Origin of the sequence: Campylobacter lari (genome assembly GCF_900638335.1) — a bacterium.
Lineage (GTDB): Bacteria > Campylobacterota > Campylobacteria > Campylobacterales > Campylobacteraceae > Campylobacter_D > Campylobacter_D lari_E.
The window spans coordinates 288358-749730 of sequence record NZ_LR134508.1 but is presented as its reverse complement, the minus strand read 5'-3'; the positions used below and the strand labels follow the sequence as shown (position 1 = coordinate 749730).

The following is a 461373-nucleotide window of genomic DNA, read 5'->3' as shown; positions in this document are numbered from 1 at the left end:
ACTCCAAGATTGTACTTAATCTATCATATTAACGATAAGGTGGCGTTAAAAAGTGGAATAGCAATGGGATATAAAACTCCAGCAGCTAAACAACTTACCAATGGATATTACAATTATGATTCTTCAGATGCATCTTTTGGTAATCCAGATTTAAAACCAGAAGAAAGCACTAACTATGAATTAGGTATTAATTTTAGAGTATTTGATTTTGCAAATTCTTCCATTACAGCATTTGTGACTAATTTTACTAATCAAATAAGTTCAGAAGAACTTTCAGGTATGCAAAATGGGATTGATTGTAACAATGGAATAACTTGCTCAAAAATAATCAATCTTGGAAAAACACAAACAAAAGGCTTAGAAGTAGCTTTTAATACAGATTCTTACAATGGATTTAGTTTGAACTCTAGTTATACTTTTATGGATAATCGCTATAAAGATGGCAAGAAAAATGTTCTTGGTGGAGATAGGATAGAAAATTTACCTCGCCATATTGCTATGGTTCGTTTAAATTACGAGCAGGGTAAATTTAATTCTTATATAAAAGCTCGTGCAAGACTTGATACTATAGCAAAGTCCAAAGGAGGTAAAGTTTCTGCAATGCCTTGGGATAAATATAAAGATTTTTACATAGTAGATTTAGGAACAACATATAAAATTGATAAACAACAAAGTATTAGCTTTAGTATTCAAAATCTTTTAGACACCGACTTTTTTGATCCAGGTGTAACAGGAAGAACAACTGATGACCTACCAACAGGTTATGCTAATCGCTATCAAGATTATACAGAAGGTAGAAGTTTTTGGTTAAGTTATAAATATTCGTTTTAGAATTTTTTCAAGTGTTTACTTGAAAAAATTCTAAAACCTAGGGAATAAAATTTGCTTGTAAAAATGCAAGATTGAAGATTGAGGGCAAAATCTAAATCTAAGGAATTGCATAATGAGTATATTTAGCATAAATGATAATTCCTCTTATGGTTCTATCATTTCACAAACAAAAGCAAATAAAGAAAATAAAACAAGTTCAAAAACAAATTTTGCAAATACTTTTGTTAAACAAAATGCTAGTAAATTAATTGAAATTCAAAGTAATAATACTCAAACATTAGCACTCAATGAAACAATATTAAATCAAAATAGTATTAAAAGCGATTCTCCTAATTATCATATATCAAGCGATTTTAAAAATTCTATTTATGCTTTAAAATATAGACAAGCTAATAATCCTGCTTCTATGGCTTATGGTTATAGTGTTGATTCTAGTGGCTATATGGGTAGTGATTTTAACAAAGCAGCGGGATTACCTGAAGATTTTAAGATACATAAATCTACTTTAGATGAGTTGTATAGATACAATGAGGAAAATTATTTTAGCACATCAAGTAAAACTTCCTTGAGTGTAACTGGTGGTTATTATACAAACATAGATATGACTGATACTATAAGACAATATTATTCTAAATTTGATCAAATCATAAATCATAGTTTTGAAAATTCTAATAAAACTAGTTTTAGTATAGAAGATTTAAATTCTTTACCAAAAGGTTATAGTATTTATGACACAAATAACAATTTTGCTTCTTTAGAAAATTTAAATAAACAAATTATAACAAATTTTTATGATACACAAGAGCAATACAATACTATAGATAGCATAGGAATGCAAAATTCTATCAATACAGGATTGAAAAAATTAGATTTTTCCCCTGAAAGTATGGAAACTCAAATTTTAGATAGCGATATAGCAAAAGATACTTTTAATCCTGATATGTCTGTTTATCCAAAAAATGAAGATGGGAGCTATACTAAAGAAGCTTTATTTATGAGTTTTTTAAAATCTAGCGGTGGAACAATTTTAGAAGGTGGAAATACCAAAGTCAATCCTAAAATTCAAGCATTTAAAGAAGCTATGGCAAAAGAAAGTTTTGATGGTTCTTTAGCCTCTTTAAATGATATTATGACAGGTAAAGTCGATTTTGCACAAATTTTAAAAGCACACGCTCAAGATGGTTGGCTTGATTCTAAAATTTATGCCAAAGAAAATAATATTGCTTGGCAAAATTCAAGCATAGGTTATGGTGGGGCTTGGTTTGATAATCAATTTAATCAAGCTAAAGCTAGTGGCTACTCTCCTAGCAATGAAAGTATAAATTCTTATGTAAATTCTGTAATGGATAAATTAAATAATATTTTAAATCAAACTAGGGTGTAAAAAGTGGAGCGGGAAACGAGATTCGAACTCGCGACCCCAACCTTGGCAAGGTTGTGCTCTACCCCTGAGCTATTCCCGCATTTTGAAAGTAGAGTGTGATTTTATCAAAACTTTATTTTATTGTCAAGTTTTTGAAATTAAGGAATGTTTTTTGCTTGTAGTTATTAAATTTAAAAAAGGAGTTCTTATGCAAGTAAATGATAAAAATAGCCCGTTAGCCCTAAATAATATGACAAAAATCAAAGAAAAAAACACATCTTCAGATGAATTTCAAGCTACACTTAATGCACTTAAAGACAAAGAAGAAAAAGAGTATAAAAAAGATAGCAACAATGCTTTTAGTAATACAGATTTAAATATAGGTTCGATTTCTAAAGATTATAGTGCATATGCTTGGGAGAAATTACGCCAAAGCAAATACCAAAAAAATGAAGAAAATATCTTAAATAATCTTTTTAAAACCTTAGATAAAGCAAGAGGTTAATCATTCAAAATAGGGTAGTTTAATACCCTATTAAATTTTTAAAACTTTAATTTCTTGATCTTTTGCTAATTTCGTATCATCAATTTGCGTGATTAAAATATGCGTGTTTTCACATAAAGGTTTTAGCATACCTGAGCCAATTTTAGCTTCACTTGGTTTAAAATATCCATCGACTAATTTTCCAAAAGCAAAATTATTTCTTTGACCTTTGAAATTTAAATCATTAGCCAATCTTGCTTTGTCAAATTTCAAAAGTTCTTTACCATAAAGTAAATTGAGTATATTTTTTGCAAAAACATGCGTTGAAACTAAAGAGGCTAAAGGATTTCCTGGTAGGGCTAGAAAAAACATATCGCTTTTGCTAAAAAGTTTTATATGCTTGCAAAGTTTAGCGTTGACTTTTTCAAAAATAGGGCTAAAATCGCACTCAAGCAAAGCTTGTTTGATAAAATCAGCCTCGCCCACGCTAGCTCCACCACTGCTTATAAGTATATCAAATTCTTTATTTTCTAAAAGCTTTTTATATGCATTTAAATCATCTTTTATAAGTCCTAAATACTCAACATCAGCATAATCTTGCAAAATAGCATAAATTCCAAAAGCATTTGCATTATATATACTGTATTCATCAGCATTTTCCCAAGGCTCTACAAGCTCATCTCCACTTGAAAAAATCCCAACACGCAATTTTTTAACGACATTTAACTCATAAATTCCTTGAGCAGCAAGCATAGCTACCATACCTGAGGTAATTTTTTGTCCCTTTTTAAACAAAAGCTCTCCGAGCTTTGCTTCCTCGCCTTTAAAGCGGATGGCATTGCTTTCTTTAGCATTTTTGGCATTGAGTTTTTCATCTTCAAACAAAGCTTCTTCAAACATTAAAATGGTATTTGCATTTTGAGGAATTTTAGCTCCTGTCATGATTTTATAGCATTTATTTTTTTCTATAATATAATCATTTTTATCGCCTGCTAAAATACTTCCTTTTATTTCTAGCAATTCATTCTTATGTGTATAATTTAGTGCATAACCATCTAGGGCAGAATTATCAAAAGCGGGTAGGTTTTTTTTCACAAAAACATCTTCATGCAAAATACACCCCAAAGCCTGTGTTAAATTTACTCTTTGAAATTCATTTTTTGCTTTGATCTGTTCTTTTAAAAAATTTAAAGTTGCAAAAATATCTCTCATTCTTCAAGCCTTCTTATGCTTGCGCCTAGTTTTTTAAATTTTTCTTCTAAATTTTCATACCCTCTATCAAGATGATAAATTCTATGAATTTTACTTGTGCCTTTAGCTGCTAAAGCTGCTAAAATCAAAGCAGAAGATGCACGCAAATCAGTAGCCATAACATCAGCTCCCAAAAGCTCTTTAGTGCCATTTATAGTAGCAATATGCCCATTTAATCTTATATCAGCTCCCATTCTTAAAAGCTCACTTACATGCATAAAACGATTTTCAAATAATCTCTCATCAATAATACTTGTACCGTTTGCTTTTAAAGCTAAAGCCATAAATTGTGCTTGCATATCTGTTGGAAAACCTGGATATTCACTAGTTAAAATTTCAACTGGTTTGATTTCTTTAGCAGGATTTATACTAATACTATCTTCATTGATATCAAAGCTAAAGCCCATTTGCTCTAGCTTTGCCAAAACTGCGCTAAGATGGCTTGCATTGACTTTTTTTAGAGTGATTTTTGAGTTAGTAATAGCTCCAGCACACAGATAAGTTCCTGCTTCAATACGATCAGGAATAATTTCAAAAGGTTTAAATTCTAAAAGCTCTCCACTTGTGCCATAAATTTCAAGCTCAGAAGATCCTATGCCTTGTATATCAAGCCCAGCTCTAGCTAAAACCTCACAAAGTTGTACCACTTCAGGCTCTTTAGCAACATTTAAAAGTCTAGTTTTGCCATGAGCTAGAGCTGCTGCCATAATAATATTTTCACTGCCTGTAACAGTGATTTTATCAAACATCACATCAGCACTTTTAAGCTCTCCACTAGCTACTACATAACCTTGCTTAATCTCAATATTAGCTCCCATTTTTTCTAAAGCTAAAAGGTGCAAATCAATAGGACGTTGGCCTATAGCACAACCTCCTGGTAAAGAAACTTCACAATTTCCAAATCTAGCTAGTAAAGGCCCTAAGGTAAGTATAGAAGCACGCATTTTACGCACGATGTCATATTTTGCTATGGTTTTATTTAAATGTTTTGTATTTATTTTTGCAAAATTGTCTTTAAAAGTATAATTTGCTCCTAAATTTTCAAGCAAAGAAAGTAGGGTACAAATATCTGCTACGTGTGGTAAATTTGAAATTTGAACTTCATTTTTAGCTAAAATACTTGAAGCTATCAAAGGAAGTGCAGCGTTTTTTGCACCGCTTATTATTACCTCTCCATTTAATTTTTCAACGCCATCAATCTCTAAATAAGTCATTAATTTTCCTTAAAATATATACATGAATGATATAATAATATTTTACTACAAACATTATAAAAATTTAATATTATAATAGATAAAGGATGTTTTTTGGGAGTTTTTTTGGTTATACTTGGTGGGATATTTTGGGCAATTAGTGGAGTTTTGGCTGAATATTTATTTAAAAATCACTACTCTGCTGAGTATATAAGCTTTTATCGCTTGTTTTTTACCGGCATTATTTTAATAATTTTAGGTGCAAAAAATTTCAAAATAAAATTACTAAAACAGAAACAAGAAATCAACTCTCTTTTAATTTTTTCTATTTTTGGTTTATTGATAACTCAATATGGTTATTTTAAGGCTATTTATTATACTGATGCAGGAACTGCTACGATGATACAATATAACGCACCACTAATTATAATGCTTTTTATGTGTTTTAAAAATAAAATTTTTCCTAAAAAAATAGAACTAATTGCTTTGTTTTTAATACTTTTTGCCTTATTTTTGCTTATAACAAATGGGGATATTACAACATTAAAACTTGATATAAGAGGTGTTATTTGGGCATTTTTTGGAGCTATTGGAGTAGCATTTTATTCTTTAAGTGCTAGGGTTATCATATCAAAATATGGCTTGTTTTTAATCATGGGATTGGCTAGTTTATTCGCTTCTTTTTTGCTTTTTATATTACTACAAGGAAATATCCCAAATCATGATTTTTCTTCAAACTCCTTTTTGGCTATGAGTGGGATTATATTTATAGGTACAATAGGGGCTTTTTGTTTATATTTAAAAGGAGTTGAATTAATAGGAGCTTTTAAAGCTAGTATGATAGCTTGCATAGAACCCGTTTCCGCTGCTTTTATGAGTTTTTTATTTTTAGGCACTATTTATAGCACAATAGACCTTTTTGCTTTTAGTCTAATTATTCTTAGTGTTTTTTTAAATGCTAAAAAACATTAAAGTCATTGCATAGCTTGCATTGCTTGAGATAACATTTGAGTTATCCTTGCATATATACTTTGCATTTGCGAATTTAAACTTTGAATTTGAGAATTGATCATTTGAGCTTTTTGTGGATCTTGGCTTGATTGTAATTTAGCATTTAATTCTGCTATTTTAGCTTGTATTTTAGAAAGTTCTTTATAAAGTTTACTTAACTCATCTTCTGATTTTTCTCCATTTTGACTTTCTTTAACGCTTTTTTCAAGCTCTTTTATACCTTGAGTAAATTTAAACTCTATAAAATTCTTATTTTCTTTACTTTCTTTTTCTTCTTTTTGGGTATTTAAAATATAAGGATTGATTTTACTGGTATAGTCATTTATTTGCATGATTTATCCTTTCTTTTAAAGGATAAATCGGATTTTTTATAAAAAAATTAAGTTCTATCGTGAAGTTTTTTAGCTACTTCTGCGGCTAATTTTAGCTTTTCATTGTCAAAGTGCGTATAAATTCTTGAAGTATTTAAGCTTGCATGCCCTAGTGCTTCTTGGACTAAAACTAAATCTTTTTGTTTTTTATAAAGTAGGGTAGCAAAAGTATGTCTTAGCATGTGGGCTCCATTTTTTTGCTTGCGGATTCCTGCTTTAAATAAAATTTGTTCTACTATACGCGAAACATAAGCTTGGGTTAGGGCTTTACCATTGCGATTGACAAATAAAAGTCCATCGCAAGAAAGATAATTTACTCTTACATCTTTTAAAAGATGTTCTATAAGCTCTTTTTTAATCATCACAACGCGGTATTTATTACCTTTAGCTCTAATACGTATGATATAAAGATCATTTTCTTCGCTAATATCTTTTAATTTTATATTAATAGCTTCACTAACCCTAATTCCTGTAAAAATGATGATTTTAATAATCAAGCGATTGCGTATAGTATTGCTTTTAAAATCTGTATTATCAATAGCATCTAAAAATTTACTCACTTCATCTTCACTCATATACTCAGGTAGTTTAACTCCTTTAGAACCACTTACACCTGCCCAATTTTTAAGGTTGATATCAAAAATGTGCGCTTTTTGATCTTCTTCGTTTTGTTTATCTAAAAATGCAAAAAAATTAATCACAGCTATACGATAATTTTTCTTACTCGCATCAGATAAAGAAGCACTAATACTTGCTAAAATTTCCACTAAAAGCTCTTCATCAATTTGTTTTAGCGAATAAAGCTTGTAAAATAACAAATATTCATAAAGTTTTTTCAAAGGATTAAAATACGTATTTACACCGCTAAGTCCTGCATTTCTTGCTTTTTTTACATAAGCATCAAGCTCTTGTATATTTTTAACACCCTTACTTAGAGCTAAATTTGCTACAGCCAAGGCTTGGGGGTCTTTTAATTCCTTATTTGATAAAGAATTAAGCTTAAATTTCACATATCTACAAAGCCAAAATAAAAATGACTTTTCAAAATTTTCTTCACAATCTAGAGGATATTTCATCACTTATTCTCCAAGGCTTTCAAAGTAGCCATTTTAGCATGGATATAAGCACTATCAAATAGTTTTTTAGAGCTTTCTTTTACAATCAATCCAAGTTCAGTGCAACCCAAAATCACTCCTTGAACTTGCGGAAATTGAGCAATCAAATCATCTAAATATTTTTTTGAGTCCTTATTTATAATACCTTTACAAAGCTCATTAAAAATAATATCATTAAGCTTTAAAATATCATTGCTTTTAGGGATAAAAACATCAATCTTTGAGTTAATTAAAAGTTGTTTATAAAAATCTTCTTGCATAGTGTATTTTGTTCCTAGCAGCAACACTTTATCGATTTTTTGCTCTTGAAGCTCTAAAAGCATAGCTTTAGCTATATGTAAGATAGGAATTTGAATGTTTTTTTGTATGTTTTCATAACATTTATGCATAGTATTGGTACAAATTAATATAAAATCAACTCTGCATTTTTGCAAAAGTAGGGCATGTTGGGTTAAAATTTCACTTGCTTTTTGCCAATCATTCTTACGTTGGCATTCTTCTATTTCTTCAAAATCAACGCTAGTTAAAACTATCTTAGCACTGTGTAATTTTCCTAATTTTTCATTTGTTAATTTATTGATTATTTCATAATAGCTAAGTGTACTTTCATAACTCATTCCACCTATTAAACCTATGGTTTTCAAACTTTTCTTCCTTTTAAATTTAATATAAAAATTATAAAAAAATCTTACTTAAAAAATATCAAGCTATAATTACAAAAACAAAATAGGGTGATGACATGTTTTTTAAGAAAAAAATCGTGCAAAAGCAAGTAAACCAAAATAACACCTCAAAACAAAACAATACTTCAAACAATGACTTTGCACAAGAAAAAAGACTTTATGAATTTAGAGAAAATATGAAAAAACTTAGCAAAGATGAAAATAGTGCTAAACTTTTAGCAAAACAACTTTCAAGATTAATCCAAAAATCCAAATAGAACCAAAAATTCCATACAAGTTAAACTTTTATATTTATTTTCCTTTTTACTCATCATTTTAGCTTTTTTAGTCTATAAAAATATTTTAACTTAAACTTAATATATATGTAAAATTATATGATAAATAGTAAAATCATTAAGTAATATATATTTTGTATTGAAAACTATAATTTTCAAACTTTTATATTTATCTACACTTTCATAAGTAAAATGTATTTTAAAACACCTATAATATAGTATTTTAAAGCATTTTAATTTTTGGATGAAAATAACTTATCCATAAAAAAATAAGTATAATTTTTTGAAAAATATTATAAGTTATTTTATGTGGCTATGAAAGATTAAAGATGTATATTTTTATTTCAACTAAATTTTAGTTTGTATTTTTGCTTAAATAAAATTGAAGTTTAAAAATGTAGATTAGTTATTTTCTTGACTTTTAGGATAATCAAAAAACACAACTTCCCCGCTATGTTCTTTTATATCTTTAAATTCTTTTATATCAAATTGCATACATAAAATAGCAGAAGTTGGAAAGTTTTCTAAATCTATGTGAGCTAAATATTCACAAAGTTCTTGCAATAAAGGATTATGCATAATTAGCACTACCCTACTCTCTTTTAATTCTTTTATAAATTTTAATACATCTTCTAAATTACCATCATAAAAGTTTTTTTCTATCTTAATATCTTTTTCTTTTAAAGAAAAGCATTTGCAAAGTTTTTGTGCTGTTTTTATACAACGCCTAGCAGGACTTGAAATAATGCTTTGAGCTTTAAATTCTAAATCTTTAATCCTGTAAGTCATAGTCCTTAGATCATCTTTTCCACTAGAACTAAGCTCTCGTTGCAAATCTTGTTCGCAATTTTCTTTTTGAGCTTTAGCATGACGGATAAAATAGATATATTTCATCTTATAACCTTAAATTTGCCCAAAACATATCCACATATAAAGCCAAAAATATGTGCATACCAAGCTATATTTACACCCATAAAAATAGGTACAAAACTCATTAGTAATATAGCTACGATAAGCCCTTTGGTGGCGGTTTTATCTAAATATGCATAATATCCCATTAAAACACATATAGCACCACTTGCACCCACTACATTTACAAAACTACCATCAAAACTTAAGTACACATAAAAAGCACTAAGTAAAGAGCAAAGAATTCCACCGATTAAATAAAGCAAAACAAATTTGAAACTTTTTAAGTATTTTTCTAGCATAGAACCAAATTGAAAAAGTACTATCATATTTAAAATCAAATGAGGCCAATTTCCATGCATAAACATTGAGCTTAGAATTTGCCAATATAATCCTTGAAAAAAAAATAAATTTAATCCCAAAATTACATCTAAATTTAAAGATCCAAAATAAAGATAATTCACAAAGATAAATATCACAATATTTAAAGCAATTAAAAAAGAGACTACCATTACCCTACTTTGTATTTTTAATAATTATAACAAAATGCTATTTAAATTCTAGCTTACACATAAAATTCACACTAATAAGATACAATATCGTCAAAAAATAAAATAAGGTTAAAAATGAAAAAACTAGCTTTAGCTTTTTTTATCACACTAAATACCATTAATGCGGGTATAGTTATAGCACCTGATTCTTTACCGGTAAATATCAAACAATTTATTAAAGATTATTTTAACGCAGAAATAGGTCTAGTAGAGCAAGATGGTTATTCTTATGAGATTTATTTAAGCGATGGAACCGAAATTGAGTTTTCACTTAATGGAGAATTTAAAGAGGCTGAAAATTTTAGATCACTAAATTACGCAATTTTACCTCTAGCAATACAAAATACCATTAGAAATATCTACCCTAATACAGCAATCATAGAAATAGAAAGGAAAATTTCTTATTATAAAATCAAACTTAATAATCAAATGAAACTTTATATAGATGATAATGGAACGATTTTAAGACAAAAATTTGATGATTAAAGGCTTATTTGATTTTACTCAAATAAGCTAATTTTGAATTATTTTTCCAAAAAGGTTTTAACTCATCATAACTTATAAAAATTTCAATTACTCCAGTAGAATAAGGAGCTATATCATAAGGCTCCCATATCAAAGCTAATCCGTTTTTTCTCACTTCAAAAATTTCACTTATTTTAAGTTCTTTAATATCAAATAATTCATTTTCATTATATAAACTTAAAATCTTTTGCTTAATCATATTCTGAAAATCTTCATTTTCTATTTTTAACTCATTTTTTAATCTAAGAAGTTTCATATCATCAATACTATAGGTTTTTCTTAAAAAATTAGTTATACCATGAGCACCACCTTTATACTCATAAATATTTTTTCCTAAAGAGATAATATGCTCATCTTGATAAATTATATAAGCTTGAGAAAAAAACTCATTATTAGAAATATCTTCTTTATTCCATTTATCAAAACTTTCTTTTATTTTTTGTTTTAATGAATTTTTATCTAAGTTCTCATTAAAATCATCAATAATTTTTTCTAAATTTTTATTTTGACTTGATAGTTTTAATATATCTTCACTAAAATCAAACTCGATACTCTTATTATCTTCTACTTGTTTGTGTTCTTTAAGTGATAATTGATAAATACCTGTATTGGATTTATTAGCTAAAAAGTTAAATTCTTTTTTCACACCATCTATTTTACATAGGGCTTCGAATTTATTTTTATGTATGTCTTTTAAAACACAAGTTCCAAAATCTGCTATATCTATATAATACTCATCATTTTTAGCACTACCCCAAAAACTATATTGTTTTTGTTTTGTTTGAACAAATCCATAGCTGGTGTTACTTTTACTAGAGCTATATAGGTAAATATCAAATTCCTTTCCTTCTAAAATATTTAGCGCGAATGTATTTTCACTATAAGCATACAAACTCACACATAAACTTAAACTAAAAGCAAATTTTTTAAACATTTATTCTCCTTGCACTCTTACAATCAAACTTTTTGGCAATTTAAAATATTCAATCCATTCTTGTTCTTTTTGTCTCATTTGTCCTTGATCTATTTCATGATCATAGCCTTGCAAATGAAGCATAGCATGGATAAAAAGTAATGCCATCTCTTCTTTTTCGCTATGTTTATACTCTATAGCCTTTTTACTTACTTCATCTAAATTTATCACTATACTTCCAAGTAATTTTTCACAATTTTGTACTAAAGGAAAAGACAAAACATCTGTAGTTTTATCTACCCCCCTTTGATTAAGATTAATTTCATGCATGGTTTTTTCACCCACTAAAACAAGTTCTATATTTTGATCACTCATTTTTTGGGCAATTTTTTCAAGAAAAGAAATATCCATTTCTTCTTCGCAAAAAATCATTATTATCCTTTTGGTTTTATAATTTCAAATTATATCAAAATTAAGGAAAAATATGAAAAAAGCTCTTTGTATTGTAAGCGGTGGTATGGATAGTACCTTATGTGCATATTTGGCTAAAAAAGAAGGATATGAAATCATTGCTTTGCATTTTGACTATAATCAACGCACTATGCTTAAAGAAAGAGAATGTTTTAATAAAATTTGTGAAAAACTTAATATAAAAACAAAATATATTTTAGATGTTTCTTTTATAGCTAATATTGGTGGTAACTCTTTAACAGATTTAAATTTAGAAATTCCAAAAGAAAAACTCCACGAAAAAGAAATTCCAAATACTTATGTTCCTTTTAGAAATGGTATTTTTTTATCCATAGCAGGAGCTATAGCTGAAAAAGAAAAATGTGAAAATATTTTTATAGGAGTAGTACAAGAAGATAGCAGTGGCTATCCTGATTGTAGTGAAAAATTTATACAAAAAGCAAGTGAATTTATTAATGAAGGTACTACAAAAACTTACAATGTAAAAATTAAAACCCCGTTAATTCATCTAAGCAAAAGACAAATAGTTAATTTAGCTTTAAAAGAAAAAGTAGCTTTAGAACACACTTGGTCTTGTTATGAAAGAGAAGATAAAGCTTGTGGCAAATGTGATAGTTGTTTATTAAGATTAAAAGGTTTTAAAGAAGCTAATGCAAAAGATTTTATAGAATATATATAAAAAAATATATTTGTTAATATTTTTTATTTGTTTATATAGTATAATCTTTAAATATTAAAGGAGAAAAACATGAAAAAAATACTACTTAGTTATTTTTTAGCTGCTTCAATTTTGGTAAGCAATACTTTAAGTAAGGAATTTAGCTTAGACAAAGCTCACACAAATGTTGGTTTTAAAGTTAAGCATTTGCAAATTAGTAATGTAAATGGGAAATTTAAAGATTACGATGCGGTAATTGATTTTGATAGCGCTAAATTTGAATTTAACAAACTTCATGCAAATATAAAAGTTACCTCCATAAATACTGAAAACAAAGCAAGAGATGCTCACTTACAGCAAGATGATTTTTTCAAAGCAAAGACTCACCCAAATATCACTTTTACAATGAGTAAATATGAAAAAATTTCCAATGAAAAGGGTAAAATGTATGGTTCATTAAACATTGCTGGCGTAAGCAAAGATATCGTTTTAGATACCGAAATTGGCGGAGTTATTAAAACAGATAGTGGCAAAGAAAAGGCAGGATTTACTTTACAAGGACAAATCAAAAGAAGCGATTTTAAATTTGCTCCAGATACTTCTAGCTTAACACTTAGCGATGAAGTGCAAATAAATATAGAAGCAGAAATTAACGAAAAATAATTTTAAAAGCATTTTACTTCAAAGTAAAATGCTTTTTTAATTTATTTAGCTAACCAACCTTCTTTTTCCCATACTTTTTGTGCTTCTTTACTTTGTGTAAAATCTATAAATTCGGCCACTTTTGGATTTTTCAAACCTTTTTGTGTTGGAACTATTTCAGCAGCTCTATAAATAATTGAACTCTTATCTGCTTTAATAAATTTATTTTCTTTCTCGCCAACTGCTTTGATCCAGTGCGTCCAAATAATTAAAGCATCGATATTTGGATTATTTTTCCACTCATCGACTGCGGCTTTTGAATTTTTTGCATACACTTTGATATTTTTTCTTAATTTTTCTAGATTTTCAACTTTTCCTGTTTTTAAAGCCATATCTTCATATAAGCCAACCTGCCCTGCTCCATCAACTACCATAACACTAACACCATCTTTTAAAAGATCTTCAAATTTTTTAATTTTTTTAGGATTGTTTGCTCTTACTATCATTCCTGAGCCTCTAGCATTTAAAACTTGAACATCTTGTATTTTAATTTGTTTTGGCATAGCCTTAATAAATCCATCCATCATAGATGTATTACCAGAATAAATAATATCAGCATCCATTTTTGCTTGTTTAATCCATTTAGGAGTTGGTCCTGCATTAATAGTAACTTTTTCACCATATTTTTCTTCAAACTGTTTTGCAAGCTCTTTTAAAACAGGAGCAGGACCACCTGGACCATAAACTAAAATTTCAGCATTTAACGCTGCTGCTGCAAATAAACTTATAAATAAAATTTTTTTCATATATACCCTTTAAATAAAAATTGAAGATATAAATATAGCTTTTTATTATTAATAAAAATTATTTTTAGATATTTTTAATCAAATAAACTATTTTCGCTTTTTTTAGGAGAAAAATAACTTACAAAATCTTCTTGGTTGTCTTTAATAAGACAATATTTAAAATCGGTAATTTTTTTTAATTCTTTTAAATGTGAGTAAGAAAAATCGCAAAATAAAGAATTTCTTAATGCAATCTTAAAATCTTTAATATTTTGGAGTTTTTGTGCTATAAAATCAAAATCTTCTTCATTTTCTACGAGTAAAATCACCCTAGAACTCCCACCAAAAACACAAATTTCATTTTTTGAGTTTAAAAAATAGGCTTTAAAAAGCTCTAGTTTTTTATCATTAAAACTAAAAGGTAATTTTTGCTCTTCAATAAAATCAATAAAACTAGCAAAAATATCAACATAAAAGAATGCAAATTTTAACTCTTTAAAATATAAATTTTTACAAAGCACGCTCGTTTGAAATAAAGACTTACAACCTAAAATTTCATATTCGCATGACTTTAAGGTGTGAAAATTTGATTTCAACTTTAAAATAAAATTCTCATCACTAGAACAAAAGAAAGTCTTTTCTTTAGAATTTTTTAAAAGATCAAAATCTAACAAAATATTGGAATTTAAAATTTTAAAATTAAAAGCCTTTGCAAATTTTAACTCTATGTTATTACAATATAAAAACTCATAAGATTTTTCTTCACAAAAAAATCTAAAAAGCCTAAAAATAGCTTCCTCGATGTTATCAACTTGAAGATAAAATACTTCCTTATCTTCAAGTTTTAATTTTTCCTCGCTTACTATAACATAAACACCAAGTTTCACTGCATAGCTAGCTTGCTCTTGATTTTTGGCAAAAAAAACACCAGCTTGTTTGATTTTATTCAAGTCAATACTAAAATCATAGACACTAGAAGTTGCTCCATAATTTAAAACTTGAGCATTAATAAGCTCAATAAAATTAGAAATATTCATTAGCCTATTAAAGCTCCATTTTCAATAAAACTTTGTGGGCTAATCAAAACCAATTTTCCATTTTTTTCAGCACTTAAAATCATACCTTGACTTTCATGACCAAAAATTTTAGCTTTTTTTAGATTGGTAATGACACAAACTTGCTTGCCTATTAACTCACTAGCTTTATAAAATTTAGCAATACCAGAAAGTACTTGTCTTAACTCGCCATTTTCAAGTTCAAGTTGAAATTTTAAAAGCTTTTCACTGCCTTCTATACTCTGACAATCTTTTATTAATGCTACTTTAATTTCGATTTTTTTAAAATCATCGATTTTAATTTGAGGTAGACTTGGTTTCTCTTCTACTTTTTCTTCTTTTTTGCTTTCTTGGGTTAATTCAACTTTTGGAAATAAAGCTTCACATGCACTTGATTTTAAATCGCATAATTGATTATTTAAAATTAATTTTTGGTAATTTTCATTTGAAATTTCAAAATTTAAAGCTTTGGCAATTTTTAAAGCTGTTTTTGGCATAGCAACTGAAAGTAAAATAGTAACTTTTGTTAAAATATTAGCACACAAAGCCACTAAAGCATTAGCTTTTTGCATTTGATCATTTTTAATTAAATTCCAAGGCTCGTATTTGCTAATACTTAAATTTGCTAAAGATAAAGCCTTGAAAAGCTCTTCTAAATAACGATTTGGTTGGATATTTTCTAAAGCATTAATTGCATTATCTAGATACTCTTTGCATTCATTTAATTCTTGATTAAAATGCGAATTCACATTTTTGCATTCAATAATATTTTGAGAATACTTAGCACTCATACCAATAATTCTGTTTAATAAATTTCCAAGCTCATTACTTAATTCTGCATTGATTCTAGTAATTAATGCTTTTTGTGAAAAATCCCCATCATTACCAAAAGGAACTTCTCTGAGTAAAAAATATCTAAAAGCTTCTAAACCAAAAGTATCTGCCACTTCTTTAGGTGCTACTACATTGCCTTTAGATTTACTCATTTTTTCACCATCTTTAGTCCACCAACCATGTGCTGCTACAAATTTAGGCAAAGGAAGCTCTAAACTCATCAAAAACGCAGGCCAATATACTGCATGAAAACGCAAGATATCCTTGCCAACAAAATGAATATGAGCAGGCCAAAGATCCATATTTTTTTCATCAAGTCCATAGCCTAATGCACTCACATAGTTCATCAAAGCATCAAGCCAAACATACACCACATGTTTTTCATCATTTAGTTCTTTTGGAAGCTTTATACCCCATTCAAAGCTCGTTCTTGTAATAGAAAGATCTTTTAAGCCACCTTCTACAAAGTGGATTAATTCATTAGCCTTATTTTTAGGTAAAATCGGCTCTTTTTCTTTATACCATTTAAGAATTTGATCTTGATATTTAGAAAGCTTGAAAAAATAACTTTCTTCTTTTAAAAGCTGTGTTTTTTTGCCACAATCTGGACAATGACACTCATCTACAAGCTGAGTTTGAGTAAAATAACTCTCACAAGAAACACAATAAAAACCTTCATAGGTACCTTTATAAATATCACCCTTATCAAACATTTTTTTAAATGCTTTTTGTACACTTAATTTGTGATTTTCATCCGTAGTTCTAATGAAATAATCGTAAGAAATTTCAAACTCATCCCAAAGTTTTTTAAATTTGGCACTAATTTCATCTGCATATTCTTTAGGGGTAAAATTTCTAGCGCTAGCAGCTTGCTCTATCTTTTGACCATGCTCATCTGTACCTGTTAAAAAGAATGTTTTTTCTCCTTGCAAGCGATAAAATCTAGCCAAAGTATCTGCTATAATCGTAGTATAAGCATGACCTATGTGTGCCACATCATTTACATAATATATTGGAGTAGTAATATAACGCATTTTCAACCTTTAATTAAAAATCAAATCCACCTTCTTTACCTTTAGACATACTCTTATAAACCGCATCAATATACTCTTTTCTTAAAGAGCACTCAAAAATCATAGAGCAAGGTAAACAAGATTTTAAGTTTTTTTCGTTTTGACAAGTTTGAAGTTCATTTTTTTTAACTTCTAAAGCCAGCTCAAATTCATCTTTAACTTCAGCCATTAAAGCCCTTTATAAGCTCGTTTTAGTTTTTCAATTTCATATTTTGAACCCAAAAAGCATGGCGTACTTGCATGGATTTTTTCAAATTCTAAATCAAGTAAAGAATCATTTTCTCCATTAGTAGAAAGCCCTCCTGCTTTTTCAAAAATAAAAGCAAAAGGAAATACCTCAAAATATGCTCTTAATTTTCCATTTGGCGCATCACTTGTTGCAGGATATGAAAATAATCCTCCACCTTTGAGTAAAATTTGGTGTAAATCACTTACCATAGCACCTGAATATCTTAAACGATATCCTTCATCAAATAAAGCTTTTATAAAAGCTCTATGAGTATTTGACCAATTTTTTTGTGTCCCACCACTTGCATTTAATTTGCCTTTTTCGTTTAATTTTAAATCCTTGACAAAAACAAATTCATCATTTTCATTTAACCTATAAAGCTTAGGAATATCTATGCATACTATAAGCTCTAAGCGCACACCATAAATAGCATAAACTGCTGCTTTTAGATTTTTTGCACTAGCCTCTTGCTCATAAATAGCAAAAATAGAACCTATAGCAAAATTCACATCTACCAAAGATGAACCGTCTAAAGGATCATAAGCAACAATGTATTTTTCATTTTCATTGATTAATAATTGCTCTTGCTTTTCCTCACTAATTAAGCTTTTTATACCTTTGCTTTGCTTTAAAATTCTAGTGATAATCTCATCACTTTTTACATCAAGTTTTAATTGATTATCTCCTGTAGCATTTTGAGAAGTAGTATAATCAAAATCTTTTAAATATCTAAGTTCTTTTGAAATTTCAATCACTGTTTTTTGTATATCGTTAATTAATTCTTGCATATTTTACCCCTATACTTTTTTTGAATTTTTTAATATAAAATCACAAATACTTTCTAAATCATCCAAATAAAGCCAAGTTAAATTTTCATTTTCGATTTTCTCATAGCTTGCAATAGCCTTAGAATAAGCAAAATAGCTCTCATCTACTTCTTTACAAAAAACACTAATTCTTGGCATATCTAAGGTTTTTAAGCCCTCTATAAATAAAAAATCAAATTCCCCTAGTTTGGAAATAGCTTCATCTAAAGTACTTGGAGAATGTGTAAATAAAGTTGTCCTTGTAGGGCTTAAAACCATTACATCAGCACCGCTTTGAAAAAATTTAAAACTATCTTTTTTTGCTATATCAAAACTTGCTTTATCTTTTGGATCATGTTTTATAATACATACTTTATAATTTTGCTCCATAAAATATTTAGCAACTTGGGTTATTAAAGTTGTTTTACCTGAATTGGAAGGCCCACTAAAAGCCATTGCTAATCTTTTCATAACTTCCTTAAATCAAAGAAAATAAATAAAATTATATCTTTTTAAAAGTTAAAAGCTTATAATTATAAAAAAATTAGGAATAAAATATGAAAAAAATTTATATGATTATTTTTTTAACACTTATTTTTACTGCATGTTCAAATAAAACCCAAAAACAAAGCGAAATCGATTTAAAAAGCCAAACTCTTATGTATGCACAAAAAATCAATTTTAATTATAAAGATAATAGAGTAGTAGCTTTGTTAAGTTATCTAAATCCTGTATTAGATGAAAAAAGTCAACAAGAAGTTTTTATGCTTAGTTTTTTACCAAATATCAATATCAAACAAGAGCAAATTTCAATACTCATAGATGGAGAAAAAACTAATTTAAAAGCCTTAGATCAAAATGATGAGCTGTTTAAATATATCATCAAAAGTGATTACGCAAGTTATTATAAAATCACTCTTGATGAGTTAGTACAAAAACCTATTTTAAAACTTGATTTGTGTTTTGAGAATCAATGTTTTGAGTTAAAGTTTCAAAAAATTTCGAAATCGGTGTATTATCGTTCAGAAGATGCAAATACACAATATAATTAGCTAAAACCTTTTTAGCATACACTCTACTTTCTGCATAAGGAACAAGCTCCATAGATAAAAATGGCTCGTACTTTCCTGCTCTAAACATATCTTCTCTTTTGAGCATTCTAGTGGTAAATCCTATACCTCCATTGTAAGCATAAGCCACAAATACCGGAGAATTAAGCTTAGATTCTAAATAATCTAAGTGATGATTTGCAAAAGTGTAAGCTATTTTTGGATCAAAAAGCATATCTTGGTCAAAATTTGGAATTTGTAACTCTTTATTGCCTATATGATTAGCTAAAAATGGGATAAATTGCATTATACCCAAAGCATAAGAAGTTGAAATTGCTGTTGGTATAAAACGACTTTCTTGTCTAGCTAAAGCTAAAATCATAGCCTTTCTTTGCGTAGAATAATCTTTTAAATATTCAAAATAAGGCATAATAAAATAATGTTTTTTAAAACCCTCGGCTCTTTCTTTAATATAAGCATAAATGGCGATATTTTCTTTAGTATAAAAATCTTTTGCAAGCTTTTCTAGCTCATTAGGAGTACCTTTTGCAATTTCTTTTGCAAGTTTTTGCCAAGCAAAAGGATCTTTCATATCAAAATCATTTTTTTGTTTTCTTGGATTTAACTCCTCTATTTTAGGTAAAGGCAAACCTTTTAATTCTCTTGCATAAAGACTATAAATATTTAAAGACTTACTTTGAGTAAGCTCATCAAGATACTTTTTATCTTGTGTTATTAGATATATCCAAAAATTTGCATTGTCCACTAAAGGCTTGCTTTTAAAAGTATCTTTTGCTACTTGGAAAAATTCCAGTGCCTTTTTATCGTCATTTTCTAAAATAGCATTCACACCTAAATAAAAAGCATTATCTTGAAAAGTTAAATTTGCATCTACATTAACCAAAGATTTTCTTATCAATGGGCTTTTTTTCTTAATGATGATTTCTTTTACAAAATTTGTAAATTCTTTTTCTTTTGCTAGTTCATCAACAAAATCTTTTTCTAAGAAAAAATCTTTTTTATCTTTTAAAAAACTATAAATTTTATAAAAATTTACGCTATCATAATTTAAAACTGCATAACTTAAAGGATCTTTAGCATCAAAAGCTTCTAAAAGTTTTATTAAATTTGGATTATCTTGTGGGATAATTTTTTTCATTTCATTACGCGTTGAAGTATTAAGATCTTGTATAAAAGTTAAACTGTTTAATCTTACAAGCTGACAAGTAACATTAGCATCTAAAATATTTTGCGTGTCAAATTTATAACAAGCTTCATATTCTTTATTATACCCCAAAGGTGGAATAATCACTTCAATAGCATTTTTAATACGCCCTGCATAACGATAAATATGTTCTTTTAAACCCTCAACTTCTTCTTTTTTAAATTCATTTTTTTCTAATAAACGATATAAATAATAATCCTTAGCTAAAGAATTTGGTTTTTGCTCTAATTCTTTATAAGAATATATAGCACTATTTGCAAAAACCGCTCCAGCTAAAAGCAATACTACACTTTTTTTAAACACTTATAAACTTCCTAAAATTAAATTTGATAAAAATATTTGAATAAATTTTAATCCTAAAATAATAATCAAAGGTGCCAAATCAATACTTCCTATGGTAGTAGGAATAAATCTTCTTACAAAAGCATAAGCAGGATTAGTTAAACGATATAAAATTTGCACTATAGGATTATAAGGATCAGGCCTTACCCAAGAAATCAATGCAGCAATAATTATAATCCATACATAAATTTCAATCACCAAAGAAAAAATTTGTACCAAAGATATAATCAAACTTGTTCCAACTCCCATTTTACTCCTTTATAATTTCTTTAATAAAAGGCTTAATTAAAGTATAAATTTCACTCATTTCAGGTCCGTGAGTAACCCCTGTTAATACTAAACGCAAAGGCATAAAGAAATTTTTACCTTTTAAATTTGTTTTTTCCATCAAAATCTTTTTAAACTCATCATATTCTTGAGACAAATCTAAATCTTTTAAAACCTCTTTAATCAACTTACATTCATTTTCAAATTCATTATAATTTTTAACTGAAAAAATGGCTTGTATTTTTTCTTTTATTTCATTTAGAGTGCTAGCTTCTTGAGTATAAAATTTTGCAAGCTCTGCTACATCTTTGCCTAAATTTAACAAAGAATTTAATTTATCACTATCAAGCATTTTTATATGTTCACGGTTAATTTGCATTAAGCGCTTAGTATCAAACCTAGCAGGAGATTTTGAAACTTTTTTCAAATCAAACCATTCTATAGCTTCTTCTAAAGTAAAAATCTCTTTTGGAGTTTTATTGCCTAAAAGGATTAAATAATTTGCAATAGCGCTTGCCAAATATCCATTATCAAGCATCCATTTTACACTAGAATGAGCCTCTCTTTTACTCATTTTAACACCCTCTTCATTTAAGATGATAGGTAAATGTGCATAAGTCATGCTTTTATCATAACCCAAACTAGCTCTAATATGCTCTTGCTTAGGAGTATTTGAGACATGATCTTCACCCCTTATAATACAAGTAACACCTTCTAGCATATCATCAACCGCACATGCAAAATTATAAGTTGGGGTTTTATCAGCTCTCATAATCACAAAACTATCAATATCTTCAGGATTAAAACTAATCTCGCCTTTAATATAATCAGTAAATTTCATTTGAGATTGAGGTTTTTTAAGACGGATTACAAAAGGTTTCTCACAATTTAACACATCAATATCTGCTAATTTTTCACAAGTGCCATCGTATCTATATGCTTGATTTTTGCTTTTAGCTAATTCTTTTTTATGCACCAATTCATCCTCAGTACAAAAACAAGCAAAAGCTTTTTTCTCACTTACTAGTTTTAAAGCCATTTGACGATGAAATTTCAAATTCTCACTTTGCACATAATAATGCTGCCAAGTTATACCAAATTCTTTTAAAATAGCTTTTATTTCTTCTTCTTTTCCAGCAATATTTCTAGCATTATCCGTATCTTCAATACGTAAAATAAAATCAGAATTTTCTTGTCTTGCTTTAATGTAATTAAACAAAGCTGCTCTTAAATTTCCAATATGCATATCTCCAGTAGGCGATGGTGCAAACCTATACATTATTTATCCTTTTAAAACTTTTTTATCATTATACAATTAAATACTTGCTATTTATTTTAAAAAAACAAAGTTCACACAAAATTCACTCAATATTTATATGATTTCACAAATAATTCAATTCAAAGGATAAAAAATGAAATTAAAAATAGCTTTAATGGCATTAGCTCTAGCAAGTTGTGTTTTTGCTAAAGATATGGTTGTAGGTGTAAATGCTTTACCGGCAAATTCTAAAAATTTTATACAAAAACACTTTGCAGGCTCAAACATAGCTTTAGTTAAACAAGATATTGATAGCTTTGATGTTTATTTAGACAATGGAACTGAACTTGAGTTTTTCATCAATGGAGATTGGAAAGAAATTGATGCAAAATATAGACCGATTGATACTTCTTTTTTAAGTCCAAACATTTTGGCAACAATTAAAAAAATGCACCCAAATGCAAGTATAATTAAAGTTGAAAAAGAAATTCAAGGTTATAAATTTAAACTAAATAATATGATGGAAATTTATACTGATGTAAATGGAAATTTCTTAGGACAAAAATTTGATGATTAAAAATTAAGCTAAGCTTTCTGCTTAGCTTTTATAAGAATTTAGAGCAAGCTCTTGTATGTTATAATTAGCAACTCTCTCGTAAGTAAAGCCTTTTTTCTCTAAAAAATCAAGTAAAATTTTCTCCATTTTTTCTAAAGCATTCAAGACCTCTTTTGAAAGTTCAAAGCTCAATGGTTCTATGCGTTTTGGCACACAAGCTAAAATTTGAGTTTTAGGCAAATCTCCCATAAGCTCCATGTATTGTAAAGTTTGAAGCATTTCAACCTCATGCGCACTACCACTCCAATTAACTTTTTTTGGCATTGCATCATAAGGAAAGAAAAAAATATCTCCGATTTTAGCATCATCTGCTGCAATACAATCAATCACAACCATTTCATCATATTCAGCTATAATATAACTAAGTTGCAAAGCCAAAGTTCCACCATCTACAAAGCTCACTGAGTCTTTTTCGTGATAAAACTTATAATTTTTTTCTAAAAGTTTGCAAAGATGAACGCCTAAGCCCTCATCTGCAAACATAATATTACCAATGCCTAAGATTAGAAGTTTCAATGATTTTCTCTTACAAATTTATAACCACTAAAGATGGCATCTAAAGCACCATCTTTACCTTTAACTGAGTTAAACACAGCCATATAAATATGCACTGGAACAAAAATCAACACAACCCACATTAAAATTCTATGGTAAGTTCTAACATCAGCTAACCCACCTAACATTACCTCAATAGGTCTTAAGATATTGTATAAAAATCCACCCAAGCCTTCATGATATACATGCATATAAAGGATTAGACCTGTTAAAATAAGCCCAAACATAACAAAATAAAAGAAAAAATAAGTTGCAAATTGCAAAGGATTATACACACCTTGCAAATGCGGGTGTTTTCCTAGGAAAATGTAAAATTTAATCTGCTCTATCCATAATTTTACATTAAAAATATCTTTAATACTTCTTCTTTCATTTGCACTTTTTGGATCAAAAAAGAACAAATATGTTTTAAAAAGCACACAAGCTATCATGATAAAGCCAAAAATTTGGTGCACCATGCGGTATTTTGCCTGCATAAATAAAGTCGGTTCAGATGAAATAGAAGGAGATTGAAATACATAAGAAATATAATATCCAGTTCCCACCAAAATTACGATTGCAACCGCTCTTAACCAATGCGTAAAACGAAGGCCAATACTAAATTCGTATTCAGCCTTTCTATTTGATTTTAAGGAATGTTTAGAATCCATACTAAAGTCCTTTCCTTATAAATTTACATTTACTTTATACTCGCTAAGATTATTACCCTTAGTATCCATTACATGCACAGCACATGCTATACAAGGATCATAAGAGTGAATAGCTCTTATTACTTCTAAAGGTTGTTTAACATCAGCTAGTTTCATACCGATAAGACATTGCTCATAGCTACCGCCTACTCCATTTGCATCTTTTGGACTTGCATTCCAAGTAGAAGGTACTACTGCTTGCCAATTTTCAATTACACCATTTTTAATTCTACACCAATGACTCAAAGCACCACGAGGCGCACTTCCCATAAATCTACCTTTGTATTCTTTATTTTTATCAATTACATAAGTAGCACAAGTACTTTCATCTGTTTTTAAATTTTCAACCAAAGAATTAAATGCTTTTAAACCATGATCAGCAATGATTTTAGCTTCAATCGCTCTAGCACCCGTTCTTCCTAAAGTACTCATAAGTGCTTTAACTGGTAAATTCGTAGCTTTTAAGAATGAATCAACCGCTTCTACTACGATTTTATTACCCTTGGCATAATTAACTAAAATATTTGCCAATGGCCCAACTTGCATAGGTAAATTTTCATATCTTGGAGCTTTGATCCAGCTGTATTTACCTTTAGTATCAAATACTTTGCTATGAACCATATTGCCTTTATCATCAATGCTTTCACCATCAATTAAGCCTGTATAGTTTGGATTAGTTTTACCATCATAAGGATGTAAAGCTTCATTGTCTGCATACCAAGCTCTTGTAGCTTCTTCAGTGATTTTAGCTTCATCTACTTCTTCAACCTTACTCAAATCACCATTTCTAATAATACCACCTTCAAACAACCACTCATCACTTGAAATTTGGAATTCTCTTTCAGTATAGAAGTTATTTACTCCTACATCATTTAACACGCTTGCTTCTTTAGAATAAGCTTTTGCTGCCATGATTAAATCCGGATAATAAGCACGATTAATAAAATCAGCCACCTCTTGAAATTTAGTCATATATTCAGCCATTCTTGATGGGTTTAAAAGATCCATAACACAAGTTACACCACCTACCGTTAAACTTTGTGGATGAGGATTTTTAGCACCAAAAATCGCCATAGCTTGAGCTATTGTTCTTTGAATTCTTAAACATTCTAAATAATGTGAAAGCGCAATAAGGTTTTGCTCAGGAGTAAAACGATAAGTTGCGTGTCCATAATAAGCATTTGCAAATGGCCCAAGATTTCCTTTATCTACAAAAGTTTTTAGTCTTTGTTGCACTTCTAAAAGTTTATCTGCACCTGTTGCATAAGGCATATCAGTGTATTTAAACGCTTCATCACTTGCTTTTTTTACATCAGCACTTAAAGCACTTACAACATCAACAAAATCAAGCCCATGAAGTTGATAAAAATGCACAGGATGATCATGCATATATAAAGCCGCATTCATTAAAGTTCTAGTTAAAACTGCATTTAATGGCGGAGTAATACCCAAAGCATTTTCTACTGCAATAATTCCTGCTCTATAATGCGAAAAAGTACAAACACCACAAATTCTTTGAGTTAAAAAGCCTGCATCTCTTGGATCACGGCCTTTTACAATAGTCTCTAAACCTCTCCATAAAGTTGATCCTGAATATGCTTCTTTGATGACATTGTTTTCATCAACTACCACTTCAACTCTTAAGTGTCCTTCTATTCTAGTAAGTGGATCTATAATAATTCTTTTTGACATTCTTAATCCTTATTCTTTTCTAATGAAGCAATCACAGCATGTGCAGCAACAGCAACACCTGTTACACAAAGCACACCTATACCAATTTTATCTGAAATACTATCAGCACCCAAACCATAAACAGTATCAAATAATCTTCCTGCCATCACTTCTTCAAAAGGCCCCATAGTATCCCAAAAATCCGGTTCAGAACAACCTATACAACCATGTCCAGCTTGTACTGGCCATGAGGTATGTTGATTAAATCTTTCTTTTGAGCAGTTATTAAAAGTATAAGGTCCTTTACAACCTACCTTATAAAGACAATATCCTTTTTTTGCTCCCTCATCGCCAAATTGTTGCACAAACTCACCCGCATCAAAGCGTCCTCTTCTTTCACAAAGATCATGAATTCTTAAAGCATAAGCCCATTTTGGTCTATTATAAGCATCAAGCGCTGGTAATGTTTGATACAATATATAATGAATCACATTACCTATAATATTTTTCTCACTTGGAGGACAACCTGGCACATTAATAACTGTTTTATTTGTAACTTTACTTAAGCTTACAGCATTACTTGGATTAGGTCTAGCAGCTTGAATACCACCAAAAGCTGAACAGGTACCTATAGCAAAAATAGCCAAAGCATTATCACAAGCTTGCTGTGCTATTTGCTTACCTGTTTTACCGTGTGGTCCTATGGTTAAAAAGTTTTCTGTAGAACCTGTTGGTATGCCACCTTCTACCATTAAGATATATCTACCTTTATATTTTTCCATAGCAGCTTCAAGATTATGTTCAGCTTGCCAACCTGCGGCATTCATTATAGTTTCATGATACTCTAAAGAAATGTGATCAAAAATCAAACTATCTATAGTAGGAGCATCAGTTCTTAATAAACTCTCAGAACACCCTGTACACTCGGCCATATGAAGCCAAATAACTGGAAGCCTATCACTAAGCTCAGCAGCTCTTGCAACTACTGGAGTAAAACTAGCAGGCAATGCTAAAAATGCAGTCATTGCACTAGCCCATTTCATAAAATCTCTTCTTGAAAAACCTGATTGTTCTAAGGCTTTAGAAATAGAAATCTCATTTTTCAAAAGAGGAAGTTTTTCTAATGCGTCTAAACGGCGATTAAAAATATCTAAATCACTCATTTGTTGTTCCTTAAATATAGAAATATCATTAAAAATTTTAAAACATTTATTGTTAAGAATAGATAAAAAAATAATAATTTTTTAAACAAATATACGAAATATTTACAATTTAATGTTAATAGGATAATTTTACTCTAAAATAAGCAAGTATTAAACTTGCTTATTGTCTAACAATGATAATCTCATCATTTTTAGAATCTATAACAATCTCATCATTCTCATTTAGCTCATCTGATAATATCATATCACTTAATTTATCTTCTACCATATCATATAAAGCTCTTTTTAATGGTCTTGCACCAAAATCTACATCAAAACCAACCTTTGCTATTAAACTAGCAGCATTGTCACTCAAACTTGCCTTGATACCTCTATTTTCAAGACTTTTTTGCAAGGTATTAAAAAGCAATTTAACTATTTTTTCAGCTTCGCTTTCCCCTAAAGGATTAAAAGTGATAATATCATCTAAACGATTTAAAAACTCGGGTCTAAAAAAACTTCTAAGGGCTTCTTTGATAGCCTTTTCTCTTTCTTCACCCTTTAGCTCCATAATAAAATTTGCACCAATATTAGAAGTTAAAATAATAATAGTATTAGTAAAATCAACCGTTACACCTTTACTATCTGTAGCCCTACCATCATCTAAAATTCCCAAAAGTATATTAAATACATCTTTATGAGCTTTTTCTACTTCATCAAACAAAATCACGCTATAAGGCTTTCTTCTAACAGCTTCAGTTAATTCTCCGCCTTCTTCATGCCCTATATATCCTGGGGGTGCACCTAAAAGTCTTGATACGCTGTGTTTTTCCATAAATTCACTCATATCAAAACGCACCATAGCTTTTTCATCATCAAATAAAAATTTAGCCAAAGCCTTAGCACTTTCTGTCTTACCTACTCCAGTTGGACCTAAAAATAAAAAGCTTCCTATAGGCTTAGTTGCTTGATTTAGCCCTGCTTTATTACGTTTAATAGCTTTAGCCAAAGCACTCAAAGCCTCATCTTGCCCTACGACGCTTTCTTGTAGATACTCTTGAATGTGTAAATATTTTTGCTTTTCAGAAGTAAGCATTTTTTGCACACTAATGCCTGTCCATTTACTTAAAATACCCGCTACTAAATCATCATCTACTTGATTTTTAAGCAAAACTCCTTCTTGGGTCATTTGTTTCCATTTTTCTTCTAAATTTAATACCTCTTTTTCGCACTCTAAAATTTTGCCATATTCTATTTCAGCAGCTTTTTGGAAATCTCCTTTATTTTTAGCTAAAATAGCTTCATTTTTTAAAGTATCAATTTCTTTTTTCTTTGCACTTATACTATTAAATACTGCCTTTTCATTTTCAAATTTAGCATTAAGTTTGATTTGCTCTTCTTTTAAATTTGCTAATTCTTTTTTAATCTCTTCTAGTCTTTTTTCATTAGCTTCATTTTCTTCCATTTTTAAAGCTTCATTTTCTACTTCCAAGCTTTCAATTTGCTTTCTAACCTTTCTTAAAGAATTTGGCTCACTTTCTATTTGCATTTTTAATTCTGCTGCGGCCTCATCAATTAAATCAATCGCCTTATCAGGTAAAAATCTATTAGCTATATAACGCTTAGATAGTTTTGTAGCTGCCACTAAAGCACTATCATTGATAGTTACATTATGATGAATTTCTAATTTTTCTTTTATACCTCTAAGCATAGCCAAAGCTTCATTTACGCTAGGTTCAGCTACATTTACAGGTTGAAATCTTCTTTGTAAAGCAGCGTCTTTTTCAAAATATTTTCTATATTCTTTTAAGGTTGTAGCGCCTATAGTATGAAGCTCACCTCTTGCTAAAGCAGGTTTTAAAATATTTGCTGCATCCATACTCCCTTCATTTGCACCTGCACCTACAATGGTGTGAATTTCATCTATAAATAAAATTATGTTTTTATGTTTTATTACTTCATTTACAACAGCTTTTAATCTATCTTCAAATTCACCTCTGTATTTTGCTCCTGCTATTAAAGCGCTCATATCCAAAGCTATGACTTTTTTATTTTGCAATGAAGTAGGAACATCTTTTTTTACTATTCTTTGTGCTAAAGCTTCTACTACAGCAGTTTTACCTACTCCTGGCTCACCTAATAAAATAGGATTATTTTTAGTTTTTCTGATTAAAATTTGCATTAATCTTTGAATTTCTTCTTCCCTGCCTATGACAGGATCAAGTTCATTGTTTTTAGCTTTCATAGTCAAATCAATACCAAATTTAGACAAAGAATCAAGCGTTTCATCACTTGTTTTGGTTTCTATTTTAGCTCCTGCTCTAATAAATTCTAATTCTTTTTTAAACTCATTTAAATCTACAAATTTAGATAAAAGCTCCTTAACAACCCCGCTCGTACTTTCTGAAACAAGCCACATATCCACAGCTAAATAACTATCTTTGTTTTCTAAAGCCAAGCCTTTTGCTTTTTCTAAAGAATTAATAAATTCATTTGAAAATTTAATATTATCTTTATTTACATTTGAACTAGTAGGAAAAGATGAAATTTTACTTTTTACTTCTAACTCAAATACCTCTTTAGAAACATTTAATTTATTAAAAACTTGATTTAGCAAACTTGAACTATCAACACTCAAAGCCCATAATAAATGCAAAGGTTTTATTTCACTATTCTTAGAATGAATGGCCAAAGAAATCGCACTTTCTATATTTGAAAGCATAGAGTCTGTTAAAAAATCTTGTATATTTGCCATTTTTACTCCTTTTTACTTTTATATGAAATATATTATATAACTTTAGTCTATTATTGTCAAGTTTATTTAGTTATATTTATAAATAATTTTTTATATATATACACTAATATCATAAAAATATTTACTTTATTTACGATTTTTTAAGCAAAAATAACTAAAATTAGATAATTATTTTATGAATTCATATTTATTTTGGAGTTTTCCTTTGAAGACAAAAAGAAATCTTATTATCGTAGCTAGCATTTGTAGTTTAGTGACCGCTTCTTTTATTTTTACTAATTTACAAGCTAAAAATCCCGCTCCTAGTGAAGCAGAAAAGAAAATAGAAGCTTTATCTAAACTCACAAGAACCATGTCTATCATAGAGCAATATTATGTTGATGATGTTAATTATACAGATTTAGTTGATAAATCCATTGCAGGTTTGCTAACAAATTTAGATGCTCATTCTTCTTTCTTGGATGAAAAAGGTTATAAAGAGCTTAAAGAGCAAACTAATGGAGAATTTGGTGGACTTGGCTTTACCATTACACAAAAAGATGGAGCAATTAGCGTTGTAGCTCCTATAGAAGGAAGTCCAGCAGATAAAGCAGGCATTAAAACTGATGATATTATCTTAAGAATTAACAATGAATCGACCCTAGGTATGACTTTAAATGAAGCCGTTTCTAAAATGCGTGGAGAACCTAAGACAAAGGTTACTCTAACTATCTATAGAAAAGGTGATGCAAAGCCATTTGATGTCGGTTTAAAAAGAGATATCATAAAAGTAGATAGTGTTTATACAAAATTAATCGAAAATGAAAATTTGCTTTATTTAAGAGTGACTAATTTTGATAAAAATGTCGTAGATGAAGCTAGCAAAGCAATCAAAAAACATTCTAATACAAAAGGAATTATACTAGATCTTAGAACCAACCCAGGAGGCATTTTAAATCAAGCCGTAGGTTTAGTAAATCTTTTTATAGATAAAGGAGTAATTGTCTCACAAAAAGGAAAAATTGAAAGCGAGAATATAGAATTTAAAGCAAATTCTAGTAAAAAAATCACTAACGCGCCTTTAGTAGTGCTTGTAAATGGTGGTAGTGCAAGTGCAAGTGAGATTGTAAGTGGAGCTTTACAAGATTTCAAGCGTGCTATTATCATAGGTGAAAAAACTTTTGGAAAAGGCAGTGTACAACTTATATTGCCTATGGATGAAAAAGGCAAAGAGGGCTTAAGACTTACAATAGCAAAATATTATTTGCCAAGTGGTAGAACCATACAAGCTGTTGGAGTTAGTCCTGATATAGAAGTATTCCCAGGAAAAGTAAGTAAAGAAGAAAATCATGGCTTTGAAATCAAAGAAAGTGATCTAAAAAAACACTTACAAGCTGAACTTGACAAAATCGGACACGAAGAAAAGAAAAAAGATAATAAAGAAGGTAAAAATATCATCACCAAAGAACAAATTGATAATGATATACAGCTAAAAACCGCAATAGACGCAATTAAAATTTTAAACATTACAAAAGGAGAATAAAATGACAACAAAACTGGATCTTTTATATGAGGGAAAGGGTAAAAAAATGTTTAAAACTGATGATGATAATTTACTCATCACAGAATTTAAAGATGATTTAACTGCTTTTAATGCAGAAAAAAAAGGTAATGAAGCAGGAAAAGGCGCATTAAATTGTAAAATTAGTACTGAAATTTTTCATCTTTTAGAAAAAGAAGGTATCAAAACACATCTAGTAGAAACTATCAGCGATAAAGAACAAATTGTTAAAAAATGTAATATTATACCTATTGAAGTTATTACTAGAAATGTAGCTACTGGATCTTTAACGAAAAGATTAGGTATTAAAGAAGGTACAATTTTACCTTTTGCAGTAGTTGAGTTTTGTTACAAAAATGATGACTTAGGTGATCCTATTATCAATGATGAGCATTGTTTGATTTTAAATCTAGTAAAAAGCGAAAAGGATCTAGAATTAATCAAAAAAACTGCAAGGCATATTAATTCTATCTTGGTTAAATTCTTTGAGTCTAAAGGATTAAGACTGATTGATTTTAAATTAGAATTTGGTATTGATAGTGAAGGAAATATGATACTTGCTGATGAAATTAGCCCAGATAGCTGTAGATTTTGGGATAGCAAAACCAATGAAAAATTAGATAAAGATCGCTTTAGGCAAGACTTAGGTAATGTAAAAATGGCCTATGAAGAAGTTTTAAAAAGAATTTTAAGCTAGGAAAAAGAATGAAAGTAATTGTAAATATCACACTAAAAAATGGGGTTTTAGATCCTCAAGGCAAAGCCATAGAAAAGGCTTTGCATTCTTTAGATTTTAATAACATAGCAAATGTTAAAACCTCAAAACAAATTAGTTTTGATATGGCTTGTGATGATAAAGAAGAAGCTTTAAAACAAGTTGATTTAATGTGTAAAGAATTACTTGCAAATACAGTAATAGAAGATTATGAGATAATATTATGAAAGTAGCCATTATTCGTTTTCCTGGAACTAATTGTGAGTTTGATACAGCTTATGCTTTTGAAAAACTAGGTGTAAAAACTGAAATTATTTGGCATGAGAGACAAGATTTTAGTGCAGATTTAATTGTTTTACCAGGTGGATTTTCTTATGGAGATTATTTAAGATGTGCGGCTATTGCAAAACTTGCTCCTGCTATGAAAACACTTAAAGAACATACACAAAAAGGTGGCTATGTCCTAGGTATTTGCAATGGCTTTCAAATTTTATTAGAACTTGGTCTTTTAAAAGGAGCTATGAAACATAATAATAATTTAAGTTTTATTTCTAAAATGCAAGCATTACAAGTAGTATCAAACAATAATGCTTTTTTGAAAAATTTCCAAAAAAATGACATTGTAGAATTACCTATCGCCCATGGAGAAGGAAATTATTTCAATAGTGATGATGGTATTAAAATGCTAGAAGATAAAGATATGATCTTGTTAAGATATATCAAGAATCCAAATGGCTCTTTAAGCGATATAGCTGGAATTTGCGATGAAAATAAAAAAATCTTTGGACTTATGCCACATCCTGAAAGAATGTGTGATGATATACTTGGCTCAAAAGTAGGACTTAAAATGTTTGAAGGATTTTTAAATTGCTAAAAACCTTCAAAGTTTTTTGTATTTTTTTACTAGCACTTAATTTATATGCTCAAGAAAATAGTGTTTTTGAAGATTACAATACCTTAAAAAAAAATTACAATCAATTAGACGATCAAGCTAAGCAAATTTACCAGAACATCGCTCCAAGTGATGAGGGTAATTATGAAAGCAAAATCGATGATGAAAATTTTATTCCTCAGGGTTCTTTGGTATTAAACGCAAAAGAATACACTGATGAAGCTTTCATAGATGAAGCTTTTGCTATAGATCTTGAGGTTATCACCACAACAAATGTAAGTTTTGATCTAAATGTGAGCTTTGAAAAAAATGATGATATGCTTTGGATTAATCCTAATCCTATTTGGGAACAAAAGGCTAATTCATATCATACAAAATTATGGTTTGAAGCAAAAAGCTTAAATGCTAATTTAAATAAAATTATCGTTTCTTTAAGCAGAAATGATCATATTTTTCAAAGCTCATCATTAATTATAAAACCTATTAGGTTTAAAAAAATCGACGCTCCTTCTAATAAATACTCACACATAGTTGCAAGTAATTTAGAAGTTAAACAAGTAAAAGCAAGCCATTTTGATAATGATAATATAATTTTATTTATAGAACTTATAGGAGAAAATACAAATCTAGCAAGTTTTAATATAAAAGATATTCAAAAACAAGGTATAGAAGCTATTAAAGGTGATTTTGAAAAGCAAAGTGGGTTTTATTATGCTATTTTAGATAAAAGCAAAACGCGTTTTGATTTTTCTTATTTTAATTTAAATTCTAAAGAATTAAAAGATTTTTCCTTAAAAATAGAACTTAAAGAAGATAGTATAAGTACGCAAAGTGATTTAAATCCAAAAACTAATGATTTTAATTTTTACAAACAAGTATTTTTGTGGAGTTTGTGTGGTATTTTTGCTTTATGGTTTGTATTTAAGAAAAGCTATGTAGCTTTAGGTTTAGCAATTTTGGCCCTAATAGCAAGTTTTTTAGCTCAAAATAACATATATAAAGCCATATTAAAAGCTGAAAGCAAAGTGCAAATTTTACCAACTCTTAACTCAACTCATTTTTATTCTGGAAAATACAAACAAGAAGTAGAAGTGCTAGACTCAAGAGAAGAATATAGAAAGATTTTATTTAATAATGGAAAAATAGGCTGGGTAAAAAGTGAAGATTTATCAAAGATTTAAAGCTTTAATATTTTGGATTGAATTTATTTTATCTATTATATTTTTATGTATTGCTTTTTTATTATTACAATCACAAGAAAAAATTTGGAAAATCAGAAAAATATGGTCAAAATTACAAAAATATATAATAAATTATAAAATTCAAACCCAAGGTTCTATACATCCTCAAGCTAATTTACTTTTAATCAATCACCAAAGCTTGCTAGACATAGTTGTTTTAGAGGATTTATACCCAAGGAACATATCTTGGATAGCTAAAAAAGAATTAGGTGAACTCCCTATTTTTAAAACTTTGATTAAAAAACCTAAAATTATTTGTATAGATAGAAGCCCAAAAGGTCTAGTAAAACTTTTAAAAGAAGCCAAAGAAAGATTAAAAGAAGGTAGAGTTTTAGCTATTTTTCCAGAAGGCACAAGGTCTAAAACTCAAAAGCTTTTAAAATTTAAAGTCGGAGCTAAAATTTTAAGTGAAAAGCTTAATCTAAAAGTCCAACCTGTGGTAATTGTTGATTCAGCTAAAATTTTAGATACACAAAAATTTAGTGCAAATAGCGGTATTTTAAAAGTAGTATTTCTTGATCTTGTTGATATAAGTAAAGATGACTGGCTTGAACAAACTAGAGAAAAAATGCAAGCAATTTTAGATAATGAAAGGTCGCAAGCTTGATTAGCACGATTTTAGCTGTAGGTTTTGGTGGCTTTTTAGGAGCCATATCCAGAATGCTTACTAGTAGCTTTTTTAATAAAATCATTCCGCATGATTTTCCCTATGGCACTTTACTTGTCAATATTATAGGTTCTTTTTTAATGGGCTTGTTTTTTTCTTATGCAAACTCTAAAGGTGTGCATATTTTTACTAAAAGTTTAATTAGTACGGGTTTTTTAAGTGCTTTTACGACTTTTTCAACTTTTTCTTATGAAAATTTGCTATTTTTGCAAAGTGACGATTATTTTCACTTTTTTCTAAATATTATTTTGAATGTTATCCTTTGTCTTTTGGCAGTGTGGATTGGTTTTTTAATTTTTAAATAAAGGAGATATAAATGCAATTTCAAACTGAAGTTAATCAACTTTTACAACTTATGATTCATTCTTTGTATTCAAACAAAGAAATTTTTTTAAGAGAGCTTATTTCTAACGCAAGTGACGCACTTGATAAGCTTAGTTATTTAAGCGTGAGTGATGATGCTTATAAAAATTTAAAATTTGAACCAAAAATTCAAATCAACTTCAATCAAGAAGCAAAAACCCTTACCATAAGTGATAATGGTATAGGTATGAATAAAGAAGATTTGATCAATCATCTTGGAACCATTGCCAAAAGTGGTACAAAAAGCTTTTTAGAAAATTTAAGTGGTGATGCCAAAAAAGACTCTCAACTTATAGGACAATTTGGTGTAGGCTTTTACTCTGCTTTTATGGTAGCTTCTAAAATAGAAGTTTTAAGCAAAAAGGCATTAGATGATAAAGCTTATCTTTGGACTTCTGATGCAAGTGGTTATGAAATAGAAGATGCAAATAAAGATGAACAAGGCACTTGTATAACCTTGCATTTAAAAGATGAAGAGTTTTTAAACTCATACCGCATTGAAAGCATAGTAGAAAAATACTCAAATCACATACAATTTCCTATTTTTATGGAAAAAGAAGAGTATTTACCATTAGAAGAAGGCGAAAAAGAACCTAAAAAAGAATTAAAAAACACTCAAATTAATACAGCAAGTGCTTTATGGAGACAAAATAAAGCAAGCTTAAAAGCTGAGGATTATGAAAGATTTTATGAGCAAAACTTTCATGACTCAAACAAACCTATGCTTTATATCCACACAAAAGCTGAAGGTTCTATAGAGTATAATTCTTTATTCTTTATACCTGCACAAGCTCCATTTGATTTGTATAGGGTAGATTATAAAAGTGGTTTAAAACTTTATGTAAAAAGAGTTTTTATAAGCGATGATGATAAAGAATTATTGCCAACTTATTTAAGATTTGTACGCGGGATTATTGATGTAGAAGATTTACCACTTAATGTAAGTCGTGAAATCTTGCAAGAAAATAAAATCTTAAAAAGCGTTCAAGAAGCAAGTGTTAAAAAAATCTTAGCAGAACTTAAAAAATTCAAAGAAAAAGATAAAGAAAACTATCTTAAATTCCATGAGAATTTTGGAAAAGTTTTAAAAGAAGGTTTATATGGTTTTGGCGAAAATAAAGACGCTATAGCTAAGCTTTTATACTTTAAAAACTCAAACAAAGAAGAATTAATTGATCTTGAAGAGTACAAACAAAACCTAGCTGAAGGTCAAAATGAAATTTTTTATATTAGTGGAAAAAATGAAAAACTTTTAAGAAATTCTCCACTTCTTGAAAGCTATAAACAAAAAAATATCAATGTTTTATTACTTGATGAAGAAATTGATACCATAGTTATGCCTATGATGAATGAATTTGAAGGCTTAAAATTTAGCGCTATTAACCATCTAGCCAGTGAAGAAACTAGCGAAGAACAAAAGGCTGAATTTGCAAGCTTACTCATCAAAATAAAAGAAGTTTTAAAAGATGAAGTTGAAGAGGTAAAACTTAGTCAAAGACTTTCAAATAGTCCAAGTTGTATTGTTTATGATCAAAATAAACCTGATTTTGCTATGCAGCAAATTCTTAAACAAATGGGGCAAGAACAGCAAGTTAAACCTATACTTGAAATTAATCCTAATCATGAAATTTTAAAAGCCTTAAAAGAAAATGATACCTTAGCTAATGAAATGGCACATATTCTTCTAAATATGGCTAAACTTAGCGAAGGTATGGGTATAGATAACCCTAGTGAATTTAACAATGCTTTAAGCAAAATCGTTTCCAAGGCTTTAGAAAAATGAAAAATATAGCTATTTCTAAAGATATTTTACACGAATTTTGCATTGTAGATGTAAGAACTCCGGGCGAATGGAAAAGCGGGGTTATAAAAGAAGCTATACTCATCGCGCTTTGCGATGATAATGGCTTTATGAATGAAAATTTCATCCAAGAGTTTAAGGAAAAAGTAGATTATCAAAATAAAAACATAGCCTTTGTATGTGCTACAGGCTCAAGAAGCAAACACACTGCTATGATGATAGAAGATGCTCTAGGTATAGAATGTACTAATTTAGATGGTGGCATGGTAGCGCTTTTATCACAAGGTTATGAAGCCATAAAAAAGGAAAATTGATTATGAAAAAAATATTTTTATCTTTAGCACTTTGTGCTAGTTTTGTTTTAGCAGAAGTTAAAAATATCGATATTGATGCGGATGTTTTGGAAAATTATCAAATAATTGATGTTAGAAAACCTAGCGAATGGGCGCAAACTGGTACTATAAAAAATGCCATTAAAATTAGCTTTTACAATGAAGATGGTAGCTTAAATGAAAATTTCGTTGAAGAAGTTAAAAAGATTTCAAGTGACAAACCTATCGCTATAGTTTGCAGAAGTGGTTCAAGAAGTGCTAAAGCTTCTGCTTTACTAGATCAAAATGGCGTAGAAGTTACCAATTTAAAAGGTGGTATGAACGCGCTTTTATCACAAGGTTATAAAACCTCAAAGTAAGTCTAACTAGACTTACTTTTTCTTTGGTCTAAATACAGAAATTACTTCTTCATTATTTTCAATATAAGCTCCACCTATTAAATCCACACAATAAGGAATAGCAGGAAATATAGGCTCAATACATTCTCTTATAGCTTTTGGATTACCCGGTAAGTTAATAATTAATGATTTTCCTTTTATACCTGCACTTTGTCTTGAAAGTATAGCCGTTGGTACATATTCTAAGCTTTTTGCACGCATTAACTCCCCAAAACCTGGAAGCATTTTATCACACACTGCTTGTGTTGCTTCTGGTGTCACATCACGCAAAGCAGGCCCTGTACCCCCTGTAGTAAAAATCAAATCACATTTTACTTCATCAGCCAAATAAGCTAATTTTTCTATGATTAAATCATACTCATCAGGAATTAGCTCATAATAAAAACTTTTTTCATTTTTTATATAAGAATCTAAAATTTTTTCTATCTCTACTCCAGATTTATCTTCATAAACTCCACTACTTGCTCTATCTGAAAGTACTAAAATTCCTATTTTTACCATTTTTACTCCATTATGATTTTTTCTACATCTTGTTTTTCTATTTTTTCATTTTCTAAAAGAATGTTAGCTAATCTCACTACTTTTTCTTTCATTAATTCTAAAAATTCTTTCACTTCTTGCTTTTGCTCTTGCAATAAACCCTCATTTGCCATAGCAAAAGTTTCCATGAAAGTAAGCAATTCTTTAACCTTCAAAAGATCACTTTGTGCATTAGTATAGCTTTCATTAAAAATAAGCTCCATGGAAACCGAACCTGCTAGAAAAACTTTTATTTTATTTAATAATTCTGATTTTGATTTGATAGTATTTTCATATTCTTTAAATCTATCTTCTATCAAGGTAATTTTTTCAAATTTAACATCAAAATAAAAAGCACACAAAGCTTTAGCTGCTTGGTATGTGGCTTGAATTTTTCTTTCCTTATCGCTTAGAGAGAAAATCTTTTTTTTACCCATTAAAACCTTATTAAGCACTGCAAAAAAATCATTTTCTTCTATTAGATCTGATTTTCTTCTTATAGCATTAATGGCCGCTTCATTAACTAAAGTCTCTAAAGCAGCTCCACTAAAACCCACACTAACTTTTGAAATTTTTTCTAAATCTACATTAGATTTTTTTTCTTTCATATAATTTTGTAAAATATGTATTCTATCTTTAAAATCAGGCAAAGATATAAAAATTCTTCTATCAAAGCGCCCTGATCTTAATAACGCATTATCCATAAGATCGATTTTATTTGTAGCAGCCATTACTATAACCCCGCTATTATCTTCAAATCCATCCATTTGAGTTAAAAGTTGATTTAGAGTATTATCTCTTTCTACATTAGAAAAATCCCCCCTGCTTTTACCAACTGCGTCAATTTCATCTATAAAAATAATACTTGGAGCTTTTGATTTAGCTTTTAAAAAAAGCTCTCTAACTCTTTTTGCACCCATACCTACATAAATTTCTACAAAACTAGCTCCACTTTGATAAAAAAATGGCACTCCAGCCTCGCCTGCTACAGCTTTTGCTATCAAAGTTTTTCCCACTCCAGGAGGCCCTACTAGCAAAACTCCTTTTGGCATTTTTACGCCAAAATCTTTATATTTTTGTGGATTTTTTAAAAAATCAACGATTTCCAAAAGCTCTACCTTAGCCTCATCAACCCCAGCTACATCTTTAAATTTAACTTCACTTACTACATCTTGTATAGTGTTATTTTGTTCATTTTTTTCTAAAATATTTTTTTCTAAAGAAAGTAAATTTTGCCTATCTTTATTTTTTTTATTAAGAAAGAGTAAAAAACTTATAAGAAAAGCAAGTAAAATAAATATCAAAAAAAACTCGCTTAAATTATAATCTTTAGCATATTCTAAAGGAATTTTTTGCCATAAAGCATTTAAATCAACTACATCTTTAGCAATTAAAAAATTTCCTTCTTTGCTTTTTAATAATATTTCATTATTTTCCACTATGGCTTTTTGAATTAAATTTTGTTCTAAAAGCTCTTCATAAGCAGCCTTGCTAATATAATCAGGTTGATTTTTTATAAACGCAACTATTACAAAAACACAAAGCAATAAAAATGAAGCTAAGATAATCTTTTTATTTTTCATCCTCTAACCTTACATAATTACAATCTTCTTTACATTCATATTTTTCAATACTTATCCATTGTTTAGCAATATCTTCTTTGCTTGTAATTTTGATTTTATTAAAAAATTGATCATAGCCTTCATAAAAACCGTCTTTTTTACTTTCTACTAAAATTTCCAAAGTATTTTTTTGATTTTTTCTAAACTCATAATTATTTTGCGCGACTATATCTTTTAAAATATTTAATCTTTCTTTGGCTATTTCACCATTAATTCGCTCACCCATAGAAGCAGAATGTGTTCCATCGCGTGGTGAAAAAATAAAAGCATGAATATGCGTGAGTTTAAATTGCTTGAAATTTTCCAAAGCTTCTTGCCATATTAATTCACTTTCTCCAGGGTGTGCTACGATAAAGTCTGTCCCTAAAGCAAAACCTTTTTGACTTAACTCATTAAACAACGCTAAATCATTTTGCGTATGTGATCTTCTGCGCATTATACGTAGCATTTTTTCATGAGTGTGTTGCAGGGCAATATGCAAATGCTTTTCAAGCCAAGGCTCATCTAAAATTTCTTTAAAACTCTCATCAATTTGAGCAGGCTCTAAACTCCCAAGCCTTACTCTTTTTATACCATTAACTTTACCTATTTCTTGTAATAATTTTCCAAGTGTAGTTTTATCTTTTAAACCATAACTTCCTATATTAGTACCTGTTAAAACTACTTCACTATAACCATTTTGAGCTAAAAGTTTGATTTGTTTTATTATTTCTTCACTTGGCATACTTCTTGATTTACCCCTAACACTTGGGATTATACAATAACTACAAGCAAAGTCACATCCTTCTTGAATTTTCACAAAAGCTTTAGTGTGATTTTCATAATTACTTACAATTTTTGTATCAATAAAGCGTAAATTTCCAAGCTCATAAAAAGCTTTATCTTGTGAGATTAGCTCATTGATTTTATCTTTATTAGAAGCTCCTAAAACTCCAAAAATTTCTTTTTTATCAAAAAAATCCTTTCCCTTGCTTACAGCACCACAGCCTGTAAGTATAACCTTAACTCCATTTTTCCTTACACCATTAATATAACTTCTAAGCCCACTATCAGCACCATTTGTAACGGTGCAAGAATTTATTACTATCACATCAGCTTCTTGCTCATTTTGCGTGATATCATGATCTTTAATATAAGTTTTTAATAATTGCGTATCATAAATATTGGTTCTACAGCCAAAAGTTTTAAAATATATTTTTTTTTTCAAATATCTTCCTTATTTTTTATAATTTCATGTTTTGCCATATATAAATTTTGCGATGGATAAGCTATTTTTATATCATCATGTTTATTAAATTCATTAATAATTTCTTTGCTTATATTGCTTCTTAAAACCAAAGCCGCATAAGAATTTGTCATATACCAAACAGAAATTCTTATACCATAACCTTCTAAAAATGTAAAAAACCTAGGCTCTACTTTAGGATTTCTTATACTATATTCATTTCTTAATTTATTCATAGATTCTTTTGCAATTTTTGTATAACCTTTAGAAGCTTTTACGACTATTTCTTCGACAATCTCTAAGGCTTTTTGATGGTTAGAATCAAAAGTTAAAGTGATATCAAGTCCATCCCAAATAGTTTTCATACCATGATGGGTATAGTTTGATATAAGATTAGTAAAAATGAAATTATTTGGTATAAATATTATTCTGCCTGCTCTACGATTATCAGTATAAGTTAATAAAGAAATATCTTCATATAATGTTATTCTTAAAAATGAAATATCAATAATATCACCAATATAATGTGTGTTATTTTGAAAAACTTTTACTCTATCACCTACTCTAAAACTCCCACCAAAAACTATCACACACCAACCAAGCATAGACATAAACATATCTTTCATAGCAATAGCCAAACCAGCAGAAGCAAAACCAAGCACAGTAACTAAATAACTAATATTTTCTATATAGCCAAAAAGCAAAATCAAGACAATTACATTAATATTGATAAAATTTATAATTTTATTTGCTGTATAAAAACGATCATTATCGCCTATATATTTTCTTGCAATAAATTTAAGTAAAAATGCCATGGCTATAACAATAACAATAGCCAAAACTATATTAAAAGCTCTTACACCTTGAATTTTAATAGAAGCAGTTGTTTTTTCAATCTCTTCTTGAATTTTTTTCTCATATACAGAATATGAAATTTCTCCAAAGCGTAAAGTTTGTGCAAAATCTTTAACCATTTGATTGGAATTTCTCAAATGTTCATCATGCTCTTTTGTTGGGTCTATTTTAGCTATTTCAGTAATTAAAACATTTTCTTTCTCAAGTTCTTGTAATGTTTGCTTAAAACTATTTAAAAGATTTATATATTCTTCTTTATCGCGTCTTAATTTTTTTATGTGTGAATAAGCAGAAACAATAGCCAAAGGATTGGTAATTTTTTCCATTTTTTCTACTTCTTCAGGAGCTAAAACCATTTTGGTAAAATTAGTACTTTTATATTCACTTAAAAGTCCTAATCTTTCTTTTAAAATTAGAATTTGTCTTTCTATGATATTTTTATTTCGCTCATTAGCCTTTAGACTTTCTTTTTCTAAAGATAAAATTTCATCCTGCGTTTTTTTATAAATATTAAAATTATTATATTTAACAACCCAAGTATTATAAGATAAATTCTTATGTAATTCATCTAGTTTTTGATCTAAATGTTGTATATTTTCCTGTGCAAATAATATAGAAAAAAATAAAAATGAAATTAAAAATATTCTTCTCATACAAAAACCTTTAAAACTTCCATAATATTTTCTTTGGAAATATCATTTTTTATACAAGCTTTTCCTAAACCACAAGCTAGAATGAAATTTATTTTTTGATAATGTGTTTTTTTATCTAAAAAAAACGCCTTGTAAAATTCTTCAGTATTTGAAATTTTATAAAATATAGGTAATTTAAATTTTACAAGTAAATTTTGCACCCTTTGACATTCTTGCTCACTTAATAACCCCAAATTTAATGCCAAAATATTTGCCATATTCATACCTATAGCAACAGCTTCGCCGTGTAGATATTTTTTATACTCTGTTTGGTTTTCTATAACATGAGCAAAAGTATGACCATAATTTAAAAGCATTCTTAAGCCACTTTCTTTTTCATCTTGCGAAACCACGCTAGCTTTAAGTTCTATACTTTTTTGAATGATTTGAGCCAAGACAATATCATCTAATTTAGCGTTTAAAAATTTATCCTCATCTAAATTTTCTAAAAAAGATAAAATTTCCTCATCAAAAACCACAGCCATTTTAATAAATTCAGCCATACCCGCAGCTAATTCTCTTGAAGCTAGCGTTTTTAAAAACCCACTCTCACAATACACTGCTTTTGGCTGATAAAATGTGCCTATTAAGTTTTTACCAAATTTATTATTTACTCCGGTTTTACCACCCACACTTGCATCCACACAAGCTAGTAAAGTTGTAGGGATATTGATAAATTCTATCCCTCTTTGATATATGCTTGCTACAAAACCACCCATATCAGAGATCACACCACCACCAAAGCTTATAAGCAAGCTTTTTCTATCTAGCCTACAAGCACACATTTGATCTAAGATATATTCTATGGTTTGTAAATTTTTATACTCTTCACCATCTTTGATTTTTATAACAAAAAGCTCTTTAGCGTGAATTTTTTTCAAAAGTGTATCTAAATGTAATTTTGCAACTAATTCATTGGTTAAAATCACTACTTTAGTATCAAAATTTAACTTTTCTAGCTCATTTATATAGACATTATAACTTGTATTTTTATCTAAATTTACCTTAACTTGCATTATTTTCTCACAGCGATGGTATAAATAATTGATAATTTTTATTCATCTTATAATATATCGTATTTAAATCTGTTTTTAAAATTTTATTGAAGTTACTACCTAAAATTTTTTCATTAAATGGCACAAAATGCAATACATTTTGCTTGTAAGAAAATTTATTGATAGGATTGTGTTCTTTTTCTTCTATTAAAAGTAGTTTTTCATCATGAAGTTTTGAAAGACTTTCAAAGTATTGATGATATTCAAAAATTTCAGCTTTATTTAGTTTTAAAGCATAATAATACAAAGCAAGTCCTAGTTGAATTTGCTTATTTAAATCAAGCATAATAGAAGCAATACCCTCTATATCTTCAAAATTTGAGCTCAAAACAACTGATGATTTTAAGTCAGCAAAATCCCCTTTGCCTGCTTTTAATACAGGAATTTTTAAAGTAAAAAGAAAACTTTTTTCTTTTTCAAAAAGATAATCTTCCACCACTAGCAAACCTATGCTAGTATTTTCCACAAAAGGTTTGATATTTTTTATATTTGTACTTTCATAGTCAAATATCACTTCAGTACTATTTTTATGCAAAGCTTTAAGCTTATAATACATAGGAGTTAAAGTAGGATTAATTACTTTAAAATAAAGCTTTTTACTATTAATTCTTATGTGTAAAAGTAAGCTTGTGAAGATGAGTTTTTCTATGGCAAATTCACTCATTTTATTCATATCAATAATACAAAGTATATTGTCCCCAAAAGGTGATGGAAAACGGCCTAAACTTGTTTTAACATTAGTAAAAACACTTTGTAAAACTTTAGGATCACCTACGATTAAAATACTATCATTTGGCATCAAAATAAGTCCAGGTCTTGCTAGAATAAATTCATTATTTCGATAAACCATTACAATTTTAAAGCGTTTTTGACTAATAGAGCTTATATGTCTATAAGCAAAGCTTGATCCTGCAGGAATTCTAACCTCCATAATCTCGCCTTGCCCAAGTCCTATAAACTGTGCCATTGAAGGCATATTATCCAAACAACCTATTAACCTTGTGCTTAAAGTATCATAGATATTAATCACTTCACAAAAATTATCATCAATGTGTATATTCCACAAATCCATGATAACTATATTTAATCTTGAATGTAATTTTCTTAAATTTTGATAGCAAGCTAGCATGTCAGCTTCTTCTTGCATATAAATAATAGCTTGATGGAAATTTTCCTTTAGCAAATTTTCTAATTTAACCAAACTCGTAGGATCAAACTTATAAAAAGAAATTTGTTCATTCTCTAAGCTTAAATCCACACTTTCATCATTATAATAAACAACACTCAAAGACTCTTTGAAGGTTTTATTGCTATGAATTTTCTTTAAAAAATCTTTCGCATAAACTCCATCAGCCAATAATAAAATTTTATTCATTTATACCTCTAAAATACAAAATATAATTATAGCAAAGTTATAGTTTATATTTTAAAGTTTTAAATTTTAAAAATACACCCCACCACTTAAATATAATTTCATTCTATGATCATCATCATATTTGTATTGATGAACTGCTCTTGCTGCATCAAGCTTTATATAATATGCATTATTCTTATTATAAAGTATTTGCAAACCTACTGCATCTAAAAAATGCTCATCTGCTAATCTACTTCCTGAAGCTTTTTCATACCAAGCATAACCTATATCATAAAAAGGAGTAAAATAAAAATTCGTATTTGGTATATTTATTCTTATACCAAAGTTAGCTACTATGGTATTATCTCCATCACCCTCTCCATTATCATAAGCTCTTACTCCATAAGCTCCACCTAAAGATGAACTCTCAGAAGAATCTAATTCAAAATTCCCTAATACCTTTTGATAGTTTATATTTAAAGTATGCGTAATGTATTCATTAATACTATAATAATTATTCACACTAGCATTGAGTTTTCTAAACCAGCCAAAGCCATTACCATCACTTTTAGATGTATTTCCAAATATAGTAGTGCCATCATCATTAACCTTACCTACACTTACCTTAGCACTATAACTTAAAGTATTATTCTCAAAGCCTCTAAATAAACCTTCTAAACCTACACTACCTACATTAGAATGTTTATCTATACTATAATCATCAAATATATTTGAAAAAGGTTCATCTTTTAATATCTTATGATAAATACTAGAAGTAAAATATAAAGAGGAATTTGTATTAATCCATACAGGATAAGAAAAATCAACACCAATATTTCTAGAAGTACCACTAAAGCCAACTTCTTTATAATCTCCACCTAAAGAATAAGATCCTTGAGATATGCTTGGAGTAATTTTTAAATTTCCTAAAAAGAAAGTATAACTTGCTCCATAGTTGATTTGTCTTTCATCACTAGATTGTAAGTAAAAATTATAATAATCTCCCATATTAAATATAGAATTAAATCCCATACTAATACCAGCTCTATATTCCCCTGCACTTTTAATACCATAATTATCAGTATATAATAATACATTAGCCTTAGTATCAGGCACTACTTCTATAACTACATCAGTTTCTCCTACATTCTCTCCTGCTTGTAAACCTGCTAGGGTTTGTACTCCATACATTTCATTGACTTTATACACACTATCTTCTATGAGTTTAGTAGAGATGATTTTACCTTTGATTCTTTCATTAAGCTTATTTTCTATAAAATGATCTTTTATAGTAGTTTTATTCTTTATTATATACTTACCTAGTGTTCCTAAGGCTATGTTTATTTGCACACTATCTTCAAATTCTTGTTGGGGTACATAAGCTGTTGCTGCAGGATAGCCATTAACTTGGAAATAATAAGCAATGATATTAGATATATCTTGTAAATCTTGCAAGCTAAATTTTCTAGTGCTAAACTCACTAATAAGTAATTGTAAATCCTCTTCTTTAATACCTAGTTTTTTAAAGCTAGTGTTTTCATTAGTGATAACAAATTTATATTTGGTTATTACTTTTTTAGTGGTAGTGTTAGTTTGATTGCTTGAGTTAGTAGAGTTAGTGTTAGAACTATTATTAGTTTGATTATTTATATTGTTTGTATTATTGCTAGTTGAGTTGGAATTATTAGTTTCATCATTTACACTAGTATTTGCTTTATCATTGTTTGTATTAGTGCTTTGATTATTAGCTTCATCTTCTTGATTTAGTTTTTCTTTTAAAGCTTTCTTTTTTTCTTCAAAGTCTTTTTTAGCTTCTTGGCTTTTTATATAATCATCTTTGGTTTTTAGATTTTCTTTGATAGCTTTGTTTTGAGGGAGGTTTCTATCAGGGGATAATTCTATAACCTTTTCTATATCATTTTTAGCTATGATAATGCTTCCATTATTAGCATAGACTAAAGAGCTAAGTGCTACAACGCAAAGAGAGAGTTTTTTCATAATGGTTTTTCCTTTTTATATTTTTAAATTTAAGTTTTTGTTTTTAATATTTATGTTGATTGATTTAATTAGGGATATTTCTTAGGAAGATAACTTCCTAAGAAAATATTAATGTCCTACAGCACAAGGATTCATAGTTTTAAAATTATCACTTACTATACAAGTGATTAATCTTTGCTCACCATCTGTTTCGCCTATTTCTTTTTCTTCCTCATCATCTATAGCCTCATCACCTATAGAGTTAAAAGTAGAACTTTGTTTAAAAACCAAAGAGTTATCAGAATTATCTGGTTTATTATCTATTGGTGGCTCAATTGGATCAATAGGTTTTTCTGGTTTATTATCTATTGGTGGCTCAATTGGATCAATAGGTTTTTCTGGCTTATCTATTTCACCACTACCATTGTTATTATCTTTGATAGAAGCTAATATAGGATAAGGTATATTTAAAGCTTGCAAATCTCCTTCAACAATAAAATGTCCGTTAGATTTTTCACTTGCTTGTGTTTTTAAATCTTCAAAGCTATTAATTAATTCTTCTATAGTTTTGGTTTCATCTTGTGCTTGAGCTATTAAAGCAAATAATTTATTGCTAATATCTTTAAAAGCTTGATCATTTTTATTTGCTAAACCTTTATTAATTAATTCTACATATTTATTATAAGCTAAGGCTAATTCAGTAAGTCTATTATAATAATCTTGCGTATTGAAATGCTCATTAGCTTTGTTGATTGAATTTACCTTGTTGTTCAAAGTAGTTTGGATAAAGTGATTTACATCATCTTTATATTTATTTATCTTTTCTACTTTTGGAGCTAGATTATTTTTATATTCTTTTAAAGCGCTAGCATTTAACTTTCCTTCAGAAAAGTTACCTTGATACACAGAAGCAAAATCTAAACTTTGAACAACCGATCTTGCTATTTTATCAAGATCGGTATTTTTATCATATTTACTTTTATTAATAAAATATGTTTTTATAAATTCAACTTTCTGATCTTCATTCATATTTTCATATTTGTATTCATTTAATATTTTTATTAGATCATGAATATTGATTGAAAAATATTCTTTTGTAATATCTTTGATAATACTATCAATTACATCAGAATATAAATCATCCATATCTAACTTTACTTCTACATCATCAGGAATTTTTTCAGGGTGTGTGAATTCAGGAGAAATAACACTTACATTGATTGCTTCAGTGATATTTTCTGTATTATTTTTAAATATATTCTCATCTGGGGATAAGGTGGTAAAATTACTCCACAGAGACTTATCAGTTGTTGCTCCATCAAAAATACTTTCATTAGCATAGAAGTTAATTTTATCTTTAAAGTTAAAGGTATTATAAGTTGGGTTATAATAACCTACAAATTTTCCTTTTCCTGTGTCACTTTGCATAGAAAAATTTGGATCAAAATAAATATGTATATTTGAAAAATCTAGGTTTGTTCTGTAGTATTTACCACTATAAGGAGCTTGATTGTTGATATTTCCGATAAATCCACCAATATTACTACCCTTAATTAACCCTTCAGAATTAAAATTTAAAGCAATATTATTAAAATCAATATTTTTATCTCCATTTGTAGCATCTATAAATCCAATAAATCCTCCCACTCCAGTTCCATCTTGATTACTAAAAATTTTACCTATACCATTTATAGATATATTAGAAAAATTTGAATTTCCAGCAACACTTCCAACAAATCCACCAGCATTACCTTTATCAGCAGATATTTCCTTGATATTATCTAAAATAATATTATTAATTTCCACATCACCATCAATTTGTCCGGCAAATCCTCCAGCATTTGTATTGCTAGCATTTTCTCCAGTATGAATTTCGCCTATATTTTTTATATGAATATTATTAAATACTCCACCATTATCAGCAAATATATTTCCAGCAAATCCACCAACATAATAACCATATTCACTTCTTAAACTTCCACCATTTAAATCTATATATACATTTTCTATATTTATTTTACCACGAAGATTTCCACCAAAAGTACCTAAATAACCTGTAGTTTGAATGCTATCAAAATTTTTTATTGAAATATTATTATATTTATAATTACCATTATAATAGCTATAACCCACAAAGCCACCAAAGGTATGTTTTGCCTTAATACTACCAAAATCATTTAAGGATATATTTTCAAAAGTGGGATTATCACTTAAATAGCCCACAAATCCACCAATATATGTTGGATCTGCCAAACCTTGTAAATTAATATTTGAAAAACCATATAAAGCTATATTTTTAAATTCTGAATCACCATAAACTGATCCAACAAAACCTCCGATTCTACCGTTTGACCATGAGCCTTTTGGATCATATGTTTCAAAATTAGAAACATTACTTACTTCTATATTTTCAAATGTAGAATTGTTCGCATATCCTATAAAAGATCCAATAGTTATTATAGATCCATCAACAGCTGAGTTAAGTAAAATTTTTATACCACCTTTTTTATAATCAACCTTTACATTTTTAAAAGTAGCTCCATTTGCCGCTCCAAATAAGCCTATAGGACCTTTTACTCTTATCTTATCTATATCTATATTAATATCACTAAGTGTAAATCCTTGTCCATTAAATGTTTTAGAAAATTTTCTATATATATCATTCCAATTATTTAATAATTCATTATCACCCACTATCATACTAGTGCAACCAAGTCCATCTATACAATAGTTTGCATAGTTTTGTCCTTGACTACCTTTAAAATCTACATTACCAATAAGTCTATATTCAGCAACTCCCTTATCAACTAGTTTAAATATTTCTAAATCAGTGTCATTCCAGAGTTTAGCAAAGAAAAACCAATCTCTATCAGAACCTATACTAGCATATTGTTCTATATTTTCAGAAGTTACATCTTCATAACTACCTTTTTGAAAATTATATTTTTTAAATGGATCGTTTTTACTACCTGTTAATTTATTATAATAATCTTCTGTAGATATACTAACACTAGCTGATTTATTTGCACTAATAAGATTTTCTTTGGAATTAAAATTAATTTTAGCTAAATCAAGATTGATGTAATTCCCTACTAAATGAATTTTATCAGCTGTATTACCACTTGGATTTTTTAAAGCATCATCACCAACACCTTCATTATGCTTACCATGGATATTACCACCATCTATACTTACCTTATTTCCTATAAGTAATACATCATTAGCATTAATATTACCCATATTTACTACATTACCTGCTTTATGTGATTTAAATATAGGGGAAAAAGAAGCACCTTGTGCTTTAAATTCCTCAAAATGTTGTGCTTGTAAAGAAGTAGTCGAAGCCACAAAGCGATTAGCATTGATAGTTCCCGTTTTAGTAATGATTACCCCATTAGGATTAATTAAAAAGACATTATTACCACCTGCATTTAATACACCTTCTATGGTAGATTTATCTGTACCATGAGCAATGTTTAGGTAGTTTTGCCCACTTTGTCCTTTTCCAAAATTAACTTGAGCTTTATTACCTATACTAAAGCCACCACCCCATTGTATGACATGGTTTCCACCTTGTGTTTTACCTGTGATATCAATAGTGTTTTTACCAGTATTTTTATCAAAGTATGGACCAGATATAGTCCCACTAGTCCCATGAGTAAATTTACCTCCACTAGGTAGTTTGTTTGGATCAATTGCCATTAGTGGAGAAAATAACATTGATACCGTTACACCTGAGAGTATGATATGATTTGCTAACTTTTTCATAATTAATCCTTTTTAGTTTTATCTTTGTTGTTTAATTTAAATTCACTACTATGCTTTTTCCGTCTTTACTTACACTTAGAGTGTATTTAGCCTTTTGAACTTTTGCTTTGATGTTTTTATGTAAGCTTTGATTGTTTTTAGTGATAGTTTCTAATAAGCTTTGTAAGTCTTTTTGATTTAGTTGTTTATTGTTTGCATCTACAAAGCCTTTTTCACTTTGCATTAAAATAAAACTTTTATTTTTTATATTATTGTTTGTATATACATTAATAGAACTATCTTTAGAAAGATTAATAGCTTCTTTAGCACTTAAATAAGTTTTAGTATCATCTTTTAAGATAAAGCTATAATGATCAAAGTTATTAATAGTATTTGCTTTTATACTTGTATTTAATACTAAATGATTATTAGTATTATTTTTATGCTCTAGAGCTTTTGATACAAAGCTAGTGTTTTCTTTAGTTTGTAAAAAGCTACCTGCTAATACATCTATATTGGTATTATTAAAAATATTAGTATTACCACTTAGATATAAGGTATTATTATAGCTTTTATCATTTTCACTATATACACCAGAAGCTGCTATGATGATAGTAGAATTATCTTTATACTCATCTATATTTAAATTAGCTATATGAGTATAATTATCATGAGTATTTTTAGCTATACCTGCACTAATTACTATTTCCCCTTCTCTTTTATCAGAAGCTGTTCCTAGGGCTAGATTATCAAAGATAAAAGTATTATTAGCACTTTCAGTATTAGCATTAATAACATAAACATTAGAACTAGCTGCACTTGAATAATCTTTAATATTTAAAGTATTATCTAAAGCACTTTCATTAGCTCTTAAAATGATTTTAGAACCTTTATCTATATTAGAAGCATTAGATAAAGATTGCACCATATTATATTTTATAGTGTTTTTTTCTAAATTATCTGCTTCTATAATAGCAGTGAGATTTCTACCTGATTTTACATTATCTAAAACTATACTATTAGCATTAGCACTACTTGCATAATAATCTTTATCATTTAAACTAACCTTGCTTACTCCATATAAGTATAAAGGCATAGCAATGTTTGAGTTTTTAATATTAATGCTATTGTTATTTGCTTTAGAACTTAGAGTTTGTGCTGCTATGATTTGAATTTTATCTTGATGGTTTTCAACAGTAATGCCTTGGGTTAAATCCCCATTGATATGAATACTATTTCTATTAGCTCCTTTAGTAGCTACCCCACCATAAAGATTAAACTCATTTTTACCTGTAAAATTAGAATTAATCTCAAATGGTTTTTTTAGATTAATGCTAATACTATTATCATTAGCTATACCATTATTAGTAATACCTGCATAAAAGTCTAAAAGAGCTTTTACTTCTACATTAGTATTTAATGCTAATAAGGTTTGTAAGTCTTTTATATCTATAGTGTTTTTATAAGCATTACCTTGTATGATTTTACCCCCATAGATTTCCCCTACTAAGATAGCATTATAAGCTAATGGGGTATTTTTAGTATCTACTCTTAAATCTAGTTTTAAATCATTGATTAATACACTATTATTACTTACTTCATAGCTTTGATTATTATTAACATCTACAAAAGCTCCTCCTAAGTGAGTAGCAGCTGATGTTGAATAAGCTCCACTTGGACCATGGACTAATAAAGAAGCTCCATCTATGATAACTTTATTATTTTTAGCATTAGCATTATAAGTAATGGCTCCTGTTACATGAGTCATTCTCTCATCAAAGATATTATTCCCTAAAGCACTTTGTCTATAAGGGGTAGTATGAAAGTCTATCTTTACGCCTTTATTTAATATAACTGTATTATTATTAGCATTAGCATCCACACCAAAAGCACCTAAGATATAAGGAGCACCATTTAAAGGTAAGGTGTAGGTGTTTTCAACACCCATATTGACATAGGCATCTTTTAAGAAATTTAAAGTATTATTACTTACTTCACCTTTTCTAGCTATGGCTGGAGTGATTAAAAAATTATATTTATTATCCAAACCAGTAGCTTTAGGATTAATCACTTCTTTATCAGTAGGTTTTAGATAATATACTGAAGATAATTCTCCTGCTTTTAATACTAAGGTATTATTATTAGCTTTTGCATTAAAGGTATAAGCAGAAACTAAAAAAGGTATATAGCTAGTTTGATTAATGGTGGTATTGTCTGAATTAGAACTATGAAAACCATTTACTACAAAAATATCTTCTTTAATACTTGGAGTAAGTATGTCTTGTTTAAAGTATAAATCATTCATTTTTACATGAGCTTTATCTTTAGGATTATCATAGATTAAAGTGATATTTGAAAGGTTTTTATTAGTAGCCATTTGACCATAGAAGTTTTTACCACTTAAGAATTTATAAGTATCAAGATTATAATCATAAACATCATTGTTCTCATAATGGTGTTTTTTAATTATATAAGCATTAGAAGTTTTATCATAATTTGCCTGGGTAGCAGCTTCTAAAGAACTTAGTGAAAAAATGGTAAGTAAAGAAAGTTTTAAAAGATTGGAGTTTTTATAGCGTTTTAAAGAGTGTGAGTTAAAACGAAAATTATCGTATCCCCCCCCCGTGAGGCGTTTTTTAGCTGTGTTTATATACATTGAAAAAGTCCTTTCAAAAAATGATTAATGTGTTTGATTGATTATTGTTTTTTAGTAATGAAATGTTTTTTTAATTACATTACTAATGTATTAATAATAATTTGGAAATGTTAATACTATATTTATAAATTTAAGCTTAAAGATATTTAAGATAAAAATTGTTTGAAATTTATAAGTATCTTAAAAATAGTAGTTTAAAAGAAAAATATTATAAATTTTTAACATATTTTTTTACCAAATATATACTTAATAAACTAGTGATAAACACAAAAAATATATAAAAATAAAAATATTTCTCATACATAAAGTTAACAACAAAAGGCGTTAAAAAGCCTAAAATCGCATAAGAAATATTATAAGCAAAAGAAAGACCACTTGATCTTAACTCTGTGGTAAAAATTTGGGTCATAAAAATAGGTGCAAAAGCTATAATGCCTTGTGCAAAACAAGCAAGCAAATAAAATAACAAAAACCACTCATTATAAAAGCTAAAACCTATGCCAAAAACTCCAAAAAACAAAGTAAAAATCAAACAAATTTTAAAATGTCCCAAAAAATCAGCCAAATAACCTTGCACCAAACTTCCTAGTATGATCATCACTATGGCCAAATTTTGATATGTCAAAGCAGTAGTTTTACTAACTCCTAATAAGCTTTCAAAATACTGTGGTAGTATCATTAAAGTAGCTACTCCGCTTGTTAAAACCACTGTAAGTAAAGCACATATTAACATACTTTTTTTATGTGTTTTTAAAGCTTGTAAAAGTGGAAAATTCAAAATTTTCTTTTTATCTTTTATACTTTTAAAAGCTGGTGTTTCGTTAAGCTTTGTTCGCAAAAATAAAGCTAATATGCCAAAAAATCCTCCTATAAAAAAGGGAATTCTCCAAGCAAAACTTTCTACCTCTTCTTTGTCAAAATACGCATATATACTTAAAGTCGCTAAATTTCCAAGCAATAAACCTAAGGTTAAAGTTGCTGAAATAAAACCAAGTGCCAAACCAAGTCTTTTTTTACTCACAAATTCACTTACAAAAATCCAAGCACCACTAACTTCAGCTCCTATAGCTAGTCCTTGAGCTATCCGTATAACAAAAAGCATAAAAGTAGCTAAAAGCCCTATGCTTTCATAAGTAGGTAAAAAGGCCAAGACAAAACTTGGCACGACCATTAAAAGCATGCTGATATAAAAAACATTTTTACGACCTTTGATATCTGCAAAATGTGCTAAAATAACAGCACCAAAAGGTCTAGCTAAATACCCTGCTCCAAAGGCTACATAAGTATAGATTAAAGGCCAAAAATCATCATTTTGAGGAAAGAAAATTTTTGCAAAAACACTTGCAAAGAAAATAAATAAAACAAAATCATAAAATTCTAAAATACCACCTAAAGAAGCATAGATGATATTTTTAAAAGCTTTTTGCATTATTAAATTCTACCACCTTCAATTACCACATCATCAGCTTTTATGTCATCACTAAAAAATGGCTTTAAGGTTTCATTGTAAGCTTTGTGGAAAAATTGCTCATTTTGTAATTTTACAATCAAATCATTGATAAATTTCAACATAGCTTCATCACCTTTTTTTACAGCAGGAGCTATAACATCATGATTTCCAAGTTCTTTAATCACTACTTCAAAATTTGGATTTTCTTTAGCCCAAGCAAAAAGCAATGCATTATCATGACTTAGTGCATCACCTCTTTTACCGATTAAAGCTGCAAAAGTTTCTGTGTTTTGATCAAATTTAATACTTTTAATTTCTGGCATATTTTTTGTAAAATACGCATCAGCTGTTGTACCTTTATTTAAAATCAAAGTTTTACTTTTTAAATCATCTGTGGTTTTAATATCTGATCCTTTAGGAGCCACTACCCCAAGGGCAACTTTCATATAAGGCAAAGCAAAATCAACCACAGCTTCTCTTTCTGGAGTTTTAGTAAAATTAGCTAAGATTAAATCTACTTTATTTGATTCTAAAAATTCCACTCTGTTTGCTGCTTCAACTAAAACAAATTGCACTTTAGATTCATCACCTAAAAGTTCTTTTGCTATACGTTTAGCAAAATACACATCATAGCCTTGATTTTTCCCTTGAGCATCTAAGTAACCAAATGGAGGTTTATCGCCAAAAACACCTATGCGGATAACACCTTGTTGTTTGATTTTTTCTATGGAGTTTTCATTGGAACTTGAATTTGAGCATGCGCTAAAAAAAAATGCCATTAAAAACGATAAAAGAAAAATTTTTTTCATATTTTTTCCTTATGATTGAAATTTAAATTTTTAAACCTTATATTAATTTTTTAAACAAATCTTTTCTAAAATAAAATTAACGATGAAAATCAAACAAATTGAGAAATTTCTTCGCACGATCAGTTTTTGGATTTTCAAAAAATTCATCAGGCTTTGAAATTTCTACTATTTTTCCATCATCCATAAAAACTATTTTATCAGCAACTGCTCTAGCAAAACCCATTTCATGCGTAACTATAAGCATAGTCATACCATCTTTTGCTAAATTTAAAATCACATCTAAAACCTCGCGCACGATTTCAGGATCAAGCGCTGCTGTAACTTCATCAAAAAGCATGATTTCAGGATTCATACAAAGGCTTCTAACTATAGCGATACGCTGTTTTTGTCCGCCACTTAATTCTTTAGGATAGGCTTTTAATTTATGCAAAAGCCCTACTCTATCAAGCCAGTATTTTGCTTCTTCTAAAACTTCTTCTTTTTTTCTTTTTTGCACCTTTAAAGGCCCTAAGAGTATATTTTGCTCTACATTTAAATGATCAAAAAGCTCATAAGATTGAAACACCATACCTATTTTTTGGCGAATTTGTGTCCATTTTTTATAATTTTTATCAATTTTCTCATCATCTATAAAAATAGCCCCATCAGCCATTTCTTCTAAACCATTAATACATCTTAAAAGCGTAGATTTCCCACAACCACTTGGACCTAGTATAACCACTACTTCTTTTTGATTTACTTCTAAATTTATATCTTTTAAAACATGATGATCATCATAATATTTTTGTAAATTTTGTATTTTTAAAATGCTCATATTAGCTCCATTTTTTCTCTAAAAACTTTGAATATACTGACAAAGGATAGCAAAGTATAAAATAAATCAATAAAATCAAACCATAAATCACAAAAGCCGCGTAAGAATTTTGAAATAAATTTAGCTCAATCACTTGTTGGCCTACTTTAATAAGCTCTATACCGCCGATGAGATAAATCACTGAAGTACTTTTAATAATTCTTGTAAAAAGATTAATACTCATTGGCAACAATCTTCTTAAAGATAAAGGTATGATGATAAAAAGATAAACTTCAAATTTATTAAAACCTAGTGAAAGTCCTGATTCGTATTGGTGTTTTGGTATGCTTGCTAAAGATGATCTAACCAAATCCATCATCTCAAACACACCCCAAATACTAAAAACAATAATACTAGAACCCAAAGCACTCAAATGCCATCCAAACCATTTTGCTAAGCCAAAATGCACTATAAAAAGCCAAACAATCAAAGGCATAATACGCACAAACTCAAGCATAAAACGACAAAAAGCATAAAGGAATTTGTTTTTAGAATGCATTAAAATTCCAAAAAACACCCCTCCTATGAGTGAAATCAAAACACTAATTAATGAAAGTTCTAAAGTAACCTTTAAGCCTTGTGCTAGTCTAAAAAAGGTATCTTGATTTAAAATTTCAAACATAATTTAACCTTTTTTCTATACGGTTTAACACTAAAGATAAAGGTAAAATCAAAATCAAATAACAAAGCACCAAAGCAAATAATGCTTCATTACTTTTATAATAAAGCCCTATAAGATCTTTAGCCACATATACTAAATCTGCTAAAGCAATAATACTTACCACTGAAGTTTCTTTGAGTAAAAAAATGATATTTGCACTAATGCTTGGCATAGCTATACCCAAAGCTTGAGGCATGATGACATAACGAAAATTTTGCCATTTACTCAAACCCAAAGAAAGTCCTGATTCGTATTGTTGTTTTTTCACTGCTTCCATACCCGCTCTTAAGCTCTCAGCCATATAAGAACCACCTAAAAAGCTAAGTCCTATCACAGCACAAGCAAAAGAGCTAAGGTGTATCCCAAACTCAGGCAAAGCATAATATAAAAAGAAAAGCTGAATTAATAAAGGTGTATTTCTTGAAAATTCTATGTAAATTTTACAGATTGTATTTAAAAAAGAAAATTTAAAATAGCTTACTCCCACACAAAATAAACCCACTAAAAATGAAAAAAATACTCCATAAGTAGCAAGTTTTAAAGTAAGCCAAGAAGCTTGTATAAACATAGGGCTAAACTTGATTAAAAAATCAAAATCCATAAAACCTTCCATACTTTAAATACAATATTGTAACAAATAAGACTTAAAAAGACTTAATTAAATTTTGCATTTTTTCTTTATTTAAAATTGCTATTTTACCTTTATTTGTACAAATAAGCTCATTTTGTTTTAATTCTTTCAAAAAACGCGACAAAGATTCTGGGGGTAAATTCAAAATCACAGCGATTTCTTTTTGCTTTAAATTTTGTAATTTTTCCTCATTTTCTAGCAAAAAGTTAATTAATCTTGACTTTAAATCCAAAGATTTTTGTCTAATAAAATTTTCTAAAATTCGAATTTTACCAATTAAAGAAGTCAAAAGCAAAAAACTAAATTCCCCATTTTCTAAGCATAATTTTTTAAATTCATCAAAATCAAAAACACAAATTTCACAATCTTGCTCACAAATAGCATTAGCTGGATAATTAATGCCTTCAAACACAGGCATTTCAGCTATAAAATTTACCGGAGTTAAAGTGTGAAGTGTTAATTCAAAACCTTTTGCATTTACCTTATATATACGCACTTTTCCACTTAATAAAATATAAATTTTATTTGCTTTTTCACCTTGAAAAAATAAAATATTTCCTTTCTTAAAATACTTTTTTTCACCTTTTGAGACTAAAATTTCAAAATGTTTATCCATTTTCTTTTTCCATATTTTTAATACTTTCTTTTGCTCTTACAACTAATTCTTCATCATCTGCAAAATCAAAAAATTTAAAATGATTGCCATGCTGCACTCTACCATCTAGCAAATCCCCGCTTAGCCTATTTTTCAAATCAAGTTCAGCTATTTTAAATCCATCTAGAGTTTTAGCAAATTCAAGCAAACGACTTGGAATTTCTTTTTGCTTAGTGTATAAATAGCAAAAGCTTTCAAGCCCTACTCTACCTACTCTACCTCGAAGTTGATGTAAAGTAGCAAGCCCTAACCTCTCAGCTCCAACAACAACAATCACACTAAGTCTTGGTAAAGAAATTCCCACTTCAACCACCGTTGTAGAAAGCAAAATAGTACCTTTTTCTCTAAATTCTTGTAAAATTTGATCTTTATTTTTATCTTTTCCATGGGTTACATAAACATTTTTGTATTTGTTTATCCAGTATCCTTGTGCTTGTTCTAATGATAAATAATCTATATTTTCACTTTCATTTACCAAAGGATAAATAATAATCACTTGGTGATTTTTAGCTAGTTCATCATCGATTTTTTTAAGTAAATATTTAAAATCTTTATCTTGTATGCAAAAAGTCTTAATGTCTTTTTTAAAAGGCATTTGTTTGATAAAACTAAAATTTACAAGCTCACTTTGTATCATAGAAAGTGTTCTTGGTATAGGCGTAGCAGAAAATTGCACGATATGTGGAGCATATTGAGAGTTTTTACTAAGCTCACTTATTTTTTGTCTTTGATTAGAACCAAAGCGGTGTTGCTCATCTATCATCACTAAAGTTGCTTCAAATTCTTCTTGATGAATGAGTGCATGTGTGCCTATGATAAAATGAGCTTGTTCTTTTAATTTTGCTAAATCTTTATCTTTTTTACCACCTTTTAAAAGCAATACATTAACAAAACTAGGTAAAAGTCTTTTTGCTTCATAATAAATTTGCTCTGCTAATATACTGGTTGGAGCCATTAAAATAGCCTTTTTAGGATATACTAGCAAACTTGCAGCAAGTATAACCAAAGTCTTGCCACAACCCACATCGCCCATTACCACACGCCTTTTAGCAACTTTACTTTGCAAGTCTTTTTTAATATCTTCTATTGCTAAAAGCTGATCATTTGTAGGGTTAAATTCTAAACCCTTAAGCCAAGAGCTTATATCAAAAAGTTCTATTTTATAAGCATTTTGAGATATTTTTTTACCCTTTAAACGCCTTAAATGATTAAAAATTTCTATATATTTTAAATCTTTAACTATGGTATTAAAATTTTCATAAAGAATTAAATCATCATAATTGTGCAAATTTAAAAGCAAATTAATATATTTTTGTTCTAAATTTAATGCATTTAAGTTAGCTTCATTAACATATTTTATAATAAGTTTTTTTATGCTTTCATCTTTAATAGAGCTAATTTGGTATTTAGGGATTATTTGACCTATATTTTTTACTATTTTTGGGTTTATAAACTGCCAAATTCCATTAAAAAAATTCATCTTTGCATGAATACAAACCAAAGCATTATGTTTAAAAATTTTAAAATGCCATTTATTAGGATGAAAAATCACTATATTTGCTTTTATACCCCATTCTAAACATTCACAAAGCATAAAAAGCTGAGAGTAGTGATTTTGTGTGCTAATGATTTTTACATTTTGGGTACAAAATGCATCTTTTGGAAACTTTGAAATTCTAAAATCATCAAATTTTTTAGGTAAAATCAAAGCCAAATCGATACAATTTTTAACCCCTAAAGCATGAAGTAGTTTTAAATCCTTTTCTTCAACTTTCATTTTCTATACTTGCAAAACTCACTTTTGTAATTTCACTATGTGCTTTGATAAAGTCATTTAATTCATCTAAAGTAGTGTTTTTGATCTTTTGCATTTCTTCTTTTAAATTTCCAAGTTTTAAACCATGCAAATATTCATTTAGCATTATATCTAGTCTTTTAGCCAAGCTTTCATACCTTAATGGCATAGAGCCTACTAAAAATTGCTTAGCCAATTGAAATTCTTTTTCATTTACTCCATTTTGGATAAAGTTTTCAAAAACTTCCTTAACTAAAGTTTTAGCCTCATTAGAGCTTTCATTTTTAGTTTGCAAATACCCAAAAACTCTACTATAATTTAAATTTACATCAAGCATAGCATATGCTGAATATGCCAAGCCTCTTTTCACACGCACTTCTTCCATCAAACGCGAACCAAAACCACCTTGACCCAAGATAAACAAAGTAAGTTTAGCTAAATACATTTTTTCATCATTAATTTGTATATTAAATGGAGAGCAAAAGTATATATAAGCTTGCTCAGTGCTTTTTTGCTCACTTACTTCTATACTCTCTTCAATGAGTTTGTAATTTTTGTTTTGATTTGGGGTGTTTCTTTTTAAAATTTGGCAAATTTTTTCTGTTTTAACTTTCACTTCATCTTCTTTAACATCTCCACCAAAGACAAACAAAGCATTATCAAGTACTAAATTTTCATTCATAAAATCTTGCAATTCTTTTAAGCTAATCTTTTCTATGCTTTCTTTAGTTCCATCAAGACCACTAGAAAAAATTTCATCTTTAAAAACATTCTTATTTAAAAGTCTTTTTGCTTGGTAATCATAATCAGTATTTAAACTTGCAAGCTCACCTAAAGCTAAAGTTTTTAATCTTTGTAAGATTTTTTCATCAAAACGCACATTTAAAAACAGCTCTTGTAGTTTTTCTAAAGCAAAATCAAAATGTTCTTTCAAACACTTAATACTAATTTGAAAATGCTCAAAACTAGCCTTAGTATAAAGCTCTATAGCACGGTATTCTAAGCTTTTAAAAAACTCATCACTACTTCCTTCATTTAAAAGCCTAGCAAGCATACTTGCACAACCTCTATTGTTTTTTTCTGCTATTTTTCCACTATTTTTAAAAATAAGCTTGAAAAATAGCACAGGAAGCTCATTTTCATACTCATATATTATGTCTATTTTAGTATTATTGAAGCTTAAATTTAACATTAAAACCTTTCTAAAATATTATAAGCTGTATCACGTTTAGCAGGTAATTCCCCTATATCTTTTATAAGTTCTATCATTTGTTCTTGATTCATTCTATATTTTGCACCAGCTGCAGCTACGACATTTTCTTCCATCATTGTTGAACCTAAATCATTTGCACCAAACTTTAAAGCAAGTTGACCTATTAAAGAACCTTGTGTTACCCATGAGCTTTGTAAATTTTTAAAATTATCCAAATAAAGTCTTGCTAAAGCTAACAATCTTAGATATCTATTAGAACTTTGCTTGATAATTTCAGGATGTTTTTTAATCAAAGGAGTATTTTCGCTTTGAAATGACCATAAAATAAAAGCTCTAAAGCCATTTGTTTTATCTTGTAAATTTCTTAAATGATCAAAATGTTCGATGATTTCCTCATCATTTTCAACCGTACCAAACATCATAGTAGCGGTACTTTTCATGCCTATATTATGCGCACTCTCATGCACTCTAAGCCAAGTAGCTGTGTCACATTTGTGTGGTGCTATAATATCTCTTACCCTATCGCTTAATACTTCAGCACCCGCTCCAGGTATAGAAAAAAGTCCTTTAGCTTGTAATCTTTTTAAAACCTCTTCGATAGAAATTTTAGAAACTCTTGCTATATAAGCTATCTCTACTGCTGAAAAACCATGCACGGTAATAGTAGGATAATTAGTTTTTATGTAAACAAGTAAGTCTTCATACCATTCTATTTTAAGTTTTGGATGCACTCCACCTTGAAATAAAATTTGCGTTCCACCTATAGCTTGTAATTCTTCTATTTTTTGCCCTATTTCTTCGTATTTTAAAATATAAGAATCATCATCTTTTTCTTTTCTACAAAAAGCACAAAAATCACAATCAATACAACAAATATTTGTATAATTTATATTTCTATCTACCACAAAAGTAGTTATTTTTTCAGGGTGAAGCTCTAATTTTTTCTCATATGCCATTGCACCTAGTTCGTATAAAGGTGCGTTTTGGAGTAAATTTAACGCTTCTTTTTTGCTTAATCTATTCATTATTAACCTTTTTTATAAAAAAGAATTATTATAGCATTTAAATGTAAAATAATCTTAAAAACGCTATAATCAAGCCCTTTGATTTCATATATTCATAGGATGTTCATGACTTATAGGTCTTTACTTAAAAATAATAAAACTTTTCGCCTTTTAGCAACAATACAATTTATAAGTTATTTTGGTGCATGGTTTTCTCAAGTGGGTGTTTTTACCCTTTTAACCAAAGAACTCCAAGCGCCTGCAAATATTATAGGTTTTTCGGCTATTTTTGTTTTTTTACCTTCTATTATACTTGCACCTATAAATGGAGTTATAGTAGATAGATTTAAACCTAAGAATTTATTACTAACAATGATTAGTATTGAGATGATTTCTATTTTTATGCTAATTTTTGTAAATTCTTTAGCTATGCTTTGGTTTTTATACTTTTTAACCTTTGTACGTATGGCGGTTGCAAGTATGTATTTTCAAACAGAAATGTCGGTTTTACCTAAAATTTTAACCCCACAAGAACTAAAACTTGGCAATGAGCTTCATAGTATTATATGGGCTGTATCATATGCCTTAGGTATGGGTGCAGCAGGACTTTTTATAGATCTTTTTGGAGTAAAGCCAGCTTTTATAGCCGATACTTTAATGCTGTTTTGCGCCATGCTTATACTTAAAACTTTAATCTTACCCGATGAAAAAAACACAACACAAAATAATCTTTTTATACTAATCAAAGAAGGTTTAGCTTATGTATTTAGCAATAAAAAAATCATTCATTTAATTTTGCTTCATGGGGTTGTAGGGATAACTGCTTATGATGTTTTAATCACACTTTTAGCTGAATATGAATACGCAAAAGTTATTTCTATACCTTTAGCTATAGGAATTTCTAATGCTATAAGAGCTATATCTTTACTCATAGGTCCTTATGTGCTTAGTCCTTATATTAACAAAAATACTTTAGTGTATTTATACTTAGCACAAGGCATAGGTATCATGCTTTGGGCTTGCTTGCAATTTAACTTTTATCTTGCCTTCATAGGCTTAGTGATGGCTGGTTTTTGCACTTCATCTTTATGGAGCTATACGTATACACTTTTACAAAATGATTGTGATAAAAGATACTATGGTAGAGTAATTGCCTATAATGATATGGTGTATTTAACTTTTAGCGCGATTATTGCTTTTTCAACAGGATATTTATTTGAATTTTATGGAGTAAAATTAAGCCATTTTACTTTTAGCTTGGGAGTGTGTTTTATCTTTGCAGCAATTTATTGGTGGTGGTTTAATAAAAAATATAATTAATCCACCTTAGAATAATAAACCCCACCTGCTGAAAAATTCTTATCAAAATAAGCTGTTTCAGGAACAAGATCTGATTTACCAGGATAAATTCTGCCCTCTCTATTTAATATCTTATAAAAACGCTCCATAAGTCTTATTTTGAAATCTTGATCAAAATATATCATCATATTTCTTGAAAAAATCACATCAAATTTTCCGAGTTTAAATAAAGAATCATCAAAAACATTACAAAGCTCAAAACGACATCTACAAGCTAGAGTTTCTTTTTTAAGATGATACATTCTATCTTTTATATCAAAATAACGCGTTTTTTGCATAGTGTTTAATCTAGCCACCGAGCGTTCTGAATATATCATTTCATTACACTTATCTATCATTTTTTTATTGATATCTATACCAACTATATTCATACCCTTAATGAAATTCTCACTTGCTAAAATAGCTAAAGAATACACTTCCTCGCCACTTGAGCATGGAGCACAAAGTACATTTACAGGTCGATCAAGAGATTTGATATAAAAAATAACATCTTTTAATTGTTCTAATTCTCTAAAAAAATAAGTCTCACAAACTGTAATAAAATCCATAGTTTCTTGCTTTAAATTTCTTTGAAACTGCACTTTTTCATTTAATTCACTAAGGCTATTTAAGCCTAGTTCTTGTAAAAACTTTGGAAGTTTTATAAGTAAAATATCTCGTTTGGTACTTAAATTATTTCCACTAATTTGTTCTACTATTTTCACAAAATCGTGCATTTCATTTTCTGCGATTTTTATCATCTTTTCTTCCTATGATTTAATAAAATTAACTATTTCTTTTTTAAGTTCCAACAAACTCATGGGTTTTAAATTTGGATTAGTATCTCTAGCTTTTTTAGGCATACCATATACTATAGAGTCTGCTTCGTTTTCACATAAACATCTCACTCCTGCCTTATACAACTCGAATAAAGATTTAGCTCCATCATCACCCATTCCTGTCATAATCAAAGCTAAAATTTTATTATATTTACAAAGATTTACAGCTGAATAAAACAAAACATCCACTCCTGGATTAAAACTACTTGCTTCTTCAGTGATATTTAGCACTGGAGTATTATTTCCACTTAAAACCATATTTCTTTGACATATATAAATTTTACTTTTAAGAACTTCCCTATCGCTTGGTATTAATACATCACTTAAAGCTTCTTTGTTAAACTGGTTTACAAAAGAAGGGATAAAAGCTGGGTTCATGTGCTGAGCAATTACTACAGCACAATCTTTAAGCTCTATATCATTTAGTAAAAACTTTAGTTGGCTTGGACCACCAGTAGAAGAACCAATTAATATAAGCTTCATTTTTCACCTTAAATAATTATTATCATTATATCAAATAAATATTTGAAAACATCAAAAAATAAATTATATACTAAGAAAGAAAAATTTTAATTAAATATGATAAAATAAATACTTTAAATTTTAACGATAAAGTGATTATTAAATGCTAAGAGAAAAAATTTACATAGCAAGCGATCATGCTGGTTTTGTTTTAAAACAAGAGATTATCAATTTTTTACAAGAAAAAAATATAAACTTTGAAGATTTGGGACCTTTTAGTGAGGATCGTTGTGATTATCCTGATTATGCACATTTATTAAGCTCTAAAATTGATGAAAATAGTTTTGGAGTTTTAGTATGTGGTTCAGGTGTTGGTATGAGTATAGCAGCAAATCGCCACAAAAATATACGCTGTGCTTTATGCAACGAACCTTTAAGCGCTAAACTCTCAAGAGAACACAACGACGCAAATGTTTTAGCTTTAGGAGCTAGATTGATCGGAATAGATATGGCTTTTGAAATTATCTCAAATTTTATTAATACTTCTTTTAGCGGTGGAAGACATTGTGTGCGAATTAACAAAATAGAGGTAAAATCATGATTTTAAGTTGGCTTGTATTAACTGTATTAATTTGTGTTAGTATTTATATGACTATTATGCTACTTTACTATAAAACATTACTCCACAAGGAAAAAGTGGCAAAAGAATTTATAAAAAACAATCTTGATGATACTGAAATAGTCATTAGAAAATTACAAGTACAGCTTCAAAGAAGTTTAGGTAATATTGATATTCTAACCGAAGAATTAAATAAAAGCAAAGCAGATTTAACATCTCTTAGAACAAGAAATTCACAATATCGTATTGAAAATGAAAAATTAAGACAAAGAATTAAAGAATTAGAAGCAAAAATCGAGGCATTATTATGATAAAAGAACAAGATAAGAAATATTTATTAGATAGCATTAGAGCTATAAAAGATTTTCCAAAAGAAGGGATTATTTTTAGAGATATCACAACTTTATTAAACAATAAAGAAGCATTTGCTTTTTTAATGGATCATTTGGTTGAAAAATATCAAAATGCAAAGCTTGATTATATTGTTGGTATAGAAAGTAGAGGTTTTATTTTTGGAGCTGCGCTAAGTGCTAGATTAAAACTTCCTTTTGTACCTATAAGAAAACCCGGAAAACTACCTTCAAAATGCTTACAAGAATCTTATAGCTTAGAATATGGTAGTGATACTATAGAAATTCATATTGATGCTTTTAATAATCAAAAAGCAAATGTTTTACTTATAGATGATCTTATCGCTACAGGCGGTACAGCAATAGCTGCTGTTAAATTAATAGAAAAACTCAATGCAAAATGTATTGAAGCTTGTTTTTTACTAGAATTAAAAGATCTTGATGGGGCTAAAGAACTAGCCAAATTAACTTCTGTTTATAGTGTTTTAGAGGTATAAAATGGAAGAATTTTTAAAACAACTTTTATATGATTATAAAAATTGGGCTTATATCATCGTGTTTTTATGGTGTATACTTGAGGGAGAATTAGCACTGATTTTAGCAGGTATTTTTGCACACGAAGGACATGTAAATTTAGGCCTTATAATCTTCATAGCAGGTTTAGGTGGTTTTGTAGGCGATCAAATATATTTTTACATAGGAAGATATAATAAAAAATACATTCAGAAAAAACTTCGCACCCAAAGGCGTAAATTTGCCATAGCGCATTTACTTTTACAGCGTTTTGGCTGGCCTATTATTTTCATACAAAGATACATGTATGGTTTTAGAACTATTATACCTATGAGTATAGGATTAACACGCTATAGTGCTAAAAAATTTGCTTTTATTAATCTCATTAGTGCTTGGGCTTGGGCTGCTATAACTATTTTACTTGCTTGGTTTTTTGGAAAAGAAATTTGGCTAGCTGTTGAATGGGCTGGAGATCATTGGTATTTTGCAGTACCTATTATAGCTTGTTTTTTACTTGCTCTATTTTTAGGTATGAAACAAATGGAAAAATCTATACTTAGAAAAAGGACTCATAAATGATTTTTAATTTTAAAGAAGAAAAAATTAATTCTATAAATGCTGACTTTGAGATCATTTTAATACAAGATAAAAAGATAGAAAAATATACTCAAAGTCAAGAACTTTTTAAACTTTCAAACTATAAAGGCGAAGGAGTTTGTATAGATATGCAAAATAAAATCCTTTATAGTGAACTTAAAAGCTTAGAATATGAAGATATAAGGTCTGCTTTTGCAAGTGCTTATAAAGCTTTAAAAAAACTTGAAATTCAAAATATTAAAACAAAAAGTGTTGTAGGAAAATGTGTAGTAAATAGTTTTAATGCTTTGATTCAAGGATTTATTTTTGGTGCTTATGAATTTAATAAATATAAAAAAGAAAAAACTCCAAGTAAGTTAGAAAATATTTATATATCACAGGAGGAAATTAACAATAAAACTTACAATCTTGAAGAAGCGTATATAGGAATTAATTATGGAAAAATTTTTTCTAATGCTTGTGATTTTGCAAAGAATATTGTTAATGAAATTCCTCAAGTTTATACTCCAACTAAAATGGCTGAAGATGCTATAAATTTAAGCAAAAACGATCCTAAAATTTCATGCCAAATTTATGAAAAAGATTTTTTAGAACAAGAAAAAATGCAAGCATTTTTAGCAGTAAATCGTGCTTCAGTGCACCCTCCAAAACTCATTCATCTTTCTTACAAACCACAAAATCCAAAAATGAAAGTAGTGTTTGTAGGCAAAGGATTAACTTATGATAGTGGTGGACTTAGTTTAAAACCTGCTGATTATATGCTAACAATGAAATCAGACAAAAGTGGCGGTGCAGCTGTAATGGCTATTATCAAAGGCGCAAGCGAATTAAACCTTGATATAGAAGTGCATTCTATCATAGGTGCAACTGAGAATATGATAGGTGGAAATGCTTATAAGCCTGATGATATACTTATTTCAAGAGAAGGTGTGAGCATAGAGGTTAAAAATACCGATGCAGAAGGAAGATTAGTTTTAGCAGATTGTCTTTCACTTGCTCAAGATCTAAAACCTGATTTATTAATAGATCTTGCTACTCTAACTGGAGCTTGCGTGGTAGGACTTGGAGAATACACTAGTGCTATCATGGGAAATAATGAAGATTTACAAAACGAATTTTATAAAGTAAGCAAAAAAAGTGGGGATTTGGCTACTATTTTACATTTTAACCCACATTTAAAAGAGCTTATAAAATCAAATATAGCAGATGTTAGCAATACCTCTTCAAGTCGTTATGGTGGAGCTATTACAGCGGGGTTATTTTTAAATTCTTTCATTAGAGAAGAATACAAAGACAAATGGCTACATTTAGACATCGCAGGGCCAGCTTATTTAGAAAAAGCTTGGGGTTATCACAGTTTTGGCGCAACTGGAGCTGGGGTTAGAATGTGCCTTTCATATTTACTTTATCTTTCAAGGAAACAAAAATGAGTTTATCAGTTGGTATAGTAGGACTTCCAAATGTTGGAAAATCCACAACTTTTAACGCACTAACAAGAGCACAAAATGCAGAAAGTGCAAATTATCCATTTTGCACCATAGAACCAAACAAAGCAGTCGTTCCTGTGCCAGATCATCGCTTAAAAGAGCTAGCAAAAATCGTTAATCCACAAAAAATTATACGCTCAAATATTGAATTTGTTGATATAGCAGGCTTAGTAGCTGGCGCTAGCAAAGGTGAGGGTTTGGGTAATAAATTTTTATCTAACATACGTGAAACAGAAATGATTTTACACATCGTGCGTTGTTTTGATGATGAGAATATTACACATGTTGCAGGTAGCGTTGATCCCGTGCGTGATGTGCAAATCATAGAAACAGAGCTTATACTAGCAGACATAGAGCAACTTAGTAAAAAAATAGAAAAACTCGCCAAAGGCGTAAAGGCTAATGAAAAAGGTGCAAAAGAAAGCTTAGCTTTAGCCAATGAGCTTTTAGAGCATTTAAATCAAAATAACAGTGCAAGTTCTTTCTCAAATAAAAATGAAGTCTATCATGCTCTTATAAAAGAACTAAGATTGCTTTCAGCTAAAGAAGTGATATATGGGGCAAATGTAGATGAGAACTCACTTTTAGAAGATAATGATTTTGTAAAAGATCTTAAAGAATTCGCAGCAAAATCAGGCCATGAAGTTATCAAGCTTTGTTCTAAAATAGAAGAGGAAATGATAGCTTTAAGTGATGAAGAAAACTACGAATTTTTAAAATCTTTGGGGGTTGAGCGTAGCGGGCTTGAAGTAGTTATACGCACAGCTTTTTCAAAACTTAATTTGATAAGTTATTTTACAGCAGGTCAAATAGAAGTTAGATCATGGACCATACAAAGAGGTTGGAAAGCACCAAAAGCTGCGAGCGTGATCCACAATGACTTTGAAAAAGGTTTTATCAAAGCTGAAGTGATTTCTTATGAGGATTATATTGCATGCAAAGGCGAAAATGGCGCTAAAGAAGCAGGAAAACTACGCCTTGAAGGAAAGGATTATATCGTACAAGATGGCGATGTAATGCATTTTAGATTCAATGTTTGAAATAATCTCAAGCATTGAATTGATTTTTTAGTAAATTTTGGATTTTTTTCTTAACATCTTTACCATTTATAAGAGTTATTAAATTTGCTCTTGGCCAAAAACAACTTTTTTGATTTTCAAATTTACCCCATCGCCAATCAAATCTAGGCGCCAAAAGCACTATAGTAGGTATATTTAATGCTAAAGTTAAATGCGCTATTGCACTATCTATACTTATCATACAATCTATATCTTTTAAATTCTCTAAGGTATCACTCCAATTTTTTAATCTTACACCCCTATTTTCAACTTCTTTAGGCAAAACCAATCCTTCTATACCATCTATTTGAAAAGACATAATTTTATAATTTAATTTACTTAAAGTATTAAATAAAAACACAAAGTCAATATTTCGTAGTAAATCTGAATTTACAGCATTTGGAGTAAACCAAAAAATTCCTATTTTTTTAATTTTATTATTTGGTTTTTCCAAGGCAATAATTGGTGTTCTTAATTTAGAAATTTCATCTAATTTAATATCACAAAACAAAGGTAAAGAGCAAATTGGTATAGCATAATCAAATTCACTCGGAAAATCTTTTAAAATTTTCAAATTAGTAAAAAAATTATTTTGTTTATTAAGCTCTTTAAGTTGATTTTTAAACATTTCATACATAGCACTTTGCGGAGCAAATAGAACTTTAGAAGCTATTTGACATAGTTTTTCTAAACACCTAGCATACATTATAGTATCACCAAAACCTTACTCACAAAATACTAAGATTTCTTTATCTTTAAAAGCTTGCACCCCATATTTATTAAAGGCTTGTATAGTTTTATTGTAATGATAAGGTGAAAAAGTTTCATTATGGGCATAAAAAAGCCTACTTTCATACAGTCTTTTACCTTCTTCAAAATTATTATTTTCCCCCATACGCATTAGCAAATACGCTAAGTCAAACTGATAAGTTGCATGTGGATGTAAACTTAAAGCTTTTTGGTATGCATCATACGCTTCTTGGTAATTTAAACTAAGTTCTAAAGTTTTTGCGTAATTTTGCCAAAATTGTGCATTATTTTGATTATATTCACATAAACTTTCGTATAACTTCAAAGATTCCTCCAATCTTAAAAGCTTAAACAGCAAATACGCCTTTTGGGGTAAAATCTTTGTGTTTAAATATTCATATATTTTAACTACAGTTAAATTTTCTCGTGTTTTTTCTTGCAATCTATCTTGTAGGTTATTTGTATTTATGATTTTTTCTACTAATTTTCCATCTTGCAATTGCTCTATCATAGTTTGAGCGAAAACACAGAGTTCATTATGAGCTTGTAATGCTTTTGCAAAAAAAGAATTTTTTAGTAAAGAAAATATTACTATTGCTATTAATATAACTATTTGAAATAGATGAATTTAAAGAAGTAAATTTAGTTTGGGATTTTTCAATCCCCCCCGCCCGTGTAAATCATATAATTAAGCATTGTTTTTCCTTATATTTAACTAATTTTAATTAATTATTCTAGCAAATATTATACCAAAATTTACATAAAATATAAATTCATAAGAATTAGATATCTTACTCATTTAAAAGCTACAAAAGTTTCAAAATTTACCCACTTAAAAACACTTTCTACTTTAGAAAATCCTGCTTTTTTAAGCATAGTTATATTTTCATTTTGAGTATAAGGTATGAGGACATTTTCCAAAGCTTCTCTTTTAGTGGAAATTTCTAGCTTGCTATAACCTTGCTCTAGTTTATATTGCTCATAAATTTGTATCATTTTTTTAGCTATTTTTACATCTTCATATAGAATTTTTTCACTAAACACAAACATACCATTTTCATTTAGGTTTTGATAGATTTTATCAACCAACTCTTGTCTTTTAGGTGGGCGGATAAATTGCAAAGTATAAGTAGCTATAAAAACATCATTTTTAAAAAAGTCAAAATCATCTAAATTTTTTTGATAAAATTCCACCCTAGCTCCAAAGGCTTGGCATTTGTTTTTGGCGATCTCTAACATAGCATTAGCTTCATCAACCCCGCTTAAAAGAAAATCTTTTCTTTTTTCATAAAGTGCAAGCAATAAACTAGCCGTAGAACAGCCCAGATCACAAATTTTTGCATTTTGTGGAGCAAAATGATCGATGAGTTCGACTATGAGTTTTAAATTTTGCGTATAAAAAGGTACAGACCTTGAAACCATATCATCAAAAACGCTTGCTACGCTTTTATCAAATTCAAATTGTTTTTCTAAAGGTTTTTTAAAAATTTCATCTTTCATTTAATTTTCCTAAAATTTCTTTTGCTTTGCTAATATCTTTGCTAATTTGAGCTTTTAATAAAACTAAGTCATTAAATTTCTCATTAGCTCTTATATAGTCAATAAAACTTAGCTCCACTGACTTTGCTTTTGTATTTGTGAAATTTACATCTAAAATATGCGTTTCTAAAGCAAAATTTTCATCAGTAGATCTTATACCTATAAAACTTACACTATGATAACTTTTATTTTCAATTTTTACCAAAGTCGCATATACGCCATCTTTAGGTAAAAAGAAATCTTTTGCATATAAATTTAAAGTCGCAAAAAGTTCTTTGGCACCTATGCCTTGACCTTTGATGATGCTTGCTTGTATATTATAAAACCTACCTAGAAAGTTTTTAGCTTCTTTGACCTTAGCTTCTTTGAGTAAGGTTTTAATCATACTTGTATGCACACTTTTGTTTTGAATTTTAAACTCATCTACGATGATGGTATTTATATCACAAAGGCTTTGTATATCTTTAGCACTACATTTTCTTTCTTTACCAAATTTAAAATCATAGCCCACGATGATTTTTTTTAGTTTGGGAAATTCTTGCTTTAAAAGCTTTAAAAAATCCTCGCCTTTATAGTCTTTAATTTTATCAAAATCACAAAAAATCAAAGGAAAATCAACTAAAGTTATTCTAAAATCTTTGGGCGTTAGGGCTTCTTTTTCCTCTTTAGTGATGATAAATAAGGCTCCATTGTCATCTAGGTGCTTAAAAAGCTCAAAATGTCCCAAATGCATACCATCAAAACGTCCTATAGCCAAGCTTGTGATTTTAGTTTTTTCTATAGGCATAGAAAAACTCAACATTACCTTCTTTTCCTTTTAAGTGCGACTCTTGATTTACTTGTAAGATCCAGCCAAGATTTGCACAAGCTTTTTCAAAGCTTTCTTTGGCAGTTTTAATAGCTTTAGCATCTTTTACTACTCCATTTTTATCGCGTTTAGCATTTTTACCTACTTCAAATTGAGGTTTAAAAAGTAAGATGATAAGATCTTTAGCAAGTTTATCTATATAAAAAATCAAATGCGTTAAAGATATAAAACTCACATCACAAGTGATAACATCATATAAAATTTCACTTTTAAACTCACGCAAATCGGTGTTTTCACAAATTTGGATATTTTCTAAATTTCTTAAGCTTTTATGAAGTTGGTTAGAACCTACATCTAAAGCTGTGATGTGTTTAGCATTATTTTGATGTAAAATTTGCACAAAGCCTCCAGTCGATGAGCCTATATCTAAACAAATTTTATCTTTTATAGCAAATGTATGCTCTTGTAAAAAATGCTTAAGTTTAAAAGCAGCTCTACTTACAAAAAGCTCTTCTAAAAGTGTGAGTTTTAAACTCTCATCTTCTAAAGGATTTAAAGATGTGATTTTAAAAGAAGTTTTTTTAAACTCACCATTGAGTAAAATTTGCTTGTTTTCTATAAGCTCACAAGCTTTATTGCGAGAAATGTTTAACTTTGCACTCACAAAAACATCATACCTCATCATCACCGCCTAAGAGGTCGTTAAATTCAGCCTCATCAATACATTTAACTCCTAAGCTTTGAGCCTTTTCAAGCTTTGAGCCTGCTTCGCTTCCATATAATACAAAGTCCGTTTTTTTAGACACACTTGAACTTACTTTTGCTCCAAAGCTTTCGATTAGTTCTTTAAAATAATCACGTGGTTTACTTAAAGTACCTGTAATAACAAAGGTTTTATTAGAAATATTTTCATTTATAATAAGCTCTTTTTTCTCATCTTCTAAATGCAAAATTTCATAAAAATGCTGAATGCGGTTTGCATTGACATGAGTAAATTCTTCTAAGCTTTTAGCCATTTGCTCGCCAAAACCTTCTAAATTTGCATAAGCTTCATAACTTTGCATAAACCATTCAAAGCCAAAAGATTGTGCTAGCTTTTTAGCTGCTACTTCTCCAATATGCTCTATACCTAAAGCAGTGATAAACCTTGATAAAGAACATTTTTTTGCATTTTCAATAGCACTTAAAAGATTATTGATTTTTTTCTCTTTAAAACCTTCTAAGCCTTCAAAATCACTGTATTTTAAGAAAAATATACTTTCTATATTAGTGATTTTTCCTTCTTTAAATAAAAGCTCGACGATATTTTCTCCAAGGCCGTCTATATTTAAACACTTTTTAGATACAAAATGTATAATGGAATTTACAAGCCTTGCTTTGCAGTCTAAGTTTTGGCATTTTAAAAAAGCACCCTCATCCAAAAGCTCACTAAAGCACTCAGGGCAAAGAGTTGGTTTGGTAATTTGGCTTTCTAAGCCATCACGCCTTTGAGTAAAAACTTTAGTGATTTTAGGTATAACATCGCCACTTCTTATCACACTTACACTATCGCCTATCATCACTCCAAGTCTAGCTATCTCATCAAAATTATGCAAGGTTGCAGACTTTACTACAACCCCATCTAAATTTACAGGCTCTAAAACCGCCACAGGAGTGATTACCCCACTTCTTCCGACTTGTAAATTAACCCCAAGCAAGGTTGTAGTTTTTTCCAAAGCAGGAAACTTAAATGCAGCCATAAATTTTGGAAATTTCACGGTATAACCCAAAAGCTTACAATGAGCTAAATCATCTACCCTTACAACCATACCATCCATCATCATAGGTTTTTGATCTCTTTTTTCTAAAAGCTCATGATATTTTTCTAAAACCTCATCTAAAGTTTTCACACAAAAAACAAAATCATCTTTTAAAAAACCAAGACTTCTTATAAATTCCATCACTTCAGAGTGCTTGCTAAATTTTAAAGAATTCTCCCCCACTCCCCAAGGATAAAATTTTAAATTTCTTTCTTTTGTAATGCTTGTATCAAGCTGTCTTAAAGAGCCACTTGCTGCGTTGCGTGGATTTGCAAATAAACTTAAACCATCTTTGGCTCTTTTTTCATTGATTTTTTCAAAATCTTCTTTTAAAATCACTACTTCGCCACGAATTTCTATCTTGTCTTTATAAGGAATTTTTTGAGGTATGTTAGATATTTCTTTTACATTTAAAGTAATATCCTCGCCTATTTCGCCATCGCCTCTTGTAGCACCGCTGATTAAAATACCATTTTCATAGGTAAGATTTAAACTCGCCCCATCAAATTTAGGTTCTATGAAAAAATTAAACTCACATTTAGCTCTTTTTGCCCAAGCTCTAAGCTCAGCTTCATCAAAAACATCTTCCATAGACCACATTTTTGCACTGTGTGCAAGTTTATAAAACTCACTTTGTATAGTCGGGGCAATATTTTGCGTAGGAGAATCTTTAGAAATCTTTTCTTGATGAAGCGTTTCAAATGCTTTTAACTCTCTTATAAGTTTATCGTATTCTTCATCGCTTGCTAAAGGCTCATCATCTTCATAATAGGCCCTCATCCATTCTTTTGCTAATTTTACCTTTTCTAAATACTCTTGATAAGTCATCATTGCTCCAAAGAAAGTTCATCCATAGCTTTTGCAAGTTCAAACATTTGCTTATGTTCATACACATCATGTGCTCTTATAATGCTTGCACCATTTTTGAAAGCCTCCAAATGCAAATAAAGTGTACCAGCTAGCCTTTGCTCAACGCTTGAATTAAAATAAGCATTTATCATACTTTTCCTACTAGCTCCGATTAAAAGCTCTTTTTCAAAGCGTAAAAAATGCTCTAAGTGTTTGATTAACATCATATTATGCCAAGGACTTTTACCAAAACCAATGCCAACATCTAAAACCACATCTTCTAAACCAAGCTCACTTAATCTTTCTAGTTTTTGAGCAAAAAAATCATCAAGCTCAGCGAGTACATCTTCATAATGTGGGCTATCTTGCATATTTTGTGGGGTATTTTGTATATGCATGAGTGTGTAAGTGGCTTTGTATTTTAAAGCTAGTTTGGCTAAATTTTCATTTTTAAACCCAGTAATATCATTAATAAGCTTAAAGCCTTTATTTAAAGCATATTCTAAACAATACTCATCAAAGCTATCTAAACTAAAAATACATTTTTCATAAAGTTTTTCTCTATAAATTAAATCTAGGGTATTTTTTAAACGCTTAAACTCTTCTTCTTTCCCACAATACACACTACCAGGTCTTGAAGAAACCGCACCTATATCTATATAATCAGCCCCTTGAGAGATCATAAGTTCGATTTTTTCTAAAACTTCATTTTCTTTAACCCTACTTTGAGCATTAAAACTATCTTCATTGATATTAATCACACCCATAATTTTTGCATATTTGGGTTTAGCGAAATTAGACTTTAAAAATAGTGCTAAATTTTTAAGTTTAAAATCTTGTAATTTTTCTTTTTCTATAAGCTTTTTGACTTGATCTTGCGTTACCATAAGTAAGGCATTAGTATGTTCTTTACCTAGTATAACTTCTTTATGTGTTACAAGCTCAGCTCCAACTCTTAGTGCATCTTGCTTGAGTATATTTGCAGCAGGCGCTCTTAACTCTTTAATAAGAAAAAAATGAATTTGAGTTTTTTCACTCATAATTTTCTCACCCGCTTTGTGTGGTTTTATATATTTAGAAATTTGTTCAAAGTCTGTGTTAGGATTGATTTTAATGATTTTCATTTTTTCTCTCGTGTAAAATTAAAGCTATGGTACTTAGTAAAATAGTTGGCTTTGCATTTAATTTAGCTAACTCATAAGCTTTGTAGAAAAATTCGATTTCTTCATCGTTTAATTTTATATCTTGTTTAAAGCACTCATGGCTTAAAGCACTAATTAGCTCTAAACACTCATGCTTGTCTATATTTTCATATTGTTTTAATAATGAAGCAATTTGAGCAAGATCTATTTTTTTAAGATCTAAATTTAAAGATATTTTTTCTTTTTGAATTTTATGCTTTTCTACGATAAATCTTGAAAGTATAGTAGGCAAAAAAACATTTTTTGAAGGAGCTACGATGATAAAATATACATTTTTTGGTGGCTCTTCAAAAAGCTTTAGTAAAAAATTTTGCGCTTCTTCACGAAAAGATCTAGCTAGTATAACAATGATTTTAGCCTGCGCTTCAGCTACATAGCTTTCTTTCATAATAGCTTTTGCGGTTGCTTGAGCGTTTTTATCATAGGTTAAGTCATTTAGTCTTAATTCTAAGTCAGGATTTTTAGGTATGAAAAATTTAAGATTTTTTGCTCCATATTCTTCTGTGAGCTTTTCTTGCATTAGCTCAAAATCATTATGAATAATGATTTTATTTCTTAGATTCAAATTTCTACCTTAGAAAAAAGTACAGCCTCTAAGCTTTGTTCAAATACTTTATATAAAGAAATAAGTTTATAGTCTAATTCTTTATCGCGTGAGGAAAGATAAAAACTATTTTGCAATTGCTCATCAAAAAGCCAAAGCATACTTTCTGCTTTAGAATTAGCGATTTTAAATTTAAAACCTGTGTTAGTTCCTATATAGAAAAAAGCATAACCATTAGGAAAAGAAATACTCAAAAGATCATTTAGCAAATCTATATCTTCTTGGGTATTACAAGCTTTATTATAAATTCCTTTTAAAGACACAAAAGGCACCAAAGGTCTTGTGGTACTAGCATTGATTTGGCTTAAAAAATACTCTTCAAACCAAGCTCTTTGATCATCAGTAATCACAATAAAAGTATAACCTTGCAAAAGCAAAGCTAACTTAGAAGCAATCAAAGGCGACCATTCAAGACGCCTTTCTTCTAACCAACTTGTATAAGTACCATTTTCTCGGATTTGTTCTAGGGTAAATTTTAAAAAACTATTGCTCATTTATACATCTAGTTTATAAACTTCATGCAATACTCTTACAGCCAATTCGCCGTATTTTTCATGCACGATAACTGAAATTTTAATTTCACTTGTAGAAATCATTTGTATGTTGATATTTTCATTTGCCAATGCTTTAAAAGCTGCTGAAGCTACTCCAGAATGTGATTTCATACCCACACCCACAACTGAAACTTTTACCACAGCACTATCTGTTTCTATATTAGCATTAGCACCTAAAACTTTTTTCATAGCATTAGTTGCTAAATCAAGCTCGTTTTCAGGCACTGTAAAGCCTAAATTTGTGGCTCCATCTACTCCGACATTTTGGATAATCATATCCACATTGATATTTTCATTTGCTAAAGTTCCAAAAATTTCAGCAGCAATACCTGGTTTATCATCAATATTTCTTAAAGTAACCCTTGCTTGGTTTTTATCTAGTGCTATACCGCTAACCAAAGCCTGTTCCATATTTTCCTCCTTAGTAATAATCGTACCTTCATTTTCATTAAAGCTACTTCTAGTAACTAATTTCACATTTAATTTTTTAGCAAGCTCTACAGAGCGGTTTTGTAAAACTTTAGCTCCTAAACTTGCAAGCTCTAGCATTTCTTCATAAGAAATTTTATCTAGCTTTTTAGCCTTTGGTTCAATTCTAGGATCGGTAGTATATACTCCATCTACATCAGTATAAATCTCACATAAATCAGCATTTAAAGCTCCTGCTAACGCAACCGCACTTAAATCACTTCCACCACGGCCCAAAGTAGTAACATTACCCATTTTATCAATACCTTGAAAGCCAGCCACTACTACGATATATCCTTCATCTAAAGCTTTGTTGATATTTGTAGTATCAATGTGTTCTATTCTTGCTTTAGTATAAACATCATCTGTAATAATTCCTGCATTACGTCCGGAAAATGCAGTAGCTTTTAAACCCATTTCATTTAGCGCAATAGCAAGCAAAGATGAAGTCACACGTTCACCACTACTTAAAAGCATATCCATCTCACGACCTGAAGGATTTTTACTAAAATGGTGAGCAAAATCAATAAGTTCGTTAGTCACCCCACTCATTGCTGAAACAACTACAACTAACTTATCGCAAGTTTTTTTACTTTTTGCCACTCTTTTAGCAACTTCATCAATACGCTCAAGTGTTCCTACACTTGTTCCCCCATATTTTTGTACGATCAGCATTAAATATACCCCCTTTCTTTAAAATATTTTAAAACCTTGGTATATATAGGTTTTTTAAAATGATTAATCATATCATAAACATCTTCTAATAAAACAAATTTGCAAGCATTAAATTCAGGATTTTTAGTATTTAGATTAATAATAGCTTTATTTTTTAATCTAACTAAAAAATATTTTTGATTTTGACCATCATAAGGATACATCTTTTGGGCGACTTTGGCTGGAAAATCATAACTAATCCACTCAGGATACTCAGCCAAAATTTCAATCTCATCTGTACCTATTTCTTCTTTTAATTCTCTAAACAATGCACTTTTAGCATCTTCCCCCTTATCTATACCACCTTGAGGAAATTGCCATATATCTTCCATATCATTACGTTTAGCAAGTAAAATTTTACATTCAAAAGGATAAGCTGATGATAGTATTATAGCAGCTACATTTGGCCTATATTTTTTTTCTTTTTCCATGATTTTCTTATCCTTGACTTTTAAATAATATAATTCTAACAAAAAAATACGAATTTATAATCACATTTTAAAGAAGTTTTATGCATTTATATATACATATACCATTTTGCGAAAGTAAGTGTTTTTATTGTTCTTTTACCTCACTTAAGAAAAAAGATGTTGAAAAAGATTATTTAAATGCTTTAATACAAGATATAAGATATCAACTAAATTTTTTTAAACTTGATAAAAATTCCATAAAGACTGTTTTTATAGGTGGTGGCACGCCTAGTTTAATGGATGCTAGTTTTTATGAAAAAATATTTATTTTTTTACAAAGTTATTTACAAAAAGATAGTGAAATCAGCATAGAAGCCAACCCCAACTCAAGTAATTTTTCATGGCTTAAAGAAATAAAAAATTTAGGTTTTAATCGTATTTCTTTTGGTGTACAAAGTTTTCATGAAAAAAAATTACAATTTCTTGGGCGTATTCATGATCAAAAAAGTATTTTTACTAGTATAGAAAATGCAAAAAAAGCAGGATTTAACAATATCAATCTGGACTTAATCTATGATACAAAACTTGATGATAAAAAAATGCTTGATTATGAAATTTACAAACTTGCCCTGCTTGATATTAACCATGTGAGCGCTTATAGTCTAACCATAGAAGAAAAAACTAGATTTGCTAAAAAATTTCATTTTAAAAAAAACGCTCCACGCCTTGCAAAATACTTTATCAAAGCAATTGAAAATCTTGGCTATAAACAATATGAAATTAGCAATTTTGGACAAATTTGCAAACATAATCTTGCATACTGGCAAGGAAAAGACTATATTGGCTGTGGTCTAAGTGCTGTGGGGTTTTTAAAAAATCAAAGACTTTACACCAAAAAAAGTTTAAAAGATTATATAACAAATCCTTGTTTTAGAAAAATTGAAAATTTAAATTCGAAAGATTTATGTTTAGAGCATATTTTTCTAGGGCTTAGAAGCATTATAGGAGTAGATGAAACAAAACTAAAACCCTTAGAAAAAGATAAAGCAATTTTTCTTAGCAAAAAAGAAAAATTAGTTTATAAAAATGGATTTTTTTATAACACCAATTATCTTTTAAGTGATGAGCTAGCTTTGTATATTAGCACTTAGTTTTTTAGCAATGAAAAATTTTTTGCCAAAATATAAAATTATCATCAATTTAAGATATAGTATATTTGATATTAAGCTAAACAAAAAAAGGATAGTATAATGAATTTCAACACTATTATAGAGCATATAAACTCACATCATCAGTCTAATTTAATAGATTTATGTAAAAAATTTTCTAATTCTAAAATAATCAAAAATGCTACACTACAAAGTGTCGATTTTGAAGGATTGGATATTATATATAACAACAATCAAACATTGCGCGTTAATTTTCCAACAATAGCTGATGAAAATTCTATTAAAGATGTAATCATAGAACTTTGTTTAAGCGTAAAAAACGATAACACAGAAAACATACATCAAGAAATTAATGAATTTATTGCTCAATATAACTCTATCATTTTAGCAACACTGACAGAAAATGGTGAAGCTACTTGTTCTTATGCTCCATTTTTTAGATTTCAATCTGAAAACTATATTTACATTAGTCAAATCAGTGAGCATTTTAACAATATCAAAGCAAATCCAAAAAATATTGAAGTGATGTTTTTAGAAGATGAATGCAAAGCAAGCTCGATAACACTAAGAAAAAGATTGCGTTATAAAGCAAGCGCAACCATACTCGAAAGAAACAACGATTTTGATAAAAAATATGACGAATTTGAAGAACAAGTAAAAGATGATAAAGCAGTAAAGATGATCAGAACAATGCTTGATTTTCATTTGATTAAACTCGACTTTCATAATGGACGCTTTGTAAAAGGATTTGGACAAGCTTATGATTTACAAGATGGTAAAATTATTCATATTAAAGGTAGCCATCCTCATAAATTCTCTCATAAAAAATAACACCACTGATTTTTTAGCGGTGTTATTAATATTTAAACTTCAAAGCCCATTTAACAAGTAAAATCAAAACAGGCACTTCAATCAATGGGCCTATAATAGCAGCAAATGATTGTAATGAGCTTATACCAAAAGATGCAATGGATATAGCTATGGCAAGTTCAAAATTATTACCACTAGCGCTAAAACTAATAGCTGTGTTTTTTTCATAGTTTAAACCTAGTTTTTTACTTATAAACCAAGAACTATAAAACATTATCACAAAATATAAAAACAAAGGAATGCAAATTTTAAATACATCCAAAGGTAAATTAAAAATATCACTTGATCGATAAGAACACATAATAATTATAGTAAAAAGTAAAGTAATAAGCGTAATAGGACTAATTTTAGGTAAGAATTTTTGCTCAAACCATTCTTTACCTTTTAAACCAATAAAAATAACCCTACTTAAAATTCCTAGTAAAAAAGGCAAACCAAGGTAAATTGCCACATTTTTCAAAATTTCATCCATTCTTATTTCTAGGTTATTTTGAAAACTCAAGCCCAAAAGAGAAGGAAAAAACTCTAAAAACAAGTACACATAAAAAGCAAAACACAAAATTTGAAAAATAGTGTTAATACCCACTAAGGCAGCAGTGTACTCTTTATCAGCCCTAGCTAAATCACTCCAAACTACCACCATAGCTACACAACGAGCTAAACCTATGATGATAATACCTTGCATATAATCAAGATCATTTTTTAAAAACACCCAAGCTAATATAAACATTAAAATAGGACCAAAAATCCAATTTAAAAATAAAGAAAGCATTAAAGCTTTAAAAGAATGAAAAATTTTAAATATCTTTTTATACTCAACCTTAGCCAAAGGTGGATACATCATTAAAACCAAACATACCATAAGTAAAACATTATTTTGATTATAATTAAAACTCTCCCAAAAATTTGTAATATTAGGAAATATAAATCCTAAAAATAATCCAAAAGCCATGGCTATAAAAATCCATAGGGTTAAAAATCTATCTATAAAACCAAGCATTTAAAGTTCTCCTTGTATGATTTTTTCTAAAAGCTCTTTAAGTTTTAATTCCAAGCTTTCCACTACTTTAATAAAATCCTTATCTTCAAAATCACTAGGATCTTCCAAGCCAAAGTCAAAGTGAAACTTTGCTTCAATATTTGGACAAGCTACTCCACAACCCATTCCTACAACAATATCTAAATCCTTAGGTAAACTATCAAAACTCTTTACCTTATAAGAACTTATATCAAGGGCGTATTTTTGCTTTAAAATCTTTATAGCCTTAGGATTAATTCCTTTAGAAATATCACTTCCTGCCGAATAAACATCTAAATCCAATCCAACCTCTTTACATATTTTCTTACACAAAGCTTCAGCCATTTGAGATCTGCAACTATTATGAATGCAAATAAAAGCTATTTTCATTTTATTCCTTAGGGCATTCGCAAGAAAATCTTTTAAGCTCAGGAAGCTTTATAGAAAGCTCATTGATGTTTTTTAACACATCATTGCAAAAATTATTTAAATTTTCTTTTACTCCATAATACGCCCAAACACCTTGTCTATCTACTTCTAAAAAATTAGCTTCTTTTAAAATTTTTAAATGTCTTGAAAGCCTTGATTGACTCATATTTAAAGAGCTTTGCAAATCACACACACAAAGCTTTCCATGTTTTTGTAAAAAAGCTAGAATTAAAATCCTGCTTTCATCATTAACCGCACTTGTTATTTTTAAAAACTCTTGCATAAAAATCCTTATATAAAAAACATTAAAAGTCCAAAACTAATTGCTATAAAAACAATCATACCTGCAAATAAAATCAAAAAGCTTGTTTTGAAAATTCTTTTAAGCAAAATAAGTTCAGGCAAAGAACACCCTGCTCCTGCTATTAGAAAACTCATCATAATCCCTAAAGGTACACCAGCTTGAGTCAAAGACAAGGCAACTGGAATCATAGCCGAGCAATTCATATAAAGCAAAACACCTATAAAAGCAGCTATAATCACACCCAAAATTCCATAATCTTTAAGATATTCCTCAAAGAAATTTTGCGGGAAAGCACCGTGTATTGTAGCTCCTATAGCCATACCAATAACAATATAAGGTAAGATTTTTTTGTATTCTTTTAAACTTTGAGTGAAGTATTTTTTTAATCTACTTTCAGGTTTTGTAAATTTAAGCAATGAATTATTTGACGAGCAACAAGAACTTTGCATAGCAGACTGAGTTATTTTAGGGTTTGAACAACATGAACTTTGAGCGAAAAACTGACTAGGTTTAGTGCTGGAACAACATGAAATTTGTGTAGTAGGTTGTGACTTAACACTAGAGCAACAAGATTTTGCTTGTCCTTCTTGAAGTTCATTATTTAAAAAATTTTCATTGAAAAATACTCTTGTGTTGGTTTTTGAAATCCCAAAAGCAAGCAATAAAATAATCCCAAATAAAAATCCTACATAAAGCAAGGTTATCTTAACTCCAAAACTCGCTATAAACATCACTAAAATAATAGGATTAATTAAAGGCGAGGTGCTAAGATAAGCTATACATACACCTAAAGGAACGCCTGCTCTTAAAAAAGCATTTAAAAGTGGTATACTTGAACACGAACAAAAAGGTGTTAAAGATCCTAAAAATATAGCTTTGACATAGCTTCCAAATCCATCACTTTTTAGATGAGCCTCAAAAAATTTAGAATATCTTTCATTCACAAAAGCAACAAACATACTCACCAAAATAAACAAAATTGAAATTTCGCTAAAAAGAAACAGAAATTCTTGCAAAATAGTTAAAATTTTATCCCACATATTTTTCCTTTCAATATTTTAATTTTTGTGATTATAACTAAAATATATTATTATATCAATATATCTTTATATATTAATATAATAAAAGTAATAATATTTTTAAGTATTTTTATGTAAAATGTAAACCATATATTCAAGCGAAAGAAGATAAAATAATGAGTTTTGGTGAAATTTTAGTTATTTTAGTTGTAGCTATTTTAGTGCTTGGGCCTGAAAAATTACCTTCAACTATAGTTGAAATTGCAAAAATTTTAAAAGCCATTAAAAGCAATATTGATGAGGCAAAAGCAAGTATTAATAAAGAACTAAAAATAGCAGAATTAAAAGATGAAGCACAAAAATACAAAGATGAATTTTCACAAACTAATGAAAATATCAGAAAAAAACTAAGTTTTGAAGAATTTGATCAACTCAAAGAAGATATTTTAAATAACACCAAAGAATTAAAAAGTGAAATTAATGATTTAGAAAAAGATATACAAGAACTTTCTAATCTTGAAGAAAAAATTCAAAAAGATGAAAAAAATACTCAGAAAATGGAAAGCTAAGAATGTTTGAAGAATTAAAACCGCATTTAGTAGAACTTAGAAAAAGATTATTTATAAGTGTTGCTTGTGTTGTTGTGATGTTTTTTGTATGTTTTAGTTTTAATAACTATATCATAGACATACTAAAAGCACCTGTTGAAGCAGCCTTACCTGAAATTTCAAGACAAATGACCTTCGTTGAATTGCAAGAACCTTTATTTACCGCGATGAAGGTTTCGTTTTTTACGGCTTTTTTGATTTCTTTGCCAGTCATTTTTTGGCAGTTTTGGAAGTTTGTAGCACCTGGACTTTATGATAATGAAAAAAGACTAGTAGTGCCTTTTGTAAGCTTTGCTAGTATCATGTTTGCACTTGGTGCTTTGTTTTGTTATTATATAGTTATACCTTTGGCTTTTAAATTTTTGATTGATTTTGGGGTGCAAACCCAAGATTTTAAACCTTTAATTAGCATAGGTTTGTATGTAGGTTTTTTCACTAAATTAATAATTGCTTTTGGTTTGGCTTTTGAAATGCCTGTAATAACCTTTTTCTTTGCCAAACTTGGACTTGTTGATGATGCATTTTTAAAAAAACACTTTAGAGTTTCAGTTTTAGTGATTTTTGTTTTTTCAGCTATGATGACACCACCTGATGTTATATCACAATTTTTAATGGCTGTACCTTTGTGCGGGCTTTATGGAATTTCTATTTATATAGCAAAAAAAGTCAATCCTAGCCAAAAAGAAGATGATGAAAATGATTGATAAAGATCTTTTGCTTTCTAGTTATGATTATAATCTACCAAATCAACTTATAGCAAATTTTCCCATTTTGCCTAAAGAAAATGCTAAGCTTTTAGTATATGAAAGATATAAAGATCAAATTTCACACTTGCATTTTAAGAACTTAGCTAAAATTTTACCACCCTGTGAAATCATCTTTAACGATACCAAAGTTATCAAAGCAAGAATTTATGGAACTAAAGAAAGTGGTAGCAAAATAGAGCTTTTTATCAACCATCCTTTAAAAAATAATGATTTTTTAGTGCAAATTCGAGGCAAAGTTAAAGAAGGACAAATTTTATATTTTGAAAATTCTTTAAAAGTTAAAATCAAAAAATTACACAGTGATGGCACAAGAGAGGTAGAATTTTTTAACGATGAAAAAAAACTTAATCATCATGAAGTTTTTGAAATTTTAGAAAAAATAGGTCATATACCTTTACCACCTTATATTAAAAGAGCAGATGAAGCACAAGATAGCATTAACTATCAAAGTATTTTTGCCAAAAATCAAGGTGCGGTTGCTGCACCTACTGCGAGCTTACACTTTGATGAAGCAATGATCGATGAACTTAAAAAAAATCATAATATCCATACTATCACACTACACGTTGGTGCAGGAACTTTTAAAGGTGTAGAATGTGAAGATATACGCGAACATAAAATGCATTCAGAATTTTTTCATATTGATGATGAAACTTGTGCTTTAATTGATTCTTCTAAGAAAATACTAGGTGTTGGTACTACTGTTACTCGTTGTATAGAGTATTATCATAGGAAAAAAATAAAAGAAGGTTTTTGTGATTTATTTTTACACCCACAAAACACCCCACAAAGACTTGATTATTTACTTACTAATTTTCACTTACCAAAATCAACTTTAATTATGCTTGTGGCAGCATTTATAGGTAGAGAAAAAACCTTAGAGCTTTACCATGAAGCCATAAAAAACAATTATCGTTTTTACTCATATGGCGATGGGATGCTAATTATTTAGTCTTTTTCTTGATATATTTTTTATCAATATAACCCAAATCTATAAGTTTTTGATAAATTTTAGCCAGTATAGGCCCTCCTGTGCTACTACCACTTTTCCCATGTTCGATTAAAACCACTACTACATATTGTGGTTTTTCATAAGGCGCATAAGAAGTAATCCAAGCATGAGATCTTAAAAAATATTCTAAATCCTCTTCTTTAATACGCTTTTTTTCACTTTGAGAAATTCCAACCACTTGTGCTGTTCCTGTTTTGGCTGCTATAGTAATAAGCGAATTTCTTAAAAATCTTGCCGTAGTTCCACCGTCTTCATTAGCAACTTCATACATAGCACGCCTTAAAAGTGGGAGTTTTGATAGTTCAAAAGTTGTAAAAACACTTTCATTATTGTCAAAATTTATCTTGGTAACATTATCATCAACACTATGTAAAAAATGTGGTGTAATATTTTTAGCTGTAGCAATCATAGCTGTAAATTTAGCTACTTGCATAGGAGTAGCAAGAAAATCACCTTGTCCTATGCTTGTATTTAAAGTTTCACCTTGATACCATGGTTGGTTGTATTTTTCTTTTTTCCATATTCTATTAGGAACTGTTCCTATAAATTCATTAGGTAAATCCACTCCTGTTTTTGCACCAAAACCTATTCTTTCAAAAACAGAACTAATAGTATCAATACCAACTTCTAAAGCACCTTTATAAAAATACACATCACAGCTTTCTCTAATAGCATCATTCATGTTTACATAACCATGACCTATAGCTTTCCAACATCTAAATTTTCTACCGCCAAGCTCAAAGTTAGAATCACATAAATACTTGTGATTTTCACTTACTTTTCCACTATCTAAAAACGCTAAAGCTGTACCCATTTTCACAACAGAACCTGGAGGATAAAGTCCATTAATAAGTTTATTAGTAAAAGGATGGTTTAAATCATTAGAAAGCTTATCCCATTCTTCTTGACTAATACCCGTTACAAAAGGATTAAGATTATACTCAGGAAAACTGCCCGCTGCTAAAATAGCCCCACTTTTTACATCCATTATTATAGCCGCACCTGCTAAATTTTCAAAAATACTAGCTAAGTATTCTTGCAAATCAAGATCAATGCTTAAAGTAATATTGCTTGATATAGGTTTTTTGTAAGAAAGTTCTTCTACTTCTTTATTTAATGCATTTACCTTACTAACCTTTTCACCCTTTTGACCTTGCAAAATTTCATTATACGAACGTTCTATACCGCTACGCCCTACATAGCTAGTTAATCTTGCAATTTCATTTTCATTCATATCATTTAAATTTGCTTTTCCAACATAACCTATAACATGACTAGCTAAAGCATCATAAGGATAAAATCTTTGAGTAGTAGATTTAACTTGCATATTCTCACGTAAATTAAGCTTAGTAAAATGCTTAATCATAGCATCATATTCTATAAATGGAACCACTTCTATATAATCTTGATTATAATAAGAATCAGCTTTTATATAAGCTCTTTTGAGCTTAGTAGCATTTAAATCAGGAAAGGCTCCTACTATAGCTTGTAATTCTTGATCTAAAAGATTTCTGTTTTTCTTTTTTATATACAAATATGGTTTTATGGAGATTGAAAAACCTAATTTATTTACCGCTAAGGGTCTACCTTTTATGTCTAAAATTTGTCCCCTTACAGGTGCTAAAAACTGCGTTTTAATGGCATTTTGCTTGGCTATTTCCTCGTAATAAACATTAGATTTAATACTTATATAATACACTCTAGCTAACAAAAGCATAAAAAAGCAAGCTATAAAACCCATCACTAAACGCATACGCATAATTAGATTTTTCCTTTAAAAATAACAAAAGAAATCAAAGCTTCAACAACAAAAAACCATAAATATTCAATACCAAATTTTAAAATTTCACTATTGTCTAAATATGCTAAAAACACATCAAAAAGATAGATAAAAACATAAGCGCAAAGAGTGAATATAACGAGTAAATAACGCCCTAGTTTTAATTTACTTTTAAACCAATCTACAAAAAAATGATAAAAAATAAAAAAAGCTATCCATGAGCTAAAGAGATAAAACCCATGAATAATATCAATCAATAAAAGATAAAACAAAGAAAAATACCATCTAAAATCAAGCTTATTAAGGGTTCTTTCTTTTTCTTTTAAGAGCACTATCATATAACAAAAAAACACCCCAAATAAAGGAGGCATCCAATAATATACAGAGCTTAATACTTGGTAAAAAATCAAAGTTAAATAAAAAAATAAATAAGAAAAATCAAATCTATTTTTTACTAAGTTTCTACTCCTCATTAAAACCCAAGCTCTCTAGAATAATTTTTTGTTCTAATTTATCAATACCACTTTTTTTCAAATTTGACACCAAAATGGCATTTTTATTTGCATTTAAAATCTTTGCTTTTTGACTTTGATTGAGCTTGTCTGCTTTTGTAAAAACTGTTATTTTTTTTTGATCAGCTCTAATAAAAGAATCTAAATACAAATCTAAATTTGCATCAATATCTAAATTATCATGTCTTGAATCTATTAGATGAATAAAAAGTTTAATAGAACTACGCTCTTTTAAAAACTCATCTAAATTTTTATTCCAAATAGCCTTAGTTTTCTTGCTCACTTTAGCATAACCAAAACCAGGCAAATCAATAAATATTAGTTTGAATTTATCATCATCTTTCTTACAATCAACTTCAAAAAAATTTATGAGCTGGGTTTTACCTGGGGTTGAAGAGCTTTTTGCTAAATTTTTATTTTTACATAATGTATTAATCAAAGAACTTTTGCCCACATTAGAACGTCCTAAAAAAGCAATTTCAGTGTATATAGGTTGTGGTGCTTCATCTATTTTAGAAGCAGAAGTTAAAAATTTAGCATTTAGTATCATTCTTTTACTTCAAATACAAATTTAGCAGGTTTTTTATCTTTACTCACCACTCTATAAGTCATATTTTTTCTATCTACTATGATTTTATCACCTATAAGTTCTTTTTTTGTCTGTATTTCTGTAATTTTTGCATTGCCATTAATCTCATATGTATCCTTAGCCACATTATAAATGAACTCATCACCGCTTCCATGGTAAGTTTTATCCTTCATCATGATTTTAAATTTAGCATCCTTAGTGGCTATATATTTAACAGGCTGTTTATTCTTCATATAAATAACCAATTTTTGCGAATTTAAAATATCTTTGCCTTTTTTAACTTCCACATCACCAGTTAATACACTTGTTTCATTTTTTTCATCTAAATAAAAATCTTTAGCGTAAACTTCTATTTTTTGCGCACTAAATGCAAATAAATTTAACAAACATAAAAAAATTATTACTCTAAAAACCATGCTTTTATTCCTTGAATTTTTAATTCTTTTTGATTTACATCATATAAAAAATTATCCCCAAAAACTTCATTTAAACCTATATATGCTTTAAAATTATCATTAGAAAATAAAATTTTATTTTTCATATCATAAGTTGCTTTTTGAGTAAAAATAGAAGTTTGATTATGATCAAAATAGCTTACATTACCTTCTAAAATAGACTTTTCTTCATTTCTTACTAATAAATTTGAACTTAAATTATAATCAAGTGCTTGCACTTTAAAATCATCAAAAATATCTTTATCTTGATATTTTACCCATCGACTTGCTTGATATGTAGCCTTAATTACGCTAGCATTTAACTCATAATCAAGCACATCAAAAGCTTGCATATTTGCCACATCTACCTTTTGTGGTTTTATGGCAAATAAATAAGGATCTTGAGTACTTAAAATTACCATAACAAAGGCGAATAAACTCATCAATATAGCAAAAATTTTTATCGCCAAAGTTTATCCCATTGAGCTTGCATATTATTGTTTTCAATCAAAATTTCAATCATCTCACTCACCGCTCCATTACCACCTTTTCTATTTAAAACTTTATCAGTTTTTAAAGCCTTATGTGCATCTTTTGGCTTGAAGCTATATCCAACTGCTTCAAGCAAACTCATATCATTATAATAATCCCCAATAGCAGCACATTGAGAAAAGTCTAAATTTAATTTTTCTAAAATTTCTTTAGCACAAGCTAGTTTATCACTAATACCTTGATAGACTAAATCAATTTTTAAATCCCTGGCCCTAAAATACACACACTCGCTAGTCCTACCTGTAATAATAGCAACTTTTTTACCAAGTTTTTGCCAAGCTTCAATCGCCGCACCATCTTTTACATTAAATTCTTTAATCTCGCCATAATTTTGCGTGTAGATGATTTTACCATCTGTTAAACACCCATCTACATCTAAAAAAATAAGTTCTATCATAATTTTACTCTCTTACTATAAATGCACCTGGGAAAGATCCGCTATCAACAAAATCTCTTGCTTCTTGCTCACTTCTAAAGCCTCTTAAAAATACTCTATGTAAACCATCTTTAGTACTTGTTTGTATTGTTGAAGTATAAGAATTATAATTTTTATATCTACTTGCTATTAGCTCTGCACCACTTTTATTTCTAAATGCGCCAATTTGCACCATAAAAGATCCACCTTGGAAAATATGACCACTATCAGCAATCTCTCCACTACTACCTAAATTAGAATTAGTATGCACCGAACCCGAACTTGCACTTGTTCCAAAGCCAATCACTTCAAGTCTTACAGGAGCTGTTCCCGCTTGTATCATATCTATATCTCTTGCAGCCATATTAGATAAATCTATAATCCTACCTGCTACAAAAGGCCCTCTATCATTTATTCTAACAGTAGTTTGTCGATGATTTTTTAAATTAGTTACTTTTACTATGGTATTCATAGGTAAAGTTTTATGAGCCGCAGTATAAGCATGTTGATCATAGGTTTCACCATTAGAAGTTTTTTTACCATGGAAACCCGGTCCATACCAACTGGCTATCCCATCAGCAGTCTCACCTACTTCTACTACAGTTGGATAATATGTTTTGCCATTAATAGTATAAGGCTTCATAGTGCCTTTTAAGCCTGTATTATTATGCTTTATACTTTTAAAATCTCTTTCTGGATAATACACAGTAGGCGTGTTAATAGGTACCATACTACAAGCGCTAAATAAAACTCCTACACAACTAACGACTAACGACTTTTGTATGAGAGTTTTTTGATAATTTTTGAGTAGTTTTGATTTTTGCATTATTATTCTCCTTAATTTTTAACACAAGTTTTTGATTAATATTAATCAAATTTCCTTTAATTTTATTATATTCTTTGATACTTTCAACACTAATTTTATGCTTTTTTGCAATAGTATAAAGACTATCACCCTCTTTTACTATATAAATTTTTGTATGCGGAATGGTTGTATCCACCTTAGCCAATTTTACATTCTCTAATGCCTTTTCCACTGCTACACTTTTACTTAAAGGAATATACATATAATAATCTTTTTTATCAGGTGGGGTAAAATCATAATTAAAATGTGGATTATAACGTTTAAATTCACTATAAGACATTTTAGCTACTTTAGCAAGTTCCTTTAAAGATACACTTGGGGGAACTGAGATTTTTTTAACTTCACTTGATAAAGCATAATTAAGCAAGGCACTATCTTGAGAAATTAAAAAATCATTATTATTTGCCAAAAATGCCATGGTAAGAATTTTTCTAATAAAAACTCTAGTTTCCAATGGTAAATATTTTTTATCAGGATCAAGTAAGATTCTTAAATCATCGCTTTTTGCTTTTTTTATAGCTTGACGCAATTTACCATCACCACAATTATAGGCCAAAATAGCCAAATACCATTTTCCAAATTGCTCTTTTAGCTGTTTTAAATAAGCAATAGCTGCATAAGTTGATTTTACTAAATCTTTTCTCTCATCTACATAAGGATCTATCCTTAAACCCAAAGTTTGCGCAGTTGGTTTCATAAATTGCCAAACACCTACTGCTTTAGTTCTTGAAATACTATGAATTTTTAAACCAGATTCCACAATAGCTAAATACAAAAATTCCTGAGGAATATTTTCTTTTTCTAAAATTTTGCGGATAATCGGAGTGACTTTGTAAAATTCTCTCATCGTATCCACTAAAGTTTTAGAATGCATATCCATGGAAGATTCTTTAAATTCTAAAAAAATCATATCACTAAGATAACTTGCCTCTATATCTAAATTTCTTAAAATTTGTGCCTGCTGCGTGTAATGCTCTGGAGTAAATTGCAAGGCCTTAGCATTTAAACATAATAATACTAAAATAAAAAACAAAAAGCTTTTTTTCATTATAAACCTTGGAAAAACAAACGATTAGCGTTAAAATTAGTAAGTTTTATTATTTCATTTTTAGATAAATTTAAAAGATAAGCCATTTTTTGTGCCACAAAATGTGTCAAAATAGGATCATTTACTTTGCCACGATATGGTTCTGGAGTTAAATAAGGTCCATCTGTTTCCAAAACAAGTTTATCTTTTGGAATTTTAGGTAAAACTTCTACTAGTTTTTTTGCATTTTTAAAAGTTAAAACCCCACCTATACCAAAATAAAAACCATTATCTGCTAACTGAAGTAAAAGCTCACTAGCATTAAAACAATGCAAAACACCACCTTGTAAATCCTTTGCATATGTTTTTAAAATATTAAAACTATCTTCATTAGCTTCACGCACATGCACAATCAAAGGCTTTTTATATTCAACAGCTAGTTGAATTTGAGCTATAAAAACTTCTTTTTGTTTTGCTTTTATTTCATCTTCATCAGCATTTAAACGATAATAATCAAGCCCGCACTCACCCACTGCAACGCATTTTTTATCATTTATAAATTCTTTTAAAATATCTAAATCAAAATCATCTATATCATAAGGATGTACCCCACAAGAAAAATACACATTTTTATAGTTATGCGCAATCTCTCTTGCTCTTGGCAAATCTTTTATATCTGCACCAGGTATGATGATTTTATCCACTCCATTAGCAAAGGCATGATTTAACATCTCATCCAAATATCCAAAATAAGCTTGACTATCTAGATGACAATGCGTATCTATGATTTTTTCATTAAAATCACAATCTAAAAACATACCTCTACCCTATTTTTACCATTAGCCTTAGCTAAATCTAGTGCCTTTTGAGCATTATTAAGCAAATCTTGCATTTGACTTGTTTTAATTCCAAAAGCAACCCCAACAGAAACACTATAATCTACTTCATCTAGAGCTATTAAAACACTTTCTTTGGCAATATTTACTCTTATATTTGAAAAAGCTTTCAATGCTTCTTTATTATCTATATTTTTTAAAAGTACGTAAAATTTACCATCTTCAATTCTAGTTGCTAAATCCATACCACGAATTTGATCTTTGATTTTTTTAGCTGTGTGTTTTATCACTCCATCACCGCAATCATAGCTTAACTCATAATTAATTGTTGCAAGATTATCAATATCAATTAATGCTAAAGCCATTTCTTCATTTTCTTGCATATCTTCTAAATAATCTAAAAATCTTTTTTCAAAATTTGCATAATCATCAAGACCTGTTAGCAAATCTTTACCCAAACTATATTCATCAAGTAAAACACATTTTTGCATATAATCTAAACAATTATTCACTCTGCAATTTAGAGATTCTTTTTGGAAAGGTCTAATAACATAATCATTCACACCCTTTTTAAAAGCTCTTGCCTCTAGCGCATCATCTTTATCTCCAACCATGATCACACCAAGTTCTATCTTAGAGTATTTTGAGCGAATTTCTACAAGCAAATCTTCCCCATTAATTACAGGCATAGTTGCATCGCAAATTACTAATTTTGTATCAGGGTTGTCACTTAGATAACTTAGTGCTTCTTCTCCATGTGCTGCTGCTAAGACATTAAAAAGCTGATTATTAAGATTTTTTTTCATTTCTGCACGTAAAGTTACATTAGCAATTGCTAGAATAATTTTGGTTTTATTGTTTTTTTGAAGCATTCTAATAGAGCTTAACATTTCATCAATACAGCTTTCACTATCTTTTTGAATATAACCTATAATATCTTTTTCCATAAATTTTTTACGTGTTTGACCATCACTACTTCCTGTAAGTACTATAGCGGGAATATTTTTTTCTAAAACCACATCCACCACTTCTCCATTAGGGGCATCTGGTAAACAAAGATCCACAAAAGCCATAAAATAATCATTTTTTACTAATTCTTTAGCACTATTCATATCAAAAGCAACATCCACTTTTAAACCCAAAGTATTCTCTACTTTTTTTGCCAAAAGCTTTGTAAGCATTTTATTATCATCAATAATTAAAATTTTTTCTTCCATAGCCAACTCTCTTTGTAATTTAAAACTATTATTATATCATATAGAAAATTTACTTTTTGTTTTTAAAGTAAAGTTCTAGTAAATTCTAAAGCTTCTTGTGTGATATTTTCCCCACTTACCATTCTAGCAAGTTCTCTCACCCTTTCTTCTTTTTCTATTTTTCTCACTCTACTTTCATTTTCTATCTTTTCCACTAAAAAATGATTACTTGCTTTTGATGAAAGCTGTGGTAAATGTGAAATTGCAAAAATTTGATAAAATTTTGCAAGCTCTTTTAATACTTCAGCTATACTCATTGCTTCTTTACCACTTAAATTTGCATCAATTTCATCTAAAAATATTATCCCATTAGCTTTATTAGTAACATTACATTCAGTTGCAATAAAAGAAAGTCTTAGACGGTTTATCTCACCTGAGCTTAAATTTTTTAAACTAGCTTCATTGATATTTAAACTCACTTCATCTTTACCCAAAATACTTAAAGCACAATCTTTAAGTTCTAATTTAACTTCTTTCATATAAAGTTTTTCAAGATAAAAATTAAGTAATTTTTCAAGCTCTTTTAATCTTTTTTTACGCAAAGTACTTAATTTTTGACTTTTCTCATCTAAAAGTATTTTAGCACTTTGTACTTTTTCTTCTAATTCCTTTTTTTCAAAATTTAAATTTTCATAATGAGCCAACTCTGCTTTTTTCTTTTCTAAAGCTTCTAAAGCTTCTTCTATGCTTCCATATTTTGAAATCAAAGAAGAAAGTTTTTCTATCCTATCAAGCACTTCTTCTATGTCAAAATCAAAATCATCAAAACTTTGACTTTCCCATACCGCCCTTAACTCATTTAAACATTCTGAAAAAAACGAGCTATCAACATCACTAATTTGCAAAGCTTCAATCACTGCAGATTCTAACTCAAAAATTCTACTTGCCCTATTCCAAGCAGCATCAATTTTATCTTTTTTAGAAAGCCTTTTTTTAAAACTCATTAATTCATCAAATTCGCCAATTTTTGGGCTAACGCTTTGGATTTTTTGTATTTCAAAGCTAGTAAATTCTTTTAATTCTTCTACTTTTTTTTCTTCTTCTTGAATTTTTTCTAATTTAGTCTTATTTTCCATATATTCTTTATAAATATTTTTATATTCATTTAAAAAATCTTGAAATTTCTTATCCTCTTTTGATTGCATAAAATCAAGTAAGTTTAAAAATCTTTCATTTGAAAACTCATTATTTTCTTTAGCTGAAAGATGTTTTACAAATTTCTTAGAAAGCAAGGCTAAATTTTTTTTTGAAATAAGTTGATTATTGATAAAATAGCGTGAGCTTTTATCTTTTAAAAGTTTAAATACATTTAGTTCTTCATTTTCAATACCAAACTCATCTAATTCAAGCTCATCATTTAATAAAACTTCCACCATTTTAGCTTCACTCTCACTTAAAGCAAATGCTGCTAAAATAGCCTTAAAAAGCACAGACTTTCCAGCACCACTTAAGCCAGTAAAGACAGTAAGTCCAGCTTCTAAGTCTAATTTTGCTTGTTTAAAACCTAAATTTTCTTTAATTAAAATACTTTCTATCATCACTTACCCCAATTTAACTTTTCTTTTAAAACTTGAAAATAATCTCTATCTTTTTTATGTATAAAACTAAGTTCTTTCTTACTAAGTCCTATAAGAATTTTATCATATTCTTTAGGATCAATCACTTCTTGCCCATCTAAATACAGCAAACAATGCTCAACTTTTAATTCAAGTTCAAAGCCATAAGGTAAAACTATAGGCCTTTGTGTTAAAGAATGAGAACAAACTGGAGTTAGAACAAAAATTTCACTCCAAGGATGTACTATAGGCCCACCTGCGCTAATATTATAAGCAGTTGAACCACTTGAACTAGCTATGATTAAACCATCTCCATAATAAGCATTAAAAAGTTTATTTTCAAAAAAAACTTCCACATTTGCCATTAAAGCATTATCGCGAGAAAAAACTGCATCATTAAAAGCAAATTTTTTAATGATTTTATTTTTTTTACAAAGCGTTATTTGAAGCATTTTGGCTTTTTCTATTTTAAAATCACTTTTAAAAAAATCTTTAAAAAAACTTTCTACCTCATTAAAAGAAAGAGCTGTTAAAAAACCTAAATTTCCTGCATTTATACCCAAAATAGGTTTTTTAGCTTGATAAGCTTGTCTGCATAAAGACAAAAGCGTACCATCTCCACCTAGAGAAATCAAAAAATCCAATTCTTGTAAATCTTTTAGAATAATTTTCTCTTGCCCTAATAACACAAGTTCTATATTTTTTTGCAAAAAAATTGTTTTCAAAAAAGCAATTTGCTCATTTAAATTTGTATTTAACCTGCAAAATAAACCTATTTTTTGAATTTTTTCTATATTTATACATTTTTTCATAAAAAAATTATAACAAAACTTAGCTAAGCAAAAGAATAAAATACTATAATAACAAAATTGAACAAAATTAAGCTAAGGAAAAATTTTGAGAACTCATTATAATACAGAGCTTAACATACAAAATGTTGGCGAGGAAGTAACATTATGTGGTTGGGTAAATTCTTACCGCGATCATGGAGGTGTAATTTTTATCGATCTTAGAGATCGTAGCGGACTTATACAATTAGTATGTGATCCAGCAGATAATCAAGAAGCACACAATATAGCTTCATCAGTAAGAAACGAATACATTTTAATAGCACAAGGAAAAATTCGCCCGCGCGGTGAAGGACTTGTAAATCCTAAATTAAAAACCGGAGAAATAGAAGTTGTTATAAACAAACTTACTATTGAAAATGAAAGCGCTGTAGTACCTTTTGCTATAGGCGATGAAAGTGTAAATGAAGAATTAAGATTAAAATATAGATTTTTAGACTTAAGAAGTAAAAAACTTTATGATAATTTTGCTCTAAGATCAACTGCTTGTATAGCAACAAGAAATTCTTTAGCAAAAATGGGATTTTTAGAGGTTGAAACCCCTATTTTAACTAAAGCAACTCCAGAAGGTGCAAGAGATTATTTAGTACCATCACGCGTACATCAAGGCGAATTTTATGCCCTACCTCAAAGTCCTCAACTTTTTAAACAACTTTTAATGTGTTCAGGATTTGATAGATATTTTCAAATTGCAAAATGTTTTAGAGATGAGGATTTAAGAGCAGATCGCCAACCTGAATTTACTCAAATAGACATAGAGATGAGTTTTTGTGAGCAAAAAGATATCATAGCTATGGCAGAAAATTTACTCAAAGATATTTTCAAAGCTTGCGGAAAAGAAATTAACATACCTTTTAGACAAATGAGTTATAAAGAAGCTATGGAAAATTATGGCTCTGATAAGCCTGATTTAAGATTTGATATGAAATTTATTGATGTGATTGATATTTTTGCAAAATCAAATAATGAAATTTTTGCAAATATAGCAAAAGATACAAAGAAAAATCGCATTAAAGCTTTAAGAGTTCCAAAAGGCGATACGATTTTTTCTAAACGCCAAATGCAAAGATTTGAAGAATTTGTGCGCAAGTTTGGGGCGGCAGGACTTGCATTCATACAAATGAAAGAAGATGGTCCTAAGGGTCCACTTTGTAAATTCTTTAGTGAAGAGGACTTAAATACTTTAATCCAAAGATGTGAATTGGAAGTTGGAGATGTAGTATTTTTTGGTGCAGGAGCTAAGAAAACCGTGCTTGATTATATGGGTAGATTTAGATTATTCCTTGCTGATGAAATGAAAATTATTGATGAGGATAAGTTAGAATTCTTATGGGTTATTGATTTTCCTATGTTTGAGCAAAATGATGATGGAAGTTATTCTGCAATGCACCATCCATTTACTATGCCAAAAAATATTGACGAGCAAGATTTAGAAGAAATTAATTCTATTGCACATGATGTGGTGTTAAATGGTGTAGAACTGGGCGGTGGTAGTATAAGAATTCATAAAAGCCCTATCCAACAAAAAGTATTTAAGCTTTTAAATATTGACGAAGAAGAACAAAGAAAGAAATTTGGCTTCTTACTTGATGCATTAAGCTTTGGAGCACCACCACATGGTGGTATAGCAATAGGTCTTGATAGACTTATCATGCTTTTAACAAAATCTTCAAGCATTAGAGAAGTTATAGCATTTCCTAAAACACAAAGAGCGCAATGTCTTATGACTCAAGCTCCAAGCGAAGTAAGCAATGAACAAATGAGAGAACTAGGTATAAGATTAAGGGAGAATACTAAATGAAACAATTATTTTTAATCATAGGTGCACCAGGTAGTGGTAAAACAACCGATGCAAGTATCATAGCTAAAGATAATACAAGCATTACTCATTATTCTACAGGTGATTTACTAAGAGCAGAGGTTGCTAGTGGTAGTGAGCTTGGAAAGACTATTGATAGTTTTATTTCCAAAGGAAATTTGGTTCCTTTAGAAGTAGTAGTTAATACTATCATCACTGCTTTAAAAAATGCACCAACTAACACAATACTTATCGATGGCTATCCAAGAAGTGTTGAACAAATGCTTGAGTTTGATAAGGTATTAAAAAATCAAAGCGAAGTAAATTTAAAAGGTGTTATAGAAGTTAAAGTTAGCGAAGAAGTTGCTAGAGAAAGAGTTTTAGGGCGTGCTAGAGGTGCTGATGATAACGAAGAAGTTTTCAATAATAGAATGAAAGTTTATTTGGAACCTTTAGAAGAAATAATAAATTTTTATACCAAAGAAAATATCCACCATGTAATCAATGGTGAAAGAAGTATTGAAGCTATTGTAGCTGATATGAAAAATTTAATTAATGATTTATTAAAATAAAGGATAAAAAATGGATATTAGCAAAATCAAAGTTGGAGAAGTACCAAACAAACTTAATGCGGTTATTGAAATTCCTTATGGTTCAAACATTAAATACGAACTTGACAAAGAAAGCGGAGCCATCATGGTTGATCGTGTAATGTATTCAGCTATGTTTTATCCAGCAAACTATGGTTTTATACCAAATACTCTTGCAGATGATGGCGATCCTATTGATGTTTTAGTTTTAAATGAATACCCTATTCAAGCAGGAGCTGTGATTCCTTGTCGTTTAATAGGGGTGTTATTAATGGAAGATGAAAGCGGTATGGATGAAAAACTACTTGCTGTTCCTGTAAGTAAAATTGACCCAAGATATGATAGTATTAAAAGTTTAGATGATTTACCAAAAGCAAGCTTAGATAAAATCAAAAATTTCTTTGAGACATATAAAATGCTTGAACCAAACAAATGGGTAAAAGTAAAAGAATTTGCAGGTATTGAAAAAGCAAGTGAAATTTTAGAAAATTCTATTAAAAATTATAAATAATCAAAAGTTCTTTTAAGGACTTCACAAAGGATAAAAAATGAAAAGTATTATTGCTTTTAGTATAGCTTTTGTGGTGCTAATAGGCGCTAGTATTGGTTTTTATATGTGGTATTTTGAAGATGATTCAAATACTTATGTATATGATTATAAAAAAAGTAGTTCTTATCAAAACTACACTCCACCAAGCACTCAATACAACCAAGAAAGAAATAATATAAGTGATAATACTTATCAATCACAACAAACAAATCAAGAGCCTTTAAAAGAAGAAAATCCAGTACAAAACAATCCTATCATAGATAAAAATACAAGCACTCAAGAAGTCATGCCAACAACCCAAACAAATATAGCTGAAGTTTCTAAAAATGAAACTATCACACCTAAAGTAGCCCAAGAAGAAAAAAAAGATCCAGTTGAAAATAACAAACAAACAAACGTAAAAAAAGAAAAAACAACAAAATATAAAAATACTATGCAAGAATACATTGCAAAAGGCAAAACTAGCAGATATGAGCCAAGATTGAGTGATGATTTTGTTAAAGTTTATGTATTAGATGGAAAAAGTTTAAGTGATTATAGAGTTAATGTGTTAAAAGAAATGATTAATCCTGTTAAAGCTAATTCTCAAGATTATAATTTAACTATTTTTATCGATATGCTATCAAATGACAATATGAAATTAAGCATATATAATAAAGATATTGTTTTTGCTAAAAATAAGAAAAAATACAATTATGTAGATGTTAAAATTTCTGATTTGAAATTTTTATTTGAAAGAAATGGATATAGCGAATATAGCAATGAAAATTTACTTGAAAAAATCAATCAAAACCTAGCAAGAGAAGATATAATCAAAAGAGTTAAAATTCAAGGTTATGCAGACGATAGAGGTAGCACTTTTGCAAACTATATGATAGGACTAAATAGAGCAATGAATGTAGCTAAACATTTCTTTAGCTTTACTGAAGTTATAGAAATAGAATCTTTAGGAAAAGATACCTACCCTACTAAAGATAAATCTGACTCTCAAAGACAAAATAACCGTAAAGTAGAAATTAGTTTTTTATAACTAATTTCTAAATTTCAAAACTTCTTTAACAATTTTAAGCTAACATAACAATTTATTTTCATTCTCAAGGTAGCAATTATGTATGATAAATCACTAGAAAAAGAATATTATAAAATTTGCGAAGAACGCGGATATTTTGAAATCAATGGCAATGAAAAAATTCAAGAAAAAGGCAAAAACTTTTGTATTATGATGCCACCACCCAATGTAACAGGTGTTTTACATATAGGCCATGCACTAACTTGTACTTTACAAGATATCACAACGCGTTATAAAAGAATGGATGGTTATAAAACCCTTTATCAACCAGGGCTTGATCATGCAGGCATTGCAACACAAAATGTTGTAGAAAAACAACTTTTAGCTCAAGGTATTAAAAAAGAAAATTTAGGCAGAGAAGAATTTATAAAAAAAGTATGGGAATGGAAAGAACAAAGCGGTGGCACTATAGTTAAGCAAATGCGAATTTTAGGTATCACTCCTGCTTGGAGTCGTTTACGTTTTACCATGGATGAGGGTTTGGTAAATGCCGTAAAAAAAGCCTTTGTAGATCTTTATGATAAAAAGCTCATCGTGCGTGGAAATTACATGGTAAATTGGTGCACTCATGATGGAGCATTAAGTGATATAGAAGTTGAACATAAAGAAAATAAAGGAAAATTATATTACTTAAAATATTTCTTAGAAAATTCTCAAGAATACATCGTAGTAGCCACCACAAGACCAGAAACTTATTTTGGCGATAGTGCTGTGATGGTTAATCCAAATGATGAAAGATTTAAACACTTAATAGGCAAAAATGTCATTTTACCTTTAATAGATAGAAAAATTCCTATTATTGCTGATGAGCATGTAGATATGGAATTTGGTACAGGTTTTGTGAAAGTAACCCCAGCACATGATCATAATGACTATGAAGTAGGCTTAAGACATCAACTTGAATTTATTACTATCTTTGATGAAAAAGGTATTTTAAATGAACATTGCTTGCATTTTAAAGGCTTAGAAAGATTAGAAGCAAGAGATGTTATTATAAAAGAATTACAAGAAAAAGGTTTTGTTGAAAAAATAGAAGACTATACTAATCAAGTAGGATATTGTTATCGTTGTAAAAATGTGGTTGAGCCATATATTTCTAAGCAATGGTTTGTAAAAAATGAAATCGCAAAAGAAAGTATAGAAAAAGTTAATCTTGGTGGAAGCAAATTCTACCCTGCACATTGGATTAATAGTTTTAATGCTTGGATGAGAGATTTAAAAGATTGGTGTATTTCAAGACAACTTTGGTGGGGTCATCAAATTCCTGTATATTACTGTGAATGCTCTCATGAATGGGCAAGCGAAGAAACTCCAAGCCGATGCCCAAAATGCCAAAGCGCTAATTTCAAACAAGACCCTGATGTTTTAGACACTTGGTTTTCTTCTGGTCTTTGGGCTATGAGTACTTTAGGTTGGGGTAATAAAGACTGGGGTAAAAACACACTTTGGCATGAAGATGATTTAAAAGATTTTTATCCAAATTCTTTATTAATCACCGGCTTTGATATTTTATTTTTCTGGGTCGCTAGAATGATGTTTCAAAGCACTAATACCCTAGGCAAACTTCCTTTTAAAGATATATATTTACATGCTTTAGTTAAAGATGAGCAAGGAAGAAAAATGAGCAAGTCTTTAGGTAATGTCATTGATCCAGTACAAAGCGTAGATGAATACAGCGCTGATATCTTGCGTTTTACTCTTGCTCTTTTAGCTATCCAAGGTAGAGATATAAAATTAAGTAATGACAAACTCATACAAGTTAGAAATTTTACTAACAAACTTTATAATGCAAGCAAATTTTTACTCTTAAATGAAGAAAAATTTGAAGATTTAGATAAAAATAAAATTCAAACCAACTTGGCAAAATACATGCTGTCTCGTTTTGAAGTGTGTGTAAAAGAAACAAGAGAAAATTTAGATAATTACCGCTTTAATGATGCGGCAAATACTTTATATAGATTTTTCTGGGATGAATTTTGTGACTGGGGGATCGAGCTTAGCAAGGCTGAAAAATCAAGCATAAAAGAACTTGGAAGCATTTTTAAAGAAGCATTAAAGCTTTTAAATCCTTTTATGCCATTTATTAGTGAGTATTTATACCATGAGTTAAGTAAAACTTCTATCCAAACTCATGAATCTATAATGATTTCAAAATATCCTAAATTTAATTCTAAAGATGAAAAAATAGAAAAATTATTTAATATCATTATAGAAAGCATAGTGAGTTTACGCCGTGCAAAAACCTTAGTAGAACTTGCAAATGCAAAAATTCAAAAAGCTTGTATAAAATTAAACGATGAGGGTTTAATAGCTGAGTTAAAAAATTACACTAATTTTATCTCAACACTTGCAAAATGTGAAAATATCGAGTTTATTAGTACAAATTTAGAAAAATCCATCAGAGATGTAAGTGAGAATTTAGAAGTATTTATACCAACTCAAGATCTTGATTTAAGCGGTGTTTTAAATAGACTTAATAGTCAAAAAACAAAACTTGAAAAAGAATTTAACAAGCTAGATGCTATAATGAAAAATGAAAAATTTATCTCTAATGCGCCTGCTGCGGTTGTTGAACAAAATAAAACTCAACTTGAAAGCATTAAAGCTCAACTTGAAAAAATCAATGATGAAATTTCTAATTTAGAAGGCTAATAAGTGATAAAAATACAAAATCTTAAAAAATATTATGGCAAAGAATTAGTTATAAATGATGTTTCTTTGGAAGTTAAAGAAGGAGAAATTTATGCTCTTGTTGGACACAGCGGGGCAGGAAAATCAACTTTGCTAAGATGTATTAATGGTTTAGAAAATTATCAAAGCGGTAGCGTGCAAGTTTTTGGTAAAGAAATAGCTACCTTAAAAGAAAAAGAGTTAAGAGTATTTAGAAAAGATATAGGGATGATTTTTCAGCATTTTGCACTTATGAGTAGAAAAAATGTATTTGAAAATGTAGCTATGCCTTTAGAAATTCATAATTTTGACAAAAACACAATTCAAAAAAGAGTTAATGAGCTTTTAGATCTTGTGGGACTTTTAGCCAAAAGCAAAGCTTATCCAAATGAACTAAGTGGTGGGCAAAAACAAAGAGTAGCCATAGCTAGAGCCCTTGCTTTAAATCCTAAAATTTTACTAAGCGATGAAGCTACTTCTGCGCTTGATCCAAATACCACAAATAACATTTTAGAACTTATTGCCAAAATCAATCAAGAATTTAACATCAGCGTAGTATTAGTAACTCATGAAATGGATGCAGTAAAACAAATAGCACAAAAGGCTGTATTATTAGAGCAAGGACAAATCATAGGTCAAGGAAAAATTGAAGATTTATTCTTAAAGCCAAGTGAAAAAATGCGTGAATTTCTAGGGGAAAGTGATTTTTTACCACTAAATGGAGTTAATGTACGCTTATATTTTTGCAAAGAAAAAGCAAATCAAAGCATTATCACTCATATGGCTAGAAGTTTAAATATTGATTTTAATATAGTTTGGGGTAAGATAGAAAAACTAAACAACAATGCTTTAGGAAATTTGGTAATCAATATAGAAGCTAAAGATCAAGAAAAAGTTTTAAAATATTTACAAGAGAATGGTGTTATTTGGGAGCTTGTGTAATGAATTTAGAAGCAATTTTAAGAAATTTTGAAAATATACTTTATCCAGCATTATTAGAAACTCTTTATATGAGTTTTACAGCCACTTTTTTAGCTTTTTTAATCGCACTTATCCCTGCAATTGTGCTTACTGTTACTGATAAAGGTGGCTTGTGGGAAAACAAAAGCATTTATAGTGTGCTTGATTTTATCATTAATATTTTAAGATCCTTTCCATTTTTAGTACTCATTGTAGTTTTAAGTCCTTTTACAAAATATCTCATTGGTATTAGCATAGGAACAACTGCTACCATAGTACCACTTACCATAGGAATTGCGCCTTATTTAGCTAAAATGATTGAAAGTGCTTTTAAAGAAATTGATCCTGCTATCATTGAAGCAGCAAGATCTTATGGAGCTAGCAAAGTACAAATTATCTTTAAAGTTATGTTTAGCGAGGCTTTGCCAAGCATTATTAATGGTATTACTTTGATTTTAATCATCGTAATAGGATTTTCTGCTATGGCAGGAACTGTTGGTGGTGGTGGTTTAGGTGATGTGGCTATTCGCTATGGTTATGAGCGTTTTAGAACTGATATTATGATTCAAACCGTTGTGATTTTGATTGTTTTGGTTCAAATCATACAATTTACAGGAAATATTCTTTATAAAATCACTAAAAGATAAATAATGAAACATAAACTTGGTATTTTGCTAGCAGCGACTAAAAATTCAAGCTTTACCATAGGAACCTTGCTCATTAACATCATGGATGTTATGGGTGAGAAGGTAAATGTATTTTATATTTTACATGATGGTTTTAGCTTGAATGATCAAAATATCATGCAAAAAATTGTTAAAAATAAAACAATTAAATTTATTCCTTTTAGTCAAGAAGATTTTTTAGCTACTCTTGGTAAAAATCAAAACGATATTAATAATTTATTTTTCTTAAAAAGATGGACATATGGCTTTTGCAAGATTCGAAGCTTTTAAGTTTTTAGATGAATGTGAAAGTATTATTTATCTTGATTTTGATGTTTTACTTTTAAAAAGCATAGATGAACTTAGCAAATTAAGAGCTAGAAAATATCATTTTGGTGCAAGATTGGGTAAAACTTTGCTTCAAACAGCTCTGCCTTTGGAAAAAAATCACAACAATAAACGAGTATATCAAACAGGGATTTTAGTATTTAACGATCTTATACCAAATCCTTTACATTGTTATCAGTTTATCTATAATTATCTTTCACAAAATACTAAAAACTGGCAAGATCAAGGAATTTTTTCCTTGATGGTTTATGAAAATCACTTTAAAGTCAAAGATTTAAAAGACAAATACACAGGAAGTACTCATTATCTTACAAATCTTACGCAAAATGCTTCTATAGTTCATGCTTGTGGAACTAATAGTCGTTTTTGGAATAGTAAATTTTGCAATCAAACATGGCCTAAATGGCAAGAATATTATGAAAAATGGCTAGAGCTTGGAGGAAGTAAATATACAGGATCTTTTTATAAAGATAATAAACAATCTATTCAACGTACAAGATATCATTTATCATATAAACTAGGATATGCTTTTATAGAATGCACTAAAAATAAGAAAAAAATTCCTTTTTTACCTTTTACTCTACTCAAGATTTACTATAAACACACAAAACTTGCCAAGCAATATCAAAAAGATTTAAAAACAAAACCTTATCTTAAGCTTCCACCTTTATCAAGCTATGATGATTATAAAAGTGAGGGTATTAAAAATCAAAATACTTATTCTTATAAAATCGGACAAGCTCTCATTAAAGCTCAAAAAAATTGGTATGGGAGGGGGTATATAAAATTTATAAAAGAACTCAAATATTTTGCCAAAGAGTATAAAAACAAACAAAAATAAAACTTATCCTATCTTATTAATATTTTTACAATATAATCAAGCATTTTAAAAACTATAAAAAGGAGTTAAAATGAAATTGTTAAAATTGCTCACTGCAAGCACAATTTTAGGTGCAAGTTTATTTGCTAATGAAGTTATTACTGTAGGTGCGACACCTGTTCCTCATGCTGAAATTTTAGAACAAACTAAAGATTTGCTAAAAAAAGAAGGTTACACATTAGAAATTAAAGAATTTAACGACTATGTTTTACCAAATCTTAGTACAGATAGTAAAGAACTTGATGCGAATTTCTTCCAACATCAGCCTTATTTAGATGAGTTTAATGCCAATAAAGGCACAAAATTAATTAGCGTTGCAAAAATTCACATTGAGCCAATGGCTGTTTATTCTAAAAAATATAAAAACATCCAAGATCTTCCACAAAATGCCACCATAGCTGTGCCAAATGATCCAACAAATGAAAGCAGAGCTTTGGATATTATCGCTAGTACTAAACTAGTTAGTTTTGAAAATAGCACATTAAAAACTCCACTTGATATTAAAGATAATCCAAAAAATATCAAATTTAAAGAATTAAAAGCAGCACAACTTCCAAGAGCTTTAGATGATGTTGATTTTGCAGTAATTAATTCAAACTATGCTTTATCAGCAAATTTAAATCCTGTAAAAGATTCTATTTTAATAGAAAGTAAAGAGAGTCCTTATGCAAATATCTTAGTAACCACTCAAGATAATAAAGACAACCCTAAAATCAAAGCTTTAGTAAAGGCTTTACAAAGCCAAAAAGTAAAAGATTTTATCAATGAAAAATACCAAGGTGCAGTAGTCCCTGCATTTTAAAACAAACCTTGAGTTTTAAAACTCAAGGTTATTTATTTTTAATAAGCTCTGTGGTAATTTTAGCTATTTCTAATTCTTCTTCTGTTGGAACAATTAAAATTTTAATTTTAGAGTCTTTTTTACTAATCTCACCATTTCTAAGTTGTGCATTTTTATCTAAATCTATATCAAATCCCAAATGCGCTAGTCTTTGACAAACTTTTGCTCTAACAATATTGTCATTTTCGCCTATACCAGCAGTAAAAATCAACGCATCGACTCTAGGTAAAATCGCAAAATATGAGCCAATATATTTACTCAAACGATAACAAAACATATCAAGAGCAAGTCTTGCTTTTTCGTTATTTTGTTCAATTTGCGCTTCAATATCTCTAAAGTCATTAAACCCACAAATTCCATAAACACCACTTTTTTTATTCATTATAGTATCTAAATCGGATGGATTTAAATTTAATTCTTTTGCTAAAAATGGCAATACAGCAGGATCAATATCACCACATCTAGTTCCCATAATCAAACCTTCTAGCGGTGTAAAGCCCATAGAAGTATCTACACATTTTCCATTTTCTATAGCACAAACACTCGCACCATTTCCAAGATGAGCGCTAATTACATTAAATTCATTAATATCTTTACCAAGTATATGTGCAGCTTGCTTGCTTACATAAGAATGTGAAGTACCGTGAAAGCCGTATTTTCTAACTTGATGTTTTTCATAAAACTCATAAGGCAAAGCATACATATAAGCATAATCAGGCATGCTTTGATGAAAAGCTGTGTCAAAAACTGTCACATTAGGAACTTTTGGAGCGGCTTTTATCATAGTTTTAATGCCTATTAAATGCGCAGGGTTATGTAAAGGTGCTATGTGAGCAACTCTATCAATTTCTTTTAAAATTTCATCATCTACTAAACAATGTTTGGTTAAATTTGGACCTCCATGAACTATCCTATGTCCACACCCATCAAGCTCATTTAAATCATGTAAAATTCCACTTTGAGCAAATAATTCATTTACCAATTCAATACCCTGCTCATGATCTTTAATCGCTAATTCTTTTTGGTATTTTTGACCATTTTTTAGATCTTTTAATTCTATTTTAGAGCTTTGCTCGCCTATTTTTTCCACTAAACCAGATGCTAGGGCTTCATCTTTTTCAAAAAGCTTAAATTTAATTGAAGATGAACCTGAATTTAAAACTAATATTTTCATTTTTCTCCTTATTCTTGTGCTTGAATAGCACTTAAAATCACAGTATTAACAATATCTTCTACCAAACAACCTCTACTTAAATCATTAATTGGTTTTTTAAGACCTTGTAAAATCGGGCCAATAGCTAAAGAATTTGCTGTTCTTTGAACAGCCTTATAACAAATATTTGCCGCATTTAAATCAGGAAACACGTATACATTTGCTCTTCCTGCTACTTTAGAATTTGGCATTTTACTTTTTGCTGTTAGCATATCATATGCTGCATCAAATTGTATAGGACCTTCTAGCTCAAGTTGAGGATATTTTTCTTTAGCTATTTTAGTAGCTTCTTTAATTGCATCCACGCTAGTCCCACTTCCGCTATCTCCGCTAGAATATGAAAGCAAAGCTACTTTAGGATCAAGTCCAAAAGCTTTAGCACTATTTGCACTCACATAAGCAATTTCAGCAAGTTGCTCAGGAGTTGGATTTGGCATAACAGCACAATCAGCAAAAACCAAAACCTTATCTTCTAAAGACATAAAAAACATACCAGAAACTAAGCTCACATCAGGTTTTGTTTTGATAATTTGCAAAGCAGGACGAATAGTTTCAGCAGTAGTTGTACTTGCTCCACTTACCATAGCATGCGCTTTTTGAGTATGTACAAGCAAGGTCGCAAAATATGTTTTATCTTGTACTAACTTTTTAGCTTCTTCTTTACTCATACCTTTACTTTTTCTAGCTTCATACAAAAGCTCTTCAAATTCTTCATTATATTGAGAATTTTTAGGATTTATAATGCGCACACCATCGATATTAATATTTAAACTATTAGCTTTGGCACAAATTTCATTGCTATCACCTAGCAAAATCAAATCAACAATCTCATTTTGCATTAAAAACTCACTAGCTTTTAATACTCTTTCATCAAAACTTTCAGGTAAAACCACTATTTTTTTATCTGCTTTTGCTTTTTCAAAAAGCTCATAAGAAAATCTTGCCTGAGTTTTATAGGTATATTCTTGTAATAAATCTTGAGTAAAATCTTCATTTTCTTTTAATAAAACAAAGTCACTAAGCTTTTGGCTTAGTAAGAAATTTAACATAGTATGATTTTCATCTTGACTTTTTACATATAAAGGAGTGTTTAACTCTTTAGCTAAGGCTATATTTAAACTTAAATCACCCATCAAGCCAAAATCATCTACTCCAACCACTATAACAAAATCATTTTCTTTTTTTAATTTTTCATAATCTTGAATTATTTTTTTAAAAAAATCATTTGAATTTTGAGTAAATTTGCTTTGATAATTATTTTTTTCAAAACTACTAAAAAAATCTAGTTTAGTATTGATTTTTGAGCATATTAAAGCAATTTCTTCTTTATTTTTCTCACAAAAAATAGGAAAATAAAAAACTATTTTACCTTGAACTTTTTCTAAAGACTGCGTTAAAAATTTCTCATCAACACAATTTAATAAAAACATGGATTTCATTTTTTCCTCTTTTTTAACAAAATAATTGTTTTTTTGTAATATAATAATTTTAAAATTCATCACAATAATATAAGGTTATAAAGCTATGAAATTTAAAAATGTTAATTTTTACTTGTTACCTTTTGTAATGTTTGGTTGTAGCGCCACAGTCGATCCACATATTAATATGAAACCCCCTACTTATGTAGAAGAATTAGCTCCAAAACAAAATCATAACACCCAAAGCAACCCTGGATCTTTATTTGGCAAAGGAGATAATCCTTTGTTTTCTGATAAAAAAGCAATGAATGTAAATGATTTAGTTACCGTAGTTATTAGAGAAAATGCTACACAAAATTCACAAGGCTCCAAAGCTACAAGTAAAAACAATAATGTTAACTTAGGTGGAGGACAAATAACTACTGGTGCTGGACTTAGCAAAGCTAGAGATTTTATCAATGATTATACAAATATAGGTTACACCACAACAAGTACTTCAGAATATCAAGGTACAGGAAGTCAAACTAGAAGTGAAAATTTCCAAACTACTATTTCTGCTAGAGTGATTAAAGTTTTATCTAATGGAAATTATTTTATAGAGGGAAGCCGTGAGCTTTTAATTAACGGTGAAAAACAAATCATTCAGCTAAGTGGGGTTATAAGACCTTATGATATTTCTCAAGATAATATGATAGATAGTAAATACATAGCTGATGCAAAAATTCTTTATAAAACAGAAGGTGATATAGATAAATCAACGCGTAAGCCTTGGGGGACAAAATTCATGGAAACCATTTGGCCTTTTTAAGCTAAATGGTTTTACATAAAACTTGGTGCATCATTAGAAAATAAAATTAAATCTCCATTTTGGGTTAATTTTGATAAAGTTTGCACAAGTTGAGATTTTTCTTTTAATACATAAAAATCTAATGTAATATGTTTTTGTAAAATCACACTATTAGCTTCTGAAGTAATAATTACAAAATCAAAACATTCATTGATTATCTTACATAATTTTATATTTTCTTCTTCATTAACTTCAACTATACCAGGAGTTACCAAAACTTTTCTTCCTTGATAACTTTTGCAAAGCTCATAGCTTTGACTCATACCTTTAAAATTTCCATTAAAACCATCATCTATGATAAATTTAGGTTCTTTAGAAATCACTTGCAAACGATGCTCTACTGCTTTTAAATTTGATACACTTTTTATAATATTTTCTATTTTTATTCCTAAATAATGAGCAAGCAAAATACACACACTAATATTATAAGCATTAAAAGCACCTAATAAATTTGCATGAAAATCATAAATATCATCATCTAATCTTATTTTAAAATCTAAACCTTCTAAACTTGCCCTAACATCACTTAAACAATCATCATAAAATTCGTTTTCATATAAGGTGCTTGAGTGTAAAAAGTATTTTTCTAAACGTTTGGATTTTAAAGCTTGCAACTTAGCTCTGCGGATATTATCTTGAGTTTTAAAATACTCCAAATGCGCCAAACCAATCTCACCTACTATACAAATTTGAGGATTTAAAAACTCTGTAATTTCTAAAATATCATTTTGCTCTCTTGCGCCAGCTTCTACGATATAAATTTCAGTATTATTTTCTAAATTTTCATTGATATCTTTTACTATACCCATAAAAGTATTAACACTTCTTGGAGTTTTATAGCACTTAAACTCATCTTTTAAAAGTTCGTATAAAAAATTTTTTATACTTGTTTTTCCAAAACTTGCAGTAATTAGAATAATTTTTAAATTTGGATTATCACAAATTTTTTTATTTGCTTTTTTTATAAATGTATTTTGGTTTATTTTTTCTACTAAAAAGCTTAATAAAAATGCAGCTACTAAAGCTTCTAAACCTATCCAAAAAAATGGCATAAATACTAAAGTAAAAAGCGACAAAAATAAAAAATAACGCTTAATTCTAGCAGTAAAAACTAATTTTTTATCTAAATTTTTATATAAATACCCACCATATAACAAAGACAAAGCAAAAACTATAAAATATAAATAAAAATTTCCACTATATAAAGAAAACACAAAAGCAAAATAAGGAATTATTAAAAAATATAAATGCCACAAGGGTTTAGCAAAATGTAAAATTATGCGTGAAAATTTATAAGAATACCATTGCAAGGCTAAAATCAGGTAAAATCCAAGTAAAAAATTCAAACTTAAAAAAGCTATCATACTAATCATTTTTTAAAAATTCCTCATGTATTTTTTCATTTATAAAATCAGCATGTTTTAAAAAGAAAAAATGATCTCCATCTAATGCAAAAAAATTTCCTTTTTGTGCCAAAGAGTGGATAATCGCGCCACTTTTTAAAGGCGTAGCCTTATCTTCATTACCCCAAAAAATCAAAATAGGGTTTTTAAGCTTTTGAAATTCATTTTCTAAATTTTCATTAACAACCTTCTTAAAGGTTTCATACATCACCTCACTCATACCTTGAGCGTCTTTGCTAATAAAAAATTTCCTCCAAAAATCCCCATAAGGAAGATTTTTTAAAATTTTAAACAAGGCTATTTTAAACCTCACTTTAAAGCTTTTTGGCAAAACCACACCTGCACTAGAAAGTAAAATCAAACCTTGAAAATTAGCATTTTGACACATAATAGTCGCAACTTTTCCGCCAAAAGAATGCCCCATTAAATAATCTGCCTTTTGCTCAATTGTAGTTAAAAAGTCTTCTACAACCTTGGCATAAGCATAAGAATCCATAGGTGCATCTATGCTTGAATTTCCAAAACCAGGTAAATCTAAATAAATTTGTTTAAAATCATTCAAAGGCTTTTCAAAAGCTTGTTTCATAAGCTCTTTATTAGCACCCCAACCGTGTAAAACAAGAATTGTTTTTTCACATTTTGGATTGATGATTTCATAGCTTAAATTATAAAAATACCCATTAGAATATACTCTAGTTTTTGCCATTTCTAGCCTTTTTTATCTTTATAAATTTTTTCTAAAAGCATTACAGCTTCATTTAAACGCTCATATTCTTCAAAACTTAAAAGCACGGCTTCAAATTTATTATTTTTTACTATCACCACCCTGCTATTTTCACTTTTTTTTGTTTTTTCAAGCATAGTGCTGAAATTTCTTACTACTTCAGTTGCAGTATAAATTTCATCTTTGCTAAAAGTAGCCATGATTACAATTTACCTTTTTGCCCATTAATGCTGTGAATAAAAGCATAATCGATCTTGATTTGCTTTTCTAGCTCTATATTTTTTGCTAAATTATCAACTGTATTAGTAAAATCTTCAAATAAATAATTTGCCAATGATCCTGGATTTGGATTGATCTCATTTAAATAAACCTCATCATCTATCACAAAAAAATCACAGCGAATCAAAGCTCCTTTAAACAAAGGATTATAAATTCTAGTAAAATTATCCCTTAGCTTTTGTTTTAATTCTTCACTAATATTTGCTTCACTGACTTTAGAACTTTCTGAAAAACCTAAATATTTTTGTTCAAAATCTAGAATTTCATTTTTTCTAGGCTCTTCAATGATAGAAAATTCCATTTTTTCACCTATCATACAACCCGCTAAGTTATATTCTTTAATATTGCTTACAAATTGTTCTACCACAACATCCTCATCAAATTCAAAAGCAACATCTTTGGCATATTTAAGCTCGCTTTCATCTTTAACTATACTTATACCTATACTACTACCTAATCTTGCAGGCTTTAAAATACAAGGAAAATCTAAAGAAACATTTTGCTCTTTATGCAAATTTAAAACCTTATAATCAAGTGTTTTTACCCCTACACTTTGTGCATAAAGTTTAGTTAAAACCTTATTAAAAGACAAAACACTAGCTTCTATGCGCGGTCCTATGTATTTTATACCATAAAAATCAAGCAAAGCAGCTATTTTGCCATCTTCACCATCTTTTCCATGTACAATATTTATCGCTGTATCAATGTCAAGTTTTTTCTCACCTAACATGGTTTTAATAAAAAATCCACCCTGCTTTAATACTAAGGCTTTTTCTTTTTTATAAGCACCACTACTAAAAGTTTTTGCATTCATTTTTTCTTCATCTATAAGAAAAAATTCCTTATTTTTATCGCAAAATATAAATTTTTTTTGCGCTTTGAGTACTTTTTTTAACACCACAGCACTCACAATGCTAATTTCATGCTCATAAGAATTTGCACCAAAAATTACACCATATATCATTATATTTTTCCTTTTATTATGCTAATTTTTTCAAAGCCTCTTTAATAAGCTCACTAGTATTTTTACTCTCGCAAGTTCTTAAAATCTTTAAAATATTTTCTTGCTTAAAGCCAAGTGAAAGTAAGGCTGCCAAAGCTTGTGCTTGATTTTGATTAGAATTTTCTATATTGATTTTTGCATCACTTAACTCAGCTATAATTCTTTTTGCACTCTTTGGACCAATACCAGGAACCTTTTTAAAAACACTCTCATCACTATTTTGTAACGCTGTATAAAAAGTATTAGTATCTAAGCTTGAGCAAAGTGCCATAGCAGTAGTTGCCCCTATACCACTGATTTTAATTAATAATTCAAACATTCTTTGCTCATTAATATCTAAAAATCCATATAATTTGTGTGAATCTTCTTTAATAATTTGCGTAATTAAAAACTCAACCTTTTGACCTTTTTCAAAATTACTTGAACAAAAAAGCGACACATAAACACCATAACTTACCCCACTTGAAGTTTTTAAAACTACAAAAGTAGGATCTTTTTTACTCACTATTCCTTCAATCGCCACTATCATTTAACTTCTTCCTTATAATTACCAATAGAGCGAATTTCATAAACACTTAGTCCATCTTCAGTATCTATCTTTTTAAGTTCAAAACACTCAATCATCTCATCATTACACGGATGATAGCTTAACTCTTTTCTAGGATTTAATAAAACAAATTTAACCTCATTTAAATCCATCCATTTTCCACTTTTATTAATAATTTTTGATTTTAAAAGTTCATCTTGAATTTTTTTAAGTTTTTCAATATTTGTTTTTTCTTCCTCTTTTAAAGTTTCTATCTTATTAGCTAAAATATTTAAATTTTCAATCTTTTGATTAAAATCTTTAATAGTAATCTTATAAGCTTGCGGTATAGCTCTTTTTGCACTCATTAATTCTTTTACCTTTTGCTGTAAAATTCTCACAGAATCTTTACTCACATGGATAGTATGCTTGGTCTCTTCAATCTCTTTAACTAAATTTTCTTGTTCTTTTTTTAACTCTTCAATATGCAAGAGTATTTCCTCTCCACTTTTTTCTTTATCAAAAGCTTTGAGATCTTGAATTACAAGTTTATTGCCACTTCCTTGAATTTTTTCAACACGGATTAAACTTTTAGCACTACATAAACAATTACCACCAAGCTCTTGTATGTAAATTTCATCAGCAATAATCTCCCCGCCCACAGCCTTTTTAATATTTACTTTTTTAGCCTTGATAGAGCCATTTTCTAAAGTTTCAGCAAAAACTTCCTCAGCCTCACAATACCCTCTTAAGATATTAACCTCAACCTTTTGTCCTATAATAGTACTTTTATGGTGCATACTACCTTTAAGAATTACTTTTTTACCTCTTAAAACAGAATCTTGGGCCATATTACCCACAACCTCTAATTCTTGTGCTTCAACGGTAATTCTAGGACCTATTGCATCTTCTAGAGTGTTTGTGTTTTTAATCACAATGATAACTTGTTTATCAAAACCTGCCCAAATAGAACCCGTGCTTTTAAAATCTACCTTGTTAAATTCTAAATAATTTTCTATCTCATAAATAGATTTTTTTTGGATAATGAAGCCATCTTTTTTGGCAATATATTTTATACTTTCATCATCTTCTTTAACTTCAAAATTATCCGAACATATAACTTTTTCTTTGTTTGTTTTTGGCGGGAGAGCTTTTAGAATTTTAAATCTTAAATCTTTGCCATCGCTGCCCTCTTTTGGTTTAATCCTCTCAATAGCCACCTCATCTTTTCCTATGGGTGCTACATAGTTTCTATTCATCACATCATTATGTTTTTTTAAATTTTCTAGGTAATGGTATTGAATTTCTTCATTTATAGGTTCTTGTGGATTAATTCCCTTACATACTTCAAATTCAACTTCAAAATCAAATTTTTGCTTTTCTTTAACTTTAGTATTAAAATCAATAATTTGCTTTTTAAAATCAAAAATTCTAAATCCAAGTAAATATTTTTCTTTTATCATCGCTTTATAAATAGCCTCTAAAAGCTCTAGTGCTAATTTATCATGAAAAGCAATAGCTTCACCAACCCTAACACTAGCTTTTAATAAAGTGCAAAGCTCATTAGCATGCAAGTTAACTTCAAAATTTGATATGCGTGCAAATTTTTTAAAATAAATTTCTATTTTATACTCTTGCTCTATACTTAAATCATGTATTAAAAATTTTTCATCTTCTTCAAAAATTTTTAATTCTTTTTCATTAACTTTTATCCATTCTTGATTATCATAAGTATAAGAAGTGCTAAAACTTAACAATCTAAAATCAAGTTCATCAACTTCGCATTTATTTTCAGAAGCAAACATCAAAAGCTCTTTATAAGGGTCTTTAGTATATAAAATTTTCTTCTCTTCCATAGCTTAAGCTTCCTTATTGTGTGTAAAATTTTGATTTTAGCAAAAATAAAATCAAAATTTAGTTAAAATTATTGCTATTAAAAAATTTTATAATACTCAAACTAATGTTTAAAGAATGAAAATTAATGAGAAAAAATATTATTTTTAAAAATTTCATCATCAATGCCTTAGGAATTTTATTTTCTAGGATTATGGGTGTTTTAAGAGATATTGTTTTGGCTTTATACTTAGGGGCTGGAATTTATAGTGATATTTTCTTTGTAGCTTTAAAAATGCCGGCTTTTTTTAGAAGAATTTTTGCTGAAGGAGCTTTTGGACAAGCTTTTTTACCAAGTTTTTTAAAAGCAAGTAAAAAAGGTGCTTTTTGCATAAATGTCTTATTACAATTTAGTATAATTGTTTTTTTAACATGTATTTTAGTAAGTTTTTTTGCTGGATTTTTTACAAAGATTTTTGCCTTTGGTTTTAATAAAGAAACGATTATTCTAGCTGCACCTTTAGTTTCTATTAATTTTTGGTATTTGTTTTTTATCTTTTTAGTCACTTTTTTGGGTTCATTATTAAATTATAAACAAAATTTTTTCATCACTTCTTTTTCTGCTTCATTTTTTAATCTTTTTGTTGTGATTGCTGGATTTTTTGTCACTCAAGATAAACCTTTAGAAGCTTTGTATTATTTTTCATATGCGACTGTTTTAAGTGGTCTAGCTCAACTTATATGGCATATTTTTGCTTTAAAAAACACTAGAATTTTAAAAAGTATATATTTAAGTATAAAACTTAAAAAAACAAAGACTAGTTTAGATAAATTCCACTCTACTTTTACCCATGGACTTTTAGGTTCTTCGGCAAATCAAATTAGTTCATTATTAGATACTACTATAGCTAGTTTTTTAATGGCTGGAAGCATTTCGTATTTGTATTATTCTAATAGGGTTTTTCAGCTTCCTTTAGCTCTTTTTGCAATCGCTCTAAGTCAAGTAAGCTTCCCAAAAATACTAAGACATTTAAAAGCAAATGAAGAACAAAAAGCCTTAGCTTTTATGCAAACAGCTTTTGAGTATTTAAGCATACTTTTAATTTTAGCTAGTATAGTAGGGATTATTTTAGCTAAAGAAATTGTGGAGTTTTTATTTCAAAGAGGAAATTTTAATCAAGAAGATACAAAAATCACTGCATTTTTATTACAAGCTTATCTTTTAGGACTTTTGCCTTTTGGTTTGCAAAAACTTTTCTCTTTGTGGCTTTATGCTAAATTTAAACAAAAAATAGCCGCTATAATAGCCTTTAAAACACTTTTTATATCAGCATTTTTTAGCATAGTGATTATTTTACTCATCAAAGAAGAAGCTTATAAAAGCTTAGGTATTGCACTTGCTTCATCTATTAGTGCTTTTTATTTATTATATGCTAATATTAAAGAATTTGGTTTTAAAAATCTTTGGGGTATTTTTAGGGTTAAATTTTGGCTTATTAGCATAGTATTTTTAAGTTTATTTGCTTTAGGCTTATTTGAAATTAAAGATATTTTAATACAATTTTTAATTGAAATTTATCATTTTTTTAAAGGTTTATTTTAATGGTTTTTTTTGATAGTGTTTTAAAGAAAAAATGCGAATTTATCCCACATGAGGCAAAAAAAGCAAATATTTATTTATGCGGGCCTACTGTATATGATGATGCACATTTAGGACATGCAAGAAGTAGCGTGTGTTTTGATTTTTTAAGAAGAGTTTTACTAGCAAATGATTATGAAGTAGTTTTTGCTAGAAATTACACTGATATTGATGATAAAATCTTAAAAAAAATGCAAGAAAGTGGTAAAAGTTTAGAAGAAATTACAAATTTTTATATTAAAAGATATGAAGAGGATATGCAAACACTTAATATCTTAGAACCTAATTTTAAACCAAAGGCTACAGCTTATATTGAGCAAATGATTGCTTATATAGAAAAACTTTTAGAATTAAACCTAGCTTATAAACTTAAAGATGGGATTTATTTTGATACTAGCAAGGATGATAAATACTTTTATATCTCTAAAAGAAATTTAGAAGATAATCAATCACGCCTAGAAGAAAGCGTTGCTAAAAAAAATGATAGCGATTTTGTTTTATGGAAATTTGATGAAAAATTTTATCCTGCAAATTTTGGTAAAGGAAGACCAGGTTGGCACACAGAATGTGTTGTGATGATAGAAAGTATTTTTAAAGATAAACTTGATATTCATGCAGGGGGTATAGATTTGCTTTTTCCTCATCATGAAAACGAAGCTTGTCAGTGTCGTTGTAAAAATAATCATGAATTAGCTAATTTTTGGTTACATAATGGCTTTGTACAAATTAATGGTGAAAAAATGAGTAAAAGCTTGGGAAATAGCTTTTTTCTAAAAGATTCTTTAAAACTTTTTAGTGGAGAGGTTTTGAGATTTTATCTTTTAAGCGTACATTATAGAGCGCATTTTAACTATGCTTTAGAAGACTTACAAGCTGCTAAAAAAAGGCTTGATAAATTTTATCGCTTAAAAAAACGCTTAAACATAAATGCTTTTATAGATGAAAAAACTACCATAGAAAGTGAAGTAGCTAAAAATATCTTAGAAGTTTTAAATGATGATCTAAATGCCTCTAAAGCCTTAGCTTTACTTGATGAGTTTATCAATGAAAGTAATATTTGCTTAGATAAAAACCCAAAAGACAAAGCTTATAAAATACAAGTAGAAAAAACCTTAAAAGAACTTGCTTTTATTTTTGGTATAGGTTTTATAGATACTATAAAATATTTTCAATTTGGCATTGGTGAAGAAAAATGTCAAGAAATAGAAGAAAAAATTGCTCTACGCAACAAGGCAAAGCAAGAAAAAAACTATGCCTTAGCAGATCAAATTCGTGATGATTTAGCTAAAGAGAATATTCTTTTAATGGATACACCAAATGGTGTAATATGGGAGAAAAATGGATAAAAATTACAAAGAAATGAAGCTTAAAGAGGTTTTTACTCGCTTTAAGCCTTATTATAAAGATTATTGGTTTTATTTTGTTTTAGCTATTATAGGTATGCTTTTAACTAGTGGTGGAACAGCTGCTAGTGCATACATCATAGAGCCTATTTTAAATAAAATTTTTATAGAAAAAAATGTTGATTTGCTTTATTATATGCCTTTGCTTGTTGTTTTAATTTATGCTTTAAAAAATCTTGGTGCTTATATGCAAGTTTATTATATATCTTATGTTGGGACAGATATTTTAAGAAGATTAAGAGAATTAGTTCTTGGCAATCTTTTACGCTTAGATATGAGCTTTTTTCATAAATACAGAAGTGGGGAATTAATCAGCCGGTGTACTTCTGATATTGGAGCTTTGCAAAATATAGTTTCTACTATCATACCTGAAATTTTAAGAGAAAGTTTAACTGCAATTGGACTTTTAAGTGTTGTTATTTATCAAAGTCCAAAACTTGCTTTTTTTGCTTTAGTAATTTTGCCTTTAGCAATTTACCCTCTTGCTATTTTTGCTAAGAAAATCAAAAAAATAGGACGCAATACCCAAGAAAAAAATTCTGATCTTACTTCAAGATTAAGTGAAATCTTTTCTAATATAGAACTGATTAAAGCTTCTAATGCAGGTAAAAATGAAATGCAAAAATTTAGCCAAACTAATAGCGAAGTTTGCAAACTTTCTTTAAAAGGCATTAGAATCGAAGCTTTAAGTAGCCCTTTAATGGAATCTATGGGTTCAATTGGCTTTGCAATAGTAATTATAATAGGTGGTAAAGAAGTAATTGATGGAAGTTTAAGTATAGGTTCTTTTTTTAGCTTTACTACAGCTTTATTTATGGCTTATACCCCTATTAAAAGACTTTCTTCACTTTATACAAGATTACAAAATGCAGTAGCAGCAAGTGAAAGAACTTTTTATCTAACTGATTTAGAACCACAAATTAAAGGTGGTAAAGAAAAACTTACAGAAAATATCCAAAACATTCATTTTAAAAATGTTTCTTTAAGCTATCAAAAAGATAAAACGGTATTAAAAGATGTAAATTTTTCTCTTAACAAAGGAGAAATTCTAGCCTTAGTTGGATCAAGTGGCGGAGGAAAATCTTCTATTATTAATCTTTTGATGTATTTTTTTGAAAAAGATAGTGGTGAAATTTTAATCAATCAAAAAGATATTAGTTCTTTTGATATTGTTAGTTTGAGAGAAAATATCTCTTTGGTAACTCAAAATATTTATATATTTAATGACACTATAGCTCAAAATATTGCTTATGCTAAAGAATACGATGAAGTACGCGTGATAGAGGTTTTAAAACAAGCTAATGCTTATGATTTTGTTCAAGAGCTTGGCGGTATACATACTGAATTAAAAGAGCACGGAAAAAATCTCTCCGGCGGACAAAAACAACGCATTGCTATAGCAAGGGCTTTATATAAAAATCCTCAAATTTTAATTTTTGATGAAGCAACCTCAGCACTTGATAATGAAAGTGAAAAAGCCATAGTAAAAACTATAGAAAGCTTAAAAAAGGATCGTTTGATACTCATCATCGCTCATAGACTTAGCACTATAGAAAATGCCGATAAAATTGCTGTACTTGATAAAGGAAAAATAGCTTCTATAGGAAATGATGCTTATTTAATGAAAAATTGCGAAATTTATCAAAAATTAAAACAAAAAGTACAAAAAACTGACAAAGATAAAGAAAATGAAAACTAAGAATTATCATTTTTTTAGTACAATATGCTATTTTGTAAAAAAAGGAAAAATATGACCTATGAAAGCTTAAAACCTTTAATATATAAATTAGATCCAGAAAATGCTCATGCCTTGGCTGAATTTAGTATGCGAACACTAGATTGTATATTTCCTGGGGGGCTTAGTTTTTTTGCAAAAGATTACGTAGTAAATGATGAAATTTTAAATCAAGAAATTTTTAATCTAAATTTTTATAACCCTGTGGGCTTAGCAGGTGGCTTTGATAAAAATGCCACAATGATAAGACCACTAAGTGCTTTAGGTTTTGGCTTTTTAGAATATGGAACTTTCACCCCAAAACCTCAAAATGGTAATGAAAAACCTAGACTTTTTAGACTTGTTGAACAAGAAAGTATTCAAAATGCTATGGGTTTTAATAATAAAGGTAAAGATGCTATCGCAAAAGAAGTAAAAAAAGTCTATCCATTTAGCATACCTTTAGTAGCAAATATAGGCAAAAACAAAATCACTCCAAATGAAGAAGCTATTAATGATTATATTATTTTATTAAAAGAGTTTAAAGATTTGTGTGATTTATTTGTGATTAATATATCCTCTCCAAATACCAAAAATTTAAGAGATTTACAAAGTGAAGAATTTGTAAGTACTTTATTTAACCAAGCAAAAGAAATCACGAATAAACCAGTTATTTTAAAAATTGCTCCGGATATGAATATAGACAGCGCAATTTCACTTTGCAAAAGCGCTATTAGTGCAAAAGCTGATGGTATTATCATGGCAAATACTAGTATAGATTATTCTTTGATTGATAATGCAAGAACTTTTGGTGGAATTAGCGGTAAATTAATCACTCAAAAAAGTGCGACATTTTTTAAAGAAGTGGCTAAAGAAATTTATCAAGATACTATTTTAATAGCAAGTGGAGGTATAGATAGTGCCCAGCTTGCTTATGAGCGCATTAAAAACGGGGCTAGTTTGGTTCAAATTTATACAGCTATGATTTTTAAAGGGCCAAGCATTGTTAAAAATATCAATCAAGGTTTAATTGAGCTTTTAAAACAAGATGGTTTTAATCATATTAGTCAAGCTATAGGAGTTAATTTTAAATGATTAATTATAAAAAAATCACCCTTGAAAATGAACTTGAAATTTATACTTTACCTGTAAATAAAAAAAGCGGAGTTATAAGTGTAGATATTTTTTATAAAGTTGGCTCAAGAAATGAAAAAATGGGAAAAAGTGGCATAGCTCATATGCTTGAACATTTAAATTTTAAAAGTACAAAAAATTTAAAAGCAGGTGAATTTGATGAAATAGTCAAAGGTTTTGGTGGAGTGGATAATGCAAGCACGGGCTTTGACTATACGCATTATTTTATAAAATGCTCTAGTGAAAATTTAGATAAGTCTTTATGGCTTTTTGCTGAATTAATGCGTAATTTAAATTTAAAAGATGATGAGTTTCAGCCTGAAAGAAATGTAGTTTTAGAAGAAAGGCGTTGGAGAACTGATAACAATCCTTTGGGATATTTGTATTTTAGATTATACAATCATGCCTTTTTACACCATCCATATCACTGGACTCCGATAGGCTTTTTTAAAGATATACAAAATTGGAAAATAGAAGATATACAAGATTTTCATCAAACTTTTTATCAACCTAAAAATGCTATTTTGCTTGTGAGTGGTGATATTAACGAAGATGAAGTATTTACTTTAACTAAAAAACATTTTCAAGATATAAAAAATACCAAAGAAATCCCTATAGTTCATGAAAAAGAACCTGAGCAAGATGGTGCTAAACGTGTGATCTTACACAAAGAAAGCGATACGCAATTATTAGCACTTGCATATAAAATTCCTGCATTTAATCACGAAGATATGCCAAAACTTTGTGCATTAAGCGAACTTTTGGGAAATGGAAAAAGTTCTTTAATAAGTGAAATTTTAATTGATAAATTAGAACTTATCAATGAATTTTATGCTTATGCAAGTGAAAATATAGATGAGAATTTATTTATATTTATTTGTGTTTGCAATGAAGGTATAAAAGCAGAAGATGTTGAAAAAGAGCTTTTAAAAATTCTTGAAGATGTAAAAAATGCTAAATTTGATGATACTATCATGGAAAAAATAAAAAATACCGTAAAAAGTGATTTTATTTTTTCATTAAGCAATGCAAGTAGCGTTGCGAATATTTATGGATCTTATCTTGCCAAAGGCGATTTAAAACCTTTGCTTGATTATGAAAAAAATATAGAAAATTTAAGTAAAGATGACTTAATTCATTGTGCTAAAAAATACTTCAATGAAAACAAATCTACTACAATAATCTTAAAAAGGGGTGAAAATGGACAATAAAATCATCATAGGAGCAATGACGGCTTTAATAACTCCATTTAAAAATGGAAAATTAGACGAACAAACTTACCACAAACTCATCAAAAGACAAATAGCAAATGGAATTGATGCAGTAGTACCTGTTGGAACAACCGGAGAAAGTGCCACCTTAACCCATGAAGAACATAGAATCTGTATAGAAATAGCATTAGATGCTTGCAAGGGAAGTTCTTGTAAAGTTTTAGCAGGAGCAGGAAGCAATGCTACACACGAGGCTGTAAGTTTAGCTAAATTTGCACAAGAACACGGAGCTGATGGTATTTTAAGCGTTACTCCATACTATAACAAACCCACACAAGAAGGTTTGTATTTACATTATAAAGAAATAGCAAAAAGCATAGATATACCTGTGCTTTTATATAATGTCCCAGGAAGAACAGGTTGTGAGCTTCAAACAGAAACTATTATAAGATTATTTAGAGATTGTGAAAATATTTATGGAATAAAAGAAGCTAGTGGGAGCATTGATAAATGCGTTGATTTATTAGCACATGAACCTAGAATGATACTTTTAAGCGGAGAAGATGCAATTAATTATCCTATACTTTCAAATGGCGGTAAAGGTGTGATTTCAGTTACTTCAAATTTACTTCCTGATATGATTTCAAAATTAACTCATCTAGCTTTAGAAGAAAAATACATTGAAGCCAAAAAAATCAATGATGAGTTGTATAATATCAATAAAATTTTATTTTGCGAAAGCAATCCTATACCTATTAAAGCGGCAATGTATATAGCAGGTTTAACCCCTACTTTAGAGTATCGTTTGCCACTTTGCAAACCTAGTGATTGCAATTTAGCAAAAATAGAAGCAATTATGAAAAACTATAACATAAAAGGATTTTAATGGATACTTTTTTTCAAAATAAAACTTTAGTAATTAGTGGTGGAACAAGAGGGATTGGTAAAGCTATTGTATATGAGTTTGCAAAAGCGGGAGCTAATGTAGCTTTTACTTATAACTCTAATGCAGATTTAGCTCAAGAAATTGTAAAAGATTTAGAAAATAATTATAAAATTAAAGCTAAAGCTTATGAGTTTAACATACTTGAACCAGAAACTTATAAAGAATTATTTGAAAAAATCGATCAAGATTTTGACAGAATAGATTTTTTCATCTCTAATGCTATTATCTCAGGTCGTGCTGTTGTTGGCGGATATACCAAATTTATGAAATTAAAACCTCGTGGAATAAATAATATTTTCACAGCAACTGTAAATGCATTTGTAGTTGGAGCACAAGAAGCAGCAAAAAGAATGGAAAAAGTTGGTGGAGGTAGTATATTATCTATTTCTTCAACAGGAAATTTGGTACATATTGAAAACTATGCTGGTCATGGTACCGCAAAAGCAGCGGTAGAAGCTATGGCAAGATATGCTGCAACTGAACTTGGCTCTAAAAACATCCGTGTCAATGTAGTAAGTGGTGGACCGATTGACACTGATGCGCTTAAGGCGTTTACAAATTACGAAGAAGTTAAAAATGCAACTATTAATCTTAGCCCGCTAAACCGTATTGGACAGCCTCAAGATTTAGCTGGAGCATGTTTATTTTTATGTTCTGACAAAGCAAACTGGATCACAGGCCACACTTTAATCGTAGATGGTGGTACAACTTTTAAATGATTCATTACCCCATTTTGGGGTATTTTCTTTAAACACAAGGATTAATAAACAATGAATTTACCTAATATCTTAGCATTTATAAGGATATTATTAGCCCCTCTTTTATTTTTTTTGCTTATTAATGATTTTGATAATATTCATCCTAGTTGGGTAAATTATTTTGCTTGTGTTGTTTTTGGCATAGCTGCCTTGACTGATTTTTTTGATGGTTATATCGCAAGAACTTGGAATCAAACTACAAAGCTTGGATCCATCATAGATCCACTAGCTGATAAAATGCTTGTTTTAGCTGCTTTTTTGGGATTATTGCTTACCCAAAAAGCTGATCCTTGGATAATTTATATTATTTTAGTAAGAGAGTTTTTTATAACCGGTTTTCGAGTGGTTATGGTGAGTGAAAAATTTGATGTAAGTGCATCTTTTGCAGGTAAAATAAAAACAAGCTTTCAAATGATAGCCATTATATTTTTAATCATGCAATGGCCTTTTGCTAATACATTGCTATTTATTGCCTTAGTACTTACACTTTATTCAGCTTTTGAATACATACTAGCTTACATAAAACATTTAAAAAAGGTATAATTTGAAATCATATTTATTTTTATTTATTATCTTAGCTATTGGCTTTAAATTTTACTCTTTTAGCTTTTTAATAACACTTTTAGTTATATCTTTTTTAATTTTTTTTCACGAGCTAGGACATTTTTTAGCTGCAAAGCATATGAGGGTTGATGTAGAAATTTTTAGCATAGGCTTTGGAAAAGCTATTTTTAAAAAAACTTACAAAAACACAGAATATCGCTTATCTGCTCTACCTTTTGGTGGTTATGTTAAACTTAAAGGACAAGATGATTTAAATCCTAGTGAAAAAAATTACGAACCAAATAGCTATAATACTCTAAGTCCTCTAGCTAGAATTTACATACTTTTTGCAGGGCCATTTTTTAATTTCCTTTTAGCATTTTTGCTTTATATAGCCATAGGTTTTTTAGGTGTGCAAAAACTTGCGCCTATTATTGGAAATATAGCACCAAACTCAGCTGCACAAAAAGCAAATTTACAAATTGGAGATAAAATTCTAGCTATAGATGGAGTTAAAATCCAAAGCTTTGAAGAAATTGGCAAACTTGTACATATAAAACCAACCTTACTTAGTATAGAACGCGATAATAAACCCATCAACATCACCCTAACCCCGCAAATTGATCAAGGTTATAATGAGTTTTATCAAAAAGTTCAAAAGCCTTTAATTGGTATAGCACCTAAGGGTGAGTTTGTTACTATTTATCATCCAGGAATTAGTAGTTTAAAATACGCTTATGAAGAAAGCGTAGAGGCTTCTTTGCTCATTTTTAAAGGACTTACTAAAATCATCAGCGGGGAGTTAGATGCTAAAAATATGGGTGGAATCATCACTATGGTTGATATAACCTCCAAAGCAGCAAATACTAGCATAGTAGTTTTATTTTTAATCACAGCTTTAATCTCTATCAATCTTGGGGTACTAAATCTACTTCCTATCCCAGCACTTGATGGAGGGCATATATTATTTAATCTTTATGAGCTAATTTTCAAAAAAGAAGTTCCAAAAGTATGTTTTGAATATCTTAGTTATTTTGGCATGGCTTTGCTTTTAAGTTTAATGGTGTTTGTAACTTATAATGATATTACTCGTTTTATGGCTAATTAATAAGTCCTAGTAGCAAAATCATAACGGTTAAATTCACCTATATTGTTTTTACGATAAAAACTATTATAAAATTGCTTACTTAAACTTTGCTCATAATTTAGTCTAAATCTTACCCACATTGCTGTTTGATCTTTAATACCGGTTTTTTCATCTTGATAATTAAGTGATAAATCCAAAATAGAAATTGGAGAATAAGTAATATTATAGTGATTTTGCAGTTCCTTTATATTAGAATTAATATTTAAAATATTTAAATAAGGTAAATCAAATACAACACCAAGCTCTGTACTATCATCACTATCGTTTTCTTTGATCTTATAATGATTAGCATATGCTTTAAAATAGTGACTAAATTGTAATTCAGCACCAAAGCTATTTTTTGTGTAAGCTTCTTTGTATTGATCATTAAAATAGTTAAAACCGAAATTAAATTCATTAAATGTATAACGATTGATAAGTCCCAAAGAATAAGCCTGTTCTACTTGACCTATTCTTGCTTGTTTTTCCAAAAGCAAAGTAGCATTATTATAATCTAATATCGAATTGATATTTTTTATATTTACATTCAAAGCACTATAGTCTAAATTAGCTTCCGTTTTATCTTTAGAGCTTAAATTTAAAACTTGGCCTAAAGACTTGCTAGCAAAGGATCCAAAATCCATATTTTGATTTTGGTATTCTTGTGGTTTTTGAAAAAATACTTGTTTAGAAACCATATTTGTCTTTTGTTTTTTAGTAGCATTTACCTCGCTTTCACTTAAACTTTCTTCTAAACTTAAAGCAAACACGTTTATACATATACAACTTAAAAAAATGTATTTTTTCACTCAACCTCTCATTTATATGTATTTTTTGTATTCTATTTCGCTTATCATCCTTTCATTTATATCTTGAATTTGCTTAATCCAAACATAAATATTTTTTTCTTCTTGTATTAATTGATTATTTTTTATACAACTAAACAATTTCTCGATACAAGAATTTAAATCTTGGTTTAAAACAAAAATATTATTTTGAGTATCAAATTTAGCTAAATTATTATCTTCTATATATTCTACTTTAGAATTAATAACACAAGAACATGCCAAGTATGTTTTCAAACAACATTCTAAATAAAGTAAAATTTTATTAGTATCCATGCTTGTTTTAGAAATTTCATCTAATAAAATTTTAGCATTTTCATCAACACCTGTGAAAACTTTTTGAAATTCTTCTAAACTTGAATTAGAATTTTTAGCAACTCTATAGGCTTCGTTTGTAATATCTTTAATATTGCCCATTTGTTCTATTAACGCTTTAATCATCACAGAAATTTCTTTAGCTGCAACTTGGGTTTTTTCAGCCAAAGCTCTAACCTCATCAGCAACCACAGCAAAACCTCTACCATGCTCACCTGCGCGAGCGGCTTCAATCGCAGCATTTAATGCCAAAAGATTTGTTTGCTCTGTAATATCTTCAATAATACCTATAAAAGAAGATACACTATTAATTTGCTGAGAAAAAGCATCTATTAAAGTATGAATTTGTCCTATATTTTCACCTAAATTTGCCAAATCATCTGAGATTACCTGTGCGTTTTTAGCACTTTTTGAAGAATGAATAGAAATGTCATTTGCCTGTTCATATACATCATGCATAATATCTGCAGTATCATTAAGCTTTGTATTAATCAATGCTAATTCTTTTTGCAAAGAATCTGACATACTCTTGGATACATTTTCTACAATAATACTTCTTGTGGATAAATTTTGGGTTTTTTCAATTTCTAAGGTTGCCTCATTAATAACCTTGGCATTATATTCAAAAGCACCAACCAAACCCTCAAGTCTTGCTTTTCTATAGAATCTTTGCTCTTTGACAGCTAAAATTGCGTTAAGAATTTCTCTATTAAAAGCTTCAATTTGATCTGCTAAGTCATTAACAACCCAGCCCAACTTACCTACTCCAGATTTTGGAACAGGTATATGAGTTACCCTAGCTTCTAAATTTCCTTTTGCAAGATCATTTAAAACTGAAGCTGCTCTCAATACTTCTTTATTTCTGTAATAAGCACTAGCAAGTCCAAATAATACTACTAAAGTTCCCAGTATGCAAAATACAAACCCAAATATTTTACCTTCTAGTATTTCTAAAATAGCCATCAAACAAAACAAAAATAAGGCAAAATAGTTTACCAGTTGATTAACACTATATTGATAAAACCATTTCTTCATAACTCATTCCTTTGGCATTTAAAATTTCCTCAAACATCTTTCTTGAAGCTTTTTTACCACACTTTTGTTCTTCAAGTAAAAGCTCTTTATATAATCTCTCTATTTTTTCAATAGCCTCTCTTTTAGGATTTAAGCGCATAGAATGATACCCCATAACCTCTCCATTAGAATCAAAAGAAGGAGTTATAAAAGCTAATACCCAATAGAATGAGCCATCTTTAGATAAATTTTTTACATAAGCAATAACCTCTTTTTTATTTTTAATACTCTCCCAAAGAATTTCAAAAACAACTTTAGGCATATCAGGATGACGAATTATATTATGGGGTTTACCCAAAAGCTCTGATTCTTTATATCCTGATAAAATCATAAAATTTCTATTACAATAAACTATTCTTCCAGTTTTATCGGTTTTTGAAATAATAATTTGCCCATCATTGAAAAATTTCTCATTTAATGTAGGTTGAATTTTTCGCATATACTCTCCTTGTTTGCAATACATAAGGATATACGAACAAAGTGAAGTGAAAATGAAATTCTAATTTTTTCCTTTTTTTAGCTGACGGATTAAAAATCTCGCAGGATGTAAAGCGTATAAAAACTCTTTTTCTATGCTTGGTTCATTAAAAATCAAAGAAGTAATAATTCTAGAAGATATAATAGCACTAGCAAAAGCTCTAGATCCATGAGCAATAGAAAAATACAAAGGAATAAAATCATTTGGCGCTACTTGACTTTTATTTTTATGCCATAAAAGTGCTTTATAATTTTGCATATAAAAATTTTCATCATAAGCTTGACCTATTATGGCAAATCTATCACTAGAATATGATCTAAATCCTACTTTTCCACCCATAATTTCTAAATTTTCATCATGCAAAAACTCTTTTATATTTTCAATATTTTGCAAATCATCGCTTTTTAAAAGTGTTGTATCTTGATTAAGCCTATCATAACTTGCACCAATAAGTTGCAAATTTAATTCTTCATTGACAGGACAAATATAACCTTTTGAAGATAGAGCATGAATATTTTTTAAAAATGGTTTTAAATGAGTACACTGACCTCTAACGCTACTTAATTTCATATATTTATACTCTAAAAAATTTTTAATATCAGCACCTTGAGCATAAATTAACACATCATAATTTTTTAATGTTTTTTTATTGTTAAATCGCAAAGAAAACTTTTCATTTTCATAAGAATAATCTTTAAATTCATACTCAAAAAACATCCTAGCCTTGCTTTTTTGCAAAAGCGTTTTTACAAGCTCTTTGGGCTTTATACATGTTCCATCTTTTAAAAAGGCTTGGTTGTTAATAATTTCAAATAAAACATTATCTTTTTGACTATCAAAACGCTCTTGCATAAGCTCATTATGAGCAAATTCATAAACCCCTTGTGGAATTAAATTTAAAATTTGCCTATAAAATCTACTAGACTCTAAAAAAGCATATTGTGAAAACTCACCCAATAATACATCAGGTTTTAAAATCAAAGAGCTTAAAATTCCATTGATATTTCCAGAAGCACCCTTGCCTAATGAATTTTCTTTTTCAAAAACATCTACTTGGATATTTCTTAAAGAAAGCTCATAAGCTATACTAGCTCCAGCTATACCTGCTCCGATGATGGCTATTTTTTGTATTTCTTTTTTCAAACACGGGGTGTTAAAATAAGCAAATTTATCTTCAAAATCAAGGCCATTAAAAATAGCCTGTATCATTTCTCTTTTTCTAAAACCTTTGATCTTTTGTACTTGAAAATTATTATTAATTAAAGCTTTTTTTAAAATACTTGCAGAAGAAAAGGTCAAAACCTTGGCATTTATTTTTGAATTTTTAGCAACTTTTTTTATAATGTCCCCATCAAACATCTCTTGATTTTTGGCAGGTGCAAAACCATCTAAATACCAAATATCAGCTTTAAAGTCTAAATTTTGCAATTTTTCTTTAGCATCACCAAATACCAAATCTAAAAAGCAATCTTGAAAATAAAATCTATAAACTCCATCTTTACATGGGGGATAAAATTTTAAAAACTGCTCTAAAAGCTCTTTAAATTCCTCATAAAAACCAAGGTTTTTATAAATTTCTCTTAATTTATCTTTTTCTATATAAAAATTTTCAAAACTAAGATAAAATAATCTTTGGTTTTCTTTTTTTTCCTTTATAAAACGCTTTAAAGTAAGGAAAAAATTTAAACCTATACCAAAACCAAGCTCTGCGATGATAGTTTGTTTTGTTCGAAATTCAAAAGCATTAGTATAGACAAATTCACTTTCGCTTAAACCATCGCTAGAATTAAAATAATAATCATCAAAATCCAAAGAAAAAGGTGCATTGTTTTTAATGATAATATTTGCTTTTTTCATTGATTTTTATAAAAATAACTCTCTATGCCATTGGCAATACCAATAGCTAATAATTCTTGAAAATTTTTATTTGTTAATCTATTTCTTTCGCTAGGATGGCTAATATAACCTGTTTCAATCAATATAGCAGGCATTTGCGCACCCACTAAAACCCAAAAAGGAGCTTCCCTAACCCCACCATCAACAACTTTATATTTTTTTCTTACATTGCTTAAAATCTTTTTTTGCACATCAATAGCCAATTTATTTGAAGCAACTATTTTTTCACGATTTAAAAAATTTAAAAAGGTTTGTTTAGAAAAATAATTCATCTCTTCAAAATCTGATTGATTTTCTAATTCAGCAGCCTTTTTGCTTCTTTCGCTTCTCGCAGGAGATAAAAAGAAAGTTTCAATACCCTCAAGAGTTTTAGCTCTTTGTTTATTTGGAGCTGCATTAGCATGGATAGAAATAAACAAATCTGCCATTTTTTCATTAGCCATAGAAGTTCTATCTCTTAAATTTATAAATTTATCTGTGCTTCTAGTATAATAAATTCTATATCCACGTTTTTTAAGCTCATTACCAAGTTTTAAAGCTACACTTAAAACTACATCTTTTTCTCTAACACCCTTATCACCCAAAGTACCCGGATCTTTACCTCCATGACCTGGGTCAATTACTATGATTTTCCCCGATTTTTTAATAGTAGTTTTTGTTGCTTTTGAAGTAGTTTTTGTCGGTGTTTTTTTGACCTTTTTTTCAAACCCTATAAACAATTCTTCATTGTCTAAATCAAGATTAGTTTTAAAATCACTAGTAGAATTTAAAACAACTCTTACTGTAGTTTTATTAAACTGCACTATTGTGATGGATTGATTTTTGTTGATATCTATTTTTTTTCTATCACCTTCTAAAATAGCTTCAAAGCTTACAATAGAGCGATATATTTTACCATCTTTAAAGGAATTGATTTTAATATCCTCAAAATCAATATCGTTATTTAATTTTAAATTAACACCATTTTTATCTTTACTTGATTTTATAATATATAAAGGCTCATTTTTAACAACTTCTTTTTTAACTTCTGTTTTTTTAATCTCATTTTGTTTTTTAACTATAGATTTGGATTCTTCTTTTTTTTCTATTTTTTCAAGTCCCATAAAAAAACTTTGATCTTTAAGCTCTATTTTGATCTTTAATTCTTTTTTTGAGCTTAAAACCAAACGCATGCTTGTTGAATCAAATTGCGACACGATAATATCAAAATCTTTAAATTTAAAAGTTCTCTTAGGACCTTTTAAAATTCCATCAAAATCTGCAACATAACGAAAATTCTTATCGCCTTTGAGAGTAAAGTTTTTAATGTCTTTTTGGCTGATTTTTTCACTTAAATCAAGTAAGATACCATTGTCTAATTTTTTAACATCAAGCACAAAAAGCTCTTTTTGCGCTGGAGTTTTTTTATCTTCTTTTTTATCTTCTTTTTTATCTTCTTTTTTATCTTCTTTTTTATCTTCTTTTTTATCTTCTTTTTTATCTTCTTTTTTATCTTCTTTTTTATCTTCTTTTTTATCTTCTTTTTTATCTTCTTTTTTATCTTCTTTTTTATCTTCTTTTTTATCTTCTTTTTTATTAATAGGTAATGTGGTATTAGTTTCAATTTTTGATTGTTCTTTTTTTATTTTTTGATCTTGTATGACTTTTAAAGCATTTTTTAAACGTGCAATTTCTTCTTCACTTACCCCACTTTCTTTAAGCTCTTGCACATAAGCTTTATCATCAAAACCTAAAGAATTTGAACTTATGATTAATCTTTTTAAAATCTCATTTTTTTCTTCATTATTATCATTAATCACACTTTGTATATACAAAGATTTTAACTGCTGGTGTAATTGTAATTTTTCTTCTGAATTAGAAGTTAAAAAATTTTGATCAAATTTCTTAACTTCCACATTAGCAAAAACACTAAAACAAAATAATAAAAAAATAAAAAATATTCTAAGCATCTTCACCATTAACTAATTTTTTCATTAGTTCTTCTACACTAATAAGCTTATCTAGTCTATATCCATTAGCCCCTGTAAAAAATAAGCCTGTTTCTTTTTTACCGCTCCAAGCATCATATAATCTATCTGCTATACAATAACCTACTTTAGTAGCTTCCTTACCTCTACCACATGGTGCAACACAATTACTCACGCAAGAAATTTTCGGTCCCATTCTTTTATCAACTAAATTTAAAAGATTAGTTCTTACTCCTCTTGCAGGATAGCCGACTGGAGATTTTAAAAGCTCAATATCTTCTTTTTTACAATCAAGCAATACTTGTTTAAAATCATCGCTCGCATCGCATTCAAAAGTTCCTATAAAACGAGTTCCCATTTGAACGCCACTTGCCCCTAAAGACATCATTTTTTCTATATCTTGCTTATCCCAAATTCCACCCGCAGCAATTAATGGTATATCTCCCCAGTTTTTAATTTCTTGCGCAACTTGTGGTACTACATTTTCTAATTGATATTCATCCATTAAACATTGCTCATAAGTAAAACCTTGATGTCCTCCGCTTTTTGGTCCTTCAACTACAACTGCATCAGGCAAGCGATTATATCTACTTTGCCATCTTTTACAGATAATTTTTAAAGCTTTAGCTGATGATACAATAGGTACCAAAGCAACATCAGGATAATCTTGTGTGAATTCAGGTAAATTTGTAGGAAGCCCTGCTCCTGAAATTATTACATTAAAACCAACTTCACAAGCATTGCGTGCAATTTGTGCATAATTATTACTTGCATATAAAATATTACAGCCCAAAGGTGCGTCTTTACAAACCTTTCTAGCATTATCTATCAAAGCTTTTAAGCCTGCTTTTGAGTAAAAATTATCACTACCATAAGGCTTTGCATTAAACTCTTTGTCTATATGTGTTCTATTTTCATAATATCCAGTTCCTACTGAAGAAATAATTCCTAATCCACCATTTAAAGAAACCGCAGAAGCAAGTTTGTCCCAACTTATACCAAGTCCCATACCACCTTGAAAAATAGGATATTTTATCTCATGCTTTCCAATTTTTAAAGCTTTAAAACTCATCATATTACCTTTAATTTTGCAAATTTTCTTTTTCCAACTTGTAAAATATATTCACCGCTTTCTAGTTGGCATTGTTCATCTTGAACTTTTTCTCCATTAACACTTACTGCATTAGAATTAATCAATCTTCTAGCTGCTGAAGTAGAACTTTCCATTTTACACTCTACTATAGCTTTTGCAAGCCAAATACTACCTTCTAAGGCAAAACTTGGCATATCACTAGGAAGCTCTTTTGCACTATGGACTTTATCAAATTCTTCCTTAGCTTTTAAAGCACATTCGCTTGAGTGAAAACGTGCAGTAATTTCCAAAGCTAAATTTTCCTTAGCTTTTTTAGGATGTAATGAACCATTTTTAATATCATCTTTTATTTGTGAAATTTCATTTAAGCTTTTTTCACTTAAAAGCTCATAATATCTAAACATCAACTCATCACTTATACTTAAAACCTTAGCATACATATCTTTAGCATCTTCTGTTACACCGATATAATTTCCTAAGCTTTTACTCATTTTATTTACGCCATCAAGGCCTTCAAGCAATGGCATCATCATCACCGCTTGTTCTTTTTGGCAATTATATACTCTTTGAAGCTGTCTACCCATTAAAAGATTAAACTTTTGATCCGTTCCGCCCATTTCTATATCACTTTTTAATGCAACACTATCATAACCTTGTAAAAGTGGATATAAAAACTCACAAATTGATATAGGACTTTGTTCTTTAAAACGCTTGGTAAAATCATCTCTTTCAAGCATTCTAGCAACACTAAAAGTCGAAGTAAGTTCTACTATACCAGCAGCACCAAGTTCATTTAGCCATTTAGAATTAAAATGAATTTGAGTTTTACTTGGATCTAAAATCTTAAAAACTTGCTCTTCATAGGTTTTGGCATTTTTAAGCACTTCCTCTTTATCAAGCTTTTTTCTTGTGGCACTTTTTCCTGTTGGATCACCGATTTGAGCAGTAAAATCACCTATTAAAAACTGCACTATAGCTCCATGCTTTTGAAGTAAAGCCATCTTACTTAAAACTACAGTATGACCCAAATGCAAATCAGCAGCCGTAGGATCAAACCCAGCCTTTACAAAAAAATTTTCACCTTTTTCATAGTAATTTTTTACTAAAGAAACCAATCTTTCCTCATCAATAATTTCTGCTATTCCTCGTTTAATTTCTTTAATAATTTCCTCAATATTCATTATAAAACCTTTTTTTAGTGATTATTATACGCATCATTTAAAGATGTAAAATCTAAGATTTTGTATCTAGCTTTTAGTCTTTCTTTTGCATTTTCAACATCTACATTATTAGGTAATTCAACCTGTACTTCAAAATAATTTGCCACTACAGGTTCTGAATCAGCTGAATTGATAGTTAAAACATTTATTTGCATTTTAGCCAAAGTAGTTAGAAAATCTGCTAAAGAACCTTTTTTATTCTCTATAGAAACGATGATTTTGTAACTTTTTATCGAGCTATCATTCCAAGAAACAAAAACCATTTCTTTATTATCTTCTATCATTTTCATTGCTTGTTCGCAAAGTTTATGGTGTATCATTGCGCCAGTTGAGTGTCTAAAAGCGATGATTTCATCTCCTCTTTTAGGCCTACAACAATAATCAAAATTAATCGTGGTTATTTTATAATTAGAACCAATCACTATACTTTCAAATTTTTGCTCATTTTGCTCAAATTTAGCCACCTGATTTTGACCCACATATTTTCTAAGAGCTATAATCACCTCTTTAAAATAGTTAAAATCCAAAGCAATTTGTCTAAGCTTTTTATTAAATTTTTCTTTTTCAAGCCATTCTTCTATAAGTTTAGAATCTTTATTAAATACTGTAGATAAAAGATTTATAGCAATTTTATTATTTAATTCTTTTTTCTTTTGCTTACAAAAATCTCTTATACTAGCTCTAGCTTTTCCTGTTTTAACACTATCTATCCAAGAACATCTAAAAAATTCTTCCTCTGAGGTTTCAATGCTAACTATATCTCCATTTTTTAACACAGTTAAAAGTGGTACTCTCATACGATTAACAAAAGCTGTTTTTGCATGAAGTCCCACTTTAGTATGAACCTCGTATGCAAAATCCAAAGCCGTAGCTCCACGTGGTAAAGTGAAAATTTCACCTTTTGGGGAATACACTGCTATATCTTCAATATATAAACTATCTTTTGCATATTCATAAAGCTCTATAGCGTCACAATCTTGTACATTGTTCCCTTCCTCTTTACCATGCATGGAAATATCTGCAAGCCAATCTAAATTTGGTGTTGTTATATTTCCTTCTTTGTATTTCCAATGTGCAGCAACACCAAATTCAGCAGTCTTGTGCATATCAAAGGTGCGAATTTGAGCTTCTATGATATTTTTTGCATCAAAAAGCGTTGTGTGTAAGGTTTGGTAACCATTTTGTTTTGGCAAGGCTATATAGTCTTTAAATCTTGAAATTAAAGGATTAAAATGCGTATGTAAAATTCCTAAGGCCAAGTAACAATCATAAACTTTTTCTACCAAAATTCTTACACCCAAAAGGTCTAAAACTTCATCAAGTCCTACACCTTTTCTTTGCATTTTCAAATAAATAGAATAATTGTGTTTAATTCTTTTATGTATAACAAAACTGCCTTGTCTAAAACCATTCTCTAAAAATAACATTTCTATTTTTGAGATAAACTCATTAAATCCAAGTTGAATTTGTTGATCTTTTGCATTTATATAATTATCAATTTGTGCGTACTCATCAGGTAGTAAAAATTTAAAACTTAAATCTTCAAGTAAATTTTTTATACTTGAAATTCCAAGTCTGTGAGCTATAGGTGCATATACTACCAAGGTTTCTTCGCTGATTCTTTTTTGTTTATCTTCTCTTAGAAAATTTAAAGTAAGCATATTGTGTAATCTATCGCAAAGTTTTATTACAAGCACACTCACATCTTCAACACCAGCTAAAAGCATATTTCTAAAAGTCAAAGCAGATTTTGCAAGTTTTTCATTAGAATTAGAGCGTGTAAGATGATCTTCTCTAATACTGACTATTTTAGTTAAACCTTGAACTAATTTGGTTACCTCTTCACCAAAATTTGCGTTTAATTCCTCTTCATTGCAATTTGTATCTTCTAAAACATCATGCAATAATGCAGCTATAATCATAGACTGCACAGGGCTTAAAAATGCCACAAAAGAAGCTACTAATATAGGATGAACTGCATATGGTTCCCCGCTTTTTCTAAATTGTCCTTCGTGTTTTTGGATACAAAAATCTACTGCTTTTTCTAAAACAGCAGATTGTGGAAAGACCATAAAAAGAATTTCTTTTGCTCTTTGTAAATCCTTACAATTTTTAACATCATCAACAAGTTTATCTAACAATAACTCATCATTTACTAGCTTCAATAAATCCCTCTAAAACGATTTTATCTTCTGCTATTTCATGTAAAGCAATATCAGTATATTTATACTTATTTTTGTCTAAATTTACTAAAGGTTCTGCGCCATTTGCTAATTCTTCAGCTCTTTTAGCCACTACAAGTGCTAGCTTATATCTATCATCTTTTAGTTTTTTTAATGCTTTTGCTGTTATTTGTTCTACTCTCATTTTTATCCTTAATTTTAGTTTTTAACAATAGAGCATAAACTCATATCGCCTTGAATAATTTTTAATAAATTTCCCTCTTTAAACATATTACACACCACAATAGGCAAAGCATTATCCTTAGCTAGAGCTATTGCTGTATCATCCATAACTTTTATGTTATCATGTAAAGCTCTTTCATAACTTAACTCATTAAGCATGATTGCATCATCAAATTTTTTGGGATCTTTATTGTAAATTCCATCTACTTTAGTTGCCTTAATGATCATATCTGCTTGAATTTCTACCGCTCTTAAAGTCGCTGCAGTATCTGTTGTAAAATAAGGATTTCCTGTACCACAAGCAAAGATAACTATACGTCCTTTTTCTAAGTGTCTATGTGCTCTTCTCATGATATAAGTTTCACAAAATGCCTCCATTTGGATAGCACTTTGAACCCTTACATCAAGTCCGGCACTCTCTAATGCTTCTTGCATAGCTATAGAATTAATCACAGTAGCAAGCATGCCCATATGATCGCCACTTGTTCTTTTTATAAGCCCATCTCTTGCAGCAGATACCCCTCTAATAATATTTCCACCGCCTATTACTATACCTACTTCAACATTTTCACTAATCAAACTTTTTATTTCAGAAGCTATATACTTTAAAATAGAATTTTCTATACCAAATCCATTTTCTCCAGCTAAAGCTTCTCCAGAAAATTTAACCAATACTCTTTTTCTTTTATTGCTCATTAATTTTCTCCTTCGATTTAAAACTATATCAAAATTCGCATTAAAAAAAACTAATTTATTTAATCATTTCTAAAGGATTGATATGAAAATTCTTTTGAGTAACTTCAAAAGTTAAATCACTCTCAACCCTACCTATAATATAACCTTTTTTGATATTTCTACCCACTTTAACCCCAGGTGCAATTTTATCTAAATGTGCATAAATAGTATGTATACCATCTTTATTTTCAACAATCACAACTTGTTTTAAAGTTGGAGTTGCTTTTGCAAAAACTACTTTACCATCTAAGACATTTCTTACAGCAGCATTAGCACTATCACTTTTTAAAACTACATTTTCATTATAAATTTTAATATTATAAATAGGATCTACATAATTTCCAAATTTTTGTTTTACCGTGTAAGATTCTAAAGGAGCGATTGTCTTAGGACCATTATAACGCTTGACACTACTTGTTTGATAGCTTGAACCCACTTGTTTTATGTTTGAATTTGGCTTTTTATCTTCTTTTTTTTGCGCTAACTTTTCTTCTTCTTTTTCCTTGATAATTTTTAACTTATTAAGTGTTTTTCTTAATTCTTGTTGTTGGGCTTGTAAATTAGAAAGTTTTCTAGTATAAATTTCCTTGTCAGTTTTTTGTTTAGCTATTTCTTGCTCTTGCTTTTTTTTAAGATTTTTAAGCTCATCGATTTGATCTTTATAGGCTTTTAAATTACTATTAACTGTAGCAATTTGTGTTTGTTTTTCTTCGATTTTTTTGCTTATATCTTCATAATCTTTTGAAATTTGGTAAAATTCTTCTTTGAAAATTTTATCCAAAACTCCAACTAATTCTAAAGCTATGATACTATCTTCACTTTCGATATAGTTTTTAGGAATTGCTAAATCATAAGCAAAATCTTTAGCAATTAAATCAATTATCTTTCCTTCGATTTTATTTTTATTTTGTAAAAGATCTTTATTTTGCATATTAAGCTGCTCTAGCGCTTTTATTTGAGTTTTTACTGAGCTTTCAAGCTTAGAAGTTTTTGAAGTTAAGGTACTAATTTCTGAAGCTATTTTTTTCAGATTTTTTTCATTATCTAAAATTTCACTTGCTAAATCCTCTAACTTTTTAGAAAGTTGCTTTACTATGCGCTCATTTTCTTTAATATCTTTTTGTTTTTGTGCAATTTCATTTGCAAATAAAACAGAAAAAGAAAACAAAAAAAGCAAAAAGCATTTTTTCATTTTCTAACCTTAAACATTACAAAATTCACACAAGCAAAACAAACACAAAGCATTGCTAAAAAAATCAAAAACAAATGCGTGAAAATACTTATTTTAGGTAAGCTAATATCCACACTTTGCAAAGCTAGTTTAATGGATTCAAGATCATAAACTTGAGTAAAAAATAATACAAGCAATAAAAATGCTATAAAACAATCAATAAAAACTATCTTATAAAGCATAAAAGATCTAAACCAAAATGGCGCTCCAAGCAAACACATGATTTCTACTCTTTGAGTATGTTCAAAAAGCCAAATTTTCATTTGTTTAAGCAATAATACAAAGCTAAGTAGTATTATAATAAACAAGAAAAACCATAATAAAAATTTCACTAAAACCAAAAGTTTATAAATTTTTGTATGCGTTTTTGAAAAAGTTTCTACTTTAGTTATATTAGGATTTTTTAAAAGCTTATCTTTTAAAGTATTTAGCTCATCTTCTGATAAAAGTTTATTGAGTTTTAAGGTATAAAATTTTGGCAATGTAGCCTTTAAAACCTCTATATTTTTAGCTGATATATCATTCTTAAGTCTATCTATCATTTCATTTGGATTTAAAATTTCTAAAGATTGAAAATGACTTATTTGATCTTCTATGCTTTTTTTATCTAAATGAGTTTTACCTACTAAAATAATATTATAATCTTTATTCAAAAGTTTTTCATAATGTTCTATAGTTTTGTTTGTAATGATTAAAAATTCAAAAGCAAACATCATTACCATTAAAGCAAATATCAAAGAAAGATGATTTTTAAAAGATTTCATTCATTCTCCCATTTTCTATATTAAAACGACGGTAATCAAGTCTTAAATTAGTAGGAATTCTATGCGTAACAACAACCACGCAAGTTCCAAGTATTTCTCTAGCTGATTTTAATAAAGTCCATATAATGTCTGAAGAATACTCATCCAAATTTCCTGTTGGCTCATCACATAAGAGCAATTTTGGATTATGTGCCAAAGCTCTTGCCATAGCCACGCGTTGTTGTTCTCCACCTGAAAGCTGAGCTGGTTTTTTATCAGCTTTAAAGGTTAAATTTACATGCTTTAAAAGCTTTGCAGCTTGTTCTTTACATACATTCTTGCTATAACCTTTAATCATCAAAGGTAGCATTACATTTTTTTCTACGCTAAATTCTTGCACCAAACGATAATCTTGAAAAATAATTCCTATTTTTTGCCTAAGCTGTAAAAGCTCAGCATTAGAAATATCCACTAAATCATTATTACAAACTTTTAAATTCCCGCTTATTGGTTCCAAATCTCCATAAAAAGATTTTAACAAAGTTGATTTTCCACTACCACTTTTTCCTGTAATAAAAACAAAATCATTATCTTTTAGTGAAAAACTAGCATTTTCTATAACAAGTTCATCATAACCAAGACAAAGCTTTTTAGCTTCTATCATCACTACTTTTTCCTTATTTACTTTATAAATTATTATTTGATATAAGAATACAATATTTCTCTTAATTTTTCTATAGCTTTTAAATTTTCTTTAGTTTTAAAAGGTTGCTCAAAGATAAATTCTATTTTTTGTGTGTTTAAAGCTATATAAACATGCTCAGGCTTATAAAAAGCACCAAAAGCTATTTTAATGATAAGCTCATCATCTTTAATGTACATTTTTTCAAAATGCAAGAAAAAATCCTCGCCTTTAAAAACTTCATTTTTAAAATTCTTTTTTATACAAACTAATTCTTCTGTGTTTAATCTTAAATCTTCAATAGCAAATTTTTGATCTTTATTTAAACTTTCACTCTTACTAAAACCACTGATGATTAAATCATATATATCTTTATTTTGTCTTTTCCAGCGATCTTCATATTTGCTTGAAATTTCTAAATTTTCATTTTTTTTAATTAAAGCTTTTAAATGCGAAAAAGTTAAAAAAGTTTCTAAGGTAAAATCAAAATACAAAAAGCTATCTGTTCTTAGTTCAAATTGTCCATTTTCTTTTAAAACTCTAGCACATTCATTTGCAAAATTTAATCCCACCACTCTACGATGAGGCTTTTTATCCCAAGGGACAGGAAAATGCAAAAAGATTTTATCTACTAGATTAGATTCAAGTACGCTTAATAATAATCTTGCATCAGTTTCTATTAATAAAACATTATTTAAATTTTCACTTAAAGCAAGTTTAGCTACTTGTTCTAACGCAGGGGTGTAAATTTCTATACCTACAACCAAAACATCAAGATTTAATCTTGCTTGATAAAGTAAATGCCTACCACTTCCAAAACCTATTTCAATATAAATTTGCTTTTTGCTTTTTATTTGCCCTAACAACTCTTTTAAATCATTAGCAATTAAAGGTGTTTTTTGGATTAACCTTGTATGTTTTAACGCCACAGCTTCACAAACTACATCTTGAGTGAAATTTTCTTTAAACACAAGTAAAGCTTTTTGTAAATACCCAATTTGCGAAGGCTTAGTGTGTTTTTCACCCTTAATAAGCCATTCTTGTTTTTTTTCATCTTTTTTAATTTGTAAAAAAAAGCTTTCTTGCTTTATACGCGTAAAAAGCAAATCTACATTTTCACCCTTAGCCATCCATAAGAATTCAACCTCATCTTTTTTAAAAGGAAGTTGAATTTCTTTTAAAATTTCACACTTAAAATTTGGCATTATTTCACCGCTGTAAATTTATCAGAAGCTTTTGATTCTATACCATTTGCATCAATAGCTATAACTTCATAACTATACACTTTTCCAGGAACAGCTGTGATGTCTTTTAATTGTTTAGATTTAATCTCTTTAAACACAGCATTGCTTCCACCGCCGCTTCTTTTAACTATATATTCCCTGGCTCTATCATCATTATCAACCCATTCAACTCTAATGCCATCATCTTCAACAGCACACAAAACAATACTTGGTGCTAATGGTGCCCCTAAGGTAATACCTTCTACAGGCTCACTTGCTATAGGACTTTCCAAGCCATCTTTATCCACCATACTAACTTTATAATATTTTTTTTCAGCCACACCTTTAACTACATCTTCATAAGTATTTTCAGAAGTTTTAGCTACCACACTAAAAGGTAAAAAAGTAGTTGAACTTGAATAAATTTTATAATAAGCAAAATCAGCATAGTCAATTTTATCCCAAGTTAAAATGATTTTTCTTGGCGCATCTTTACTTGCTTGTAAATTGCTTACCATAGGAGGAAGCGCTTTGGTAGTTGATTCGACTATCTTACTTGGAGTACTTTTAATACCATCATAAGCTAAAGCTATAATTCTATATTGAAAACTCTCATCAGGTTTTAATGAATCATCTATATATTCAGCACTTAAACGATTTTTAACCCTAGCTAATTCTTTAAATTTCATATCTTTCATATTTGCACGCTCAATGATGTATGAATTTACTCTTACATCAGGATGTGGTCTCCAAACTATTTTTACACGATTTGGCAAACCAACAATAGCTTGCACAAAAGGCACTGGATCAATCACTCTATTTGTAAAAGCTTCTATACTTATACCATCTTGAGAAACTTGTCCAAGCTCGTTAAAAGTTTTCATAGAATAATAATACCTTGTATTTGGCTCTAAATTTGTATCAGTATAATGAGTTTGAAATTTATTTTTAATTTTTGCTATAAGCTCCATAGGTGCACCAGCTGCATTTGCCCTATAAATATAATAGCCTGCTATATTTTGATCATACAATGGTTCCCATTCAAAAGCTATACTTGTAATATCACTTATACTTTTAATATTTGAAATTTTTGGTAAAGTATCATTTACTTGAGCAATTTGAGGCGAACTCATAGTTGTGCTACAAGCACTAAAAGCCAAAACAGAACTTAAGATAATCCAGTGAAGTTTTTTCATCTATCTCTCCTTGTGTAAAATTTTCTTTTAAAATTTGATAAAAATCATCAAACATAGGAGCTTTTATAAACATTAACTCTTTAGTCCTAGGATGAATAAAATAAATCAAATACGCATGAAGCATTACTCTATTATACTTTATTTTTCCTTTATATCCGTATAATTCATCTCCTAAAATATAGCGATTAAAATCTGCTAAATGTACCCTGATTTGATGGGTTCTTCCTGTGTATAACTTAGCAGCTATTAAAGAGCATTTTTTAGCACTTAATAAATTTATAAAATCTGTTTTTGCATTTTTTGCTAAAGGATTTTTAGCATTTGTAGTAATTTTTTTAAGTCTATTATTGGGACAACGCATAATAGCTTTTTCATTACTCATTTTATCATTTTTCAAAGGCAATTCACTCAAAGCAAGGTAAAATCTACCCATGCTTTTATCTAAAAGCTGATTTGCTAAAAATTGATGTGCTTGATTGTTTTTAGCTATGATGATAGCTCCGCTTGTGCCTTTATCAAGTCTATGCACAAGTCCTGCCCTATGCTCTCCATTTAAATTTGATAAAGCATAACCCTTATGCAAAAGCCAATCCACTAAAGTCGCTTCTTTAACACTACTTGCACCATGTACGACAATATTAGGAGCTTTGTTTAAAACTAAAACATCATCATCTTCATATAAAATTTCTATATCAAACTCGGGCGTGTAGCTTTCTTTGACTTCTTTTACTAAAGGTAAAAAAATACTTATTTCATCTTTTTGTTTTATTTTTTTAGAACTTTTATTTTCTAATTTTTCATTAATATATATGCAGTTTTCTTTGATTAGTTTAGCAACTTGCGAACGACTTTGCTTAAGTATATCTGATAAAAAAATATCCAATCTTTCTTCACAAAGTGATGAAATTTTTAGCATATTATATTTCCTTGTGATAAAATTTGCAATTTTAGCATATAATTACACAATATTTTGTAAAAAGGGTAGCTTTGATAAAACTTGATAGAAGAATTCTAACACATTTTGATTTTGTTCAACCTCTTTTAGTGTTACCTATCATAGCTATATCTTTTCTTTTAATTTATGAAGCAAACACACGCTTAGCTGAAAAGCAATTTATCTATACTTTAGTGGGTTTTGCAGGATTTGCATTTTTTTTCTTTTTACCTTTAAGAAGATTAATGTGGCTTATACCCGTGTTATATTGGATTAATATAGCTTTACTTTTGAGTGTGGATATTTTTGGTGTTGAAAAACTTGGTGCTAGAAGATGGCTTGAGATACCTTTTACGCATTTTACCATACAGCCTTCTGAAATTTTTAAGCCTTCTTTTATTTTAATGTTAGCTTATTTGATTTATCAAAACCCACCACCTCATAATGGCTATGGTTTAAAACAATTTTTAAAGCTAAGTTTTTATATCTTACTCCCATTTTTACTTATAGCAGGAGAACCTGATTTAGGAACAGCTTTAGTACTTTTAATAGTGGGCTTTGGAACACTTTTTATTATAGGAGTAAATTATAAAATTTGGCTTAGTATTTTTTTAGCTATAGCTATTGCTTCACCTATTATTTATAGTGATTTTTTAAAACCTTATCAAAAACAAAGAATTCATGATTTCTTAGCTGAAGAGCCAAGTTACCATGTAAAACAATCCATCATTGCTATAGGAAGCGGTGGTTTGAGCGGAAAAAAGGCTGATGAAGCCACACAAACACATTTTAAATTTTTACCTATTTCTACGAGTGATTTTATCTTTGCATATTTGTCTGAAAGATTTGGTTTCATTGGTGCAGTTATAATCATATTGCTTTACACCTTACTCATTTTTCATTTATTGAGTTTAAATTATAAGCTCAAAGATGATTATTTTACAAGAGTAGTGACAAATTGCATTGCTTTATTTATTTTCATATATGTAGCAGTAAATATATCAATGACTATAGGTTTTGCCCCTGTTGTTGGTATACCCATGCCATTTTTTAGTCATGGGGGAAGTTCTTTTGCTACCTTTATGATTTTTTTTGGAATTTTACAAAATTTAATAACCTTTAGATATTTAGCAATAGAAAAAGCAGTAAAAATAAAATTCTAAATTTAAATTAAGGAAATAAAGATATAATAACATTTTTATTTTAACTTCTGGCGGATTTATAGCTCAGTTGGTTAGAGCAACCGGCTCATAACCGGTTGGTCGCAGGTTCGAGTCCTGCTAAATCCACCATTTATTTTTTCTTTAATCTCATACATTTTTTCGATACTAATTATATAAAACACCATTTTGTTAAAACTTTTTAAATTATATTCTTGTTTTAATTATTTTTGTGCATTTTGTATTAAAATAACTTCAGATTTCCAGCATGTTTAGTTAATGTCTTAAAAATACAAAGGTTGATTTAAATCATTTAAAGCAGAATTGATATAATTTTGTGATTTATTCTGCATCTAATTCAAATTCTTTAAAAGAACTATTTTATAAAACGTATTGGTTGCGAAGGGGAGATTTGAACTCCCGACCTTCGGGTTATGAGCCCGACGAGCTAACCACTGCTCTACTTCGCGGCATCATATGAAGTGGATGGGGTAAAGGGATTCGAACCCCTGAATGACAGGACCAAAACCTGTTGCCTTACCGCTTGGCGATACCCCAATAAATGAAGTAATTTCTAAATTAAAATTGGTATTATATATTATTTTTTACATAATGTCAAGAAAAATATTATATAATTTCTAAAAAATAGAAAAAAGGAGATTAATAGTGGGATATATTAGTGTAGAACAAGCTATAAAAGAACTTCAAGATGGCAAGATGTTAGTAATGGTAGATGCAGAAGATAGAGAAAACGAAGGAGACTTGATTTTCCCTGCACAATTTAGCTCACGAGAAAAAGTAAATTTTGCCATTACTCATGCAAGAGGTGTGGTGTGTGTAGCATTGAGTGAGAATTTGGCTAAAAAATTTGAACTACCTTTAATGGTACCTAAAAATACATCAAATCACGAAACAGCTTTCACCATCACTGTTGATGCAAAAAATGCAACAACAGGGGTAAGTGCTTATGAAAGGGATATGACTATACAAATTTTTGCTGATGATAATGCAAAGGCAAGTGATTTTGTGCGTCCTGGCCATATTAATCCTTTGATAGCAAAAAAAGGCGGGGTTTTAGAAAGAACAGGTCATACCGAGGGAACAGTGGATTTATGTCGCTTGGCAGGATTAAAAGAAGCGTGCGTAATATGTGAAATTGTTAAAGATAATGGAGATATGGCTAGAAGAAGCGATTTGCTTGAGTTTTGCAAAAAACACGCTATTAATATGATTACTATTTCAGATTTAATAGAGTATCGTTTAAAAAATGAAAGTTTGATTTCTTTAATCAAAGAAGAAGACAGTATTTTAGCAGGTTTTAAAGCTAAAAAAATGACTTTTAAAGATCACAATGGAAATGAACATATAGCTTTTAGTTTTGGTGCTTTGAAAGAATGTGAGAATGTTAAATTTTATCTTAGTGGAAGCGACTTTGAGCTTCTAACTTCTAATAAATTCAATGAATTATTAAAGCAAATTGAGTTTTTAAGCCAAAAAGGTGGTGTAATCATTTTTATGAAAAATGAAAAACAAGAAAACATACAATTTAAAAATTACGGCATAGGAGCTCAAATTTTAAGGTATTTAAAAATTTCAAAAATCAAACTTCTAAGTCAAAATACCGATAAAGAATTTATAGGCTTAAAAGGTTTTGGGCTTGATATCACAAGCAGTGATTTTAAAGCTTAAATTCTAAAAACTTAAACTTATCGCCAAAGTTAAACATCAAATTTTTACTTTGGCTGATAAAGTTTTTATAAATTTGAGAGTTAGTATTTTTAGCGTGCTCGATAATTTCTTCTAAGCCAAAGTCAATTAAGGCTTGATTTTGATTTTTATATTCTAACACTTCAAAGCCCTCTTCTTTTAAAACTTGTAAAAAATGATCAAAATTTACATTATATGTAATATCACTTTTAGCAAAAAAATCTTTTAAATTCTCTTCAAAAAGATTATACACTTGGTGATTTTTATACATTCTAATACTAATTTTTTCTTCTTTTTTTGCATAATCAAAACATGCAAAAGTTAGTTTTTCGCAAGTTTGTTTTAGTTTGGATAAAAAAGGTTTATAAGAGATACAAAGCTCACTATTAGTGATAGCATATTTTTTACATTCTTTTAAAAGATCTTCATTCATAGGCTTAAAAACGATATTTAAGTCATCATCAACATATGCCATTGTTCTATCTTTTATAAGCTCACATGCAAAACAATCAAATAATTCATTAGCATAAAAAAAGGCATTTTTAAAATGACATTCTTCTAAAGAATTATAAATTTTTACATCCAAATCATACTCATCAAAAATTTTTTTTTGAACACTTCTTAACTTTTCACGTGGCTCTATGATAAAACATTCAATCTGCTCTAAAACATCAGCTCTAAGAGTGTATAAAGCTTGTATAAGATCAAGCATCAAATGCCCTTCATTTGCCCCTATTTCTACAACTTCAACCGGTAAAGTTAGCTTTTTATCATCTATAAGTTTTAAAAAATGATTGGCTAAGAGCACTCCAAACAAATTTCCCACGCTAACTGCAGTATAAAAATCTCCATTTTTGCCAACACTCACAGCTTGAGAGTAATATTTATCAATCCAGTTTTGAAAAAACTCACTAAAAGCTATCATTATAAAGCATTAAATTTAGCTATAAAATCAAGCGGATCAACTTGCACACCATTGACTAAAATTCCAAAATGCAAATGTGGTCCTGTAACCCTACCACTAGCTCCACTCAAACCTATAAGTTCACCTTTTTTTACCTTTTGTCCTACTTTTACATTAAGTTTTGACAGATGATAATACTGAGAATAAATCCCATATCCATGATCAATCACTACTGAATTTCCTGCATAGTAGCGATTTGAAGCAATCCTTACAATACCATCATTACTCGCATAAATTTTTGTCCCACTTGCTGCTCTAAAATCAGTTCCGCTATGATAGCTTTTAAGGGTATCATTAAACAATCTTGCTTTTCCAAAATCACTTGTAATTTTACTTTCTAAAGGATATGCAAAATTGCCTTCAAATAAAGCTGTATTAGTATAAGTATTATAAACCTTAATAGCTTCTTGATATTCTTTGCTAATGCGATCAAGTGTTTCTTTAGGTGGATTAACCTTAGAAGCACTAACTTTTAAAAATTCTTTTTTATAGTTTCCTTCGCTAAATTTTATGTTAATTTCTTCTTTGGAATTATCTTTAAATTCAACTATTAATTTTCTATCTTTAGGATTTTTATAAGGCATAGCTATACTAACAACGATTTTATTTTTATACTCAAAAAAAGGAAGTTTTTTAGAATTTGAGCTAATTTGTAAAAAATTACGCTCAAATTCTAAAAAAACTACTTGCCCTTTTACAAGCTCAATCTCTCTAGCTTCTAATGCAAACACTAAAAAACAAAGCAAAAAAAGAATTTTTCTCATACACTAAGCTCTTTAATATCAGCTATTTTTAAAAACTCACGATAAATTGCACATACTAAAGCTTGGCGATTGTTTTTAATATTTTCATCTTTATCATTAATCATTACTTTATCAAAAAAAGCATCAATTTGTGGTTTTAGCGCAAAAAGGCTTTCTAAAAGCTCTTGGGTATTGTTTTCTTTTGTTTTACACTGCATAAAAACTTGATATAAATCTTTTTCCTCTTGAGTGTTAAACAAATTTTCATTAACTTGAGCTTCACTCAATACTGCAATATTTGCTAAACGCTTAAAAGTAGCAAAATTTTGACTAAAATCTGCCTTATTTGCGCTTTGAATCAAAGCTTTCATACAAGAATCAATATAAATAATATCATAAGTTTTAGAGCTAAGCACAGCTTTAACAAAAGAAGCATTTACTTCATAAAAAGTATATAAACGCTCTAAGATAAAATCTAATAAAATTTTCAAATCAAAGCTTTTATATTCACTAGCTATTGCTTCTAAAAATATCTTAAGATCAAAATTTTTATTTAAAGCTAGGATAATTTTTAAAACACCATTTGCTGCTCTTCTTAAAGCATAAGGATCTTTTGTACCACTTGGGATTTTCCCCATTGAAAAAAGTCCCATAAGCGTATCAAATTTATAAGCTAAAGCTACAATAGAGCTAAATTCATTACTTGGCATAGCTGAATTATCACCATTTGGAAGGTATTGTTCTTTAATTGCTAAAGCAAGCTCATCGCTCATACCCATAGCCTTAGCATAATAAGATCCCATAATACCTTGAAGATCAGTAAATTCATACACCATTTGAGTACTTAGATCAGCTTTTGAGTATTCTATGGCTTTTAAAATTTCATCTTTTTGAGTATTAGCAAAAACCTCACAAAACTTAGTAGCGATTTTTTGTTCTCTAATAATTTTATCTTTTAAGGTTCCAAGTCCTTCAAGATAGACCATTTGGTTTATTTTATCATTATTTAAGCCCTGCGCTAAGTCATTTTTCCAAAAAAACATCGCATCACTTAATCTTGCTCTTAAAACCCTTTCATTTCCATTAATGATTTTAGAATAATTCTCACAAACTGCATTAGAAACTACAATAAAATGATTGCTTAAAGTATTGTTTTTAAATACTGCAAAATAGCGTTGGTTTTCTCTCATGGAAGTGATGATTACCTCACTTGGGATTTCTAAATACTCTTTTTCAAAATGCCCTAATAATGCCTTTGGATACTCTGTAATAGCTACAACTTCAGCCAAAAGTTCATCATCTTCTGCAATAGTAATATCATTTTCTTTTTCAAGTGTCTTTAACTGTTCAATGATAAGTTTTTTTCTTTGTTCTTGATCTAAAATAATATAATTTTGCTCAAGAGTTTTAAAATACTCATCAATGCTTTCAAAAGGTATCAAATCATAACTAACACTTCTATGCACAAAAGTACTTTTTGCACTTTTAACACCATAGTTTTCAAACTCAATCAACTCATCATTTAATACACAACAAAGCGAGCGAATAGCTCTGATAAATTCAAATCTACCATCGCCCCATCTCATAGTTTTACCAAAACTCAAGCTTTTCAAGAAAGCTTCAATCATTTGAGCTAAAACTACTTTACTTTGTAAGCCTTGCACTTGTTTTTGACAATACAAGACTTCTTTGCCTTTGATTTCTTTAAATTCAAGCTCTTCTTCTTTTAAACCACTTTTTTCTAAAAAGCTAAGTCCTGCTTGAGTAAGCTTTCCATCTTTATAAGCTATCGCCTTAGGTGCGCCTATAAATTCCACAAAAGAATCATCTTGTTTTTCTTTAAAATTTTCATGGATAAAAACTAATCTTCTAGGGGTATAGAAAAATTTAAATTCAGATTCTAAATGATACTCTTGTAAAATCTTTTCCCATTTTTTACTAATATTTGGAAGTTCTTTTAATAAAGGAATAGCAGGAAGTTCTTCTGTGCCTATTTCTATTAACAATTTCATTTTACACTCTTTTTGAAAAATTTTTTAGTGTATTTTACCTATTTTTTTTAAAATCTTTCTTTGTTTTTAGTTTTTCTTCTCTTTGTTTGGCTTTTTCTTGCATTTGGCGGTTAAAGCCAAACACAAGAAAAACCATAAAAGCTATAAACAAAGCAATAATAATATAATCTATCATTAGTCCCAACACTCTGCGTTTTTAATACCAAGCTTTGAAGCACTAAATACCGGATCTCTACCTTGTCTTTTTTGTTCGCTAAAGTCTTTTAATACCTTTTTCACTATACCACCAAGTAATAAAATAGAAATGATATTAATCGTAGCCATAAAAGCCATAGTAGTATCAGCCAAATCCCATGCAAATTTTAAATCCATATTTGCACCAATAAAAATCATAAGCACGGCGCTTGCTTTAAAAAGATTAATAATAATAGGATTTTGAGTAAGGTATTTAATATTTGCTTGAGCATAATAATAATTTCCTATCAAAGAAGTAATAGCAAATAAAACTATACTAACAGTAGTAAAATGCACACCTAAATTTCCATAATATTCTTTCATGGATTCTTGCACCAAAGGCAGTGCTGTTAAAATAGGCTTACCATCTACGCCGATATTATTTGCATAAGCAAGTGAAAATAACACTAAAAATCCCGAACTTGTACAAATAATCACATCGATTAATACAGAAAATGCCTGAATAACCCCTTGTTTTGCAGGGTGAGTTGTAAGAGCTGAAGCTGCTGCATTTGGCGCTGAACCCATACCCGCTTCATTAGAAAACAATCCTCTTTTTATACCTATAACCAAAGCAGAACCTGCAAATCCGCCAAAAATAGCTTCAAAATCAAAAGCACTTTTAAAAATCATAGAAAACACTTCAGGAATTTTATCAAAATTCATAAACATTGCTATGATAGATAAACCCACATAAATCATCGCCATAATAGGAACGATAACCGAACTTACTTTACCTATTTTAGTATGATCACCAAAAAACATATAAGCAGCAAAAACAGCTAAAATTGCTCCTATTACAATAGGCCACCAACTTTGAGCAAAACTCACTTCGCTAGCATCAACCATGCCTTTATAGTAAAACTCAAATGCTGAAGTCATAGTTTGACTTTGAAGACCATTAAATCCATAAGCATAAGTAATGATTAAAATCACCGCAAATATAGCTCCAAGCCATTTTAAATTTAAGGCTTTACTAATATAATAAGCAGGACCACCTTTAAAACTTTTACCATCACGGCTTTTATAAACTTGTGCTAAAGTACTTTCTGCAAAAGCTGATGCACCACCAAAAAACGCCATAGCCCACATCCAAAATAAAGCACCTGGTCCACCCAAAACAACAGCTACCGCAATACCTGCGATATTTCCTATGCCAACTCTTGAAGCTGTTGAAATCATCAAAGCTTGAAAAGGAGTAATATGGTGTTTTTCATGCTTTTCTTGTTTTTCTGTTAAGATATCAAACACATAAGGAAGCATTCGAAATTGCACAAAACCGGTCAAATAACTATAATAAAACCCTGTGACAATAAGTAAAATTACTAAAATAGAATAATACTGATTATTCACAAAGGCAACAAATTGGGATATAAAATCCATATTTATCTCCTTTTTTATAATTTCTGAGCATAAATTTATCATAAAAAAATGAATTTGTCATAAAAAAATATAATTTTATATTAAATTTATTTTATTTTTTATAGCTATGTGAAAATTTAACTCAAAATATTAGTAATAAAATCATATAAGACACCTTTAAGTAAAAAAAAAACTTAATTTTTATACACTTAGATTTTTAAAAAATTTATCAAGGTGTGCAAATTGAAACAAAATACGATGAAAATTTTTGTATTTTTTGCCATTATTGTTTTTTGGGCTTATTTTTCATTTCCTATTGAAATTTTACAAGTCAAAGATCAAAATGGTTTAGCCACAGGTGAATATGCTTATACCATAGAAGCTAAAGCTTATGTTCATAGTTATTTCACAACACTTGGTTTAACAGTGGGTGGAATTTTAATAGGCATTGTGCTTGGTTTTTTTCTAGCATTTTTAAGATTTTTAGAAATCCAAAGTTTAAATTTTATTATAGATGAATACATAGACATTATACGCGGAACTCCTTTGCTTTTACAACTTTTGATTTTTTCAGTAGTGATTTTTGCTACTTGGAGTGATAATTTTTATGTGGCTATTATCGCGCTTGGACTTAATAGTTCTGCTTATGTAGCTGAAATCGTAAGAAGTGGAATTCAAAGTGTAGACAAAGGTCAAATGGAAGCAGCAAGAGCAATGGGGCTTAATTATTCTGCTTCTATGAGACTAATCATCTTCCCACAAGCAATTAAAAACATTTTACCTTCTTTAATGAATGAATTTATTTCCTTATTTAAAGAAACTTCAATAGTAGGTTATATTAGTGTTATGGATATTACCATGCAAAGTAAAAGCTTGCAAGCAATTTATTATAATCCTAAACCTATTATTTTTACAGGACTTGTGTATTATGTAAGTGTTAAAATTTTAACACTTATTGCAAGATTCATAGAAGTGAGATTAAATAAACATGATTAAAATAGAAAATTTGATTAAAAAATACGGAGATTTAGAAGTCTTAAAAGATATTAGTGTTGAAGTGCACAAAGGCGATATTATTGCTATTATAGGGCCTAGTGGGGGTGGAAAAAGTACTTTTTTACGCTGTTTAAATAAACTTGAAACACCAGATAGTGGTAATATTTATATCAATAACATTAATATACTTGATAAAAAAACAGATATCAATAAAATTCGTCAAAAAGTAAGCATGGTATTTCAACATTTTAATCTTTTTAATAATAAAAATGTTTTAGAAAATTTATGCTTAGCACCAGTACAAACTAAAATCATGAGTAAAGATGAAGCAGTAAAAAAAGCGCGAGAACTACTCAAAAAAGTTGGCTTAAGCGATAAAGAAAGCTATTTTCCTCACAAGCTTTCAGGTGGACAAAAACAGCGTATTGCTATAGCAAGATCATTGATGATGAATCCTGATGTAATTTTATTTGATGAACCAACTTCGGCTCTTGATCCTGAAATGATAGGTGAGGTTTTAAACATCATGAAAGAGGTGGCTAAAGAAGGTCTAACCATGCTTGTAGTTACACATGAAATAGGATTTGCAAGAAATGTAGCCAATCGAATTTTCTTTATGGATAAAGGCATTATAGCAGTAGATGAATGTCCTAAAATAGCCTTTGAAAACCCAAAAAATGAAAGATTGAAAGAATTTTTAAATCAAGTTTTAAATCATTAAAATTTTTCAAAAGAGGCAAAATTTTGCCTCAAAGCCTCATAACTCACTATACCTACACTTGTAGCTAAATTTAAACTTCTACCACAATCTTTCATCGGTATAGTAATAGCATTTTCCCATTTTTTTTGCATTAAATCCATAGGCAAACCAAAACTCTCACTACCAAAAAACAAAAAATCACCTTTTTGATAATTTACGTCAAAATAAGCTTGAGTAGTTTTAGTTGTCGCAAAGAAAAATCTATCTTGAAATTTTTCATACTCTTTTAAAAAATCTTCTAAACTATCCCATAATAAAGGATTTAATTTTTTCCAATAATCAAGCCCTGCTCTTCTAACCGCCTTTTCATCAATACTAAAAAGTGGATTAATAATATGCAAAGCAAATCCTGCATTAAAACACATTCTACCTATACTTCCTGTATTTTGTGGTATGCGAGGCTCGACCAAGACTATATGAAACATCTTTTTCCTTAAATGGTGTCCCCAGCAAGGTTTGAACTTGCGGCCTCAGAATTAGGAATTCTGCGCTCTATCCAGCTGAGCTATGAGGACAAATATTTTTATTATTTTAAGAAAAAATTTATTTTATAGAGCTTAAATTTTAAGCTCTATAAAAAAACATTTTGGATTTTCATCAAAACCTAAAACTCCATTATGTGCATCAATAATTTGTTTTGATAAAGAAAGCCCTAGACCATTACCTTTTAACTTAGTTGTTTTAAAAGCTTCAAAAACCATTTTCTTATCTTTAATACTTACTCCATTATCATAAACTTTGATAAAAACTCTATCTTCTTTTTGCTCGCACTTAACCTTTATACAACCATCATCTTTTTCACTTTCTTCAATAGCATCTATGGCATTATAAAGTAAATTTTGCAAAACCAAAGCAAGCAAAGATTTATCTGCATTGATTTTTAAATCCAAAAATTCAAATTTAAAATCAATATTAGCTAGATAATTATAAGTTCCAACAGCCTGCTCGCATTCATCTTGTAATTCTTTTAAATTAAACTCATTTAAATTAACATGCACACCTTTTGTAAAAAGCAAGGTAGAATTTACAATACGCTCTACTCTTGAAATTGCTTTTTGAATTTCTAAAACTATATGCTTGTTTTTTAACTCACTTCTCTCAAACAAAGTAGAGCTTAATAAAGAAATAGAGCCGATAGGATTGCGTATTTCATGTGCTAAGTGTGCAGCAACTGTTCCCATACTGGCTAATCTTTCATTTCTTTTTTCATCACTAATATCTGTTGCATTTACTATAAGTTTATCAGTGTGAGAAGTGATTTTGATTAAATAAAATTTATGATCAAACTCAAGCTCATAATGTGTTTTATCAAGATCAATACACTCTAAAAGTTCTGGTTTTTGCGTAGCTAAGTTATTTTGTAAAATGATATTTTTATTTGCATCTAAAATCCACAAAGCCATAGGTAAAACCTCTATAATCTCACTTACCATTTGTCTTAATGCCGTGTAGTTTTCATTAAGTTGCTTATATTCATTTTCTATAACATAGGTTTGTTCTATTAGTGCTTTTAAACCTTGTTGTAAGTTTTCTTTTTCACTAGAATCTAAACTTTTTAAAATATTTTCATCCATATTAATCCTTAATCAAAAAATCAAAATCATCTAAAGTATATAAAAGCAAATTACGCTCTTTATTTAATACAAGTTCTTTGCTAAAACCTTGCTTTGAGAAAAGCACATATAAATTAGGTTGGATTTGCAACTGCTTTGCTTTATTTTTTAAAGTATTTAAAATATTTTTACATATTTTTCTTTCTTTAAATTTAACCTCACCTAAAACACAAAAATTATTTTCTTGATAGTACAAATCTATTTCATGGTGATAATTCCAAAAACTATATACTTGATTCACTTTAAGCTTTTTGGCTAAAAATTCTTTGCACAAAAGCTCAAAAGTAAAGCTTTGATATTTTTCTAAATTTTCTTGGATTATTTCTATTAGCTCATTATATTTTTTCATCGCAACTAGGTTTAAGTTAGGATATATAAAATAAAAGAAAAATCTTAATCCTTGGTTTTTAAAAACAACCTTATCTTGAATACTGTATGAGCGCAATTCTTTTTTAATTTTTTGTCTTTTATTTTTTATAATAGGTTTTTCTTGACTTTTTTCTAAAATCAAAATATTTCTTTCTAAAAGCTTATTAATAAGTCCTAGTGCTTGAAAATGCGGAATAGATTTATTAATAGAATAGCGTTTTCTATCATTTTTACTCAAAACACTTAAAGCTTTTAAGCTATTTTCATCTAAATTTAAATTAGCTAAAATATCAAAAGCATTTGAAACAAAAACATTTAAAATATTATCATACAAACTTAATTTCAAATCAAATTCAAATTCATCAAAAACACTATAAAAATCAAAAATACTTTTAAGCTCTAAAGAATCACAATGCTTTGAAAATTCACTAAATTTTATAGTCATATCCTTATTTTAAATATTTTGTATGTTATAATTTTAACAAATTTTTAGGGGAATTTTTTGGATATTGAAACATTAAAAAAAGATATTATTTTAAAAAAAGGAATATATTATTTTGATTTTACGGCTAGTGCTTTAGCGTTAAAAAGCATAGAAAAGGAAATTAAAAAAATTCTTACTACCTATGCAAATACACATTCAGATAGCTCTTTAAATTCTTTCATTACACAACAACATTATGAAAATGCAAGAATAAATTTAAAAAAATACCTTGAATTAGATGATAGTTTTGCTCTTATAGCTTGCGGGAGTGGATCTTCAGCTGCTATTAAAAAATTTCAAGAACTATTAGGTTTGTACATACCCCCGCTTATTAAAGAAAAATATTTTAAAAATACAGATAAAAATATCTTGCCTTTGGTTATAGTAGGGCCTTATGAACACCATTCTAATGAGCTTTCATTTAGAGAGGCTTTGTGTGAATGTGTTCGCATACCCTTAGAAAAAAATGGCGAGCTAGATTATGTTTTTTTGGAAGAATTATTAAAAAAATCTAAAAACAGACAAATCATAGCAAGCTTTAACGCAGCTTCTAATGTTACTGGAATTTTAAGTGATTATAAAAAAATCTACACTTTAATCAAGCGATATAATGGAATAGTTGCTTTTGATATTTCCACCTTAGCTCCTTATGCTAATTTAGATTCTAAATTTTATGATGCGGTGTTTATCAGCTCTCATAAGTTACTCGGAGGTGTAGGATCTTGTGGTTTACTTGCTATTAAAAAAAGTCTATGTGGTAATACTCCTAGCTTTGCTGCAGGTGGAACCGTAGGCTATGTTTCAAGAACCTCTCAGCAATACTTGTGCGAAGTTGAAAATTTAGAAGAAGGTGGTACACCTGGAATTATTCAACTAATTAGAGCAAGTTTAGCTTTTAAAGTACGTAATGAAATAGGTTTAAAAAATATAGAAAAAAAAGAAAAAGAACTTTGTGAATATTTTTTCAAGCAATGTGCAAATTTTCCAAAAATGATCTTATATGCAAAAAATATCACTCATAGATTACCTATTTTTGCTTTTAATATAGAAGGAATTTCTCCTTTTGATTTAGCTTATAAATTAAGCAAAACCTATAAGATAGAAACAAGAGCAGGTTGTGCTTGCGCAGGACCTTATGGGCATGATTTGCTCAATCTAAAAGACAATCAAGAATTAAAATCTAAACCAGGTTGGCTAAGAGTGGGTTTTCATTATACACATACAAAGGAAGATATAGAGTTTTTTTTTAAAGCCTTGAAAGCAAGTATCAAGGCTTTAAGTTAATTATTGCAAATCGTATTTTTCTACGATTTTTTGGTAAGTGCCATCAGCTTTAACTTTTTCTAAACCTGCATTGATTTTTTGAACAAGCTCAGTTTGTTTTCCTTTATCAAAAGCTACACAAAAACCTGAACTTCCATCATTTTCTTCTAAAAATGCTTCTAATTCTTCATTAGTTTTTAAATAACCTTTACCAATATCTTTATCTGTTAAAACTGCATCTACTTTGCCAGCTTTTAAAGCTAAAATTGCCGCTAACATTTCTTCACTTGCAACTACCTGAGCATTTGGAATAGCCTTAGCAGCACTTTCTTGAATAGTTCCAAGTTGAACACCTATTTTTTTACCTTCTAAACTTTGCTTATCGCTAATACTAGAGTCTGTTTTTAATTTTAAATATAAATTTTTAGTATTAAAATAAGTATCACTAAAATCCATACTTGTTAATCTTTGTGGTGTTGAGCTCATAGCAGAAGCTATCATGTCAATCTTTCCAGCTTTTAAAGCAGGGATTAAACCATCAAAACTCATATTTACCCATTCAAGTTTTAAATTTTCTCTTTTTGCTATCTCTTCTAATAAATCAACATCAAAGCCGGTAATTTTTGCATCTTTAATAAAATCAAAAGGAGGATAATTTGCAGCTATACCTACTTTATAAACCTTTTCACCAGAAGCACTAGCTTGACTTTTATCGCTTGAGCAAGCACCTAAAGCTAATATACCAAATAACGCTAAAACAACATATAATATTTTTTTCATTTTAATCCTTTAAGTTATACTTAACTAAAAATTTTTCTAAAGTACCATCTTTTTTCATTTCTTCTAAATGTTGATTAACCTTAGAGATTAAGTCTTTAAATTCATTTTTTCTAAATGCTATACCAAAACCTTCACTTCCATCATCTTCTTCATAAAAAGCATTTATGTTGGGATATTGTTTCAAAAAATTCATTGCACTAGCTTTATCAGTTACTACAGCATCAGTTTTTTTAGCATCTAAACTTAAAAAGCAATTCAACATATTCTCATTAGCTACTACTTTTGCATTTAAAATCTGTTTTGCTGCGTTTTCTTGAATAGAACCCAGCAATACGCAAATATTTTTTGATTTCAAATCATCTTTTTGCAAAAAACCACTATCTTTATGCTTTAAATACACATTTTTATCTTTAAAATAAGAAATACTAAAATCCACATTTTGTGCTCTTTGAGAAGTAATTCCCATAGAAGAAATAATAAGATCGATTTTTTTACCCATTAAAGCTGGAATGAGCGCATCATAACTCATATTAACAAACTCTATTTTAAAATTGGCTCTTCTTGAAAGCTCTTCAATGACATCTACATCAAAACCACTAAGTTTTCCATCCTGCATAAATTCATACGGAGGATAGCTTGCTTCTATTCCAACTTTTAAAACTTCATTTTGACTATTAGCTTGTTTTGAGCAAGCACCTAAAATTAATAAACTAAATAACGCTAAAACAACATATAATTTTTTCATTACTATCTCCTAAAGATTAAAATAAATAAAAAGTTACAATGTGTTTAAACGCCTATATTTTTTCATTGATACTCCTTGATTTAGTAAATTTGCTTGAAATTATATCAAAAAAAATTTATTTGTAAAGGCTTTATTATAATCTGTGTTTTAATATTTCTACCATATTTCTAAGATATTAAGTGAATTTTTTATATCATACTAGCTAGAAAACAAACAGAATAATACTATATTATCAAATGCAAACCATTCGGGGCTACTTCTCAGTCATCAAATTTATTTAACATCAAAAGACAATAACTAGCAAGTGCTTCTAAATGGTTGTTTTTTATTTTACAACATTTTTATCTTAGTAATATTCTACAGTATTTAAAACTTGTTTTAATTTTTATTATTTTATAATTTTAAACCTTTTTAATTAGTATTTATTTTATAAATTCTTATTTAAAAAACAAAGTAAAGCCTTAACTACATAAAGACGATTTACAGCTTCTTCAAAAATTACTTTTGAGTGTTTTTCAAAGACCACTTCGCTAACTTCAAAACCTCTATATGCAGGTAAACAATGAAGCAAAATAGCATTACTATTTGCTTGTTTCATTGCATCATCATCAATAATAAAACCAGCAAAATCTTTTATTTTATTTTCTTTTTCCTTCTCTTCCCCCATAGAGATCCAGGTATCAGTTATGACCACATCTTTATTTTTTAAAGCATCAAATTTGTTATGAAATAAAGAAATTTTTGCTCCTGAAATTTCTGATTTTTTTACAACAAAGTCCCAAACTTGAGTATTGATATTATAATTTTCTGGTATGGCTATGCTAATTTCGTAGCCTAAAATTGCAGAAGCTATCAACCAAGAATTACACACATTATTACTATCTCCCACAAAAGCGATTTTTACATTGTTATCTTTTTCTTTACCCCATTCTTTAATGGTTAACAAATCTCCTAAAATCTGCGTTGGATGATAAAGCTCGCTCAAACCATTAATAACAGGAGCTTTGGAATATTTTGCAAATTCTACTAAACTATCATGATTTTTTACTCTCATCATTACAAAATCAACCATAGAGCCAATAACCCTAGCTGTATCTTTAATAGGCTCACCTCTACCAAGTTGCAAATCATTGCTATTTAAAAATATAGCTTTTCCGCCAAGCTCTGTAATTGCAAGTTCAAAAGCCATTCTAGTACGTGTAGAATTTTTTTCGAAAATCATTGCTAAAGTTTTATCATGCAATAGTTTTTTTGGATTTAACTTAAGTTTAATAGCATAATCAATAATAGTCAAAATATCATCTTTAGTAAAATCCATTAATGTTAAAAAATGTCTCATTTTATGCTTCCTGCTCATTAATTTTAACAATAAGTACTATGTATGATATAATTTTATTTATAAAAACTTTATAAAATATTCATAATATATGATAAGGCAATATGCTGTATTGTAGAATGTAAAAAATACGATAAAAACATTACTACAATTTCTTATTGAAAAAATGTGTCTCTAATATCATATTTTAGAACTACTTTATATTTTCACCTTTTTACTAATCATTAAAACATAACCTATTCCAAGACAAATAGACCACATCGAACTACCACCATAACTTAAAAGCGGTACGGCAACTCCTTTTAACGGGGTTAAAGAAATAATTCCAAATGCATTCATAAAAAATGAAAATAATAAAAGTAAAGCTACACCTGAGCAAAACAAAAAATGAACCTTATTTTCACAACGCCCTGCTATTCTAAAAATTCTAAGTATCACCATCAAATAAATAAAACATATAATCCCTAATCCTAATAGCCCTATTTCTTCAGTAATCCCTGATAAAACAAAGTCTGTATGCACTTCACTTAAAAACCCCAACTTAAAAGTTCCAAGTCCTAGTCCCTCTCCAAAAAATCCACCATGAGCTATAGCATTTAAACTATGTGAAATTTGATAAGGCTCTGAATTATGGCTTACTCTTAAAGCATTTGCTAACCAATCAGGAAAGAAAGGCAAAAATGCATCTTGGATATTTCCCCACCAAGCAGAAATACGCTGGATTCTCCTTTGATTACTTAAGATCACTAAAACACCAATCATTCCAACAATAACCACACCAAAAGCAAAAAGTCTTTTACTAGCTCCTGCAAAAAAAGCTAGAGCAAAAACCAAAAAAAAAGAAATGACGCTTTGTCCTAAATCATTTTGTGTCATATAAATATAACCAATAACAAAAGCAGCTAAAATAAAATAAGGAATTAAAATTAAAATTTCATGTTTAATTGCCTTTTTGCTATCATCAATCCTTCTTGTATAAGACCAAGCAAGGAAATAAATCAAACCTATTTTAAAAAATTCAACCGGAGAAATAGATAAAGGACCAAGCCTAATCCATCTTTTAGCACCACCTGCTGCAGTAGCAAGAAAGGTGGGTAAAAAAGGCAAGATAAGTATAAATAAAAAAGAGATGAGCAAAACACTTATCATTAAATAATGTGCCATTTTACTATCAGGATTTAATCTTGAAATAAAATAAATAATAGCTATACCACTAAGTCCAAAAAAAAGCTGTCTGATAAAAAAATGAAACTCATTATATTCTAAATAAAGAACAGTAAAAGCACTTAAAGAATAAGAAAAAAGTATTCCTATAGTTATGAGAATACAACTTAAAAAAAATAACTTTCTATCAGCAACCAATGTCATTCCCTAAATTTTTATAAAAAATTAATTTTAATAGATTGCAACTTAAAATGATGTTATTTTAACATCAAGTATTATTTTTATATAAAGATTTTAAACTCTCATAAGCAAGTTGGATTTTCTCAAATTCTTCACGGCAATAAGCTTGCTCGATCTTACTTTTACCTTGATGACGATCAGGGTGATAAATTTTAACCAAATTAAGATAATTTTGTCTAATAGCGGCAAAATCATCACTAGAATTGCACCCTAAAGTTTGAAAATAATTTTCAAAAAGCTTTGCTAGGGCATTAAATTTCCAATTAGTACTAGCTTTATTTTTCATTTTATTTCTAAATTCTAAAAGCTGAGTTTCATTGATCGTAAAATCAACACAATATTTCAAATGCTCATTTACGCTAGCTAAAATTTCTAAAAGATTTAAAGTGTTGTCATCTTTATATTCCACTGAAAAAATACAATTTTTTTCATCATACACACTTTTATGGTCTTTAAAATACTGCTCTAAATATACAGCAAATAATTTTTCATTCGAACTTAATGTGATTAAAATATTTTTTTGCGCAAAACCTATCTTAGCAAAGATTACAGGCTTTAAAGTATTTGCTTGAGCAAGATTTAATTTAAAGGTTTTATAATGTGCAAAGGCAAGATTATCAATTTGATTTCCAGTGTTTTTTTTATATTTATGATTAACAAGTTTTAAAAAATATCTTCTTTGAGGAATTTCATTTTCTACAAAAAAAGATAAAGTTTTATTTTTATTACCTATAACTTTGGAAAAATTTTTACGGATAAGATCTTGAAAATATTTAAACATTAAAAAATCATCAGTATTAACACTAACTGATTCTAAAGTTTGCACTACTTGCATAAAATCCTCTCTATAAACCTAACTCCACAAAAATGCTTGCTCATTTAAAGCACTGGTGTGTTTTAAAATTTCATTTGGACTATAATCGGCTTTATATGCTAAAGATTGACACCCTTTTACAAAATATCCTAAATAAATATATTTTAATTTTTTTAATTGTGCGAGTTTAATTTCAGTTAAAAGTGAGTATTTACCGAGACTTAGATGAGAAAAATCTGGATCATAAAAACAATATATACTAGAAATTCCATCTTCTAAAATATCAATTAAATCAACACAAACTAGCTTATTATCAATATAAAAATCAAGTTCATATCCAAAAGTACCCGCATTATCTACATAAAGATTATAATATTTTCTAAAATTTAAATCATAAATTTTCCAATTTCTTTTATCTTTTTGATAATGGTGGTATTTTTCGTATAATAATAAATGCTCATCACTTAAAGAAGGTTTTTGTAAGATTATTTTAGTAGCTATATTTTTTTTCAAAACCCTACGATAGCTTTTGCCAAAATGGAAATTTTCTACTAAAATACGCAAATTTTGACATTCATTGCAATCATTACATATTGGCCTTGAAAAATACGAACCAAAACGACGCCAACCTCTTGAAACTAATTCTTGATTTTGTGCTTTATTAATAAAAGATATATAATTATATTCATTTCTACAATATCTATTTTCAAGATAAGGACATTCTTCTTCTAAAGTACAAAAACCAATAATATTATTCATTAGATCTTTTTAATATCGCTATTTTTTACAAATTCCATAAATTCATTAGCTAAACGCTCTTCTTTTAAAAACATATCTTCAAATTCTTGCTCTTGTTTTTTGTCTTCATTTTGCTTAGTTAAGTCTTTTTGTATAGTATCTAAATCAGTATTTTTCATACTCACTCCACTCTTACTCGCTTTAACTTTTTCTTTTTTTGCTTGACCTTGTTCTTTTTGGAGTGCTTTTTTTATATCTTTTAATTCATCTAAAAAACTCATGATTGTCTACTTTCTTTTATCTTTTGTAAGGCCGCAGCTATAGCAGCAATTACTTCTTCTTTGTTTTCTTGGTGTCTATCTTCTGTTTTTTCCAAAAGCTCTTCCATATGTGTTTCTATAAAAGAAGTATCAAAATACCCTCTTCTAAATTCTCTTATTTTAGTGATTGCAATTAAAAATGGTACAGTTGTTCTAATATCATCAATCACAAATTCTTTCAAAGCTCTCTCAAGTCTATTAACCGCACTATCATAACTTGAACCTTTAACAATTAATTTTGCAAGCAAAGAATCATAATAGGGTGGTACAGTGTAGTCTTTATACAAATGACTATCCACTCTTACAGACGGCCCTAAAGCTGGAAAATACTCTGTGATTTTGCCTGGACTTGGAATGAAATTTTTCCATACATTTTCTGCTGTAATCCTAGCCTCTATCGCAAAACCTCTTGGTTTTATATCGCTTTGCTCAAGATCTAAAATTTCCCCATTTGCTATACGAATTTGTCTTGTAATAAGGTCAATTCCTGTGATTTCTTCTGTGATTGGATGTTCTACTTGAATTCTTGTATTCATTTCCATAAAATAAAATCTATTATAATCATCAAGCAAAAACTCAACCGTCCCAACATTAGTGTAACCTACAGCTTTTGCAGCAGCTACTGCAGTAACACCTATAGTTTTTCTTAGTTTTTCTGAGATACTTGGACAAGGTGCTATTTCAATGATTTTTTGATGTCTTCTTTGTATAGAACAATCTCTTTCACAAAGATGAATGATATTACCATAATTATCTGCTAAAATTTGAAACTCAATATGCCTTGGATTAATAACATATTTTTCCATAAAAACTTCATCATTTTTAAAAAAACTTAATGCCTCTCTTTTGCATGCTTCAAAAGATTTTTCTAAATCTTCTTCTTTATGCACTACACGTATACCTCTACCGCCACCCCCACCACTGGCCTTTAAAATCACAGGATAGCCTATTTTTAAAGCTTGAAATTTAATTTCTTCTAATGTGCAATGATTTAATTTTTCAGTACCTGGAACTACAGGAATTCCATTTTTTTTCATTAAATATCTTGCTATATTTTTATTTCCCATTTTACGAATAACATCTGATTTTGGTCCTATAAAGATAATCCCTGCTTCTTCACACTCTTTTGCAAATTCATAATTTTCACTTAAAAAGCCATATCCAGGATGTATAGCATCAGCTCCACAAGCTTTAGCAATTTCAACTATTCTTTTACTATCTAAATACCCTCTTATAGCATCAGTTCCTATTCTATATGCTTCATCAGCAACTTTTACATGCAAACACTCATGATCAGGTTCAGTATAAACAGCGACACTTTTTATATGTAAATCCCTACAAGCACGGATTACCCTTACTGCAATCTCACCTCTATTGGCTATTAAAATCTTGTGTATCATTACTTTGCCTTAAGCTAAAATATTATTCAAAGAAGATTAGCATAAAAATATAAAAATTCTATAAAATTATTTATTTTTGCTAATTTTAAGAATTTTTTGATAAAATTAATCTTTTATTTTGCGCCCATAGCTCAGCTGGATAGAGCATTTGATTGCGGTTCAAAAGGTCAGAGGTTCGAATCCTCTTGGGCGTACCACTCATTTCTTTTTCTTTTTTACGGAAAATTCATCCAAATCCAATTCTTTTTTATCTTTAAATTGATACCATAAAAATAAAATAAAAAATATAGCTAAAATTGTAGTCAGAACATAATAAGTCCCATATTCATTCTCAGATAAAAATAAATTTTTAGTATTCATACCAAAAAATCCAACAATTAAATTTAAAGGTAAAAAAATCGCGGAAATAATACTTAAAAAATAAATATTTTTATTGATTTTTTCACTTCTTGCGGTATTAATATAAGTGTATATTCCTTCTAATCTTGCAATATTGTCTTTTATACTTCTTTCTAAAATTGCTAAATTCAAAATAATCGTTTTTAAATTTTTCTTTATAAAGTGTTGTTTGCTGTGACATATTTTACAAGCCTCAAGCACAGATGAAACAATCTTAGAACTTTTACCAAGTTTAACTTTTAATATAAAATATTTAGTTAAAAAATTCTTGACTTTTTTATTTTCCAAAATCAACTCTTCTCTTTTTTCTATAGAGAGATTAATAGTATTGTTTTTTTCTTTTTCATTTTGCAAAATTTCTTTTAATATGGCTATAAATTCTGCATTAGAAAATAAAATCAAATTTTCATCTTTGTATTCAAAAATTTGATTATCTTTAAAAATAAAAATATTTCTAGAATTTTTAGCAATATCTAACATAAAAACATCAAATTCATCAAACTCATAATAAGCATTTGATATATTAATATTATTAATAATTTGTTTTAAAGTATCATTTAACATATTCTTTGCCTATAAAATTCTTTTCTAAAATTTTCAAATTCATCTTTGATAATAGCCTCTCGCATTTGCTTTACTAAATCTAAATAATAATGTAAATTATGAATGCTTGCGAGTCTAAAAAAGGTTAATTCTTTAGCTTTAAATAAATGATTTAAATAAGCCCTTGAAAAGTTTTTGCATGTATAACAAGAACATTTGTTATCTATAGGGGCATAATCGGTGATAAATTCTGCTTTTTTGATATTAAATTTTCCAAAGCTAGTAAACAAAGTTCCATTTCTTGCATTTCTTGTTGGCATCACACAATCAAACATATCCACACCTCTTGCTACATTTTCTACCAAATCTTCAGGTGTGCCAACCCCCATTAAATACCTAGGACGATTGTTATCTACATAAGGCATCATAGCTTCAACCGTATCATACATAGCCTCATTTTCTTCTCCTACGCTTAATCCACCTATAGCAAGACCATCAAAGTCCATCTCACAAAGTGCTTGAGAACAAATTTTTCTAGCTTCAAAATCCGTTCCACCTTGGATAATGCCAAAGATATTTTGCCCTATTCCTATACCTTGACTTTGCTTTAATTTATGATAATCAATAGCCTCTTTTGCCCATTTTATAGTGCGTTTTAAAGAAAGTTCTATCCTTTCTTTACTTGCAGGTAAAGCCACTAAATCATCTAAAATCATCATAATATCTGAATTAAAATCATACTGTGCATCTAAAACACTTTGCGGGGTAAAATAATGCAAACTTCCATCAATATGACTTTTAAATTGAATTCCTTTTTCATCAGGTTTTGAATTTTTACTTAAAGAAAAAGCTTGAAAACCTCCACTATCTGTTAAAAAAGAGCCTTTAAATTTACTGAAACCATGCAAGCCACCCATTTGTTTAATCACCTTAGATCCTGGTCTTAAATACAAATGATAAGTATTTGCTAAAATGATTTTTGCATTTAAAATTTCACTCATATCAATAGCATCTAAGCTTTTAATCGCAGCCAAAGTCCCAACTGGCATAAAAATGGGAGTTAAAATTTCACTATGTGTAGTTTTTATACGACAAGCTCTAGCATTTGCACTTTTATATTGAACTTCAAATTCCATTGATTTTCCTATATTTTTTGCATAATCATACCAAAGACTTGCTTATAAGTTTTTTGAAAGAAAGCCTGTTTTTAACAGGCTTAAGAAATTAGTAGTTTTTTACAAATTCAACGATCTTTTCACAACCCTCAATGATGTCTTTTTCATTAGTTGCATAAGAAAGTCTAAAATACCCTTCCATACCAAAACCTATGCCTGGCACTAAAGCTACTTTTTGCTCTTCTAATAATCTTTTACAAAATCTCATAGAATCGCTATCAACTTCTTTACAAGAGATAAATAAATAAAAAGCTCCTTGTGGAATTTGTTCTAATTTTAACTTATTGCTTTTAGCTAAAATTTCACACGCTAATTCTCTACGCTTTAAAAAAGCTTGTCTCATCATTTCAATATCACTATCTGCTCTTCCAAGCAAGGCCGGTAAAGCTGCGTGTTGAATGATTGAGCAGATATTTGAAGTGCTTTGTCCTTGTAATTTTTTAACAGCATTATTAAACTCACTCATTTTACTTGCCATATAACCAAAACGCCATCCTGGCATAGCACCGCATTTACTAAGACCATTAATACTTACAGTTCTATTTAAAGCATCTTCGCTCACTTGCGCAAAAGCACAAAATTCTCCATCATAAACTAATTTTTCATAAATCTCATCGCTTAAAACTACGATTTTAGTTCCTTCTAAAACCTTAGCCAAAGCAGTAATTTCTTCTTTAGAATATATAGCACCCGTAGGATTTGATGGGGAATTAAACATCAAAACCTTTGTTTTTGGAGTAATAGCTTGTTTTAATTGCTCAGGAGTAATTTTAAAGCCATTTTTTGCTTCACCTTCTATAAATATAGGAGTTCCACCTGCAAATTTCACCATTTCAGGATAACTCACCCAATAAGGACTTGGTATGATAACCTCATCACCTTCTTCAACCAAACACTCAATCGCCATAAATAAAGAATGTTTAGCACCAACATTGGTAATGATTTCGCTTGCTTTATATTCTAAATTATTATCATTTTTAAATTTATATTGTATAGCTTCTATAACTTCTTTTATACCCACAACTGGTGTATAAGCCCCGCAACCTTTTTCAATAGCTTCAATTGCTGCTTTTTTAATGATTTCTGGAGTATCAAAATCAGGCTCACCTGCTGAAAAACTAATAACTTTTTCACCATTTGCTTTTAAAGTTTTGGCTATATCAGTCATTACTAAAGTTAAGGATTCTCCTAAATTTTGAGATCTTTGACTTAGCATTTTTTATCCTTTATTTTTGCTTTGATTTTTATTTGTGTTAATTGTTACAACTTGGAGCTTAAAAAAATCTACGAATAAAATTAAGAGTGTATATTTTTATAAATTTGTGTAGAAACTATACATTTTCTACACATAAAAAATTTTACATTGTTTCTTTGGGTAATTATTCTAAAGCTTCTATATCGCTTTCATTATGATGGATAAAACGCTCATCTTTTTCTATAGTTTCAACCAAACGCCCTACTCTTTCCCATCTAACTTTTTTATTTTCATCCCATGAAAAATAAATAAACCAAGGTTGACCAACTATATATTTATAATCTACACTTCCCCAAAATCTACTATCACTAGAGTGATCGCGGTTATCGCCCATCATAAAATACTCATTTTCAGGCACTCTATAATAATAAGCATTAAAACCATAAATATTATTAGCACCTAATTCATCAAAAGAAACGGGCTTCATAGCAAATTGACCTAAATTCAAATAGCGAAAAAACACACTTTCTATATCCACTCTAGAATCATAATGTATTCCTTTTTCCACAAAAGGTTCTTTTACAAAAAGCCTTCCGCCTATGATTTTTGTTTTATTAGGATAATAATCTTTCATATATTCATCACCCTCAACCATACGCACATATAAGGTTTTATTTGCAAAAACAACCTCATCTCCGCCCTTAGCCACACATCTTTTTACATAATGAATTTTTGGCTCATGTGGATATCTAAATACTACAATATCTCCTCTTTTAGGACCTTCAGCACTTACTAAATGTCCATTTTTATTAAAATCAGGTAAAACAGGCACTTCTATCCAAGGAATATGCGGGGTTGGAATACCATAAGAGAATTTTTTTACAAATAAAAAATCCCCTACTAATAAAGTATTTTTCATAGAACCACTTGGTATAGTAAAAGCTTGTATAAAGAAAAATATAATCAATAAAACAACTATTAAAGTTCCTGTCCAAGATTGCGTGAATTTATATATTTTTTTCAAAAAATTCATTTTTTAATCCTATTTTTAGCTGATTTTATAGTATTTTCTAAAAGCATTGCTATGGTCATAGGCCCCACCCCGCCTGGCACAGGAGTAATATAACTAGCATTTTTACTTACATTTTCAAAATCAACATCACCTACTATTTTTCCATCAACTCTATTAATCCCTACATCAACTACTATCACACCCTCTTTAACCATATCTTCTTTTAAAAGATTTGGACAACCTGCTGCTACAATGATAATATCAGCATTTTTTGTGTAAGCTTTTAAATCTTTTGTATAAATATGACAAATACTCACACTAGCATTTGCATTTAATAAAAGCGTCGCCATGGGACGACCTACTATATTAGAAGCTCCTATTACAACTACATCAGCGCCCTCTAATTTTATATCATAATGTTCTAAAATTTTCATAACACCCAGAGGTGTACATGGTAAAAAACCACCTTTTAAATTTAAATTTAAATTCCCAACATTAAAAGGATGAAAACCATCTACATCTTTATTAAAATTAATACTTTCTAAGATTATATCTTTATTAATATGTACTGGCAATGGAAGCTGAACCAAAATCCCATCAACACTATCATCATGATTTAAGGTATTAATTAAAGCCAAAAGCTCATTTTGAGTTGTGTTTACATCAAGTTTATAAACTAAAGACTTAATCCCACATTGCTCACAAGCCTTTGCTTTAGAACCCACATAAGTAGTACTAGCAGGATCTTCTCCTACTAAAATCACAGCCAAGCAAGGCTCTATACTTTGATCTTTAAGCTTTGCTACTTCTTGTTTAAGATTTTCTTTAATCTCATCGCTCAGTCTTTTGCCATCTAAAAGTGTCATTTCTTTCCTTAAATTTATAGCTTTCTTTAACTTAAAAAATTGTATCATAACAAAACTTCTTTTTTTGTTAAAGGTGATAAATGAAAATTATTTTATTTTTATTTTTTATAGTTTATGGTGCTTGGGCTGAAGATTTTATTTCACCTAAAGAATACCAAGAATCTCTTTACAAAAATCCAAGAGGCATAAGTTGTGCTAAATGTCATGGTGATGGAGAACAACAAATACTAGGATATTACACTAAAAATGGAGAAAAAACTCCTTTTATAGTGCCAAGTATTAAAAACACACCTTATAAGCGTTTTAGAGAAATACTAAACCAACCTCAAGAGGCAAAAAGCATTATGCCAACCTACTCATTAACAGAAGATGAGATCAAATCGCTTTATGATTACATTACCAATAATAAAAGGAGTAAAAATGAAAAACAATAAAAAAGCCTTTGAAGAAGCTTGTGAATATATAGCAGGTGGGGTTGATTCTCCTGTGCGCGCCTTTGCTAGCGTGGGTAGCAATCCCTTATTTATCAAACAAGGAAAAGGTGCTTATATTAGTGATATAGAAGATAATACTTATATAGATTATGTACAAAGTTGGGGACCTTTACTTTTTGGACATTGCGATGAGAATATTGAAAAAGCTTGCAAAAAAGCTTTAGAACATGGTTCAAGCTTTGGTGCACCAACCCTAGCTGAAACTAAGTTAGCTAAATTTATCCTAAAAGATTGGCCACACTTAGACAAAATACGCTTTGTAAGTAGTGGTACAGAAGCTACTATGAGTGCTATTCGTCTTGCAAGAGGATTTAGCAAAAAAGATAAAATCATCAAATTTGAAGGATGTTATCATGGACATTCTGATTCTTTATTGGTAAGTGCTGGAAGTGGTGCGGCTACTTTTAATACCCCAAGCTCACTAGGAGTTTTAACAGATGTAGCTAAAAATACCCTAGTAGCTATTTATAATGACATCGATAGTGTTAAAAACTTAATCAATAATGATAATAATATAGCTTGTATTATTATAGAGCCAATTGCAGGAAACATGGGTTTAGTACCTGCTAAAATAGAATTTTTACAAGAATTAAGAAAACTATGTGATGAGCATCAAATTCTTTTAATTTTTGATGAAGTAATGAGTGGCTTTAGAGCTTCATATCTAGGCTCTTTTGGAATTAATAATATAAAAGCCGACATAGTAACTTTTGGTAAGGTTATAGGCGGAGGTATGCCTGCGGCTGCTTTTGCTGCAAGGACTGAGATTATGGATTTATTAAGTCCTTTGGGTGGGGTATATCAAGCAGGAACGCTAAGTGGTAATCCTCTTGCTATGGCTGCAGGTTATGCGAGCTTAAAAAAAGCAAGAAATTATGAAGGTTTATATGAAAAATTAGAAAAACTAGGCAAAAGACTTACTCAAGGCTTTAAAGAGGCTGCAAATGATTGCAAAATTCCTTTGCAAGTTAATTGCGTTGGTTCTATGTTTGGATTTTTCTTTTGTGAAAACCCTGTTAATAACTATCAAGATGCTTTAAAATCAGATACTAAATTATTTGCTAAATTTCATGCACAAATGCTAAGCAAAGGTGTGTATTTGGCACCATCTCAATTTGAAACAGGTTTTATATGTGAATGTATGGATAAAAAAATCATTGATAAAACTATACAAGCAGCACAAGAAAGTTTTAAAACCCTATGAATAAAAGACAAAAAATCATTCGCAAAGGTATAGAAGCTGCAGATGGATTAAGCCTTGGCATATCCATGGTTGTAGCTGTTTTAATTGGAGTTGGAATAGGCTATTTTTTAAAAAATATAACCGGTATAGCTTGGCTTTTTTGGGTAGGAGTGTTTATAGGAGTAGCTGCAGCAATTTTGAATGTTTATAAAGCTTACAAAGCACAAGTAAAAAGCTATGAGGAATTTAAAGAAGAAAATCGCTATAAAGATTTAAAAAATGATCCTAAAGCCTAAAATTTTACTAAAACTCTTGCTAGGATTAAATTTACTTTTCTTAGCAGGAGTTTTTTTATATAAAGAATTAAGCTTTAAAACCTTTATAAGCTTTGAATTTGGCTTTTTGGCTCAAAATTTAATCATTCTGATATCTTTTTTAAATTATAAAAATTTTATTTTTAAGGCAGTTAAAAATTATGATTTTACGCAAAGGCCTTTGCAAATTTTTGCTAAAAAACAATATTCTTTGCCAAAAATTATAAAATTTATCCATATAGATGACGATTTAAAACCAAAATTTAAAAGTATTTTTAAAAACGTATTAGCTTTTTTTTCTTTGTTTAAAATTTTTGCTTATGTGTTTTTAATAGCAGGATTTTTATTTTTAGAGTTTCAAGGCTTAATGAGTATTTTTGCCTTGTTTTGTGCAATGTTTGTCACACCCATAGCGGTATTAATATATAATTTTTTAATAAGAAAATGTTGAGCTCAAAAAGAACGATTAGATCATTAACTGCATTGTTTTTTGGTATGATTTTTGTTTTTATAGGAAGTGCTTTAACGGTAAATTCTATAGCAATTATTTTAAAACACAACAATGTTAGTAATTTTTATATAGGAATAATAGGAAGTTGTTATTTTCTTGGTGCTATGGTAAGCACTATTAGTGCTCATAGGATAGTCTCTAAAGTAGGACATATAAGATCTTTTGGAATTTTTGCTATCATTTTTGGTATAGCCACTATGCTTCATAGTTTAAATTCTAATCTATATTTTTGGATGGTTTTGAGATTTTTGCTTGGCTTTTGTTACTATGCACTTTTAATGGTCATAGAATCATGGCTTAATGAAAAAGCAAAAAATGCTATTCGTTCAAGAGTAATAGCCTTTTATGAAGTAGTATTTTACTCATCATCAGGCTTTGGAATTTTACTTATGTCCTTTGATTTCCCAAGCAATACAGTGTTTATTTTAAGCGCTAGTTTTATTATGTTTGCTTCTATTCCTTTGTTTTTAATCCGTATTAAAGAACCGGTTTTACCACAAAAAACCAAAATTTCCATTCCTAAAGTTTTTGATATTGTACCTTTAGCCTTAGTGACAAGCTTTATAGCAGGTATGCTTTTAAATGGATTTTTCTCCATGGCTTCTTTATTTATACTCACACAAGGATTTGGCGCAAAAGAAGCTTCGATTTTTATATTTTGCACTATGTTAGGAGGGTTTATATCTCAACTTTTTATTGGGAGTCTTTCTGATAAAATCAGTCGTAAATTTGCTATTATCTTATGCGCTTTTACTGCTTTAAGTGCTATGCTTTGCATTTTGTTATTAAGCTATAATATTTATTTAAAATATTTTTTTGGCTTTTTACTAGGTATGGGAATGTGTTGTTTGTATGCTCTTTCTTTAGCTAGAGCAAACGACATGCTCGAAGATTCTAGCAAAAGAGTTGAGCTTGGTAGAGCTGTTCTTTTTACTTATTCTTTTGGTGCTTTATTTGCACCTGCTGTACTTGGGACTTTAATGTATTATTTTGAAAGCAATGGTTTTATGTATTTTTACATCGTTTTATTGACTGTTTTAATTGCCTTTGCTATAGATAAACCAAAATTTAAAAATCTAACCAAATTTAAAAGAAAACCGGGCAACATGGTAATGCTAGATGATAACTAATATTTCTAACAATCAAAATCAATTTGCAAAAAACGAAACAAATAAAGATAGCAAAAGCGAGAAATCAGATAAAAAAATCTCGCTTAATGATGCTTTAAAAAATCCTTTATTTTCTAAAAATAATCCTGAAATCAAATTACCCAAAGATTATATCAGTAAAATCGATCAAAAATTACAAGAATTATTAAATAAACTCTTAGATCAAATCAAAACCAACAAAGATCCTGATTTAGCAGTATTAAAAAATCACAAAGATTTAAATTTTGCACCTAATTTTGCCAATGAAGTTAAAAAACTTCAAGCAGAGCTTTCTAAAAAACCTGAATTTGAAAAACTACTTAAAGTTTTAGAAGATCTAGTTAAACCTGCTAAAGATATCAACAATAAAAATCTTTCATCTTTGGTAAAAAATTCAGGTGTATTTTTAGAAGCAAAACTCAACCATTCTTTAAAAGAGCAAAATTTACCACAAAGCTTTTTTAATCTTTTAAATACCATAAAAGGAGCTACTAGTGAAAATCTAAAACGCGATATAAGTAATTTAGATCTTAAAAATCTTGACGCCACAAGTACACTAAAAGAACTTATTCACATCTTACAAAATCATAAAAAAGATAATAAAATTTCTTTAGAAAATACAAACTACAAGACACTTTTTAAACTATTTGATAAAATAGAAAATTTTAAAAACTATATCAATAAAAATCCAAATTCCATTAGCCAAGAAAAGCTACAAAATATTGCTAATAATTTCATTAAAAATCTCAGTAAAAATTTAGCACTTATCAACAAAGAACTAGCCAAACCTGAAAATATAAAAATTCAAAATACGCATATACTAAAAGAACTTAGTCAGAACATCAAAGATCTTATAACACTTTTAAAAGATATAAAAAATCACAAAAACAAAACTGAAACAACACAAGAAAATTTAAATAAGACCCCACACACTAAAGACATCAAAGAAGAGTTAAAAGAAGAAATAAAAACTCCGCAAAAAAACACAGAAGATAAAAAAGAAACTCAACAAAAACAAGAAAGCATAGCCAAAGATAAAGAAATTCAAAATACAAAAGAAGAAAAAATACCACAGAGTAAAGATATTAAAGAAAACCCTAAAGAAGAATCCAAAACACCACAAAAAAATACTGAAGAAGCAAGCAAAAATGATAACAAAAGTCAAAATTTACAAGCAAATAATACTAAATTAGAAGATATATTCAAAAGCACTTCAGGTAAAATTTTACTAGAAGATATTTTCAAACAAAATGTAAGTAAAAATCTTAATTTTAGCCAAAATCTACAAGAAGAATTTTTAAATAATCTTAACAAAGAACTAGGCCTAATAGGAAGAAAACTCAACGAGGTTTTAAAAGCTTTAGATCCTAAAAATTATGAAGCAAAAAATTCTTTAGATGATATAAAAAATATAGAAAAAAAATTAGAACTTTCTATAAAAGATCTTGGAAAAATTACTCCAAAAGATACCGCAGAAATTTCTTCAGAATTGCAAAAAGACATCAAATCCACTCTTTTGCAAGTTTCTAATCTGGCTAAAAATTTAGACAATGAAAGCATACTAAATCAAGCAAATCGTCTTATAGCTCAGCTTGAGTTTAATCAACTTTTATCTTTAGCTAATAATAGCATTCATACTTTTTTACCTTTTTTTTGGGATGATTTAGAAAAATCTAATGTAGTTTTTAAGCGCGGTAAAAAAGATAAATTTTATGCACAAATTAATCTTGAATTTGAAAAATTAGGAAAAATCAATGTATTTTTATCTCTAAGTAATGATAAATACATCGATATAAATATGATGATAGAAAATGTTAATTTTAGAAAAAAACTTTATGAAAGAGCACATGAGCTAAAAAAAGCCTTAGTTAAAGTAGGACTTCTAAGCTCTAATTTTTTCATCAGTGATATAGTTAAAAGCAAATTTCATAATCAAGAAGAATACAATGACTTTAATATGGGTTTTGATACAAGGGCTTAAAAATGGCTAAAAAAACAAAAAAAGCCGTTGCACTAGGCTATAATAAAGAAGATCAAAATGCACCAAAAATCCTAGCTAATGCTAAAGGTGAAAACGCTGCTAAAATCATCTCTTTAGCTAAAGAAAATGGCATACCCATAAAAGAGGATAAAGACTTAGTAGAAGTTCTTAGCAAGCTTGACTTAGGCGATGAAATCCCACCTAATATGTATAAAGCGGTGGCTGAAATTTTTGCCTTTTTATATAAAGTTGCTAATGAAGATGAGACTAAGCAAAGTCTGCAATCTTCTTAGAAAATTCAACTTTCTCGTAAGCATTTTTGCTAAATTTTAAAAACCCTTTTTGAGCGATTAAAACTATAGTTGAACCTAGCTCAAAATTTCCAAGTCTTTGGCCTTTTTTTACAAAAAGATCTTCATAAGTATAAGTAAAATCAAAATTTGCAGCGTTAGTTTGTATGCTGGTATCAAAGCTAAAATGCATTTTACCAACATTTAGCGCGCCCACAAATACCATCCAAAGTATAAATTTTCCTTCCACTAAGCACCTTAAAACTACTCTTTCATTTTTAGTATAAAGATTTATAATCTTGGCTAACTTTGCCTCACTCACACTAAATAAAGCCCCACTCATATATGTAGCACTTAAAATTTGCATATTACAAGGTGCATGATAATGATGATAATCTTTTGGAGATAAATAAATATTTGCATAATCTATGCCATTTTCTAATTCTTCTTTACTGGCTGAGTTTTTTAAAAGCTCTTCTATACTATAACTTGAACCTTTAATACTAAAGGCTAAATTTTCTTTTAAGTCATTTTGAAAACTACTTCCAAGTTCTAAAATTTTACCATCACTTGGACTTACAAAGCCATCTTCTAATTCTCGCTCATTTAATAAAGTTCTTGTAAACAAAGCATTTAAACTCTCGTATTCTTCTAAAGACTTAAATTCACTCATATTGATATTAAAAGCATTTACATAAGCTTTATTAATGTTTTTTTGTATAATTTTTGGAAATTTATATTTTGCTATGATTCCAAATATTTTTGAAGCACTATTGCTAAATCCCACTCATTCTCCTTTTAATCTAATCAAAGCTATCTCACTAGGAGCTAAAAATCTCACAGCAGGTCCCCAAAATCCAGCTCCACTGCTTACATAAAGCAAACTATCTTTGCTTAATTTATAAAGCCCATACACAAAGCCTTGTTCTAAATATACTAGCAAAGAAAAAGGGAAAATTTGTCCTGCATGTGTATGTCCTGATAAAATCAAATCAAACCCGCTCACATCATAAGTTTTTACATATTTTGGCTGATGCGTGATTAAAATATTAACTTTTTCTTGATTGATTTGAGTTTTGATTTTTTCTATATTACTTTCTTTAAAGCCCAAACGTTTAGCAGCCAAATCCAAAGTCCCACTTAAAGTAAAATCCCCAAAATCAATACTTTCATCTTCTAAAACTTTGAAATTTTTAAGCGTTTTAAGCTTTTTGCTTATTGCATTTATATCATTATAATACTCATGATTTCCATAAACAAAATAAGTACCATATTTTGATTTAAAATTTTCTAACAAATTAATATAAGACATACTAGCTATATCTGCATCGATTAAATCCCCAGCTATGATGACTATATCAGCATTTAAAGCATTAACCTCATCAATTAAGGTTTTTAAAAAATCCTCTCCTAAATTTTTTCCCAAATGTACATCAGAAAGCAAAGCTATATTTAAATCTTCTTTTAAATTTTTAATTTTAATATCTATTTCATTAACCTTAGGCGTACTGATAGCATTTACAAAGCCTTTAAATACCATACTAACGCTAAGTATAATAAGCCAAGAATCAAAAATTAATTTTAAAAACTTTCTTCTTTGGACACTGAAAATTTGCTCTTTTTTATTTTCATTAAAAAAAATCCAAGAAGCAATTTCAAAAACTATTCCAAAAAGTAAAAAAAAGCAAGTAACAGTAGGAAAAATCGCTAAAATATAATAAAGCTTTTCATGTAAAAAATCTCCGCGCATATTTACAAAAAAGATTAATTCACATGCAAAAACTATTAAAACAAGAGCTAATACAAACTTCTTATAAGGTTTTAAAAAATCAATCTTACTTAAAAATCTTTTATAAATATACCAATTTGCTAAAGCAAAAAATAAAACCAATAAAGTAAAAAAAACAAACACTCTCATAGTGTAATTTTATTTAAGCAAAATTAATACTTTTTAAAGTAAAATCGCAAAAAAACATTTGGGAAAGAAATTTGGCTTTAATAGATTTAATCGATGCAAATAAGAAATTTAATACAAAAATAGTTTTAGAAAATGCAAATTTTAGTGCAAATTTAGGAGAAAAAATCGCCATTATAGGCAAAAACGGCGAAGGAAAATCAAGCTTTTTAAAAGCCCTTATGGGAACTTTAAAACTAGATAGCGGTAGAGTGATTAAACAAAACAACACTAGCATAGGCATGCTAAGCCAACAAGTAAGCTTTGAAAGCACCTTAAGTGTGAGCGAAGCTATCAAAAAAGAACTTGAAGAAATTTATCAAGCTTTAAAAGAATTTGAAAGCTATAATGAAAAATTAGCTCTTGATCCTGAAAATAAAGAATATTTAAAAAAAGTAGATGAATTAAGTTTATATATAGACTCAAAAGATGCATGGAATTTAGACCAAAAAATACAAAGAATACTAGAAGAGTTTAAACTATTAGAGTATAAAGACAGAACACTTTGCTCTTTAAGCGGAGGAGAGATAAGACGTGTAGGACTCTGCACGCTTTTGCTGAAAAATCCTGATATTTTATTGCTTGATGAGCCAACCAACCATCTAGATGTATATATGAGTAGCTTTTTAGAAGAAAGATTGAAAGCTTCTAAAATGTGTGTTATTTTCATCTCTCATGATAGATATTTTATCGATGCAATAGCACAAAAATGCGTAGAAATAGAAGCAGGAAAATTAAGTGTTTTTGAGGGTGGATATACGCAATATCTAGAAAAAAAAGCAGCTATTTTAGCTTCTTTAGCTAAAAGCCATGAAACCTTACTTAAACAACTAAAAAGCGAGGAAGAATGGTTAAGAAGAGGAGTTAAAGCTAGACTTAAACGCAACGAAGGACGCAAAGAACGCATTTTTAAAATGCGTGAAGAAGCCAAGAAAAACCCAGGAGCTATCAAACGCTTACAACTTGAGATTAAAAGAGCAAGTAAAAATTTCAACCAAACCCAAAGTCAAAACCGCAAAAAAATGCTTTTTGAACTTAAAAATATCTCAAAATCCATAGCAGGTAAGACACTTTTTAAAGACTTTAATGCACGAATTTTACAAGGTGAACGCATAGCCATAGTAGGTAAAAATGGTTGTGGGAAATCTACTTTTTTAAAGATTTTGCTTGATCAAATTCCGCTTGATAGTGGAGAAATTAAAAGAGGTGAAGTTAAAATAGGCTATTTTGATCAAAGTAGAAGCTTACTCAATACCGATAAAAAACTTTTAGAAATTTTTTGCCCAAATGGTGGTGATCATATTCAAGTGCGTGGTAAAAATATGCATGTTTATGGGTATTTAAAACAATTTTTATTTCCAAAAGAATTTTTAGAACAAAGTGTGAGTGTGTTAAGTGGGGGCGAAAAAAACAGAGTTGCCCTAGCCTTACTTTTTACTAAAGAATATGATGTATTAATCTTAGATGAACCAACAAATGATTTAGACATAGCTACGATTAATATCTTAGAAGAATATTTACTTTCTTTTGAAGGTGCGATTTTGCTTGTATCACATGATAGATATTTTGTTGATAAAATAGCAACCAAACTTTATACTTTTGAAGATAATGCAAATATTAACATAGAAGTTCTTTCTTATAGTGAATATTTAGAAAATGAAAAAGAATACAAAGACTTTGAAGAATTTTCTAAAAGTTTAGAAACAAACATCACAACAAGTGTAAAAACAAAAGAAAAATCAAGTAAAAAACTAAGCTATAAAGAAAATGAAATTTTAAACTCATACCCTGATAAAATTCACAAACTAGAAGAAGAGATAAAAAATTTAAAAATTTCTTTATCAGATCCTGAACTTTATCAAAAAATTGGAATTAACAAGCTTTATGAAGAATTAAAAGAAAAACAAGATTTATTAACTATTTTAGAAGAAAAGTATTTTAATACTCTTGAAAAAATCGAAGAATAAAAAATGTTTAAAATATTAATTAATCTTAACTTAATAAAAATTTATTAATTATGGTTCTTGTGTAATAATTTTCCAGCTAAAAACAAAAATATATTTAATATTTAAAAATATCTATATAACATTATTTTAATAGGCTTTAAACAGCTATTTTTTTAGATTAAAAAATCGTTTTTTTTTTTTTTGAATTTTTTGCTAATTTTTATTGACTTTTAAATCATCTTAATGGTAAAATCACAATCTAATTTTAGAGTATTTCATTAATAAGGAGTTTCAGAAACATGGAAAAGTTGAATAGAAAAATTTTTCTTTCCGCTTGTGTTGCTACTTTTGTAGCTAGCTCAGCTGTAGCTATAGAACCATCTAATCCTAGACCAGGTGTTATCGATGACTTTCAATTAACACACCTAGGGGGAGGGGAATATCAATTCGTTTCATCAAAAAACCCACAAGGTAATACCTTTCACATAACAACAGATTTAGGTGATAATGATATAGGTCAAGGTGCCGTATTAGAAACACCTATTAAACACTTAACAATTAACACCCCTGATTCTGTTATCGAAGTAGGTGGAGAAAGAGGTTCTCACTATGGTTCAATAGGCGGTAAGAATCCACACTATTCTTTTGCTATCAAAGCCAAAGAAGTAAATTTCATAGGTAAAAAAAATCCGGATAATGTAATTAACTATCCAGATGCTGGCTTTGGAAATGTAAACCAAGGAGGATTGGATGATAGTTTAATATACAAACCTGGAATGAAGCCAGGCGATATAATCGGAGGTATTGTTGATGATGGCTTTGGTGCAATTTTCAATCCAGATACAGGAATGAATAATGGTGCCCTAACAGATAAAAATCCATGGACTCCAACTTGGATTCAAGATTCAAGAGAAAACGTTTCTTTAAATGTATTCCATAATGGTTTAATTGATGGCAATGTTAATATGGACCACGCAAACTTTAAAGTTATAGCGGGTAATTTCAATGGTACTAACTACAATGGCGCTTTAACCATAAACGGCGATCTTTTTGCGCATGATTCATTATTTACTTTACATGGACCACACCAATTCACTGTAAATGGTAATGCGGTAATTAGAAATTCTGTATTTGAGCTTGCCAACTTTAGCAACCCTGTATCAGAAAAAGGTGTTTATTTGCTAAGTGCTACAAACTTCAATAAAGAATTTACAGAAGTAAATACAGTTAGAAATGTATTACTAATCCCAGAAGGAAAAATTCTAGGTCTTAAAGGTAGTGCATTGGCAGAGTATGATGATCAAGTTGTAAAAGTAATCATTGATCAAGATAAAAAATACTTCAACTATAGATTAAATATAATTGGAAATGATGCTTATGCTCAAGGTGGCTTAACAAGTAGCATTAAAAATATCAATATTAGTGATTTATTGAAAGAAATGAGAATTGAAGTTTTAACTCAATTACACGATTATTATGCTCAAAAAGCTTATGAGCAAAATCAACAACATCCTGGTGTTGATCCTAAATTTGACTATAGTCAAATCCTAGCTGATCTTAAAAAACAAATGAATGATATAACTTCCAATGAAAAAGTTATTACTTATGGACAACAAATTGATTCAGTTTTAGCTTCTTTGAAAAATTCTGACAGACAATTAGCAGCTAATTCAGCTTTAATTAATGCTATAAAAGGCGATGTTAGACAAGCACAAGCTGTTGTTGATTCAGCTAGAGAAAGTGCAAACAACTCTAATCGTCAAGGTGCTATTCAAATCATCAATCTAGCTAACGAAATGGCTATTGCAACTAGAATGGCTCAATCAAGAAACGTTGGTGAAAATAGCGTATGGGCTAATGCTTTTGGTGGTGCTAACATGATTGGTAGTGATAGTGAAGGTGTATACGGAACTACTATAGGTATCGACAGACAATTTAATGATGCTATATTCTTTGGTGCGTATTTAACTTATGCTGATTCACAATTAAACCATAATTCATTAAATCAAGATTCTAATAACTTACAATTAGGTCTTTACTCAAGAATCGCAAACGGCCAACATGAATTTGATATTAAGACATATGCACAATTTAGCTTTGCAGATCAAGAAAGATTTTTAAATGGCACTAGCAATAAATCTGATTTCACACAAACTTATTTAGGTGCAAGCGGTAGTTATGGCTATGTGTTTGATTTTAGTGATAATTTCTCAATCAAACCATTAATCGGATTAAATCTTTACTATAGCCACACTCCAGACTACACAGAAAATGGTCTTTGGGCTCAAAAAGTTTATTCAATGGATAGCTTTGCAGCAAGTGCAGAACTTGGAGCAGAATTTAGAAAATTCTTTAATGGTGGTAGCTATTTCTATGTTACTCCAAAAATTGAACAATTCTTTGCTATGAGTGGAGATAACTTTAAAGCTCGTTTTACGGGAAGTGATTTTAGTTACAATGTAGCTGGCGCTGAAAAAGACAAAACTTTTGGTAAAATTCTTATCGGAAGCAACATTAGTGTTACAGATAGATTCTCTATTGATCTAAGTGTAGGTGCTAAACAAATCCTAGGCAATAAAGATGATAATACTGATGAAACTTATATAACTGGTAATATTGGTGTTAAATACTCATTCTAATTAATAAAAAAGAATTCTTCTTATACAAGCATAGGTAAATTTACCTATGCTTATTTACTTTCTTATTACATATTTTTAAAAAAATTACATGGAAAAATTATGACTTTAATATCTATTTTATGTATTTACACAGCCTTTTTGGTTTTTATATCTTATATGCAAATTTCTTTTTTAAAAAAAGAAAGAGAAAAACAAGCGATTATTTTAAATGAGCATGATTATAAAAATGCTGCAAATATCGCCATAGAAAATGAAAAATACAAAATCTTTTCTAATCTTTATAATCTGATAATTAATATTTCTTGGATTAGCTTTGGCTTTTTGTATTTAAAAGAAGTTTTCATAAAAGAAAATTCGACTTTAGAAAATACTTTATTTTTACTTGCATTTTTATTGGTTATTAGTATTTTAAATTTACCACTTAGTTATTACGAAAGCTTTATAAAAGATAAAAAACACGGCTTTTCAAATATGACTTTAGCTCTTTTTGTTAAAGATAGTATTAAATCTTTAGCTCTAATGCTTATTTTTGGCTTTTTAATCATTTATGCTTTAGTATTTTGCTTTGAATTTTTTAACACATACTGGTGGATCGTTGCTTTTGCTTTAAGCTTTATAATCATACTTATTATAAATCTCATCTACCCTACACTTATTGCACCAATGTTTAATAAAATGAAAAAACTTGAAGATGAGAATTTATTAAAAAAAATCACCAATTTAATGCAAAAATGTGGCTTTAGTGCAAATGGTGTTTATGTTATTGATGCAAGTAAAAGGGATAAAAGATTAAATGCTTATTTTGGCGGTTTATTTAAAAGTAAAAGAGTGGTGCTTTTTGATACACTTTTAAATGCCTTAAAAGAAAAAGAACTCATTGCTGTTTTAGGTCATGAGCTAGGGCATTTTGTGCATAAAGATTTACTAAAAATGTTATTTGCTAGCGCTTTTATGCTTTTTGCTTTATTTTTTATCTTTGCACACTTACCAAGCTTTTTTTATATTGAAAGTCACTTAGATGGAGTAAATGCTGGAGTTTTTGCACTTTTATTGATTTTTGGAAATATTTTTACTTTTATTATCTCTCCACTACTTAATAAAATGAGCCAAAAAAATGAATTTAATGCTGACTTACATGGAGCAAAACTAAGCTCTAAAGAAGATATGAAAAATGCTCTCATAGCTTTAGCAAAAGAAAATAAAGCCTTTGTTAAAACAAGTAAAATTTATACTTTCTTTCACCTAAGTCATCCTTGTATTTATGATAGAATCAAAGCTTTACAATGATTTCAATCAAACAAGCTTTAGAACAAGCTTATGCAAAGGACCCTACTCACAAAGAATATATACTTTTTATTCTTTGTGAGCTTTTGCAAAAAGATAGGGCTTGGGTTTTTTTAAACCCTGAATTTCAAATCGATGAAAAAGTTTTTTTAGAATATGTTGATAGATTTTTATACGGCGAGCCTTTTGAATATTTATTTCAAAAAACGCAGTTTTATGGTTTAGATTTTTTTATTAAAAAAGGGGTTTTGATACCACGTTTTGATAGTGAAATATTACTTGAAAGATGCTTGGAAATTTTAGATCATAACTCTTTTAAAAATATACTTGAAATTGGCTTTGGGAGTGGAATTTTAAGTATTTGCCTAGCAAAGTTAAAGCAAATTTTTATACAAGCTTGCGATATTAATCCAAAAGCACTAGAGCTTGCTAAAAAAAATGCAGATTTTCATCATGTTTTAAATTTAATTAACTTTCAACTTTGCGATTTTAAAAGCATGCGTGGAAATTTTGACTTTATTTTTTCTAATCCACCTTATATTAAAAATGACTATCCTTTAGATAAATGGGTGCAAAATGAACCACATAATGCTTTATTTGGAGGAGATAAAGGCTGGGAAATTTTACATGAAATTATCCTTTTTGCCAAAAATCATAACACAAAAGTCTTAGCGTGTGAGTTTGGTTATGATCAAAAAGCAATTTTAAATAAAATTTTAGAAGAAAATGGTTTTAAAGCCACTTTTTATCAAGATTATAATGGATTTGATAGAGCCTTTGTTGCGTGGAATTTAAAAAATTAGACTATAATTATCTTTTTATAGGAGAAAATATGAAATCAATATATTTATTTTTACTAGCAAGTTTAATTGGTATTGAAATTAGCATAGGTGTATTTTTAGCTCCGACTATATTTTATCCTGCTAAATTCATAGGCGAAGGGGTTTTAACTCATTTTCAAAGCGGACTTTTAATGACACACATTTTTGTACAATTTGGTTATGTTTTGCTAGGTGTGAGTGTTTTATCTATTTTAATGGAAATTTTCTCATTTAAGGATAAAAATTTAACTTTTAAAATAAATTTTTCAAAATTTATGCTTTCTTTAATCATTTTGGCACTAAGTTTGCTTTTTGTATTTTACTTCACTGCTTATGTTTTAGAAGCACAAAGCTTAGGAGAAGAAGCAACTAAGACTCAAGAATTTATAAAAATTCATGGTGCAAGTGAAGTTGTGATGAAAATTATCATGTTATCACAAGTAATTTTGTTTTTTTTAAATTTTAAAACAAAAAAGTGATATAATAAGATAAGTCTTTAAAAGGAGTCAAAGATGAAAATAGGCGATATAGGAACAACTCAACAAAATCATTACTTAAACCAAGCACAAAAAAGCCAAGAAAAAGCTTTAGAAAATATAGCTGCAATGCGTGCTATAGATGGAAGCGATGGGGCAAATTTAGCCATAGCTGATTCTTTAAGAAGTCAGTATGGCACCATAGATCAAGGTGTTTTAAACGCATATGATTCAGTAGGTGTTTTGCAAATTGCAGACTCAGCGCTAAATAACATCTCAGCTACCGCGGATAGACTTAATGAACTTTCGGTACGCTCAAACAGCGCTGCATTAAATGATAGACAAAAAAGTATGTTAAATACTGAAGCAAACAAACTCATAAGCTCAATCAATGATGCATTTTCAAATGCAACTTTTAATGGAAAAAATGTCTTCCAAAGTATGGATTTTGTTGTTGGTACTGGAGTTGAAAGTATTAATTTAAATCAACCAAGCACAGCAAATTTAAGCCTTGAAAACCAAGATGGAATTCGCGATTTTCAAGATCAAGTAAGTTCTTTACGCGCAGATATTGGTGCTGGGATCAATGCTATCCATTCCAATATTAACTCATCTTTGCAAACTAGCATTAATACCAAAGAAGCTGAAAGCAAATTACAAAATAATGACTTAGCGCAAAATATCAACGATTTTAATGCAAACTACTTAAAAGAAAATGCATTTTTATTTGCAAATGCTCACTCAAATGTAATGCTGCAAACCAAATTAGCAAGCTTACTTCAATAACAAAAACCCCCAAAATAAGGGAGTTTTTTAAGGAAAAATATGCAAGATAATGCTTTATTAAAGCAAGTTTTAAAACACCCTTTGTATGAAAAAATTCAAAACCTTAGTGAAAAAATTCAAAAATCAAGTTATCTTATAAATGATAGTTTTGATATTTTTTGTGATAAAAGCTTAGATAACGAGATTAAAGAAATTGCCTTAGAATTAAAACCTTGGCGCAAAGGACCTTTTAAAATCAATGATTTATTTATAGATACAGAATGGCAAAGTTTTATTAAATTTAATATATTAAAACCACATATGCAAGAAATCAAAGGCAAAATAGTTGCAGATATTGGTTGTAATAATGGCTATTATATGTTTAAAATGCTTGAATTTAATCCTTTAAAACTCATAGGTTTTGATCCTTCTATTAAGTATTATTTGCAATTTTTACTTTTAAATTCTATTGCTAAAACTCCTATACAATATGAACTTTTAGGGGTAGCTAATGTTCCAAATTATGGTATAAAATTTGATGTGATTTTTTGTCTTGGTGTAATTTATCACCGCAGCGATCCTATAGCCATGCTAAAACAACTCAAGCAATCTTTAAATAAAGATGGTATAGTCTTTTTAGATACTATGTATATAGAAGATGAAAGAGAAATCGCTCTCATTCCTCAAAAAACTTACTCAAAAATACCAAATATTTTTTTTATTCCGTCGATATTGGGTTTAAGAAATTGGTGTTATAGAGCTGGATTTAGTGAATTTGAAGTTATAACGACTAAACAAACTGATCATGAAGAGCAAAGAAAAACGCAATGGATTGACTCTTATTCCTTAGATCAATTTTTAGATAAAAATGACTCAAATTTAACTTGTGAAGGTTATGAAGCACCAAAAAGAGTTTATGTTAAATTAAAGGTGTAAAAATGGCAAGAGCAGCAAGCGCTGTTAGCATAGAAGAATTAATAGATCCTGAAGAATTAAATCGTATCAAATCAGAACTTATCACTTGTCCTGGGATAAACAATACTTTAGCAGGAAGTATTTCTCATATAGAAAAAAATTTTGCTAAAGGCATTTTAATCACAACTCATGATATGGCAGTAGATGAGCTAGGATTAGTACACAGTGGTTTTGTATTTAATGCAGCTAATTATATAGCTCAAGCTGCAATCAATAAAGAATTTAGTGTCTTAATAGGCTCAAGAAGCTTTTTTTACGCTCCTTTAAAAGTCGGAGATATTTTAAATCTTGAAGCAAATGCTCTTTTTAGCGATGATTCAAGAAAAAGAGAGGTGAAGGTTTCAGGTTTTGTTAATGAGATTAAAATTTTTGATGCATCTTTTCAGGTTGTAACAACCGAAGATCATATATTTAAACTTAAACAGAGCCAAAACACTACAAACAACAACCAAAACCAACAAGAACCTGCCAAACAAGAAACAACACAAGAAGAACTCAATGCAGCCTTAAAAGGAATCGGGGGTTAAAGGCAAATCCACCCAATTTTTAGGGCATTCCTTATGGTAACCCCCGCTTGCATCGTAATACTCTTTGCAATCATCATAAAAGCGATTTGAAACCCCTCTTTCATTTACAAAACAACCACCAAAAAATAATGCTAAAAACCCAATGAAAAATATTTTTTTAAACATCTCTTTTCCTATTTTAATCTTATTTGCCTACGCCATTTATAAGGCTCTATAGGATTTTCATCTGCCCATAAACCTTTTTTATTTTCTTTGGCATAATTTTGCTCATTTACATATAAATCACTATAGTGTTCATAAGCCCAAGCAAAACCATTTTTAACCATAACTTGATTAATATCTTTATCGTTTAAATACACAATGGCTAAAATTCTACCATATTTATCCTCATCTTTTACACTCAAAACCACTTCTTTGTTTAATACAATTGCACTTAAAAACTGCATAGCCATCTTTCCATAAGCTTGATCACTCTCAGGTGCATCTATACCAAAAAGTCTAATTTTAAGTTTTTTATCTTCAAATTTAGCTTCAATAGTATCACCATCTATCACATGACTTACTTTGGCATTAATATAAGATCCACCATCATAGTTTAAGATATAAGCAAAAGCGATTAAAAAAAACATAATTAAAATTTTCTTTGGATCTTTTAATAAAGTTATAAAAAAAATAATTTGTTTTTTAGAAATTTTCATTTAAACCTCATCTATATAAAAATATGCCATAATTATAAAAAAGGAGATTTTATGCAAGAAATTATACAAAATTTTAAACAAATTACTCAAATACCTCATTGTAGTTTTAAAACCGAAGAATTAAAAAATTTTCTCATTGATTTTGCTAAAAGTCACAACTGTCAAGTAAGCGTTGATAGTGCAGGCAATATCCATACATACAAAGGAAATCCAAAAATTTGTTTACAAAGCCATTATGATATGGTTTGCATGGGAGAGGCTCCAAATATACAAATGTATGAAGAAAATGGATATTTAAAAGCTAAAAACTCGAGTTTAGGTGCAGATAATGGCATAGGCGTGTCATTAATGATGCAAGCTTTAAAAGACTTTAAAAACATCGAATGTCTTTTTACTAATGATGAAGAAGTCGGCCTTTGTGGAGCAAATAATCTTACACATACTTTGATTTCAAACAAGCTGTTAAATTTAGACCATGAAAGTGATGATGAGGTTGTTATAGGTTGCGCTGGTGGAGTAGATATTTTTGCTAGTTTGAAATTAGAAATAGATGAAAAAGAAGGCGAATGCTATGAAATAGAAGCAATAGATTTTAAAGGCGGACATTCAGGGATTGATATTGTTAAAAACATCAAATCTTCTATCAAAGAAGCAAGTTACTTTATCACTCAAAATCAAGGTGAACTTTGTGAATTTAAAGCAGGTGAGAGAATCAACTCTATTCCAAAACATGCCAAAATCATAGCATTTTTTAAAAATCCTCCAAAAAAAAATAATCATTTTAAAGTAAATTATATAGGCAAAATCAAAAGAACATATTATAAAAATTCTCAAGTTATTTTAAATATTATCAATGCTTTTGCACAAGGTGTTAGAACTTTCAATTATCATCTAAATTTAGTCCAAACAAGTATCAACCTTTCATTGGCTTATGAAAAAGAAGGTAAATTTCATTTTGAACTTTTTGCAAGATCAAATGATTTACAAGAGCTTAAAAATATAGAATTTGAAACCTTAACCTATTTTAAAATGCAAAGCTGTGAAGTTTCAAGTGCAAATTTTTATTCACCTTGGGCTAATAAAGATACTAATTTTGGAGAAGAAATTCTAAGTTATTTTAAAAAAGAAAATCCAAATGCCAAACTTTACACCATACATGCTGGTTTAGAATGTGGCATTATAAGTGAAAAACAGCCGCTAGAATGTTGCTCTATAGGGCCAAATATTTATAGCCCTCACTCAACAGATGAAAAATGCGAAATAGTTTCTATCGAAAAAATCGGTAAAATTCTTTTTGCTATCTTAAAAGATTATCAATAAAGCATAGATAAAAACCAATATTTTAATAAATAAAATTAAAATATTGGTAAATATTTATTTAAATAATAAAAAATTTTATTTACTATTAATAAAACTTGCACTATACTCTCGTATATTTCAAAAAAAACAAGGAGAGAGTATGGAAATGCTAACTAGCCTTAGTGAAGGCACTCAATTTAGTATCCAACTAGCCGTAGTTCTCATTTGTCTTTTTTATGGGGCAAAAAAAGGAGGTATCGCTCTAGGTTTATTAGGCGGTATAGGTTTATTGGTTTTAAGTTTTGGTTTTGCTGTAGCACCTGGAAAACCTTCAATTGATGTAATGCTTACTATTTTAGCTGTTGTTGTAGCAAGTGCAACCTTACAAGCTAGCGGTGGTTTGGATGTAATGTTACAAGTAGCAGAAAGAGTTTTAAGAAAAAACCCTAAATTTTTAACTATTTTAGCACCTTTTGTAACTTGCTTTTTAACTATACTTTGTGGGACTGGGCATGTTGTTTACACCATGATGCCTATTATTTATGACATTGCCATTAAAAATGGTATACGCCCAGAAAGACCTATGGCTGCCTCTAGTATTTCTTCTCAGCTTGGTATCATCGCAAGTCCTGTTTCTGTTGCTGTGGTAAGCTTAACAGCTTTACTTTTAAATCCAGAAATAAACAAAAATCCTTTAGCTGGGTTTGATGGTTATGTAGATTTGCTTGCTATTACCATACCTTCTACTTTAATAGGTGTTTTAGCTATAGGAATTTTTTCTTGGTTTAGAGGAAAAGATCTTGACAAAGATGAAGATTTTCAAGCAAGAATTAAAGACCCAGAACAAAGAGAATATATCTATGGAGATAGCAAAACACTCCTTGGTCAAAAACTCCCAACTATTCAATGGGTAGCTATGTGGATTTTCTTAGGTGCTATTGCTATTGTTGCACTTTTAGGTGCTTTCCCAGAACTTAGACCACAATTTACCTCAAAAGGTGTTACTAAACCTATGAATATGGTCGCAACAATTCAAATGTTTATGCTCTTAGCGGGTGCAGCATTAATTATCTTTACCAAACTTGATGCAAGCAAAATTGCAAAAAATGAAATTTTTAAATCAGGTATGATAGCTTTAGTAGCAGTTTTTGGAATTTCTTGGATGGCAGATACAATGTTTGCAGTGCACACTCCTATGATGAAAGAGTCTTTAGGGAATATAGTTGTTGAATACCCTTGGACTTACGCTGTTATGCTTTTATTAATTTCTAAATTTGTTAATTCTCAAGCAGCAGCGATTGCAGCATTTGTGCCACTTGCACTAGGAATTGGTGTTGAACCAGGTATTATCATTGCCTTTGCAGCAGCTTGCTATGGATATTATATTTTACCAACTTATCCAAGCGATCTTGCAACTATACAATTTGACAGATCAGGAACAACAAAAATCGGTAAATTTGTTATAAATCATAGCTTTATTTTGCCAGGATTAATTGGTGTTATCGTATCTTGTATAGCAGGATATTTTCTAGCTTTAAGCGCAGGATATTTATAAAAATAAAGGGCTTATCATAAAGCCCTTTTTTTATTTAAATGCTTTTTCCAAATCAATAGGCATAGCTTGATAACCAGTGCTTGCTCCACTAAAACGAATTTGCACTGAAGGCTCTTTAGCTCCCCATTTAAACTCATCTATTTCAGGTCTTGGCTCGCCCAAAGCAACACCTTTGTTTAAATCAAAAGCCATTCCAGCAGTGGCACTATAAACCACTATAGAATTTTTATCTTTATGATACTCAGTTAAAGAAGTAACAGGCGAAAACCACTCATTACCTCTTTGCTTACCATACTCCCAAATTTGTTCTACGGTTTTATTTTTTTGATCTATTTTATACACAACCGCTCTTGAGTATTTCATCGAAGCAAAAGCAGGTTGTTCTATACCCCTTGCATCACCATTATCAAAAGCCGTGATATAAATATATCTTTTATCAGATTTTTCATCTATTCTAAATGCAGTATGCTGTGTCCATGTAAAATCAAAACCACCATCTTCATTTTCATAACCAGGGCATTTACTATACTCATCTTCACAAACTATTTTTTTACCATTTTTATCAATAGGTTGTAAAAGTGCTTTTTTATACTTTTCTCCCCATCCTTTGTGTGCTCCTAGTATCCATTTTACTTTTTTATCACGGCCTATTTTTATAATAGCACTTTGATGACGACTTGAAATAATAATACTATCATCACTTGGATCATAATCTACACTATTTACATGAGCCCAGTTACGACCTACTCCAGTGCCTGCTATATCACCAAAAGAATCACTTGCATCCATTTTAGCTAAATCCTCATCACTTAAAGTAACCCCTGCTTTACTAGAATCAATATTCAAACAAACAGCGCCTTGATCTAAAGCTTTTATAACATTTGCTCTATATGGATCTAAAATTTCAAAAAGCCTCCACTCATCTACCACATTGCCATTTTTATCAACTTCTACTATCACATCACGCACTGAACGCACATTTTTACCATCAGGACGCTTAACATTGGCAGAAGCTACCCTTAAAAGGTAATTTCCATTTTGCATATCATCCATAGAATGAGAAAAGTCTATATAAGAAGAAGGCAAAATACGATTAAAAATTTCTCTACCCATCAAATCATACTTAACATATCTTTGACCAAATCCAAAACTTAAAGCCCCATCTTCATTTTGATGAAAACCCATCATAATACCACGCTTATAAATATTACCCCAATCCATTAATTTATCACTATCTAAATACCAACGAATTTCACCTTTTGTATCAATGATAAATGCATTTGAATTCTCATCCCACTCCATTGCACCACCTGCTGGGTTATTCCATACAGCTTGAGAGCCTTTACCACTTTGTCTTCCTGGAGCATTGTTAACCAAATACAATCTATCTTCAAAACCCTTATCTACTTTAATCACTTCTACTTTTTCAAAAGGTACACCTCTTTGCATAAGACTTCCACTAGCTTCTATATTTACTCCACCAGTTGCTATTTTATATACCTCATCTACTACTTTTTCACTTTTTCCAAAAGCAGTTTTGGTATAACTTACTTTTGCTGTATTTAAATATGATGGATAAAGTCCAAAAACAGGAATTCCTCCATAAGTTTTAATTTTATTAGGGCTAACCTTATAAGATATAGTCTGTCCATTTGGTTTTGGAACTATAGTTACACTTACATCACTTAGTTTATATCCACCATCCATAATTACAGCACTAAGCGGGGATAAACCATAAGGATTTATTTTTATAGCACCAATTTTACCTTGAATCTCCCAATTAATACTAGTACCACTAGGTCCACCCATAGCCAAAGAAACATTAGGCGCAACTGCAACGATACTACTAGCAAGTAAAATATTACTTACAATTTTACTAATTTTCATTCTTTCTCCTTTTGTAATAAATTTTAATCAAAAGCTTTGTTTATATTGATGGGATAAGCTCTATACCCTATTTGTCCGCCTAAATTTTCAAATTTCATTTCGAATAAATTTTTTTTAGTATCAAAATCAAACTCACTTAAAATAGGCTCTGTGTTTCCCATATTTAACAAATACTTCCCAAGCCCAGCCGTAGCACTATATACAAAAACACTATTTGTTTTATCAAAATACTGTGTTATAGATGTAATAGGACTGTAATAATCAAAACCTCTTTGCTTACCATACTCCCAAATTTGCTCTACGGTTTTGTTTTTTTCATCTATCATATAAAAAACAGCCCTTGAGTACTTGCTTGTAGCAAAAGGTGGTTGATGCATACCTCTTGTATCACCATTATCAAAAACACTTACAACAATCTTGCCTTTTTTGCTCATACTTGGAACATAGTATGCAGTATGCTGTGTCCATGTAAAATCAAAACCACCATCTTCATTTTCATAACCAGGGCATTTACTATACTCATCTTCACAAACTATTTTTTTACCATTTTTATCAATAGGTTGTAAAAGTGCTTTTTTATACTTTTCTCCCCATCCTTTGTGTGCTCCTAGTATCCATTTTACTTTTTTATCACGGCCTATTTTTATAATAGCACTTTGATGACGACTTGAAATAATAATACTATCATCACTTGGATCATAATCTACACTATTTACATGAGCCCAGTTACGACCAGCACCCACACCAGTAACATCTCCAAATGGAGCATTTTTATCCTCTAAGTCTTCTTTTTTTGAAGTTGTACCAACTTTATCTTTATCCACATTTAAACAAACAGCACCCTGATCTAGAACAAGTAAATTTACATCTCTATATGGATCTAAAATATCATACAATTTCCATTCATCAATCACTTTTCCATCTTTATCCACTTCAATAATAACATCTCTTACAGTTCTAACATTTTTACCATCTTTTCTTTTCTGATCAGAACTTGCAACACGAAGCAAATAAGTTCCTTTCTCTGTATATTCGATATGATGTGAAAAATCAATATAGCCCATAGGTAATTTTCTATTAAAAATTTCTCTACCCATTAAATCATAATTCATATATCTTTGTCCCATACCCCATAATAAGCTTCCATTCTCTAATTGAATAAAGCCCATCATATTACCTTTTTTATATATATTTTCAGGATCTCTTAACTCATCATTTTTTAAATACCATCTAATATCCCCATTAGTATCTACTATCCAATTATAACTTTGTAAGTCCCATTCCATTGCTCCTCCTGTTGGGTTATTCCAAACAGCTTGAGCACTATTTGCTAAAGGGTATCTAATTAAATGATTGATTAAATAGAGATTATTTTTAATTTTTTTATCTGCTTTAACAACAATCTTAGCTTTAGGCAACACACCAATTTGGTTAACGCCAGTGCTTTCAATATACACAGGTGGTGCATAAATTTTATATTCTTCTGAAATTTTCTCAGATCTCAACCCATCTATACTTCTTTCATAATCAACTTTTACTCTATTGATATAATCTGGATAAAGACCGAAAATAGGAATTCCACCATGCGTTAAAATTTCTCTATCGCTAGGATTATATTTAATACTAATACCATCCTTACCTTTTCCAAGAACTTCAACTTTTGCATTTTTCACATCATACCCACCATTTTTTATCAATGCTGTTAAAGGAGCTATTTTATACGGATTCATTACAACAGCTCCTATTTTCCCTTGAGATGAATATGTCTTAGGACCACTTGCACCCCCTATACCCATAACAACATTTGGAAAAAACAATACCACAGAAGTTAACAATAAAGCATATTTTTTCATACTATTATTTTTCATTATTTTCCTTTTTTTTGTTTACACAATAGAACTTGGTTCACCTAAAATCTTAAACACAACCACAAGCACCAAAACAACTAAAGCATAAATTTTAGTCTTAGAATGTGAAAATGCATAAGAAATAAACATACCTCCTAAAATCACCAAACAAACAACAAAAGCCAATAAGCAACAAATTGCCATATTCATAAATTCCATACTAGGAATCAAATACCAACCATTACTATATAACCCATCTTCAAAATTTGGAGGAGTTCCAACAAAAAATTTCTGGAAAGCATTTAAACTACCATAAACATCTTCAGGTACTATAGGTGTATCCATGCCACACTCACCTGTTGGTAAAAACCATCCTGGTGCCCATTCATGCAATGGTAAATTAAAAGGATATATAGGAATTTCTCTACATCCATCAACCCCAGCAAAAGGATTTTCTGAATGCACTACTTCATGAATATGATCAAGAGTAATGCAATACTCTATACCAAGCCATATACCCCAAAAAACAAAAATATAAGCAAAAATTTTTAGATAATCATTTTTAGGATCTATCAAGGCTAAAATACCACCAAAAGCCATAGTTAACATAGCAAATCTTATATAAACACACTGCTCACAAGGCTCCATATAAAGGTATTCTTGAAATAAAAAGTGTGCTATGAAAGTTAAACTTATCATAGCTATAACCATTATTAACCAAGGTAATCTAGTATTTTGCCAAGCACCAATTTTACTAATAGGACAAGAACTCATTTTGACACCAAAACTACATTTTGCTTAATTCTTCTGTTATTTCTATCAAAGCTTGTGGAGATGTAATAGCTTGCGGTGTAATTTGATATTTACCATTTACTACAAAAGCAGGTGTGCCATAGTTTTTAGAAATATCATTAGCACTTTCATAAGATTTTAAAATTTCACTAGCCTCAGGAGTTTTTAAAAAATTATCTAAATCTTCTTTGCTTGCCGAAATTGCTTTTAACCCCACCTCATAAAACGCTTCAGGATTAGATCCATTTCCCCATCTTTGTTTTTTCTTAAAATAAGCATTAAAATATGCTTCAGAAGCTTTATGAGTTAAACTATTTTTATCACTTTGACTTACTTTATTTTGCTCATCTTTAAAAGCAGCAAAAGCAAAAATTTCATTAGCTTGCTTACCATAATCACCCATAGAGCCAACAGGATAAAATTTATAAGTTAATTGCGGTAATTTTTCTTTAACTTTTGAGATTGTATTGAATTTATGGTGATCATAACAATGTGTGCAACGATAAGAAAACACTTCTATCAAAGAGTTTTGTGCATTTGGGATAGGTGTTTTTAAAGTAATATACTCTTTACCTTCGCTAAGCGCATTTGCGTTTACACCAAAAACAAAAACAGCCAACAAAGCCGAACTTAAGAACATGTCAAATTTATTTTGCATTTAAGCCTCCTTTATTATGTTTATAATTAATTATTAAAAAATCTTATAAACAATATTAGCTTATACTAATCCAACTTAAATGATAATAAAAATATAAAATAAAAATTAAATAATAATTTATTATTATTTAAATAAAACATTATATCTTGAAATTAAAGATATAATGTTTTACATATTTATTTAGTAGAAAGTTCTTTAACTATACGGATTAGTTCTTCTAAAGAAGTGATATACTCAGGATTGATTTGATATTTGCCATTTACTATAAAAGCAGGTGTACCATAATTTCTTGAAATTTCATTAGCCACATCATAAGCAGTCAAAAACTCTTTAGCTTCTTTAGTTTGTAAAAATTTTTGCAATTCTTCTTTACTAGCACCAATAGCATTTAAACCTATTTTATAAAACAAATCAAGATTATTTAAATCTAACTTTTGCTCAAAATGACTTATAAAATACACATCAGCAAGCTTATAAGTAAGACTTTTTTCACTAGCAGCATCTAAACCCAAAGCTTTTTCTTTGAAAGAAGCTAAAGCAAACATCTCATTTAAAGCGCCACCATACTCCAACATAGAACTTACTGAAAAAAGATCATATTTTAAATTTGGCAAAACCTCTTTAACCTTTGCTAGAGTGTGAAATTGATGATGATTATAGCAATGAATGCAACGATAAGAAAAAATTTCTACCAAAGAATTTTGTGCATTTGGTATAGGTGTTTTTAAAGTAATATACTCTTTACCCTCACTTAACGCATTTGCGTTTATACTAAAAACAAAAGCTATAATAGCTAATAATTTAAACATTTTTTGCAATACTTGCATGATTTTCCTTTTTTTTGATGATATAAAATACAATTTTAACATAAGATATAAAATCAAGAATATTTTATGCTCTTCTTATAGCATTTTAGATAAAATTTATATTTATTAGACATAAAACAGGGCAAAATAAATGCAAAAGCTTCTAGAATCTTATGGTATATTAGTACAAGAAAATATCAAAGATACAAATGTAGAAATAAATAAGAATACAATAATTATTCACAACTCCAACATTAGTGAAATTAATTTAAACATTCTAGAGCAAAAACAAATAAATAAAATCACTATAACAAACTGCGAAATCGATTATATTTATTTTGCAAATAATAATATAGAATTATTTTTTATAGACTGTATTTTTAAAAATCAAATTATCGCTATATCAATTATTTTCAACAAAGAAGTTATTTTTTCTCAATGTATTTTTGAAAAAAGAATTGACTTTACATATGCAATTTTTAACAGCTATGTTAATCTTACAGCAACAATGTTTAAAAATGAGGCTAGATTTGTAATGACACTGTTTTTAGCAGATCAAACAACAACAGGAGTCATTGAAAATAATTTTAGTGAAACAGTTTTTAAAGAAAAAGTTTCTTTTAATGGTGCAGAATTTAAAGCTAAAGTTAGTTTTGAGATGGCACAATTTGAAAGTGAAACAAGTTTTACCTATGTAAATTTTAACCATATGGTTAGTTTTTTTCGTATAATTTTCAAAAACATAGTTTTATTTCAAAATACTTCTTTTTTTAACAATACAATCATATTTAGTGAAGCAGAATTTAATAATGTTAAATTTATTTCTAATAAAGAACGTGATGAAAGTAGTATTAATGGTACAACAAAACAAATATACCATTTTCAAAATGTTACATTTAAAGGTATTGTCAATTTTGAAAACATACACATAAAAGATTTAATTTTTAAAAATACAGTATTTAACAATATTGTAGTTTTTGGTTTAATCATTTTTTCCCTTCAAAAAACAGCAAGAAAAAACACTATCATACCAAATTAAAGGATTTTAAATGCAAATACGAATTTATTATGAAGATACCGATGCAGGTGGAGTGGTATACCATAGCAACTACTTAAAATTTTGCGAAAGAGCAAGAAGTGAGATATTTTTTCAAAAAAATGCAAAAATTTTTGATAAAAATACAGGACATTTCCTACTTACTAAAGCAAATTGTAACTTTTTAAAACCCGCTAAACTTGGAGATCTTATAGAAGTAAAAACATGTATCACAAAGCTTAAAAAAGCCTCAGTTTGTATAAAACAAGAGATTTACAAAGATAGTACCAAGCTTTTTGAGGCTGAATTTACCCTAGCTTTTTTAAAAAATGAAAAAGTGGTCCCCATAGATGAGACTATAGCTAGAGTTTTTACTGATCTTGCAAAGGAGTAAAACCTAAGCCTTGCGAGCGTATGATCTTAACCTTATAGTCAAATTGATTATTATTTAAACTCTCATCGAAAATTCTTTGAGAGTCTTTATCTAAAAACTGCGTATAAAAATAATCAAGTCCTACACTAGTTGCATACGCTATCCAGTTGTAATTAATATTTTGTGAAAAAAGCTCATTAAGATAAGTTAGAGTTTGATCCTCATTAGAAATGGAATTTGCTAGCAAAAGTTTTTTTCTATCATTGATTTGTGTTAAACTTAGCAAAATAGGATTATAATTAATCTGAGTTGATAATAACACAAAAGGCTCTATATCATAAGTTCTTATTTGCGAGCTTATAAGCGCTGTTTTAATCAAAGAAGTATTTAAAATAATACTAGAATCTTGAAAACTTCTATTTTGATTTAAAATGCTTCTAAAATCAAATTTAGAACTATTGATAGTGTAAATTTTCTCACTACCATTACCTGCGTTTAAAACATTCTCATCTAAGCGATTTGCCAAAGGTGTTCCATCTGAAAAAATGATATTTTTACCATTTGAATACTCTAAAAGTTTTTGAATTTGTTTTTGATAATCTATACTTCCAAAATACACATTTTCATTTTGCGTATCAAAATTTCTTTTGTGTGCAGTTGGTATGAAAACTTTTACATTAGAATCAAGGCTTTCTTTTAATAAATTTTTCACACCCTTATCTGTAAAACCTGCGATGATATAATTAAATTTCTCATCTTGAGCCTGTTTAAGTGCTTTAGCTATCTTGCCCTCATCTTCAGTGCCTATTAAAAACACCTTTACTTTTATTTGCGCTCTTTGTCTTAGCAAATACGCTATACTTGAATTTATAATCGTATTAGAATAGCTTTTAATCGTTTGCTCAGGTATAATAATAGCTAGTTTTACACTAGCATTTTTTTGAATTCTTTTTTCAAAATCTATAATGGAGTTTAAAAGTTTAGTATAGATATTAACCAAAAGTTCATTTGTATTATCACTGTTAAATCTTGATAAGAAATTAAAATAAAGTCCTGTTTCTAACAAAGTAAACAAACAATCATTGTCACAATTTTGAAATTCTAAATTAGGATAAAAAGATTCACTAGGTTCTATGGGTGATGGCTTTTGCTCTTTTGCAAAAACACTTAAAGTTAAAACAAAACTCATCAACAAACAAACTAAACTTTTTCTCATAAATAACCTTTTATTTTTTTAATATCTTCTATAAATTCAGTATAAAAGCTAGGATTTTTACTCACAAAATTCAAATCATAACTTGGCAAAAGCAAAGCATTATTAAAACGCATACATTGCCCTTTGTATTTTTGAAAATTCTCAAAACCCAAACTCGCAAAAGCTTCTTGACCAAGACATAAAATAATCTTTGCTTTTACAAAATCAAGCTCGTTATAAAAATATGGTAAGCATAATTTTAATGCTTGATTATCTATTTTAAAATTACTAAAACATTTAAACATATAAGAAAAATATATTTCATCTTCTTTTAAATTTAAAAGCTCTTTACAAAGCATTAAAAACTCTTGCTTATTTTTAGAAGCAAAAAACTTTCCACTTTCATTTTCTTCTTTATCGATAAAGGCTTGATAAATCAAAATTTTAGCATTTTTGGCTTCTTTTTCCATTAAACTATGCTTTCTTAATTTAGAAAAATGACAAAGATTGCAAGTTTTCACTCTTTCGTTTAATTCTTTAAAGCTTAAGTTAAAATGCCTAATTTGCTTTTGCTCATTAAAGTATTCATAACCAAAAGCTTTTAGATAATACAAACTGCGTTTATTCATCACATCAATGCTTCTAAATTTTCACCCTCTAAACGATAAGTTCTCCACTCACTCATATGTCTTGCATTTAACTTGGTATAAAATTCAATACCCAAATCATTATCATTTAAACAAACCCACTCTAAGCGTTTGAGATTTTTTTCTTTACAAATTTGCGCTAAATATTTAAAAACAGCTCTAGCATAGCCTTTTTTTCTATATTTTGGCTGTATGTAAATATCTTCTAGGTATAATCCACCCAAACCCCAAAAAGATGAAAAAGTAAAATAATACATCACATAACCTATTATCTCACCATCAACCTTTAAGCTCAAAGCCTTAGCGTATTCATGTTTAAAAAATGATTCTTCAAGTTCTTTAGTTGTGCATTTTACATCATCAAGCATATTTTCATGAATAGCAAGTTCTTTGAGTAATTCTAAAATTTTTTCTAAATCTTCCTTTTTGCTCTCACAAATTTCAAAAGCCATTATTTTTCCTTAATTTACAAAATAAAATCAAAATTTAGCAAAAAGTTTTAAAATAACTCTTAATTAAAAGCAGATTTAAGTAAGATTTTGCTAACATACTCGCTTATTATTTTGTTTTTTATTTTAAGTTAAGGAAAAAATATGAAAAGAACATACCAACCACATAAAACCCCTAAAAAAAGAACTCATGGTTTTCGCGTACGTATGAAAAGTAAAAATGGTCGCAAAGTGATCAATGCTAGACGTGCTAAAGGTAGAAAAAGATTAGCGGTATAAAAGATTTTCTAAGTATTAACGACTTAGGAGAGTTTGCAACAATTTACAAAGAAGGTAAAAAATGGCATTGCGAAGGCATGATCATCTTTTACTCTTTAAGTGATGAAAAAAAATTCGCTGTTGTTGCTAGCAAAAAAGTTGGAAAAGCTGTCGTAAGAAATAGAGCCAAAAGGCTCTTAAGATCAGCTTTTTTTCAGGTTAAAAATCAAGTTGAAAACGGAAAATATATACTTGTAGCCAAAACAAGTATCACTGAAATTCCTTTTTTAAAATTAGAAAAAAACTTGAAATGGGGTTTGAAAAAAATAGGATGTATAAAATAGCTTGTCTAAAACTTATCAGATTTTATCAACTCTTTATCAGTCCTTTTAAACCACAATGCTGTAGGTATTACCCAAGTTGCTCTGAATATGCCTTGTGGCAATTTAAAAAAAATAATATTTTTAAAGCATTTGGTGCAGTTTTTTTAAGAATTTTAAAATGCAATCCGTTTTTTAAAGGTGGTATTGATTATCCTAAAATACGCAAGAATAATCTAAACTCAGGTATATGTTTTAAACCTAGTTTTAACGCTTTAAAACAACTCAACTATCTTTATATCCCTTGCAACGATAATCAATTTTTTTTAATTAAGATTATATTTCCAAAGGACAATCCGTGTCAGAAAATTTATCTCAACAAAAACGCATATTAATTGCTGTTGTATTATCATTTTTATTTTTTGTAGTTTATGATTATTTTTTTATCCCTAAAGCTCCACAAACTGAGCAAAATATCACTCAAATAGAACAAAACAATTCAGCCCCACAAAGCACTACAAACACAAACACTCAAGCTCCAAAAACAGAACTTAGTGTTAATCAAAAAGAAGAAATAGCAGTTGTTAAAAGTGAGCATTTTGAAGCACATATTGACTCTTTAGGTAGAATAGCTAAATTTTATCTAAGTGATGAAAAATATAAAGACGAAAATGGTAAAAGTATTAATCTAATAGACACTTCTTTATCGCCTTTACCATTAGAAATAAGATTTAGTGATGCAAAAATCAATCAAGAAGCATTTAATACACCATATACCACAAGTCAAAAAACTATCAATGTAAGTGATGAAAACACAACCTTGATCCTTACTCAAAATCTAAATGATTTAGTAGTAACTAAAAAAATCACTTTTTATAAATATGGAAACTATGATTTAGAAGTTAATCTAAGCAAGGACGCAGCTTATTTTATCACTCCAGGCTATCGTCCAAATATAGCGGTTGATAGCTATACAGTACATGGGGTTTTAATCTTAGATAAAGATGATAAAATCACAATGTTAGAAGATGGTGATGTAGAAAATGATGAAAGTTTTTCTAATGTAACCCTTATGGCAGCTTCAGATCGCTATTATAGTGCTTTTTTTTATAATTTTGAAAAACCACTTAATGCTGTAGTTACTAAAGATAATCATGAAAACTCTATCGTTTTTGCAAGTGCGACAAATACTTTTAAAGCAAGCGGTTATGTTGGCTCAAAAGAACATGAAATTTTAAGAAGCATTCATGCGGATTTAGATGATGTTGTAGAATATGGTTGGTTTACTTTTATAGCCAAGCCTATGTTTGAATTTTTAAATTTTTTACATGGCTACATGGGTAACTGGGGTTGGGCTATTGTAGTGATGACTTTAATCGTGCGTATTATTCTTTTCCCACTTACTTATAAATCAATGATTTCCATGAATAAGCTCAAAGATTTAGCACCTAAAATGAAAGAAATCAGAGAGCGCTATAAAGGTGATCCACAAAAGATGAATTTGCATATGATGGAACTTTATAAAAAACATGGCGCAAATCCTATGAGTGGATGCTTACCTATACTTATTCAAATTCCAATTTTCTTTGCAATTTATAGAGTTTTACTAAATGCTATAGAATTAAAAGCTGCACCTTGGGCTTTTTGGATTACAGATTTATCTGTAATGGATCCATGGTTTATTTTACCTATATTTATGGGTCTAACTATGTTTATCCAGCAACTTATCACACCAATGGCCATACAAGATCCTATGCAAGAAAAGATTATGAAATTTTTACCATTAATTTTCACTTTCTTCTTCTTAACCTTCCCAGCAGGTTTAACTTTATATTGGTGTGTAAATAACATATGTTCACTTATTCAGCAAGTGATTGTAAATAAACTTTTCAAAAACCACAAAAAAGAGGAAATAGCTAAACATGAACATAGAAGCTAAAGACTTACAAACCGCACTCATAGAAGCCTCAAAGCAATTTGAGTGCTCTGTGATTGATCTAGAATATGAAGTTATTCAGCATGCTAAAACAGGATTTTTTGGTTTGTTTAGAAAAAATGCTATTATTTGTATTAAAGGGCATAAAAAAACTCAAAAACCTCATCAAGAAAAAACTAAAAAATTTCATAATGAGAAATTTAACAAACATACGCAAAAAAACTTTGATAAAAACGAATCAAAGAAAGAATACAAAGAAAATTTTCAAAAACCAATTGAAGATATTGCTCAACCTAAAGAGCATTATAAGGTAAAAAATGATGCCATTTTTGATTCATTTCATAAAGAATCCTCAGAAGAAAGAAATATCGCTTCTTATATCGACGAGATAAAAATTTCACTAGAAAAGTTACTGGCAACTTTTGATTTTGACATCAAAGTTGTGCAAGTTAGTATTTGGGATGAAAATTGTGTATTAATAAAACTTGATGGAGAAGATGCGGCTTTACTTATAGGCAAAGAAGCTCATAGATACAAGGCTTTTTCTTATTTACTTTATAACTGGCTTAGCGCTAAATACAAAATTCAACCAAGACTAGAAATTGCTCAATTTTTAGAAAATCAAACCCAGGCTATAGAAAATTATTTAAAAATTCTTATAGAAAAAGTAGAAAGCACAGGAAGAGTTCAAACAAAACCACTTGATGGAATTTGGTTAAAACTTGCTTTAGAAAAATTAAGAGAACGTTTTCCTGATAAATATGTAGCTATCAAACAAAATGACGATCAAAGATATATCGTTGTAAATGATTTTTTGAAGAAAAATGAATGAATGACACGATAGCAGCTATTGCCACAGCCCATGGAGTGGGCTCTATAAGTATCATTCGAATAAGTGGAGAAAAAGCTTTAGAACTTGCATTAAAAATTACCCGCAAAAAAGAACTAACACCACGCTATGCGCATTTATGCAAACTTTATAAAAACAACAATGACTTTTTAGATGAAGCTTTAGTAATCTATTTTAAAGCACCCTATTCTTTTACAGGAGAAGATATAGTAGAATTTCAACTTCATGGCGGTTTTTCTTTGAGTGAAATTTTACTTGATGAGCTTATTTTAGCAGGAGTGCGTCTTGCTAACCCTGGTGAATTTAGTAAAAGAGCTTGCTTAAATGGTAAAATGGATCTTTTAAAAGCTCTAAGTATACAAGATGCCATCATGTCAAAATCAACAAGTGCTGCAAATATCATAGCAAAAAATATTAAAGGTGATTTAAGCAAATTTTTAAATACTATTAGAATAGATCTTGTTCAAACCCTTGCTTTTGTAGAAACTAGCATTGATTATGCAGATGATGATTTACCACAAGATTTACTTGATCAAATCATCACTATGTGTGAAAAAAATTCAAAACTTTTACGCGATATAGTAGATATTTCTTTAAGTAAAAAAGGACTCATAGAAGGCTTTAAAGTTGCTATTATCGGTAAGCCAAATGCAGGAAAAAGTTCCTTGTTAAATTCACTTTTGGCTTTTGATAGGGCTATTGTTTCTAATATTGCAGGTACCACAAGAGATCGTATTGAGGAAAGTTTAAAAATAGGCTCGCATTTAATCAAAATCATCGACACAGCAGGTATAAGAAATGCAGATGATGAAATAGAAAAAATCGGAGTTAATTTAAGCTATGAAAGCATTAAAGAAGCAGATATCATCATAGCTGTTTTTGATGGATCTAAAGAATTCGAAGAAGAAGATGAGCGTATTTTACAAGCTTTAAAAAATTGCGATAAAAAAATCATTTATGTTTTAAACAAAAGTGATCTGACTACCAAATTTAAACATGAAATTAGCACTTCTTGTATACGCATTTGTGCTCAAAAAAACACCCAAGCCATTAAGGAAAATTTAAATGAATACTTAAATACTTTAGATGGTGATGGAATGCTAATTAGCAATACCTTAATACTCAATGCCTGCAAGAATGCTAGCGAAGCTATTTTGCGCGCAAGAGATTTATTAAAAGAAAGTTCTTTAGAACTTTTTGCTTTTGAACTAAATTTAGCCATAGGAGAGATAGCCCAATTTACAAAAGATTTTGAAAGAGATGAAATTTTAGATGCTATGTTTAGTAATTTTTGTTTAGGTAAATAAAAAGGAGAGAAAATGGATAAAGAAATTATAAAACAACACAAAATTAGCGATGAGGAATATCAAGAAATTTTAAACATACTAGGTAGAGAGCCTAATTTGCTAGAGCTTGGAGTAATTTCTGCTATGTGGAGCGAGCATTGCTCATATAAATCAAGCAAAAAATACCTTAATGGCTTTCCAACTAAAGCTCCTTGGGTAATCCAAGGTCCTGGTGAAAACGCTGGAGTAATAGATATAGGTAAAGGAATGACGGCCGTATTTAAAGTAGAAAGTCATAATCACCCAAGTTTTATAGAGCCATTTGCAGGTGCAGCTACTGGTGTGGGTGGAATTTTACGCGATGTTTTTACCATGGGTGCAAGAGTTGTTGCAGGCATGAATTCTTTAAAATTTGGCAATATCCACGATGAAAAAATAGGCAAGCATCAAAAATATTTAGTTAAAGGTGTAGTAAGTGGAATTTCACATTATGGTAACTGCATGGGTGTGCCTACTATTGGTGGAGAATGTGCTTTTGATGAATGTTTTAATGGAAATATCTTAGTTAATGCTTTTGCACTTGGAACTTGCAAAATCGAAGATATTTTTTTTGCAAAAGCTGAGGGTATAGGCAATCCTGTAATTTATGTGGGTTCAAAAACCGGTCGTGACGGACTTGGTGGAGCTGTAATGGCAAGTGATAGTTTTAATGAATCCAGTAAAAGCTTAAGACCAACTGTGCAAATTGGCGATCCATTTGCTGAAAAATTGTTAATGGAAGCTTGCTTGGAACTTTTCAAAAATGATTATATAGTTGGAATTCAAGATATGGGCGCAGCAGGACTTACTTCAAGTTCTTTTGAAATGGCAGGACGCAGTGGTAGCGGTATGAAACTTTATCTTGATAAAACTCCTATGAGAGAAGAAGGTATGACTCCTTATGAGTTAATGCTAAGTGAATCTCAAGAAAGAATGCTAATTTGTGCTAAAAAAGGCTATGAAGAAAAAGTTATTGAAATTTTTAATAAATGGGGGCTTGATGCAGCTATTATAGGTGAAGTTACCGATACTGGCAAAATGGAATTATTTTGGCATGATGAATTAGTTGGTTTAATCCCAATTGAGCCACTAAGTGAGAAAGCACCTATACTTGATAGACCTGTGGCTAAACCAAAATACTTAGATGAAATAAAAAACTATCAATTTAAGCTTAACATTCCTACTCAAGAAGCATTTGAAAAACTCCTTGCAGATGAAAATGTTAGCAATAAAGCTTATATTTATGAGCAATTTGACTCAAGCGTACAAACCAACACTTTAAAAAGCGATGGAGCTTTAGGGGCAAATAGCATTAGAATCAAAGAAAACAATTGCTTACTTTCTATGGCAATTGAGTGCAACTCAAGATTAAACTATGTAAATCCAAAAATCGGCGCAGCAGCAGCTGTTGCAAGTGCAGGAAGAAAAATAGCATGCTCAGGAGCTAGGCCTTTGGCAATTAGCGATTGTTTAAATTATGGCAACCCGCAAAACCCTGAAGTAATGTGGCAATTTGCCCAAGGTTGCGAAGGTATTAAACTAGCTTGTAAAGAACTCAATACTCCTGTAGTAAGCGGTAATGTTTCTTTATACAATGAAACCGATGGAGTAAGTATTTTTCCAAGCCCAACCATAGCTTGCGTTGGAGTAAATGAAAAAGCAGAAAATGTTTTAAAATCATATTTTAGTAAAGATACTAGCGCTATTTATTTACTTGGAGAAAGTAAGGGTGCTTTTGGTGGATCTTTAATTGCTAAAGTGCTAGATCAAAAAGTGGCAGGAGAGCTTGAAGATATAGATTTTAACACAGAATTAAAACTATGGGATGTTCTACTAAAGGCAAATGAAGCAAAATTGCTTGATTGTGCCAATAGTATTGGCATAGGTGGTCTTGCTATCACTTTAGCTAAAATGAGCGCAAAGGCAAATTTAGGTATTAAAGTAAAAACTGATTTTGAAGATAAGAGTTTTATTTTCGAAGAAAGTCCAACAAGAGTTATACTTGGTGTTAAAAATGAAGAAAAATTTATCAAATTTGCAAATGAAATGGGAGTTAAATTTACAAAACTTGGAAATTTAAATGAAAAAGATTTTATTTTAGATGATATTAAGATATCTTTAGTAAAACTACAAGCAATTTATTTTGATAAATTTAATGAATATTTAGGATAAAAATGCTTTTTGTTTTACTTGTATTGGCAATTTTGGCATTTTATTGGTATTATAAAACATGGGGTAAAGATGATCTTTTAGGCTCTTTTAAAAAAGGAGCTAAAAGTTTCTCTCAAGGTTTTAAACAAGGCTATCACGAAGAAAGAATTGATGGCTTTAAAAGAAGATTAAACTACTATGTTATAGCACTTTTAGCAAAAATAGCAAAAAGCGATGGCAGAGTTAGCGAAAATGAAGCTAATATGATCTCACAAATTCTTGATTACAATGCCAAAGATTCAAGAGAAAGGGAATTTTTAAAACAAAGTTTTAATGAACACAAAAACACCTTAAATGACACCTATGAAGTAGCCAAAGAACTCATCAAGGAAGTACCTTTACCTCAACAAGAAAGAATTAATATATTAAATGTTTTGGTCGCAATGGCCTTGATTGATGGAGAACTTAACAGCACCAAAAAAGATGTATTAAAAGCCATTGTCAAAGCCTTTAATCTTGATGTAAACATACTTGAGAGACTTCTAAATTCTATGCAAACTCAAAAAGTAGGTATGAATTTGCAAAAAGCATGTGAGATTTTAGGTGTAAGCGAAAATGTAAATTTACAAGAGCTTAAAAAACGCTATAGAGAACTTGCTAAAAAATATCATCCTGATATTTTAAATGCAAACAACAGCGATGAAGCGAAAATAAAAGAAGGTGTAAAAAAATTTCAAGAAGTTAATGAATCTTATGAATTTTTAAAACAATACATAGAAAGGAAAAATCAATGAAAGCACTAATTAGTGTCAGTGATAAAGAAGGAGTGGTAGAATTTGCTAATGAGCTTGTAAAATTAGGTTTTGAGCTTTTATCTACCGGAGGCACTTATAAGCTTTTAAAAGAAAACAACCTGCAAGTACAAGAAGTTAGTGATTTTACTCAAAGTCCTGAAATGTTTGAAGGACGTGTAAAAACCTTACACCCAAAAATTCATGGTGGAATTTTATACAAAAGAGAAGATGAAAATCATCAAAAGCAAGCTAAAGAGCATAATATAGAAAGCATAGACTTGCTTTGTGTGAATTTATATCCTTTCAAAAAAACTACAATTTTAACCCAAGATTTTGATGAGATTGTAGAAAATATCGATATCGGTGGTCCTGCTATGATACGTAGCGGTGCAAAAAATTTCAAAAATGTCATTGTAGTTTGTGATATTTTAGATTATGATAAAATCATACAAGCTTTAAAAGATAATACTTTAGATCTTGATTTTAGAAGAGCATTGATGATTAAAGCTTATGAGCATACAGCAAATTATGATGCTTATATAGCAAATTATATGAACGAGCGTTTTAATGGTGGTTTTGGTGCAAGTAAATTTATTGTTGGTCAAAAAGTATTTAATACAAGATATGGAGAAAACCCTCATCAAAAAGGTGCTTTATATGAATTTGATGACTTTTTCACACACAATTTTACAACCTTAAAAGGCGAGGCAAGTTTTAACAATCTAACCGATATTAACGCAGCTTTAAACTTAGCAAGCGCTTTTGATAAAGCTCCAGCAGTAGCCATTGTAAAACATGCAAATGCTTGCGGATTTGCCATAAAAGAAAACTTACTACAAAGTTATATCCATGCACTTAAATGCGATACCTTGAGTGCTTATGGCGGTGTTGTAGCTATCAATGGAACCTTAGATAAAGAATTAGCACAAAAAATCAATGAAATTTATATAGAAGTAATTATTGCAGCAAATGTAGATGATGATGCTTTGGAAGTATTTAAAGATAAAAAGCGTATTAAAATCTTTACACAAAAAGCGCCATTTCTAACTAGAGCTTATGACAAATATGATTTTAAACATATAGATGGTGGTTTTGTATATCAAGATAGTGATGAAGTTAGAGAAGATGAATTAAAAAATGCAGTGTTAAAAAGTGAAAGAAAAGCTAGTGAACAAGAATTAAAAGATCTTGAAATAGCTATGAAAATTGCTGCATTTACCAAATCAAATAACGTAGTTTATGTAAAAAATGGCGCTATGGTGGCTATTGGTATGGGTATGACAAGTCGTATTGATGCAGCTAAAGCAGCTATTAATAAAGCTAAAGAAATGGGACTTGATTTAAATGGTTGTGTTTTAGCTAGCGAGGCTTTCTTTCCATTTAGAGATAGCATAGATGAGGCTAGCAAAATAGGAGTAAAGGCTATCATCGAACCAGGTGGAAGTATAAGAGATGAGGATATCATTCAAGCTGCTAATGAATATGGTATTGCATTATATTTTAGCGGCATAAGACACTTTTTACATTAATACAAGGAGTTTAAATGTTTAAAAGCATAGGTGCAAAGATATCTTTAGCAATGATTTCTACATTGCTAATTAGTTTTATTATTATGCAAATTATTTTACAAAAAGACTCTCAGCAAACGACCGATAGAATCAGCCGTGCAAATTTAGATACCTTAAGCACTTCTGTTTTTCAAACACTAAGAATGGCGATGAATTTGGGCGATCCTGCCATTATAGAACAAGCTATAAAAGAAGCAGGTGAGATAGAAGGTATAAAAGATATTAAAATTTATCCTTCCAAAAGCACCGTTGAGCTTTTTGAAATGCAAAAATATGCAAAAAGTAATGAAAGTATCATCAATGAGCAATTTAACAAGCCAGAAATTAAAGCAGTTGAAATTAATAACGATCAAGGGCATTATCTAAGACTTATACGCCCATTAATTGCTAATGAAGGATGCCTTGCTTGCCATGCAAACGCTAAAGAAGGCGATGTTTTAGGAGTTATGGATATGTATAATGACTTAAAACATGTAGATGATGATTTGGCAAGCTCAGCTAGAACTTATATTGTTATTTTTAGTATAGCTTTACTTTTTACTGTTTTTGCTGTACTTTATATTTTAAAAATAGTTGTAGGAAATCCTGTTTTAGATCTTTTAAAACATGCTAAAGAGCTAGCCAGTGGCGATGGAGATTTACGCGCAAGAATTAACATAAAAAGTACTGATGAAATAGGTAAAGCTTGTACCTATATTAATCAATTTATTGAAAAAATTCAAAATGCAGTGATTTCTACTAATGAAAACTCTCAAATGGTAGATAAGCAATCCAAGCTTTTAAATACTAATGCACTTGATCTAGCAAATAGAACAAAAGAAGGCCATACAAAAACCGATGAATCTTATCACTTAAGTGAACAAATACATACAGAACTGCAAGATCTTGCCGAACTTTCAAATAATGCAAACAAAGCAAATACAAAATCTTTTGAAGTTTTAAACGCCATGCTTGATTCGCTAAATCAGGTAGTAGATAAAGTAAGAGTGGTTGCAGAAAATGAAGATGTTTTATCTCAAAAAGTTGAAGTTATGGAAAAACAAGCAGAAGAGATTAAAAAAGCATCTGATATGATGGGAGAAATTGCCGATAAAACCAATCTTTTATCATTAAATGCAGGTATTGAAGCAGCACGTGCTGGGGAATTTGGTCGTGGATTTTCAGTTATTGCTGAAGATGTAAGAAATCTTGCTCAAAATTCGGAAGAATTTTTAAAAAATATCGCTATTGTAACCAAACAATTAGTAGATAGCATCAATGAAGTCTCCAAAGAACTAAAACATAATGCCAAAGAAATCAATTCTTTAAATCAAGATGCAAAAGATCTTGTCGAAGGAACTAATGAAGTAAAGGTTTGTAATGAAAATGCAAGAGATTTAGCAAATGCTTGTATGCAAAAAATTTCAAGCACACAAGAAACTTTACAATCATTACTTGATAAAATGCAAGAAACAGTACAATTAAGTGATAAAAATGAAGAAATTTCAAAAATTTTACTTGGTGTTGCTCATGAGTTAAATGTAGTTTGTCAAAATTTAGAAGATGAATTAAAACATTTTCATGTATAAGGAGAATCAAAATGAAAAAAATAATTACATTAAGTATAACAAGTTTAGCTATTTTTAGTGGGTGTTCTGTGGCAAATTTAAGCACAGATGATTTACAAAATAAAGAATTTACTATAAGCTCTTATGAAGCTAACGGAAAAAGTTATGAACTTCCTCAAAATTCTAAAGCAAGTATTAGTTTTGATAATAAAGACAAAAGACTTTTTGGAATAGCAGGATGTAATAGATTTTTTGGTGGCTATAAAGATCAAGGAAACAGCATTAAAATAGAAGATAATCTTGCATCAACAAAAATGCTTTGCGATCAAGAGTCTATGAAATTTGAAGATAATTTCTTAAGAAATTTCAACGGAGATTTTCAAATTACTAGCAATGATGATGGAATTATTTTGGAAAATAAAAAAATGAAAGTATATTTAAAATAAGCCTTAAGGCTTATTTTAAATGCTCTAATATATCCTCGCAAACCTTTCTAGGTTCTTTTGCTTTATAAATAGGTCTTCCAACCACAATAAAATCCGACAAATTATCCTTAGCACACTGTATATCAGCTACTCTTTTTTGATCGTCTGAATTTTCTTTAAAGGGGCGAATTCCAGGGGTTAATGTGATAAAATTTGAATTAGTGTTTTCTTTTATCAACAAACTTTCATATACCGAGCAAACCATACCATCAAGACCACTTTCATAGCTAATTTTAGAAAATTCCTTAACAGCTTGTTTAATATCTTGTTTATATACACTAAAAAATTCTTGCTCATCAAAACTAGTTAAAGCAGACACAGCAAGCACTAAAGGTCTTTTGCTTAAAGTATTTAAACGCTCCATAATCGTACGCATAGCGCTTTTTCCTGCACTTGCATGGATATTGAACATATCCACATCAAACTTAGCAAGCTCTTCGCAAGCATCTGCCATGGTATTTGGAATATCATAAAGTTTCAGATCTAAAAAGATCTTAAAATTATCCTCTTTTTTAATCGCCTCTAAAAGCTTTATTCCATCTCTTAAATACGATCTAAGTCCTATTTTAACCCAAAGATCTAAACCTTTTAATTCTTTAGCTAAATTTATACACTCATCATAACTTGCTACATCAAAAGCCACGCAAAGTTTCATTGCACTTCCTTGTTGATTTTATCTAACACCCCATTGATAAATTTAGGAGCATTATCTCCTGCCATTTCTTTTGCAAGCTCTATAGCTTCATTGATGATAATCGCTTTTTGTGTAGAAGTAAATAAAATCTCATAAGCACCCAAACGCAAAATAGCCTTTTCTATATTAGCTACCCCATCTAATTTATGCTCTTTTAAACATTCATTAATTTTCTCATCAAGAAATGCAAGTTGCTCATTAATGCCATTATATAAATCTAGAGTGAATTTTCTTTGGTCATTGCGAATTTTTTTTTCATCTAAAAATTCATTGATAAAATCTTCATTTTCTTGATTTAACTGTGCTGCATAAAGCAAAGAAACTATACTTTGTCTTACTTGATGTCTAGTAGCCATTTTAAGCCTTAATTTTTTGAATTAAATTAAGCATTTCAACCACAGTAAGCATAGCTTCAAAACCTTTATTGCCTGCTTTACTACCCGCTCTTTCTATAGCTTGCTCTAAAGTATCAGTTGTTAAAACTCCAAAACTTACAGGTATATTAGCTCCAAGTCCTACGCTTGCTATACCTTTAGTAGTTTCAGCCGCTACATAATCAAAATGCGGTGTACTTCCACGAATTACCGCTCCAACACAACAAATTCCATCAAATTTTTTACTCTCACAAGCTTGTTTTAGTGCAAAAGGAATTTCAAAAGCACCTGGCACTAAAATAAGACTTAAGTTTTCTTCTTTACCCCCATGTCTTAAAAAAGCATCTTTAGCACCTTCAACTAAACGATCTGTGATAATGTGATTAAATCTTGCATTGATAATTGCAATTTTTTCATCACCTTTTAAACTTAAATTTCCTTCTATTATATTCATAATTTTCCTTTTTAAATAATTTCTTGAATTTTTAAAAGCGTATTTACGCAGTTTTTAAGTCTTGAAAGATCAAGCATATTTGGTCCATCACACAAAGCCTTACAAGGTTCAATGTGTGTTTCAAAGAAAAATCCATCCACACCTACACTAGCCGCAGCTCTTGCTAAAGGCTCTACAAATTCACTTTTGCCTCCACTACTTCCACCATTTGCCCCTGGCATTTGCACACTATGAGTAGCATCAAAAACAACCGGAGCATATTTTCTCATGATAACCAAACTTCTCATATCTACAACTAAATTTCCATAGCCAAAACTAGAACCTCTCTCAGCTACAAAAACACCATTTTCTTTGGCTATTTCAAAACCTTCTTCGTTAATGCCTCTAGTTTGTAAAATTTTAGCTACGCTGTATTTAATATCTTCAGGATTTAAAAATTGACCTTTTTTTACATTTACCTTAGCTTTTGTTTTGGCAGCAGCTACTAATAAATCAGTTTGTCTACACAAAAAAGCTGGAATTTGTAAAACATCTACAACCTCAGCTGCAATACTTGCTTGAGAACTCTCATGAATATCAGTAAGAATTTGCATGCCAAATTTATCTTTAACTTTTTGCAAAATTTCCAAGCCTTTTTCAAGACCTGGTCCCCTAAAACTATTAATACTAGTTCTATTTGCTTTATCAAAACTTGATTTAAAATAAAAATCAATTCTATCATCTTTTAAAAAGCATTCAAGCTCTTGTGCAACCTTAAAAACAAGCTCTTCATTTTCTATCACACAAGGTCCTGCTATTAGTATCATTTTTTTCATCATTTTTTTCCTTGTTTTTTATTATTTTACTTTATTTTTATTATTTTCTTCAAGAGGAAAAACAAAATTTAAAATAATAGCTGTAATCCCACCTGCTGCAATCCCTGAAGAAAATAAAGTTTTAAACCACATTGGCATAAATTCTAAAATATCAGGATTATTAGAAACTCCAAGTCCTATACCCAAACTCATAGCTATAATGATAATAGAACGACGGTTTAAATTTTCTTTAGAGATAATCCTAACTCCTGTTGCAGCTATAGTGCCAAACATTACTAAAGTTGCCCCACCTAAAATAGGCTCTGGAATTTGTAAAGTAATATCAGCCACAATAGGAAATAAACCCAAAATCATCAACATAAAAGCTACAATAAATCCTACATAGCGACTTGCAACACCTGTTAAAGCTATGACGCCATTGTTTTGCCCAAAACATGAATTTGGAAAAGTATTAAAAAAGGCTGAAACAAAGGAATTAAAACCATTTGCCAAAACTCCACCTTTTAATCTTTTTGCATAAAGCTCACCTTTAACTGGCTGATTTGAAACTTCACTAGTAGCACTAATATCACCAATTGTTTCTAAAGAAGTTACCATAAAAACCAAAATCAAAGGTAAAATGAGATTATAATCAATACTCAAACCATAGTGCAAAGGATCAGGTAAAAACATTAAAGGTAAATTTTCATTAAAATTAAAGCTAAAATTTTCAAATGTCATAGCCACCAAAAGCCCTATTATCATAGCTATAAATAAAGAAGAAATTCTTATATAAGCATTATTAAAACGATTTAATATAATAATACTTAAAATCACAACTCCGGCTAATAATAAATTTTGTAAAGATCCAAACTCACCACTTGCCTTAGCCGCAAATCCACCTCCTGCACTCACAAGACCAACATTAATCAAACTAAGACCTATAATCATCACCACTATACCTGAAACCAACGGAGAAATCACTCTTCTAATAAAAGGTAAAATTTGAGAAATAATCATTTCAGTAGTAGAGCAAAGCATTAAAGTACCAAAAATAGCCCCAAGCATTGCTTCTTGCGATAAACCATTATTTTTCAAAACAAGCCCGCCTAGTATAATAGGCGCAACAAAGTTAAAACTAGTTCCTTGAATAGATAAAAGTCCACTCCCTATAGGACCCCAAGTTTTAATCTGTAAAAGTGAAGCAACACCTGAAGCAAAAAGCGACATACAAATAATTCTAGCTGTATTAGTATCATCTATTCCAAGACCCTTGCAAATTAGCAAAGCAGGTGTAATTACAGCCACAAACATAGCCATTAAATGCACTAAAGCAGCAAAAAATGCTTTAGTAAAAGGTGGTTTATCTTCTAAACCATAAATTAAATCTGTTTTATTTTCCATTTTTTTCCTTTGTTTGTTTACTAACCAAAATAATTCCTCCTAAAATAATGCTAAAAATTCCTATAAAAACCATCAAACTAGGAAATTCATCTCCTAATAATATACCCAAAAACAAAGTAAAAACTACATCTATATAACTAACTCCCGCAACAACTCCTGCCTTTTTTGCAACCCCATAAGCCTTAGTAACATGAATTTGATACATTGCTCCAAAAATTCCCATTAAAACAATAAAAATCCAAGCTTTAAAACTAGGCATCACAAATGGAGCGATTAAAAAGTCAAGCTCTTTTATTTCATAAAAAGAACCTATAATCATAGATATTAAAGGCATCAAAGTGCCAATTAAAACAAAAGATAAAGCTATAAAAGGCGCTGGGTATGATTTTCTAAGCTCTCTTACGCTAGTTAGCGCCAAGGCTGCACAAAAACCGCTTAAAATTCCTAAAATACTATTTTTTAAATCAAAGCCTGAATGCGTAGTACTATCTGCAAAAGGCTGACAGATTAACAATACCCCTATAAAAGCAACTAAAATCCCAAAACAAGCTTTTAATCCCAAATTTTCTTTAAAAAATAAAAAAGCAATCAAAGCTATAAAAATAGGTGCTGTTTTTTGAAAAGCAAAAGCACCACCTAAGGAAATATTAGAAACATTATAAAAGAAAAGATATAAGGCAATCGTCCCTATAACACCTCTAAAAACAAGCAAACCTAAATGTCCACCACTTTTGTGAAAATTTAATTTTGAAAGCGCATAAAGCATAAAAGCTGTACCTATAATGTTTCTAAAAAACATAATTTCAATCGAGGATAATTCTTCGCTAAGAATTTTTGCACAAGCACCTACAAGTGCAAATTCTATGGAAGCAATAATCATAAAATATATACCTAAATTCTTTTTAACTATTCTTAACATATAAATTCCATATAAAAATTCTCGTTATTTTAGTCTTTTTTGCTTAATTTTAAGGCAATTTTTATATAATCACAAATAAAAATTTAAAAATGAGTATTAATGCAAAGTATTATTTTAATAGGAAAACCAAACGTTGGCAAATCAAGTCTTTTTAATAGACTTGCAAAAAAACGCATAGCCATAACTAGCGACATAAGCGGAACTACAAGAGATACTAACAAAATAGAGGTAGAAATTGATGGCAAAAAAGCTTTATTGATAGATAGTGGTGGACTTGATGAGAGCAATGAGCTTTTTAAAAATGTCAAAGCAAATTCGCTTAAAGCTGCTAAAAATAGCAATATTATCTTTTATATGGTAGATGGTAAATTTTTACCTGATGATGAAGATAAAGCATTTTTTTATGAAATGAAAAAACTTAACAAACCCATAGCTTTAGTAATCAATAAAGTCGATAACAAAAAAGATGAAGAAAGATCTTGGGAATTTTCTAATTTTGGAGTAAAAGAAGTTTTTAACATCTCTGTTACGCATAATATAGGCATTGATGAGCTTTGTATGTGGGCTGGTAAGTTTTTAAATGAAAGTTATTTAAATGCAGATGAAGAAGAAGATTTTGAAAGCTATTTAGAAAATTTTGACGAAAATAGCGGAGATTTTAAACTAAAAACCATCAATGAAAACCACATTAAAGTGGGGATTATTGGTAGAGTGAATGTAGGAAAATCAAGTCTTTTAAATGCTTTAGTAAAAGAAGAACGTAGCGTGGTAAGCGATATAGCAGGCACTACGATTGATCCTGTTAATGAAAGCATTATGCATAAAGATAAAATCATTGAGTTTGTAGATACTGCAGGAATTAGAAAACGCGGTAAAATACAAGGCTTAGAGCGTTATGCGCTAAATAGAACTGAATATGCCCTAGCTAATGCTCAAATTGCACTTTTAGTACTTGATGCAGCCGAAGGCTTTAACGAGCTTGATGAGCGTATTGCAGGACTTGCTGCCAAGCATTGTTTAGGTGTGATTATCGTACTTAATAAATGGGATAAAAGCGAACTTGATTTTGATAAAACCTTAAAAGAATTAAAACTAGATCGTTTTAAATTTCTAGCTTATGCACCCGTTGTGAGCGTATCAGCTTTAAGCGGAAAAAGAGTACATGTACTTTTAGATAAAATCTTAGAAGTTTTTGCCAATTTCACGCAAAAAATTCCAACTGCAAAATTAAATACCTTGGTAGAAGAAGCCACAAGAGCTCACCCATTGCCTCATGATTATGGAAAACTAGTTAAGATATACTATGCTGTGCAGTATGACTTAGCACCTCCAAAAATAGCTCTAATCATGAATAGACCAAAAGCTTTGCATTTTAGCTATAAGCGCTATTTGCAAAATCAAATTAGAAAACAATTTAATTTTGAAGGCGTTCCTTTGATTTTAGCTTCAAGAAAAAAAGGTAGCAAAGATGAACAAGAAGGATAATCTCCTTTTTGTAGGCTTTATGGGCTGTGGTAAAACAACCATAGCAAGGACTTATGCAAAAAAATATAATAAATTCTTTTTAGATACAGACAGTTTGATTAAAGATAAATTTAATCTTGAAATTAGTGAATTTTTTAAAACATATGGAGAGAAAAAATTCCGCAAAGAAGAAAAAAAACTTGTTTCTTTTTTAACTTGTGTGCAAAATTGCTCTATTGCAAGCGGTGGTGGTTTCATAGAACAAAAAAAAATAAAAAATATTGGTACTATTGTTTACTTAAAAGCAAGTTTTGATTATCTTTTACAAAGATTAAATAAAGAAGAATTAGCCATAAGACCCCTATTTTTAAACACAAGTGATGCCAAAGTACTATTTGATCAAAGAGTAAAAAAATACGAAAAAAAGGCAAATATTATCATAGGTATTGAAAATAAAAGTGTTAATGAGATTATTAAAGAAATCAAAAAAGAGGTAAAATGAGAGTTATTACAGGATTACAGCCAAGTGGAGATTTACATATAGGAAATTATTTTGGCTCAATCAAACAAATGCTAAATATGCAAGAAGAAAATCAAATGTATATGTTTATAGCAAATTATCATGCTATGACTTCAAGTTTTGACGGAGAAAAGCTCAGACAAAATTCACTCAAAGCTGCAGCAGCTTTTTTGAGCTTAGGGATTGATCCACAAAAAAGTGTGTTTTGGCTGCAAAGCGATGTAAAAGAAGTGATGGAGCTTTATTGGATTCTTTCTCAATTTACCCCAATGGGACTTTTAGAAAGGGCGCATAGCTATAAAGATAAAATTGCCAAAGGTTTAAATGCCAACCATGGACTTTTTTCTTACCCTGTTTTAATGGCTGCAGATATTTTACTTTTTAATGCTCAAATAGTTCCTGTAGGTAAAGATCAAATTCAACATGTTGAAATAGCAAGAGATATAGCCTTAAAAGTAAATAATGAATGGGGTGAAATTTTTACCTTACCTCAAGCTAAAGTTAATGACGAAGTTGCGGTAGTACCTGGTACTGATGGAGCTAAAATGAGCAAGTCCTACCAAAATACAATCGATATTTTTAATACACCAAAAGCTATTAAAAAACAAATTTCTTCCATTGTTACAGATAGCACAGCTTTAGAAGATCCAAAAGATTGGCAAAATTGCAATATATTTAAAATCGCAAAATTATTTTTAGACAAAACAGAGCAAGAAGCTTTAAAAAGTCGTTATGAAAAAGGTGGTGAAGGTTATGGACATTTTAAAATGTATTTAAATGAAATCATTAGTGAGTATTTTGCCTCAGCCAAGGACGAATATGAAAAATTATTAGCCAATCCTTCTAAAATTAAGGAGATTTTAGAATTTGGAGCAAGTAAAGCAAAAAAACAAGCTCAAGAAACAATGGAAAAAATTTATGCTAAAATAGGACTATAAAAGGAGTTAGAATGTTAGATTTAAAACTTTTACAAAATAATTTCGATGAAATTGCACAAAAATTAAAAGCTAAAAAAGTGGATGAAAATTTACTCAAAGAACTGAGTGATTTATTTGTAAATTTAAAAAAAGAAAAAGTACTTTTAGAAGAATTTCAAGCTTTTCAAAATAAATTTAGCAAAGAACTTGCAACAGCACAAGATAAAGAAAGTTTAAAAGTACATCTAAGTCAAAATAAAGAAAAAATTAATACTCAATCAAAAATCGTTAATGAGCTAGAAGAAAAACTAGAGCAAATTGCCCTAGCAATACCAAATACCCCTGATGATTGCGTGCCTTTTGGAGAAGATGAAGATGAGAATATAGAATTAAAAAAAGTTCTAACACCTCCTAGTTTTGATTTTGAAATCAAAGAGCATCATGATTTAGGAGAAAAATTAAATTGGCTTGATTTTACAAGAGGAGTTAAAATCTCACAAAGTCGATTTTGTGTGCTTAAGAACGAAGGAGCTTTACTGAGTAGAGCTTTAGTAAATTATATGATAGATTTTAATAGAAGCAGAGGTTTTGAGCTAGTTAATGTACCTTTTTTGGTCAATAGTGCAACTATGTATGGTACTGGACAGCTTCCAAAATTTAAAGATGACATGTATAAGGTAGAAAATGATGATTTATATCTCATCTCAACTTCTGAAATTCCAGTGACTAATCTTTATTCTAATGAAATTTTAACCCAAGAAGAATTGCCTTTAAAAATGACTTGCTATAGCGCTTGTTTTAGACAAGAAGCAGGAAGTGCAGGTAGAGATACAAGAGGAATTATAAGACAACATCAATTTGAAAAAGTAGAGCTTGTTAGTATATGCAAGCCTAACCAAAGCGAGTTAATGTTTGAAGAAATGCTAAATTGCGCTAGTGATTTACTAAGTTCTTTAGGTCTAGCACATAGACATTTGATGCTTTGTACTGGTGATTTAGGTTTTTCAGCTGCTAAAACAGTAGATTTAGAAGTATGGCTTCCATCGCAAAATAAATACCGTGAAATTAGCTCAGTATCAAATTGCAAAGATTTTCAAGCAAGACGTGCAAAAATTCGTTTTAAAAATGATAAAGGCAAAAATGAATTAGTTCACACGCTTAATGGCTCTTCGCTAGCTGTTGGTAGAACCTTGGTAGCTATTATGGAAAACTATCAAGAAAAAAATGGAAATATAAGAATTCCTGATGTATTAAGAAAATACTTTTAAGAGGAAACATGGCCGAAGAAGTAACACTTAAAGAACAAGACAATCAAGAAACGCCCTTTTCACAAATAGATGAAAATCCAGGAGTAGAAGAACAATCTATTCCTCCTGGGATGATACCCCCTGAATTAGAAGAAGAAAGTACTTTTCAAAGAGTAGAAGAAGAACCTCAACCACCACAACCTGAAGAGAAAAAAAAGCTTTTTGATAAAAAATTTATTATTTTAATTTCTACACTTGGAAGTTTTGCTTTAATATTACTTGTAGTTTTAATTTTACTTATAGCTTTCAAAGAAGATAAAAAAACTATTTTAAATGTTCAAGTTTCAGATGATAACACCAGTGCAAGCATCACAAAAGTAAAACAATCAGCATTGGATCTTGTAGTGCAAAAAGCTAATTTACTATATGAAAAAGGTGATGTCGAAAGCGCCTTAGAACTTTATAATAATATTAATATTTTCAACCAATCCTTATCTAGTTATAATCTTGGTGTAGCACAAATGAAACAAAAAGATTTTACCAGTGCGATTGAGAATTTTAAACAATCACTAGAATTAGAAGAGCATAAAGTAGCTGCAGCTATCAATATAGCTGTATGTTATTTTAAACTTGGAGATAGGGAGAAATTTAAATATTATCTTGACTTAGCAAGAGTGCATTTACCACAAGATTCGCAATCATCTTTGTATGATTATTATCTAGGCTTGATTAATTATTATCAAGGATTTTACCCAGAAGCTTTACAAATGTTTATGCGCTCAAGCAATATTAATGGATACCAAGGGGAGTCTTATTACCTTGGAGCAAAAATTTATGCATTATTAAATTCTGAACAAAATGCTATTAATTTTTTACAAAAGCAACAAGACTATGAAGCTAGCTTGCCTTTGGGTTTATTATATGCTAAATCAGGAGACTACCAAAAAGCCAAGGAGTATCTCGAAAGAGCATCAAAAATAGCAAATAACGAAATAAGAAGCAAAATAGCCTTGGCCTTAGTAGAATTAAAAACAGACCAATATGAAAGCGGTTCTCAAATTTTAAAAGCTTTGTATATTAAAGATAAAGATGTTGGCTCAAAATATTACAAAATAAAAACAAGATTAAAAAGAAATTTATCTAATATTGATATAGCACAACAAAATTTTGCTAAAAGATTGATTACAGGAAAACAACAAATATATGATTTACTATTTTATTTCTCACCTTACCGCGTTTTTGATGTTAAACAAAGTATGGAGCTTATCACAAAAGCTGATTTGGGAAATTTTCTACAAGGCTATGAATACGAAAATGAGCTGCTTGTTAAAAGCAAAGCCTTATCAGGTGTTAATATAGAATTATCTCATGCCATCGACTTAGCTTTTAACTATCACTTAAGAGAAGCAAATCAAGAATTTAAAAATTTAAGCGAAATTTATCATGCACATGATGTAATTCATTATAATCTTGCTCTAACTTATGCACAACTACAAGATTATAACAATGCATATAAACACTTTTCAACTGCTTATCATCTAAATCCGAAAAATTATATCGCAGGGATTTTTGCTATATATTGCATGGATTTAGTAAAAAAAGACTATACTAAATTAGCTAATGAGCTTTTAGAAAATTTACAAGTAGATAATAACATTGATCAAAATCATAACATATATAAATATCTACTACATTTAGCTAAAAATGATTTTACTGCAATAATTCCTTATTTAGATAATCTTTCAAACTCAAACAGCACCCCTTTGGAATTGATGTTTGCTATCATAGCTGCTAATGGAAACAATCTTGATACATTAAGAAATCAAAAAATTAAAGAACTGAAAGATTTGCTAGGTGAAGACATTATTAGCAATATTTTATATTTTAATTCCAAAAACATGAATCTTGATATCAAAGAATATGCCAAACAGGCACAAATGTATTTTTTATCCGCTAAACTTGATTACGATTCTTTATTTGGAGGTGCTGGTATAGTCAAAGATAGTTATGTAACTCTTATGCAAATCACAGGTTTACTTAATCATGTTAGAAATGATATTAAAAAAAGATTAGCTACTAGTAATAAAAATTCTATAGGCTTGATCTTTGCATTGGCTTATGTAGATATATTTGCAAAAGAATACCAAGAAGCTTACACACTTTATAACATCTTAATTGATGATTATAGAATTAAAGACGCACAAACATTGTTTTTAGCTGCAGTTGCTGCAATAGGATCAAACAATCCAAATTCAGCTATAGCTTTACTTGAACTTGCAAGGTTAGAAAATGAAGAAACTTTAGAAGCAAGGCTTGCCTTAGGTCTTTTATATCATGAAGTACAAAACCTAGAACCTGCTATGTTTCAATATGAAAAGGTAGGGAATAATTTTAAAAGTAAATTTTTTACTTTTGATATAAAAAATTAGTGTTTTCTATATTAGATAGGAAATACTAATTAATTTTCAAAAATATACTCGGAATAAATCATAAATTAATTTACTATAATATTAGGAAAAATCTTATGAAGCAAAATGGCTCCGGATGTAGGATTCGAACCTACGACCAATCGGTTAACAGCCGACTACTCTACCGCTGAGCTAATCCGGAAAACATAAATAAGAAATGGTATTATATAAGAAAAAAATATTCTTGTCAAGAGTTTTTTACAAAAAATTATATTTTTTTGTAAAAATTTACCCCTGCTAATTTTTTTACAACGACTTTATGCTCTTTAATTAATTTTTCCAACATATCTTTACTATGCTGACTAAACTTATTTTCTATATCAAATTCGCTTTGTGCTCTAAGCTGCAACATCTTCAAAAGTTCTTGGACATTAAAATCAATTTTTTCACCTTTATAATAACGTTTGGGAAGTACTATAGGCACACTAGTAATATACATACTTAATTCTTCCAATTTTTCTAAAGATACACCTTTAACAGGATACGCAGGCGGTCTATCAATAGTGCTAAAATCCACTCTTAATGGCTTTATTTTATCAAATACCTCATTTAAAGCCAGCATTTCCTCTTTACTATCATTTAACCCCTGCACAACCAATACTTCCATGATAAGTTCACCTGGAAATTTTTTCCCAAAAATTATCATTTTTTCAATCATTGTTTCAAGCTTGATTTGTTTTAAAGTCCTATCTATCCTATAAAATGTTTTTTCTATAGCACTATCAAGACTAAATTTAACTACATCAATATCCATTAGGGCATCAAATGCATTTATATTTAATACGCCACTACCATTACTTAAAATCAAGAGTTTTTTATCTTGTTTTATTTTATTTAACTCGTAAACCAATTCTTTTAAATAAGGATATAAACTAGGTTCACCATTTGCAGTTAGTGTAAGAAAATCAAATTTCACATTACTGGCTAAAGCTTGTTTTACTTGTTCTGTAATATCTTGAATTTTTGGATATATTAAAAATTTTTCTATAGGTTTTGCAGCTTGTAATTCACAATACACACAATCAAAATTGCATTGTTTTTGATTTGGACTTAAATCAATCCCTAAAGAAAGTCCAAATCTTCTTGAGCTTATAGGTCCAAAGGTAATTTTATTCACTTTTGTGATTTCTCTTGAACTAGCTTGATAAAATATTTAGCATTTTCAACAGGAATATCAGGCAAAATACCATGTCCTAGGTTAAAAATATGTGCACTATCTTGCATGATATTTAAAATTTTATCTACACCCTGCTCAATAGCTTTTTTATCATACAATCTACAAGGCTCCATATTACCCTGTAAAGTATATTTAGCACCTAGCTTTTCTTTTGCCAATTCTAAAGGCGTACTCCAATCTACACCAAAAACATCAAAATTTCCATTTATACCATCCAAAAATCCACTAACACCTTTAGGAAATAAAATCACGGGAATATGTGGATATTTTTCTTTAATAAAATCAGCAATTTCAAGCATGTATTTAAAAGAAAACTCAAAAAACATTTCTTTTTCTAAAGCACTTGCCCAACTATCAAATATTTGTATAGCATTAGCACCCGCTCTAATTTGCTCTTGAATGTAATGCTTTAAAGCTAAAGTAAGTTTAGATAAAATTTGATGTAAAAATTCAGGATTTTGATAAACTAATTTTTTGCATTTTGCATAATTTTTACTACCGCCACCCTCTATCATATAAGTAGCAATAGTCCAAGGACTTCCACAAAAACCAATCAAAGCTTTATCTTGTGCAAGTTTTTCTCTAGTAAGCGCTAATGCATCATAAACATAAGAAAGATTTTTAATACTTTTTTCAACATCTAATCTTTCCAAATCTTCCTTGGTTTTAATAGGATTTGAAAATACCGGTCCTTCACCTTTTTCAAATTTTAAATCCATGCCCATTTCTAAAGGCACCACCAAAATATCTGAAAAAATAATAGCTGCATCAACACCCAAAATATCTACTGGTTGTAAGGTAACTTCACTTGCTTTTTGATAGTCCTTACAAAGCGATAAAAAATCTCCAGCACTTGCTCTAACTTCCATGTATTCAGGCAGATATCTTCCTGCTTGACGCATCATCCAAACTGGAGTATAAGGGGTTGATTTTTTAAAACACGCATCAATAAAAATCATTTTTATTCCTTATTAATGATCACTTTTATGTAAAAAATAAAGTCCTACACAAAGAGCCAAAATAGAACCTGCCAAATAAGTCATATCCAAAACTGTATTAAGTTGCATTTGTAAAATTCTTTGGAAAAAATTTACAACTAAAACCATGATAATTACTTTTGCAAGCTTATCTTTTAGCTGATCCAAACTATGCACTTCTAAAACTTTTGACTGCTTTGTTTGTTTAAAATCCTCTATTTCACTAATAAAAAGCTCATAAATTCCAAAAGAAAAAATAAATAAAACCAAAGCCATTAAATATAAATCCACAGCTCCTATGATCAAACCAACAATATCTTCATGCAAATCCACCGTAGAATTTGGCAACATAAAGTATTCAAATACATATTTTAAAACTTTAATCACATCATAACTTGCGATAAAAAATAAAACAAAAGCCCCTATTAAACCAAAAATTACAGGTAAAATAGTAACCAAACGACTTTTAACTAATAAATTCTCAAAAAATCTTTCTAGCATTTTTCTCCTTTTAAACTAACTCTAGCCATTTTTGTGCAATACGCACTGCATTTGTAGCAGCTCCTACACGAATTTGATCAGCCACACACCATAAATGTAAAATATTTTTGTGATTAATATCACGTCTTATTCTTCCTACATAAGTTTCATTAGTATCACTTGTAAAAAGCGGCATAGGATATTTTTTATTTTCTACATCATCAATCACAACAACACTTGGTGCTTTAGAAAGTATCTCTCTAACCTTAGCAATATCAACATCTTTTTCAAAATGCATAGTAATGGCTTCACTATGACTTCTAAGTACAGGGACTCTTACGCAAGTTGCTGAAATTTCAAGTTTTTTATGTAATATTTTTTGCGTTTCATTCACCATTTTTAATTCTTCTTTAGTGTAGCCATTGTCACTAAAAACATCAATTTGAGGAATCAAATTTAAAGCCAGAGTGTATGGAAAAGTTTTTGCTTCAAATTCATCTAGTTTAAAAGCAAAAAAACTTTGCATTCCTTGAACTAATTCCTCCATACCTTCTTTACCCGCACCACTTGCTGCTTGATAAGTACTCACATCTACTCTTTTTAGATTAAATACATCATCAAGTGGTTTTAAAACATGTACCATTTGTATAGTAGAGCAATTTGGATTAGCAATAATCCCTGTTTTTTCCCAATCTTTAATATCTTCACTATTACATTCAGGAACCACCAAAGGAACATTCTCATCCATTCTAAAATGACTTGTATTATCAATTACCACAGCACCACATTCTACTGCGTATTTTGCATACTCAGCACTTATATTTCCTCCAGCACTAAAAAAAGCAATATCTACAGGATTTTCTTTAAAAACACTTGGAGTTAATTCTTTTACTTTATAGCTTTTACCTCTAAATTCTACTTCACTACCTGCACTTTTTGCACTTGCTAATGGCAAAATACTTTCAACTGGAAAATCAAGCTCATCTAAGACATTTAAAAGTTCTTCACCGACTGCTCCTGTTGCACCTACAATAGCTATTTTTTTCATTGTCCGTCCTTTTTAAGTAATATTGTATTTTTTCATTTTTTCACTAAAAATTTTCTCACTCATCCCTATAAGCTTAGCTGCTTCTGCAATATCTTGTGAATTTTTTAAAGCTTCTAAAATCAATTCTTTTTCAAGATTTTTAATATCTTTACTTTTTCTACTTTCTAAAAATAAATCTTGAGCACTAATCTCATCATTTTCGCTTAAAATGCAAGCTCTTTGTATAATAGAAATCAATTCCCTAATATTACCTGGAAAATCATAAGCTAGTAAAGCATCTTGTGCTTCTTGGCTTAAAGTTTTTTCATTAAAATCATATTCTTTACACGTATCAAGCAAGACCTTTTGTGCAATTTGCAAAATTTCTTCTTGACGCTCTCTTAGCGGTGGTATATTAACAGGAATAGTATTAAGTCTATAATACAAGTCTTGTCTGAATTCATTATCTGCAATCTTTTTTTCTATATGAGCATTAGTTGCGCTAATAATTCTTACATCAATCTTTATACTTTTAGTACTCCCTAATCTTGTAATTTCTTTTTCTTGTAAGGCTCTTAATAATTTTGCTTGAATTTCATAAGGCATTTCACCTATTTCATCTAAAAATAAAGTTCCTTCATTAGCAAGCTCAAACAACCCTATTTTAGTAGTATTAGCATCAGTAAATGCACCTTTTTCAAAACCAAAAAGCTCACTTTCTATTAAATTTGATGGAATCGCTGCCATATTAATAGCCACAAAAGGTTTTTGTGCTCTTTTTGAATTTTTATGCACAAAATTTGCAAAAACTTCTTTACCCACCCCACTTTCTCCAAAAAAAAGCACGCTTGCATCTGTTTTAGCAGCTTTAGTAGCTAATTTTAAACAATTTTCCAAAGCTTTAGAAGTGCCATAAAAATCTTGATTTTCTTCTTTTTTAATAGTCTTTTTATTTTTTTTAGAGGTCTTTTCTTGAATTATTTTTGCGCGTTTTATCGCAGTTACTAAAGTATTAATATCGAATGGTTTTACAAGAAAATCCTTTACGCCAAGTCTTACCGCTTCTATAGCACGATTTAGTGTTGCATTACCTGTAATAATAATAAAATCATATTTATTCTCACAAGCTTGTACAAATTCAATACCATCCATGCCCGGCATATTAATATCTGTGATAATCAAATCAACATCATCGTTTAGTTTTTTTAAAGCTTCAGTTGCTGATTTATAAGATTTTATAGCAAATTCCTCATACTCACTCAAAGCAATTTCGAGTGATTTTCTCATATTTATATCATCTTCAACTATAACCAAATTCATTACATACCTTAAGCTAAAATACCTTTTTTAGGACCACTTTTACCATGGCATTCTTTATATTTTTTACCACTACCACAAGGACAAGGTGAATTTCTAGGCACTTTGGTAATTTGCGCTTCACCATTTTCATCAACACCGCTTTCTGTGGTATTAGCTAAGAACTGTTCATTTTGCTCGTGGCTTTTTTCTTCAAAATTTTGTGCTACTTTTTGAGTAAAAACTACATTAAATAGCAATTTTAAACTATCAAATTTAATACGCTCAACAAGTTCCATAAAAAGGTTATAACTTTCTTTTTTATATTCCACCAAAGGATCTTTTTGGTTATAACTTCTTAAACCTATACCAGTTTTTAAAATATCCATTTGATATAAATGCTCTCTCCATAAATTATCTAAAATTTGAAGATATAAAATTCTTTCAATTCTTCTAGCCTCCTTATCTTCAATAATATTCATTTTATTTTTGTAAGCTTGCTCTAAAATTTCACTTAATTTATTTTCTACTTCAATTACACCCAAATCTTTAAAATCAGCTTCGCTAAGCTCAAGATTGCATTCATAATTTACTTTTTGTTTTAAGCTTTCAAAATGCTTAACATCATCTTCAAGTTCTGCATTTAGATAAATTTGACTTACTAAATAATTGCTATATTCAGCAATATTTTTTAAAATTTTATCTTGCAAGTCAAATTCTTCATCTAATAATTCATTTCTATAATTATAAATGGTTTTTCTTTGCTCATTAGCCACATCATCATATTCAAGCAAGTGTTTTCTGCTTTCAAAATGCAAGCTTTCAACTTTTTTTTGCGCATTCTCAACAGCTCTTGTAACGATACGACTTTCTATATGCTCGCCCTCTTCTATACCTAATCTTTCCATGATATTTTTAATGCGATCACCACCAAAAATTCTCAAAAGATTATCCTCTAAACTTAAATAAAACCTACTTACACCAGGATCACCTTGACGCCCTGCACGCCCACGAAGTTGATTATCTATTCTTCTACTTTCATGGCGTTCAGTTCCTATGATATAAAGCCCTCCTAAAGCTCTTATTTCATCATCTATTTTTATATCAACCCCGCGACCTGCCATATTAGTAGCTATAGTTACTGCACCCTTTTTACCCGCATCTTGAATGATTAAAGCTTCTTGTTCATGATTTTTAGCGTTAAGCACATGATGAGGAATACGTTCTTTTACAAGCATATTATGAAACACTTCACTTCTTTCAATACTTGCAGTCCCCACTAAAACCGGTTGACCTTTTGCGTTTGCTTTTTTTATCTCTTCAATAACTGCTTTAAATTTTTCTTCTTGCGTTTTATAGATTAAATCATCTTTATCTATTCTTGCAACCTGTATATTTGTAGGTATAGAAACAACATCTAAATTGTATATTTGAGAAAATTCTGTTGCCTCAGTTTGTGCAGTACCTGTCATACCTGCTAATTTTTTATACATTCTAAAATAATTTTGAAAAGTAATATCTGCTAAAGTTTGGCTTTCTTCTTGAATTTTAACTCCTTCTTTAGCCTCTAATGCTTGATGCAAACCATCACTAAAGCGTCTTCCCTCGCTTAATCTTCCCGTAAATTCATCAACAATTACAACTTCTTTATCTCTTAATACATAATGCACATCTTTTTCAAATAAATTATGTGCTTTTAAAGCCTGATCAAGCTGATGGGCTAATATTGCATTATCTAAGCTATATAAATTTTCTACTCCAAATAATTTTTCTGCCTTAGAAATTCCAGCCTCTGTAATCATAATAGTTCTATTTTTCTCATCAACAACAAAATCACCACTTGGCAATTCTTGAGGAGTAGCAGCCGCTTGGCCTTTTTGCATTTGTTTTGCTACTTCATTTGCTTTAATATAGCCATCTAAAGTTCTATTTGTAGGCCCGCTTATAATAAGTGGAGTTCTTGCTTCATCTATTAAAATACTATCTACTTCATCAACTATAACAAAATTATGCTCTCTTTGTACTTTTTCAAGCTTTGAAAATTTCATATTATCGCGCAAATAATCAAAACCAAATTCATTATTTGTACCATAAGTTATATCGCACTCATAAGCTTTTTTATGTGCCTCGTCACTATTTTGCTCTGAAAGTATCACACCTACACTAAAACCTAAAAAATTATAAATGGCACTCATTTGCTCTGCATCTCTTTTAGCCAAATAATCATTTACAGTAACTACGTGCACACCCTTACCACTCATAGCATTTAATACAACAGGTAAAGTTGCAACTAAAGTTTTACCTTCACCGGTTTTCATTTCAGCAATTTTTCCCTCATGCAAAACCATACCACCGATTAATTGCACATCAAAATGGCGCATATTAAGCGTTCTTTTTCCTACTTCTCTAACTATTGCAAAAACATCATTTAGTATTTGGTCTAAAGTTTTTTCTTCTTTTTGAATTTGTGTTTTAAAATCTATAAAATTTTGTTTTAATTCATCATCACTTAAATTTTGGTATTTTGATTCTAAAGCATTAATTTGCGCAACTCTTTTTAAATATTTTTTTACTTCTCGATCGTTTTTTGTGCCAAATATTGCTTTAAATACACTAGAAAACATTTTTTTACCTTTAATTACAAAAATATATGCTAAATTATACCTTGATTTTAATTAGAACTATATAAAATTTTATTTGCATAAATTTTATATAATTTGCAAAATTTTTAAAGGATAATTATGAAATATTTTATATGTTTAATGATATTTGCTTGTAATATTTTTGCTTTTGATATAAATTTTAAAAATTTTAGCAGCGATTTTGAACAAAAAATACAAAGTAATAATTCTTCGCTAAATTACAAAGGAAATTTTATTATCACTCAAAACAAAGCCTTTTGGAATTACACTAAGCCAAATAAAAAACAAATCTATATCAATCATAAAGAAGTTGTTATCATAGAGCCTGAATTAGAACAAGCCATTTATACTCAATTGCAAAATTTACCAAATCTTCAAGCAATTTTTAAAAATGCAAAATTAATATCTCACGAAAGCTATGAGGCAAAATACGAAAATATCACATATAATATCAAACTAGAAAACGGTAGCCTTAATAGCATTTCTTATAAAGATGAATTGGGAAATTTAGTCAGTATTTATTTTTACAATCAAAAATTTGATCAAAATATTGACGAAAATATTTTTACACCAAAAATCCCAAGTTATTTTGATATAGTCCAATAATCAAAATGGTATTTCTTTAAATAAATCTTGCTCTTTGCTTGGTGCTAACATTTGCATTTGCGTATTTTCCATAGTTTTTAAAATCATATCCATGGACTCTTTGCTTGCATTGACATCTTGATTAAAACTTATATTGCTATCTTTAACACTACTTATTTGAGTAATATTCATATCTTTTGGTTGGGTGTTATTTTGATCTGAAGTTTTAGTAACTTTAAGAGTATTTTGATTTTCTTCTTGCTTAGCAGTTTCTTTTGAATCTTCATCCTTTTTTTCTAAATCTTTAACAAAACGCTTCAGTTCTTCTAAATCAAATTGGCTCACTGAATTAATTTTTAAAATATAAATGTTTTTAATTTGAGTTTTATATTTTTTATTACTAAATTTAAGTAAAGTTTCTTTGAAATTGTTTTTACCTACTTCTGTGAATAAATCTTCATAAAAATAACTAGATATTATAGTATTTAGAGCATCTATAATCTTTTTCTCTTCTAAATTTTCCCCTTCAAAATCTAAAGTTATTTCAATCTTTTTTAAAGTATTATTACCAACTTTTGAATACAAATCTGTTCTAAAATCCTCTATACTTAAAGAATTAGCATAAATGCTATAAAAAGAAAAAAATAAAATTACCGCCCATCTCATAATCACTCCCTATCTTCTTCTAAATTTATAAACTTTTCTCGTAGATAAAATTGCTTTACCTCTTTATCAAATTTTAAAATTTTTAAAAAATAATCTTCAAAAGGCATTTTATAATTATATATGATTTTTAAATTACTTGGATTAATAGCTCTTGATAAACATACATATAATTGTCCTTTTTCAAAAATTCCACCAATATCACATATTAATTTATCTATACTCATACCTTGAGATTTATGGATTGTTATAGCATAAGCCAGTTTTATAGGGAATTGAACAAATTTAGCTTTTATCTTAACTTCCAGTTTTTCATATTTGTCCAACTCATACTCTTCTAAGGTATATTCGTATGGTTTTAATTTCAATCTTTCGCCATTGTTTTTTTCTATCAGAATACATTCTTGCTCTTTATCTTTTATAAAATCTAAAACAATACCCTGCTCTCCATTATAATAATTTTCTTCTTTATTGTTCACACAGAAAATAATCTTAGCCCCTATTTTTAATTTTAACTCACTCAAAGAATTAAGTCCATTAATCCACTGCTCATAAGTTTTATCATCCAAAGCATAATCTAGCTTTTCAACTTTTGCCTTAAATATACTTTCTTTGCCTTGTAAAAGATTTAATTTTTCAGTATTAATATAATTAGTTTTTTTATTTGTAGCGCTTAATAAAGTATATTCATCCATATACTCAAGTAAATTTTCTGAACTGATTAACATTTTTTTAAAGAAATTTAGTATTTCTTTATTTACTTCACCCATCCTAAGAAAAAACAAATACTCATAAAATTGTTTATCTAAAGTTCTTTTTGTAATACTAAGTTTTATATTAATAAATTTAAGATCATTCCAAGCTTGTGAAGAAAAAGCATATAAAGTATTTTGAAATAAAGTGTTTTGACTTTTATTTTCTTTATACTTAATCACGGGTGGTAGTTGAAAAAAATCTCCAACTAATAAAATTTTGCCATTAAAATCACTTCTTGTTAGTCTATAGTAAATCATTTCCATCAATGAAGCACTTACCATAGAGATTTCATCAATAACCAATAAATCACATTGCTTTAAAATTCTATTTAATTTTTCTAGTTTATCTTTTTGTTTCCTATCTTCATAATATAACTCATCATAATTTTGACATCTTTTAAAAGCAAAAAAACTATGTAAAGTAATTCCACCTATATTAAAAGCACTAAGACCTGTAGAACCCAATACTATAACAATTTTCCCTTGCATTCTATAAGATTTTATAAGTTCTGTAGTCAAAAACGACTTACCAACTCCAGCTCCACCACTTAAAAATACATTATTATTTTTTAAAAAATCTCTTAACTTATTTAATACCATATTGGTATTATATTTTATATCTCTTTTTATTTTCTTAACATATAGTATATTTTTTTAAGCACCCAAATACACTACCAATACATTCTTTTTCACTATTATAAATTCTAATCATATAAAATCATACTCTTACTTTCAAACAGCTACCACCAAACAAAAAATTATATTAAAACTGACTCAAAAAAATAACTACATTAATCTTTACTGAGCATATTTATTTTAAAGTACAACACTAATAATTTTACTTAACTATAATACAAATAATATAATATTAACTAATCTATAATTTTATAAAACCACAGCACTATTTAATTCAAATATCAATCTTTCCAACCTAAACAAATAACAATCTAAGTAATAACTAACAATAAAATAACAACCAACCCCAACCCATCAAATAAGCCATTAAAACAATTCAATAACTAACAACACAAATCTAAGCCATAAAAAATAACTAAAACAATCAAGCTAACCAAACAACCAAGAAACACATAAAAACCCAATTTATCAGATTAATAAAAAACCAAAAACATAAGCAATAAAAACTAAAAAACCAAATTTATCAAACTCGCTATAAACATTTTAAAGCTAAAACGACTAAATCCCCAAACAATATAAAACCAAAAGCTAAATCACTAAAAACACAAACAACTAAAAACAAGAATAACAACCATAAAGAATAAAAATAAGAATAAAAAAATCATAGCAATAAATTAAAAAAATAAAGAATAAAAATAAATTAAAAAATCAAAGAAATACAATTAAATAAAAATCACAAAAAATAAAATAATAAACCTAAAAACCATAAAATAGAATAGATTAAAAAAACAATAAAAATTTAAAAATAAAAATCAATAATAAGTAAAAGAATAAACCAATTTAAGGATTAAGCCAATAAACAATCAAATAGCATATAAAACTAAATTTTATAAAATAATAAAAAATAACAATAAACATCCTACCTAATCAACACAAACTAATTAGAAATTTTCACAAGCTAACCAAGCTAATCCACCACAAGCAGTAAAAACTAAACCACTAAATAATTCATGATCGCACCATAAAAGAAATAAAAGAAATAAAAGAAATAAAAGAAATAAAAGAAATAAAAGAAATAAAAGAAATAAAAGAAATAAAAGAAATAAAAGAAATAAAAGAAATAAAAGAAATAAAAGAAATAAAAGAAATAAAAGAAATAAAAGAAATAAAAGAAATAAAAGAAATAAAAGAAATAAAAACTATCTCTAAAGAAAAAACAAATAATAAATCAATTAAGGATTTAACTAAGTAATAAGTAAGAATAATAAAAGAATTAACAAGTCCGCAATGAGCTACTTTCCCCCTGCCAGTAAGGCGTAGTATCATCACCCACGATGTGCTTAGCTTCTTGGTTCGGGATGGAGCAAGGCGTCTCCACATCTGTATAATCACGGACATTGTTATTTAAATATTCTTCGGAAGATTTAGTTTAAAATAAAACTTTACCTTTATATTTTTTGCTTTTTTTCTTCTTTTACTTATCTTTCATTTTTGATAAGCTTTTATAAAAAATACTTAAAAAACAATGTTAAGAGCAAGTTCCAATATAAACTTTACTTGTAAGATTTTATAAGCTAAATGTAGTTTTCATATAAAAACATTTAAAGCTTTATTAAAAACCTTAACAAGGAAGTGATGCTTAAATAAGATAAGCCAAACGCTCTATTAGTACTGGTCAGCTAAAGGACTTTCATCCATTACACACCCAGCCTATCAAACTAGTAGTCTTCTAGAGAGCTTAGAGAAGATTCATCTTAGAGTTGGCTTCACGCTTAGATGCTTTCAGCGTTTATCCGTTCCAAACTTAGCTACGCTGCGATGCTCTTGGCAGAACAACAGCTACACCAGTGGTTTGTTCAACCCGGTCCTCTCGTACTAGGGTCAAATCTCTTCAATCTTCTTACGCCCACGGCAGATAGGGACCGAACTGTCTCACGACGTTCTGAACCCAGCTCGCGTACCGCTTTAAATGGCGAACAGCCATACCCTTGGGACCTGCTCCAGCCCCAGGATGCGATGAGCCGACATCGAGGTGCCAAACCTCCCCGTCGATGTGAGCTCTTGGGGGAGATCAGCCTGTTATCCCCGGGGTACCTTTTATCCTTTGAGCGATGGCCCTTCCACACAGAACCACCGGATCACTAAGACCGACTTTCGTCTCTGCTTGACTTGTATGTCTTGCAGTTAAGCTGGCTTATACCTTTATACTCTACGAACGATTTCCAACCGTTCTGAGCCAACCTTTGTAAGCCTCCGTTATTATTTGGGAGGCGACCGCCCCAGTCAAACTACCCACCAGACATTGTCCCACTTGAGGATAACTCAAGCTGGTTAGCTACCCAAATAAGAAAGAGTGGTATCTCAACAACGGCTCATATACAACTGGCGTCATATACTCAAAGCCTCCCACCTATCCTGCACATTCTTATCCAAATAGCAGTGTCAAGCTGTAGTAAAGGTCCACGGGGTCTTTCCGTCTTGCCGCGGGTAGGAGGAATTTTCACCTCCACTACAATTTCACTGGATCCCTCTTTGAGACAGCTCCCATCTCGTTACGCCATTCATGCAGGTCGGTATTTAACCGACAAGGAATTTCGCTACCTTAGGACCGTTATAGTTACGGCCGCCGTTTACTCGGGCTTCGATCAAGAGCTTCGCTAATGCTAACCCCATCAATTAACCTTCGAGCACCGGGCAGGCGTCACACCCTATACATCCTCTTACGAGTTAGCAGAGTGCTGTGTTTTTGGTAAACAGTCGGGAGGGACTCTTTGTTGTAAGTTTCTTCGCTTTCGGAGTAAATCCTAATACGAAGCGAACCACACCTTATACCGAAGATACGGTGCTATTTTGCAGAGTTCCTTAAAGAGAGTTCTTCCACGCGCCTTAGAATACTCATCCCACCCACCTGTGTCGGTTTACGGTACGGGCAACATTAGCTAAACTTAGAAACTTTTCTTGGCTCGACGGCATCAGCAATTCTCCTCGCTGTCCGAAGACTTTGAAGAGCCTTTCAGTTCTCGGAGTATTGTTATACGGATTTGCCTATATAACCTCCTACGACCTTAGACTAGCACTTCCATCCGCTAGCTTGCTTAGCCCTAAGCGTCCTTCCATCGCACACTAATGTTGGTATTGGAATATTAACCAATTTGCCATCGTCTACCCCTTTCGGACTCGACTTAGGACCCGACTAACCCTACGATGACGAGCATCGCGTAGGAAACCTTGGGTTTACGGCGTTAATGATTCTCACATTAATTATCGCTACTCATGCCTGCATGCTCACTTCTATTCGCTCCAGCACTCCTTACCGGTATACCTTCGGCGCAAATAGAACGCTCTCCTACCACTTGATAAAATCAAGTCTACAGCTTCGGTACTTACTTTAGCCCCGTTATATTTTCCGCGCAAAATCACTAGACCAGTGAGCTATTACGCTTTCTTTAAAGGATGGCTGCTTCTAAGCCAACCTCCTGGTTGTTTAAGTAACTTCACATCGTTTTCCACTTAAGTAAGATTTAGGGACCTTAGCTGGTAGTCTGGGTTGTTTCCCTCTTGACGACGGATTTTATCACTCGCCGCCTGACTGCTGTGATTACATATAAGGTATTCGGAGTTTGATAGGGTTTGGTACATTGGTGTATGCCCTAGCCCATTCAGTGCTCTACCCCCTTATACTACGACACAACGCTATACCTAAATATATTTCGGAGAGAACCAGCTATCACGAAGTTTGATTGGCCTTTCACCCCTATCCACAAGTCATCCGGGGGCTTTTCAACGCCTATCGGTTCAGTCCTCCACTAGTTCTTACACTAGCTTCAACTTGCTCATGGATAGATCACTTCGTTTCGGGTCTGCAGCATCTGACTTAAGCGCCCTATTCAGACTCGCTTTCGCTACGGCTTCGCGTGTGCTTAACCTTGCCAGACACCACAACTCGCAGGCTCATTATGCAAAAGGCAGTCCATCACACTGTATTGCTACATAGTGCTCTGAATGATTGTAAGCAAATGGTTTCAGGTTCTATTTCACTCTGATCACCTCAGTTCTTTTCACCTTTCCCTCACGGTACTTGTGCACTATCGGTCTGGTAGTAGTATTTAGGGTTGGATCGTGGTCGACCCAGCTTCAGACAGGATTCCTCGTGTCCCGCCCTACTCAGGATACTGCTAGCTAAGGTTTGGTTTTCGTATACGGGACTATCACCCTCTATGGCTACACTTTCCAGAGTGTTCTACTAACCTTACCTATTGCACATTGCAGTCCTACAACCCCCAGTGCAAGCACTGGGTTTGCCCTCTTGCGCTTTCGCTCGCCGCTACTAACGCAATCTCTATTGATTTCTTTTCCTGTAGGTACTAAGATGTTTCAATTCCCTACGTTCGCTCCATTATGGTAGTATATATCTCTATATACTGGGTTGCCCCATTCGGAAATCTACGGATCAAAGCTTCTTGACAGCTCCCCGTAGCTTATCGCAGTCTAGTACGTCCTTCATCGCCTTTACCAGCCAAGGCATCCACCATTCGCTCTTAATAGCTTACCTTTTAATTCATTCTAAAACGCATCACTTCCTTGTTAAAGTTTTTATGATAAGACTTTACTATCTTAAGACGGAAAGCTTTTAAACACTTAATAAAACTAAACAAATTAGTCTAACTAAGCTGTGAGTTTAAAACTTGTCTTTAACTAAAGCTAAAGAAAAGATAGTTAGGTTTTATCCTTTAACAAGTCCTGTAAAATTGTTTTTATTAAAACTTGCTTGTGACTCTTAACAATGATAATTCAAATAACATTAAATAACTAATCTAATATATAAATATTCTATTATTTATTTAGCTTAGGTCTTAAAACCTAAAGGAAGTATATATAAAGAGTTTAAATAATTTAAAAATATAAATAATAAAGTATTTTACTCTGCTTATTGCTATATTATTAACTATATACTTGCTTTAAGTTTTAAAACTTTAATTTATGATTGATAAACAAATCTTTTTTATGGTGGGCCTAACAAGACTTGAACTTGTGACCTCACCCTTATCAGGGGTGCACTCTAACCAGCTGAGCTATAGGCCCTTAATAAATGGTGGAGAATAGCGGGATCGAACCGCTGACCTCCTGCGTGCAAAGCAGGCGCTCTCCCAGCTGAGCTAATTCCCCAAAATTAGCTTTTCATCAATCTTTGAAATCTAAACAAGGATGATTGAGCCTATATATGAACTGATAGTTGTGAGACTTATCAGTTTGTACTCTAGAAAGGAGGTGATCCAACCGCAGGTTCTCCTACGGTTACCTTGTTACGACTTCACCCCAGTCGCTGATTCCACTGTGGACGGTAACTAGTTTAGTATTCCGGCTTCGAGTGAAATCAACTCCCATGGTGTGACGGGCGGTGAGTACAAGACCCGGGAACGTATTCACCGTAGCATGGCTGATCTACGATTACTAGCGATTCCGGCTTCATGCTCTCGAGTTGCAGAGAACAATCCGAACTGGGACATATTTTATAGATTTGCTCCACCTCGCGGTATTGCGTCTCATTGTATATGCCATTGTAGCACGTGTGTCGCCCTGGGCATAAGGGCCATGATGACTTGACGTCGTCCACACCTTCCTCCTCCTTACGAAGGCAGTCTATTTAGAGTGCTCAGCCTAACTGTTAGCAACTAAATACGTGGGTTGCGCTCGTTGCGGGACTTAACCCAACATCTCACGACACGAGCTGACGACAGCCGTGCAGCACCTGTCTCTAAGTTCTAGCAAGCTAGCACCCTCATATCTCTATAAGGTTCTTAGGATATCAAGCCCAGGTAAGGTTCTTCGCGTATCTTCGAATTAAACCACATGCTCCACCGCTTGTGCGGGTCCCCGTCTATTCCTTTGAGTTTTAATCTTGCGACCGTACTCCCCAGGCGGTACACTTAATGCGTTAGCTGCATTACTGAGATGACTAGCACCCCAACAACTAGTGTACATCGTTTAGGGCGTGGACTACCAGGGTATCTAATCCTGTTTGCTCCCCACGCTTTCGCGCCTTAGCGTCAGTTAAGTTCCAGCAGATCGCCTTCGCAATGGGTATTCTTGGTGATATCTACGGATTTTACCCCTACACCACCAATTCCATCTGCCTCTCCCTCACTCTAGACTACCAGTTTCCCAAGCAGTTCAACGGTTAAGCCGTTGGATTTCACAAGAGACTTGATAATCCGCCTACGCGCCCTTTACGCCCAGTGATTCCGAGTAACGCTTGCACCCTCCGTATTACCGCGGCTGCTGGCACGGAGTTAGCCGGTGCTTATTCCTTAGGTACCGTCAGAATTCTTCCCTAAGAAAAGGAGTTTACGCTCCGAAAAGTGTCATCCTCCACGCGGCGTTGCTGCGTCAGGGTTTCCCCCATTGCGCAATATTCCCTACTGCTGCCTCCCGTAGGAGTCTGGACCGTGTCTCAGTTCCAGTGTGACTGATCATCCTCTCAGACCAGTTAAGCGTCATAGCCTTGGTGAGCCATTACCTCACCAACTAGCTGATACTATATAGTCTCATCCTACACCGAAAAAACTTTCCCTACTCAACTTGTGTTAAGCAGGAGTATAGAGTATTAGCAGTCGTTTCCAACTGTTGTCCTCTTGTGTAGGGCAGATTAACTATACCTTACTCACCCGTGCGCCACTAATCCACTTCTAGCAAGCTAAAAGCTTCATCGTTCGACTTGCATGTATTAGGCACGCCGCCAGCGTTCACTCTGAGCCAGGATCAAACTCTCCATAAAAATAATTGGATAAGTTTAATCTTTTTCTTCAAAGAAAAAGTTGATTGTTAAGATTTAAAAATAAATCTTTCTGGCTCAATCGATCACTTATTTAGATTTCAAAGATTGACTATAAGATTTGATTAACAATATTAATAATTTAAAGAACAAACACTAAAAAATTAAGACAAAAAATCTTAGCTTTTTAAAACCCTTTTATTTTAAAAGGAAATGAAATTATATCAATAAAAGCTTAAAGTTTTATTAAACATAAGAGAATTGAGAAGAGATGAAAGGGTGGTGTAGCTGGTGAAGAAGATGATAAAAATACCAAAGCAGGTACCATCTATATAGGAGCTATGTATAAAGATGGAACATTTTTACAAGAATGCATTCACATACAAGGGGCAAGAAACTACACAAGAGAACAAGCTAGTTTAGCTGCATATTGTTTAATGCTTAGATTAAAACCTGAAATTTTCTTTGGGGTTTAATCCCTAACCACCAAAGTATATTTTTTAAGTGGTGGTTAAAAATACACCCCACCACTTAAATATAATTTCATTCTATGATCATCATCATATTTGTATTGATGAACTGCTCTTGCTGCATCAAGCTTTATATAATATGCATTATTCTTATTATAAAGTATTTGCAAACCTACTGCATCTAAAAAATGCTCATCTGCTAATCTACTTCCTGAAGCTTTTTCATACCAAGCATAACCTACATCATAAAAAGGAGTAAAATAAAAATTCGTATTTGGTATATTTATTCTTATACCAAAGTTAGCTACTATGGTATTATCTCCATCACCCTCTCCATTATCATAAGCTCTTACTCCATAAGCTCCACCTAAAGATGAACTCTCAGAAGAATCTAATTCAAAATTCCCTAATACCTTTTGATAGTTTATATTTAAAGTATGCGTAATGTATTCATTAATACTATAATAATTATTCACACTAGCATTGAGTTTTCTAAACCAGCCAAAGCCTTTACCTCCACTTTTAGATGTATTTCCAAATATAGTAGTGCCATCATCATTAACCTTACCTACACTTACCTTAGCACTATAACTTAAAGTATTATTCTCAAAGCCTCTAAATAAACCTTCTAAACCTACACTACCTACATTAGAATGTTTATCTATACTATAATCATCAAATATATTTGAAAAAGGTTCATCTTTTAATATCTTATGATAAATACTAGAAGTAAAATATAAAGAGGAATTTGTATTAATCCATACAGGATAAGAAAAATCAACACCAATATTTCTAGAAGTACCACTAAAGCCAACTTCTTTATAATCTCCACCTAAAGAATAAGATCCTTGAGATATGCTTGGAGTAATTTTTAAATTTCCTAAAAAGAAAGTATAACTTGCTCCATAGTTGATTTGTCTTTCATCACTAGATTGTAAGTAAAAATTATAATAATCTCCCATATTAAATATAGAATTAAATCCCATACTAATACCAGCTCTATATTCCCCTGCACTTTTAATACCATAATTATCAGTATATAATAATACATTAGCCTTAGTATCAGGCACTACTTCTATAACTACATCAGTTTCTCCTACATTCTCTCCTGCTTGTAAACCTGCTAGGGTTTGTACTCCATACATTTCATTGACTTTATACACACTATCTTCTATGAGTTTAGTAGAGATGATTTTACCTTTGATTCTTTCATTAAGCTTATTTTCTATAAAATGATCTTTTATAGTAGTTTTATTCTTTATTATATACTTACCTAGTGTTCCTAAGGCTATGTTTATTTGCACACTATCTTCAAATTCTTGTTGGGGTACATAAGCTGTTGCTGCAGGATAGCCATTAACTTGGAAATAATAAGCAATGATATTAGATATATCTTGTAAATCTTGCAAGCTAAATTTTCTAGTGCTAAACTCACTAATAAGTAATTGTAAATCCTCTTCTTTAATACCTAGTTTTTTAAAGCTAGTGTTTTCATTAGTGATAACAAATTTATATTTGGTTATTACTTTTTTAGTGGTAGTGTTAGTTTGATTGCTTGAGTTAGTAGAGTTAGTGTTAGAACTATTATTAGTTTGATTATTTATATTGTTTGTATTATTGCTAGTTGAGTTGGAATTATTAGTTTCATCATTTACACTAGTATTTGCTTTATCATTGTTTGTATTAGTGCTTTGATTATTAGCTTCATCTTCTTGATTTAGTTTTTCTTTTAAAGCTTTCTTTTTTTCTTCAAAGTCTTTTTTAGCTTCTTGGCTTTTTATATAATCATCTTTGGTTTTTAGATTTTCTTTGATAGCTTTGTTTTGAGGGAGGTTTCTATCAGGGGATAATTCTATAACCTTTTCTATATCATTTTTAGCTATGATAATGCTTCCATTATTAGCATAGACTAAAGAGCTAAGTGCTACAACGCAAAGAGAGAGTTTTTTCATAATGGTTTTTCCTTAATTTTTTTATTTTTATTTATTTTTTTCTTAATTTGGCTTTTATATTTGTATTGATTAATCACAATATTGTTTAATGCAAGTATTTATTCATACTATTATTATTGCTAGGATAGTTATATCCTAGCAAAGTGTTTTATAATCCTCCAACCACACAAGGATTCATAGTTCTATAATTATCGCTTACTATACAGGTTTTACCTTTTTGATTCATAGAAGCTTCTTCTATTTCTTCTTGTTCTTCCTCATCATCTAAACTATCATTACCTATAGAGTTAAAAGTAGAACTTTGTTCAAAGCTTAAAGAAAAATCTGGTTTATTATCTATTGGTGGCTCAATTGGATCAATAGGTTTTTCTGGCTTATCTATTTCACCACTACCATTGTTATTATCTTTGATAGAAGCTAATATAGGATAAGGTATATTTAAAGCTTGCAAATCTCCTTCAACAATAAAATGTCCGTTAGATTTTTCACTTGCTTGTGTTTTTAAATCTTCAAAGCTATTAATTAATTCTTCTATAGTTTTGGTTTCACCTTGTGCTTGAGCTATTAAAGCAAATAATTTATTGCTAATATCTTTAAAAGCTTGATCATTTTTATTTGCTAAACCTTTATTGATTAATTCTACATATTTATTATAAGCTAAGGCTAATGTATTGATTTCTTCATAGTAGTTTTTCTCACTAAAATTCTTATTAGCCTCGTTGATTGAATTTACCTTGTTGTTCAAAGTAGTTTGGATAAAGTGATTTACTTGGTCTTTATTAGCATTAGTTTGATTATAAACTTCAACAACTTTACTTGTGACTTCAATGTTAGTGTCTTTAGTATCTTTGTTTGCAAATTTATCATCACTAGCTTCACTTAAGCCATTATCTTGATAAGCTAGTAAAAAGTCTAAGCTTTGAATCATAGAATGAGCTATATCAAGTCTTTCTTTATCATCTGGATATTTATCTTTACTTAAAAGATAATTAGCTAAAAACTCTGCTTTAGAAGTAGGATTGTTTTTATCAATCTTGCTATAAGCTTTTAATAACTCATCTAAGATATTTATATTCACTATATAGAATTTATCTTTTAAATCATTTAAGATAGTATTTAAAGTACTATCATCTAAGATATCTTCTTTATCTAGGGTTGCTTGTTCGTTTTTGATGGTTTCTATGTTGGGGATATTTATATCTTCAGATGGTTTAGAAGGATTATAAGGATAAAACTCATCTGGTAAAACAACTATAGGTCTCATCAAAGCTTCTTCTTGGTTTTTAAATTGTTGATAAAAACTTTCTTGAGTAGAATCATTATAGGTGTGTATGTTTATTTTATCATTACCATAATCACTGCTATCATTATTGGCATTTTTTAGTGTATCTTTATGATGGTATATATGGATATTAGAGGAGGAGGGATTTAAATAACCTTCTCCATAGAATTTGCCTAATTTTATGTTGGCATCTCCTAGTTTATTCTCTACTATAAGATCAAATTCTGGATCAAAAAACATATAAATATTTTTGAAAGTTCCTCTTCCCCTAGCACCAAATTTTCCGATAAACCCTCCCGTAGTTACACTCGGACTTGCACACCATTCTTCTTGACATCCTGTATTAATTATGTTTTTTAGACTAGAAATACCTTGCAAAACTATATTTTCAAAATCAACATTATGGTATGCATATTGACTATCAGATACTCCGGCAAAACCGCCCATATTAATAATTCCTCCTCTATTAAACACTGGATCGCCGATTTCTACATGAATATTTTCAATATTATTTAAAAATATATTTTTAAATGAAGTACCTTTTTGTGCAATCGCTAATTCTCCAACGAAACCACCTATATTAATAACTCCTCCATTTCTTGAAGCTATATCCGCTTTGATATTTTTTACATCCTTTAAAACTATATTTTCAAACTTTCCAGTTTGAATTTTTCCAGCAAAACCACCAAGATTTGTATAAATACCTACACCGTATGTTTCATTAGTATCTTTTTTAATACTATTTGTAGTGATATTTTCTACTTCATTTAAAGAAATATTATTAAAAGTAGGAACTCCTAATATACCTAAAGTTTCACCCCCTATCTTTCCAGCAAAACCACCTAAATTATATTCATAATCACTACCACTGAATGACGCATCTTCAGAGTCTATATAAACTGCAATATCTTTGATTTTATTTAAAGATATGTTGTCAAAATTTCCTGTAATTATCTTTCCAGCAAAACCACCTAAATTATATTTTGAATGGTATTTAACATCATCAATATCAACTTTAATATCTCCTATATCGTATAATGATATTTTATTAAACACACCATTATCGATCTCCCCAGCAAAACCGCCTAAATTTGTTTCATAATAACTATTAGGTTGATTAGTGTTTAAATGTATTTTTTTCACATTATTTAAAACTATATTTTCAAAATTCCCATTTTGAATATTCCCAGCAAAACCGCCTAAAGATAGTACATATTCTAAATGATCTTTACCTTTTTCATCAATATGACTCCATAAATTGGAAATTTGCTCTAATTTTATATTGTTATAAGATCCATTTGCAATAAAGCCAGCAAAACCACCTACTGCATATTTAATTGAACCGCTGGTTTTTTTTTCAAAATCAATTTTAAAATTTCCCATATTTTTTAAGGATATATTGTCAAACATACCAAAACTTGCTCCAGCAAACCCGCCAACACCATAATGTTGATAAGACCCACTAGAGCCAAATAGAATTGAAATATAATTTACATCAAAATTTTTTATATTTTCTAAGGTGATATTTCTAAAAAGACCATTAGCACTTCCAGCAAATCCACCTACCCCTTGAAAACTAATATAAGGAATTATAACAATTTTTTTAGAATCGTATGTATTTTTAATACTGCCAATATTTTTCAAACTTATATTTTCGGCAACACCATCAAAATACCCAGCAAATCCACCTACATTAAGATTTGCTGCTTTTATCCCACCACCCATATAATCAATATTGATATTTTTAAAATTTGCTCCATTAGTTGCTCCAAAAATTCCCACTCCACTGTTTTGACTATTTGGGATTTTAGTTGTATCTATAAATATATTTTTAAGCGTATATCCTTGCCCGTCAAAGTCTGCAGTGAAAGCATTATTATAAATTACTTCTCCATCTTTGATATCTCCTCCAAACCCCACTATCATATTAGTACAACCAAGTCCATCTATACAATAATTAGCATAGTTTTGACCACTACTTGCTTTAAAATCTATATCATTAGTAAGTTTAAAAGTATCTCCTACTACATTGTTTCTAAAATCATCTTTTTCATTCCACCCTTTAGCAAAGTGCCACCAGTCTAAGTCAGAACCTATGCTAATATATTGATTATATGTTTTATCCATTACACCTTTAGTGGCAAATATAATATCATTATATTTTCTTGTAGGATTATAATAATAACCAGTAGCACTTAAATAAGCAATCCCTTTTTTTGCATCCGTAGTTAGGTTTTTAGAATTTATAGTAGAAATATCTACATAAACTTCGTTACCTTTTAAATCTATACTATCTGCTGTGATTTGATTGAGTTTTATTTTATTATTTTTTTTATCCCAACTAGTATCAGCACTTAACATTACTTTATTCCCTTGCAAAGTAACGTTTTTAGCACTAATATTACCCATATTTACTACATTACCTGCTTTATGTGATTTAAATATAGGGGAAAAAGAAGCACCTTGTGCTTTAAATTCCTCAAAATGTTGTGCTTGTAAAGAAGTAGTCGAAGCCACAAAGCGATTAGCATTGATAGTTCCCGTTTTAGTAATGATTACCCCATTAGGATTAATTAAAAAGACATTATTACCACCTGCATTTAATACACCTTCTATGGTAGATTTATCTGTACCATGAGCAATGTTTAGGTAGTTTTGTTGGCCTTCAAATTTACTATTTCCAAAGTTTACCTTTTCACCATTTGCTATATTAAAACCACCACCCCATTGTATGATAGAGTTTTGTTTATTACCTGCAATGTTCATCTCTTTACCATTAATACTTATACTCCCACTAGTGCCATGAGTAAATTTACCTCCACTAGGTAAAGCCATTAGTGGAGAAAATAACATTGATACCGTTACACCTGAGAGTATGATATGATTTGCTAACTTTTTCATAATTAATCCTTTTTAGTTTTATCTTTGTTGTTTAATTTAAATTCACTACTATGCTTTTTCCGTCTTTACTTACACTTAGAGTGTATTTAGCCTTTTGAACTTTTGCTTTGATGTTTTTATGTAAGCTTTGATTGTTTTTAGTGATAGTTTCTAATAAGCTTTGTAAGTCTTTTTGATTTAGTTGTTTATTGTTTGCATCTACAAAGCCTTTTTCACTTTGCATTAAAATAAAACTTTTATTTTTTATATTATTGTTTGTATATACATTAATAGAACTATCTTTAGAAAGATTAATAGCTTCTTTAGCACTTAAATAAGTTTTAGTATCATCTTTTAAGATAAAGCTATAATGATCAAAGTTATTAATAGTATTTGCTTTTATACTTGTATTTAATACTAAATGATTATTAGTATTATTTTTATGCTCTAGAGCTTTTGATACAAAGCTAGTGTTTTCTTTAGTTTGTAAAAAGCTACCTGCTAATACATCTATATTGGTATTATTAAAAATATTAGTATTACCACTTAGATATAAGGTATTATTATAGCTTTTATCATTTTCACTATATACACCAGAAGCTGCTATGATGATAGTAGAATTATCTTTATACTCATCTATATTTAAATTAGCTATATGAGTATAATTATCATGAGTATTTTTAGCTATACCTGCACTAATTACTATTTCCCCTTCTCTTTTATCAGAAGCTGTTCCTAGGGCTAGATTATCAAAGATAAAAGTATTATTAGCACTTTCAGTATTAGCATTAATAACATAAACATTAGAACTAGCTGCACTTGAATAATCTTTAATATTTAAAGTATTATCTAAAGCACTTTCATTAGCTCTTAAAATGATTTTAGAACCTTTATCTATATTAGAAGCATTAGATAAAGATTGCACCATATTATATTTTATAGTGTTTTTTTCTAAATTATCTGCTTCTATAATAGCAGTGAGATTTCTACCTGATTTTACATTATCTAAAACTATACTATTAGCATTAGCACTACTTGCATAATAATCTTTATCATTTAAACTAACCTTGCTTACTCCATATAAGTATAAAGGCATAGCAATGTTTGAGTTTTTAATATTAATGCTATTGTTATTTGCTTTAGAACTTAGAGTTTGTGCTGCTATGATTTGAATTTTATCTTGATGGTTTTCAACAGTAATGCCTTGGGTTAAATCCCCATTGATATGAATACTATTTCTATTAGCTCCTTTAGTAGCTACCCCACCATAAAGATTAAACTCATTTTTACCTGTAAAATTAGAATTAATCTCAAATGGTTTTTTTAGATTAATGCTAATACTATTATCATTAGCTATACCATTATTAGTAATACCTGCATAAAAGTCTAAAAGAGCTTTTACTTCTACATTAGTATTTAATGCTAATAAGGTTTGTAAGTCTTTTATATCTATAGTGTTTTTATAAGCATTACCTTGTATGATTTTACCCCCATAGATTTCCCCTACTAAGATAGCATTATAAGCTAATGGGGTATTTTTAGTATCTACTCTTAAATCTAGTTTTAAATCATTGATTAATACACTATTATTACTTACTTCATAGCTTTGATTATTATTAACATCCACAAAAGCTCCTCCTAAGTGAGTAGCAGCTGATGTTGAATAAGCTCCACTTGGACCATGTACTAATAAAGAAGCTCCATCTATGATAACTTTATTATTTTTAGCATTAGCATTATAAGTAATGGCTCCTGTTACATGAGTCATTCTCTCATCAAAGATATTATTCCCTAAAGCACTTTGTCTATAAGGGGTAGTATGAAAGTCTATCTTTACGCCTTTATTTAATACAACTGTATTATTATTAGCATTAGCATCCACACCAAAAGCACCTAAGATATAAGGAGCACCATTTAAAGGTAAGGTGTAGGTGTTTTCAACACCCATATTGACATAGGCATCTTTTAAGAAATTTAAAGTATTATTACTTACTTCACCTTTTCTAGCTATGGCTGGAGTGATTAAAAAATTATATTTATTATCCAAACCAGTAGCTTTAGGATTAATCACTTCTTTATCAGTAGGTTTTAGATAATATACTGAAGATAATTCTCCTGCTTTTAATACTAAGGTATTATTATTAGCTTTTGCATTAAAGGTATAAGCAGAAACTAAAAAAGGTATATAGCTAGTTTGATTAATGGTGGTATTGTCTGAATTAGAACTATGAAAACCATTTACTACAAAAATATCTTCTTTAATACTTGGAGTAAGTATGTCTTGTTTAAAGTATAAATCATTCATTTTTACATGAGCTTTATCTTTAGGATTATCATAGATTAAAGTGATATTTGAAAGGTTTTTATTAGTAGCCATTTGACCATAGAAGTTTTTACCACTTAAGAATTTATAAGTATCAAGATTATAATCATAAACATCATTGTTCTCATAATGGTGTTTTTTAATTATATAAGCATTAGAAGTTTTATCATAATTTGCCTGGGTAGCAGCTTCTAAAGAACTTAGTGAAAAAATGGTAAGTAAAGAAAGTTTTAAAAGATTGGAGTTTTTATAGCGTTTTAAAGAGTGTGAGTTAAAACGAAAATTATCGTATCCCCCCCCCCGTGAGGCGTTTTTTAGCTGTGTTTATATACATTGAAAAAGTCCTTTCAAAAAATGATTAATGTGTTTGATTGATTATTGTTTTTTAGTAATGAAATGTTTTTTTAATTACATTACTAATGTATTAATAATAATTTGGAAATGTTAATACTATATTTATAAATTTAAGCTTAAAGATAAAGAAAGTAAAATATTTTACAACAAAAAATATACGTGAAATATGAAAATAGAAATTTATAAAAATATATATTTGAAAAAAATATAAAGACAACCTTGAAAACCAACAACAATAAAATCAATATGGCGACCCCTAGAGGATTTGAACCTCTGTTATCACACAGAGAGAGTGACGTCCTGAGCCACTAGACGAAAGGGTCATGGATGGTGTCCCGTGTTGGATTCGAACCAACGGCCCCCTCCTTAAAAGGGAGATGCTCTACCGGCTGAGCTAACGAGACAATGGCGCGGCGGACGGGGCTCGAACCCGCGACCTCCGGCGTGACAGGCCGATATTCTAACCAGCTGAACTACCGCCGCACCCAAAAACAATAAAAGAATGGTGGTCACTATAAGACTCGAACTTATGACATCCACCTTGTAAGGGTGGCGCTCTACCAACTGAGCTAAGCGACCAAAAAAGGTTTTAGTGGTGTCCCGTGTTGGATTCGAACCAACGGCCCCCTCCTTAAAAGGGAGATGCTCTACCGGCTGAGCTAACGAGACAATGGCGCGGCGGACGGGGCTCGAACCCGCGACCTCCGGCGTGACAGGCCGATATTCTAACCAGCTGAACTACCGCCGCACCCAAAAACAATAAAAGAATGGTGGTCACTATAAGACTCGAACTTATGACATCCACCTTGTAAGGGTGGCGCTCTACCAACTGAGCTAAGCGACCAAAAAAGGTTTTAGTGGTGTCCCGTGTTGGATTCGAACCAACGGCCCCCTCCTTAAAAGGGAGATGCTCTACCGGCTGAGCTAACGAGACAATTAAAAAATGAAATTATGCCAAAAGAATATTCTTTTGTCAAGATATAATATGAAAAATTGAGCATATTTTTAGTATGCTCAATTTTTAGGCCAAATCTAAAGAAACTTTTCCATTTTTAATTTCAGCAACCTTAACTTTAACCTCACTACCTACCTCTAACTTTTCTCTGATTTTAGAATTATGTAAAAGACCATCTACTCCGTCTTTAAGCTCAATAAAAACCCCAAATTCAACAATCTTTTGCACTTTTCCTATAAATTCTTCTCCAATATCAAATTTAGGCATTTCTTTTCTATCACGTTTTTTATTAGATCCTTTAGAGTTAAGCAAATTTAATATATACTCTTTACTTTGAGAAATCAACTTATGATTAACTCCTGCTATTTTAACCTCTCCTTTATCTCTATCTAGATCAATATTCACCTCAAATTTTTCAATGATTTCTTTTATAGTTTTACCACCTTGTCCAATGATATCAGGAATTTTATTTGGATCTACATTAAAAATTTCAATTTTTGGCAAAATATCTTCATTAACAATGATATTTCTATCAGCTTCTTCCATTAGCTTTAAAATATACCCCCTAGCTTCTTTTGCTTGATATAAAGCCTCTTTTAAAACTTGCTGTTCTATACCACCTAACTTTATATCCATCTGCAAGGCAGTGATTCCCTCACAACTTCCTGCCACTTTAAAATCCATATCTCCATCGTGATCTTCAAGTCCCATAATATCTGTTAAAATAGCATATTTTTCATTTTCAAAAACAAGCCCCATTGCGACACCCGCTACTAGTTTTTCACTTTTTACTCCTGCGGCTCTTAAAGCTAAAGCACCACCACAAACAGTAGCCATAGAGCTAGAACCGTTGCTTTCTAAAATTTCAGATACCAAACGAATAGTATGGACATAATCTGTATCTACACTAGGGTGTAAGGCTCGTTTTGCTAAATTTCCATGCCCAAGCTCCCTTCTGCCTGGAGCTTTTATAGGGCTAGCCTCGCCTACAGAAAAACCTGGAAAATTATAATTAACCATAAATTTTTCACAAATTGGATTTTTCTCTGTTAATAAATCTGACATCTGTGCGTCATTATCACTCCCTAAAGTTGCCACAACTAAAGCTTGAGTTTGTCCTCTAGTAAAAAGACACGATCCATGAGCACTTGGTAAAATATTTGTTTCTATATCTATTTTCCTAACATCTTTCAAGCCTCTACCATCTGCCCTTTTGCTTTCATTAATAATTTGACTTCTAATAAGTTCTCTTTTGCATACATGTAAAGCTTTTTCTATATTTTCAAATTTCCATTCGTTTTCAATGGCTACAGTTTCACCTTCAATCTCTTTTGCTATTTGCAAAATTTCACTTGCTCTTTCGCTTTTTGCCATTTGATTGATAGCAATTTTAAGTTTTGCCATATAAGTATTTTTAATATATTCAATGATTTGAGCATGATCTAATTCTATCTTGAAATCAAGTTTAGAATTTTTCCTATAAGCTGCAAATGTTTTTTCATACTCATTAGAACCACGTAAAATTGCATTGCTTGCAAAATCCAAGGCTTTTAAGGTGTCATCCTCGCTAAGTTCATTCATACAATGTTGATTGTTTTGTTTGTTCGCTAAAGCTCTCATTTCTATCATCAAAAGTTCATCTTTAACGCCGGCTACATAAAGATCTAGGGTGCTATTTTTTAATTCACTATTGCTTGGATTTAAAACAAATTCATTATTTATACGACCTATTCTTACACCGCAAACTGGCGCTTTAATAGGAATATCACTTAAATACAAAGCAACACTTGCAGCATTTAAGCTCATTACTTGTAAATCTACTTCAGGATCAGCAGAAAGAACCATAACTACAATTTGAGTTGGATATGCATAACCTTTTGGAAAAAGAGGTCTTAAACTCCTATCTATAATCCTTGCGCTTAGCGTTTCATTGTCCCCTGGTTTGGTTTCTCTTTTTACATAACCTCCAGGAATTTTACCTGCTGCATAAGCTTTTTCTATATATTGCACTGTAAGAGGTAAGAAATCTTCTTCCACCATTTTTTCTTCTCTTGCTACAGTTGCTAAAACTACAGCATTTTTTTCTTGCATTAAAACTGCACCAGCAGCTTGTTTTGCCACTTTATCAGTATCAAATATTTCAAGATGATTATTAATGTTTATTTCATGTCGCATGATTTTTCCTTTAATATTTTCATCATAGGCAAAACCAAATAAGCTTTTTAAATTTTAAAAATTAAAACTTAAAAAGCCTGTTTTTATTTTGCCTATAAATTTATATCTAAACAATAAATTGTTTAGATATAAATTTACTTTTTTAAAGGAAGATAGTATTTACTTTCTTCTAAAATATCTAAAATTTCATGAGCTTGCAAAATAGTCTTATTTTTAAAATAAAACTCGATATCTATAAAATGATCAATCTTTTGCACACAATAAACCTCATCTACAAAAGCACTAATATAATCATACACATCACTTGGCATTAAAGCAGTGGCATAAATAATACTATTTACTTCTTCTTTTAGCAAGCTTTTTATACATGAAGAAGCAGTAATCCCACTTTCACAGCCCTCATGTAGCATTAAAATATTTTTTCCTTTTAAGTCTTTTAAAAGATTTCCTTTTCTGTAACGATACACATTTTTTAAAATTTTTTCTTCATAAGTTCTATTTGCTTCACCATAAATATAATCTAGGCTTATATCAAAAGCTTTAACTAAAGCCTCATTATAAACAAGCTCTTTTGTTTCACTAATCATAGCTATTTGACATTCATCGTTATTAGGAGCTTTGATTTGTTCTGTAAATAAAAAATCATATGGAATTTCTAATTTTTGCGCTAATGCATCAACAAAAACTATAGATTTTAAAGAAGGTGTAATAATGATATAATCTTTTAATCTATTTAATGGCAATATATCGTATAATTTCTCAAGTGCATCTTTTTCATCTTCAAAAAGCATCATATAGACCTTTCATTTTCTTCTAGAGAAAAATCATAAGAAACTCCACCTAATGGATAAAAATTAAACATAAAATATACACCGCTTTGATCTTTAGCACTAATACCACCGCTAGTAAGTTTAGGTGAAATATCTTTACGATACATCAAAGAATAATTCCAACATTTTCTTTGATAAGTGTAACCTACTTCCCATTTTTCAGGATCTTTATTTAAATCAAACCACAAACCACCAAATATTTGATAATTAGTATTTATATCATACTGGGCCTTAGTTCCTAAAAAATTATATTTTTCATTTTCATAAATTCTATAAGCATGATTTAAACTAATCTTCCACTCACCATAATCAAACAAAGCTTCACTAAATACTTTGTCAAATCTATTATCCACTCCTGAATATTCTACTTCATTTCTTAAGCTTATATAATCATTATAAAAATACTCCACAATATTGTCAAAACCACCAAAACTGCTTTCTTTAGTAAAGTATTTAGCCTTTAAACTATGATATAATTTTTTTTTGCCTAATGTATTATAAAAATACTGATGCAATGAAAAATTAAACTGTTCAGGATCATTTTTTAAATCTATAAAATCTTCAGTAATTTTACCTGATTTGGCTCCGGGTATAAAATAATTGACCCCTAAATATAAAGTATGATAAAAATTTTCATACGGCTTAGAAAGATCTGTATATAAAGAAAAGTTATGAGAATTTTGAAACAAATGTTCTTGGTTTTTATTATCTGTATTAGAATAATCTACAAAATTTGCATATATTCTTTCAGTAAAAGTAAAATTTAAAAAATCATCCAAAAAACTTGTATGATAGATTAAAGGCAAATCAAAATCTAAAGTTTTAGCATAAATACCAGTATGTCTGTAATATCTATGAAAAGAAGCATCCAAGCTGTATTGTATGTAATTATCAAAAAATCCATTTAAATATCTATGATATTGAAAAGATGGATATTCCTGCATGGTATCTTTATTGCTAATTTTAGAAGTATCTATATAATATTTTGCATAAGCACCATAGTAATTATCATCATCTGACAAAAAATAATTTATTCTCGAAGTAACCAAAGAAGCTTCAGTTTTTGCACTAGAGCTCAAATTCATATAATCTACATCGTTTAAATAAGTAGCATCAATCCACAAACCTTCTTGAAATTCATCACTTAAAAGACTTTTAAATAAAGCTTCGCTTGAATATTTAATTTCTAAACCATAATGTTCTTTATTTTTTAAATTTTCTTCTCTTTTGTAACTTGACTTTTCACCAAAAATACCACCACTAATTTCACCCTGAGAATAAGGACTATCTATAAATCTTAAAGTTGAGTATAATCCATATCCTCTTTTTGTTCTAATTTGAGGTTCAAATTGAATATCCGCATTATCATCAATAACATAATAGATTGGTTGGTTATAATACAACCCTTCGCTTTGTTTTAAAACTACTTGAGGAATTAATAAACCACTTTTTCTTTTAGTATCCACGCTAAAACCAAAATAAGGCAAATACATCACAGGGGTATTTTTAACATATAATTTTGCATTATAAAGATGCAAAAAATTACTTTCTTTATTTAATTTTCCTTCATCAAAACGAATCTCCCAATCAGGATTTTCTACATTACAACTAGAAACAACTGACTTTTTAGTTACAACAAATTTATCGTTTAAATCAGCTTGATGACATTGTAGCCAAACCTCTAAATCATTATTTGAAAAAAATAAATTTTTAAAGGTCGTTGTATTATCTTTGAGATTAATTTTAGTATAAGTGGAATTAGTTCTTTCTTTTTGCCCTCGTAAAATATTCACATCACCAAACAATTCTAAATCTTTTGTTGTTTCATTAAATTTAGCCTCACTTGCAGTAATTAAATATAAATCAGAAACCACAACCACATTATTTTTTGCTTCTATAATATCATTTGTTTTTGCAACATCTAAAGCATAAATATCCACCTTAGAAGCATACAAGCTTCCTACACAAGCTAAAGAAAGTAATATTTTACGCAAGATCTATCACCACTGTTTTTGCTGCATAATCATGCCAAGTTTTCAAAACAACATTACTCAGCGCCCAAGCAAATCCTAAACCATACAACATATCACTAATTTGCCTTACACCTGCTCTTAAAGCGCTTTGGGTAAAATTTGGTTTATCTAGTATTTCTTGATCAATTACCATAATCTTTAAAAGCATTTTTCCTAAAGTTGCACCATACAAATAAGTAAATAAACCATGATATGCAAACTGCAAAATCAAAATTCCGCCAGCAAAACGCATTAAAAGATTGTGAATTTCATCATAAGTTTGCATGGAATTAATTTTATCAAGTAAAATAATACTTACAATAGCTAAAATTACAAAACTATCAACAATATAAGCCAAAAATCTTTTTTTAAAACTTGCTATTTTTAATTCTTCTTTTTCTAGCTTATCGAATAATTCTTGATTAGCACTCATTTAAGAACCTGAAAAGCAATATCTTTTCTGAATTGTTTTCCCTTAAAATGGACATTTTCGCAAAGTAAATAAGCATTTTTTTGAGCTTCCTTAATGCTTTTTCCAGTTCCCACACAAACCAATACGCGACCACCGCTAGCATATAGTTTATCATCTTCCAAACTTACACCAGCATAAGATATATGAGAATTTTGCGGAATATCATCTATATCAATCAATGCTTTTGGCGAATCCTTATAAGGATAATTTTTACTTGCACAAACCACACCCACAGCAAATTCATTTCTAATTTTTATATGAGTATTAGCAAGATTTTTATTCACGCATGCTAAAAATAAGTCTAAGGGGTTTTCTATCAAAGGCATCAAGACTTCACATTCAGGATCACCAAAACGCACATTGTATTCTAAAACATAAGGTTTATTATTTACAACCATCAAACCTATAAACAACACTCCAACAAATTCAGCGCCTTCTTCTTTCATACCTTTAAGAGTTGGTGTCACTATATCTTTTTTCACCTGCTCCAACAAACTCTCATTTGCTAAAGTACTTGGAGCATAAGCCCCCATACCCCCAGTATTAGGTCCTTTATCATTATCTAGCAATCTTTTATGATCTTGTGCAGCAGGCAATAATATAAAATCATTTCCATCACAAACCGCAAATACACTTAATTCAAAACCATCAAGATATTCTTCAATCACAACAATTTTTCCAGCATCGCCAAAGCTTTCTCCACTTAGCATATTTTTAGTAGCCTCTAAAGCTTCTTCATGACTTTGTGCGATAATCACCCCTTTACCTGCACATAAACCATCTGCTTTTACAACGATAGGAGGTGTTAAAGATGTGATAAATTTCTTAGCTTTTTCATAATCTGTTGTATTTAAAAATTTAGCTGTTCTGATTTTGTATTTTTTTAAAAAACTCTTCATAAAAGATTTTGAAGCTTCAAGCATGGCAGCAGCTTTAGTAGGACCAAAAATAGCAATATTGTTTTCTTTAAAAAGATCTACTATACCCTCTGCTAAAAAATTTTCACTCCCGACTATACAAAGATCAATTTCAGATGCCTTTGCATAAGCTGTAATGACCTTAGGATCTTTCATATTAAGATTTATTCCCATTTTAGCGGTAGCACCATTTCCTGGAGCAAAATAAAATTCTAAATTATTATTTGTTTTTTGAAGAGCCAAAGCGATGGAATATTCCCTTGCACCGCTTCCTAATATTAAAATTTTCATTATTTTCCTTAAAGTATTGCAAAACCCAAATGGCCGGAGTATAAATGTCTGACCCTCAAAAAGTCAAAGTATGCCATTAGGTGATTTTTAAAGGCTGCAGCTTCTCGCTCTTTTAAAAGCTCAAGCGAAGTCACAGAACACGGTAAATCACACATCACAGCTTATAATTAATGTGTTGGATCCTCTTTAATACCATATCGAACCATTTAGGCGATATAATTATAACTAAGAAAACTTAAAAATAGGGTTTAAAAGGATTTTTATAAAATTTTAAATTTGGTTTTAGAATCTTTTTTTAAGAAATATTTCCCCTCTAAAATAACATCAGCAACAGGTGCCCATATAGTCTTTTCATCTACATAAACTATATCAAATTCGGTGTTTTTCATCAACCCTTGATAATTTACTTTTTTAGGTGCATGCTTGACTACATAATAAGGATTCATTGCAAAAATTTGAATCTTCATATTAACATAAAAATCAGGATTAGAAGTAACCACTAAAAAACTCTTTTCACATTCTTTTCGAACCTTCTTAACATAAGAAAATAACAATTGATCATTTGGATTTAATGCATGTTTATTTAGTCTGTTTAAGTAAAGCTCAGCAAAAGAAAGTGTACAAAAAGAAATTTCACTTGCTGTTTTAAAATAAGAATTTTTTATACTTGTCGATTTTAAGGATTTCTTCCAAATTTCTATATCTAATTTTGTAGCACAAATATTCAGGCCTTGCTTGATTTTCTCAAAAAGCTTTTCTCTTGCCATATTAAAACTATTGCTAAAAATAGTAAGATTTTTTTCATAAAAAGACTTTTTCATTGCTTCTAATTTTTCTACACTTCTTGTAAAATAGTCAGCTTCGTTTTTAATTTCCATTAATTTTTGTTTTTTGCTTTGTATTAACTCTTCAAATTCTTGGCGTTTTTTACCATTCTCAGACTCCAATCTTGCTTGTTTTGATTTTATATCTGTAATCAAAGTACTCATTTGACGATCTAGCGCTAATTTTCTATTTTTTCTATTATCAATCGAAGCCAAAAGCGCTTGATAATGACATTGATGAGATAAAAACACTTCATCATATAAACGCTCCATATTGATATGTTTTTGTTTATCTTTCATATCCTTATAAGCCATTTCAAGGTGCACTATAATATTTTTCATTGCAGAAAAATCAGCTTGGTTGATTGTATTATCTGAAAACAATAATGTATCCAAAGCCTTATGTAAAAAACGCTTCATAGCAAAAAAATCTATAATATATGGCACCTCATCTGTGTTGATATCTTTTACTGCATTAATTGATAATGTTTCATTATAAAAATATCTTTGTATAGCTTGCGGAATAGTTAAATTTAGTGTGATTTTATCAAGATTGTCATAATCAGTTTCCCTATAAAGCTCTTGAACATAAGCATCACGTCTTGTCAGTCTTAAATCTTCTAACTCATCATCACTATCTGTTTTCCAGAAATCTCTTTCTTTGATAAAATCATTTTCTCCAAATTCTTGAAATTTAGAAGGTCTTAAATCGGTAATATGCTTTCCATCGGATCTAAATTCAACAAACATACCAACTGTTGGCATGCTTCTTTTATCGTGCCATGCGTGTTTGTTAAATTCAAAAAATGTTTTTGCTAGATTAATTACTGTTCCTCTTCCAGTAGCATCCACATAAACCATTATTTTTCCGTGCATATCCAAATCCTTGATCTAAAGAAAAATTCAACTCTTATTTTAACTTTGTTTTTATAAATTTACAATTATATTTTAAAATTTCACAAAATAAACATCTTTAGGTATTTTATTTATGTTTTTATATCAATATTTTAAAAATCCAAAACAAACAGGAGCATTTTGCGCAAGCTCTAAAAAGTTAAGTAAGCTTATAACTTCTCATGTTCAACACGCAAAAAACATCATTGAAATAGGTCCTGGTACGGGAAGTTTTACAAAATATATTCTCAAACAAAAAAATCATAATGCAAGATTCTTTGCCGTTGAAATCAACCCTCACATGGCAAAAAAATTAAAACAAAATATAAAAAATATAGATATAGAGATAAACTCGGCAGAATTTTTAGCCAATATGCTAGAAAAAAGAGCAATCAATAGCGTAGATTTGATTATCTCAGGAATTCCTTGGGCTTTATTAAATTCCAAAGAACAAGATTTGTTATTAAAATCTATTCATGATGCTTTAGAGAAAAATGGCTGTTTTGCAACTTTTGCTTATATACTCCCAACTCCAAAAGGAAAAGCTTTTAAGAAAAAACTTTTTACCACCTTTAGCAAGGTAGAAATCTCGCCTATCATTTGGCAAAATCTTCCCCCTGCTTTTGTATATTTTTGCACTAAATAATCATTCCCATTCAATCGTTGCTGGTGGCTTGCTAGAAATATCATATACCACGCGATTAATTCCTTCTACTTCATTAATAATACGGCGTGAAATATTTTCTAATAATTCATAAGGTAAATGAGAAAAAGTTGCAGTCATACCATCACTTGCATTAACCACGCGCACACAAACTGCGTTATCATAAGTTCTATTATCCCCCATTACACCAACACTTTGCACGTTTAAAAGCACACAAAAAGCTTGCCAAGTCTTATCATACCAACCACTACTTTTTAATTCTTCAATCAAAATAACATCTGCCTTTCTTAGAAGCTCTAAACTAGACTCATTTACCTCGCCCATTATGCGTATAGCAAGACCTGGCCCTGGAAAAGGGTGGCGATAAACTACATCTTTACTTAAACCAAGCTCCATTCCCAAAGCTCTTACCTCATCTTTAAAAATTTCTTTTAAAGGTTCGATAAGTTTTAAATTCATCTTTTCAGGTAAGCCACCCACATTATGATGAGATTTTATGGTTTTACTAGCTCCTACAACAGAGCTTTCAATAATATCAGTATATAAAGTCCCTTGTGCTAGATATTTTACATCTTTATGTTTTTTAGCTTCTTCCTCAAAAACCTCTATAAAAGTATTCCCTATGATTTTTCTTTTCTGCTCAGGATCCCTCACTCCTGCTAAACGACTTAAGAAAGTTTCTCTAGCATCGATACTAATTAGATCAATGCCCAAAGTGTGTCTAAACATATACTCAACTTGTTCTTTCTCGCCACTTCTTAAAAGACCATTATCAACAAAAACTACTACAACTTGATCTTTTATTGCACTTGCTAACAATGCAGCCACCACGCTACTATCAACACCGCCACTTACCGCACAAAGAACTTTATCATTTCCTACTTCTTCTTTGATTTTCTGTGCTTGAGTTTTTGCAAAAGATCCCATATTCCATACACTATCACAATTACATGCATATTTAGCAAAATTTTTCAAGATACTTTTTCCAAATTCACTATGTTGCACTTCAGGATGGAATTGTAAAGCAAAAAATTTACGCTTCTCATCTCCAAACACACAAAATGGACTATTTTCACTAGTTGCTAAAACATCAAAACCTTGTGGTAAATTCTCTACTTTATCAGAATGGCTCATCCATACTGTTTGCTTTTTAGGTAAATTTTTAAACAAATCGCTATCATTTTGAATATCTATAGTCGCCTTACCATATTCTTTATGACCTGCTGGAGCAACATTTGCTCCAAAATGATGCGCCATAAGTTGCATACCATAGCATATTCCTAAAACTGGTATATTTAAATCAAAAATACCTTTATCGCAAAAATAAGCATCATTTGCATATACACTAGCTGGTCCACCACTTAAAATAATACCTTTGGGTTCTTTAGCCTTAATCTCATCTAAACTTACATTAAAAGGTAAAATTTCCGCATACACACCTTGTTCTCTTAATCTTCTAGCAATGAGTTGTGTATATTGTGAACCAAAGTCCAAAACTAAAATATCTGCTTTTTTCATCTAACTCCTTTATAAATTTAACAATTGAAATTGTACATACCAAACTATAATAGATATTATATAACCAACCAAAATTGTCCATGCATATTTTAAATGAGCATTAAAAGTATAAATTCCTTTCATTTTGCCCATTACTCCTACTCCAGCTGCTGAACCAAAGCTTATCAAAGACCCCCCTATTCCTGCCGTAAGAGTTACTAAAAGCCATTGGGTATCATCCATACTTGGATTTGCTTTTAATACCGCACTCATAACTGGAACATTATCTACAATAGCAGATAAAAATCCTACGCCTATATTAATACTAGTAGCTCCAAATTTTACATAGAGATCGGAAGCATATGCAAGCCAGCCGACAAAATGTAAAGCACCAACAGCAGATAAAATACCAAAGAAAAATAATAAAGTATCCATCTCTATACGTGTCATATAATGAAAAATATTTAAATCTTTTTTACCTTGTTTTTTATTGAAAAAATACATATACAAGCTAAGCAATGAAAGACCAAAAATCATACCCCACATTGCAGGTAAATCACAAATACTATGAATAAATACCGCCAAAGCTATAGTTAAAAAACCAAGCACAATAAAAACCTTACCGCCTGGTTTAATTTCTACTTGTTCTAGGTTATCTTTGTGAAAATTTGGTTGAATATTAGGTACATAACGCGATAGCAAATAAGCAGTAAGCAGCCAACCAATAAAAGAAGCTGGAAAAAGAGCAAAAAATTCAAAAAATGTAGCTTTTTTTGCTGTCCAAACCATCAAAGTGGTAATATCCCCAAAAGGCGACCAAGCTCCACCAGCATTAGCCGCAACGACAATATTTATAGCACCTGGAATTAAAAATTCTTTGTTATGCTTATCTATGGTTAAAAGCACAGTAGATAAAATCAAAGCAGTTGTAAGATTATCTGCTATTGGAGAGATAAAAAAAGCCAAAATGCCTGTTAACCAAAATAACTTTCTATAGGTATAACCCTTGCTTACAAGTTTGTATTTTAAAGTTTCAAAAACTGATCTTTCTATCAAGGCTTCTATAAAAGTCATAGCAGCTATTAAGAAAAAGACAATTTGTGCAATTTCTAAAATAAGATGATTAACACTCTCTTCAAGTATTTGAGTATCCAAATCGTTCATTACCATGTATATGCCAATAATGATAAAAGAAAAAGTTCCTATAAATAAAGCAGGTTTTGTTTTATTTATATGATATTTTTCTTCCGCTGCAATAAAATAATAACCTAATATAAAAATTGTCAAAACACCTACACCTAAAACACTAAAAGCTAAATTTAACTCATGAGTTTGACTTGCCAGCAAAAAATTTACACCAAAGCAAAGCAAAAAAAGTATTCTACTCATATTTCACTCTCCAAAGATTGGAATTTTTTAATTTCTTTTATGCTACCGTTATTATCTTTTATTTCATAAAAAGGAGTATCCTTATATCCACAAGCATTTAAAAATATTAATAAAAAAAATGCTAAAATAATTAAATGGAAGTTAAAAAGAAAATTAAAACATGTCGTTATATTATCGATGTATTTGCCAATTCTGAAAAATATAAACATTATAGACCTTTAAAAGCACTTTTACAATATAAAGAGTTTTTAAATTTGTTTAACCATAATCACCGACAAATGATTACTAAACTCTTTATAAAAAACGATACTTTGATTATTTTAGTTAAACACCACATTGCATATATGGAGCTTAATCACGATAATACCAAAAAAATAATTAAAAGTCTCATAAAAAACTATACTTTAGCCAAGCCAATGAGTAATTTTGCAAAAGTAAAAAATATAAAAATACTTAGCGATAAAAACTTTATATCCAATAATAGTATTTTTGTTGAACATAAAAAAACTCATCTAGAACTTTCTAATGGAAATTTTAAAAACCATTTTAAAAATCCTATTTTATACAATAAATTTGAAGAACTGCGAAAACTTATAAAAAATGCTTGAAAATGAACTTAAAACTTTGCCTAATTTACCAGGCGTATATCAGTATTTTGATATACAAGGTAAGCTTTTATATGTAGGTAAGGCTAAAAATTTAAAAAATCGTGTTAGAAGTTATTTTAATTTCAGTCCAAATCTTTGCCCAAATCCTAACAATAGCTTAAGAATTCAAAAAATGATTAACCAAACGCATCATTTAGAATTTATCACTACAAAAAGTGAGGCCGATGCTTTAATACTAGAAAATTCTTTTATAAAACAACTTCATCCAAAATATAATATATTATTAAGAGATGATAAAACCTACCCTTATATTTATATAGATTTAAATGAAGAATTTCCTAGATTTGAAATTACAAGAAAAATCATCAAAAAAAACAAAATAAAATATTTTGGTCCGTTTTTTAAAGGAGCAAAAGAACTTTTAAATGCTTTGTATTTATCATTTGAACTAAGACAAAAAAAATCTTGCAAAGAACTTTGTCTTTTTTACCAAATCAAGCGTTGCAAAGGACCATGTGAGCAAAAAATCTCTAAACAAGAATATGAAAAAATTATCCAAAAGGCCACTCAAGCTCTTTTAAACCCTCTATCTTTAACAAAAAATTTAGAAAATAAAATGCTTGAATATGCAAAAAACGAAAACTACGAAGAAGCGGCTATTATAAGAGATCAAATCAAAACAATAGAAGATTTAAGTGTAAAAATACAAATAGATCTTGCAAAATTAGAAGATTTTGATGTTTTTGCCATATACCATGAAGCAAATATACTCTCTATGGTGCGTTTTGTTATAAATAATGGCAGGATAATTAGCTCAAACCATAAAGTATTAACCCTAAATCATCAAGATGAGTTTGACTTAAATGCAATATATAAGCAATATATATTAGAAAATTACACCCAAGATAGTCCAATAAATTCAACCCAAATCTATACACATGAAGAATTTGAAGATATGAACCTTTTGCAAAATTTACTTAGTGAGAGATTTTCTAGAAAATTTCACCTTAAGACTCCAAAACTTGGTGAAAAAAAAGCCTTGTGCCAACTTGCATTAGAAAATGCAAAAATAAACATACAAAAACACTTAAAGAGTGATGATTATTTATTTTTAAAAGAATTAAAAGAATTTTTTAACCTACAAAATTATCCTAATTATATAGAAATTTTTGATAATTCCCATATGCAAGGTGAAGCAAATGTCGGTGCTTTAGTAGCCTATAAAGATGGAAAATTTGATAAAAGCTCTTATAGGCACTACCATTTATCCTATAAAAATGATTATGATCAAATGCTTCAAACTCTTAGTAAAAGAGCTATGTCATTTAATAAAAATCCTCCACCTGATTTATGGTTAATTGATGGGGGAGATGCTTTATTAAAGTTAGCAAATGATATCATTAAAAGTTCTGGAGCAAATGTGGATATTTTAGCGATTTCTAAAGAAAAAATAGATACAAAAGCTTATAGAGCAAAAGGAAGCGCAAAGGATAAAATTTATACCCAAGAAGGTAAAATTCAACTTTCCACTGATGATAAAAAATTACAATTTTTGCAAAAATTACGCGATGAAGCACATCGCTTTGCAATTAGTTTTCATCAAAAAACAAAAAGAAAACAAGATTTGCAAAGCTCCAAGCTAATACAACTTGGAATTTCTCAAGGATATATTAAAAAATTTTTAGATTATTATGGTAGCTTTGATGAGATTAGCAAAGCTAATTTTGATGAATTAAAATCACTTTCCAATATAAAAATAGCTAAATTAATTAAGGAAAATTTATGATATTATTTATTAGTCTTTTGACTTTAATTTTATGTTTTTTAAATTATTATTTTTTATATCCTATTGATCAAAAACTATTCTTCATTTATACCTTTGTTGGTATTTTGATTTTTATCATTGCATGTGTTTATATAATCTTAAAAAATCAAAAAATCAAAAAAAATAAAATTTCAACCCAAGAAATTGAAAAATATCTTTCTCTGCCAAAATCAAATTCTTTGAAAGAATTAAACGAAAATTTAAAACTATCATTTGATTTAATCAATAAACAACTACAAGATCAAAAATTACAAAATCAACTTATGCAAAAAGATTTTCAATATCTTACTCAAGGTTTAAACTATCTACAAACAGATAATTTATACACACTAAAACCAATTTTACGACAATATCACTGCAATAAAATTCCAGTAAATGATTGTTTTGAAAATATACATGTAGGTATTATAAACAACAATGTTGTTGAAAATTTTCTTTTACAATGCATATTATCAAATATAGGAATTAGTAGTGAAATCACAAATGATTACAAGGAAAAGAAATTTAGCTTTATTATCTCAAAAGAAAAGGTTGATGATATTTTAAATTTTACTTTTACTAAAATTTGTGCTGAAGATATTATTAATTTTCTAAACGCCAATTTTACACAAGAAGCTTACAAAAAAAGAATTTCTTATAATGTTTTGATTTTTAAATCCACAAGCTTTGAAAATGATCTTATTTTAAATATAACCAATCAATTTTGCCAAAACAACCAAGCTGTAAATAATTTAAGTGATTTTAAAAAAGCATTACAATTAAATTTCAAATTGACTTTAATAGATTATGAAGTTATAAAATTTGATCTTATACATATTAATCAAATTTTGCAAGAATATAAAACAAAAAATCCACAAAATACCATTTTACTTTTTTCCAAAAATAGAGTTAAAAGCTGTGATTTTGCCAATATAATCTTAAGTGATATTAACAAAAATGAATGGTTGGCATTATTAAAAAAATATATTAATCAAGCTTAGTTCTATGATTTATAGCTTTATGCAAAGATATAAAATCAACATTTTCTAAACTCACACCACTTGGAATACCTTGAGCTATTTGCGAAAAACTTAAATTTAAATCTTTTAATTTTTCTTCTATAAAAAAAACAATAGCATCAGAATTTAAACCTTGTGTAAAAGCAAAAAATACTTCTGTGGTTTTATTACGCTCAATCATAATTCTTAATTTTACAATATTTTCCTCACTTGTATCATCAAGCACAAAATAAAGCCCATTATAACTTCCACTATCTTCTAAAACCAGGACATCTTTAGAATCTTGCACTATGCAGATAATATTATGATTTCTTTCTATATTAGAACAAACTTCACATAATTCATTTTCACTTAAAGCTCCACATTGTGTGCATTTTTTTATCATTCTTATAGATTCTTCAATATGATAAGCAAGCTTAGAACCTAACAAAGGATCTTTTATACAAACATGATATGCAAGTCTTAAAGCAGATTTTTTTCCTATAGTAGGCAAGGCAGAAAAAGCAGCTACTAACTCATTAAATTTTTCTAAGCCTTTCAAATCATTTCAACCTTGAAAAAACAATTTTGAAAGTATGATAACCATCTTCATAACTATAGGTTAGATTGTAACCATGAAGATTGCAAATATTATTAATAATATAAAGACCCAGTCCCATACCCTCAACTTGAGTATTTTGCTCTCTTACAAATGGTTTTAAATAATAATCAAAAGTTTTTTTAAGCTGAATTCCTTTATTTTTGACAATTATATAATCTCCAGAACATATAATTTCGCAAGCTTTATCAGTTGAGTATTTAATGGCATTATCAATTAGATTTTTAAGCATTAAAGAAAAGAGCTCCAAATCAGCAACCATCATAGCATCCTCTTTATAGATTATCTTTACTTTTTGATAAAAGTCATCTCTCATTAAATAATCTTCAGCCTGTTCCAAAATCAAACTCAGATGATAAGTTTGTAAATTAAGCTGACAATTTCTTGATAAGACTTTTTCAATCTTTCCAAATTCATCTATTAATAATTCAAGTCTTTCAAAAATTGCCACCAAACGATCTTTTTGTTTTTGATTATCTAGCATTTCACAAACTATCCTACCTTTTCCAATAGGTGTTTTAAGTTCATGCATAATCATTCTTAAGAAAAATTGTCTTGATTTTACAAGTTCTTGAATTTTATTAATAGCGTGATCAAATTCAAAAGAAATTTCAGAAATTTCATCATTAATCTGAGAATACTCAGATAGAGGTTCAATCTTACCTGTGCTGATATTTTTAATTTTCTTTTTTAAAATTTTTAAAGGCATTAAAGATCTTAATACTGAAAAATATAAAAATATAATCAAAATCAAACTAAAAAAGAAACTTAATAAAAATAGATATTCAAGACGTGCCGAAGCATTTAACTCGTAAAGATATTTTGCCTTAAGCTGTTCTACATAAAAAAAAATTTGATTATGGTAAATAATGGAAGAAAAACTTCCATATGAGGAATTAACCCTAAGTACTTTTTCACCTTTTGCAACGATATGTTTTATATTACGCTCGTTTTCAACTAATTTAAAAGACTTAGAAAGAAGATAATCATGTATTGAGAAGCCTTCTTTTCTTTCTAAGTTATATATTATTTTTTCTGCAATTTCTTTTTGCCTACTTTGCTCATTAGTTAAATAAGAATCTATTTGAACCTTACCCAAAAGCACAAACAAAGCACAAACAAATAAAAATGCAGTTGCAAAAAGAACTGTAATCTTAAGATTAATAGTTATTTTCATCCTATTAATTTATATCCTATTCCTCTAACTGAAAAAATATGTTTTGGCGCTTTTGAACTATCACCAATTTTAGTTCTAAGTCTACCAATAATCACATCTAAACTTTTAGAATCCTTATCTTTTAAACTCTTGCAATGATATACAAGTTGCTCCCTACTGACTGAAAATCCATGTTGTCTTATCATATAACTCAAAATTTCATACTCAGCTGGTGTTAAAACTAAAACTTCTTCATTATAACTAATTTCATGTCTTTTTTCATCAATTTTAAATGCTGAATTGATTATTTTTTCAGGAGTTTCATTTACACGCTTTGAGCGACGAATTAAACTCATGATTCTTGCATGCATCTCTTTTGGATCATAAGGTTTTGGCAAATAATCATCCGCACCTATTTGAAGCCCTACGATTTTATCACTCAAATCACTTCTAGCCGAAGAAATAATAATAGGAATGCTGTATTTTTCTCTTATTTCACGACAAACTTCAAGACCGTCAAGTCCAGGTAAAGTTAAGTCAAGAATCAAACAATCATAATTTTTTATACCAGCACTCATCCCTAAATACGGATCTTCATAATTAGTAACTTTTATATTAAACTGGGCTAAATATTCTGCTAAAAATTCTGCAAAATCTGGATCATCTTCAATCATTAAAACATTAATCATTATCTATCCTTCTTGAAAATGTATTATAAACTTAATATTATAACACATAATTTAATTATTCATTTATTTTTTTGCTAAAATTACAATATTAATTTTTCAAGAGAGGAAAAAAGTGGAACTTAATTATTATGAAATATTAGAAATTTCTCAAACTTCAGATAAAGAGACCATAAAAAAAGCTTATAGAAAAATGGCATTAAAATATCATCCTGATAGAAACCAAGGAGATAAAGAAGCTGAAGAAAAATTTAAACTTGTTAATGAGGCTTATGAAATACTTAGCAATGATGAAAAAAGAAGTATATATGATAGATATGGAAAAGAAGGACTTAAAGGACAAGCAAGTGGATTTAGCGGTTTTGGAGATGTTGATTTAGGAGATATATTTTCAAGCTTTTTTGGAGAAGGATTTGGTTTTGGGAACTCAGGGCGTAAAAAAGAAAAAGAAAACAGATATCCCCACGATCTAAAAATAGCAACAAAAATTAGTTTTAAAGAAGCTATATTTGGCTGCAAGAAAAAAATTGATTTTACCTATAAAAGCTTTTGCAAATCATGCAAAGGAAGTGGTTCAGAAAATGGAAAACTAGATACTTGTCCTCATTGCAACGGAAAAGGTCAAGTTGGTGTTAGACAAGGTTTTATGACTTTTGTACAAACTTGCAATCATTGCAAAGGAAATGGTCACATTATAAAAGATAAATGCAAGGTATGCCATGGCAATGGTTATGAAGAAATCAAAGATTACATAGAACTTGATATACCAGAAGGCATAGATAGCGGTATGAGTCTTAGAGTGCAAAACAAAGCCAACGAACTTCCAAATTCTTCTCAAAGAGGTGATTTGTATATTAAAATCATTATAGAAGATGATGATAAATTTATCAGGCATGATGATGATATTTATACCATAGTACCTGTATTTTTTACCCAAGCTGCTCTTGGCAAGACTATTAAAGTTTCTACTATAAGAGGAGAGGCTGATCTTAAGCTTCCAGTAGGTGCAAAGGATAAGCAAAAATTTGAGTTAGCCAATGAAGGTGTTAAAAATATTCATAGTGGAAAACTGGGCTCTCATATTGTACAAATTGAAATAAAATTTCCAAAAACTCTCACTGAAGAACAAAAAAATCTATTATTAGAGCTTGAAAAAAGTTTTGGCTTAATAGATGAGGAAGCCTTTATAGAACAGGAAAGCTTGCTTGATAAAATAAAATCTTGGTTTAGTCATTAAGGAAATTTTAAAGCCGACTCCATGGCTTTAAAAATTTCCTCTGTTTTTTGACATTCTAAAAACAACTCAAAAGCAAAAACACCCTGCCATAAAAGCATTTGCATACCATCTTTTGTTTTTAAGTTATTTTCTTTTGCTAATTTTAAAAAAGGTGTGTGTTTACCATAAATCACATCAAAGACATATCTTGCTTGTCGAAAAATGCCTTTTAAAATCTCTTCTTTACAGGGTAAATTTTCATCATTTAAGCCTGCACTAGTTGTATTAATAATTAAATCAAATTTTTCATTTAACTCAAGTTGATTATATAAAAAACATGGATAGCTGGCTAAATTTTCAAATCTAGCACTAGAACGATTTGCTACTGTAACTTTAATATTCTTAGATTTTAAAGCATATGCCAAAGCCTTGGCTGTACCTCCAGCACCCAAGATCAAGGTATTTTCAACAAAAGAAAAATCTTCAATCGCTTTTAAAAATCCTAGATAATCTGTATTATAAGCATAAATTTTATTATCTTTATTTAATAAAGTATTAGCAGAGCCTATATGCATAACGCTTTCATCTTTGAAATCAGCAATTTTACAAGCTACCTCCTTAAAAGGTATGGTGATATTAGCTCCATCTAACTTTTGAACAACTTCTTTTAATTTTGTTTTATCTGTTAAATGATATCTTGTATATACTGCATCTTTTTTTAGGGTTTGCAAGGCATTATTATGCATTCTTGGAGATTTAGAATGCATAATAGGATCTCCTATAACTGCAAAAGTTTTCATTTTACTCTGAACGTAAAAGCACCTTTTGCAATTTTAGAGCGTACTTTTTCTAATTCAGCCTTTAATTCACTCTCTTTATAAGGTCCAACTAAAACTTTCGTTAGCTCTTTGCCGTTTACTGTTGTTTTATAAATTTTATAATCATATCCATTTTCTTTAAGTATATTTAATTCTTTTGATTTAGGATCTAAACTATTTAAAGAAAAAACTTGAATATAAGCACCTGAAGGAAGTTGTGTTTGAACATTTGGTGTTTTTATACTTTCAAATAATTCGTTTGTATTACTTTGCTCTGAAGCTTTTTGTTGCTCAATTATGTTATTTTTTTGTTTTTCAGAAGGTTTTTGAATCGGTTTTTCTATAGATTTTTCTATAGGTTTAATCTCTTCTTGTTTTTCTTCCATCTTAGCTGGTTCTTCTTTTGATTCTATTGTAGTAATTTGATCTAACACACTATTGTTTGGAACTTCTTGTTTTTCTTCTATAGTAGTATTTGTATCACTCAAAGAACTCTCTTCTTTTAATTTTCTAGCTAAAGCTTCAAATTCATCCTCTTCTTTAGCACTATCTGTAATAGGCAAAGAATTAAAATTATTTTCATAAGCAGCTTGCTCTTGTGGTTCTGATGGAATTTGTAATGTTTTTTCTTCACCTGGATCATTAATTAGCTTCATTGCTATCATAACAACTAAAAATACAATGATTAAAATAATCGATCTAAGTAAAATTTTTTTAAGTTTTTCGCTTTTATTACTTTTTTGTAAAATAATATCATCAAATTCGTTTTTATTGTTTTCTTCCATTTTTCATCCTTTCAAAAAATTACATATGTTTAGACCAAGAAGCACCACGTTCTTTTTGATATACTTCGTAAGGCAAAGTTAATATATTAAATTCTCTAGGTATATCCATACTAGGAAAAACTTTCCACTCTACAGGCATTTTTTGGGAAAAAAGTAAAGATAATTTTGAACCCAAAGAACAAGCCTCATTAAAGGTTGTATGTCCTTTATGAATATACAAATGTAAATGATTATTAGTTCTTGTTCTATAAGCAGTAAAATTAATAAAACCTTCTTCTCTTAATACAAGCTGCGCTCTATGCCAAAAACGCTCCGCATTAAAACCATTATAATCAAATACAATATTTTCAACCTTATCAAAACTATTAATCAAGGAGTGTGCCACGATTATCTTTTTTTCCATATGCTCTTGTATAACACTAGCGGTTAATGGAGAATTAACTTTTTCAAATTTATCAAAGAAAATTCTGCCCTTGTATTCATATTTATTTACTATAGTATCACGCTTTATATAATAATGGCTTGTAACCATTTTAATTAAAGCTAAATCCATTGTTGTAATCAAAATAAAGCCCTTTCATATATAATAAAATTACTTGCTAAATCCTTCAGTTTAACCTTAACTTCCTCTTGTAATTTTGTATTTTGTATATCATCTAAAATATCAGCTATATAATTTGCAACAATAGTAATTTGCTCTTCTTTAAAACCTCTTGCTGTCAAAGCTGCTGTTCCAAGTCTTAAACCACTCGTTACAAAAGGGCTTCTAGTTTCACCTGGAACAGTATTTTTATTAGCTGTAATACCTGCTCTTTCTAGTGCCAAATCCGCATCTTTACCACTAAAATCTTTATTTAAAAAGCTTAATAAAATCAAATGATTATCAGTACCACCGCTTACTAAATCATATTTTCTATCTATTAAAACTTGTGCCAAAGTAGCAGTATTTTTAATAATTTGCTTAGCATAAATTTTCCACTCATTGCTTAAATTATATTTAAACCCAACCGCCTTAGCAGCAATTACATGCATTAATGGACCACCTTGAATGCCTGGGAAAATTGCAGAATTAATCTTTTTAGCAATTTCTTCATCATTGCACATAATAATACCACCTCTTGGACCTCTTAAAGTTTTATGTGTAGTAGAACTTACAACATGAGCATAAGGGAATGGACTAGGATGCTCACCCGCTACAACCAAACCTGCAATATGTGCAATATCGGCAAACAAGTACGCACCAACCTCATCTGCTATTTCTCTAAATTTAGCAAAATCGATCACCCTAGGATAAGCACTAGCACCACAAACAATAAGTTTTGGCTTAACTTCTTTTGCTATCTCTCTAACTTTATCATAATCAATTCTTCCATCAAGCTCAACTCCATAAAAAAAGCTTTCATAAACCTTTCCAGAAGAACTTACTTTAGAACCATGAGTTAAGTGTCCTCCATGGCTTAAATCCATACCTAAAATTCTATCACCAGGATTTAATAATGCCATATACACACCCTGATTTGCTTGTGAACCTGAACTAGGTTGTACATTGGCAAAATTACAATTAAAAAGTTTTTTACATCTTTCTATAGCAATCGTTTCAATCTCATCTACAAATTCGCATCCACCATAATATCTTTTACCAGGATAGCCTTCTGCATATTTATTTGTTAAAATACTACCCATTACCTCCATAACTTCTGGTATGGTAAAATTTTCACTTGCTATCATTTCAAGACCATCGCATTGTCTTGCTAACTCTTTTTGGGTTAAATCAAAAATTTCTTTATCAAAATTTTCCAACATTTACTCTCCTTTTATCTCATTTTTAAGTGGTCTCATAGCTGGGAAAAGCACTACATCACGAATTGATTTTTTATTAATTAAAAGCATAACCAATCTATCTATTCCTATGCCTTGACCTGCAGTTGGCGCCATAGCATAACCTAGCGCATTAACAAAATCTTCATCCATTTCACATGCTTCTTCATCGCCTGCATTTTTTGCTTCAATTTGCTTTAAAAATCTTTCATATTGATCTAGTGGATCATTAAGCTCATTAAATCCATTAGCAATTTCTCTACCTGCGATAAACAACTCAAATCTTTCAGCAATATCTTTATCTTTATCACTTCTTCTAGATAAAGGACTTATAGAAATAGGAAAATCTATCACAAAAGTAGGATCAATCAATTTATCTTCAACATAATTATCAAAAAGTTCAGCTTGTAAATGACCTAATTCTAATTTTTCATTAGCCTCAAAGCCGTCTTTTTTTAGCTTTACTAAGATTAATTCTTTATTGTTAATAAGCTCATCATCTAAACCACCATATTTTTTTAATGCGTCTTTATAAGTAATTCTTTCAAATGGCTTAGAAAAATCAATTATTTTTTTATCAAATTCAAGTTTTTTATCTAAATTTAACTTATCTAAAAGCATAGCAAAAAGCTCTTCTGTTAAATCCATTAAATCATGATAATTATGATAAGCCCAATAAAATTCAATTGTAGTAAATTCAGGATTGTGCGTTAAATCCATCCCTTCATTTCTAAAACATCTATTAATCTCATAAACCGCCTCAAAACCACCTACAATCAGACGTTTTAGATATAATTCTGGAGCTATTCTTAAAAATCTTTCCACCCCTAAAGCATTGTGATAAGTCACAAAAGGCTTTGCATTTGCCCCCCCTGCAATAGGATGCATCATAGGAGTTTCAACTTCCAAAAATCCTTTATTATCAAAAAAAGATCTAATATAAGAAACGATTTTAGAACGTAAAATAAAATCTTTTCTCACCTCACTATTCATAATCATATCAAGATATCTTTTTCTATATCTTTGCTCAATATCTGTCAAACCATGATATTTTTCCGGTAAAGGCACTATGGCTTTTGTAGCTATTTGAATTTGTTCTACATGAAGACTGAATTCTCCTGTTTTAGTCATAAAAGGGAAACCTTTAACCAAAACAATATCTCCTACTTCAAGATATTTTTTTAAAATAGCAAAGTATTCTTCCCCTAAAATATTTTGATTAAAATAAATTTGCAGATTATCTTGCTCATCTTCTATATTAGCAAATACTGATTTACCAGCTATCCTAAGAAGCTTTAATCTTCCTGCTAATACTCCATGAACATTTTCATCGCGCTGATTTTCCATATCTTTAATGTAAGCAAATTTACTTTTATATTCACTTATGCTCATTTCTTTTTTTAAAAAGTGCGGATAAGGGTTGATCCCTAATTCTTTTAATTCTTGTGTTTTTTGAATTTTTTGTTGCTCTAGAATATTATCAAACATTAAATATACCTTTATTTTTTACTACATTGTGGACATAGACCATAAAGTTGCATTAAATGTCCTGTTAATTTAAAATTATATTCTTTTGCGATTAACATTTGTTGTTGCTCAATAATAGGATTTTCAAATTCTACAATCTCTCCACAACTTTTACATATTAAATGATCATGGTGAGGTTTATTTGCAAGTTCAAATTTCTTCCCTGAGGCACCAAAAGATATAGAAGTAGCCATACCTGATTCTTCTAATAAATTTAAAGTTCTATAAACTGTTGCAATACCTACATTTAGTTCGGGATTTTTTTGCTTAATTTCTACATATAAGCTTTCTGGGGTATAATGCATATCACTATTATATAAAGTTTTCAAAAGCACTTCTCTTTGTTTAGTGTATTTTAAACCATTGTCTTTAAGTGTTTTTTTAAAACGCTCAAGCAAAACATCATATTCTATATTTTCAATTTGCATTATTTACCTCCGATTTTAGACTTATATTAGAATCTATAATTTGTTCTTGTATTTTATCTAAACCATTTTGAGTAAAATCCGTATTCATTATATATTCACCTGTTTGCCTAAGTAAATCCAACGTATAACTATTTTTAGCATATTTTTCCAAGCTTGAATTTAAAAATTCTATATTATTAATACAAGCTACCAAAATAGCAAAAATCAAAAATATTTTAGCACTACCAAATAAAAATCCACCAATACGATCTATAAAACCAAGACCACTCATACTAAACATTTTTGATAGTATATTCCCCAAAGCCATACAAACTATCCATATCACGATCAATAAAACTAAAAATCCCGCAAAAATTGTAAGATTTTCATTTTCAATTACATAAAAATTATTATTAATAATTTCTGCCATTTCTTTAGCATATCTTGAAGCAAGCAAAACCCCACCAACTATGCCTAATAAACCAAAAATTTCCTTAAACAAGCCACTTACCAAGCCTTTTAAGCCCAAAATTACAGTTAAGCCCAAAACAAATACATCAAACCACGAAAAATTTTCCATCTACGCTAAACCCCAAATATTTTATTCAATTATTTTAGGAACTATAAAAAATCCATCTTGAGAATTTGGAGCATGCTTGCTAATTACATCAAATACTTCAGATTTTATACTCTCATCTAATCTAAACGGTGTTCCACCTTTTGTAGTACTAGTCATAGCTTCCACATCATCAAGTTTTAATTCATCTAATTTTTCTACAAAATTAACAATTTGACTTAATTGCTCTTCTAATTCTTGTCTTTTCTCATCGGCAATTTTTAAAGCACTTAGCTTTTCAAGTTTAGTCAATAATTTATCATCAATTTGCATGATTTACCTTAATTTTTAATTTATATCCAAGAAAACTCTTTTTTAGATTAAAAATTATAACATAAAATCATTTATTTTTTTATTTTTATATGTTACAATTATAGACTTAAAACAATAAATAATGTTTATTCTTTCTAAAAAAGGGAAAATATGGCTTTAAAAGAAAACTTAAAAGCAGTCCAAGAAGAATTAAGCTCTCAAGAGCAAATGATGGAAAATTTTATTAAGTCTGAGCGCTTTATAAAAAAATATAAATATTATTTCATTGCAATTATTGTACTTTTAATTGCATATTTTAGTGGTAGTTATTTTTATAATTTAAAACAAGAAAGTAATATTCAAGAAAGTAATATAATTTTTAATAATTTATTAAAAAATCCTTCAGATCAAAAATTACTTGAAGAATTAAAACAAAAAAATGCAAATTTATACACCTTATTCATCATGGGGCAAAACAGTCAAGATCTTAATCAAACTTTAAATCTTAATATAGATCCTTTATTAAAACAAATAGTGCTAGCGCAAAACAATCAAAAATCAGATTTCTTAAAAGATTACAATACCTTGCTAGTGGGTTTTGATTTTTTAAAGCAAAATGACTTTAAAAATGCAGATATAGAATTTAATAAAATACCTATAAATTCACCTTTATGGCAAATTATTACGAGTTTAAAACATTACCAAGGAATAAAATGAAACATTTTTATTTGTTTATTATCACTTTAGTATTTTTTAGCGCTTGTGGTACAAAAAGAGAATATTACCAACCAACACAAGCAGAACAATTTCCTTATAGCTCTCAAAGCATCAATGGTAAGATTATAAATTTCAACAACAATATAGCGCAATTAAATAACAATTCCTTTATTGACACCATGGGGAATATTATTAATTTTAAACTAGATAAAAATTATCATATTTTAAATGTGCAACAAGAAGAAGTTCTTATTGGCGATGATAACGGAAACTTTAAAATTTTAAATTTACAAGGTGATGAATTATTTTCTCATAAATTTAATGAAAGCGTAGTAAGTGCAAGTATAGATGGAGATGATATAGCCTTGGTTTTAGCTAGCAATACACTGGTATATGCAAATAAAAACCTTGGTGTTAGAATGCTTCAAAATTTAGGTACAGCTTATGCTCAAGATAGTCGTTATGCTAATCCTTATTTTTTAAATACCATTATAATATATCCTATGCTTAATGGAAAACTAGCTATACTTAATAAAAGCACTCTAAAAGTTGGTAAAGAAATTTTAGTAAGCAGTGAAGAATTTTTTAATAATGTTATTTATCTTCGTGTGAAAAATGATACTATGATAGCTGCAACAGCACAAAAAATTATCGTTGTAACGCCAAATAGAACCTTATACTTAAATGAAAATATTAAAGAAGTAAATACCAATGATAATGAAATTTTCATACTTACAAAAGATGGAAGAATTCTTAAAAATGATTACAATCTTAGAAAAATCGATGAAATAAAATTTCAATTTGCCCTATTTTCCAAAAGTACCTTATATAACAACTCTTTATATGTTTTTGAAAAAACAGGTTATTTGATCAAGCTAAATACAAATTTGAAAGATTATACAGTATATAAACTAAGTGAAGCCGCTGATAAAAAAAGTTTTATGACAAATGGTAAATTTTTCTTTCAAAACAATTTTTTGCAATTAAACTAAAATGAATCAACAACTTAGTGATATTCTTATAAAACATGGAGTTATTTTAAAAAACACTAAGTCTTTAGATATTCATGTTTTTAGTAAAAAGAAAAAAATAGCTTGCATTTATGGAGAAAATACAAATAAGCAATACTGTTTAATCTTATTTTCTTTTGCAAAAAGTAAAATTTTAACAAAAGAAAGTTTAGAATTTGAAAGTATTTTTCAAAATATAAGTCAAACTCTAAATCTAAATTTCAAAAGTTATTTTATTTTTCATCAAGCTTTAGTTTGCTCAAAAGCAAAAAAATATTTAGCTACCAAAGGGATTAAAAGCTATGCTTTTATGTGATATTGGCAACACGACTGCAAGTTTTTTAAACGAGCAAAAATTTCATTCTATAAGTATAGAACAGTTTTTACAGTATAAACCAACACAAAAAGTATTTTATATCAATGTTAATCCAAATTTAGAGCAAAGATTAGAACAAAATCCTTTATTTATCAATCTTGCTCCATATTTTAATTTTGATACCATTTATAATAATTTAGGTATTGATAGAGTAGCAGCGTGTTATACTATAGAAGATGGCGTTGTGGTCGATGCAGGTTCTGCAATAACCGTAGATATAATCTCTAATTCTATTCATCTTGGTGGTTTTATTCTTCCTGGTATTGAAAGTTATAAAAAATCTTTTTCTTGCATTTCTTCTCGTTTAAAGTATGAGCTAAACACTCAGATTAATTTTGATGCTTTTCCTCAAAGAACTATCGATGCTTTGAGTTATGGTGTATTTAAAAGTATATATTTACTCATAAAAGATAGTGCATATGATAAAAAACTATACTTTACAGGTGGCGATGGGCAATTTCTTGCGAATTTTTTCGACTATGCCATTTATGACAAATTTTTAATTTTTAGAGGCATGAAAAAAGCTGTTTGTGAAAATTTTATACTATAAAGTTTAACTCTGCAAATTATAAGTTTTATTTAAACTCAAAACAACTATATTTTGATATCATTAGAAAAACAAATATAAAAGGAATAAATAGTAATGGATCAAAAAAATTTTGATACCGTGGTGATTGGCGGTGGAATTTCTGGTGCTGCGGTATTTTATGAATTAGCTAGATATACAAATATTCAAAATATTGCTTTATTAGAAAAATACAATAGTGCTGCAACATTAAATAGTCATAGCACAAGCAACTCTCAGACTATTCATTGTGGTGATATAGAGACAAACTATACTTTAGAAAAAGCAAAAAAAGTTAAAAAAACAGCAGATATGATTGTAAAATATGGGCTTTTGCAAAATGCGCAAAACAAATTTATGTATTCACATCAAAAACTTGCACTTGCTATCGGAGAAAAAGAATGTGAATATATGAAAAACAGATATGAAGAATTTAAAGAATTATACCCCTATATTAAATTTTACGCAAAAAACGAAATTAAAAAAATAGAACCTAATGTTGTTTTAGGTAAAGATGGTATCAATGATAGAATAGATAATGTTGTAGCTATGGGTGTAGAAGAAAATGAAATTTATACTACTGTAGATTTTGGACTAATGAGCCAAAATCTTATAGAACAAGCTTGCAGACAAGGGAAAAACACCCATGTAGCATATAACCAAGAAGTAATTTTTATAGAAAAGAAAGATGATATTTTTTACATCAAAACAAGAGATTTTAAAGAATATAGTGCAAAATCTATCATTGTAAATGCAGGTGCTCATTCATTATTTTTAGCGCACAAAATGGGTATTGGATTAGATAAATCTTGCTTTCCTGTTGCAGGAAGTTATTATATGGCAAAAAGAAAAATTTTAAATGGTAAAGTTTATATGGTGCAAAATCCAAAACTTCCATTTGCCGCATTACATGGCGATCCTGATTTATTAGCCAACATGAACACACGTTTTGGTCCTACCGCTTTAGTTATTCCTATGCTAGAAAGATACCACGGTTTTAAATCGTTACCTGAATTTTTTAAAACACTTAATCTTGATATGAATGTAGTCAAAATTTGTCTCAATCTTTTTAAAGATTCTACCATTAGAAACTATATTCTTTATAATTATTTATTTGAAATTCCTTATATTAATAAAAAACTTTTTGTAAAAGATGCAAGAAAAATAGTTCCTAGCTTAAAAACAGATGATATTTACTATGCTAAAAACTTTGGTGGAGTACGCCCTCAAGTACTTGATAAAAAAGCAGGAGAATTAATGCTTGGAGAGGCAAGTATTACTGAAATTCCAGGTATAATTTTTAATATGACGCCAAGTCCAGGTGCCACAAGCTGCCTTGGCAATGGTTATAGGGATGCAAAACTTATTTGTCAATACTTGGGCGCTAATTTTAATGAGGATTTATTTACTAGTGAACTACTATAAAAAAGGATAAGGAATGTTAAAAAAAACAAAAATAGTTGCAACGATTGGACCAGCAAGCGAAAATGAAGCTACAATAAGACAAATGATTATTAACGGCGTGAATGTTTTTCGCTTGAATTTTTCACATGGAACCCATGAGTATCATAGTCAAAATCTAGCTACTGTTAGAAAAGTGGCAACCGAACTTAATGCAAGAATTGGAATTTTACAAGATATTAGTGGGCCAAAAATTAGAACCTTAAAGATTCCAGAAGCTTTTGAGCTAAAAAATGGAGATAGACTAGATTTTTACAAAGATATGTTTGAAGGAGAAAAACTTTCCAATGAACATTATAAAGTCTGTATTAACCATCCTGAAATTCTTTCTATGTTAAAGGTTGGAGAATATATCTACCTTTGTGATGGTTCTATTAAAACCAAAGTTATACAAATAGAAAAAAATTTTATCCAAACTCAAGTAGAAAACAGTGGAGTGCTTAGCTCTAATAAAGGAATTAATTTTCCAAATACAAAAATTAATATCGATATTATCACGCAAAAAGATAAAAATGATCTTGCGTGGGGTATTAAAAACGATGTAGATTTTTTAGCCATATCTTTTGTGCAAAATGCTCATGATATTGATGAAGTTAAAAAAATACTCAATGAAAATAATGCTAAAATAGCTATTTTTGCAAAAATAGAAAAATTTGACGCTGTTGAAAATATCGATGAAATTATAAATAGTAGCGATGGTATTATGGTTGCAAGAGGAGATCTAGGCATTGAAGTACCTTATTATAGAGTGCCAAATATACAAAAACTTATCATTAAAAAGGCCAATGAAGCCAATAAACCAGTCATCACTGCCACTCAAATGCTTTTTTCACTTGCAAAATCTAAAACTGCCACAAGAGCTGAAATTTCAGATGTTGCCAATGCGGTACTTGATGGCACTGATGCAGTTATGCTTAGCGAAGAAAGTGCAATAGGGATCGATCCGGCAAACGCAGTTGATATTATGACTCAAACCATTATAGAAACAGAAAAAAACTATCCTTATGATAAATTTGAAAATTTTAAATGTTTTAATGAAACCGATATCATTGCTAAATCAAGTACACAATTAGCAACTAATTTAAATGCAAATGCAATTTTTACTATAACAAGTAGCGGTGCTTCTGCGGTTAAAACAGCAAGATATCGTCCAAAAATGGATATCATAGCTATTACTCATTCCAAAAAAGCTTTAAATTTTTTAAGTATAGTTTGGGGAGTTCAACCTGCTATATTAATAGAAAAACATGAAAATTTAACAGAACTTTTAAGTAATTCTGTAAAAATTGGGGTCGAAAAAGGTCTTATGAAAAAAGATGGGGTTTATACCCTTACTGCAGGATTTCCAGTAGGTGTTGCAGGAAGTACAAATTTGATTAGAATTTTACAAAAAGATCAAATTGAATATTATTTAAGTTTGGGAAAATAACCCAAACTTAATATTCTTCTTCTATTAAATCACATAAACAATGTATAATTAAAATATGCATTTCTTGAATTCTAGCTGTATCATCACTTGGAATAACTATATTATGCTCGCATAATTCATTCATCGCTCCACCACCTTTTCCGCTAAGCCCTATACATTTGGTACCAATTTCTTTAGCTTTTTCAAAAGCTTTAATCACATTTGGACTTTTTCCACTAGTAGAAATTCCAATCAACACATCATTATCACTAGCTAAAGCTTCAACTTGTCTTGAAAAAACAAATTCAAAACCATAGTCATTTCCTATAGCACTTAAAGCGGAAGTATCGGTACTTAGGGCAATAGCAGCTAAAGCCTTTCTTTCTTTTTTATATCTTCCGCTAAGTTCGGCTGCAAAATGTTGGCTATCTGCAGCGCTTCCACCATTTCCACAAATTAAAATTTTCCCTCCATTTTTCAAACATACTTTTAACTCTTGAGCAACCATAACAATTTGCTCTTTTAAATTCAAACTTTGCTCTAAAATTTTTTGATGTTGAATAAATTCCTTTTCGATTTTACTTATCATTTACAATCCTATTAATTATATTAGTAGTACTAAATCCATCTTCAAAGTCAATCAATTCTACTTTTTTTACTAAATTTGAACCCACTACTTCTTTGTCTTTATAATCAGCTCCTTTGACTAGCACATCAGGTTTTAAAAACTCTATTAATTTATAAGGAGTATCTTCATTAAAAATCACTACATAATCTACAAAATACATACTCGCAAGCATACATGCACGTTGAAACTCTATATTTATAGGTCTTGAGTTTCCTTTTAGTCTTTTTACACTTTCATCTGAATTTAAACCTACAACTAGGATATCTCCTAATTTTTTAGCTTTTTCAAGATATTTTATATGGCCATAATGCATAATATCAAAACACCCATTTGTAAAAACTACTTTTTGACCTTGTATCAATTTTGTAAGTTCTTCTTTGTTTTTAATTTTATCTTCAAAAGAAGCTTTTTTTAGATTTTTTATCTCTTCTAAACTTACACTCACACTTCCAACTTTTGCTACTACAACAGCTGCAGCATCATTTGCTAACTCACATGCTTTTACAATATCAACCTTTAAAGCCAAAGCATAAGCAAGCATAGCTATAACACTATCTCCAGCTCCTGTTACATCATAAACTTCTAAAGCTTTTGCAGGAATAATATGTAATTTTTCATCAAAAAGTGCTATTCCTTCTTCAGATAAAGTTATAATAGAATAAGTTAGATTTAAATCGTCTTTTAATTTTTTTAAAGCTTTTTCTAAATTATCTATTTTTTCTACCCCTAAGGCCAAAGTAGCTTCTTTTTTATTTGGAGTTAGCAAGGTTGCATTTTGATATTTGCTAAAATCACTTCCTTTTGGATCAATCAAAATAGGTAAATTTAAAGTATTTGCATACTCTATCAAAGCCTTTGTAACTTTTGAAGTTAAAACTCCTTTAGCATAATCACTCAAAATAATTGCATCGTAATCTTTTACGATTTTTTTATACTCTTTGATAATTTCATCTTCTAATTTAGTATCAAAATCATTCTCATCATCAAGTCTTAAAACTTGCTGAGAATGTGATAAAACCCTACTCTTAAGAGGGGTTTTTCTACCTTTTTCTACTAATAATTTTGCATTTAAATTCTCTTTTAAAAATCTCCCACTCTCATCATCACCCACAAGCCCTAGAGCAAAAACCTCAGCGCCAAGACTTTTTAAATTTGCATATACATTACCAGCTCCACCTAGTCTTTTATCTTCTTTTTGTGATTTCATTACCATTACAGGAGCTTCTGGAGAAATTCTAGTGCAATCACACCATATATAATGATCCACCATAAAATCCCCAACAACTAAAATTTTTGGCTTTTTAGAACTTAAAAAATCAAGCATTTACTTCCTTTTCATAAAGCCTTTTAATCTCATCTAAATAATCTTTTATACCCTCTTCAAGACTAAATTTAGCTTTATACGAAAAACTCTCATCTAATTTTGCTTGGGTATGGAATTGATAGGCATTTTTATAAGGATTAGGAATATATTCACAAGGATAATTAGTATTTAATTCTTTTTGTAAAATATCTACTATATCTTGAAAAGTTCTTGCTTTACCTGTGGCTACATTATAAATTCCACTTTTTGCTTCTAAAGCTTGCAAATTCGCACTCACAACATCTTTAATATACACAAAATCACGATAAATTCGATCGCTTCCTTCGAACAAACGCGGACTTTTACCTGCTAAAATTTGATGTCCAAATTGCAAAATCATAGAAGCAGTGGTATTTTTAAAAAATTCTCCTTTGCCATAGACATTAAAATATCTAAGCCCGACTATATGCATTTTATCAAAGTATTTTTTTGCTAATTTATCCATCATTAATTTTGAAAATGCATAAGGATTTTTAGGAGCTTCACTTAAATTTACAGTTTGTGGGCTTGGTGCATCTCCATAAACTGAAGCTGAACTTGCATAGATTAATTTTGCATTAAGCTCTAAGGCAAGTTCTATAAAATCTTTAAAAGTATTTAAATTAGTCTTTAAAACTTTATTTTGATCATACACAGTTGTATCTGAAATTGCAGCTTTATGAAAAATTACATCAGGTTTAAAAGCTTTTATAACTTTTAAAGTTTTTTCATCATTAATATCACCCACATAAAGCTCACCTTCAAAATCTAAAATATTTTTAAAATGACCAAAACTTTCTAAATTTCCATTTTCAAAAGTAGCGCTTGAGCGCATTTTATCAACAATCAAAACTTCGTGTTTATCCTGAAGCTCTAAAGCAAGGGCAGAACCTATAAAACCTGCTCCACCTGTTATCACTATTTTCATTTTCTATCCTTTAAATAACGCAAAAGTTCTTTTAAATTTTCAAATACTTTATAGTTTTCATCATCATTATAGTCTTCATTGATTAAAAATAGATTTTTTATGCCAGCATTAATTCCAGCTTGCATATCACTTAAATTATCTCCTATAAAAAAAGATTGTGACAAATCTAGATTAAATTCTTTTTGTGCTTTTAAAAGCATACCAGGTTTTGGCTTACGACATTCACAATTTACCAAATGTGGACAATGATAAATTTTTGCTATTTTAATATTTCTTTTTAAAAATTCATCCAGCATATATGAACTTAAAATTTCAAAATCTTTTTCATTATAATAAGCTCTTGCAATACCCGATTGATTAGTGACTGCAAAAATTAAAAAATTTTGCTTTTGGAAAAATTTACAAAGTTCAAAAATACCTTCACAAAATTCAAAATCTTCAATTTTATGAACGTATTTTTTATCTATATTAATAACCCCATCTCTATCTAAAAATAATGCCTTTGTTTTCATAAAAAAATTATAATGTATTTTTATTAAGATTTTTATAATTTATCAAGTAAAAAATTTTAAGGGACTTTAAATAAAAAAATCTTATAATTAAAAACATTTTATTTTCAATTTATATAGGAGTGATACAATGAAAAAGCTACTTGTTTTATCAGCTTTAGCATGTCTTGGCGTTTCAGCTTTTGCTGCAGATGGTGCTACACTTTATAAAAAATGTGCAGTGTGCCACGGTGCTAAAGCAGATAAAGTTTACCTTAATAAAGTTCCTGCTTTAAATTCTCTAACTGCAGCTGAAAGATTACAATACATGAAAGATTATGCAGCAGGTAAAAGAAATGCTTATGGCCAAGGCGCAATTATGAAAATCAACCTTAAAGGTTTAACAGAAGAAGATTTTAAAGCTATTGAAGAATATATCGAAAGCTTAAAAAAATAATTCAACAGCCTTTATGGCTGTTTTTTATTCTTTTCCAAGGCTTCTTTTTTTCTTTTGTCTAAAATTACCGCATCATTTAAAGCATCTTCACTATCATTTAAAGTAGTAAATTTATAATCATCATCAAATTGCTTATTCTTTATACCCCAAAGCAAAGCACAAATTGCCAAAAATAAAGCAACCAAAGAAACACCTATCATCATCATCAAAACACCATTCACTTTTTTATCCTTAAAGCATTTAAAATTACTATTATACTACTAAAAGACATCGATAAGGCTGCAATTAAAGGATTGATCAAACCAAAAAAAGCTAAAGGCATACTCAAAGCATTGTAAAGCAAAGAAAAAGCTAAATTTTGTTTAATAATTTGATAAGTTTTTTTAGCTATTTGCATAGCCTTTTGCAAACTTTTTAAGTCATTTTTTAACAATATAATATCGCTATTTTCCATAGCAAGCTCAGATCCTTCTTTTAAAGAAACTCCAACACCTGCATAAGAAAGCGCTAAAGCATCATTTACCCCATCCCCTATCATTAAAACCTTGCCTATTTGATTTAAATTAGCTATTGTTTGCATTTTATCTTCTGGCATACACGAGGCTTTGAAATTATTTATTTTTAATTTTTCAGCCACCTTACTTACAGCATGTAAATTATCACCACTTAACATATAAATTTGCATTTTACATTCTTTCATAAATTTGATCAACTCTTCAGAGCTTTCTCTTATACTATCTTCTAATTCAAAAACTGCTAATATGGTTTTATTTTTAGCAAATATAAAATGCGTAGTTTGAAATTCTTGTACTTGTATATGGTTTTCCTTGAAAAATTTCTCATTTCCTCCCAAAAATTCATCCTTACCTAAAAAGGCTTTATAACCTCTTGCTTGAAAATTTTGGACTTTTTCAAATTCTATTCTACTGTCAATTTTTTCATCTAAAAATTTCAAAATGCTTTTAGCCACTGGATGGTTAGTTAGGTGTAAGAAATTTAATAACTCATTTTTATCTAGCCTCTCATCCAAAAAGCTTTTTTTAACCTCTAAACTAGCCTTTGTTAAAACCCCTGTTTTATCAAATACAGCCACATCGCACTTACTCAAATCTTCCACAATACCTGCTTCTTTAAATAAAATTTTTTCCTTCAAACCAGCACTAATTGCTACTAAAGAACTCACCGGAGTAGCTAAAGCCAAAGCGCATGGACAAGCTATGATTAACACAGAAACCATGCGTATCATAGCTTCTTCAAAACCCAAATTTAATACAAAAAAAGTAAAAGCAAAGCACAGCACAGCACAAGTTAAGATAATAGGTGAAAAATACTTACTTACTTGTTGTACCATTTTTTCTATTTTGGCTTTTTTTGAACTTGAGTTTTCAAGCAAATTAATAATCCTAGCCAACTTAGAATCCTTATAAAGTGAGTTTGCTTTATATAAAACATTCCCACTTAAAACTAAAGAAGCAGAATAAACCGTATCATCTTTTTGCACATCAAGCGGTAAGCTCTCTCCGCTTAAACTAGACATATCCAAGCTAATATTACCACTAACACACACTCCATCTATTAAAACCCTATCGCCTTCTTTTAGTTCTATAATATCTCCTATTTGCACTTCTTCTACATCAATATTTTCTATTTTGTCATTTTTTAAAACCTTTACTTCATTACTTAAAAACGATCGTAAATGATCAAGCGTATCAAGAGCTTTTTTCTTACTTAAAAGCTCTAAGTACTTTCCTATAAAAACAAAACAAATAATCATCGCTACAGAATCAAAATACACCTGCGAAGCTCTTGAAAACATTGCCCATATTGAATATATATAAGCTAAACTTGCCCCACTAATTACCAAAGTGTCCATATTAACACTTTTAAATTTTAAAGCATAATAGGCATTTTTATAAAAAATCGAGCCTGTGTAAAAAAGCACAGGAGTACAAAGTAAAAATTCAGCAAAATGCAAAATATCCTTAGTATCAGCTTCCATGCCACTAAAAAACCCAGCATACTTGGCTACAGATATCCACATGATATTCATCACACAAGCTATAGCAACTATTAATTTTGCATAAAAATCTCTTTTGGTTTGAGTTGCTCTTTGTTCATTTTTTGTAGGCAAATACACACTAGCCTTATAACCTATACTTTCTATACTTTGGATAATTTTTGCTAAATTTATGCTTTTTTCATCAAAAACAATTCTAGCTTTATGAGTAATAGAATTAATATCAACTTCTATTACCCCTTCACTTTTAATGAGAATTTTTTCATTAAGCCAAACACAGGCAGCACAATGAATTTCTTCTATAAGTAAAAAAATCTCACTAAAACCCTCTTTGGTTTTTTGTATGTATTTTTCATAATCTTTAACATTATGTTCTATTATCGCAGGAGTTAGAGTTTGATTGCCAAGTTTTTCATAAAATTCTTCCAAATTATTTTCTTGTAAAATCTCATAAACACTCTCACAACCCTTACAACAAAAATAATTTCCATTTTTTTCTATCATTTGATCTTGTCTAAAGCTTAATTGGCAGTGTTTGCATTTCATCTTATACTTTCTTTGATAATTTTTACAATATTTTATCATTTTTTTAAAATCACTATTTTAAAAATTATTTACAAAGCTATATTATAATTTTAAAAATTTGACAAAGAAGCATTTTTTTGAATAAAATCTCTTATTCATTATTAAATACTACATTTTCTACATTTTAGAGGATATATGGAAAATACAAAAGAAAAAAAACAACACCAAAGAACACACATTCCAGTGGAAGGTTATAAAATAGAAGATTTAAAGTTGCTTGATCTAGAAAGCTTAGTTAAAATTGCCAATGAAGCTGAAATAGAAAATCCAAGAGAATTTAGAAGACAAGATCTTATTTTTGAAATTCTAAAAGCACAAACCAAAAAAGGTGGTTTTATACTCTTTACAGGTATTTTAGAAATTTCACCTGAAGGCTATGGCTTTTTGCGTGGAATGGATTCAAATTTAAGCGATAGTGTAAATGATGCTTATGTATCAAACTCACAAATTCGCAAATTTGCTCTGCGTGTTGGAGATATAGTTACCGGTCAAGTTAGAGAACCAAAAGATCAAGAAAAATACTATGCTTTGTTAAAAATCGAAGCAATTAATTATCTTCCATTAAAAGAAGCCAGAGAAAGACCTTTATTTGACAATCTTACTCCAATTTTTCCAACTGAAAAAATCAAATTAGAATACGATCCTTTAAAACTTACAGGTAGAATGCTTGACCTATTTGCCCCTATAGGAAAAGGTCAAAGAAGCTTAATTGTAGCACCTCCAAGAACTGGTAAAACTGAGCTAATGAAAGAACTAGCTACTGCTATTGCTAAAAATCACCCAGAAGCTCATTTGATTGTACTTTTGGTAGATGAGCGCCCTGAAGAAGTTACAGATATGCAAAGATGTGTTAAAGGTGAGGTTTTTAGCTCTACTTTTGATTTACCTGCTTATAATCATGTTAGAGTAGCTGAGCTTGTTATAGAAAAAGCAAAAAGAATGGTAGAAACAGGCAAAGATGTCATTATTTTGCTTGATTCTATTACAAGATTAGCAAGAGCTTATAATACTGCTACGCCAAGTAGTGGTAAGGTTTTAAGCGGCGGGGTTGATGCAAATGCCTTGCATAAACCAAAACGCTTTTTTGGTGCAGCTAGAAATATAGAGCATGGTGGCTCATTAACCATTATAGCAACTGCTTTGATAGAAACAGGCTCAAGAATGGATGAAGTAATTTTTGAAGAATTTAAAGGAACTGGAAATAGTGAAATCGTTCTTGATAGAAATATTTCAGATAGAAGAATTTACCCTGCAATTAACATCATAAAATCAGGAACTAGAAAAGAAGAATTGCTCCAAGGTGTCGAAAAACTTCAAAAAATTTGGGCAATTAGATCAGCTATTTCACAAATGGATGACATAGAGGCTTTAAAATTCTTATACTCTAAAATGCTAAAAACCAAAAGCAATGAAGAGTTATTATCTATCATGAATGAGTAGCAATGCTTCAAGCTCTTGCTGTTAAATACAGACCAAAAAATTTTAATGAGCTTGTAGGGCAAAATACTGTTTCTACAAGCTTAAAATATGCTCTTGAAAATAATCGCTTAGCACATGCTTATTTGTTTTCAGGACTACGTGGAAGTGGAAAGACTTCAAGTGCAAGAATTTTTTCAAGAGCCCTAGTATGCGAAAAGGGACCAAGTGCTAACCCTTGTGGAGAATGCTCTCAATGTTTATCTTCACTTAATGGCTCTAATATAGACATTATAGAAATGGATGCTGCAAGCCATAGAAGCTTAGAAGACATTCAAGAGCTTATCGAACAAGTCAAATACGCTCCATCTTTAGCTAGATTTAAAATTTTTATTATCGATGAAGTACATATGCTTACCCCGCAAGCTGCAAATGCTTTGCTTAAGACCTTAGAAGAACCACCAAGCTATGTAAAATTTATACTAGCAACAACTGATCCTTTAAAACTTCCTGCTACGGTTCTTTCAAGAACGCAGCATTTTAGATTTAAGCAAATTTCTACTCATGATATCTTAAATCATCTTGAGTGGATTTTAGACAAAGAAAATATCAATTATGAAAAAGAAGCTTTAAAACTCATTGCAAGAAGCGGAAATGGCTCCTTAAGAGATACCCTAACCTTACTAGATCAAGCCATAGTATATTGTCAAAATGATATACAAACACAAAAAATCACTGCAATGCTAGGCTTTTTAGATCCAGCTAAAATTGAAGAATTTTATCAAGCCATTTTAGCTAATGATAAAGATAAAGTTCTTGAGTTTTTAAAAGAATTTGAAGATTATGAAGCAAGTAATGTCATTGATGAGATGATATTTTTTCTAAAAGAAGCATTTTTTGCCAAAAATAATCTTTTTTCTATGTTAATTTATGAAAGATTTTTTAGAATTCTTTCACGCACTAAGACTATGTTAAATTCTAGTGATGATGATAGCTTTGTACTTTGCGTTATGGCTTTCATGCTTATTGAAGCAACTTATTTAAAAAGCATTGATGAGGCTATTAAAAGCTCAAAACAAGATAGCATGCCAAGTCCAAAACAACAAGAAATTCCTTCTATTCAACAAACTCCTAAAGAAGAAAAACTTAATCCTTATGAAAATCTCTTAAAAGCAATATATAAAAGAGATTATGACTTAGCTGAAGTTTTTAAAAAAACCACTCAATTTATTTCTTTTGAAGATGATATTTTAAGTATTAGCTCACACGCTAAAGATAATGATAGAATGGTTTTAAACAATGGTTTTAAATTAATCAAAACATTACTTCATGAGCTTTTTGGAGAAAAAGCACAAATCAAAATTCAAAAAACAGAAACCATAGACACTCAAAAACTACAAGATATATTCAAAACTCCCATAAAACAAGAAGTAAAGAGCACTCCAAATTTAAATGAGCATTTTGAAAATTTTAAAAAAGATGCTAAAAAATACGATCCTAAAGACGAAACCAAAGAAGCTCTTAGCAAGCTCTTTGGTTCACCAACTATACAAAATTAAAAACTGCCATTGATTGAAATATAAATTCTTCTCTCTTCTATACGATTATAAGTATTTACCCAAGTATCTTCGCCTTTGTTTTTATAAGATTCCCAATCATTTGTAAAACTTTTATCAAAAAGATTATAAATTACTACATTAATACTCCATTTTTTATTGATATCATAACGCACGCCCATAGAAGCTAAAAAGACATCTTGATAGTATTCTCTATTAATATTTGTATCACCCATATAACGATCTATTTGCCACTCACCTTTACCCATGGAGTGAATTTATTAAAAATATTATAACTTGCTTTTAACATGATATTGTGTTTTAAACTATCAATTTCTGGCTTTCCTATCACAGCCTTATCTTGTGCATCTTTTACTTCACTATCAAGATAAGTATAAGCTAAATATAAATTTAAATGTTCTATAGGAGTGATCCCCGATCCAAGCTCTATACCCTTATATTCAACCTTACCATGATTAATCGTTTGATAACATATATCAGCTTCACATTTTCCAATACCAGAAATCATACTATCTTTGCTAAATTTTTGACTAGAAATTTTATCTTTGAAATTGGTTAAAAAGCCAGTTGCTGAAATATAAAATAAATCATTATTATAAACAGCAGCTAATTCATAATTAAGCGATGTTTCTTCTTTTAGATTTGGATTTCCATACATAGGATATTTACCCTGTCCACTATAATTATAAGCACCAGCTATCAATCTATTAGCATATGGAGTTCTAAAACCCGTTGAAACGCCACCTTTTAAAGTAAGTTCGCTGGTAGGATTATAAACCAAATAAGCCCTTGGTGAAATATTATTTCCAAAAATTTCATGATGATTATACCTTGCGCCAAAAGTAAATCTTAAATCATCTCTTATGCTATATTCATCTTTTGCAAAAAAAGCTAATAAATATTGATCAAAATTCGTAGGATTAGCGATTTTATCTTGCATTTTTTCAAGTCTATATTCACTACCAACGCTTAAAATATGACTTTGGCCTAAAGGTATAACTGATCTTGTATCTAAAATAATATCTTCAGCAACTATATCTCTATTTTGCCCTAAAAATGGCTGATTTGCTTGGCCAACCACCTCACGCCCATCGTTACTTACGCGGTTATACTGCAAGGTAGAAGTAATCGAAAAATCTTCATACACACCCTCATGACTTAAATAAGTTACCAACTTATCCACTTGCATAGTGTCTGTATAACCACCTGTTAAAGAGCCATCATTTTTATCTGTTGGTTTTGTTAATGTGCCTAGTTGACCTTTTTTGTTATCATAATGATTTCTTGAAAAATCAATATCAAATATCAAAGTATTATAATCATCTACTAAGTAATTTAACCTAGTTCCTAAACTAAAATTATTAGCTTTTGTAGGACTTTGTTCCTTTTTTGCTTCGATTTCTTTTCCACCGCCATCTCTATATTTTATATTAGATTGTTCTCTATAAAACTCTCTAAAACGTAAGGTTAATCCTAGGCGATCATTCATCAACGGGCCGCTTGAATATACTTGTGCCAATAAGTATTGCCCCATTCTTTATGTGCATTAAAAATACTATCCAAACTAACTGATGTTTCCCATTTATCACTTACTTTTTTTGTGATGATATTTACAACACTACCTAAAGCTTCAGAACCATATAAAGTACTCATTGGTCCTTTGATTACTTCTATTCTTTCTATGCTAGAAATTGAAGGTGGGAATGAATTTGAAATTTCATTAAAACCATTAGGCCCTACTTCTCCGCCTATCCCTTGATGGCGTCCGTCAATTAAAATTAAAGTATAACCAGTAATACCTCTCATGGTAATATTATAAGATCCAGTTTTTCCTTTACTAGCAAATAAATCCACACCAGGAATATCAGCAATAGCTTCGGCAACATCTCTATAAGGCTTACTTTCTAAATCTTTTTTTTGCTAATCACATTTATAGTAGCAGGGGCTTCTTTAATATCTTGAGTAAAACCAGAAGCACTTACTATGGAGCTATCCAATAAAACTTCTTGTGATAAAGCATTACAGACCAAAAAACTAGCAACACAAAACGATAAACAATGTTTTTTCATTATTTCCTTTCTTAATAAATAAATTTTCAAAACTGGAATATTATGATAAATAATTATTAATTTAAAAATAAATTTATTGTATCAATTATGATAATTGTTATTAATAAAAAATTTAACTTTTAGCAATATAATCACAAAAATTTTTAAAATGAGGGTATGATGGAATTTTTAAAAACTTACATTGACTTAATTATATTTGTAGTTTTAGGGATAATGGCATTTATTGCTATATGGTGTACTATTGAGCGTATCTTGTTTTTTAGAAAAATTAAGCTAAATGATTATCAGTGTCAAGAAAAATTTGATGATGCAATTAGTGAAAACCTCACCATGCTTTATATCATTTACACTAATGCTCCTTATGTAGGACTTTTAGGAACCGTAGTGGGAATTATGATTACATTTTATGACATGGGCGCAAGTGGGAATATCGATGCTAAATCTATTGTCATTGGTTTATCGCTAGCTTTAAAAGCTACAGCATTAGGAATTTTAGTTGCCATCCCTTCTTTAATGGCTTATAATGGGCTACTTAGAAAAATATCAATCTTGAGTAATGCATATCGTATTTTTAAGGATAAAAATGCTTAAACTACCAAAAAATGAAGGCTTAAATATCATTCCTTTTATAGACATAATGCTTGTTTTACTAGCTATTGTTTTAAGCATATCCACTTTTATCGCGCATGGTAAAATCAAAATTAATCTACCTCAAAGTGAAAATTCAAATTCCATAAATGAAAATAAAGACAAAGTGAGTATTTTAATCAATAAAGAAAATGAATTTTATATCGATGGAAAAACAGCTTCCTTAGAAGAAATAAAAGTAAAATTTGACACTATAGACTCTAAAACATTAGTAGAGTTAAAAAGCGATAAAGAAGCAAAATTTGAAAGTTTTATAAAAATTATTGATATTTTAAAAAATAAAAATCATGAAAATTTTCAAATTTTAACAGAGCAAAAAAGATGAAAACATTCATAAACAATCATAAAAATCAATCCTTTTTTATCACTATATTTCTCTTTTTGCCTTTATTTTTTGTTTTTATTTATACTAAGAATTTTTTACATATACAACATAGCACTTCAAAAGAAGAAAAATTTAATATAGCTATAAAACAATTTTTACAAGATTCGCCTAAAGTAAAAACCGAACAGCCTAAACAAGAAAAAATAAAAAAGCTAGAACAAACAAAAGAAAAAGCTGTTATACAACCTAAAAAAACAAATACTTTAACCAATACCAAGGCAATAAATCAATTAAATGAAAAAATAAAATCTCAAAAAACTTTAACCCAAGAAAAAAATACTCCAATAACTTCTCAAGAAAGCATATCTTTAGCTAATAACAATGAATTTTTAAAAGAAGTCAAACAAGCTATAGATGAAGCTTTAATCTATCCTAGACAAGCCAAAAAAATGCGAATGAGTGGCGAAATCTTAGTAGAATTCACATGGACTAAAGATAAAAATCTATTAAACTTAAAAATATTAAAACCATCAAAATATAAATTATTAAACGATAGCGCCTTAGAAACTATACGTATAGCGTCTAAGAATTTTCCACAATATGAAAAAACTTTTCATATAAGAATACCATTAATATATAAAATAAACTAAGCAAAATTGCTTAGTTTGTCTTGATTAAATTATGTCCTTTATAGATTCCATAAATTTTATAATCTCCATTTTTAAGCATTAACACCACAGGATATTCTTCTTCATAACCTTGCTCCATTCCAGGACTTCCCTGAGGCATACCAGGAGCAGAAATACCTATAACATCTTCAGGTTTATTTTTCAAAAGCCAAGCAACTGCATCTTCAGGCACATGTCCTTCTATAGCATAACCACCAATTACGCCAGTATGACAACTTTGATACATAGGCTGAATATTCATTTTTTCTTTTATTTTTAAAAAATCCTCACTTTTGTGTATTTGCACTTTATAGCCTTTATCTTTCATATAATCTGCCCAAAAATCACAACATCCACAAGTAGGACTTTCATAAATATTCAACAACTTATCTTCACTCATTAAAGCTATACTTGATAACGCCAAAATACTAATAATTTTTTTCATAATTTTCCTTTATCTTAAATAATTACATAAAAACATCTGATGTTTTAAGAGTTGCTTTTTGTTTTTCTTCAAATTGCGCTTGTGCTATTAACTGCTTAGGACTTAATTGAATATTAATATGAGAAATTTTATTTTGCAAACTATTTTGTATATTCTCTTTAATTTGTTCTTCTATTTTCTCTTTTATCTTTTCTTTATATTTTTCATTACTTTCTGTAAATTTTTTCTCATATTTACCAGTCTCTTTATTATAATACATTTCCTCTCTGTATTCTTTCAAAGCATTCTCTGAAGCTTCTTTTGCTTCTTGAAACAATTCCTTTAAAGGTCTATCATACAAGCTATTTTTTTCTTGGATACTTGAATTTAATTCAAGTGAAAATGCTTGCTCTTGATGGGATTGCACAGTTTGTTTTTCATTTTTTTGCTTTGAACTAAAAACATCATATGAGTGATTAAAGAATCGATTTTCCTCTATATGAAACATTTTATACCCCTAAGTAAATTTACAAACCAAAATAAGCAAAAAATATTCCAATATATTTTGCTGTAAATCTACAAAAATTAATTATTTTATAGATTTACAGCTTATGTTGAAACTAAAACTGAATAAAAAAAGAGATAATAAAAATCAAAAATAAAGCAAAAAGTTGCGAAGGTCTTTGAAATTTATTTAAATCCTTTAAATTTGATCCTTCAACAAGCGGTATAACTGTTGATAAAGCAGCTATAGGTCCACCTGTTAAAAAATATTGTGCTATAGAAGCTCCACCAGCCGCAACAAAAGCTAAAGCAAAATTATAAGTACAAACCTCCATAGTAGCTTGTAAAAATGGAAGTAAGATAGCTGAGCTAGCTCCATAACTTTGTGTGACAAATCCAGCAAAAACAGCAACTATAAACATTGCTTGAACGGGAGCTACATTTAAAATTGGTTCAAAAATATTTGCAATAGTTTTAGCTAGTCCTATTTCTTTAATTACAGCACTCATAAATAAAAATGTTATAGTTGCAACCAAAGGAATAGCTATTTTACCAACACCATCTATCATACTTTTTTCTGCATTAAAAATATTAACCCCACTAAGTGCAATTGTTAAGATGCTAGAAAATACTCCTAATAAAAAAATAGGATAACCAAAAATAAAACCACCAAATAAAACAATAAAAGGCAAAAAGATAACATAGGAACTATATTGATTTTTTTGATTTTCCATTTCTTTTATAATATGCATCATCTTTTCTTTATCAATCACAACAAAATGCTTCTTTCTATATATTTTAGATCTTATAGCAAAGCATAAAATTAAACAAACAACTATAAATATAGCAAAAATGTTTATAAATCCAAAACCAATATTAGTAGCTCCAATAATTGCAACTTGAGTAGGATGAGTAAAACCACCAAAGTTACCAAGATGACCAGCATGCCCATGTATAGCCGCTGAATGATTTGGATTCATATCCAACAATATCGAAGGTTTAGCAGTAATTACCGCAGTTACAGATGGCTGAGTAAAACCTGTCAACATTCCTATAACTCCAGCACATATAGCACTAGCAGAAGCAATCCCCTCTCCACCGCCAATTCTTCTACCGAATTTGATAATAATTTTTATGATATCATCCATAAATCCACTTGATTGCATTATCCCTATAAACATCAAAATACCTGTCATATCTAAAATAACAGGATTTAACCCTGAAAGCAAAAGCGTGTTTATTAGAATATTATTTGAATCAAGCATAGCAATCAGAATACTTATAGTAGTACCAATAATTGCTGTTAGATACAACGGAGTTTTTCCAATTACCATAAGAAGAAGCGTAAAACACATAAAAAATTGTGATACAACTAAATAGCTCATATTTTTTCCTTGCTTAAAAATACATATAATAAGAATTAAATTCTTTAAAAATATCATCTTTACTAAAGCCATTTGATAGTAATACGGTTAATAGTATTCTAGCTTTTAAACTATCAAAAAAAATTTCCCATAATAAGACCATTATTTTGCAAGTCTATTTCACTACCTTTATATGAATATGTATTATAAGCAGTTGGCCCACTTCCTGTTCTAGATGTAACAACACAAGGTATATTTAAGCTTAATGGCTTTATTTTTTCAATAAAATCAAAAGAAACATGACCTGCCCCAAATCCATTTATTATCAAACCATCAAAAACAGATAATTTATCTAAAAAATAATCATCTCCAGATAAACAAGCAGGTATAATTGCAACTTTTTTATCTATTTTATCTGGAATGTTGTAAATTTTATTTTTATAAATAGGGCTGATATATCTTACTTGTTTCTCATATATATATCCAATATTTCCACCATTTATAGACACAAAAGTATCAAGAGAAAAAGAATTACTTTTATGCAAAAATCTTGGTTGATATATTATATGGTTAAAAACAACTAAAACACCTCTTTTTTGAGATGATTTATCGCTTGCAACAAGAATTGACTGATATAAATTACTAGACCCATCACTCCCAAGTTCACTAGGATTTTTCATAGCTCCAGTTACAATCATAGGCACTTCTTCATCCCACAGTAAGCTTAATAAAAATGCGCTTTCTTCTAATGTATCAGTACCCTGAGTAACAACTATACCATTAGAATTATTTCTAATTTCATTCTTTGCTACTTTTATGATTTCAAAAATATCTTCAAATTTTAAAGATGGACTTGGTACTGCCAATATACTTTTTGCTTCTATATTTATATTTTCTGTTAAACCAATACTGTCTACCAATGCCTTTGCGTTTAATTTAGGACTAACACCTCCTGATTCATCTTTCAACATACAAATAGTACCGCCTATACCTAAAACACTAATTTTCATCAACTCCTCCTTTTTAAAGTAAGCTAAATGTAAATCAATTATATAATTGACTTAAAATTAACTTATTCTCATTATTTATTTCAAAATATCAGGAAGTTCATTAATAATATTGAGCTCTAAAAGTTTTTGATAAACAGCTTTAGTATTTGCTTTAGCTATATATTTTTCAGAATAATAACCATTAACAACTCTAAAAAGACTCATGTAGTCCAAATCATATTTTTGAGCAAACTTTTTAAGATTAATATTATTATCTTCAAAATATTTTTTTAACAACCCATATCCTTTCAATTTGTAATTTTTATTTCAAATTGATTTTTTTTAAGATACAATTTAGAAATAATTTTTATACATTATATAGTTATTTTATTTATATGTCAATAATTTATAAATAAAATAACTATATATAGAAAGTGATAAATGGAAAATTTTAAATCATTGGTAGAAGAAATGAAACTTTATTTTAATGTTACTAGTTTAGAAATGGTAGCTGAGAAATTGGGTCTTAAGAAATCTACAGCAATAGGATGGAGACAACGAAAAAGGATATCTTCACATGCTATATTAAAGTTTAATCAACTAAAATATAAACAAAATAACTATATAAAATTAGTTGATAAAAATTTACAACAAACTGAGAAAACAAACAATAAAGATACAATATTGATTCCATTTTATAAAAACTATTATCTCTCGTCAGATTTTACCAACAATAATAATATCATCAAGCAAAACATACCTTTTAATAAAAATGAATTAAACAGCATGTTTAATTTGCAAGAATTTTTAAAAATAGGTATTATCGCTATGATAGGAAATAGTATGGAACCCACAATAAAAGAAGGAGAAATGGTTATATTTCAAAAAGATGATTCAAGTATAGAAGGTGGTATATATATTGTTGAATATCAAAAAGAAATTTTAATTAAAAGATTAAAAAAAAGACCTTTGTGTTTAATTAGTGATAACAAAGAATATCCTATTATCGATATTAAAAAATCTAAAGAATTAAAAATCATAGGAAGAATTATTGGAGCATATAAAATTGATTATAAAAAATTATAAATAAAAATTTTATTCCACACCAAAATTTGTAATCTTCCTAGAATCAGCCATTGCACTTTAAAAATCAATTCCAATTTTTATACTTTTACTGACTTGGTGTTTAATTGTAAGTTTTAGAATTTATTTTACTCTTTTAAAAACAAAATAACAAAAATTCAAACTATAACTCTTGCTTCTTGTAAAAAACTTTAAGGGCGTTCTGCAAAGCCTATAAATTTTTAAAATTTAGATCTTCTATGTCATTTTCTTGTTTATTTGCAAGCGTAGATACCATATAAATAGTTTAATCCATTTCATTATTACTTGTATTAGTAGCATTTTTTAAAGGTGTTTTCATTTTTAATTCTTCACACTCTCAAGTCGGATTAGTTTTTAATTTTACCATTTTTTATATGCAAAAAAATTATGTGAAACAAAAATTGATACAACAAAAATAAAAAATCACAAACTAAAGAAATTTAGAAAAAATAATATAGTTATTACATTTGAGAAAGTGAATAAAATTAATAAAATGAATTAAAAAATACGATATTCAGTGGGAGTTGCACCCACAATACAACCTATTTTACCTAAGTAATACACTTAATTGCTTCACATCTATTGCCATAATGATAATTGTAGTCTTGTTAAAAAAAGGAGTTTAAAGTTTTAATTTAATTTTTTAAAACTAAGTTATAATTATAAAATTACTAGTTTGAATAAACTTGACAATTATAATACTTTATTCGCAAGCTCTAAAGTAAGTGAAAAAATTAAAATACAAGGTAAAACACCTATTATACTAAAACTAAAACAAGCTATGTAATTAATTATTATTAAAGATTAAACAAAGCACAACTAAAAAAAGAATGATAAAAAACACCAATCAAGATAATAAAATAAAAATTAAAGGACCAGCTCAACTAAAAACATAAAACACAATCTAAAATGATAAAAATATAAAATAATGTCACAAACAAACACCTAAATAAAATAATCCAACTAAATAACTAAATTTTATAAAATAATAAAAAATAACAATAAACATCCTACCTAATCAACACAAACTAATTAGAAATTTTCACAAGCTAACCAAGCTAATCCACCACAAGCAGTAAAAACTAAACCACTAAATAATTCATGATCGCACCATAAAAGAAATAAAAGAAATAAAAGAAATAAAAGAAATAAAAGAAATAAAAGAAATAAAAGAAATAAAAGAAATAAAAGAAATAAAAGAAATAAAAGAAATAAAAGAAATAAAAGAAATAAAAGAAATAAAAGAAATAAAAGAAATAAAAGAAATAAAAGAAATAAAAGAAATAAAAGAAATAAAAGAAATAAAAGAAATAAAAGAAATAAAAGAAATAAAAGAAATAAAAGAAATAAAAGAAATAAAAGAAATAAAAGAAATAAAAGAAATAAAAGAAATAAAAGAAATAAAAGAAATAAAAGAAATAAAAGAAATAAAAGAAATAAAAGAAATAAAAGAAATAAAAGAAATAAAAGAAATAAAAGAAATAAAAGAAATAAAAGAAATAAAAGAAATAAAAGAAATAAAAGAAATAAAAGAAATAAAAGAAATAAAAGAAATAAAAGAAATAAAAGAAATAAAAGAAATAAAAGAAATAAAAGAAATAAAAGAAATAAAAGAAATAAAAGAAATAAAAGAAATAAAAGAAATAAAAGAAATAAAAGAAATAAAAGAAATAAAAGAAATAAAAGAAATAAAAGAAATAAAAGAAATAAAAGAAATAAAAGAAATAAAAGAAATAAAAGAAATAAAAGAAATAAAAGAAATAAAAGAAATAAAAGAAATAAAAGAAATAAAAGAAATAAAAGAAATAAAAGAAATAAAAGAAATAAAAGAAATAAAAGAAATAAAAGAAATAAAAACTATCTCTAAAGAAAAAACAAATAATAAATCAATTAAGGATTTAACTAAGTAATAAGTAAGAATAATAAAAGAATTAACAAGTCCGCAATGAGCTACTTTCCCCCTGCCAGTAAGGCGTAGTATCATCACCCACGATGTGCTTAGCTTCTTGGTTCGGGATGGAGCAAGGCGTCTCCACATCTGTATAATCACGGACATTGTTATTTAAATATTCTTCGGAAGATTTAGTTTAAAATAAAACTTTACCTTTATATTTTTTGCTTTTTTTCTTCTTTTACTTATCTTTCATTTTTGATAAGCTTTTATAAAAAATACTTAAAAAACAATGTTAAGAGCAAGTTCCAATATAAACTTTACTTGTAAGATTTTATAAGCTAAATGTAGTTTTCATATAAAAACATTTAAAGCTTTATTAAAAACCTTAACAAGGAAGTGATGCTTAAATAAGATAAGCCAAACGCTCTATTAGTACTGGTCAGCTAAAGGACTTTCATCCATTACACACCCAGCCTATCAAACTAGTAGTCTTCTAGAGAGCTTAGAGAAGATTCATCTTAGAGTTGGCTTCACGCTTAGATGCTTTCAGCGTTTATCCGTTCCAAACTTAGCTACGCTGCGATGCTCTTGGCAGAACAACAGCTACACCAGTGGTTTGTTCAACCCGGTCCTCTCGTACTAGGGTCAAATCTCTTCAATCTTCTTACGCCCACGGCAGATAGGGACCGAACTGTCTCACGACGTTCTGAACCCAGCTCGCGTACCGCTTTAAATGGCGAACAGCCATACCCTTGGGACCTGCTCCAGCCCCAGGATGCGATGAGCCGACATCGAGGTGCCAAACCTCCCCGTCGATGTGAGCTCTTGGGGGAGATCAGCCTGTTATCCCCGGGGTACCTTTTATCCTTTGAGCGATGGCCCTTCCACACAGAACCACCGGATCACTAAGACCGACTTTCGTCTCTGCTTGACTTGTATGTCTTGCAGTTAAGCTGGCTTATACCTTTATACTCTACGAACGATTTCCAACCGTTCTGAGCCAACCTTTGTAAGCCTCCGTTATTATTTGGGAGGCGACCGCCCCAGTCAAACTACCCACCAGACATTGTCCCACTTGAGGATAACTCAAGCTGGTTAGCTACCCAAATAAGAAAGAGTGGTATCTCAACAACGGCTCATATACAACTGGCGTCATATACTCAAAGCCTCCCACCTATCCTGCACATTCTTATCCAAATAGCAGTGTCAAGCTGTAGTAAAGGTCCACGGGGTCTTTCCGTCTTGCCGCGGGTAGGAGGAATTTTCACCTCCACTACAATTTCACTGGATCCCTCTTTGAGACAGCTCCCATCTCGTTACGCCATTCATGCAGGTCGGTATTTAACCGACAAGGAATTTCGCTACCTTAGGACCGTTATAGTTACGGCCGCCGTTTACTCGGGCTTCGATCAAGAGCTTCGCTAATGCTAACCCCATCAATTAACCTTCGAGCACCGGGCAGGCGTCACACCCTATACATCCTCTTACGAGTTAGCAGAGTGCTGTGTTTTTGGTAAACAGTCGGGAGGGACTCTTTGTTGTAAGTTTCTTCGCTTTCGGAGTAAATCCTAATACGAAGCGAACCACACCTTATACCGAAGATACGGTGCTATTTTGCAGAGTTCCTTAAAGAGAGTTCTTCCACGCGCCTTAGAATACTCATCCCACCCACCTGTGTCGGTTTACGGTACGGGCAACATTAGCTAAACTTAGAAACTTTTCTTGGCTCGACGGCATCAGCAATTCTCCTCGCTGTCCGAAGACTTTGAAGAGCCTTTCAGTTCTCGGAGTATTGTTATACGGATTTGCCTATATAACCTCCTACGACCTTAGACTAGCACTTCCATCCGCTAGCTTGCTTAGCCCTAAGCGTCCTTCCATCGCACACTAATGTTGGTATTGGAATATTAACCAATTTGCCATCGTCTACCCCTTTCGGACTCGACTTAGGACCCGACTAACCCTACGATGACGAGCATCGCGTAGGAAACCTTGGGTTTACGGCGTTAATGATTCTCACATTAATTATCGCTACTCATGCCTGCATGCTCACTTCTATTCGCTCCAGCACTCCTTACCGGTATACCTTCGGCGCAAATAGAACGCTCTCCTACCACTTGATAAAATCAAGTCTACAGCTTCGGTACTTACTTTAGCCCCGTTATATTTTCCGCGCAAAATCACTAGACCAGTGAGCTATTACGCTTTCTTTAAAGGATGGCTGCTTCTAAGCCAACCTCCTGGTTGTTTAAGTAACTTCACATCGTTTTCCACTTAAGTAAGATTTAGGGACCTTAGCTGGTAGTCTGGGTTGTTTCCCTCTTGACGACGGATTTTATCACTCGCCGCCTGACTGCTGTGATTACATATAAGGTATTCGGAGTTTGATAGGGTTTGGTACATTGGTGTATGCCCTAGCCCATTCAGTGCTCTACCCCCTTATACTACGACACAACGCTATACCTAAATATATTTCGGAGAGAACCAGCTATCACGAAGTTTGATTGGCCTTTCACCCCTATCCACAAGTCATCCGGGGGCTTTTCAACGCCTATCGGTTCAGTCCTCCACTAGTTCTTACACTAGCTTCAACTTGCTCATGGATAGATCACTTCGTTTCGGGTCTGCAGCATCTGACTTAAGCGCCCTATTCAGACTCGCTTTCGCTACGGCTTCGCGTGTGCTTAACCTTGCCAGACACCACAACTCGCAGGCTCATTATGCAAAAGGCAGTCCATCACACTGTATTGCTACATAGTGCTCTGAATGATTGTAAGCAAATGGTTTCAGGTTCTATTTCACTCTGATCACCTCAGTTCTTTTCACCTTTCCCTCACGGTACTTGTGCACTATCGGTCTGGTAGTAGTATTTAGGGTTGGATCGTGGTCGACCCAGCTTCAGACAGGATTCCTCGTGTCCCGCCCTACTCAGGATACTGCTAGCTAAGGTTTGGTTTTCGTATACGGGACTATCACCCTCTATGGCTACACTTTCCAGAGTGTTCTACTAACCTTACCTATTGCACATTGCAGTCCTACAACCCCCAGTGCAAGCACTGGGTTTGCCCTCTTGCGCTTTCGCTCGCCGCTACTAACGCAATCTCTATTGATTTCTTTTCCTGTAGGTACTAAGATGTTTCAATTCCCTACGTTCGCTCCATTATGGTAGTATATATCTCTATATACTGGGTTGCCCCATTCGGAAATCTACGGATCAAAGCTTCTTGACAGCTCCCCGTAGCTTATCGCAGTCTAGTACGTCCTTCATCGCCTTTACCAGCCAAGGCATCCACCATTCGCTCTTAATAGCTTACCTTTTAATTCATTCTAAAACGCATCACTTCCTTGTTAAAGTTTTTATGATAAGACTTTACTATCTTAAGACGGAAAGCTTTTAAACACTTAATAAAACTAAACAAATTAGTCTAACTAAGCTGTGAGTTTAAAACTTGTCTTTAACTAAAGCTAAAGAAAAGATAGTTAGGTTTTATCCTTTAACAAGTCCTGTAAAATTGTTTTTATTAAAACTTGCTTGTGACTCTTAACAATGATAATTCAAATAACATTAAATAACTAATCTAATATATAAATATTCTATTATTTATTTAGCTTAGGTCTTAAAACCTAAAGGAAGTATATATAAAGAGTTTAAATAATTTAAAAATATAAATAATAAAGTATTTTACTCTGCTTATTGCTATATTATTAACTATATACTTGCTTTAAGTTTTAAAACTTTAATTTATGATTGATAAACAAATCTTTTTTATGGTGGGCCTAACAAGACTTGAACTTGTGACCTCACCCTTATCAGGGGTGCACTCTAACCAGCTGAGCTATAGGCCCTTAATAAATGGTGGAGAATAGCGGGATCGAACCGCTGACCTCCTGCGTGCAAAGCAGGCGCTCTCCCAGCTGAGCTAATTCCCCAAAATTAGCTTTTCATCAATCTTTGAAATCTAAACAAGGATGATTGAGCCTATATATGAACTGATAGTTGTGAGACTTATCAGTTTGTACTCTAGAAAGGAGGTGATCCAACCGCAGGTTCTCCTACGGTTACCTTGTTACGACTTCACCCCAGTCGCTGATTCCACTGTGGACGGTAACTAGTTTAGTATTCCGGCTTCGAGTGAAATCAACTCCCATGGTGTGACGGGCGGTGAGTACAAGACCCGGGAACGTATTCACCGTAGCATGGCTGATCTACGATTACTAGCGATTCCGGCTTCATGCTCTCGAGTTGCAGAGAACAATCCGAACTGGGACATATTTTATAGATTTGCTCCACCTCGCGGTATTGCGTCTCATTGTATATGCCATTGTAGCACGTGTGTCGCCCTGGGCATAAGGGCCATGATGACTTGACGTCGTCCACACCTTCCTCCTCCTTACGAAGGCAGTCTATTTAGAGTGCTCAGCCTAACTGTTAGCAACTAAATACGTGGGTTGCGCTCGTTGCGGGACTTAACCCAACATCTCACGACACGAGCTGACGACAGCCGTGCAGCACCTGTCTCTAAGTTCTAGCAAGCTAGCACCCTCATATCTCTATAAGGTTCTTAGGATATCAAGCCCAGGTAAGGTTCTTCGCGTATCTTCGAATTAAACCACATGCTCCACCGCTTGTGCGGGTCCCCGTCTATTCCTTTGAGTTTTAATCTTGCGACCGTACTCCCCAGGCGGTACACTTAATGCGTTAGCTGCATTACTGAGATGACTAGCACCCCAACAACTAGTGTACATCGTTTAGGGCGTGGACTACCAGGGTATCTAATCCTGTTTGCTCCCCACGCTTTCGCGCCTTAGCGTCAGTTAAGTTCCAGCAGATCGCCTTCGCAATGGGTATTCTTGGTGATATCTACGGATTTTACCCCTACACCACCAATTCCATCTGCCTCTCCCTCACTCTAGACTACCAGTTTCCCAAGCAGTTCAACGGTTAAGCCGTTGGATTTCACAAGAGACTTGATAATCCGCCTACGCGCCCTTTACGCCCAGTGATTCCGAGTAACGCTTGCACCCTCCGTATTACCGCGGCTGCTGGCACGGAGTTAGCCGGTGCTTATTCCTTAGGTACCGTCAGAATTCTTCCCTAAGAAAAGGAGTTTACGCTCCGAAAAGTGTCATCCTCCACGCGGCGTTGCTGCGTCAGGGTTTCCCCCATTGCGCAATATTCCCTACTGCTGCCTCCCGTAGGAGTCTGGACCGTGTCTCAGTTCCAGTGTGACTGATCATCCTCTCAGACCAGTTAAGCGTCATAGCCTTGGTGAGCCATTACCTCACCAACTAGCTGATACTATATAGTCTCATCCTACACCGAAAAAACTTTCCCTACTCAACTTGTGTTAAGCAGGAGTATAGAGTATTAGCAGTCGTTTCCAACTGTTGTCCTCTTGTGTAGGGCAGATTAACTATACCTTACTCACCCGTGCGCCACTAATCCACTTCTAGCAAGCTAAAAGCTTCATCGTTCGACTTGCATGTATTAGGCACGCCGCCAGCGTTCACTCTGAGCCAGGATCAAACTCTCCATAAAAATAATTGGATAAGTTTAATCTTTTTCTTCAAAGAAAAAGTTGATTGTTAAGATTTAAAAATAAATCTTTCTGGCTCAATCGATCACTTATTTAGATTTCAAAGATTGACTATAAGATTTGATTAACAATATTAATAATTTAAAGAACAAACACTAAAAAATTAAGACAAAAAATCTTAGCTTTTTAAAACCCTTTTATTTTAAAAGGAAATGAAATTATATCAATAAAAGCTTAAAGTTTTATTAAATAGATTAGACATGTGGGGAATTATTAAAAAAGGAGGAGAATAGAGTGTGTTATGGTATGTGATAGGTAAATATGGTGGAAGCGCTGTGGATATTGGTTTATAACATGCGGTAAATTTTTAGAAAAAAATAATAAGATATGAGTTATTATAAAATGTAGAAAATTTATGTCAAATATAATGAAAACAATATCTTAAATATAGCTAATAAACAAGAAAACAAAAGAGAAAACTAACAATTAAAGCTAAAATATGATTAGATAAATTTATATCAAAATGTATAAAGATAACGAATAGATTATCTTTTTTGTTTATTAAGAAGATTCACACTTAATAAAACAATAAAACTAAAAATTAAAAGTATAAGACTATAAATATGGGCTGTGGCAAAATCTAAATTTTCCATACTTTCATATATAGCAATACTAGCTACTTTTGTTTCTCCGCTTAAAGAACCACCTATCATTAATACTATACCAAACTCACCCATAGTATGTGCAAAACTTATTACCAAAGCACTGAGTATAGCTGGTTTAATACTAGGTAAGATTACCCTAAAAAGTGTGATGAAAGAATTTTTTCCCAAAGAAAAACTAGCTTCTATAATATTTTTAGAAATCATAGACATTGCATTATATAAAGGATTAAACATAAAAGGTAAAGAATAAATACAACTTGCTATCACCAAACCTTCAAAGGTAAAAGCTAAGGTGATATTAAAGTATTTTTCTAAAAAATTCCCAAAAAAAGAGTATTTTGAAAATAAAATCAATAAGTAAAAACCAACAACAGATGGTGGTAAAACTAAAGGTAAGGTTATTATAGTTTCTAGAATTTTTTTTGCTCTAAATTGCTTAAAAGTAAAAACCCAAGCAAGAGGTACGCAAAAACAAAACAAAATTATACAAGTAATAATAGAAAGCTTTATGGAAACCAAAAAAGGTGTCCAATCTATACTTAATAATAATTGCATCATTATTAAAACTTTCTCAAGTCAAAAAAGACTTGAGATTATTTTCCTAAATTTGGCTCCATTTCTATAATTTTCCAAGGAAGTCCTTGAGTATTTAACTCATCCATAAAAGGTTTAGCGTCAAATTCTTCCATGTTAAACACACCTTTTCCTTGCCAAATTCCTTTAGCGATTAGCTTTGTTCCTATCATTGCAGGAACTCCGGTAGTATAACTCACAGCTTGTGCTCCAGTTTCTTTAAAGCATTCTTCGTGATTGCAAACATTGTAAATATAAACTTGTCTATCTTTTCCATCTTTTACACCACGAATCACACAACCTATATTAGTATAACCTTTGGTGCGAGGGCCTAAACTAGCAGGATCAGGAAGCAAGGTTTTTAAAAATTCTATTGGTATTATTTCTTTACCTTGATGCATAACAGGCTTAATACCTAACATACCAACATTTTCAAGACATTTCATATGAGTTAAATAGCTTTGTCCAAAAGTCATAAAAAATCTTATTCTTTTTAAACCTTTGATGTTTTTTACTAAACTTTCAAGCTCTTCATGATAAAGTAAATAGCTATCTTTTACCCCTACTTCAGGATAATCCCACTCCATTTTTATTTCCATAGGTTCAGTTTCTATCCATTTGCCATTTTCCCAGTAACGACCTTTAGCAGAAACCTCTCTTAAGTTAATCTCAGGGTTAAAATTAGTTGCAAAGGCATAGCCATGATCTCCAGCATTACAATCTAATATATCTATATAATGAATTTCATCAAACAAATTTTGCTGTGCATAAGCGCAAAATACATTAGTAACACCTGGATCAAATCCACTGCCTAAAAGTCCTAAAATTTCTGCTTGTTTAAACTTATCATTTCTTGCCCATTGTTCTTTATATTCAAATTTAGCTAAATCAGGATGTTCATAGTTTGCAGTATCTACATAGTGGATATTAGTTTGAATGCACGCATCCATTAAAGTAAGATCTTGATAAGGTAAAGCCACATTTAATAAAATTTCAGCTCCTGTTTTTTTGATAAGTTCTACAACAGCAGCAGTGTCATCTGCGTCTATTTGCTCAGTTTGAATTTCCACACCTAAACGCTCTTTTATAAAAGTTGCTATTTCATCACATTTACTTTTAGTTCTACTTGCTAGAGTTATTTTACTAAAAACATCACTATTCATTGCGCATTTTACAGTTGCAACGCGACTTACACCACCTGCACCTATAATCAAAAGATTTTTCATTATTTTTCCTTAAATTTTTTAGAAAATTGTAACAAAAAAACTTTATAAAGCATTGAAATAAAAAAACAAAAAATAATTTTTATAATGTTTTTTTAAAATAAAACAAGTAAAATGATAGTTTTTTAAATTTTTAAGGACACTTATGAATTTACAAAGTGTAGAACTTTCTTATCCTATTGTTATTACTTTTATTACCTATGCATTTTTAATGCTTTTTATAGGTTTTTATTTTTACAAAAAAAATCAAAACAGTAAAGATTATTTTGTTGGTAATGCTTCCATGGGACCTGTAATATCTGCCTTAAGTGCAGGTGCTTCTGATATGAGTAGTTGGCTTTTAATGGCTTTTCCTGGTGCTTTATATGCAGCTGGATTAGGGCAAATTTATATAGCCATAGGCTTAAGTTTTGGTATGTTTTTAAACTGGACCTTTGTTGCTAAAAGATTAAAGATTTTTTCTCAAATAGCTAAGGAATGTATTACAATTCCTGATTTTTTTGAAAGCCGTTTTCATGATGATAAGCATATTTTAAGAAGCATTTGTGCAATAGTTATTTTAGTATTTTTTACTATTTACATTAGTGCTGGATTAGTAAGTGGTGCTAAGCTTTTTGAAAGTGTATTTAATTTACCTTATATTTTTGCTTTAAGTATTGGATTTTTAGTTATTGTTTTATATACTTTTTTAGGCGGTTATAAAGCCGTATGCTGGACTGATATGATACAAGGACTTTTAATGATGAGCTCATTAATCATCATTCCTTTTGTGATGATTTTTGAACTTGGTGGCTTTGGTGAAGCCTTTTCTACTATAAATGATGCAAAACCTCAAGCCTTTGGCTTAGACGGTGGTGGTTGGCTAGTCGTGGTATCAACTCTAGCATGGGGACTTGGTTATTTTGGCCAACCTCACATTTTAATCCGCTTTATTTCTATAAAAAATGTAAAAGAAATTCCTACTGCAACTTTTATAGGTATAACTTGGATGGTAATTTCTTTATTTGGTGCTGCTATGATAGGATTTTTAGGTATTGCTTATATAGCCAAATTTAATCTTACTTTAAATGACCCTGAAAGAATATTTATTGTAATGTCTCAAGTGCTTTTTAATCCTTGGGTGGCAGGAATTTTACTCAGTGCAATTTTAGCAGCTATAATGAGTACTGCGAGTTCTCAACTACTAGTATGCGCTTCTAGCTTGGTGCAAGATTTTTATACACAAATCTTAAAAAGAAAAACAAATGATAAAAACATTACTTTATTATCACGTCTAGGTGTTTTGGCTGTTGCTTGTGTAGCTTTTATACTTTCACTTGATACTCAAAGTCAAATTTTAAGTATAGTTTCTTACGCTTGGGCTGGTTTTGGCGCTAGTTTTGGAAGTGTTATTTTATTTTCTTTATTTTATAAAAATATGAGTAAAGAAGGTGCGATAGCTGGAATGGTTAGCGGAGCTTTAACTGTTATATTTTATAAACATTTTGGCTCAAATTTTATAGCAATTTATGAAATCATCCCTGGATTTTTAGTTGCGAGTTGTTTTATTGTGATTTTTAGCATAATTTTTAAAGCAAAAAAACATACAATAAAACACTATGAAAAAATGCTAAAAGAAATTTAAATGTTTAAATCTTTTTTTTATTCAAAAAAATGGGCATTGTGGGCTTATTTGGGTTTATTTTTTTTGCTAGCTTCTTTACTCGCTCAAACTTCCATTAATGTTGCAATAAATGAATGGTATAAAGAATTTTATGATGTTTTACAAGATGCAAAAAATCACAGCATAGATGACTTTTATCATTTTATTAAGCAATTTTTATATTTAGCATTGCCTTATGTATTAATCGCTACTATCACACAATATTTTGGAAGTATTTATGCCTTTAAATGGCGTGAGGCTATGACTTTTGATTATATTAAATTTTGGCAAAAAAAAGATGACAATATAGAAGGTAGTTCACAAAGAATTCAAGAAGATATTTATAATTTTTCAAAAATCATAGAAAGCTTAGGATTGGCTTTTGTTAAGGCAATTATGACTTTAATTGCTTTTGTGCCAATTTTATGGATGTTAAGCGCACACGTTAATTTACCTATTTTAAAAGACATTAATGGCTCTTTAGTATGGATTGCATTTTTAGTTTCTTTGGGAGGTCTTGTTATATCATGGTTTGTTGGTATTAAATTACCTGGTCTTGAATATAATAATCAAAAAGCCGAAGCTGCTTTTAGAAAAGAACTTGTTTTTGCTGAAGATGATAGAAAAAATTATGCAAGTGATGAAAGTATTTTAAGTTTATTTACCGGACTTAAAATCAATTATAAAAGATTATTTTTGCATTATGGATATTTTAATATATGGCTTTATCTATTTGAGCAAATCATGGTTATAGTGCCTTTTTTAATCATGGCTCCAAGCTTGTTTTTAGGACTTATACAACTTGGAATTATCATACAAGTTGGCAATGCTTTTGATCAAGTTAGATCTTCATTTAGTATTTTCATCACCAATTGGACAACCATCACACAATTGCGTAGCATTTATAAGCGCTTAGATGAATTTGAAAAAAATATTGAATATAGAAAACATTAAATTAATTTAAAATATGTCATTTATTTTAAGCTAATTTTATAGTTTTGATTTGATATAATTTTGCAAAAAATTTATTAAAGGAGTTTTTTTGGACCCCAGTCAATCTTTAGACTTAAATCAAACATTACCCGCTGTTGCCTCAATTGATGTAGGCTATTCTACTTTTATGATTCTTGTTGCGTTAGCTTTAGTGCTTTTAAATGGATTTTTTGTTTTATCTGAATTTGCTATTGTTAAAGTACGTAGATCAAAACTTGAGGAAATGGTAAAAGAAAAAAAACGCAATGCAAAAAAAGCTTTAGAAGTAACCTCAAAGCTAGATACTTATTTAAGTGCCTGCCAACTTGGTATTACGCTAAGCTCTCTTGCTCTTGGTTGGATAGGTGAACCTGCTATCGCTAAAATTCTTGAAGTGCCTTTGGCAAATTTAGGCTTAGCTCCAGCATTAATTCATACCATAGCATTTGTTATTGCTTTTGCTATTATTACATTATTGCATGTTGTATTAGGTGAATTAGTTCCAAAAAGTGTTGCCATAGCTATTGCAGATAAAGCTGTTTTATGGATTGCAAGACCTTTGCATTTGTTTTGGCTACTTTTCTTACCTTTTATCAAAACATTTGATTTTTTAGCTGCAATTTCTTTAAAAGTTATAGGCATTAAGCCCGCTAAAGAACATGAATTAAGCCACTCTGAAGAAGAGATTAAATTTATTGCAAGTGAAAGTCAAAAAGGTGGAATACTGGATGAGTTTGAAACTGAAATCATACGCAATGCTGTTGATTTTTCAGATACAGTAGCAAAAGAAATCATGACCCCTAGAAAAGATATGATATGTCTTAACAAACAAAAAAGCTATGAAGAAAATATGCAAATAGTTTGTCAATACAAACATACACGCTTTCCATATATAGATGGTTCTAAAGATGTTATTTTAGGTATGGTACACATTAGAGACATCATGCAAAATGAACTTAGCAAAGATAAGAAAAATTTAGATGATTTTTTAATCAAAATGATCTTAGTTCCAGAAAATATTAGTATATCTAAAGTACTTTTCATGATGAATAAAGAACAAGTTCATACAGCATTAGTAGTAGATGAATATGGTGGTACAGCCGGTCTTTTAACCATGGAAGATATTATGGAGGAAATCGTTGGAGATATTAACGATGAACATGATGATTCTAGTCCACATTTTAAAAAACTTGCAGAAAATATCTATGAATTTCAAGGAAGATATGAAATTAGTGAAGTGGAAGAAATGCTTGATATACGCTTTAATGAAGAGCTAGAACAAGTCACTATAGGTGGATATGTTTTCAATCTTTTAGGACGCTTACCAGTAGTTGGAGATAGAATAGAAGATGAATTCTGCTACTATGAAGTCAAAAAGATGGATGGCAATAGTATAGAACGTATTAAAGTTGTACGCAAAAATACTGATGAAGAAGAGTGATAAACTCTTCTTTTTACTCTCATATATATCTCTCTCTCAAGTCTTATCCATTTATTCTAATACAAGGAAAATATTATACAATTACATGGTGAAATTAGTCAATTTATCATAAGTTATGTGAGAATTTAGGTAATTAAAACGCAATAAGTTCGTATACACTTGTTATGAAAAACAAAATATTTTTTATTTATATTGGCAAAATTGCTGAGAATTTTAAAAAATTAAGTACAATAACAAAACATATAAATTATGCTTATTAAAAATGAAAAAATACACGTCAATTTTTACATGAAAAGACTTAAAATTAAAAAAAGGGTATAGAAATAAAGAGATTAATCAACTCTTTGAGCGAGTATTAAATGCCTATAAAAATGAAAACAATAAAGAAATAATCCAAGTCATTAAGAATACACAACATTTTCATTTATATCAACTTATACTGAAAAATAGAAAATATATTAAAGATTTTGGAAAGCATATGAAATTAATGAATGAGTAATTAATTTAATTAATTCAAAAGGATATAAATAATTCAAGATGAGCAATAAGCTCATCTTGATAGATTAACCGTTTCTTTTTTTGATAATTTCTTCAGAAACATTTTTTGGAACTTCATCATAGTGATCAAATTCCATAGAGTAAGTAGCACGACCTTGAGTTTGACTTCTAAGATCAGTTGAATAACCAAACATCTCAGCCAAAGGACAAAATGCTGTAATAATTTTATTACCACCTCTTTCATCCATTGAATTTACTTGACCACGACGTTTATTTAAATCTCCAATAACATCACCCATGTATTCTTCTGGAGTTTCAACTTCAACTTTCATCATAGGTTCTAAGATTACCGCACCTGCTTTTCTAGCACCTTCTTTAAAGCCCATAGAAGCTGCAAGTTTAAATGCCATTTCAGAAGAATCCACTTCGTGGTAACTTCCGTCATAAACAGTTACTTTAACATCTTCAACAGGATATCCCGCTAAAACACCGTTTTGTAATGCTTCTTGAACACCTTTATCAACTGCTGGAATATATTCTTTTGGAATTACCCCACCTTTGATATCATTTACAAATTCATATCCACTACCTGGCTCAAGTGGCTCAAGTCTTAAGAATACATGACCATACTGACCACGACCACCTGATTGTTTAGCGTATTTATACTCTTGCTCAACTGTTTTTCTAATAGTTTCACGGTAAGCAACTTGAGGTTGACCAACTTCAGCTTCAACTTTAAATTCACGAAGCATTCTATCAACGATAATTTCTAAGTGAAGTTCACCCATACCTGAGATGATAGTTTGACCGCTTTCTTCATCTGTAGAAACTCTAAAGCTTGGATCTTCTTGAGCTAATTTATTTAAAGCAATAGACATTTTTTCTTGATCTGCTTTTGTTTTAGGCTCAACAGCAACTGAAATAACAGGATCTGGAAAGTCCATTCTCTCTAAAATAACCTTATCTTTTTCACTTGCTAAAGTATCGCCAGTTAGTGTGTCTTTAAGACCAACAACCGCTCCAATTTCTCCTGCATATAAAGTTTTAATCTCTTCTCTTTTATTAGAGTGCATTTTCAAAAGACGACCAATTCTTTCTTTTTTATCTTTTGTTGAGTTGTACGCATAAGATCCGCTTTCTAAACTTCCTCTATATACACGAACGAAAGTTAATTGCCCAACAAAAGGGTCGGTCATAATTTTAAATGCAAGACCTGCAAATTCACCATCATCGGTTGATTTTACAGACACTTCAGTACCATCTTCGTACTCACCTTTGATATTAGCAACTTCATCAGGAGCTGGTAAATAAGCAACAACGGCATCAAGTAATGGTTGAACACCTTTATTTTTAAAAGCTGTACCACAAAGCATAGGAACCATAGAAAGACTTAAACATCCTGCTTTAATACCTGCTTTGATTTCTTCTTGAGTAAGCTCTTCACCACCTAAATACTTTTCCATCAACTCGTCACTTGTTTCAGAAACCGCTTCTATCATTTTTGTGCGGTATTCTTCAGCTTTTTCTTTAAGCTCAACTGGAATTTCTTTTTCTACATAATCAGTTGGCTTATTTTCATCTTCCCATACCAAAGCTTTCATGGTAATAAGATCAATCACACCTTTGAAATTATCTTCAGCGCCAATTGGAATTTGAAGTGGAACTGGATTGCCTTTTAAGCGATTTTTAATTTGCTCTTCTACATTAAAGAAATTTGCACCAATTCTATCCATTTTATTTACAAAAACAATTCTTGGAACACCGTATTTATTAGCTTGTCTCCAAACAGTTTCTGATTGTGGTTGAACTCCACCTACTGAACAAAATACCGCAACAGCACCATCTAAAACACGCATTGATCTTTCAACTTCAATCGTAAAGTCAACGTGACCTGGAGTGTCTATAAGGTTGATTTGGTGATTTTTCCAAAAACAAGTTGTAGCAGCAGAAGTAATTGTAATACCTCTTTCTTTTTCTTGCTCCATCCAGTCCATTGTAGCTGCACCATCATGCACCTCACCAATTTTATGACTCATACCTGTAAAGAAAAGAATTCTCTCACTAGTAGTTGTTTTACCAGCATCAATGTGAGCTGCAATACCTATATTTCTAACTCTTTTTAAAGGAGTACTTCTTGACATGTTTTACTCCTCTTACCAGCGATAATGAGCAAATGCTTTATTAGCTTCTGCCATTTTATAAGTATCTTCTTTCTTCTTGAATGAAGCACCTTTGCTATTAGCTGCGTCTAATAATTCAGCTGCTAATTTTTCAATCATAGTTCTTTCACTTCTTTTTCTAGCAAAAGAAATAATCCATCTTATAGCTAAAGCTTGTTGCCTAGCTGGACGTACTTCTACTGGAACTTGATAAGTGGCACCACCAACACGACGAGATTTAACTTCTAATAAAGGCTTAATATTTTCAATAGCATCATTAAAAATTTCTATGCCTTTTTTTTCTCCGCCTTTTTTATCGATAGCTTCTAAAGCACCATACATAATAGTCGTAGCCGTGCTTTTTTTACCATCATACATTAAAGAATTAATGAATTTTGTGATTACTTTGTTTCCATAAATCGGATCTGGCAAGACTTCTCTTACCGGAGCTTTTCTTCTTCTCATAATTTTCCTTCAAATTTATAATTTTACTCAAACAAAATCAAATCTAACGGATTTGTCTGCAATCTTATTACTTAGCTGCTGCTTTAGGGCGTTTTGCACCATATTTAGAACGAGAAACAGTTCTTTTTGCAACACCTGCAGTATCTAAGGCACCACGAACAATGTGATACTTAACACCTGGTAAGTCTTTTACCCTACCACCACGCACTAAAACAATGCTGTGTTCTTGTAGGTTGTGACCTTCACCACCGATATAACTAATAACTTCAAAGCCACTTGTAAGTCTTACTTTGGCAACTTTTCTTAACGCTGAGTTTGGTTTTTTAGGAGTTGTTGTATAAACCCTAGTACAAACTCCCCTTCTTTGCGGGCAATTTTTAAGCGCTGGTGATTTAGATTTTTCTAAAACTTTTTTGCGCTCTTTTCTAACCAATTGATTTATGGTTGGCACAGTAATTCCTTTCATTAATAAAATAATAAACTTTGGATAATATCTAAATTTTACTTATAAAATTATAAACTATTAAGGTTTTCTTGGAGTTTTTCTAAAAACAAATAAATGCGATAAGCATCATTACTGGCATGATTAACATTAATACTAAAAGGAATGATAAATTTTTTATTTTCTTTTATAATCTTTCCACTTGTTATAATAGGAAAGAAATATTGCTCTTTTTTTGGCAAGTGTAAAGAAAAATTCTCAAAAGCTATCCAAGGAATGGTAGAAATATTAAAAAGTTATCTATAGGTTCTTTTAAAACATACTTTTATTACTTTTTAATAATTGTTTATCCTCTTCATATAAAGATAAAAAATCATTTAAATTTTCTTTATAGAAGTCCAAAGAATAAAAAAGTTTTAGAGTCCTTATGAAAAATAGTGTAAGAAGGAAGGATAACATCATAACATATCAGCTGTTTATTTTGATTTAAGCTAAATTTAAATCATCAAAAGTATTTATACTTTTGATAATAGTATAAATAAAACAAAGATAGATTTTATAAATTATTGTTTTTACAAAATAGTAAAAAACTAATATCTAATTTAACAACGATCTCAAACGAGCAAGGAATATTTTGAGTATAAAAGTTAAAATATTCTTTTCTTTTATATTGTTCTAAATCAATTATTTTAAACATAAAATACTTAAAAATCCTAGCAAAATTGCTAGGATTGAAAATTAATTTTGTTGCTTAAGCTTTAAATTTTGATCCCCGTAAAGACCTGTACCAACAGGAATCATACGACCTAATATTACATTTTCTTTTAGATCCTCAAGATAATCAAATTTACCCGCAATACTTGCTTCTGTTAAAACTTTTGTTGTTTCTTGGAACGAAGCAGCTGAAATCACACTATCACTTCCAATAGCTGCTCTTGTAACCCCAAGCAATACAGGCTCAGCCACAGCAGGTTCACCACCATATCTTAAAATTCTTTCATTTTCTTCTCTGAATTTTCTTCTTGAAACCAAATCACCCACAATAAAGTTTGTATGACCACTATCAACAATTTTTACTTGTCTTAGCATTTGCGATACGATGATTTCAATATGTTTATCAGAAATCACAACACCTTGACCACGATAAACTTGCTGAATTTCAGAAATAAGATAATAATGCAATGCTTTTTCACCTAAAATTCTAAGCACATCATGACTTGAAATAACTCCATCGGTTAATTTTTCACCCGCATGGATAAATTCACCATCTCTTACTTGAATGCGTTTTGATTTATCTATCAAATACTCTGCACTACTTCCATCTTCTGCTTGAATGATGATTCTTTCTTTTGATCTTAAAGGTTTATCAAATCTAACAACCCCGTCAATTTCAGCCACAACAGCAGTATTTTTTGGCTTTCTTGCTTCAAATAATTCAGATACCCTTGGAAGACCTCCAGTAATATCTTTTGACTTAGCTGCTGCCTTTGGAGTTTTAGCTAGGATATCAGCTTGCTTGACCTTATCACCATCATTTACATAAATAACAGTTTTTGGTTCGAGTTGATAACGCACTACTTTATCATTTTCACCTATAATTAACAATGCAGGACGTACTCCACTTGGTAAATACTCATTAATAACAAGCGATCTTTTACCAGTTGCTTCATCAATTTGCTCATCAGCACTATAACCTGACTCAATATCTTCAAAATTAATTGTACCTGCAACTTCTGCAATTACAGTATTGTTATATGCATCCCATTCAGCAATAATAGTTTTATCTTCTTTACTTGATTTTGCTATGATGGTTTTAGGATTATCCACAAAAGCGCTATCGTCAAATTCAATCACAGATTCTCTTGGTATATAATGTCTTTTTGCTTCTCTATCATTTTCATCAGCAATAACAACAAAAACACCTTTTTCTTTAACTACATCGCCTTTTTTTAGATTTCTAATTCTATCTAAGCCATCCCCTTTAAGCATATAAAACTTCAAAGTACCTTTTGCGCCAGCTATAATATCTTGAGTGATAGGATCTCCATCTTTTACTAGTAATTCACTCGCATAAGGAATACGATTTGGTATATTCCAACCTTCTTTGATTACTTCTACAATACTTTCATTTTCAGCTACTTCATCACCATCGCTATATGGAATATATAATTTACCTTCGATATTACCACTTACACCCGCAAGCTCATTAGCTTTTGCTAAGTCATACTTTCTTAATATAAATTTAGCTTCATTGTTTTTCGCTTTAACACTAACCACTACATCCTCATATGCATGTTCAATATGGATAGTTCCTTTAAATGGAGCTTTTATTTTTGGTTCAACAAGTAAAATAGCAGCATTGCGGTGATTGGCCACTATAGTTTTACCTTGTCTATCTTCATAGGTATTAAGATTATAAAATCTTACAAAACCTTCTTTGTGTGCTACTACTTGGCGATCTTGTAAATCTGTACTAGCAGTACCACCACTATGGAAAGTTCTTAACGTAAGCTGTGTTCCTGGCTCGCCAATTGATTGAGCAGATATAATACCTACAGCTTCACCTGGTTTAACTAATTTGCCTTCACCTAGATTAATACCATAGCATTTAGAACAAACTCCTTTTTTAGCTTTACAAGTAATAGGAGTTCTAATACTTACACTTTTTACTCCGCTTTCAACAATAATTCTAGCTTTTTCCTCATCAACTAAAGTACCTTCTGAGAATAAAATTTCATTAGTAATAGAGTCAATAATATTTTCAGCTAAAACTCTTCCTAAAATTCTTTCTTCTAAGGTTTCAATTACAACACCATCTGCAGTGATTTCGTTAATTTCAACACCCTCATGCGCACCACAATCATCCATTGTAACTTTTACATTTTGCGCCACATCGATAAGCTTTCTTGTCAAATAACCTGCATTTGCTGTTTTTAAGGCTGTATCTGCAAGACCTTTTCTGGCACCGTGAGTTGAAATGAAATATTCAAGAACGTTAAGTCCTTCACGGAAGTTTGAAATAATCGGTGTTTCAATAATAGAACCATCAGGTTTAGCCATAAGACCCCTCATCGCGGCAAGCTGTGAAATTTGAGCTGCTGAACCCCTAGCACCAGAATCTGCCATCATATAAATAGAGTTAAATCCTTCTTTGTCTTTTTTAATCAACTCCATCATATCTTTTGATAAGACATTATTAGCACTTTTCCAAATATCAATAATCTTATTATATCTTTCACCCGAGGTAATCAAACCTAAATTATATGAATTTTGAATTTCTCTTACCTGCTTTTTAGCTTCTTCTATACTTTTTTGCTTTTGATCTGGCACAATAATATCAGCAATTGAAATAGAAATACCCGCTTTTGTTGCATATTCAAAACCAAGATCTTTTAATTTATCTAAAAAGCTAGCACTTACTTCAAGGCCACCTTCTTTATAAACATAATCAACCAAAGCTGCAATATCTTTTTTCTTCATGACTTTATTCCACATATTTTCAGGAACAAAATCAGGCAAGATAGACTTAATGATTAATCTTCCCGCAGTTGTAGTGATTTTTCTACCATCAACCACACTTCTTATACTTGCATGAATATCTAAAGATTTTGCTTCTAGGGCAATCATAACCTCTTCAATACCTGTACAAATTTTATGCTCACCCTTAGCACCATCTTTTTCTAAAGATAGATAATAAATCCCCAAAACCATATCTTGAGAAGGCACAGTCACGGAACGACCACTTGCTGGAAGCAAGATATTCATAGATGAGAGCATTAATACTTTACACTCAGCTATTGCTTCTTGCGATAAAGGCACATGCACAGCCATTTGGTCCCCATCAAAGTCAGCATTAAACGCTGCACATACTAATGGATGAAGTTGAATTGCCTTGCCCTCTACAAGAACCGGATGGAAAGCTTGGATGGAAAGCTTATGCAAGGTTGGAGCACGGTTAAGCATTACAGGATGACCTTTAACAACCTCTTCTAAACACTCCCAAACTTCGTTGGTTTTATTTTCTATCATTTTTTTGGCTTGTTTTACAGTGGTAGCATAACCTTTTTCTTCAAGTTTAGCTAATAAGTGTGGCTTAAATAATTCTAAAGCCATTTTTTTAGGTAAACCACATTGATCCATTCTAAGTTTTGGCCCAACAACAATAACACTACGACCTGAGAAATCAACCCTTTTACCAAGTAGATTTTGTCTAAAACGACCTTGTTTACCTTTGATAATTTCACTTAAAGATTTCAATGGACGTTTATTTGCACCTTTAACTGCATTTGCTCTTCTACCGTTATCAAATAAAGCATCAACTGCTTCTTGGAGCATTCTTTTTTCATTTCTAATGATAATTTCAGGTGCATCAAGCTCCATAAGTCTTTTTAAGCGCGTATTTCTATTGATAACTCTTCTGTATAAATCATTCACATCAGAAACTGCAAATTTTCCACCATCTAAAGCTACTAAAGGTCTTAAATCAGGTGGTAATACAGGTAAATTTGTAATCATCATCCACTCAGGACGATTAGGTACCACTTCATCAATATTTGTATTGCTATTTAAATTACTATTTAAGAAATTTTCTACCACCTTTAAGCGTTTGATGATAGTTTTTTTCTTTGCTTCTGAATTCGTTGCTGCAATATCTTCTTTTAACTTATTTAAAAGCTCAACAAGATCTAAATTTGCTAGTAAATCTCTAACAACTTCACCACCCATTCTAGCTTTAAATCCACTACTTTCATAGCGCTGCATTAAGTTTAAATATTGCTCTTCATTTAATACATCACAAAATTCAACTTTTTTAGTATTTTCATTATCATAGTAAGCATCACCTGGATTTTCTACTATATATGCTTCATAATACAATACGCGCTCTAAGTCTTTCATCTTTACACCAAGCAAAGTACCGATACGACTTGGCAAAGAATTTACATACCAAATATGTGCTACCGGAGTAACTAATTCAATATGTCCCATTCTTGAACGACGTACTTTAGAACTAGTAACTTCAACACCACATTTTTCACACTTAATGCCTTTAAAACGCATTTTTTTATACTTACCACAAAGACATTCATAATCTCTTACTGGTCCAAAAATTTTAGCACAAAAAAGCCCATCTCTTTCAGGCTTTAAGGTTCTATAATTAATCGTTTCTGGTTTTTTTACTTCCCCATAAGACCACGATTTGATTTTTTCAGGACTTGCAAGTCTTAATTGAAAAGCTTCAAAGTCTCTAGGTCTGCCATCTTCTTTTATTTCGATAGGTTTAAATTTACTCATTATTCTCATCCTTATCAAAAATCTCAACATCTAAAGCAAGAGATTTTAATTCATTTGTAAGTACAAAGAATGTCTCTGGAATACCTGTTGCTGGAACATTCTCACCTTTTGTTAAAGCTTTATAAGCACTAAATCTACCTTCAACATCATCAGATTTTATGGTTAACATTTCCCTTAAAGTATGAGCTGCTCCATAAGCTTCAAGAGCCCAAACCTCCATCTCACCAAATCTTTGTCCACCAAATAAAGCCTTACCACCAACTGGTTGTTGTGTTACAAGACTATAAGGTCCAGTACTTCTTGCGTGAACTTTTTCATCTACTAAGTGGTGTAATTTAAGCATATACATACATCCAACATGTACACGCTCTGCCATTTTTTCACCAGTTCTTCCATCATAAAGTTCGCTTTTTCCATCCATAGCTATTTTAGCCATTTCAAAAAGCTTACCAAATTCTTCAACCGTTACACCCTCAAATACAGGAGTAGCAAATTTTACCCCTTTAGCCCAATCCCTAGCATAAGAAATAAGTTGCTCATCATTTAAAGTTTGCACAAATTTCTTTTCTAGTTCAAGTCTAGATACACTACAAATTTCAAGAATTTTTTCGCGTAATTCTTTTACAAAATCTTTTTGTTTTCTATCAAAAATTTCTTGAATTTGATCACCTAGCCTCATACCAACAATCCCTAAGTGACTTTCAAGAATTTGTCCTATATTCATACGGCTTGGAACTCCTAGAGGATTTAAAGCTATATCAATAGGTCTTCCATCAGGTAAATATGGCATATCAACTTCTGGAACGATATTAGATACAATACCTTTATTTCCATGGCGTCCTGCCATTTTATCCCCAACTTTTAATTTTCTCTTAGTTGCAATATAAACTTTAACAAGTTTTACTACCCCACTTGGTAAAATATCATCTTTTTCTAAAATTTCTAATTTTTCATCATGCTCTGTTTTAAGCTTTTTCTTCTCGTTTTGGAAATGATTTTTTAAATCATCATATTCTTTTTGCACTTCTTTAGAATAAGCTTTAACTAAAGAATTTAATGCAAAACGATTGATTTTTTCTAATTCCGTAATTTCTACTTTAGAACCCTTTTTATATTTAACACCATTTATTTCTTCATCTGAATTTAAAGGTGACTTAGAAAGCAAAGAACAAACTCTTAAAGTTTCTTCTCTATCCATCATTAAAAGTCTATCATGATGTTCTTTTTCAAGGTTTAATTTTTCATCATCATAAGCTTTTATAGCGCGCGCATCTTTTTCATAACCTTTTTTAGTAAAGATTTTCACATCTACAACTACACCTTCTAATGAAGCAGTTGCATACAAAGATTTATTTACAACATGTCCTGCTTTTTCACCAAAAATAGCTCTTAATAATCTTTCTTCAGGTGTAGGTTTTACTTCGCCTTTAGGTGAAACTTTACCCACTAAAATCATACCAGGTTTAATATGGGTTCCTATTTTAGCAATACCACTCTCATCAAGATGTGCTAAATCCTCTTCTTTTACATTTGGAATATCTTTTGTAATTTCTTCTACACCATCTTTAAGCTCTCTAGCCTCTACTTCTTTTTCATAAATATGAACACTAGTAAAAGTATCTTCGCGTAAAATTTTCTCACTAATTACAATAGCATCTTCATAGTTATACCCATGCCATGGCATAAATGCGATTAAGGCATTTTTACCAATAGCAAGCTCACCTTGATCCATACTTGGACCATCTGCAATGATTTGACCTGCTTGAACAAATTCACCTTTTTTTACAATTGGATGTTGAATAAAAGTTGTATTTTGGTTAGTTCTTAGATTTTTTTCCATTTTATAATGATCAATAAATGGACCATTTTCATCTTCACCCAAAATGAAAATATTTTTATTATCAACTTTTTCTACAATACCTGCTCTTTTAGCTTTAATAGCTTCCCAAGCATCACGTGCAATGATTTTTTCCATACCAGTACCTACTATAGGTGCTTGTGCAGTTAATAAAGGCACTGCTTGACGTTGCATGTTTGAACCCATCAAGGCTCTGTTTGCATCATCATGCTCTAAGAATGGAATTAAAGATGCTGCAACCCCTACTATCATACCTGAACAAAGGTCAATCAAATGCACCTCTTCTCTTCTTGCTAAGATTGTTTCACCATCTTGTCTTGCTTCAACAAATTCTTCAACAATATTACCTTTTTCATCAATTTTAGTTGAAGCTGCTGCGATCACTAAACCTTCTTCTTGAGTAGCGGTTAAATAAACGATTTCATTGCTTACTTTACCATTTTCTACTTTCTTATAAGGTGCTTCAACAAAACCCAAATCATTTACTTTAGCATAAGTTGAAAGTGTATTAATCAAACCAATATTTTGACCTTCTGGGGTTTCAACAGGACAAATTCTTCCATAATGCGTTGCGTGTACATCACGCACTTCAAAACCTGCTCTTTCTTTTACTAAACCACCCTCACCAAGTGCAGATAAACGACGCTTGTGAGTTACTTCACTCAATGGGTTTGTTTGATCCATAAATTGAGATAATTGACCACCGGTAAAAAATTCCATAATTGTTACAGTAATGGTTTTAGGATTGATCAAATCATAAGGCATTACTTTATCAATATCTGCATTTAAAGCCGTAAATTTATCTCTAATAGATTTTTGCATTTTAGCAAGACCTACATGAAGTTCATTCGCTAAAAGCTCTCCGATTGATCTAATACGACGATTGCCTAAATGATCTCTATCATCAATATGACCTCTACCATTTTTTACTTTAATTAAATATTTTGCAGTTTTTACTATGTCCTCATTAGTTAAAACCGTAACGTATTCAGGCGTATCTAAACCTAATTTATGGTTCATTTTCATACGACCGACTTTTGTCAGATCATATCTTTCAGGATTAAAAAATAAATCATTCACAAAAGCTTTTGCAGCATCTTTTACTACAGGCTCACCCGGTCTCATCACTTTATAAATTCTAATAGCTGCTAAATCATTTTCATCTTCTATATTTTCTGTTTGTTTTAATAACTTTAAAGTTTCATTATCTTGAATGAAAGAATTAATAATAGCAGCATCTACTCCATTAGCTAAATCATTTGCAATATCAAATTGTTTTTCTTCTTTAATTTTTGCTAGTTTTCCTTCATCTAATAGCGTTAAAGAATCATACAAAACTTCACCAGTTTCTTTATTAATAATAGGATTAGCTAAATATCTATTTGTTAAAATTTCAACTGGATATTCAACCCATTTAACACCATCTTTTACAAGCTGATCAGCCTTTTTCTTTGTCATTCTTTTACCAGCTTGATGAATTACATTACCTTTTTCATCTTTTAAATCATATTCAACTCTATCTAAAAAGTCATTTGGATTAAATTCGGTTAAGAATTTATCTTTTTTTACATGAATAGTTTGTATAGGGTAGAATAATTTTATAATATCTTGTTTTTTATAACCAAGCGCTCTAAATAAAATTGTAATAGGCACTTTTCTTCTTTTATTGATACGTACATAAAGTACATCTTTAGCATCATATTCAAAATAAAGCCAAGAACCACGATCTGGTATAATTTGAGCTGTATATACTAATTTATTTGCAACAGTAGAACTTTCTTCTTCTTTGAAGATAACACCTGGACTTCTATGAAGCTGATTAACTACAACCCTTTCTACTCCGTTGATAATAAAAGAAATTCTATCTGTCATTAAAGGAATTTCTCTAATATAAATTTCTTGTTCTTTAATATCTTTTATACCAATTTTCTCACCCGTTTTTTCATCTTTTTCATGTAAAGTTAAACGGATTTTCATTTTTAAATTTACAGAATAAGTCAAACCTCTTTCCATACACTCTCTAATGGTATATTTAGGCTTACCTACTTCACTACTTACATATTCTAAACTTAATCTATTTTGCGGATCATGGATCGGAAAGATAGATTTAAATACTTTTTCAATTCCGCTTTCTGAATTTTTTGCATCTAAATTTAAAAAATAATCAAAACTCTTTTTTTGTAATTGTAATAAATTTGGAATGTCTATTTGTTGTGGAACATTCGAGAAGTCTATTCTTAAACGATTTCCTGATTGTGAATTTAACATATTATTATACCCCATGGTAAAAGTATTGAAAGAAAGAATCCTTAATTAAAGGAAAACAAGAAAGGATATATAATCCTTTCTTTTAAAAAACAAAAAATTATTTAAGCTCAACCTTAGCGCCAGCTTCCTCAAGTTGCTTTTTAGCTTCTTCAGCTTCAGCTTTGCTAACACCTTCTTTAAGAACTGATGGAGTTTGCTCAACTGCGTCTTTTGCTTCTTTTAATCCAAGACCAGTTAATGCACGAACAACTTTAATTACGTTGATTTTTTTATCACCACCATCTTGTAATACGATATCAAATTCAGTTTTTTCTTCAGCAGCACCGCCAGCAGCACCTGCAACAGCAGCACCTGCAACCATAACTGGAGCAGCAGAAACACCAAATTTTTCTTCAAATTCTTTTACTAATTCTGAAAGCTCAAGAACACTTAGGTTAGAAATAAATTCTAATACATCTTCTTTAGTAATTGCCATTTTTTATCCTTTTTATAATTTTATTCAGCTTCTTTTTTTTCTTTTAATGCATTTAATCCAATTGTGAAATTGGTGATTGGTGCATTCCAAACTTGCAAAAGCATAGCAAGTAATTCATTGCGAGAAGGCATTTTAGCTAAAGCTTTAACTTTATCTACAGAAGCAACTTCGCCTTCGATAAATGCAGTTTTGATCTCAAATGCTTGATTAGCTTCGCTAAATTTATCAGCAACTTTTGAAACATTTAATTGGTCTTCACCCCAAAGATAAATATTAGTATCTTTAAGTTCCATTCCATCTTTGCCGGCATTTTTAAGAGCAATACTTGCTAAAGTATTTTTAATAATTTGAACTTTAACATCCATTTCTCTCGCATTATTTCTTAACTCTTCAAGTTTTTTAGTGTTTAAACCCTTATAGTTACAAACTACAACAGCTTCACTAGCTTTAAAACCTTCTTCAAGTTTAGAAACAAGTTCAACTTTTTGGCTTTTAGTCATCTTTACTCCTTTCCGACCGGTGATTTCAAGCAGAGCAGAAAATCTAATTAAGTCCTAGGACCTCGGCTATCTCCAATCTAAGATAAAAATTAGATAAAATAAAAGTTATTATCTTATCTAATTTTTATTAATGAGAGTAAAACTCTCATTAATTTTATTTTGTATCAAGTAATTCTTGAGTATCAAGAGAAAGAGAAGGACTCATAGTTAAAGAAAGACTAGCATTTTTAATATATCTTCCTTTTGCAGCCGCTGGTTTGTGTTTATTAATAGCTTTTACAAATGCTGTCATATTTTCTTTTAATTGCTCTTGAGTAAAACTAACTTTACCTAAACCTGCATGGATATTTCCTTGTTTATCAACACGGAAGTTAACTTGACCATTTTTAGCATTATTCACAGCTTGTGCAACATCCATTGTTACAGTACCTGTCTTAGGATTTGGCATCAAACCTTTAGGTCCTAAAATACGACCTACTTTACCAACTAAACCCATCAAATTTGGAGTAGCAATTAAGACATCAAAATTCATATTTCCTTTTTGAATTTCTTCTACTAAATCATCACTACCAACTATATCAGCACCAGCATTTTTTGCCTCATCAGCTTTTGCATCTTTTGCTATAACAGCAACACGCACTTTTTTACCTGTACCACAAGGTAAAACTACACTACCTCTTACCATTTGATCTGCATGTCTTGGATCAACATTCAATTTTAAAGCAATTTCAACTGTTTCATCAAATTTAGCAGAGGCAAGAGTTTTAACTATGCTTATTGCTTCATCCATTAAATAATTTTTATTTGAATCAATTTTTTTTAATAATTCTGTAAATCTTTTAGTATTTTTAGACATTAATTTTTCTCCGCATTTTATATAAAGTGCTACCGCCTTTTTAAACTCTTGGCGGTAAAGAGTATTAATCTACGATTTCAACACCCATAGAACGAGCAGAACCCATAATAATCTTAGCAGCTTGCTCTCTATCTTTTGTGTTCATATCAGCTATTTTTTTATCAACAATTTCTAAAACTTGTGCTTTAGTTAATTTACCTACTTTGTTTTTTAAAGGATTGTCTGCACCTTTAGAAATACCCGCAGCTTTTTTGATTAAATCTGTAGCTGGTGGTTGTTTTGTGATAAATGTAAAGCTTTTATCTGCATAAACAGTAATAACAACTGGAATATTAAAACCAGCCATATCTTTTGTTCTTTCATTAAATGCTTTACAAAATTCCATAATATTAACACCTTGTTGACCCAAAGCAGGACCAACTGGAGGTGATGGATTAGCCTTAGTAGCAGCTATTTGTAATTTTATTTCTCCTACGACTTTTTTAGCCATAACCTTTCTCCTTTACTTGCTATATTATCAAACTATTTTTTCAACTTGAGAGTATAAGATCTCTACTGGAGTTGATCTACCAAATATTGAAACATTTAGCTTTAAAACTCCTCTAACCATATCATATTCTTCTACAATACCTACAAAGTTTGCAAAAGGACCTTCGGTTATTCTTACACTTTCTTCTTTATCAAATGAAATTTTAGGTTTAGGTGCTGCTTTATTTTTCACCTTTTCTAAAATAAGATTGATATCTTTTTCACTCAATGGGGTTGGTTTTTTACTTTCCCCTATAAAACGACCAACTTTTGGCAAAGATTGAATTTTATGCCAAAGTTCTGTTGATAAGTCAATATTGGCAAATACATAGCCTGAATACAAACTTCTTTCGCTTATTTTTTCTTTACCATTTTTAAATTCGATCACATCTTCAGTTGGAACAATCACTTCTAGCAATTGCTCTTGAATTCCATGATCTCTAACTAAATTTTCTATGGCTCTTTTTACAGCCATTTCACTACCTGCATAAGTTTGAATTGCATACCATTTATGATTCATTATTTTATCCTATAATCTTAGATAATGAAAATGACATAATCAAGTCAACCAATGCTAAAAATAATGAAACAACAGTAACAACTACAAAAACTGTAATATAAGCATTTCTAACTTGCTCTTTCAAAGGCCAAATAACTTTTGATAATTCAGCTTTTGACAATTTAAAATAAGTTATTAGTTTTTCCATATTTTACCTTATTTTGTGGCAGGGCAAGAGGGATTCGAACCCCCAACCATCGGATTTGGAATCCGGCGCTCTACCGTTGGAGCTATTGCCCTAAGGGCTTTTGTATAAAAGCCTTAACTTTTTAATTTAACTTCTTTATGAACTGTATGTTTTTTTAATCTTGGACAATATTTTTTTAATTCTAATTTTTCAGTTGTATTTTTGCTATTTTTAAAAGTACTGTAATTAATATCACCGCACTCTTCACATTTCAAACCAACTTTAATTCTCATTTTTATTCCTTAAAAAGCGAGATAAAATCTCGCTTATGATTATTTAATAATTTTAGATACAACACCTGAACCAACAGTACGGCCACCTTCACGGATAGCAAAACGAGTACCTTCTTCAAGTGCAACTGGTGCAATAAGACTTACAGTAATTCTAACATTCTCACCAGGCATAACCATTTCAACACCTTCTGCAAGTTGGATAGAACCAGTAACATCTGTTGTTCTTACATAGAACTGTGGTCTATAGTTGTTAAAGAATGGAGTATGACGACCACCTTCATCTTTATTTAAAATATAAACTTCTGCTTCAAAGTCAGTATGTGGAGTAATTGATTTTGGCTTAGCAAGAACCATACCACGAAGAACATCTTCTTTTTTAGTACCACGTAGAAGAACACCTACGTTATCACCTGCTTCACCTTGATCCATTTCTTTTCTAAACATTTCAACACCAGTTACTGTAGTGCTTTGTGTTTCTCTAATACCAACGATTTCAATAGTGTCACCAACTTTAACAACACCTTTTTCAATTCTACCAGTAACAACTGTACCACGACCTGAAATTGAGAATACGTCTTCGATTGGCATTAAGAAATCTTTATCTGTATCACGAGCTGGAGTTGGGATATACTCATCAACTGCTGCCATAAGATCTAGGATTTTTTTAGACCATTCACCATCTTGTCCAGCTTTTGCTTCTTCAAGGGCTTGTAAAGCAGAACCTGAAATAATTGGAGTGTCATCTCCTGGGAAGTCATAAGAACTTAATAACTCTCTGATTTCCATTTCAACTAATTCTAATAATTCAGCATCATCAACCATATCAGCTTTGTTCATGAAAACAACGATATATGGTACACCTACTTGACGAGAAAGTAAGATGTGCTCTCTAGTTTGTGGCATTGGGCCATCTGCAGCAGAAACAACAAGAATAGCACCGTCCATTTGAGCAGCACCAGTAATCATATTTTTAACATAGTCAGCGTGACCTGGGCAGTCTACGTGAGCGTAGTGACGATTTTCTGTTTCATACTCAATGTGAGAAGTTGCAATAGTAATACCACGCTCTTTTTCTTCAGGAGCATTGTCGATATTATCATAATCTTTAAGCTCAGCCAAACCTCTTCTTGAAAGAACAGCAGAGATAGCAGCTGTTAAAGTAGTTTTACCGTGGTCAACGTGACCAATAGTACCAATATTTACGTGAGGCTTATTACGTGAAAATTTTTCTTTAGCCATCTTTTTCCTCCATATAAAATTTACAAACAAATACTAATTTATGTTTTATAATCTTTTGAAATCAATGGAGCTCATAGCGGGACTTGAACCCGCGACCTCTCCCTTACCAAGGGAGTGCTCTACCTCTGAGCCATACGAGCGCTCAGAAAAATTAAAAACATAAATTATAAAATTTTGGAAATTTGAAACTGCTAGAAATTCTGAATTTAAAAACAGCTCCCAGTTTCACTCTACCAAAATTAGGTTGGAGCGGGAAACGGGACTCGAACCCGCGACCCTCAGCTTGGAAGGCTGATGCTCTAGCCAACTGAGCTACTCCCGCAAAGCAATGGTGGTGAGTCGTGGATTCGAACCACGGAAGGCGAAAGCCAGCAGATTTACAGTCTGCCCTCGTTGGCCACTTGAGTAACTCACCATGAATAAAAATGCTTTTTATTTCTGGTCAAACACTGCTATTAACAATGGAGCTGGTTAAGGGACTTGAACCCCCGACCTGCTGCTTACAAGGCAGCTGCTCTACCAACTGAGCTAAACCAGCAAAAAATAAAGTTGAATTATAATGTAATTTTGAATTAATGTCAAGTGTTTTATATAATTTTATATAATTTTCAAAAAATAAAAGGATATACATGAAAATTCTATTTTCTCCTAGTGAAAGTAAGAGTAAAACAGATACACATACTTGCATACGCAGCAAATCTTTTATATTTACTGACCTATATAATAAAAGACTTGAAGTAATTAATAAATATAAAAATTTTATACAGCAGTGTAAGGAAGATGAGCTTGCGGTTTTTTTTGGCGTAAAAGACAAAAATGAAATATATGATTTCACTCAAGATATACTAAAAAAAGATACAGCTAAAGCTATTCAAAGATATAATGGAGTTGCCTTTGAATATTTAAATTATAATAATTTAGATAAAAAATCAAAAAAATATATAGATGAGAATGTTTTGATATTTTCTAATCTTTTTGGACCTATTTTAGCAAAGGACTTAATACCTTATTATAAATTAAAACAAGGTGAAAAAATAAAGGATTTTAATATAGAGAAATTTTATAAAGAAAATTTCTCTGATATAATTGATAAATTTTTAGAAAATGAGTTAATAATCGATCTTAGAGCTAAATTCTATGAAAAATTTTATACTATTAAAAAGCCTTTTTTAACTCTCACTTTTTTAAAAAATTCCAAAACTTTAAGTCATTTTGCAAAAGCTTATAGGGGTAAAATACTAAGAATATTAGCAAGTAAAAATATACATAGCAAAGAAGCTTTGCTTGAAAATCTACCTAATGAATTAAAAATAAAAGAAATTAAAATACAAGGATTAAAAGAAGAGATAATTTTAGATATAGTAAGCTAAGCCTTTTGGCTTAGCTTTTATAATTAGAATTTGTATAGAGCTTCAAGTCTGATGAACTGATCTTTTGTATCATCAACACCTTGCTGATTGAAATCTTCAGTTAGGTAAGAATAGAAGCCACTAAATGTAAGTTTTGGGCTGTATTTATAAGATAATCTTGCAATATATTCATTTTTATCTATATCATAACCAACTTGTTCAGATTTACCACCTACATAGTCAAATCCTACTCTTACAGTTTCAGCAAAAGTGTAACCTAAGCCTGCAAAGTAATAGAAATTGTCACCAGTGCTACCTCTTAAGTCACTACCTTCAGATGAATAGAAAATTTGCTCTGCTGGAGCGATTACTCTACCTTTATCTTCTAATGTTACTATAGTAGCTTTATCTTTTTCACCATAACCAACAATACCTGCTTGGAAATCAAATGCTGAAATTTGGCCTTGTAATTGAGCAGCATAGAAATTACCATTATCAAGACCTAATTTTTCTTTGTCGCTATCTAAGCTATTTCCTAAGTATTGACCTTGGATTTTGAAGTTAGCTACATCATTGAAGCTAAATTTATAGCTAGCATCTACAGCATATAAAAATGCCCAGTTGTTTGAATAAGCAGCCCATAGTTGGAAAGCAAATGGATCAAAATCACCTAATACAGCAGCACCATATAAAGAAGCATCAGCTATACCTAAACCAGTGAAATCGCCATCATCTGTAACGTTAAAGCTGTCAAACCAATAACCAGCAAAAGTTAAACCTTCAATAGAGTTATTGATGATTTTAGCTCCTGTACCGATAGCATCATCAGTCCAAATTGAACCAACTTCCATTTTACCGAAAATTACGCTTGTAGCATAAGCTTCATTAGTATATTCTAAGTATGCTTGTTCAACATCAAAACCTTGAGCTGTGTTTGTTTCAGCTTTAGCAGTTGGGCTATTAAAACCTAACTCACCTGTACTGTCATATTGGAATTGAACGAAAGCTTTGAAGTTATCATCTAAAGCTGCTTTAAAGTTGATTTGCGATTTAAATCTATGTCTGTTTTCTTTAGCACCGTTGTAGCCATTAGAAACAGTGTTTCCTTGTTCTAATCTATCAGATTCAAATCTGTATCTCATCATTCCTGATACTTCAATATCTTTTATAGCTTCTTCAAGTGAAACAGCATTAGCTGCTGAAAAAGCACCTGCAGCTAAAGCTGCTACTAAACTAAGTTTAACTAGTTTCATGAGAATTCTCCTTATTAAAATTAAAACTATGGCTTGTATTATAGCATAGTTTTATATAAGAATTCTTAAAGTAAATAAAAACAATATAAATATGTTCAAAGACTATGTATTAAAAGTAGATATATCTTTAAAGATCTAGTTTAAAACTAGATCTTTAAAAACTAAGGAGTTATCTATGAATGTTTGCTTTTACAAATGTAATTATGCTCTTTGATAGTTAATGTTTGGAAACTAAAATTACATATCATCACAACTTATGACTTTATTATTTATTATCATTGATTGCTTGTTGTTTTGATCAAATTTAGGAATATGAGCATAACCACTTATGGGATTTATAACTATACATATATGTTGATCTTTGTTATTAGATAATCTTATAATACAATCATTGTTAAAAGATGCAAGTTTGTCATAAATGCGTGTAGCATTTTTTAAAGGCGTATATAAACGACCATAATCATCAAAAACTAAACGCGTACTACCTTTGCAAACACCTTCAAATAAAACCTTAGATATACCATAAGTTTTTTCTATATTATATTTTAAATTTGCTTTGAAGTCATTTTGATTTATCACTCCACTTTGACCTGAGTTCATTAATATGTCAGGGTTAATAATATCAACAGCTATTTCTCTGTCTTTATTAATCATATTTTTACCTATATTTGCATTTCCATCACCGTTTTTATCCAAAAAAATAGTATAAGTTTGCTCATTATTGGTAGCGGATTTAGATCGTATAAAATATAGCTGCCATTTAGCCTTAAACCACTCTCGTTTAGCAATGTTAAAATCTTTTGCCCTAAAATCATTTTGTATTAAAGCTAAGTGTCTTGTGTATTTAATATCATTTAAAACTTGTTCAGCTCCCAAACGCAAGTAATCAGGTTTATAATAAACATAGCCCATAGAAAATAATAAGGATAATATAACACAAACAAAAACTAGTTCTATTAAAGTAAAAGCTTGCTTCATTTTATAGAATAATAAACTTTATGCTTACCCAAACTAACATATATCTTACTAGCTTTTTTACTAGAATAAAGCTCTAGTTTACCTTTAGAAATACCATAAAATTCAAGTCTTAAAGCTAGTTCTTTATCTTGGATGAAAATATGTGTGAGATTTTGTTGTTTTAAATTTAGTGCTAATTCTTTAGCTATGTTATAATCATAGGCAAAATGTTTTTTTGGATCTTTTAATAAATAATAAAAACTTTGATTAAAAATAATACCAAGATAAAAAAACAATAAAAATATCAAAGAGCATTCTATAAAAATTTTATGTTTTAAGCGCAGTTGTGGCATTCTTGAGCGATAAGAAGACATTAAATAACGAATCAACAAAGGGGTGCAAACCACACAAAAAGGTAAAAAATCTTCTAAAAAAAGTCTTTGTCTTATAGAAAAAATTAAACAAAAAACAAAAGTAGTTGCACTAATAAACCATAAAAGTGGTTTATCTTCTTGTAAAAGAATTCTATAAACAACATAAAAAAAATAAAGAAAAATCAAAGGAGAAAAACAAGCTGCAAAAATACCCAAAGTATCCAAAAAATACCCCTTAGGTTTTCCACTTGCATCAAATCCATAAACACTCATTGCAATAGCAAATAAAATCAAAGAGCATAAAATAAGCAATTTATCCTTTTTATAAATAGCATAAAAGAAAAAAGATAAGTATAAAATTGCAAAATTTCCATCTATAAAAAGAACTAAAACTAATAAAACATAAAATAAAAATATTTTTTTATATTCAAATAATACTAAAATTAAAAGGGTAAAAAATATCACAATACTTGATTCATTAACAAGCAAAGCACTAGCAACACTGCCAGGAAGTAATATAAAAAGCACCACAGAAATAAAAGCATCAAAAGAGGTTTTAGTATATCTTAAAGCTAAAATGTACAATAAAACACAACTTAAAGAATGTAATAAAACAAAAGGTAGTCTTAATCCAAAATCATTTTGACCAAAAAGAGCAGTACCAAATCTAGCGATCATAGCAACTAAGCTATGATCGTAAAAATAAATTTGTGCTTCGTTATAACTTATAGATAAAGTGCTTATGCCATATAGTAAAGCACAAAAATCAAAAAATAAAACAGCTAGTAAATACCTTTTCATTTTTGATTAGTCAAGTTTTACAGGTCCATTGCTTGCGTGAGATTGTAAAAATCTTAAAATTCTATCTTTTTCTGCGTCAGTAATTTTTGCAAAACCTTGCATAGCAGATAAGTATGCATCCCATTCTTCCATTAAATGCTCTTTTGGCTTATGCGCTGCATGACAACTTGTACAAGTATCATAATAGGTTAATTCTATCTCATCCCAAGCAAGAATTTCTTGATCGGTTAAATCTTTACTTTTAACTAAAAACTCCATCTCATTATTTGCATTTTTAGCATTTAAAGTAAGCAAAAGATAAATTCCATCTTTAGTATAGGCAAGACTTTTTGGATTTGACTCTACAACCTCACCTTTAACTTTGACTAAAGAATATTCGCCCTCTTCTTTTATAAGCTCTACTTTAGAGCCTTCATAAATTTGTCCTACTACCTTCTTGCTAACACTATCTAAAAGATCTACTTTTTCATTAAAAATAAACATATCTTTAGCAAATAAAGCACTAGCTAAAAAAGTCAATACTAATATAATTTTCTTCATTATTAAGCTCCTATGATTTCTGGCGGTGTAGTTGAGTTATAAGGTTTTATAACTTCTTTTAGCTTTTTAACACCTACTAGACAAGTATTTACACTTGTTGCTTGAGCCATAGTTGAAGTTGGTCTTGAACTAGTTAAAACATTTACATGACCTGCATTACATCTTGGCTTATTATCGCTTATATCTTCAGGATCATACCAAGCGCCTTCTTGAATACTAATAACTCCTTCCATGATATTATCTGTTACAAAAGCTCCTGCTAGAAGTGACCCACGATCATTATACACTTCTACAACTTCCCCGTGTGTAATACCAAGTTTTTTAGCATCATTTGTATTAATCATCACAGGCTCTCTACCTTGAATTTTATATAAATCTCTTACCCAAGTATTATCAAGCTGAGAATGCACTCTATATCTTGGATGCGGGCTTAACAAATGGAAAGGATATTTTTTAACTAATTTTTCATTACCTAACCACTCAGCAGGCTCAAACCAAGTTGGATGTGCTTTAAAGTCATCTAAATTATATTTTTCAAATTTCGGTGAATAAATTTGAATTTTTCCACTTTCTGTTGCAAGTTTATTCACCACAGGATCAGCTCTAAATTCAGAGTGTCTTACGAAGTTATAAGCTTCTTTTGGAGCTTCAAAATGAATAAAACCTTGTTTCCAAAAATCAGCAAATTCCATATAATAAGGACAATCGCTTCTACCATAAAAACCTTCAAGCCATTGTTGCTTTGTTTTATTTCCAGTGAATTTTTTATGCTCTCTTTCACCTATTCTTTTTGCCAATTCTTCAAAAATATCATAATCATTTCTACTTTCAAAGTAAGGCTCAATTACTTTTTTCATAGCATAAACATAATCTTGAGAATAAGAACCACCAAAACTAATATCATCTCTTTCTAAAGTTGTGGTTGAAGGTAATACAATATCAGCCATTTTTGCCATAGGTGTCCACCATGGCTCATGCACAATTAGTGTATCAAGAGTTCTTAAAGCTTTAATAAGTTCATTTGTATTTGGATGGTGTCCTAAAATAGAAGCACCGACTACATACATAAGTTTGATTTTTGGGTAAGTGATTTCCTTACCTTTAAATTTAATTGTTTTACCTGGATTTAAAATAGCTTCTGAAATCCTACTTGCAGGAATATTAGTATCAAGATTATTTTTGCCTTGTGGTAAGCCTACTGGTAATCTTACACCTGAAAACGCTTGTCCACCACCTGAATAATGCATAGAAAAGCCAAATCCACCACCAGGTAGACCTACTTGACCTATCATTGAGGCTAAAACCATTAAAGTCCAATCAGCTTGTTCACCATGGTGTGCTCTTTGCATAGCCCAGTTACCTGCTAAGAAAGTTCTGTTTTTTACAAAAGTATCTGCTAAGATTGTGATAACTTTTTCTTCAACGCCGGTAATATTTGCAGCCCAAGCTGGAGTTTTATCAATACCATCAGTTTTTCCAAGTAAATAAGGTAAAAATTTATCAAAACCATCAGTATATTTTTCAATAAATTTTTTATCATATTTTCCACTTTTATATAAATAATTCATCATACCAAGCATTAAAGCTACATCAGTATTTGGGCGAATTTTAATCCACTGGGCATTTAAAATTTCTGCCGTTTGAGTGTATTGAGGATCAATGCTAATAAATTTGATATTTGATTTGCTGTATTTTTTATAATACTCATCATTGCCACGATTTGCAACTTTAAAGTCAATTTGATTACATTTATAAAGATCAGCTCCCCATAAAACATAAACTTGGGTATTTTCTAAGATAACCTCATGAGAAGTTTGTAAAGAATAAACTTCTAAATCCCCTACTATACTAGCATTTACTTTACCCGCAGCACCATTACTATACTCTCCATCAGTGCCGATGTGACCACCTAAAGCAGTATTGAAAAATCTTCCTGCTACTGAATTACAATTATGCAACAAGCCCACATGCCCCCAAGCACCATAACTTGCATTAAATAAATTTTCAATAGGGGTTTCTTTTAACTTTTGCAATACAAGCTCTAAAGCTTTTTCCCAACTTACTCTTACAAAAGGCTCTTTACCTCTTAATTTAGGTCTTTTCTTTCCTTCTAAAAAACTTTTTCTAACACAAGGATATTTCACTCTAGTGTCTGAATAAGTTCTATCAATGATAGCATCAGTAATAATAGAAGGATGTTTATCAGATTGTTGCGGTGTGACTTTTACAAGCTTTCCTTCTGAATTTACTTCAGCCCAAAAAGCACCAAAATGCGTAGCATGTGGGATTTTTTTAGTATCATAAAATTTAGTTCCCTCGCTTGCGGCTATTAAAGGATTAACCGAAGCAATTGCTGAGGTAGCAGCTAGTCCTTTTAAAAATTTCCTTCTAGTTAAACTCATAAAGCATCCTTTCTTAATAAAAATATGACAGTATTATAATACTCATATTTAATTAAAACTTAAATTTTAATACTCCAAAAAAAGTCAATCCACTCTTTAGCTTCTTTTATATAAAACTCAGGAATTAATAATGCTGAAGGTTTATAAAAAACACTTGCTACTTTAAGTTCTAAGCGAGGATATTTTTCCATTAAAACTCTTTTGATTTCTATCATAGTTTCACCACTATCTATAATATCATCTACCAAAAGAACTTTTTTATATGAACTTAGATCAGGAATATTAAAAATTTTAATCGTATCTAGCTTTTGTGTATCTTCATAATGAATAGAATTTAAAGAAAATAAGTTTCTATTTCCCATACCTTCTGCTAAAAAATGACCTAAAGTCATACCACCTCTTGCAATCGCAAGTAATACATCAGGATTAAATTCTTCCTTAATTTTACGTGTAAAAGGAATAATTTCTTTTTGAAATTCTTCATAAGCATAATAATACATAATCACTTCCTATAAAAATTGTAATAAAAATACTAATAATGAAATCGCACTTAATACAATAATACCAAAACTAATTTTATCAAATTCTTTTTGCATGATACGCATAAATAAATACGCAATAAATCCAAAAGCAAAACCTGTAGTAATAGAATAAGTTAGCGGCATCATGATAATAATAAAAAATGCACTTACTGCTATAGCTTTATCTTTAAAATTAATATTTGCAACTTCCATAAACATTAAAACTCCAACAAGAACCAAAATAGGATAGATGGAATTTGCGGGAATAGCTTTAAATACTGGTAGTAAAAATAAAGTAAAAATAAAACATATAGCAGTAACTAAAGCTGTAAGCCCTGTCCTACCCCCTGCTTCTACCCCTGCTGAGCTTTCCACAAAAGCAGTTACAGTAGAAGTTCCAATAACAGCCCCCATAGCTGAACTAGCAGCATCAGCACCTAAGGTTTTGCCTAATTTTTTCTCGCCTTGCTTTGGATCGTCAAAGATTTTTCCTCTTGAGCCTACGCCTGTAATTGTACCCACACTATCAAAAAGCTGAGTAACAAAAAAAGTAAGCACTATAGGAATCATACTAAGCTCTAATGCACCTTTAATATCAAGCTTACCAAATATAGCGCTTAAACCATTATCTCCACTAATAACTGGTAAAGATAAAAGTTGCTCTGGAAACTTAGCTCCATCAATGCCAAAAATCCAAGCACATAAAGCACTTACAAAAACTGCTAAAATAAATGCAGCTTTAATCCTCCAAGCCCAAAAAACAAAAACCAAAAATAAACCAAATAGCCCAAAAAGCACTTTAGTGTTTGAGAAATCACCCAAACCTACTAAGGTTGCTTCACTTTTAGTGATAATCCCCATTTGTACAAGTCCCATAAAGGCTATAAAGGTTCCAATTCCTGCTGATATAGCTTTTCTTAAATCATTTGGTATACTTTTTATCACCCAAATCCTAAAATTAGTAAAAGATAATAAAGTAAAAATAATACCCGATAAAAACACAGCTCCCAAAGCGCTTTGCCAAGGAATTTGATAGGTATTGCACACACTAAAAGTAAAATACGCATTTAACCCCATACCCACACTCATAGCCACAGGAGTATTAGAAAAAAAGGCGCTAAAAGTAGTAGCTATAATAGTCACTAAAGCGGTTGCAACAATTAAAGCTTCTAGCGGCATACCTGAATTACTCATAATATTTGCATTAACTGGTATAATATAAATCATTGCTAAAAAAGTAGCAATACCTGCATAAATTTCAGTTTTTACATCACTATTATGCTCTTTAAGTTTAAAAAAATCCATTTTTATCCTTAATAAGTTTTTAATTCATTATACAAACTATCACGTTCTATCGCTATATAACCTGAACTTTGAATCATTTCTACAAAAGTTTTTAAACTCAAGCCATTTGAACTTTTTGCGCCACCTGCACTTTGTATGCTTTCTTTTTCTATAGTACCATCTAAATCGTTTGCGCCAAAATCTTGAGCTACCATTGCTAAATTTATACCCATGGTCGCCCAATAAGCTTTGATATTTTTAATATTATCAAGCACTATCCTTGCTATGGCTAGAGTTTTTAAAATTTCTACCGAACCAAGTGGTTTTTTACCTGTAATAAAACTATTATCTTGCTGCCAAACCAAAGGAATAAAAGCATTAAAACCACCGGTTTGATCTTGAAGATTTCTCAATCTTATCATATGATTAATTCTATTTTCTCTGCTTTCTATATGCCCAAAAAGCATTGTGGCGTTACTTTGTCTGCCTTTTTCATGCCAAAGTTTATGAATTTTTAACCAATTTTCACTACTTACTTTACCATGGCAAATTTTTTTTCTAACTTCTTCATCAAAAATTTCAGCCCCACCACCTGGCATAGAATCAACACCATATTCAAGCATTTTTTCTATCACACCTTCATAGCTCATATTAAAAGCCCTGCTTAAAAAATCAATCTCAGCAGCAGTTAGGGCTTTAATATGTAAAAATGGATATTTTTCTTTAATCATTTTAAAAATTTCCAAATACCACTGCCATGATGTGTTTTTATTGTGCGCTGAAACAATATGAATTTCTTTGGTATCTCTTAAAACTGTTTCATCGACTATTTTCATTATCTCTTCGTGCGACATGGTGTAAGGATTAGGATTTTTTCTGTGTGCTGAAAAAGCACAAAATTTACAAGTATCTGCGCATATATTTGTAGGATTAATATGGCGATTAATATTAAAATAGACCTTTTTACCATGCAAATTAGTGCGAATTTTTTGTGCGTATTTGCCTAAAGTAAAAAGCTCTAAATCCCAAAGCTTATTGGCTTCTTCTTCATTTAATCTTTCCTGATTTTCTAGTTTTTCTATAATTGTTTGCATGTTCTTACCATTTTTTAAATTTAAATTACAATTATAATTTTAACTTACTTAAAATTTAATACAAAGTATTTTTGGTATGATACTAGTAAAATTAAATAAGGATTATTATCAAGTTATGAATATACAAAAAATTCAAAAATTAAAAAATTCTTTAAAAGATTATGAAGCTTATTGCTCCAGACTTTTTTTAAAACAAGGCTCGTTTAGTTTTTACCACTCTAAAGAAATTGATCGTTTTATAGAAGATGTTTACGAACTTGTTTTGAATGATTTTTTTGATGATTATTTTCCACATAATGATAAATTTCCTTTTTGTATTATCGCTATTAAACAATATGCCAAAATGAATTTAAGCATAAAAGAAAATGTTGATTTATTGCTTATTTATAAAGACATAAAAGCTTATAACATCAAGCCTTTGATGAAAGCATTTATTACTTCTTTAAATGATATTAATTTAAATATCAATTATCAAATTTGTGAAATAAATGGACTTTACAATATAGCTAAAAACGAGCTAAAACAAAATATTTTACAATATCGTTATATTTGTGGATCTAAAATTTTATTCAAACAAATCAAAGAAAAAATTTCTCAAGCTCAAGATGAGTTAAAAGAAGAATTTGCTTTAAAAATTTTACAAGAATTTAACCCTTATCATCAACCTTTAATCAAGCAAGAATTTGATATTAATAAAAATTTTGGTGGTTTAGATGAGCAACTTGATATAGAAAATTTAAGTATATTATTTAAAGATTCTCCTAAAAATTATATGCTTAATTTTATCAACGAAAAAGAATTAAGTGAATTTAAACTTGCAAGCGATTTTTTGTTTTCACTTAAATGTGCAATGAATCTTTTAGAAGGTAAAAATACCAATTTATTTTTAATACAAAATTCACAAGAACTTGCTAGCTTAATGCAAAAAAAAGAAAAGAAAAATTTAGATCTTAAATCCATACTTATTCAAAAAGCTATGCAATGCATGCAAACTTGTGGAATTTATACGCAATTTTTAGCAAGATGCATCCAAGAAAAACACTATAAAGATAATGAACTTTATGAAACACAAGATAACTTTTTTGCTTATTCTAACAAAAGTGAAAACCTAAATTTGATATTAAATCAACTTTTAAAATTAGATGATAAAGACTATAATTTTGATATTAAACTCATTTTTGCATTAAAAAGAGTAGAAAACAAAGATGAAAATTTAGAATTATTCAAGAAAATTTTAGAAAGAAAGCATTCTTTTGCTCTTTTAAAACTTCTTGCTGATGCTAATATTTTAAAAGATTTTTGCAAACCTCTTACTCAAAGCAAATTCCTGCTCGAAGAAGAAGGTATTTATAGTGCGTTAGATAGAGCATTACTTTGCTTAAAACACTTTGAAGAAAAAGATTACGATTTTAATAAAAATACACTTTTAATAATAAAGCTCACCATACTTTTAAGTGCTATTCATGAAGAAAATGAAATTTCTTTGGCAAATATTTATAGGGCTTATGTGGGAAAATTCCAAATCGATAATGAACTTTTAGATTTTGGCTTAAGATTATATAAGAATTTTAATGCTTTTAAAGACATTATAGAAAAAGAAGATATTTATAATTCTACTATTGTTTTAAATTTTATTTCCAAATTAAATGATATAAATACCTTAAAAACTTTACATCTTTTATCTTTTTGTAATGCTAAAGCTTTAGGTATAGAAAATCATTTTTATTATAAAAGCTTAGAAAGATTATTTCAAAATGCACTAGAAGGCTTTGAGGATGAGAATTTGATTGATGAAAGTCAAAGAAGAGTAAAAAAAGAACAAACTCTAAAAAGAAGTAAGGCTTTTTTAGATCTTGATGAACAAACTCAAAATAATATCACTCATATTAAATCCAATCTCTTTTTTATAAAAAATAGTTTTGAAAAAATCATCAAAATAACACAAATTGCACAAAAAGAAAATTTTACTTTTTGGCTTGATAATCAAGATAATTTTACCCTAGAGCTTATAATGAATAGAAAAAACAATCTTGAAAATATACTAAATACTTTAAGTTCTTTAAATTTAATCTTTATGAGTTTCTTTGAATTATTTGATGAAAAAGTTTATTTGAAATTTGAATATTCGGATATAGTAAGCGATAATCAAAAGCAAAGTTTAGAAAATTTACTTAATTCTAAATTACATTTAAAAGTACAAAAAAAGGCAAAAAAACCAAACATTAAAAAAGATGAATTAAAATTAGATATGAATTATTCCAAAAGCTATGCCAAAATAACCTTAAACACAAAAGATCAAAAAGGTTTGATGGCTTATGTGATGGATGTGCTTGCAAGATATGATATTATCTTAAGTGCAGCAAAAATTCAAACCATAAAGGAAAGAACGAGAAATGTTTTGATTTTGCATAAAAATGAAAGCTTGCAAGATCATAAAGATCAAATTCTTAAATCACTAATAAGCGAGTAAAAGATGTGTGGAATAGTAGGATATATAGGAACCAAAGAAAAGAAAAAAATCATATTAGAAGGCTTAAAAGAGCTTGAGTATAGAGGTTATGATAGTGCTGGTATAGCAGTAATGAAAGATGGGGAGTTGGACTTTTTTAAAGCGGTTGGAAAGTTAGAAAATTTAGCTAATAAAACTGCTAATTTTAATAGTAATGGCTTTGGACTTGCTATAGGCCATACGCGTTGGGCAACTCATGGAAAACCAACTGAAATAAATGCTCATCCACATTTAGGACAATACTCTTGTGTAATACATAATGGAATCATAGAAAATTACCAAGAATTAAAAACAAAACTCGCACAAGAAGGTATTAATTTTCTAAGTCAAACTGACACCGAAGTTATTGTACATTTATTTGAATACTATGCAAGTAATTTAGAACTATTTGAAGCTTTTAAAAAAACTATAGCTGAACTAAAAGGTGCTTTTGCAATCTTACTTGTAAGTAAAAAAGATCCTAATACAATTTATTTTGCTAAAAACGCAGTACCACTCATCATCGGAAAAAATGGTGATGAAAATGAATATTATTTTGCATCAAGCGATGCACCTTTAGTTTCTTTGGTAGATAAAGTGGCTTATCTTGAAGATGGAGATTACGGTTATGTTAATTTAAACGAATGCAAAATTTGTCATGATCAAGCTTGCATACAACCTACTTTTGTGGCTTTAAGTCAAGATAAAAGTTATGCTCAAAAAGATGGTTATAGATTTTTCATGGAAAAAGAAATTTATGAGCAAAGTAGAGTTTTGGGCGAAGTTTTAATGGGACGCTTGCAAGGTGAGCAGATTGTTTTTGAAGATATAGATGAAACTCTTTTACAAAACATAGATGAAATCACACTTTGTGCTTGTGGCACAAGCTATCATGCAGCATTAAGCGGGGCTTATTTGCTTGAAAGACTTGCAAAGATTAAAACTAAAGTTGAAGTAGCAAGTGAATTTAGATACAGAGAAGCCATTATAGGCAAAAATACTCTTTTTGTGGTAATTTCTCAAAGTGGTGAGACAGCTGATACATTAGAAGCTTTAAAAATAGCAAAAGCACAAGGAGTTAAAACTTTAGCAATATGCAATGTAGATAATTCTAACATTGTACGTTTGGCTGATATATCATTACTTACTAGAGCGGGCATTGAAAAAGGTGTAGCTTCAACTAAAGCCTTTGCCACTCAAGTAGCAACTTTATGGATGCTTGCAATCTATCTTGCACAAAAAGCAAATTTGGATATGAGCAAAGAAATCAAAGCTCTAAGAAGCTTGCCAAGTATAGTTAAAGTTGAACAAAACTTACATGAAAAAGTACATAGAATTTCAAAAAGATATCTACATGGTCATGGCTTTTTCTTTATAGGAAGAGATGTATTTTATCCATTAGCTTTAGAAGGGGCTTTAAAATTAAAAGAAATTTCATACTTGCATGCTGAAGGCTATCCAGCAGGAGAGATGAAACATGGGCCTATTGCTCTAGCAGATAGTGAGCTTTTTACTGTTGCATTAATGCCACAAAATTGTCTTTATGAAAAAACCAAATCAAATGTAGAAGAATTAGCTGCAAGGGATTCTACCTTACTTGCTATTTCTCCGCTTGATTTTGATTTAAGCGATGATTTTATAAGAACTTCAAAACAAGAACACTATATGTGTGAATTTTTTGAAATGATGGTGATCTTACAACTTCTTGCTTTAGAAGTTTCTATAAGACTTGGCAATGATGTGGATATGCCAAGAAATTTAGCAAAAAGTGTTACCGTAGAATAAATATTTTGTGTAGTTTTAAAAAAACTACACTTTTTTAAAAAATTTTATAAATACTTCTTAAATTATAAGCAAACTTTAGGGTTTATTTGGTTTAAATATCATATCTTATTTTATTACTAAGGAAAAGCCATGGAATATAGAATCGAACACGATACTATGGGAGAGATTAAAGTTCCTAATGATAAATATTGGGGTGCACAAACTGAAAGAAGTTTTGAAAATTTTAAAATTGGTTGTGAAAAAATGCCAAAAGTTTTAATTTATGCTTTTGCAAATCTTAAAAAATCTTTGGCTTTAGTTAATAACAAACTTGGCAAATTAGACGATGCTAAAAAAGATGCTATTGTGCAAGCTTGCGATGAAATTGTAGCAGGAAAATTTGACGATAACTTCCCACTAGCAATATGGCAAACAGGTTCAGGAACTCAAAGTAATATGAATATGAATGAAGTTATAGCAAATCGTGCTACTGAAATTATGGGTGGTGATTTTAGAAAAGAAAAACTTGTTCATCCAAATGATCATGTAAATATGAGCCAAAGCTCAAATGATACCTTTCCAACTGCTATGAGCATAGTTTCAGTAGAACAAGTAGAAAAAAAACTTATCCCTGCTTTAGATGAGCTTATTGCAACTTTTGAGAAGAAAGTAAAAGAATTTGAAGGGATTATTAAAATAGGAAGAACTCACCTCCAAGATGCTACACCACTTACCTTAGCTCAAGAATTTAGTGGATATCTTTCTATGTTACTTCACTCAAAAGAACAAATCATCACTTCTTTACCTACACTAAGAGAACTTGCAATAGGCGGAACAGCTGTTGGAACAGGTTTAAATGCTCATCCAGAACTTAGCGAAAAAGTAAGCGAGGAATTAAGCAAGCTTTTAGGCACTAAATTTGTTTCAAGTCCAAATAAATTCCATGCACTAACAAGCCATGATGCAATTAATTTTACCCATGGAGCTATGAAAGGTTTAGCTGCAAATTTAATGAAAATAGCAAATGATATTAGATGGCTAGCAAGTGGTCCTAGATGTGGTCTTGGAGAGTTAAACATACCTGAAAACGAACCAGGAAGTTCTATCATGCCAGGTAAGGTTAATCCTACTCAGTGCGAAGCTTTAACTATGGTTGCAGTACAAGTTATGGGAAATGATGCAGCTATTGGTTTTGCAGCAAGCCAAGGAAATTTCGAGCTTAATGTTTTTAAACCTGTGATTATTTATAACTTCTTGCAAAGTCTTGATTTATTGGCTGATGCTATGCATTCATTTAATATCCACTGTGCTGTTGGTATAGAGCCAAATAAAGAAAAAATTGATTTTAACTTACATAATTCTTTAATGCTAGTAACTGCATTAAATCCACACATTGGTTATGAAAATGCAGCTAAAGTAGCAAAAAATGCTCACAAAAAAGGTATTTCTTTAAAAGAAAGTGCTATGGAGCTTGGTTTAGTAAGCGAAGAAGACTTTGCTAAATTTGTAGATCCTACAAAAATGATAGGACCAAAAAAATAATCAAAAGACTAGGAATAACCCTAGTCTTTTCTTAAGAGTTAGTATGATTTATGAAAATGATTATTTATTTATAGAAAAAGAAAATTCTCAAATTCCTTGGGTAAAAATTTTTACTAAAGAAAATTACAGAGAATTAAGTGATTGTCCAACCTTTTTACAAAATATGCTTTTTCAGCATGTTTTAGCTTGCGAATTAAGCCTTAGAGAGTATTATAACCCAGAAAAAATCAACATAGCTTCTTTTGCAAACTATGTACCAAGAGTGCATTTTCATGTTATGGCGCGTTTTAAAGAAGATGGGTTTTTTCCTGAATGCATGTGGGGAAAACAACAAAGAGAAGTTAAGGATTTAAAATTGCCTGATTTTGAAGGATTTGTATCAATTTTACTTAAAAAAATAAAAAATATTCATGTTTAAAAAATTTATTAATTCTAGCTATATAGCTTTATTACATCATCCACTTGGAGTTATTTTTTATTTATTTTTTTGGTTTTTTATAGCATTTTTTTATAATTCATATCAAACTAGTATTTTTCTACTTTTAACCCTATTTATAATTTTTTGCGAAACATTCACTAACTCAAGAAGTAATTTAATACAAAATTATAAAAGCTTGAAAAATTTATGGGTTGGATTTTTTGGACTAATTTTTTATATATTTTTAAATTTTATCTTTAAAGATGGTATAGAAAATTATTTAATATTTTTTACTAATAATTCTTTATATATTTCTTTAACAACAACTCTTATAGCTTTAGTGTGTGCAAGAAAATTATGTGATTTCAATTATTTTCATCATTTTTTAGCTGCCCTTTCTTTTAGTATAAGCTTTTGGCTAATTTTTGGTATATTTTTAGCTATATTTTATGGTTCGTTTGATTTTTTATTTGATATTTCTTCAAGTAAACTAAATTCTCATGTTCTGTCATTGTGGCTTTTTAGTGCTGGAATTTTTTCTTTATTTTTACTTGGTAATTTTACTTCATATAATTTTAATAAAATTTTTATATTTATACTAAATACTTTTAGTATTTTATATATAATCATGCTTTTTACTTATGGCTTAGGAGTATTATTTAATCTTTTAAAAAATCTTAGTATAGTTCATTTATGTCTTTGGTTTGGTAATTTTTTATTAATTAATCTTTGGATAAATTTATCTTTTTATAAAATCAAAAAAGCATTACTCTATGTCTTTTTTATTGTAGTGCTATCACTAAATATTTTCGTATTTTATGCTATTATAATTAGAATTACACAATATGGCTTTACACCGGAACGCTTAGCAGTATTGGCTTTAAATTTATGGCTTTTGGTTGCAAACTATCTAAGCGTATTTAAACAAAAAATTGCATTAAAATTTTCTTTTTATCTACTTGCACTTATATCCTTATTTTTAGGATTTTTTGCAAATTACATAAGTTTCTCTTCGCAAAAATACCAATTGCAAAAACTAGAAAACTCTATACACTCTTTAAATCTTGACTATGCCCAAAGTAAGCAATACTACGATCAAATTAAAAGTATCAAAAACACCTTGCATAGTCTTGATAAAAATTATAATAACAGCTATAGTTTTGATGATTTTTTAAAAACTTATAATCTAACTCATTTAAAGCCACAAAAAATAAAATTTCATAATATGTCCAAAAAATTTCATCCAAAATACTCCAAACTAAAAGAAAATTATGACGAAGTATTATTTGATTTTATTGCTAATACAAGTGAATTTAAATATTTTATGAAGATTGATGACAACACCTTGCATTTTTTACTTCAAGAAAAAGAACTTTTAAAACTTGAAAATTTTGACAAAGTCTTAAAAAACTACCAGAAAAATTCACAATTAAGCTACAAACTTAACAATGGCTCATCTTTGATTTTTATCCCTTTAGAATTTAATATTAACATAAAAGGTCAAATAACTTTTTTTAAAACTCATGTTTTTATTAAAAACAGCAAATAAATTATTTAATATAATAAACTAAAATATCAAAAAAAGAAAGGTTTAAACTATGAAACAGTTGTTATTTTTGCTTACACTTTGCTCGTTTGCATTTTCCACACAATGTGAGGTTAAAATAGAGCAAATTCAAAAAGAAATAGCTTATGCTAAAAATTACAATCATCAAGAAAAAGCTTTAAGTTTAGAATTATCCTTAAAAGAAGTTCAGGCAGATTGTGCAAAAGATCCTCTTTTTTATGATAAAAAATTAGAGGCTAAAAAACTTAAAGAGCAAGAGATAGAAAAAATCGAACAAGAGTTAAAAGAATTAAAAAAACAAAAAGATTATATGAGTAAAACAGAGTATAAAAATAAAAAACAAGCTTTAAAAGACAAAAAAGACAAAATCAAAAAAGAGATTGAAGAATATATCAACAAACTCTAATTTAATTCCAAATTTGCCACCATTTTTTATTTTGCTGTTTTAATTTTTGCATTAAAATATCTTGATTTTTTAATGCAAACTCATTTTCTTCATCAAGTTTTAATAAATCTTTAGTACACTCCAAAGCTTGTTCGTATTCTTTTAACTCTTCTAAACACTGAATTTTTCCCACCAAAGCATCGGTATTTTCATTTACTATCTTTAAACAATCTTCATAACATTGCAATGCATCATGAAAATCACCTAAATTTCTTAAACACTCTGCCTTGTAATAATGTGTCCAATTTTGACTATCATCTAAATTTAAAGCCATGTTAAGATATTTTATAGCTTCTTTAAAATCTTGCGAATATACTTTAACTGCACCCATAAAATGATAACACTCATATGATTTTGGCTCAAGCTCACTTGCTTTTTTTGCCGCTTCAAAGCTTTCATCATATTTTCCTAAAAAACTTAAAATTTGTGCTTTTTCTATCCAATACTCCCCAATATCATCAATTATTTTTAAGCATTCATTGATATCTTTTAAAGCTTCGTTATATTTTTCAAGATTTCTTTTGCATTTTGCTCTATGAAAATACGACTCATCATCCTCTTCGTTACTTAAAATCACGCTATCATAACATTTTATAGCCTCTTCAAACATATAAAGATCTTCATAACAAAGTCCTTTATAATATTTTGCACCATTATGGTTTTTATCGATTTTTAAAGCCTTGTTTAAGTCTTCTATAGCTTCTTCTTCTAAGCTTAAATTATATTTAGCAATTCCTCGCCAAAAATAAAGTTTAAAATTATTTTTATCCACCTTGTGTGCTGCATTACAATAAGCTATTAATTCTTCATATGATTCAAGTTCTTTTGCACAATATGCTCTTTCAAATAACACATCTTTTAAATCAATACAATCTTTATATGTTTTTATAAGCTCATTGTATTCATCCATAGCTTCTTGAAATCTTTCAAGTCTACTTTTAATCCAAGCTCTTTGAGAAAGGGAATTAGCATAATCTTGGGTATTATTTTGCTTTTTATAATATTTAACAGCTAGTTCGCTATCTTCTAAAGCTTCCTCATATTTTTCAAGATCAGATTTTAAATAAGCCCTATTAAAAAATACATCGGGATATTCTTTTTGATATTTTAAAGCTTTTTCGTAACTTATCAAAGCTTCATCATATTTATCTATCTCGTATAAGCTATTACCTAAATGATAAAAACCATAAGGAACTGCGTGTTCAAGTTCTGCTAATTCTGATGGAGTAAAGTCATGCTTTCTTGCTCTTTCTTGATAATATTTAGCTGCTAAATCAAAATCCTCTATAGCCTCTTCAGTCATTTTTAGATTAATTTTAGTATTACCTCTATTAATGTAAGCTTGGGCATATTCTTCATAAAGCTCAATTGTTTTATCATAATACTTCAAAGCTTGCTCATAATCTTCTAAATCATACAAAACCCTAGCCAATGCAAAACATGGATATTGCAAATTTTCATCCAATTCGATTGATTTTTTAAAAGCATCTATTGATAATTCTATCTTTTCTAAGTCTTTATAAATATGTCCCAAAATCAAATATGCCATTGCATTTTCATTATCTAATTCAATGGATTTTAAGCAATCTTGCAAAGCGCCCTCTAAATCATCGACTTTACGTTTATTATTAGCCCTTTTATAATACGCATCAGAAAAACTCTCATCTTGCTCAATCATCTTGGTAAAAAATTCTATAGCTTTTTGATAATCTTCTAAATTCTCATAAGCTACCCCTTGATAATAAAAAATCTGCGAAGATTCAAAACCCAAATCTTGAGACTTCTTAAAATCAAGCAAAGCTTGTTTTGGATCAACACTAAGCAGGGCAATGGCTCTAGTATAATAAGCTATATAATATTCTGGAGCTAAATCGATACAAGTTTGTAAATCTTTTAAAGCTTTTGTTTGCTCATCTAAAAGTATATAAACCCTAGCTCTGTTAAAATATGCTAAATAATATGTATTATCCAGTGCTATAGTTTTATTAAAAGCTAAAAGTGCTTCTTGTAATAAATCTAACTTAAAATTACACAAGCCCAAAAGATTAAACAAAAATACATTACTAGAATCAAATTCTACAGCTATAGTTACATCTTCAAGCGCTTCTTGAAATTTCAAGCAATTAAATCTACAAAACGCTCTATTATGATAAGCCTCTAAAAGCAAACGGTGTTTATCTTCATCATCTATAAAAATCATTTTACCATCTTGAGCAAGCGTAACTTCACCCTTACAAAAAGCTATAAGCTCACTTAAGACTTCATCACATTTTTCAAATTCTGAATTTTCAAAATATTCTTTAGCTAAATCTGATAACTCAGTAATTAAATTATCCAATTTTATTTCCTAGTTTTGATTTTCTTTGTTTAAACTTTTTAAAAATTCTTCTATATTATATTTTGCTCTATAAGTTTCACTCATTAAGTGAATCAAAATATCTCCCAAATCAAGTACAGTCCATTCTTCACTACTTTCTATATTTAAAAACTCCTCACCTTTACTTTTAAGATTAGTTTTTAAATCATCAATCAAAGAAAGCGCATGTCTTTCCCCCATAGTAGTAGCAATCACTACAAATTTGACAAAATAATCCTTATCTTGCATATCAAAAGTTTCTATTAAGTCTGCTTTTTTATCATCTAAAATTTGCACTATATTGTTAATTCTTTCTTGCATTGTTTTCCTTTTGCTAAATATTTTTAAATTTAGAATAATAAAGCTTAACTTCTTCTTTGATTTGCTCACAAACTTGTGATGTTTGCAAGGTTTGTCTTATAAAGGAAGAAGAAATATCTACTTTAGTATCTAAGGTTTTAAAATGTTTTGGTATAAAAATACCATCTCTTTTAGCTACAACAAATTCTACCAAATTTTGCAATCTTTCAAATTCATGCCATTTTTTAAGACTTTGTAAATGATCAGCTCCCAAAATAAGATAAAATTTAGAAATTGTATATTGTTTATACAAAAAATCAACACTTTCTATACTAGGTACGGGTCTTTGTTTTTTTATTTCAAAATCACAAATTTCAACTTTTTCCAAACCTCCCCAAATCATATCACACCATTTTAAGCGTCTTTGTTCATTTGCGGTAAATTCTTGCTTAAAGGGGCTAATAAAAGTTGGCATAATAATAAGCTTATCAAGCTCTAAATTTGCTAGCGCATTAAAGACTATAGCATTATGCCCTAAATGGGGTGGATCAAAACTGCCACCAAAAAGTGCGATTTTCATTAAAATTTAACCTTTTTTTAGTAGAATTTTACCTACTTAATCATAAAAAGGAAATGAAAATGGCTGTAAAAGTTGCAATAAATGGTTTTGGACGCATTGGAAGATGTGTTGCAAGAATTATTATGAAGCGCGATGATATCGAACTTGTAGCGATTAATGATACTACTGATATAGAGCTTACTAAATATCTTTTTAAATATGACACTGTTCATGGGGTATATGATGGTAGTGTTGAAAATGAAGGTGATGATTTAATAATTGATAATAAAAAAATAAAAGTTTTAAAAAGCAGAAATGTAGCTGATTTAGACTTTGCAAAATATGGCGCACAAATTGTTTTAGAATGTACTGGCGCACACTTAACTATGGAAAAATGTCAAGGATTTTTAGATCATGGGGTGCAAAAAGTTATCATGAGTGCACCTGCAAAAGATAAAACTCCAACTTATGTTTTAGGGGTAAATGCTCACGAATACAAAGGCGAAAACATCATCTCAAATGCAAGTTGTACTACTAACTGTCTAGGTCCAATTTGTAGAGTTTTACAAGATAATTTCGGCATAGAAAAAGGTTTAATGACAACTATTCATGCCTACACAAACGGACAAAGCATTATTGATGCAAAGGCTAGAGATAAAAGAAGATCACGTGCTGCTGCTCAAAATATCATCCCCACTTCAACTGGTGCAGCAAAAGCTATGAAACTTGTTATGCCTGAACTTGATGGAAAATTACATGGTCAAAGCATGCGTGTACCTGTGGCTGATGTATCAACTGTGGATTTAACTGCAACTTTAAAGAAAAAAGTAAGTAAAGAAGAAATTAACGAAGCCTTTAGAAAAGCAGCTACTAGCAATTTAAAAGGCATACTATTGGTTGATGATGAAGAAAGAGTTTCAAGTGATTTTATAACTTGCTCTTATGGTGCAATTGTAGCAAGTGATTTAACTCAAGTAATTTGCGATGATTTTGTTAAAGTGGTTGCTTGGTATGATAATGAATGGGGATATTCTTCTCGTTTAGTAGATATGGCAGTATTTGTAGCAAAGGTTTAAGATGAGTAGTATTTTATCTATTAAAGATATCGATCTTGCAAAGAAAAAAGTATTTATTAGGTGTGATTTTAATGTTCCTCAAGATGAGTTTTTAAATATTACTGATGATCGTCGTATTCGCTCGGCTATCCCTACTATAAGATATTGTTTAGACAATGGTTGTGCGGTTATTTTGGCTTCACATTTAGGACGTCCAAAAGAAATAGCCTCAAAATACTCTTTAGAACCGGTTGCAAAAAGGCTTGCACGTTTAATGGCTAAAGAAGTCATTATGGCTAAAGATGTTATAGGTGAAGATGCAAAGAAAAAAGCTAATGAATTAAAGCCGAGTGAAATCTTACTTTTAGAAAATTTACGCTTTGAAAAGGGTGAAACTAAAAATGATGAAAACTTAGCTAAAGAACTTGCTTCTATGGCTGATGTTTATATTAATGATGCCTTTGGGGTTTGTCATAGAGCCCATGCTAGTGTTGAAGCTATCACTAAATACTTTGACAATACAAACAAAGGTGCGGGATTTTTACTCCAAAAAGAAATAGAATTTGCAAGTAATCTCATCAAACACCCTGCACGACCTTTTGTGGCGGTAGTAGGTGGTTCTAAAGTAAGCGGAAAACTACAAGCTTTGACCAACTTACTTCCAAAAGTAGATAAGCTCATCATAGGTGGAGGTATGGCCTTTACTTTCTTAAAAGCTCAAGGTTATGATATAGGAAATTCTCTCTTAGAAGAAGATTTAATTGAAGAAGCAAATAAAATCTTACTCAAAGGTAAAAATCTAGGTGTAAAAATTTATCTTCCTGTGGATGTTACAGCAGCACAAACTTGCTCTCAAGAAGCAGTAATGAAATATACCCCTGTACAAGAAATTCCTGCAGGTTGGATGGGACTTGATATAGGTCCTGCTAGTGTAAGGTTGTTTAAAGAAGCACTTTCTGATGCTCAAACTATATGGTGGAATGGACCTATGGGGGTTTTTGAAATCGATAAATTCTCAAAAGGCAGCATTAAAATGAGCCATTATATTAGCGAATCTCATGCGACAACTGTAATAGGTGGTGGTGATACTGCTGATGTTGTAGCAAGAGCAGGTGATGCTGATGAGATGACTTTCATTTCAACCGGTGGTGGAGCATCATTAGAGCTTATAGAAGGAAAAGAACTTCCTGGTGTAAAACCTTTAACGATAAAGGATAATGAATGATTTTTGCAGCAAATTTAAAGTGTAATCATACAAGATCAAGCTTTGAACTTTACGCTCAAAAATTAAACCAAAACTTAAACAAAGAAGATGAAGTTTTCATCTTCCCTCCTAGTATAGCTTTTTTAAAAGACAATTTTTCCTTTCAACAAGGCGCGCAGAATTTCTACCCTTGTGAAAATGGAGCGTATACTGGAGAAATAGGTAAAATTCACTTAGAAGAATTTAATATCAAAAGCGTTTTAATAGGCCATTCTGAAAGAAGAGCTTTAAGTGAAGATGAAAGTTTTTTAAAGACCAAATTTGACTTTGCAAAAAATCTTGATTTTAATATCATTTATTGTATAGGCGAAAGTTTAGAAACTAAAAATGCTAACAAAAGCTTAGACTTTTTAAAAAAACAAATTGAAAATATTGACTTATCTTATAAAAAACTTATCATAGCTTATGAACCTATTTATTCTATAGGCACTGGAGTAAGTGCTAATCTTGATGATATTAACACTATACTTAATTTTTTAAGAGAATTTACTAACGCTAAGCTTTTATATGGTGGAAGTGTTAATCAAAACAATATTAAAGAAATTTGTACTTTAAAAAATTGTGATGGAGTATTAATAGGTTCGGCTGCATTAAATGCAAATGATTTTTTAAATATGATACAAATAGCTAAAGGTTAAAAAATGTCTTTAAGCAATGAAGAATTAAAAGGCATATTAGAGCGCAAAATCGCTCTATTGGAAAACTCACACAAAGAAGAAAAAAATATCTCATTAGAGGCTGTAAATTCTATTATTAAAATTTTAGGTTTACCAAATGATTTTAGCCCTTTAGCGCATAGATATTTTCAACTTCACACCCCACCTAGCCTTATATGGCTTCATTTAAGCGAATGTACAGGGTGTAGTGAAAGTTTGCTTAGAACTTCATTGCCTGATTTTTTGGATTTAATTTTTGATTTTATTTCTTTAGAATACCATGAAACCTTCATGAGTGCAAGCGGACACCAAGCAGAATCGCATTTAGAGGAAGTTTTAGAAAAAAAAGATTTTCTTTTAGCTGTTGAAGGTGGAGTTTGTGCTATAGATCCTTTTTATTTAACCATAGGAGCGCATGGTGAAAATGGATATGAAATTTTACAAAAATGTGCTAAAAATGCTAAAACAATCTTTGCTATGGGGACTTGCTCAAGCTATGGAGGAATTCAAGCTGCACATCCAAACCCCACCAAAAGTATAGGAATTTCTAAAGTCTTAGAAGAAAAAGTAATTAATATACCAGGTTGTCCTCCAAGCGATGTAAATATCATCGCAGCACTTTGTTTTTATATATTATTTGAGCAGGATATGGCTTTAGATGAACAAAATAGACCTTTAGCTCTTTATGGAAAATGCTTGCATGATTTATGTGAAAGAAAGGCTAAATTTGAAGCAGGAAATTTTGCTCAAAGTTTTGATGATGAGAATATAAAACAAGGCTATTGTCTTTTTAAAGTAGGTTGTAAAGGACCTTATGCTTACAATAATTGCCCTAAGGTTAAATTTAACTCCAAAACCTCTTGGCCAGTAGCTGCAGGACATGGATGCATTGCTTGTAGTGAAGAAAATTTTTGGGATGATTTTGGTTTTTATGAAAAACCCATGAGTAATGAATTTGCTTATAATGATTTTTCTATTATATTAGATGATAAAATAATTCATAACAGTTCTATCAATGAGCTTAATTCAGATAATATTTTACTAGATTTAAAAAGCGATACTAGTGGGATTTTTTATCAAAATGACACAAAGATTAATTTTTTAGATTTTAGTTTTGAAGCTAATCCTAAAGTTTTTTTAAATAATTTTGCAAAAACTAAAATGGCTATGACTTTAGTACAAAACTATCAAGAGCAATTTAAAACATATTATGATTTCATACAAGAAAATTATGATAATGAAAGCAAAATTAGCAATAATATCTTAGATTTATTTTATTTTATATATCCTTTTATTAATGGAAAAAAATTAAGTCATTTAGATGAGTTTTTAGATCTTGCTTTAGCTTATAAGTTTAAACATCCTAGCAAATTTGATTTTAAAATCACAATTAATGGACAAGCAAAACTTGATATTTCTAAATCTATGCGTATGCCTTTAATTTATATTTTAGGTGGTTTAGATAAAGAAGCTATTGCTTTTGGATTGATTTTTTCTTTAAAAGAAAATTTAAAACAGGCTTTAAAAACATGTAAAAAAACACATAACAAAAAGCAAATTTTAATATGTACAAAAAATGAAAAATTGCTAAATTTATTTTGGGATTTAACGAGCATTTAAAGACTTAATGTTAAAATATTTATCTCCCTAATATTTGAAATTTGCAAAGTATAAAAACTTTGCAAATTTGTTTAAGATTGAGTTATTTTGACGATATAGCTTTATCTTGACTTGAAAGGAATGTTATGCAAATTTCTAGTTATAATTCTCAAAATTTTTCTATGGATATTAAAACAAAAAATGGTAACCATCTTTCTTTTTCTATGTATGATAAAAAAGAGGCTAAATTAGACAAAGATGGCAGCTCAGCTTCTTTAAGCCTTAGAAATCAATTTGGTTTTTCATTCTCATATAATGGAACCAAACTTTCACAAGAAGAAATAGAAGAAATAAAACAAGCAGTAGCTAAAGTACAACCCCAAATAGATGAATTTATGAAAAACTCAAGAGTAAGAACTTTAAAACCAAAAGAGCTTATCACTACTGCAATGAAAATCGGTAATGCCTTACCTGAACCAAAAAATGAAGAACATGAAAAAGCTACTTTGCATGAATTATTAAATACTATGGATAAGAGCTTAAACAAAGAAATAAATAAAACTGATCTTGAAGATATTAAAAAGCAAATTTTCCAAGATAGTGCTAAATTATTAGAAGAAATTTGGGAACAATATAACAAACAAAAAGAGCAAAAAGAAGAGAATAATAAAGAATTTGGATTTTATGCTTAAAAAAGGAAATAACATGGAAGTAAAAGATATTTTAAAAAGCATGCTAGAACTCCAGCAAAAATTAAATGATGAGACCAATGGTATAGGTTGGGAAAACGGCTATACTAAAGAAGGTAAATTAATTAGTTTTAGAAGATGTATTTATATGGAGTGTGCTGAGCTTATTGATTCTTTTGCTTGGAAACATTGGAAAAGTATACACACTCCTGCAAACTGGGATAATGTACGCATTGAAATAGTGGATATATGGCATTTTATTTTAAGTTTGATTTTAGAAGAATATAAAGAAAAACAAATCGATGATAAAAACTTCATAGCAGAAGAAGTTTCTTCTGTAACTTTTTTTGATGATTTTTGCAAAGAAACTTCTAATCCAAGTGAAGCAGATATTTATGGAATTTTAAATGATATTGAACTTATTATTCATAAATGCAGTGGTTTTGATTATGATTTAGGTGAACTTTTAAGCGTGTATTTTGTTTTAGCTAGAAAATGTGGTTTAAATTTCTTTGAGCTTTATAAAACTTATATTGGAAAAAATATATTAAATCAATTCAGGCAAGAAAACGGCTACAAAGAAGGCAGCTATAAAAAAACATGGAATGGCATAGAAGATAATGAAGTTTTAAATCAAATTTTAAAAGAAACGCTAGATTATAAAGAAATTTATCAAAAACTTCAAGAAAATTACAATCAAATTAAATGAATATATTATATCTAAGCTTGCAAGATTTTCTTAGCAAGCCTTTTTTAAAATTTTCTCTCTTGCCATTTTTAATTAGTTTATTTCTTTTTACCCTACTTGTATATTACAGCTATGATGTATTCTTTTCTTACATAGAAGATGTAGTTAGCGGTTCTTTTATGGCTTGGTTTTTTAGCTTTTCCATAGTGCAATTTTCACTTGCATTTTTAAGTGCCATAGGTGGATTTTTCATAGTAGTATTTGCCTCAGTATTTTTTACTATGTTAATAATTTCTTTTTTAACTCCTTATATAGTCAAAAAAATCAATCAAAAATATTACAACCATTCTATGCAAAAAGAAGTAAATTCTTTAGAAGTTTTACTAAAAACATTCAAATTTATACTCATTTCGTGTGTATTATTTATAGTGGCTACTTTCTTATTGGTTATACCTTTTGTTAGCATTGTGATTTATTATGGAGTATTTTATTATTTATTTCACAAACTTTTATTGCTAGATGTGTTAAGTAACATCTTAGATAAAAGCAATTTTGATGATTTTTATAAAAATTCATCACCTTTGTATTTCAAAATTATCACTTTGATCTTTTTTGCTTTATCAAGCATACCTTTACTTGGTTTATTTTTACAAGTATTTTATGTAATTTTTTTAACTCACTTAAGTTATCAAAAAATTTTAAAACTTAAAGCTAGTAACAATGGATGAAAGAATTAAAAATTTCATCCATTCACAAAAGCTTTTAAATTTAAGTATGCTTGATGAGGATGGTGGAGTATATTGCGCAAGCTGTTATTATGCTTTTGATGATAAAAATTTAGCTTTAATTTTTGCCAGTGAAGAGCACACCAAACATATTCAACTTGCTTATAAAGCCTCTAAAGTGGCAGTTAGTATAGCATTAGATACAGACATTGTTAATCTCATTAAAGGAGTGCAAATCAAAGCTCTTTTTCAAAAAGCTACCATAGAACAAGAAAAAATATATTATGAGAGATTTCCTTTTGCAAAATTTGCTAATGCTTATATTTTTGCTTTAAATATACAATGGGCAAAATACACTGACAATAAAATTTTACTCTCCAAAAAATTAGAATTTTTTATTTAAAAATATTTCACAAGATAATATTTTTAAATAAAAATAAATATTTTTTATAGAATTTTAAATATTTTTTCAATAAAATCTTATAAACTATTATAATCATAGGGTCAAATATTGACTTTTTTAAGGAGAAAAAATGCTCTCATCGCTAAAGAAGTACCTATTGGGAAATTTTTCCAATAAGATAGCCTTTTTGGTCTGTATTTTTGTGGTGGTATTGCTGTGTGTTTTAGGTTTTTTTAACTATGTTAAATCTAAATCCAACAGCCATACCTTACTAGTTCAGTTTCAACAAAAAGTTGCTTTTGATGTTAGTAAAAGATTTGATTTATATGCGAGTGATAGACGTAATGTAATCAATTCTTTAACAAAATACATTAAAGAAAACAAAAATAATCTAACTCCAGAACAATACACTAGTTTACTAAAATCCATAGGAGATTCTTTGGGTTTTGATTTAACCTATGTAGGTTTTGAAGATGGTAAAATATTTAGATCCAATGGTAACAATCAAACTCCAGAAAGTGGATATGATCCTAGGACTAGAGGGTGGTACAAAGAAGCCAAAGAAAAAAAAGAGCTAGTTGTTACAGAACCTTACATATCATCTAGCATGAAAAAACCTACTATTTCTTATGCTAGCCCTATTATGGAAAATGACAAAGTTATAGGTGTAGTTGCAGCTGATTATGATTTAAAAAAATTCTCAGAGGAAGTTTTAGCTATAGGTAAAACACCTTATTCACATGCGGCAGTTTTAGCTCATGATGGAACTTATCTTTTTCACACTGATTCATCTAGAATTTTAACTTCAACAGAGGTTAGTAAAGATATTATCTCAAGCTACTTTAAAACACCTGAAGGTGCAAACAAGACTCTTTCTAAAGATATTTTTAAAGTTCAAACCAAGGAAGAAGGAACCAAGGCTTTAATTTGTAATGGCAGTATTAATCCAAAATACACTATTTGTTCTATAGCTGATTATGATTTTTATAGCGATGCAGCCAAACAAACATTAATGGAGCAAATTATTATCTCACTAATTGCTATTTTTATAACCTTGATATTTATTAGAATGATTATTTCATATAATCTTAAACCTATTGCAATTATTTCTTCGGGATTACATAATTTCTTTAACTATCTAAATCATAAAGACGCACACTCTCATCCTATTAAACTTAAAACTCAGGATGAATTTGGAAAAATGGCTGATGAAATCAATGAAAATATCAATATTATCAAAGAAGCTCTAAGTAAAGATGCAAAAGCTATTGAAGAATCTGTAAATGTTGCTAGAAAAATAGAAACAGGTGAGCTTGATTTACACATTAGCTCTCATGCTAATAATCCACAAATTCAAGAACTCATAGAAGTTTTAAACAAAATGCTTACTACCTTACAAGCAAAAATAGGTCGTGATTTAAATGAAATTCAAGCTGTATTTAATAGCTACAAACATTTAGATTTTACAGCAGCTATCAACACACCAAAAGGCGATGTAGAAAAAGCAATCAATGCGCTAGGAAATGAAATTAAAAATATGCTCTCCCAATCACTTAATCAAGGTGAATTGTTAAACCAAAAAGCTGAAGCACTCAAGCAAAGCATGCAAGAACTTACCAATGATGCCACACATCAAACCTCATCACTACAAGAAAGCGCAAGAGCTTTAGAACAAATGAACTCAGCTATGAGTGAAATTTCTATTAAAGCACAAGATGTAGTAAAACAAAGTAATGATATCAAAAGCGTTACTACAGTAATTTCAGATATAGCCGAACAAATTAATCTTCTTGCATTAAATGCTGCTATTGAGGCTGCCCGTGCGGGTGAACATGGACGTGGCTTTGCTGTTGTTGCCGAAGAAGTTAGAAATCTAGCAGAAAGAACTCAAAAGTCTTTAGGTGAAATAGAAGCCAATACCAATATCTTAGCTCAATCTATAAGTGATATGGGAGATTCTATCAAAGAAGAAGCAAATGACATTAGTCAAATCAATGAGTCAGTTGCTACTATAGAAAAACTCACACAACAAAACTCCCAAACAGCTATAAGAACTAATGCTATTGCCAATGAAGTAGATTCTTTAGCACAAGATATATTAAGTGAAACTAAAAAAAGAAAATTCTAAGTTATATTAGATGCCTTTTAGGCATCTAATATTTAAGAAAAAGAAGGTTTGATTTGCTCTAACCAAGCATCAATTCTACTTTCAGTTAAATCCTCATGATTGTCATTATCTAATGCAAGTCCTACAAACTTATCGCCTTCTACGGCTTCACTTGATTCAAAAGTATAACCACCTGTAGAAACAGCACCTACCAAATTTGCACCTGCTGTTTTTAAAGCTTGAGCAAGTTTACCCATAGCACTACAATAAGTATCTGAATAGCTTTCACTATCTCCCATACCAAAAACAGCAACAGTTTTACCACTAAGATTTAAAGCAGAAAAATCAAAACCATCCCAATCATCTTGAAAATCTCCACTTCCCCAAGTAGAAGTACCACAAATTAATTTATCATAAGAATTAATTTTTTCTGCATTAATATCTGCAATATTTAACACATCAGAAATTCCTAATTTTTGAGCGATCATATTTGCTGCACTTTCAGTATTACCCATAGAGCTACCATAAATTACTGCTATTGACATTTAACATCTCCTTAAAATTTGATTATTAATAGTATAGGGAACTAATTTTAGCAAAGTTTTGTTATTTTCACATAAATTATGTCTTATTTCTTTATGTTGAGTGAAATTTTTATTTCTTGGATACACAATATAAAATCTTTCAAAAGAATTATCTTTTATAAATTGCAAAGCAAGCTCTACATCTTTATCACTATCTTTATAAAATAAAGGCATAACCGCCATTTTTTCATTGATGATAATAATGTTTTTATCAAGCTCTATCTTAGATTTTGTATTGCTTTTGCAAATTTTATCATACACAAAAGCCTCAAAAGCAACTTGCAAAGGTAAAGTAAAAATAGATGATAAAAACACATTTTGTATTAATTTAGCTAAAGCATATTTTGGTTTCTTCGCTTCAAGCTCTAATTTATTTAAATTTCCTTCTTTGTATGCTTTGATAATTTTATGAGAATATGGACAAAATTGCTTTATTTTACTAAATCTCAAAGTTCTTTCTGCACTCATATTTTGAATTTTTAACTCAAAAATATTTCTTAAACAGCCAGCTTGTTTTGCATAGACATAAGGTATTTTTAGATCATCTTCAACCAAGGAATTATATAAATTTAAAAAAATATAATTAATACTTTTTTGCTCTAAATCTCTAAATACTTTAGGTATAAAATCCTCTTTTTCATTAAACCCAAACATGCACTAAGCCTTCTTTGCACACTCATAAGCTTGATCAAGTCCAAAAACTTTACAGTACTCACAATAAACACAACTTACACTGCGTTTAGCACAAACCAAAGGTATATTGCGTTTTTTTGCCTCTGTTTTAATTTTTTTCATAGTATTATGATTTAAAAAACTAGTCAGCATAACTATGCATTCAGTATTTTGTGGAATGGGTTTTCTATTTACCCTATTTTCATTTCTAGCATCCCAATGCTCTATGTTTTTCGCACCTAGGTTTGTTAAAACTGCTTTTATTGGAGTTATTTCATCTGCTCCGATAACCAAAACTGACATTGAGCTTTCCTTTTTATAAAAATGATAATTGTTATTATAATTTATAAAAGATAAATTTTTACTGATACTCAATATCAATTTTTTAAATTATATATTATGGGTTTGCTCAAAGATATCTGTATGTAAAATTTCTTCTAAAACCACCGTGGCATACGAGCCTTTTTGCAAGAAAAACTCCAAAGTAAAATGAGCTTTTTCTTCATCATAATGACATTTACAATCTTGCAAATAAGACCACATAAAGCGTCTTGAACCTTGCATCTTATCTTTAAACTCATATGCAAAAGAAAAAACTTCATCTTCTAATTTTTTAGCTAGACCTTCATTTGCTTCATAAGCTTTAGAGCCTATTAAAAGACCCATTGCGCTAATATCTTTTTGATTAAATCTTTCTACTTCACTTGATAAATCTTCGCATATAAAGCATTTTCCAAAAGGATAATGTCCTAAAACCTCGCCCATTAAAATTTTAAAAAATTGGTTTTGGTTTTTTAAACTTTTGATTTCTTCTTTTTCTAAACCATAAATTTGCTTTATTTCTTTTTCACTAAAATCATTAATAAAATGTGATAATTCTACCCTTTTGCTCAAATATCTATTAAAAAGCTCGCTTTGAAAAGCAGAAATTAAAAATTCTTGCATTTTTTTATTTTTGATTTTTTTGCCTTTTAAAATTTCTAGTCCTTGTGAAAAATTATCTTGAAATTTGCCAAAACGCTGATATCCAAAATAATTAGCAAAACCTTGTTCTTGGATATTTTTAAAAGCTTGTTCTATTTTTAAAGCATCTACTTTTGAAACTTTTTTTAATCTTATAAAAAATGAATTTCCTTTTAAATGTCCTATTCTAAGTTTATTATCATGATAAAAGCTATCTAAAATTTTCATCTTATCATGTTTAAAATTTCTTAAGCTCTCTTCAAATTTTTTAGGCATAGAAATATATTGAAAAGTTAAACCTTGTTTATCTTTTAAACCACTATAGCCAAAATCTTTCATTTTAACACCACTTTGCTCACTTAAAATTTTCAAAGCTTCACTTGTACTAAGATCTTTTTTTTGTATATGTAAAATTAAATGTTCACCTTTGCCACTAAATTCATACAAAGGCTTTTCCCTTACTACAAAATCATTACTATTTTTTGAAAAATACACATTTATTGGGCTGTGCTTTAAAGTGTATAAGGGTTTAAAAATGATGTTCTCTTCCATAAAATTTATACCTTCCCGTTGTTGTTTTTGCAAAAATATTTAGTTTAATTCTATGTTTTTTTGCCATATTTTGTATAAATGCTTTATGTTTTTTATCAAAAGCAAATAAAATTTCATATTCTTCTGCACTATTTAAGCTAAATTTATCTAATTTTTTAAGGAATTTTATACTAAGTTGGTTTTGAAACAACACTCTTGATAAGTCTTTATTTAAACCATCTGAAATATCCATACTTACTCTAACTTTTTTTGCTATATCGTAAAAAAAATTTTGTCTTAAACTAGGTTTTATAAAACGATGTTTAGAATGTAATTTTCCACCGCGAAATAAAATATTTAAACCCTTTAAACTCTCACCTAATTTCCCACTAAAAGCAAATAAATCTCCTTTTTTCAAACCTTTTCTAAAAACGGCTCTTTTATTTACTTTAGAAATAATAGTTATACTAATATTGATTTTATTATCCGCTATAGTATCTCCGCCTATAATTTGCACTCCAAATTCTTTTGCGCTATCTAGCAAGCCTTTTTGCAAAGCTTTAACTTGTTTCATTTCTAAACATTTTGGTAAAGAAAGCCCTAAAAGAGCATATATTGGCGTAGCATTCATAGCAATTGCATCAGAAATATTAACAAGCATAGCCTTTGCTCCAACTTGCTCTAAGCTCATCCAAGATCGCTTAAAATGCACATCTTCACAAAATAAATCTTTAGAATAACAATATCCATCGATGATTGCCCCATCATCTCCATTGACAGGATTGGCAAAAGCATTGATAATAAATTTTTCTTTATCCATGTGAATATTTTATACAAAAAGCTTTTAATTTTATATAATAATTAAATTTTTATAAGTTTAAAATGTATATAATGAAAAATAATACCAAGGATAAGATATGCAAATAACTTTAAGAATTTTTCGTTTTGATAAAGATAGTGATTATTTAGCTTATTATAAACCTTATGTTTATGATAGTAAAAATTTTAAAAGTGTTTATGATATTTTAGTGCAAGTGAAAAAAGATGATATATATTTTGACTTTGAAGAAAACCCGGAAAGTTGTATTAAAATCAACCAAGTCGCCCTTAGACAACGAAGAGATTTAAGTAATATCATTGAAAAATTTGGAAAAGAACTCATCATAGAGCCACTTGACACCAAAAGAGCAACCAAAGATTTAATCATGGATAAAAGTGATTTTTTAGAAAAACTCGAACTTTTTAAAGGACTTATTGATATACACGATGTAGAACTTTATAAACAATATGACTTTTTATATTATACAAGTGAAATTAGAGAATTTTTACCTGAATATCTTGGTGATAGTTTTTTTATATTTGCTTATAAGATGTTGCTTAAATATCCAGAAAAAGCACCGCAATTTTTAAAATTAGTCGCAGATGAAGAAAAAGGAATTTATTATCATACCAAATTTAAAAATTTTATTTCATCAAATGAACTTGATTATGAATCTTATATTAAAGAATTAAAAGTAATGCTTGTAAAATCAGGCCTTGCAAGAAGTATTTTTTAAGGAATTAAAATGTATAAAATTTATACTAATAGCAATAATGACTTATTTTGTTATTTTGATATTATCAAAAATGCTTTAGACGTAGTCGGTGTTGAAAGCACATTGTGTGAAAAACCTTTGGGTAAAAATTATTTTATTATTGATTATGATCCAAAAGATATCTTAGATGAATATTCAAGAATGATGAATGAAGATAATATCTTAGCTTGCGAATACAGCTCTTATGAAATTATGAGTAAAATTGAGAAAATTCAATATGCTCCAGAAGTTTTTTTAGAGCATCTTAAACAAGAATACATTAAACATTTTTTTGAGCAATTTAATATAGGTGTTTATCAAGGATTTTCTAATGCAAATTGTTCTTTAGAGCTTGCTAAAATACTTAAAGCAAATATTATAGATTTTGAAAGGAAATACAAAAGCTGTGGTTATAGTTTTTTAAATTTAAACACCCAATTAGCCTTCAAAAGTGCCTCTGTTATAATGCTAGACGCTTATGATAGTGGTTGTGATTTTTTAGTAGTTGAGGATTTTTATTCTTTTTATATGTTTGACAAATGCTATAAAGAATTACAAGCAACTTCAAATAGAAATTTTGAAGATTTTTATATTTTAAGTTTTGCAGAGCTTGCAAATTTAGCCCTAGGTATAGTACCATATACTTTAAAAAAACACAAATTAAAGGTGAGTTTAATCAATGAAAATCGCTCTTGAATGTAAAGATTTAATTTTAGAAAAAACTTTAGAAATCGCTCTGAAGGATTTTTTGGTATTAAAAAAAGATTGTGATTTTTTAGTCTGCGATGAAAAAATCAACATACAAAAACCACAATTTATCATCAACAAAAAATCCAATTTCCTAACCCAACCTTTTAGCATAGAAGAGTTGCTAAATGCTTTAAATGATTTTAATGCAAGTTTACAAAGCATTGCATACAAGATTGCTATGCGCGAGAAAAAAATTATGAATCAAAAATGTGAAGCTATTTTAGAGCAATTGCGTCAAGAAAGTCATGAAAAAATCGACGCGATATTTGATCTTTACAAAACAGAGTTAAAAAACCTCATCAAAGAAGAAAATAATAATGCATAAAACACAAGAATATCAAAGCGTAAAAGATTTTTTAAAAAATTACAAAGAAGATAAAAAAACAAACTCAAAAAAACAAACTCAAAAAATTTACACCGCCATAGAAAGTGGAATCTATAAGGGTAAAAAAATTTTACTTCCTAGTTTAGATACCACAAGAAGCACCAAAAGTATAGTAAAATCTTGTGTTTTTAATGTTTTGCGTTTTTCTTTGCAAGGTAAGGTTTTCATAGAAGCCTTTGGAGGAAGTGCTCTAATGGCGTTAGAAGCAAGAAGTAATGGTTGCTTAAAAAGTTATGCCATAGAAAAAGACAAAAAAGCTTACGAAATTGCTTTAAAAAATACATCTAGTATTGATCAAAATACCATTTGCTTCAATGATGATACTTTTAAAAAAACACCTCAAATCATTCAAAATTCCAAAGAAGATATTATTTTATATCTTGATCCACCCTTTGACATTAGAGAAGGTTTTTTTGATATTTATGAAAAAACTTTAAAATTGATAGAAAATATACGAAATTCAAATGTAAAAATCATCATTATAGAACATCACAGTACTTTTAATACTCCTACTAAAATACAAAATTATGAAAAAACAAAAGAAAAAAAATTTGGCTCAACCACTCTAAGTTTTTATTCCTTTATATAAATTTTGGAACTTTTTTTGCTTTAATTGTATGAAAATAGCATGGATTAAAGGAAGAATCGATGAGAATATTATTTTTGAGCTTAGTTCTAAGTCTAAGCGTTTTTGCAGCTACTATTAAGGAACTTACCAATGTAGTAGGTGTTAGAGATAACCAACTTATAGGATATGGTTTGGTTGTTGGTTTAAATGGAAGTGGAGATGGCACAAGTAGTGAATTTACTCTACAATCTATTTCAAATATGCTTCAAGGTATGAATGTAAAAGTTAGCCCAGGCGATATAAAGTCAAAAAATACAGCAGCAGTAATGGTTACAGCAAAACTTCCTGCTTTTGCAAGAAGCGGGGATAAACTTGATGTGAGTGTAGCTTCTTTAGGTGATGCCAAATCTTTACAAGGTGGAACCTTACTTATGACAGCTCTAAAAGGGGTAGATGGGGAAATTTACGCAGTAGCTCAAGGTTCTTTAGCTATAGGTGGACTTAGCCCAAGACCAGGTGCAGCAGGAACACACTCAACCTCAGCAAATGTTATTAATGGTGCAGTAGTAGAAAGAGAAATTCCTCAAAATTTCAGTCAAAGCGAAGATTTAATTTTAAGCTTAAAAGAAGCAGACTTTAAAACAGCTAACAATATAGAAAGAGTTTTAAACACTATTTTTGATACAGATATAGCAAAGGCTTTAGATTCTAGAACCATAAAATTAACAAAACCTGAAGAATTTTCTCATGTTGAATTTATGGCAAGAGTATTGGAACAAGACATAGCTTATACTCCAGAAAGCAAAGTGATCATCGATGAAAGAACTGGAACTATCGTAGCGGGAGTAAATATAGAAGTTGAGCCTATATTAATTACCCATAAAGATATCACTATAAAAATTGATCCAAACAATACCGTAGCTTTGGGACAAAATGAAATCGATATGAAAGATGGTGGTATTTTAGATCCTGTATCTAATACTTTAAAAATCACAAACAATAAAACAACAGTAGCAAACATAGCCAGAATGTTAAATAAACTTGGAGCAGCTCCAAATGATATCATAGCTATTATGCAAAATCTAAAAAGAGCTGGTGCCATCAGTGCTGAATTAGAGGTAATATAATGAGAGTTGATAATTATTTAGCGAGTAAAAACTATAGCAGTGAACTTTATGAAAATATTACTAAACACAACAATAGCTATAAAGCTGCTAAAAACTATGCAGATAGTGCTTTTAAAAATGATTTAACTCATATACAAGCATTAAATGATGAAGATAAGGCTTTAAAAGAGCAAACCGATGCCTTTGAAGCTTTTTTAATCAAAAGCGTTTTGGATATTTCTTTAAAACAAGAAAATTCTTTATTTGGAAAAGATGCAAGTGATGAAATTTATTCATCTATGTATAATGATACTATGAGTAAAGCATTAAGTGGGGGGTTAGGTTTTTCAAAATTATTATTTGATTATTTAAAAGAAAGAGGTTAAGTTATTTTTTTAAGTGTCGATATAGTTCTTAGAGTTTTTCAATAGAACCGGAGGCTTAAAATGATAAACCCTATACATCAAAGTTATGTAGCTCAAGTTGCTACTAATGATTTAAATAAAACAGAAAACAAAGAAAACAACAAGGCAAAAGAAACTCAAAAAACAGAGGAAAGTAAAGCATCTTTGATTGCTTCACAAATAAAAAATGGTGCGTATAAAATAGACTTACAAGCCACTTCTAAAGCAATAGCAGATTCTTTATTATAACTTTTATCCTTTTTTGGGTTGATGCCTAAGAAAGGATAAAAAAATGGTTAAACAACACTTAGACGAAACAAATTCTATTTTAGAAAAACTCATCAATCTTACTTTAGAAGATATAACCCAAATTCAAGCTGCCAATCATCAGCATGTGAGCAAAAGTGTAGAAGAAAAAACTAAGCTTGTAAATGACTTTCAAATTGCTAAAAAAAATCTTGACAAGGCCTTAATAGAACTTAGTAATCAAGGAAACAATAAAGGTTTAGATGAGCTTTTAGATGATGAAGATAAAGAAAAACTTGCTCTTTTAAAGCAAAATTTAAATACCTTACATCAAAAAAATAAAGAGTATGCCAAACTAGCTCTTATTATTAAAAATTTTTACGACAATCTTCTAAACACAATGTTTGACCAAAATGGAACAAATAATGCTTATGGAGATCAAAAAACAATTCCAGATTCATTATTTAAGATCAATGTTTAAAGGTTAAGTCATGGGAATTTTTGATAGCTTATATACAGGAGTTAGCGGTATTAGAGCTGCCGAACTTCAAATCAATACCACAGGTAATAATATATCTAATGCAAATGCAGTATTTTATACCAGACAAAGAGCAGTGCAAGGAACTGGGATGTCTATCGATAGAGGTGGTTTACATCTAGGAACAGGTACACAGATTGATACTATTAAAAGATTACATGATGAACATTCTTATTATGAGTTAAAAAATGCCACTACTCAACAAAACTACACAAATTATTTAGGACAAATTTTGCAAGAGGCAAGCCAAAGATTTCCTGATATGCAAGGTACTGGTATTTTGCAAGATTATAAAAACTATTATGATGCATGGAATAACTTTGCATCTAACCCAAGTGATGGAGCAAGTAAAATAGATCTTATTGAAAGTGCAAATACACTAACTCAAAATATACAAAAAACATTACAAGATCTTAATAAAATGCAGCAAACTGTCAACGAGCAAATCAGACAAACTGTAGATGAAATCAACAACATAGGTCAAGAAATTGCAAATATTAATAAACAACTTGAAAACGAAGAGGTTTTACCTACTGATAATGCAAATCAATTAAGAGATAAAAGAGATGAACTTGAACTTAGACTTTCAAAGCTAGTTAATGCGGTAGCTTGGAAGGGAACAAGCTCTCAAGATAGTACTTTAGAATCTACTATGACTGATTCAGGAAGATATTATGATTTAAGTATTCAAGGTTTTAGTATAGTAAATGGTTCTAGCTTTCATCCTTTAAAATTAGATAATAATAACCCTAATGGATTTTATCAAATTTATTATGAAGTAAATGATGAAAACCGCTATGATTTAACTAGTAAAATTTCAGGCGGACAGCTTGGAGCTCAACTTGATCTTAGAGGTAGAAATTACGATGGCAATCATGATACTTATAGCGATGGAAAATTGCAAGAATATAAAGATATGTTAAATACCTTTACAAAAACACTTATAACTCAAACTAATAATGTCTATGCTCAAGCAGCTACAGATAGAGTTAATTCGGATGATTTAAAAGGCTTAAAACCTGATACTTCTTTAATGAGTTATGATAAAAACATCCAAGCAGGAAGCTTTGACATCACAGTTTATGATGAAAAAGGCGATGCGGTAGCTACTAGAACTATAAAAATAGATGTCAATACCACTATAGAAGATGTTATTAAACAAATCAATGCAGATATCGACGATAACAAGAATGGTCAAGGTGGTGATGATTTAAATGATTATTTTCAAGCTTTTTATCATTATGATGGACAAAGTGATAGTGGAAATTTCCAAATCAATAGCTTAAAAAAAGGTTACAAAATAGCTTTTAAAGACAATGGCACAAATTTCCCTGGTGCTTTAAATGTATCTTCATTTTTTAATGGTCAAGATGCAAGTAGTATTAATGTAAATTCAAGCATTAGAAATGATCCAAATAGTTTAAAAGCAAGCTCAAACGGTGTTGATGGAAACAATGATGTAGCAAATGCTATGTTACAACTTCAAACCCAAAAAGTAAATTTTTACAATAAAGACGGTACAGTAGATACTATGTCTTTAGATGGATATTATAGAAAATTTACAGGTCAAATTGCTTCAGATGCTGAAAGCAATGGTTTTGCACATGCAACCAATATGACAGTATTTAATACAGCCTATGCAGAATATCAATCCAAAAGTGGCGTAAATACCAATGAAGAATTAGCAGCACTCATACAATATCAAGCAAGCTATGGCGCTGCAGCTAAAATAGTAACCACCGTTGATCAAATGCTTGAAACCTTACTTGGTTTAAAATCTTAATGCAAATTAAAGCTCTTTTAGATGAAGCTATCTTAAGTAAAAACACTCAAAAAGAGCTTTTCTCTCATCCTGATCCTTTGCAAATTGCAAGTGTTTATAAAAATGAAACTATAGCCTTACTTTGTGCTTTGTTTGCCTATGGAAATGCTAAAAATATTGTCAATTTTTTAAAAAAACTTGATTTTTCTTTACTTGAAAGAAGTGATGAGTGTATTAAAAAAGAATGTAAAAATCTAAAATACCGCTTTCAAAACTCTCAAGACATAGCTCAAATTTTTATAACACTTAAACGCTTAAAAAATGAAGATAGTATAGAAAATATTTTTACCAAAACTTATCAAAAAGAACAAAACATCACACAAGCGATAAAAACTTTCATAGAAATAATTTATAAACTTAATCCTTATAAAAGCTATGGTTATGAGTTTTTCTTTTCAAAAGAATTTAAAACTCCAAAAGGGCCTTTAAAAAGATACAATATGTATCTTAGGTGGATGGTAAGAAAAGATGAGCTTGATTTGGGTTTGTTTAAAAATATCGATAAAAAAGACTTACTTATACCTTTAGATACCCATACTCATAAAGTTTCATTAAAACTTAAGCTTTTAAAGCGTAAGATTTATGATTTTAAAAGTGTTTTAGAGCTTACTCAAAGTCTTAAAAAATTTGATCCGCAAGATCCTATAAAATATGATTTTGCTCTATATAGAATCGGACAAAACAAGGAAAGCTTATGGAGCTTGAATTAACTTATTATGTGATTTTATTTTTTGTTGCTGCTTTTGCGGGTTGTGTTGATGCGATTGTAGGTGGTGGTGGACTTATTACCATACCTGCTTTATTCGCTTGCGGGATTCCTCCTCATTTAGCCCTAGCTACCAATAAACTTCAAAGCACCTTTGGCTCACTCACCGCAGTTTTAGCTTATAGAAAATCTATGCATATAGAGAAGATAGCTTTAGGAATTTTATTTACTGCTATTGGTGCAGCCATTGGAACTTATGCGGTTTTATTAATAGATCAAAATGCTGTTAAAATCATTGTATTAATTTGTCTTATTTTAATCTTTTTATATACTATTTTCAAGCCTGATTTAGGCCATGTACATAATAAAGCTAAAATGAGCACCACAAGCTTTCAAATCACTTTTGGTTTATTACTTGGTTTTTATGATGGCTTTTTAGGGCCTGGAACAGGGTCTTTTTGGATTTTTGCTTGCGTGATATTTCTTGGTTTTAGCATGAAAAATGCAAGCATTAATACTAAAATCTTAAATTTTACTAGCAATGTAGTGGCTTTAGGAGTATTTTTATACTCTTATGAGGTGCTTTGGAAAGTTGGTATTTTAATGGGTATAGGCCAAGTTTTAGGCGCCTTTGTAGGTTCAAAACTAGTTTTAAAAACACAAGGAACTTTTATCAAAAAACTCTTTTTAACTATGGTTGCTTTAACTATAGTTAAGGTTGCTTATGATTATCTTGCTTAAATTCCTTGACTAATTTGCCACATAGGCAAAAATACACCTAAAGCTAATACTAAAATCAAACTCGCCATAAAAATTGTCATCAAAGGTTCTAAAATAGTCAAAAGTCTTTGGGTGTAATTTTCTTTTTTATATTCATAAAATAAAGCAAGCTCATAAGTACTTTCATCTAACTTAGAACTTTTTAAAGCTAAATTTAACATTCTTATCACAAAAGAATCAAAAAGCCTTGTGTTAGAAAAAGCTTGAGCTAAATCAAATCCTGATTCAAATGAAGTTTTTGCAACAAACATTTTATTTTTAAAAAATTGATTTTCTATACCTTCACAGGCAAGTTCAAAAGCTCTTTTTATATCCACCCCTGCTTTTAATAAATATGAAAAAATCAAGAAAAAACAAAATTTATCTTGATAAAATATTATTTTTCCAAAAACGGGAGAGTAAAAAAGAATTTCATGAAAAAATAAAGACTTCCTAAAAGAATAAGCAAGCATTATAAAAAATCCCATACCTAATAAAATAAATACATAAAAATGTTTAAAAAAATCTCCTAAAATAAAAAGAATTTGTGTGATTTTTGGCAAATCTAATTCAAGTTGCAAAAATAAAGTTTTAAATTCAGGCAAAACCAAAATCATCAGTACAAAAAAAGCTAAAATAATACATATAAAAACAAAAAGTGGATAAGTTATAGCCTTTTTAAACTGCTTAAAACTATGAAGATTTTTCTCTTTTAGATTAATGATAATCTCAAAAGCCTTATACAAATCCTCATTACCATCACAAATTTTTAAAACAGCACATTCTCTAGAATTTAAAATACCTCTAAAAGCTTCATTATAAGAGCTTCCATTTTTGAGTTTATTATAAATCACGCTAAATATTTTAGCTACGTATATATCATGATTTGATCTTGCAAACTCTAAAATAGCCTCTTGCAAGCTTAATCCTGCTTTTAAAATCATATTTAAATCTTTAAGAATAAAAATAAGCTCTTCTTCTTTAATTTTATGTTTTGTTGCTCCAAGGCATTCTTCAACACTAATAATATTTTCAAATGATTTTTGTGCAATATTTCTAGCTTCATATAGATTTTTAGCTTTAATTATACATTGCTTTTGCTCTTTGTTTAAAGCATAAAAAATAATAAATTTTTTCAAAAACCAATCTTTCTTAGCTCATCTACACTTGTCAAACCAAGCTTTACTTTTTCCAAAACATCCACACCTAAAGTCAAAAAGCCTTTTTTTAAAGCATAAGTTAAAATATTTTCATAATTTACATTATTTTCTATCATACTTTTTAAATTATGGTCTAAAAATAAAAACTCAGCCACCATTAAACGCCCTTTATATCCACTATACATACACTTAGCACAACCTTTTGCTTTATAAAATTTTCCTTCAAAAACTTGATTTTGAAAATGAAATTTTTCATCGCTAAGCTCTTTACATTCACATAATTTTCTCACCAAACGTTGAGCTATGATCAAATTAAGCGCATAAGCTATTAAATATTCTTTTGCACCCATATGCTTCATTCTAAAAATAGCTTCTATAGCACCATTGGTATGCAAGGTACTTAAAACCAAATGTCCGCTTAAAGAAGCTTTTAAAACTATATCCAAACTCTCATCATCTCTAATTTCGCCCACCATAATCACATCAGGATCTTGCCTTAAAACCGCTCTCAAAGCTTTATGAAAATCAAAGCCGTTTTTAGAATTTAACAAAATTTGCTGAGCATGTTTAAGTTTATATTCTATAGGATCTTCTAGAGTAACGATTTTTTTATTTTGGTCAAGCTCATTTAAAATAGCATGCATGAAAGTACTTTTACCACTCCCTGTTGGCCCACAAAACAAAATCAAGCCATAGGGGGCATTCATACATTTTTTTAACGAGGTTAAATTTTCTTCTTTAATAAAAAGTCTATCAAGTTTTAAAACATGCTCATCTTGTTTTAAAATTCTAAACACTACACTTTGTCCAAACAACAAAGGCATAATTGAAATTCTAAAATCATATTTTTGCTCTAAAATAACCTTAGAAAAACTCCCATCTTGGGCTTGTCTTTGCTCTGCTACATTAAGCAAGGCAATGATTTTTATATGCATTAATAAAGCCTGATAAGAATTCATATCAAAACTATGGATATATTTTAATTCTCCATCTATTCTAAATCTTATCAAAACTTCATTTTCTAAAGGCTCCAAATGAATATCACTTGCTCTTAAAAAACAAGCATAAGTTAAAATTAAATTCAAAAACTGCTCTAATAAAAACTCATCTTTATTTTCATCACTTTTTAAATTAAGTTCTAATTTATCAAGATAGTTTTGAAAGCAAATTAAAAATTTAATCCTTTCTAGCAAAAATTTAAATTGTGTAAATTCACAAAGAAAAATTTTAACAACCTTTAAGCGATATAAATTTTGTATTTTTTCTAAAATACTCTCATCTAAAGGCTTTAAAGAAGCTATATGAATATTTTCATCATCTTCATAAAAACAAAAAATATTATATTGTTCTATTAAAGAAAAAGGTAAAACATGAAGATACTTTTCTATCTTGAGAGTTTGATTTAAGTCTAAAATTTCTAATTTATACTCTAAAGCCAATTCTTGCAAAGTAAATTCATCTAAAGTTTTTATTGCTTTTATATCATTCAAAATAATTTCCTAAAAGTTTTTCATACTCTTCTTTAGCTTTTAAAGCATCTTCATGCTTTCCAAGTTTTAATTTAGCATTGATAAAAACTAACCATGCCTCTTTTTCTAACAACTCAAATTCATTTGCCTCAACAGCCCAAAAGATAGCTTTTTGATAATCTTTTATTTGATAAAAATATTTAGCTAAATTTAGGGCATTTTCATAACTTGGATGATTAATAAATTTTTCATAGAATACATTTTGCTCAAAACTTTCATTTTGAATATTCATTGCATTTAAAAAAGACAAACAAATTAAAAAATTAAAACATATTATCTTCATGTTCAAAACCTAATTCTTTTAAGCTTAATACTTTTTTATCAGCTCTTATTAAACTTGGCTTGATGATAAAAACTATTTCGCTAATATCTTCTAAATTTTGCTTTCCTTGAAATAAAGCTCCAAAAAGTGGTATTTTAGATAAAGCACTTACTTCGTTATGATTACTAATCGTATTTTTACTAATTAATCCACCCAAAATTAAAGTTTGCCCATCATCAACTTCAACTACAGTAGAAAGCTTTTTTTGTATGGTATCAGGTGCTATATTTCTTGGCTTATTTTGTCTATGATTATCAACACTATATTTAAAATCACTCAAACTAGGATTAATTCTAAGCATGATTTTATGATCATCTGAAATTTCAGGTAAAATATTTAGTAAAATTCCTACAAAAATAGAATAATTATTATAAGCTTCACTAATGGTCGTACCATTTTCAGTGCCCTTGGAACTTTCTTTTACTTGATAATTAATCGTATCACCTATGGAAATAATAGCTTGTTGATTATTAAGCGCCATGAGTTTTGGGTTAGAAAGCACAGTGGTTTTGCCATTTTCTTGTAATAAATTTAAAATAGCTTTAGTTTCAACATTGGCTTTAAGATTGATATTTCTAACACCACCTTTATTGATTATAAAATCACTATCATCTCCATTGAGTTTAAAAGCAAGCTCTTGCCAGTTAATCCCACTTGAATGACTTTTATTTAAATGTACAGCAACTATACTTACATCAATTAAAACTTGCTTTTTAAGTCTTTTATTTAAATCTTTTAGATATTTTTCAACTCTTGTAAGCTCATATAAAGTAGCATTTAAAGTGATAATTCCTGCATTAGTATTAATAATAGGCTTAGTTGTATTTTCATCTAATAAAGCTTGTATTTCTTCTGAAATTTTTTCCCAAAAATCAAATTTATCTGTGCTAATGACTAGATTATCTGCTTCTTTAGTACTATCATAATCACCTTGTTTAGGTCTTGAATCAACCGAAGCTTTGGTGATACTTTGCCCTTCTCTAATAGAACTTATATAATGCACTTTAAAAGTTTTAACTTGTCTTCCATAAATTTTTAAAATATTTTTTTCATATTCATAAGCAAGATTATTTTCCATCAATAAAAGTTTAAAAATTTCTCTTAAAGACATTTTTCTTATGTGTAAATAATTTTGAGTATGATTTAACTTTTCTCTAGCTAATGAATCTTTTATTATAATGCTAAAACCACATTCTCTACCAAGTTCATTTAAAATTTCAATCAAAGAAGTTTTATTTTCTACGCTTATATCAAAAAAGCGCTGATGACACTGTGAAGCAAAAACATTTGTAAAAGTTAAAACACTAATAAATAAAAATATTATTTTTTTCATACAATTTTAAAACCATGATTTTTTCTTCCTTTATCAATATAACTTGAGAATTTTTAATCTCGACAATCTTAAAACCTTCAATATCATCATTCAAAGCATACCATTTATCATTAATCTTAACTTTATTAGAAACGATAGCTTGCAAGGAAAAATCAGATTTTATATTTGTAGTTTTTTGAAAAAAGGGATCTTGAATCAAAGAAAAATCAATATCATTGCAACTTTGATTCAAAAATGGGTACTTAGCACCAAAAGCACCAAGTACCCATAAACTCACAAGTAAAAATCGAAGCAAATTTTAATTTTCATTACTAAAATCAGCACTTGCTAGACGTTTAAGTTGTCTATAACGGCGCTGTGCTTCTGCTTTATTTTTTTCAAACAATTCTTTTGCTTGCTCAGGATTTGATTTTTTAAGTGAGCTATAACGCACTTCATTCATCAAAAAGCTTTCATATAAATCCCAATCAGGCTCTTTGGAAGAAATTGTTAAAGGGTTTTTACCTTCAGCTTCCAAACGTGGATCATAAATGTAAGTTGGCCAATATCCACATTTTGTAGCAAGTTCTGCTTGATTTCCTGAATTTCCAAGCCCACCTTTAATACCATGAGCTATACAAGGAGAATAAGCAATAATCAAAGAAGGTCCATCATAAGCTTCTGCCGCCATTACAGCTTTTAACAACTGTGCATAGTTTGCATTAGAATTTACCTGAGCTACAAAAATATAGCCATAAGTCATAGCAATTTGGCCTAGATCTTTTTTCTGCACTGGCTTACCTGCTGCAGCAAACTGGGCTACTGAGCCTGTTCTTGAAGATTTTGAGCTTTGACCTCCAGTATTTGAATAAACTTCAGTATCAAGCACTAAAATATTTACATTTTCACCACTTGCTAAAACATGATCAAGCCCACCATAACCTATATCATAAGCCCAACCATCACCACCAAAAATCCAATGTGATTTTTTACTCAAATAGCTTTTAAGTTCTAAAATATCATTTACAGCCTTAATCTGTTTATTTTCTTCTAGCAATGGCACTAACTTATCTCTTAACTCTAAAGAAGCTTTAGAATCTTCTTTATTTGCAATCCATTCTTTATATAATGCAGAAAGTGCGTTAGGAACTTCTTGCATACTTTCATTCATAATTTGCTCTATTTTATGTCTTGTTGTTTCAGTTGCTATTTTCATACCAAGACCAAATTCAGCATTATCTTCAAATAAAGAATTACCCCAAGCAGGCCCATGACCATTTTTATTGCTTTTTCTATATGGAGTTGAAGGAGCTGAACCACCATAAATAGAACTACAACCTGTTGCATTAGCAATAATCATTCTTTCACCAAATAATCTAGTGATTAAAGTGATATAAGGAGTTTCCCCACAACCTGGACACGCACCATGGAATTCAAATAAAGGTTGAGCAAATTGAATACCTTTTGCATTTTCTCTATTTAAGATATTATCTTTATAACTTACTTTTTTGAATAAATAATCTGCATTTTCTTGCTCACCATGATCAAGCTCTTCACCTAGTGGTACCATTACTAAAGATTTTTCTTTAGTAGGACACTCATGCACACAAAGCTCACAACCTGTACAATCAAGCGGTGAAACTTGAATTTTGAAATTTAATTTTTGCTCTTTTACGCCTTTTGCATTTAAGCTATGTTCTTTCACGCCTGCTGGAGCATTTTCTAATTCTTTTTCATCTATTAAAAATGGTCTAATAACCGCATGTGGACATACTGAGGCACATTGGTTACACTGAATACAATTAGTTTCTATCCATCTTGGCACCATAACACCAATGCCTCTTTTTTCATACTCAGTAGTACCATGCTCAAAACTACCATCTTCATAGCCCAAAAATGCCGAAACTGATAAATCATCACCCTTAGCCGCATTCATAGGTTTTGCGATTTTTTCAACAAACTCAGTACCTTTATAAGCTATAGTTTCTTCTTTTGCTTCATCAGCCAAATTTGCCCAAGAAGGATCAATATCAACTTTTACAAGTCCATCTGCACCTACATCAATAGCTTTATAATTCATCTCAACTATAGCATCACCTTTTTTGCTATATGATTTATAAGCTAATTCTTTCATATATTTTTGTGCATCTTCAAAAGGAATGATATTAGCAAGTTTGAAAAATGCTGATTGCATGATTGTATTTGTTCTACTACCTAGTCCTATTTCCCTAGCAAGTTTTGTAGCATTAATGATATAAAAATTAATTTCTTTTTGCGCTAAAACTCTCTTAACTGCGTTAGGAATTTTTTTAATAGTTTCTTGCGCACTCCAAATACTATTTAAAAGGAAAGTTCCGCCTTTTCTAATACCTGCTAAAACATCATAAATTTCTAAATAAGCAGCAACTGAACACGCTACAAAATGCGGTGTAGAAACTAGATAGGTTGAAGTAATAGGTTTTTTAGAAAATCTTAAATGGCTTCTTGTATAACCACCTGATTTTTTAGAATCATAAGCAAAATAAGCTTGCGCATAAAAGTCTGTTTTATCCCCTATAATTTTAATAGAGTTTTTATTCGCCCCTACAGTACCATCAGCACCAAGTCCATAGAATAAACACTCTATGGTACTCTCATCACCTAAAGAAATTTTTTCTCCCACAGGCAATGAAGTAAAAGTCACATCATCATTAATTCCTATAGTGAAACCATCTTTTGGATTAGCTTGATTTAGGTTTTCAAAAACCGCTAAAAGTTGAGCAGGATCAACATCTTTTGAAGAAAGTCCATATCTGCCACCAACGATTAAAGGTGCTTTTTCTTTTCCATAATAAGCACTTTTTAAATCTAAATAAAGTGGCTCTCCTAAACTTCCTGGCTCTTTAGTTCTATCTAAAACAGCTATTTTTTCAACACTTTGAGGCATTACATCAAATAGATATTTTAAACTAAATGGTCTATATAAATGAACTTTCAAAACCCCTACTTTTTCGCCTTTGCTGTTTAGATGATCTACAACTTCTTTTAAAGCTTCAGTCACTGAACCCATTGCTACTACAATGCGTGTTGCATTTTTATCCCCATAATATACAAAAGGCTTATATTCTCTTCCTGTAATTTTTGAAATTTCTTGCATATATTCATTAACAATATCAGGAATAGCTTCATAATATTTATTTGCTAACTCTCTTGTTTGAAAATAAATATCATCATTTTGAGCCGTACCTCTTGTTTTTGGATTTTCTGGATTTAGACAGGAATTTCTAAATTCTAACAAAGCCTCACGATCTAATAAGCGATCAAAATGCGCATAATCCATTACTTCGATTTTTTGAATTTCATGGCTCGTTCTAAAACCATCAAAAAAATGCATAAAAGGCACTCTACCTTTAATAGCTGCTAGGTGTGCAACACCTGCTAAATCCATACTTTCTTGCACAGAATGTGAGCAAAGCATAGCAAAACCTGTTTGTCTTGCAGCATAAACATCTTGATGATCTCCAAAAATAGACAATGCTTGAGAAGCTAAAGCCCTAGCTGCCACATGGATAACCCCAGGTAAAAGCTGACCTGCGATTTTATACATATTTGGTATTTTTAATAAAAGTCCTTGAGATGCTGTATAGGTAGTAGTTAAAGCACCTGCTTGTAAAGAACCATGAACTGTCCCTGCCGCTCCTGCTTCACTTTGCATTTCTACAACTTTAACCGGTACTCCAAAAAGATTTTTTTTACCTTGAGAAGCCCATATATCAGTATAATCTGCCATAGGAGAGCTTGGGGTAATAGGATAAATTCCAGCAACCTCTGTGAATGCATAGGCAGCATAAGCTGCTGCTTCGTTACCATCCATTGTTTTCATTATTTTACTCATTTAATTATCCTTATAATTAAAATAATTACTTAAAATCAATAGCTACTTTATCTTTAATTGTCTTAAACAATGATAAAAAATTTTTATTATTTATATGTATAGGCTTTGAATGTGAAATTATCGGATATTTTTTATATGTTTTACAGCTTCATAAGTATTTTCAAAAAGTGGAATTTTAAATTTAGCTAAACTTTCCTTACTTTCATAACCACTACTTACTGCTATGGGTTTGATACCTGCATTACAAGCTGCTTGGATATCTAAATGAGTATCTCCTATCATAAATGCATTTTCTTTGCTTTTAGATAATTTTTCTAAAGCTAATAAAATAGGCTCAGCATTTGGTTTTGGGTAAGTTACATCATCTCTACCTATGATAACTTTAAAATACTCTCCTATACCTAAATGATCAAGTAAAGGTTTGGAAAATTTAGAACTTTTAGTCGTTACAACAGCTAAATCAGCAAACAAACTAGCCTCATATACACTTTCTTTTGCCAAAGAAAGCAAAGAAGTTTGCTCTATATAGATTTTTTGATATACGCTTCTGTAAGCATTAATATACTCACTTGTTTTTTCTTTTGGCACTCCAAGTTTTTCAAAAGCCACATCTAAAGGAAATCCTATTAAAGCTTTAATGGCTTCATGATCTCTTAAAGGCTCACCAAAAGCTTTAAAAGCAGCATCAAAACCATCTAAAATGGCACTTGTAGAGTCTATCAAAGTGCCATCTAAGTCAAATAAAATTGTCTTTTTTAACAAAGCTTACTCTTTAATGAAAAATTTTGCTTCCACACGTCTATTTTGCGCACGGCCTTCTTTAGTATCATTGCTTGCTTTTGGCTTGTCAAAACCATAGCCTTTAGTTGCAATTTTTTCTTTAGCAACACCTGATTTTTCAAGTTCTTTTGCAACTGCCTTAGCACGCTCTAATGATAATTTTTGATTATAAACTTTAGAGCCTGTACTATCTGTGTGACCTTCTAAAATAGTATAATATTGTGGGTTTTCTTCTAAAACCTTACCTACTTCTTGAATTTTTTGTGCAAATTCAGGATTTATACTAATTTGATCAAAACCAAAATGTCCTTCAAGTGCTATTGTTTTTTCACAACCTATATGATCAAGCAAAGCACCCTTTCTTGGCTCTGGACACGATTTATCAATTTGTTTTGCTTGCGGTTTTTCTTCGATTTGTTTAGTTGTAGTTTGAGGGGTTTTTGGAGCTTTATTGCCAAAATAAAAACTCAAGCCAACACTAGAAATCAAATTATGTTCACCATTATTGAATTTAATTTGATCTCTTGCCTCAAGTCTTAAAGCTAAGTCTTCGCCAAGTGCAAATTTAAAACCCGCACCATATTGAGCAAACATACCGCTTTTATTTTCATAAGCTCCATGGCTTAAATACTCATAACCGGTTCCTAACAAACCATATAAATATACATGATTAGCTAGATCAATTCCTTTAATAGCATTTACATAAAATCTTGAAACACTAGTATCTGTATGTGTATTATCGTTTGGATTGTTATATTTTGCATTATCATAATACTCTAAGCCAAGCTCAGCTTGATCTATCCATAAATCATCATAATGATAACCAAATCTTAAACCCACTCCACCGTAATTTTTAAGATTTAAATTTCCTTCTGGGGTTGTATAATTAAAGGTTGGAGTGATTTCTATTTTACTAGCATCAAAAGCAAACAAAACACTAGCTAAACTAACTAATCCTATAATTTTTTTCATAAACTATCCTTAAATAATGAAAATAAATGGGATATTATATAAAAAGAAGATTAAAATAAAATAAGCCCCTTTTTGGGAAAGGGGCTTAAATTTACTACAAAAAGGAGGTTTCCCTGATCGGACTTTGAAATTATAAAAGTTTATTCTAAACAAAAAATCCTTTGATTTTAAACAAAACAAAAATATATGAAAAAATGTGATTTTGAAAATAAAAGAGAGAATGGATCCAAAAATGGATCCAAAAAAAGATTAACGTTTAGAGAATTGTGGGCTTCTTCTTGCTTTTCTGCGACCGTATTTTTTACGCTCAACAGTTCTACTATCTCTAGTAAGAAGTCCTTTTGGTTTTAATAATGCTCTAAAATCTGCATCCATAGCAGCTAAAGCTCTTGAAATACCATGTCTTAAAGCTTCAGCTTGAGCGCTGTATCCACCGCCTAAAGTTGTTGCTTTAATATCCATAGAAGTTTCTTGTTTAGTTACTAATAAAGGCTGAACTACTTTTAATTTTATAGCTTCATGTCCGCCAAGCCAAGTGTTTAAATCCATACCATTAACGATGATTTTACCACTACCAGCTTTTACCCAAACTTTAGCTACAGCGGTTTTTCTTTTACCTGTTGCGTATGTTGTTGCCATGATTATTTTCCTTTATTAGCAATTTGAGCAGTATGAGGGTGTTCGCTACCTGCATAAATTTTTAATTTTTTAAGCATAGCTCTACCTAGGTTTGTTTTAGGTAGCATACCACGAACTGCTAATTTATATAATTTAACTGGATTTTTTTCTAATAAATCACCAAATTTTTCACTTTTTACGCTTCCAAAATACCCTGAATGTCTGTGATATAGTTTATCTTCTGCTTTATTTGCACCTGTGAAAACTGCTTTAGAAGCATTGATAATGATTACATAATCTCCACAATCAACATTTGGAGTATAGCAAGGTTTATTTTTACCTCTTAAAATAGTCGCTACTTCTGTTAAAAGACGACCAAAACGCTTTCCTTCAGCGTCTAAAACGATCCATTCGCGTTTTACTTCGTTTGGCTTTGTTATCTTTGTCATCATCTTACCTTTGCCAAAAATTTTTTTAAAAATGAGATTATAATTATTTTAGCTTAATTAATACTTAATTTAAGAATATTTAAAGTTTTTGTTGTCCTAAAATCCAAAAATACATATCCATAATTTTCATATCCGGATAACATATATTTTCATTGAATTTTAATTTTATTTTTGGAAATTCAAAGCTACTTTTACATCTATCTATCAAGTCTACAATTCCATTATAGCTATTTTCACTATAACTTATCGATATCTTATTGCTATTTTTACTATTGTATTGTCTTAGGCCATTTGTAAAAAATCTATCATAAGCAGGGGTGCAGCCAAAAATTCCTAACAAAATTTTTGCGATCAGCGTATTGCTAATTTTATTTTTATTATTTTTATCTTCTTTATTATTTCTATAGAATAATAATTTTTTTCTATAATTTCATTTGCTTTGGTTATTTGATTCCAATCATGCTTATCCCATAAATCGATAGCCAACAACTCTTCTAATATTGTTTTATATATTTTATAATCATAGCGCAATAAAAAAGAAGAACCCCTATACATACCCCAACTAGCTAAATAAAAAGATAACATCAAGGAAGCATGATTATAATCTACATTTCTCCTATTGATATAAAAATACTCATAACAATGCTCCCAAGATAAATATCAATCATTGTCTGCATTTTTTATTTTACCGTGAAAAAGAGAAATATTACCATAAAATTGTTCTTTATCTATGCTACACATATATTATCTCCACTTTATCCTTTAAAACATATACCAAAAAAGCCTTAGTGGAAGTCTTGGCTAAGATTTTTTCTATGGCTTCTTTGTAAAATAAAACTTGCTTTTTATGCTCGTTTAAATTTAAACCCGTTTTATAGTCTATAATGATAGCTTCATTATCATCAAATGCAAGCATATCAAGTTGTTTTTGTTCGCCTTTATAAGTAATGATTTGCTCTTTTAGTAGCTTTTTACCCACTAAAAGCGCGTTAAAGCTCTCATCTTTTAAAAGCATAGTAAGTCTTTTAAAAAGCTCATTAAAACCTTCATCATCTAAGTAAAAACGGTATTTTTTATACACCATTTGTTTGCAAAATTCAAAATTACTCTTGGTGTTAAAATCAAAATATTGCAAAAACTCATGCAAAGCCAAACCAAAATGTATTTGTGCGCTTGAAAGATGGCTTTTTACTTTAACTTCTTGCAAATTTACCTTTTGAAATTCTTCAAAGTTTTCTATTTGTTCTAAATTTTCTAAAGGCTCTTTTGTTTTAACAAGCTGTTCTTCTATAATGCCTATTTGCTTTTCTTCATAGTCTTGAAAATAACTCTTAAAGGTTTTAAAGCTTTCATCATTTTTTATGATAAAAAGAGAATTTTTAGCTCTAGTAAGGGCTACATATAGACAATTTATCTCATCTTCTGCTTGAAGTTTTTCTCTTTTAGCTAAAAAGGTATTGTAATTTTGATCTTCAAGATATTTTCTAGCACTGTGTCGGTATTTTATTTCCCAACCTTGCTCTAAATCATACTCAAACATTAAAGTTTCATTATCCGGAGCTTTTTTACTAAGTCTATCAAGTACGATTAAATTTTCAAATTCAAGCCCCTTAGATTTATGCACAGTCATAATACTTACTCCATCATCTTGAGCTTGCAAAGACTTTAGCTCACATGGAGCAAATAAAAAATCAAAAAAATTATCAAAAGTACTTGCATACTCTAAATATGCGATGAGATTAACATCACTTAAGTCAAGTTTTAAAACATGTACCAAGTATTTTAAAATCTCACCTACACTACGGTTTAAATCAAGCGTTGCAAACTCAAGTTCTTTTTCTAAAATACTACTTGCAAAGTACAAACTAAACTCATCTTTAAGCACACAAGCCTTTGCATACTCAAAAAGCACTCTTACACTAATACAATCCATCAAAGCTACATTGCTTTGCGTATAAGCTTTAATGTCATTTTCTTCAAGAAATTCTTTCATTAAAGTAGCATCTTTATTAATCCATACCAAAATGCAAATTTCACTGAGCTTTACGCCTTTTTCTAAAAGCTTTTGAATGATCTTTAAAACTTCTTTACCACTTGCTTCATGCAAAGAACTTTTTGGCGGGATATGATTTTGCAAAACTTCCACATATCCACCTTCTTTAATGCTTTTTTGCAAAGTAAAGCTAGGATTTAAAAAGCTATCAAAAAATTTATCTTTAAAAACTTCATTTACATAATCAACAATGATTTTTTTACTACGATAATTAGTATCTAAATGCTCTAATTTAATTTGCGGAAAGTCTTTTAAAAGCTTATCAAAAAGCTCTTTTTTACCCCCTCTAAAACCATATATACTTTGCTTTTTATCCCCCACATAAAAAAAGCTTCTATTTTTTTTCACTCCCTCGCCTGAAACAAGCTCAGCAATGATGGGTTTTAAAATTTGATACTGCAAGACATTAGTATCTTGAAATTCATCGATTAATAAATGAGAAATATAACCATCAAGCCTAAAATAAATCAAATCTTTGTTAGTTTCATCACTAATTAACTCATAAGTTTTTAAAGCTATATCTGAAAAAGTCAATGCATTTTGCTTGACATTGTTTTCATTTCTTGCTTCTTTAAAATGCGCCAAAAGCTTTGCAAGTATACTTATGCGGTAATTTTCCATTTGAGTAAAATACTCTTTTGCACTTTGTAAAAACTCTGCTCTTTTTTGCAAAAATTCACTATCGATGACTTTTACAAAATATTTTTTATCTAAATCACAAATAATAGGTTTAGTAAAGAAATCTTCTATGTTCTCAAATTCGAAATTTTTTTGATAGTTTTTATCTGCGCTTAAATTTCTTGCATAAGTTATAAACGCACTTAAGCTTTTTTCTAAAAAAGTTTTATTTGGAAAATGTGCATTTTGTATAGAATTTATCTCACAAGATCTTTCATACAAGCTTTCAAGATTTTGCAAAAAGTCACTCTTGTTTTTTGTCTGAACAATATAATAAGCCAAAGCCCTTAATTCTTCTTCGTTTAATTTAGCGATGAAATTTTTATAACTATCCTGACTTTCTATAATGTCAAAATCACTCATAAGACCTAAATTTAAAGCAAAAGAACGAATGATTTGCGAAAAAAAGCTGTCAAAAGTGTAGATATTAAGCTTGGATCTTAAAAATTCCTCTTTATATTTTTCTCTTAAAGCTATAAGCTCATCTTTGCTTTTACCTAGCATTTTCATAAGCTCATCACACTCTGCTTTATTCTCTCCATTTTCAAGTACATCAAATTCTAAAAAGGTTTTAAAAACTCTTTCTTTCATTTCACTTGTAGCTTTATTAGTAAAAGTAAGGGCTAAAATTTCATTAATCTTAGCTCCCATTAAAACCAAAGCTACAAAACGCACACTTAATGCAAAAGTTTTTCCACTTCCTGCACTAGCTTCCAAAGCTAAAAAAGGCTCAAAATGATAACTCAAAGCTTAAACTCCTTTTTATAAAGCATGGTATAAGGGCTATAGGTATTGTCATTTTTTTGATTAAAAAATTCTTTCTCCAAAGGTTCTTTAGCAAGCTCATTAAGTAAATCTTTAAGTTCTTGTACGCTCTTACTTTTAGTATTTTCATGTATGATTTTGATATTTTTAAGATCATAAAAACAAGCTTTTGTATTTAATAAGGTATTTTGACTTTCTAATAAAAACTTATAAAAAGCAAGTTGATAAGACTTTTCATCTGCCTTACCGCTTTTATAATCTATAATCAATCTTTCATTGCCATTATTATCTACTCTATCTAAAAAGCCTATGGCGTGAATTTTCACTCCATTTTCTGCAATAAATTCTTTTCTTGGTGGATTAAATTCACATTTTTCTACCACATAACCTTGCTTAAAATGCTCATTTTCAAGTGTTTGAAATTCTTTAAATATAGTTTGTATTAAAGCTAAATTTAGCACATCAACTCGGTATTGTTTAATGCTTTTTACCACTTGCATAAAAACTTCATAATCAAAATGATTTTTAGATTTTTGTGTATAATAAAGCTCTAAAGCCTTATGGATAAAACTCCCCAACTCATTTGCTCTAAGTGTATCATCTAAAGTCTTTGGCTCTTTTAATCTTAAAACATACTTATAATAATAATCCAAACCATAATACACAAGAAGATGAAATCTTGAAAAAGAAAGATCATTTTGAAAATAATCATGTTTTGCTTTAATACTTACAATAGGTTCAAGATTAAAAGTACATGGATAAGTTTGAAAATATTTCACATAAGCATTATTGCTATAAGTTTTATCTTCATAAAGTGGAAGTTCAAGTTCATTTAAAAATCTTGATTTGATTTTTTCTTCATTTTCCACATAAGAAATTCCAACTAATTTTGCCTTGGCTATTAAAGTATAATAATAATGTCTTTGTAAATTTTCTCTTTGAGCATGAGTGATAAGTCCTGCTTTTTTGCGAATTTCATTGTTTAAAAATAATTCGCTTGAAACTCTTTTTGGGATAAACTCATCATTAAAATCAACTATAATTACCCCATCATATCTAAGTCCCCTACTTTCTAAAAGTCCCATTACAGTAACTTCACCACCACCAACACTGCTTAATTTTATACCATCAATTTGCATAAAAAATAATTCTAAAATTTGCACAAAGCTTAACTTGTGTGTTTTTATAAGCTCTTTGATAAAAATAAGCTCTTGATGTATATAATTTTTTAATTCCTCTTCACTATCTTCTAGCAAATTAAAAATAAAATTCTCAAAGAAATCATAAGAAATATTTTCATCAAAAAGCTTTTTAAACTCTGCAAAATCAACATTAGAAGAAAAAAAGTGTAAATTGCACAAATGTTTGTTTAAATTACACCTTTCATAAAAATCTTCATTTTCTTCATACTCAAACTCATCATCTTTAGCACTTTCATACAAAGACTTTAATCTATGATAAAAAAGTGTGTTTTTAATACTCTCTCCACTTGCATAGTTTAAAACATTATTTTTATCATAAAGTCTTAAAATATCTACAAAATTCTCATCAGGAGTAATCACTACAATATCTTTTGCATTTATACCGGATTTTAAAAAAGAATTAATTTTTTCAAAAACAAAAGCAGCTTGTAAAGATCTTAAGTGAAAACTTTTATAACTAATTTTACTTTCTTTAAAAAAGCACTCTTCTTTTAAAATTGTTTTTTGATTTACATCAAACAAATAAGCATGATTTTCTTTAAGAGAAAGTCCTTGTAAAAAGCTAAGAGTATTTAAAAAATCTTTATTAAATTTAGTGCAATTAAACTGTACTTTAAGAGGAAGTATTTCCTTAACTTTTAACAAAAGCTCTACTTCAAAAGCATTTAAAAAACCTTGAAAATCAAAAATAATCTCATCATAATTTTTTAAAAAACCACTATTAATTTCATAATCTAGTGGCAAAGAAATATCATCATATAAATTTTGTTCTTTTAACAAGACAAGATAATTTTTAAAAAGCTCTTCTAAAATTTGCAAATGTTCATCATACTGTGCATAAGCATCATGAAATTTTAATGAGTTGATATCTTTTTTTTCTAAACTAAGCTCTTTAAAGAAACTAAATAAATAAGCATTGTTTTTTAAGAAAGCAAAAAAGTTACTCGGTATTTTTAAACTTTGCTCTAAATTTTTAGTTTGCTCACAAGCCTTTTTCATCAAAAGCAAGCATTCATAATGCGTTGCTTGAAAATATGGAGAAAAAACTAATTTTTGCATAAATTCAGCTATACTCATAGCTGGTTCTACTAAACTATCAATCTGTAGTTTTTTCTCATAATACTTTCTTAAAGCTCTTAGTGAGCTAAATACAAAAAGCTTCATTATTTAGTTTGTAAAAAGAATTTAAAAAATCCTACACTATTTTCATCTTGAGTGATTTTTAAAAGTATTTGCCAAACGCCTTTTTCTTTGATATTAAAATCAAATATCAAATCACTTCCTTCTAATCTAGCTTGTAAATTCTCATCGTTTATATTTGTATGTGGGCGTGAAAGTAAAGTTTGAATTTGAAGCTTACTTAAGTCATAATCTTTTAAATTTTCAATAGCAATTCTCAGCTCATTTTGCCCTTCATTGATATAATAAACTTTATTTTTCTTATGCACAAAGCTTTCTTTATCTTTAATGCCTAGTTTAAAATTTTCATCAAAAGTCTTTTGTCTGTTTTGAATTTCATTATAATTTAACTCTACATTTTGATAAGAATCAAAATAAAAATTATCTTCATACACAGGTGCCTTGCTTGCAATAAAAATCGTAACAATACAAGCTATAACAATAAGCCCCAAAGAAATCAAAATACCATAAGGCCAAAATGTTTTCTTATTTTCCATTTTTATTTTCTCCTTTTGATTTTTCTTTGAACTAGCATTAAAATTGCAACGCATAAAAAACCATAAATTAAAATTCTCATGATATTTAAAGTATCACGGTTTGAGTTTCCATAAAAAGGTTTTATATTAAAATGATTTGCCACTTGATCGGCAATATCTGCATAACCATTTAAAATAGCTGCATTATAAATATCTTTTTGTTTAGGATTTGCAAGTATAGGTAAAATCGTTCCTTTTTCAGGATAAGGACTTAAAACACCTTCTTTATCAAAATACTTCATAGCATCATCACTTGCAAGTATATCTACCTTATGCGAAGCTTTAGAAAAAACAAGTAAAATATATGGTTTACTCAAATTAGCTTCATAGCTTTTTAAACTTTCAAAATCTTTCTTATCACTTAAGACTAAAGCGATATTTACACCAGTTAACTCATGAATTTGTTTCGAACTTAAAGTGATGTTTTGTTCTATTGCAGTGTTTAAGATGTTATCATTTAATAATATTTCAGCATGTAAGAAATTAGTAAAACAAATAAAAATGGCGGTTAAAAAACCGCCTTTAAATATATTTTTCATCCTATAAAAAGATGATTTACAGTTAAAACCGACCAAGCAGTAATTCCTGCTGCAACAACTAAGCCAGCTATGATTAAGTATTCAAGAACTTTTGCCATAATCATTCCTTTATGATGATATGTTCTTCTCTTTTAGAGTCAAACATTTTAATTTGCTCTGCATTTTCTATTTTATAAGGTTTTTGCATAACATCTTGCTGAGTTTTAAGACCCCAAACAGTAAGTCCAGCTAAAATCGATAACAATAAAACAGTTGCTATTAACATTCCACTAACGCCTGAAAGTGAAAATACACATCTATTTGAATTTTCCATTATTCACCCCTTGAAAGAGAAATCACATATTCACTAACTGCTTCTTTTTGAAGCTCATTTAACAACCCATTGTTAAAATGAGGCATTACCCCTATACTTCCTGCTTTACCACGATTTAAAACATCTACTACAAATTCAGCACTGCCATATTTTGTTAAATCTGGAGCTACTAACTGACCATCAATAGTTCCTTTTCCATCTTCACCATGACATACTGTACAAGTTACAAAAAGTTCTTTTCCTTTTGCTATAAGTTGAGGATTTTCAGTTTTTTTAATCGCTGAAATTTCAGAAGCAACATAAGCTGCAATTGCAGGAATATCAGCTTCATCTATACCATTATCCGCTGCGCTTAACATCTCGCCCATAGGATAATTCATACCTTTAGAACCTTTAGTAATTACTTCTATAAGTCCTTCTTCTGAGCCCCAAATATTAAGATTTTGTGCTTTTCCATTAATACCATCACCGGTAATTCCATGACAAGAAGAACATTGAACCAAGAAAATATTTTTACCCATTTCTTGTTTATCTTGTGCACTTAAATTTGCAAATTTCTGCGCAAATTTCTCATTATGTGCTTGCACTTCTTTGTTATACTCACCAATTTGAGAATAGCTATTTAAAGGATATCCCCAAAGAAAATACCATATACACCACACTATAGCCAAGAAAAATACAACAGCCCAGCCAAGTGGTATAGGATTTTTAAACTCGCCTATACCATCCCAACTATGCTCACTTAGTTCGCCTTGGCTTTTTTCTTCTTTCATACTTTTAAACAATTTTCCTACCACAACCAGTGTAATCAAGATGATAAGAATTGCTCCAATAAAAGATAACAAATTAACATTATCTTGTAAATTCAACCATTGCATTAAGCACTCCTTTTATTTTGCTCTAAAACACGATCGCTGATTTCATCATGCAGTGCTAAATCAGCGTATTTTTCATAGTTTCTTCTACCTGTCTTTTCAGATCTATACAAATGAAACCAATAAGAATACAAAACCACCACTAAAAATACTACAAGAGCAAAAAAACCGTAAGCCTGTAGCTCTCTTATTAGTTCTAAATCCATAGTTTTTCCTATTTTAAGCTATTAAGATACGCGATTATAGCTACAATTTCTCTAATTTCACCTCTAGCAAACGCATCTTTAACATCTTGGTTTTTCATTTGATCTACTATAGCTTGAGCTTCTGCCTTAACTTCTGCTTGAGCTTCTTCCCAAGTGCCAAGTTTTGTACCATTTTCAGCATCATAAGGTACATTGAAAACTTTTTTTACAGTTAGTGCTTCCGCATAAGCTGTTTCTATGTTTGCATTATTACTAAACATATGCTTATAGGCTGGCATAATAGAACCAGGTACTACAGATACTGGATCCCACATATGATTTTCATGCCAATCAGTGGTTCTAAAATTTCCTACGCGCAATAAATCAGGTCCTGTTCTTTTTGAACCCCATAAAAATGGTCTATCATAAGCATATTCACCGCTAACTGAATACATACCATAACGATCTGTTTCTGATTTAAAAGGACGAATAAGTTGCGAATGGCATGCATTGCAACTTTCTTTAATATAAGCATGACGTCCTGCAAGTTGTAAAACAGTGTAAGGTTTTTTACCTTCAATTGGTCTTGCATTTTGTGCAAAATCAGGTAAAACCTCCACAATACCTGCATATGCAATTACAATAAATACTGCTACAGCAAAAAAGAATGGATTTTTTTCTAACCAACTAAACATATTTTTCCTCCTTATGCTGCCATAGGTGAAGCACTTTTTGGTTCTTTATCAAGCACTCTACCCACTGAAATTGATTTATAAATATTATAAACAAACATGAAAAATCCTACTAAGTATAACAAGCCACCTACAGCTCTAATCCAATAATAAGGAATAATAGCTTCAACAGTATCGATGAAAGTATAAAGTAAGTTACCATACTCATCTGTAGCTCTCCACATCATACCTTGAGTAATACCTGCTATCCACATAGAACTAAAATATAGTACTATACCTGTAGTTTGAATCCAAAATTGAGCCTCCATTAATGATTTGCTATATAGCTCTCTTTTAAACATTCTAGGTACCATGTGATAAAGCGCAGCCATAGTCATAAAGCCAACCCAACCTAAAGTACCATCATGAACGTGACCTGGAATCCAATCTGTAAAGTGCGCCAACGCATTAACTGATTTAATAGAAAGAATAGGACCTTCTAAAGTTGAGAACATGTAGAAAGTTGAAGCTAAAATCATAAATTTAATCAATGGACTTTCTCTTAATTGACTCCACTCACCTTTCATAGTAAGCAAGATATTAATTGCTGAACCCCAAGAAGGCAAAATAAGAACAATTGAGAAAACTGATCCCATAGTTTGCATCCAATCAGGCACAGTTGAATAAATTAAATGGTGTCCACCTGCCCATAGATAAACAAACATTAAGCCCCAAAACGCAAATAAAGATAATTTATAAGAGAAAATTGGTTGACCGCTTTCTTTTGGTAAAAAATAATAAATTTGTGCGATAATACCAACAGTGAATACAAATGCAACAGCATTGTGTCCATACCACCATTGAACTAACGCATCATTTGTTCCTGCATACATAGAAACACTATGCCACCAATCACCCATTCCACTTACAAAATATGTTGGTACGGCCATATTATTAAATAGATAAAGCATTGCTATACCTAAAAAGGTAGCTATATAATACCAAAGTGAAACATATAATGTTTTTTCACGGCGAATTCCGATAAGCCCAAAAATACTTACACCCCATAAAACCCAAACTAAAACTACCAATATATCAAGTGGCCATTCAAGTTCTGCGTATTCTTTTGAAGTACTAACACCTGCAAATAAAGTGATAACAGCTATAATCATAGTGATCATATAAAGCCAAAAATGCAATTTACCAATAAACATTAAAAAGCTTGATTCTGCCATACTAACTTTTAGCACGCGTTGACCAATATAATACCAAGTAGCCCAAATTCCTGAGAGCATAAAACCAAAAATTACACCTGAAGTGTGTAATGGTCTAAGTCTTGAAAAAGTACCATACTCGCCAGCCAAATAGTTTAAATCCGGATAAGCCATTTGAAAGGCAATAAGCGTTCCAATAGCCATACCAATAACACCAAACAATAAGGTAGCAAACATAAAATATTTAGCGACCGTATAGTCATAGTTTAATGCATTTCCTGGGTGCATTTCCTCTCCTTAATTTTTTTTCTGCAATTATGCAATCTTTATATTATATGATAACTAATATCTTTTTTAGCTTAAAAATTATGTTTATTAATTATCTGTTAATAAATTACTTTGTAAGTATAAAGCCTGTATATGAAAAATACACTCCATATAAAAAGATTAATAAGTAAGAAATCGAACTAGCCGTTTTTTGAAATTTTTCATTTAGTGTTTTAGAAAAATAAGCAAAAAATACCAAAGCAGGCAGTGTTGAAAGTCCAAAAACAAGCATAATTAATGCTGCTAAATAAACATTTTGCACACTCATTCCAAAAGCTATATAAAAATATACTAAGCCACAAGGCACAAAACCATTTAAAAAGCCTAAAAAAATAGTACTTTTTAAAGACTTGTTTTGAATTAATCTTGAAATGCTTTTTTTGATAACACAATCAAAAATTAAAGAATTTTCAAAAAAAGCTAACAATTTTCCTTTAAAAATTAAAGCACAAGCTAAAATCATCATAAAAAGCCCAATAATAAAAAACATTACACCTTTTGCAAATTCATTAAAAGAAAATAAATTTCCAAAAATTCCAAAAAATACACCTAAGCAAACATAAGCAAAAATTCGAGATAAATGATAAGAGAAAATCAAAAGAGAAAAAGGAAGTTTGATTTGCTTTGAAAGCTGAGTATAAGCTAAAACAAAGCCTCCACACATTCCATAGCAATGTCCAAAGCTTGAAAGAAAAGCTATACTCACTAAAGCAATAAAATCTAAATTCACAAAAGCTCTAAAAATTCTTTAAAAATATACTTGCTCTCATGTGGCCCTGATGAGCTTTCTGGATGGTGCTGTACTGATATAATAGGATAATTTTTATATCTTACACCCTCTACATTGTCACCAAATAAATTTCTATGAGTAATTGTTGCAACCTCTGCTATTTCTTCAGGAACATTATAGTTGTGATTTTGTGCTGTAATTTCTACTGTATTATTTGTAAGATTGATTACTGGATGATTTGCACCGTGTTGACCAAATTTCATCTTATAAGTTTCATAACCAAAAGCATTACTTAAAAGTTGGTGCCCCAAACAAATACCTAACATGGGAATTTTTGCTTCTGCTAATTTTTTAATCTCTGCGATTTCATCTTTTAAAATTCTTGGCTCGCCTGGCCCATTGGATAAAAACACCCCATGAATTACACCTTTTTGATATAAATCAATCAAATCTTTTGCCTTGGTATTATAAGGAAAAACTTCTACTTCAAGTCCTACGCTTACAAGCTCATTTAAAATATTTTCTTTTACACCATAATCAATCACAGCTACTTTTTTACCACTTGCTTTTACATTCTCATAAGCTTTTTTACTATGATCCCAAGCACCTTTACTATGCTTATAAGAGCTTTTAGTGCTAACTTGAGCTACATAATTTACCTCATCAATTTTAGCACTAGAAAGAAGTATTTTTTTAAGTTCTTCTTTATCTTTGATTTCAGTAGAAATAACAGCTCTTAAATTACCTTGATCTCTAATCATTTTAACTAAAAATCTTGTATCAACTTCACAAAGACCTATTTTTCCATGTTTTTTTAAATAAACACTTAAAGAATCATTGGCTCTAAAATTTGAATAATCTTCATTTAGCTCTCTTATAATCATGCCACTAGCAAAAACTTCTTTGCTTTCATTATCCTCATCATTAACACCAACTATACCAATTTCTGGCATTGAAAAAACCACAAATTGACCTGCATATGAAGGATCGGAAATAATTTCTTGATATCCTGTCAAAGAAGTATTAAAGACAAGTTCGCCAAAAAAAGTTCCACCTTCTCCAAAAGCTTTTGCGCTTAAAAAAACATCGTTTTCTATATAAATATATGCTTTCATAAAAGTCCCTTTTTTCTAAGCTCTTCTTGGTAAAGCTTTTCAAATACTAATTCATATTCCTCAGAACCTGGGATAAGCTTTCTTTTATAATTTGAAATTTTTTCATAAACCAAATCTTCTAAATTTTCATACTCTTTTAAATAAGACATAATACTTGAGAAAATGAGATTTTTCACACGATTTTCTGATACATTGTAATTTATCAAATCTTCTTCTACTAAATTTTCTAAAATTTTGTGAGAAAGGTTATTGTATCTATCTTCACTATCAAGCATAAATTTAAACTCATTTGCCAATTTTTTCTTAATCATCCAAAACATACTTTTTCTATCTATTTGCATAAACTCAATTTCATCTTCTTGACTTTCTAAAAGCTCTTTTGCTTTTTCATCAAGCTTACGTTCATTTAAAACATCTATTTCTATAATTTCTTTTGCTATTTTTAAAAGCTTTTGACTATCATCTTTAATTTTTACAAAAGAAGAGTGCATTAAATCAAGTATTATTTTATTTGCTATATAAGGTATGTGAGCTGGTTTGATACGCATTTATTCACCTTTTTATTTTTATTGAAATAATACTAAAAAAAAGGTAAAAACTGCTTAAAACTTACTGCGAACTTGCATTTTGATCTAAATTTTTCAAAAGCAGTGTTAAATCCGAAGCTTTTTTAGGTTCCATTTTTGCCATAATAGATGAAATTTTTCTAGGATCTAATGAAAGTAGAATTTTTGAAGCTTCATCAGGTTCCATTTCACTTAATATACCTGCAACAGCCACATCTTTCATTTTTGCATAGATTTCTGTAATACGCCCCATGGTTTTATCATTAATCGCTTGAAGATTTTGCCTAGTCGCTTCTAATATACGCTCATTTTGTTCTTTTAGGCTTTTAATTTGTTCTAAACTTGCATTAATATCAGCTTCTTTTTGTATTAAAGCTTGCATTTTTTCTTTTTGTAAAGCTTCAAAAGATGCTCTATAAGCTTCCAAGCTCTGTTTTGCTTCATCATATTCTCTAATTTGTTCTTGCATTTGTTCTTTTCTTGCTTCAAAATATTGCTCACAATTTTGCTGTGCATTTACAAAATTTAAAAAAATCAATAAATATATTATTTTTTTCATTATTTATCCTTATTAAAATGCCTTGTTATAGCAAGCTCGTCTATAAATTTTTCCTCTTCTTTTTGTAAAGCCTTTTGAATCTTTTTTAATTCTTCATTTTCTAAAACTTTGATTTTTTCAAATTCCAAATGAGCTTTTTTATATAAGTGCTGATGGTGCGCTAATTCTTTTTTGGTTAAATCTAATTTTTGTTTAACTCTTTGCTTGCCCTCTCTTGCGATTTCTTGCATTTTTAAAGACGATCTTAACAAAGCTATCGAACCCTTTTCGGCCAAAGTTAAGCTTTCGCAAGTTTTTGAGGCTTCTTTAAGCTCTTCCTCGCATTGCAAAAGCTTTTGTCTTGTTTTAGTTAAATTTACTTCTGCTTTATCAAGCTGTTGTTTTCTAAGCTTAATAACAGAAGAATATTTGCTTTTCATAAAATAATAGTATCTTCTCTTTCAGGGCTTGTAGAGATATAACCTACTTTAACACCACTTAATTCTTCTAAACGTTCAATGTATTTTTTAGCATTTTCAGGTAACAAATCATAATCCCTAATCCCTGCAACTTTATCCCAACCTTCCATTACTTCATAAATAGGTTTAGCATTTTCTAAATCACAAGGCACATAGTCTATTTCTTGCCCCTTATACTCATAAGCTTTACAAATTTTAACACTTTCAAAACCATCTAATACATCAAGTTTCATCAATGATAAAGTATCTAAGCCATTTAACCTTGCGGTATATCTTACCGCAACCGCATCAAACCAACCGCATCTTCTTTTTCTACCTGTACTTACACCGATTTCTTTACCAATAAGTCCTATTTTTTCACCATCTTCGCCTAAATCTTCACTTGGAAAAGCTCCATTTCCCACTCTTGTTGTATAAGCTTTTACTATACCTATAACTTTTCCAATTTCTTTTGGATTTAAACCCAAACCACTTAAAGCTCCAGCTGAAATAGTTGTTGAACTAGTAACATAAGGATAAGTTCCATGATCAATATCCAGCATTGATCCTTGCGCACCCTCTAGCAATACTTTTTTATCTTCATCCAAAGCTTTCCAAAGCATTCTTGTGGTATCTGCAATATATGGTGCTAAAACTTCTTTAAAGCGTTTTAAATCTTTTAAAATTTCATCATAACTAGGCATTGCAATACCTAAAACATCAAAATAAGTTTTTTTAAGTTCAAAATCTTTCATTAAATTTTCGCAAAGTTTTTCAGGCTCTAGCAATTCCCCTACTCTATGTCCATTACGACTTATTTTATCTTCATAACTTGGTCCTATGCCTTTGCCTGTTGTTCCTATAGCTTTATCGCCTTTAAGTCTTTCTCTTGCTTGATCAATCAAAGCATGATGATTTAAATTTAAATGAGCCCTATCGCTTATAAATAATCTTCCTTCTAAATTTTCAAATTGAGCCATTTCGCTAATTAATACATCAGGATTAACTACAACTCCATTTCCTATAACATTAATACATTGCTTATTCAAAACACCTGATGGCATTAAATGTAAAGCGTATCTTATACCATCAACCCATATAGTGTGACCTGCATTATGTCCGCCTGCACTCCTGCAAACATAATCATAATTTTCACATAGCTTATCAACTATCTTACCTTTGCCCTCATCACCCCATTGGATACCAACGACAATATCTGCTTTACTCATGAAAACTCCATTTTGACTTAAATTTGGCGAGAAGGTGAGAGAATCGAACTCCCCAAAAAGTAGTCAACTACCCTTTCATCTGATTTGAAGTCAGTGGCCATCACCAGATAAGCTAACCTTCCAAAAAATATATTATATCTTAATATTTTTAACTAAAACAAAAATTAAATACCTAAAGTTATAAGCGGTTTTGTTTTATTTTATTATCAAAATTCTTAGTTATAATAGTAGTTTTTATTTTAGTGTCAAGTTTTGACAATCACAATTTTTGGATACAACAATGCATTCTTTCAAACAATCTTTTTTTATAAATTTTTGGGATAATTCCAAAGGCATGATTATGCTTGGAATTTTAAGTGCTATTTATTTTGGAATTTTTGGTAGTGTTTGGGCAGTCACTGGCGAAATGACGCGCTGGGGTGGAGAGTTGTTAGAATTTTTTGGTATGGACTTAAGCTCTTATTCTTATTATCAAAAGCAAAATTTAAACGGTACTCTCTTAACAAGAATTGATGGTATTATGCTTGTAGGTATGTTTATAGGGTGTTTAAGCGCTGCGTTTTTAGCAAATAAATTCAAATGGCGCTTACCTGCTAGCAAAATTCGAATTTTTCAAGCTATTATAGGTGGAATTTTATCTGGTTTTGGTGCAAGACTTGCCTTTGGATGTAACTTGGCAAATTTTTTTACAGGCTTGCCTTATTTTTCTTTACATACTTGGGTTTTTACTTTATTTATGATTTTAGGGATTTATTTAGCTGTTAAAGTTTGCAATCTATCACCTTTTAAACCAAAAGCCAAATTACAACGTGTTTGTAAAGAAAACCGACCATTAAAAACACACAATAAAACCGCAAAGATATATTTTTATATAGGATTTGGTGTATTTATAATTTTTATAACTTATGTTGTATTTATACTACAAAAACAACCTTTAAATATCAACAACAAAGAAAGTATTCTTCCTTTAGCGTTAATATTTGGCTTTGTTTTTGGTTTTATCACATCTAGAGCTCAAATTTGCTTTACTTCTTGTTTTAGAGATTTATTTTTATTTGGTAGAGACAATGCTATAAAAGGTGCTTTAATAGGTATGATTATAGCTTGTTTAATAGCTTTTGCTTTTATTTTGCAAGGACACACTAGCAAAATAATAGAAATATCACCAAATATTGCTTTAGGCGCTTTTTTATTTGGCTTTGGGATAGTTTTTGCCGGAGGATGCGAGTGTGGCTGGATGTATCGAGCTTGTGAAGGACAAAGTCATTTTATTATAGTGGGTATTGCAAATATTATTGGCACTATGATATTAGCTTTAAGCTACGATTATTTTCCAAATTTCTTAACAGATGGAGTAAAGATTCATCTTTTAAATGAATTTGGTTATTTTAATGGTTTAGTAATCAATTTAACTTTATTTGCAATTTTATTTTTATTTATATTAAAGTTTAAAAAATCATTCTTTTTCAAACAAAATAAAAAAGGAAAAATATGATTATTCATTATAGTTTAAATTTAGAAGGTGAAGTTTGCCCATACCCTGCTATAGCTACTATTGATGCCTTAAAAGAACTAAAATCAGGTGAAGTTTTAGAAATTTTATGCGACTGTCCGCAAAGTATCAATTCTATACCTCAAGATGCTAAAAATCGTGGTTTTGAAATTCTAGAAATAAATCAAGATGGCCCAACGCTTAGATTTTTAATTCAAAAGCCTTAAAGGCTTTTGAATATATTAAAGATGTTTTAACATTGTTTCATAAGCTGCTTTAGTTCCTGGGCGCACTTTTGTAACCAAGCTCACTAAAACAATCACAACAGAAGCAGCTAAAAATCCTGGAATGATTTCATAAATAGGAAAATTAAGCCACTCGGCTAAGAAATTTTTATATACTACAACTACAACTGCACCAGTAATCATACCTGCAATAGCAGCGTATCTTGTCATTTTTGACCAAAATAACGAAAAGAGCATTACAGAACCAAAACTTGCTCCAAATCCCGCCCAAGCATAAGCTACTATACTTAACACACTTGAGTTTTTATCAGTAGAAATAATAAAAGCTATCACAGCTACCGCTAAAACACCAAATCTACCCAAAGTCATCACTGTTTTATTAGATGCTTCTTTATTGAAAATTCTTTTATAAAAATCTTCTGCTATAGTTGAACTTGAAACAAGTAATTGCGAACTTGCTGTACTCATAATAGCTGCTAAAATAGCACTAAGTAAAATGCCTGCTATCCAAGGATTAAAAAGTAATTGTGACATTACAATAAAAATTTTTTCAGGATCTTGCAAACTAAGCTCAAATTTACTCACATAGGCTATACCTAAAATACCTATCAAACAAGCACCTATTAAAGATATAACCATCCAAGAAATTCCTACAAAAGTAGCAATTGGGATGTCTTTAGTTGATCTTATAGACATAAAACGCACCAAAATATGTGGCTGACCAAAATATCCAAGTCCCCATGAAAGCGCTGAAACTATACCTAAAAAGCTTAATCCTTCTCCCATAGAAAAAGTATTTGGCTTAATTTCTTTGACTATATTAACAGCTTCACTAAAGCCACCTAAATGATAAATCATCACTATAGGCACAACAATCAAAGCACTCATCATTAATAAACCTTGAATCAAATCCGTCCAACAAACTGCCTTATATCCACCTAAAAATGTATAAGCAACTATAATAACAGTTCCTGTAGTTAAAGCATAATCATATTGAATTCCAAAAGTTGCTTCAAAAAGTTTTGCTCCACCTACAAGCCCTGATGAAACATAAAAAGTAAAGAAAATTAAAATAACAATAGCACAAACCACTCTTAATATATGCTTATCGTCATCAAACCTTGTTTCAAAATAATCTGGAATTGTAATAGAATTTGCAATCACACTAGTATAAATTCTAAGTCTTTTTGCTACAAAAGCCCAGTTTAAAAACGCTCCTATACTAAGACCTATTGCAATATAACTTTCAGCCAAACCACTTACATATAATGCTCCTGGCAAACCCATTAAAAGCCAACCGCTCATATCAGAAGCTCCAGCACTAAGTGCTGAAACCACTGGTCCCATAGAACGACCACCTAAAAAATAGTCCTCTGAATTTTTATTTTGTTTATAAAAATAAAATCCGATAAAAAGCATTAGTGCTGAATATGCGACAAACATTATCGCAATTTGAGTATTAATTTGAACAACCTCCATTTTATCTCCTTTATATTATTTTAAAGCACGAATGCCTAGATTTCCATAACGATGGAAAGATATACTTAAAGCTTTTTCATTATGATATAAAAGCAACTCAAAACGCCCATTTATTAAAGGTTTAGCATTAGCGATGATTTTTGCACAACTTGCTGCTTTTATGAAAATTTCATCATTAACATCTAATGGAGCAAAATAACGAATTCTCTCATAATCAACTATTTTGCTAATGAAATTTTCTTTGCTTTCTTTAAGGAATAAAGTTTTTGAACTAATTTTTTGATTAATCTTTTGCACAAGATCTATTTTTTCATGCTCATCATAACTTAAAACAAGATCAATATTTAATACACTAGCTGCTAAAATAACTCCTAAAATATCTTTTAAACTATCATCTTTATGCACTCTATAAGCGATATTTTTAACCTTTGTATAAGAGAAAAGATTATCCTCGCCTCTTATATTGACATAATCTTTCGCACTTGCAAATTCATGTTTTGCATGGTAAGCATAGCTTCTTGCCATAGCTTTAACGACTTCAAAATCGGCTTTATCTTTTTCATTTAAATCTAAGCTTAAAGCATTTAAATTTGATACTAATTCATTGTCCAAAACATTTTGATCAGCTTGACTTTGCTCTATATCTAAAAATTGGGTAATGTAATTATAAATTCCAACTTTTCTACCAAAACCAATGGCTGATTTTTTAATACCACCGAAAGGTTGTCTAAGAACTATAGCTCCTGTTGTTGGTTTATTAATATAAATATTTCCTGCTTCTATGTGAGTGTGAAAATACTCCCATTCTCTCTCATCTAAACTTTCAAATCCTGCTGTAAGTCCATAGCCTGTTGAATTTACTATATCAATAGCTTCTTTTAAATCTTTTGCTTTCATTACAGTTAAAATTGGCGCAAAAAGCTCATTCATATGCGTAAAATCACCTTTTTTAGTACCATATTTAATCCCTGGAGTTAGAAGATAAGGATTATCATCTACAAATTTAGGTTTTAAAGCCCAACTTTCATACGGAGCTAGCTCATCTAAAGCTTTTTGTAATTTCACATCTGGTTTATCTGCTAAAGCTCCAAGTTTATTTTTAAACACAAATGGATTTCCAACCGCCATAGAACTAGCAGCATCTACCAAAGTCTTTTTAAACTCTTCATCATTATAAACTTCTTCTTCTAAAACTAGTAAAGAAGTAGCAGAGCATTTTTGACCTGAATTTGAAAAAGCTGAATGAATGATATTTTTAATCGCACTATCACGATCAGCAAATTTAGAAACAATAGTTGCGTTTTTACCGCCTGTTTCAGCACTTAAAAGCAAGGTTGGATTAGCTTTGAGCATTGCATAAGCAGTTTCTTCCCCACCGGTTAATACTGAAAATTTCACACTTTGATCAACAAGTAAGTATTTTGATATATCACTACCTTTAGCAGGTAAGAAAATCAAAGCATCTTTAGGAATTCCTGCATCCCAAAAACATTTACAAAGCATATAACCTGTTAACATCGATAAAGATGAAGGTTTGTATATCACTTTATTTCCTGCAGCCAAAGGTGCTGCTATGGTTCCTACTGAAATACCCACTGGGAAATTCCATGGCGCAATCACCACACCTATACCTTTTGCTTTAAAAACAGTATTTGGATTTTGCTCTTTTAGTTTTTCCAAAGAATGTGGATAAAATTCTAAAAAGTCTATAGCCTCACTCACTTCAGGATCAATTTCTAAGAAAGTTTTTCCTACTTCTAAAGCTGCTATACCTATTAAATCCCCCCTACGATCTCTAACAAGTTGAGCAGTTTTTGCTAAAATTTCATAAATTTCATCGTGACTTAAATCACTAAAATTTGAGCTCTTAGCTACATCTAAAGCGTATTTAATCTCTGCTTGGCCTGCTAAATGTGCTTTACCTATAGTGCGATTTTTGATTTTATCTTTAACTTCTACTACTTGTAAATTTTCATTTTTAATTTCTTCTTTTGCAACCGGATACACATCATAATTTTCTAAATTTTCATATTTAGTTCTTATATTTTTAGCCCACTCTCTATTTGCTTTTAAGATAAAATCTGTATCAGGTTCGTTTTTAAATTCTTTACTCTCATAAGAACTAATAGCCTTTGTTTCATTATTTCTATCTTGAGTTCTATGAGTAGAATTATCCAAACTAGCAACGCCTTCTAAAGATTTTATAAATAATTCTTTTTGCATTTGCCAATTTTTATCATTAATTTTAAGATTGAAAAAATATCTCATGAAATTATCTTCACTAGTATTTTCATCAAGTCTTCTTACTAAGTATGCAATAGCATTGTTAAAATGTGCTTCATCGCAAACTGGTGCATAAAGTATAAGATCATGCATTTTAGAAAGCTCATAAGAGCATTGCAAACTCATACCTTCAAGCATTTCAAAGGTAAAAGATGATAAAGCTCCTGCTTGTGAAATTCTAGTATAAGCATAAGCAATTTCAAATAAATTATGGCTTGCAATACCTACATTAATATATTTATGATTATCTCCCTCTAAGACAAAATCAAGCATTTTTTTATAGTTACTATCAGTGTCAATTTTTTTATAAAAAGTAGGTAGAGCCCAACCTCTTTGTGAAGCTATAGTTTCTTCACTTTCCATATTCGCTCCTTTAACAAAGCGAATTTTTATAGGCTTCATACCTTTTAGAACTCTTTCTTTTGAAAAAGCAAAAAGTTTTTTCAAATACTCATAAGAATCAGGTAAATAAGCTTGCAAAACAATACCTGCTTTAATATCATATTTTGCAACACTTTCCATAAAAGCTTCAACAGTTAATTCTAAATCCCTAAATTCTTCCATGTCAAGATTGATAAATTTAGACACACCCTGCTTTTTTTCTTCCTCTAAAGCAAGAGCATATAATTTATCTAATCTTTTTACCACCTCATCTTTAGAGTATTCAAAATCAATAATATTGATTTGGGAAAAAATGGTAGTAATTTTAATAGAAATATAAGTAATATAGCTTGTTTTTAATGCTTCTTCATATTTTTTCATCCTATAAGCACTCTCAGCTTCACCTAAAACCTCTTCGCCGATTAAATTTACATTTAAGGTAATTTTATCTTCATCTTTTCTTTTGCGCATATGAGGCTCTAAAACACTAGGATTTGCATCTAAAACCATAGCTTTAGTATCTTCTCTTAAATGCTTAATGAAAAATGGCACACTAAGAGTTGGCGCAAATTTTCCAAAATTTAAAAATGAAAAAAGTAAAAATTTTTCAAAAGCACTAAAAAAATCTGCTATACCATATTTATTTAAAGTATGTTCTATTAGCTCAAAACTAGCACTTTTATCTTTACATCTAAAAGAGCGATCTAAAAGCTCAATTAACATTACTTTATTTTTAGGGTTGTTTAAAAGTTTTTGCATTTTGGCATGAAATTCTTTTTCGCTTTGAGAGATATTACTTTCTATCTTTCTTTGTAATTCTTCAGCTAATTGCAAAGCTTTTTGTATCATTTTTTCCTCCACTTTAATAGTTAATATGTATTTATGATACAAAAAATGCAACGAAAATCAACATATATTTATTTATAATTTATTTTTTTATGTAAAAAAGTAACAAATATAAACATATATTTTTAATTGTAAATAAAATATTAGCGTAATAATAAATAATTATGAGTATTTTTTACACATCTAGCAATAATCTTTGCTTCAATATTATATTCTTTAAGTATTTTTAAAGCTTCATTTGCTTCATTTTCACTCATACTAGCTAAAAGTCCACCTGAAGTTTGAGGATCAAAATACACTATATCCTCATCTTTTTCGTTTAAATTTTCAACCCAAATTTTTAGGCTATCTTTATTTTTATAAGCTCCCGCAGGGATTATCCCCATATTAGCCATTGATAAAACTCCATCCATTAAAGGAATTTCATTTTTATATACTTCTATCGTAATCTCTTTATTTAACATTTCTTTTAAATGTCCCAAAAGACCAAAACCTGTCACATCACTTAAGGCGCTAAGACTTTTAAATCTCTTTAAAATACGACTTGCATATAAATTTAAAAAACTCATTTGCTCTACTGCTTTTAAAATCTTTTCTTTTTCTAGCAAACCAGCCTTAATAGCAGTGCTAACAATACCACTACCTATAGGCTTAGTAAGTAAAATCACATCACCATCTTTTGCGCTATTATTAGCTATAAATTTCTTAGGATGAACTACTCCTGTTACACTAAGTCCAAAAATAAATTCATCATTTTCTATAGTATGCCCACCTACTAGCACAGCGCCAGCTTCTTCAACCTTAACTCTAGCACCTTCTAACACTTCAAGTAAAATTTCATTATTAAAATGACAAGTATCAAAACCTACAATATTTAAAGCATTAATCACCTCAGCACCCATAGCAAATACATCACTTAAAGCATTTGCAGCAGCTATAGCGCCAAAATGATACGCACTATCAACCACGGGTGTAATAAAATCAAGAGTTTGCACCAAAGCTAAATCTTCATTTAGCTTATAAACACTCGCATCTTCATTATTATTAATACCACTTAAAATGTTTTCATGCGGTTTTAAAATGCCAAGAATTTTGTCAAGACCCACCGAGTCTAATTTGGCAGCTCAACCCGCAGCTTTTACATATTGGGTTAGTTTTTGATCTTTATATATCATAAAGAAATAATCTTTGCCTTTCCAAAAAGTTCATTTAAAATTTCATAAGCATTGCCTATTTTACCTATTTTAAGTTCTTTGCTTTTGCCAAAAAATTCCAAACATGCCCCGCAACTATAAATTTCAACTCCTAAATTTTCAAGTTCTTTCATAGCTTCAAAAGCAATATGAGAGCAATCAGTATTCATCAAAACACTATCATTAACACAAAGGATTTTTACAGGTTTATTAGGTAAATCTTTTAGAGTTTTTAAAAAACCTAGCATTAAATTTTTTCCAAGTTCTCCCTCGCCCACTCTATCGCTTTTTAAAAATAACACATTGTATTCTTGTAAATTTTTTTCTTGAGTTTGAGCTATATTGCCATCTTTTACAATGCTAATAATACTCTCATCATCTAAATCTTTAACGCTAAATTCCAAATTTAAAGATTTTAAAAATCTCATTACATTTTCTTTAGAAGCTTGAGAATTTAAAAGAATTTCTAAATTTTCATTTTCTTTTAACTCTTCTAAGGCTTTTTTTGTTTCTATCACAGGACGTGGACAAGCTAAATCTCTGCAATCAATTTTCATTTTTTACCTTTTTTATTTAATGATATATTGTTATAACTTGTATTCAAATTAAGTTTTGTTTTTTTCTTGATTTTTCTTAAAAAATAATTCTTTAAAGCGTTTATTGGTATACTCTTCTACATCTTGTTGTAAAATTTTAAAATTTTGAATTAATTCATAAGCTCTTGGAGTAAGTTTGCTACCAGCTTCACTTCCTCTTCCTTTTTTAGCAATGAGCAGTTCTTCTTTCATATTTTTTTCTAAATCTTGTATATAAAGCCATGCTTTTTTATAATTAATCCCTAGTTGTTTAGCTGCTTGGGAAATACTTCCACATTCTCCTACTAATTCTAAAATATCTGTTTTACCCTTACCAAAAAGCAATTTTCCATCAGAATTTTCTATCCAAATTTTACTTTTTATATGAAATTTTTTACCTTTTTTTTCTTCAAAACAACCAAGTTCACAGTATTTAACATCAATTTTATAGGTTTTAAGTGTGGCTCTAATATCAGCCATATTAAAGTCTTTGGTACATTCTAAAGTATCTTTACATGATATACGACGCTTAGAATCTAATTTTGCTTCTAATTTTTCTAAAATTTCACTTTTTGCTATATTTTTATTTAACTTGCCAAATTGACCTAACTCACAATCTGAAATTTTTACACCTAATTCTTTTATAGCAGTTTGAAAATCTTCTTTAGAATATTGTTTTAAAAATTCTAGTGCTTTTTTACAAGTAAGTTTATTATTTTCATCAAGACTTTTTTGAATTTGTAAAATTAGCTCTTCCATGAATTAACCTTGGATTATAAGTAGTAAAAAAGGGTGCTTGCAAACACCCTTTGAATTATTTTACATCAAGTCCTAAATTTTGACCCTTGAGTAAAACTCTTTTTCTATACATTGCACTAACTTCAGCTGCATCGCCAACCAAAAGTGCATTTGTAGAACAAACCGCAGCACACATAGGCACTTTGCCTTCTGCGATACGATTTTGTCCATAAAGTTCTCTTTCTTCATGAGAGTTGGTAGGCTCAGGACCACCTGCACACATAGTACATTTGTCCATTTCACCCTTAATACCAAAAGCACCGTCTCTTGGAAATTGTGGAGCACCAAAAGGACATGCATAAAGACAATACCCGCAACCTATACAAGTTTTTTTATCATGTAAAACAATACCATCAGCTCTAATATAAAAGCATTTTACAGGACAAACTTGCTCACATGGAGCATCTGTACAGTGTTGGCAAGCAAGAGTTGTTGAAAACTCTTTGCCTTCTATACCTTCATTTAAAGTGATTACTTTTCTTCTGTTAATTCCTACTGGCACTTCATGCGCACTTGAACAAGCTACTTGACAAGCAAAGCAAGAAATACAGCGATTATTATCTACATAAAATTTCATTCTAGCCATAACTTACCCCTTAAGCCTTTTCAAGTCTGCAAAGTCCTGCATTAAACTCAGAAATTTGCGTATTTATATCAAAACCATAGTTAGTAACCGTATTAGAACTTTCCCCTATAGTATAAGGTTTAGTACCTTCAGGATAATTATAACTTAAATCCACACCTTGCATAATACCCGCAAAGTTATAAGGCAAGCAAATTCTATCTGGTGTAACTGAATGATTATGCACACATTTTACTTTAATCTTGGTGCCTTGTGGTGAATGAATCCACATCATATCGCCATCATTTATACCATATTTTAAAGCAAGTTCAGGGTGCACATTAGCAAACATCTCAGGTGTAATAGCTGCAAGATATTTACTAGTTCTCTCAAGCATACCCGCACCGCTTAAATTTACTAAACGCATACTTGAAATAATAGTTGGAAACTCTTTACTCCAATCTGTTTTTTGTTGCTCGCTAATAAATTTACTCTCAACCCTAAAGTTTTTCTCTTGATCGCCCCAAGTAGGATATTTTTTAACCAAATCCCAACGAGGCGAGTGAATAGGCTCTCTATGTAGTGGAATAGGATCAGCAAATTCCCAAACTTTCATTCTAGCTCTTGCATTACCTAAACAACAAGCACTTTTTTCTCTACATTTTTCTAAGATAATACCTGAAATATCTGTGCTCCAGCTAGCGCCCATTAATTCTTTTTCTTTATCGCTTAGTTTGATATTAAACACTTTTTCGATATTTTCTTTAGTAATTTGTGGGTAGCCACCTTTAACTTTACATCCTTTTGGAGTAAAAGTTTCATCTGCTAATTGAGAATGTCCATTATGTTCTAAACCAAAGCGATTTCTAAAGCCCATACCACCTTCTTCATAAGGAATATCTGTGTTCCACATGATAGAAGTGCCTGGGTGTTGTTTATCCCAACAAGGCCAAGGTAAGCCATAATATTCGCCTTTAACTTCACCACCAATACCTCTTTGAGTATCAGGATCAAAATGTTCCCAATTTTGCTGGTGTTTTCTTAGACGCTCAGCTGAAATACCTCTTAAGCCTATACTTAAAAGACCATTACTCATTTCTCTTGTGGCATCATCAGGCCATATGAAATTATCATCATTATCATCTCTTGTTTGTACAAGTTTATGATCTTTTAATTCCATTTTCATACCACGAGTGTATTCTTTATAAAAACCAAATTTTTTAGCAAAAGCAAACATAATCTCTTGGTCTTCTTTACTTTCATAAATTGGTTTTACTACTTGAGAACGCCATTGCATAGCACGATTAGTCGCTGTTACATAACCTTCTGTTTCAAATTGGGTTGAAGCAGGAATAATATAAATACCATCTGGACGATCTGCTAAAACTGCTACTTCATTTACAAAAGGCTCAGCAATTACGATCATATCAAGTTTTTTAAGTGCTTCTTGAATTTTTACCGTATGTGCCATAGAAGTAATACCCGTTCCTTGCACCCAAAGTACACGGATAGGTGAGTTTGAATAAGTTTTTTCTTCATGTAAAACACCTTGCCACCATTTTGCTAGTGAAAAGCCTTTTTCATGCATCCATTCTTTAGAATAAAATCTTGAATTTAAATACTCTCTTTCAACATTCCATACATTAGAAAAATGATTCCAAGCATTATCATCAAGTCCATAATAAGCTGGTAAAGTATCAGCCAAACAACCCATATCAGTAGCACCTTGAACATTATCATGACCTCTGATGATGTTTGTTCCTGCGCCTGGTTTGCCTATATTACCAAGAACGAGTTGTAAGATAGCTAGAATTCTTGTATTAGAACTACCTACTGAGTGCTGAGTAATACCTAAAGCCCAAAATAGCGTAGCAGGTTTAATTGTAGCTAGCATTCTTGTAATTTTTTCAAGTTGAGTAGCCGGAACACCTGTTACATCTTCTACAACTTCAGGAGTCCATTTAGCAGCCTCTGCTTTTATTTCTTCAACTCCATAGGTTCTAGTTTTGATTAATTCTTTATCTTCCCAACCGTTTTTGAAGATTAAATGAAGCATACCATAAACTAAAGCTATATCTGTACCTGGACGAATTCTCACATATTCATCAGCATGCACTGCAGTTTTTGTAAATACAGGATCTACAACTACTAATTTAGCATTATTACGATCTTTTGCTTGCAATAAGTGTTTAAATCCAATAGGATTTGCCACAGCAGTATTTGCACCAAAAATAATCATCATTTTTGAGTGTTTAGTCACATCACCAAAATGATTTGTCATAGCGCCATAACCCCATGTATTCGCCACACCGGCGACTGTTGCGCTGTGTCAAATTCTAGCAACGTGGTCTATATTATTAGTACCCCAAAATGCTGCAAATTTTCTAAAATAATAAGCTTGTTGGTTATTAAATTTAGCCGAACCTAAAAACATAACGCTATCAGGTCCATTTTCCTTACGGATTTCAAGCATTTTATCGCCAATTTCGTTAATAGCTTGTTCCCAAGTTAAACGCACCCATTTGCCATTTTCTTTTTTCATAGGATATTTAATACGCTGTTTTGATTTAGTAAGATCGATTTGATCTATCCCTTTACAGCAGTGTGATCCTTGAGAAATAGGATGTTCTATAGCGTTTTCTTGACGCACCCAAACTCCATCTTGCACTTCTGCTTTAATTCCACAGCCTGCACTACAGATACTACAGATTGTTCTAACAATCTTAGAATCTGGATAAGGATTTGCTACTTCTTGTTCACTTGCAGCTCTAATGGCTTTATTTTCACTACCAAAAGCCGCGCTTCCAAGACCAGCAATACCAGCAAGCTTAAGAAAATTTCTTCTTGCTAATGCCATCTTCTTCCTTTCTTAATTAGTAAGCTATTTTGTAGTATTTTTCCCAATGCATAGTTTTTTTATAAAGCACTTCTTTTTTAGTGCTTTTTCCCAAAACTACGGTATTTTGCTCTTGGTAATCATCTTTAGCTAAAGCATTAACACTTGCCCCAGCTACCACCCCTAAAGCACCAATTTTCAAAGATTTTTTTAAAAAATCCCTTCTTTGATTGGCCTCCATGTTCTCTCCTTTGAAATAAAAGTAAAGAATAACTATAAATACTTATTTTTAAAGTATTTACACACTTAAACATTATAACTTTTGCATATTTTCACTTAAGATTTTATTTAATTTCTATTTTCATAAAAAGATGATTTTGATAATATGTATTTTGGTAACAAAATACATATTAATTTTTATAATTTGCTAAGCTCTTCTATATTTGTTTTACTAAATTTGGTAGGAAGTCTTGGTTCATAAGGAAGTCTTTGTAAAGCCTCATCTGCAATACTTTTACCTTCTTTTTTTATAGGTGCTTGTACTTCTAAATAAGCCCTTTCATTTGCAAAAAATACTTTCATAATATTAGCTATAGCAATGTAAAAATTTGAGTTTTTATGGATTTGTAATTTTTCTATAAACTCATCTACTACAGGGTTTATCACAAAACGAAATAATTGTTGTGCGATTTTTAAATCATGTTCAATAATACTTGCCATAAAAGCAAACAAAAAGCCAAATTCATCTTCGCTTTGTCTACAATCTTCTTTTTTTCTAAATTTGGTTTTTCTAATGATTTCACAAGCTTGAAGTTTCATTTTACCATCATCTCTACCCTCATCATAAAAAGAAGCGCTAATAGGTACATTCACATAAGAAAAATCAAAAAATACAGCATTTTGCTCTTCTTTAAAACTTGCAAAATCACATGCACTAAGTTTTTCAAAATCAGGTTTTAGGCTATCATCTAAAGGGCTTTGAGCTAAAACTAAAACTTGTTCATGCCAAATTTTAAACTCTTTTTCATCAATAAAATTAAAAGCTTTTGAAAAAAATTCATAAAAATATTTACGCGAAAGATCAATATCTTGTATCATTAGTTTTCCTTGTTATTTTTATTTGATTATAACAAGGAAAATTTAAAAAAATCAAGTGAGATTTTAAAATTTTGTTTTAGAATCATAAGTAAATGATGGATTGATTTGTTTTTTATCGCTTAATTCTTTATACCAATAAGAATGTAAAATATAAACTTCCTCTTCTTCTTTATAACCACTAATCATAGAATGGATACTTCCTTTAATAGCAAATACAGCCATATAAATATGAATAGCAAAAAATACTGCACATAAAATACCCAAAATATTATGGATGATAGCTGAAGCTCTTAAAATATCTATATGAGAAATTCCAAAAATAGACTGTAAAGAAGTAGAATTAAAATCAAGGAAAAACATAAACGCTCCGGTGATTATCATCAAAAATCCACCAAAAACAGCTATATAATACCAAGATTTTTGACCAAAGTTAAACTTACCCGCAGGCACAGGCTTTTTCTCTTTGCTTAAATATCCACCTACTATCATCATCCATCTTAAATCATAGCTTGCAGGAAGCATTCTTTTAATCCAACACAAAAGCATAGGAATAATAGAAATGATAAATAAAATAGTAGCAATACCATGTAAGTTTTTACACATTCTTACAAAGAATCCACCACCAAAGTATGATCCAAAAATCATAATAAGTCCGGTCGGTACAAGGATAATCCAAGAAATTGCCGCTACAAAATGAAACAATCTTTCAAATACCGAAAAAGCATAAATTTTCTTACCATCATGAGAAAATTTCTTTGGACCTATAACCATATAATGCAAAGCAAAAGCTGAAATAACCACTATAAGTATAATCAAAACAGCACTTGCAATATACTCACCTTGTAGTTTAGTCCACAAAGCACCAAAATTTTGATAACTTTCTATATTCATCACTCTTTGCACATCCCAAATTTGAGTATTTTTAACTTCAAAATTTTCTTGAGCAAATAGAAAGTTAAGACAGGCTAAAAAAGCTAGTATAACTCTATGCATAAATTACTCCTAAACATTACACGCTAGAAAAGCTTAGCGTTGTAGTTTTGTTAATTTTCAGTTTCCATTTTTATTTTAAAAAAAGTTTTATTTAAAAAACATAAATTTGCAAAAAACTACAAAAAAACTCAATTTTTAGTTTCTTTTTGAATAATTTTCATAACCAAATTCTCTAACCATAGATAGATTTTCATCCTTATCCAAGAACATTAAATTTGGAAGTCTTACTCCATTAAAAGTAGTATTTTTGACTATAGAATAATGAATTTGATCTAAAAATACTATTTTTTGTCCTATTTTTAATTCTTGATTAAAAGCATACTCACCCATGATATCCCCTGCTAAGCAAGTATTACCACCAAGTAAATAAGCAAATTCATCTTCTTTTAACTCGCTATATTTTTCCCCATCACGACTTGATAAAATTCTAGCATTTAAAACCTCACTTGTGTAAGGCATTATGATAGTATCTGGCATATGAGCTTCACTTGAAGTATCTAAAATAGCTATTTTTTTCTCATTTTCTACTATGTCTATCACACTTGCAACTAAAGTCCCGCACTGCCAACCCACAGCCTCACCTGGCTCAAGATACACTTGTACGCCGTATTTATCGCTAAATTTTTTACAAAGATCAATTAGTTTTTGCGTGTCATAACCTTCTTTTGTAATGTGATGGCCCCCGCCAAAATTAACCCATTTCATACTTTTAATAAATTTTGAAAATTTAGCCTCAAAAGCATTTAACACAAGCTCTAAAGAATGCGCACTTTCTTCACATAAAGCATGAAAATGAAGCCCACTTAAGACACTTAAATCTTCATTTTCAAAATCAATCGCACGAATTCCTAGTCTTGAAAATCTACCACAAGGATTATAAAGTTCTTTTGGAGCTACTGAAAGCTCTGGATTACAACGCAAACCAAGAGACTTTTTACTTGCTTTATCTTTAAATTTTTTAAACTGATTAAAAGAGTTAAATACTATATGATGTGAAAGATCTATGATTTCATCTATTTCATCCTCTTTAAAAGCAGGTGAAAAAGTATGAATTTCTTTATCCATATATTCTTTTGCAAATTTAGCTTCCCAAAGCCCGCTACAAGTACAGCCTGATAAATACTCACCAACTATATCCATAGCACCTGAAAAAGCAAAACCCTTTAGCGCAAGCAAAACTTTTGCTCCACTTTGCTCGCTCACTTTAGCCAAAAGCTCACAATTTTTTCTAAGTTTATCTTCTTCTAAAATATAAGCAGGGGTTTGAAAGTCTTTATCTAAATGATTTTTAATTAGCATTATTTATCCTTAATTTTTGATTTAAAACCACTTGTATAACAAATCATATTAAAATTATATCTTGTTTTTATAATTTACAATCATTAATCAAATAATAGCTATAATCAAAATCTAAATCAAAATTAATTTAGGAGTAAAAATTTAATGGATAGAAGGTTATTTTTAAAATTTAATGCTTTAGGTTTAGCAAGTATTAGCAGTGCTTATGCAATGGGAGATCATTCTCATCACAATATGCACTCAAAACATACACAAAAAGAAGTAAAAGAAATCGATACTTCTTTTATCAAACTAGAAAATCCAAACATTAAACTACTCGATGAAAAAAACTTTCCTAGCGGACAAACATTAACAAATTTAAAACTTCTAAAAAACACAAGTACAAAGAAAAATTTCTTTAGATCAAGTATAGAAATCAAAGAAAGTCAAATAGAATTTGTTAAAGGTAAAAAAACAAAATGCTTTACTTACAATGGCTCTATACCTGGACCTAAAATAGAAGTTTATGAAGGTGATACAGTTGAAATTTTAGTAAAAAATAGTTTAAAAGAGCCAACTACAATCCACTGGCATGGACTTGACATACCACCTGAACAAGATGGCAACCCACACGATCCTATCATGCCTGGTAGAGAAAGAATTTATCGCTTTAAACTTGGAGAAAATTCAGCAGGAACTTACTGGTATCATCCACATCCACATCCACACTACACCACAGCAAAGCAAGTTTATAAAGGCTTAGCAGGGGTATTTGTAGTAAAAGCTAAAAAAGATGCGTTGTCGCATTTACAAGAGCAAGATTGGGTGATTAGTGATTTGCGTTTAGATGAAAATGCACAAATTCCTGATAATAATTTATTTGATTGGCTCAATGGCAGAGAAGGAAATTTAGTTCTTATCAATGGACAATTAAAGCCAAAAATAACACTTGACAAAGCTCAAAGAATTCGTATTTATAATTTTTGTGCGGCAAGATATTTAAATTTACGCATTAAAGGTGCTAAATTTATTTTAGTAGGAACTGATGGAGGGCTTATAGAAAAAGGTGTTGAATTAGATGAGTTATTTTTAAGTCCTGCTTCAAGAGTAGAAGTATTAATCAAAGCAAATAAAGGTGATTTTAAACTTGAGAGTATTTATTACGACCGCGATAAAATGCTTGTTAAAGAAGAACCTTACACTCTTATGTTAGCTGATCTTAAAGTAGAAAAAACTATAGAAAACATACCGGAGAAATTACGCGAATTTCCACCTTTAAAAGAAGCTACAAACTTTAAAGAAGTGATTATGAGTGAAGATCATATGCAAATGCATGGTATTAGTAAAAAAAGTGAAGAAGAAATCAAAAAAAGCCTTGCCTCTATGTTTTTAATCAATGGTAAAACATTTGATATGAATAGAACGGATTTAACCTCAAAATTAAATGAGGTAGAAGAATGGGTAGTAAAAAACAAATCGCACATGGATCATCCTTTCCATATACACGGAACACAATTTGAACTCATTTCTTCTAAATTTAAGGGTAAAATAACAAAAGCAAAATTCAGAGCATTGCAAGATACGATTAATGTAAGACCTGGGGAAGAATTAAGACTTAGAATGAGTCAGAAATTTACCGGTATTAGAATGTTTCACTGCCATATTTTAGAGCATGAAGATCTTGGAATGATGGGAATTTTAGAAATCAAAGAATAAAGGTAAAAAAATGGTAAAAGTCGAATTTCTAGGGCCAATTGACAAAGAAAGCTTAGAACTAAACATAAGCAATCTTAAAGAATTAAAAGCAATTTTAGGGCAAGATGAAAGCTTAAAAGAATGGCTTGAGCTTTGTGCGGTTGCTTTAAATGATGAAATGGTTTTTGATGATGAAACCACCTTAAAAGATGGGGATAAAATCTGCCTACTTCCACCGGTTTGTGGAGGATGAGTTATGTTTGAATTATACCAAGGAGCCTTAGAAATTCCTAGCATTTATGCTAGATGGTATAAATATGCTAAAGATAAAAACTGCGGAGCTTTGATCACATTTTGTGGTATAGTGAGGGCTGAAGATGAGATTGAGGCTTTGAGTTTTGATATATATGAACCTTTGTTAAAAACTTGGTTTGAAAAATGGTGTCAAAAACTTGCGAATGAAAATGTAAGTTTGATGTTTGCTCACTCTATTGGTGAGGTTAAGGTGCATGAGAGTTCTTATTTTGCTGGGGTTTTAAGCAAGCAAAGAAAATTAGGACTTAAGCTAATTAATGATTTTGTAGAAGATTTTAAAGCAAGTGCGCCTATATGGAAATATGATATCATTAATGGCGAAAAAATTTATGCCAAAGAACGCTCTTTGAAACTTCAAGGAGCAGGAATTTTAAGCGCTAAGGACTAAAATGCTAACTTCTTATAGCCAAAGTTTAGACATACTTCATTCACACATACAAACATATGAAAAAATAGAAAACATCGCCTTAACACAGTGCTTAGATAGAATTTTAGCCATAGACATCAAAGCTTCTACTAACAACCCTCAATTTCCCACAGCCTCTATGGATGGCTATGCGATCAAATTTAGCGAGCAAGATGAGCCTTTGTCTATCATAGGCGAAGTGCCTGCAGGAGTTTTTCCAAGCTTTAAAATACAAAATAAAGAATGTGTTAAAACCTTTACAGGCTCTTTAATGAGTGAGGGTTGTGATACCTTAGTACCTGTGGAAAAAGTTGAAGTTAAAGAAGGTATAGTTTATGTAAAAGAAAAAGTTCCACAAGGCTTTGCTGTAAGAAAGGTGGGCGAGAGCTACACTAAAGGTGAAATTTTACTCACTAAAGGTACAAAGCTAGGCTATAGCGAGATAGCACTTTTAGCCGAGCTTGGATACTTTCATATTTGCGTTTTTGCTAAACCTATCATAGGCGTGCTAAGTAGTGGAAGTGAGATCAAAGACTTAGGCGAAAGCTTAGAACACCCTGCACAAATTCGCTCATCAAACCATGTAGCTATAGCTAATATGGCAAAAAAACTTGGTGCTGAAGCTAGAATTTTTCCACTTTTAAAAGATGATATGCAAAAAACTCCAAGTGTTTTAAAACAAGCACTTAATGCGTGTGATATTTTAGTTACCACTGGTGGAGTTTCCATGGGGGATTTTGACTTTTTAAAGCAAGCTGTTAAAGAGTATGAAGTCATCATAGACAAAGTCGATGTAAAGCCTGGTAAACACATCAAAATAGCCAAATTTGAAGATAAATTCATCTTTGCTCTACCGGGTTTTCCATACTCGGCTATGGTGATGTTTAATTTATATGTAAGAGAACTTTTAAATGCTTGGCTTTTACAAGAAAAAGACTATGTATTTAAGGCATTTGCAAATACTGATTATAAGAAAAAAAGTCCGCATTTAGAATTTGTAGCTTGTAATGTAGAATTTAAAGATGGAAAAATTTATGCCAATTTAAAAGGCAAAAAACAAGGTTCAAGTGCCATCATCAACAACCTTAACCACAAAGCTGCATTAATGATAGCACATGATGATATAAGAGAAAATGATTTGGTTGATATAATTTTTACGCCTTAAACAAGTGCTTTTTGAATTTTTTCAAAAAGCACTTATGTTGGTAACTAATATTTACAATAGCTCAAAAAAATATTTTATAAAAACAAAATATTCTAATCAAGAAATTAAATAACTTAATAAAATTTAAACTATTTACAAATTTATTTAAAAATAGGTAAATATAAGGCTTTTTTGTTATACTTAATTAAAAATTTTTGAAGACAAAATCAAGGAAAAAAATGGCAAAGAAAATAGAGGTAAAACTAGAAGATGTATTATGGAAAAGTGCCGATAAACTACGCAAAAACATCGATGCAGCAGAGTATAAACACATAGTTCTAGGGCTTATATTTTTACGCTACATTAGTGATAGTTTTATGCAAAAATACGAAGAATTACTCGAAGAACAATCCGAAGGAGCTGACCCAGAAGATGAAGACGAATACCTAGCTGACAATATCTTCTTTGTTCCAGAAAAATCCCGCTACACCTACCTAAGAAACAACGCCAAAAATCCCAAAATAGGCAAAATGCTAGATGAAGCAATGGACGAGATAGAAACACACAATGATACTCTAAAAGGAGTTTTGCCAAAAGTCTATGCTAAAGACAACCTAGATAGCAAATGCTTAGGCGAACTTATAGACCTAATAGGCAATATCGCTTTTGATACCGGTAAAAGCGCTGATGTTTTAGGTCATGTATTTGAGTATTTTTTAGGTGAGTTTGCCCTAGCTGAAGGCAAACAAGGCGGACAATTCTACACTCCAAAATGCGTCGTAGAGCTTTTAGTAGCCATGCTTGAGCCATACAAAGGCAGGGTGTTTGACCCTTGTTGTGGAAGTGGCGGTATGTTTGTCCAAAGCGAAGAGTTCGTAAAATCTCGCCAAGGCAGACTAGATGATATCTCAATCTATGGTCAAGAGTCAAACCAGACCACCTATAAACTCGCCAAAATGAACCTAGCCATAAGAAAAATTGAAAGCTCGCAAGTGATATGGAACAACGAAGGCTCATTTTTAAACGACGCCCACAAAGACCTAAAAGCTGATTTTATCATAGCTAACCCGCCATTTAATGACTCAGATTGGAGTGGCGAACTACTAGAAAAAGACGGCAGATGGAAATACGGCGTCCCACCAGCAAGCAACGCCAACTACGCTTGGATACAACACTTTTTATATCATCTATCGCCAAACGGCGGTGTAGCGGGATTTGTCCTAGCTAAAGGTGCACTTACAAGTAATACCACAAATGAAGCAGCCATTAGAAAAGCTCTCATTGAAGATGATTTGATAGATTGTATAGTAAATCTACCCGCAAAGCTGTTTTTAAACACAGGTATCCCTGCATCACTTTGGTTTATAAGACGCCAAAAGCTACCAAACACAGCTAAAAAGACGCTTTTTATAGATGCAAGAGATTTAGGAACTATGATAAATAGACGCAACAAAACCCTAAACAAAGACGACATAAACCAAATCGCAAACACTTATAAAGCATGGAAAAACGGCACCGATTATGAAGACATAAAAGGCTTTTGTAAAAGCACTAGCATAGATGAGATAAGAGAGCTTTCTTATGTGCTTACTCCAGGGCGTTATGTGGGGCTTGCTGATAGTGATGATGAGTTTGATTTTGATACTAGATTTATCGAGCTTTTAACCAAGCTAAAATCCCAAATCAAAACCGAGCAAGAGCTAAGCGAAACTATCTTAAAAAACTTAGAGAAGATTAAATGATGTTTTGTGTTATGCTCTCGTCAAAATCACTTAAATCTAGCTTAATTTATACAGCCCACAGCTTGAAAATACGAGCTTTTAGCATTTTTTCTTCTGTTATGCTTTCGTCATTATCTTTTAAACTAAGCTTAAACAAACGAAATTCCAAATTTAAATTCTTGAATTTATTTCGTGTATTTTTTACGGAAATAAATTCCAAGGGATTAAGATATGAATAATTGGAAAAAATGTAAGCTTGGGGATATTTGTAGTAAGATAACCGATGGTTCTCACAAAAGCCCACCAAGTCAGACTAGCGGTTTTCCTATGGCATCTGTAAAAGATATGGAATATAATCAAATAAATTTAAACACTTGTAGAAAAATTTCTAAAGAAGATTATCTGAAGTTGGTAGCAAGTGGGTGTCAACCAGAAATAAATGATATTTTAATTGCTAAAGATGGTAGTTATTTAAAACATGTTTTTCGTGTTAGAAAAAAAGAAGAATTAGTATTGCTATCTTCAATAGCTATTATTAGACCGATATTGGAGCAGGTGTGTCCTCAATTTTTAACTTATGTATTTAAAAATAAAAGATTTATAGAAGAAATTGAAGCGAATTATGTTACTGGTGCTGTTATACCTAGAATAGTGTTAAGGGATTTTAAAGAAATTGAAATTACACTACCACCACTAGAAGAGCAAAGACAAATCGCTGCTATTTTAAGTAGTATTGACGACAAGATAGAGCTACTACACGAGCAAAACAAAACCCTAGAAAAACTCGCCCAAACTCTTTTTAGACACTATTTCATAGAAAACCCAAACCCATCTTGGCAAGAAAAACCATTGAAAGATGTATGCGTGATTTTAAATGGATATGCGTTCAAAAGTAAGGAATATTCTCAAAATGGAACAAAAATCGTAAGAACAACAAATTTTAAAAATGGTTTTATTGACAATAAAGATGTTATTTATATTGATAATTTAGAAAATCAATATGATAAATACTTGTTAAGAAAAAATGATTTTTTATTAGTTATGGTTGGTGCAAGTTTAGGAAATTATGTAGTGGTTACAAGTAATGTTTTACCAGCTTTGCAAAATCAAAATATGTGGAATTTTAGAGCGTTAGAAGGTGTTTCTCAACATTATTTAAACTATGCTTTAAGGGACATTATAAAAGAAAGTGTCTATGGTGCTTCAGGAAGTGCAAGGGAATTTTTTCAAAAAAATCAATTTTATGAAAAAAACATATTAGTCCCTAGTTTTGAAATAATGAATAAATTTGAAGAAGAAATTAGTGGGTTTTATGATAAATTAAATGAAAATTTAGAGCAAATCCAAACCCTAGAAAATATGCGTGATATACTTATCCCAAAACTTCTAAACGGAGAAATAAAAATAAACAACTAAAGGAGACGAGATGGCAAAGAGTAATAAAATAATAGATTTTTCTTTAACTTTAAAAAATATTGGAAAGCATCAATCATTAGATTTTAAGGAAAAAATAAATTCTTTTAGAATTGCTTTGTATGCAATGAATGGTAGTGGCAAAACATTTATAAGTAGGGCTTTTCGTTTAGTAGAAATGCAAAATATAACTGAACAAAATAGCATGATTGATAAGGTTAATAATATTATTTCTTTTGATAGCAACAATGCTAAAATTCAACTACATATTAAAAATTTAAAAAATAAAGACCAGTTTGACTTAGATGTAGAACTTACAAAGGATAAGTTTCCGCATTTTAATCAAAAAATATCGTATATATTTCATGTTTTTAATAGTGATTATATTTTGGAGAATATACAATCTAGGCAATATGAAGTAAATGGTAATATAGATGGATATATTATAGGGAAAGAAAATATAGATTTAAATGATGAGAAAGCTAAAAAATTAAAATTAGAAGATAAAGAAAAAGATTTAAAGAAAAAAATAAGTGATAAAATTCAAGAAGGGTTAAAAGAATTAACTGACTTAAAAATAAGTCCTCGCTTAAAAGAATATCAAAACATTACATTTGATAATATTGTTGAAGATATAGAGCAAGGATTTGATAAAAGCTTAAATTTTTCTAATTTAGCTAACGAATATAAAAATATATCAAGTGATATTGAAGAATATAAAGATATTGAAAATATAGATTGTGTTGGTATTGATGATGTTAGTTTTCTTAATGAAATACAAACTAAATTAGAAAAAGAGTATTCAAAGTCTAATTTCACTGAAGATTTTTTAGAAAAAATGAAAAGCAAAAAGGATTTTATAGAATTAGGTATGAATAATATCAAAAAAGACAATTCTAGTTGTCCTTTTTGTGAGCAAAAATTAGATGATAATGCTAGGGATTTAATAAATAAATATAATGAATTTTTAGATACAGAAGAGACAAAACTTTTAAAGTTTATTGAACGCAGTAGAAGTAATTTAGATAATTTTTCTAATCAAATCAAAAGTGATATTGAAAAATCGAAAAATATTCAAGCTGACTATAACAGATTAAAGGATTTATTTAAACAAAAAGAATTGGGTAATTTAAAAAATATTAAGACTGAAGAGTTTAAATTATTAGAAAATGGGATTAATACAATATCTTTAGCATTAGAAAATAAATCTAAAGACATAACACAAGTGATTAATATAAATGACAATATAGAAAGTATTAAAAAATATATTAATATAGCTATTGAAGTTACACAATATAACAATAAATTGATTGCTAGTGTAAATAGTTTAAAAAATAATAGTAAGGATTATGTAAAAAACTTAAAAACAAAGATTTGCCAAGCTAAAATGCTAGAAATTAAAAATATAGCAAAAGAAGAAATAAAAGATTATAAAAATAATATTGTTTCCTTAAAAGAATTAAATGAAAGTATATTGGTAAAACAAGAAAAAGTTAAAAAAAGTAAAAAAGAAGAATTTATCAAAACATTCAAGCTGTTATTGGATGTATTTTTTCAAGGTAAATATTCTTTTAGTAAGAGTGATTTTTGTTTAACATTAAACAACGAGCATAAACTTAAAAATAAGATAGCTAAAGTATTAAGCGATGGAGAAAAAAGCATAATAGCATTTTGTCATTATATAGCAGAAAGTCATGTGAAAATCTCTCAAGCTGATGAATATGAAAAAATATTTTTTATAATAGATGACCCTATATCTAGCATGGATTATCATTATGTTTATTCTGTTTCTAAGGTAATAAGGGATTTGCAAAATTATATTTCAGATATTAAGAAGATTAGATTTTTGATATTAACACATAATGTAGATTTTTATAATATGTTGATAAGAAATAAAATCACAAAAGATAATTTTATTTTAGAAAATGGAAAAATAAAAAAAATTAATGAAAACAAATATATATTACCATATATCGAACAATTAAAAGAGATATATAAAATATATATAGGTCAAGAGAAACCAAAATATCATACAGCAAATTCTATTAGAAACGTTTTAGAGTCTGTCGGAAGATTTTTTTATCCGACAGATGATTTGCATGATGTTATGCAAAAATTAGGACTTATGGATTTATATAGTTTTATAAATGACGGCTCTCATGGTGGATGTGCAAGTCAAAAACCGATAACAGATACAAATATTAAAGGCTATTGTGAGAAACTGATAGAAGTTTTGAAAGAGAAAATTCCAGGGCAAATTAAAATGATAGAAAATGAAATAGGCGTGAACAAAAAATGAGCAAGGCTAAGACTAGTGAGTTTGATTTGGAACAGTTTGTCATATTATCACTTAAAAAGCTTGGGTGGTGCTATAAAAAGCCTGTAAGAGCCACTGATGAAGTCTTGCTAGAAACTAGCCTTGTAAATGCACTTTGTAGGCTAAATCCACAGCTTGATTTATCAAAGGCTAATGAGATTTATAAAGAGCTAAAAAGCACAAATCACCTTAGCCTTTTAGATAGTAACGAAAACTTTCATTATAAGCTTGTAAATGGGGTAAATATAAGCGCTACAAAAGACGGCGAAAGCAGAGCCAATATCATAAATCTAATTGATTTTGACAATGTAAGCAACAATGAATTCATAGTAACAAACCAGCTAAGCATCACAGAAGCTAAAGAAAACAAAATCCCCGATGTGGTGCTATACATAAATGGAATTCCACTTGTTTTAATGGAGCTAAAAAGCCCAAGCGATGAAAACGTCACGATAAGCTCAGCCTATAATCAAATAAATACTTATAAACAAGCAATCCCAAGCATTTTTGTCTACAATGCTTTTTGCGTGATAAGCGATGGGTATTTTGCTAGGGCGGGGAGTATTTCGGCTGATTTTTCAAGGTTTATGGCGTGGAAAAGTAGCGATGGGATAAACTACGCTCCAAACAAGTCTTTGGAGATAAAAACCCTAATAGATGGTATGCTAAATCCAAAAACCTTGCTAGACATCATCTGCAATTTTATAGTTTTTGAAAAAGAGCAGATAAAAGATATAAATAATATTTTGAGTATAAAAACTACCAAAAAAATCGCAGCCTATCATCAATACTACGCAGTAAATAAAGCTATATCAAGGACAATCACAGCAAGTAGTAAAGATGGAGATAAAAAAGGTGGCGTGGTATGGCATACGCAAGGTAGTGGGAAGTCTTTGTCTATGGTGTTTTATAGCGCTAAAGCGATAAAGGCTTTAAATAATCCTACGATTTTGGTTATCACGGATAGAAATGACTTAGATGATCAGCTTTTTGGTACTTTTGCAAGTTGTGTAAACCTTTTAAGACAAGAGCCAAAACAAGCAAACGATAAAGAGCATTTAAAAGAGCTTTTAAAGGTAGCTAGTGGTGGAGTGGTATTTACTACTATTCAAAAATTTAGTCCAGAAAATGATAATGTATTTGAGTGCTTATCACTTAGAAATAATATCATCGTAATTGCAGATGAAGCACACAGAACCCAATACGGCTTTGATGCAAAAGTAGTAGAAGAAAAGTCAAAAAGTGGCGATGTGTTAGGGCAAAAGATAGTTTATGGTTTTGCAAAATATTTGCGTGATGCTTTGCCAAATGCTACTTATATAGGATTTACAGGAACGCCAATTGAAAGCCATGATGTAAATACCCTTGCAGTTTTTGGAAACTATATAGACATATATGATATATCAAGAGCTGTTGAAGATGGTGCTACTGTGAGCATATATTATGAAAGCAGGCTTGCCAAAATAGAGCTAAGCGAAGAAGGAAAAAAGCTCATAGATGAACTAGATGAAAAGCTTGAAAACCAAGAAAACGAAAAAGCAAAAGCTACTAAACTAGAAGCGGTAGTAGGTAGCACAAGCAGATTACAACAAATCGCTAAAGATATAGTAGAGCACTTTGAGGCAAGGTCTAGTAAGCTCGGCGGAAAAGGTATGATAGTAAGCATAAGTCGAAGTGTAGCTATAAAGCTATATGATGAAATCATAAGAATAAGACCAAACTGGCATAGTGATGAGCTAAATAGCGGAGCTATAAAAGTAGTGATGACTTCAAGCTCTAGCGATGGAGCAGAATTTAGCAAACATCATACAAGCAAGGCTCAAAAGCAGTTTTTGGCAAATCGTATGAGAGATATAAACGATGAACTAAAGCTTGTTATCGTGGTGGATATGTGGCTAACTGGCTTTGATGCACCATCGCTTCATACTCTTTATATAGATAAGCCTATGAAAGGACATAACCTAATGCAAGCCATAGCTAGGGTAAATAGGGTTTATAAGGATAAACCTAGTGGGCTTGTGGTGGATTATCTTGGGATTGCAAGTGATTTGAAAAAGGCTTTATCGTTTTATAGCGAAAGTGGTGGCAAGAGCGATATGGTCGCTACTCAAGAAGATGCTGTAAAAGTGATGATAGAAAAGCTTGAAATCGTAGAGCAAATGCTACCAAATGACTATGAAAGATATTTTGAGCTTGATACTGGGGCTAAACTTGAATATATACTTGATGTAGAAGAGCATATATTATCAAATGAAGATGGCAAAGATAGGTTTATGAGAGAATTTACAGCACTTGATAAAGCCTACACAATAGCTATTCCGCACGAAAAAGCTTTAGGTATAAAAGATAAAATTGCCTTTATGTATACAATAAAAGCTAGATTTTTAAAGTTTACTAGAGCAAATGAGAGTAAAAATACAATTAATCAAACAATCATAAAACAAGTGGTAGATAAGGCTATCATATCATCTAATGTGGTGGATATTTTTGATGCTAGTGGGATAAAAAAACCTGATATATCTATACTTTCTGATGAGTTTTTACTAGAAGTAAAAAACATGAAGCGTAAAAATTTAGCCTTTGAAATGCTAAAAAAGATACTAAATGATGAGATAAAATCAAGGCAAAAGCTAAGCCTAACAAGGACTAAAAAATTAGCGCAAATGCTAAATGAAACTATCAAAAAATACAATAACAAATTAATCTCATCAAGCGAGGCGTTAGATGAGCTAATAAATATGAGTAAAAACATAGCAAGTATGGATGATGAGGCTAAAAGACTAGGGCTAAAAGACTATGAATACGCCTTTTACTCAGCACTTGCTTGTAATGATGAGTATGAAAAGATTTTAGGAAATGAAAAATTATTAGCACTTGTTAGCGAAATACTACAAATCATTAAAAACAATGCGAGTATAGATTGGATGATAAAAGAAAATGTAAGAGCAAGATTAAGAGTAGCCGTAAAAAAGGTACTCAAAAAATACGGCTATCCACCTGATATGCAACAACTCGCAATTGATGGAGTTTTAGCTCAAGCTGAGATTTTAACTCAAGAATTAGCTAGCGAACATTAAATAATACTAAAAATATGAAAATTTATATTACTACTTTTATATCTACATATATAAAAGTAGTAAAAACAAAATTATATAAGCTATTCCATCTTATAAACGTACCTTAAGTATAGTATCTTACTTTATTTTCCCTATTGCAATAAAAACCTAGCTTTAATATAATTTCAAAAACCACAAAGGAGAGAAAATGGACTCAAAAATCTTTTTAGAAAATGGTCGTGTTAAAAGTAAAGGTTATGCCATGCTTAGCAAGGATTCTAAATTCACGCCTTTTGAATTTACACGTCATAAAGTAGGTAAAAACGATATCTTAATCGCTATCAAATACGCAGGAATTTGCCATAGTGATATTCATACCGCAAGAAGCGAATGGGGCGAAGCAACCTACCCTTGCGTGCCTGGCCACGAGATAGCAGGAGAAGTTATCGCAGTGGGAGAAAATGTGAGTAAATTTAAAGTAGGTGATTTTGCTGGGGTTGGGTGCATGGTAAACTCATGCGGAGAGTGCGAAGCATGCAAAAAATCTCAAGAGCAATTTTGTGAAAATGGTAAAACCGTCTACACTTATAACTGCAAAGATGTATTTCATGATAATGAAAACACCTATGGAGGCTACTCAAACAACATCGTAGTAAGTGAAAAATTTGCTATCAATGTGCCAAAAAATGCACCACTTGACAAAGTAGCGCCTTTACTTTGTGCAGGCATTACTACCTATTCACCGCTTAAATTTTCAAATATCAAAGAAGGTTCAAGCGTAGCCATAGCAGGATTTGGTGGGCTTGGTATGATGGCAGTTAAATACGCTGTAAAAATGGGAGCAAAAGTAAGTGTTTTTGCAAGAAATGAAAACAAAAAAGCAGAAGCTCTAGCTATGGGTGTGAGTAATTTTTATACTAGTACAGATAAAAGTGTGGTAAAAGAAAAATTTGATCTCATCATCTCCACCATACCAACCTCTTATGATCCACTTGCTTATATGGATTTACTAAAATTTGGCGGTGAAATGGCCATAGTAGGTGTACCTCCATATGAAATAAGCCCTAATATAAATATTATCAATTTTGTATTTAAAGCAGGCAAAAAAGTATATGGTTCGCTTATTGGGGGCATTAAAGAAACTCAAGAAATGCTTGATTTTTCTTTAGAACATGGAATTTATCCTGAAATTGAACTCATCAAACCAAGTGAGATTGACAAAGCTTATGAAAATCTCACTTCAGGAAAAGCCAAATTCCGCTATGTAATCGATATGAGTGCAGAAAATTAATACTCATCAAAAATCACATCGCTAGTATCAAAACCTCTTTGCTTGGCTATTTCAAGCAAAGAGTTTATTTGCTCTTTTACTAAAATCTCTCTTGATAAAATCCATAAATATTTTTTATCAGGACTACCTACGATAGAAACTTGATAATTTGTATCAATGTAAATAATCTCATAATTTGGCTTGTTAAAAACATTCATAAAAATACTAAATTTAACCGCTAAAGCTCTTGGAGATTTTACCCTGGCTTTGCCATTTGCTTGAGAGATTTCTCCATTTTCTTTTGTGCATATATTTTTAACTTTAATTATAGGTGTAGAGCCTTTGTACTCTAGCTCATATTCTGCTTTAGCACTTTTACAGGTTTTTTGAAAAAAGGCAGGTTTTCTAGCCATTTCTAGCCATGTACCCATGTATTTTTCTAAATTTATACCATCTAATAATTCTATCATTTTTCTTCCTTTTGATTTACCTCACCCCAATCACACATTGCTTGTAAAATAGGAATTAAACTTTGTCCTTTTTTAGCAAGGCGGTATTCTACTTTTGGAGGGATTTGCGGGTATTCTTTACGTGTGATTAAATCATCATTTTCAAGCTCTCTTAAAGTATGCGTTAAAGTCTTAAAAGAAATACCACCAAGATATCTTTTAAGTTCATTATATCTTACTACTTCATAGCGAAATAAACAGTACAAAACACTCATCTTATACTTTCCCGAAATCAAAGACAAGGTATAGTTAAACCCACATTCTGTAAAATTGCACTTTTCTTCCATATACTTTCCTTTAATATAGTATTATGCTTTTTTATATTATAATCCAAAATCATTTTTTATCAAAATGAAACACATTAAAAAGGATTTCGATGGATTTCATCACAAATCTTATTATTGCTGCTATTGTTGGTGGTGCATGTGGTGCTGCACTTCATTTATGGAAAAAGAAAAAAGAAAAAGATAGTAGCGAAAAATAATACATGAAGCAAAATGCTTCATGTATATCTATACTAATTGTCTATCATTTTTATGATATTTTAAAATACCCTCTGCACAACGATAAGCCAAAGCTCCAACTGTATCAGTAGGATTATATCCACTATTGTGCTGAAAATTTCCCGCACCCACAACAAAAAGATTATCCATATCCCAATGTTGCAAATAAGTATTAACAACACTTGTTTGAGGATCAGCACCCATAGTAGTTCCACCCGTATTATGTGTAGATTGATAAGGCACTATACTATAATCTTTTAAATAAACTCCTTTTTTAATCGATCTCACTCCTTGCATTTTTTTAGCTACTTCAGCTGTTTTATCTGTTATAAATTTATGCAAAGCACGATCTTGATCTGTAAAATTATAAGTAAGTCTTACCAGTGGCATTCCAAAAGCATCTTTATAGGTTGGATCCAAACTCAAATAATTGCTTTTGTGTGGTAAAGATGCACCTTGTCCTCCTACTGTAATAGCTCTTGTAAAATTATAATTTAAAGCTTTTTTAAATTCAGCTCCCCAACTTGGAGTTCCTTTTGGCAACGGAGCTGATTGGATAGGGCGATTTCCAAGTTGCACGCTATAAATCATAGCTCCGTGCAAAAACTTCTCTTTTGAGTGGTCAAAATTATCCCCATTATAATCATCACAAGTTGTACCCAAAGCGCCTGAACCCATATATGTATTAAATTGCTCATCAAAAAACGCTGTTGTTCCCATATTGATTTGATAACAATAGTTTTTACCTAAAGTTCCTTTGCCTGTATTTGGATCATATTGCTCACCTATATCACTTACCATTAAAAGCTTGGCATTATTAAACATATAGCTTGTAAGCACTACAATATCTGCTGGCTGAATATACTCTTTCATAGTCCTTGTGTCTACAAACCTAACTCCTGTAGCTTTGCCATCTTTTTTTAGTATTTCTACGACATTGCTATGAGTTCTTATAGTATATTTTCCTGTGCTCATAGCTTTAGGTATAACAGTATTAATAGGACTAGCCTTAGCACCATACTCACAACCAAAACGCTCACAATAAGCACAATATTGACACGGGGCTAGATCTTGACCATCTGGATTAGTATAACCGCCTTTTGAATTAGCCGCAGGTAATCTAAATGGGTGTAATTTCATTTCTTTTGCAGCTTTTTCGAAGCGTTTAAGCATTTTAGTGTTTTCTAAAGGTTTTTGTGGATAAGGACTTGATCTAAACAAACCCATTTTTTCAGCAAGTGGGTTTTCTTCTCCACAAATTCCACAGGTTTTTTCAAACTTATCATAATAAGGTTCCATATCTTTATAGGTTAAACCCCAATCTTGCAAAGTATAATCATCGCCTAATTTATTGCCATATCTTTCAAAACTTTTTGTTTTAATCTCAAAATCATAAGGTAAAAATCTAAAGGTCCAACCATTCCAATGAACCCCTGCACCACCAACATTACTTCCAAGTAAAAAAGATCCCATTTTTCTATATGGCAAGGCCAAACCATTAACATTATGGCGAAAAGTTACTGTATCTTTTGAACAATCTTGCATTAAACCATAGTTAATACCATATCTCCACTCATCATGAATCATTGCAAAATTTTCCGTAGTTTGCATCATACCACGCTCTAAGCTCAAGACAGTCAAGCCAGCCTTGGTAAGTTCTGCTGCAACTATACCACCTGTCCAACCAGCCCCTACTGTTACCACATCTACTTTTTTTAATACTTCTGCCATAATTTATCCTTCCATATCAGCTAAGCTCATAGGCTCTATGTCAAAAAACTCATCGCTTGTAATCTTGTCAATATAACTCATTTGAGCACCAGGATATTGCATCATTCTCCAACCATTTTTATTATCATTACCACCATAAATTGGATCAGACAAAACTCCAGCTATTGTCATATCTCTTAAAAGAGTAAAAAATTCAGAAGATTTAAATCCTATGAAATCGATTTTATTTTTTTCTAAATCAACTAAAATTTTATCTTGATCAACTCCTTTTAAAGATGAAAAAGTTTTTTTATAGCGCTTTTGAGATATTATTTCCAAAGCTTTAACACCTTCTAAGAAAATCTCATTGCGTTTCATTGGGGTTTGATAACCTTGCTCGGCAATTCCTTCTATAAATGGTCCTTGTAGATATTCTCTATCATTATAACCATAAGCTGAAGCTAATTGATTGTCAATAAAATAAGGCACACCTAAGCCTATAGCACCATCACCTTGCTCATCTTTTGGATAAATTCTCTCACATGCTGCACTTAGATTATCAAAATCGGTCTGCACTTGAAAAAACATTTTTCCTCTTATTTTATTTGAACTTCCTTGTGCTTTCTTGTGTGCATGAGTTAATTCTGCAGCATGCAATATAGCTCCACCACTCATAGTACTAGCAGCAACCACACCGCCACCCAAAAGACTTAATTTAAAAAAATTTCTACGATCGATGACATTATCTTGCATATTTTCCTCCTTTTTGTTGACAATATCAACTTATATTCATTCTATTCCTTGCTTTTTTAATCTAGTCTTAAATAAAAAAAATAATATAATTTTTGTATTATTTTTTAAAAAATAAATCATAAAAAGTAACATATTTGTTTTACACTTTCTTATAGTATAGTATCTTACATAAATTTCAGTATTGAAATAAAATTATAGTTAAATTATAATTTCAAAAAACGCAAAAGGATAAATATGCAAAAAATATTACTATTAAACGGTGCAAAAGACTTTGGACACTCTAAAGGAAGATTAAACACAAGCTTACATGAGCTTGCACTTAAAACCTTAAAAGATCTTGGTTTGCAAATCCAGCAAACACATATAGATCAAGGCTATAACACAAACGATGAAGTAGAAAAAATTCTAAACGCTGATGTTTTGATTTGGCAAATGCCTGGTTGGTGGATGGGAGAACCTTGGATAGTGAAAAAATACATTGATGATGTTTTTACAGCTGGACATGGAGTATTTTATAAAAACGATGGTAGAAGTCATAACGAACCTACTAAAAATTATGGCACAGGCGGGCTTTTAAAAAATAAAAAATACATGCTTTCACTAACTTGGAATGCTCCAATGCAAGCCTTTGATGATAAGAATGAATTTTTTAATGGAGCTGGGGTTGATGGAGTGTATTTACACTTTCACAAAGCACATGAGTTCTTAGGTATGAGTGCTTTACCTACTTTCATAGCTAATGATGTAATCAAAAATCCTCAAGTGCAAGAATATTTCACAAACTATAAAGCACACTTAGAAAAAATTTTTAAAGCTTAGAAATTTGGGATTTGATGCTAGAAATCATTGATTTTTTAGCCTCAAATTCACTTTTTAAATTCAAAATAATCTGCCTTTTAGCTTCTGCAAAATCAACAAAGCTTTGCATATAATTTTTATAAATTTTTAAAACTACAGGCTTATTTAAAAGCAAATCTTCAAATTCATAGACATTAAGCTCGGTTAATACCCTTTGATGTACTTCACTTGCTTTTGGATGATACAAGCTAAACTCAGTGCTATCAAGCTCATAAAATTCTTTACTCGCATTCATTTTAGTGCTAAAAAATCCCAAAGTAAGTTTAGTAGCACTTTCATAATTTGCTAAAGCTTTTAGATTAAGCTTTTCTAAAAATAAATCAAGTTCAAGTTGGCTTTTAAACAATAATTGCTTAAAATCTTTTAAAAAAAGCTCCTCGCTAGCACTAGCAAAGCTTCTAAAGCTAGCAAATTCTTTTTCACTTTCTAAGACATTTTCTTTTTGTAAATTTGAAAATTGAGCTTTAAAAAGCAAAATTTGCTCTTCTAAATGAGTAAAAAATAAGGAAAAATCATCTTTGATTTGACTAAATTCTAAAGTGATTTCATTTTTTAATCTTTTAAATTCCTTATTCATTGCTTCAGAGTTGTAAAACATAGCCAAAAATGCATCATCACTTGAAAGATACGGTGCTTTATAAGCAACTTTTTCATAAAGATTTTTCTTAAACAAACCCTTAGCTTCTTTATAATAACTACTATCTTTTTCTTTGATAAATTTTAAAATTTCTTGGGCGATTTTTTCTCCAACAAGTTTTAATTTATCTAAACAATTATGATTTAAAATTTTGATTTTTTGCTCTAGATTACTTACTTCAAAAGTTTGCAAAATAGTATTAAATTTAAGCTCTAATTGTTCTAGCGCATTTTGAAATAAATCATATTGATTTGACAAAAGTTCGCATAAATTACTAAGTTTTTCTTTAACAAAATCTTTTTTAATATGCTCATAATCAAGCCCTTTTAAATACTCATAAAGTAAAGGTAAATTTGACTTTTGTAAATCAAATTTTGCTTCTTTGCATGAAATTGCGATGATTTTTTCAAAATACTTATCAAAGACTAAATGTGCATAATTTAAAACATTTTCTAGCTCATCTTGGCTTAACTTATCTTTTTGATTTAGCACGCAAATCCCACCACGCTCTAAAAGCTTGGCATTTGCTTTTATAGCATCTTCTTCACTTTTTTTGCCTGTATTATCAATCAAACTAAGCCAAATAGCACTATGCATAAAAGAAAGCTCTTTAAAAGTAGTTAGCGTATCAGTTGTATTTGCATTTAAACCCGGGGTATCTATAAGCGTGATATCTTTTAAAAGCTCAATAGGTGCAAAAAGGTGCAAACTTTTAGTTTCTTTTAGCTCATTTCTTTGATCGCTAAATTTAGAAAGCTCATCTATATCAACAATCTCATCACTGCCATCTTCATATTCAACTCTTAAAAAATACTCCTTAGCATAGCGTAAAAAAGTAGGCTTAAAAGTCACTGGCACCACGCCTGTTGGCAGGCATTCTTTTTGTAAAATCAAATTTAAAAGCGTGGATTTACCGCTAGAAAATTGCCCTATAATGGCCACATTAATGGCTCTTTTATAGCTAGCTATAATCATCTCAAGATCTTTTAAAAACACATCATTTAAATGCAAACTTGGCTCTAAAAATGCATTTTTTATTGCTAAAATCTTTCCTTCAAAACTATCATCAAAGCTTTTACAATAAGCATTTTCATAAGCTTTTAAAAAATCATTAATCAAATCATTTTGCATTTAAAAGCTCCGTTTTTAAAGTCTTTAAACTTTGTAATTTTGTATTGTTTTTTTCTAAAAGCTCTTTGGAGTTTTGTTCATTTTGCTCTATTTGTAAAATCAAGTCTTTTAAGTCTTTGATTTGCTCTTCTTGCTCTTTTTCGTATAAATTTAAACTAAGCTCCAAATTAGCAAAAAATTCTTGATTATTTTTTAAATCTAGGGCAATTTTTTCTATATTAAATGTTTGTAATTTTTCTAAAATTTGATTTTCTAAAGAGCTTTCTAATTTATAAATATCTTGCGTAGATTCTAAATTTTTTAAAAGCTCTGTTTTTAATGCCATAAAAAGATCATTAGTGAAAATGCTTTCTATTTTTGCTTCAACCTTACTTTTAAAATCATCACAATTTTGTTCTAAAATAGCTTTTAAAAAATCATATTTCACACTTAGAGTGTTTTTAAGCTCATTAATTTTATACTCACTTTGCTGTTTTAACTCTCTTAAAAGATCAAAAATTCCATCTTTTAAAGTCGTATCAATGATAGTATTTAATCTTTGAGTGTTGTTTTTGATTTTATTATTTTGATTATATTTTAGCTCATCTATGAGTTTTTCTTTTAATTTCTTAGCTAGTAAATGCAAAAGTGTTAAAATTTCTTGAGTATTTTCATCTTTTGTGTTAAAAATAGCGCTTAGCTCTGCTTTTACTTGCGTTAATTTTTCTTTTTTTGCTTTAAAATCATTGATAATAGTTTGATTTTGCTTATCAAGCTCAAAGCTTTCATAATTTAGCATTTTATTAGAAAATTTAATTTTTTCTTCTATTTTTTCTAAATGTAATAATAATTCTTTTTTATAAGCACTTAGAGCAATTTTGTTTTTATCATATAAGCTTTTAGCTATAAGTTCTTCTAGTGTTAAAATATTACTTTGTTCTAAATTTCCACCTTTTTTTTGATAAAAATCATTGGCTAGTTTTGAAGAGATACACACAAAATCTACATTATCTAATAATTCTTGGCTAAGCTGCTTTTGTGCTAAATTTTCTTTGAGTTTATTTTTAGTATAACTAATCACCTCTTGCAAGTCTTTTTGACTAAGTAAATCAGCTTTAGTAAGCACAATCAAAAGCTTACTTACTCTTGAAGTTAGCAAACATTCTATAATAAAATCACAATCTTTTTGACTAAGACTTTGAGAAGCATTCATAAGGTGGATTAAAAAGTCAGCTTTGCTTATATAAGCTTTTGTTAAAAGTTCTCTTTGGATGATCACATCATCAAGTCCTGGAGTATCAACTATACAAACATTATCTTTTAAAAAATCAAGCGATGCAAAAAGCTCTATTTTTTTAATAAGTGCTGAAATTTTGTTTTTTGCACTAGTGTAATTTTTTAATTCTTCAATTTTTATTTCTATATTTTTATTTTCTTTTTCAATATACTCATTTAGATTAAAATTTTGTTCAAGTTGTTTTATAAGTTCTTGCATATCTTGATTATCTTTAGAGCTTTTTAAAATATCTTGCCATTCTTCTTCACTCCAAAAATATATCTTAGCTTTTTGGTTTTTGCCATATTTTAAAACACTCAAATTTGCAGTTTCAGGTACATTAGATACACCTAAAAAATCTTTTTTTAAAAGTGCATTTAGCATACTTGATTTACCTGCATTTACCACACCCGTTACCGCGATAGAAAAATCAATATTGCTAAATTTAACTAAAGCTTCTTGTAAGAGTTTTTGAGCTTTTTCATCCTCGCAAAGCTCTTGTAAGTTTTGGTTAATGAGATCTAGTGTTTGATGTGAGTTTTGAACTTCTTGCTTGTAATCTTTTTGAATAACTTTTTGTTTAGATACAAAAGCATGTATTAAAGTATTATCAGTGATTTTTTGAAGTTTTTCTAAGGCTTTTAAAAGCTCGTTTTTGTCTAAAATTCCTAAATTTAAAGCGTTAATAAAGCAAACCTGTGCATACTGAATGCCATAAAGATCTAAGCGTAAATTTAAACTTTTCATCAAACTTTTAAATTCACTCAACGCACTAAATCTTTCATAATTATCAAGATTAGTACTTAAAATAATTGCTGCTTTTTGAGCATCAATTAAACTTTCATCAAAAAGTGTATTTGTGTCAAGATAAACACTATGATTTTGCCAAATTTGTTTTAGTAAGGTTTTAAGAGCCCCCTTTTCTTGGGGGCTAGGATTATTTGTTTCTTTGAGCGACAAGCTGTCTTCTCATGTAAGCGATTTTACTTTGTAAAGGTAGTTCTTTTGGACAATTATCTTCACATGCAAGTAAAGACATACATCCAAATACACCATCATCATCGCCCACTAATTCATAAAAATCTTCTATGGTTCTGTGATCATGTGGATCTTGTAAATATCTAGCTGTTCTTAAAAGTCCAGTAGCTGCGATAAAATCAGGTCTCATTAGCTTAGTCGCACAAGAAGCAACACAAATTCCACACTCTATACAACGATCAAGTTCAAAAGTCTCATCAGCAACTTCTGGCTCAATACGTTCTTCAAGTTTAGAAATATCTGTTTCTTTTTCATTATGCACCCAGCTTTCAACACGTTTGCACATACCATCAAACCACTCACCTGTATTAACACTTAAGTCTTTTATATGTCTAAATGCAGGTAAAGGCATAAGCTCTATAACGCCATCTGGATAGTCTTTTGTCAATGTTTTACAAGCAAGTTTTGGCTTACCATTGATCATCATAGCACAGCTTCCGCAAATCCCTGCTCTACATACAAAGTCAAAACTCAAATCTGCATCCATTTTTTCTCTGATTTGAGTTAAGCACACAAAAATCGTCATAAATGGAGTTTCTTCAAGCTCATAAGTAACAAAATGAGGCTTAGAAATTTTACTTAATGGATTATATTTAAATGCTCTTATTGTTAATTTTCTACTCATAATCAACTCCTATTCTTTGATTTGGTGCTTTAAATTTAGCTTGTAATTCATAAGGCATTAGAGCATGTTGAATTTCATATCTACCTTTGCCTTCTGCTTCCATTTTTTCACGGATCGCATCAACTTCAGCTTGACGTTTTTCACTTAATGGATTTTCAATGATATTTCCTTTAGCACCATAACCTCTAAATGCAGGTGGAATTTCCATTTTCATAATGTCAAGATCTTCATACTCAACTCTAGGCATACTTTCGCCTTCTACCCAGTAAGTATTTGTTCTTTTCATCCAATTTAAATCATCTCTTTTTGGATAATCTTCTCTATAGTGAGCCCCGCGGCTTTCTGTTCTTAAAAGTGCACCATAAGCAACACATAAAGCAATTTTTAACATTCTTGGAACCCTGTAAGCTTCTTCAAGCTCTGGATTTGCACATTTTAATTCTTTATCATGTACTTTTAAATCAAGTGATTTATGATATAACTCTTCAAGCTCTTTAACCGCTTCTTCAAGACCTTGGCCTGTTCTAAAAATAGCTACTTTTTCCCACATAATGTCTTTCATTCTATTTTTGATTTCAAATACATCATGTTTACCTTCTTTACTTACAAGAGATTTTAAGTAATCATACTCTTTAGAAAGGAAAGATTTAACGATATTTGTATCAATATCATTACCATTTTCTTTACAATATTGTGCAAAATAATCTCCTACGATCATACCTGCAACAACAGTTTCTGAACATGAATTTCCACCCAAGCGGTTAAATCCGTGCATATCCCAGCAAGCTGCTTCACCACACGCAAAAAGACCATTTAGCCATTGGCTTTCACCGGTTGGTTTGGTTCTAATACCACCCATTGAGTAATGTTGCATAGGTAAAACTGGCGCCCAGCCTTTTGGACCCTCATCAGCAGGATCAATGCCATTAAATGTCTTACAAATATCTTGAACATCGCGAAGATTTTTTTCAACATGCGCACGACCAAGGATAGAAATATCAAGCCATAAATGATCTCCATAAGGGCTTTTTACACCTTTACCTTTTCTAATATGCTCCATCATTCTACGACTTACAACGTCCCTACTTGCAAGTTCTTTTTTCTCAGGCTCATAATCAGGCATAAAGCGGTAACCATCAACATCTCTTAAGATACCACCATCACCTCTACAACCTTCAGTTAGTAAGATACCACTTGGTACGATTGGAGTTGGGTGAAATTGCACTGCTTCCATATTTGAAAGTCTACAAAGTCCAGTTTCAAGTGCAATAGCAGCTCCTGTACCTTCACAGATAACAGCATTTGTAGTTTGTTTATAAATTCTACCATAACCACCTGTTGCAATCATAGTTCCTCTAGCAACATAAGCAATTAATTCTCCATTAGTTAAATCTCTAGCAATAGCTCCTAGACATTTTTTACCATCATGGATAATTCTTACCGCTTCCATTCTATCGATGATTTTAACTTGATGTTTAATCGCTTCATTTGCTACACCATAAAGCATACAGTGTCCTGTCGCATCAGCAATATAACATGTTCTCCATTTTTTAGTACCACCAAAATCTCTTGCATTTATAAGACCATGCGCTTCTTCTTTTTCTTCAATAGTAGTTTTTTGAGCGTTTATAACAACAGTTCTAGGTCCTTTTGTAACCCTAGTCCAAGGCACACCCCAAGCAGCAAGCTCACGCACAGCTTTTGGAGCAGTTTGTGCAAACATTCTTGCAACTTCTTGATCACAGCCCCAGTCAGACCCTTTTACTGTATCAGCAAAATGCACATCTTCATTATCTCCCTCGCCTTTAACGCTATTTCCTAAACTCGCTTGCATACCACCTTGCACAGCAGCTGAGTGAGATCTTTTAACCGGACAAATACTTAATAAAGTTACACTTTGACCACTTTTTGCAACTTCAATAGCAGCTCTTAAACCTGCAAGACCACCACCGATAACTAAAGCATCACTATATTGTATGTTCATATTTAGCTCCATCATAAGTTTTTACTATTTGCGCTACAGAGTTGTTTTGGTAATTATTAAAGCCTATTTTTGCAAAAGCAGCTAAGCTTAATACACCTAAAACTAAGAAGAAAATACTAATAAACCATTTTGCTTTTTTAAGTTTTTTACGACTTTCTTTTGCATCTTTACCTTCAAACCAACCCCATTTTACACATAATCTATAAAGACCGATACTACCATGTAACTCAACACAGATTAATAATGCAATGTAAAATAACCACATAAAATGGCTTACTACTCTATCGCCTGACATATCAGCACTGATTTTATCTGCATTAGTAATGATAAAAATTAAGTGCGCAGAACCCAAGAAAAACATTACAAAACCAGTTGCAGCTTGAACCCACCATAAAGAAGAATCACCATGATTCATATATTTTAAGTGCGTTCTACAAAGTTGGTATTGTCTGAAATTAATAGGGAATTTTCTCATTGCAAGACCCGCATGCACAAAGAAAATAACCAAAACACAAGCAGCTAAGAAAGAAGTGATGTAGCTCATCATAGGGCTATTAATGATAAATTTTAGTTCTAAAAAGTGAACCACCGAATCAAAAAAATCATCACTAACCAAAATGGTAGAAACGAAAAACATATGTGCCCACATAAACAAGCCTAAAATCAAGCCTGTTGCACTTTGAATATAGTCAAGTTTTGCTGGCATTTTGCTTTTTTTGCCATCAATACTCTTGCCTAAAAAACCTTCAATGAGTTGGCTCATATTTACTCCTTTTAAAAGTTGATAAGTTTTAATATCGGAGCAATTATAGAACTTTTATTCTTAAAATAAATAAAAATTTATAAATTTTTTTTAATATTTCTTAAATAAAAAGATAAAAATAGTCCTAATAAAAACATTAACAAGCTTAGTATTTGACCCATACTCATACCAAAAGCAACAAAGCCTATACCAAAATCAGGCTCTCTAAAAAACTCGCATACAAAGCGCGCTAGGGCGTATAAAATCGTATAGTAAGCAATCAATTCTCCATTATATTTTTTATATTTTTTTATTAATAATAAAACAATAAAAACAATAAAACCTTCCAAAAAAGCTTCATAAAGTTGCGAAGGATGACGTAATATCCCATCTACATAAATACCCCAAGGTACTTCTGTAGCTCTACCAAATAACTCTTGATTTAAAAAATTTCCAATACGACCAAAAATATATCCACATGGCACACTAATAGCAACTAAATCTAAATATTTCCATAAATTTTGCTTATTTTTTTTACAAAAAACATAAGTTGCAATCAAAAATCCCACAACAGCACCATGATAACTCATACCTCTAATCCCTACGAATTCTCCATTATAAAAAGGATTAAAAATTTGCCAAGGATGTGTAAGATACCATAAAGTATGCGCATCATAAATTAAAATATAACCCAATCTTGCACCTAAAATCACCCCTATTTCTACCCATATAAAATAGCTATCAAGCATAGCTTTAGAAATTCCCATATTATCTTTAATCGCATAGTATTTTGCAACCATTAAAGCAACAAGTAAAGCTAGCACATACATAATGCCATACCAATGTACTTTTAAACCAAAAATTTCAAAAGCTACCACATCAAAATTTGCATAAATATTTTGCCAAAATTCCATAAAAAGCCCTTATTATAAAACATATAATATAGCAAAAAATTGTTATAATTATAAAAATCAAAAGGAGGAAAAATGAAAAAAATATTATTATTTTTTAGTATAATTTTATTTTTAAGTGCTTGCACTGGTAATCAAAAAACTTATTATATTTCTATGCCAAATTTTAAAAGCACTTTTGAAGAACACAACCATACAAATGCTAATAGCCCTAAAGTCAAGATCAATGATGTAGAAATTATAAAAAGTACTTTTTATAGTTCATATTTTGAGCAATCTACTCTAAATCAAAGAATCAACAAAAGCTTAGAATTACTCAAAAAACAACTTTTAGAAGATAGCAAAGCATTGCTTCAAAGCAAAGGATATACTATAGATAATGAAAATGCTGATTATGCTTTTAATATAATTATTAATGCTAATTTATATGAAGATAAGGTTAGAAGAAATTCAAGCCTTGGTGGTGATAGTGTGGAGTCTTCTTTTATGATTATTTTAGAAGCCCAAAGTCATTTAAATAATTTACATCAAGAAGATACTTTCCAAAGCACAACAAGCTCGGCAAAATTAAATGATCCTATCATTTTAAATTATCCTATAAAAGGACAAGCAAGCATAGAAAGCTTTAGGGAGGTATATAGTGCCGTTCCTACCCAGCTTAACGAAAGTCTTGCAGCAAGCGCTTTAGAAATTGATAAAGTTTTTGTTGCTTTTTATAAAGAAATCGCATCTGGTTTAAAAACTAGCATCAAAGAAATCAAAGAAGAACCAAAAACACAAGAAAACTCAGAAGTTCAAGATGTAAAACAAGATAGCAAAAAAGAAGAAGAAATCACTCCGTATCAAAATAATGAAGTAATTATTTTTGAATAGCTTGTGCATAAAACACTTTGATCTTAAATTTAAGATTAATGTGTTTTTCTTCAGATTTAAACTCTACAGGAGTGCTAATTTCTATTAAATTTTTATATCTTTGCAAATCATTTAAAAAAGAATAAAAAGCTTGAGGATTTTTCATCTTTACGTTAGCTCCAAATTGGTATTTTAAATACTCTTGCTCTTTTTTAATAGGAATGAGATTAATTTTTACATCATCAAAATATTTTTTCATAAATTCCAATAATTCTTTTTGTGAAAATTCTGCATTGATTTGAGCTAAATTTTGCGCATTTGCCTTTTGAAAATCATCAATAACTTTTTCTAAAGCTTGCAGCTCATTTATTGCTTTAGTATTTTGAATTTGCTGGGTTGCTAATCTTGAATGTTCGATTTTATAATCTTTCAAGAAAGGCACAACTAAAAATAAAATCAAAATTGCACAAAGTGCTACAAATGAAAAAGAGTAAATCAATATCTTTAATATATCAGCTTCTTCTAAGCTCTTATCATTTTTGCTCATACATTTCCTCTGGTATAGTGATATTTACACTTACAAAGCGATACCAACCATTTTCTAATTGATAATAACTTGTTTGAGAATTAGAAAAAATACTCCTTAATGGGGCTTCTAATAACAATGAAAACATTTCTTTAGTAGGTGTAATACCTCTTAAAATAAGTGATCTATCTTCCATTAAAACCTCATCTAAAGATATGTTTTTAGGCACTAGGGTAAAAAGGTTTTGAATACTTTTTAGTAAAACTTTATTTTTGCCATTTTCTTGTTCTTGCTCCAAATTCCCCAAAATCAACTCTGCTTTATCATTTTGTCTTACTAATTCTTGGTATTTAAGCTTATTAGCATTAATTTGTACAATAACTTGAGCTAATTCTTCTTTTTTATTATCAAGTTGCACAGATGCATAATAGCTTTTAAAAACTACCACAATAAATACTACAAAAATCAAAGCAACACTAATGCTAGTAAAATAAATCCAAATTCTAGTAAAAAGATTAAAAACAGGTTTTATCTTAGGTTTGATTAGACTATATCTCATAGTTTTAAGTCCTTCACCATAAGTTCATTCATCAAATTTAAAGTATCTACAAGTTCTACTTTAGGTTTTATAAAAAGCTCATTTTCTAGGTAATCAAGCGAGGTTGAACTAAAACTTTCCTCATCAAAAATCACAATTTCTTCCAAAAAGCTATTATCATACAAAGGATTTTGATAAAATTCTTTTACACTTGAAATGATGTATTCTATCATTTTCATATCCGAGCTAAAATTTTCTAAAGACTCAATAGGAAGTTCTTCTTTTTCTTCATCTAATTCCTCGAGTTTATCAAGCTCTTGGCTCATTTCTTCTAAACTTTTTAAATCATAGTTTTGCTCATCTTCTTCCTCATGACTTTCATCATCAATTTGCAAATCAAATTCTTCTTTAATATCATCAAAAAAATCATCTTCATCATAATTTTGACTAGCTATATTAAAATAACTTCCAAACAATATAGTCTTATTTTTACAAATTAACATTGCAACAAAATCATGGTATCTATATACATAAAGGCCTATTTTTTCTTCAAAACCTCTATTTACCATACAATGATAAAGTAAAGAAAAAGGCGAATAAAGCAAATCCAAACCACCAAAAGCCTCATAATCTTGCTCATATGAGCTTAAAGAATGATTAGAAGCATACAATAAACCATTGTTAAAAGAAATGCACTTGACACTACCTGCATCAACACCAAAATTAGAAAGATCTTTAAAATTTGAGCTTGGCACAACGCCTTGTGCAATAGGAGTAAAAAAAGTGCATATATAATAAATTTGAAAATCTTTAGTTAAATTTTTTACATATTCTATGGCTTTTTCTTTATCTTCAAAGCTTTTTTCAAAAGTATCAACAGCTTGGGATTTTTTCCAAGTATGACATCTTATAATGTATTGTTTTTCATCATAGCAAATACATACTAAAAGTTGCAAAATATATTTTCTAAAAAAAGATAACATAGTGTTTATCCTTTGTCTATTTGACTTATCATATCAAATTTTTCTTTTATCAATACTTTAGCTTCTTCTAAATTTAAATTTTGTATTTTGATTTCTTCACTTAGTCTATAGGTAATCTTAGAAAAAGGTTTAGGTAAGATCATTTTATCCCAACTTTTAAATTCCCAAAAAGAACTTGCTTCATAATTTAGCAAAAAAAGTGGAGCATTTTTTTTCAAAGCTATCATCACAGAACCATCTGAAACGCTATGATAAGGCCCTCTTGGTCCATCTGGAGTGATAATCACATCATCGCCTTGATCTAAAATTTTAAAAGATTGCTTTAATAAAGCCAAAGCACCTTTGCTTGTACTACCCCTTAGAGTATTTAAACCAAAAAATGCAATATTTCTAGCAATAATCTCCCCATCTTTATGGTGTGAAATCATCACATAAGCCTTTTTTCCTTTAATACCCATTTTACAATAAGCAAAAGGCATTAGAGCAAGACGCCCATGCCAAAAAAGTATCACACATGATCTTTTTGGAAGATTTTGCCCTAAATAAACCTTTCTACAAGTTAAAAAAATTAACCATTGTAATAAAAAAATTCCAAAGGCTAAAAGATTAATCTTAAAGGATTTCGCCATTTAACACCATACGTCTAGGATTGGTGATTTTTACTTTTTTCATTTGTCCTAATAACTCTTCACTACCTTTAACTTGAATCAAAAAATTATTATCACTTCTACCTGCTACAAAACCTTCGCTTCTTAATTCTTCAAATAAAACATCAAATTCTTTATCTTTTTGCTTTACAACAATTTCATCTAAAATTTCTGTATGTCTTGCTTGTAAAATACTCAAGCGTTTTGAAGCTATATCATCAGGAATTTGATTTGGCATAGTTGCAGCTTTAGTTAGTGGTCTTTTAGAGTATTTAAAAGAAAACATTTGCTCAAAACGCACTTTTTCAAGCACATCCATGGTATCTTCAAAGTCTTTATCGCTCTCTCCTGGAAAAGCCACAATCACATCAGTAGAAATACTCACATCTTTACACATAGAACGCAATTTTAATGCTCTATCTAAATACCACTCTTTAGTATAACCGCGTTTCATAGCCTTTAAAATTTCACTTGAACCACTTTGTAAAGGCATATGCATAGACTTACATACTTTAGGATTTTTAGAAAAAACTTCTAAAAATCTATCATCCATATGTAACGGATGTGGGCTTGTAAAGCGGATACGCTCCAAACCTTCGATTTCACTTAATCTTTCCAAAAGATCTGAAAAATTAATCTTTTCATGTGCATTAGAAAATCTTTTACCATAATTATTAACATTTTGCCCTAGTAAAAAAATCTCCTTAGCACCTTTAGCAATAGCTTTCAATGCTTCATTTTTAATAATATCAAAAGGTATAGAAATTTCATCTCCTCTTGTGTGAGGTACTATACAATAAGTACAATGCTTATCACAACCTATAGATATATTAACATAGGTTTTATAAAGGCTATTTCTAAAATCTGCAAAAGCATAATTACTCTCATCAAAATCTATATCATTACCTAAAAATTTTGGCGTATTTACAGCCTTTGTGATTTTAGAAACATTTCTAGCACCCAAAACAAAATCTACATTAGGAGCACGCTTGAAAATCTCATCTCCCAAATGTGAAGCAGTGCAACCACAAACTCCTATTTTAGCACCATTTTTTTTGATTTTTTCAAAACTTCCAACTTCTGAAAAAAGCTTATGTACAGGCTTTTCACGTACTGAGCAAGTATTGATTAAAATCAAATCTGCTTCTTTTACATCTTGAGTTAATTCATAATTTTCTTTTTCTTTAAGTTCGGCTATCATATGCTCTGAATCACGCACATTCATAGCACAACCTAAAGTTTGTATAAAAAGTTTTTTACTCAAAGAATGTGTACCTCATACATAAAATCTGTATCATCTAAACCATATTTGATTGTTCTATGATAAACACATTTTCCTTTTTTTTCAAAATGCTCTACTAAAGCGATTAATTGCTTATGTGCATTATCTTTATCAAAATAGAAAAATTTTTGACCTTCTTTTTCCACAGCCTTTTCAATACTTTCTAAACTTATGCTTTTTGGCTTTTCATCAACAGAGGTTCTTGCTATTTTTAAATCCATATCATCATCCTCAAGTTTTTTTAATCTGAAATTATAGCAAATTTTACTTTTAATTAAACTTATTAAAGATATAATTTTATTCTTCAAATTTTTAAAATCCAAAATTAAGGTTGTATTGTTATTATGGAAAAAATCACAGATATAATTGAATCCATTGCTAATGAGAAAAATTTACAAATAGAAGATGTAAGAGAAAGAGTTAAAAAAGCGCTTATTAATACTGCTAAGAAAATTTATGGTGATAAGTATGAATTTTTTGTTGATTCAAGCAAAAATTTACAACTCTATCAAAAAATCATCGTAGTAGCTGATAATGATGAAAGATTAGAATATGAAAATGAACATTTTATCGCTTTAAGTAAAGCAAAAACTGAAGCTAAAGATGTAGAAATTGGCGATGAGCTAACTTATGAATGCTCTTTAGAAAATTTAGGTCGTACTGCTGTAAATATCTTACACAAAGAATTAGAATATAATATCCAAAAACTCTTAGAAGAAAAAATCTATGAAAAATACCAAAAAATGGTAGGACACATGGTTTTTGGTAGCGTAGTAAGAGTAGATAGTGAAGAAAATACTTATGTAGAAATTGATGAGTTTCGTGCATATTTACCTAGAAAAAATCGTATTAAAGGTGAAAAATTTAAAGTAGGCGATGTAATTAAAGCTGTTATTAGACATGTATATATTGATAAATCAGGTATGAAAATGGAACTTAGTAGAACTAGCCCTAAATTTTTAGAAGCTTTATTAAAAGCTGAAGTTCCTGAGATTAAAGATGGTCTTATAAATATTTATGCAAGTGCAAGAATTCCAGGTGAAAGAGCAAAAATCATCTTACAAGCTAATAGTCCAAGCGTTGATGCAGTAGGAGCAACTGTGGGTATAAAAGGAGTTAGAATCAATGCTGTAAGCAAAGAATTAAAAAATGAAAATATTGACTGCATTGAGTATTCTAATGAAATGGCAATCTTAATCACTAGAAGCTTAGCTCCAGCCATTATAAACTCAGTTAACATTAAAGATAAAAAAGCTATTGTAACGCTGAATAGCGAGCAAAAAAGCAAGGCTATAGGAAAAAGTGGTATTAATATACGCTTAGCTAGTATGCTTCTTGGATATGAGATAGAGCTTAATGAAGTAAATAATGAAGATAAAACTAACAATCAAGAAGAAGCATTTAAAAATCTTAAAGCTTTATTTGGAGAAAATTAAAGCTGCTTACCGACGGTTTGCTCGGTAAGTTTTTTCTTTAAAACCAAATCTACAACTTCTTGCTCTCTTTTATTTGCCTTTTGGCAATGATTTTTGTCAAAAAAATCTGTGATTTTAATAACTATTTTAGCCCATCTTTTATCGCGTTCTCTCCAAGCATGAGATGATAAAGACTCCCAAGCATAACCATTAAACAAAGTAGCATTGACAAAATGATCAAGCGCTCTCACACCTTGTCTAACCCTAGCAGGATTACCAAAAGTACCCACTATAACAATAAAAAGATAACTAATCACCGCTAAAGGAACGATAGCACAAAGTAGTATGGTTCCTGCTAATTTTTCTTTCATTTTTGCCTTTTTATAAATCTTATATTCATACCATTTGCCGATCTTATAGTAAGTCTTCCTACTATATCAGGTACGAAATTTTCTTCTAATTCTAACTTATAAGTTCTTAAAATATTAGCTAAAATCAAAACAGCCTCTTGCATAGCAAAGCCCTGCCCTATACACACACGCTCTCCCATACCAAAAGGCATATAGGTGTCTTTTTTAATCTTGCTTTTATCTTCATGGCGACTTGGATCAAACTCATGTGGATTTTCCCAAAAACTATCATGTCTATGGATGAGCCATGGAGCCACCACTACACCTGAACCTTTTTTGATAAGCTTATCTCTCATTTTGTTATCATTTCTTGCTTCTCTAGCAAAAAAGCCAACTGGTGGATAAAGTCTTAAACTTTCTTTAAACACATTTGTAAGATATTTCATTGCTCTAATATGCTCTATCTTAAATTCTTCATTACCTGCAACTTGCATGATTTCTTCATAAGCTTTTTGTTGCTCATCTGGAGAAATACTTAAAATATATAGTGTCCAAGTTAGTGAGCTTGCAGTAGTTTCATGACCCGCTAAGAAAAGCATGGCAACTTGGTCTAAAATTTCATTAAAAGAAAATCTCTCATTAGTATCTGCATCTACCACCATAAGCAATGATGATAAAATATCTTCATATTTTCCTTGATCATTTGTAGTATTATCATATCTTGGTTTTATAATATCTGATAAAACCTTGCGTATAACTCCGCCTGCTTTGAGTCTTTTTCTCTCGCCCAAAAGATTTGAAAGCCAAGTTGGGAAGCGAAACATTCTTCGCATAGCTGTTTTAACTGTTTCTTCTTGCACAGTTACAAAAGCATCTAAAACAAGTTTGCCTTTTTGCTCATCAAGTTTTGATGACATGATAGTTCTAAAAATCACATCTGCGGTTACAAAAGTCATAGCCTCATCTACTTCTATAACTGCTTTATCCTCATATTTTGCAAATCTTGCCATCATATCTGAAGCTGCTTCACTCATCAAATTAAAAACCTTAGAAATCCTTGTCATTTCAAAAGAAGGCCTTAAAAGCTCTCTTTGCTTTTCCCATACTCTATCGTTAGTTGTAAAAATACTTATACCCAAAAGTGGCTCTAAAAGTTCATGTAAAAGTTGGCTTTTTGGGTATTCTCTAACCTCATCTACCATGATGCGTCTAACTTCTTTTGGATCATTTACTACATATAGATCAAATCCAGGCATTTTTACTCTACCCATCATCATCTTATAGCTTCGCTCATAAAGTCCATCAAGCCATGATCTTCTTTTTAGTAAAAAAGTAGTTAATGTAGAAGCTTTATTTTTATAAGGCTTTGGATGAAAAGGACACTGACCCATGTTTTTCTCCTAATTGATTTTTTCTTCTAACTTATTTTTACCTATGATAAATTCAAAAAAGTTATATACTCCTTGAATTTGAGTGGCAAATAAATATAAAAAATGTGCTTTATATTTATCTTTTTTGATTTTTTTATAATCTTTACTTTTATACAAGGTATGAAATTTAGCCGAAAGGTATTTTGGACTAAATTGTGCTTTTACTCCACTTGTGCGTATAAAATCAACTTGTGCAAAACAAGCACCATCGATAATAGAAGTAAAATCATACCATATTAAATTTTTACTTCCTAAATACTCTAAGTCTTTTCTAAACTCAAAAGATCTTTTTTGATAGCTTACCAAAGGTATGCACTCGCCTAAAGTTAAAACCTTTAAATTTTCAAAAGATATATTTTCATCTTCACATTTTCTAAGCACTTTTGCTAAAACATTTATGCAAAGCACCGTTCCTACGCTATGTGCACTTAATATGAGCTCATAGTTTTTATCATTTACATTTTCTTTTAGTTTTTCAAAGATAACTCTAGCAAAATCATCCATTCTTAACTCAAGCTCACCTTGGGAATTTTTCTCCCAGTTTGCACAAAAAGAACAAATTCTAGCTATCCAAAAAACAGCTAATTTCTTGCCTATTTTATAAAGCATTTTTGGTAAAAATACTAATGATAAAATAAAAGCTAAAATTCCAAAAACAATATGAAAATTTTGCAAATACAACAAACTTCCAAAAGCACAAACTAAAGTAAAAATCAAACTCAAAAGTACATAAAAAAATGGATAATAACCTGTGATAAGTTGGTGCGGAGATTCTTTACCAAATTTTAAAAAAAGCCCTGTGATGGTATAAATTCTAAAAAAACTATAACAATCACCCAAAGCATCTTTTATACCCTCTGACCAGTTTTTTTTGACTATATCATTCCAACTTAAAAAGGTGTAAGTAATACTTGTATACGGGGTTTGAATTTGCCAAAAAGCATATGCATCAGCCTGAGCTTTTGATAAAGTATAATCATAATTTAAAAGTGTATTTTGCTCGGCTAAATTTTTTTTAAACATAGCATAATAATGCCTATATCCTCTAGGATCATAACCAGCTATATAAAAAACATCTCTTTTTTGGCATATTTTTTTCATCAACATCCTAAGTAAATTTAATACTGAATTTAAAAATATAGCTAAAGTTGTTATCTTTGTCAAATGCTTATTTAAAAGCTAAATGAGGGGTTTTTACTCTGAAATTATTCATTAAAAAATATTTTATAAAATAAATAAAAATTTATAAAATCAAGAAAGAACTTATGAATATAATCTTACTAGGTGGCAGTAATAGTGTAGTTAAAAATGGTCTTAGGATAGGTCTTGAAAATAAAAATATTTCATTGCATAATTACGCTTTAGGGCTTAGCACTTCTTTACAAAATCTTTATGAATTAATACGCCATGAAAAAACTATAAATAAAAGTGATTTTCTCATCAGCGAATCAAATATCAATGATTATTTAAGCCCTATGAGTTTAAATATTATACTTAGAAATATTGATTATTTTTACGAAGAACTTTACAAAGCAAACAAAATTACCATAGTGCTTATACTCCCCATACCAGCTTGTAATGATAAATCAAAAGCTATTAATGAAGCTCATAGGAAAAATTGTGCTTATTATGGTTTTAATCTAATCGATGTAGACTTTTACTACCAAAAAAATAATCTTTATGATTTTGATCAAAACTATAAATTCCACCCTATGCCACTAGCTATCCAAGAACTTGGAAAAAACATCATTAAAAATTTACACAGCTTTAAAAAATCCAAAGAAAATATCATTTGCTCAAAAAGAAAATTTCATATCTTTACACCCTCAAATTCAACTAAAATAGAACATAAAAACTCATTTTTTTGTGAAAAAACTACAAAGATTAAAGCTAATGAAAAAATCATTTTTCCAAAAGAGTTAAAAAACTATCAAATATTAGGCATACACACTTGGAATCACACTAACTCATCAACCCATGCTATATCATCTATAAGCATTGAAAACTCATCTTTTAAATTAGTAAAAAATTTTGGACTTATCAATACTTTTCAAGATATACAAAATGAAAAAGCAATTTGTGATGAACAAACCTTTTTGTATGTTAATACACAAATTATCAAGCAAAGTGAGGAAAGTTCGGGCTTAAGCATAGCAAATGAAAAAACACCAAGGCTTGATTATGTGGACTTAATAGGAATTTTACTTTTAGAAAATGATAATGATAAAAAAATTGAATGCAAAATTCAACTTACAAATACCCATGATTCTTTAATACCACCTATAGCATTTTACAAAGAATTAGTACTAGAATACCATGAACTAAAAAAACTTGATATGCAAACATTTTTACAAAGTCAAAATCATAATCTTTTGCGTTTTTTAAATCACAAAGGCTTAAAAAATGAATATGAGATATTCATCCATCAAAACAATAAACTTTATGGAGCTAGTTTAAGGATAAAAGAAAGATTAAGCTATAAGCTTGGGGAAGCTATCATGAAAAATAGCAAAAGCTATCTAGGATATTTTAAAATACCTTTTGAATTAAGAAAAATCAAAAAAGAGCATTTTAAAAATCAAAAAGATCAAAAAAATCTACCGCCACTAAAAGCTTATGCTGACTATAAACACGCTCAAATAGCCAAAACACATTTACCTTATCTTTTAGGTAATGCACTTTTACAAGCTTCAAGAACTCCTTTTAAAATAGGCTATTTAAGTTTACCTTTTAAACTGAAAAAAATTGCAAAAAACTATAAAAAGAAAATTTTAATCTAAACTAGTATTTTTGAAAAAATTCCCATTAACTTGGGTTTTATATATCACATAATTTCTAAATTTAGCGTGCAAAACAGCATCAGGCTTATATGCTCTACATTCTTTCCAAAAAGTATGCAAGCTTTTTTGATAAGTCAAACCTTCAATATCATAAAAGGCTTTTCCCATAACTTTTAAAGGGCTGTTGTGATATAAAGCAGAAAGTCCTACTGTACTATTTATGACTATAGTGCCTCTTGTATTGATTAAAAGTGTAGGTAAGTGTAAGTCATGTACATATAAAATTCTACCCTCAACATTATATTTTAAGCTCAAATCTTCTATAAGTTTAGTATAGTCCCTATAGCCACGATCCATAGGATGATGCTTAAAAACTAAATAAGACTTTGCTTTGGCATGATTGGCAAAAGAGATAATCACTTCTTCTATAAATTTTTCTGTAGTTTTTTTATAATGATGGGAGAGTTGAGTATCATTGTGCACTTGTAAAATAGCCAAAAAATACTTTTGCTTTAGGGAAAGAATTTTTTCGTTTAAACTTTTTTCTGTGATTTTGTATTTATTTTTTCTATATACTGAACAAAACCAAGGTAAAAAGTCAAATAGCTTTAAACTTCTATGGTGTAAAGAATTGTTAAAACACCAAGAAAATAAAAAAGCAAAAAGCCAGTATAAAAACGAAGCAAAGGCCATATTTCTAAAAGTACTTGAGAAAGTTTTAAATTTAAAATCTTTATCGAATTTTTTCTGACTTAGATAAAATTCTTTTTCTCTTGACAAAGTGGAGTTTGCATTCACTCCATCTTTTTCAAAAGTAATAAAATTTGGTCTTATATAACCTTCTTCAAAAATCCATATTTCAATATCCATTTGCTTAGCTACATTAATGGCGATTTCATGTACTTTTCTACAATCATTATACATCAAGATAACTTGAATTTGTTTTTCTTCAAAAAGCTTTTTATAAAAATCCTCAAGCTCGGCTAAACTTTTAGTGTAATTAATACTTTTAAAAGGGTAAAAGAAAAAATCTCCGCCATTAAAATTTACTTTATAAACCTTAGCTTGCGGGATTTTTGTAGCAATTTTACGAAAAAATCCACCCACAGGTCCTTGGAGCAATAAAACATTTTTACCAGAAAATTTTTTTAACTTTTTACTTAAATTCATCTAATCAAAATAAATTCTATTAATCTTCTTATTTTTCTTAATATATAAATTCTTATATCCATAAACCAACGCAAATAAAATTTAGAAAAATAATCTTTTTGCATTTTTAACATTATATCTAATGCAAGCTCAACTTCACATAAATTTTTACTTTTTGGATGGATATATCTTGGATAAAGAATCAAAACTCCCGCAACTAGCTCTTCTAAACTAAGCACTCTTGTGCGTCTTGGGATTTGATGTAAATCTGTAGTCAAACCCCAACCTGCATAAAAAGGCTTGCCATAGACCACTACTTTTTTACCACGCAAAAGAGCATCAAAACCACTTGTAGAGGTTATAGTGTGGACTTCATCACATGCATTTATAGCACTATCTATGCTGACATTTTCTATAATTTTATCGCAATATTTTAAAATAATGCTTTTATCTTTTAAACCCTTACGGTTACCACTTAAAACATCGGGGTGAGGTTTAAAGACTATAAAAGCATTTTCATTTATCTCTCTTACGCTTTGTAAAAGTTTTAAGGTATCAAAACCTACACCACCTAAGATCATAGAAACATCATCTTCCACTTGAGCAGGGATTAAGATGATTTTTTTATTGGTGTTAAAATTTAGCTTTTCATGCTTTAGGCCATTGTATTTTGAAAATTTATTTTGCGTGATAGCAGCGATGAGTTTTTTAGCTCTTTGTTTTAAGTTTTCATCAAAGATATGATTTTGTAAAATATCTTCTAAATCACTTGGTTTGCTTGGATCAACATATAAGCCTTTACTATCTACTATCAAAGAAAAAGGGCGTGTAAGGTCTGAACCTAAAAATACCGAGCGTAGAAAGCCATCTTCTACTAGAAAAATTGCATTATTAAAATCTCTAGCTAGCAAAGCTTTATCATATTTTTTACCCCAAATGAAAATTTTATCTTCAGGATTTAAATTCGCTTTATAAAGTTCACCCGGTGAGTTTAAAAAAATAATTTTATTGTTTTTGGCCTTAAAAAATGGCTTCATAAACCAACGCTTCCACAAAGTAAAACCTAAAAAATACAAAGTATTTGAATTAGCATGCTCTATCTTTTTATACTTTGCTAGAGTATGAATAGTGTCAAAAATATCGCTTTTTTGATTTAAGTAAGGATTAAAATACTCACTATATAAAATATAAGCAGCACAAAAAACCTCTTCTAAAGTTCTTTTTTTAAGTCTTCTTTTGCACTCTAACTTATCTTGAGTCAAACCCCAGCCTGCATAAAATGGCATGCCATAACACACACATTCTCGTTTTAACATCAAAGCTTCAAAACCCATACCAGAAGTTTTAGTATAGACTTTCTTAAAATGACTTAGAAATTCTATGGGATTATAATTTTCTTTTATAACTACACAACTATTTGGTAAATCTTGCACATCAAAATCACTTTGCTTTTTACCACTTAATACATCAGGATGAATTTTAATGTATATTTTAGCATTTGGATTTTCTTTAATAGCATCATTTATGATATCTTGGGTTGAAAATTTATTAGCTAAACCAAATTTCAGTGAAGCATCATTTGCCACTTGAGTGATGATTAATACGCGTTCTTCGTTAGCACTAAAAAGCTCTTTTGGTACACATAGATTATTATTATACTTGCTAAGTTTTTCTTTTTTTATAAGCTCTATAGCTTTTTTTGCTTGTTCTAACTCTTCAAAACTAAATTCGTGAGTATTTAAAATATTTTCAAGTTTAGATGGAGTCGTGGTATCATAGTAAATTCCCACATCATCTTTGACAATAGAAAAACTAGGGCTATTTTCTACACCTAAATTTAATGAGCGTAAAAAGCCATCTTCTAAAAGCAAAAATTTTGCACTATATTTTTTAGCTAATTTTATAGCTTCTAAACCTGACTTTTTTCTACCCCAACCTACAAAAATATCTTCCTTTGTGATATTTTTGTAGATACGATATAGAACTGTTTTATAAAAATTTTTAACATTTTTTTTCAGTTTTTTAGATACGGTATAAAATTTCATAATTTTCTCTTTTTTATAGAAAATCAAATATAAAGCAAATTAGAAGGTTGTATCTATTTCCTGATATTAATATATTTTTCTAAATCTTCAGGGGTTCCAATACCATGCATTTGTCTATAATCAATGTTGTATATACCTATTTTTGCTCTATCTTTTATCGCATAATTGTATACAGGGCAAGTGTAAAATTCACCATTCACACGGTCATTTTCTATAATCATATTTATCGCAGAATTTACAAATATACTCCCTCTATTAAAATAATAAATTCCAACTGTAGCTATATCAGAAATAACTTCTTTTTCCTTTACGTATTCTACAATATTATGCGAATCTAATTTAACAAAAGACCATTTTGGATTTTTCTCACTATCTATAAAAGTTAAAATCGATCCATCTAATCTGCGTTTGGTGCAATCTTTAATATATTTATTAATATCCATATCAACTATTTGATCAGAATTTGCTATAAGCAATGGTATTTCATTATCAATCTTACTTTTAGCATAAAGAACCGTACAAGCTGTGCCTTCTGTTAATTTATCTATACCTATAAAATGCACATTAAAATTTGATCTTATATATTCAACCAATGCTTGCTCACTTTCAAGATGTTCTTTTCTTGCTATTAAAATATAGTTAGCACTCGGAATACATAAATTCTCAAGCACCCTAACAATCATTGGTTTACCTAAAACATCTATAAATGGTTTTGGTTTTAAAAATCCAGCTTTAGCAAAACGGCTACCAAGACCAGCCATAGGTATGACAACATTAATCATTTATTTCTCCTATATATTTATCTTCATTAGCCCCTGGAATTTTTACAACTACCGTAATAGTATCTTCCAAAGCTTTAAAATCTGTAGATTCTTTTGGGTATATAACTATAATATCATTTTTTGTATATATTTTATTACCCATTTGCACTTTACCTTCGATAATTACAGTAATTTCGGTGGCTATTTTGTGATAATGTTTATCTTCATAATCATCTTTTTTATAATGTTTTACACCAACTTCAACCAAATCTGTTTTTATAACACTTGGATCAAAATTTCCAACAAACCAACCGCGAATCATATCTTGTAAGCTAAATACTTCCATTTTCAATCCTTAGGAATATCTAAATACGCTCTCAATTCTTTCATCTTTTCTTTATCCCACTTAATAATATCTACACCTTCCAATCTTTGTTTATCCAACACCAGCACAAACTCAATAATCGCAACATCACCTTCCGTATAAATATTCTTAGCGCTAAAACTCAATTTATTACAACTATTAAATATATTCTTTACAACTTCCAAAGATTTACTTTTTCCTTCCACTCTTTTAACAATAGGATCTTCAAGTACAAAATCATCATCAAGAAGTAAAGATACGCCATTTAAGTCTTTCTCGCTAAAAACTTTTATATATTGTCTAGTTAACTCTTTTAGCATTTTTTATCCTTTCATATTCACTGATTTTAGCATGACTATAAAAAGTAAAGTAGTGATTCGGATCAATAGTTACATTGATCACTTTTTTATTTTTTAAAATTAACTCATTTAAAGTTGAGGCTATGTAATATTTTCCCATATAATTTACATCTTTTTTTATAACATTTTTAGCAGCATTGAATAACAAATCTAAATTCTTAAAATAATAAAATCCAGCAATAGCATTTTTACTTATAGGTTTTTTCTCAAAAGACTCTAAAACCAAATTATTATCTTCGTTACATTTTACATAAGCCCATCTTGGATGAATATTCTCAAAACTTAACACACCAGCATCGCATTGCTCAAAATTAAAAAGAATCTCTCTTAAGTCATACTCAAAAATTTGATCCATATTAACCACTAAGACAGGATTTTCCTTTTGTATGTCATCTACAGCCATCATAACCGAGCAAAGCATTCCTTCTGTCTCATTTTTTAGAACTATTATTTTACATTTACCATCAGTTAAGACATTAATAGCATCATCTAAATGATACCTTCTAACATCATCTTGTTTTAAAATAAAAACAAAACGTTTTTCTTTCACACTATCATAGTTTCTTATGAAATGTTCTAACATAGTTTTGCCACAAATTTCAATAAATGGCTTTGGAAAGCCATCTTTATCTTCGCTAAAGAAAGAACTTTTACCCGCCAAAGGAACAACTATATCAATCATCTATTCTCCTTTTGGAAGTTATTAATATGCTTTAAGATATTTTCATAATTAACTTCAGTGATTTCTTCCACTATCATTACATTGGCTCCACTAGCTCTAGCTGCTTTTATACCGTTTTCATTATCCTCTATAATCATACATTCTTTTGGGTGCAAATTCATTTTTTCTATAGCCTTGTTATACATCTCAGGATCAGGCTTTCCTTTTTTAACATCTTCATTAGAAATGTAAAAATCTAAATACACATCAAGAGAAGCTTTTTGCATCATTACTTCTATAGTATTTCTAATAGAATTAGAACATACAGCCATCTTATAACCACTCTCTTTAAGTTTAGAAAGAGCATATTCATGGTGAAATCTTGGTTTACATAAACTATAAACCAAATCCATGGTGTATTGTTGCTTTAGCTCATTAATAAATCCATGTAAGCCCATAGGTAAACCTTTTTCCAAAGAAAGCATTTTTAGTTTATCTTTTGTTGGTAAACCATCAAAGGTTGTAAGATGTTCTATACGGGAAATTTCCATTCCAAAAAGTCTTAATGCTTTATTTAACGCCTCATAATGCCAATCTTTAGCTTCAATCAAAACGCCATCCATATCAAAAAGTATTGCTTTAATCTTAAACATTAAAAAACTCCCTTGCTTGAATAGGATAATCTGTACAAAGCATCAAACTATCATCGTTATCTAATTTTTTAGATATTTCTTTATATTCTTGCCACTCTTTTTTAAAATCTCTTTTATGTAATTCAGGGGAAACAATACATATTTTTTTATTATTTTCTAAATGCTCCCGAATAATCTTCTCATCAATCCAATGTTCATAAAATTCATCCATCCATACTCCACATGCTTCATTATAAAAACTAGGTTGTTTTTCATATTCACTTTGTCTTGTAAAAACATTAAAACCTGCTTTTATATAGAGCAAAGTATCTGGAATTGACATATCAAATACAAAGTAGCTATTAATATCATATTTCTCTAAAAATTCTTTCAAAATTCTTTGAAGTCCATCGGCTTTTATATTTAACGCCAAAGGAAAATTATTAGAGAATCTTTTATATAAAGCAAAAAAATCATCTAGAGTCAAACAATTGCTATTTGGCATATCATGTGATATAACAATTTGCTCTAACATATCTCGCAAGTCAGTCTCAACACCAAAATCGTTACAAAAACTTCGCTCAAACGCAAGCAAAGCATTCTTTTCACTTTCCTTAACCCAAAATCCTCTATGAGCAATAATTTTCACAAACAACTCCTTGTTATAACTAAACCTATACAATCATAAATAATACCGCAACATAATAAAACACAAACTTAAAGTACACAATACTGATGTTGCTAAAATTAATAACTTAACTTTGCTTCTTCAACTTCCTAATCTCAAATAGCAACTTGATATACCCCCCCCCATACCAAGTTTTATTAGCTTGTATAAGAGCTTGACCTAGTTTATAAGTAAAACATTCTTTTTCTTTTAAGGCTTCTTTGTAATCAGGATAAGATTCTAGCGAAGGTAATATTAAGGAAGAATCTTTTTTTATTTTTTCTTGATAGATTTTTTGTTCTTGTTTATGCTTATCATAAATATATGATAATACAAAAGGCATTCTTATATAACCAAGTATAGATTTAGAATTAACTATCATAGCTTGACCCAGTTTATAAGAAAGTTGATTTTGGATACGAATTTTAGCTGTTGTATAATTTATTTTAAACAATAAATCATCTCGAAAAATTTCTAATTGTTTGATTTTAGTATTGTTTCCTTCGGCTTCTAATTCTAATTGTTTGATTTTAGTATTGTTTCCTTCGGCTTCTAATTCTAATTGTTTGATTTTGTTTTCCAAAAGAATTTCTGGGTGTGTATTCCAGCCGAGAATAAATTCTTCTCTCTGTAAAAAGAAGTCTTTATACATAGTATAATTAACTGGTATAACAAGAAAACCTTCATTTTGTTCACTTTTATAGCATTCTTGAGAAGCACTAGAAAAATAAACAATATCTCCTTCATTTATATATCTTGGATCTGCAACCTGCGATCTTCTAAAAAAATTATTACCACAAAACACATGCTTATCAGGTAAAGCGCGACCGGACTTCTTTATCTCATCAATATATCGTTGCACCTTTAAAGGGGTACAAAATAGCACATCAGCTCTCGTATATATAATATATTCATAATCTATTGAATGTATTATTTGGTATCTCTCTCTAATTCGATTGCCTCTTTGCTTAGACAGAAGTCCACCGTGAATCCCATCAGGCAATTTTTCTACGGATATTGCTACAGGGTTATAAATTTTTATAATTTCATCCACTTCTTCGCTTTGTATCTCTCTCTCGTTTTTAAAAATTTTATGTTTT

428 protein-coding genes, 25 tRNA genes, 6 rRNA genes and 4 pseudogenes (1 of these 463 only partly in view) are annotated in these 461373 nt (G+C 29.8%); 160 read left to right on the top strand and 303 right to left on the bottom strand.

The genetic code is table 11. The annotated features are described in order from the left end of the window. Together EL235_RS03900 and EL235_RS03895 are read left to right on the top strand one after the other, a co-directional pair. Positions 1-831, top strand: partial view of a TonB-dependent receptor domain-containing protein gene (locus tag EL235_RS03900; protein WP_321968542.1) — the end only. The gene continues 1212 nt to the left of window position 1, outside the view; 831 of the gene's 2043 nt are visible here — the last part of the coding sequence; its start codon lies off the left edge, out of view; it ends in the stop codon at positions 829-831. Positions 832-943: 112 nt separating this feature from the next. Continuing rightward, complete coding sequence (locus EL235_RS03895) at positions 944-2215, top strand: Cj0814 family flagellar-dependent secreted protein (protein ID WP_126340845.1); 1272 nt, start codon at positions 944-946, stop codon at positions 2213-2215. Between the two features lie 4 nt (positions 2216-2219). Here the strand turns inward: EL235_RS03895 and EL235_RS03890 are convergent. Then, positions 2220-2294, bottom strand: a tRNA-Gly gene (locus EL235_RS03890). A gap of 108 nt (positions 2295-2402) precedes the next feature. Here EL235_RS03890 and EL235_RS03885 point away from each other — a divergent pair. Continuing rightward, complete coding sequence (locus EL235_RS03885) at positions 2403-2699, top strand: invasion antigen C (protein WP_039627413.1); 297 nt, start codon at positions 2403-2405, stop codon at positions 2697-2699. 30 nt (positions 2700-2729) lie between these two features. Here EL235_RS03885 and EL235_RS03880 read toward each other — a convergent pair whose 3' ends face one another. Both EL235_RS03880 and murA read right to left on the bottom strand, forming a co-directional pair. Continuing rightward, entirely contained in the window at positions 2730-3890 is a 1161-nt protein-coding gene (locus EL235_RS03880) for a molybdopterin molybdotransferase MoeA (protein ID WP_114640297.1), read from the bottom strand. Beyond that, complete coding sequence (gene murA / locus EL235_RS03875; RefSeq protein WP_126340844.1) at positions 3887-5143, bottom strand: UDP-N-acetylglucosamine 1-carboxyvinyltransferase; 1257 nt, start codon at positions 5141-5143, stop codon at positions 3887-3889. Before murA ends, EL235_RS03880 begins: the two co-directional genes overlap by 4 nt. 93 nt (positions 5144-5236) lie before the next feature. Between murA and EL235_RS03870 the strand changes: the two genes are divergently transcribed. Next, on the top strand, positions 5237-6094 hold the full coding sequence (locus EL235_RS03870; RefSeq protein WP_126340843.1) for a DMT family transporter: 858 nt from the start codon (positions 5237-5239) through the stop codon (positions 6092-6094). Between the two features lie 2 nt (positions 6095-6096). Here EL235_RS03870 and EL235_RS03865 read toward each other — a convergent pair whose 3' ends face one another. The 3 genes from EL235_RS03865 to EL235_RS03855 are packed head-to-tail and all read right to left on the bottom strand — an operon-like array spanning position 6097 to position 8263. Continuing rightward, complete coding sequence (locus EL235_RS03865; RefSeq protein WP_126340842.1) at positions 6097-6465, bottom strand: hypothetical protein; 369 nt, start codon at positions 6463-6465, stop codon at positions 6097-6099. A 47-nt stretch (positions 6466-6512) separates the two neighbouring features. Then, positions 6513-7580, bottom strand: a complete 1068-nt coding sequence (locus EL235_RS03860; protein ID WP_126340841.1) for a tyrosine-type recombinase/integrase — start codon at positions 7578-7580, stop codon at positions 6513-6515. Next, a complete protein-coding gene (locus tag EL235_RS03855) occupies positions 7580-8263 on the bottom strand; it encodes an aspartate/glutamate racemase family protein (RefSeq protein WP_126340840.1) in 684 nt (227 codons plus the stop codon). Before EL235_RS03855 ends, EL235_RS03860 begins: the two co-directional genes overlap by 1 nt. A 95-nt stretch (positions 8264-8358) precedes the next feature. On the opposite strand from EL235_RS03855, the gene EL235_RS03850 reads away from it, so the two are divergent. Next, the gene (locus EL235_RS03850; RefSeq protein ID WP_039626007.1) at positions 8359-8559 is read left to right on the top strand and encodes a hypothetical protein; all 201 of its coding nucleotides are present in this window, start codon (positions 8359-8361) and stop codon (positions 8557-8559) included. 420 nt (positions 8560-8979) lie between these two features. On the opposite strand, the gene EL235_RS03845 is transcribed toward EL235_RS03850, so the two are convergent. Both EL235_RS03845 and EL235_RS03840 read right to left on the bottom strand, forming a co-directional pair. Then, positions 8980-9471, bottom strand: coding sequence for a phosphohistidine phosphatase (locus tag EL235_RS03845; RefSeq protein WP_039626005.1), 492 nt, complete (start codon positions 9469-9471; stop codon positions 8980-8982). Then, positions 9468-9998 carry a rhomboid family intramembrane serine protease gene (locus EL235_RS03840; RefSeq protein WP_039626004.1) on the bottom strand — a complete coding sequence of 177 codons (531 nt, stop codon included), beginning with the start codon at positions 9996-9998 and terminating at the stop codon, positions 9468-9470. The genes EL235_RS03845 and EL235_RS03840 overlap by 4 nt, the downstream gene beginning before the upstream one ends. 114 nt (positions 9999-10112) lie before the next feature. Between EL235_RS03840 and EL235_RS03835 the strand changes: the two genes are divergently transcribed. Continuing rightward, on the top strand, positions 10113-10523 hold the full coding sequence (locus EL235_RS03835) for a PepSY-like domain-containing protein (protein WP_039626002.1): 411 nt from the start codon (positions 10113-10115) through the stop codon (positions 10521-10523). 4 nt (positions 10524-10527) lie between these two features. Here EL235_RS03835 and EL235_RS03830 read toward each other — a convergent pair whose 3' ends face one another. Then, positions 10528-11496 carry a DUF3298 and DUF4163 domain-containing protein gene (locus EL235_RS03830; RefSeq protein WP_126340839.1) on the bottom strand — a complete coding sequence of 323 codons (969 nt, stop codon included), beginning with the start codon at positions 11494-11496 and terminating at the stop codon, positions 10528-10530. Then, positions 11497-11907 (bottom strand): rRNA maturation RNase YbeY, encoded by a 411-nt coding sequence (gene ybeY / locus EL235_RS03825; RefSeq protein ID WP_126340838.1) that lies wholly within the window; start codon positions 11905-11907, stop codon positions 11497-11499. 52 nt (positions 11908-11959) lie between these two features. Between ybeY and queC the strand changes: the two genes are divergently transcribed. Further along, positions 11960-12625 (top strand): 7-cyano-7-deazaguanine synthase QueC, encoded by a 666-nt coding sequence (gene queC, locus EL235_RS03820; RefSeq protein ID WP_126340837.1) that lies wholly within the window; start codon positions 11960-11962, stop codon positions 12623-12625. 69 nt (positions 12626-12694) lie between these two features. Then, positions 12695-13267 carry a YceI family protein gene (locus EL235_RS03815; protein ID WP_126340836.1) on the top strand — a complete coding sequence of 191 codons (573 nt, stop codon included), beginning with the start codon at positions 12695-12697 and terminating at the stop codon, positions 13265-13267. A gap of 41 nt (positions 13268-13308) precedes the next feature. On the opposite strand, the gene EL235_RS03810 is transcribed toward EL235_RS03815, so the two are convergent. The 6 genes from EL235_RS03810 to mobB all read right to left on the bottom strand — a co-directional run bounded on the left by EL235_RS03810 (position 13309) and on the right by mobB (position 18499). After that, entirely contained in the window at positions 13309-14052 is a 744-nt protein-coding gene (locus EL235_RS03810; RefSeq protein ID WP_114640287.1) for a substrate-binding domain-containing protein, read from the bottom strand. Positions 14053-14126: 74 nt separating this feature from the next. Then, a complete protein-coding gene (locus EL235_RS03805; RefSeq protein ID WP_114640286.1) occupies positions 14127-15068 on the bottom strand; it encodes a hypothetical protein in 942 nt (313 codons plus the stop codon). Further along, on the bottom strand, positions 15068-16954 hold the full coding sequence (metG, locus tag EL235_RS03800) for a methionine--tRNA ligase (RefSeq protein ID WP_126340835.1): 1887 nt from the start codon (positions 16952-16954) through the stop codon (positions 15068-15070). Before metG ends, EL235_RS03805 begins: the two co-directional genes overlap by 1 nt. A 13-nt stretch (positions 16955-16967) precedes the next feature. Continuing rightward, on the bottom strand, positions 16968-17162 hold the full coding sequence (locus EL235_RS03795; protein WP_039625990.1) for a hypothetical protein: 195 nt from the start codon (positions 17160-17162) through the stop codon (positions 16968-16970). Continuing rightward, positions 17162-18010: a class 1 fructose-bisphosphatase gene (locus tag EL235_RS03790; protein WP_114640284.1), complete on the bottom strand. Its 849-nt coding sequence runs from the start codon at positions 18008-18010 to the stop codon at positions 17162-17164. The genes EL235_RS03795 and EL235_RS03790 overlap by 1 nt, the downstream gene beginning before the upstream one ends. Before the next feature lie 9 nt (positions 18011-18019). Next, positions 18020-18499: a molybdopterin-guanine dinucleotide biosynthesis protein B gene (gene mobB, locus EL235_RS03785; RefSeq protein ID WP_114640283.1), complete on the bottom strand. Its 480-nt coding sequence runs from the start codon at positions 18497-18499 to the stop codon at positions 18020-18022. Positions 18500-18585: 86 nt separating this feature from the next. Between mobB and EL235_RS03780 the strand changes: the two genes are divergently transcribed. Further along, a complete protein-coding gene (locus tag EL235_RS03780; RefSeq protein WP_126340834.1) occupies positions 18586-19080 on the top strand; it encodes a hypothetical protein in 495 nt (164 codons plus the stop codon). On the opposite strand, the gene EL235_RS03775 is transcribed toward EL235_RS03780, so the two are convergent. Genes EL235_RS03775 through gltX form a run of 3 tightly spaced genes read right to left on the bottom strand, consistent with a single transcriptional unit; the run spans position 18968 to position 22190 of the window. Beyond that, the gene (locus EL235_RS03775; protein ID WP_126340833.1) at positions 18968-20605 is read right to left on the bottom strand and encodes a lytic transglycosylase domain-containing protein; all 1638 of its coding nucleotides are present in this window, start codon (positions 20603-20605) and stop codon (positions 18968-18970) included. The two genes, EL235_RS03780 and EL235_RS03775, sit on opposite strands and share 113 nt — an antisense overlap. After that, positions 20606-20893 carry a YggT family protein gene (locus EL235_RS03770; RefSeq protein WP_039625983.1) on the bottom strand — a complete coding sequence of 96 codons (288 nt, stop codon included), beginning with the start codon at positions 20891-20893 and terminating at the stop codon, positions 20606-20608. It abuts the gene before it with no gap. 1 nt (position 20894) lies between these two features. Further along, positions 20895-22190, bottom strand: a complete 1296-nt coding sequence (gene gltX, locus EL235_RS03765; RefSeq protein ID WP_114640281.1) for a glutamate--tRNA ligase — start codon at positions 22188-22190, stop codon at positions 20895-20897. A gap of 133 nt (positions 22191-22323) precedes the next feature. On the opposite strand from gltX, the gene EL235_RS03760 reads away from it, so the two are divergent. Continuing rightward, positions 22324-22746: a PepSY-like domain-containing protein gene (locus EL235_RS03760; protein WP_126340832.1), complete on the top strand. Its 423-nt coding sequence runs from the start codon at positions 22324-22326 to the stop codon at positions 22744-22746. 21 nt (positions 22747-22767) lie between these two features. Here EL235_RS03760 and EL235_RS03755 read toward each other — a convergent pair whose 3' ends face one another. The 5 genes from EL235_RS03755 to EL235_RS03735 all read right to left on the bottom strand — a co-directional run bounded on the left by EL235_RS03755 (position 22768) and on the right by EL235_RS03735 (position 29597). Beyond that, positions 22768-23301: a HyaD/HybD family hydrogenase maturation endopeptidase gene (locus EL235_RS03755; protein WP_039625977.1), complete on the bottom strand. Its 534-nt coding sequence runs from the start codon at positions 23299-23301 to the stop codon at positions 22768-22770. After that, on the bottom strand, positions 23298-23990 hold the full coding sequence (gene cybH, locus EL235_RS03750; RefSeq protein WP_039625976.1) for a Ni/Fe-hydrogenase, b-type cytochrome subunit: 693 nt from the start codon (positions 23988-23990) through the stop codon (positions 23298-23300). Before cybH ends, EL235_RS03755 begins: the two co-directional genes overlap by 4 nt. A 15-nt stretch (positions 23991-24005) precedes the next feature. Continuing rightward, the gene (locus EL235_RS03745; RefSeq protein ID WP_114640280.1) at positions 24006-25721 is read right to left on the bottom strand and encodes a nickel-dependent hydrogenase large subunit; all 1716 of its coding nucleotides are present in this window, start codon (positions 25719-25721) and stop codon (positions 24006-24008) included. 2 nt (positions 25722-25723) lie between these two features. Next, the gene (locus EL235_RS03740) at positions 25724-26863 is read right to left on the bottom strand and encodes a [NiFe] hydrogenase, small subunit (protein ID WP_039625972.1); all 1140 of its coding nucleotides are present in this window, start codon (positions 26861-26863) and stop codon (positions 25724-25726) included. Positions 26864-27023: 160 nt separating this feature from the next. Continuing rightward, entirely contained in the window at positions 27024-29597 is a 2574-nt protein-coding gene (locus tag EL235_RS03735) for an ATP-dependent Clp protease ATP-binding subunit (protein ID WP_114640279.1), read from the bottom strand. A 205-nt stretch (positions 29598-29802) separates the two neighbouring features. Here EL235_RS03735 and EL235_RS03730 point away from each other — a divergent pair, with 205 nt between their 5' ends. Genes EL235_RS03730 through EL235_RS03685 form a run of 10 tightly spaced genes read left to right on the top strand, consistent with a single transcriptional unit; the run spans position 29803 to position 37507 of the window. Further along, positions 29803-31119, top strand: a complete 1317-nt coding sequence (locus EL235_RS03730; RefSeq protein ID WP_126340831.1) for a S41 family peptidase — start codon at positions 29803-29805, stop codon at positions 31117-31119. A 1-nt stretch (position 31120) separates the two neighbouring features. Continuing rightward, positions 31121-31834 (top strand): phosphoribosylaminoimidazolesuccinocarboxamide synthase, encoded by a 714-nt coding sequence (gene purC, locus EL235_RS03725; protein ID WP_039625969.1) that lies wholly within the window; start codon positions 31121-31123, stop codon positions 31832-31834. An 8-nt stretch (positions 31835-31842) separates the two neighbouring features. Continuing rightward, complete coding sequence (gene purS / locus EL235_RS03720) at positions 31843-32079, top strand: phosphoribosylformylglycinamidine synthase subunit PurS (RefSeq protein ID WP_114640278.1); 237 nt, start codon at positions 31843-31845, stop codon at positions 32077-32079. Beyond that, the gene (purQ, locus tag EL235_RS03715) at positions 32076-32726 is read left to right on the top strand and encodes a phosphoribosylformylglycinamidine synthase subunit PurQ (RefSeq protein ID WP_039625965.1); all 651 of its coding nucleotides are present in this window, start codon (positions 32076-32078) and stop codon (positions 32724-32726) included. The genes purS and purQ overlap by 4 nt, the downstream gene beginning before the upstream one ends. Next, positions 32720-33925: an SH3 domain-containing protein gene (locus tag EL235_RS03710; protein ID WP_052243272.1), complete on the top strand. Its 1206-nt coding sequence runs from the start codon at positions 32720-32722 to the stop codon at positions 33923-33925. Before purQ ends, EL235_RS03710 begins: the two co-directional genes overlap by 7 nt. After that, positions 33903-34592: a lysophospholipid acyltransferase family protein gene (locus tag EL235_RS03705; protein ID WP_114640276.1), complete on the top strand. Its 690-nt coding sequence runs from the start codon at positions 33903-33905 to the stop codon at positions 34590-34592. The genes EL235_RS03710 and EL235_RS03705 overlap by 23 nt, the downstream gene beginning before the upstream one ends. Next, positions 34589-34957, top strand: a complete 369-nt coding sequence (crcB, locus tag EL235_RS03700; protein ID WP_126340830.1) for a fluoride efflux transporter CrcB — start codon at positions 34589-34591, stop codon at positions 34955-34957. Before EL235_RS03705 ends, crcB begins: the two co-directional genes overlap by 4 nt. A gap of 11 nt (positions 34958-34968) precedes the next feature. Further along, positions 34969-36798 carry a molecular chaperone HtpG gene (gene htpG, locus EL235_RS03695; RefSeq protein WP_087684835.1) on the top strand — a complete coding sequence of 610 codons (1830 nt, stop codon included), beginning with the start codon at positions 34969-34971 and terminating at the stop codon, positions 36796-36798. Then, entirely contained in the window at positions 36795-37130 is a 336-nt protein-coding gene (locus EL235_RS03690) for a rhodanese-like domain-containing protein (RefSeq protein ID WP_126340829.1), read from the top strand. The genes htpG and EL235_RS03690 overlap by 4 nt, the downstream gene beginning before the upstream one ends. A gap of 2 nt (positions 37131-37132) precedes the next feature. Then, complete coding sequence (locus EL235_RS03685) at positions 37133-37507, top strand: rhodanese-like domain-containing protein (RefSeq protein ID WP_126340828.1); 375 nt, start codon at positions 37133-37135, stop codon at positions 37505-37507. A gap of 12 nt (positions 37508-37519) precedes the next feature. Here EL235_RS03685 and mog read toward each other — a convergent pair whose 3' ends face one another. The 18 genes from mog to EL235_RS03595 all read right to left on the bottom strand — a co-directional run bounded on the left by mog (position 37520) and on the right by EL235_RS03595 (position 62340). Continuing rightward, entirely contained in the window at positions 37520-38047 is a 528-nt protein-coding gene (gene mog, locus EL235_RS03680; protein ID WP_039618174.1) for a molybdopterin adenylyltransferase, read from the bottom strand. A 2-nt stretch (positions 38048-38049) separates the two neighbouring features. Then, positions 38050-39648: an AAA family ATPase gene (locus tag EL235_RS03675; protein WP_126340827.1), complete on the bottom strand. Its 1599-nt coding sequence runs from the start codon at positions 39646-39648 to the stop codon at positions 38050-38052. Further along, positions 39638-40894 carry a tRNA (N(6)-L-threonylcarbamoyladenosine(37)-C(2))-methylthiotransferase MtaB gene (mtaB, locus tag EL235_RS03670; RefSeq protein ID WP_126340826.1) on the bottom strand — a complete coding sequence of 419 codons (1257 nt, stop codon included), beginning with the start codon at positions 40892-40894 and terminating at the stop codon, positions 39638-39640. Before mtaB ends, EL235_RS03675 begins: the two co-directional genes overlap by 11 nt. Beyond that, a complete protein-coding gene (locus EL235_RS03665; RefSeq protein WP_039625949.1) occupies positions 40891-42420 on the bottom strand; it encodes a mechanosensitive ion channel family protein in 1530 nt (509 codons plus the stop codon). Before EL235_RS03665 ends, mtaB begins: the two co-directional genes overlap by 4 nt. Next, positions 42417-43475, bottom strand: coding sequence for a 3-dehydroquinate synthase (gene aroB / locus EL235_RS03660; RefSeq protein WP_126340825.1), 1059 nt, complete (start codon positions 43473-43475; stop codon positions 42417-42419). Before aroB ends, EL235_RS03665 begins: the two co-directional genes overlap by 4 nt. A gap of 7 nt (positions 43476-43482) precedes the next feature. Next, on the bottom strand, positions 43483-44889 hold the full coding sequence (locus EL235_RS03655) for a COG3400 family protein (protein ID WP_039625946.1): 1407 nt from the start codon (positions 44887-44889) through the stop codon (positions 43483-43485). Positions 44890-44955: 66 nt separating this feature from the next. Then, the gene (locus EL235_RS03650; RefSeq protein WP_126340824.1) at positions 44956-46866 is read right to left on the bottom strand and encodes a ShlB/FhaC/HecB family hemolysin secretion/activation protein; all 1911 of its coding nucleotides are present in this window, start codon (positions 46864-46866) and stop codon (positions 44956-44958) included. A 108-nt stretch (positions 46867-46974) separates the two neighbouring features. Further along, on the bottom strand, positions 46975-50613 hold the full coding sequence (locus EL235_RS03645) for a two-partner secretion domain-containing protein (RefSeq protein WP_126340823.1): 3639 nt from the start codon (positions 50611-50613) through the stop codon (positions 46975-46977). A 31-nt stretch (positions 50614-50644) separates the two neighbouring features. Next, positions 50645-53248 (bottom strand): hypothetical protein, encoded by a 2604-nt coding sequence (locus tag EL235_RS03640; RefSeq protein WP_052243254.1) that lies wholly within the window; start codon positions 53246-53248, stop codon positions 50645-50647. Between the two features lie 208 nt (positions 53249-53456). Further along, entirely contained in the window at positions 53457-54677 is a 1221-nt protein-coding gene (locus EL235_RS03635) for an MFS transporter (RefSeq protein ID WP_039627408.1), read from the bottom strand. 2 nt (positions 54678-54679) lie between these two features. Next, on the bottom strand, positions 54680-55477 hold the full coding sequence (locus EL235_RS03630; protein ID WP_373274436.1) for a cysteine ABC transporter substrate-binding protein: 798 nt from the start codon (positions 55475-55477) through the stop codon (positions 54680-54682). A 106-nt stretch (positions 55478-55583) separates the two neighbouring features. Then, positions 55584-56321, bottom strand: coding sequence for an amino acid ABC transporter ATP-binding protein (locus tag EL235_RS03625; protein ID WP_126340821.1), 738 nt, complete (start codon positions 56319-56321; stop codon positions 55584-55586). Position 56322: 1 nt separating this feature from the next. Then, positions 56323-56982, bottom strand: coding sequence for an amino acid ABC transporter permease (locus EL235_RS03620; protein ID WP_039625942.1), 660 nt, complete (start codon positions 56980-56982; stop codon positions 56323-56325). Further along, positions 56975-57622, bottom strand: a complete 648-nt coding sequence (locus tag EL235_RS03615) for an amino acid ABC transporter permease (protein ID WP_039625940.1) — start codon at positions 57620-57622, stop codon at positions 56975-56977. Before EL235_RS03615 ends, EL235_RS03620 begins: the two co-directional genes overlap by 8 nt. 43 nt (positions 57623-57665) lie before the next feature. Beyond that, a complete protein-coding gene (locus EL235_RS03610; protein WP_126340820.1) occupies positions 57666-58268 on the bottom strand; it encodes a Crp/Fnr family transcriptional regulator in 603 nt (200 codons plus the stop codon). Beyond that, positions 58261-60084 (bottom strand): ATP-dependent DNA helicase RecG, encoded by a 1824-nt coding sequence (recG, locus tag EL235_RS03605; RefSeq protein ID WP_126340819.1) that lies wholly within the window; start codon positions 60082-60084, stop codon positions 58261-58263. The genes EL235_RS03610 and recG overlap by 8 nt, the downstream gene beginning before the upstream one ends. Beyond that, positions 60074-61294, bottom strand: coding sequence for a M16 family metallopeptidase (locus EL235_RS03600; protein WP_126340818.1), 1221 nt, complete (start codon positions 61292-61294; stop codon positions 60074-60076). The genes recG and EL235_RS03600 overlap by 11 nt, the downstream gene beginning before the upstream one ends. Then, on the bottom strand, positions 61294-62340 hold the full coding sequence (locus EL235_RS03595) for a dehypoxanthine futalosine cyclase (RefSeq protein ID WP_126340817.1): 1047 nt from the start codon (positions 62338-62340) through the stop codon (positions 61294-61296). Before EL235_RS03595 ends, EL235_RS03600 begins: the two co-directional genes overlap by 1 nt. Positions 62341-62445: 105 nt before the next feature. Here EL235_RS03595 and EL235_RS03590 point away from each other — a divergent pair, with 105 nt between their 5' ends. Beyond that, the gene (locus EL235_RS03590; RefSeq protein WP_039625931.1) at positions 62446-63639 is read left to right on the top strand and encodes an MFS transporter; all 1194 of its coding nucleotides are present in this window, start codon (positions 62446-62448) and stop codon (positions 63637-63639) included. Here the strand turns inward: EL235_RS03590 and EL235_RS03585 are convergent. Both EL235_RS03585 and EL235_RS03580 read right to left on the bottom strand, forming a co-directional pair. After that, positions 63636-64418: a CheR family methyltransferase gene (locus EL235_RS03585; protein WP_114640266.1), complete on the bottom strand. Its 783-nt coding sequence runs from the start codon at positions 64416-64418 to the stop codon at positions 63636-63638. The two genes, EL235_RS03590 and EL235_RS03585, sit on opposite strands and share 4 nt — an antisense overlap. Positions 64419-64427: 9 nt before the next feature. After that, complete coding sequence (locus EL235_RS03580) at positions 64428-64979, bottom strand: CheB methylesterase domain-containing protein (RefSeq protein WP_114640265.1); 552 nt, start codon at positions 64977-64979, stop codon at positions 64428-64430. Positions 64980-65121: 142 nt separating this feature from the next. Here EL235_RS03580 and rpiB point away from each other — a divergent pair, with 142 nt between their 5' ends. From rpiB to ychF, 6 genes are read left to right on the top strand one after another with little or no spacing between them, the layout of a single operon-like run. Continuing rightward, entirely contained in the window at positions 65122-65559 is a 438-nt protein-coding gene (gene rpiB / locus EL235_RS03575) for a ribose 5-phosphate isomerase B (protein WP_039625927.1), read from the top strand. Further along, positions 65556-65888 carry a hypothetical protein gene (locus tag EL235_RS03570; RefSeq protein ID WP_039618138.1) on the top strand — a complete coding sequence of 111 codons (333 nt, stop codon included), beginning with the start codon at positions 65556-65558 and terminating at the stop codon, positions 65886-65888. The genes rpiB and EL235_RS03570 overlap by 4 nt, the downstream gene beginning before the upstream one ends. Continuing rightward, on the top strand, positions 65885-66424 hold the full coding sequence (gene apt, locus EL235_RS03565) for an adenine phosphoribosyltransferase (protein WP_114640264.1): 540 nt from the start codon (positions 65885-65887) through the stop codon (positions 66422-66424). Before EL235_RS03570 ends, apt begins: the two co-directional genes overlap by 4 nt. Position 66425: 1 nt before the next feature. Continuing rightward, positions 66426-67019 carry a DedA family protein gene (locus tag EL235_RS03560; protein ID WP_039625923.1) on the top strand — a complete coding sequence of 198 codons (594 nt, stop codon included), beginning with the start codon at positions 66426-66428 and terminating at the stop codon, positions 67017-67019. Next, entirely contained in the window at positions 67016-68467 is a 1452-nt protein-coding gene (locus EL235_RS03555) for a leucyl aminopeptidase (protein WP_126340816.1), read from the top strand. The genes EL235_RS03560 and EL235_RS03555 overlap by 4 nt, the downstream gene beginning before the upstream one ends. Then, the gene (gene ychF, locus EL235_RS03550; protein WP_126340815.1) at positions 68464-69564 is read left to right on the top strand and encodes a redox-regulated ATPase YchF; all 1101 of its coding nucleotides are present in this window, start codon (positions 68464-68466) and stop codon (positions 69562-69564) included. The genes EL235_RS03555 and ychF overlap by 4 nt, the downstream gene beginning before the upstream one ends. A gap of 7 nt (positions 69565-69571) precedes the next feature. Here the strand turns inward: ychF and EL235_RS07870 are convergent, their stop codons facing one another. The 11 genes from EL235_RS07870 to EL235_RS03500 form a co-directional block, all read right to left on the bottom strand. Next, positions 69572-70288 carry a glycosyltransferase family protein gene (locus EL235_RS07870; protein ID WP_164717491.1) on the bottom strand — a complete coding sequence of 239 codons (717 nt, stop codon included), beginning with the start codon at positions 70286-70288 and terminating at the stop codon, positions 69572-69574. An 18-nt stretch (positions 70289-70306) separates the two neighbouring features. Then, the gene (locus EL235_RS07865) at positions 70307-70843 is read right to left on the bottom strand and encodes a hypothetical protein (RefSeq protein WP_164717490.1); all 537 of its coding nucleotides are present in this window, start codon (positions 70841-70843) and stop codon (positions 70307-70309) included. Between the two features lie 284 nt (positions 70844-71127). Continuing rightward, a complete protein-coding gene (cmoA, locus tag EL235_RS03540) occupies positions 71128-71832 on the bottom strand; it encodes a carboxy-S-adenosyl-L-methionine synthase CmoA (protein ID WP_126340814.1) in 705 nt (234 codons plus the stop codon). Next, positions 71822-72673, bottom strand: a complete 852-nt coding sequence (locus EL235_RS03535; RefSeq protein WP_126340813.1) for a bifunctional riboflavin kinase/FAD synthetase — start codon at positions 72671-72673, stop codon at positions 71822-71824. Before EL235_RS03535 ends, cmoA begins: the two co-directional genes overlap by 11 nt. Next, complete coding sequence (tlyA, locus tag EL235_RS03530; protein WP_126341191.1) at positions 72639-73361, bottom strand: 23S rRNA (cytidine-2'-O)-methyltransferase TlyA; 723 nt, start codon at positions 73359-73361, stop codon at positions 72639-72641. The genes EL235_RS03535 and tlyA overlap by 35 nt, the downstream gene beginning before the upstream one ends. Then, on the bottom strand, positions 73351-75306 hold the full coding sequence (ligA, locus tag EL235_RS03525) for an NAD-dependent DNA ligase LigA (protein WP_126341190.1): 1956 nt from the start codon (positions 75304-75306) through the stop codon (positions 73351-73353). Before ligA ends, tlyA begins: the two co-directional genes overlap by 11 nt. Continuing rightward, complete coding sequence (gene folP, locus EL235_RS03520) at positions 75306-76451, bottom strand: dihydropteroate synthase (protein ID WP_126340812.1); 1146 nt, start codon at positions 76449-76451, stop codon at positions 75306-75308. Before folP ends, ligA begins: the two co-directional genes overlap by 1 nt. Then, a complete protein-coding gene (locus EL235_RS03515) occupies positions 76438-77049 on the bottom strand; it encodes a DNA polymerase III subunit delta' (RefSeq protein WP_047208781.1) in 612 nt (203 codons plus the stop codon). The genes folP and EL235_RS03515 overlap by 14 nt, the downstream gene beginning before the upstream one ends. A gap of 41 nt (positions 77050-77090) precedes the next feature. Continuing rightward, positions 77091-77627, bottom strand: a complete 537-nt coding sequence (locus EL235_RS03510; RefSeq protein ID WP_126340811.1) for a HobA family DNA replication regulator — start codon at positions 77625-77627, stop codon at positions 77091-77093. Further along, the gene (locus EL235_RS03505) at positions 77628-78830 is read right to left on the bottom strand and encodes an aspartate kinase (protein ID WP_039618106.1); all 1203 of its coding nucleotides are present in this window, start codon (positions 78828-78830) and stop codon (positions 77628-77630) included. It abuts the gene before it with no gap. Beyond that, entirely contained in the window at positions 78830-79300 is a 471-nt protein-coding gene (locus tag EL235_RS03500; RefSeq protein ID WP_039625903.1) for an RNA pyrophosphohydrolase, read from the bottom strand. The genes EL235_RS03505 and EL235_RS03500 overlap by 1 nt, the downstream gene beginning before the upstream one ends. An 80-nt stretch (positions 79301-79380) precedes the next feature. On the opposite strand from EL235_RS03500, the gene hemW reads away from it, so the two are divergent. Together hemW and EL235_RS03490 are read left to right on the top strand one after the other, a co-directional pair. Then, entirely contained in the window at positions 79381-80430 is a 1050-nt protein-coding gene (gene hemW, locus EL235_RS03495; RefSeq protein ID WP_114640254.1) for a radical SAM family heme chaperone HemW, read from the top strand. A gap of 99 nt (positions 80431-80529) precedes the next feature. Further along, on the top strand, positions 80530-81279 hold the full coding sequence (locus EL235_RS03490; RefSeq protein ID WP_126340810.1) for a HugZ family heme oxygenase: 750 nt from the start codon (positions 80530-80532) through the stop codon (positions 81277-81279). A 25-nt stretch (positions 81280-81304) separates the two neighbouring features. Here the strand turns inward: EL235_RS03490 and arsB are convergent, their stop codons facing one another. Genes arsB through EL235_RS03470 form a run of 4 tightly spaced genes read right to left on the bottom strand, consistent with a single transcriptional unit; the run spans position 81305 to position 84109 of the window. Next, positions 81305-82318, bottom strand: coding sequence for an ACR3 family arsenite efflux transporter (gene arsB, locus EL235_RS03485; RefSeq protein WP_126340809.1), 1014 nt, complete (start codon positions 82316-82318; stop codon positions 81305-81307). After that, positions 82319-82726 carry an arsenate reductase gene (locus EL235_RS03480; RefSeq protein ID WP_039625895.1) on the bottom strand — a complete coding sequence of 136 codons (408 nt, stop codon included), beginning with the start codon at positions 82724-82726 and terminating at the stop codon, positions 82319-82321. A 1-nt stretch (position 82727) separates the two neighbouring features. Continuing rightward, complete coding sequence (locus EL235_RS03475; RefSeq protein ID WP_039625893.1) at positions 82728-83048, bottom strand: ArsR/SmtB family transcription factor; 321 nt, start codon at positions 83046-83048, stop codon at positions 82728-82730. Between the two features lie 8 nt (positions 83049-83056). Then, on the bottom strand, positions 83057-84109 hold the full coding sequence (locus EL235_RS03470; protein WP_126340808.1) for a permease: 1053 nt from the start codon (positions 84107-84109) through the stop codon (positions 83057-83059). Positions 84110-84264: 155 nt separating this feature from the next. Between EL235_RS03470 and tatB the strand changes: the two genes are divergently transcribed. From tatB to queA, 3 genes are read left to right on the top strand one after another with little or no spacing between them, the layout of a single operon-like run. Then, positions 84265-84657 (top strand): Sec-independent protein translocase protein TatB, encoded by a 393-nt coding sequence (gene tatB / locus EL235_RS03465; RefSeq protein ID WP_039618091.1) that lies wholly within the window; start codon positions 84265-84267, stop codon positions 84655-84657. Between the two features lie 2 nt (positions 84658-84659). After that, the gene (tatC, locus tag EL235_RS03460; protein ID WP_039625889.1) at positions 84660-85400 is read left to right on the top strand and encodes a twin-arginine translocase subunit TatC; all 741 of its coding nucleotides are present in this window, start codon (positions 84660-84662) and stop codon (positions 85398-85400) included. Then, positions 85387-86415: a tRNA preQ1(34) S-adenosylmethionine ribosyltransferase-isomerase QueA gene (queA, locus tag EL235_RS03455; RefSeq protein ID WP_126340807.1), complete on the top strand. Its 1029-nt coding sequence runs from the start codon at positions 85387-85389 to the stop codon at positions 86413-86415. The genes tatC and queA overlap by 14 nt, the downstream gene beginning before the upstream one ends. Here the strand turns inward: queA and mrdA are convergent. From mrdA to EL235_RS03395, 12 genes are all read right to left on the bottom strand, one after another. Continuing rightward, positions 86408-88234 carry a penicillin-binding protein 2 gene (gene mrdA / locus EL235_RS03450; RefSeq protein WP_039625887.1) on the bottom strand — a complete coding sequence of 609 codons (1827 nt, stop codon included), beginning with the start codon at positions 88232-88234 and terminating at the stop codon, positions 86408-86410. The two genes, queA and mrdA, sit on opposite strands and share 8 nt — an antisense overlap. A gap of 2 nt (positions 88235-88236) precedes the next feature. Further along, the gene (locus tag EL235_RS03445) at positions 88237-88593 is read right to left on the bottom strand and encodes a hypothetical protein (RefSeq protein WP_232017401.1); all 357 of its coding nucleotides are present in this window, start codon (positions 88591-88593) and stop codon (positions 88237-88239) included. 124 nt (positions 88594-88717) lie between these two features. Next, on the bottom strand, positions 88718-89317 hold the full coding sequence (gene yihA / locus EL235_RS03440) for a ribosome biogenesis GTP-binding protein YihA/YsxC (protein WP_126340805.1): 600 nt from the start codon (positions 89315-89317) through the stop codon (positions 88718-88720). Then, entirely contained in the window at positions 89314-89772 is a 459-nt protein-coding gene (lptA, locus tag EL235_RS03435; RefSeq protein ID WP_039625882.1) for a lipopolysaccharide transport periplasmic protein LptA, read from the bottom strand. The genes yihA and lptA overlap by 4 nt, the downstream gene beginning before the upstream one ends. Beyond that, on the bottom strand, positions 89757-90260 hold the full coding sequence (locus EL235_RS03430; RefSeq protein ID WP_039625880.1) for a hypothetical protein: 504 nt from the start codon (positions 90258-90260) through the stop codon (positions 89757-89759). Before EL235_RS03430 ends, lptA begins: the two co-directional genes overlap by 16 nt. After that, positions 90251-90739: a 3-deoxy-D-manno-octulosonate 8-phosphate phosphatase, YrbI family gene (locus EL235_RS03425; RefSeq protein ID WP_039625878.1), complete on the bottom strand. Its 489-nt coding sequence runs from the start codon at positions 90737-90739 to the stop codon at positions 90251-90253. Before EL235_RS03425 ends, EL235_RS03430 begins: the two co-directional genes overlap by 10 nt. Before the next feature lie 4 nt (positions 90740-90743). Further along, a complete protein-coding gene (locus tag EL235_RS03420) occupies positions 90744-91583 on the bottom strand; it encodes a septal ring lytic transglycosylase RlpA family protein (RefSeq protein WP_114640248.1) in 840 nt (279 codons plus the stop codon). Then, positions 91519-92670: a membrane-bound lytic murein transglycosylase D gene (locus tag EL235_RS03415; protein WP_039625875.1), complete on the bottom strand. Its 1152-nt coding sequence runs from the start codon at positions 92668-92670 to the stop codon at positions 91519-91521. The genes EL235_RS03420 and EL235_RS03415 overlap by 65 nt, the downstream gene beginning before the upstream one ends. After that, entirely contained in the window at positions 92670-93467 is a 798-nt protein-coding gene (locus EL235_RS03410) for a TatD family hydrolase (RefSeq protein WP_039625873.1), read from the bottom strand. Before EL235_RS03410 ends, EL235_RS03415 begins: the two co-directional genes overlap by 1 nt. Next, entirely contained in the window at positions 93458-94702 is a 1245-nt protein-coding gene (gene cbrR, locus EL235_RS03405) for a bile resistance response regulator CbrR (protein ID WP_039625871.1), read from the bottom strand. Before cbrR ends, EL235_RS03410 begins: the two co-directional genes overlap by 10 nt. A gap of 62 nt (positions 94703-94764) precedes the next feature. Continuing rightward, complete coding sequence (locus tag EL235_RS03400; protein WP_114640247.1) at positions 94765-96279, bottom strand: AAA family ATPase; 1515 nt, start codon at positions 96277-96279, stop codon at positions 94765-94767. Continuing rightward, positions 96279-97109, bottom strand: a complete 831-nt coding sequence (locus EL235_RS03395) for an NAD(+)/NADH kinase (RefSeq protein ID WP_039625867.1) — start codon at positions 97107-97109, stop codon at positions 96279-96281. Before EL235_RS03395 ends, EL235_RS03400 begins: the two co-directional genes overlap by 1 nt. An 85-nt stretch (positions 97110-97194) precedes the next feature. Between EL235_RS03395 and aspS the strand changes: the two genes are divergently transcribed. From aspS to EL235_RS03345, 10 genes and pseudogenes are all read left to right on the top strand, one after another. Next, complete coding sequence (gene aspS / locus EL235_RS03390) at positions 97195-98946, top strand: aspartate--tRNA ligase (protein WP_126340804.1); 1752 nt, start codon at positions 97195-97197, stop codon at positions 98944-98946. Beyond that, entirely contained in the window at positions 98943-99515 is a 573-nt protein-coding gene (locus tag EL235_RS03385) for an adenylate kinase (protein ID WP_126340803.1), read from the top strand. Before aspS ends, EL235_RS03385 begins: the two co-directional genes overlap by 4 nt. Positions 99516-99525: 10 nt before the next feature. Further along, positions 99526-100044, top strand: coding sequence for an inorganic diphosphatase (gene ppa / locus EL235_RS03380; protein ID WP_039618061.1), 519 nt, complete (start codon positions 99526-99528; stop codon positions 100042-100044). 37 nt (positions 100045-100081) lie between these two features. Then, the gene (locus EL235_RS03375; RefSeq protein WP_126340802.1) at positions 100082-101113 is read left to right on the top strand and encodes an OmpA family protein; all 1032 of its coding nucleotides are present in this window, start codon (positions 100082-100084) and stop codon (positions 101111-101113) included. Positions 101114-101191: 78 nt separating this feature from the next. Continuing rightward, positions 101192-103804 carry a valine--tRNA ligase gene (locus tag EL235_RS03370; RefSeq protein ID WP_126340801.1) on the top strand — a complete coding sequence of 871 codons (2613 nt, stop codon included), beginning with the start codon at positions 101192-101194 and terminating at the stop codon, positions 103802-103804. 3 nt (positions 103805-103807) lie between these two features. Beyond that, positions 103808-104764, top strand: a complete 957-nt coding sequence (locus EL235_RS03365) for a methionine ABC transporter ATP-binding protein (RefSeq protein ID WP_114640242.1) — start codon at positions 103808-103810, stop codon at positions 104762-104764. A 2-nt stretch (positions 104765-104766) separates the two neighbouring features. Then, positions 104767-105423, top strand: a pseudogene (locus EL235_RS03360) (methionine ABC transporter permease); the annotation flags it as partial. A 9-nt stretch (positions 105424-105432) separates the two neighbouring features. Further along, positions 105433-105738 (top strand): hypothetical protein, encoded by a 306-nt coding sequence (locus EL235_RS08075; RefSeq protein WP_126340799.1) that lies wholly within the window; start codon positions 105433-105435, stop codon positions 105736-105738. Further along, entirely contained in the window at positions 105710-106636 is a 927-nt protein-coding gene (locus tag EL235_RS03350; RefSeq protein WP_126340798.1) for a DUF8374 domain-containing protein, read from the top strand. The genes EL235_RS08075 and EL235_RS03350 overlap by 29 nt, the downstream gene beginning before the upstream one ends. A gap of 70 nt (positions 106637-106706) precedes the next feature. After that, entirely contained in the window at positions 106707-107477 is a 771-nt protein-coding gene (locus tag EL235_RS03345) for a MetQ/NlpA family ABC transporter substrate-binding protein (RefSeq protein ID WP_126340797.1), read from the top strand. A gap of 28 nt (positions 107478-107505) precedes the next feature. Here EL235_RS03345 and EL235_RS03340 read toward each other — a convergent pair whose 3' ends face one another. Both EL235_RS03340 and pta read right to left on the bottom strand, forming a co-directional pair. After that, a complete protein-coding gene (locus EL235_RS03340; protein WP_039625857.1) occupies positions 107506-108690 on the bottom strand; it encodes an acetate kinase in 1185 nt (394 codons plus the stop codon). Positions 108691-108698: 8 nt separating this feature from the next. After that, a complete protein-coding gene (gene pta / locus EL235_RS03335) occupies positions 108699-110168 on the bottom strand; it encodes a phosphate acetyltransferase (protein ID WP_052243267.1) in 1470 nt (489 codons plus the stop codon). A gap of 85 nt (positions 110169-110253) precedes the next feature. On the opposite strand from pta, the gene flgH reads away from it, so the two are divergent. Beyond that, positions 110254-110955 carry a flagellar basal body L-ring protein FlgH gene (gene flgH / locus EL235_RS03330; RefSeq protein ID WP_039625856.1) on the top strand — a complete coding sequence of 234 codons (702 nt, stop codon included), beginning with the start codon at positions 110254-110256 and terminating at the stop codon, positions 110953-110955. Between the two features lie 11 nt (positions 110956-110966). On the opposite strand, the gene EL235_RS03325 is transcribed toward flgH, so the two are convergent. Genes EL235_RS03325 through EL235_RS03300 form a run of 6 tightly spaced genes read right to left on the bottom strand, consistent with a single transcriptional unit; the run spans position 110967 to position 116785 of the window. Beyond that, entirely contained in the window at positions 110967-112367 is a 1401-nt protein-coding gene (locus tag EL235_RS03325) for a Mur ligase family protein (RefSeq protein WP_039625855.1), read from the bottom strand. Then, the gene (gene estV / locus EL235_RS03320) at positions 112360-113103 is read right to left on the bottom strand and encodes an EstV family lipase (protein ID WP_039625852.1); all 744 of its coding nucleotides are present in this window, start codon (positions 113101-113103) and stop codon (positions 112360-112362) included. The genes EL235_RS03325 and estV overlap by 8 nt, the downstream gene beginning before the upstream one ends. 2 nt (positions 113104-113105) lie before the next feature. Then, a complete protein-coding gene (locus EL235_RS03315) occupies positions 113106-113321 on the bottom strand; it encodes a type II toxin-antitoxin system Phd/YefM family antitoxin (RefSeq protein WP_039618043.1) in 216 nt (71 codons plus the stop codon). A 2-nt stretch (positions 113322-113323) separates the two neighbouring features. After that, positions 113324-114364, bottom strand: a complete 1041-nt coding sequence (locus EL235_RS03310; protein ID WP_039625850.1) for a D-alanine--D-alanine ligase — start codon at positions 114362-114364, stop codon at positions 113324-113326. 16 nt (positions 114365-114380) lie between these two features. After that, entirely contained in the window at positions 114381-114932 is a 552-nt protein-coding gene (gene ruvA / locus EL235_RS03305; protein ID WP_039625848.1) for a Holliday junction branch migration protein RuvA, read from the bottom strand. Further along, complete coding sequence (locus EL235_RS03300) at positions 114929-116785, bottom strand: flagellar assembly protein A (protein ID WP_039625846.1); 1857 nt, start codon at positions 116783-116785, stop codon at positions 114929-114931. Before EL235_RS03300 ends, ruvA begins: the two co-directional genes overlap by 4 nt. Positions 116786-116910: 125 nt before the next feature. On the opposite strand from EL235_RS03300, the gene murJ reads away from it, so the two are divergent. From murJ to rseP, 9 genes are read left to right on the top strand one after another with little or no spacing between them, the layout of a single operon-like run. Next, positions 116911-118365, top strand: a complete 1455-nt coding sequence (gene murJ, locus EL235_RS03295; protein WP_126340796.1) for a murein biosynthesis integral membrane protein MurJ — start codon at positions 116911-116913, stop codon at positions 118363-118365. Then, entirely contained in the window at positions 118365-119747 is a 1383-nt protein-coding gene (cysS, locus tag EL235_RS03290; protein ID WP_126340795.1) for a cysteine--tRNA ligase, read from the top strand. Before murJ ends, cysS begins: the two co-directional genes overlap by 1 nt. After that, on the top strand, positions 119740-121503 hold the full coding sequence (locus EL235_RS03285) for an ABC transporter ATP-binding protein (RefSeq protein ID WP_126340794.1): 1764 nt from the start codon (positions 119740-119742) through the stop codon (positions 121501-121503). Before cysS ends, EL235_RS03285 begins: the two co-directional genes overlap by 8 nt. Positions 121504-121554: 51 nt before the next feature. After that, a complete protein-coding gene (locus EL235_RS03280; protein ID WP_039625840.1) occupies positions 121555-122613 on the top strand; it encodes a quinone-dependent dihydroorotate dehydrogenase in 1059 nt (352 codons plus the stop codon). Continuing rightward, positions 122610-123863: a M16 family metallopeptidase gene (locus EL235_RS03275; RefSeq protein WP_039625839.1), complete on the top strand. Its 1254-nt coding sequence runs from the start codon at positions 122610-122612 to the stop codon at positions 123861-123863. Before EL235_RS03280 ends, EL235_RS03275 begins: the two co-directional genes overlap by 4 nt. After that, on the top strand, positions 123853-124749 hold the full coding sequence (dapA, locus tag EL235_RS03270) for a 4-hydroxy-tetrahydrodipicolinate synthase (protein ID WP_039625837.1): 897 nt from the start codon (positions 123853-123855) through the stop codon (positions 124747-124749). Before EL235_RS03275 ends, dapA begins: the two co-directional genes overlap by 11 nt. After that, positions 124749-125528, top strand: a complete 780-nt coding sequence (locus tag EL235_RS03265; RefSeq protein ID WP_039618024.1) for an enoyl-ACP reductase — start codon at positions 124749-124751, stop codon at positions 125526-125528. Before dapA ends, EL235_RS03265 begins: the two co-directional genes overlap by 1 nt. 51 nt (positions 125529-125579) lie before the next feature. Next, positions 125580-126110 carry a CDP-diacylglycerol--glycerol-3-phosphate 3-phosphatidyltransferase gene (gene pgsA, locus EL235_RS03260; protein ID WP_039625835.1) on the top strand — a complete coding sequence of 177 codons (531 nt, stop codon included), beginning with the start codon at positions 125580-125582 and terminating at the stop codon, positions 126108-126110. 1 nt (position 126111) lies between these two features. After that, positions 126112-127218 (top strand): RIP metalloprotease RseP, encoded by a 1107-nt coding sequence (gene rseP / locus EL235_RS03255; RefSeq protein WP_126340793.1) that lies wholly within the window; start codon positions 126112-126114, stop codon positions 127216-127218. On the opposite strand, the gene EL235_RS03250 is transcribed toward rseP, so the two are convergent. From EL235_RS03250 to EL235_RS03175, 16 genes are all read right to left on the bottom strand, one after another. Next, entirely contained in the window at positions 127215-128045 is an 831-nt protein-coding gene (locus tag EL235_RS03250; protein WP_126340792.1) for a hypothetical protein, read from the bottom strand. The genes rseP and EL235_RS03250 overlap by 4 nt on opposite strands. A 12-nt stretch (positions 128046-128057) precedes the next feature. Then, positions 128058-128855: a methyl-accepting chemotaxis protein gene (locus EL235_RS08070; RefSeq protein WP_232017405.1), complete on the bottom strand. Its 798-nt coding sequence runs from the start codon at positions 128853-128855 to the stop codon at positions 128058-128060. A gap of 550 nt (positions 128856-129405) precedes the next feature. Continuing rightward, positions 129406-129909 carry a PAS domain-containing protein gene (locus EL235_RS03240; RefSeq protein WP_069106954.1) on the bottom strand — a complete coding sequence of 168 codons (504 nt, stop codon included), beginning with the start codon at positions 129907-129909 and terminating at the stop codon, positions 129406-129408. Between the two features lie 60 nt (positions 129910-129969). Further along, complete coding sequence (gene mnmC / locus EL235_RS03235; RefSeq protein WP_039625829.1) at positions 129970-131805, bottom strand: bifunctional tRNA (5-methylaminomethyl-2-thiouridine)(34)-methyltransferase MnmC2/FAD-dependent 5-carboxymethylaminomethyl-2-thiouridine(34) oxidoreductase MnmC1; 1836 nt, start codon at positions 131803-131805, stop codon at positions 129970-129972. Then, the gene (locus tag EL235_RS03230) at positions 131802-133793 is read right to left on the bottom strand and encodes an N-acetylmuramoyl-L-alanine amidase family protein (RefSeq protein WP_126340791.1); all 1992 of its coding nucleotides are present in this window, start codon (positions 133791-133793) and stop codon (positions 131802-131804) included. Before EL235_RS03230 ends, mnmC begins: the two co-directional genes overlap by 4 nt. Further along, positions 133786-134883: a nitronate monooxygenase gene (locus EL235_RS03225; protein ID WP_126340790.1), complete on the bottom strand. Its 1098-nt coding sequence runs from the start codon at positions 134881-134883 to the stop codon at positions 133786-133788. The genes EL235_RS03230 and EL235_RS03225 overlap by 8 nt, the downstream gene beginning before the upstream one ends. After that, entirely contained in the window at positions 134883-136085 is a 1203-nt protein-coding gene (tyrS, locus tag EL235_RS03220; protein WP_126340789.1) for a tyrosine--tRNA ligase, read from the bottom strand. Before tyrS ends, EL235_RS03225 begins: the two co-directional genes overlap by 1 nt. A 14-nt stretch (positions 136086-136099) precedes the next feature. After that, the gene (locus tag EL235_RS03215) at positions 136100-138289 is read right to left on the bottom strand and encodes a RelA/SpoT family protein (protein WP_126340788.1); all 2190 of its coding nucleotides are present in this window, start codon (positions 138287-138289) and stop codon (positions 136100-136102) included. Further along, a complete protein-coding gene (locus EL235_RS03210) occupies positions 138273-138491 on the bottom strand; it encodes a DNA-directed RNA polymerase subunit omega (protein ID WP_039625821.1) in 219 nt (72 codons plus the stop codon). The genes EL235_RS03215 and EL235_RS03210 overlap by 17 nt, the downstream gene beginning before the upstream one ends. A gap of 14 nt (positions 138492-138505) precedes the next feature. Beyond that, positions 138506-139225, bottom strand: coding sequence for a UMP kinase (gene pyrH, locus EL235_RS03205; protein WP_039625819.1), 720 nt, complete (start codon positions 139223-139225; stop codon positions 138506-138508). A gap of 55 nt (positions 139226-139280) precedes the next feature. Continuing rightward, on the bottom strand, positions 139281-140456 hold the full coding sequence (locus tag EL235_RS03200) for a murein hydrolase activator EnvC family protein (RefSeq protein WP_039625818.1): 1176 nt from the start codon (positions 140454-140456) through the stop codon (positions 139281-139283). Beyond that, positions 140453-141259, bottom strand: coding sequence for an ABC transporter permease (locus EL235_RS03195; RefSeq protein ID WP_039625816.1), 807 nt, complete (start codon positions 141257-141259; stop codon positions 140453-140455). The genes EL235_RS03200 and EL235_RS03195 overlap by 4 nt, the downstream gene beginning before the upstream one ends. After that, positions 141246-141902 (bottom strand): cell division ATP-binding protein FtsE, encoded by a 657-nt coding sequence (locus EL235_RS03190; RefSeq protein WP_039625813.1) that lies wholly within the window; start codon positions 141900-141902, stop codon positions 141246-141248. The genes EL235_RS03195 and EL235_RS03190 overlap by 14 nt, the downstream gene beginning before the upstream one ends. Before the next feature lie 32 nt (positions 141903-141934). Next, positions 141935-143125, bottom strand: a complete 1191-nt coding sequence (gene trmB / locus EL235_RS03185; protein ID WP_126340787.1) for a tRNA (guanosine(46)-N7)-methyltransferase TrmB — start codon at positions 143123-143125, stop codon at positions 141935-141937. Continuing rightward, entirely contained in the window at positions 143125-144339 is a 1215-nt protein-coding gene (locus EL235_RS03180) for a fibronectin type III domain-containing protein (protein ID WP_114640221.1), read from the bottom strand. The genes trmB and EL235_RS03180 overlap by 1 nt, the downstream gene beginning before the upstream one ends. Continuing rightward, the gene (locus EL235_RS03175) at positions 144293-145255 is read right to left on the bottom strand and encodes an RluA family pseudouridine synthase (RefSeq protein ID WP_114640220.1); all 963 of its coding nucleotides are present in this window, start codon (positions 145253-145255) and stop codon (positions 144293-144295) included. The genes EL235_RS03180 and EL235_RS03175 overlap by 47 nt, the downstream gene beginning before the upstream one ends. 71 nt (positions 145256-145326) lie before the next feature. On the opposite strand from EL235_RS03175, the gene EL235_RS03170 reads away from it, so the two are divergent. Together EL235_RS03170 and EL235_RS03165 are read left to right on the top strand one after the other, a co-directional pair. After that, positions 145327-146436 (top strand): FtsW/RodA/SpoVE family cell cycle protein, encoded by a 1110-nt coding sequence (locus tag EL235_RS03170; RefSeq protein ID WP_039617986.1) that lies wholly within the window; start codon positions 145327-145329, stop codon positions 146434-146436. A gap of 52 nt (positions 146437-146488) precedes the next feature. Further along, a tRNA-Ile gene (locus tag EL235_RS03165) sits at positions 146489-146565 on the top strand. A gap of 262 nt (positions 146566-146827) precedes the next feature. Here EL235_RS03165 and EL235_RS03160 read toward each other — a convergent pair. Both EL235_RS03160 and EL235_RS03155 read right to left on the bottom strand, forming a co-directional pair. Further along, positions 146828-146903 (bottom strand) — tRNA-Met (locus EL235_RS03160). Between the two features lie 13 nt (positions 146904-146916). Then, positions 146917-146991 (bottom strand) — tRNA-Gln (locus EL235_RS03155). A gap of 108 nt (positions 146992-147099) precedes the next feature. On the opposite strand from EL235_RS03155, the gene EL235_RS03150 reads away from it, so the two are divergent. Beyond that, positions 147100-148122, top strand: a complete 1023-nt coding sequence (locus tag EL235_RS03150; protein WP_126340786.1) for a bifunctional 3,4-dihydroxy-2-butanone 4-phosphate synthase/GTP cyclohydrolase II — start codon at positions 147100-147102, stop codon at positions 148120-148122. Here the strand turns inward: EL235_RS03150 and EL235_RS03145 are convergent. The 5 genes from EL235_RS03145 to EL235_RS03130 are packed head-to-tail and all read right to left on the bottom strand — an operon-like array spanning position 148112 to position 153476. Beyond that, complete coding sequence (locus EL235_RS03145; RefSeq protein ID WP_309472949.1) at positions 148112-149062, bottom strand: SAM-dependent methyltransferase; 951 nt, start codon at positions 149060-149062, stop codon at positions 148112-148114. The genes EL235_RS03150 and EL235_RS03145 overlap by 11 nt on opposite strands. A 2-nt stretch (positions 149063-149064) precedes the next feature. Continuing rightward, complete coding sequence (gene pgp3 / locus EL235_RS03140) at positions 149065-149868, bottom strand: peptidoglycan metallopeptidase Pgp3 (RefSeq protein WP_114640217.1); 804 nt, start codon at positions 149866-149868, stop codon at positions 149065-149067. Then, entirely contained in the window at positions 149865-151859 is a 1995-nt protein-coding gene (glyS, locus tag EL235_RS03135; RefSeq protein WP_126340785.1) for a glycine--tRNA ligase subunit beta, read from the bottom strand. Before glyS ends, pgp3 begins: the two co-directional genes overlap by 4 nt. Before the next feature lie 34 nt (positions 151860-151893). Next, the gene (locus tag EL235_RS07860; protein ID WP_164717489.1) at positions 151894-152034 is read right to left on the bottom strand and encodes a hypothetical protein; all 141 of its coding nucleotides are present in this window, start codon (positions 152032-152034) and stop codon (positions 151894-151896) included. After that, positions 152034-153476 (bottom strand): alanine/glycine:cation symporter family protein, encoded by a 1443-nt coding sequence (locus tag EL235_RS03130; protein WP_114640216.1) that lies wholly within the window; start codon positions 153474-153476, stop codon positions 152034-152036. The genes EL235_RS07860 and EL235_RS03130 overlap by 1 nt, the downstream gene beginning before the upstream one ends. 222 nt (positions 153477-153698) lie before the next feature. On the opposite strand from EL235_RS03130, the gene EL235_RS03125 reads away from it, so the two are divergent. Both EL235_RS03125 and EL235_RS03120 read left to right on the top strand, forming a co-directional pair. Then, on the top strand, positions 153699-154451 hold the full coding sequence (locus EL235_RS03125; protein ID WP_039617975.1) for an amino acid ABC transporter permease: 753 nt from the start codon (positions 153699-153701) through the stop codon (positions 154449-154451). Beyond that, positions 154444-155172, top strand: a complete 729-nt coding sequence (locus EL235_RS03120; protein ID WP_126340784.1) for an amino acid ABC transporter ATP-binding protein — start codon at positions 154444-154446, stop codon at positions 155170-155172. The genes EL235_RS03125 and EL235_RS03120 overlap by 8 nt, the downstream gene beginning before the upstream one ends. Here the strand turns inward: EL235_RS03120 and EL235_RS03115 are convergent. From EL235_RS03115 to EL235_RS03100, 4 genes are all read right to left on the bottom strand, one after another. Next, positions 155169-155636: a tRNA (cytidine(34)-2'-O)-methyltransferase gene (locus tag EL235_RS03115; RefSeq protein ID WP_039625794.1), complete on the bottom strand. Its 468-nt coding sequence runs from the start codon at positions 155634-155636 to the stop codon at positions 155169-155171. The two genes, EL235_RS03120 and EL235_RS03115, sit on opposite strands and share 4 nt — an antisense overlap. Before the next feature lie 13 nt (positions 155637-155649). Next, positions 155650-155726: transfer RNA gene (locus EL235_RS03110), tRNA-Arg, on the bottom strand. Between the two features lie 42 nt (positions 155727-155768). Next, a complete protein-coding gene (locus EL235_RS03105) occupies positions 155769-156785 on the bottom strand; it encodes a fla regulon two-component system sensor histidine kinase FlgS (protein ID WP_126340783.1) in 1017 nt (338 codons plus the stop codon). Between the two features lies 1 nt (position 156786). Beyond that, positions 156787-157638: a DUF234 domain-containing protein gene (locus tag EL235_RS03100; protein ID WP_126340782.1), complete on the bottom strand. Its 852-nt coding sequence runs from the start codon at positions 157636-157638 to the stop codon at positions 156787-156789. Between the two features lie 57 nt (positions 157639-157695). On the opposite strand from EL235_RS03100, the gene EL235_RS03095 reads away from it, so the two are divergent. After that, positions 157696-158961 (top strand): aminotransferase class V-fold PLP-dependent enzyme, encoded by a 1266-nt coding sequence (locus tag EL235_RS03095; RefSeq protein ID WP_114640212.1) that lies wholly within the window; start codon positions 157696-157698, stop codon positions 158959-158961. On the opposite strand, the gene EL235_RS03090 is transcribed toward EL235_RS03095, so the two are convergent. From EL235_RS03090 to EL235_RS03055, 8 genes are all read right to left on the bottom strand, one after another. Next, positions 158962-159720 (bottom strand): amino acid ABC transporter, permease/substrate-binding lipoprotein, encoded by a 759-nt coding sequence (locus EL235_RS03090; protein WP_039617965.1) that lies wholly within the window; start codon positions 159718-159720, stop codon positions 158962-158964. A gap of 1 nt (position 159721) precedes the next feature. Further along, on the bottom strand, positions 159722-160465 hold the full coding sequence (locus EL235_RS03085) for a transporter substrate-binding domain-containing protein (RefSeq protein ID WP_039625713.1): 744 nt from the start codon (positions 160463-160465) through the stop codon (positions 159722-159724). A gap of 427 nt (positions 160466-160892) precedes the next feature. Continuing rightward, positions 160893-161804, bottom strand: coding sequence for an ornithine carbamoyltransferase (argF, locus tag EL235_RS03080; RefSeq protein WP_039625711.1), 912 nt, complete (start codon positions 161802-161804; stop codon positions 160893-160895). A 195-nt stretch (positions 161805-161999) separates the two neighbouring features. Next, positions 162000-163163: a putative lipid II flippase FtsW gene (gene ftsW, locus EL235_RS03075; protein WP_039625709.1), complete on the bottom strand. Its 1164-nt coding sequence runs from the start codon at positions 163161-163163 to the stop codon at positions 162000-162002. A 70-nt stretch (positions 163164-163233) separates the two neighbouring features. After that, on the bottom strand, positions 163234-164040 hold the full coding sequence (locus tag EL235_RS03070) for an adenylosuccinate lyase (protein WP_039625708.1): 807 nt from the start codon (positions 164038-164040) through the stop codon (positions 163234-163236). Positions 164041-164058: 18 nt separating this feature from the next. Next, entirely contained in the window at positions 164059-164778 is a 720-nt protein-coding gene (locus EL235_RS03065) for an arginyltransferase (RefSeq protein ID WP_039625707.1), read from the bottom strand. Continuing rightward, positions 164778-165038, bottom strand: a complete 261-nt coding sequence (locus EL235_RS03060; RefSeq protein WP_039625705.1) for a hypothetical protein — start codon at positions 165036-165038, stop codon at positions 164778-164780. The genes EL235_RS03065 and EL235_RS03060 overlap by 1 nt, the downstream gene beginning before the upstream one ends. Further along, complete coding sequence (locus EL235_RS03055; RefSeq protein WP_039625703.1) at positions 165035-166477, bottom strand: acetyl-CoA carboxylase subunit A; 1443 nt, start codon at positions 166475-166477, stop codon at positions 165035-165037. The genes EL235_RS03060 and EL235_RS03055 overlap by 4 nt, the downstream gene beginning before the upstream one ends. Positions 166478-166597: 120 nt before the next feature. On the opposite strand from EL235_RS03055, the gene EL235_RS03050 reads away from it, so the two are divergent. After that, positions 166598-166674 (top strand) — tRNA-Arg (locus tag EL235_RS03050). A gap of 1 nt (position 166675) precedes the next feature. Here the strand turns inward: EL235_RS03050 and EL235_RS03045 are convergent. From EL235_RS03045 to folD, 5 genes are all read right to left on the bottom strand, one after another. After that, on the bottom strand, positions 166676-167440 hold the full coding sequence (locus EL235_RS03045; protein WP_126340781.1) for a CorA family divalent cation transporter: 765 nt from the start codon (positions 167438-167440) through the stop codon (positions 166676-166678). Beyond that, the gene (gene tgt / locus EL235_RS03040) at positions 167434-168555 is read right to left on the bottom strand and encodes a tRNA guanosine(34) transglycosylase Tgt (protein ID WP_126340780.1); all 1122 of its coding nucleotides are present in this window, start codon (positions 168553-168555) and stop codon (positions 167434-167436) included. Before tgt ends, EL235_RS03045 begins: the two co-directional genes overlap by 7 nt. 88 nt (positions 168556-168643) lie before the next feature. Then, complete coding sequence (locus EL235_RS03035; protein ID WP_126340779.1) at positions 168644-169810, bottom strand: pyridoxal phosphate-dependent aminotransferase; 1167 nt, start codon at positions 169808-169810, stop codon at positions 168644-168646. A gap of 163 nt (positions 169811-169973) precedes the next feature. After that, positions 169974-170822 carry a signal peptidase I gene (gene lepB, locus EL235_RS03030; RefSeq protein WP_126340778.1) on the bottom strand — a complete coding sequence of 283 codons (849 nt, stop codon included), beginning with the start codon at positions 170820-170822 and terminating at the stop codon, positions 169974-169976. Continuing rightward, a complete protein-coding gene (gene folD / locus EL235_RS03025) occupies positions 170819-171667 on the bottom strand; it encodes a bifunctional methylenetetrahydrofolate dehydrogenase/methenyltetrahydrofolate cyclohydrolase FolD (RefSeq protein ID WP_126340777.1) in 849 nt (282 codons plus the stop codon). The genes lepB and folD overlap by 4 nt, the downstream gene beginning before the upstream one ends. Before the next feature lie 80 nt (positions 171668-171747). Here folD and EL235_RS03020 point away from each other — a divergent pair, with 80 nt between their 5' ends. The 7 genes from EL235_RS03020 to EL235_RS02990 are packed head-to-tail and all read left to right on the top strand — an operon-like array spanning position 171748 to position 177591. Further along, on the top strand, positions 171748-172101 hold the full coding sequence (locus EL235_RS03020; RefSeq protein WP_126340776.1) for a c-type cytochrome: 354 nt from the start codon (positions 171748-171750) through the stop codon (positions 172099-172101). Then, a complete protein-coding gene (gene hemL / locus EL235_RS03015) occupies positions 172088-173365 on the top strand; it encodes a glutamate-1-semialdehyde 2,1-aminomutase (RefSeq protein ID WP_126340775.1) in 1278 nt (425 codons plus the stop codon). Before EL235_RS03020 ends, hemL begins: the two co-directional genes overlap by 14 nt. Next, the gene (locus tag EL235_RS03010; protein WP_039625688.1) at positions 173362-173640 is read left to right on the top strand and encodes an AtpZ/AtpI family protein; all 279 of its coding nucleotides are present in this window, start codon (positions 173362-173364) and stop codon (positions 173638-173640) included. The genes hemL and EL235_RS03010 overlap by 4 nt, the downstream gene beginning before the upstream one ends. After that, entirely contained in the window at positions 173624-174109 is a 486-nt protein-coding gene (locus tag EL235_RS03005) for a hypothetical protein (protein ID WP_126340774.1), read from the top strand. The genes EL235_RS03010 and EL235_RS03005 overlap by 17 nt, the downstream gene beginning before the upstream one ends. Continuing rightward, the gene (locus EL235_RS03000) at positions 174106-175299 is read left to right on the top strand and encodes an MFS transporter (protein ID WP_232017404.1); all 1194 of its coding nucleotides are present in this window, start codon (positions 174106-174108) and stop codon (positions 175297-175299) included. The genes EL235_RS03005 and EL235_RS03000 overlap by 4 nt, the downstream gene beginning before the upstream one ends. Continuing rightward, positions 175289-177298 (top strand): preprotein translocase subunit SecA, encoded by a 2010-nt coding sequence (locus tag EL235_RS02995; RefSeq protein WP_126340773.1) that lies wholly within the window; start codon positions 175289-175291, stop codon positions 177296-177298. Before EL235_RS03000 ends, EL235_RS02995 begins: the two co-directional genes overlap by 11 nt. A gap of 2 nt (positions 177299-177300) precedes the next feature. Beyond that, entirely contained in the window at positions 177301-177591 is a 291-nt protein-coding gene (locus EL235_RS02990; RefSeq protein ID WP_114640200.1) for a FlhB-like flagellar biosynthesis protein, read from the top strand. Here the strand turns inward: EL235_RS02990 and EL235_RS02985 are convergent. After that, on the bottom strand, positions 177566-178375 hold the full coding sequence (locus tag EL235_RS02985; RefSeq protein WP_126340772.1) for a phosphatidylserine decarboxylase: 810 nt from the start codon (positions 178373-178375) through the stop codon (positions 177566-177568). The two genes, EL235_RS02990 and EL235_RS02985, sit on opposite strands and share 26 nt — an antisense overlap. Next, the gene (locus EL235_RS02980) at positions 178376-179506 is read right to left on the bottom strand and encodes a metallophosphoesterase (protein WP_126340771.1); all 1131 of its coding nucleotides are present in this window, start codon (positions 179504-179506) and stop codon (positions 178376-178378) included. It lies immediately after the preceding gene. A gap of 71 nt (positions 179507-179577) precedes the next feature. On the opposite strand from EL235_RS02980, the gene abc-f reads away from it, so the two are divergent. The 8 genes from abc-f to EL235_RS02940 all read left to right on the top strand — a co-directional run bounded on the left by abc-f (position 179578) and on the right by EL235_RS02940 (position 188975). Next, entirely contained in the window at positions 179578-181509 is a 1932-nt protein-coding gene (abc-f, locus tag EL235_RS02975; protein WP_126340770.1) for a ribosomal protection-like ABC-F family protein, read from the top strand. Positions 181510-181787: 278 nt separating this feature from the next. After that, on the top strand, positions 181788-184127 hold the full coding sequence (locus EL235_RS02970; protein ID WP_126340769.1) for an autotransporter outer membrane beta-barrel domain-containing protein: 2340 nt from the start codon (positions 181788-181790) through the stop codon (positions 184125-184127). A 99-nt stretch (positions 184128-184226) separates the two neighbouring features. Further along, positions 184227-185414: a M48 family metallopeptidase gene (locus EL235_RS02965; protein ID WP_126340768.1), complete on the top strand. Its 1188-nt coding sequence runs from the start codon at positions 184227-184229 to the stop codon at positions 185412-185414. Continuing rightward, positions 185414-186214, top strand: coding sequence for a HemK/PrmC family methyltransferase (locus EL235_RS02960; RefSeq protein ID WP_232017403.1), 801 nt, complete (start codon positions 185414-185416; stop codon positions 186212-186214). The genes EL235_RS02965 and EL235_RS02960 overlap by 1 nt, the downstream gene beginning before the upstream one ends. 29 nt (positions 186215-186243) lie before the next feature. Further along, on the top strand, positions 186244-186711 hold the full coding sequence (locus tag EL235_RS02955) for a DUF4149 domain-containing protein (protein ID WP_039628182.1): 468 nt from the start codon (positions 186244-186246) through the stop codon (positions 186709-186711). Between the two features lie 33 nt (positions 186712-186744). Further along, on the top strand, positions 186745-187494 hold the full coding sequence (locus EL235_RS02950; RefSeq protein ID WP_114640193.1) for a flagellin: 750 nt from the start codon (positions 186745-186747) through the stop codon (positions 187492-187494). Between the two features lie 39 nt (positions 187495-187533). After that, positions 187534-188409 carry a tRNA 5-methoxyuridine(34)/uridine 5-oxyacetic acid(34) synthase CmoB gene (cmoB, locus tag EL235_RS02945; protein WP_114640192.1) on the top strand — a complete coding sequence of 292 codons (876 nt, stop codon included), beginning with the start codon at positions 187534-187536 and terminating at the stop codon, positions 188407-188409. Positions 188410-188411: 2 nt separating this feature from the next. Then, on the top strand, positions 188412-188975 hold the full coding sequence (locus tag EL235_RS02940; RefSeq protein WP_039625668.1) for a hypothetical protein: 564 nt from the start codon (positions 188412-188414) through the stop codon (positions 188973-188975). Here the strand turns inward: EL235_RS02940 and EL235_RS02935 are convergent. Continuing rightward, a complete protein-coding gene (locus tag EL235_RS02935) occupies positions 188955-189140 on the bottom strand; it encodes a hypothetical protein (protein ID WP_039625666.1) in 186 nt (61 codons plus the stop codon). The two genes, EL235_RS02940 and EL235_RS02935, sit on opposite strands and share 21 nt — an antisense overlap. 8 nt (positions 189141-189148) lie before the next feature. After that, positions 189149-189673 (bottom strand): thermonuclease family protein, encoded by a 525-nt coding sequence (locus tag EL235_RS02930; RefSeq protein WP_232017400.1) that lies wholly within the window; start codon positions 189671-189673, stop codon positions 189149-189151. A gap of 51 nt (positions 189674-189724) precedes the next feature. Here EL235_RS02930 and EL235_RS02925 point away from each other — a divergent pair, with 51 nt between their 5' ends. Continuing rightward, positions 189725-190993, top strand: coding sequence for a M20/M25/M40 family metallo-hydrolase (locus EL235_RS02925; RefSeq protein ID WP_126340766.1), 1269 nt, complete (start codon positions 189725-189727; stop codon positions 190991-190993). 139 nt (positions 190994-191132) lie between these two features. Then, positions 191133-192527, top strand: a complete 1395-nt coding sequence (locus EL235_RS02920; RefSeq protein ID WP_039625660.1) for an anaerobic C4-dicarboxylate transporter — start codon at positions 191133-191135, stop codon at positions 192525-192527. Positions 192528-192557: 30 nt separating this feature from the next. Here EL235_RS02920 and EL235_RS02915 read toward each other — a convergent pair whose 3' ends face one another. The 5 genes from EL235_RS02915 to EL235_RS02895 all read right to left on the bottom strand — a co-directional run bounded on the left by EL235_RS02915 (position 192558) and on the right by EL235_RS02895 (position 198538). Then, complete coding sequence (locus tag EL235_RS02915) at positions 192558-194414, bottom strand: aryl-sulfate sulfotransferase (protein WP_197719681.1); 1857 nt, start codon at positions 194412-194414, stop codon at positions 192558-192560. A gap of 23 nt (positions 194415-194437) precedes the next feature. After that, positions 194438-196267, bottom strand: a complete 1830-nt coding sequence (locus tag EL235_RS02910) for an aryl-sulfate sulfotransferase (RefSeq protein WP_039627390.1) — start codon at positions 196265-196267, stop codon at positions 194438-194440. Positions 196268-196300: 33 nt separating this feature from the next. Then, a complete protein-coding gene (dsbI, locus tag EL235_RS02905; RefSeq protein WP_039625657.1) occupies positions 196301-197035 on the bottom strand; it encodes a protein-disulfide oxidoreductase DsbI in 735 nt (244 codons plus the stop codon). A 13-nt stretch (positions 197036-197048) separates the two neighbouring features. Continuing rightward, a complete protein-coding gene (locus EL235_RS02900; protein WP_114640189.1) occupies positions 197049-197711 on the bottom strand; it encodes a thiol:disulfide interchange protein DsbA/DsbL in 663 nt (220 codons plus the stop codon). 176 nt (positions 197712-197887) lie between these two features. Beyond that, positions 197888-198538: a thiol:disulfide interchange protein DsbA/DsbL gene (locus EL235_RS02895; protein WP_039625652.1), complete on the bottom strand. Its 651-nt coding sequence runs from the start codon at positions 198536-198538 to the stop codon at positions 197888-197890. Between the two features lie 130 nt (positions 198539-198668). Between EL235_RS02895 and EL235_RS02890 the strand changes: the two genes are divergently transcribed. Both EL235_RS02890 and EL235_RS02885 read left to right on the top strand, forming a co-directional pair. After that, positions 198669-199556 (top strand): pentapeptide repeat-containing protein, encoded by an 888-nt coding sequence (locus EL235_RS02890; protein ID WP_114640188.1) that lies wholly within the window; start codon positions 198669-198671, stop codon positions 199554-199556. Positions 199557-199566: 10 nt separating this feature from the next. After that, on the top strand, positions 199567-199947 hold the full coding sequence (locus EL235_RS02885) for a YbgC/FadM family acyl-CoA thioesterase (protein WP_114640187.1): 381 nt from the start codon (positions 199567-199569) through the stop codon (positions 199945-199947). On the opposite strand, the gene EL235_RS02880 is transcribed toward EL235_RS02885, so the two are convergent. The 3 genes from EL235_RS02880 to EL235_RS02870 are packed head-to-tail and all read right to left on the bottom strand — an operon-like array spanning position 199925 to position 202223. Then, positions 199925-201142, bottom strand: coding sequence for a hypothetical protein (locus EL235_RS02880; protein ID WP_126340765.1), 1218 nt, complete (start codon positions 201140-201142; stop codon positions 199925-199927). The two genes, EL235_RS02885 and EL235_RS02880, sit on opposite strands and share 23 nt — an antisense overlap. Beyond that, positions 201139-201750, bottom strand: coding sequence for a uracil-DNA glycosylase family protein (locus tag EL235_RS02875; protein WP_126340764.1), 612 nt, complete (start codon positions 201748-201750; stop codon positions 201139-201141). The genes EL235_RS02880 and EL235_RS02875 overlap by 4 nt, the downstream gene beginning before the upstream one ends. Next, complete coding sequence (locus tag EL235_RS02870) at positions 201750-202223, bottom strand: GNAT family N-acetyltransferase (protein WP_232017402.1); 474 nt, start codon at positions 202221-202223, stop codon at positions 201750-201752. Before EL235_RS02870 ends, EL235_RS02875 begins: the two co-directional genes overlap by 1 nt. Before the next feature lie 138 nt (positions 202224-202361). Between EL235_RS02870 and rpmH the strand changes: the two genes are divergently transcribed. Genes rpmH through EL235_RS02815 form a run of 11 tightly spaced genes read left to right on the top strand, consistent with a single transcriptional unit; the run spans position 202362 to position 213412 of the window. Beyond that, positions 202362-202496 carry a 50S ribosomal protein L34 gene (gene rpmH, locus EL235_RS02865; protein ID WP_012661270.1) on the top strand — a complete coding sequence of 45 codons (135 nt, stop codon included), beginning with the start codon at positions 202362-202364 and terminating at the stop codon, positions 202494-202496. Continuing rightward, a complete protein-coding gene (gene rnpA / locus EL235_RS02860; RefSeq protein ID WP_039617894.1) occupies positions 202493-202819 on the top strand; it encodes a ribonuclease P protein component in 327 nt (108 codons plus the stop codon). Before rpmH ends, rnpA begins: the two co-directional genes overlap by 4 nt. Next, on the top strand, positions 202807-203190 hold the full coding sequence (gene yidD / locus EL235_RS02855; RefSeq protein WP_039617892.1) for a membrane protein insertion efficiency factor YidD: 384 nt from the start codon (positions 202807-202809) through the stop codon (positions 203188-203190). The genes rnpA and yidD overlap by 13 nt, the downstream gene beginning before the upstream one ends. Beyond that, complete coding sequence (gene yidC, locus EL235_RS02850; protein WP_114640185.1) at positions 203154-204734, top strand: membrane protein insertase YidC; 1581 nt, start codon at positions 203154-203156, stop codon at positions 204732-204734. The genes yidD and yidC overlap by 37 nt, the downstream gene beginning before the upstream one ends. Then, positions 204718-205563, top strand: coding sequence for a Jag N-terminal domain-containing protein (locus tag EL235_RS02845; RefSeq protein WP_039625641.1), 846 nt, complete (start codon positions 204718-204720; stop codon positions 205561-205563). Before yidC ends, EL235_RS02845 begins: the two co-directional genes overlap by 17 nt. Beyond that, entirely contained in the window at positions 205560-206888 is a 1329-nt protein-coding gene (mnmE, locus tag EL235_RS02840) for a tRNA uridine-5-carboxymethylaminomethyl(34) synthesis GTPase MnmE (protein ID WP_126340762.1), read from the top strand. Before EL235_RS02845 ends, mnmE begins: the two co-directional genes overlap by 4 nt. A gap of 12 nt (positions 206889-206900) precedes the next feature. Next, complete coding sequence (gene purL / locus EL235_RS02835; protein WP_126340761.1) at positions 206901-209078, top strand: phosphoribosylformylglycinamidine synthase subunit PurL; 2178 nt, start codon at positions 206901-206903, stop codon at positions 209076-209078. Positions 209079-209080: 2 nt separating this feature from the next. After that, positions 209081-209851, top strand: a complete 771-nt coding sequence (locus tag EL235_RS02830; protein WP_039625636.1) for a Dna-J like membrane chaperone protein — start codon at positions 209081-209083, stop codon at positions 209849-209851. Next, a complete protein-coding gene (purH, locus tag EL235_RS02825; RefSeq protein WP_126340760.1) occupies positions 209848-211380 on the top strand; it encodes a bifunctional phosphoribosylaminoimidazolecarboxamide formyltransferase/IMP cyclohydrolase in 1533 nt (510 codons plus the stop codon). The genes EL235_RS02830 and purH overlap by 4 nt, the downstream gene beginning before the upstream one ends. Before the next feature lie 14 nt (positions 211381-211394). After that, entirely contained in the window at positions 211395-212987 is a 1593-nt protein-coding gene (locus EL235_RS02820; protein WP_039625632.1) for an MCP-domain signal transduction protein, read from the top strand. A gap of 11 nt (positions 212988-212998) precedes the next feature. After that, complete coding sequence (locus EL235_RS02815) at positions 212999-213412, top strand: META domain-containing protein (RefSeq protein ID WP_114640181.1); 414 nt, start codon at positions 212999-213001, stop codon at positions 213410-213412. Positions 213413-213422: 10 nt separating this feature from the next. Here the strand turns inward: EL235_RS02815 and pyrF are convergent, their stop codons facing one another. Genes pyrF through EL235_RS02785 form a run of 6 tightly spaced genes read right to left on the bottom strand, consistent with a single transcriptional unit; the run spans position 213423 to position 218090 of the window. Next, the gene (gene pyrF / locus EL235_RS02810) at positions 213423-214106 is read right to left on the bottom strand and encodes an orotidine-5'-phosphate decarboxylase (RefSeq protein ID WP_039625629.1); all 684 of its coding nucleotides are present in this window, start codon (positions 214104-214106) and stop codon (positions 213423-213425) included. Beyond that, positions 214103-214501 carry a transcription antitermination factor NusB gene (gene nusB / locus EL235_RS02805; protein WP_039625627.1) on the bottom strand — a complete coding sequence of 133 codons (399 nt, stop codon included), beginning with the start codon at positions 214499-214501 and terminating at the stop codon, positions 214103-214105. Before nusB ends, pyrF begins: the two co-directional genes overlap by 4 nt. 1 nt (position 214502) lies before the next feature. Then, positions 214503-214973, bottom strand: coding sequence for a 6,7-dimethyl-8-ribityllumazine synthase (gene ribH / locus EL235_RS02800; protein WP_039625625.1), 471 nt, complete (start codon positions 214971-214973; stop codon positions 214503-214505). Between the two features lie 11 nt (positions 214974-214984). Continuing rightward, entirely contained in the window at positions 214985-215788 is an 804-nt protein-coding gene (kdsA, locus tag EL235_RS02795; RefSeq protein WP_039625623.1) for a 3-deoxy-8-phosphooctulonate synthase, read from the bottom strand. A gap of 21 nt (positions 215789-215809) precedes the next feature. Then, positions 215810-217171 carry a uracil-xanthine permease family protein gene (locus EL235_RS02790; RefSeq protein ID WP_039625621.1) on the bottom strand — a complete coding sequence of 454 codons (1362 nt, stop codon included), beginning with the start codon at positions 217169-217171 and terminating at the stop codon, positions 215810-215812. Continuing rightward, the gene (locus EL235_RS02785) at positions 217161-218090 is read right to left on the bottom strand and encodes a DMT family transporter (protein ID WP_126340759.1); all 930 of its coding nucleotides are present in this window, start codon (positions 218088-218090) and stop codon (positions 217161-217163) included. Before EL235_RS02785 ends, EL235_RS02790 begins: the two co-directional genes overlap by 11 nt. A 99-nt stretch (positions 218091-218189) precedes the next feature. On the opposite strand from EL235_RS02785, the gene der reads away from it, so the two are divergent. The 5 genes from der to EL235_RS02760 are packed head-to-tail and all read left to right on the top strand — an operon-like array spanning position 218190 to position 224667. After that, the gene (gene der / locus EL235_RS02780) at positions 218190-219575 is read left to right on the top strand and encodes a ribosome biogenesis GTPase Der (RefSeq protein WP_114640179.1); all 1386 of its coding nucleotides are present in this window, start codon (positions 218190-218192) and stop codon (positions 219573-219575) included. Then, positions 219559-220056: a shikimate kinase gene (locus EL235_RS02775; RefSeq protein WP_039625616.1), complete on the top strand. Its 498-nt coding sequence runs from the start codon at positions 219559-219561 to the stop codon at positions 220054-220056. Before der ends, EL235_RS02775 begins: the two co-directional genes overlap by 17 nt. After that, the gene (gene trpS / locus EL235_RS02770; protein WP_126340758.1) at positions 220053-221012 is read left to right on the top strand and encodes a tryptophan--tRNA ligase; all 960 of its coding nucleotides are present in this window, start codon (positions 220053-220055) and stop codon (positions 221010-221012) included. Before EL235_RS02775 ends, trpS begins: the two co-directional genes overlap by 4 nt. Before the next feature lie 11 nt (positions 221013-221023). Beyond that, complete coding sequence (gene serS / locus EL235_RS02765; RefSeq protein WP_126340757.1) at positions 221024-222259, top strand: serine--tRNA ligase; 1236 nt, start codon at positions 221024-221026, stop codon at positions 222257-222259. An 8-nt stretch (positions 222260-222267) separates the two neighbouring features. After that, positions 222268-224667: a tetratricopeptide repeat protein gene (locus EL235_RS02760; RefSeq protein WP_126340756.1), complete on the top strand. Its 2400-nt coding sequence runs from the start codon at positions 222268-222270 to the stop codon at positions 224665-224667. A gap of 106 nt (positions 224668-224773) precedes the next feature. On the opposite strand, the gene EL235_RS02755 is transcribed toward EL235_RS02760, so the two are convergent. The 7 genes from EL235_RS02755 to secA form a co-directional block, all read right to left on the bottom strand. Next, positions 224774-224848 (bottom strand) — tRNA-Asn (locus tag EL235_RS02755). Positions 224849-224914: 66 nt separating this feature from the next. Continuing rightward, on the bottom strand, positions 224915-225823 hold the full coding sequence (locus tag EL235_RS02750) for a radical SAM protein (protein ID WP_080750153.1): 909 nt from the start codon (positions 225821-225823) through the stop codon (positions 224915-224917). Beyond that, positions 225820-226842: a uroporphyrinogen decarboxylase gene (gene hemE, locus EL235_RS02745; RefSeq protein ID WP_114640174.1), complete on the bottom strand. Its 1023-nt coding sequence runs from the start codon at positions 226840-226842 to the stop codon at positions 225820-225822. The genes EL235_RS02750 and hemE overlap by 4 nt, the downstream gene beginning before the upstream one ends. A gap of 12 nt (positions 226843-226854) precedes the next feature. Next, complete coding sequence (locus EL235_RS02740) at positions 226855-227361, bottom strand: YqhA family protein (protein ID WP_012661246.1); 507 nt, start codon at positions 227359-227361, stop codon at positions 226855-226857. A 10-nt stretch (positions 227362-227371) separates the two neighbouring features. Continuing rightward, positions 227372-228388 carry an aspartate-semialdehyde dehydrogenase gene (locus tag EL235_RS02735; RefSeq protein ID WP_039628142.1) on the bottom strand — a complete coding sequence of 339 codons (1017 nt, stop codon included), beginning with the start codon at positions 228386-228388 and terminating at the stop codon, positions 227372-227374. A 12-nt stretch (positions 228389-228400) separates the two neighbouring features. Beyond that, the gene (locus EL235_RS02730) at positions 228401-229687 is read right to left on the bottom strand and encodes a sigma-54-dependent transcriptional regulator (protein WP_039625606.1); all 1287 of its coding nucleotides are present in this window, start codon (positions 229685-229687) and stop codon (positions 228401-228403) included. An 8-nt stretch (positions 229688-229695) separates the two neighbouring features. After that, positions 229696-232287 carry a preprotein translocase subunit SecA gene (gene secA / locus EL235_RS02725; protein WP_126340755.1) on the bottom strand — a complete coding sequence of 864 codons (2592 nt, stop codon included), beginning with the start codon at positions 232285-232287 and terminating at the stop codon, positions 229696-229698. Positions 232288-232404: 117 nt separating this feature from the next. Here secA and lolA point away from each other — a divergent pair, with 117 nt between their 5' ends. Further along, a complete protein-coding gene (lolA, locus tag EL235_RS02720) occupies positions 232405-232911 on the top strand; it encodes a LolA-like outer membrane lipoprotein chaperone (protein ID WP_126340754.1) in 507 nt (168 codons plus the stop codon). Here the strand turns inward: lolA and EL235_RS02715 are convergent, their stop codons facing one another. From EL235_RS02715 to EL235_RS02685, 7 genes are all read right to left on the bottom strand, one after another. Further along, a complete protein-coding gene (locus EL235_RS02715) occupies positions 232912-233556 on the bottom strand; it encodes a flagellar basal body-associated FliL family protein (RefSeq protein ID WP_052243255.1) in 645 nt (214 codons plus the stop codon). Between the two features lie 2 nt (positions 233557-233558). Beyond that, positions 233559-234908 (bottom strand): ATP-dependent DNA helicase, encoded by a 1350-nt coding sequence (locus EL235_RS02710; protein WP_126340753.1) that lies wholly within the window; start codon positions 234906-234908, stop codon positions 233559-233561. Between the two features lie 1315 nt (positions 234909-236223). Then, positions 236224-236340, bottom strand: a 5S ribosomal RNA gene (gene rrf / locus EL235_RS02705). A 248-nt stretch (positions 236341-236588) separates the two neighbouring features. Continuing rightward, positions 236589-239496, bottom strand: a 23S ribosomal RNA gene (locus EL235_RS02700). A 453-nt stretch (positions 239497-239949) separates the two neighbouring features. Continuing rightward, positions 239950-240026 (bottom strand) — tRNA-Ile (locus EL235_RS02695). An 8-nt stretch (positions 240027-240034) separates the two neighbouring features. Further along, a tRNA-Ala gene (locus EL235_RS02690) sits at positions 240035-240110 on the bottom strand. 95 nt (positions 240111-240205) lie between these two features. Beyond that, positions 240206-241719, bottom strand: a 16S ribosomal RNA gene (locus EL235_RS02685). The 16S, 23S and 5S rRNA genes sit together here with 2 tRNA genes alongside, the layout of an rRNA operon. 290 nt (positions 241720-242009) lie before the next feature. Between EL235_RS02685 and EL235_RS02680 the strand changes: the two are divergent. Beyond that, positions 242010-242192, top strand: a pseudogene (locus EL235_RS02680) (CinA family protein); the annotation flags it as partial. Between the two features lie 35 nt (positions 242193-242227). Here EL235_RS02680 and EL235_RS02675 read toward each other — a convergent pair. From EL235_RS02675 to EL235_RS02595, 17 genes are all read right to left on the bottom strand, one after another. Further along, entirely contained in the window at positions 242228-244138 is a 1911-nt protein-coding gene (locus tag EL235_RS02675; protein WP_126340752.1) for a ShlB/FhaC/HecB family hemolysin secretion/activation protein, read from the bottom strand. 148 nt (positions 244139-244286) lie between these two features. Beyond that, entirely contained in the window at positions 244287-248321 is a 4035-nt protein-coding gene (locus EL235_RS02670) for a two-partner secretion domain-containing protein (RefSeq protein WP_126340751.1), read from the bottom strand. A 31-nt stretch (positions 248322-248352) separates the two neighbouring features. After that, the gene (locus tag EL235_RS02665) at positions 248353-250677 is read right to left on the bottom strand and encodes a hypothetical protein (RefSeq protein ID WP_126340750.1); all 2325 of its coding nucleotides are present in this window, start codon (positions 250675-250677) and stop codon (positions 248353-248355) included. A gap of 547 nt (positions 250678-251224) precedes the next feature. Further along, positions 251225-251300: transfer RNA gene (locus tag EL235_RS02660), tRNA-Glu, on the bottom strand. Positions 251301-251305: 5 nt separating this feature from the next. Then, positions 251306-251381, bottom strand: a tRNA-Lys gene (locus tag EL235_RS02655). A 2-nt stretch (positions 251382-251383) separates the two neighbouring features. Next, positions 251384-251460 (bottom strand) — tRNA-Asp (locus tag EL235_RS02650). Between the two features lie 20 nt (positions 251461-251480). Next, positions 251481-251556 (bottom strand) — tRNA-Val (locus EL235_RS02645). A 14-nt stretch (positions 251557-251570) separates the two neighbouring features. Next, positions 251571-251646 (bottom strand) — tRNA-Lys (locus tag EL235_RS02640). A gap of 2 nt (positions 251647-251648) precedes the next feature. After that, positions 251649-251725, bottom strand: a tRNA-Asp gene (locus tag EL235_RS02635). Between the two features lie 20 nt (positions 251726-251745). Beyond that, positions 251746-251821: transfer RNA gene (locus tag EL235_RS02630), tRNA-Val, on the bottom strand. A 14-nt stretch (positions 251822-251835) separates the two neighbouring features. Next, positions 251836-251911, bottom strand: a tRNA-Lys gene (locus tag EL235_RS02625). Between the two features lie 87 nt (positions 251912-251998). Continuing rightward, a complete protein-coding gene (locus tag EL235_RS02620; RefSeq protein WP_126340749.1) occupies positions 251999-254107 on the bottom strand; it encodes a polyribonucleotide nucleotidyltransferase in 2109 nt (702 codons plus the stop codon). Positions 254108-254241: 134 nt separating this feature from the next. Further along, complete coding sequence (locus EL235_RS02615; RefSeq protein WP_114640761.1) at positions 254242-254898, bottom strand: phosphoribosyltransferase family protein; 657 nt, start codon at positions 254896-254898, stop codon at positions 254242-254244. After that, positions 254898-256934: an LPS-assembly protein LptD gene (locus tag EL235_RS02610; protein ID WP_052243253.1), complete on the bottom strand. Its 2037-nt coding sequence runs from the start codon at positions 256932-256934 to the stop codon at positions 254898-254900. Before EL235_RS02610 ends, EL235_RS02615 begins: the two co-directional genes overlap by 1 nt. After that, positions 256924-257382, bottom strand: a complete 459-nt coding sequence (locus EL235_RS02605; RefSeq protein WP_126340748.1) for an RDD family protein — start codon at positions 257380-257382, stop codon at positions 256924-256926. The genes EL235_RS02610 and EL235_RS02605 overlap by 11 nt, the downstream gene beginning before the upstream one ends. Beyond that, positions 257379-258629, bottom strand: a complete 1251-nt coding sequence (purD, locus tag EL235_RS02600) for a phosphoribosylamine--glycine ligase (RefSeq protein ID WP_039625592.1) — start codon at positions 258627-258629, stop codon at positions 257379-257381. Before purD ends, EL235_RS02605 begins: the two co-directional genes overlap by 4 nt. A 260-nt stretch (positions 258630-258889) precedes the next feature. Beyond that, on the bottom strand, positions 258890-260329 hold the full coding sequence (locus EL235_RS02595) for a hypothetical protein (RefSeq protein WP_126340747.1): 1440 nt from the start codon (positions 260327-260329) through the stop codon (positions 258890-258892). Between the two features lie 112 nt (positions 260330-260441). On the opposite strand from EL235_RS02595, the gene EL235_RS02590 reads away from it, so the two are divergent. Next, the gene (locus tag EL235_RS02590) at positions 260442-260993 is read left to right on the top strand and encodes a class I SAM-dependent methyltransferase (RefSeq protein WP_039625589.1); all 552 of its coding nucleotides are present in this window, start codon (positions 260442-260444) and stop codon (positions 260991-260993) included. Here EL235_RS02590 and guaA read toward each other — a convergent pair whose 3' ends face one another. Continuing rightward, on the bottom strand, positions 260994-262529 hold the full coding sequence (gene guaA / locus EL235_RS02585; protein ID WP_126340746.1) for a glutamine-hydrolyzing GMP synthase: 1536 nt from the start codon (positions 262527-262529) through the stop codon (positions 260994-260996). Between the two features lie 9 nt (positions 262530-262538). After that, positions 262539-263897: a sodium:proton antiporter NhaD gene (gene nhaD, locus EL235_RS02580; RefSeq protein WP_039625587.1), complete on the bottom strand. Its 1359-nt coding sequence runs from the start codon at positions 263895-263897 to the stop codon at positions 262539-262541. Between the two features lie 134 nt (positions 263898-264031). Between nhaD and EL235_RS02570 the strand changes: the two genes are divergently transcribed. The 3 genes from EL235_RS02570 to EL235_RS02560 are packed head-to-tail and all read left to right on the top strand — an operon-like array spanning position 264032 to position 267310. After that, on the top strand, positions 264032-264505 hold the full coding sequence (locus EL235_RS02570) for a hypothetical protein (RefSeq protein WP_039625586.1): 474 nt from the start codon (positions 264032-264034) through the stop codon (positions 264503-264505). Then, positions 264498-266291: an excinuclease ABC subunit UvrC gene (gene uvrC, locus EL235_RS02565; RefSeq protein ID WP_126340745.1), complete on the top strand. Its 1794-nt coding sequence runs from the start codon at positions 264498-264500 to the stop codon at positions 266289-266291. The genes EL235_RS02570 and uvrC overlap by 8 nt, the downstream gene beginning before the upstream one ends. Continuing rightward, positions 266288-267310, top strand: coding sequence for a hypothetical protein (locus tag EL235_RS02560; RefSeq protein ID WP_126340744.1), 1023 nt, complete (start codon positions 266288-266290; stop codon positions 267308-267310). Before uvrC ends, EL235_RS02560 begins: the two co-directional genes overlap by 4 nt. On the opposite strand, the gene EL235_RS02555 is transcribed toward EL235_RS02560, so the two are convergent. Genes EL235_RS02555 through EL235_RS02545 form a run of 3 tightly spaced genes read right to left on the bottom strand, consistent with a single transcriptional unit; the run spans position 267297 to position 269771 of the window. Continuing rightward, entirely contained in the window at positions 267297-267869 is a 573-nt protein-coding gene (locus EL235_RS02555; RefSeq protein WP_126340743.1) for a toprim domain-containing protein, read from the bottom strand. The genes EL235_RS02560 and EL235_RS02555 overlap by 14 nt on opposite strands. 1 nt (position 267870) lies before the next feature. Further along, the gene (locus tag EL235_RS02550; protein ID WP_039625582.1) at positions 267871-269103 is read right to left on the bottom strand and encodes an ArsS family sensor histidine kinase; all 1233 of its coding nucleotides are present in this window, start codon (positions 269101-269103) and stop codon (positions 267871-267873) included. Beyond that, a complete protein-coding gene (locus tag EL235_RS02545; RefSeq protein ID WP_039625580.1) occupies positions 269100-269771 on the bottom strand; it encodes a response regulator transcription factor in 672 nt (223 codons plus the stop codon). The genes EL235_RS02550 and EL235_RS02545 overlap by 4 nt, the downstream gene beginning before the upstream one ends. A 112-nt stretch (positions 269772-269883) precedes the next feature. Between EL235_RS02545 and dnaJ the strand changes: the two genes are divergently transcribed. Beyond that, positions 269884-271005: a molecular chaperone DnaJ gene (gene dnaJ / locus EL235_RS02540; protein ID WP_126340742.1), complete on the top strand. Its 1122-nt coding sequence runs from the start codon at positions 269884-269886 to the stop codon at positions 271003-271005. On the opposite strand, the gene EL235_RS02535 is transcribed toward dnaJ, so the two are convergent. The 8 genes from EL235_RS02535 to gatC are packed head-to-tail and all read right to left on the bottom strand — an operon-like array spanning position 271002 to position 277228. Beyond that, positions 271002-271784 (bottom strand): shikimate dehydrogenase, encoded by a 783-nt coding sequence (locus tag EL235_RS02535; RefSeq protein ID WP_126340741.1) that lies wholly within the window; start codon positions 271782-271784, stop codon positions 271002-271004. The two genes, dnaJ and EL235_RS02535, sit on opposite strands and share 4 nt — an antisense overlap. Then, positions 271781-272587, bottom strand: a complete 807-nt coding sequence (locus EL235_RS02530; protein WP_114640154.1) for an SPOR domain-containing protein — start codon at positions 272585-272587, stop codon at positions 271781-271783. Before EL235_RS02530 ends, EL235_RS02535 begins: the two co-directional genes overlap by 4 nt. A gap of 19 nt (positions 272588-272606) precedes the next feature. Beyond that, positions 272607-273152: a DUF1882 domain-containing protein gene (locus EL235_RS02525; protein WP_126340740.1), complete on the bottom strand. Its 546-nt coding sequence runs from the start codon at positions 273150-273152 to the stop codon at positions 272607-272609. After that, positions 273149-274390 (bottom strand): serine hydroxymethyltransferase, encoded by a 1242-nt coding sequence (locus tag EL235_RS02520; protein WP_126340739.1) that lies wholly within the window; start codon positions 274388-274390, stop codon positions 273149-273151. Before EL235_RS02520 ends, EL235_RS02525 begins: the two co-directional genes overlap by 4 nt. Continuing rightward, positions 274391-275893 (bottom strand): lysine--tRNA ligase, encoded by a 1503-nt coding sequence (gene lysS / locus EL235_RS02515; protein WP_114640152.1) that lies wholly within the window; start codon positions 275891-275893, stop codon positions 274391-274393. It abuts the gene before it with no gap. 11 nt (positions 275894-275904) lie between these two features. Continuing rightward, a complete protein-coding gene (locus EL235_RS02510; protein ID WP_039617809.1) occupies positions 275905-276360 on the bottom strand; it encodes a Fur family transcriptional regulator in 456 nt (151 codons plus the stop codon). Beyond that, the gene (locus EL235_RS02505; RefSeq protein ID WP_126340738.1) at positions 276350-276919 is read right to left on the bottom strand and encodes a CvpA family protein; all 570 of its coding nucleotides are present in this window, start codon (positions 276917-276919) and stop codon (positions 276350-276352) included. Before EL235_RS02505 ends, EL235_RS02510 begins: the two co-directional genes overlap by 11 nt. A gap of 21 nt (positions 276920-276940) precedes the next feature. Continuing rightward, positions 276941-277228 (bottom strand): Asp-tRNA(Asn)/Glu-tRNA(Gln) amidotransferase subunit GatC, encoded by a 288-nt coding sequence (gatC, locus tag EL235_RS02500; protein WP_039625566.1) that lies wholly within the window; start codon positions 277226-277228, stop codon positions 276941-276943. 150 nt (positions 277229-277378) lie between these two features. Between gatC and EL235_RS02495 the strand changes: the two genes are divergently transcribed. The 6 genes from EL235_RS02495 (at position 277379) to pyk (ending at position 282765) form a co-directional block, all read left to right on the top strand. Then, entirely contained in the window at positions 277379-277924 is a 546-nt protein-coding gene (locus tag EL235_RS02495) for a hypothetical protein (RefSeq protein ID WP_114640150.1), read from the top strand. Beyond that, on the top strand, positions 277921-278916 hold the full coding sequence (locus EL235_RS02490) for a hypothetical protein (protein WP_126340737.1): 996 nt from the start codon (positions 277921-277923) through the stop codon (positions 278914-278916). Before EL235_RS02495 ends, EL235_RS02490 begins: the two co-directional genes overlap by 4 nt. Position 278917: 1 nt before the next feature. After that, positions 278918-279250 carry a hypothetical protein gene (locus tag EL235_RS02485; RefSeq protein WP_039625561.1) on the top strand — a complete coding sequence of 111 codons (333 nt, stop codon included), beginning with the start codon at positions 278918-278920 and terminating at the stop codon, positions 279248-279250. Beyond that, entirely contained in the window at positions 279237-279860 is a 624-nt protein-coding gene (locus EL235_RS02480) for a type III pantothenate kinase (protein ID WP_039625559.1), read from the top strand. Before EL235_RS02485 ends, EL235_RS02480 begins: the two co-directional genes overlap by 14 nt. 93 nt (positions 279861-279953) lie before the next feature. Beyond that, on the top strand, positions 279954-281300 hold the full coding sequence (locus EL235_RS02475; protein ID WP_126340736.1) for an FAD-dependent oxidoreductase: 1347 nt from the start codon (positions 279954-279956) through the stop codon (positions 281298-281300). A 13-nt stretch (positions 281301-281313) separates the two neighbouring features. Next, positions 281314-282765 (top strand): pyruvate kinase, encoded by a 1452-nt coding sequence (pyk, locus tag EL235_RS02470; protein ID WP_126340735.1) that lies wholly within the window; start codon positions 281314-281316, stop codon positions 282763-282765. 7 nt (positions 282766-282772) lie between these two features. Here pyk and gmhA read toward each other — a convergent pair whose 3' ends face one another. The 4 genes from gmhA to EL235_RS02450 are packed head-to-tail and all read right to left on the bottom strand — an operon-like array spanning position 282773 to position 286154. Further along, positions 282773-283333, bottom strand: coding sequence for a D-sedoheptulose 7-phosphate isomerase (gmhA, locus tag EL235_RS02465; RefSeq protein WP_126340734.1), 561 nt, complete (start codon positions 283331-283333; stop codon positions 282773-282775). Next, positions 283323-284696, bottom strand: coding sequence for a D-glycero-beta-D-manno-heptose-7-phosphate kinase (gene rfaE1 / locus EL235_RS02460; RefSeq protein ID WP_126340733.1), 1374 nt, complete (start codon positions 284694-284696; stop codon positions 283323-283325). The genes gmhA and rfaE1 overlap by 11 nt, the downstream gene beginning before the upstream one ends. Beyond that, on the bottom strand, positions 284689-285642 hold the full coding sequence (rfaD, locus tag EL235_RS02455) for an ADP-glyceromanno-heptose 6-epimerase (protein ID WP_114640146.1): 954 nt from the start codon (positions 285640-285642) through the stop codon (positions 284689-284691). Before rfaD ends, rfaE1 begins: the two co-directional genes overlap by 8 nt. Continuing rightward, positions 285639-286154, bottom strand: a complete 516-nt coding sequence (locus EL235_RS02450) for a D-glycero-alpha-D-manno-heptose-1,7-bisphosphate 7-phosphatase (protein ID WP_126340732.1) — start codon at positions 286152-286154, stop codon at positions 285639-285641. Before EL235_RS02450 ends, rfaD begins: the two co-directional genes overlap by 4 nt. A gap of 127 nt (positions 286155-286281) precedes the next feature. Here EL235_RS02450 and EL235_RS02445 point away from each other — a divergent pair, with 127 nt between their 5' ends. Continuing rightward, complete coding sequence (locus tag EL235_RS02445; RefSeq protein WP_114640144.1) at positions 286282-286587, top strand: c-type cytochrome; 306 nt, start codon at positions 286282-286284, stop codon at positions 286585-286587. Between the two features lie 11 nt (positions 286588-286598). On the opposite strand, the gene ccoS is transcribed toward EL235_RS02445, so the two are convergent. Next, the gene (ccoS, locus tag EL235_RS02440; RefSeq protein WP_126340731.1) at positions 286599-286808 is read right to left on the bottom strand and encodes a cbb3-type cytochrome oxidase assembly protein CcoS; all 210 of its coding nucleotides are present in this window, start codon (positions 286806-286808) and stop codon (positions 286599-286601) included. Then, a complete protein-coding gene (locus tag EL235_RS02435) occupies positions 286805-289150 on the bottom strand; it encodes a heavy metal translocating P-type ATPase (protein WP_126340730.1) in 2346 nt (781 codons plus the stop codon). Before EL235_RS02435 ends, ccoS begins: the two co-directional genes overlap by 4 nt. 174 nt (positions 289151-289324) lie before the next feature. Between EL235_RS02435 and rho the strand changes: the two genes are divergently transcribed. Together rho and EL235_RS02425 are read left to right on the top strand one after the other, a co-directional pair. Next, positions 289325-290629 carry a transcription termination factor Rho gene (gene rho / locus EL235_RS02430; RefSeq protein WP_039617780.1) on the top strand — a complete coding sequence of 435 codons (1305 nt, stop codon included), beginning with the start codon at positions 289325-289327 and terminating at the stop codon, positions 290627-290629. 2 nt (positions 290630-290631) lie between these two features. Further along, entirely contained in the window at positions 290632-292164 is a 1533-nt protein-coding gene (locus EL235_RS02425; RefSeq protein WP_126340729.1) for a DNA polymerase III subunit gamma/tau, read from the top strand. Here EL235_RS02425 and cfrA read toward each other — a convergent pair. Continuing rightward, positions 292161-294251: pseudogene (gene cfrA, locus EL235_RS02420) on the bottom strand (TonB-dependent ferric enterobactin receptor CfrA). The gene EL235_RS02425 and the pseudogene cfrA sit on opposite strands and share 4 nt — an antisense overlap. Positions 294252-294410: 159 nt before the next feature. Between cfrA and exbB the strand changes: the two are divergent. From exbB to EL235_RS02405, 3 genes are read left to right on the top strand one after another with little or no spacing between them, the layout of a single operon-like run. After that, the gene (exbB, locus tag EL235_RS02415) at positions 294411-294842 is read left to right on the top strand and encodes a TonB-system energizer ExbB (protein WP_114640140.1); all 432 of its coding nucleotides are present in this window, start codon (positions 294411-294413) and stop codon (positions 294840-294842) included. Then, on the top strand, positions 294835-295224 hold the full coding sequence (gene exbD, locus EL235_RS02410) for a TonB system transport protein ExbD (RefSeq protein WP_114640139.1): 390 nt from the start codon (positions 294835-294837) through the stop codon (positions 295222-295224). The genes exbB and exbD overlap by 8 nt, the downstream gene beginning before the upstream one ends. Next, positions 295221-295874 (top strand): energy transducer TonB family protein, encoded by a 654-nt coding sequence (locus tag EL235_RS02405; protein WP_114640138.1) that lies wholly within the window; start codon positions 295221-295223, stop codon positions 295872-295874. Before exbD ends, EL235_RS02405 begins: the two co-directional genes overlap by 4 nt. A 10-nt stretch (positions 295875-295884) precedes the next feature. Here the strand turns inward: EL235_RS02405 and EL235_RS02400 are convergent, their stop codons facing one another. The 5 genes from EL235_RS02400 to EL235_RS02380 form a co-directional block, all read right to left on the bottom strand. Beyond that, complete coding sequence (locus EL235_RS02400; RefSeq protein ID WP_114640137.1) at positions 295885-296337, bottom strand: DUF411 domain-containing protein; 453 nt, start codon at positions 296335-296337, stop codon at positions 295885-295887. Between the two features lie 22 nt (positions 296338-296359). Beyond that, positions 296360-296824 carry a hypothetical protein gene (locus tag EL235_RS02395; protein ID WP_114640136.1) on the bottom strand — a complete coding sequence of 155 codons (465 nt, stop codon included), beginning with the start codon at positions 296822-296824 and terminating at the stop codon, positions 296360-296362. A 112-nt stretch (positions 296825-296936) separates the two neighbouring features. Next, entirely contained in the window at positions 296937-298205 is a 1269-nt protein-coding gene (locus tag EL235_RS02390) for a citrate transporter (RefSeq protein ID WP_126340728.1), read from the bottom strand. Between the two features lie 113 nt (positions 298206-298318). Next, positions 298319-299194, bottom strand: a complete 876-nt coding sequence (locus EL235_RS02385) for an asparaginase (protein ID WP_126340727.1) — start codon at positions 299192-299194, stop codon at positions 298319-298321. Between the two features lie 75 nt (positions 299195-299269). Then, entirely contained in the window at positions 299270-299470 is a 201-nt protein-coding gene (locus EL235_RS02380) for a hypothetical protein (protein ID WP_114640135.1), read from the bottom strand. A gap of 144 nt (positions 299471-299614) precedes the next feature. Here EL235_RS02380 and EL235_RS02375 point away from each other — a divergent pair, with 144 nt between their 5' ends. Further along, positions 299615-300259, top strand: coding sequence for a S24 family peptidase (locus EL235_RS02375; RefSeq protein WP_114640134.1), 645 nt, complete (start codon positions 299615-299617; stop codon positions 300257-300259). Between the two features lie 1955 nt (positions 300260-302214). Here the strand turns inward: EL235_RS02375 and rrf (EL235_RS02360) are convergent. The 7 genes from rrf (EL235_RS02360) to EL235_RS02330 all read right to left on the bottom strand — a co-directional run bounded on the left by rrf (EL235_RS02360) (position 302215) and on the right by EL235_RS02330 (position 310172). After that, positions 302215-302331, bottom strand: a 5S ribosomal RNA gene (gene rrf / locus EL235_RS02360). A 248-nt stretch (positions 302332-302579) separates the two neighbouring features. Further along, a 23S ribosomal RNA gene (locus EL235_RS02355) occupies positions 302580-305487 on the bottom strand. Positions 305488-305940: 453 nt separating this feature from the next. After that, a tRNA-Ile gene (locus EL235_RS02350) sits at positions 305941-306017 on the bottom strand. A gap of 8 nt (positions 306018-306025) precedes the next feature. Further along, positions 306026-306101 (bottom strand) — tRNA-Ala (locus EL235_RS02345). A gap of 95 nt (positions 306102-306196) precedes the next feature. Next, a 16S ribosomal RNA gene (locus EL235_RS02340) occupies positions 306197-307710 on the bottom strand. A 543-nt stretch (positions 307711-308253) separates the two neighbouring features. Further along, on the bottom strand, positions 308254-308931 hold the full coding sequence (gene modB / locus EL235_RS02335) for a molybdate ABC transporter permease subunit (protein WP_126340726.1): 678 nt from the start codon (positions 308929-308931) through the stop codon (positions 308254-308256). 35 nt (positions 308932-308966) lie between these two features. Further along, complete coding sequence (locus tag EL235_RS02330) at positions 308967-310172, bottom strand: saccharopine dehydrogenase family protein (protein ID WP_126340725.1); 1206 nt, start codon at positions 310170-310172, stop codon at positions 308967-308969. A 142-nt stretch (positions 310173-310314) separates the two neighbouring features. On the opposite strand from EL235_RS02330, the gene putP (EL235_RS02325) reads away from it, so the two are divergent. The 3 genes from putP (EL235_RS02325) (at position 310315) to EL235_RS02315 (ending at position 314224) form a co-directional block, all read left to right on the top strand. Then, positions 310315-311793: a sodium/proline symporter PutP gene (gene putP / locus EL235_RS02325; RefSeq protein WP_126340724.1), complete on the top strand. Its 1479-nt coding sequence runs from the start codon at positions 310315-310317 to the stop codon at positions 311791-311793. Continuing rightward, positions 311794-312765, top strand: a complete 972-nt coding sequence (locus tag EL235_RS02320) for a putative transporter (protein WP_039617759.1) — start codon at positions 311794-311796, stop codon at positions 312763-312765. It abuts the gene before it with no gap. A gap of 88 nt (positions 312766-312853) precedes the next feature. Then, complete coding sequence (locus tag EL235_RS02315; RefSeq protein ID WP_039625516.1) at positions 312854-314224, top strand: hemolysin family protein; 1371 nt, start codon at positions 312854-312856, stop codon at positions 314222-314224. A 563-nt stretch (positions 314225-314787) separates the two neighbouring features. On the opposite strand, the gene fusA is transcribed toward EL235_RS02315, so the two are convergent. The 20 genes from fusA to EL235_RS02215 all read right to left on the bottom strand — a co-directional run bounded on the left by fusA (position 314788) and on the right by EL235_RS02215 (position 332321). Beyond that, the gene (gene fusA, locus EL235_RS02310) at positions 314788-316863 is read right to left on the bottom strand and encodes an elongation factor G (RefSeq protein ID WP_114640129.1); all 2076 of its coding nucleotides are present in this window, start codon (positions 316861-316863) and stop codon (positions 314788-314790) included. 12 nt (positions 316864-316875) lie between these two features. Next, positions 316876-317346: a 30S ribosomal protein S7 gene (rpsG, locus tag EL235_RS02305; protein WP_012661188.1), complete on the bottom strand. Its 471-nt coding sequence runs from the start codon at positions 317344-317346 to the stop codon at positions 316876-316878. A gap of 67 nt (positions 317347-317413) precedes the next feature. Continuing rightward, entirely contained in the window at positions 317414-317797 is a 384-nt protein-coding gene (gene rpsL, locus EL235_RS02300) for a 30S ribosomal protein S12 (protein WP_012661187.1), read from the bottom strand. 62 nt (positions 317798-317859) lie between these two features. Then, positions 317860-318075: a CatA-like O-acetyltransferase gene (locus EL235_RS08065; protein WP_114640128.1), complete on the bottom strand. Its 216-nt coding sequence runs from the start codon at positions 318073-318075 to the stop codon at positions 317860-317862. A gap of 269 nt (positions 318076-318344) precedes the next feature. Next, positions 318345-318485 (bottom strand): CatA-like O-acetyltransferase, encoded by a 141-nt coding sequence (locus tag EL235_RS08060; RefSeq protein ID WP_114640127.1) that lies wholly within the window; start codon positions 318483-318485, stop codon positions 318345-318347. 41 nt (positions 318486-318526) lie between these two features. After that, complete coding sequence (gene rpoC / locus EL235_RS02285) at positions 318527-323080, bottom strand: DNA-directed RNA polymerase subunit beta' (RefSeq protein WP_039625514.1); 4554 nt, start codon at positions 323078-323080, stop codon at positions 318527-318529. After that, positions 323073-327206, bottom strand: a complete 4134-nt coding sequence (rpoB, locus tag EL235_RS02280) for a DNA-directed RNA polymerase subunit beta (RefSeq protein ID WP_039627374.1) — start codon at positions 327204-327206, stop codon at positions 323073-323075. Before rpoB ends, rpoC begins: the two co-directional genes overlap by 8 nt. Positions 327207-327303: 97 nt before the next feature. After that, entirely contained in the window at positions 327304-327681 is a 378-nt protein-coding gene (gene rplL, locus EL235_RS02275; protein ID WP_012661184.1) for a 50S ribosomal protein L7/L12, read from the bottom strand. A gap of 20 nt (positions 327682-327701) precedes the next feature. Then, positions 327702-328181 (bottom strand): 50S ribosomal protein L10, encoded by a 480-nt coding sequence (gene rplJ / locus EL235_RS02270; RefSeq protein ID WP_039617749.1) that lies wholly within the window; start codon positions 328179-328181, stop codon positions 327702-327704. Between the two features lie 154 nt (positions 328182-328335). Then, the gene (rplA, locus tag EL235_RS02265; protein WP_126340723.1) at positions 328336-329037 is read right to left on the bottom strand and encodes a 50S ribosomal protein L1; all 702 of its coding nucleotides are present in this window, start codon (positions 329035-329037) and stop codon (positions 328336-328338) included. A gap of 64 nt (positions 329038-329101) precedes the next feature. Beyond that, positions 329102-329527 (bottom strand): 50S ribosomal protein L11, encoded by a 426-nt coding sequence (rplK, locus tag EL235_RS02260; protein ID WP_012661181.1) that lies wholly within the window; start codon positions 329525-329527, stop codon positions 329102-329104. Between the two features lie 27 nt (positions 329528-329554). Beyond that, complete coding sequence (gene nusG / locus EL235_RS02255) at positions 329555-330088, bottom strand: transcription termination/antitermination protein NusG (protein WP_087684660.1); 534 nt, start codon at positions 330086-330088, stop codon at positions 329555-329557. A 1-nt stretch (position 330089) separates the two neighbouring features. After that, positions 330090-330272 carry a preprotein translocase subunit SecE gene (gene secE / locus EL235_RS02250; RefSeq protein WP_039617745.1) on the bottom strand — a complete coding sequence of 61 codons (183 nt, stop codon included), beginning with the start codon at positions 330270-330272 and terminating at the stop codon, positions 330090-330092. Positions 330273-330288: 16 nt separating this feature from the next. Then, positions 330289-330364, bottom strand: a tRNA-Trp gene (locus tag EL235_RS02245). 21 nt (positions 330365-330385) lie between these two features. After that, positions 330386-330544: a 50S ribosomal protein L33 gene (rpmG, locus tag EL235_RS02240; RefSeq protein ID WP_039617743.1), complete on the bottom strand. Its 159-nt coding sequence runs from the start codon at positions 330542-330544 to the stop codon at positions 330386-330388. 39 nt (positions 330545-330583) lie between these two features. Next, positions 330584-331783 (bottom strand): elongation factor Tu, encoded by a 1200-nt coding sequence (gene tuf / locus EL235_RS02235; protein ID WP_039617742.1) that lies wholly within the window; start codon positions 331781-331783, stop codon positions 330584-330586. 65 nt (positions 331784-331848) lie between these two features. Next, a tRNA-Thr gene (locus EL235_RS02230) sits at positions 331849-331923 on the bottom strand. Positions 331924-332028: 105 nt separating this feature from the next. Beyond that, positions 332029-332105: transfer RNA gene (locus EL235_RS02225), tRNA-Gly, on the bottom strand. 7 nt (positions 332106-332112) lie between these two features. Continuing rightward, positions 332113-332198 (bottom strand) — tRNA-Tyr (locus EL235_RS02220). 47 nt (positions 332199-332245) lie between these two features. Further along, positions 332246-332321, bottom strand: a tRNA-Thr gene (locus tag EL235_RS02215). Between the two features lie 91 nt (positions 332322-332412). Here EL235_RS02215 and EL235_RS02210 point away from each other — a divergent pair. Then, complete coding sequence (locus EL235_RS02210; protein ID WP_126340722.1) at positions 332413-333153, top strand: YaaA family protein; 741 nt, start codon at positions 332413-332415, stop codon at positions 333151-333153. 23 nt (positions 333154-333176) lie between these two features. Here EL235_RS02210 and EL235_RS02205 read toward each other — a convergent pair whose 3' ends face one another. The 8 genes from EL235_RS02205 to mqnE all read right to left on the bottom strand — a co-directional run bounded on the left by EL235_RS02205 (position 333177) and on the right by mqnE (position 342358). Beyond that, positions 333177-334385 (bottom strand): major outer membrane protein, encoded by a 1209-nt coding sequence (locus tag EL235_RS02205; protein WP_126340721.1) that lies wholly within the window; start codon positions 334383-334385, stop codon positions 333177-333179. A gap of 237 nt (positions 334386-334622) precedes the next feature. Further along, a complete protein-coding gene (locus EL235_RS02200) occupies positions 334623-335363 on the bottom strand; it encodes a pilus assembly FimT family protein (RefSeq protein ID WP_114640123.1) in 741 nt (246 codons plus the stop codon). Then, positions 335360-336517, bottom strand: a complete 1158-nt coding sequence (locus EL235_RS02195) for a glycosyltransferase family protein (protein WP_114640122.1) — start codon at positions 336515-336517, stop codon at positions 335360-335362. Before EL235_RS02195 ends, EL235_RS02200 begins: the two co-directional genes overlap by 4 nt. Before the next feature lie 6 nt (positions 336518-336523). Beyond that, on the bottom strand, positions 336524-337057 hold the full coding sequence (locus EL235_RS02190) for a monoheme c-type cytochrome (RefSeq protein ID WP_039625501.1): 534 nt from the start codon (positions 337055-337057) through the stop codon (positions 336524-336526). A 2-nt stretch (positions 337058-337059) separates the two neighbouring features. Then, entirely contained in the window at positions 337060-339459 is a 2400-nt protein-coding gene (locus EL235_RS02185) for a molybdopterin guanine dinucleotide-containing S/N-oxide reductase (RefSeq protein ID WP_126340720.1), read from the bottom strand. Positions 339460-339518: 59 nt separating this feature from the next. Next, positions 339519-339959 (bottom strand): phosphoribosyltransferase, encoded by a 441-nt coding sequence (locus EL235_RS02180; RefSeq protein WP_039625498.1) that lies wholly within the window; start codon positions 339957-339959, stop codon positions 339519-339521. A gap of 9 nt (positions 339960-339968) precedes the next feature. Further along, entirely contained in the window at positions 339969-341285 is a 1317-nt protein-coding gene (locus tag EL235_RS02175) for an NCS2 family permease (RefSeq protein ID WP_039625497.1), read from the bottom strand. An 8-nt stretch (positions 341286-341293) separates the two neighbouring features. Continuing rightward, positions 341294-342358, bottom strand: a complete 1065-nt coding sequence (gene mqnE / locus EL235_RS02170; RefSeq protein ID WP_039625496.1) for an aminofutalosine synthase MqnE — start codon at positions 342356-342358, stop codon at positions 341294-341296. A 115-nt stretch (positions 342359-342473) separates the two neighbouring features. On the opposite strand from mqnE, the gene EL235_RS02165 reads away from it, so the two are divergent. The 6 genes from EL235_RS02165 (at position 342474) to EL235_RS02140 (ending at position 350543) form a co-directional block, all read left to right on the top strand. Beyond that, entirely contained in the window at positions 342474-344828 is a 2355-nt protein-coding gene (locus EL235_RS02165) for a nucleotidyltransferase (RefSeq protein ID WP_126341188.1), read from the top strand. 3 nt (positions 344829-344831) lie between these two features. After that, the gene (gene glmS / locus EL235_RS02160) at positions 344832-346631 is read left to right on the top strand and encodes a glutamine--fructose-6-phosphate transaminase (isomerizing) (protein ID WP_126340719.1); all 1800 of its coding nucleotides are present in this window, start codon (positions 344832-344834) and stop codon (positions 346629-346631) included. Between the two features lie 129 nt (positions 346632-346760). Continuing rightward, positions 346761-348152: a class II fumarate hydratase gene (fumC, locus tag EL235_RS02155; protein ID WP_039625493.1), complete on the top strand. Its 1392-nt coding sequence runs from the start codon at positions 346761-346763 to the stop codon at positions 348150-348152. 43 nt (positions 348153-348195) lie between these two features. After that, positions 348196-348570, top strand: a complete 375-nt coding sequence (locus tag EL235_RS02150) for an HIT domain-containing protein (protein ID WP_126340718.1) — start codon at positions 348196-348198, stop codon at positions 348568-348570. Continuing rightward, positions 348563-350119: a DUF4153 domain-containing protein gene (locus EL235_RS02145; protein ID WP_114640117.1), complete on the top strand. Its 1557-nt coding sequence runs from the start codon at positions 348563-348565 to the stop codon at positions 350117-350119. Before EL235_RS02150 ends, EL235_RS02145 begins: the two co-directional genes overlap by 8 nt. Before the next feature lie 49 nt (positions 350120-350168). Beyond that, complete coding sequence (locus EL235_RS02140) at positions 350169-350543, top strand: DUF1090 family protein (protein ID WP_126340717.1); 375 nt, start codon at positions 350169-350171, stop codon at positions 350541-350543. A 1-nt stretch (position 350544) separates the two neighbouring features. Here EL235_RS02140 and EL235_RS02135 read toward each other — a convergent pair whose 3' ends face one another. From EL235_RS02135 to nadD, 3 genes are read right to left on the bottom strand one after another with little or no spacing between them, the layout of a single operon-like run. Further along, positions 350545-352920, bottom strand: a complete 2376-nt coding sequence (locus EL235_RS02135; RefSeq protein ID WP_126340716.1) for a tetratricopeptide repeat protein — start codon at positions 352918-352920, stop codon at positions 350545-350547. 9 nt (positions 352921-352929) lie between these two features. Beyond that, positions 352930-353259 (bottom strand): ribosome silencing factor, encoded by a 330-nt coding sequence (rsfS, locus tag EL235_RS02130; protein WP_012661160.1) that lies wholly within the window; start codon positions 353257-353259, stop codon positions 352930-352932. Positions 353260-353272: 13 nt separating this feature from the next. Then, the gene (gene nadD, locus EL235_RS02125) at positions 353273-353818 is read right to left on the bottom strand and encodes a nicotinate (nicotinamide) nucleotide adenylyltransferase (RefSeq protein WP_114640115.1); all 546 of its coding nucleotides are present in this window, start codon (positions 353816-353818) and stop codon (positions 353273-353275) included. A gap of 59 nt (positions 353819-353877) precedes the next feature. Here nadD and gap point away from each other — a divergent pair, with 59 nt between their 5' ends. The 10 genes and pseudogenes from gap (at position 353878) to EL235_RS08050 (ending at position 363004) form a co-directional block, all read left to right on the top strand. Then, a complete protein-coding gene (gene gap / locus EL235_RS02120; protein ID WP_126340715.1) occupies positions 353878-354873 on the top strand; it encodes a type I glyceraldehyde-3-phosphate dehydrogenase in 996 nt (331 codons plus the stop codon). Position 354874: 1 nt separating this feature from the next. Further along, the gene (locus tag EL235_RS02115) at positions 354875-356077 is read left to right on the top strand and encodes a phosphoglycerate kinase (protein WP_039625476.1); all 1203 of its coding nucleotides are present in this window, start codon (positions 354875-354877) and stop codon (positions 356075-356077) included. After that, positions 356074-356754, top strand: a complete 681-nt coding sequence (locus EL235_RS02110) for a triose-phosphate isomerase (RefSeq protein WP_039625475.1) — start codon at positions 356074-356076, stop codon at positions 356752-356754. Before EL235_RS02115 ends, EL235_RS02110 begins: the two co-directional genes overlap by 4 nt. A gap of 3 nt (positions 356755-356757) precedes the next feature. After that, the gene (locus tag EL235_RS02105) at positions 356758-358392 is read left to right on the top strand and encodes a hydrogenase small subunit (RefSeq protein WP_126340714.1); all 1635 of its coding nucleotides are present in this window, start codon (positions 356758-356760) and stop codon (positions 358390-358392) included. A 125-nt stretch (positions 358393-358517) separates the two neighbouring features. Next, positions 358518-359063: an ATP-binding protein gene (locus EL235_RS02100; RefSeq protein WP_126340713.1), complete on the top strand. Its 546-nt coding sequence runs from the start codon at positions 358518-358520 to the stop codon at positions 359061-359063. A gap of 13 nt (positions 359064-359076) precedes the next feature. Beyond that, positions 359077-359769 (top strand): dUTPase, encoded by a 693-nt coding sequence (gene dut / locus EL235_RS02095; RefSeq protein WP_039625471.1) that lies wholly within the window; start codon positions 359077-359079, stop codon positions 359767-359769. Next, positions 359766-360476: an EI24 domain-containing protein gene (locus EL235_RS02090; RefSeq protein WP_126340712.1), complete on the top strand. Its 711-nt coding sequence runs from the start codon at positions 359766-359768 to the stop codon at positions 360474-360476. The genes dut and EL235_RS02090 overlap by 4 nt, the downstream gene beginning before the upstream one ends. Then, entirely contained in the window at positions 360469-360876 is a 408-nt protein-coding gene (locus tag EL235_RS02085) for a pyridoxine 5'-phosphate oxidase family protein (protein ID WP_039625468.1), read from the top strand. Before EL235_RS02090 ends, EL235_RS02085 begins: the two co-directional genes overlap by 8 nt. A 130-nt stretch (positions 360877-361006) precedes the next feature. Next, positions 361007-361846, top strand: a pseudogene (locus EL235_RS08055) (cache domain-containing protein); the annotation flags it as partial. 42 nt (positions 361847-361888) lie between these two features. Next, entirely contained in the window at positions 361889-363004 is a 1116-nt protein-coding gene (locus EL235_RS08050) for a methyl-accepting chemotaxis protein (RefSeq protein ID WP_373274432.1), read from the top strand. A gap of 32 nt (positions 363005-363036) precedes the next feature. Here the strand turns inward: EL235_RS08050 and fldA are convergent, their stop codons facing one another. The 5 genes from fldA to EL235_RS02055 all read right to left on the bottom strand — a co-directional run bounded on the left by fldA (position 363037) and on the right by EL235_RS02055 (position 366553). Next, a complete protein-coding gene (fldA, locus tag EL235_RS02075) occupies positions 363037-363528 on the bottom strand; it encodes a flavodoxin FldA (RefSeq protein ID WP_039627370.1) in 492 nt (163 codons plus the stop codon). Then, entirely contained in the window at positions 363529-364221 is a 693-nt protein-coding gene (locus EL235_RS02070) for a hypothetical protein (protein ID WP_126340710.1), read from the bottom strand. A 3-nt stretch (positions 364222-364224) separates the two neighbouring features. After that, entirely contained in the window at positions 364225-364542 is a 318-nt protein-coding gene (locus EL235_RS02065) for a DUF2325 domain-containing protein (RefSeq protein WP_039625466.1), read from the bottom strand. An 87-nt stretch (positions 364543-364629) separates the two neighbouring features. Continuing rightward, positions 364630-365763: a tRNA pseudouridine(13) synthase TruD gene (truD, locus tag EL235_RS02060; RefSeq protein ID WP_080750171.1), complete on the bottom strand. Its 1134-nt coding sequence runs from the start codon at positions 365761-365763 to the stop codon at positions 364630-364632. Then, the gene (locus EL235_RS02055; RefSeq protein WP_126340709.1) at positions 365732-366553 is read right to left on the bottom strand and encodes a thiamine-phosphate kinase; all 822 of its coding nucleotides are present in this window, start codon (positions 366551-366553) and stop codon (positions 365732-365734) included. Before EL235_RS02055 ends, truD begins: the two co-directional genes overlap by 32 nt. A gap of 97 nt (positions 366554-366650) precedes the next feature. Between EL235_RS02055 and EL235_RS02050 the strand changes: the two genes are divergently transcribed. Genes EL235_RS02050 through EL235_RS02000 form a run of 11 tightly spaced genes read left to right on the top strand, consistent with a single transcriptional unit; the run spans position 366651 to position 374573 of the window. After that, positions 366651-367289: a DUF5644 domain-containing protein gene (locus EL235_RS02050; protein ID WP_052243248.1), complete on the top strand. Its 639-nt coding sequence runs from the start codon at positions 366651-366653 to the stop codon at positions 367287-367289. Positions 367290-367298: 9 nt separating this feature from the next. Then, the gene (locus EL235_RS02045; protein WP_126340708.1) at positions 367299-368003 is read left to right on the top strand and encodes an HdrB C-terminal domain-containing protein; all 705 of its coding nucleotides are present in this window, start codon (positions 367299-367301) and stop codon (positions 368001-368003) included. Next, positions 367987-368382 carry an ornithine carbamoyltransferase gene (locus EL235_RS02040; RefSeq protein ID WP_114640104.1) on the top strand — a complete coding sequence of 132 codons (396 nt, stop codon included), beginning with the start codon at positions 367987-367989 and terminating at the stop codon, positions 368380-368382. Before EL235_RS02045 ends, EL235_RS02040 begins: the two co-directional genes overlap by 17 nt. Next, the gene (locus tag EL235_RS02035; protein ID WP_126340707.1) at positions 368375-369031 is read left to right on the top strand and encodes an RsmD family RNA methyltransferase; all 657 of its coding nucleotides are present in this window, start codon (positions 368375-368377) and stop codon (positions 369029-369031) included. Before EL235_RS02040 ends, EL235_RS02035 begins: the two co-directional genes overlap by 8 nt. 59 nt (positions 369032-369090) lie before the next feature. After that, positions 369091-370137, top strand: a complete 1047-nt coding sequence (locus tag EL235_RS02030; protein WP_039617681.1) for a flagellar basal body P-ring protein FlgI — start codon at positions 369091-369093, stop codon at positions 370135-370137. Further along, complete coding sequence (locus EL235_RS02025; protein WP_039625457.1) at positions 370137-370502, top strand: rod-binding protein; 366 nt, start codon at positions 370137-370139, stop codon at positions 370500-370502. Before EL235_RS02030 ends, EL235_RS02025 begins: the two co-directional genes overlap by 1 nt. 60 nt (positions 370503-370562) lie before the next feature. Then, on the top strand, positions 370563-370769 hold the full coding sequence (locus tag EL235_RS02020; protein ID WP_039625456.1) for a hypothetical protein: 207 nt from the start codon (positions 370563-370565) through the stop codon (positions 370767-370769). Positions 370770-370812: 43 nt separating this feature from the next. After that, entirely contained in the window at positions 370813-371247 is a 435-nt protein-coding gene (gene flgN / locus EL235_RS02015) for a flagellar export chaperone FlgN (RefSeq protein WP_039625455.1), read from the top strand. Positions 371248-371257: 10 nt separating this feature from the next. Then, a complete protein-coding gene (gene flgK, locus EL235_RS02010) occupies positions 371258-373087 on the top strand; it encodes a flagellar hook-associated protein FlgK (RefSeq protein WP_039625454.1) in 1830 nt (609 codons plus the stop codon). After that, the gene (locus tag EL235_RS02005) at positions 373087-373836 is read left to right on the top strand and encodes a TIGR02757 family protein (protein ID WP_039625453.1); all 750 of its coding nucleotides are present in this window, start codon (positions 373087-373089) and stop codon (positions 373834-373836) included. The genes flgK and EL235_RS02005 overlap by 1 nt, the downstream gene beginning before the upstream one ends. Continuing rightward, on the top strand, positions 373821-374573 hold the full coding sequence (locus EL235_RS02000; RefSeq protein ID WP_126340706.1) for a TSUP family transporter: 753 nt from the start codon (positions 373821-373823) through the stop codon (positions 374571-374573). Before EL235_RS02005 ends, EL235_RS02000 begins: the two co-directional genes overlap by 16 nt. Here EL235_RS02000 and EL235_RS01995 read toward each other — a convergent pair. The 28 genes from EL235_RS01995 to EL235_RS01855 form a co-directional block, all read right to left on the bottom strand. Continuing rightward, positions 374570-375730 (bottom strand): type II secretion system F family protein, encoded by a 1161-nt coding sequence (locus EL235_RS01995; RefSeq protein WP_126340705.1) that lies wholly within the window; start codon positions 375728-375730, stop codon positions 374570-374572. The two genes, EL235_RS02000 and EL235_RS01995, sit on opposite strands and share 4 nt — an antisense overlap. After that, entirely contained in the window at positions 375727-377241 is a 1515-nt protein-coding gene (locus EL235_RS01990) for a GspE/PulE family protein (RefSeq protein ID WP_126340704.1), read from the bottom strand. Before EL235_RS01990 ends, EL235_RS01995 begins: the two co-directional genes overlap by 4 nt. Further along, the gene (locus tag EL235_RS01985; protein ID WP_126340703.1) at positions 377234-377563 is read right to left on the bottom strand and encodes a hypothetical protein; all 330 of its coding nucleotides are present in this window, start codon (positions 377561-377563) and stop codon (positions 377234-377236) included. The genes EL235_RS01990 and EL235_RS01985 overlap by 8 nt, the downstream gene beginning before the upstream one ends. Beyond that, positions 377544-378935 (bottom strand): pilus (MSHA type) biogenesis protein MshL, encoded by a 1392-nt coding sequence (gene mshL, locus EL235_RS01980; RefSeq protein ID WP_126340702.1) that lies wholly within the window; start codon positions 378933-378935, stop codon positions 377544-377546. The genes EL235_RS01985 and mshL overlap by 20 nt, the downstream gene beginning before the upstream one ends. Next, positions 378907-379167, bottom strand: a complete 261-nt coding sequence (locus tag EL235_RS01975) for a hypothetical protein (RefSeq protein ID WP_126340701.1) — start codon at positions 379165-379167, stop codon at positions 378907-378909. Before EL235_RS01975 ends, mshL begins: the two co-directional genes overlap by 29 nt. A 66-nt stretch (positions 379168-379233) precedes the next feature. After that, complete coding sequence (nifJ, locus tag EL235_RS01970; protein WP_126340700.1) at positions 379234-382788, bottom strand: pyruvate:ferredoxin (flavodoxin) oxidoreductase; 3555 nt, start codon at positions 382786-382788, stop codon at positions 379234-379236. Between the two features lie 117 nt (positions 382789-382905). Then, the gene (locus tag EL235_RS01965) at positions 382906-383550 is read right to left on the bottom strand and encodes an HAD family hydrolase (protein ID WP_039617658.1); all 645 of its coding nucleotides are present in this window, start codon (positions 383548-383550) and stop codon (positions 382906-382908) included. Positions 383551-383553: 3 nt separating this feature from the next. Then, positions 383554-384540 carry an OmpA family protein gene (locus EL235_RS01960; RefSeq protein ID WP_126340699.1) on the bottom strand — a complete coding sequence of 329 codons (987 nt, stop codon included), beginning with the start codon at positions 384538-384540 and terminating at the stop codon, positions 383554-383556. Between the two features lie 249 nt (positions 384541-384789). Next, complete coding sequence (gene rpsI / locus EL235_RS01955; RefSeq protein WP_039617655.1) at positions 384790-385179, bottom strand: 30S ribosomal protein S9; 390 nt, start codon at positions 385177-385179, stop codon at positions 384790-384792. A gap of 2 nt (positions 385180-385181) precedes the next feature. After that, on the bottom strand, positions 385182-385607 hold the full coding sequence (gene rplM / locus EL235_RS01950) for a 50S ribosomal protein L13 (protein WP_039617653.1): 426 nt from the start codon (positions 385605-385607) through the stop codon (positions 385182-385184). A 351-nt stretch (positions 385608-385958) separates the two neighbouring features. Beyond that, positions 385959-386162, bottom strand: coding sequence for a hypothetical protein (locus tag EL235_RS01940; protein WP_126340698.1), 204 nt, complete (start codon positions 386160-386162; stop codon positions 385959-385961). Between the two features lie 178 nt (positions 386163-386340). Then, positions 386341-389085: a RecB-like helicase gene (locus tag EL235_RS01935; RefSeq protein ID WP_126340697.1), complete on the bottom strand. Its 2745-nt coding sequence runs from the start codon at positions 389083-389085 to the stop codon at positions 386341-386343. Beyond that, positions 389082-391469: a PD-(D/E)XK nuclease family protein gene (locus EL235_RS01930; protein ID WP_126340696.1), complete on the bottom strand. Its 2388-nt coding sequence runs from the start codon at positions 391467-391469 to the stop codon at positions 389082-389084. The genes EL235_RS01935 and EL235_RS01930 overlap by 4 nt, the downstream gene beginning before the upstream one ends. Next, the gene (locus tag EL235_RS01925; protein WP_164717486.1) at positions 391469-391981 is read right to left on the bottom strand and encodes a FixH family protein; all 513 of its coding nucleotides are present in this window, start codon (positions 391979-391981) and stop codon (positions 391469-391471) included. The genes EL235_RS01930 and EL235_RS01925 overlap by 1 nt, the downstream gene beginning before the upstream one ends. 2 nt (positions 391982-391983) lie before the next feature. Continuing rightward, positions 391984-392559 carry a hypothetical protein gene (locus tag EL235_RS01920; protein ID WP_232017398.1) on the bottom strand — a complete coding sequence of 192 codons (576 nt, stop codon included), beginning with the start codon at positions 392557-392559 and terminating at the stop codon, positions 391984-391986. After that, positions 392556-392657 carry a hypothetical protein gene (locus EL235_RS01915; protein ID WP_087685197.1) on the bottom strand — a complete coding sequence of 34 codons (102 nt, stop codon included), beginning with the start codon at positions 392655-392657 and terminating at the stop codon, positions 392556-392558. The genes EL235_RS01920 and EL235_RS01915 overlap by 4 nt, the downstream gene beginning before the upstream one ends. 2 nt (positions 392658-392659) lie before the next feature. Continuing rightward, positions 392660-392872 carry a DUF4006 family protein gene (locus EL235_RS01910; RefSeq protein WP_039617641.1) on the bottom strand — a complete coding sequence of 71 codons (213 nt, stop codon included), beginning with the start codon at positions 392870-392872 and terminating at the stop codon, positions 392660-392662. After that, positions 392872-393750 carry a cytochrome-c oxidase, cbb3-type subunit III gene (gene ccoP / locus EL235_RS01905; protein ID WP_039628013.1) on the bottom strand — a complete coding sequence of 293 codons (879 nt, stop codon included), beginning with the start codon at positions 393748-393750 and terminating at the stop codon, positions 392872-392874. The genes EL235_RS01910 and ccoP overlap by 1 nt, the downstream gene beginning before the upstream one ends. Continuing rightward, on the bottom strand, positions 393750-393953 hold the full coding sequence (locus EL235_RS01900) for a cytochrome c oxidase, cbb3-type, CcoQ subunit (RefSeq protein WP_039617636.1): 204 nt from the start codon (positions 393951-393953) through the stop codon (positions 393750-393752). The genes ccoP and EL235_RS01900 overlap by 1 nt, the downstream gene beginning before the upstream one ends. Before the next feature lie 8 nt (positions 393954-393961). Continuing rightward, entirely contained in the window at positions 393962-394627 is a 666-nt protein-coding gene (gene ccoO, locus EL235_RS01895; protein WP_039617633.1) for a cytochrome-c oxidase, cbb3-type subunit II, read from the bottom strand. Between the two features lie 11 nt (positions 394628-394638). Next, positions 394639-396105: a cytochrome-c oxidase, cbb3-type subunit I gene (ccoN, locus tag EL235_RS01890; RefSeq protein ID WP_039617631.1), complete on the bottom strand. Its 1467-nt coding sequence runs from the start codon at positions 396103-396105 to the stop codon at positions 394639-394641. 106 nt (positions 396106-396211) lie between these two features. Then, positions 396212-396874: a sulfite exporter TauE/SafE family protein gene (locus EL235_RS01885; RefSeq protein ID WP_126340693.1), complete on the bottom strand. Its 663-nt coding sequence runs from the start codon at positions 396872-396874 to the stop codon at positions 396212-396214. Continuing rightward, positions 396871-397989, bottom strand: coding sequence for a glutamine-hydrolyzing carbamoyl-phosphate synthase small subunit (gene carA / locus EL235_RS01880; RefSeq protein ID WP_126340692.1), 1119 nt, complete (start codon positions 397987-397989; stop codon positions 396871-396873). The genes EL235_RS01885 and carA overlap by 4 nt, the downstream gene beginning before the upstream one ends. After that, entirely contained in the window at positions 397986-398537 is a 552-nt protein-coding gene (locus EL235_RS01875; RefSeq protein ID WP_039617626.1) for a DUF507 family protein, read from the bottom strand. The genes carA and EL235_RS01875 overlap by 4 nt, the downstream gene beginning before the upstream one ends. Positions 398538-398598: 61 nt before the next feature. Then, on the bottom strand, positions 398599-399117 hold the full coding sequence (locus EL235_RS01870) for a MotE family protein (protein WP_164717503.1): 519 nt from the start codon (positions 399115-399117) through the stop codon (positions 398599-398601). Next, positions 399114-399533, bottom strand: coding sequence for a flagellar FliJ family protein (locus EL235_RS01865; protein WP_126340690.1), 420 nt, complete (start codon positions 399531-399533; stop codon positions 399114-399116). The genes EL235_RS01870 and EL235_RS01865 overlap by 4 nt, the downstream gene beginning before the upstream one ends. Then, on the bottom strand, positions 399530-400780 hold the full coding sequence (locus EL235_RS01860) for an adenylosuccinate synthase (RefSeq protein ID WP_039625434.1): 1251 nt from the start codon (positions 400778-400780) through the stop codon (positions 399530-399532). The genes EL235_RS01865 and EL235_RS01860 overlap by 4 nt, the downstream gene beginning before the upstream one ends. Positions 400781-400804: 24 nt before the next feature. Then, positions 400805-400902, bottom strand: a tRNA-Sec gene (locus tag EL235_RS01855). 158 nt (positions 400903-401060) lie between these two features. On the opposite strand from EL235_RS01855, the gene yedE reads away from it, so the two are divergent. Continuing rightward, positions 401061-402275, top strand: a complete 1215-nt coding sequence (gene yedE, locus EL235_RS01850) for a selenium metabolism membrane protein YedE/FdhT (protein ID WP_114640084.1) — start codon at positions 401061-401063, stop codon at positions 402273-402275. Continuing rightward, positions 402272-402499 (top strand): sulfurtransferase-like selenium metabolism protein YedF, encoded by a 228-nt coding sequence (gene yedF, locus EL235_RS01845; protein ID WP_126340689.1) that lies wholly within the window; start codon positions 402272-402274, stop codon positions 402497-402499. Before yedE ends, yedF (EL235_RS01845) begins: the two co-directional genes overlap by 4 nt. 15 nt (positions 402500-402514) lie before the next feature. Here the strand turns inward: yedF (EL235_RS01845) and putP (EL235_RS01840) are convergent, their stop codons facing one another. From putP (EL235_RS01840) to nspC, 11 genes are all read right to left on the bottom strand, one after another. Continuing rightward, positions 402515-403996 carry a sodium/proline symporter PutP gene (gene putP, locus EL235_RS01840; protein WP_114640083.1) on the bottom strand — a complete coding sequence of 494 codons (1482 nt, stop codon included), beginning with the start codon at positions 403994-403996 and terminating at the stop codon, positions 402515-402517. A 15-nt stretch (positions 403997-404011) separates the two neighbouring features. After that, on the bottom strand, positions 404012-407509 hold the full coding sequence (locus tag EL235_RS01835; RefSeq protein ID WP_126340688.1) for a bifunctional proline dehydrogenase/L-glutamate gamma-semialdehyde dehydrogenase: 3498 nt from the start codon (positions 407507-407509) through the stop codon (positions 404012-404014). Between the two features lie 140 nt (positions 407510-407649). After that, complete coding sequence (selD, locus tag EL235_RS01830; RefSeq protein ID WP_080750148.1) at positions 407650-408681, bottom strand: selenide, water dikinase SelD; 1032 nt, start codon at positions 408679-408681, stop codon at positions 407650-407652. Next, positions 408678-409256: a sulfurtransferase-like selenium metabolism protein YedF gene (gene yedF, locus EL235_RS01825; RefSeq protein ID WP_039625428.1), complete on the bottom strand. Its 579-nt coding sequence runs from the start codon at positions 409254-409256 to the stop codon at positions 408678-408680. Before yedF (EL235_RS01825) ends, selD begins: the two co-directional genes overlap by 4 nt. A gap of 48 nt (positions 409257-409304) precedes the next feature. Next, on the bottom strand, positions 409305-410033 hold the full coding sequence (locus EL235_RS01820; protein WP_126340687.1) for a winged helix-turn-helix domain-containing protein: 729 nt from the start codon (positions 410031-410033) through the stop codon (positions 409305-409307). Positions 410034-410088: 55 nt separating this feature from the next. Further along, positions 410089-410658 (bottom strand): formate dehydrogenase FDH3 subunit beta, encoded by a 570-nt coding sequence (gene fdh3B, locus EL235_RS01815; RefSeq protein ID WP_039617607.1) that lies wholly within the window; start codon positions 410656-410658, stop codon positions 410089-410091. Between the two features lie 10 nt (positions 410659-410668). Next, positions 410669-413491: a formate dehydrogenase subunit alpha gene (locus EL235_RS01810; RefSeq protein ID WP_232017397.1), complete on the bottom strand. Its 2823-nt coding sequence runs from the start codon at positions 413489-413491 to the stop codon at positions 410669-410671. Between the two features lie 16 nt (positions 413492-413507). Further along, positions 413508-413711 carry a twin-arginine translocation signal domain-containing protein gene (locus tag EL235_RS01800; RefSeq protein ID WP_012661099.1) on the bottom strand — a complete coding sequence of 68 codons (204 nt, stop codon included), beginning with the start codon at positions 413709-413711 and terminating at the stop codon, positions 413508-413510. A 176-nt stretch (positions 413712-413887) separates the two neighbouring features. Further along, positions 413888-414568: a TorD/DmsD family molecular chaperone gene (locus EL235_RS01795; protein WP_126340685.1), complete on the bottom strand. Its 681-nt coding sequence runs from the start codon at positions 414566-414568 to the stop codon at positions 413888-413890. A 63-nt stretch (positions 414569-414631) separates the two neighbouring features. Beyond that, the gene (locus EL235_RS01790; RefSeq protein ID WP_039625423.1) at positions 414632-415561 is read right to left on the bottom strand and encodes a formate dehydrogenase subunit gamma; all 930 of its coding nucleotides are present in this window, start codon (positions 415559-415561) and stop codon (positions 414632-414634) included. Positions 415562-415696: 135 nt separating this feature from the next. After that, the gene (gene nspC / locus EL235_RS01785; protein ID WP_126340684.1) at positions 415697-416860 is read right to left on the bottom strand and encodes a carboxynorspermidine decarboxylase; all 1164 of its coding nucleotides are present in this window, start codon (positions 416858-416860) and stop codon (positions 415697-415699) included. 144 nt (positions 416861-417004) lie between these two features. Between nspC and EL235_RS01780 the strand changes: the two genes are divergently transcribed. The 9 genes from EL235_RS01780 to EL235_RS01740 all read left to right on the top strand — a co-directional run bounded on the left by EL235_RS01780 (position 417005) and on the right by EL235_RS01740 (position 430197). After that, positions 417005-418555, top strand: a complete 1551-nt coding sequence (locus EL235_RS01780; protein ID WP_126340683.1) for a multicopper oxidase family protein — start codon at positions 417005-417007, stop codon at positions 418553-418555. 10 nt (positions 418556-418565) lie between these two features. Beyond that, positions 418566-418787: a MoaD/ThiS family protein gene (locus EL235_RS01775; RefSeq protein WP_039640867.1), complete on the top strand. Its 222-nt coding sequence runs from the start codon at positions 418566-418568 to the stop codon at positions 418785-418787. A gap of 3 nt (positions 418788-418790) precedes the next feature. Then, positions 418791-419237 (top strand): molybdopterin synthase catalytic subunit, encoded by a 447-nt coding sequence (locus EL235_RS01770; RefSeq protein WP_126340682.1) that lies wholly within the window; start codon positions 418791-418793, stop codon positions 419235-419237. A 1-nt stretch (position 419238) separates the two neighbouring features. Continuing rightward, positions 419239-420420, top strand: a complete 1182-nt coding sequence (locus EL235_RS01765; protein WP_126340681.1) for a molybdopterin molybdotransferase MoeA — start codon at positions 419239-419241, stop codon at positions 420418-420420. Positions 420421-420638: 218 nt separating this feature from the next. Further along, positions 420639-422141, top strand: a complete 1503-nt coding sequence (locus tag EL235_RS01760) for a type I restriction-modification system subunit M (protein WP_126340680.1) — start codon at positions 420639-420641, stop codon at positions 422139-422141. A gap of 210 nt (positions 422142-422351) precedes the next feature. Next, the gene (locus EL235_RS01755; RefSeq protein ID WP_126340679.1) at positions 422352-423536 is read left to right on the top strand and encodes a restriction endonuclease subunit S; all 1185 of its coding nucleotides are present in this window, start codon (positions 422352-422354) and stop codon (positions 423534-423536) included. A 10-nt stretch (positions 423537-423546) separates the two neighbouring features. Beyond that, complete coding sequence (locus EL235_RS01750) at positions 423547-425832, top strand: AAA family ATPase (protein ID WP_126340678.1); 2286 nt, start codon at positions 423547-423549, stop codon at positions 425830-425832. Continuing rightward, complete coding sequence (locus tag EL235_RS01745) at positions 425829-428927, top strand: type I restriction endonuclease subunit R (RefSeq protein ID WP_126340677.1); 3099 nt, start codon at positions 425829-425831, stop codon at positions 428925-428927. The genes EL235_RS01750 and EL235_RS01745 overlap by 4 nt, the downstream gene beginning before the upstream one ends. Positions 428928-429114: 187 nt before the next feature. Then, the gene (locus EL235_RS01740; RefSeq protein WP_126340676.1) at positions 429115-430197 is read left to right on the top strand and encodes an NAD(P)-dependent alcohol dehydrogenase; all 1083 of its coding nucleotides are present in this window, start codon (positions 429115-429117) and stop codon (positions 430195-430197) included. On the opposite strand, the gene EL235_RS01735 is transcribed toward EL235_RS01740, so the two are convergent. The 4 genes from EL235_RS01735 to EL235_RS01720 all read right to left on the bottom strand — a co-directional run bounded on the left by EL235_RS01735 (position 430194) and on the right by EL235_RS01720 (position 433651). Next, complete coding sequence (locus tag EL235_RS01735) at positions 430194-430646, bottom strand: lipocalin family protein (RefSeq protein WP_126340675.1); 453 nt, start codon at positions 430644-430646, stop codon at positions 430194-430196. The two genes, EL235_RS01740 and EL235_RS01735, sit on opposite strands and share 4 nt — an antisense overlap. Continuing rightward, positions 430643-430972, bottom strand: coding sequence for a MarR family transcription factor RrpA (gene rrpA, locus EL235_RS01730; RefSeq protein WP_039625409.1), 330 nt, complete (start codon positions 430970-430972; stop codon positions 430643-430645). Before rrpA ends, EL235_RS01735 begins: the two co-directional genes overlap by 4 nt. Positions 430973-431197: 225 nt before the next feature. Further along, positions 431198-432919 carry a GMC family oxidoreductase gene (locus EL235_RS01725; RefSeq protein ID WP_126340674.1) on the bottom strand — a complete coding sequence of 574 codons (1722 nt, stop codon included), beginning with the start codon at positions 432917-432919 and terminating at the stop codon, positions 431198-431200. A 3-nt stretch (positions 432920-432922) separates the two neighbouring features. Further along, entirely contained in the window at positions 432923-433651 is a 729-nt protein-coding gene (locus EL235_RS01720) for a gluconate 2-dehydrogenase subunit 3 family protein (protein WP_039625404.1), read from the bottom strand. A 234-nt stretch (positions 433652-433885) separates the two neighbouring features. Here EL235_RS01720 and EL235_RS01715 point away from each other — a divergent pair, with 234 nt between their 5' ends. Then, positions 433886-434470, top strand: coding sequence for an NAD(P)H-dependent oxidoreductase (locus tag EL235_RS01715; protein ID WP_039617583.1), 585 nt, complete (start codon positions 433886-433888; stop codon positions 434468-434470). On the opposite strand, the gene EL235_RS01710 is transcribed toward EL235_RS01715, so the two are convergent. The 6 genes from EL235_RS01710 to lgt form a co-directional block, all read right to left on the bottom strand. Further along, entirely contained in the window at positions 434460-436277 is a 1818-nt protein-coding gene (locus EL235_RS01710; protein WP_126340673.1) for a dynamin family protein, read from the bottom strand. The genes EL235_RS01715 and EL235_RS01710 overlap by 11 nt on opposite strands. Next, positions 436267-438492, bottom strand: coding sequence for a dynamin family protein (locus EL235_RS01705; RefSeq protein WP_052243241.1), 2226 nt, complete (start codon positions 438490-438492; stop codon positions 436267-436269). Before EL235_RS01705 ends, EL235_RS01710 begins: the two co-directional genes overlap by 11 nt. After that, positions 438470-439195 (bottom strand): fumarate reductase iron-sulfur subunit, encoded by a 726-nt coding sequence (locus EL235_RS01700; RefSeq protein WP_012661078.1) that lies wholly within the window; start codon positions 439193-439195, stop codon positions 438470-438472. Before EL235_RS01700 ends, EL235_RS01705 begins: the two co-directional genes overlap by 23 nt. Then, a complete protein-coding gene (locus tag EL235_RS01695) occupies positions 439188-441179 on the bottom strand; it encodes a fumarate reductase flavoprotein subunit (RefSeq protein ID WP_039617579.1) in 1992 nt (663 codons plus the stop codon). The genes EL235_RS01700 and EL235_RS01695 overlap by 8 nt, the downstream gene beginning before the upstream one ends. Further along, positions 441163-441942 carry a fumarate reductase cytochrome b subunit gene (locus EL235_RS01690; RefSeq protein ID WP_039617578.1) on the bottom strand — a complete coding sequence of 260 codons (780 nt, stop codon included), beginning with the start codon at positions 441940-441942 and terminating at the stop codon, positions 441163-441165. Before EL235_RS01690 ends, EL235_RS01695 begins: the two co-directional genes overlap by 17 nt. A gap of 77 nt (positions 441943-442019) precedes the next feature. Beyond that, on the bottom strand, positions 442020-442835 hold the full coding sequence (lgt, locus tag EL235_RS01685) for a prolipoprotein diacylglyceryl transferase (protein WP_039617577.1): 816 nt from the start codon (positions 442833-442835) through the stop codon (positions 442020-442022). Positions 442836-442907: 72 nt separating this feature from the next. On the opposite strand from lgt, the gene EL235_RS01680 reads away from it, so the two are divergent. After that, positions 442908-443705 carry a membrane lipoprotein lipid attachment site-containing protein gene (locus EL235_RS01680; protein ID WP_126340672.1) on the top strand — a complete coding sequence of 266 codons (798 nt, stop codon included), beginning with the start codon at positions 442908-442910 and terminating at the stop codon, positions 443703-443705. Here EL235_RS01680 and EL235_RS01675 read toward each other — a convergent pair. Genes EL235_RS01675 through EL235_RS01650 form a run of 6 tightly spaced genes read right to left on the bottom strand, consistent with a single transcriptional unit; the run spans position 443692 to position 447881 of the window. Next, entirely contained in the window at positions 443692-444231 is a 540-nt protein-coding gene (locus EL235_RS01675) for a hypothetical protein (RefSeq protein ID WP_039625395.1), read from the bottom strand. The two genes, EL235_RS01680 and EL235_RS01675, sit on opposite strands and share 14 nt — an antisense overlap. Then, positions 444218-444769 carry a hypothetical protein gene (locus tag EL235_RS01670; protein ID WP_126340671.1) on the bottom strand — a complete coding sequence of 184 codons (552 nt, stop codon included), beginning with the start codon at positions 444767-444769 and terminating at the stop codon, positions 444218-444220. Before EL235_RS01670 ends, EL235_RS01675 begins: the two co-directional genes overlap by 14 nt. Then, positions 444766-445731 (bottom strand): DUF8341 domain-containing protein, encoded by a 966-nt coding sequence (locus EL235_RS01665; RefSeq protein WP_114640061.1) that lies wholly within the window; start codon positions 445729-445731, stop codon positions 444766-444768. The genes EL235_RS01670 and EL235_RS01665 overlap by 4 nt, the downstream gene beginning before the upstream one ends. A gap of 5 nt (positions 445732-445736) precedes the next feature. Then, positions 445737-446360 carry a lysophospholipid acyltransferase family protein gene (locus EL235_RS01660; protein WP_126340670.1) on the bottom strand — a complete coding sequence of 208 codons (624 nt, stop codon included), beginning with the start codon at positions 446358-446360 and terminating at the stop codon, positions 445737-445739. Next, a complete protein-coding gene (gene miaB, locus EL235_RS01655; RefSeq protein WP_126340669.1) occupies positions 446344-447642 on the bottom strand; it encodes a tRNA (N6-isopentenyl adenosine(37)-C2)-methylthiotransferase MiaB in 1299 nt (432 codons plus the stop codon). The genes EL235_RS01660 and miaB overlap by 17 nt, the downstream gene beginning before the upstream one ends. After that, a complete protein-coding gene (locus EL235_RS01650) occupies positions 447639-447881 on the bottom strand; it encodes an HP0268 family nuclease (protein WP_039625391.1) in 243 nt (80 codons plus the stop codon). The genes miaB and EL235_RS01650 overlap by 4 nt, the downstream gene beginning before the upstream one ends. Before the next feature lie 123 nt (positions 447882-448004). On the opposite strand from EL235_RS01650, the gene nusA reads away from it, so the two are divergent. Continuing rightward, complete coding sequence (nusA, locus tag EL235_RS01645) at positions 448005-449096, top strand: transcription termination factor NusA (protein ID WP_114640058.1); 1092 nt, start codon at positions 448005-448007, stop codon at positions 449094-449096. Here nusA and EL235_RS01640 read toward each other — a convergent pair. From EL235_RS01640 to EL235_RS01630, 3 genes are read right to left on the bottom strand one after another with little or no spacing between them, the layout of a single operon-like run. Beyond that, positions 449093-449446 (bottom strand): M14 family metallopeptidase, encoded by a 354-nt coding sequence (locus EL235_RS01640; protein ID WP_039625388.1) that lies wholly within the window; start codon positions 449444-449446, stop codon positions 449093-449095. The two genes, nusA and EL235_RS01640, sit on opposite strands and share 4 nt — an antisense overlap. After that, entirely contained in the window at positions 449443-450816 is a 1374-nt protein-coding gene (locus EL235_RS01635; RefSeq protein WP_114640057.1) for a cytochrome P450, read from the bottom strand. The genes EL235_RS01640 and EL235_RS01635 overlap by 4 nt, the downstream gene beginning before the upstream one ends. 9 nt (positions 450817-450825) lie before the next feature. Further along, entirely contained in the window at positions 450826-451956 is a 1131-nt protein-coding gene (locus EL235_RS01630) for a DUF829 domain-containing protein (RefSeq protein ID WP_126340668.1), read from the bottom strand. Between the two features lie 164 nt (positions 451957-452120). Here EL235_RS01630 and EL235_RS07915 point away from each other — a divergent pair, with 164 nt between their 5' ends. Continuing rightward, positions 452121-453635 carry an SGNH/GDSL hydrolase family protein gene (locus tag EL235_RS07915; RefSeq protein ID WP_197719680.1) on the top strand — a complete coding sequence of 505 codons (1515 nt, stop codon included), beginning with the start codon at positions 452121-452123 and terminating at the stop codon, positions 453633-453635. Here the strand turns inward: EL235_RS07915 and kpsS are convergent. The 9 genes from kpsS to EL235_RS08175 form a co-directional block, all read right to left on the bottom strand. After that, a complete protein-coding gene (gene kpsS, locus EL235_RS01620; protein WP_126340667.1) occupies positions 453627-454805 on the bottom strand; it encodes a capsule polysaccharide modification protein KpsS in 1179 nt (392 codons plus the stop codon). The genes EL235_RS07915 and kpsS overlap by 9 nt on opposite strands. Then, positions 454802-456829: a capsule polysaccharide biogenesis protein gene (locus EL235_RS01615; protein ID WP_126340666.1), complete on the bottom strand. Its 2028-nt coding sequence runs from the start codon at positions 456827-456829 to the stop codon at positions 454802-454804. The genes kpsS and EL235_RS01615 overlap by 4 nt, the downstream gene beginning before the upstream one ends. Positions 456830-456882: 53 nt before the next feature. Further along, on the bottom strand, positions 456883-457608 hold the full coding sequence (locus EL235_RS01610) for a glycosyltransferase family 2 protein (protein ID WP_126341187.1): 726 nt from the start codon (positions 457606-457608) through the stop codon (positions 456883-456885). After that, positions 457604-457936, bottom strand: a complete 333-nt coding sequence (locus tag EL235_RS01605; protein ID WP_126340665.1) for a hypothetical protein — start codon at positions 457934-457936, stop codon at positions 457604-457606. The genes EL235_RS01610 and EL235_RS01605 overlap by 5 nt, the downstream gene beginning before the upstream one ends. Positions 457937-457938: 2 nt before the next feature. Continuing rightward, entirely contained in the window at positions 457939-458274 is a 336-nt protein-coding gene (locus tag EL235_RS01600) for a nuclear transport factor 2 family protein (RefSeq protein ID WP_126340664.1), read from the bottom strand. Further along, on the bottom strand, positions 458255-458995 hold the full coding sequence (locus EL235_RS01595) for a glycosyltransferase family 2 protein (RefSeq protein WP_126340663.1): 741 nt from the start codon (positions 458993-458995) through the stop codon (positions 458255-458257). The genes EL235_RS01600 and EL235_RS01595 overlap by 20 nt, the downstream gene beginning before the upstream one ends. Further along, complete coding sequence (locus EL235_RS01590) at positions 458992-459627, bottom strand: HAD family hydrolase (RefSeq protein ID WP_126340662.1); 636 nt, start codon at positions 459625-459627, stop codon at positions 458992-458994. The genes EL235_RS01595 and EL235_RS01590 overlap by 4 nt, the downstream gene beginning before the upstream one ends. Next, the gene (locus EL235_RS01585) at positions 459620-460255 is read right to left on the bottom strand and encodes a PI-PLC domain-containing protein (protein ID WP_126340661.1); all 636 of its coding nucleotides are present in this window, start codon (positions 460253-460255) and stop codon (positions 459620-459622) included. The genes EL235_RS01590 and EL235_RS01585 overlap by 8 nt, the downstream gene beginning before the upstream one ends. A gap of 106 nt (positions 460256-460361) precedes the next feature. Further along, positions 460362-460925 carry a DUF8374 domain-containing protein gene (locus EL235_RS08175; protein ID WP_503487511.1) on the bottom strand — a complete coding sequence of 188 codons (564 nt, stop codon included), beginning with the start codon at positions 460923-460925 and terminating at the stop codon, positions 460362-460364. Between the last annotated feature and the right edge of the window lie 448 nt (positions 460926-461373).

Bases quoted from the DNA above. Each gene is read 5' to 3' on its own strand.
- EL235_RS02550 (WP_039625582.1), bottom strand. From the start codon at position 269,103: ATGAAAATAACTATTAATCTTAAGATTACAGTTCTTTTTGCAACTGCA.
- EL235_RS03130 (WP_114640216.1), bottom strand. From the start codon at position 153,476: ATGGATTTTATATCCCAATTTGTTGCCTTTGTGAATAATCAGTATTAT.
- EL235_RS03265 (WP_039618024.1), top strand. From the start codon at position 124,749: ATGGATACTTTTTTTCAAAATAAAACTTTAGTAATTAGTGGTGGAACA.
- EL235_RS01750 (WP_126340678.1), top strand. From the start codon at position 423,547: ATGGCAAAGAGTAATAAAATAATAGATTTTTCTTTAACTTTAAAAAAT.
- dsbI (WP_039625657.1), bottom strand. From the start codon at position 197,035: ATGAGTTCTTGTCCTATTAGTAAAATTGGTGCTTGGCAAAATACTAGA.
- EL235_RS03740 (WP_039625972.1), bottom strand. From the start codon at position 26,863: ATGAGTGATTTAGATATTTTTAATCGCCGTTTAGACGCATTAGAAAAA.
- ychF (WP_126340815.1), top strand. From the start codon at position 68,464: ATGAGTTTATCAGTTGGTATAGTAGGACTTCCAAATGTTGGAAAATCC.
- EL235_RS02480 (WP_039625559.1), top strand. From the start codon at position 279,237: ATGCTTTTATGTGATATTGGCAACACGACTGCAAGTTTTTTAAACGAG.
- EL235_RS03780 (WP_126340834.1), top strand. From the start codon at position 18,586: ATGAAAAAAATTTATATGATTATTTTTTTAACACTTATTTTTACTGCA.
- EL235_RS02070 (WP_126340710.1), bottom strand. From the start codon at position 364,221: ATGTTTGGGTTTAATGAAAAAGAGGATTTTATACCTAAAGTATTTAGA.
- cmoA (WP_126340814.1), bottom strand. From the start codon at position 71,832: ATGAAAGATGAAATTTTTAAAAAACCTTTAGAAAAACAATTTGAATTT.
- tyrS (WP_126340789.1), bottom strand. From the start codon at position 136,085: ATGAATATTGAGGAAATTATTAAAGAAATTAAACGAGGAATAGCAGAA.
- EL235_RS03445 (WP_232017401.1), bottom strand. From the start codon at position 88,593: ATGATAGTGCTCTTAAAAGAAAAAGAAAGAACCCTTAATAAGCTTGAT.
- EL235_RS02510 (WP_039617809.1), bottom strand. From the start codon at position 276,360: ATGCAAATTGAAAATATAGAATATGATGTTTTGCTTGAGCGTTTTAAA.
- lptA (WP_039625882.1), bottom strand. From the start codon at position 89,772: ATGGTTTTTAGAGTAATAATTTTTTTATGTTTGTTAAATTTATTTGCA.
- EL235_RS03490 (WP_126340810.1), top strand. From the start codon at position 80,530: ATGAATTTCAACACTATTATAGAGCATATAAACTCACATCATCAGTCT.
- EL235_RS03570 (WP_039618138.1), top strand. From the start codon at position 65,556: ATGATTTTAAGTTGGCTTGTATTAACTGTATTAATTTGTGTTAGTATT.
- EL235_RS02710 (WP_126340753.1), bottom strand. From the start codon at position 234,908: ATGGTATTAAATAAGTTAAGAGATTTTTTAAAAAATAATAATGTATTT.
- EL235_RS01780 (WP_126340683.1), top strand. From the start codon at position 417,005: ATGGATAGAAGGTTATTTTTAAAATTTAATGCTTTAGGTTTAGCAAGT.
- EL235_RS02895 (WP_039625652.1), bottom strand. From the start codon at position 198,538: ATGCAAGTATTGCAAAAAATGTTTAAATTATTAGCTATTATAGCTTTT.
- EL235_RS03055 (WP_039625703.1), bottom strand. From the start codon at position 166,477: ATGATACACAAGATTTTAATAGCCAATAGAGGTGAGATTGCAGTAAGG.
- EL235_RS03685 (WP_126340828.1), top strand. From the start codon at position 37,133: ATGAAAAAAATATTTTTATCTTTAGCACTTTGTGCTAGTTTTGTTTTA.
- cybH (WP_039625976.1), bottom strand. From the start codon at position 23,990: ATGGATTCTAAACATTCCTTAAAATCAAATAGAAAGGCTGAATACGAA.
- EL235_RS03400 (WP_114640247.1), bottom strand. From the start codon at position 96,279: ATGATAGAAAGTATTTTAATTAAAGAAAATTTAGGTTTTAAACAAGCA.
- EL235_RS03285 (WP_126340794.1), top strand. From the start codon at position 119,740: ATGGATAAAAATTACAAAGAAATGAAGCTTAAAGAGGTTTTTACTCGC.
- carA (WP_126340692.1), bottom strand. From the start codon at position 397,989: ATGAAAGCATATATTTATATAGAAAACGATGTTTTTTTAAGCGCAAAA.
- EL235_RS02935 (WP_039625666.1), bottom strand. From the start codon at position 189,140: ATGTTTAAAAAAATATTTTTCATTGGGTTTTTAGCATTATTTTTTGGT.
- EL235_RS02000 (WP_126340706.1), top strand. From the start codon at position 373,821: ATGGAGCTTGAATTAACTTATTATGTGATTTTATTTTTTGTTGCTGCT.
- mnmC (WP_039625829.1), bottom strand. From the start codon at position 131,805: ATGAAAAAAGCAAATATTATCATTAAAAACAATGCACCTTTTTCTTTG.
- EL235_RS03615 (WP_039625940.1), bottom strand. From the start codon at position 57,622: ATGGATTTTGATTTTTTAATCAAGTTTAGCCCTATGTTTATACAAGCT.
- rsfS (WP_012661160.1), bottom strand. From the start codon at position 353,259: ATGCAAGAAAGAATTAACAATATAGTGCAAATTTTAGATGATAAAAAA.
- EL235_RS03300 (WP_039625846.1), bottom strand. From the start codon at position 116,785: ATGGAAGAGAAGAAAATTTTATATACTAAAGACCCTTATAAAGAGCTT.
- EL235_RS02560 (WP_126340744.1), top strand. From the start codon at position 266,288: ATGATATTATTTATTAGTCTTTTGACTTTAATTTTATGTTTTTTAAAT.
- EL235_RS01745 (WP_126340677.1), top strand. From the start codon at position 425,829: ATGAGCAAGGCTAAGACTAGTGAGTTTGATTTGGAACAGTTTGTCATA.
- EL235_RS03895 (WP_126340845.1), top strand. From the start codon at position 944: ATGAGTATATTTAGCATAAATGATAATTCCTCTTATGGTTCTATCATT.
- rpmG (WP_039617743.1), bottom strand. From the start codon at position 330,544: ATGAGAATTAAAGTTGGTTTGAAATGTGAAGAGTGCGGTGATATTAAT.
- lgt (WP_039617577.1), bottom strand. From the start codon at position 442,835: ATGGAATTTTGGCAAAATATTTATGCAAATTTTGATGTGGTAGCTTTT.
- EL235_RS02990 (WP_114640200.1), top strand. From the start codon at position 177,301: ATGGCTAAAAAAACAAAAAAAGCCGTTGCACTAGGCTATAATAAAGAA.
- EL235_RS03555 (WP_126340816.1), top strand. From the start codon at position 67,016: ATGATTTTTAATTTTAAAGAAGAAAAAATTAATTCTATAAATGCTGAC.
- EL235_RS03325 (WP_039625855.1), bottom strand. From the start codon at position 112,367: ATGATTAGTATGATAGCTTTTTTAAGTTTGAATTTTTTACTTGGATTT.
- EL235_RS02845 (WP_039625641.1), top strand. From the start codon at position 204,718: ATGAACATAGAAGCTAAAGACTTACAAACCGCACTCATAGAAGCCTCA.
- lysS (WP_114640152.1), bottom strand. From the start codon at position 275,893: ATGTTTGATAATATTCTAGAGCAACAAAAAATTCAAAAAACACAAGAA.
- EL235_RS02920 (WP_039625660.1), top strand. From the start codon at position 191,133: ATGGAAATGCTAACTAGCCTTAGTGAAGGCACTCAATTTAGTATCCAA.
- EL235_RS02110 (WP_039625475.1), top strand. From the start codon at position 356,074: ATGATTTTTGCAGCAAATTTAAAGTGTAATCATACAAGATCAAGCTTT.
- EL235_RS03515 (WP_047208781.1), bottom strand. From the start codon at position 77,049: ATGCAAGAAAAGCTCACAGAAGAATATGGAGCAAAAAATCTTAAATTT.
- EL235_RS03345 (WP_126340797.1), top strand. From the start codon at position 106,707: ATGAAATTGTTAAAATTGCTCACTGCAAGCACAATTTTAGGTGCAAGT.
- gatC (WP_039625566.1), bottom strand. From the start codon at position 277,228: ATGCAAATTGATGATAAATTATTGACTAAACTTGAAAAGCTAAGTGCT.
- hemE (WP_114640174.1), bottom strand. From the start codon at position 226,842: ATGATTTTTATTGATGCGTGTTTTAAAAAATCAACCCCTTATACTCCA.
- ribH (WP_039625625.1), bottom strand. From the start codon at position 214,973: ATGAATATAATAGAAGGAAATTTAAGTTTAAAAGGTGATGAAAAAATT.
- EL235_RS03275 (WP_039625839.1), top strand. From the start codon at position 122,610: ATGATTAATTATAAAAAAATCACCCTTGAAAATGAACTTGAAATTTAT.
- EL235_RS02435 (WP_126340730.1), bottom strand. From the start codon at position 289,150: ATGAAATGCAAACACTGCCAATTAAGCTTTAGACAAGATCAAATGATA.
- EL235_RS02385 (WP_126340727.1), bottom strand. From the start codon at position 299,194: ATGAAAATTAGTGTTTTAGGTATAGGCGGTACTATTTGTATGTTGAAA.
- lepB (WP_126340778.1), bottom strand. From the start codon at position 170,822: ATGAATTTTTTGAAAAAAATATATAAATTCACGCAATCTTGGACAGGA.
- EL235_RS03805 (WP_114640286.1), bottom strand. From the start codon at position 15,068: ATGAATATTTCTAATTTTATTGAGCTTATTAATGCTCAAGTTTTAAAT.
- pyrF (WP_039625629.1), bottom strand. From the start codon at position 214,106: ATGAAACTTTGCGTGGCTTTTGATGTAGCAAGTTATGATGAGTGTATA.
- fldA (WP_039627370.1), bottom strand. From the start codon at position 363,528: ATGTCAATAGCAGTAATTTATGGTAGCTCTATGGGTAATACTGAAAGT.
- mrdA (WP_039625887.1), bottom strand. From the start codon at position 88,234: ATGCGTATGCGTTTAGTGATGGGTTTTATAGCTTGCTTTTTTATGCTT.
- EL235_RS03240 (WP_069106954.1), bottom strand. From the start codon at position 129,909: ATGCGAAAAATTCAACCTACATTAAATGAGAAATTTTTCAATGATGGG.
- fdh3B (WP_039617607.1), bottom strand. From the start codon at position 410,658: ATGGCTAGAATGAAATTTTATGTAGATAATAATCGCTGTATTTCTTGC.
- EL235_RS03835 (WP_039626002.1), top strand. From the start codon at position 10,113: ATGAAAAAACTAGCTTTAGCTTTTTTTATCACACTAAATACCATTAAT.
- EL235_RS03310 (WP_039625850.1), bottom strand. From the start codon at position 114,364: ATGATATATGGTGTAATTTTTGGTGCAAATTCTTATGAGCATGAAATT.
- EL235_RS01940 (WP_126340698.1), bottom strand. From the start codon at position 386,162: ATGTATAGGGGTTCTTCTTTTTTATTGCGCTATGATTATAAAATATAT.
- rrpA (WP_039625409.1), bottom strand. From the start codon at position 430,972: ATGGAAGAAAAGTGCAATTTTACAGAATGTGGGTTTAACTATACCTTG.
- EL235_RS02040 (WP_114640104.1), top strand. From the start codon at position 367,987: ATGAAAATCGCTCTTGAATGTAAAGATTTAATTTTAGAAAAAACTTTA.
- EL235_RS03180 (WP_114640221.1), bottom strand. From the start codon at position 144,339: ATGAAAAAACTTCACTGGATTATCTTAAGTTCTGTTTTGGCTTTTAGT.
- EL235_RS02965 (WP_126340768.1), top strand. From the start codon at position 184,227: ATGACTTTAATATCTATTTTATGTATTTACACAGCCTTTTTGGTTTTT.
- cysS (WP_126340795.1), top strand. From the start codon at position 118,365: ATGGTTTTTTTTGATAGTGTTTTAAAGAAAAAATGCGAATTTATCCCA.
- EL235_RS02390 (WP_126340728.1), bottom strand. From the start codon at position 298,205: ATGAGCTATTTAGTTGTATCACAATTTTTTATGTGTTTTACGCTTCTT.
- EL235_RS01640 (WP_039625388.1), bottom strand. From the start codon at position 449,446: ATGAAAGAAAAATTAGCAGGAACCATACTACTTTGTGCTATCGTTCCT.
- flgK (WP_039625454.1), top strand. From the start codon at position 371,258: ATGGGAATTTTTGATAGCTTATATACAGGAGTTAGCGGTATTAGAGCT.
- EL235_RS02970 (WP_126340769.1), top strand. From the start codon at position 181,788: ATGGAAAAGTTGAATAGAAAAATTTTTCTTTCCGCTTGTGTTGCTACT.
- putP (WP_126340724.1), top strand. From the start codon at position 310,315: ATGAATTTACAAAGTGTAGAACTTTCTTATCCTATTGTTATTACTTTT.
- EL235_RS02065 (WP_039625466.1), bottom strand. From the start codon at position 364,542: ATGTCAGTTTTGGTTATCGGAGCAGATGAAATAACTCCAATAAAAGCA.
- EL235_RS02605 (WP_126340748.1), bottom strand. From the start codon at position 257,382: ATGAGTGCTAATCAAGAATTATTCGATAAGCTAGAAAAAGAAGAATTA.
- EL235_RS01920 (WP_232017398.1), bottom strand. From the start codon at position 392,559: ATGAAAAATATATTTAAAGGCGGTTTTTTAACCGCCATTTTTATTTGT.
- EL235_RS01670 (WP_126340671.1), bottom strand. From the start codon at position 444,769: ATGAGATATAGTCTAATCAAACCTAAGATAAAACCTGTTTTTAATCTT.
- dut (WP_039625471.1), top strand. From the start codon at position 359,077: ATGGAAGTAAAAGATATTTTAAAAAGCATGCTAGAACTCCAGCAAAAA.
- EL235_RS01710 (WP_126340673.1), bottom strand. From the start codon at position 436,277: ATGCAAAATGATTTGATTAATGATTTTTTAAAAGCTTATGAAAATGCT.
- EL235_RS02145 (WP_114640117.1), top strand. From the start codon at position 348,563: ATGTTTAAAAAATTTATTAATTCTAGCTATATAGCTTTATTACATCAT.
- EL235_RS02475 (WP_126340736.1), top strand. From the start codon at position 279,954: ATGGATCAAAAAAATTTTGATACCGTGGTGATTGGCGGTGGAATTTCT.
- nspC (WP_126340684.1), bottom strand. From the start codon at position 416,860: ATGCTAATTAAAAATCATTTAGATAAAGACTTTCAAACCCCTGCTTAT.
- EL235_RS01915 (WP_087685197.1), bottom strand. From the start codon at position 392,657: ATGGCAAAAGTTCTTGAATACTTAATCATAGCTGGCTTAGTTGTTGCA.
- EL235_RS01675 (WP_039625395.1), bottom strand. From the start codon at position 444,231: ATGAGCAAAAATGATAAGAGCTTAGAAGAAGCTGATATATTAAAGATA.
- EL235_RS03020 (WP_126340776.1), top strand. From the start codon at position 171,748: ATGAAAATTATTTTATTTTTATTTTTTATAGTTTATGGTGCTTGGGCT.
- nusB (WP_039625627.1), bottom strand. From the start codon at position 214,501: ATGGCTACTAGACATCAAGTAAGACAAAGTATAGTTTCTTTGCTTTAT.
- flgN (WP_039625455.1), top strand. From the start codon at position 370,813: ATGGTTAAACAACACTTAGACGAAACAAATTCTATTTTAGAAAAACTC.
- mqnE (WP_039625496.1), bottom strand. From the start codon at position 342,358: ATGCAAACAATTATAGAAAAACTAGAAAATCAGGAAAGATTAAATGAA.
- EL235_RS03475 (WP_039625893.1), bottom strand. From the start codon at position 83,048: ATGCAAGAGTTTTTAAAAATAACAAGTGCGGTTAATGATGAAAGCAGG.
- EL235_RS03340 (WP_039625857.1), bottom strand. From the start codon at position 108,690: ATGAAAATATTAGTTTTAAATTCAGGTTCATCTTCAATTAAATTTAAG.
- nusA (WP_114640058.1), top strand. From the start codon at position 448,005: ATGGAAAAAATCACAGATATAATTGAATCCATTGCTAATGAGAAAAAT.
- EL235_RS02880 (WP_126340765.1), bottom strand. From the start codon at position 201,142: ATGAGAAAAAGTTTAGTTTGTTTGTTGATGAGTTTTGTTTTAACTTTA.
- EL235_RS03745 (WP_114640280.1), bottom strand. From the start codon at position 25,721: ATGTCAAAAAGAATTATTATAGATCCACTTACTAGAATAGAAGGACAC.
- EL235_RS02320 (WP_039617759.1), top strand. From the start codon at position 311,794: ATGTTTAAATCTTTTTTTTATTCAAAAAAATGGGCATTGTGGGCTTAT.
- EL235_RS03690 (WP_126340829.1), top strand. From the start codon at position 36,795: ATGAAAAATATAGCTATTTCTAAAGATATTTTACACGAATTTTGCATT.
- EL235_RS02955 (WP_039628182.1), top strand. From the start codon at position 186,244: ATGAAATCAATATATTTATTTTTACTAGCAAGTTTAATTGGTATTGAA.
- EL235_RS02030 (WP_039617681.1), top strand. From the start codon at position 369,091: ATGAGAATATTATTTTTGAGCTTAGTTCTAAGTCTAAGCGTTTTTGCA.
- EL235_RS02520 (WP_126340739.1), bottom strand. From the start codon at position 274,390: ATGTTGGAAAATTTTGATAAAGAAATTTTTGATTTAACCCAAAAAGAG.
- estV (WP_039625852.1), bottom strand. From the start codon at position 113,103: ATGGCAAAAACTAGAGTATATTCTAATGGGTATTTTTATAATTTAAGC.
- EL235_RS03105 (WP_126340783.1), bottom strand. From the start codon at position 156,785: ATGGATGAAAATATTTTAAAAAGTTTAGATTCTAGTGAAAAAGAAAAC.
- EL235_RS03190 (WP_039625813.1), bottom strand. From the start codon at position 141,902: ATGATAGAAGCTAAAAAGCTTTGTCTTGGTTATGATGAACTTGTTATA.
- EL235_RS03860 (WP_126340841.1), bottom strand. From the start codon at position 7,580: ATGAAATATCCTCTAGATTGTGAAGAAAATTTTGAAAAGTCATTTTTA.
- kdsA (WP_039625623.1), bottom strand. From the start codon at position 215,788: ATGAAAAAAATGATACTAATAGCAGGACCTTGTGTGATAGAAAATGAA.
- tlyA (WP_126341191.1), bottom strand. From the start codon at position 73,361: ATGAGGTATGATGTTTTTGTGAGTGCAAAGTTAAACATTTCTCGCAAT.
- EL235_RS01660 (WP_126340670.1), bottom strand. From the start codon at position 446,360: ATGGCGAAATCCTTTAAGATTAATCTTTTAGCCTTTGGAATTTTTTTA.
- EL235_RS02185 (WP_126340720.1), bottom strand. From the start codon at position 339,459: ATGAGTTTAACTAGAAGGAAATTTTTAAAAGGACTAGCTGCTACCTCA.
- EL235_RS01930 (WP_126340696.1), bottom strand. From the start codon at position 391,469: ATGAAGCTTTTTGTATTTAGCTCACTAAGAGCTTTAAGAAAGTATTAT.
- flgH (WP_039625856.1), top strand. From the start codon at position 110,254: ATGAAATTTAAAAATGTTAATTTTTACTTGTTACCTTTTGTAATGTTT.
- hemW (WP_114640254.1), top strand. From the start codon at position 79,381: ATGCATTTATATATACATATACCATTTTGCGAAAGTAAGTGTTTTTAT.
- mshL (WP_126340702.1), bottom strand. From the start codon at position 378,935: ATGAAAAAAATAATATTTTTATTTATTAGTGTTTTAACTTTTACAAAT.
- EL235_RS03590 (WP_039625931.1), top strand. From the start codon at position 62,446: ATGACTTATAGGTCTTTACTTAAAAATAATAAAACTTTTCGCCTTTTA.
- EL235_RS01600 (WP_126340664.1), bottom strand. From the start codon at position 458,274: ATGCTAAAAGAGTTAACTAGACAATATATAAAAGTTTTTAGCGAGAAA.
- EL235_RS07915 (WP_197719680.1), top strand. From the start codon at position 452,121: ATGAATATAATCTTACTAGGTGGCAGTAATAGTGTAGTTAAAAATGGT.
- EL235_RS02915 (WP_197719681.1), bottom strand. From the start codon at position 194,414: ATGAAAATTAGTAAAATTGTAAGTAATATTTTACTTGCTAGTAGTATC.
- EL235_RS01680 (WP_126340672.1), top strand. From the start codon at position 442,908: ATGAAAAAAATATTATTATTTTTTAGTATAATTTTATTTTTAAGTGCT.
- EL235_RS01760 (WP_126340680.1), top strand. From the start codon at position 420,639: ATGGCAAAGAAAATAGAGGTAAAACTAGAAGATGTATTATGGAAAAGT.
- EL235_RS03065 (WP_039625707.1), bottom strand. From the start codon at position 164,778: ATGAATAATATTATTGGTTTTTGTACTTTAGAAGAAGAATGTCCTTAT.
- yedF (WP_126340689.1), top strand. From the start codon at position 402,272: ATGATTATTCATTATAGTTTAAATTTAGAAGGTGAAGTTTGCCCATAC.
- EL235_RS02790 (WP_039625621.1), bottom strand. From the start codon at position 217,171: ATGGAAAATAAAACAGATTTAATTTATGGTTTAGAAGATAAACCACCT.
- EL235_RS03505 (WP_039618106.1), bottom strand. From the start codon at position 78,830: ATGCTGATCGTACAAAAATATGGGGGAACAAGTGTAGGAACACTTGAG.
- ccoN (WP_039617631.1), bottom strand. From the start codon at position 396,105: ATGCACCCAGGAAATGCATTAAACTATGACTATACGGTCGCTAAATAT.
- EL235_RS01690 (WP_039617578.1), bottom strand. From the start codon at position 441,942: ATGAGCCAACTCATTGAAGGTTTTTTAGGCAAGAGTATTGATGGCAAA.
- gap (WP_126340715.1), top strand. From the start codon at position 353,878: ATGGCTGTAAAAGTTGCAATAAATGGTTTTGGACGCATTGGAAGATGT.
- EL235_RS03625 (WP_126340821.1), bottom strand. From the start codon at position 56,321: ATGAGCATTTTAAAAATACAAAATTTACAAAAATATTATGATGATCAT.
- folP (WP_126340812.1), bottom strand. From the start codon at position 76,451: ATGAAAATCATTAAAATCAATCCTAACACAGACTTTGAACAAATTTCT.
- EL235_RS01700 (WP_012661078.1), bottom strand. From the start codon at position 439,195: ATGAGTAGAAAATTAACAATAAGAGCATTTAAATATAATCCATTAAGT.
- EL235_RS03085 (WP_039625713.1), bottom strand. From the start codon at position 160,465: ATGAAAAAATTATATGTTGTTTTAGCGTTATTTAGTTTATTAATTTTA.
- EL235_RS02165 (WP_126341188.1), top strand. From the start codon at position 342,474: ATGAATATACAAAAAATTCAAAAATTAAAAAATTCTTTAAAAGATTAT.
- EL235_RS02815 (WP_114640181.1), top strand. From the start codon at position 212,999: ATGAAAAAAATAATTACATTAAGTATAACAAGTTTAGCTATTTTTAGT.
- EL235_RS02210 (WP_126340722.1), top strand. From the start codon at position 332,413: ATGAAAATTCTATTTTCTCCTAGTGAAAGTAAGAGTAAAACAGATACA.
- EL235_RS01985 (WP_126340703.1), bottom strand. From the start codon at position 377,563: ATGAAGATAATATGTTTTAATTTTTTAATTTGTTTGTCTTTTTTAAAT.
- argF (WP_039625711.1), bottom strand. From the start codon at position 161,804: ATGAGACATTTTTTAACATTAATGGATTTTACTAAAGATGATATTTTG.
- rplJ (WP_039617749.1), bottom strand. From the start codon at position 328,181: ATGACTAAAAGCCAAAAAGTTGAACTTGTTTCTAAACTTGAAGAAGGT.
- pyk (WP_126340735.1), top strand. From the start codon at position 281,314: ATGTTAAAAAAAACAAAAATAGTTGCAACGATTGGACCAGCAAGCGAA.
- tgt (WP_126340780.1), bottom strand. From the start codon at position 168,555: ATGGAATTTGAAGTTCAATATAAAAGTGCAAATGCTAGAGCTTGTCGT.
- EL235_RS03090 (WP_039617965.1), bottom strand. From the start codon at position 159,720: ATGAAAAAAATATTATATGTTGTTTTAGCGTTATTTGGTATATTAGCT.
- EL235_RS03760 (WP_126340832.1), top strand. From the start codon at position 22,324: ATGAAATTAAAAATAGCTTTAATGGCATTAGCTCTAGCAAGTTGTGTT.
- EL235_RS01755 (WP_126340679.1), top strand. From the start codon at position 422,352: ATGAATAATTGGAAAAAATGTAAGCTTGGGGATATTTGTAGTAAGATA.
- EL235_RS02045 (WP_126340708.1), top strand. From the start codon at position 367,299: ATGTATAAAATTTATACTAATAGCAATAATGACTTATTTTGTTATTTT.
- EL235_RS03830 (WP_126340839.1), bottom strand. From the start codon at position 11,496: ATGTTTAAAAAATTTGCTTTTAGTTTAAGTTTATGTGTGAGTTTGTAT.
- EL235_RS02450 (WP_126340732.1), bottom strand. From the start codon at position 286,154: ATGAAAACAAAGGCATTATTTTTAGATAGAGATGGGGTTATTAATATA.
- EL235_RS03595 (WP_126340817.1), bottom strand. From the start codon at position 62,340: ATGAATAGATTAAGCAAAAAAGAAGCGTTAAATTTACTCCAAAACGCA.
- EL235_RS01695 (WP_039617579.1), bottom strand. From the start codon at position 441,179: ATGAACATACAATATAGTGATGCTTTAGTTATCGGTGGTGGTCTTGCA.
- EL235_RS01900 (WP_039617636.1), bottom strand. From the start codon at position 393,953: ATGGATTTAGAACTAATAAGAGAGCTACAGGCTTACGGTTTTTTTGCT.
- EL235_RS02595 (WP_126340747.1), bottom strand. From the start codon at position 260,329: ATGCACGGAAAAATAATGGTTTATGTGGATGCTACTGGAAGAGGAACA.
- EL235_RS02620 (WP_126340749.1), bottom strand. From the start codon at position 254,107: ATGCGACATGAAATAAACATTAATAATCATCTTGAAATATTTGATACT.
- trmB (WP_126340787.1), bottom strand. From the start codon at position 143,125: ATGCCAAATTTTAAGTGTGAAATTTTAAAAGAAATTCAACTTCCTTTT.
- EL235_RS02730 (WP_039625606.1), bottom strand. From the start codon at position 229,687: ATGAATTTGGTTATAGTTGAAGATGATATAAATATGAGAAAATCACTC.
- EL235_RS02885 (WP_114640187.1), top strand. From the start codon at position 199,567: ATGCAAATACGAATTTATTATGAAGATACCGATGCAGGTGGAGTGGTA.
- EL235_RS01635 (WP_114640057.1), bottom strand. From the start codon at position 450,816: ATGGGTCAGTGTCCTTTTCATCCAAAGCCTTATAAAAATAAAGCTTCT.
- EL235_RS03645 (WP_126340823.1), bottom strand. From the start codon at position 50,613: ATGAAAAAGTTAGCAAATCATATCATACTCTCAGGTGTAACGGTATCA.
- EL235_RS01605 (WP_126340665.1), bottom strand. From the start codon at position 457,936: ATGGAAGTATTTAGCTTACAAGATATGATTCGCGGTTGGTTTGTTGGA.
- EL235_RS01735 (WP_126340675.1), bottom strand. From the start codon at position 430,646: ATGATAGAATTATTAGATGGTATAAATTTAGAAAAATACATGGGTACA.
- pgp3 (WP_114640217.1), bottom strand. From the start codon at position 149,868: ATGAGAAAAATTCTTTTTTTGCTTTGTTTTTTAGTGTTTGCATTAGAA.
- EL235_RS03885 (WP_039627413.1), top strand. From the start codon at position 2,403: ATGCAAGTAAATGATAAAAATAGCCCGTTAGCCCTAAATAATATGACA.
- mobB (WP_114640283.1), bottom strand. From the start codon at position 18,499: ATGAAAAGATTAGCAATGGCTTTTAGTGGGCCTTCCAATTCAGGTAAA.
- EL235_RS02980 (WP_126340771.1), bottom strand. From the start codon at position 179,506: ATGAGAGTGTTTGTTTTTTTTACTTTATTGGTTTTATTTTTTGCTTTA.
- glmS (WP_126340719.1), top strand. From the start codon at position 344,832: ATGTGTGGAATAGTAGGATATATAGGAACCAAAGAAAAGAAAAAAATC.
- EL235_RS03045 (WP_126340781.1), bottom strand. From the start codon at position 167,440: ATGTTAAATGATACTTTAAAACAAATTATTAATAATATTAATATATCA.
- EL235_RS01665 (WP_114640061.1), bottom strand. From the start codon at position 445,731: ATGTTATCTTTTTTTAGAAAATATATTTTGCAACTTTTAGTATGTATT.
- EL235_RS02195 (WP_114640122.1), bottom strand. From the start codon at position 336,517: ATGAAAAGGTATTTACTAGCTGTTTTATTTTTTGATTTTTGTGCTTTA.
- EL235_RS02085 (WP_039625468.1), top strand. From the start codon at position 360,469: ATGGATGAAAGAATTAAAAATTTCATCCATTCACAAAAGCTTTTAAAT.
- EL235_RS03100 (WP_126340782.1), bottom strand. From the start codon at position 157,638: ATGACTATAAAATTTAGTGAATTTTCAAAGCATTGTGATTCTTTAGAG.
- EL235_RS02925 (WP_126340766.1), top strand. From the start codon at position 189,725: ATGCAAGAAATTATACAAAATTTTAAACAAATTACTCAAATACCTCAT.
- ccoP (WP_039628013.1), bottom strand. From the start codon at position 393,750: ATGCAATGGTTGAATTTACAAGATAATGTTAATTTGTTATCTTTTATT.
- folD (WP_126340777.1), bottom strand. From the start codon at position 171,667: ATGACACTTTTAGATGGCAAAAGACTGAGCGATGAGATTAAAGAAAAT.
- nhaD (WP_039625587.1), bottom strand. From the start codon at position 263,897: ATGAGTAGAATACTTTTTTTGCTTTGCTTTGGTGTAAATTTTTTGCTG.
- EL235_RS03640 (WP_052243254.1), bottom strand. From the start codon at position 53,248: ATGTATATAAACACAGCTAAAAAACGCCTCACGGGGGGGGGATACGAT.
- EL235_RS01790 (WP_039625423.1), bottom strand. From the start codon at position 415,561: ATGCATAGAGTTATACTAGCTTTTTTAGCCTGTCTTAACTTTCTATTT.
- EL235_RS03070 (WP_039625708.1), bottom strand. From the start codon at position 164,040: ATGCAAGTAGTGCAAACTTTAGAATCAGTTAGTGTTAATACTGATGAT.
- pyrH (WP_039625819.1), bottom strand. From the start codon at position 139,225: ATGAGCAATAAAAGAAAAAGAGTATTGGTTAAATTTTCTGGAGAAGCT.
- EL235_RS08050 (WP_373274432.1), top strand. From the start codon at position 361,889: ATGGAGCAAATTATTATCTCACTAATTGCTATTTTTATAACCTTGATA.
- ppa (WP_039618061.1), top strand. From the start codon at position 99,526: ATGGATATTAGCAAAATCAAAGTTGGAGAAGTACCAAACAAACTTAAT.
- EL235_RS03655 (WP_039625946.1), bottom strand. From the start codon at position 44,889: ATGAATAAAATTTTATTATTGGCTGATGGAGTTTATGCGAAAGATTTT.
- EL235_RS02930 (WP_232017400.1), bottom strand. From the start codon at position 189,673: ATGAAAATTTCTAAAAAACAAATTATTTTTTTTATAACTTTATTAAAA.
- exbB (WP_114640140.1), top strand. From the start codon at position 294,411: ATGGAATTTTTAAAAACTTACATTGACTTAATTATATTTGTAGTTTTA.
- EL235_RS02035 (WP_126340707.1), top strand. From the start codon at position 368,375: ATGCATAAAACACAAGAATATCAAAGCGTAAAAGATTTTTTAAAAAAT.
- arsB (WP_126340809.1), bottom strand. From the start codon at position 82,318: ATGCTTGGTTTTATAGATAGATTTTTAACCCTATGGATTTTTATAGCC.
- rpsI (WP_039617655.1), bottom strand. From the start codon at position 385,179: ATGGCAACAACATACGCAACAGGTAAAAGAAAAACCGCTGTAGCTAAA.
- EL235_RS02115 (WP_039625476.1), top strand. From the start codon at position 354,875: ATGAGTAGTATTTTATCTATTAAAGATATCGATCTTGCAAAGAAAAAA.
- uvrC (WP_126340745.1), top strand. From the start codon at position 264,498: ATGCTTGAAAATGAACTTAAAACTTTGCCTAATTTACCAGGCGTATAT.
- EL235_RS02665 (WP_126340750.1), bottom strand. From the start codon at position 250,677: ATGGCTACTAATAAAAACCTTTCAAATATCACTTTAATCTATGATAAT.
- lolA (WP_126340754.1), top strand. From the start codon at position 232,405: ATGAAATATTTTATATGTTTAATGATATTTGCTTGTAATATTTTTGCT.
- pgsA (WP_039625835.1), top strand. From the start codon at position 125,580: ATGAATTTACCTAATATCTTAGCATTTATAAGGATATTATTAGCCCCT.
- EL235_RS02180 (WP_039625498.1), bottom strand. From the start codon at position 339,959: ATGTATTATTATGCTTATGAAGAATTTCAAAAAGAAATTATTCCTTTT.
- EL235_RS02910 (WP_039627390.1), bottom strand. From the start codon at position 196,267: ATGAAAAAATATGCTTTATTGTTAACTTCTGTGGTATTGTTTTTTCCA.
- EL235_RS02830 (WP_039625636.1), top strand. From the start codon at position 209,081: ATGCTTTTTGTTTTACTTGTATTGGCAATTTTGGCATTTTATTGGTAT.
- EL235_RS02615 (WP_114640761.1), bottom strand. From the start codon at position 254,898: ATGCTTTTTGAAGATGAAAAAGATGCACTTGAGAAATTATACGATATA.
- EL235_RS03630 (WP_373274436.1), bottom strand. From the start codon at position 55,477: ATGGCATTTTTTTTTAGCGCATGCTCAAATTCAAGTTCCAATGAAAAC.
- rho (WP_039617780.1), top strand. From the start codon at position 289,325: ATGGAAAATACAAAAGAAAAAAAACAACACCAAAGAACACACATTCCA.
- rfaD (WP_114640146.1), bottom strand. From the start codon at position 285,642: ATGAAAATAGTGATAACAGGTGGAGCAGGTTTTATAGGTTCTGCCCTT.
- aroB (WP_126340825.1), bottom strand. From the start codon at position 43,475: ATGCAAGTTAAGGTAAATTTAGATAAAAATACAAGTTATAATGTCTAT.
- EL235_RS02025 (WP_039625457.1), top strand. From the start codon at position 370,137: ATGAGAGTTGATAATTATTTAGCGAGTAAAAACTATAGCAGTGAACTT.
- EL235_RS02490 (WP_126340737.1), top strand. From the start codon at position 277,921: ATGAAACATTTTTATTTGTTTATTATCACTTTAGTATTTTTTAGCGCT.
- EL235_RS02675 (WP_126340752.1), bottom strand. From the start codon at position 244,138: ATGAAAAAACTCTCTCTTTGCGTTGTAGCACTTAGCTCTTTAGTCTAT.
- gmhA (WP_126340734.1), bottom strand. From the start codon at position 283,333: ATGATAAGTAAAATCGAAAAGGAATTTATTCAACATCAAAAAATTTTA.
- kpsS (WP_126340667.1), bottom strand. From the start codon at position 454,805: ATGAATTTAAGTAAAAAGTTAAAAAAATTTTCTGGTAAAAATGTTTTA.
- EL235_RS03675 (WP_126340827.1), bottom strand. From the start codon at position 39,648: ATGAAAAATAAAAAGATTATCTTAGCTTCATTTTTATTGCTTTGTGTT.
- rplL (WP_012661184.1), bottom strand. From the start codon at position 327,681: ATGGCAATTACTAAAGAAGATGTATTAGAATTTATTTCTAACCTAAGT.
- purH (WP_126340760.1), top strand. From the start codon at position 209,848: ATGAAAGCACTAATTAGTGTCAGTGATAAAGAAGGAGTGGTAGAATTT.
- EL235_RS02150 (WP_126340718.1), top strand. From the start codon at position 348,196: ATGATTTATGAAAATGATTATTTATTTATAGAAAAAGAAAATTCTCAA.
- EL235_RS01650 (WP_039625391.1), bottom strand. From the start codon at position 447,881: ATGGATTTAAAAATAGCAAGAACCTCTGTTGATGAAAAGCCAAAAAGC.
- EL235_RS01960 (WP_126340699.1), bottom strand. From the start codon at position 384,540: ATGAAAAAAATTATAGGATTAGTTAGTTTAGCTAGTGTTTTGTTTGCT.
- dapA (WP_039625837.1), top strand. From the start codon at position 123,853: ATGGACAATAAAATCATCATAGGAGCAATGACGGCTTTAATAACTCCA.
- EL235_RS02535 (WP_126340741.1), bottom strand. From the start codon at position 271,784: ATGAAAACTTTTGCAGTTATAGGAGATCCTATTATGCATTCTAAATCT.
- EL235_RS01765 (WP_126340681.1), top strand. From the start codon at position 419,239: ATGCTAACTTCTTATAGCCAAAGTTTAGACATACTTCATTCACACATA.
- EL235_RS03195 (WP_039625816.1), bottom strand. From the start codon at position 141,259: ATGAAATCTTTTAAAAATCATCTTTCTTTGATATTTGCTTTAATGGTA.
- rplM (WP_039617653.1), bottom strand. From the start codon at position 385,607: ATGACAAAGATAACAAAGCCAAACGAAGTAAAACGCGAATGGATCGTT.
- trpS (WP_126340758.1), top strand. From the start codon at position 220,053: ATGAGAGTTATTACAGGATTACAGCCAAGTGGAGATTTACATATAGGA.
- EL235_RS02740 (WP_012661246.1), bottom strand. From the start codon at position 227,361: ATGCTAGAAAGATTTTTTGAGAATTTATTAGTTAAAAGTCGTTTGGTT.
- EL235_RS03210 (WP_039625821.1), bottom strand. From the start codon at position 138,491: ATGAGAGTAGAACAAATAACAGCAAAAGCATTAAAAAAACTAAAAGAT.
- EL235_RS02890 (WP_114640188.1), top strand. From the start codon at position 198,669: ATGCAAAAGCTTCTAGAATCTTATGGTATATTAGTACAAGAAAATATC.
- EL235_RS03600 (WP_126340818.1), bottom strand. From the start codon at position 61,294: ATGTTAAATTTAAGCTTCAATAATACTAAAATAGACATAATATATGAG.
- der (WP_114640179.1), top strand. From the start codon at position 218,190: ATGCAAAGTATTATTTTAATAGGAAAACCAAACGTTGGCAAATCAAGT.
- EL235_RS02950 (WP_114640193.1), top strand. From the start codon at position 186,745: ATGAAAATAGGCGATATAGGAACAACTCAACAAAATCATTACTTAAAC.
- EL235_RS08175 (WP_503487511.1), bottom strand. From the start codon at position 460,925: ATGTATAAAGACTTCTTTTTACAGAGAGAAGAATTTATTCTCGGCTGG.
- EL235_RS03665 (WP_039625949.1), bottom strand. From the start codon at position 42,420: ATGAGAAGAATATTTTTAATTTCATTTTTATTTTTTTCTATATTATTT.
- EL235_RS03535 (WP_126340813.1), bottom strand. From the start codon at position 72,673: ATGTTGAGTTTTTCTATGCCTATAGAAAAAACTAAAATCACAAGCTTG.
- EL235_RS03635 (WP_039627408.1), bottom strand. From the start codon at position 54,677: ATGCAAAAAGCTTTTAAAAATATCATCTATGCTTCTTTAGGTGGTATT.
- purS (WP_114640278.1), top strand. From the start codon at position 31,843: ATGAAAGTAATTGTAAATATCACACTAAAAAATGGGGTTTTAGATCCT.
- EL235_RS07860 (WP_164717489.1), bottom strand. From the start codon at position 152,034: ATGATAGATTATATTATTATTGCTTTGTTTATAGCTTTTATGGTTTTT.
- EL235_RS03795 (WP_039625990.1), bottom strand. From the start codon at position 17,162: ATGGCTGAAGTTAAAGATGAATTTGAGCTGGCTTTAGAAGTTAAAAAA.
- gltX (WP_114640281.1), bottom strand. From the start codon at position 22,190: ATGTATAGGTTTGCACCATCGCCTACTGGAGATATGCATATTGGAAAT.
- EL235_RS01910 (WP_039617641.1), bottom strand. From the start codon at position 392,872: ATGGAAAATTCAAATAGATGTGTATTTTCACTTTCAGGCGTTAGTGGA.
- EL235_RS01925 (WP_164717486.1), bottom strand. From the start codon at position 391,981: ATGGAAAATAAGAAAACATTTTGGCCTTATGGTATTTTGATTTCTTTG.
- secE (WP_039617745.1), bottom strand. From the start codon at position 330,272: ATGGAAAAACTAATAACTTATTTTAAATTGTCAAAAGCTGAATTATCA.
- EL235_RS03865 (WP_126340842.1), bottom strand. From the start codon at position 6,465: ATGCAAATAAATGACTATACCAGTAAAATCAATCCTTATATTTTAAAT.
- EL235_RS03315 (WP_039618043.1), bottom strand. From the start codon at position 113,321: ATGGCTACTTTTAGCAAAGATGAAATTTATACTGCAACTGAAGTAGTA.
- EL235_RS02505 (WP_126340738.1), bottom strand. From the start codon at position 276,919: ATGGAAAATTTTTCGTGGTTTGATGTATTTGTTTTGGGCTTAACTGTA.
- EL235_RS01590 (WP_126340662.1), bottom strand. From the start codon at position 459,627: ATGTTTAAGATTAAAGCAATACTTTTTGATATGGATGGCGTTTTGATT.
- serS (WP_126340757.1), top strand. From the start codon at position 221,024: ATGTTAGATTTAAAACTTTTACAAAATAATTTCGATGAAATTGCACAA.
- EL235_RS03880 (WP_114640297.1), bottom strand. From the start codon at position 3,890: ATGAGAGATATTTTTGCAACTTTAAATTTTTTAAAAGAACAGATCAAA.
- EL235_RS03060 (WP_039625705.1), bottom strand. From the start codon at position 165,038: ATGAGTTTTTTAGATGAATTAAAAGATATAAAAAAAGCACTCCAAAAA.
- rfaE1 (WP_126340733.1), bottom strand. From the start codon at position 284,696: ATGCTTGATTTTTTAAGTTCTAAAAAGCCAAAAATTTTAGTTGTTGGG.
- EL235_RS03585 (WP_114640266.1), bottom strand. From the start codon at position 64,418: ATGATAAAAATCGCAGAAAATGAAATGCACGATTTTGTGAAAATAGTA.
- mog (WP_039618174.1), bottom strand. From the start codon at position 38,047: ATGGTAAAAATAGGAATTTTAGTACTTTCAGATAGAGCAAGTAGTGGA.
- EL235_RS02020 (WP_039625456.1), top strand. From the start codon at position 370,563: ATGATAAACCCTATACATCAAAGTTATGTAGCTCAAGTTGCTACTAAT.
- EL235_RS02400 (WP_114640137.1), bottom strand. From the start codon at position 296,337: ATGAAAAAAATTATTAGTATTTTGGCGTTATCAAGTATAGCTTTAATG.
- EL235_RS01820 (WP_126340687.1), bottom strand. From the start codon at position 410,033: ATGGAAGAGCTAATTTTACAAATTCAAAAAAGTCTTGATGAAAATAAT.
- EL235_RS02175 (WP_039625497.1), bottom strand. From the start codon at position 341,285: ATGGATTTTTTTAAACTTAAAGAGCATAATAGTGATGTAAAAACTGAA.
- secA (WP_126340755.1), bottom strand. From the start codon at position 232,287: ATGTTTTCTAGTGTATTTAAAGCAATATTTGGCACAAAAAACGATCGA.
- EL235_RS03425 (WP_039625878.1), bottom strand. From the start codon at position 90,739: ATGATAGAACTTATTTTTTTAGATGTAGATGGGTGTTTAACAGATGGT.
- EL235_RS07870 (WP_164717491.1), bottom strand. From the start codon at position 70,288: ATGTATGCTAGGTGTTTAGAAAAACTATGTCAAATAGCTTCTAAAGTT.
- EL235_RS01795 (WP_126340685.1), bottom strand. From the start codon at position 414,568: ATGATACAAGATATTGATCTTTCGCGTAAATATTTTTATGAATTTTTT.
- EL235_RS02375 (WP_114640134.1), top strand. From the start codon at position 299,615: ATGGAAAATTTTAAATCATTGGTAGAAGAAATGAAACTTTATTTTAAT.
- metG (WP_126340835.1), bottom strand. From the start codon at position 16,954: ATGCGTTATATTACTACTCCAATATATTATGTAAATGATGTGGCACAC.
- EL235_RS03370 (WP_126340801.1), top strand. From the start codon at position 101,192: ATGTATGATAAATCACTAGAAAAAGAATATTATAAAATTTGCGAAGAA.
- yihA (WP_126340805.1), bottom strand. From the start codon at position 89,317: ATGATACTAAATGCTAAATTTTTAACTTCTGCTTCTAAAATAGATGAA.
- EL235_RS02570 (WP_039625586.1), top strand. From the start codon at position 264,032: ATGGAAGTTAAAAAGAAAATTAAAACATGTCGTTATATTATCGATGTA.
- tatB (WP_039618091.1), top strand. From the start codon at position 84,265: ATGAGTTTTGGTGAAATTTTAGTTATTTTAGTTGTAGCTATTTTAGTG.
- rpoC (WP_039625514.1), bottom strand. From the start codon at position 323,080: ATGAGTAAATTTAAACCTATCGAAATAAAAGAAGATGGCAGACCTAGA.
- EL235_RS02405 (WP_114640138.1), top strand. From the start codon at position 295,221: ATGAAAACATTCATAAACAATCATAAAAATCAATCCTTTTTTATCACT.
- EL235_RS02005 (WP_039625453.1), top strand. From the start codon at position 373,087: ATGCAAATTAAAGCTCTTTTAGATGAAGCTATCTTAAGTAAAAACACT.
- EL235_RS08060 (WP_114640127.1), bottom strand. From the start codon at position 318,485: ATGTTTAAAATAATTGATTTAGAACAATATAAAAGAAAAGAATATTTT.
- guaA (WP_126340746.1), bottom strand. From the start codon at position 262,529: ATGAAAAAAGCAGATATTTTAGTTTTGGACTTTGGTTCACAATATACA.
- EL235_RS02995 (WP_126340773.1), top strand. From the start codon at position 175,289: ATGATAACTAATATTTCTAACAATCAAAATCAATTTGCAAAAAACGAA.
- EL235_RS02055 (WP_126340709.1), bottom strand. From the start codon at position 366,553: ATGGATAAAGAAAAATTTATTATCAATGCTTTTGCCAATCCTGTCAAT.
- murJ (WP_126340796.1), top strand. From the start codon at position 116,911: ATGAGAAAAAATATTATTTTTAAAAATTTCATCATCAATGCCTTAGGA.
- cmoB (WP_114640192.1), top strand. From the start codon at position 187,534: ATGCAAGATAATGCTTTATTAAAGCAAGTTTTAAAACACCCTTTGTAT.
- EL235_RS02670 (WP_126340751.1), bottom strand. From the start codon at position 248,321: ATGAAAAAGTTAGCAAATCATATCATACTCTCAGGTGTAACGGTATCA.
- EL235_RS01770 (WP_126340682.1), top strand. From the start codon at position 418,791: ATGTTTGAATTATACCAAGGAGCCTTAGAAATTCCTAGCATTTATGCT.
- EL235_RS03810 (WP_114640287.1), bottom strand. From the start codon at position 14,052: ATGAAAAAAATTTTATTTATAAGTTTATTTGCAGCAGCAGCGTTAAAT.
- EL235_RS01720 (WP_039625404.1), bottom strand. From the start codon at position 433,651: ATGCAAGATAATGTCATCGATCGTAGAAATTTTTTTAAATTAAGTCTT.
- nadD (WP_114640115.1), bottom strand. From the start codon at position 353,818: ATGAAAATCGCACTTTTTGGTGGCAGTTTTGATCCACCCCATTTAGGG.
- EL235_RS02820 (WP_039625632.1), top strand. From the start codon at position 211,395: ATGTTTAAAAGCATAGGTGCAAAGATATCTTTAGCAATGATTTCTACA.
- EL235_RS03385 (WP_126340803.1), top strand. From the start codon at position 98,943: ATGAAACAATTATTTTTAATCATAGGTGCACCAGGTAGTGGTAAAACA.
- yedF (WP_039625428.1), bottom strand. From the start codon at position 409,256: ATGAAAATTGATTGCAGAGATTTAGCTTGTCCACGTCCTGTGATAGAA.
- EL235_RS02425 (WP_126340729.1), top strand. From the start codon at position 290,632: ATGCTTCAAGCTCTTGCTGTTAAATACAGACCAAAAAATTTTAATGAG.
- rplA (WP_126340723.1), bottom strand. From the start codon at position 329,037: ATGTCTAAAAATACTAAAAGATTTACAGAATTATTAAAAAAAATTGAT.
- EL235_RS03375 (WP_126340802.1), top strand. From the start codon at position 100,082: ATGAAAAGTATTATTGCTTTTAGTATAGCTTTTGTGGTGCTAATAGGC.
- EL235_RS03815 (WP_126340836.1), top strand. From the start codon at position 12,695: ATGAAAAAAATACTACTTAGTTATTTTTTAGCTGCTTCAATTTTGGTA.
- EL235_RS03415 (WP_039625875.1), bottom strand. From the start codon at position 92,670: ATGAAAAAAAGCTTTTTGTTTTTTATTTTAGTATTATTATGTTTAAAT.
- tatC (WP_039625889.1), top strand. From the start codon at position 84,660: ATGTTTGAAGAATTAAAACCGCATTTAGTAGAACTTAGAAAAAGATTA.
- EL235_RS08075 (WP_126340799.1), top strand. From the start codon at position 105,433: ATGAAACATAAACTTGGTATTTTGCTAGCAGCGACTAAAAATTCAAGC.
- EL235_RS01715 (WP_039617583.1), top strand. From the start codon at position 433,886: ATGCAAAAAATATTACTATTAAACGGTGCAAAAGACTTTGGACACTCT.
- modB (WP_126340726.1), bottom strand. From the start codon at position 308,931: ATGATGCAATTATTATTAAGTATAGATTGGACACCTTTTTTGGTTTCC.
- EL235_RS03395 (WP_039625867.1), bottom strand. From the start codon at position 97,109: ATGAAAAAATGTATAAATATAGAAAAAATTCAAAAAATAGGTTTATTT.
- purQ (WP_039625965.1), top strand. From the start codon at position 32,076: ATGAAAGTAGCCATTATTCGTTTTCCTGGAACTAATTGTGAGTTTGAT.
- rpoB (WP_039627374.1), bottom strand. From the start codon at position 327,206: ATGTTAAATTCACAATCAGGAAATCGTTTAAGAATAGACTTCTCGAAT.
- ccoO (WP_039617633.1), bottom strand. From the start codon at position 394,627: ATGTTTAGTTGGTTAGAAAAAAATCCATTCTTTTTTGCTGTAGCAGTA.
- EL235_RS03840 (WP_039626004.1), bottom strand. From the start codon at position 9,998: ATGGTAGTCTCTTTTTTAATTGCTTTAAATATTGTGATATTTATCTTT.
- EL235_RS02445 (WP_114640144.1), top strand. From the start codon at position 286,282: ATGAAAAAGCTACTTGTTTTATCAGCTTTAGCATGTCTTGGCGTTTCA.
- murA (WP_126340844.1), bottom strand. From the start codon at position 5,143: ATGACTTATTTAGAGATTGATGGCGTTGAAAAATTAAATGGAGAGGTA.
- EL235_RS03035 (WP_126340779.1), bottom strand. From the start codon at position 169,810: ATGCTAAGTCAAAGATCTCAAAATTTAGGAGAATCCTTAACTTTAGTA.
- EL235_RS03230 (WP_126340791.1), bottom strand. From the start codon at position 133,793: ATGCTTAGAATATTTTTTATTTTTTTATTATTTTGTTTTAGTGTTTTT.
- EL235_RS01725 (WP_126340674.1), bottom strand. From the start codon at position 432,919: ATGGCAGAAGTATTAAAAAAAGTAGATGTGGTAACAGTAGGGGCTGGT.
- EL235_RS01800 (WP_012661099.1), bottom strand. From the start codon at position 413,711: ATGGAGGCCAATCAAAGAAGGGATTTTTTAAAAAAATCTTTGAAAATT.
- EL235_RS02775 (WP_039625616.1), top strand. From the start codon at position 219,559: ATGAACAAGAAGGATAATCTCCTTTTTGTAGGCTTTATGGGCTGTGGT.
- tuf (WP_039617742.1), bottom strand. From the start codon at position 331,783: ATGGCTAAAGAAAAATTTTCACGTAATAAGCCTCACGTAAATATTGGT.
- EL235_RS03845 (WP_039626005.1), bottom strand. From the start codon at position 9,471: ATGAAATATATCTATTTTATCCGTCATGCTAAAGCTCAAAAAGAAAAT.
- EL235_RS03350 (WP_126340798.1), top strand. From the start codon at position 105,710: ATGGCTTTTGCAAGATTCGAAGCTTTTAAGTTTTTAGATGAATGTGAA.
- EL235_RS03735 (WP_114640279.1), bottom strand. From the start codon at position 29,597: ATGGCAAATATACAAGATTTTTTAACAGACTCTATGCTTTCAAATATA.
- EL235_RS01775 (WP_039640867.1), top strand. From the start codon at position 418,566: ATGGTAAAAGTCGAATTTCTAGGGCCAATTGACAAAGAAAGCTTAGAA.
- glyS (WP_126340785.1), bottom strand. From the start codon at position 151,859: ATGAAATTGTTAATAGAAATAGGCACAGAAGAACTTCCTGCTATTCCT.
- purC (WP_039625969.1), top strand. From the start codon at position 31,121: ATGACAACAAAACTGGATCTTTTATATGAGGGAAAGGGTAAAAAAATG.
- EL235_RS01595 (WP_126340663.1), bottom strand. From the start codon at position 458,995: ATGATTGATATAGTTGTTCCTTTGGCGGGTAAAAGTTCTTTCTTTAGC.
- EL235_RS01615 (WP_126340666.1), bottom strand. From the start codon at position 456,829: ATGAAATTTTATACCGTATCTAAAAAACTGAAAAAAAATGTTAAAAAT.
- EL235_RS03115 (WP_039625794.1), bottom strand. From the start codon at position 155,636: ATGTTTCATATAGTCTTGGTCGAGCCTCGCATACCACAAAATACAGGA.
- EL235_RS03510 (WP_126340811.1), bottom strand. From the start codon at position 77,627: ATGAGCAATAGTTTTTTAAAATTTACCCTAGAACAAATCCGAGAAAAT.
- EL235_RS02050 (WP_052243248.1), top strand. From the start codon at position 366,651: ATGCAAATAACTTTAAGAATTTTTCGTTTTGATAAAGATAGTGATTAT.
- EL235_RS01865 (WP_126340690.1), bottom strand. From the start codon at position 399,533: ATGAAAAGCAAATATTCTTCTGTTATTAAGCTTAGAAAACAACAGCTT.
- ruvA (WP_039625848.1), bottom strand. From the start codon at position 114,932: ATGATAGTGGCGATTGAAGGAATAGTGAGTAAAAAAGATCCTACTTTT.
- queA (WP_126340807.1), top strand. From the start codon at position 85,387: ATGAAAATGATTGATAAAGATCTTTTGCTTTCTAGTTATGATTATAAT.
- putP (WP_114640083.1), bottom strand. From the start codon at position 403,996: ATGGAGGTTGTTCAAATTAATACTCAAATTGCGATAATGTTTGTCGCA.
- EL235_RS02715 (WP_052243255.1), bottom strand. From the start codon at position 233,556: ATGAGATGGGCGGTAATTTTATTTTTTTCTTTTTATAGCATTTATGCT.
- ybeY (WP_126340838.1), bottom strand. From the start codon at position 11,907: ATGATTTTTTGCGAAGAAGAAATGGATATTTCTTTTCTTGAAAAAATT.
- EL235_RS03770 (WP_039625983.1), bottom strand. From the start codon at position 20,893: ATGGGAGTTGGAACAAGTTTGATTATATCTTTGGTACAAATTTTTTCT.
- EL235_RS03280 (WP_039625840.1), top strand. From the start codon at position 121,555: ATGACCTATGAAAGCTTAAAACCTTTAATATATAAATTAGATCCAGAA.
- EL235_RS02100 (WP_126340713.1), top strand. From the start codon at position 358,518: ATGCAAATTTCTAGTTATAATTCTCAAAATTTTTCTATGGATATTAAA.
- rpsG (WP_012661188.1), bottom strand. From the start codon at position 317,346: ATGAGAAGAAGAAAAGCTCCGGTAAGAGAAGTCTTGCCAGATCCGATT.
- EL235_RS03410 (WP_039625873.1), bottom strand. From the start codon at position 93,467: ATGTTTTTAGATTGTGATTTTAATGAAAAAATCATAGATACGCATTGT.
- EL235_RS01740 (WP_126340676.1), top strand. From the start codon at position 429,115: ATGGACTCAAAAATCTTTTTAGAAAATGGTCGTGTTAAAAGTAAAGGT.
- EL235_RS03850 (WP_039626007.1), top strand. From the start codon at position 8,359: ATGTTTTTTAAGAAAAAAATCGTGCAAAAGCAAGTAAACCAAAATAAC.
- yidD (WP_039617892.1), top strand. From the start codon at position 202,807: ATGTATAAAATAGCTTGTCTAAAACTTATCAGATTTTATCAACTCTTT.
- EL235_RS01875 (WP_039617626.1), bottom strand. From the start codon at position 398,537: ATGCGTATCAAACCAGCTCACATACCTTATATAGCAAATAAAATAATA.
- EL235_RS02530 (WP_114640154.1), bottom strand. From the start codon at position 272,587: ATGGAAGAAAACAATAAAAACGAATTTGATGATATTATTTTACAAAAA.
- yedE (WP_114640084.1), top strand. From the start codon at position 401,061: ATGCATTCTTTCAAACAATCTTTTTTTATAAATTTTTGGGATAATTCC.
- EL235_RS02200 (WP_114640123.1), bottom strand. From the start codon at position 335,363: ATGAAGCAAGCTTTTACTTTAATAGAACTAGTTTTTGTTTGTGTTATA.
- queC (WP_126340837.1), top strand. From the start codon at position 11,960: ATGAAAAAAGCTCTTTGTATTGTAAGCGGTGGTATGGATAGTACCTTA.
- EL235_RS01860 (WP_039625434.1), bottom strand. From the start codon at position 400,780: ATGAGTAAAGCAGATATTGTCGTTGGTATCCAATGGGGTGATGAGGGC.
- EL235_RS03560 (WP_039625923.1), top strand. From the start codon at position 66,426: ATGGAAGAATTTTTAAAACAACTTTTATATGATTATAAAAATTGGGCT.
- fusA (WP_114640129.1), bottom strand. From the start codon at position 316,863: ATGTCAAGAAGTACTCCTTTAAAAAGAGTTAGAAATATAGGTATTGCA.
- EL235_RS08070 (WP_232017405.1), bottom strand. From the start codon at position 128,855: ATGCATGATGTATATGAACAGGCAAATGACATTTCTATTCATTCTTCA.
- purD (WP_039625592.1), bottom strand. From the start codon at position 258,629: ATGAAAATTTTAATATTAGGAAGCGGTGCAAGGGAATATTCCATCGCT.
- EL235_RS03005 (WP_126340774.1), top strand. From the start codon at position 173,624: ATGATCCTAAAGCCTAAAATTTTACTAAAACTCTTGCTAGGATTAAAT.
- rpiB (WP_039625927.1), top strand. From the start codon at position 65,122: ATGCTAAGAGAAAAAATTTACATAGCAAGCGATCATGCTGGTTTTGTT.
- mnmE (WP_126340762.1), top strand. From the start codon at position 205,560: ATGAATGACACGATAGCAGCTATTGCCACAGCCCATGGAGTGGGCTCT.
- EL235_RS03790 (WP_114640284.1), bottom strand. From the start codon at position 18,010: ATGCAAGAATTAATTAACGATATACAAAAAACAGTGATTGAAATTTCA.
- rplK (WP_012661181.1), bottom strand. From the start codon at position 329,527: ATGGCTAAAAAAGTCGTAGGAGAAATAAAATTACAAATAGCTGCTACT.
- exbD (WP_114640139.1), top strand. From the start codon at position 294,835: ATGCTTAAACTACCAAAAAATGAAGGCTTAAATATCATTCCTTTTATA.
- EL235_RS02330 (WP_126340725.1), bottom strand. From the start codon at position 310,172: ATGAAAAATCTTTTGATTATAGGTGCAGGTGGTGTAAGTCGCGTTGCA.
- EL235_RS02395 (WP_114640136.1), bottom strand. From the start codon at position 296,824: ATGTTTCATATAGAGGAAAATCGATTCTTTAATCACTCATATGATGTT.
- EL235_RS02495 (WP_114640150.1), top strand. From the start codon at position 277,379: ATGGCTTTAAAAGAAAACTTAAAAGCAGTCCAAGAAGAATTAAGCTCT.
- ligA (WP_126341190.1), bottom strand. From the start codon at position 75,306: ATGACTTATCAAGAGTATTTAGAAAAGGTAAAATTAGCAAAAGAATGG.
- recG (WP_126340819.1), bottom strand. From the start codon at position 60,084: ATGAAAGTTGAAGAAAAGGATTTAAAACTACTTCATGCTTTAGGGGTT.
- EL235_RS03470 (WP_126340808.1), bottom strand. From the start codon at position 84,109: ATGTGGGATAAAATTTTAACTATTTTGCAAGAATTTCTGTTTCTTTTT.
- EL235_RS02485 (WP_039625561.1), top strand. From the start codon at position 278,918: ATGAATCAACAACTTAGTGATATTCTTATAAAACATGGAGTTATTTTA.
- EL235_RS02760 (WP_126340756.1), top strand. From the start codon at position 222,268: ATGGCCGAAGAAGTAACACTTAAAGAACAAGACAATCAAGAAACGCCC.
- EL235_RS03200 (WP_039625818.1), bottom strand. From the start codon at position 140,456: ATGAAAAAATGCTTTTTGCTTTTTTTGTTTTCTTTTTCTGTTTTATTT.
- nifJ (WP_126340700.1), bottom strand. From the start codon at position 382,788: ATGAGTAAAATAATGAAAACAATGGATGGTAACGAAGCAGCAGCTTAT.
- pta (WP_052243267.1), bottom strand. From the start codon at position 110,168: ATGAAATCCATGTTTTTATTAAATTGTGTTGATGAGAAATTTTTAACG.
- EL235_RS02735 (WP_039628142.1), bottom strand. From the start codon at position 228,388: ATGAAAAAAATAGCTATTGTAGGTGCAACAGGAGCAGTCGGTGAAGAA.
- EL235_RS02205 (WP_126340721.1), bottom strand. From the start codon at position 334,385: ATGAAACTAGTTAAACTTAGTTTAGTAGCAGCTTTAGCTGCAGGTGCT.
- rpmH (WP_012661270.1), top strand. From the start codon at position 202,362: ATGAAAAGAACATACCAACCACATAAAACCCCTAAAAAAAGAACTCAT.
- EL235_RS03120 (WP_126340784.1), top strand. From the start codon at position 154,444: ATGATTAAAATAGAAAATTTGATTAAAAAATACGGAGATTTAGAAGTC.
- EL235_RS03420 (WP_114640248.1), bottom strand. From the start codon at position 91,583: ATGCAAAAATCAAAACTACTCAAAAATTATCAAAAAACTCTCATACAA.
- htpG (WP_087684835.1), top strand. From the start codon at position 34,969: ATGCAATTTCAAACTGAAGTTAATCAACTTTTACAACTTATGATTCAT.
- EL235_RS03650 (WP_126340824.1), bottom strand. From the start codon at position 46,866: ATGAAAAAACTCTCTCTTTGCGTTGTAGCACTTAGCTCTTTAGTCTAT.
- EL235_RS03010 (WP_039625688.1), top strand. From the start codon at position 173,362: ATGAATAAAAGACAAAAAATCATTCGCAAAGGTATAGAAGCTGCAGAT.
- EL235_RS02940 (WP_039625668.1), top strand. From the start codon at position 188,412: ATGGCAAGAGCAGCAAGCGCTGTTAGCATAGAAGAATTAATAGATCCT.
- EL235_RS02900 (WP_114640189.1), bottom strand. From the start codon at position 197,711: ATGCAAAATAAATTTGACATGTTCTTAAGTTCGGCTTTGTTGGCTGTT.
- EL235_RS03620 (WP_039625942.1), bottom strand. From the start codon at position 56,982: ATGTTTGAAATTTTAAATCAAGATACCTTTTTTAGACTAGCACAAGGC.
- EL235_RS03580 (WP_114640265.1), bottom strand. From the start codon at position 64,979: ATGAAGCTTATATTAATTGGTTCTTCTACTGGTGGTCCAAGCCAACTA.
- hemL (WP_126340775.1), top strand. From the start codon at position 172,088: ATGAAAAACAATAAAAAAGCCTTTGAAGAAGCTTGTGAATATATAGCA.
- apt (WP_114640264.1), top strand. From the start codon at position 65,885: ATGATAAAAGAACAAGATAAGAAATATTTATTAGATAGCATTAGAGCT.
- EL235_RS07865 (WP_164717490.1), bottom strand. From the start codon at position 70,843: ATGATAGAGCAATTGCAAGATGGAAAATTAGTAGAAAAAATCATAAAT.
- EL235_RS02590 (WP_039625589.1), top strand. From the start codon at position 260,442: ATGTTTTTATATCAATATTTTAAAAATCCAAAACAAACAGGAGCATTT.
- EL235_RS02785 (WP_126340759.1), bottom strand. From the start codon at position 218,090: ATGTTAAGAATAGTTAAAAAGAATTTAGGTATATATTTTATGATTATT.
- EL235_RS03480 (WP_039625895.1), bottom strand. From the start codon at position 82,726: ATGAAAATAGCTTTTATTTGCATTCATAATAGTTGCAGATCTCAAATG.
- cbrR (WP_039625871.1), bottom strand. From the start codon at position 94,702: ATGGAAGAAAAAATTTTAATTATTGATGATAATAAAATGCTTACAAAG.
- EL235_RS02875 (WP_126340764.1), bottom strand. From the start codon at position 201,750: ATGAATAAACGCAGTTTGTATTATCTAAAAGCTTTTGGTTATGAATAC.
- EL235_RS02545 (WP_039625580.1), bottom strand. From the start codon at position 269,771: ATGATTAATGTTTTAATGATTGAAGATGATCCAGATTTTGCAGAATTT.
- EL235_RS02105 (WP_126340714.1), top strand. From the start codon at position 356,758: ATGTCTTTAAGCAATGAAGAATTAAAAGGCATATTAGAGCGCAAAATC.
- EL235_RS02140 (WP_126340717.1), top strand. From the start codon at position 350,169: ATGAAACAGTTGTTATTTTTGCTTACACTTTGCTCGTTTGCATTTTCC.
- EL235_RS02190 (WP_039625501.1), bottom strand. From the start codon at position 337,057: ATGAAGAAAATTATATTAGTATTGACTTTTTTAGCTAGTGCTTTATTT.
- EL235_RS02090 (WP_126340712.1), top strand. From the start codon at position 359,766: ATGAATATATTATATCTAAGCTTGCAAGATTTTCTTAGCAAGCCTTTT.
- EL235_RS03500 (WP_039625903.1), bottom strand. From the start codon at position 79,300: ATGGAAAAAGAAAAAAAATATAGGCCAAATGTAGCTGCTATAATACTA.
- EL235_RS03225 (WP_126340790.1), bottom strand. From the start codon at position 134,883: ATGAGTTTTAAAGCTTTAAAAATTGGAAAGCATGAGATAAAATATCCT.
- EL235_RS01835 (WP_126340688.1), bottom strand. From the start codon at position 407,509: ATGATACAAAAAGCTTTGCAATTAGCTGAAGAATTACAAAGAAAGATA.
- EL235_RS03610 (WP_126340820.1), bottom strand. From the start codon at position 58,268: ATGGATAAACATTTTGAAATTTTAGTCTCAAAAGGTGAAAAAAAGTAT.
- EL235_RS01630 (WP_126340668.1), bottom strand. From the start codon at position 451,956: ATGAAAAAAATATGCCAAAAAAGAGATGTTTTTTATATAGCTGGTTAT.
- fumC (WP_039625493.1), top strand. From the start codon at position 346,761: ATGGAATATAGAATCGAACACGATACTATGGGAGAGATTAAAGTTCCT.
- purL (WP_126340761.1), top strand. From the start codon at position 206,901: ATGGATAAAGAAATTATAAAACAACACAAAATTAGCGATGAGGAATAT.
- EL235_RS03175 (WP_114640220.1), bottom strand. From the start codon at position 145,255: ATGCTAAAAATTTCATCACTTTGTGAAGAAAGATTGGATATTTTTTTA.